437 protein-coding genes, 3 tRNA genes, 4 pseudogenes and 3 riboswitches (2 of these 447 only partly in view) are annotated in these 445,526 nt (G+C 64.0%); of the genes and pseudogenes, 231 read left to right on the forward strand and 213 right to left on the reverse strand.

Features of this window, described 5'->3' with window-relative positions; all coding sequences use genetic code 11:
• Both ACPPVR_RS14205 and galE read right to left on the reverse strand, forming a co-directional pair.
• Positions 1-1,491, reverse strand: the 5' portion of a protein-coding gene (locus ACPPVR_RS14205) for an ABC transporter ATP-binding protein (protein ID WP_426614813.1). It extends 315 nt beyond the left edge of the window; only the first 1,491 of its 1,806 coding nucleotides appear in the window; its start codon is at positions 1,489-1,491; its stop codon lies off the left edge, out of view.
• A 119-nt stretch (positions 1,492-1,610) separates the two neighbouring features.
• On the reverse strand, positions 1,611-2,624 hold the full coding sequence (galE, locus tag ACPPVR_RS14210) for a UDP-glucose 4-epimerase GalE (protein ID WP_426614814.1): 1,014 nt from the start codon (positions 2,622-2,624) through the stop codon (positions 1,611-1,613).
• A gap of 125 nt (positions 2,625-2,749) precedes the next feature.
• Here galE and ACPPVR_RS14215 point away from each other — a divergent pair, with 125 nt between their 5' ends.
• Positions 2,750-3,787 carry a glycosyltransferase family 4 protein gene (locus tag ACPPVR_RS14215; protein WP_426614815.1) on the forward strand — a complete coding sequence of 346 codons (1,038 nt, stop codon included), beginning with the start codon at positions 2,750-2,752 and terminating at the stop codon, positions 3,785-3,787.
• Positions 3,788-4,005: 218 nt separating this feature from the next.
• Here the strand turns inward: ACPPVR_RS14215 and ACPPVR_RS14220 are convergent, their stop codons facing one another.
• The 3 genes from ACPPVR_RS14220 to ACPPVR_RS14230 all read right to left on the reverse strand — a co-directional run bounded on the left by ACPPVR_RS14220 (position 4,006) and on the right by ACPPVR_RS14230 (position 5,300).
• The gene (locus tag ACPPVR_RS14220) at positions 4,006-4,404 is read right to left on the reverse strand and encodes a hypothetical protein (RefSeq protein ID WP_426614816.1); all 399 of its coding nucleotides are present in this window, start codon (positions 4,402-4,404) and stop codon (positions 4,006-4,008) included.
• Positions 4,405-4,677: 273 nt separating this feature from the next.
• The gene (locus tag ACPPVR_RS14225) at positions 4,678-4,977 is read right to left on the reverse strand and encodes a hypothetical protein (RefSeq protein ID WP_426614817.1); all 300 of its coding nucleotides are present in this window, start codon (positions 4,975-4,977) and stop codon (positions 4,678-4,680) included.
• A 110-nt stretch (positions 4,978-5,087) separates the two neighbouring features.
• The gene (locus ACPPVR_RS14230) at positions 5,088-5,300 is read right to left on the reverse strand and encodes a hypothetical protein (protein ID WP_426614818.1); all 213 of its coding nucleotides are present in this window, start codon (positions 5,298-5,300) and stop codon (positions 5,088-5,090) included.
• A 135-nt stretch (positions 5,301-5,435) separates the two neighbouring features.
• Between ACPPVR_RS14230 and ACPPVR_RS14235 the strand changes: the two genes are divergently transcribed.
• Positions 5,436-7,061 (forward strand): arylsulfatase, encoded by a 1,626-nt coding sequence (locus tag ACPPVR_RS14235; RefSeq protein WP_426614819.1) that lies wholly within the window; start codon positions 5,436-5,438, stop codon positions 7,059-7,061.
• A 136-nt stretch (positions 7,062-7,197) separates the two neighbouring features.
• Here ACPPVR_RS14235 and waaF read toward each other — a convergent pair whose 3' ends face one another.
• Positions 7,198-8,256 (reverse strand): lipopolysaccharide heptosyltransferase II, encoded by a 1,059-nt coding sequence (gene waaF / locus ACPPVR_RS14240; protein ID WP_426614820.1) that lies wholly within the window; start codon positions 8,254-8,256, stop codon positions 7,198-7,200.
• 409 nt (positions 8,257-8,665) lie between these two features.
• Here waaF and rfaD point away from each other — a divergent pair, with 409 nt between their 5' ends.
• The 6 genes from rfaD to ACPPVR_RS14270 all read left to right on the forward strand — a co-directional run bounded on the left by rfaD (position 8,666) and on the right by ACPPVR_RS14270 (position 16,605).
• A complete protein-coding gene (gene rfaD / locus ACPPVR_RS14245; protein ID WP_426614821.1) occupies positions 8,666-9,646 on the forward strand; it encodes an ADP-glyceromanno-heptose 6-epimerase in 981 nt (326 codons plus the stop codon).
• A 25-nt stretch (positions 9,647-9,671) separates the two neighbouring features.
• The gene (gene rfaE1 / locus ACPPVR_RS14250; protein WP_426614822.1) at positions 9,672-11,156 is read left to right on the forward strand and encodes a D-glycero-beta-D-manno-heptose-7-phosphate kinase; all 1,485 of its coding nucleotides are present in this window, start codon (positions 9,672-9,674) and stop codon (positions 11,154-11,156) included.
• A complete protein-coding gene (locus ACPPVR_RS14255; RefSeq protein WP_426614823.1) occupies positions 11,153-12,439 on the forward strand; it encodes an O-antigen ligase family protein in 1,287 nt (428 codons plus the stop codon). Before rfaE1 ends, ACPPVR_RS14255 begins: the two co-directional genes overlap by 4 nt.
• Positions 12,440-12,524: 85 nt before the next feature.
• Positions 12,525-14,438, forward strand: a complete 1,914-nt coding sequence (locus ACPPVR_RS14260; protein WP_426614824.1) for an SDR family NAD(P)-dependent oxidoreductase — start codon at positions 12,525-12,527, stop codon at positions 14,436-14,438.
• A 2-nt stretch (positions 14,439-14,440) separates the two neighbouring features.
• Positions 14,441-15,661 carry a glycosyltransferase family 4 protein gene (locus tag ACPPVR_RS14265; protein WP_426614825.1) on the forward strand — a complete coding sequence of 407 codons (1,221 nt, stop codon included), beginning with the start codon at positions 14,441-14,443 and terminating at the stop codon, positions 15,659-15,661.
• Entirely contained in the window at positions 15,658-16,605 is a 948-nt protein-coding gene (locus ACPPVR_RS14270) for an NAD-dependent epimerase/dehydratase family protein (RefSeq protein ID WP_426614826.1), read from the forward strand. The genes ACPPVR_RS14265 and ACPPVR_RS14270 overlap by 4 nt, the downstream gene beginning before the upstream one ends.
• Here ACPPVR_RS14270 and ACPPVR_RS14275 read toward each other — a convergent pair.
• Positions 16,593-17,546, reverse strand: a complete 954-nt coding sequence (locus tag ACPPVR_RS14275; RefSeq protein ID WP_426616107.1) for a glycosyl transferase — start codon at positions 17,544-17,546, stop codon at positions 16,593-16,595. The genes ACPPVR_RS14270 and ACPPVR_RS14275 overlap by 13 nt on opposite strands.
• A 50-nt stretch (positions 17,547-17,596) precedes the next feature.
• Positions 17,597-18,556 (reverse strand): lysylphosphatidylglycerol synthase transmembrane domain-containing protein, encoded by a 960-nt coding sequence (locus ACPPVR_RS14280; protein WP_426614827.1) that lies wholly within the window; start codon positions 18,554-18,556, stop codon positions 17,597-17,599.
• A 214-nt stretch (positions 18,557-18,770) separates the two neighbouring features.
• Here ACPPVR_RS14280 and ACPPVR_RS14285 point away from each other — a divergent pair, with 214 nt between their 5' ends.
• Positions 18,771-19,760 (forward strand): SDR family NAD(P)-dependent oxidoreductase, encoded by a 990-nt coding sequence (locus ACPPVR_RS14285; protein ID WP_426614828.1) that lies wholly within the window; start codon positions 18,771-18,773, stop codon positions 19,758-19,760.
• A gap of 7 nt (positions 19,761-19,767) precedes the next feature.
• Positions 19,768-21,180 carry a mannose-1-phosphate guanylyltransferase/mannose-6-phosphate isomerase gene (locus ACPPVR_RS14290; RefSeq protein ID WP_426614829.1) on the forward strand — a complete coding sequence of 471 codons (1,413 nt, stop codon included), beginning with the start codon at positions 19,768-19,770 and terminating at the stop codon, positions 21,178-21,180.
• Between the two features lie 270 nt (positions 21,181-21,450).
• Here ACPPVR_RS14290 and ACPPVR_RS14295 read toward each other — a convergent pair whose 3' ends face one another.
• From ACPPVR_RS14295 to ACPPVR_RS14305, 3 genes are read right to left on the reverse strand one after another with little or no spacing between them, the layout of a single operon-like run.
• On the reverse strand, positions 21,451-22,089 hold the full coding sequence (locus ACPPVR_RS14295) for a hypothetical protein (RefSeq protein ID WP_426614830.1): 639 nt from the start codon (positions 22,087-22,089) through the stop codon (positions 21,451-21,453).
• 16 nt (positions 22,090-22,105) lie between these two features.
• Complete coding sequence (locus ACPPVR_RS14300) at positions 22,106-23,305, reverse strand: ERF family protein (protein WP_426614831.1); 1,200 nt, start codon at positions 23,303-23,305, stop codon at positions 22,106-22,108.
• Positions 23,289-24,131: a YqaJ viral recombinase family protein gene (locus ACPPVR_RS14305; protein WP_426614832.1), complete on the reverse strand. Its 843-nt coding sequence runs from the start codon at positions 24,129-24,131 to the stop codon at positions 23,289-23,291. Before ACPPVR_RS14305 ends, ACPPVR_RS14300 begins: the two co-directional genes overlap by 17 nt.
• A gap of 90 nt (positions 24,132-24,221) precedes the next feature.
• On the opposite strand from ACPPVR_RS14305, the gene ACPPVR_RS14310 reads away from it, so the two are divergent.
• Both ACPPVR_RS14310 and ACPPVR_RS14315 read left to right on the forward strand, forming a co-directional pair.
• On the forward strand, positions 24,222-24,434 hold the full coding sequence (locus ACPPVR_RS14310) for a helix-turn-helix domain-containing protein (protein ID WP_426614833.1): 213 nt from the start codon (positions 24,222-24,224) through the stop codon (positions 24,432-24,434).
• A gap of 433 nt (positions 24,435-24,867) precedes the next feature.
• Positions 24,868-25,003, forward strand: a pseudogene (locus ACPPVR_RS14315) (IS256 family transposase); the annotation flags it as partial.
• Between the two features lie 187 nt (positions 25,004-25,190).
• Here the strand turns inward: ACPPVR_RS14315 and ACPPVR_RS14320 are convergent.
• Positions 25,191-25,871 (reverse strand): hypothetical protein, encoded by a 681-nt coding sequence (locus ACPPVR_RS14320; RefSeq protein ID WP_426614834.1) that lies wholly within the window; start codon positions 25,869-25,871, stop codon positions 25,191-25,193.
• A 544-nt stretch (positions 25,872-26,415) separates the two neighbouring features.
• On the opposite strand from ACPPVR_RS14320, the gene ACPPVR_RS14325 reads away from it, so the two are divergent.
• From ACPPVR_RS14325 to murJ, 3 genes are all read left to right on the forward strand, one after another.
• Positions 26,416-27,411, forward strand: a complete 996-nt coding sequence (locus ACPPVR_RS14325) for a Gfo/Idh/MocA family oxidoreductase (protein ID WP_426614835.1) — start codon at positions 26,416-26,418, stop codon at positions 27,409-27,411.
• A 52-nt stretch (positions 27,412-27,463) separates the two neighbouring features.
• On the forward strand, positions 27,464-28,615 hold the full coding sequence (locus ACPPVR_RS14330) for a DegT/DnrJ/EryC1/StrS family aminotransferase (protein WP_426614836.1): 1,152 nt from the start codon (positions 27,464-27,466) through the stop codon (positions 28,613-28,615).
• Positions 28,616-28,809: 194 nt separating this feature from the next.
• Positions 28,810-30,336, forward strand: a complete 1,527-nt coding sequence (gene murJ / locus ACPPVR_RS14335; RefSeq protein ID WP_426614837.1) for a murein biosynthesis integral membrane protein MurJ — start codon at positions 28,810-28,812, stop codon at positions 30,334-30,336.
• A 162-nt stretch (positions 30,337-30,498) separates the two neighbouring features.
• Here the strand turns inward: murJ and ACPPVR_RS14340 are convergent, their stop codons facing one another.
• Positions 30,499-31,467: an ABC transporter substrate-binding protein gene (locus ACPPVR_RS14340; protein WP_426614838.1), complete on the reverse strand. Its 969-nt coding sequence runs from the start codon at positions 31,465-31,467 to the stop codon at positions 30,499-30,501.
• A 463-nt stretch (positions 31,468-31,930) separates the two neighbouring features.
• On the opposite strand from ACPPVR_RS14340, the gene ACPPVR_RS14345 reads away from it, so the two are divergent.
• The 4 genes from ACPPVR_RS14345 to ACPPVR_RS14360 all read left to right on the forward strand — a co-directional run bounded on the left by ACPPVR_RS14345 (position 31,931) and on the right by ACPPVR_RS14360 (position 36,932).
• Complete coding sequence (locus ACPPVR_RS14345; RefSeq protein ID WP_426614839.1) at positions 31,931-32,329, forward strand: DUF1127 domain-containing protein; 399 nt, start codon at positions 31,931-31,933, stop codon at positions 32,327-32,329.
• Positions 32,330-32,562: 233 nt separating this feature from the next.
• Positions 32,563-34,872 carry a xanthine dehydrogenase family protein molybdopterin-binding subunit gene (locus ACPPVR_RS14350; protein WP_426614840.1) on the forward strand — a complete coding sequence of 770 codons (2,310 nt, stop codon included), beginning with the start codon at positions 32,563-32,565 and terminating at the stop codon, positions 34,870-34,872.
• 93 nt (positions 34,873-34,965) lie between these two features.
• The gene (locus ACPPVR_RS14355; RefSeq protein ID WP_426614841.1) at positions 34,966-35,415 is read left to right on the forward strand and encodes a cytochrome c; all 450 of its coding nucleotides are present in this window, start codon (positions 34,966-34,968) and stop codon (positions 35,413-35,415) included.
• A gap of 233 nt (positions 35,416-35,648) precedes the next feature.
• A complete protein-coding gene (locus ACPPVR_RS14360) occupies positions 35,649-36,932 on the forward strand; it encodes a cystathionine gamma-synthase family protein (protein WP_426614842.1) in 1,284 nt (427 codons plus the stop codon).
• A 120-nt stretch (positions 36,933-37,052) separates the two neighbouring features.
• On the opposite strand, the gene ACPPVR_RS14365 is transcribed toward ACPPVR_RS14360, so the two are convergent.
• Positions 37,053-37,328, reverse strand: coding sequence for a hypothetical protein (locus ACPPVR_RS14365; RefSeq protein WP_426614843.1), 276 nt, complete (start codon positions 37,326-37,328; stop codon positions 37,053-37,055).
• Positions 37,329-37,364: 36 nt separating this feature from the next.
• Positions 37,365-37,493, reverse strand: coding sequence for a hypothetical protein (locus tag ACPPVR_RS14370; protein WP_426614844.1), 129 nt, complete (start codon positions 37,491-37,493; stop codon positions 37,365-37,367).
• A gap of 3 nt (positions 37,494-37,496) precedes the next feature.
• On the opposite strand from ACPPVR_RS14370, the gene ACPPVR_RS14375 reads away from it, so the two are divergent.
• Positions 37,497-37,700 (forward strand): hypothetical protein, encoded by a 204-nt coding sequence (locus ACPPVR_RS14375; protein ID WP_426614845.1) that lies wholly within the window; start codon positions 37,497-37,499, stop codon positions 37,698-37,700.
• A gap of 123 nt (positions 37,701-37,823) precedes the next feature.
• Here ACPPVR_RS14375 and ACPPVR_RS14380 read toward each other — a convergent pair whose 3' ends face one another.
• Positions 37,824-38,243 carry a CHRD domain-containing protein gene (locus tag ACPPVR_RS14380; protein ID WP_426614846.1) on the reverse strand — a complete coding sequence of 140 codons (420 nt, stop codon included), beginning with the start codon at positions 38,241-38,243 and terminating at the stop codon, positions 37,824-37,826.
• Between the two features lie 153 nt (positions 38,244-38,396).
• Here ACPPVR_RS14380 and ACPPVR_RS14385 point away from each other — a divergent pair, with 153 nt between their 5' ends.
• Positions 38,397-39,323, forward strand: coding sequence for a c-type cytochrome (locus tag ACPPVR_RS14385; protein WP_426614847.1), 927 nt, complete (start codon positions 38,397-38,399; stop codon positions 39,321-39,323).
• A 168-nt stretch (positions 39,324-39,491) separates the two neighbouring features.
• On the opposite strand, the gene ACPPVR_RS14390 is transcribed toward ACPPVR_RS14385, so the two are convergent.
• From ACPPVR_RS14390 to ACPPVR_RS14400, 3 genes are all read right to left on the reverse strand, one after another.
• The gene (locus ACPPVR_RS14390) at positions 39,492-39,632 is read right to left on the reverse strand and encodes a hypothetical protein (RefSeq protein WP_426614848.1); all 141 of its coding nucleotides are present in this window, start codon (positions 39,630-39,632) and stop codon (positions 39,492-39,494) included.
• Positions 39,633-39,725: 93 nt separating this feature from the next.
• Positions 39,726-39,971 carry an Lrp/AsnC ligand binding domain-containing protein gene (locus ACPPVR_RS14395; RefSeq protein WP_426614849.1) on the reverse strand — a complete coding sequence of 82 codons (246 nt, stop codon included), beginning with the start codon at positions 39,969-39,971 and terminating at the stop codon, positions 39,726-39,728.
• 94 nt (positions 39,972-40,065) lie between these two features.
• Positions 40,066-42,045, reverse strand: coding sequence for a PAS domain S-box protein (locus ACPPVR_RS14400; RefSeq protein ID WP_426614850.1), 1,980 nt, complete (start codon positions 42,043-42,045; stop codon positions 40,066-40,068).
• 302 nt (positions 42,046-42,347) lie between these two features.
• Between ACPPVR_RS14400 and thiD the strand changes: the two genes are divergently transcribed.
• The 4 genes from thiD to ACPPVR_RS14420 all read left to right on the forward strand — a co-directional run bounded on the left by thiD (position 42,348) and on the right by ACPPVR_RS14420 (position 46,266).
• Positions 42,348-43,148, forward strand: coding sequence for a bifunctional hydroxymethylpyrimidine kinase/phosphomethylpyrimidine kinase (gene thiD / locus ACPPVR_RS14405; RefSeq protein WP_426614851.1), 801 nt, complete (start codon positions 42,348-42,350; stop codon positions 43,146-43,148).
• 215 nt (positions 43,149-43,363) lie between these two features.
• Complete coding sequence (locus ACPPVR_RS14410) at positions 43,364-44,176, forward strand: UDP-2,3-diacylglucosamine diphosphatase (protein WP_426614852.1); 813 nt, start codon at positions 43,364-43,366, stop codon at positions 44,174-44,176.
• Positions 44,176-45,219, forward strand: coding sequence for a glycosyltransferase family 4 protein (locus ACPPVR_RS14415; RefSeq protein WP_426614853.1), 1,044 nt, complete (start codon positions 44,176-44,178; stop codon positions 45,217-45,219). The genes ACPPVR_RS14410 and ACPPVR_RS14415 overlap by 1 nt, the downstream gene beginning before the upstream one ends.
• 63 nt (positions 45,220-45,282) lie before the next feature.
• Positions 45,283-46,266: a threonine/serine dehydratase gene (locus tag ACPPVR_RS14420; RefSeq protein ID WP_426614854.1), complete on the forward strand. Its 984-nt coding sequence runs from the start codon at positions 45,283-45,285 to the stop codon at positions 46,264-46,266.
• Between the two features lie 68 nt (positions 46,267-46,334).
• On the opposite strand, the gene ACPPVR_RS14425 is transcribed toward ACPPVR_RS14420, so the two are convergent.
• On the reverse strand, positions 46,335-48,062 hold the full coding sequence (locus tag ACPPVR_RS14425) for a caspase family protein (RefSeq protein WP_426614855.1): 1,728 nt from the start codon (positions 48,060-48,062) through the stop codon (positions 46,335-46,337).
• Positions 48,063-48,216: 154 nt separating this feature from the next.
• Between ACPPVR_RS14425 and ACPPVR_RS14430 the strand changes: the two genes are divergently transcribed.
• Positions 48,217-48,660, forward strand: coding sequence for an RbsD/FucU family protein (locus tag ACPPVR_RS14430; protein ID WP_426614856.1), 444 nt, complete (start codon positions 48,217-48,219; stop codon positions 48,658-48,660).
• Between the two features lie 52 nt (positions 48,661-48,712).
• Here the strand turns inward: ACPPVR_RS14430 and ACPPVR_RS14435 are convergent, their stop codons facing one another.
• Positions 48,713-50,065 (reverse strand): hypothetical protein, encoded by a 1,353-nt coding sequence (locus ACPPVR_RS14435; RefSeq protein ID WP_426614857.1) that lies wholly within the window; start codon positions 50,063-50,065, stop codon positions 48,713-48,715.
• 75 nt (positions 50,066-50,140) lie between these two features.
• Between ACPPVR_RS14435 and ACPPVR_RS14440 the strand changes: the two genes are divergently transcribed.
• Complete coding sequence (locus ACPPVR_RS14440) at positions 50,141-51,337, forward strand: MFS transporter (RefSeq protein WP_426614858.1); 1,197 nt, start codon at positions 50,141-50,143, stop codon at positions 51,335-51,337.
• On the opposite strand, the gene dgcA is transcribed toward ACPPVR_RS14440, so the two are convergent.
• Positions 51,307-52,302, reverse strand: coding sequence for an N-acetyl-D-Glu racemase DgcA (gene dgcA / locus ACPPVR_RS14445; RefSeq protein WP_426614859.1), 996 nt, complete (start codon positions 52,300-52,302; stop codon positions 51,307-51,309). The genes ACPPVR_RS14440 and dgcA overlap by 31 nt on opposite strands.
• Positions 52,303-52,436: 134 nt before the next feature.
• On the opposite strand from dgcA, the gene ACPPVR_RS14450 reads away from it, so the two are divergent.
• Genes ACPPVR_RS14450 through ACPPVR_RS14460 form a run of 3 tightly spaced genes read left to right on the forward strand, consistent with a single transcriptional unit; the run spans position 52,437 to position 55,253 of the window.
• The gene (locus ACPPVR_RS14450; protein WP_426614860.1) at positions 52,437-53,570 is read left to right on the forward strand and encodes an MlaE family ABC transporter permease; all 1,134 of its coding nucleotides are present in this window, start codon (positions 52,437-52,439) and stop codon (positions 53,568-53,570) included.
• A 2-nt stretch (positions 53,571-53,572) separates the two neighbouring features.
• Positions 53,573-54,355 carry an ABC transporter ATP-binding protein gene (locus tag ACPPVR_RS14455; RefSeq protein ID WP_426614861.1) on the forward strand — a complete coding sequence of 261 codons (783 nt, stop codon included), beginning with the start codon at positions 53,573-53,575 and terminating at the stop codon, positions 54,353-54,355.
• 16 nt (positions 54,356-54,371) lie between these two features.
• Positions 54,372-55,253 (forward strand): MlaD family protein, encoded by an 882-nt coding sequence (locus ACPPVR_RS14460; RefSeq protein WP_426614862.1) that lies wholly within the window; start codon positions 54,372-54,374, stop codon positions 55,251-55,253.
• Positions 55,254-55,490: 237 nt separating this feature from the next.
• Here the strand turns inward: ACPPVR_RS14460 and ACPPVR_RS14465 are convergent, their stop codons facing one another.
• Positions 55,491-61,199, reverse strand: coding sequence for a negative regulator of septation ring formation (locus ACPPVR_RS14465; RefSeq protein ID WP_426614863.1), 5,709 nt, complete (start codon positions 61,197-61,199; stop codon positions 55,491-55,493).
• A 427-nt stretch (positions 61,200-61,626) separates the two neighbouring features.
• On the opposite strand from ACPPVR_RS14465, the gene ACPPVR_RS14470 reads away from it, so the two are divergent.
• On the forward strand, positions 61,627-61,971 hold the full coding sequence (locus ACPPVR_RS14470; protein WP_426614864.1) for an Hpt domain-containing protein: 345 nt from the start codon (positions 61,627-61,629) through the stop codon (positions 61,969-61,971).
• A gap of 113 nt (positions 61,972-62,084) precedes the next feature.
• Positions 62,085-62,405 carry a 2Fe-2S iron-sulfur cluster-binding protein gene (locus ACPPVR_RS14475; protein ID WP_045008721.1) on the forward strand — a complete coding sequence of 107 codons (321 nt, stop codon included), beginning with the start codon at positions 62,085-62,087 and terminating at the stop codon, positions 62,403-62,405.
• Between the two features lie 22 nt (positions 62,406-62,427).
• On the opposite strand, the gene ACPPVR_RS14480 is transcribed toward ACPPVR_RS14475, so the two are convergent.
• Positions 62,428-62,895, reverse strand: a complete 468-nt coding sequence (locus ACPPVR_RS14480) for an acyl-CoA thioesterase (protein ID WP_426614865.1) — start codon at positions 62,893-62,895, stop codon at positions 62,428-62,430.
• 182 nt (positions 62,896-63,077) lie between these two features.
• On the opposite strand from ACPPVR_RS14480, the gene ACPPVR_RS14485 reads away from it, so the two are divergent.
• Entirely contained in the window at positions 63,078-64,106 is a 1,029-nt protein-coding gene (locus tag ACPPVR_RS14485) for an NAD(P)/FAD-dependent oxidoreductase (protein WP_426614866.1), read from the forward strand.
• A gap of 122 nt (positions 64,107-64,228) precedes the next feature.
• Positions 64,229-64,846, forward strand: coding sequence for a DUF2147 domain-containing protein (locus ACPPVR_RS14490; protein WP_426614867.1), 618 nt, complete (start codon positions 64,229-64,231; stop codon positions 64,844-64,846).
• 169 nt (positions 64,847-65,015) lie between these two features.
• Here ACPPVR_RS14490 and ACPPVR_RS14495 read toward each other — a convergent pair whose 3' ends face one another.
• Positions 65,016-66,122 carry a hypothetical protein gene (locus ACPPVR_RS14495; RefSeq protein ID WP_426614868.1) on the reverse strand — a complete coding sequence of 369 codons (1,107 nt, stop codon included), beginning with the start codon at positions 66,120-66,122 and terminating at the stop codon, positions 65,016-65,018.
• A gap of 398 nt (positions 66,123-66,520) precedes the next feature.
• Between ACPPVR_RS14495 and ACPPVR_RS14500 the strand changes: the two are divergent.
• Positions 66,521-66,876 (forward strand): annotated as a pseudogene (locus tag ACPPVR_RS14500) (hypothetical protein).
• Between the two features lie 54 nt (positions 66,877-66,930).
• Here the strand turns inward: ACPPVR_RS14500 and ACPPVR_RS14505 are convergent.
• The 14 genes from ACPPVR_RS14505 to ACPPVR_RS14570 form a co-directional block, all read right to left on the reverse strand.
• Entirely contained in the window at positions 66,931-67,200 is a 270-nt protein-coding gene (locus ACPPVR_RS14505; RefSeq protein WP_426614869.1) for a hypothetical protein, read from the reverse strand.
• Between the two features lie 205 nt (positions 67,201-67,405).
• Positions 67,406-68,149 (reverse strand): mandelate racemase/muconate lactonizing enzyme family protein, encoded by a 744-nt coding sequence (locus ACPPVR_RS14510; RefSeq protein ID WP_426614870.1) that lies wholly within the window; start codon positions 68,147-68,149, stop codon positions 67,406-67,408.
• Positions 68,092-68,610: a hypothetical protein gene (locus ACPPVR_RS14515; RefSeq protein ID WP_426614871.1), complete on the reverse strand. Its 519-nt coding sequence runs from the start codon at positions 68,608-68,610 to the stop codon at positions 68,092-68,094. Before ACPPVR_RS14515 ends, ACPPVR_RS14510 begins: the two co-directional genes overlap by 58 nt.
• Positions 68,611-68,655: 45 nt before the next feature.
• A complete protein-coding gene (garD, locus tag ACPPVR_RS14520; protein ID WP_426614872.1) occupies positions 68,656-70,197 on the reverse strand; it encodes a galactarate dehydratase in 1,542 nt (513 codons plus the stop codon).
• 140 nt (positions 70,198-70,337) lie between these two features.
• The gene (locus ACPPVR_RS14525; protein WP_426614873.1) at positions 70,338-71,786 is read right to left on the reverse strand and encodes an aldehyde dehydrogenase family protein; all 1,449 of its coding nucleotides are present in this window, start codon (positions 71,784-71,786) and stop codon (positions 70,338-70,340) included.
• An 84-nt stretch (positions 71,787-71,870) separates the two neighbouring features.
• Positions 71,871-73,214 carry a glucarate dehydratase gene (gene gudD / locus ACPPVR_RS14530; protein ID WP_426614874.1) on the reverse strand — a complete coding sequence of 448 codons (1,344 nt, stop codon included), beginning with the start codon at positions 73,212-73,214 and terminating at the stop codon, positions 71,871-71,873.
• A gap of 26 nt (positions 73,215-73,240) precedes the next feature.
• The gene (kdgD, locus tag ACPPVR_RS14535; RefSeq protein WP_426614875.1) at positions 73,241-74,185 is read right to left on the reverse strand and encodes a 5-dehydro-4-deoxyglucarate dehydratase; all 945 of its coding nucleotides are present in this window, start codon (positions 74,183-74,185) and stop codon (positions 73,241-73,243) included.
• Positions 74,186-74,311: 126 nt separating this feature from the next.
• The gene (locus tag ACPPVR_RS14540) at positions 74,312-75,217 is read right to left on the reverse strand and encodes a LysR substrate-binding domain-containing protein (RefSeq protein ID WP_426614876.1); all 906 of its coding nucleotides are present in this window, start codon (positions 75,215-75,217) and stop codon (positions 74,312-74,314) included.
• A gap of 126 nt (positions 75,218-75,343) precedes the next feature.
• Positions 75,344-76,696, reverse strand: coding sequence for an MFS transporter (locus ACPPVR_RS14545; protein WP_426614877.1), 1,353 nt, complete (start codon positions 76,694-76,696; stop codon positions 75,344-75,346).
• A 241-nt stretch (positions 76,697-76,937) separates the two neighbouring features.
• Positions 76,938-78,383, reverse strand: coding sequence for an alkaline phosphatase family protein (locus ACPPVR_RS14550; RefSeq protein WP_426614878.1), 1,446 nt, complete (start codon positions 78,381-78,383; stop codon positions 76,938-76,940).
• A 342-nt stretch (positions 78,384-78,725) separates the two neighbouring features.
• Positions 78,726-79,919, reverse strand: coding sequence for a DUF1501 domain-containing protein (locus ACPPVR_RS14555; RefSeq protein ID WP_426614879.1), 1,194 nt, complete (start codon positions 79,917-79,919; stop codon positions 78,726-78,728).
• Positions 79,920-79,936: 17 nt separating this feature from the next.
• Positions 79,937-81,436 (reverse strand): DUF1800 domain-containing protein, encoded by a 1,500-nt coding sequence (locus ACPPVR_RS14560; RefSeq protein ID WP_426614880.1) that lies wholly within the window; start codon positions 81,434-81,436, stop codon positions 79,937-79,939.
• A gap of 222 nt (positions 81,437-81,658) precedes the next feature.
• The gene (locus ACPPVR_RS14565; protein ID WP_426614881.1) at positions 81,659-83,611 is read right to left on the reverse strand and encodes a hypothetical protein; all 1,953 of its coding nucleotides are present in this window, start codon (positions 83,609-83,611) and stop codon (positions 81,659-81,661) included.
• A gap of 95 nt (positions 83,612-83,706) precedes the next feature.
• On the reverse strand, positions 83,707-84,786 hold the full coding sequence (locus ACPPVR_RS14570) for a lysylphosphatidylglycerol synthase transmembrane domain-containing protein (protein ID WP_426614882.1): 1,080 nt from the start codon (positions 84,784-84,786) through the stop codon (positions 83,707-83,709).
• A 448-nt stretch (positions 84,787-85,234) separates the two neighbouring features.
• Here ACPPVR_RS14570 and ACPPVR_RS14575 point away from each other — a divergent pair, with 448 nt between their 5' ends.
• The 3 genes from ACPPVR_RS14575 (at position 85,235) to ACPPVR_RS14585 (ending at position 89,815) form a co-directional block, all read left to right on the forward strand.
• Positions 85,235-85,741 (forward strand): ferritin-like domain-containing protein, encoded by a 507-nt coding sequence (locus tag ACPPVR_RS14575; RefSeq protein WP_426614883.1) that lies wholly within the window; start codon positions 85,235-85,237, stop codon positions 85,739-85,741.
• Between the two features lie 138 nt (positions 85,742-85,879).
• The gene (locus tag ACPPVR_RS14580; RefSeq protein WP_426614884.1) at positions 85,880-87,289 is read left to right on the forward strand and encodes an MFS transporter; all 1,410 of its coding nucleotides are present in this window, start codon (positions 85,880-85,882) and stop codon (positions 87,287-87,289) included.
• Between the two features lie 126 nt (positions 87,290-87,415).
• Positions 87,416-89,815: a bifunctional diguanylate cyclase/phosphodiesterase gene (locus ACPPVR_RS14585; protein WP_426614885.1), complete on the forward strand. Its 2,400-nt coding sequence runs from the start codon at positions 87,416-87,418 to the stop codon at positions 89,813-89,815.
• Positions 89,816-89,821: 6 nt separating this feature from the next.
• On the opposite strand, the gene ACPPVR_RS14590 is transcribed toward ACPPVR_RS14585, so the two are convergent.
• The gene (locus tag ACPPVR_RS14590; RefSeq protein WP_426614886.1) at positions 89,822-90,256 is read right to left on the reverse strand and encodes a hypothetical protein; all 435 of its coding nucleotides are present in this window, start codon (positions 90,254-90,256) and stop codon (positions 89,822-89,824) included.
• Positions 90,257-90,335: 79 nt separating this feature from the next.
• Here ACPPVR_RS14590 and ACPPVR_RS14595 point away from each other — a divergent pair, with 79 nt between their 5' ends.
• Complete coding sequence (locus ACPPVR_RS14595) at positions 90,336-90,923, forward strand: hypothetical protein (protein WP_426616108.1); 588 nt, start codon at positions 90,336-90,338, stop codon at positions 90,921-90,923.
• Between the two features lie 80 nt (positions 90,924-91,003).
• Complete coding sequence (locus ACPPVR_RS14600; protein WP_426614887.1) at positions 91,004-91,603, forward strand: YdcF family protein; 600 nt, start codon at positions 91,004-91,006, stop codon at positions 91,601-91,603.
• 74 nt (positions 91,604-91,677) lie between these two features.
• On the opposite strand, the gene ACPPVR_RS14605 is transcribed toward ACPPVR_RS14600, so the two are convergent.
• Complete coding sequence (locus ACPPVR_RS14605; RefSeq protein ID WP_426614888.1) at positions 91,678-93,021, reverse strand: PLP-dependent aminotransferase family protein; 1,344 nt, start codon at positions 93,019-93,021, stop codon at positions 91,678-91,680.
• A gap of 186 nt (positions 93,022-93,207) precedes the next feature.
• On the opposite strand from ACPPVR_RS14605, the gene ACPPVR_RS14610 reads away from it, so the two are divergent.
• On the forward strand, positions 93,208-93,444 hold the full coding sequence (locus tag ACPPVR_RS14610) for a DUF1127 domain-containing protein (RefSeq protein ID WP_426614889.1): 237 nt from the start codon (positions 93,208-93,210) through the stop codon (positions 93,442-93,444).
• Between the two features lie 950 nt (positions 93,445-94,394).
• Here ACPPVR_RS14610 and ACPPVR_RS14615 read toward each other — a convergent pair.
• Together ACPPVR_RS14615 and ACPPVR_RS14620 are read right to left on the reverse strand one after the other, a co-directional pair.
• Positions 94,395-94,820, reverse strand: a complete 426-nt coding sequence (locus ACPPVR_RS14615) for a universal stress protein (RefSeq protein ID WP_426614890.1) — start codon at positions 94,818-94,820, stop codon at positions 94,395-94,397.
• A gap of 67 nt (positions 94,821-94,887) precedes the next feature.
• Positions 94,888-95,424, reverse strand: coding sequence for a SixA phosphatase family protein (locus ACPPVR_RS14620; protein ID WP_426614891.1), 537 nt, complete (start codon positions 95,422-95,424; stop codon positions 94,888-94,890).
• Between the two features lie 92 nt (positions 95,425-95,516).
• On the opposite strand from ACPPVR_RS14620, the gene ACPPVR_RS14625 reads away from it, so the two are divergent.
• The 9 genes from ACPPVR_RS14625 (at position 95,517) to ACPPVR_RS14665 (ending at position 109,111) form a co-directional block, all read left to right on the forward strand.
• Positions 95,517-96,962 (forward strand): NAD(P)/FAD-dependent oxidoreductase, encoded by a 1,446-nt coding sequence (locus tag ACPPVR_RS14625; protein ID WP_426614892.1) that lies wholly within the window; start codon positions 95,517-95,519, stop codon positions 96,960-96,962.
• 101 nt (positions 96,963-97,063) lie between these two features.
• Positions 97,064-97,564 (forward strand): peptide-methionine (R)-S-oxide reductase MsrB, encoded by a 501-nt coding sequence (gene msrB, locus ACPPVR_RS14630; RefSeq protein ID WP_426614893.1) that lies wholly within the window; start codon positions 97,064-97,066, stop codon positions 97,562-97,564.
• Positions 97,565-97,742: 178 nt separating this feature from the next.
• Complete coding sequence (locus ACPPVR_RS14635) at positions 97,743-100,016, forward strand: flagellar hook-basal body complex protein (RefSeq protein WP_426614894.1); 2,274 nt, start codon at positions 97,743-97,745, stop codon at positions 100,014-100,016.
• Between the two features lie 35 nt (positions 100,017-100,051).
• The gene (flgK, locus tag ACPPVR_RS14640) at positions 100,052-101,932 is read left to right on the forward strand and encodes a flagellar hook-associated protein FlgK (protein WP_426614895.1); all 1,881 of its coding nucleotides are present in this window, start codon (positions 100,052-100,054) and stop codon (positions 101,930-101,932) included.
• A 20-nt stretch (positions 101,933-101,952) separates the two neighbouring features.
• Positions 101,953-103,863: a flagellar protein gene (locus ACPPVR_RS14645; RefSeq protein ID WP_426614896.1), complete on the forward strand. Its 1,911-nt coding sequence runs from the start codon at positions 101,953-101,955 to the stop codon at positions 103,861-103,863.
• Positions 103,864-103,935: 72 nt separating this feature from the next.
• The gene (locus ACPPVR_RS14650) at positions 103,936-104,718 is read left to right on the forward strand and encodes a hypothetical protein (protein ID WP_426614897.1); all 783 of its coding nucleotides are present in this window, start codon (positions 103,936-103,938) and stop codon (positions 104,716-104,718) included.
• On the forward strand, positions 104,708-106,357 hold the full coding sequence (locus ACPPVR_RS14655; protein ID WP_426614898.1) for a hypothetical protein: 1,650 nt from the start codon (positions 104,708-104,710) through the stop codon (positions 106,355-106,357). Before ACPPVR_RS14650 ends, ACPPVR_RS14655 begins: the two co-directional genes overlap by 11 nt.
• A gap of 1 nt (position 106,358) precedes the next feature.
• Entirely contained in the window at positions 106,359-107,615 is a 1,257-nt protein-coding gene (locus ACPPVR_RS14660; protein ID WP_426614899.1) for an ATP-grasp domain-containing protein, read from the forward strand.
• Positions 107,612-109,111, forward strand: coding sequence for a pyridoxal phosphate-dependent decarboxylase family protein (locus ACPPVR_RS14665; protein ID WP_426614900.1), 1,500 nt, complete (start codon positions 107,612-107,614; stop codon positions 109,109-109,111). The genes ACPPVR_RS14660 and ACPPVR_RS14665 overlap by 4 nt, the downstream gene beginning before the upstream one ends.
• A gap of 71 nt (positions 109,112-109,182) precedes the next feature.
• Here the strand turns inward: ACPPVR_RS14665 and flbT are convergent, their stop codons facing one another.
• Complete coding sequence (gene flbT / locus ACPPVR_RS14670) at positions 109,183-109,608, reverse strand: flagellar biosynthesis repressor FlbT (protein WP_426614901.1); 426 nt, start codon at positions 109,606-109,608, stop codon at positions 109,183-109,185.
• Between the two features lie 320 nt (positions 109,609-109,928).
• Between flbT and ACPPVR_RS14675 the strand changes: the two genes are divergently transcribed.
• From ACPPVR_RS14675 to ACPPVR_RS14700, 6 genes are all read left to right on the forward strand, one after another.
• On the forward strand, positions 109,929-112,175 hold the full coding sequence (locus ACPPVR_RS14675) for a DUF1522 domain-containing protein (protein ID WP_426614902.1): 2,247 nt from the start codon (positions 109,929-109,931) through the stop codon (positions 112,173-112,175).
• A 357-nt stretch (positions 112,176-112,532) separates the two neighbouring features.
• On the forward strand, positions 112,533-114,779 hold the full coding sequence (locus ACPPVR_RS14680) for a DUF1522 domain-containing protein (RefSeq protein WP_426614903.1): 2,247 nt from the start codon (positions 112,533-112,535) through the stop codon (positions 114,777-114,779).
• 323 nt (positions 114,780-115,102) lie between these two features.
• The gene (locus tag ACPPVR_RS14685; RefSeq protein ID WP_426614904.1) at positions 115,103-117,346 is read left to right on the forward strand and encodes a DUF1522 domain-containing protein; all 2,244 of its coding nucleotides are present in this window, start codon (positions 115,103-115,105) and stop codon (positions 117,344-117,346) included.
• 218 nt (positions 117,347-117,564) lie between these two features.
• Positions 117,565-119,850, forward strand: coding sequence for a DUF1522 domain-containing protein (locus ACPPVR_RS14690; RefSeq protein WP_426614905.1), 2,286 nt, complete (start codon positions 117,565-117,567; stop codon positions 119,848-119,850).
• A 293-nt stretch (positions 119,851-120,143) separates the two neighbouring features.
• On the forward strand, positions 120,144-120,512 hold the full coding sequence (gene flaF / locus ACPPVR_RS14695; RefSeq protein WP_426614906.1) for a flagellar biosynthesis regulator FlaF: 369 nt from the start codon (positions 120,144-120,146) through the stop codon (positions 120,510-120,512).
• A gap of 13 nt (positions 120,513-120,525) precedes the next feature.
• On the forward strand, positions 120,526-120,894 hold the full coding sequence (locus ACPPVR_RS14700; protein ID WP_426614907.1) for a hypothetical protein: 369 nt from the start codon (positions 120,526-120,528) through the stop codon (positions 120,892-120,894).
• An 11-nt stretch (positions 120,895-120,905) separates the two neighbouring features.
• Here the strand turns inward: ACPPVR_RS14700 and ACPPVR_RS14705 are convergent, their stop codons facing one another.
• The 5 genes from ACPPVR_RS14705 to ACPPVR_RS14725 form a co-directional block, all read right to left on the reverse strand.
• Entirely contained in the window at positions 120,906-121,265 is a 360-nt protein-coding gene (locus tag ACPPVR_RS14705) for a hypothetical protein (protein ID WP_426614909.1), read from the reverse strand.
• Positions 121,266-121,424: 159 nt separating this feature from the next.
• Complete coding sequence (locus ACPPVR_RS14710; protein ID WP_426614910.1) at positions 121,425-121,922, reverse strand: hypothetical protein; 498 nt, start codon at positions 121,920-121,922, stop codon at positions 121,425-121,427.
• A gap of 12 nt (positions 121,923-121,934) precedes the next feature.
• On the reverse strand, positions 121,935-122,303 hold the full coding sequence (gene flgJ / locus ACPPVR_RS14715) for a flagellar assembly peptidoglycan hydrolase FlgJ (protein WP_426614911.1): 369 nt from the start codon (positions 122,301-122,303) through the stop codon (positions 121,935-121,937).
• Positions 122,303-123,439: a flagellar basal body P-ring protein FlgI gene (locus tag ACPPVR_RS14720; protein ID WP_426614912.1), complete on the reverse strand. Its 1,137-nt coding sequence runs from the start codon at positions 123,437-123,439 to the stop codon at positions 122,303-122,305. The genes flgJ and ACPPVR_RS14720 overlap by 1 nt, the downstream gene beginning before the upstream one ends.
• Positions 123,440-123,545: 106 nt before the next feature.
• Positions 123,546-123,716 (reverse strand): hypothetical protein, encoded by a 171-nt coding sequence (locus tag ACPPVR_RS14725; protein WP_426614913.1) that lies wholly within the window; start codon positions 123,714-123,716, stop codon positions 123,546-123,548.
• On the opposite strand from ACPPVR_RS14725, the gene ACPPVR_RS14730 reads away from it, so the two are divergent.
• Positions 123,709-124,122: a flagellar assembly protein FliX gene (locus tag ACPPVR_RS14730; RefSeq protein ID WP_426614914.1), complete on the forward strand. Its 414-nt coding sequence runs from the start codon at positions 123,709-123,711 to the stop codon at positions 124,120-124,122. The two genes, ACPPVR_RS14725 and ACPPVR_RS14730, sit on opposite strands and share 8 nt — an antisense overlap.
• A gap of 73 nt (positions 124,123-124,195) precedes the next feature.
• Here the strand turns inward: ACPPVR_RS14730 and ACPPVR_RS14735 are convergent, their stop codons facing one another.
• Entirely contained in the window at positions 124,196-124,567 is a 372-nt protein-coding gene (locus tag ACPPVR_RS14735; protein WP_426614915.1) for a winged helix-turn-helix transcriptional regulator, read from the reverse strand.
• A 142-nt stretch (positions 124,568-124,709) separates the two neighbouring features.
• Between ACPPVR_RS14735 and ACPPVR_RS14740 the strand changes: the two genes are divergently transcribed.
• On the forward strand, positions 124,710-125,321 hold the full coding sequence (locus tag ACPPVR_RS14740; protein WP_426614916.1) for an NAD(P)-dependent oxidoreductase: 612 nt from the start codon (positions 124,710-124,712) through the stop codon (positions 125,319-125,321).
• Between the two features lie 226 nt (positions 125,322-125,547).
• A complete protein-coding gene (gene dksA / locus ACPPVR_RS14745; RefSeq protein ID WP_247439393.1) occupies positions 125,548-125,913 on the forward strand; it encodes an RNA polymerase-binding protein DksA in 366 nt (121 codons plus the stop codon).
• Between the two features lie 280 nt (positions 125,914-126,193).
• Here the strand turns inward: dksA and ACPPVR_RS14750 are convergent, their stop codons facing one another.
• Positions 126,194-126,592: a winged helix-turn-helix transcriptional regulator gene (locus ACPPVR_RS14750; protein ID WP_426614918.1), complete on the reverse strand. Its 399-nt coding sequence runs from the start codon at positions 126,590-126,592 to the stop codon at positions 126,194-126,196.
• A 108-nt stretch (positions 126,593-126,700) separates the two neighbouring features.
• Between ACPPVR_RS14750 and ACPPVR_RS14755 the strand changes: the two genes are divergently transcribed.
• Positions 126,701-127,729: an SDR family oxidoreductase gene (locus ACPPVR_RS14755; protein WP_426614919.1), complete on the forward strand. Its 1,029-nt coding sequence runs from the start codon at positions 126,701-126,703 to the stop codon at positions 127,727-127,729.
• Between the two features lie 82 nt (positions 127,730-127,811).
• Positions 127,812-128,591, forward strand: coding sequence for a 2-keto-4-pentenoate hydratase (locus tag ACPPVR_RS14760; RefSeq protein WP_426614920.1), 780 nt, complete (start codon positions 127,812-127,814; stop codon positions 128,589-128,591).
• A gap of 132 nt (positions 128,592-128,723) precedes the next feature.
• Here ACPPVR_RS14760 and ACPPVR_RS14765 read toward each other — a convergent pair whose 3' ends face one another.
• The 5 genes from ACPPVR_RS14765 to flgF all read right to left on the reverse strand — a co-directional run bounded on the left by ACPPVR_RS14765 (position 128,724) and on the right by flgF (position 133,366).
• On the reverse strand, positions 128,724-129,542 hold the full coding sequence (locus ACPPVR_RS14765; protein ID WP_426614921.1) for an N-acyl homoserine lactonase family protein: 819 nt from the start codon (positions 129,540-129,542) through the stop codon (positions 128,724-128,726).
• A 360-nt stretch (positions 129,543-129,902) separates the two neighbouring features.
• A complete protein-coding gene (gene flgH, locus ACPPVR_RS14770; protein ID WP_426614922.1) occupies positions 129,903-130,667 on the reverse strand; it encodes a flagellar basal body L-ring protein FlgH in 765 nt (254 codons plus the stop codon).
• A 3-nt stretch (positions 130,668-130,670) separates the two neighbouring features.
• Entirely contained in the window at positions 130,671-131,789 is a 1,119-nt protein-coding gene (gene flgA / locus ACPPVR_RS14775) for a flagellar basal body P-ring formation chaperone FlgA (RefSeq protein ID WP_426614923.1), read from the reverse strand.
• A 10-nt stretch (positions 131,790-131,799) separates the two neighbouring features.
• Positions 131,800-132,588, reverse strand: coding sequence for a flagellar basal-body rod protein FlgG (gene flgG, locus ACPPVR_RS14780; protein WP_426614924.1), 789 nt, complete (start codon positions 132,586-132,588; stop codon positions 131,800-131,802).
• A gap of 16 nt (positions 132,589-132,604) precedes the next feature.
• A complete protein-coding gene (gene flgF / locus ACPPVR_RS14785) occupies positions 132,605-133,366 on the reverse strand; it encodes a flagellar basal-body rod protein FlgF (RefSeq protein WP_426614925.1) in 762 nt (253 codons plus the stop codon).
• Positions 133,367-133,750: 384 nt separating this feature from the next.
• Here flgF and fliL point away from each other — a divergent pair, with 384 nt between their 5' ends.
• The 6 genes from fliL to ACPPVR_RS14815 all read left to right on the forward strand — a co-directional run bounded on the left by fliL (position 133,751) and on the right by ACPPVR_RS14815 (position 140,897).
• Positions 133,751-134,251, forward strand: coding sequence for a flagellar basal body-associated protein FliL (fliL, locus tag ACPPVR_RS14790; protein WP_426614926.1), 501 nt, complete (start codon positions 133,751-133,753; stop codon positions 134,249-134,251).
• 19 nt (positions 134,252-134,270) lie between these two features.
• Positions 134,271-135,473 carry a flagellar motor switch protein FliM gene (gene fliM, locus ACPPVR_RS14795; RefSeq protein WP_426614927.1) on the forward strand — a complete coding sequence of 401 codons (1,203 nt, stop codon included), beginning with the start codon at positions 134,271-134,273 and terminating at the stop codon, positions 135,471-135,473.
• Positions 135,470-135,931 carry a DUF6468 domain-containing protein gene (locus tag ACPPVR_RS14800; protein ID WP_426614928.1) on the forward strand — a complete coding sequence of 154 codons (462 nt, stop codon included), beginning with the start codon at positions 135,470-135,472 and terminating at the stop codon, positions 135,929-135,931. The genes fliM and ACPPVR_RS14800 overlap by 4 nt, the downstream gene beginning before the upstream one ends.
• Before the next feature lie 9 nt (positions 135,932-135,940).
• Positions 135,941-136,702 carry a MotE family protein gene (locus tag ACPPVR_RS14805; RefSeq protein ID WP_426614929.1) on the forward strand — a complete coding sequence of 254 codons (762 nt, stop codon included), beginning with the start codon at positions 135,941-135,943 and terminating at the stop codon, positions 136,700-136,702.
• Positions 136,703-136,804: 102 nt separating this feature from the next.
• Positions 136,805-140,584: a tetratricopeptide repeat protein gene (locus ACPPVR_RS14810; RefSeq protein WP_426614930.1), complete on the forward strand. Its 3,780-nt coding sequence runs from the start codon at positions 136,805-136,807 to the stop codon at positions 140,582-140,584.
• 76 nt (positions 140,585-140,660) lie between these two features.
• The gene (locus ACPPVR_RS14815) at positions 140,661-140,897 is read left to right on the forward strand and encodes a hypothetical protein (protein WP_426614931.1); all 237 of its coding nucleotides are present in this window, start codon (positions 140,661-140,663) and stop codon (positions 140,895-140,897) included.
• Between the two features lie 158 nt (positions 140,898-141,055).
• Here ACPPVR_RS14815 and fliP read toward each other — a convergent pair whose 3' ends face one another.
• Together fliP and ACPPVR_RS14825 are read right to left on the reverse strand one after the other, a co-directional pair.
• Positions 141,056-141,808: a flagellar type III secretion system pore protein FliP gene (fliP, locus tag ACPPVR_RS14820; RefSeq protein ID WP_426614932.1), complete on the reverse strand. Its 753-nt coding sequence runs from the start codon at positions 141,806-141,808 to the stop codon at positions 141,056-141,058.
• The gene (locus tag ACPPVR_RS14825; protein ID WP_426614933.1) at positions 141,805-142,767 is read right to left on the reverse strand and encodes a flagellar biosynthetic protein FliO; all 963 of its coding nucleotides are present in this window, start codon (positions 142,765-142,767) and stop codon (positions 141,805-141,807) included. Before ACPPVR_RS14825 ends, fliP begins: the two co-directional genes overlap by 4 nt.
• 367 nt (positions 142,768-143,134) lie before the next feature.
• Here ACPPVR_RS14825 and flgB point away from each other — a divergent pair, with 367 nt between their 5' ends.
• The 10 genes from flgB to ACPPVR_RS14875 all read left to right on the forward strand — a co-directional run bounded on the left by flgB (position 143,135) and on the right by ACPPVR_RS14875 (position 152,328).
• Positions 143,135-143,539 (forward strand): flagellar basal body rod protein FlgB, encoded by a 405-nt coding sequence (flgB, locus tag ACPPVR_RS14830; protein WP_426614934.1) that lies wholly within the window; start codon positions 143,135-143,137, stop codon positions 143,537-143,539.
• Positions 143,540-143,557: 18 nt separating this feature from the next.
• Entirely contained in the window at positions 143,558-143,983 is a 426-nt protein-coding gene (flgC, locus tag ACPPVR_RS14835) for a flagellar basal body rod protein FlgC (protein WP_426614935.1), read from the forward strand.
• A 17-nt stretch (positions 143,984-144,000) separates the two neighbouring features.
• The gene (gene fliE, locus ACPPVR_RS14840) at positions 144,001-144,309 is read left to right on the forward strand and encodes a flagellar hook-basal body complex protein FliE (protein ID WP_426614936.1); all 309 of its coding nucleotides are present in this window, start codon (positions 144,001-144,003) and stop codon (positions 144,307-144,309) included.
• 162 nt (positions 144,310-144,471) lie between these two features.
• Positions 144,472-144,735 (forward strand): flagellar biosynthesis protein FliQ, encoded by a 264-nt coding sequence (gene fliQ / locus ACPPVR_RS14845; protein WP_007612284.1) that lies wholly within the window; start codon positions 144,472-144,474, stop codon positions 144,733-144,735.
• Between the two features lie 17 nt (positions 144,736-144,752).
• Positions 144,753-145,523, forward strand: a complete 771-nt coding sequence (fliR, locus tag ACPPVR_RS14850) for a flagellar biosynthetic protein FliR (RefSeq protein ID WP_426614937.1) — start codon at positions 144,753-144,755, stop codon at positions 145,521-145,523.
• 10 nt (positions 145,524-145,533) lie between these two features.
• Positions 145,534-146,613, forward strand: a complete 1,080-nt coding sequence (gene flhB / locus ACPPVR_RS14855) for a flagellar biosynthesis protein FlhB (protein WP_426614938.1) — start codon at positions 145,534-145,536, stop codon at positions 146,611-146,613.
• A 154-nt stretch (positions 146,614-146,767) separates the two neighbouring features.
• Positions 146,768-149,341 (forward strand): cell cycle histidine kinase CckA, encoded by a 2,574-nt coding sequence (cckA, locus tag ACPPVR_RS14860; RefSeq protein WP_426614939.1) that lies wholly within the window; start codon positions 146,768-146,770, stop codon positions 149,339-149,341.
• Between the two features lie 262 nt (positions 149,342-149,603).
• Positions 149,604-150,596, forward strand: a complete 993-nt coding sequence (locus ACPPVR_RS14865) for a Tim44 domain-containing protein (RefSeq protein WP_426614940.1) — start codon at positions 149,604-149,606, stop codon at positions 150,594-150,596.
• A 204-nt stretch (positions 150,597-150,800) separates the two neighbouring features.
• On the forward strand, positions 150,801-151,481 hold the full coding sequence (locus ACPPVR_RS14870) for a lectin (protein WP_426614941.1): 681 nt from the start codon (positions 150,801-150,803) through the stop codon (positions 151,479-151,481).
• A gap of 136 nt (positions 151,482-151,617) precedes the next feature.
• Positions 151,618-152,328 carry a glutathione S-transferase gene (locus tag ACPPVR_RS14875; protein ID WP_426614942.1) on the forward strand — a complete coding sequence of 237 codons (711 nt, stop codon included), beginning with the start codon at positions 151,618-151,620 and terminating at the stop codon, positions 152,326-152,328.
• A 61-nt stretch (positions 152,329-152,389) separates the two neighbouring features.
• Here the strand turns inward: ACPPVR_RS14875 and ACPPVR_RS14880 are convergent, their stop codons facing one another.
• From ACPPVR_RS14880 to ACPPVR_RS14890, 3 genes are all read right to left on the reverse strand, one after another.
• Positions 152,390-152,878 (reverse strand): hypothetical protein, encoded by a 489-nt coding sequence (locus ACPPVR_RS14880; RefSeq protein WP_426614943.1) that lies wholly within the window; start codon positions 152,876-152,878, stop codon positions 152,390-152,392.
• A gap of 116 nt (positions 152,879-152,994) precedes the next feature.
• A complete protein-coding gene (locus ACPPVR_RS14885; protein WP_426614944.1) occupies positions 152,995-153,165 on the reverse strand; it encodes a hypothetical protein in 171 nt (56 codons plus the stop codon).
• Positions 153,166-153,344: 179 nt separating this feature from the next.
• The gene (locus ACPPVR_RS14890; protein ID WP_426614945.1) at positions 153,345-153,824 is read right to left on the reverse strand and encodes a hypothetical protein; all 480 of its coding nucleotides are present in this window, start codon (positions 153,822-153,824) and stop codon (positions 153,345-153,347) included.
• Positions 153,825-154,071: 247 nt separating this feature from the next.
• Between ACPPVR_RS14890 and ACPPVR_RS14895 the strand changes: the two genes are divergently transcribed.
• Positions 154,072-155,727 carry a fumarate hydratase gene (locus ACPPVR_RS14895; RefSeq protein WP_426614946.1) on the forward strand — a complete coding sequence of 552 codons (1,656 nt, stop codon included), beginning with the start codon at positions 154,072-154,074 and terminating at the stop codon, positions 155,725-155,727.
• Positions 155,728-155,895: 168 nt separating this feature from the next.
• Here the strand turns inward: ACPPVR_RS14895 and ACPPVR_RS14900 are convergent, their stop codons facing one another.
• The 5 genes from ACPPVR_RS14900 to ACPPVR_RS14920 all read right to left on the reverse strand — a co-directional run bounded on the left by ACPPVR_RS14900 (position 155,896) and on the right by ACPPVR_RS14920 (position 159,424).
• The gene (locus tag ACPPVR_RS14900) at positions 155,896-156,192 is read right to left on the reverse strand and encodes a hypothetical protein (protein ID WP_426614947.1); all 297 of its coding nucleotides are present in this window, start codon (positions 156,190-156,192) and stop codon (positions 155,896-155,898) included.
• Positions 156,193-156,299: 107 nt separating this feature from the next.
• A complete protein-coding gene (locus ACPPVR_RS14905) occupies positions 156,300-156,854 on the reverse strand; it encodes an inner membrane-spanning protein YciB (protein ID WP_426614948.1) in 555 nt (184 codons plus the stop codon).
• A 12-nt stretch (positions 156,855-156,866) separates the two neighbouring features.
• Positions 156,867-157,442 carry a hypothetical protein gene (locus ACPPVR_RS14910; protein ID WP_426614949.1) on the reverse strand — a complete coding sequence of 192 codons (576 nt, stop codon included), beginning with the start codon at positions 157,440-157,442 and terminating at the stop codon, positions 156,867-156,869.
• 58 nt (positions 157,443-157,500) lie between these two features.
• Positions 157,501-157,983, reverse strand: coding sequence for an MAPEG family protein (locus ACPPVR_RS14915; RefSeq protein ID WP_426614950.1), 483 nt, complete (start codon positions 157,981-157,983; stop codon positions 157,501-157,503).
• Between the two features lie 43 nt (positions 157,984-158,026).
• A complete protein-coding gene (locus ACPPVR_RS14920; RefSeq protein WP_426614951.1) occupies positions 158,027-159,424 on the reverse strand; it encodes a carotenoid oxygenase family protein in 1,398 nt (465 codons plus the stop codon).
• A gap of 107 nt (positions 159,425-159,531) precedes the next feature.
• Here ACPPVR_RS14920 and ACPPVR_RS14925 point away from each other — a divergent pair, with 107 nt between their 5' ends.
• The gene (locus ACPPVR_RS14925) at positions 159,532-160,254 is read left to right on the forward strand and encodes a TetR/AcrR family transcriptional regulator (RefSeq protein ID WP_426614952.1); all 723 of its coding nucleotides are present in this window, start codon (positions 159,532-159,534) and stop codon (positions 160,252-160,254) included.
• 224 nt (positions 160,255-160,478) lie between these two features.
• Positions 160,479-161,045 (forward strand): SET domain-containing protein, encoded by a 567-nt coding sequence (locus tag ACPPVR_RS14930; protein ID WP_426614953.1) that lies wholly within the window; start codon positions 160,479-160,481, stop codon positions 161,043-161,045.
• A gap of 52 nt (positions 161,046-161,097) precedes the next feature.
• Here ACPPVR_RS14930 and ACPPVR_RS14935 read toward each other — a convergent pair whose 3' ends face one another.
• The 6 genes from ACPPVR_RS14935 to ACPPVR_RS14960 are packed head-to-tail and all read right to left on the reverse strand — an operon-like array spanning position 161,098 to position 167,151.
• The gene (locus ACPPVR_RS14935) at positions 161,098-162,708 is read right to left on the reverse strand and encodes a response regulator (protein WP_426614954.1); all 1,611 of its coding nucleotides are present in this window, start codon (positions 162,706-162,708) and stop codon (positions 161,098-161,100) included.
• Positions 162,705-164,474 (reverse strand): ATP-binding protein, encoded by a 1,770-nt coding sequence (locus tag ACPPVR_RS14940; RefSeq protein WP_426614955.1) that lies wholly within the window; start codon positions 164,472-164,474, stop codon positions 162,705-162,707. Before ACPPVR_RS14940 ends, ACPPVR_RS14935 begins: the two co-directional genes overlap by 4 nt.
• A 5-nt stretch (positions 164,475-164,479) precedes the next feature.
• A complete protein-coding gene (locus ACPPVR_RS14945; RefSeq protein WP_426614956.1) occupies positions 164,480-165,469 on the reverse strand; it encodes a SpoIIE family protein phosphatase in 990 nt (329 codons plus the stop codon).
• Positions 165,470-165,471: 2 nt separating this feature from the next.
• A complete protein-coding gene (locus ACPPVR_RS14950) occupies positions 165,472-165,876 on the reverse strand; it encodes an anti-sigma regulatory factor (RefSeq protein WP_426614957.1) in 405 nt (134 codons plus the stop codon).
• Positions 165,857-166,246: an STAS domain-containing protein gene (locus tag ACPPVR_RS14955; protein WP_426614958.1), complete on the reverse strand. Its 390-nt coding sequence runs from the start codon at positions 166,244-166,246 to the stop codon at positions 165,857-165,859. Before ACPPVR_RS14955 ends, ACPPVR_RS14950 begins: the two co-directional genes overlap by 20 nt.
• Positions 166,247-166,248: 2 nt before the next feature.
• On the reverse strand, positions 166,249-167,151 hold the full coding sequence (locus tag ACPPVR_RS14960) for an STAS domain-containing protein (RefSeq protein ID WP_426614959.1): 903 nt from the start codon (positions 167,149-167,151) through the stop codon (positions 166,249-166,251).
• A gap of 352 nt (positions 167,152-167,503) precedes the next feature.
• On the opposite strand from ACPPVR_RS14960, the gene ACPPVR_RS14965 reads away from it, so the two are divergent.
• Entirely contained in the window at positions 167,504-167,701 is a 198-nt protein-coding gene (locus tag ACPPVR_RS14965) for a hypothetical protein (protein WP_426614960.1), read from the forward strand.
• A gap of 10 nt (positions 167,702-167,711) precedes the next feature.
• Here ACPPVR_RS14965 and ACPPVR_RS14970 read toward each other — a convergent pair whose 3' ends face one another.
• A complete protein-coding gene (locus tag ACPPVR_RS14970) occupies positions 167,712-168,071 on the reverse strand; it encodes a response regulator (RefSeq protein ID WP_426616109.1) in 360 nt (119 codons plus the stop codon).
• A gap of 187 nt (positions 168,072-168,258) precedes the next feature.
• On the opposite strand from ACPPVR_RS14970, the gene ACPPVR_RS14975 reads away from it, so the two are divergent.
• On the forward strand, positions 168,259-168,753 hold the full coding sequence (locus ACPPVR_RS14975) for a sensor histidine kinase (protein WP_426614961.1): 495 nt from the start codon (positions 168,259-168,261) through the stop codon (positions 168,751-168,753).
• Positions 168,754-168,935: 182 nt separating this feature from the next.
• Positions 168,936-171,497: an ATP-binding protein gene (locus ACPPVR_RS14980; RefSeq protein WP_426614962.1), complete on the forward strand. Its 2,562-nt coding sequence runs from the start codon at positions 168,936-168,938 to the stop codon at positions 171,495-171,497.
• 287 nt (positions 171,498-171,784) lie between these two features.
• On the opposite strand, the gene ACPPVR_RS14985 is transcribed toward ACPPVR_RS14980, so the two are convergent.
• Positions 171,785-172,183 (reverse strand): hypothetical protein, encoded by a 399-nt coding sequence (locus ACPPVR_RS14985; RefSeq protein WP_426614963.1) that lies wholly within the window; start codon positions 172,181-172,183, stop codon positions 171,785-171,787.
• Between the two features lie 36 nt (positions 172,184-172,219).
• A complete protein-coding gene (locus ACPPVR_RS14990; protein WP_426616110.1) occupies positions 172,220-172,450 on the reverse strand; it encodes a hypothetical protein in 231 nt (76 codons plus the stop codon).
• 100 nt (positions 172,451-172,550) lie between these two features.
• On the opposite strand from ACPPVR_RS14990, the gene ACPPVR_RS14995 reads away from it, so the two are divergent.
• A complete protein-coding gene (locus ACPPVR_RS14995) occupies positions 172,551-173,372 on the forward strand; it encodes a helix-turn-helix domain-containing protein (RefSeq protein WP_426614964.1) in 822 nt (273 codons plus the stop codon).
• A gap of 67 nt (positions 173,373-173,439) precedes the next feature.
• Positions 173,440-174,105 (forward strand): DsbA family oxidoreductase, encoded by a 666-nt coding sequence (locus ACPPVR_RS15000; protein WP_426614965.1) that lies wholly within the window; start codon positions 173,440-173,442, stop codon positions 174,103-174,105.
• Positions 174,106-174,112: 7 nt separating this feature from the next.
• Here the strand turns inward: ACPPVR_RS15000 and ACPPVR_RS15005 are convergent, their stop codons facing one another.
• The gene (locus tag ACPPVR_RS15005; RefSeq protein WP_426614966.1) at positions 174,113-175,282 is read right to left on the reverse strand and encodes a GNAT family N-acetyltransferase; all 1,170 of its coding nucleotides are present in this window, start codon (positions 175,280-175,282) and stop codon (positions 174,113-174,115) included.
• A gap of 175 nt (positions 175,283-175,457) precedes the next feature.
• Here ACPPVR_RS15005 and ACPPVR_RS15010 point away from each other — a divergent pair, with 175 nt between their 5' ends.
• Complete coding sequence (locus ACPPVR_RS15010; RefSeq protein WP_426614968.1) at positions 175,458-175,886, forward strand: YeeE/YedE family protein; 429 nt, start codon at positions 175,458-175,460, stop codon at positions 175,884-175,886.
• Between the two features lie 5 nt (positions 175,887-175,891).
• Positions 175,892-176,359 (forward strand): DUF6691 family protein, encoded by a 468-nt coding sequence (locus ACPPVR_RS15015; protein ID WP_426614969.1) that lies wholly within the window; start codon positions 175,892-175,894, stop codon positions 176,357-176,359.
• A gap of 57 nt (positions 176,360-176,416) precedes the next feature.
• On the opposite strand, the gene ACPPVR_RS15020 is transcribed toward ACPPVR_RS15015, so the two are convergent.
• Positions 176,417-176,755: a hypothetical protein gene (locus ACPPVR_RS15020; protein WP_426614970.1), complete on the reverse strand. Its 339-nt coding sequence runs from the start codon at positions 176,753-176,755 to the stop codon at positions 176,417-176,419.
• A 110-nt stretch (positions 176,756-176,865) separates the two neighbouring features.
• Positions 176,866-177,270, reverse strand: a complete 405-nt coding sequence (locus ACPPVR_RS15025) for a hypothetical protein (RefSeq protein WP_426614971.1) — start codon at positions 177,268-177,270, stop codon at positions 176,866-176,868.
• A 152-nt stretch (positions 177,271-177,422) separates the two neighbouring features.
• Between ACPPVR_RS15025 and ACPPVR_RS15030 the strand changes: the two genes are divergently transcribed.
• Positions 177,423-177,656 carry a hypothetical protein gene (locus ACPPVR_RS15030; protein WP_426614972.1) on the forward strand — a complete coding sequence of 78 codons (234 nt, stop codon included), beginning with the start codon at positions 177,423-177,425 and terminating at the stop codon, positions 177,654-177,656.
• Between the two features lie 277 nt (positions 177,657-177,933).
• Here the strand turns inward: ACPPVR_RS15030 and ACPPVR_RS15035 are convergent, their stop codons facing one another.
• The gene (locus ACPPVR_RS15035; RefSeq protein WP_426614973.1) at positions 177,934-178,176 is read right to left on the reverse strand and encodes a PilZ domain-containing protein; all 243 of its coding nucleotides are present in this window, start codon (positions 178,174-178,176) and stop codon (positions 177,934-177,936) included.
• A gap of 183 nt (positions 178,177-178,359) precedes the next feature.
• On the opposite strand from ACPPVR_RS15035, the gene ACPPVR_RS15040 reads away from it, so the two are divergent.
• The gene (locus ACPPVR_RS15040) at positions 178,360-178,653 is read left to right on the forward strand and encodes an HdeA family protein (RefSeq protein WP_426614974.1); all 294 of its coding nucleotides are present in this window, start codon (positions 178,360-178,362) and stop codon (positions 178,651-178,653) included.
• A gap of 114 nt (positions 178,654-178,767) precedes the next feature.
• Here the strand turns inward: ACPPVR_RS15040 and ACPPVR_RS15045 are convergent, their stop codons facing one another.
• Entirely contained in the window at positions 178,768-179,232 is a 465-nt protein-coding gene (locus ACPPVR_RS15045) for a PaaI family thioesterase (protein WP_426614975.1), read from the reverse strand.
• Positions 179,233-179,592: 360 nt separating this feature from the next.
• Between ACPPVR_RS15045 and ACPPVR_RS15050 the strand changes: the two genes are divergently transcribed.
• A complete protein-coding gene (locus ACPPVR_RS15050) occupies positions 179,593-179,889 on the forward strand; it encodes a hypothetical protein (RefSeq protein ID WP_426614976.1) in 297 nt (98 codons plus the stop codon).
• 100 nt (positions 179,890-179,989) lie between these two features.
• Positions 179,990-180,250, forward strand: a complete 261-nt coding sequence (locus tag ACPPVR_RS15055; RefSeq protein WP_426614977.1) for a hypothetical protein — start codon at positions 179,990-179,992, stop codon at positions 180,248-180,250.
• A gap of 175 nt (positions 180,251-180,425) precedes the next feature.
• Here the strand turns inward: ACPPVR_RS15055 and ACPPVR_RS15060 are convergent, their stop codons facing one another.
• Both ACPPVR_RS15060 and ACPPVR_RS15065 read right to left on the reverse strand, forming a co-directional pair.
• Complete coding sequence (locus tag ACPPVR_RS15060) at positions 180,426-180,614, reverse strand: hypothetical protein (RefSeq protein ID WP_426614978.1); 189 nt, start codon at positions 180,612-180,614, stop codon at positions 180,426-180,428.
• A gap of 1,414 nt (positions 180,615-182,028) precedes the next feature.
• Complete coding sequence (locus ACPPVR_RS15065; protein ID WP_426614979.1) at positions 182,029-182,196, reverse strand: hypothetical protein; 168 nt, start codon at positions 182,194-182,196, stop codon at positions 182,029-182,031.
• Positions 182,197-183,478: 1,282 nt separating this feature from the next.
• On the opposite strand from ACPPVR_RS15065, the gene recA reads away from it, so the two are divergent.
• The 4 genes from recA (at position 183,479) to ACPPVR_RS15085 (ending at position 187,704) form a co-directional block, all read left to right on the forward strand.
• Positions 183,479-184,567, forward strand: a complete 1,089-nt coding sequence (gene recA / locus ACPPVR_RS15070; RefSeq protein ID WP_426614980.1) for a recombinase RecA — start codon at positions 183,479-183,481, stop codon at positions 184,565-184,567.
• 99 nt (positions 184,568-184,666) lie between these two features.
• Positions 184,667-185,650, forward strand: a complete 984-nt coding sequence (locus ACPPVR_RS15075; protein WP_426614981.1) for a hypothetical protein — start codon at positions 184,667-184,669, stop codon at positions 185,648-185,650.
• A 10-nt stretch (positions 185,651-185,660) separates the two neighbouring features.
• Positions 185,661-186,659, forward strand: coding sequence for a hypothetical protein (locus tag ACPPVR_RS15080; RefSeq protein WP_426614982.1), 999 nt, complete (start codon positions 185,661-185,663; stop codon positions 186,657-186,659).
• Between the two features lie 61 nt (positions 186,660-186,720).
• Positions 186,721-187,704 carry a hypothetical protein gene (locus tag ACPPVR_RS15085; protein WP_426614983.1) on the forward strand — a complete coding sequence of 328 codons (984 nt, stop codon included), beginning with the start codon at positions 186,721-186,723 and terminating at the stop codon, positions 187,702-187,704.
• Between the two features lie 117 nt (positions 187,705-187,821).
• On the opposite strand, the gene gcvP is transcribed toward ACPPVR_RS15085, so the two are convergent.
• The 3 genes from gcvP to gcvT form a co-directional block, all read right to left on the reverse strand.
• Positions 187,822-190,686, reverse strand: a complete 2,865-nt coding sequence (gcvP, locus tag ACPPVR_RS15090) for an aminomethyl-transferring glycine dehydrogenase (protein ID WP_426616111.1) — start codon at positions 190,684-190,686, stop codon at positions 187,822-187,824.
• A 162-nt stretch (positions 190,687-190,848) separates the two neighbouring features.
• The gene (gene gcvH / locus ACPPVR_RS15095) at positions 190,849-191,217 is read right to left on the reverse strand and encodes a glycine cleavage system protein GcvH (RefSeq protein ID WP_426614984.1); all 369 of its coding nucleotides are present in this window, start codon (positions 191,215-191,217) and stop codon (positions 190,849-190,851) included.
• Positions 191,218-191,227: 10 nt separating this feature from the next.
• Positions 191,228-192,376: a glycine cleavage system aminomethyltransferase GcvT gene (gcvT, locus tag ACPPVR_RS15100; protein ID WP_426614985.1), complete on the reverse strand. Its 1,149-nt coding sequence runs from the start codon at positions 192,374-192,376 to the stop codon at positions 191,228-191,230.
• Positions 192,377-192,522: 146 nt separating this feature from the next.
• Positions 192,523-192,611, reverse strand: a riboswitch (glycine riboswitch).
• Positions 192,612-192,843: 232 nt separating this feature from the next.
• Between gcvT and alaS the strand changes: the two genes are divergently transcribed.
• Entirely contained in the window at positions 192,844-195,522 is a 2,679-nt protein-coding gene (gene alaS / locus ACPPVR_RS15105; RefSeq protein ID WP_426614986.1) for an alanine--tRNA ligase, read from the forward strand.
• 6 nt (positions 195,523-195,528) lie between these two features.
• On the forward strand, positions 195,529-196,755 hold the full coding sequence (locus ACPPVR_RS15110; RefSeq protein ID WP_426614987.1) for a cyclic nucleotide-gated ion channel: 1,227 nt from the start codon (positions 195,529-195,531) through the stop codon (positions 196,753-196,755).
• 4 nt (positions 196,756-196,759) lie between these two features.
• On the opposite strand, the gene ACPPVR_RS15115 is transcribed toward ACPPVR_RS15110, so the two are convergent.
• Positions 196,760-197,260: a DUF3455 domain-containing protein gene (locus ACPPVR_RS15115; protein WP_426614988.1), complete on the reverse strand. Its 501-nt coding sequence runs from the start codon at positions 197,258-197,260 to the stop codon at positions 196,760-196,762.
• A gap of 99 nt (positions 197,261-197,359) precedes the next feature.
• Positions 197,360-198,571 carry an NADP-dependent isocitrate dehydrogenase gene (locus ACPPVR_RS15120; protein WP_426614989.1) on the reverse strand — a complete coding sequence of 404 codons (1,212 nt, stop codon included), beginning with the start codon at positions 198,569-198,571 and terminating at the stop codon, positions 197,360-197,362.
• Positions 198,572-198,910: 339 nt separating this feature from the next.
• Here ACPPVR_RS15120 and ACPPVR_RS15125 point away from each other — a divergent pair, with 339 nt between their 5' ends.
• From ACPPVR_RS15125 to ACPPVR_RS15135, 3 genes are all read left to right on the forward strand, one after another.
• A complete protein-coding gene (locus ACPPVR_RS15125; RefSeq protein ID WP_426614990.1) occupies positions 198,911-200,107 on the forward strand; it encodes a TrmJ/YjtD family RNA methyltransferase in 1,197 nt (398 codons plus the stop codon).
• Positions 200,108-200,207: 100 nt separating this feature from the next.
• The gene (locus tag ACPPVR_RS15130) at positions 200,208-201,299 is read left to right on the forward strand and encodes a tetratricopeptide repeat protein (RefSeq protein ID WP_426614992.1); all 1,092 of its coding nucleotides are present in this window, start codon (positions 200,208-200,210) and stop codon (positions 201,297-201,299) included.
• A gap of 59 nt (positions 201,300-201,358) precedes the next feature.
• On the forward strand, positions 201,359-201,565 hold the full coding sequence (locus ACPPVR_RS15135) for a hypothetical protein (RefSeq protein WP_426614993.1): 207 nt from the start codon (positions 201,359-201,361) through the stop codon (positions 201,563-201,565).
• A gap of 210 nt (positions 201,566-201,775) precedes the next feature.
• Here ACPPVR_RS15135 and ACPPVR_RS15140 read toward each other — a convergent pair whose 3' ends face one another.
• Together ACPPVR_RS15140 and ACPPVR_RS15145 are read right to left on the reverse strand one after the other, a co-directional pair.
• Positions 201,776-202,159 carry a nuclear transport factor 2 family protein gene (locus tag ACPPVR_RS15140; RefSeq protein WP_426614994.1) on the reverse strand — a complete coding sequence of 128 codons (384 nt, stop codon included), beginning with the start codon at positions 202,157-202,159 and terminating at the stop codon, positions 201,776-201,778.
• 97 nt (positions 202,160-202,256) lie between these two features.
• On the reverse strand, positions 202,257-203,009 hold the full coding sequence (locus ACPPVR_RS15145) for an SDR family NAD(P)-dependent oxidoreductase (protein ID WP_426614995.1): 753 nt from the start codon (positions 203,007-203,009) through the stop codon (positions 202,257-202,259).
• Between the two features lie 114 nt (positions 203,010-203,123).
• On the opposite strand from ACPPVR_RS15145, the pseudogene ACPPVR_RS15150 reads away from it, so the two are divergent.
• Positions 203,124-204,015 (forward strand): annotated as a pseudogene (locus ACPPVR_RS15150) (LysR substrate-binding domain-containing protein).
• Positions 204,016-204,129: 114 nt separating this feature from the next.
• Here the strand turns inward: ACPPVR_RS15150 and ACPPVR_RS15155 are convergent.
• From ACPPVR_RS15155 to mddA, 3 genes are read right to left on the reverse strand one after another with little or no spacing between them, the layout of a single operon-like run.
• Positions 204,130-204,882, reverse strand: a complete 753-nt coding sequence (locus ACPPVR_RS15155) for a hypothetical protein (protein WP_426614996.1) — start codon at positions 204,880-204,882, stop codon at positions 204,130-204,132.
• 30 nt (positions 204,883-204,912) lie between these two features.
• Positions 204,913-205,890 carry an NADPH:quinone oxidoreductase family protein gene (locus ACPPVR_RS15160; RefSeq protein ID WP_426614997.1) on the reverse strand — a complete coding sequence of 326 codons (978 nt, stop codon included), beginning with the start codon at positions 205,888-205,890 and terminating at the stop codon, positions 204,913-204,915.
• The gene (gene mddA, locus ACPPVR_RS15165; protein ID WP_426614998.1) at positions 205,887-206,657 is read right to left on the reverse strand and encodes a methanethiol S-methyltransferase; all 771 of its coding nucleotides are present in this window, start codon (positions 206,655-206,657) and stop codon (positions 205,887-205,889) included. The genes ACPPVR_RS15160 and mddA overlap by 4 nt, the downstream gene beginning before the upstream one ends.
• A gap of 148 nt (positions 206,658-206,805) precedes the next feature.
• On the opposite strand from mddA, the gene ACPPVR_RS15170 reads away from it, so the two are divergent.
• Entirely contained in the window at positions 206,806-208,353 is a 1,548-nt protein-coding gene (locus ACPPVR_RS15170; protein WP_426614999.1) for an alpha/beta fold hydrolase, read from the forward strand.
• A 59-nt stretch (positions 208,354-208,412) separates the two neighbouring features.
• On the opposite strand, the gene ACPPVR_RS15175 is transcribed toward ACPPVR_RS15170, so the two are convergent.
• Positions 208,413-209,066 carry a TetR/AcrR family transcriptional regulator gene (locus ACPPVR_RS15175; protein WP_426615000.1) on the reverse strand — a complete coding sequence of 218 codons (654 nt, stop codon included), beginning with the start codon at positions 209,064-209,066 and terminating at the stop codon, positions 208,413-208,415.
• Between the two features lie 245 nt (positions 209,067-209,311).
• Between ACPPVR_RS15175 and ACPPVR_RS15180 the strand changes: the two genes are divergently transcribed.
• The 7 genes from ACPPVR_RS15180 to cynS all read left to right on the forward strand — a co-directional run bounded on the left by ACPPVR_RS15180 (position 209,312) and on the right by cynS (position 215,912).
• Entirely contained in the window at positions 209,312-209,854 is a 543-nt protein-coding gene (locus ACPPVR_RS15180) for an OsmC family protein (protein WP_426615001.1), read from the forward strand.
• Between the two features lie 37 nt (positions 209,855-209,891).
• Positions 209,892-211,025: an acyl-CoA dehydrogenase family protein gene (locus ACPPVR_RS15185; RefSeq protein WP_426615002.1), complete on the forward strand. Its 1,134-nt coding sequence runs from the start codon at positions 209,892-209,894 to the stop codon at positions 211,023-211,025.
• A gap of 50 nt (positions 211,026-211,075) precedes the next feature.
• The gene (locus tag ACPPVR_RS15190) at positions 211,076-211,954 is read left to right on the forward strand and encodes a sulfurtransferase (RefSeq protein ID WP_426615003.1); all 879 of its coding nucleotides are present in this window, start codon (positions 211,076-211,078) and stop codon (positions 211,952-211,954) included.
• A gap of 117 nt (positions 211,955-212,071) precedes the next feature.
• Entirely contained in the window at positions 212,072-213,454 is a 1,383-nt protein-coding gene (locus ACPPVR_RS15195) for a CmpA/NrtA family ABC transporter substrate-binding protein (RefSeq protein ID WP_426615004.1), read from the forward strand.
• 169 nt (positions 213,455-213,623) lie between these two features.
• Positions 213,624-214,463, forward strand: coding sequence for a nitrate ABC transporter permease (gene ntrB, locus ACPPVR_RS15200; protein WP_426615005.1), 840 nt, complete (start codon positions 213,624-213,626; stop codon positions 214,461-214,463).
• Positions 214,464-214,467: 4 nt separating this feature from the next.
• Positions 214,468-215,391 (forward strand): ABC transporter ATP-binding protein, encoded by a 924-nt coding sequence (locus ACPPVR_RS15205; protein WP_426615006.1) that lies wholly within the window; start codon positions 214,468-214,470, stop codon positions 215,389-215,391.
• A gap of 32 nt (positions 215,392-215,423) precedes the next feature.
• Positions 215,424-215,912 (forward strand): cyanase, encoded by a 489-nt coding sequence (gene cynS / locus ACPPVR_RS15210; RefSeq protein WP_426615007.1) that lies wholly within the window; start codon positions 215,424-215,426, stop codon positions 215,910-215,912.
• Positions 215,913-215,959: 47 nt separating this feature from the next.
• Here the strand turns inward: cynS and purB are convergent, their stop codons facing one another.
• Positions 215,960-217,399: an adenylosuccinate lyase gene (gene purB / locus ACPPVR_RS15215; RefSeq protein WP_426615008.1), complete on the reverse strand. Its 1,440-nt coding sequence runs from the start codon at positions 217,397-217,399 to the stop codon at positions 215,960-215,962.
• A gap of 84 nt (positions 217,400-217,483) precedes the next feature.
• On the reverse strand, positions 217,484-217,807 hold the full coding sequence (locus ACPPVR_RS15220; RefSeq protein ID WP_426615009.1) for a DUF1476 domain-containing protein: 324 nt from the start codon (positions 217,805-217,807) through the stop codon (positions 217,484-217,486).
• A gap of 321 nt (positions 217,808-218,128) precedes the next feature.
• Here ACPPVR_RS15220 and purC point away from each other — a divergent pair, with 321 nt between their 5' ends.
• Positions 218,129-218,896: a phosphoribosylaminoimidazolesuccinocarboxamide synthase gene (purC, locus tag ACPPVR_RS15225; RefSeq protein WP_173015815.1), complete on the forward strand. Its 768-nt coding sequence runs from the start codon at positions 218,129-218,131 to the stop codon at positions 218,894-218,896.
• Between the two features lie 12 nt (positions 218,897-218,908).
• Positions 218,909-219,148 (forward strand): phosphoribosylformylglycinamidine synthase subunit PurS, encoded by a 240-nt coding sequence (purS, locus tag ACPPVR_RS15230; protein WP_148773046.1) that lies wholly within the window; start codon positions 218,909-218,911, stop codon positions 219,146-219,148.
• Positions 219,149-219,309: 161 nt separating this feature from the next.
• Here the strand turns inward: purS and corA are convergent, their stop codons facing one another.
• The gene (gene corA / locus ACPPVR_RS15235) at positions 219,310-220,326 is read right to left on the reverse strand and encodes a magnesium/cobalt transporter CorA (protein ID WP_426615010.1); all 1,017 of its coding nucleotides are present in this window, start codon (positions 220,324-220,326) and stop codon (positions 219,310-219,312) included.
• Positions 220,327-220,493: 167 nt separating this feature from the next.
• Here corA and purQ point away from each other — a divergent pair, with 167 nt between their 5' ends.
• Positions 220,494-221,195, forward strand: coding sequence for a phosphoribosylformylglycinamidine synthase subunit PurQ (gene purQ, locus ACPPVR_RS15240; protein WP_426615011.1), 702 nt, complete (start codon positions 220,494-220,496; stop codon positions 221,193-221,195).
• Complete coding sequence (locus ACPPVR_RS15245; protein WP_426615013.1) at positions 221,192-222,163, forward strand: tripartite tricarboxylate transporter substrate binding protein BugD; 972 nt, start codon at positions 221,192-221,194, stop codon at positions 222,161-222,163. The genes purQ and ACPPVR_RS15245 overlap by 4 nt, the downstream gene beginning before the upstream one ends.
• Positions 222,164-222,175: 12 nt before the next feature.
• On the opposite strand, the gene ACPPVR_RS15250 is transcribed toward ACPPVR_RS15245, so the two are convergent.
• Positions 222,176-223,102 (reverse strand): DMT family transporter, encoded by a 927-nt coding sequence (locus ACPPVR_RS15250; RefSeq protein WP_426615015.1) that lies wholly within the window; start codon positions 223,100-223,102, stop codon positions 222,176-222,178.
• A 75-nt stretch (positions 223,103-223,177) separates the two neighbouring features.
• Positions 223,178-223,657, reverse strand: a complete 480-nt coding sequence (locus ACPPVR_RS15255; protein ID WP_426615016.1) for a PaaI family thioesterase — start codon at positions 223,655-223,657, stop codon at positions 223,178-223,180.
• A 183-nt stretch (positions 223,658-223,840) separates the two neighbouring features.
• Between ACPPVR_RS15255 and purL the strand changes: the two genes are divergently transcribed.
• On the forward strand, positions 223,841-226,051 hold the full coding sequence (gene purL, locus ACPPVR_RS15260) for a phosphoribosylformylglycinamidine synthase subunit PurL (RefSeq protein ID WP_426615017.1): 2,211 nt from the start codon (positions 223,841-223,843) through the stop codon (positions 226,049-226,051).
• A 113-nt stretch (positions 226,052-226,164) separates the two neighbouring features.
• On the opposite strand, the gene ACPPVR_RS15265 is transcribed toward purL, so the two are convergent.
• Complete coding sequence (locus tag ACPPVR_RS15265) at positions 226,165-227,352, reverse strand: acyltransferase family protein (RefSeq protein ID WP_426615019.1); 1,188 nt, start codon at positions 227,350-227,352, stop codon at positions 226,165-226,167.
• Positions 227,353-227,536: 184 nt separating this feature from the next.
• On the opposite strand from ACPPVR_RS15265, the gene ACPPVR_RS15270 reads away from it, so the two are divergent.
• Positions 227,537-227,710 carry a DUF1328 domain-containing protein gene (locus tag ACPPVR_RS15270; protein WP_035707576.1) on the forward strand — a complete coding sequence of 58 codons (174 nt, stop codon included), beginning with the start codon at positions 227,537-227,539 and terminating at the stop codon, positions 227,708-227,710.
• Between the two features lie 156 nt (positions 227,711-227,866).
• On the opposite strand, the gene ACPPVR_RS15275 is transcribed toward ACPPVR_RS15270, so the two are convergent.
• A complete protein-coding gene (locus tag ACPPVR_RS15275; protein WP_426615020.1) occupies positions 227,867-228,226 on the reverse strand; it encodes a DUF427 domain-containing protein in 360 nt (119 codons plus the stop codon).
• 175 nt (positions 228,227-228,401) lie between these two features.
• Here ACPPVR_RS15275 and ACPPVR_RS15280 point away from each other — a divergent pair, with 175 nt between their 5' ends.
• Genes ACPPVR_RS15280 through ACPPVR_RS15290 form a run of 3 tightly spaced genes read left to right on the forward strand, consistent with a single transcriptional unit; the run spans position 228,402 to position 230,549 of the window.
• The gene (locus ACPPVR_RS15280) at positions 228,402-228,638 is read left to right on the forward strand and encodes a BolA/IbaG family iron-sulfur metabolism protein (protein ID WP_008139419.1); all 237 of its coding nucleotides are present in this window, start codon (positions 228,402-228,404) and stop codon (positions 228,636-228,638) included.
• A 42-nt stretch (positions 228,639-228,680) separates the two neighbouring features.
• Positions 228,681-229,874 (forward strand): low temperature requirement protein A, encoded by a 1,194-nt coding sequence (locus tag ACPPVR_RS15285; RefSeq protein WP_426616112.1) that lies wholly within the window; start codon positions 228,681-228,683, stop codon positions 229,872-229,874.
• A gap of 57 nt (positions 229,875-229,931) precedes the next feature.
• Positions 229,932-230,549, forward strand: a complete 618-nt coding sequence (locus tag ACPPVR_RS15290; protein WP_426615021.1) for a hypothetical protein — start codon at positions 229,932-229,934, stop codon at positions 230,547-230,549.
• A gap of 9 nt (positions 230,550-230,558) precedes the next feature.
• Here the strand turns inward: ACPPVR_RS15290 and egtD are convergent, their stop codons facing one another.
• Both egtD and egtB read right to left on the reverse strand, forming a co-directional pair.
• Positions 230,559-231,530: an L-histidine N(alpha)-methyltransferase gene (egtD, locus tag ACPPVR_RS15295; RefSeq protein WP_426615022.1), complete on the reverse strand. Its 972-nt coding sequence runs from the start codon at positions 231,528-231,530 to the stop codon at positions 230,559-230,561.
• A gap of 52 nt (positions 231,531-231,582) precedes the next feature.
• Positions 231,583-232,881 carry an ergothioneine biosynthesis protein EgtB gene (gene egtB / locus ACPPVR_RS15300; protein WP_426616113.1) on the reverse strand — a complete coding sequence of 433 codons (1,299 nt, stop codon included), beginning with the start codon at positions 232,879-232,881 and terminating at the stop codon, positions 231,583-231,585.
• Between the two features lie 240 nt (positions 232,882-233,121).
• Between egtB and grxD the strand changes: the two genes are divergently transcribed.
• The 4 genes from grxD to ACPPVR_RS15320 are packed head-to-tail and all read left to right on the forward strand — an operon-like array spanning position 233,122 to position 236,596.
• Complete coding sequence (gene grxD, locus ACPPVR_RS15305) at positions 233,122-233,448, forward strand: Grx4 family monothiol glutaredoxin (RefSeq protein WP_426615023.1); 327 nt, start codon at positions 233,122-233,124, stop codon at positions 233,446-233,448.
• A gap of 3 nt (positions 233,449-233,451) precedes the next feature.
• On the forward strand, positions 233,452-234,006 hold the full coding sequence (locus tag ACPPVR_RS15310; RefSeq protein ID WP_426615024.1) for an O-acetyl-ADP-ribose deacetylase: 555 nt from the start codon (positions 233,452-233,454) through the stop codon (positions 234,004-234,006).
• A gap of 39 nt (positions 234,007-234,045) precedes the next feature.
• Positions 234,046-235,332, forward strand: a complete 1,287-nt coding sequence (locus ACPPVR_RS15315) for a serine hydrolase domain-containing protein (RefSeq protein WP_426615026.1) — start codon at positions 234,046-234,048, stop codon at positions 235,330-235,332.
• A gap of 1 nt (position 235,333) precedes the next feature.
• Entirely contained in the window at positions 235,334-236,596 is a 1,263-nt protein-coding gene (locus ACPPVR_RS15320; protein WP_426615027.1) for a serine hydrolase domain-containing protein, read from the forward strand.
• Here the strand turns inward: ACPPVR_RS15320 and ACPPVR_RS15325 are convergent, their stop codons facing one another.
• The 8 genes and pseudogenes from ACPPVR_RS15325 to murI form a co-directional block, all read right to left on the reverse strand.
• Positions 236,597-237,664, reverse strand: coding sequence for a threonine aldolase family protein (locus tag ACPPVR_RS15325; RefSeq protein WP_426615028.1), 1,068 nt, complete (start codon positions 237,662-237,664; stop codon positions 236,597-236,599).
• 32 nt (positions 237,665-237,696) lie between these two features.
• A complete protein-coding gene (locus tag ACPPVR_RS15330; protein ID WP_426615029.1) occupies positions 237,697-237,999 on the reverse strand; it encodes a type II toxin-antitoxin system RelE/ParE family toxin in 303 nt (100 codons plus the stop codon).
• A complete protein-coding gene (locus ACPPVR_RS15335; RefSeq protein ID WP_426615030.1) occupies positions 237,978-238,205 on the reverse strand; it encodes a hypothetical protein in 228 nt (75 codons plus the stop codon). The genes ACPPVR_RS15330 and ACPPVR_RS15335 overlap by 22 nt, the downstream gene beginning before the upstream one ends.
• A 116-nt stretch (positions 238,206-238,321) precedes the next feature.
• Positions 238,322-238,939, reverse strand: a complete 618-nt coding sequence (gene rpsD / locus ACPPVR_RS15340; protein ID WP_426615031.1) for a 30S ribosomal protein S4 — start codon at positions 238,937-238,939, stop codon at positions 238,322-238,324.
• A 198-nt stretch (positions 238,940-239,137) separates the two neighbouring features.
• Positions 239,138-239,905: an acyltransferase gene (locus ACPPVR_RS15345; RefSeq protein ID WP_426615032.1), complete on the reverse strand. Its 768-nt coding sequence runs from the start codon at positions 239,903-239,905 to the stop codon at positions 239,138-239,140.
• A 105-nt stretch (positions 239,906-240,010) separates the two neighbouring features.
• A pseudogene (locus ACPPVR_RS15350) lies at positions 240,011-240,220 on the reverse strand (cupin domain-containing protein); the annotation flags it as partial.
• Between the two features lie 109 nt (positions 240,221-240,329).
• On the reverse strand, positions 240,330-241,103 hold the full coding sequence (locus ACPPVR_RS15355; RefSeq protein WP_426615033.1) for an HpcH/HpaI aldolase family protein: 774 nt from the start codon (positions 241,101-241,103) through the stop codon (positions 240,330-240,332).
• 61 nt (positions 241,104-241,164) lie between these two features.
• Positions 241,165-241,962 (reverse strand): glutamate racemase, encoded by a 798-nt coding sequence (murI, locus tag ACPPVR_RS15360; RefSeq protein WP_426615034.1) that lies wholly within the window; start codon positions 241,960-241,962, stop codon positions 241,165-241,167.
• A gap of 173 nt (positions 241,963-242,135) precedes the next feature.
• Here murI and ACPPVR_RS15365 point away from each other — a divergent pair, with 173 nt between their 5' ends.
• Both ACPPVR_RS15365 and ACPPVR_RS15370 read left to right on the forward strand, forming a co-directional pair.
• On the forward strand, positions 242,136-242,687 hold the full coding sequence (locus tag ACPPVR_RS15365) for a cytochrome b (RefSeq protein WP_426615035.1): 552 nt from the start codon (positions 242,136-242,138) through the stop codon (positions 242,685-242,687).
• A 118-nt stretch (positions 242,688-242,805) separates the two neighbouring features.
• A complete protein-coding gene (locus tag ACPPVR_RS15370) occupies positions 242,806-243,447 on the forward strand; it encodes a glutathione S-transferase family protein (protein ID WP_426615036.1) in 642 nt (213 codons plus the stop codon).
• Positions 243,448-243,474: 27 nt separating this feature from the next.
• Here ACPPVR_RS15370 and ACPPVR_RS15375 read toward each other — a convergent pair whose 3' ends face one another.
• Together ACPPVR_RS15375 and ACPPVR_RS15380 are read right to left on the reverse strand one after the other, a co-directional pair.
• Positions 243,475-244,281, reverse strand: coding sequence for a Crp/Fnr family transcriptional regulator (locus ACPPVR_RS15375; RefSeq protein WP_426615037.1), 807 nt, complete (start codon positions 244,279-244,281; stop codon positions 243,475-243,477).
• Between the two features lie 251 nt (positions 244,282-244,532).
• Positions 244,533-245,609, reverse strand: coding sequence for a SecDF P1 head subdomain-containing protein (locus ACPPVR_RS15380; RefSeq protein WP_426615038.1), 1,077 nt, complete (start codon positions 245,607-245,609; stop codon positions 244,533-244,535).
• A gap of 327 nt (positions 245,610-245,936) precedes the next feature.
• Here ACPPVR_RS15380 and ACPPVR_RS15385 point away from each other — a divergent pair, with 327 nt between their 5' ends.
• The 4 genes from ACPPVR_RS15385 to ACPPVR_RS15400 all read left to right on the forward strand — a co-directional run bounded on the left by ACPPVR_RS15385 (position 245,937) and on the right by ACPPVR_RS15400 (position 249,967).
• Entirely contained in the window at positions 245,937-246,236 is a 300-nt protein-coding gene (locus tag ACPPVR_RS15385) for a hypothetical protein (RefSeq protein ID WP_426615039.1), read from the forward strand.
• Positions 246,237-246,299: 63 nt separating this feature from the next.
• Positions 246,300-246,533, forward strand: a complete 234-nt coding sequence (locus tag ACPPVR_RS15390; RefSeq protein ID WP_426615040.1) for a hypothetical protein — start codon at positions 246,300-246,302, stop codon at positions 246,531-246,533.
• A 127-nt stretch (positions 246,534-246,660) separates the two neighbouring features.
• A complete protein-coding gene (locus ACPPVR_RS15395) occupies positions 246,661-248,568 on the forward strand; it encodes an acyl-CoA synthetase (RefSeq protein ID WP_426615042.1) in 1,908 nt (635 codons plus the stop codon).
• A 76-nt stretch (positions 248,569-248,644) separates the two neighbouring features.
• Positions 248,645-249,967, forward strand: a complete 1,323-nt coding sequence (locus ACPPVR_RS15400) for an LVIVD repeat-containing protein (protein ID WP_426615043.1) — start codon at positions 248,645-248,647, stop codon at positions 249,965-249,967.
• 108 nt (positions 249,968-250,075) lie between these two features.
• On the opposite strand, the gene ACPPVR_RS15405 is transcribed toward ACPPVR_RS15400, so the two are convergent.
• The gene (locus ACPPVR_RS15405) at positions 250,076-251,248 is read right to left on the reverse strand and encodes a M20 aminoacylase family protein (protein ID WP_426615044.1); all 1,173 of its coding nucleotides are present in this window, start codon (positions 251,246-251,248) and stop codon (positions 250,076-250,078) included.
• Positions 251,249-251,812: 564 nt separating this feature from the next.
• Between ACPPVR_RS15405 and ACPPVR_RS15410 the strand changes: the two genes are divergently transcribed.
• Complete coding sequence (locus ACPPVR_RS15410) at positions 251,813-252,397, forward strand: TetR family transcriptional regulator (protein WP_426615045.1); 585 nt, start codon at positions 251,813-251,815, stop codon at positions 252,395-252,397.
• Between the two features lie 51 nt (positions 252,398-252,448).
• Here the strand turns inward: ACPPVR_RS15410 and ACPPVR_RS15415 are convergent, their stop codons facing one another.
• Positions 252,449-253,099 (reverse strand): response regulator, encoded by a 651-nt coding sequence (locus ACPPVR_RS15415; protein WP_426615046.1) that lies wholly within the window; start codon positions 253,097-253,099, stop codon positions 252,449-252,451.
• 7 nt (positions 253,100-253,106) lie between these two features.
• Positions 253,107-254,477, reverse strand: coding sequence for a sensor histidine kinase (locus ACPPVR_RS15420; protein WP_426615047.1), 1,371 nt, complete (start codon positions 254,475-254,477; stop codon positions 253,107-253,109).
• 200 nt (positions 254,478-254,677) lie between these two features.
• On the opposite strand from ACPPVR_RS15420, the gene ACPPVR_RS15425 reads away from it, so the two are divergent.
• The 5 genes from ACPPVR_RS15425 to ACPPVR_RS15445 all read left to right on the forward strand — a co-directional run bounded on the left by ACPPVR_RS15425 (position 254,678) and on the right by ACPPVR_RS15445 (position 259,032).
• A complete protein-coding gene (locus tag ACPPVR_RS15425) occupies positions 254,678-255,448 on the forward strand; it encodes a MotA/TolQ/ExbB proton channel family protein (RefSeq protein ID WP_426615048.1) in 771 nt (256 codons plus the stop codon).
• Positions 255,445-256,131: a hypothetical protein gene (locus ACPPVR_RS15430; RefSeq protein ID WP_426615049.1), complete on the forward strand. Its 687-nt coding sequence runs from the start codon at positions 255,445-255,447 to the stop codon at positions 256,129-256,131. Before ACPPVR_RS15425 ends, ACPPVR_RS15430 begins: the two co-directional genes overlap by 4 nt.
• Entirely contained in the window at positions 256,124-256,729 is a 606-nt protein-coding gene (locus ACPPVR_RS15435; protein ID WP_426615050.1) for a hypothetical protein, read from the forward strand. The genes ACPPVR_RS15430 and ACPPVR_RS15435 overlap by 8 nt, the downstream gene beginning before the upstream one ends.
• Before the next feature lie 116 nt (positions 256,730-256,845).
• Positions 256,846-257,586, forward strand: a complete 741-nt coding sequence (locus ACPPVR_RS15440; RefSeq protein ID WP_426615051.1) for a metallophosphoesterase family protein — start codon at positions 256,846-256,848, stop codon at positions 257,584-257,586.
• A 6-nt stretch (positions 257,587-257,592) separates the two neighbouring features.
• Positions 257,593-259,032 (forward strand): serine/threonine protein kinase, encoded by a 1,440-nt coding sequence (locus ACPPVR_RS15445; RefSeq protein ID WP_426615052.1) that lies wholly within the window; start codon positions 257,593-257,595, stop codon positions 259,030-259,032.
• A 27-nt stretch (positions 259,033-259,059) separates the two neighbouring features.
• Here the strand turns inward: ACPPVR_RS15445 and ACPPVR_RS15450 are convergent, their stop codons facing one another.
• The 4 genes from ACPPVR_RS15450 to rpe form a co-directional block, all read right to left on the reverse strand.
• Positions 259,060-259,251, reverse strand: a complete 192-nt coding sequence (locus tag ACPPVR_RS15450; protein ID WP_426615053.1) for a hypothetical protein — start codon at positions 259,249-259,251, stop codon at positions 259,060-259,062.
• A 22-nt stretch (positions 259,252-259,273) separates the two neighbouring features.
• Positions 259,274-259,453 (reverse strand): hypothetical protein, encoded by a 180-nt coding sequence (locus ACPPVR_RS15455; protein ID WP_426615054.1) that lies wholly within the window; start codon positions 259,451-259,453, stop codon positions 259,274-259,276.
• Between the two features lie 4 nt (positions 259,454-259,457).
• Positions 259,458-259,598 carry a hypothetical protein gene (locus ACPPVR_RS15460; RefSeq protein WP_426615055.1) on the reverse strand — a complete coding sequence of 47 codons (141 nt, stop codon included), beginning with the start codon at positions 259,596-259,598 and terminating at the stop codon, positions 259,458-259,460.
• Between the two features lie 162 nt (positions 259,599-259,760).
• Positions 259,761-260,462, reverse strand: a complete 702-nt coding sequence (gene rpe, locus ACPPVR_RS15465) for a ribulose-phosphate 3-epimerase (RefSeq protein WP_426615056.1) — start codon at positions 260,460-260,462, stop codon at positions 259,761-259,763.
• A gap of 255 nt (positions 260,463-260,717) precedes the next feature.
• Between rpe and ACPPVR_RS15470 the strand changes: the two genes are divergently transcribed.
• A complete protein-coding gene (locus tag ACPPVR_RS15470) occupies positions 260,718-261,530 on the forward strand; it encodes an EF-hand domain-containing protein (protein ID WP_426615057.1) in 813 nt (270 codons plus the stop codon).
• A 147-nt stretch (positions 261,531-261,677) separates the two neighbouring features.
• Here ACPPVR_RS15470 and ACPPVR_RS15475 read toward each other — a convergent pair whose 3' ends face one another.
• Positions 261,678-262,676 (reverse strand): P1 family peptidase, encoded by a 999-nt coding sequence (locus ACPPVR_RS15475; protein ID WP_426615058.1) that lies wholly within the window; start codon positions 262,674-262,676, stop codon positions 261,678-261,680.
• Positions 262,677-262,729: 53 nt separating this feature from the next.
• A complete protein-coding gene (locus ACPPVR_RS15480) occupies positions 262,730-265,534 on the reverse strand; it encodes a PAS domain S-box protein (RefSeq protein WP_426615059.1) in 2,805 nt (934 codons plus the stop codon).
• Between the two features lie 239 nt (positions 265,535-265,773).
• Here ACPPVR_RS15480 and ACPPVR_RS15485 point away from each other — a divergent pair, with 239 nt between their 5' ends.
• Positions 265,774-266,160, forward strand: a complete 387-nt coding sequence (locus tag ACPPVR_RS15485) for a response regulator (protein ID WP_426615060.1) — start codon at positions 265,774-265,776, stop codon at positions 266,158-266,160.
• Between the two features lie 75 nt (positions 266,161-266,235).
• Here ACPPVR_RS15485 and ACPPVR_RS15490 read toward each other — a convergent pair whose 3' ends face one another.
• The 5 genes from ACPPVR_RS15490 to ACPPVR_RS15510 all read right to left on the reverse strand — a co-directional run bounded on the left by ACPPVR_RS15490 (position 266,236) and on the right by ACPPVR_RS15510 (position 271,342).
• A complete protein-coding gene (locus tag ACPPVR_RS15490) occupies positions 266,236-267,354 on the reverse strand; it encodes a branched-chain amino acid ABC transporter substrate-binding protein (protein WP_426615061.1) in 1,119 nt (372 codons plus the stop codon).
• Between the two features lie 161 nt (positions 267,355-267,515).
• The gene (locus tag ACPPVR_RS15495; protein ID WP_426615062.1) at positions 267,516-268,259 is read right to left on the reverse strand and encodes an ABC transporter ATP-binding protein; all 744 of its coding nucleotides are present in this window, start codon (positions 268,257-268,259) and stop codon (positions 267,516-267,518) included.
• The gene (locus ACPPVR_RS15500) at positions 268,256-269,089 is read right to left on the reverse strand and encodes an ABC transporter ATP-binding protein (RefSeq protein WP_426615063.1); all 834 of its coding nucleotides are present in this window, start codon (positions 269,087-269,089) and stop codon (positions 268,256-268,258) included. Before ACPPVR_RS15500 ends, ACPPVR_RS15495 begins: the two co-directional genes overlap by 4 nt.
• A complete protein-coding gene (gene livM, locus ACPPVR_RS15505) occupies positions 269,086-270,363 on the reverse strand; it encodes a high-affinity branched-chain amino acid ABC transporter permease LivM (RefSeq protein ID WP_426616114.1) in 1,278 nt (425 codons plus the stop codon). Before livM ends, ACPPVR_RS15500 begins: the two co-directional genes overlap by 4 nt.
• 61 nt (positions 270,364-270,424) lie before the next feature.
• Positions 270,425-271,342: an ABC transporter permease subunit gene (locus ACPPVR_RS15510; protein WP_426615064.1), complete on the reverse strand. Its 918-nt coding sequence runs from the start codon at positions 271,340-271,342 to the stop codon at positions 270,425-270,427.
• Positions 271,343-271,620: 278 nt separating this feature from the next.
• On the opposite strand from ACPPVR_RS15510, the gene ACPPVR_RS15515 reads away from it, so the two are divergent.
• Both ACPPVR_RS15515 and ACPPVR_RS15520 read left to right on the forward strand, forming a co-directional pair.
• Entirely contained in the window at positions 271,621-271,788 is a 168-nt protein-coding gene (locus ACPPVR_RS15515; RefSeq protein WP_426615065.1) for a hypothetical protein, read from the forward strand.
• 211 nt (positions 271,789-271,999) lie between these two features.
• Entirely contained in the window at positions 272,000-272,524 is a 525-nt protein-coding gene (locus tag ACPPVR_RS15520; RefSeq protein ID WP_426615066.1) for a hypothetical protein, read from the forward strand.
• On the opposite strand, the gene pcaC is transcribed toward ACPPVR_RS15520, so the two are convergent.
• From pcaC to ACPPVR_RS15535, 3 genes are all read right to left on the reverse strand, one after another.
• Complete coding sequence (gene pcaC, locus ACPPVR_RS15525) at positions 272,486-272,878, reverse strand: 4-carboxymuconolactone decarboxylase (RefSeq protein WP_426615067.1); 393 nt, start codon at positions 272,876-272,878, stop codon at positions 272,486-272,488. The two genes, ACPPVR_RS15520 and pcaC, sit on opposite strands and share 39 nt — an antisense overlap.
• A gap of 102 nt (positions 272,879-272,980) precedes the next feature.
• Positions 272,981-273,763 (reverse strand): 3-oxoadipate enol-lactonase, encoded by a 783-nt coding sequence (pcaD, locus tag ACPPVR_RS15530; RefSeq protein ID WP_426615068.1) that lies wholly within the window; start codon positions 273,761-273,763, stop codon positions 272,981-272,983.
• A gap of 16 nt (positions 273,764-273,779) precedes the next feature.
• Positions 273,780-275,135, reverse strand: a complete 1,356-nt coding sequence (locus ACPPVR_RS15535; RefSeq protein WP_426615069.1) for a 3-carboxy-cis,cis-muconate cycloisomerase — start codon at positions 275,133-275,135, stop codon at positions 273,780-273,782.
• A gap of 171 nt (positions 275,136-275,306) precedes the next feature.
• Between ACPPVR_RS15535 and ACPPVR_RS15540 the strand changes: the two genes are divergently transcribed.
• The 9 genes from ACPPVR_RS15540 to ACPPVR_RS15580 all read left to right on the forward strand — a co-directional run bounded on the left by ACPPVR_RS15540 (position 275,307) and on the right by ACPPVR_RS15580 (position 282,711).
• Positions 275,307-275,753: an SRPBCC family protein gene (locus ACPPVR_RS15540; protein ID WP_426615071.1), complete on the forward strand. Its 447-nt coding sequence runs from the start codon at positions 275,307-275,309 to the stop codon at positions 275,751-275,753.
• A gap of 138 nt (positions 275,754-275,891) precedes the next feature.
• Positions 275,892-276,377 carry a (2Fe-2S)-binding protein gene (locus ACPPVR_RS15545; protein ID WP_426615073.1) on the forward strand — a complete coding sequence of 162 codons (486 nt, stop codon included), beginning with the start codon at positions 275,892-275,894 and terminating at the stop codon, positions 276,375-276,377.
• 33 nt (positions 276,378-276,410) lie between these two features.
• Entirely contained in the window at positions 276,411-277,217 is an 807-nt protein-coding gene (locus ACPPVR_RS15550) for an FAD binding domain-containing protein (RefSeq protein WP_426615074.1), read from the forward strand.
• 63 nt (positions 277,218-277,280) lie between these two features.
• Positions 277,281-278,201, forward strand: a complete 921-nt coding sequence (locus ACPPVR_RS15555; RefSeq protein WP_045008455.1) for an AAA family ATPase — start codon at positions 277,281-277,283, stop codon at positions 278,199-278,201.
• A gap of 72 nt (positions 278,202-278,273) precedes the next feature.
• The gene (locus tag ACPPVR_RS15560) at positions 278,274-279,476 is read left to right on the forward strand and encodes a vWA domain-containing protein (protein WP_426615076.1); all 1,203 of its coding nucleotides are present in this window, start codon (positions 278,274-278,276) and stop codon (positions 279,474-279,476) included.
• Between the two features lie 11 nt (positions 279,477-279,487).
• On the forward strand, positions 279,488-279,811 hold the full coding sequence (locus ACPPVR_RS15565) for an XdhC family protein (protein ID WP_426615077.1): 324 nt from the start codon (positions 279,488-279,490) through the stop codon (positions 279,809-279,811).
• A gap of 2 nt (positions 279,812-279,813) precedes the next feature.
• The gene (locus tag ACPPVR_RS15570) at positions 279,814-280,515 is read left to right on the forward strand and encodes an XdhC family protein (protein WP_426615079.1); all 702 of its coding nucleotides are present in this window, start codon (positions 279,814-279,816) and stop codon (positions 280,513-280,515) included.
• The gene (locus ACPPVR_RS15575) at positions 280,512-282,116 is read left to right on the forward strand and encodes an NTP transferase domain-containing protein (RefSeq protein ID WP_426615081.1); all 1,605 of its coding nucleotides are present in this window, start codon (positions 280,512-280,514) and stop codon (positions 282,114-282,116) included. The genes ACPPVR_RS15570 and ACPPVR_RS15575 overlap by 4 nt, the downstream gene beginning before the upstream one ends.
• Before the next feature lie 205 nt (positions 282,117-282,321).
• Positions 282,322-282,711, forward strand: a complete 390-nt coding sequence (locus tag ACPPVR_RS15580) for a DUF4189 domain-containing protein (protein ID WP_426615083.1) — start codon at positions 282,322-282,324, stop codon at positions 282,709-282,711.
• A 32-nt stretch (positions 282,712-282,743) separates the two neighbouring features.
• Here the strand turns inward: ACPPVR_RS15580 and ACPPVR_RS15585 are convergent, their stop codons facing one another.
• Entirely contained in the window at positions 282,744-284,525 is a 1,782-nt protein-coding gene (locus ACPPVR_RS15585; RefSeq protein WP_426615084.1) for a CHAD domain-containing protein, read from the reverse strand.
• 199 nt (positions 284,526-284,724) lie between these two features.
• Between ACPPVR_RS15585 and ACPPVR_RS15590 the strand changes: the two genes are divergently transcribed.
• Positions 284,725-285,135 carry a DUF2000 family protein gene (locus ACPPVR_RS15590; protein WP_426615086.1) on the forward strand — a complete coding sequence of 137 codons (411 nt, stop codon included), beginning with the start codon at positions 284,725-284,727 and terminating at the stop codon, positions 285,133-285,135.
• Between the two features lie 104 nt (positions 285,136-285,239).
• A complete protein-coding gene (gene adhP, locus ACPPVR_RS15595; protein ID WP_426615087.1) occupies positions 285,240-286,265 on the forward strand; it encodes an alcohol dehydrogenase AdhP in 1,026 nt (341 codons plus the stop codon).
• A 10-nt stretch (positions 286,266-286,275) separates the two neighbouring features.
• On the opposite strand, the gene ACPPVR_RS15600 is transcribed toward adhP, so the two are convergent.
• The 3 genes from ACPPVR_RS15600 to ACPPVR_RS15610 are packed head-to-tail and all read right to left on the reverse strand — an operon-like array spanning position 286,276 to position 287,498.
• Positions 286,276-286,689: a GFA family protein gene (locus ACPPVR_RS15600; RefSeq protein WP_426615088.1), complete on the reverse strand. Its 414-nt coding sequence runs from the start codon at positions 286,687-286,689 to the stop codon at positions 286,276-286,278.
• Positions 286,690-286,701: 12 nt separating this feature from the next.
• Complete coding sequence (locus tag ACPPVR_RS15605) at positions 286,702-287,166, reverse strand: SRPBCC family protein (RefSeq protein ID WP_426615089.1); 465 nt, start codon at positions 287,164-287,166, stop codon at positions 286,702-286,704.
• Positions 287,163-287,498: an ArsR/SmtB family transcription factor gene (locus tag ACPPVR_RS15610; RefSeq protein WP_212258069.1), complete on the reverse strand. Its 336-nt coding sequence runs from the start codon at positions 287,496-287,498 to the stop codon at positions 287,163-287,165. Before ACPPVR_RS15610 ends, ACPPVR_RS15605 begins: the two co-directional genes overlap by 4 nt.
• 113 nt (positions 287,499-287,611) lie before the next feature.
• On the opposite strand from ACPPVR_RS15610, the gene ACPPVR_RS15615 reads away from it, so the two are divergent.
• From ACPPVR_RS15615 to ACPPVR_RS15655, 9 genes are all read left to right on the forward strand, one after another.
• A complete protein-coding gene (locus ACPPVR_RS15615; RefSeq protein WP_426615090.1) occupies positions 287,612-288,298 on the forward strand; it encodes a TetR/AcrR family transcriptional regulator in 687 nt (228 codons plus the stop codon).
• On the forward strand, positions 288,295-289,083 hold the full coding sequence (locus ACPPVR_RS15620) for an HlyD family secretion protein (RefSeq protein WP_426615091.1): 789 nt from the start codon (positions 288,295-288,297) through the stop codon (positions 289,081-289,083). The genes ACPPVR_RS15615 and ACPPVR_RS15620 overlap by 4 nt, the downstream gene beginning before the upstream one ends.
• The gene (locus ACPPVR_RS15625) at positions 289,080-290,012 is read left to right on the forward strand and encodes an ABC transporter ATP-binding protein (RefSeq protein WP_426615092.1); all 933 of its coding nucleotides are present in this window, start codon (positions 289,080-289,082) and stop codon (positions 290,010-290,012) included. Before ACPPVR_RS15620 ends, ACPPVR_RS15625 begins: the two co-directional genes overlap by 4 nt.
• On the forward strand, positions 290,009-291,172 hold the full coding sequence (locus ACPPVR_RS15630; protein WP_426615093.1) for an ABC transporter permease: 1,164 nt from the start codon (positions 290,009-290,011) through the stop codon (positions 291,170-291,172). Before ACPPVR_RS15625 ends, ACPPVR_RS15630 begins: the two co-directional genes overlap by 4 nt.
• Positions 291,173-291,202: 30 nt before the next feature.
• Positions 291,203-292,510, forward strand: a complete 1,308-nt coding sequence (locus ACPPVR_RS15635) for an adenylate/guanylate cyclase domain-containing protein (RefSeq protein WP_426615094.1) — start codon at positions 291,203-291,205, stop codon at positions 292,508-292,510.
• 443 nt (positions 292,511-292,953) lie between these two features.
• Positions 292,954-293,682, forward strand: a complete 729-nt coding sequence (locus ACPPVR_RS15640) for a GntR family transcriptional regulator (RefSeq protein WP_426615095.1) — start codon at positions 292,954-292,956, stop codon at positions 293,680-293,682.
• Between the two features lie 48 nt (positions 293,683-293,730).
• A complete protein-coding gene (locus ACPPVR_RS15645; RefSeq protein ID WP_426615096.1) occupies positions 293,731-294,972 on the forward strand; it encodes an MFS transporter in 1,242 nt (413 codons plus the stop codon).
• A gap of 21 nt (positions 294,973-294,993) precedes the next feature.
• The gene (locus tag ACPPVR_RS15650; protein ID WP_426615097.1) at positions 294,994-295,887 is read left to right on the forward strand and encodes an amidohydrolase family protein; all 894 of its coding nucleotides are present in this window, start codon (positions 294,994-294,996) and stop codon (positions 295,885-295,887) included.
• A gap of 117 nt (positions 295,888-296,004) precedes the next feature.
• Positions 296,005-296,919 (forward strand): PhzF family phenazine biosynthesis protein, encoded by a 915-nt coding sequence (locus tag ACPPVR_RS15655; protein WP_426615098.1) that lies wholly within the window; start codon positions 296,005-296,007, stop codon positions 296,917-296,919.
• Between the two features lie 114 nt (positions 296,920-297,033).
• Here ACPPVR_RS15655 and ACPPVR_RS15660 read toward each other — a convergent pair whose 3' ends face one another.
• Together ACPPVR_RS15660 and ACPPVR_RS15665 are read right to left on the reverse strand one after the other, a co-directional pair.
• A complete protein-coding gene (locus tag ACPPVR_RS15660; RefSeq protein WP_426615099.1) occupies positions 297,034-297,495 on the reverse strand; it encodes a DUF488 family protein in 462 nt (153 codons plus the stop codon).
• 9 nt (positions 297,496-297,504) lie between these two features.
• Positions 297,505-298,326 carry a DUF72 domain-containing protein gene (locus tag ACPPVR_RS15665; protein WP_426615100.1) on the reverse strand — a complete coding sequence of 274 codons (822 nt, stop codon included), beginning with the start codon at positions 298,324-298,326 and terminating at the stop codon, positions 297,505-297,507.
• A 114-nt stretch (positions 298,327-298,440) separates the two neighbouring features.
• Between ACPPVR_RS15665 and ACPPVR_RS15670 the strand changes: the two genes are divergently transcribed.
• The 5 genes from ACPPVR_RS15670 (at position 298,441) to ACPPVR_RS15690 (ending at position 304,294) form a co-directional block, all read left to right on the forward strand.
• Positions 298,441-298,821: a hypothetical protein gene (locus ACPPVR_RS15670; RefSeq protein WP_426615101.1), complete on the forward strand. Its 381-nt coding sequence runs from the start codon at positions 298,441-298,443 to the stop codon at positions 298,819-298,821.
• 87 nt (positions 298,822-298,908) lie between these two features.
• Positions 298,909-299,112 carry a hypothetical protein gene (locus ACPPVR_RS15675; protein WP_426615102.1) on the forward strand — a complete coding sequence of 68 codons (204 nt, stop codon included), beginning with the start codon at positions 298,909-298,911 and terminating at the stop codon, positions 299,110-299,112.
• Positions 299,113-299,399: 287 nt separating this feature from the next.
• Positions 299,400-300,536: a glycosyltransferase family 2 protein gene (locus ACPPVR_RS15680; protein WP_426615103.1), complete on the forward strand. Its 1,137-nt coding sequence runs from the start codon at positions 299,400-299,402 to the stop codon at positions 300,534-300,536.
• A gap of 30 nt (positions 300,537-300,566) precedes the next feature.
• Complete coding sequence (locus ACPPVR_RS15685; protein WP_426615104.1) at positions 300,567-302,072, forward strand: glycosyltransferase family 39 protein; 1,506 nt, start codon at positions 300,567-300,569, stop codon at positions 302,070-302,072.
• Positions 302,073-302,278: 206 nt separating this feature from the next.
• Entirely contained in the window at positions 302,279-304,294 is a 2,016-nt protein-coding gene (locus ACPPVR_RS15690) for a glycosyltransferase (protein ID WP_426615105.1), read from the forward strand.
• A gap of 5 nt (positions 304,295-304,299) precedes the next feature.
• On the opposite strand, the gene ACPPVR_RS15695 is transcribed toward ACPPVR_RS15690, so the two are convergent.
• Both ACPPVR_RS15695 and ACPPVR_RS15700 read right to left on the reverse strand, forming a co-directional pair.
• Positions 304,300-306,186: a CHASE2 domain-containing protein gene (locus tag ACPPVR_RS15695; RefSeq protein ID WP_426615106.1), complete on the reverse strand. Its 1,887-nt coding sequence runs from the start codon at positions 306,184-306,186 to the stop codon at positions 304,300-304,302.
• A gap of 107 nt (positions 306,187-306,293) precedes the next feature.
• The gene (locus ACPPVR_RS15700) at positions 306,294-306,818 is read right to left on the reverse strand and encodes a FecR domain-containing protein (protein WP_426615107.1); all 525 of its coding nucleotides are present in this window, start codon (positions 306,816-306,818) and stop codon (positions 306,294-306,296) included.
• 636 nt (positions 306,819-307,454) lie between these two features.
• Between ACPPVR_RS15700 and ACPPVR_RS15705 the strand changes: the two genes are divergently transcribed.
• Positions 307,455-308,534: a tlde1 domain-containing protein gene (locus ACPPVR_RS15705; RefSeq protein WP_426615108.1), complete on the forward strand. Its 1,080-nt coding sequence runs from the start codon at positions 307,455-307,457 to the stop codon at positions 308,532-308,534.
• Between the two features lie 27 nt (positions 308,535-308,561).
• Here the strand turns inward: ACPPVR_RS15705 and ACPPVR_RS15710 are convergent, their stop codons facing one another.
• The 3 genes from ACPPVR_RS15710 to ACPPVR_RS15720 all read right to left on the reverse strand — a co-directional run bounded on the left by ACPPVR_RS15710 (position 308,562) and on the right by ACPPVR_RS15720 (position 311,266).
• Entirely contained in the window at positions 308,562-309,905 is a 1,344-nt protein-coding gene (locus ACPPVR_RS15710; RefSeq protein WP_426615109.1) for a caspase family protein, read from the reverse strand.
• A gap of 115 nt (positions 309,906-310,020) precedes the next feature.
• Positions 310,021-310,656 carry a glutathione binding-like protein gene (locus ACPPVR_RS15715; protein WP_426615110.1) on the reverse strand — a complete coding sequence of 212 codons (636 nt, stop codon included), beginning with the start codon at positions 310,654-310,656 and terminating at the stop codon, positions 310,021-310,023.
• A gap of 16 nt (positions 310,657-310,672) precedes the next feature.
• Positions 310,673-311,266 (reverse strand): cysteine hydrolase family protein, encoded by a 594-nt coding sequence (locus ACPPVR_RS15720; protein ID WP_426615111.1) that lies wholly within the window; start codon positions 311,264-311,266, stop codon positions 310,673-310,675.
• Between the two features lie 131 nt (positions 311,267-311,397).
• On the opposite strand from ACPPVR_RS15720, the gene ACPPVR_RS15725 reads away from it, so the two are divergent.
• The 4 genes from ACPPVR_RS15725 (at position 311,398) to ACPPVR_RS15740 (ending at position 314,796) form a co-directional block, all read left to right on the forward strand.
• Positions 311,398-312,237, forward strand: coding sequence for a LysR family transcriptional regulator (locus ACPPVR_RS15725; protein ID WP_426615112.1), 840 nt, complete (start codon positions 311,398-311,400; stop codon positions 312,235-312,237).
• A 137-nt stretch (positions 312,238-312,374) separates the two neighbouring features.
• Entirely contained in the window at positions 312,375-313,121 is a 747-nt protein-coding gene (lepB, locus tag ACPPVR_RS15730) for a signal peptidase I (protein WP_426615113.1), read from the forward strand.
• A 578-nt stretch (positions 313,122-313,699) separates the two neighbouring features.
• The gene (gene lepB / locus ACPPVR_RS15735; protein WP_426616115.1) at positions 313,700-314,446 is read left to right on the forward strand and encodes a signal peptidase I; all 747 of its coding nucleotides are present in this window, start codon (positions 313,700-313,702) and stop codon (positions 314,444-314,446) included.
• A 113-nt stretch (positions 314,447-314,559) separates the two neighbouring features.
• Positions 314,560-314,796: a GIY-YIG nuclease family protein gene (locus ACPPVR_RS15740; RefSeq protein WP_426616116.1), complete on the forward strand. Its 237-nt coding sequence runs from the start codon at positions 314,560-314,562 to the stop codon at positions 314,794-314,796.
• A gap of 122 nt (positions 314,797-314,918) precedes the next feature.
• Here ACPPVR_RS15740 and groL read toward each other — a convergent pair whose 3' ends face one another.
• On the reverse strand, positions 314,919-316,559 hold the full coding sequence (gene groL / locus ACPPVR_RS15745; protein ID WP_426615114.1) for a chaperonin GroEL: 1,641 nt from the start codon (positions 316,557-316,559) through the stop codon (positions 314,919-314,921).
• Positions 316,560-316,604: 45 nt separating this feature from the next.
• Positions 316,605-316,919, reverse strand: a complete 315-nt coding sequence (locus ACPPVR_RS15750) for a co-chaperone GroES (RefSeq protein WP_015685161.1) — start codon at positions 316,917-316,919, stop codon at positions 316,605-316,607.
• A gap of 391 nt (positions 316,920-317,310) precedes the next feature.
• Between ACPPVR_RS15750 and ACPPVR_RS15755 the strand changes: the two genes are divergently transcribed.
• Both ACPPVR_RS15755 and ACPPVR_RS15760 read left to right on the forward strand, forming a co-directional pair.
• Positions 317,311-317,598 carry an usg protein gene (locus ACPPVR_RS15755; RefSeq protein ID WP_369722823.1) on the forward strand — a complete coding sequence of 96 codons (288 nt, stop codon included), beginning with the start codon at positions 317,311-317,313 and terminating at the stop codon, positions 317,596-317,598.
• A 165-nt stretch (positions 317,599-317,763) separates the two neighbouring features.
• Entirely contained in the window at positions 317,764-318,303 is a 540-nt protein-coding gene (locus ACPPVR_RS15760; protein ID WP_426615115.1) for a cupin domain-containing protein, read from the forward strand.
• 95 nt (positions 318,304-318,398) lie between these two features.
• Here ACPPVR_RS15760 and ACPPVR_RS15765 read toward each other — a convergent pair whose 3' ends face one another.
• Entirely contained in the window at positions 318,399-319,649 is a 1,251-nt protein-coding gene (locus ACPPVR_RS15765) for a NupC/NupG family nucleoside CNT transporter (RefSeq protein WP_426615116.1), read from the reverse strand.
• Positions 319,650-319,826: 177 nt separating this feature from the next.
• On the opposite strand from ACPPVR_RS15765, the gene ACPPVR_RS15770 reads away from it, so the two are divergent.
• Positions 319,827-321,047 carry an MFS transporter gene (locus tag ACPPVR_RS15770; protein ID WP_426616117.1) on the forward strand — a complete coding sequence of 407 codons (1,221 nt, stop codon included), beginning with the start codon at positions 319,827-319,829 and terminating at the stop codon, positions 321,045-321,047.
• A gap of 206 nt (positions 321,048-321,253) precedes the next feature.
• Here ACPPVR_RS15770 and ACPPVR_RS15775 read toward each other — a convergent pair whose 3' ends face one another.
• From ACPPVR_RS15775 to ACPPVR_RS15805, 7 genes are all read right to left on the reverse strand, one after another.
• Positions 321,254-322,012 (reverse strand): SDR family oxidoreductase, encoded by a 759-nt coding sequence (locus ACPPVR_RS15775; RefSeq protein WP_426615117.1) that lies wholly within the window; start codon positions 322,010-322,012, stop codon positions 321,254-321,256.
• 46 nt (positions 322,013-322,058) lie between these two features.
• Positions 322,059-322,817, reverse strand: coding sequence for a peptidase (locus ACPPVR_RS15780; protein ID WP_426615118.1), 759 nt, complete (start codon positions 322,815-322,817; stop codon positions 322,059-322,061).
• A gap of 106 nt (positions 322,818-322,923) precedes the next feature.
• Positions 322,924-323,331 carry a carboxymuconolactone decarboxylase family protein gene (locus tag ACPPVR_RS15785; protein ID WP_426615119.1) on the reverse strand — a complete coding sequence of 136 codons (408 nt, stop codon included), beginning with the start codon at positions 323,329-323,331 and terminating at the stop codon, positions 322,924-322,926.
• A gap of 54 nt (positions 323,332-323,385) precedes the next feature.
• Positions 323,386-324,585, reverse strand: coding sequence for an acyl-CoA dehydrogenase family protein (locus tag ACPPVR_RS15790; protein ID WP_426615120.1), 1,200 nt, complete (start codon positions 324,583-324,585; stop codon positions 323,386-323,388).
• 106 nt (positions 324,586-324,691) lie between these two features.
• Positions 324,692-325,534 (reverse strand): transglutaminase family protein, encoded by an 843-nt coding sequence (locus tag ACPPVR_RS15795; protein WP_426615121.1) that lies wholly within the window; start codon positions 325,532-325,534, stop codon positions 324,692-324,694.
• Positions 325,535-325,601: 67 nt separating this feature from the next.
• Entirely contained in the window at positions 325,602-326,546 is a 945-nt protein-coding gene (locus ACPPVR_RS15800; protein ID WP_426615122.1) for an alpha-E domain-containing protein, read from the reverse strand.
• 4 nt (positions 326,547-326,550) lie between these two features.
• On the reverse strand, positions 326,551-327,969 hold the full coding sequence (locus ACPPVR_RS15805) for a circularly permuted type 2 ATP-grasp protein (RefSeq protein ID WP_426615123.1): 1,419 nt from the start codon (positions 327,967-327,969) through the stop codon (positions 326,551-326,553).
• A 235-nt stretch (positions 327,970-328,204) separates the two neighbouring features.
• Between ACPPVR_RS15805 and ACPPVR_RS15810 the strand changes: the two genes are divergently transcribed.
• The 3 genes from ACPPVR_RS15810 to ACPPVR_RS15820 all read left to right on the forward strand — a co-directional run bounded on the left by ACPPVR_RS15810 (position 328,205) and on the right by ACPPVR_RS15820 (position 330,232).
• Positions 328,205-328,942: a competence/damage-inducible protein A gene (locus ACPPVR_RS15810; protein WP_426615124.1), complete on the forward strand. Its 738-nt coding sequence runs from the start codon at positions 328,205-328,207 to the stop codon at positions 328,940-328,942.
• A 37-nt stretch (positions 328,943-328,979) separates the two neighbouring features.
• A complete protein-coding gene (gpt, locus tag ACPPVR_RS15815; RefSeq protein WP_426615125.1) occupies positions 328,980-329,507 on the forward strand; it encodes a xanthine phosphoribosyltransferase in 528 nt (175 codons plus the stop codon).
• 107 nt (positions 329,508-329,614) lie between these two features.
• Positions 329,615-330,232, forward strand: a complete 618-nt coding sequence (locus ACPPVR_RS15820; RefSeq protein WP_426615126.1) for a hypothetical protein — start codon at positions 329,615-329,617, stop codon at positions 330,230-330,232.
• On the opposite strand, the gene ACPPVR_RS15825 is transcribed toward ACPPVR_RS15820, so the two are convergent.
• Positions 330,229-330,462: a hypothetical protein gene (locus ACPPVR_RS15825; protein WP_426615127.1), complete on the reverse strand. Its 234-nt coding sequence runs from the start codon at positions 330,460-330,462 to the stop codon at positions 330,229-330,231. The two genes, ACPPVR_RS15820 and ACPPVR_RS15825, sit on opposite strands and share 4 nt — an antisense overlap.
• Positions 330,462-331,484 carry a methionine synthase gene (locus ACPPVR_RS15830; protein ID WP_426615128.1) on the reverse strand — a complete coding sequence of 341 codons (1,023 nt, stop codon included), beginning with the start codon at positions 331,482-331,484 and terminating at the stop codon, positions 330,462-330,464. The genes ACPPVR_RS15825 and ACPPVR_RS15830 overlap by 1 nt, the downstream gene beginning before the upstream one ends.
• 121 nt (positions 331,485-331,605) lie before the next feature.
• Here ACPPVR_RS15830 and ACPPVR_RS15835 point away from each other — a divergent pair, with 121 nt between their 5' ends.
• The 3 genes from ACPPVR_RS15835 to ACPPVR_RS15845 all read left to right on the forward strand — a co-directional run bounded on the left by ACPPVR_RS15835 (position 331,606) and on the right by ACPPVR_RS15845 (position 334,024).
• Positions 331,606-332,307 carry a glutathione S-transferase N-terminal domain-containing protein gene (locus tag ACPPVR_RS15835; protein WP_426615129.1) on the forward strand — a complete coding sequence of 234 codons (702 nt, stop codon included), beginning with the start codon at positions 331,606-331,608 and terminating at the stop codon, positions 332,305-332,307.
• Positions 332,308-332,438: 131 nt separating this feature from the next.
• Positions 332,439-333,047 (forward strand): 2-hydroxychromene-2-carboxylate isomerase, encoded by a 609-nt coding sequence (locus ACPPVR_RS15840; protein ID WP_426615130.1) that lies wholly within the window; start codon positions 332,439-332,441, stop codon positions 333,045-333,047.
• Complete coding sequence (locus tag ACPPVR_RS15845) at positions 333,047-334,024, forward strand: NADPH:quinone oxidoreductase family protein (RefSeq protein WP_426615131.1); 978 nt, start codon at positions 333,047-333,049, stop codon at positions 334,022-334,024. The genes ACPPVR_RS15840 and ACPPVR_RS15845 overlap by 1 nt, the downstream gene beginning before the upstream one ends.
• A gap of 96 nt (positions 334,025-334,120) precedes the next feature.
• Here the strand turns inward: ACPPVR_RS15845 and ACPPVR_RS15850 are convergent, their stop codons facing one another.
• From ACPPVR_RS15850 to ACPPVR_RS15890, 9 genes are all read right to left on the reverse strand, one after another.
• Complete coding sequence (locus ACPPVR_RS15850; RefSeq protein ID WP_426615132.1) at positions 334,121-335,011, reverse strand: crotonase/enoyl-CoA hydratase family protein; 891 nt, start codon at positions 335,009-335,011, stop codon at positions 334,121-334,123.
• Between the two features lie 141 nt (positions 335,012-335,152).
• A complete protein-coding gene (locus ACPPVR_RS15855; RefSeq protein WP_426615133.1) occupies positions 335,153-336,574 on the reverse strand; it encodes an amidase in 1,422 nt (473 codons plus the stop codon).
• A 2-nt stretch (positions 336,575-336,576) separates the two neighbouring features.
• Positions 336,577-337,740 carry a M20 aminoacylase family protein gene (locus ACPPVR_RS15860; RefSeq protein ID WP_426615134.1) on the reverse strand — a complete coding sequence of 388 codons (1,164 nt, stop codon included), beginning with the start codon at positions 337,738-337,740 and terminating at the stop codon, positions 336,577-336,579.
• Positions 337,741-337,754: 14 nt separating this feature from the next.
• Positions 337,755-339,260, reverse strand: a complete 1,506-nt coding sequence (locus ACPPVR_RS15865; RefSeq protein WP_426615135.1) for a M81 family metallopeptidase — start codon at positions 339,258-339,260, stop codon at positions 337,755-337,757.
• A gap of 213 nt (positions 339,261-339,473) precedes the next feature.
• Complete coding sequence (locus ACPPVR_RS15870; protein ID WP_426615136.1) at positions 339,474-341,123, reverse strand: ABC transporter ATP-binding protein; 1,650 nt, start codon at positions 341,121-341,123, stop codon at positions 339,474-339,476.
• Positions 341,123-342,010: an ABC transporter permease gene (locus ACPPVR_RS15875; protein ID WP_426615137.1), complete on the reverse strand. Its 888-nt coding sequence runs from the start codon at positions 342,008-342,010 to the stop codon at positions 341,123-341,125. Before ACPPVR_RS15875 ends, ACPPVR_RS15870 begins: the two co-directional genes overlap by 1 nt.
• A 19-nt stretch (positions 342,011-342,029) precedes the next feature.
• Complete coding sequence (locus tag ACPPVR_RS15880) at positions 342,030-342,971, reverse strand: ABC transporter permease (protein ID WP_426615138.1); 942 nt, start codon at positions 342,969-342,971, stop codon at positions 342,030-342,032.
• Positions 342,972-343,153: 182 nt separating this feature from the next.
• Positions 343,154-344,455 (reverse strand): D-amino acid dehydrogenase, encoded by a 1,302-nt coding sequence (locus ACPPVR_RS15885; RefSeq protein WP_426615139.1) that lies wholly within the window; start codon positions 344,453-344,455, stop codon positions 343,154-343,156.
• Between the two features lie 68 nt (positions 344,456-344,523).
• A riboswitch (glycine riboswitch) is annotated at positions 344,524-344,635 on the reverse strand.
• Positions 344,636-344,638: 3 nt separating this feature from the next.
• Positions 344,639-344,743: riboswitch (glycine riboswitch) on the reverse strand.
• Positions 344,744-344,838: 95 nt separating this feature from the next.
• Positions 344,839-345,969 (reverse strand): M20/M25/M40 family metallo-hydrolase, encoded by a 1,131-nt coding sequence (locus ACPPVR_RS15890; RefSeq protein ID WP_426615140.1) that lies wholly within the window; start codon positions 345,967-345,969, stop codon positions 344,839-344,841.
• 271 nt (positions 345,970-346,240) lie between these two features.
• Between ACPPVR_RS15890 and ACPPVR_RS15895 the strand changes: the two genes are divergently transcribed.
• The 3 genes from ACPPVR_RS15895 to ACPPVR_RS15905 all read left to right on the forward strand — a co-directional run bounded on the left by ACPPVR_RS15895 (position 346,241) and on the right by ACPPVR_RS15905 (position 351,403).
• Entirely contained in the window at positions 346,241-347,851 is a 1,611-nt protein-coding gene (locus tag ACPPVR_RS15895) for an ABC transporter substrate-binding protein (protein ID WP_426615141.1), read from the forward strand.
• A 98-nt stretch (positions 347,852-347,949) separates the two neighbouring features.
• Complete coding sequence (locus tag ACPPVR_RS15900) at positions 347,950-349,557, forward strand: ABC transporter substrate-binding protein (RefSeq protein ID WP_426615142.1); 1,608 nt, start codon at positions 347,950-347,952, stop codon at positions 349,555-349,557.
• Between the two features lie 247 nt (positions 349,558-349,804).
• Positions 349,805-351,403, forward strand: a complete 1,599-nt coding sequence (locus ACPPVR_RS15905) for a glycosyltransferase family 39 protein (protein WP_426615143.1) — start codon at positions 349,805-349,807, stop codon at positions 351,401-351,403.
• Between the two features lie 204 nt (positions 351,404-351,607).
• Here the strand turns inward: ACPPVR_RS15905 and ACPPVR_RS15910 are convergent, their stop codons facing one another.
• From ACPPVR_RS15910 to ACPPVR_RS15925, 4 genes are all read right to left on the reverse strand, one after another.
• A complete protein-coding gene (locus tag ACPPVR_RS15910; protein WP_426615144.1) occupies positions 351,608-352,858 on the reverse strand; it encodes a multidrug effflux MFS transporter in 1,251 nt (416 codons plus the stop codon).
• Positions 352,859-352,985: 127 nt separating this feature from the next.
• Positions 352,986-353,357 carry a hypothetical protein gene (locus ACPPVR_RS15915; RefSeq protein ID WP_426615145.1) on the reverse strand — a complete coding sequence of 124 codons (372 nt, stop codon included), beginning with the start codon at positions 353,355-353,357 and terminating at the stop codon, positions 352,986-352,988.
• 183 nt (positions 353,358-353,540) lie between these two features.
• Positions 353,541-354,545, reverse strand: a complete 1,005-nt coding sequence (locus ACPPVR_RS15920) for a hypothetical protein (protein WP_426615146.1) — start codon at positions 354,543-354,545, stop codon at positions 353,541-353,543.
• A gap of 283 nt (positions 354,546-354,828) precedes the next feature.
• Positions 354,829-354,917, reverse strand: a tRNA-Leu gene (locus tag ACPPVR_RS15925).
• A 174-nt stretch (positions 354,918-355,091) separates the two neighbouring features.
• Between ACPPVR_RS15925 and ACPPVR_RS15930 the strand changes: the two genes are divergently transcribed.
• A complete protein-coding gene (locus ACPPVR_RS15930; protein WP_426615147.1) occupies positions 355,092-355,517 on the forward strand; it encodes a twin-arginine translocation pathway signal in 426 nt (141 codons plus the stop codon).
• A 13-nt stretch (positions 355,518-355,530) separates the two neighbouring features.
• On the opposite strand, the gene ACPPVR_RS15935 is transcribed toward ACPPVR_RS15930, so the two are convergent.
• Together ACPPVR_RS15935 and ACPPVR_RS15940 are read right to left on the reverse strand one after the other, a co-directional pair.
• Positions 355,531-356,733: an FAD-dependent monooxygenase gene (locus ACPPVR_RS15935; protein WP_426615148.1), complete on the reverse strand. Its 1,203-nt coding sequence runs from the start codon at positions 356,731-356,733 to the stop codon at positions 355,531-355,533.
• A gap of 17 nt (positions 356,734-356,750) precedes the next feature.
• Positions 356,751-356,996, reverse strand: coding sequence for a zinc-finger domain-containing protein (locus ACPPVR_RS15940; RefSeq protein ID WP_007602543.1), 246 nt, complete (start codon positions 356,994-356,996; stop codon positions 356,751-356,753).
• 319 nt (positions 356,997-357,315) lie between these two features.
• On the opposite strand from ACPPVR_RS15940, the gene ACPPVR_RS15945 reads away from it, so the two are divergent.
• Positions 357,316-358,452 (forward strand): hypothetical protein, encoded by a 1,137-nt coding sequence (locus ACPPVR_RS15945; protein ID WP_426615149.1) that lies wholly within the window; start codon positions 357,316-357,318, stop codon positions 358,450-358,452.
• 37 nt (positions 358,453-358,489) lie between these two features.
• A complete protein-coding gene (locus ACPPVR_RS15950; RefSeq protein WP_426615150.1) occupies positions 358,490-359,245 on the forward strand; it encodes an alpha/beta fold hydrolase in 756 nt (251 codons plus the stop codon).
• Here the strand turns inward: ACPPVR_RS15950 and ACPPVR_RS15955 are convergent.
• Complete coding sequence (locus ACPPVR_RS15955) at positions 359,231-360,607, reverse strand: hypothetical protein (protein WP_426616118.1); 1,377 nt, start codon at positions 360,605-360,607, stop codon at positions 359,231-359,233. The genes ACPPVR_RS15950 and ACPPVR_RS15955 overlap by 15 nt on opposite strands.
• 278 nt (positions 360,608-360,885) lie before the next feature.
• Between ACPPVR_RS15955 and cysE the strand changes: the two genes are divergently transcribed.
• Positions 360,886-361,710: a serine O-acetyltransferase gene (gene cysE / locus ACPPVR_RS15960; RefSeq protein ID WP_426615151.1), complete on the forward strand. Its 825-nt coding sequence runs from the start codon at positions 360,886-360,888 to the stop codon at positions 361,708-361,710.
• Between the two features lie 133 nt (positions 361,711-361,843).
• Positions 361,844-362,062 carry a DUF3126 family protein gene (locus ACPPVR_RS15965; protein ID WP_007602550.1) on the forward strand — a complete coding sequence of 73 codons (219 nt, stop codon included), beginning with the start codon at positions 361,844-361,846 and terminating at the stop codon, positions 362,060-362,062.
• Between the two features lie 16 nt (positions 362,063-362,078).
• Here ACPPVR_RS15965 and ACPPVR_RS15970 read toward each other — a convergent pair whose 3' ends face one another.
• Positions 362,079-362,780 (reverse strand): hypothetical protein, encoded by a 702-nt coding sequence (locus ACPPVR_RS15970; protein ID WP_426615152.1) that lies wholly within the window; start codon positions 362,778-362,780, stop codon positions 362,079-362,081.
• A 223-nt stretch (positions 362,781-363,003) separates the two neighbouring features.
• On the opposite strand from ACPPVR_RS15970, the gene ACPPVR_RS15975 reads away from it, so the two are divergent.
• Both ACPPVR_RS15975 and ACPPVR_RS15980 read left to right on the forward strand, forming a co-directional pair.
• Positions 363,004-363,333, forward strand: coding sequence for a DUF6949 family protein (locus tag ACPPVR_RS15975; protein WP_426615153.1), 330 nt, complete (start codon positions 363,004-363,006; stop codon positions 363,331-363,333).
• Positions 363,334-363,413: 80 nt separating this feature from the next.
• Positions 363,414-363,944, forward strand: a complete 531-nt coding sequence (locus ACPPVR_RS15980; protein ID WP_426615154.1) for a gamma carbonic anhydrase family protein — start codon at positions 363,414-363,416, stop codon at positions 363,942-363,944.
• A 2-nt stretch (positions 363,945-363,946) separates the two neighbouring features.
• On the opposite strand, the gene ACPPVR_RS15985 is transcribed toward ACPPVR_RS15980, so the two are convergent.
• Both ACPPVR_RS15985 and ACPPVR_RS15990 read right to left on the reverse strand, forming a co-directional pair.
• The gene (locus tag ACPPVR_RS15985; protein WP_426615155.1) at positions 363,947-364,111 is read right to left on the reverse strand and encodes a hypothetical protein; all 165 of its coding nucleotides are present in this window, start codon (positions 364,109-364,111) and stop codon (positions 363,947-363,949) included.
• Positions 364,108-364,338: a hypothetical protein gene (locus tag ACPPVR_RS15990; RefSeq protein ID WP_426615156.1), complete on the reverse strand. Its 231-nt coding sequence runs from the start codon at positions 364,336-364,338 to the stop codon at positions 364,108-364,110. Before ACPPVR_RS15990 ends, ACPPVR_RS15985 begins: the two co-directional genes overlap by 4 nt.
• Before the next feature lie 96 nt (positions 364,339-364,434).
• Between ACPPVR_RS15990 and ACPPVR_RS15995 the strand changes: the two genes are divergently transcribed.
• A complete protein-coding gene (locus ACPPVR_RS15995) occupies positions 364,435-364,743 on the forward strand; it encodes a hypothetical protein (RefSeq protein WP_426615157.1) in 309 nt (102 codons plus the stop codon).
• Positions 364,744-364,846: 103 nt separating this feature from the next.
• Complete coding sequence (locus ACPPVR_RS16000; protein ID WP_426616119.1) at positions 364,847-365,224, forward strand: hypothetical protein; 378 nt, start codon at positions 364,847-364,849, stop codon at positions 365,222-365,224.
• A 230-nt stretch (positions 365,225-365,454) separates the two neighbouring features.
• Here the strand turns inward: ACPPVR_RS16000 and ACPPVR_RS16005 are convergent, their stop codons facing one another.
• The 6 genes from ACPPVR_RS16005 to ACPPVR_RS16030 all read right to left on the reverse strand — a co-directional run bounded on the left by ACPPVR_RS16005 (position 365,455) and on the right by ACPPVR_RS16030 (position 371,056).
• Positions 365,455-365,949: a hypothetical protein gene (locus ACPPVR_RS16005; RefSeq protein ID WP_426615158.1), complete on the reverse strand. Its 495-nt coding sequence runs from the start codon at positions 365,947-365,949 to the stop codon at positions 365,455-365,457.
• 194 nt (positions 365,950-366,143) lie between these two features.
• Positions 366,144-366,875 (reverse strand): aspartate/glutamate racemase family protein, encoded by a 732-nt coding sequence (locus ACPPVR_RS16010; RefSeq protein ID WP_426615159.1) that lies wholly within the window; start codon positions 366,873-366,875, stop codon positions 366,144-366,146.
• 21 nt (positions 366,876-366,896) lie between these two features.
• Positions 366,897-367,775, reverse strand: a complete 879-nt coding sequence (locus ACPPVR_RS16015; protein ID WP_426615160.1) for an ABC transporter permease — start codon at positions 367,773-367,775, stop codon at positions 366,897-366,899.
• 3 nt (positions 367,776-367,778) lie between these two features.
• Positions 367,779-368,738: an ABC transporter permease gene (locus tag ACPPVR_RS16020; protein WP_426616120.1), complete on the reverse strand. Its 960-nt coding sequence runs from the start codon at positions 368,736-368,738 to the stop codon at positions 367,779-367,781.
• Positions 368,738-370,027 carry an ABC transporter substrate-binding protein gene (locus ACPPVR_RS16025; RefSeq protein ID WP_426615161.1) on the reverse strand — a complete coding sequence of 430 codons (1,290 nt, stop codon included), beginning with the start codon at positions 370,025-370,027 and terminating at the stop codon, positions 368,738-368,740. Before ACPPVR_RS16025 ends, ACPPVR_RS16020 begins: the two co-directional genes overlap by 1 nt.
• A 42-nt stretch (positions 370,028-370,069) precedes the next feature.
• Positions 370,070-371,056: an ABC transporter ATP-binding protein gene (locus ACPPVR_RS16030; RefSeq protein ID WP_426615162.1), complete on the reverse strand. Its 987-nt coding sequence runs from the start codon at positions 371,054-371,056 to the stop codon at positions 370,070-370,072.
• 254 nt (positions 371,057-371,310) lie between these two features.
• Here ACPPVR_RS16030 and ACPPVR_RS16035 point away from each other — a divergent pair, with 254 nt between their 5' ends.
• Both ACPPVR_RS16035 and ACPPVR_RS16040 read left to right on the forward strand, forming a co-directional pair.
• Positions 371,311-372,018 carry a GntR family transcriptional regulator gene (locus ACPPVR_RS16035; RefSeq protein ID WP_426615163.1) on the forward strand — a complete coding sequence of 236 codons (708 nt, stop codon included), beginning with the start codon at positions 371,311-371,313 and terminating at the stop codon, positions 372,016-372,018.
• A 673-nt stretch (positions 372,019-372,691) separates the two neighbouring features.
• Positions 372,692-374,032: an amidohydrolase family protein gene (locus tag ACPPVR_RS16040; protein ID WP_426615164.1), complete on the forward strand. Its 1,341-nt coding sequence runs from the start codon at positions 372,692-372,694 to the stop codon at positions 374,030-374,032.
• A 138-nt stretch (positions 374,033-374,170) separates the two neighbouring features.
• On the opposite strand, the gene ACPPVR_RS16045 is transcribed toward ACPPVR_RS16040, so the two are convergent.
• The 4 genes from ACPPVR_RS16045 to ACPPVR_RS16060 all read right to left on the reverse strand — a co-directional run bounded on the left by ACPPVR_RS16045 (position 374,171) and on the right by ACPPVR_RS16060 (position 378,243).
• Positions 374,171-374,797: a transglutaminase-like cysteine peptidase gene (locus ACPPVR_RS16045; RefSeq protein ID WP_426615165.1), complete on the reverse strand. Its 627-nt coding sequence runs from the start codon at positions 374,795-374,797 to the stop codon at positions 374,171-374,173.
• Positions 374,798-375,126: 329 nt separating this feature from the next.
• The gene (locus tag ACPPVR_RS16050; RefSeq protein ID WP_426615166.1) at positions 375,127-375,738 is read right to left on the reverse strand and encodes a PilZ domain-containing protein; all 612 of its coding nucleotides are present in this window, start codon (positions 375,736-375,738) and stop codon (positions 375,127-375,129) included.
• A 69-nt stretch (positions 375,739-375,807) separates the two neighbouring features.
• On the reverse strand, positions 375,808-376,977 hold the full coding sequence (locus tag ACPPVR_RS16055) for an MFS transporter (RefSeq protein WP_426615167.1): 1,170 nt from the start codon (positions 376,975-376,977) through the stop codon (positions 375,808-375,810).
• Between the two features lie 75 nt (positions 376,978-377,052).
• Positions 377,053-378,243 (reverse strand): MFS transporter, encoded by a 1,191-nt coding sequence (locus tag ACPPVR_RS16060; protein ID WP_426616121.1) that lies wholly within the window; start codon positions 378,241-378,243, stop codon positions 377,053-377,055.
• A gap of 576 nt (positions 378,244-378,819) precedes the next feature.
• Between ACPPVR_RS16060 and ACPPVR_RS16065 the strand changes: the two genes are divergently transcribed.
• Both ACPPVR_RS16065 and ACPPVR_RS16070 read left to right on the forward strand, forming a co-directional pair.
• Positions 378,820-379,971 carry a zinc-binding dehydrogenase gene (locus ACPPVR_RS16065; RefSeq protein WP_426615168.1) on the forward strand — a complete coding sequence of 384 codons (1,152 nt, stop codon included), beginning with the start codon at positions 378,820-378,822 and terminating at the stop codon, positions 379,969-379,971.
• Positions 379,972-380,157: 186 nt separating this feature from the next.
• Complete coding sequence (locus tag ACPPVR_RS16070; RefSeq protein WP_426615169.1) at positions 380,158-380,670, forward strand: hypothetical protein; 513 nt, start codon at positions 380,158-380,160, stop codon at positions 380,668-380,670.
• Between the two features lie 12 nt (positions 380,671-380,682).
• Here the strand turns inward: ACPPVR_RS16070 and ACPPVR_RS16075 are convergent, their stop codons facing one another.
• The gene (locus tag ACPPVR_RS16075) at positions 380,683-381,036 is read right to left on the reverse strand and encodes a cupin domain-containing protein (RefSeq protein WP_426615170.1); all 354 of its coding nucleotides are present in this window, start codon (positions 381,034-381,036) and stop codon (positions 380,683-380,685) included.
• A gap of 354 nt (positions 381,037-381,390) precedes the next feature.
• Between ACPPVR_RS16075 and ACPPVR_RS16080 the strand changes: the two genes are divergently transcribed.
• A complete protein-coding gene (locus tag ACPPVR_RS16080) occupies positions 381,391-383,352 on the forward strand; it encodes a DEAD/DEAH box helicase (RefSeq protein WP_426615171.1) in 1,962 nt (653 codons plus the stop codon).
• 113 nt (positions 383,353-383,465) lie between these two features.
• Here ACPPVR_RS16080 and ACPPVR_RS16085 read toward each other — a convergent pair whose 3' ends face one another.
• Both ACPPVR_RS16085 and ACPPVR_RS16090 read right to left on the reverse strand, forming a co-directional pair.
• Positions 383,466-383,765, reverse strand: a complete 300-nt coding sequence (locus ACPPVR_RS16085) for a hypothetical protein (protein WP_426615172.1) — start codon at positions 383,763-383,765, stop codon at positions 383,466-383,468.
• A gap of 127 nt (positions 383,766-383,892) precedes the next feature.
• A complete protein-coding gene (locus tag ACPPVR_RS16090) occupies positions 383,893-384,414 on the reverse strand; it encodes a GNAT family N-acetyltransferase (RefSeq protein WP_426615173.1) in 522 nt (173 codons plus the stop codon).
• A 142-nt stretch (positions 384,415-384,556) separates the two neighbouring features.
• On the opposite strand from ACPPVR_RS16090, the gene ACPPVR_RS16095 reads away from it, so the two are divergent.
• From ACPPVR_RS16095 to ACPPVR_RS16105, 3 genes are all read left to right on the forward strand, one after another.
• The gene (locus ACPPVR_RS16095) at positions 384,557-384,946 is read left to right on the forward strand and encodes a COG4315 family predicted lipoprotein (RefSeq protein WP_426615174.1); all 390 of its coding nucleotides are present in this window, start codon (positions 384,557-384,559) and stop codon (positions 384,944-384,946) included.
• A gap of 173 nt (positions 384,947-385,119) precedes the next feature.
• The gene (locus ACPPVR_RS16100; RefSeq protein WP_426615175.1) at positions 385,120-385,926 is read left to right on the forward strand and encodes a transglutaminase-like domain-containing protein; all 807 of its coding nucleotides are present in this window, start codon (positions 385,120-385,122) and stop codon (positions 385,924-385,926) included.
• A complete protein-coding gene (locus ACPPVR_RS16105) occupies positions 385,926-386,111 on the forward strand; it encodes a hypothetical protein (protein WP_426615176.1) in 186 nt (61 codons plus the stop codon). The genes ACPPVR_RS16100 and ACPPVR_RS16105 overlap by 1 nt, the downstream gene beginning before the upstream one ends.
• A 37-nt stretch (positions 386,112-386,148) precedes the next feature.
• Here the strand turns inward: ACPPVR_RS16105 and ACPPVR_RS16110 are convergent, their stop codons facing one another.
• Both ACPPVR_RS16110 and ACPPVR_RS16115 read right to left on the reverse strand, forming a co-directional pair.
• Positions 386,149-386,577 (reverse strand): cupin domain-containing protein, encoded by a 429-nt coding sequence (locus ACPPVR_RS16110; protein ID WP_426615177.1) that lies wholly within the window; start codon positions 386,575-386,577, stop codon positions 386,149-386,151.
• A gap of 64 nt (positions 386,578-386,641) precedes the next feature.
• Positions 386,642-387,196 (reverse strand): PAS domain-containing protein, encoded by a 555-nt coding sequence (locus tag ACPPVR_RS16115; protein ID WP_426615178.1) that lies wholly within the window; start codon positions 387,194-387,196, stop codon positions 386,642-386,644.
• A 967-nt stretch (positions 387,197-388,163) separates the two neighbouring features.
• Between ACPPVR_RS16115 and ACPPVR_RS16120 the strand changes: the two genes are divergently transcribed.
• On the forward strand, positions 388,164-388,973 hold the full coding sequence (locus tag ACPPVR_RS16120; protein ID WP_426615179.1) for a rhomboid family intramembrane serine protease: 810 nt from the start codon (positions 388,164-388,166) through the stop codon (positions 388,971-388,973).
• A 188-nt stretch (positions 388,974-389,161) separates the two neighbouring features.
• Positions 389,162-389,590, forward strand: a complete 429-nt coding sequence (locus tag ACPPVR_RS16125) for a CBS domain-containing protein (RefSeq protein ID WP_426615180.1) — start codon at positions 389,162-389,164, stop codon at positions 389,588-389,590.
• Between the two features lie 32 nt (positions 389,591-389,622).
• Here the strand turns inward: ACPPVR_RS16125 and ACPPVR_RS16130 are convergent, their stop codons facing one another.
• Positions 389,623-390,651, reverse strand: coding sequence for a patatin-like phospholipase family protein (locus ACPPVR_RS16130; RefSeq protein WP_426615181.1), 1,029 nt, complete (start codon positions 390,649-390,651; stop codon positions 389,623-389,625).
• A gap of 231 nt (positions 390,652-390,882) precedes the next feature.
• On the opposite strand from ACPPVR_RS16130, the gene ACPPVR_RS16135 reads away from it, so the two are divergent.
• Positions 390,883-391,947, forward strand: a complete 1,065-nt coding sequence (locus tag ACPPVR_RS16135; RefSeq protein WP_426615182.1) for a hypothetical protein — start codon at positions 390,883-390,885, stop codon at positions 391,945-391,947.
• A 36-nt stretch (positions 391,948-391,983) separates the two neighbouring features.
• On the opposite strand, the gene ACPPVR_RS16140 is transcribed toward ACPPVR_RS16135, so the two are convergent.
• Positions 391,984-393,183, reverse strand: coding sequence for an MFS transporter (locus tag ACPPVR_RS16140; protein WP_426615183.1), 1,200 nt, complete (start codon positions 393,181-393,183; stop codon positions 391,984-391,986).
• Positions 393,184-393,271: 88 nt separating this feature from the next.
• Here ACPPVR_RS16140 and ACPPVR_RS16145 point away from each other — a divergent pair, with 88 nt between their 5' ends.
• Both ACPPVR_RS16145 and ACPPVR_RS16150 read left to right on the forward strand, forming a co-directional pair.
• Entirely contained in the window at positions 393,272-393,952 is a 681-nt protein-coding gene (locus tag ACPPVR_RS16145; RefSeq protein ID WP_426615184.1) for a TetR/AcrR family transcriptional regulator, read from the forward strand.
• Between the two features lie 4 nt (positions 393,953-393,956).
• The gene (locus ACPPVR_RS16150) at positions 393,957-394,451 is read left to right on the forward strand and encodes a DUF2231 domain-containing protein (RefSeq protein WP_426615185.1); all 495 of its coding nucleotides are present in this window, start codon (positions 393,957-393,959) and stop codon (positions 394,449-394,451) included.
• 108 nt (positions 394,452-394,559) lie between these two features.
• Here ACPPVR_RS16150 and ACPPVR_RS16155 read toward each other — a convergent pair whose 3' ends face one another.
• A complete protein-coding gene (locus tag ACPPVR_RS16155) occupies positions 394,560-395,453 on the reverse strand; it encodes a LysR family transcriptional regulator (protein ID WP_426615186.1) in 894 nt (297 codons plus the stop codon).
• Between the two features lie 103 nt (positions 395,454-395,556).
• Here ACPPVR_RS16155 and ACPPVR_RS16160 point away from each other — a divergent pair, with 103 nt between their 5' ends.
• Positions 395,557-396,540, forward strand: a complete 984-nt coding sequence (locus ACPPVR_RS16160) for an aldo/keto reductase (protein ID WP_426615187.1) — start codon at positions 395,557-395,559, stop codon at positions 396,538-396,540.
• Positions 396,541-396,859: 319 nt separating this feature from the next.
• Positions 396,860-397,054 carry a hypothetical protein gene (locus ACPPVR_RS16165; RefSeq protein ID WP_426615188.1) on the forward strand — a complete coding sequence of 65 codons (195 nt, stop codon included), beginning with the start codon at positions 396,860-396,862 and terminating at the stop codon, positions 397,052-397,054.
• Positions 397,055-397,150: 96 nt separating this feature from the next.
• Here the strand turns inward: ACPPVR_RS16165 and ACPPVR_RS16170 are convergent, their stop codons facing one another.
• A complete protein-coding gene (locus ACPPVR_RS16170) occupies positions 397,151-398,143 on the reverse strand; it encodes a zinc-dependent alcohol dehydrogenase family protein (protein ID WP_426615189.1) in 993 nt (330 codons plus the stop codon).
• A gap of 118 nt (positions 398,144-398,261) precedes the next feature.
• On the opposite strand from ACPPVR_RS16170, the gene ACPPVR_RS16175 reads away from it, so the two are divergent.
• The gene (locus tag ACPPVR_RS16175; protein ID WP_426615190.1) at positions 398,262-399,113 is read left to right on the forward strand and encodes a LysR family transcriptional regulator; all 852 of its coding nucleotides are present in this window, start codon (positions 398,262-398,264) and stop codon (positions 399,111-399,113) included.
• Between the two features lie 937 nt (positions 399,114-400,050).
• On the forward strand, positions 400,051-402,513 hold the full coding sequence (locus tag ACPPVR_RS16180) for a putative bifunctional diguanylate cyclase/phosphodiesterase (protein ID WP_426615191.1): 2,463 nt from the start codon (positions 400,051-400,053) through the stop codon (positions 402,511-402,513).
• On the opposite strand, the gene ACPPVR_RS16185 is transcribed toward ACPPVR_RS16180, so the two are convergent.
• The 3 genes from ACPPVR_RS16185 to thrS all read right to left on the reverse strand — a co-directional run bounded on the left by ACPPVR_RS16185 (position 402,499) and on the right by thrS (position 406,530).
• On the reverse strand, positions 402,499-403,767 hold the full coding sequence (locus ACPPVR_RS16185) for a serine hydrolase domain-containing protein (protein ID WP_426615192.1): 1,269 nt from the start codon (positions 403,765-403,767) through the stop codon (positions 402,499-402,501). The genes ACPPVR_RS16180 and ACPPVR_RS16185 overlap by 15 nt on opposite strands.
• Before the next feature lie 63 nt (positions 403,768-403,830).
• Positions 403,831-404,394, reverse strand: a complete 564-nt coding sequence (locus ACPPVR_RS16190) for a nitroreductase family protein (RefSeq protein ID WP_426615193.1) — start codon at positions 404,392-404,394, stop codon at positions 403,831-403,833.
• A 93-nt stretch (positions 404,395-404,487) separates the two neighbouring features.
• The gene (thrS, locus tag ACPPVR_RS16195; protein ID WP_426615194.1) at positions 404,488-406,530 is read right to left on the reverse strand and encodes a threonine--tRNA ligase; all 2,043 of its coding nucleotides are present in this window, start codon (positions 406,528-406,530) and stop codon (positions 404,488-404,490) included.
• 185 nt (positions 406,531-406,715) lie between these two features.
• Here thrS and ACPPVR_RS16200 point away from each other — a divergent pair, with 185 nt between their 5' ends.
• Together ACPPVR_RS16200 and ACPPVR_RS16205 are read left to right on the forward strand one after the other, a co-directional pair.
• Positions 406,716-407,888 (forward strand): MFS transporter, encoded by a 1,173-nt coding sequence (locus ACPPVR_RS16200; protein WP_426615195.1) that lies wholly within the window; start codon positions 406,716-406,718, stop codon positions 407,886-407,888.
• Positions 407,889-407,981: 93 nt separating this feature from the next.
• Entirely contained in the window at positions 407,982-408,359 is a 378-nt protein-coding gene (locus tag ACPPVR_RS16205; RefSeq protein ID WP_426615196.1) for a hypothetical protein, read from the forward strand.
• An 18-nt stretch (positions 408,360-408,377) separates the two neighbouring features.
• On the opposite strand, the gene ACPPVR_RS16210 is transcribed toward ACPPVR_RS16205, so the two are convergent.
• Positions 408,378-408,704 (reverse strand): hypothetical protein, encoded by a 327-nt coding sequence (locus tag ACPPVR_RS16210; RefSeq protein ID WP_426615197.1) that lies wholly within the window; start codon positions 408,702-408,704, stop codon positions 408,378-408,380.
• 170 nt (positions 408,705-408,874) lie between these two features.
• Positions 408,875-410,209: an alpha/beta hydrolase gene (locus ACPPVR_RS16215; RefSeq protein ID WP_426615198.1), complete on the reverse strand. Its 1,335-nt coding sequence runs from the start codon at positions 410,207-410,209 to the stop codon at positions 408,875-408,877.
• A gap of 328 nt (positions 410,210-410,537) precedes the next feature.
• Between ACPPVR_RS16215 and ACPPVR_RS16220 the strand changes: the two genes are divergently transcribed.
• Together ACPPVR_RS16220 and ACPPVR_RS16225 are read left to right on the forward strand one after the other, a co-directional pair.
• Positions 410,538-411,890: an APC family permease gene (locus ACPPVR_RS16220; RefSeq protein WP_426615199.1), complete on the forward strand. Its 1,353-nt coding sequence runs from the start codon at positions 410,538-410,540 to the stop codon at positions 411,888-411,890.
• 17 nt (positions 411,891-411,907) lie between these two features.
• Positions 411,908-413,122 carry a hypothetical protein gene (locus ACPPVR_RS16225; protein ID WP_426615200.1) on the forward strand — a complete coding sequence of 405 codons (1,215 nt, stop codon included), beginning with the start codon at positions 411,908-411,910 and terminating at the stop codon, positions 413,120-413,122.
• A gap of 6 nt (positions 413,123-413,128) precedes the next feature.
• Here the strand turns inward: ACPPVR_RS16225 and ACPPVR_RS16230 are convergent, their stop codons facing one another.
• Positions 413,129-413,692 carry a helix-turn-helix domain-containing protein gene (locus ACPPVR_RS16230; protein WP_426615201.1) on the reverse strand — a complete coding sequence of 188 codons (564 nt, stop codon included), beginning with the start codon at positions 413,690-413,692 and terminating at the stop codon, positions 413,129-413,131.
• A gap of 355 nt (positions 413,693-414,047) precedes the next feature.
• Between ACPPVR_RS16230 and ACPPVR_RS16235 the strand changes: the two genes are divergently transcribed.
• The 3 genes from ACPPVR_RS16235 to ACPPVR_RS16245 are packed head-to-tail and all read left to right on the forward strand — an operon-like array spanning position 414,048 to position 416,894.
• Positions 414,048-415,361: an MFS transporter gene (locus ACPPVR_RS16235; RefSeq protein WP_426615202.1), complete on the forward strand. Its 1,314-nt coding sequence runs from the start codon at positions 414,048-414,050 to the stop codon at positions 415,359-415,361.
• 58 nt (positions 415,362-415,419) lie between these two features.
• A complete protein-coding gene (locus ACPPVR_RS16240; RefSeq protein ID WP_426615203.1) occupies positions 415,420-415,941 on the forward strand; it encodes an MOSC domain-containing protein in 522 nt (173 codons plus the stop codon).
• Complete coding sequence (locus ACPPVR_RS16245; protein WP_426615204.1) at positions 415,938-416,894, forward strand: PDR/VanB family oxidoreductase; 957 nt, start codon at positions 415,938-415,940, stop codon at positions 416,892-416,894. The genes ACPPVR_RS16240 and ACPPVR_RS16245 overlap by 4 nt, the downstream gene beginning before the upstream one ends.
• A gap of 1 nt (position 416,895) precedes the next feature.
• Here ACPPVR_RS16245 and ACPPVR_RS16250 read toward each other — a convergent pair whose 3' ends face one another.
• Positions 416,896-417,108 carry a hypothetical protein gene (locus ACPPVR_RS16250; protein WP_426615205.1) on the reverse strand — a complete coding sequence of 71 codons (213 nt, stop codon included), beginning with the start codon at positions 417,106-417,108 and terminating at the stop codon, positions 416,896-416,898.
• A 95-nt stretch (positions 417,109-417,203) separates the two neighbouring features.
• Positions 417,204-417,542 carry a membrane protein insertion efficiency factor YidD gene (yidD, locus tag ACPPVR_RS16255; protein WP_426615206.1) on the reverse strand — a complete coding sequence of 113 codons (339 nt, stop codon included), beginning with the start codon at positions 417,540-417,542 and terminating at the stop codon, positions 417,204-417,206.
• Positions 417,543-417,773: 231 nt separating this feature from the next.
• On the opposite strand from yidD, the gene ACPPVR_RS16260 reads away from it, so the two are divergent.
• Positions 417,774-418,676 carry a hypothetical protein gene (locus ACPPVR_RS16260; protein WP_426615207.1) on the forward strand — a complete coding sequence of 301 codons (903 nt, stop codon included), beginning with the start codon at positions 417,774-417,776 and terminating at the stop codon, positions 418,674-418,676.
• A gap of 11 nt (positions 418,677-418,687) precedes the next feature.
• Here the strand turns inward: ACPPVR_RS16260 and ACPPVR_RS16265 are convergent, their stop codons facing one another.
• The gene (locus ACPPVR_RS16265) at positions 418,688-419,137 is read right to left on the reverse strand and encodes an iron-sulfur cluster assembly scaffold protein (protein WP_426615208.1); all 450 of its coding nucleotides are present in this window, start codon (positions 419,135-419,137) and stop codon (positions 418,688-418,690) included.
• Positions 419,138-419,377: 240 nt separating this feature from the next.
• On the opposite strand from ACPPVR_RS16265, the gene folE reads away from it, so the two are divergent.
• The 4 genes from folE to ACPPVR_RS16285 all read left to right on the forward strand — a co-directional run bounded on the left by folE (position 419,378) and on the right by ACPPVR_RS16285 (position 423,043).
• Positions 419,378-420,067 carry a GTP cyclohydrolase I FolE gene (gene folE, locus ACPPVR_RS16270; protein WP_426615209.1) on the forward strand — a complete coding sequence of 230 codons (690 nt, stop codon included), beginning with the start codon at positions 419,378-419,380 and terminating at the stop codon, positions 420,065-420,067.
• A 26-nt stretch (positions 420,068-420,093) separates the two neighbouring features.
• Positions 420,094-420,516, forward strand: coding sequence for a phosphoribosyl-AMP cyclohydrolase (hisI, locus tag ACPPVR_RS16275; protein WP_426615210.1), 423 nt, complete (start codon positions 420,094-420,096; stop codon positions 420,514-420,516).
• A 140-nt stretch (positions 420,517-420,656) separates the two neighbouring features.
• A complete protein-coding gene (locus ACPPVR_RS16280) occupies positions 420,657-421,709 on the forward strand; it encodes a lytic transglycosylase domain-containing protein (RefSeq protein WP_426616122.1) in 1,053 nt (350 codons plus the stop codon).
• 158 nt (positions 421,710-421,867) lie between these two features.
• The gene (locus ACPPVR_RS16285; protein ID WP_426615211.1) at positions 421,868-423,043 is read left to right on the forward strand and encodes a DUF2336 domain-containing protein; all 1,176 of its coding nucleotides are present in this window, start codon (positions 421,868-421,870) and stop codon (positions 423,041-423,043) included.
• Positions 423,044-423,106: 63 nt separating this feature from the next.
• On the opposite strand, the gene ACPPVR_RS16290 is transcribed toward ACPPVR_RS16285, so the two are convergent.
• The 3 genes from ACPPVR_RS16290 to ACPPVR_RS16300 all read right to left on the reverse strand — a co-directional run bounded on the left by ACPPVR_RS16290 (position 423,107) and on the right by ACPPVR_RS16300 (position 425,139).
• Positions 423,107-423,685 (reverse strand): Hpt domain-containing protein, encoded by a 579-nt coding sequence (locus ACPPVR_RS16290; RefSeq protein ID WP_426615212.1) that lies wholly within the window; start codon positions 423,683-423,685, stop codon positions 423,107-423,109.
• 30 nt (positions 423,686-423,715) lie between these two features.
• Positions 423,716-424,261: a response regulator gene (locus tag ACPPVR_RS16295; RefSeq protein WP_045008324.1), complete on the reverse strand. Its 546-nt coding sequence runs from the start codon at positions 424,259-424,261 to the stop codon at positions 423,716-423,718.
• Positions 424,262-424,359: 98 nt separating this feature from the next.
• Complete coding sequence (locus ACPPVR_RS16300) at positions 424,360-425,139, reverse strand: NAD kinase (protein ID WP_426615213.1); 780 nt, start codon at positions 425,137-425,139, stop codon at positions 424,360-424,362.
• Positions 425,140-425,402: 263 nt separating this feature from the next.
• On the opposite strand from ACPPVR_RS16300, the gene ACPPVR_RS16305 reads away from it, so the two are divergent.
• Positions 425,403-426,971 (forward strand): S10 family peptidase, encoded by a 1,569-nt coding sequence (locus ACPPVR_RS16305; protein ID WP_426615214.1) that lies wholly within the window; start codon positions 425,403-425,405, stop codon positions 426,969-426,971.
• On the opposite strand, the gene ACPPVR_RS16310 is transcribed toward ACPPVR_RS16305, so the two are convergent.
• Together ACPPVR_RS16310 and ACPPVR_RS16315 are read right to left on the reverse strand one after the other, a co-directional pair.
• Positions 426,961-428,346: a serine hydrolase domain-containing protein gene (locus ACPPVR_RS16310; protein ID WP_426615215.1), complete on the reverse strand. Its 1,386-nt coding sequence runs from the start codon at positions 428,344-428,346 to the stop codon at positions 426,961-426,963. The genes ACPPVR_RS16305 and ACPPVR_RS16310 overlap by 11 nt on opposite strands.
• Before the next feature lie 104 nt (positions 428,347-428,450).
• A complete protein-coding gene (locus tag ACPPVR_RS16315) occupies positions 428,451-428,990 on the reverse strand; it encodes a tetratricopeptide repeat protein (protein WP_426615216.1) in 540 nt (179 codons plus the stop codon).
• A 256-nt stretch (positions 428,991-429,246) separates the two neighbouring features.
• Between ACPPVR_RS16315 and ACPPVR_RS16320 the strand changes: the two genes are divergently transcribed.
• The 4 genes from ACPPVR_RS16320 (at position 429,247) to ACPPVR_RS16335 (ending at position 431,722) form a co-directional block, all read left to right on the forward strand.
• The gene (locus ACPPVR_RS16320) at positions 429,247-429,615 is read left to right on the forward strand and encodes a His-rich protein BRANT (RefSeq protein ID WP_426615217.1); all 369 of its coding nucleotides are present in this window, start codon (positions 429,247-429,249) and stop codon (positions 429,613-429,615) included.
• 207 nt (positions 429,616-429,822) lie between these two features.
• The gene (locus ACPPVR_RS16325) at positions 429,823-430,245 is read left to right on the forward strand and encodes a hypothetical protein (RefSeq protein WP_426615218.1); all 423 of its coding nucleotides are present in this window, start codon (positions 429,823-429,825) and stop codon (positions 430,243-430,245) included.
• Between the two features lie 287 nt (positions 430,246-430,532).
• Positions 430,533-431,240, forward strand: coding sequence for an outer membrane protein (locus ACPPVR_RS16330; RefSeq protein WP_426615219.1), 708 nt, complete (start codon positions 430,533-430,535; stop codon positions 431,238-431,240).
• A 239-nt stretch (positions 431,241-431,479) separates the two neighbouring features.
• Positions 431,480-431,722 carry a hypothetical protein gene (locus ACPPVR_RS16335; protein WP_426615220.1) on the forward strand — a complete coding sequence of 81 codons (243 nt, stop codon included), beginning with the start codon at positions 431,480-431,482 and terminating at the stop codon, positions 431,720-431,722.
• Between the two features lie 24 nt (positions 431,723-431,746).
• Here ACPPVR_RS16335 and ACPPVR_RS16340 read toward each other — a convergent pair whose 3' ends face one another.
• Both ACPPVR_RS16340 and ACPPVR_RS16345 read right to left on the reverse strand, forming a co-directional pair.
• Positions 431,747-432,001 carry a hypothetical protein gene (locus ACPPVR_RS16340; protein WP_426615221.1) on the reverse strand — a complete coding sequence of 85 codons (255 nt, stop codon included), beginning with the start codon at positions 431,999-432,001 and terminating at the stop codon, positions 431,747-431,749.
• A 299-nt stretch (positions 432,002-432,300) separates the two neighbouring features.
• Positions 432,301-432,684 (reverse strand): hypothetical protein, encoded by a 384-nt coding sequence (locus ACPPVR_RS16345; protein ID WP_426615222.1) that lies wholly within the window; start codon positions 432,682-432,684, stop codon positions 432,301-432,303.
• A gap of 105 nt (positions 432,685-432,789) precedes the next feature.
• On the opposite strand from ACPPVR_RS16345, the gene ACPPVR_RS16350 reads away from it, so the two are divergent.
• The gene (locus ACPPVR_RS16350) at positions 432,790-432,954 is read left to right on the forward strand and encodes a hypothetical protein (RefSeq protein ID WP_426615223.1); all 165 of its coding nucleotides are present in this window, start codon (positions 432,790-432,792) and stop codon (positions 432,952-432,954) included.
• A gap of 3 nt (positions 432,955-432,957) precedes the next feature.
• Here the strand turns inward: ACPPVR_RS16350 and ACPPVR_RS16355 are convergent, their stop codons facing one another.
• Positions 432,958-433,095, reverse strand: coding sequence for a hypothetical protein (locus ACPPVR_RS16355; protein WP_426615224.1), 138 nt, complete (start codon positions 433,093-433,095; stop codon positions 432,958-432,960).
• A gap of 305 nt (positions 433,096-433,400) precedes the next feature.
• On the opposite strand from ACPPVR_RS16355, the gene ACPPVR_RS16360 reads away from it, so the two are divergent.
• The 4 genes from ACPPVR_RS16360 (at position 433,401) to ACPPVR_RS16375 (ending at position 438,754) form a co-directional block, all read left to right on the forward strand.
• Entirely contained in the window at positions 433,401-435,098 is a 1,698-nt protein-coding gene (locus tag ACPPVR_RS16360; RefSeq protein WP_426615225.1) for a methyl-accepting chemotaxis protein, read from the forward strand.
• A gap of 267 nt (positions 435,099-435,365) precedes the next feature.
• Positions 435,366-436,085, forward strand: coding sequence for a class I SAM-dependent methyltransferase (locus ACPPVR_RS16365; protein ID WP_426615226.1), 720 nt, complete (start codon positions 435,366-435,368; stop codon positions 436,083-436,085).
• Between the two features lie 14 nt (positions 436,086-436,099).
• The gene (locus ACPPVR_RS16370; RefSeq protein ID WP_426615227.1) at positions 436,100-436,813 is read left to right on the forward strand and encodes a class I SAM-dependent methyltransferase; all 714 of its coding nucleotides are present in this window, start codon (positions 436,100-436,102) and stop codon (positions 436,811-436,813) included.
• Between the two features lie 102 nt (positions 436,814-436,915).
• Entirely contained in the window at positions 436,916-438,754 is a 1,839-nt protein-coding gene (locus ACPPVR_RS16375) for a PQQ-binding-like beta-propeller repeat protein (protein ID WP_426615228.1), read from the forward strand.
• Between the two features lie 162 nt (positions 438,755-438,916).
• On the opposite strand, the gene ACPPVR_RS16380 is transcribed toward ACPPVR_RS16375, so the two are convergent.
• The 3 genes from ACPPVR_RS16380 to ACPPVR_RS16390 all read right to left on the reverse strand — a co-directional run bounded on the left by ACPPVR_RS16380 (position 438,917) and on the right by ACPPVR_RS16390 (position 439,951).
• Positions 438,917-439,183 (reverse strand): hypothetical protein, encoded by a 267-nt coding sequence (locus ACPPVR_RS16380; protein ID WP_426615229.1) that lies wholly within the window; start codon positions 439,181-439,183, stop codon positions 438,917-438,919.
• A gap of 205 nt (positions 439,184-439,388) precedes the next feature.
• Positions 439,389-439,463: transfer RNA gene (locus ACPPVR_RS16385), tRNA-Thr, on the reverse strand.
• 140 nt (positions 439,464-439,603) lie between these two features.
• Positions 439,604-439,951: a hypothetical protein gene (locus tag ACPPVR_RS16390; RefSeq protein WP_426615230.1), complete on the reverse strand. Its 348-nt coding sequence runs from the start codon at positions 439,949-439,951 to the stop codon at positions 439,604-439,606.
• A 238-nt stretch (positions 439,952-440,189) separates the two neighbouring features.
• Here ACPPVR_RS16390 and ACPPVR_RS16395 point away from each other — a divergent pair, with 238 nt between their 5' ends.
• Complete coding sequence (locus ACPPVR_RS16395) at positions 440,190-440,675, forward strand: hypothetical protein (RefSeq protein WP_426615231.1); 486 nt, start codon at positions 440,190-440,192, stop codon at positions 440,673-440,675.
• 43 nt (positions 440,676-440,718) lie between these two features.
• The gene (locus ACPPVR_RS16400) at positions 440,719-441,231 is read left to right on the forward strand and encodes a hypothetical protein (protein WP_426615232.1); all 513 of its coding nucleotides are present in this window, start codon (positions 440,719-440,721) and stop codon (positions 441,229-441,231) included.
• A 263-nt stretch (positions 441,232-441,494) separates the two neighbouring features.
• Here the strand turns inward: ACPPVR_RS16400 and rlmB are convergent, their stop codons facing one another.
• Complete coding sequence (gene rlmB, locus ACPPVR_RS16405) at positions 441,495-442,325, reverse strand: 23S rRNA (guanosine(2251)-2'-O)-methyltransferase RlmB (protein WP_426615233.1); 831 nt, start codon at positions 442,323-442,325, stop codon at positions 441,495-441,497.
• 202 nt (positions 442,326-442,527) lie between these two features.
• On the opposite strand from rlmB, the gene ACPPVR_RS16410 reads away from it, so the two are divergent.
• Positions 442,528-442,613: transfer RNA gene (locus ACPPVR_RS16410), tRNA-Tyr, on the forward strand.
• Between the two features lie 115 nt (positions 442,614-442,728).
• Here the strand turns inward: ACPPVR_RS16410 and ACPPVR_RS16415 are convergent.
• Together ACPPVR_RS16415 and ACPPVR_RS16420 are read right to left on the reverse strand one after the other, a co-directional pair.
• Complete coding sequence (locus ACPPVR_RS16415) at positions 442,729-443,760, reverse strand: LLM class flavin-dependent oxidoreductase (RefSeq protein ID WP_426615234.1); 1,032 nt, start codon at positions 443,758-443,760, stop codon at positions 442,729-442,731.
• Between the two features lie 87 nt (positions 443,761-443,847).
• A protein-coding gene (locus ACPPVR_RS16420) for an ATP-dependent helicase (RefSeq protein ID WP_426615235.1) crosses the window boundary here: on the reverse strand, positions 443,848-445,526 show its 3' portion. The gene runs 379 nt beyond the window's last position; only the last 1,679 of its 2,058 coding nucleotides appear in the window; its start codon lies beyond the right edge, outside the window; the stop codon is at positions 443,848-443,850.

The following is a 445,526-nucleotide window of genomic DNA, read 5'->3' on the forward strand; positions in this document are numbered from 1 at the left end:
TGCGATGCGCTGGCGCTGGCCGCCCGAGAGCTGGGTGCCGTGCTCGCCGACCGGCGTGTCGTAGCCGAGCGGGAATCCCATGATGAAATCATGCGCGCAGGCCGCCTTGGCGGCGTCGATGATTTGGTCTTCGGTCGCGCCCGGCTTGCCGAAGGCGATGTTGCTGCGGATGGTGTCGCGAAACAGATAGACGTCCTGGCCGACATAGGCGGTCTGCGCCCGCAGCGATTTTCGCGAGATCGCGCCGATCGACTGGCCGTCGATGACGATGTCGCCTTGCGTCACCTCGTAGAAGCGCAGCAGCAGCGACAGCACGGTCGACTTGCCGCCCCCGGACGGCCCGACCAGCGCGGTGACCTTGCCGGGTTCGGCAACGAAGCTCATGCGGTTGAGGACGGTCTCGCCAGTGCGATAGGAGAAGCTGACGTCGCGCATCTCGATCTTCGCGTCGGACAGCTTCAGCGCCGGCTTGTCGTCGTCGGAATGCTCGCTCGCCGGGCTGTCGACGACTTCGAGCAGCATGCGCGCGCCGACGAGCTGGCTGTTGAGGTCGATGTTGAGCCGCGCCAGCCGCTTGGCCGGCTCGGTTGCCATCAGGAACGCGGTCATGAAGGAGAAGAACGCGCCGGGCGTGGCATTGAGCGCGACCACGCTGTAGCCGCCGTAGAGCAGGCAGCCGGCCACCGCGAAGCCGCCGAGCATCTCCATCAGCGGATTGGACCGGTTGGCGACGCGGGCCATCTTGTTGGCGTTGCGCTCGACGATCGCGATGTTCTCGTCGATGCGGTTCTGCATCGTCTCTTCAAGCGTGAACGCCTTCACCGTGCGGATGCCTTGCAGCGATTCCTGCATGGTCTCCATGATGTCGGCGGTGCCGGTGAACTGGTTGAAGGCGAGACCCTTGATGCGCTTGACCAGCTTGCGCAGCACCAGCATCGCCGGCGGCACCACGACAAGGCCGATGAACGACATCACCGGGTCCTGCCACACCATCACGCCGATCATGGCGAGCAGCATCATGAGGTCGCGCCCGATGGCGTTGACCAGCATGTTGAGGACATCGGTGATGGATTTGGCGCCGGCCGTCAGCCGCGCCAAAAATTCCGACGAATGCCGCTCGGAGAAGAAGCCGACGCTTTCGCGCATCAGCTTGGCGAACAGCTGGCGCTGGTTGGTGGCAAGGATCGCGTTGGAGATCTTGGTCAGGATCACCATGTGGCCGTAGGTCGCCACGCCCTTGATGAAGAGCAGGATCACCGTGATGCCCGAGAACATCGCGATGCCCGGGATGTTCTTGTCGACATAGGCCTGGTTGATGACCTGGCCGAGCACGTAGGTCGCGCCCGCGGTCGAGCCTGCGGCAAGCGCCATCAGCGCGAAGGCGACGAGGTAACGCCGCCAGTAGATGACCCCCTGTTCCGTGACGAGGCGGCGAATCAGGACCGCTGCCGCATAGGGATCGTCGGTGATTTTCTTTGGAAACTGGGCCATCCGTAGTCCATTGACGGCGCAGGGAAAAGCCTGCCCGCGCGTCAGGGGATTGAAGGGCCTCTGTGCCCGCTAAAGCGGGGCTTTTCAAGCCCAATTAAGGGCTTGCGCCTGGATGGAATCTAGGCCGAGACGGCGTGGCGGAGCTCGCCATGGCGCTCGCGGAACAGCTTGTCCTCCCAGGCCAGCGCGTGGGCTGCGATGGTCTCGAGGTCGTCGTATTGCGGCTTCCAGTCGAGCAGGCCGCGGATGCGGCTGGTGTCGGCGACCATGGTCATGATGTCGCCGGGCCGGCGCGGCGCGTATTGCACGGCGAAGCTGCGCCCCGAAACCCGCCGCACCGCGTCGATGGTCTCCAGCACCGAATAGCCGCGGCCATAGCCGCAATTGAGCGTGGTCGAGGCGCCGCCATTGCGTAAGTAAGCGAGCCCCGAGCGATGGGCCTGCGACAGGTCCGTGACGTGGATGAAATCGCGGATGCAGCTGCCATCCTGGGTCGGATAGTCGGTGCCGAACACGTCGATCTTGGCGCGCTGGCCGGTCGCGGCCTCAACGGCGATCTTGAGCAGATGCGTGGCGCCGACGGTGGCAAGCCCGATGCGGGCCTGCGGATCGGCACCCGCGACGTTGAAATAGCGCAGCACGACGTACTGCATTCCGTAGGCAGAGGCGACGTCGTGCAGCATGATCTCGGTCATCAGCTTCGACGAGCCGTAAGGCGACAGCGGCCGCGTCGGCGCGTGCTCGGGCACCGGCACCAGGTCCGGATTGCCGTAGACCGCCGCGGTCGAAGAGAAGATGAAGCGGTTGATGCCGCGCTTGACGGCGACGTTGAGCAAATTGCGCGCGGTCATGAAGTTGTTGCGGTAGTAGCCGAGCGGATCGCGCATCGAATCCGGCACGACGACCGAGCCCGCGAAGTGGATGATGCTCTCGATGTTGTGCTGGGCGATTACGCCCTCGACCAAATTCTCGTCGCCGGCATCGCCAATGAACAGAGGCACGCCTTCGGGCAGATAGGTGGAGAAGCCAGTGGAGAGATCGTCGATCACGACGACGTCCTCGCCGGCTTCCGCCAGCGCCAGAACCGTGTGACTTCCGATATAGCCGGCGCCGCCGGTGACTAACACAGTCATGATCTCACCCGTCTTCGATCGACGCTCCAAGTTAACGTTTACGAGGTGAAGAGGGGGTTTCGGCCAAGCTGAACTGGCCACTATGCTTAATGTTGCGTATAGGACCGTGCGAAACGGAGCGTGACGTGGCGAATTCCCCGGGCGATCTTCAAGTGATCGTGCCAAATCTGCACAGGCGCTATTCCGGGGTCACCGCGACCAACCGGATGGTCGCGCCACGGCTGGCCAAGCTGTATCGCGCGGCGTGGTTCGGCTCTGACGCGCCGGAGGGAATTGCGCGGCTGAGCGGGGCCGATGTCCTGAAATTGTGGCGCCGCAAGGCGCCCTTGATCTGGCATGCACGGCGCAACAACGAAATGATCGCCGGCGTCGTGCTGCGCGCGCTCGGCTGGCCATTGAAACTCGTCTTCACCTCGGCGGCCCAGCGGCATCACAGCTGGATCACGCGCTGGCTGATCCGGCGCATGGATGCGATCATCGCGACAAGCGACATCTCGGCCTCGTTCCTCAAAGTGCAGGCGACGGTGATCCCGCATGGCGTCGATACCGACATCTATGCACCGCCGATCGATCGTGCTGCGGCCTTCGCGGAAGCCGCGCTGCCGGGCCGCTACGCGATCGGCTGTTTCGGCCGCGTGCGTGCGCAGAAGGGTACGGATGTGTTCGTCGATGCGATGTGCCGCCTGCTGCCGCGCTATCCGGATTTCACTGCGGTCATCGTCGGCCAGGTCACGGCCGAGCAAACTGTCTTCGCGAATGACCTGAAGAAGCGGATCGAGGCTGCCGGCCTGCAATCGCGCATCGTCATCACCGGCGAGTTGCCGATCGAGCAGGTGCAGCGCTGGTATCAGCGGCTGACGGTCTACGCCTTCACCTCGCGCAACGAGGGCTTTGGCCTGACGCTGATCGAGGCGATGGCGGCGGGCAGCGCGCTCGTCGCCGCGCGCGCTGGTGCGGCCGAGCTCGTGGTCGCGAACGGTGTGACAGGTGTGCTGATCCCGACCGGTGATGCCGATGCGCTTGCGGTGGCGCTGGAGCCGCTGATGGGCGATGTGGGCGCTGCAACTGTGATGGGCGAGCGCGGACGGGCACGGGTGCTTGAGAAGTTCAGCCTCGATGCCGAAGCCGCGCGGATCGGTGAGGTCTATCGGCCGCTGGTCTGAGCAGCCATTTTCGCGACGGCAAACAAAAAACTCGAAAACAACCCCATGCACAGTAGCCGGCGATAGCGAAATCAATGGCTTGCCGGCCCGATGGGATGCCTTTCGGATTTTACAAATACGGTTTGACTCGCCGGGCAAAACACCCGCACGATGTCATCATCGGCGCAGCCTCGACCCGGATCACCCATCCAGGGTCCCTCGAGCCGTCGCGGGCGACGTCACATTGGGCAGCGCGCGTACAGCATTTGCATCGGCACCACCCCGTTGGAGCTGAGAGTGATATTATTCTCTCCGGTGAAGGTTACGTCGAACGTCACGTCTGAAATCGCGACGCCGTCCGAGCACGACGCGGTCACTCGCATATTCGGCCCGTCATCATGCAACGATTTGACAGTGCATTTTTGCAATGTGCCGGCTATCTGCCTTCCCTGCACGATCAAGCCGCCCGCGTGGAGATCAGCATCTTTCTTGAAGACAAGCCTGTTGTTCTCTTTGGCGAACATTTGGCCACAGGCAGAGGCGTCGATTGACCAAGCTCCGTTCAAATCCGCAGCCTGTATCGAGGCTGATTGTGTCACGAGAAGTACCAACGTCAGCAAGGGATTGAAGGTCCTCATGAAACTCTCCGACTAAGTGGTCAATTCCGCTGAACCAGCCTCTTCGACGCCGATGGGGTCGCGGCAAGACGCGGCCCTTCGTATTGGTTTTGTGCAGCATTTGGTGCGGCGAACCGGCGAACCATTCGTTGATCCAAGTCAATAGTGTCTGCATAGCGCTCGTCTGCCAGAGGCAGAGTGCGGCGTGAACGAGCGCGATCTGTCAGAATTGGAAAAAGGCCGCCGTATCCGGCGGCCTCCGCGGTTGACGTGGTTTGCGGGGCGGCGCCCCGGCTAGAGATCGATGCTAACGGCGATGTTGCGGCCCTGCAGTTCGGCAATCTTCATTCCGTCAGCCTGCACTTGCGCGAACTCCGGGTCGTTTGCCACGGCTTCCTGCACTTTGCCGTAAACTTCCCAACTGGCGTAGCGCGTCGATACCAGCAACTCTCCTGCCCACGAACCAGTGTGGAAGCGGGAGAGCCGAAGAAATTCGGCGCCGTGTTTCTCAAAGATCTTCTTTGCCTGCCTGATAATCTTGACCATTTCCTCAGGCTTGTCGGTCTTGAAGCGAGTGAATTGAACGATCGGCATGGGGCTACCTCCATCGTTGTGTCAACTGTCCAAGAGGCATGTATCGAGCGACGTTCGAGGAGCGAAACCTCTGTTCGAATCTCGATGAAGGTTCGTCTTGGTTGACGTGATCAAGGTTCAGCCTTGGCAAGCGGCAACGACACCGCCTCGCTCTCTGCGAATGAACTGACAGCGTCGCTGACTAAAGCAGGTGGACGGAGATCAAGGCCTGCTACTGGATTGGCTGACAGTTGCTGATCCTGACCCGAACAGCGCCAAAACCGTCGGGCACGTCTTTTGATCTGGATCAACTCGATGACCTGGATCAACCCAATGGTGGCCACGTCGCTTCTCTGCAAGCCATGTCGGCTTCAGGTGCATCGCCAGGAAGAGGATCATGTCATGAGTCACGATAAGATTCCGGCACAGCCCGAGACGAGCTCACGGCCGACCGGCGCAGGATTGAACGCCGCGATCTCTTGTTGAGCGGTAGTTCTCTCGTCGCGGCTTCGGCATTCTCCAGCGTCGGTGCGATAGGTTTGGCGCAAGCCCAGCAACCGACAGCGGCCCCGGCCGGGCAGCGGCCCAATATCGTGGTGATCATGGGCGACGATATCGGCATCTGGAATATCGGTGCTTACCATCGCGGGATGATGGCAGGCCGGACGCCGAACCTCGACAAGATTGCGGCCGAGGGCATGCTGTTTACCGATTACTACGCCGAGGCGAGCTGCACCGCGGGCCGCGCCAATTTCATCACCGGCAAACTCCCGATCCGCACCGGCATGACGACGGTCGGTCAGGCGGGTGCCCCCACCGGCTTGCCTGCGGAAGCTGTGACGATTGCCACCGCGCTAAAAGGCATGGGCTACGCTACCGGCCAATTCGGCAAGAACCACCTTGGCGACAAGAACGAGTTTTTGCCGACAGTCCACGGGTTCGACGAGTTCTTCGGTTATTTGTATCACCTCGATGCGATGGAGGATCCTGCCCATCCCGCCTATCCGCAGGACCTGTTGAACGTCGTCGGTCCGCGCAACATGCTCCATACCTGGGCGACCGATGTGGACGATGCCACCGTGGATCCGCGCTGGGGCAAGGTGGGCAAGCAGAGGATCGAGGACGCAGGAACGCTCTATCCCAAGCGGATGGAAACCGTTGACGATGAAATCCGAGACCTTGCCTTGAAATTTATCGAGAAGTCCAAGGCGGACAACAAGCCGTTCTTCCTCTGGCTCAATCCAACCCGCATGCACATCGTCACGCACCTGTCGCCAAAGTACGAGGCGATGCGCAACTCCAAGAACGGCTGGTCGATTCATGAAGCCGGCATGGCGCAGCTCGACGACGATGTCGGCATCGTCATGCAAAAGCTCAAGGACATGGGCGTGGATGACAACACCATTGTCGTCTTCACCACCGATAACGGCACCGAGGTCTTCACCTGGCCGGACGGCGGACAGACGCCGTTCGCGCAGAGCAAAGGCACGGTCATGGAAGGCGGCTTCCGCGCGCCGGCGATGATCCGTTGGCCGGGCAAGGTGCCAGCTGGCAAGGTTGAAAACGGTATCATCTCCGGGCTGGACTGGTTCCCGACGTTGCTGGCGGCCGCCGGCAACCCGAACATTGCCGACGAGCTGAAGAAGGGCAAGTTCATCGGTGACCGCACCTACAAGTGCCATCTGGATGGCTACAATCAGATGGACATGATCACCGGCAAGGGGCCGTCGAACCGGCACGAAATCTGGTATTTCGGCGAAAGCGACCTGGGGGCCGTGCGCATCGACGACTACAAGTATCGTTTCATCGACCAGCCCGGCGGATGGCTCGGTGAAAAAACCAAGGTTGACGTGCCCTACCTGATCAACCTTCGCCTGGATCCGTTCGAGCGAACGGGCTGGCCCGATAGCGGGACCAAATACGGCGCGCAACAATACTTCGACTGGTTCAAATACGAGTTCTGGCGATTCGTGTTCGTCCAGCAGGAGGTCGAGAAACTGGCCATGACCGCCATCGAGTTTCCACCAATGCAGAAGGGCGCGAGCTTCAACCTCGATTCTGTGAAGGCGAAAATCGAGGCCGCAAGGGCGGCGATGGCAAAATAAGCTGGGTCCATGGTCGTCATGATGGGACGGCCCGCATCCGGGCCGCCCCGCGCCCAAAGGCGATATGCATCAATGTTGGCTTGATCGTCGCCTTCCGAAAGCCAAGCGGACTCGACTGGGGCGCGTACTCAAAGCGTCAATGAGTTCGCGCTCCGAGCACCCGCTCCGCAATCGCCACCACCTCCGACGCCGCGATATCCCGCATGCAGCGGTGGTCGTTCACTTTGCAGGTCGTGCTCTGGCAGGGCTGGCAGGAGAGAACGCTCTTGTCCTGCACCACGGTCGCGGCAAGGCCGTTGAGGGGCGCCCAGAGATAGGGGCTGGTCGGGCCGAAGATGCCCATGGTGGGCGTGCCGAGCGCGGCTGCGATGTGCATCAGGCCGGAATCGTTGGAGATGGCGACGCCTGCGGCGGCCATGGCCAGCACGCCATTGCGGAGGTCGTTTCCGGTCAGGTCCCGCACGCCCGGGCCGCCCGCGGCGACGATCTCCTGGGCCAGCGCCTTTTCGGCGGGGCCGCCCACCACCCAGACCTCCAGGCCGCGTTGGGCCAGCAGACGGGCGGCTTCAGGATAGTAGGTCCAGCGCTTTGAGACGCCGACCGAGCCGGGGGCCAGCGCCACGGCGGCTCCTGCACTCAAGCCGTTGGCCTGCCGCCAGCGAACGACGTCCTCGGCGGGGACCCGCAACTGCGGCACCGGCCATTCTGCCGGCAAGGGGGCGCCGTCGGGCTGGGCAAGGGCGGCGTTCTTGTCGATGAAGCGGGGTAGCCGCTTCTCGCCCCAGCGCCAGCGGTTGAGCAGACCGAACCGGAATTCGCCGACGAAGCCGACCCGCTCGGGGATGCCGGCCAGCGCCGGCGCAATGGCGGCCTTCCAGGTCCGGGGCAGCACCAGGGCGGTGCCGTAGTTCCGCTCGCGCAGGAGCTTCGCCAGGCCGAGCTGGCGGCCCACGGCGAGCCGGCTGCGGGGCAGGTCCCAGACTAGCCCAGCGCGCACGCCGGGCATGTAATCGACCAGCGGGGCGCAGAGAGAGGTGGTGAGGAGATCAACCGGTCGGTTCGGCCAGCGCTCTTTGAGCACCCGGACCACGGTGTGATTCCGGACGAAATCGCCGATCCACATATAGGGGACGATCAGGATCGGGCTGGTGTTGCCCCGGTCCTCGTTCCCGCTAAGTTGCGAATCTTTGTTCATTCTTTAATAGGGCTTGGGCGCTCTGATGTGGCGGTTCGGTTAGCCGCTCCGGGCGGGGACGTAAAGCGGGGTGAGGGCCGAGCTCGAAGCCGGCGACGAAGCGGCCGCTTGAAGGGGCCTTACTTTTTGGGGGGGGCCACGTACCAATGCAGCGTTAGAAGAGCTGCGAAAGCCCCGGACAAGGCCAGGATAATCGCAAAAGCGATTGAGTATTTGCGATACCGCTTCGCTCGCCCGGTCTGAATAATAAACATCAATCAAAAATACACGTTCTGGTGAATTTGGGCACTCCAAAGTTCGGCCTAGGACGCTGGGGCCAGATACGGCCGGCCGCCAAAACCGCTTACACTTTGCCGGATCATGCGCTAGGGCAGAACCGGACCTTAAAAAATCGGGCAGGGACGTTGGAATGTTGCTGGTGACCGGCGGGGCCGGTTTTATCGGATCGAATGTCGTGGCCGCGTTAAACGACGCCGGCCACAGCGATGTCGTGGTCTGTGATCACCTCGGCTCCGACGGCAAGTGGCGCAATCTCGCCAAGCGGCAGCTTGTGGATATCGTCCCCCCGTCCGAGATTCTTGATTGGTTGAAGGACCGCAAGCTCGACGCCGTCATCCATCTCGGGGCGATTTCCGAGACCACAGCCACCGATGGCGATCTCGTGATCGAGACCAATTTTCGCTTGTCGATGCGCCTGCTCGACTGGTGCACGGCGAATGCGGTGCCGTTGATCTACGCGTCCTCGGCGGCGACCTATGGCGACGGTGCCGAAGGCTTTGATGACGATGCTTCGCTGCCCGCGCTGAAGAAGCTGCGGCCGATGAACCTCTACGGCTGGAGCAAGTATCTGTTCGATCTCGCCATCGCCGAGCGCGCCGCGCGCGGCGAGAAGCTGCCGCCGCAATGGGCTGGCCTGAAATTCTTCAACGTGTTCGGCCCCAACGAGTACCACAAGGGCTCGATGATGAGCGTGCTGGCCCGCCGCTTCGACGACGTCAAGGCGGGCCGTGTCGTGGAGCTGTTCAAGTCGCATCGCGACGGCATCGCCGATGGCGATCAGCGCCGCGATTTCATCTATGTCGACGACGTGGTGCGGGTCGTCATGTGGCTGCTGGCGACGCCGTCGGTCTCCGGGCTCTTCAATGTCGGCACCGGCAAGGCGCGCAGCTTCAGGGACCTGATGCTAGCTGCCTATGCGGCGCTCGGCAGCAAGCCCAACATCGAATATGTCGACATGCCCGAGACGATCCGCGGCAGCTATCAGTATTTCACTGAGAGCAAGGTCGATCGTCTCCACCGCGCCGGCTATAACGGCGGCTTCACGACGCTCGAAGACGCGGTGAAGGCTTATGTCGGGGATTATCTCGACCGGCCCGACCGCTTCCGCTGAAGCCCCAAGGATCTGAGACCCGATCATGGCGACGCCCATTCTCGATTTCGATGCCCTCGCGCAAGCCATCGCAGGCCGTACGGTGCTGTGCATCGGCGACATCATGCTGGACGAGTTCGTCTATGGCGAAGTGTCGCGGATCTCACCGGAAGCGCCGACGCCGGTGATCGTCGCCCAGCGCAGCGAGATCCATATTGGCGGCGCCGGCAATGTCGCGCGCAATATCGCTTCGCTCGGCGCGCGCTGCATTTTCGTCGGCCTCGTCGGCGAGGATGATTCCGGTGCACGGCTCAAGGCCGCCCTCGCTGAGCAGGCCGGCATCGAGAGCGTGCTGGTGTGCGATCCATCGCGGCCGACGACGCGAAAAGTCCGCTTCGTCTCCGAGCATTTCTCGACGCACATGCTGCGCGCGGACTGGGAACAGGCGGCGCCTGCCTCCGACGACATCGAGACCAGGTTGATCGAGGCGATCCTGCCGCAGATCGCGCGCGCCGACATGGTGCTGCTGTCCGACTACGCCAAGGGCGTGCTGACGGCGCGCGTGATCCGCCACACCATCGATGCCGCGCGAAAGCTCGGCAAGCCCGTGATCGTCGATCCCAAGAGCCTGAACTGGGCGATCTATCGCGGCGCGACGCTGCTCACGCCCAATCGCAAGGAATTTTCGGAGGCTACCCGAAGCCGCGCCGACACGGTGCAAAGCATCATCGATGCCTCGGAAGACGTGATGCGGCTCGCCGATTGCGAGGCGATCCTGGTCACGCAGGGCGAGCACGGCATGACCCTGGTGCCGCGCAATGGCGCGGCGGTTCATGTGCCGGCCTTCCCGGTGAAGGTGCGCGACGTCTCCGGCGCCGGCGACACGGTTGCTGCCGCGTTCGCGGTCTCGCTCGCGGCGGGGGCGGACTGGGACACGGCGTTGCGGATCGCGACTGCGGCCGCCGCCGTCGCTATCGCCAAGCAGGGCACGGCCACCGTGAGTACGGCCGAGCTGCGGCGAAAGATTTTGCCGCATGCCTATCTCGCCGCCGAGGAGAAGGTCGTGATCGCGCCGGGCGCGCTCGATGCCCAGCTCGCCGACTGGCGCAGGCAGGGACAGCGCATTGGCTTCACCAATGGCTGCTTCGACATCCTGCATCCCGGCCACGTCAAGGTGCTGACCGCGGCGCGCGGCGCCTGCGATCGGCTGATCGTCGGGCTGAACAGCGACGCCTCGGTGCGGCGGCTGAAGGGGGCAGATCGTCCGGTCCAGGACGAGCGCGCGCGTGCCGAGGTACTGGCGGCGCTCGAAGCCGTCGATCTCGTCGTCATCTTCGAGGAGGACACGCCGATCGACCTGATCACCCGGATCAAGCCGAGCGCCCTGGTGAAGGGCGGCGACTACACCCGCGAGCAGGTGGTCGGCCATGATGTGGTCGAGGCCGCGGGCGGAACGGTCGTGCTGGTCGACATCCTCAAGGGTTTCAGCACGACCGCGCTGGTTCATCGCGCGCGCGGGGAGACGAAGTGACGGAGCTCGTGCGGGAGTCGATGTGGGAGACGACGCTGCGGCGCTTGCGCAGTCCGGTGGCATGGTCCGAGACGGTCGATCTGTTTGCCATCCTGACCGCGGCCTCGCTGCCGTGGTCGACGTCGCTGGCGGCGATCTTCAATGTCGCGATGCTCGTTTGCATGGTGCCGTTTCTCGATGTCAGGGACTTCCTGCAGTCGCTGAGGCGACCGATCAGCGCGCTGCCGATCGCGCTGTTCCTGCTCGCGCTCGTCGGCACGCTGTGGTCGGGGGCGTCCTGGGGCGCGCGGTTCTACGCCGTGAACCCGACGGCGAAGCTGCTCGTGCTTCCGGTCCTGATCTATCATTTCGAGCGCTCGTCGCGCGGGCACCTTGTGTTTATCGCGTTTCTGGTTTCCTGCGCGCTGCTGTCGGTGATGTCCTGGCTCGTGTTTTTCCACCCCACGCTCTCGCTGAAGCCTGACGAACCCAGTTCGCGCGGCATCTTCGTGAAGAACTATATCGACCAGAGCCAGGAATTCACGCTGTGCGCGGTCGCGCTTGCGTTTCCGATCGTGAAGCTGCTGCAGCAGAAGAGGGTCTGGCTGGCCGCGTTGCTGGCGGCGGTCGCGCTCAGCTTCTTCGTCAACATGGCCATTGTGGTGATCTCGCGCACCGCACTCGTGACCGTACCGATCATGCTGGCGGTCTTCGGGCTGCTGCATTTGAAATGGCGCAGCGTCCTCATCATCTTCGCGGCTCTCGTGGCCCTCGCCGTATTGACTTGGAAGACCTCGTCGACGCTGCACAACACGATTGAAACATTCTCCGTCCAGTACGAGCTCTACAAGGACAAGGGCATCCCGACATCGATCGGACTTCGGCTAGAGTTCTGGCGCAAATCGTTGAGTTTCTTTGCCGAGGCGCCGCTTGTCGGTCATGGCACCGGCTCGACGCGTGGCCTGTTCGAGCAGGGCGCGACCGGGGGTCCCTACCAGGCCTCAAACGAGGTGATCGGCAATCCCCATAACCAGACGCTGAACGTGGCCGTGCAATGGGGGAGCGTCGGCATCATCATCCTGTACGCGATGTGGGCGGTGCATCTCCTTTTGTTCCGTGGCGACGCGCTCGCCGTCTGGATCGGGTTGCTGGTCGTTGTCCAAAACGTATTCACCTCGCTGTTCAATTCCCATCTTTTCGACTTCCATGAAGGTTGGATGTACGTGCTCGGTGTCGGGGTAGCCGGCGGCATGGTGCTCAATTCGCGCCGGAACGGCCGGAGTCCGGGAGAAGCTCGCGGCTGAGCTTCGGAGCGCTGGCAAGTCCCGGACAGATGGGCTATCGGCGCTATCAGGTTGTATTGAAGAACTGGATATAGTCGGCCGGCAGATGACCCGTCTTTCGCATCTTACCTTGCGTAACTTCCTGATCGCGCTTCACGACGTGGTGGCGACGGCTGCCGCCCTTTTCGTTGCGTTCTATCTGCGCTTCGAGGGGGGTGCGGACTTCACGGCCCGCTTGCCACTGCTGCAGCAGATCCTTCCCTATTTCTTCGCCTTCAGCGTGGTCGTCTTCTACGTCTTCAACCTGACGACCACGAAGTGGCGCTTCATCTCGCTGCCCGATGCGCTGAACATCATCCGCGCCGCCACGGTGCTGACGGTTGCCCTTCTCGCGCTCGACTACATCTTTGTCGCGCCGAACGTGCACGGGACCTTCTTTCTCGGCAAGATCACCATCGTCCTTTACTGGTTCCTGGAAATCTCTGCGCTGAGCGCGCTGCGGCTGACCTATCGCTATTTCCGCTATACTCGCGTGATGCATCACGTCAGGACCGAAAATGCCGCGACGACGCTCCTGATCGGGCGCGCCGCCGATGCCGAGGTCGTGCTGCGCGGCGTCGAGAGCGGTGCCATCAAGCACCTCCGCCCGGTCGGGGTGCTGTCGCCGTCCCGGGCCGATCTCGGCCAACTCATCCGCAACGTGCCGGTCGTCGGTGCGATCGACGACATCGAGGATGTCATCGCCGGCTTCGCCAAGCGCAACAAATCGATCGCCCGGGTGGTGATGACGCCCTCCGCCTTCGAGCCGGAATCGCGTCCCGAATCCGTGCTGATGCGCTCGCGGCGGCTTGGCGTGATCGTCAGCCGGCTGCCGTCGCTCGAGCAGGGGGATGTCCCGCGGCTCACCTCGGTTGCGGTCGAGGACTTGCTGCTGCGGCCGAGCGAGACGATCGACTACGCGCGTCTCGAAGCCCTGATCAAGGGCAACAGCGTCATCGTCACCGGCGGTGGCGGCTCGATCGGCTCGGAGATCTGCGAGCGCGTCGTTGCGTTCGGCGCGGCGCGTCTCCTAATCGTCGAAAATTCGGAGCCGGCCCTTTATGCGGTCACCGAGGCGCTCGCCGCGCGTGGCTCCGACGCCGAGATCGAAGGCCGGATCGCCGATATCCGCGACCGCGAGCGCATCACGCGTCTGATGGCGCAGTTCAAGCCGGACATCGTGTTCCATGCCGCCGCGCTCAAGCACGTTCCGATCCTGGAGCGAGACTGGAGCGAGGGCGTCAAGACCAATATCTTCGGTTCGATCAACGTGGCTGATGCCGCGCTTGCGGCAGGCGCCGAGGCCATGGTGATGATCTCGACCGACAAGGCGATCGAGCCGGTCTCGGTGCTCGGCCTGACCAAGCGTTTCGCGGAGATGTATTGCCAGGCGCTCGACCACGGCCTCGTGGCGCAGGCCGGCGGCAGTAAGCCGGCGATGCGCTTCATTTCGGTCCGGTTCGGCAATGTGCTGGCGTCGAACGGGTCGGTTGTGCCGAAGTTCAAGGCGCAGATCGATGCCGGCGGTCCGGTCACCGTGACGCATCCCGACATGGTCCGCTATTTCATGACCATCCGCGAAGCCTGCGATCTCGTCATCACGGCCGCCGCCCACGCGCTCGGCGCCAAGCGTTTCGACGTTTCGGTCTACGTGCTGAACATGGGCCAACCGGTAAAGATCGTCGATCTGGCCGAACGGATGATCCGGCTCTCGGGTTTGCAGCCCGGCCACGACATCGAAATCGTGTTCAGTGGCATGAGGCCGGGCGAGCGGCTGAACGAGATCCTGTTCGCCTCCGAGGAGCCGACCGTCGATATCGGGGTCGCAGGCGTCATGGCCGCGCAGCCGAACGTGCCGCCAATGCAGACCCTGCGCAAATGGATCGCGGCGCTCGATCAGGCGATCGCACGCGACGATCGGGCGACCATCAGGACCATCCTGAAGGATGCCGTCCCTGAGTTCGGGTCGACCGCAGCCTGACCATGCAGCCCCAAGGCAAGATCGTTGTTGCGAGCCAGCATTATCCGCCGGATCCGAGCACGACCGCGACGATCATGGCCGAGATCGCCTGCCGTCTCGCCGGGGAGCACGAGGTCGTGGTGCTGTCGGGTTCATCAGGCGCGCTGCCTGCTGCGCAGACCGGCGCGGGCAAGCCGCGCGTCGTCGCCGTCAGGAACCGGATGGCGGGAAAGGCGGCGCTGGTCCGGCGCGGCCTGTGCGAGCTGCTGTTCGTGTTGCGCATCTTCGTGACGCTATTGCAGCAGTTACGGCGCGGCGACGTCGTGCTCACTGTCACCGCGCCATTTATGCTTCCTCACGCGGTCGCGGCGGCGGCGTGGTTCAAGTGCGCGCGCTCGGCGCTGGTCATGCACGACCTGTTTCCCGACGTGCTGGTGATGGCGGGCCTATTGAAGCCACGCTCGATCGTGGCGGCCGCGATGCGCGTCGCCAACAGCCTGATGTTCCGCACGCTCAATGCCGTCATCGCCATCGGCCGCGACGCCGAGCGGCCGCTGCTCAGCTATTCCGGGATGACACGGAACAAGATCCGCTTCATTCCGAACTGGGCAACGCTGGTGCCGGCGGTGAGGCCGGTGACATCGGACAATCCGTTCCGCAAGATGCTGGCGGCCCGCTTCATCGTCGGGCTATCAGGCAATCTCAGTTTCACCCACGATTCGGAGATCGTGTTCGAGGCGGCGCGTTTGCTCGAGGACGAGCCGCACATTCACTTCCTGCTCTCCGGCTGGGGCATCGGTTTCGAGCGGCTGAAGCAGTTGCAGGCAAAGGCGAACCTCGCCAATGTCTCCTTCGTGGCGCGGGTGGAGGATGCCGAGCTCGAGGCGTTTCTGGCCGCGGCCGACCTCTGGATAATCCCGTACCTCAAGGACGTGGCCGGGGTTTCGGTGCCGAGCCGCTTCTATAATCTGCTGGCGGTCGGCCGGCCGGTCGTGCTGGTTTCCGAGCCCGAGGCCGAAGCCGCGTTGACGGTGGCGGAGAACGGGCTTGGCTGGGTGGTGACGCCGGGCCGCGCCGACCAGCTCGCAGGCGCCATCCGGGCGGCCTCCAATTCGGACGGAGCCGACCTAGCGCATCGGGCAGTGACGGTGGCGTTGCGGTTCGATCGCGTCGCAGCTTTGAACGCCTATGCGGCCCTGATCGGAGAATTGCTGCACCACCCTAACCTTTCGGAGCAACAATGATCGAGCGGAAACCGATCGTGCTAGTGACGGGAGCGAGCGGCTTCGTCGGCCGCCATGTAGTTCCGATGTTAGCGCGTGAGGGATGGTCCGTCCGCAGTGCGGTTCGCATACCGGACGGTCTGGACGGCGAGGTTGTCATCCCATCGATTGGGCCTGAAACCGTCTGGCGGACGGCGCTTACCGATGTCGATGCCGTCGTCCACCTTGCCGCGCGCGTTCATCATAAGCGTGAAGAGCACGCGGATGACCTTTACAGGAGGATAAATAGCGCCGGCACGCTGCAACTGGCGCGCAGTGCGTCGGAGGCTGGTGTACGCCAGTTTATCTTCATCAGGACAGTTCTTGTCCATGGGCGCAGCAATGGAGGTCGCGCGCCGTTCAGCGAGAAAGATATTTTGACGCCCCAGGGTGTCTATGGTGTGTCGAAGGCTGAAGCTGAGGCGGGCCTGAAGGCGTTGGCGTCCGTGACCGACATGAAGATCTCGACGATCAGACCGCCACTGGTCTACGGTGCTGGGGCAAAAGGCAACTTCGCGTTGCTGATACGTGCGATCAGCTTAGGCTTTCCACTGCCTTTAGCCGCAATTCACAATCAGCGTTCGTTTGTCGCCGTACAGAATCTTTCCTCGTTCATTCTTCATCGACTTGCCTACCCAGATCCCATCAGCAATTTCGAGACCTTCTTGGTCGCCGACAAAGAACAGATCTCCACCCCAGAATTTATCTCGCGTCTCGCCAAAGCATTCGGCACGCGCCCACGGCTCTTCCGGGTGCCGTCAAGATTGCTCAGCTCGCTTTTCAGCATGATCGGTCGACAGGAAATTTGTGACAGTCTACTCGGCTCGCTCGAACTCGACATCTCCAAGGCGATCGGTACCGGCGGGCAGCCGCAGGTCTCGTTGGACGAGGGCTTGCGGCTCGCGCTGTTGGCTCAAAACCCCTGATGGCGGGAGAATCTCCACAGTATAAAACCGGTCGCGATCGCGCCGGCGAACAGTGCGAGGGACGTGGCCGCCGCCGAGCCGGCGCTGATGGTGCCAAGGGCAAGCAATCCCAGCAAGAAGTTGAGCGCGAACACCTCACCGACGACGCGCGGAACCGTAAACCCGTTGTCGATGGCACGCTGGTAGAAATGCGAGCGGTGCGCCGACCAAAATTGCTCGCGCCTCGCGACGCGGCGGAACAGCGTGATGGTGGAATCCGCGAGGTAATAGGCCGGCAGTAGCAGCGCTGCGGCGGGTTGTCCGCGCCAGGCAAGCTCCAGCAGGCACCAGCCGAGTAGAAGCCCGATCGGCAGGCTGCCGACATCCCCCAAGAACACTTTTGCGACCGGCTTGTTGAACGGCGCAAAGCCAAGCATCGCGCCGCACAGCGCGGTTGCGATCAGTGTGACCGGCCAGGAGAGATCACCAAGCAATCCCAGCAGCAGCAGCGTGCCGGTGACCGGCACCACCTCCGCCACCGTCATCAGATCGAGCCCGTCCATGAAGTTTACGAGGTTCACGAACCAGATTCCAGCGAGCAGGATCAGGCCGCGCTCCAGCGCAAGCGGCAAAGCCGGAACGATGCGCGCATTGTCAGGCGCGGCGAACACGACTACTCCAACGCAGGCCGCTTGCAGCACGAGCCGCACCAGCACCGGAAGCGAAACGATGTCGTCGGCAAAGCCCACCACCGCGATCACGACCGTTGCAATGACCAGCGCCGGCGGAATCGCCACATTCGCCCAGGCCGCCCACGCCGATGCAACGACGAGCGTTGCTGCTATCACCGCGATGCCCGCGCCCTGCGGGGTGGGGATGCGATGCGACGAGCGCGCGTTCGGTCGCGCCAGTGCGTAGCGCTGGAGCCAGGGGCGGCTGGTCCATGTGATGAGCGCCGACATCAGCGCGGCGATCGTGACCGCGAGTAGCGACGACACCAACGTGGCCACGTTCACTGCGGCACCCCAATCGGCGCCGGTTCCCGCACGGCTTTCTCCGCGCTGAGGATCCAGACCATGCCGCCGAACGCGCCGACGATGAAGGAGACCGCGCCGAACACCAGCGAGATGTTGACGCCTTCATTGGCCGCCAGCCCGGCGAAGCCGAAGGCAAGCCCCATGCTCGCCTCGCGCACGCCCCAGCCGGCGATCGAGATCGGCATCAATGTGATCAGCATCACCGGCGGCACCAGCAGGAAGACCTGTGCGAAGCTGACTGGCGCTGCGATCGCCTGCACCACGCACCAGGCGATGACGACGGCAAGCACGTGAACCAAAATCGACAGGACGGCGATGACAGACCCGCGCGTGCGATTGAAGATCACGCGGTTGGCGATCACGGCGCAGGCGTGGAGGTGATGGGTGGCCCACCAGGTTTTCAGCCAGGGCCATTTCAGCGCGCCGAAGATCAGGAAGCCGATGCCGCCGGCAAGCGCGGCGAAGTCGACGAGCAGCAGCGCCGAGCGGCCGTGCGAATCGGTGATGAGCGTGTAGCTCCAAGGCAGGCTCGCGACGATGAGGATGGCGAGTGCGACGAGGCCGATCGCGCGATCGACGAAGATCGAATAGGTCGCCGCACGCCATCCGGCGCCGGCGCGCGCTACCAGCCATAACCGGACCGCATCGCCGCCGATCGCGGACGGCAGGGTCTGGTTGAAGAATGCGCCGATCACGTTGTAGCGCATGGCGCGGCCGAGCTCGAGCGGCGCGCCGCATGCGGCGCTGATCTCGCGCCAGCGCAGCGCGCCGACGAAGATTTGCAGGAACGTGACCGCGATCGCCAAGCCGATCCAGAACAGGCTGGTCACGGTGAAGCGCGAGAACAGCTCGGTCAGATCGACCTTGCGCAGCACCAGATAGAGCAGCGCCGCGGAGATCAGGATTTTGGCCGTCGACAGCAGGATTCGGCGCATCTCGTCCGCTTGAACAGGGTTTGCAAAAATTCGAGGCAACCCGACGCGGGGCGCCGAATTTGGCCGCTTTGGTATGGTTTTGGCGCCGATCTTGCAATAGCTGTCATCGAGGAGCCGTCATGGAGGGCGGCGGCCTTTTGCGCCCCCCTCGGTACCGGCTGTAGAGACGCTGCGGGCTGGCTTTGGGGATGGCTTGGGAACGCTTGGGAACAGGATGACGGATCAGGCGATTTTGGTCACGGGTGCCGCCGGTTTTATCGGCTTTCACGTCGCCCGGCAGCTCCTGGCCGAGGGGCGGTCCGTGGTCGGGCTCGACAATCTCAACAACTATTACGATCCAGCGTTGAAACAGGCGCGCCTGGCGCAACTCGGCAACGAGTCCCGTTTCTCCTTTGCCCAGGCCGATCTCGCCGATCGCGAGACGATGGCGGCGCTGTTTGCGCGGCATCGCTTTTCAGAGGTCGTTCATCTCGCCGCCCAGGCCGGCGTGCGCTACTCGATCGAGCATCCGCAGAGTTACGTCGATTCCAATCTGCAGGGCTTTCTCAACCTGCTCGAGGGCTGCCGGACGTGCGGTTGTCGTCATCTCGTCTACGCCTCGTCATCGTCCGTTTATGGCGCCAACACTAAACTGCCGTTTGCCGTGCAGGACCAGACCGACCATCCCGTGAGCTTCTATGCCGCGACCAAGAAGGCCAATGAGCTGATGGCGCAGTCCTACAGCCATCTTTACCGGCTGCCGGTCACAGGCTTGCGCTTTTTTACCATCTACGGCCCGTGGGGACGGCCTGATATGGCCATGTTTCTGTTTGTAAACGCCATCATGGCGGGCCAGCCGATCCGGCTCTTTAACCATGGCAGGATGCGGCGCGACTTCACCTATATTGACGATGTGACCCGTGTAGTATCCAAGCTGATCGATCGGGTGCCTGCGGACAATCCGGCTGCCGCAAATGCGCCGTCTCGGGTCTACAATGTCGGCAACCACCGCCCCGAAGAGCTGATGCATGTCGTCACCCTTCTGGAGCGGGAGCTGGGTCGGACGGCGATCAAAGAATTGCTGCCGATGCAGCCGGGAGACGTGGTGGAAACGTTCGCGGATGTCGAGGATTTGATGCGCGACACCGGCTTTGCACCGTCAACGCCGATCGAGCACGGGGTCCACAATTTTGTCACCTGGTATCGCGACTACTTCAAGGTTTGAAATGACGATGGACAAACGCATTATCCCCCTGATCATGTGCGGCGGTGCCGGCACGCGCCTGTGGCCGGCCTCGCGCGAGGTGCGGCCGAAGCAGTTCCTGCCGCTGTTCGGCGCCCGCTCGACCTTCCAGGACACGCTGCTGCGCGTCTCCGATAGCGCGCTGTTCGATCGCCCGATCGTCATCACCAACGCTTCCTACCGCTTCGTGGTGCTGGAGCAGCTGGCCGAGATCGGCATCGAGGCCGACGTCATCCTCGAGCCAATGCGGCGCGACTCCGGTCCCGCGATCACCGCGGGCGCGGTGTTCGCGCAGAACCGCGCCAGCGACGCCATCGTGCTCGCGCTCGCCGCCGACCATGTGGTGCAGGACAATGCCGCCTTCGTCGCGGCCTGCCGCGAAGGCTTGGCTGCCGCCAGCACCGGGCGCATCGTCACCTTCGGCGTCAAGCCGGAGCGGCCGGCGACCGAATACGGCTATATCAGCCCCGGTGAGGTGATCTCGGGCGAGGTGCATGCTGTTGCGCGTTTCGTCGAGAAGCCGGATGCGGTGAAGGCGGCCGACTACGTCAATTCAGGCTATCTCTGGAACAGCGGCAACTTCATGTTTCCCGCAACCCTGCTGCTCGACGAATATCGCAAGGTCGATGCGGCGAGCGTGGAGGCGATCTCCAATGCCGTCACTAACGCCGGCCGCGATCTCGGCTTCGTGACGCTGGAGCCGCAGGCGTTCGGCGCGGCGAAAGCGATTTCGATCGACTACGCGGTGATGGAGAAGACCTCGCGCGCAGCGGTCGTGCCGGTGTCCTGCGGCTGGTCCGATGTCGGCTCCTGGCACGCGGTGTGGGAATTGTCGGACAAGGACGCGCAAGGCAATGCCGCGCATGGCACCGCCGTGTTCGAGGACTCCCGCAATTGCAACGTCACCAGCGATTCCGCGCTGGTCGCGCTCGAAGGCGTCGACGATCTCGTCGTGGTCGCGACGGCCGATGCGGTCCTCGTCTCGCGCCAGAAGGATGCCAACGGCCTGAAGCGCCTCGTCACCAAGCTCAAGACGGTCGCGCCGAAGGTCACCGAGGAGCATCTCAAGGTGCACCGGCCCTGGGGCAGCTACCAGTCGGTCGACAATGGCGAGCGCCATCAGGTCAAGCGCATCGTGGTCAAGCCGGGCGGGCGGCTGTCGCTGCAAAAGCACCACCATCGCGCCGAGCACTGGATCGTGGTCCGTGGTGCCGCCCGCGTCACGGTCAACGAGACCGTGAAGACAGTGCACGAGAACGAGTCGATCTACATCCCGATGGGCGCGGTCCACCGGATGGAGAATCCCGGCAAGATCATGCTTGAACTGATCGAGGTCCAGACCGGCTCCTATCTCGGGGAAGACGACATCATCCGGATTGAAGACGACTATCGTCGCAATTGAATCATTCGCATTTGCAACGCGGCTGCGTGATTAGCCTACCTATGACGAAACTCGCCGGGGCTGGCTCATGCGCGCTGACGCATGTACGATCCTGATAAGCGTCTTGCAAATGTAAGCTCGCAGGGCCGGAGTTGTGCAATTGCCGGTACCGCGGGTCCGATCAAACTGGGAAGGCAGATCGAGTGCGTGGATGGATTGAACTCTCAATACGGCCGACGGGGTGAAATTGATTGCGCGCGCGTCTTCCGCGGCATTGCGCGCGGTCTTGCATTAGCGAAGCCTGAACAAAGGCCGCTTCCAGGAGCCGGGAGCCTGCAGCATCTGAAGGGTGAAAATAACCTGGCCGGCTTGTCTCCAGAGCGTGGCCTCATATCGGCTCAACCTGTCGAGTGGGCAGGTCGGCAGATGTGAAAGCGCGACAAAAGACTGGGTGAGTAGGCCAAACTCACTGCAGGTATCTTCAGAAAAAGAAGGGGGGCCCCGATCCGAGTCTTGACCGAGGGGGATGACCTTCATTCCTTGCATCTCCATTTGCTCTGATTTGCTTGGGTCTTCGTCGGGATTCTGTCGTCGAGGTTCGAGTTCGGGTTCGTTGAAATGGGGCTGCGAAGCATGCATGTTGAACAACCCGCTTTCGATCGCAGTCGTACGCCGCAAGCGCCAAAGCAAACTTGCTAGCCGAAGAACAAGTTCGCGCTCAACCGTCGTTTGCGGATCATAGTCGCGCGTGATCGCCAGTTCGAAAGCGGCGTAGTCGGACGCATCTTCAAAGGCAGTGATTACAGTTTCCGCCGTGAGGCCGTGACGGATGGCATTTTGGCGCGATCGGTTCTTGCCGCCCTCCGTGACGGGGCCCGTGCTTAGGCGCGCGTTGCGTCGGTTGGCCTCGATTTGTCGAAGTGAGGTCATGGAGCACTCGAGAATCTCAGTTTGGCTTCGTTTCGTGATTTTGCACGTGATCTTTGACGACCAGTGCTTTTGCAAGGCCGCGATTTCCGTTGATCGGACCGATCTGCTCTGCACCGCCTTGGTTACTCGCCTCATGCACGTCCGGATGCGTTTCTCGCCAGAGCGAAGCCGCGACCGCCAATGGGTCGATCCCGAGGCGTCGCCACCAGGATCGCTCGTTTCCTCGGCGGTGCAGTTCGCGATGATGAAGGCGGCACACGGGAACGGTGTATTTGTCGCTGACCTTCCGGCCCATGGCGGAGGCCTGCGCAAACTTGACGTGATGGGCGTCGCAAGGCGTTCGGCCGCATACGAGGCAGGGTTGCTGCGCGACAAATCTCAGATGCGCCCGATCCCGTTCGCGCACCGGTTTGGGAAACGAGATTGATGCGTTGCGTCCCGCCCTGCCGACTTCGCCGTCGTTCGCTTGCCCCTCAGCGCCGGGTCCCGTTGCGGATCCTGGGTCTTCAAGCTCGACGAGCTTGGCGGCAAAGGCGCTTTCGACCCGGAGGGCATCGGCTGCCGCAAGCCGGTTTTTCAGCGGCAGCGCGCGAGATGCCCATCGGGTGAGCAGGTCCGGCTCCTTGAACTGCTCCAATTGGGACAGGAGCTGATTCAACAGCCCATCGGAACCCTCCCTGGGCGTCCGGGTAGGTTTGGACGGGGCGGCCCTTCGGTCAGAGCGGGGTGCTGTCTTCTGCGCTGCTCCGGCTTCGGTATTGGGTCCGTAGCCGACGGCAACTTGCCCACCAACATCCGGTGCATCAACGTCATCTTCCCCAGCGATTCCAACCAGCGTGAACAGGGCGTAGCGGCGCGCATAGGTCAGCGCCGCCCCCAGCCGGTGCGGCGCGGCCGTTTCGCTGATCAGGCAGACGGGCCAGTCCGACGACACCCATTCACCGGAGGCATGCACCAGCGTGGTCGTGAGCCTGATGAGGCTAGTCTCCAGTTCGATGGCCGTGGCCTGAACGGTTGCGATCTCATGCCGTCCAAGGCATTTGCGCACAATGTCGAGCCCAGTGGAGAGCGGCGCATAGCGAAAGCTGCGCTGGCCTTCGCGCGGAAACGGAGACTGGATGCTCGCCGTCAGGGATTTTTCGGGGTTGGCGATTTCGACCTGGGCCTTGGCCAGCGCCGTGGCGAGGGCGCCGATGGATTCACTGGACCGCTGCATCGGACGCTCCAGTGCCGATCACGTCAAAACTGATGGCGCCCGACTTGGACCGCTTGGCCCTGACGCCATGACCGACGGCGTCCCGGGCGTCTTCCGGGACCAGCTTCTTCAGATCGGCTTTGGCAGCTTCGTGTTGGGCAAACGCAGCACGGGTTCTGAGGTACATCGCCGACAGATCCGCCCAGGCATTGGACGCGGACATATCAGCAACCCTGATCGCCTCGATCCGCGGGGGTGGCGCCTCGACATCAAACAGGTGAGGGGGCTCTCCCGTCTCGACGCAGCGCCAGAACGTCTTTTCGGCCACCAGCAAGAGGTGCTGGTAGAGCGGATCCGCATGGATTTTTATCTCCACCCACTTTCCGCCGCCGGTGATGATGGAGAGCACTGCGGTCCGGGACGCGGACACCCACATGTTGTGCTGCAATTGGGCCATATGCTTTTCGGCGGCCGCCTCCTCTGAGAAGGACCACGGCAGCATGAACTTGGCCTCGAATACCGCACCTGCCGCCTCGACCATGCCGTCCAATGTGGCGGCCATCCACCGTTTGACCGGATGAAACACCTGCCGCTGCACCTGGCTCACCGCCATGCCGGTATTGCTCTCATACCATTGTCGGTTGAGGTCTTCGGTGACCCGGCCGAGCTGCACGACCAGATTGCGCGAGAGGTCCTCGGGCTCGACTTCGCCTCGCTTTTCCCGCCACAGCCGCAACAGGGCGGCTTCATCGTCGCCCATGATGGTCCGGGCATCAGAGCCGCCGATAAACGAGCGCCTTTCGCCAAAATTCTTTGGTTGTGAATGACTTGAAACGGCATGAGCCATATTCCACCTCGTCGTGTAAATTCGCCTGATGATGATTGCACATGTGACAATAGCACAAGTCCTATGCCTGTGACAAGTGCACAAGTTCGGATGGCTCGTGCTGCGTTGAATTGGACGGTACGCGATCTGGCCGAGGCCGCTGGTGTTCACCGGAACACCATTTCTAATATCGAGGTCGGACGGTACGGCGGAGACCCGCGGACCCTGCGATTGATTGAAGCGACGTTCAAAGCGGCCGGCGTTGAGTTCATCGATGAAAACGGTGGAGGAGCCGGCGTGAGGCTTCGAAAGCCGAGCAAATAGAACTCGCGCGACAGGCAGCAGGACTTAGCAAACAAGGCCAATTCGGGTACGCCGGTGCCGACTTCGTCGACGAAAACGATGGCGAACCCGGCGCGAGACCTTGCAAGGGGCGGGGTCGATTATCGGTTAATCCGAAATTGCCGATTCAAACGGACGCACTTCCAAAGCTGTCAGCGGGTCGGGTCACCTGACCCCCGATCCGCATGCACTCGAGGCGACACGATCCCGAACTTCTTATCGCGGACGAATGCTTGCAGAACGAAGGGCACCTTCTCCGCGATGAGACCCAATGAGATTTCGAAAAGCGAAACACCGATCAAGCAGATCGTAGGCCAAATATCTTGCGGACCCGGCAACGCGCTCAGGACCTTTGACGAAGATCGCCGAACAGGATCGGTCTGATAAGCGGCTGTGTGCGCTGAGCCGCGTCCAAATGCACAACGCGCTGGCGCATGCCGGCAAGAGCGGCGGCGCGTCGTCTCCGCCTTCATCGCCACCGCGTCGCCTAGGACGATGCCGCGCGAACCCAATGGCGCAAGGTCGCGGATCAGCTCCGCCCCGAGCTGCCCAGCGGCACTGATCGGCCACCGAAACCCCGGCCTCGTGCTCCTTCAATATCCCAATGATCTGCTCGTACGGCATCTTCCCCAATGAAGACGCCATCGTTTGCGTCATCGGCGCGATCCGATCGTCAGCCTTCCGGCTATTGCCAGCTTATCTGCCGGCCATGGCTGGTGAACGATGACCCGCCGCCAGCTACGTCACGCCAGGGGACTCGATCATCGTGAGCGAGTGATTGTCTTTCGCGACGTAGTATTTCTTAAATTCCTTGATCATAACCAAGCGCTTCAACACCTTCTCGATCCGCCGGTCAATATCAGCCAGAATCTTCAGTTCCCTCTCCATAATGTCGGGGTCATAAATCCGCTCGATCTGATCCAGACGCTGTTTTTCAGCGGCATTAAGCATTGTAACGAGATTTGTGCCTGAGACGTTTAACTCTTTCGCCAATGTGGTCAATTTCTCGAATTCAACGATGTTGCTCTCGCCGGGAGTTTCATTGGAGTTGGAAATCCGCTCCACATGCTTGCCAATAGTCTGAGACGTAACCTGCGCGGCCTCGAGATGCGACTTGGCCAGGGCGCGAATCTGATCACCGATGCCATCCGACCCATCGCTGCTAGCGGTAGTTCCGCTTGCTCTAACGTCCCGCCGCTTAGTCAGAGCCTCCTTTAATCTGGCATCCAACCGGCGCTTGATCCACTGCAGCTTTGCCATTTCCAATACTGCGGCTTCTTCGGATACTTGCTGTGGCAAGTATTCGGCTCGAAAAGCTTCCCATAGCTTGAGGAAGTCCTGCTCGTTTTCGCAGTCCAGCACTATGTTCTGGCTGTAAAGACCGTGCGTGAGGGCATTTTGGGGCTTAGTATAAGACAATGTATATCTCCTATAAATGATTTGTAACTGTTATTTAAAATTATATTATAGTAATTACTATAATATATTTAGTATATATCAAGTTTAGATGGTTTTCAACCCAGTAACGGGGAATTCGACTACGTTGATGCAACCATTGGGGGTGTTTTTTCGGATGCTCGCATAACGAGCATTTGTCGAAAATGATTTCAAGGCTGGTGGCACTTTACGGGCTTGCCAGCTGCGAAACGAAGCCAAATTTCTGGCTTCGTTATGTGTACTCTCAAGTTGCCCAACACGTCGTGATCCGGCGCTGATGACACAATTGAGGGCTATGAGGGCTATGAGGGCTATTGCGCCCGGCAAGTCGTATTCATCGTGGCTACGATTGCGCTGCTCAATTTGAGGCGAGCTTTCGAAGTGATGTAAGTGTTTGGACCAGGATGTGGTGTAACTTTCTGAATCAAAACGTGTCCGGAAGCGATTGATCGCATTCGCCACATTTGAAGCGCCATGCTAGAGAGCCGCTGGTGACTCAGCAAAAAAATCAAATGGGGCCGATCAAATGAATACTACGGCGATGCACGCGTTGCGCGTCGGCGTCATCGGCGCGGGCGTGATGGGCAGCAACCACGCGCGCGTGCTCGCAGGGCTTCCCGGCGTCAGCCTCGTCGGTGTGGTTGACCCATCGCCGGCGCATCTGGCGCGCACCGCCGAGCTCGCCAGCTGCCAGGGTTTTGAGACGCTCGAGCAGCTCGTCGCTGCGGGCGTCGATGCTGTCACCATCGCGGCGCCGACCCATCTGCATCACGAGGTCGCGCTCGCCTGCATCGCCAAGAACATCCACGTGCTGGTCGAGAAGCCGATCGCATCGACGGTTGCGGAAGGCCGCGAGATCGTCGCCGCCGCGAAAAAGGCCGGCGTCACGCTGATGGTCGGCCATGTCGAGCGCTTCAATCCGGCCGTCGCCGCGGTCAAGCAGGCGATCGCGGGCGAGGACATTCTCTCGATCGCGATCACGCGGGTCGGTCCGTTCCCGCCGCGCATGTCCAATGTCGGCGTCGTCATCGACCTCGCCGTGCACGACATCGACCTGATCCGCTGGTTCACTGAATCCGACATCGTCGAGGTGCAGCCGCAATTGTCGAGCGCGATTGCCGAGCGCGAGGACATCGCGCTGTTGCAGTTCCGGACGGCTAGCGGCGTGCTCGCCCACATCAACACCAACTGGCTGACGCCGTTCAAGGCGCGCAGCGTCACGGTCGCGACCCGCGGCAAATACGTGATGGGCGATCTGTTGACGCGGCAGGTTACCGAATGTTTCGGCTTCAAGCCGGACGGCAGCTATTCGATGCGGCATCTGCCGGTCGGCCATGACGAGCCGCTCCGCGCCGAGCTGATCGCGTTCCTCAAGGCCGTTCGCAGCGGCGAGACGCCTGCGGTGACCGGCGACGAGGGCGTCGCCAGCCTCGAGATCGCAACGCAGTGCCTCGAAACGCCGTCGCGGCCTGCGGCTAAGTCGTCGGCGGCCCTCAAGGGCCCGCGCCGCGTCGTCGGCTGATCCCCCTCGCATGTCGACCGCTCAAACCTCGCAAGACAATCAGCAAGGCGCCATGAACCAGCATCTGCGTTCCGATCCCATCCCCTTCATCGACGTCGGCTCGCAGCGCCGCCGGCTCGGCGCCTCGCTCGATGCGGCCGTCAAGCGGGTGCTCGACCATTGCCAGTTCGTCAACGGCCCGGAGGTCGCCGCGCTCGAGGCGCAGCTTGCGGCGTATTGCGGCGCCAAGCACGTGATTGGCTGCGCCAGCGGCACCGATGCGCTACTGATGGTGCTGATGGCGAAGAATGTCGGGCCCGGCGATGCCGTGCTCTGTCCGTCGTTCACCTTCATCGCAACCGCTTCGCCGGCGGCGCGGACCGGCGCTACGCCGGTTTACGTCGATGTCGACGAAGCCACCTTCAACATGAGCCCGGAATCCCTGAAGCGCGGCATCGCGACCGCCCGAAAGGCAGGCTTGCGGCCGGTTGCGGTCATTCCCGTCGACCTGTTCGGACAGCCTGCCGATCACGACGCCATCGCCGAGATCGCCAAGGCCGAGGGCCTGTTCGTGATCGACGACGCAGCCCAGGGCTTTGGCGCAAGCTACAAGGGCCGCAAGCTCGGCACGCACGGGCTCGCGACCACGACCAGCTTCTTCCCGGCAAAGCCGCTCGGCTGCTTCGGTGATGGCGGCGCGATCTTCACCGACGACGACGAGCTCGCCGCCACGCTGCGCAGCATCCGCGTGCACGGGCAGGGCGTCGACAAATACGACAACGTCCGCCTCGGCCTCACCGGCCGGCTCGACACCATGCAGGCCGCGATCCTGATCGAGAAGCTGACGATTTTCGACGACGAGATCGCCGCCCGCAACAAGGTCGCGGAGCGCTATGCGCGAGGACTGTCCAACGTGGTGACCGTGCCGCGCCTCAGCCCCGGCAACACTTCGGTCTGGGCGCAATACACCATCCGCCTGCCTGAGGGCACCGACCGCGACGGCTTTGCTGCCGCGCTGAAGGCCCAGGGCGTGCCGACCGCGATCTATTACGGCAAGTCGATGCACCAGCAGACCGCCTACAAGCAGTATCCGGTCGCCGACGGCGGCCTGGCGGCCTGCGAGAACCTGTCGCAGGACGTCATCAGCCTGCCGATGCACGCCTATCTGACCGAAGCCGATCAGGAGCGAATCATCGCCGCCGTGCGCGGCGCGCTGGCAACCTGATTTCGCCGTGGTTTCTTCACCTCTCCCGCTTGCGGGAGAGGTCGGATCGCGCAAGCGATCCGGGTGAGGGTTCTCTCCTCTTGGGGGCCCTCGCTCGTGGAGGCACCCTCTCCCCAACCCTCCCCAGCAAGCGGGGAGGGGGCGCACCGCGGCTTGCACCTAGACCTAATCTCGCCATGCTCTAAAACAGACGCATGCTCGGACGTATCTTCACGGTTGGCGGCTATACGCTGCTCTCGCGGCTGACGGGATTTGCCCGCGACATCATGCTCGCGGCGATCCTTGGCGCAGGCCCCGTGGCCGACGCCTTTTTCGTGGCGCTGCGGCTGCCGAATCATTTCCGTGCGATCTTTGCCGAAGGCGCCTTCAACGCCGCCTGGGTGCCGGCCTACGCGCACGTCCATGGCGAGCGCGGGGAGGGGGCAGCACGGCTGTTCGCCGACCGCATCTTCACGCTGCTGCTGGCCTCTCAAGTCGTGCTGCTGATCGTCGCCTGGCTGTTCATGCCGCAGGCCATGAGCCTTCTGGCGCCCGGTTTCAGTGAGGATGCCGAGCAGCGCAAGCTCGCGATCGAGCTGACCCGGATCACCTTTCCCTATCTCCTGCTGATCACGCTGGTGACGCTTTATGGCGGCATGCTCAACGTGATGCAGCGCTTTGCCAGCGCAGCCGCCGCGTCGATCTTCCTCAACGTCGCGATGATGATGACGCTGGCGCTCGCCGCCTGGTTTCCGACCGCAGGCCACGCCGCGGCCTGGGGCGTCCTGATTTCCGGCTTCCTGCAATATTTCCTGCTCGCGGGCGATCTCGCCCGCCATGGCGGCCTGCCGCGTTTTGCGCCGCTGCGGCTCGACGAAGATGTCCGCGCCTTCTTCAGGGCGCTTGGCCCTGCGACATTGGGCTCGATGGGCACGCAGGTCGCGCTGTTCGCCGACACCATCATTGCGACCTTCCTCCCCGCCGGTGCACTGTCGGCGCTCTATTATGCCGACCGCCTCAACCAATTGCCGATCGGCGTCATCGGCATCGCCATCGGCACGGTGCTGCTGCCGGAAATGTCGCGGCGGATCACCGCCAACGATCATGACGGCGCGATGAAGGCACAGCGCCGCGCCTTCGATTTCACGCTGCTGTTCTCCGTGCCGTTCGTCGCGGCCTTCCTCACCGTGCCCGAGGAAATCATGCGCGCGCTATTCGCGCGCGGCGCGTTCTCCAAGGCCGATGCGGCCGCTGCCGGTGCGACGCTCGCGGCCTACGCGATCGGTCTGATTCCCTTCGTGCTGATTCGCAGCGCGGTCGCGACCTTCTATGCGCGCAAGGACACCGCGACGCCGGTGCGCGCGTCGCTGACGGGCATCGCCGTCAACGTCGCGTTGAAACTCGCACTTATGGGATCGCTCGCCCAGATCGGCCTGGCGCTGGCAACCGCCGTCGGCGTCTGGACCAATCTGCTGCTGGTGCTGTTCTTCGCGGTTCGGCGAGGCTTTCTCGTGCCGGACCGCGCGTGGCTGCTGTCGCTCGCCAAATTCCTGCTGACCGGACTCATCATGGCCGCCGCCTTCTGGCTGATCGCGCGCGTCAGCGGTGCTTCTCTGGGCTCGATGCACTTCCGGGACGAATTGACACTGGTCCTGTTGGCCGCCGGGGGCACGATCGTCTACGCGCTCGCGATCCTCATCCTGTTCGGCCGCCGCTGGCTGGTCTCGCTGGTGCGCGGATAGGCCGCGAGGAGTTACGACCACGAAAGCCAAACCCCTCAATGCGACTGCAAGATGCAAATATCAACGGTTCATGAGCCAGGCTAGCAAAATCACTGCTTAGTCATCCGCTCTGGGGAGCGACAGGAGCAGCGATCGATGTGATCGGCCAAAACAGGAAAGCGGTTATTCGATCACCTCATCCGCCCGCGTGAGCAGGGACGGAGATAACTCAAGGCCGATGGCCTTCGCGACCTTTAGGTTCACAACAAGATCGAATTCGGTCGGCTGCTCGACAGGAAGGTCAACGGGCTTTGCTCCCCGCAAAATCTTGTCCACGTACTCCGCGGCGCGCCGGAACAAATTTGGCGTGTTGGGTCCGTATGACATTAGTCCACCGCTAACAACATACTCTCGGAAACCATGCATGGTCGGCAATCGCCGCTGCCGTGCAAGTTCGTTGATAAGAATGCGGTTTGTGTTTACGAGAATATTTGGAGGGACGTAGACGGCCTGTATCTGAGGATCGAGCGACGCCAACGCGGGCTCGATATCGTTCGCACGGTGGATGGGAATGGTAACAACCTCCAGCCCAACGCGCTTGCTAGCGCTATGTATTGCAGCGACGTCGAGCATCGTTCCAGCATATTCGACATAAGCGAGGATCGCGAAACGACGTAATGCGGGAATCGCTTCCTTTATTAGCTCTATTCGTTTCCCGGCAAGATCGGTCGATTGTATCGACATTCCAGTGATGTTGCCGCCCGGTCGTGCGAGACTTGCTACGAGGCCGGTGCCTACCGGGTCTGACATCAACGCAACCACAATTGGTATTGTAGATGTCGCTTTCCTGGCCGAATCCCCGCCGACTGTAACGAGAACGCCGCAACCAAGCTTGACGAGCTCCGCACCGATTTCGGCGTAGCGTTCTTCGCTTCCTTCCGCCCAACGGTACTCGATCTTGGCTGTTCTGCCGTCAGTCCAGCCAAGTTCGGCGAGACGCTTTACGAACGCAGCGGTCCAAGGGCTCCATGCCGAAGGCGTAGCCGCCCCCATAAATCCAATGACGGGTAACTTCGCTGGCTGTTGCGCGCGAGCAGAGAGCGACGAAACCACCGCACCACCAATGCCTGCCACAAACTGTCGCCGTCGCATGCATAGTCCCCAAAGTTTATTGGGTGCAATCTTACTGCAACGCCACCGAAGTGTGAATTGGCCACCAATGTCTGCTTTGGGGTCAACTGCTGACCTCAAAGCTATCACAGAATGTGCGCCTTACTCCCTCGGCGGACGACTGGCACGAACAATTTGCTCGGTGCGGCTGCGAGGAGGGCGCGAGGGCGTCGGAGACGAATGTGCCGGAGCGAGGTGCTCGCCTCCAGGATGCAGCCGTCCTCCGCGCATCTCTTGATTTTGCATGATTGCCGTGCTACGAGCGGCTCATGATGAAATCGTCGCGCAACGTCAACTTCACGCACATGACCCGCTTCGGCTGGGCCGTGGAAGGAGTCGTGCGCTAGGAATTCGACGACGACATCTTTCCACCAGGCCCCGCCGGCATCGGACGGGGCCTTTTGTTTGGCCACGCTCCCTGCCGGCACAACAGCAGGAGCGTCCGATGCCATCTCAACTGACGAACATCACATCCGGGACGGAGCGCGATGCCGCAGGGCTGCGCCTCGGCCTCTCCATCGCGTTGGCGAAAGACGCGGTGGACCGGGCGCTGGCAGCGCGCCTCAAGGCGTCCGCTGCAGCGCTGGACGACGCTTTGTCGGAGAAGGATGCTGCCGGAGCAACGGCCGCATCGGCGCGAAGCGTCCTGGGCTTGCTCAAGCGATATTGGCGTGCGTTTTGGGAGCGGCGCCAGAGCCCACGAGTCACTTTGCAGGAGCTGAGCGACAGGCAGCTGATGGATATCGGCTTGACGCGCGGCGAGATCGACTACATCTCGCCTCAACGGGCTATCGATACGCTCAGAGATAGCACGACGTATCTATGGGGCCGTGGTGTGATGTAGCTTTCAGAGCCGCCTGGTGGGGAGCTTCTTCGCGGCCGATCCTTCGAGACGCCCGCTTTTGGCGGGCTCCTCAGGATGAGGTCTTGGTTCGCGGCGTAATCCCAGACCCTCATGGTGATGGGGCGCGGCGCGTTCCCCGGCTTGTGACCCACGCGCACGGCTAAAGCCGTTTGCCTTGCCACTTTTTTCACGGCAATATGCCGGCAAAACAACCATGCGGACGTGGAGATCAAATGGCAGCCCCCATCAAGTTCGGCGTCGGCCAGAGTGTGCTGCGCAAGGAGGATGACGCGCTCATCCGCGGCAAGGGCCGCTATACCGACGATTACGCGCCGCAGGCCGCCCTTCGCTGCCTGATGCTGCGCTCGCCGCATGCGCATGCCAAATTCACCATCGATGCGAGCCGTGCCCGGACGCTGCCCGGCGTGGCGCTGATCCTGACCGCTGACGACGTCAAAGAGCTCGGCAATCTGCCGTGCCTGTTCAATCTCGAGACCGATCCATTCACCGGCCCGCCTTATCCGATCCTCGCCAAGGACGAGGTGCGCCATGTCGGCGATTCCATCGCCTTCGTGGTGGCCGAGACCATCGACCAGGCCCGCGATGCGATCGAGGCGATCGAGGTGAAGTGGACGCCGCTGCCGGCCGTGACCGGCCTCGTCAACGCCGTGAAAAAGGGCGCGCCGCAGGTCTGGCCGGACAAGTCCGGCAATGTCTTGTTCGACGTCGGGATCGGCGACAAGAAAGCGACCGAGGCCGCGTTCGCCAAGGCGCATGCGGTCGCCGAAATCGCCATCGTCAATCCGCGTGTGGTCGCGAGCTTCATGGAGGCGCGCGCCGCCGTCTGCGAGTACGATGCCAAGAACGATCATCTGACGCTGACGATCGGCAGCCAGGGCAGCCACCGCCTGCGCGACATCCTGTGCCAGAACGTGCTGAACATCCCGACCGAGAAGATGCGGGTGATCTGCCCCGACGTCGGCGGCGGCTTTGGCACAAAGCTGTTTCCGTACCGCGAATACGCCCTGGTCGCAGTTGCTGCGCGCAAACTGAAGAAGGCGGTGAAATGGGCGGCCGACCGAACCGAGCATTTCATGGGCGACGCGCAGGGCCGCGACAACGTCACGACCGCGAAGATGGCGCTGACTGAAGACGGCAAATTCCTCGCGATGGATTGCGACCTGATGGGCGACATGGGCGCCTATCTGTCGACCTTCGGGCCCTACATTCCGCATGGCGGCGCCGGCATGCTGCCTGGCCTCTACGACATCCAGGCCTTCCACTGCCGGGTGCGGACCGTCTTCACCAACAGCGTTCCCGTCGATGCCTATCGCGGCGCGGGGCGGCCCGAGGCTGCCTATGTGATCGAGCGCCTCGTGGACGCTTGTGCGCGAAAACTCGACATGACGCCGGACGCCATCCGCCGCAAGAACTTCATTCAGCCGAAGGCGCTGCCCTACAAGACCGCCACGGGAAAGGTTTATGATTCCGGCGATTTCGCCGCGCATCTCAAGCGCGCGATGGAGATCGGCGACTGGAAGGAGTTCGGAAAGCGCGCCAAGGCGGCCAAGAAGAACGGCCTGATCCGCGGCATTGGGCTGGCGAGCTATGTCGAGGTCTGCGGCACCATGGGCGAGGAGACCGCCAATGTGCGGATGGACCCCAATGGCGACATCACCGTCCTGATCGGCACGCAGTCGAGCGGGCAGGGCCACCAGACCGCCTATGCGCAGATCGTCGCCGAGCAGTTCGGCGTTGCGCCCGAGCGCGTGCACGTCCACCAGGGCGATACCGCAATGATCGCCACGGGCCTCGGCACCGGCGGCTCCGCCTCGATTCCCTCGGGTGGCGTCAGCGTCGAGCGCGCCACGCGGGAGCTCGGCCAAAGGCTGAAGGAGATCGCGGCGCAGGCGCTGGAAGCCAGCGCCGGTGATCTCGAGATCTCCGAGGGCGTCGTGCGCATCGCCGGCACGGACCGTTCGATCTCGTTCGCCGATCTCGCAAAGCGGCCGAATGCCGATCCGTCCAAGCTGAATGCCAGCGCGACCTTCGCCAGCGCCGACGGCACCTATCCCAACGGCACCCATGTCGCGGAGGTCGAGATCGATCCGGCGACCGGCATCATCAAGATCGTCAACTACGTCATCGTCGACGATTTCGGCAAGACGCTCAATCCGCTGCTGCTCGCCGGCCAGGTGCATGGCGGCGCCATGCAGGGCATCGGCCAGGCGCTGATGGAGCAGGTGGTCTATGGCGCCGGTGACGGCCAGCTCATCACCGCGACCTTCATGGACTACGCGCTGCCGCGCGCAGCCGACGGCCCGTCCTTCGTGTTCGAGACCAACAACATTCCCTGCACGACCAATCCGCTGGGCGTGAAGGGCGCGGGCGAGGCCGGTGCGATCGGCTCCTGTCCCGCCGTCGTCAACGCCATCGTCGACGGGCTCTGGCGCGAATACAAGATCGACCACATCGACATGCCGGCGACACCAGAACGTGTTTGGATCGCGATCAACGAGCACCACCGCCGCCACAGCCTCTAGGCGGGGATCCGCGCGGCGGGAATAATCGCCCGCCGCCGGGTTCTAACCATCAATGATCCCCCCAACCGTCTTGCGATCCGGAGAAACAAACCGATGAAACGAACGATGATTGTCGTGGGCACTCTCGTTTTGGGTGCGGGCGCCGTGATGGCGCAGCAGGAGATTGCCGTCCAGCAGGACAATCTGATGCGCTCGATCGCCAAGAACCAGTATGGCATCATCCTGAAGATGACGAAGGGTGAAATCCCCTACGATCAGAAGGCCGTCGATCAGGCGATCGCAAGCATGGAAATCGACGTCACCAAGATCGCAAAGACGTTCGAGGTCAATCCCAAGCAGGACGTGGTCAACGCGACCTACGGCGCGTCGCCGAAGGTCTGGCAGAACAAGGCTGATTTCGACTCCAAGATTCCGCCGGTGCAGAAGGCGATCGCCGAGGTCAAGGGCAAGATCACCGACGTGGCGAGCCTCAAGGCCGCCTACACAGCGATCAACGATCGCTGCACCGATTGCCACGAGACGTACCGGCTGAAGCTGAAGTAGCGTCCCGTCCTTTTCTACGCTCGAGCTCGCAGCCCGCATGAGTCGCTCATGCGGGCTGCAGGCGTTTCCTCAACCGACATAGGATGCGAAGCGCAACTGCAAATTCTGTTCGCATGGCCTGACGGATCGCCGTCCGAGTGGTTATCTCTGGTCGCGCCGCTGCGGCGTTGATGCCTCACGACATCAGGAGTTCCAACGCACGGCGCGGATCCCAGTCAACAGCGAGGCAGGCCATGGTCAAACCGTTCCCGTCGAAAACCCATATCGGCAACCATATGCTGCATCCGGAAACGCTGATGCTGACCTATGGCTATGATCCGCAATTGTCGGAAGGCGCCATCAAGCCGCCGGTGTTCCTGACCTCGACCTTCGTGTTCAAGACGGCCGATGACGGGCAGGATTTTTTCGATTTCGTCGCCGGCCGTCGCGAGCCGCCGGAAGGCATGGGCGCGGGCCTGGTCTATTCGCGGTTCAACCATCCCAACAGCGAAATCGTCGAGGACAGGCTCGCCATCTATGAGCGCACCGAGAGCTGCGTCCTGTTCTCATCCGGCATGGCGGCGATCGCGACCACGATCCTGGCTTTCATTCGCCCTGGCGATGTCATCCTGCACTCTCAGCCGCTCTATGGCGGGACGGAAACCCTGTTGACGAACACGCTTTCGCGTCTTGCGATCGGCGCGGTCGGCTTTGCCGATGGCATTGACGAAGCGGTGGTCGGCCAGGCCGCGGAGGAGGCCATGCGCAAGGGCCGGGTTGCGATGATCCTGATCGAGACCCCGGCCAACCCGACCAACGGCCTGGTCGACGTTGCGTTGATGCGCCGCGTCGCGGAGACCATCGGAAAGGCCCAGGGCCACACGCCGATCATCGCCTGCGACAATACGCTGCTCGGTCCGGTGTTTCAGCGGCCGATCGAGCATGGCGCGGATATTTCGCTGTACTCGCTGACCAAATATGTCGGCGGTCATTCCGACCTGATCGCGGGCGCAGCCCTCGGCACCAAGGCGATCATGAAGAGCATCAAGGCGCTGCGCGGCGCCATCGGCACCCAGCTCGATCCGCATTCCTGCTGGATGATCAACCGCTCGCTCGAGACCCTGAGCCTGCGCATGGAGAAGGCCGACAGCAACGCGCGCCTTGTGGCGGACTATCTGCGCGACCATGACAAGGTCGCCAAGGTCCACTATCTCGGTCATCACGAAGAAGCATCACCGGCCGGCCAAGTGTTTGCGCGGCAATGCCTGGGTGCGGGATCGACGTTCTCGTTCGACATCGTCGGCGGCAAGGCGGCAGCGGTGAGGTTCCTCAACGCGCTCCAGATATTCAAGCTCGCGGTGAGCCTTGGCGGAACGGAGTCGCTGGCGAGCCTGCCGGCGACGATGACCCATTCCGGCGTTCCGGCCGACATTCGCCAGAAAATCGGCGTTCTGGATTCCACGATCCGGCTGTCGATCGGTATCGAACACCCCTCGGACCTGATCGCAGATCTCACGCAGGCATTGAGTGCGGCTTAGGTACTGCTCAAAGCGGATTGGACGTGCGACATGCCGAGATGATTGCCGCGGCAGCCTCGTTGGCCTGGGCGCCCGAGAGCTGCCGCACGAGACAAACGTAATAGCCCTTGCTGGACTCGTTCAACAAGGAGTCGCCGTTGACCACAGCCAGTTGCAGGCCGATCGGATGTACTGGATGGCAAGAGGCGATCTGGTATCGCGGATCGCGGACAGCTCGCATTGAGCCTGCTTTTCGATGTCGGTTTGCGCGACGGCCGGTTCGGAGAATGAAAGAAGCGCTGCGGCAACGACAACGCCCGCCAGAATGTGCAATGATGTGTGACCAGGTTTCCGGCAGGCCCCTTGGTGCGATAATTTGTCGGAGAAGGCGGGATAATTCTCGTTGGGAGTGGTCATGTTGCGCCCCTTTGCTCTGGAGGCGATCATAAAGCGTCAGATCGACGGCACAATGGTCGTTGCCCTCGTGCAGCCAAGGTCCCAACTCTCATCGCGCATCTCACCTGCGTCGATCTGTTCCGCGATGACGATGCCGGGCGGTTCGACCTCAACCTTGCCGCCCATGGCATGCGGCTGCGCAAGATCGTGGGCCCCTCGATCAAGGCGCTCGGCATCCTGCGCGAAGAGAACGCAATGTTCGAATCTGTCGACGGTAGCCATCAGCGCGACGACGTGATGATCGATTGCCTCGCTTCCTGGCGCCTGCTGCGCGAAGGCGTGCCGCGCCGGCCGCCGACGCCTTCCTTGCCTGGCACGACGATGCCGAGGTGATCCTTAGAAGCCACCAGGTCGCCGTGCGGAAGCGTCGCGCCTGAGAGGTTCGACCTCGGCCGGAATCGAAAAGGCCGGCCGCCCCCTCTGCGCCCGGCCTTTCCGTAACGAAGCAGCTTTGGTTTACTTCGTCACCTGACCGCGGATCTCGCCGCCCGGGTTGGCCGCGGTGTGAATGTTGACGTAGAGCTTGCCGCCGAGGAGATCGGAGGCCTGCGCGTCGGTCAGCGTGGCCGAGCCCTCGGCCGGGCTGTTGGCGATGCCCGCGATCGGAACCGCGACGCCGGCGTTCTTGCCGGTCTCGGCGGGGCCGTGGAAATGGGCGGCGGTGGCGGGGCCGGAGAGGCCGGAATAGCTCACCTTCCAGGAGAGCTTCTTGGTGGCGGCGTCATAGTCGAGATCGGCCGTGCCGGTGCCGCTGCTGGTGGTGGCGGGGACTTCGGACTTGCCGTCCAGCGTCGCCTTCAGTTTCTCCGCGCTGGCCGAGCCTGCGAATGCGACGGCGGCTCCGAGGGCCAGCGTGGCGAAAAGCGCTTTGTTCATGGGTCTCTCCCTGTTGACATCTGATTGCAGTCAATTTGCAAACAGTGCGGTTCCGACTTTATTCCCGCATTCTGATCAAACCATCTAAATTATTCGTGGCTGGAGCGGAAACGGGATGGTCCGTAAATTCGCCAGAGCTCGATGGGATCCTCAATGCTGCGACGAACAATTTTGGCCATGCTGGTCGCCGCAGCAGCAGCTTTCTGCTTTTATTGGTGGCTGACCGCGCCGTCCGCATTGGCATTGCCGGCGCCCACGCGGGGGCCGGATCTCGCCAATGGGCAGGAGCTGTTCAACGCCGGCGGCTGCTCGTCCTGCCATGCCCTGCCCAACCAGCCCGATCGCCTGCGGCTCGGTGGCGGCCTGTCGCTCGGCTCGCCGTTCGGGACGTTCTATGCACCGAATATCTCCCCGGATCTCACCGACGGCATCGGCCGCTGGAGCGAGGCCGATTTTGTCAACGCCGTGATGCGCGGCATTTCTCCCGAAGGCAGCAATTATTTTCCGGCGTTTCCCTACACCTCCTACCACCTTGCGAAGGTCGAGGACGTCCGCGATCTCTTCGCCTATCTGAAGACGCTGCCGCCCGTGTCCGGCCGGGTGCGTGATCACGATCTGCCGTTTCCTTTCAATATCCGCCGCAATGTCGCCATCTGGAAATTGCTGTTCATGGATGTCAGGCCGTTCGTGCCGGATGCAAAGCGCTCGGCGCAATGGAATCGCGGCGCCTATCTCGTGAACGGTTTTGGCCATTGCGCCGAATGCCACAGCCCGCGCAATTTTCTCGGCGGCCTCATCACCTCGCAGCGCTTCGCCGGCGGTCCCAATCTGGAAGGCGAGGGCTGGGTGCCGAACATCACGCAGAAGGGCATCGGTGCGTGGAGTGAGAAGGACATCGCCGACTTTCTCGAAACCGGCGACATGCCGGAGGGCGACACTGCCTCAGGCTCGATGCGGCCGGTGATCAAGAACCTGGCGCAGTTGAAGCCTGAGGATCGCGCTGCGATGGCCGCCTATCTGAAGTCGCTGCCGCCCGTGGACGGGCCGACGCCGCCAAAGCGCAAGGCGGGTGGCGGCTGAGGCCGGCCGTTTCCATTTGACACGCCGTGATTGCGCCCCTTCCTCAGGTGCTGGTTAGGAATTGGAATTGCGTCACAATGGAGTGTCGAAGCTTCGCGCAATTGCGGTTGGTCGTTTCGACATCTTCCCGTCTGATGAGGGTGACGCGTTCCTGAGATGGCCCGCGTATCAAAGCTTCCGAAGGCCGAGCCAGACCTGCGCGGCGCTGCCGTCGAGGTTGTAGTAGACGCCATTCTGATGGTTGGCCAACAGCACTTCACTATCAAACTGCTGGCTGATCAGCAGCGGCACCGAAGTCGTGAGGGCCATGACTTGCTCAGTGCTCACTTCAATTCCAAAGACCCAACGCTAACAAAGGCCGCCGGCTGCGAGAACCGCGCCAATTGCGCCAATTCAGGATAGCTAGCTCGCGCCGAACGCCTTGAAGGTGATGATGGTGAGGGTGTCCTGGATACCTGGCAGGATCTGCACCTTCTCGTTGATGAAATGGCCGATGTCGGTGTCGTTGTCGACGTAGAATTTCACCAGCAGGTCGTAATGGCCGGCCGTGGAGTAGATCTCGGAGGCGATCTCGGCTTCGGCGAGCGCGTTGGCGACCGTATAGGACTGGCCGAGCTTGCATTTGATCTGGACGAAAAAGGGAACCATTGCAGTCACTCCGAAGGCATAGCTGGCGGCTAATAGGCCAAAACCAGCCCGATTTAGCAAGCGGGCTGGCCGGCCGCCAGATGCTGGCCTGCGCTCAGGAGGTCACAGTTGCCGCGGCAAAGGCGTCCCTGAGCCGCTGCGCCAGTTCGGCGTTGCGATAGGGTTTTGTCAGGACGACCGCCTGCGCTTGCGCCCGGCCCTGCTCGACCAGGGTCTCCAGCGCGTAGCCGGAGGTGAACAGCACCGGGAGGCCGGGGCGAATCCGCCGGGCCTGCTCGGCGAGCTCCCAGCCGCTTATGCCGCCCGGCATGACGATGTCGGTGAACAGCATGGCGATGCCGGGATCGGCGCGCAGCCGCTGCAGGGCCTCCTTGCCGTTGACGGCCGCGACAACGCGATAGCCGAGCGCTTCCACCCTGAGGATGACCGAGGAGCGCACGAACGGATCGTCCTCCGCGATCAGGATCGTTTCGTGACCGCGTGGTGCGGCCTCCTCGCTCTCCACCAAATCAGTGAGGGATTGCCCGGCGCCGGTGCGTGGCAGGTAGATCCGGACCGTCGTCCCCAGGCCCTGTTCGCTATAGATCGAGACATGGCCGTCGGACTGTTTTGCGAAGCCATAGATCATGCTGAGCCCGAGACCGGAGCCCTTGCCGACATCCTTGGTGGTGAAGAACGGTTCGAAGGCGTGCTCGATCACCTCAGGCGTCATGCCTTCGCCGTCATCGGTGACGGAGATCAGGGCGTAGCTGCCGGACACGACTTCGGGGTGCAGGTTGCGATAATCCTCGTCGATCGCGGCGAGTTCCGTGCTCAGCGTCAGATGTCCTCCTGATGGCATGGCGTCCTGCGCATTCAGCGCAAGGTTCAGCACAGCGGATTCGAGCTGGGTGCGGTCCGCGAAGGCCTTGATCGTGCCGGGCCCGAACGCGGTGTTGATCTCGATATTCTCGCGCAAGGTGCGCTTGAACAGTTTGAGCATGGATACGATCAGCTCGCGGCAATCGATCGTCTGCGGCCGGAGCAGCTGGCGGCGGCTGAATGCGAGCAGCCGCTGCGTCAGCTCCGCGCCGCGTTCGCCGGACTCGCAGATGTCGTCGGCGAATTGCCGCAGATCGGGCCGCGTCTTGAGCTGCTCGCTGAGAAGCTCGGCGTTGCCGATGATCACGGTCAGGAGATTGTTGAAGTCATGAGCGATGCCGCCGGAGAGCTGGCCGACCGTCTCCATCTTCTGCGCCTGCTGAAGCTGCTGCTCGGTCAGCTTGCGCGTAGTCAGGTCGTGGACGATTCCGACGTAGATCAGCTCGCCGTCCTGCCACGCCTGGCCCACCGACAGATTCATCGGAAAGGTCGAGCCGTCCTTGCACAGGCCGGCGGTTTCCCCGGTGGAGAAACGCCGCGCATGACCCGTGGATGAGGGCCTCTCCACGTCGGACATCAGCATGCCGACGTCATGATTCATGACCTCCTCGGCGCGATAGCCGAACAACCGTTCGCAGGCGGGATTGAACAGAAGAATGCGGGCTTGCGCATCGAACAGGATGACGCCGTCGACCGCGGTCTCGACGACGGCGGTGAGGCGCGTCATGCTCTCGCGCATCGCGCGCTGGGCGTCCCCAACCTGCCGGAGCAGCAGCGTCGCATCCCGGCTCTTGATTTCCTCCTCTTCGAGCGCGGCCTGGACCTTTTGAAGCTCGAACGGGGCGGGGATGGTCAGGATTTTCGGCAACAGCAGCCAGAGCGCTGCCGCCGTGGAGATCGATGCAACCGCGGTCGCCGCCTTGACGATGCTCTCGATGCCATAGATCGGGACCCAGAGCGTGTAGATCGAGAGCACATGCGTCAGGCCGCATGCCATGATGAGGATTGCGAACGCCCAGTAGACCCACCCGAACTGGAGGTCGCGCCGCTTGGTGACGAGAATAGTGAGGGCGAACGGGATCGAGAAATACGCAGCCGCGATGGAGGCGTCCGAGACGACGTGGAACCAGATCAGCTCGGGCTCCCACAGCAGGCAGATGCCGTGCGGTGAAAACATCGACGAATCGAGGAGACGTTCGAAATAGGCCCACATGATACAATCCCGAGAGGCTTGCAGGCCGGGCCGGCCCGTAGCGTGGCGTCGCTGACGAATCCACTAACGTTTCATTGATCCGGAGGGACGCCAAGACCGCGCGATGCCGAGGTCTTATTTTCGCTGGATGTGCACGCTCGCGGGACGACAGCGCAACGCGGGACCCTTTTCGCCTGATTCGCCGGTACGCGATCGGCGGGGCCGCGGACCAGGGTTGCGGTGGCAGGCCCGGCTTGCTGGCGTGCTGGGCGCGCGCTAGGACAGATCATGGCCGTGTTTTCTTCAAGCAAGTGTCTCCCGCGATGACGACGCCCGTGGCGCTCACCATCGCCGGCTCCGATTCGAGCGGCGGCGCCGGCATCCAGGCCGACCTGAAGACCTTTGCCGCGTTCGGCGTCTACGGCGCGTCCGCCATCACGGCGTTGACGGCGCAGAACACCAACGGCGTCACCGGCATTCACGCGGTGCCTGCGGAATTCGTCACCGCGCAGATCGATGCCGTGTTCTCCGATCTCGAAATTGGCGCGGTGAAGATCGGCATGGTGGCACAGGCCGCGAGCATCGATGCCATCGCAGCCGCGCTGTCGCGCTGGGCGCCGCGGCATGTGGTGCTCGATCCCGTGATGGTCGCAACCTCCGGCGACCGTCTGCTGGCGTCCGAAGCCGTCGAGGCCCTGCGGCAGAAACTGATGCCGCTGGCGTCGGTCATCACGCCCAATCTGCCGGAGGCCGCCGCTCTGCTCGACGAGCCGGTCGCGCGAAGTGAAGCCGACATCGAGAGCCAGGGGCGCCGCCTGCTCGCGCTCGGCTGCCGCGCGGTGCTGATCAAGGGCGGGCACGGCGAGGGCGCCGAAAGCATCGATTATCTCGTCGATGCCGACAACACGATCGCGCTCGCCGCAACCCGCGTCGCCACCCGCAATACCCACGGCACCGGCTGCTCGCTGTCCTCGGCGGTCGCGGCGGGTCTCGCCAAGGGCGATGATCTCGAGCGCGCGGTGCGCAACGCCAAGAGCTGGATCAGTGCGGCGATCGCGGCTGCCGACCGCTTCAGCGTCGGTCACGGCCACGGGCCGATCCATCATTTCCACAAGTTTTACTGACAGCGGCTTCGAGCTGCGCGCCGGCCCCCGCCGTTAACCAGTATGGCCGCGGTACCCGGGCTTTTGCGGACAACCATGGCCGCCTCATGTCGCCTGATTGTCGCATGCGACTGATATTCGCGGGGAGGGCGAGGCGAGGTTTGATTCGTATCTGAGGGTGCCTCAAAGGTTCAATGGTCATCCCCCTGTCACGGGACATTGTTACAGGCTGTCGCATGGGAAGTTACGATGTGAGTGACGAGAGCCCTGAAAGGCGCTTTCGCACCTTGTTTATCTCCGACGTCCATCTCGGAGCCCGCGGCTCGCAAGCCGACCTTCTGCTGGACTTCCTGCGCTACCACGATGCCGACACCATCTATCTCGTCGGCGACATCGTCGATGGCTGGGCGCTGAAATCGAGCTGGCACTGGCCGCAATCGCACAACGACCTGGTCCAGAAGCTTCTGCGCAAAGCGCGCAAGGGCGCCAAGGTCATCTACATCCCCGGCAATCACGACGAATTCCTGCGCAACTATTACGGCACGCATTTCGGCGGCATCGACGTGGTCGAGAACACCGTCCACACCGGCGTGGATGGCAAGCGCTTTCTCGTCATCCACGGCGACATCTTCGACCTCGTGGTGCAGAACGCGCGCTGGCTCGCCCATCTCGGCGACAAGGCCTACGACTTCGCGATCCAGATGAATCGCTTTGTCAACTTCTTCCGGCGCATGTTCAAAGTGCCCTATTGGTCGCTGTCGCAATGGGCCAAGCAGAAGGTCAAGAACGCCGTCAACTATATCGGCGCGTTCGAGCAGGCGCTCGCCGCCGAGGCGCGTCGTCACGACGCCGACGGTGTGATCTGCGGCCACATCCACTACGCCGTGATCCGCGACGAGGGCGGCATCCGCTACATGAATTGCGGCGACTGGGTGGAGAGCTGCACCGCGCTGGTCGAGCATGACGACGGCCGTTTCGAGATCATCACCTGGGCGGATCAGGCGCAGAAGCCGGCCGAAGTCCCGCAGGTGGCAGCAAGGGCGGCCTGATGCGCATCCTGGTCGCGACCGACGCCTGGCACCCGCAAGTCAACGGTGTGGTTCGGACGCTGACCAAGCTCGCTGACGCGGCCAAGGGGTTTGGTGTCGAGTTCACGTTCCTGACGCCGCAATCGTTTCGTACCTTTGCGATGCCGAGCTATCGCGACGTGCGGCTGGCGATGCCGCGCCCGGCCCGGATTGCGAAGCTGATCGAAGAAGCCCGGCCCGACAGCATTCATGTCGCGACGGAGGGGCCGATTGGCCTGATGGTCCGCCGCTATTGCCGCCAGCGCAAGCTGCCGTTCACGACCAGCTTCCACACCCGCTTTCCCGAATATGTTCGCGCCCGGGTGCCCGTTCCGGAATCCCTGATCTGGCGGGCGCTGCGACGTTTCCACAGCACCAGCCGGGCTGTGATGGCGGCAACGCCGGCGCTCGCACGCGAGCTCAGCGAGCGCGGTTTTGCCAATGTCGTGCTGTGGCCGCGCGGCGTCGATACCCATTTGTTCCATCCCCGCGCCATCGACCTCTGCCTGCCGGCCCCGGTGTTCCTCTCGGTCGGCCGTGTCGCGGTGGAGAAGAATCTCGAGGCCTTCCTCGACCTCGACCTGCCCGGCACCAAGGTGATCGTCGGCGACGGCCCGGCGCGCATTGCGCTGGAAGAGGCCTATCCAGACGCGATCTTCCTCGGCGAAAAGCACGGCGAGGCGCTGGCGGACGTCTATGCGGCGGCCGATGTCTTCGTGTTTCCGAGCAGGACCGACACCTTCGGCCTGGTCCTGTTGGAGGCGCTGGCAAGCGGCCTGCCGGTCGCGGCGTTCCCGGTAAAGGGGCCCCGCGACGTGATCGGCGATGCGCCGGTCGGCGCGCTGGATCATGATCTGCGCAACGCCTGCTTCGCCGCGCTCGACATTTCGCGGCCGGCCTGCGTCGAATTCGCCTCCAATTACACCTGGGAGGCCTCCGCGCGGGCTTTTGTGGACAGCATCCGGGCCGTCGGCGCGGTGCTGCCCGGCCGGAACGGCACGGAACAGCCGCGGTTCGTCGCCTGACCTGCAAAAAGCCTCTCGCGGAGGTGTCTTGCCCGCGGCGTATCCCGCGCGATAACATCTGACATGACCGAACAGCCCCTTCCGATCGGCCCCGCCGATATCGATGCCGCCGCACGCGTGATCGCGCCCTTCGCCATCCGCACCCCGCTTTTGTCCTTTCCCGTGCTCAACGAGCGCGTCGGTACAAAGGTGTTTTTGAAGCCGGAGATGCTCCAGCGCACCGGCTCCTTCAAGTTCCGCGGCGCCTTCAACAAGGTCGCCTCGATCCCGCACGACAAGCGCGTCGGCGGCGTGGTCGCGTTCTCCTCCGGCAACCACGCCCAGGGCGTGGCGGCCGCGGCCAAGATCCTCGACATGCACGCGACCATCGTGATGCCGGCGGACGCGCCGCTGTCCAAGCGCGAGCGCACCAAATCCTACGGCGCCGAGGTCGTGCTGTACGACCGCGACCGCGACGACCGCGAGGCGATCTCGCGCGGCATCGCCGAGAAGCGCGGTGCGACGCTGGTCCGGCCGTATGACGATCCCTTCGTGATCGCGGGGCAGGGCACCGCCGGCCGCGAAATCGCGGAAGACATGGCAGCGCTCGGCCTTAGCCCCGACATCGTGGTGGCGCCGGCCTCCGGCGGCGGCCTGATCGCGGGCGTCGCGACCGCGGTGAAGGCACGCTATCCGCTGGCGCAGATCGTGGTGGCAGAGCCCGAGGCGTTCGACGATCACGGCCTGTCGCTGACCGCCGGTCATCGCGAGCCGCATGCGCCTGCGGGCCGCACCATCTGCGACGCGCTGATGGCGCTGATCCCCGGCGAGATGACCTTTGCGATCAACAGCAAGCTATTGGCGCGCGGTGTCACCGCGTCGGATAAGGAAGTCGGCGCGGCGGTGGCGTTTGCCTATCGCGAGCTCAAGCTCGTGGTCGAGCCCGGCGGCGCCGTCGGCCTCGCCGCGCTGCTGGCCGGCCGCCTCGACGTCGCCGGCAAGAACGTGGTCATCGTGCTCTCCGGCGGCAACGTCGATGCCGATTTGTTCGCCGAGCTGGTGGCCTGATTCTCCGACATGAAGAAGGGGCAGAGCGTTGCCGCTCTGCCCCTTTGTCGTATGCGCTCAGACCGCGATCAGTGCATGAAGCTGCTGCGGTGGTTGTTGCCGCTGTTCATGTTCGACGACTGGTTCATCGACTGCCGGACGTTGTTGCCGCCGCCATTGGGCATCGCATTGAACTGCGGGCGGTTGTTCTGCTGGTTGTTTTGGACCTGCACCTTGTTCACCGGGTTGTTGTTGAGCTTGACGTCGTTGTTGACGTGGATCGGATTGTTCTGCGTCTGCACGTTGGTCGTCTTCATGTCGACAGTCTTCACGTCGACATTCGAGCCACCCTTGCTGACATTCACCGGCATGCTCACGATCTTGCCCGGGTTGCTGTTGGTATTGCCGGCATTTGGCGTGGTGCTGGTCACCGGCAGCGTCACGATCTTGCCGATGCCGCCGTTGTTGGTCGTGGTGTTGGTCGGCGCGGGCAGGGTGACGATCTTGCTGATGACGTTGCTGTCGACCGGCTTCTGCACGACCGGCAGGTTGGCATTCAGCTGCTGGCCGCCATTGCCCTGCTGGATCAGCGGCATGTATTTGGGCTGGCCGAGATTGCCGATCTTCAAGGTCGGGGCAATGTTCTGCGGGGCCAAGAACTTCGTCGCCTGCATCAAGGGGATCAGCTTCGGCTGCGTCTCGAGCTTCAGCGCGATTTGCGCATAGGGGCTGTTGCCGTAGTTATTATAGAAAGCCTTGTAGCCGATCGGCGAATTCGCGAGCACCGCCTGGTGCCAGGCCTGCGACAGCAGCAGGTTCGACAGCAGCCAGCGGATGTGATCGCACAGCGGGTCGTGCGGATACATCGCGATGAACTCCTGATAATACTCGGGCCGGCCTTCGGACAGCACGTAGTCATAGGCCTGGCGGGTCGAGCGGCTCGGCAGGTTGGAGGCCATCTGCACGACCGGCGTATTGACCGGCGCACGGTTGGCGGCAACGGCCGTGTCGCCGAAGAAGGTGAAGTCAGAGGTCAGCGATGAGCTTTCCCAGGGAACCTGCGCGCCGCTGGTGGTCTGGTTAACCTGGAGACGCACGCGCTTGAACAGCTGCTCGATCGGCACGTTGGGTTCGCGCGCAGCGTTGAGGAAGGCCTGCGTATAGGGGCTGTGGCCGCCAACGCCGTCGAGCGCCTCAGTGCCCGGCGCGGTCGAGTAGCCGACGATAGAGCCGTTCGGCGCATCGACGATGGCGAGCCCGCGGCTGGCGTCGTTGACATTCGGGAACGGGTTGTTGCGGCAGGCATCGAGGATGACGATGCGCATCCGGCTCGGGATCGTCTCCAGCGTCGACATCACGTCGACGAGGCGCACCGAGTTGTTGACGAGCTCAGTCTGGCTCGTGACCTTGGCGTCGATGGGAACGAGATAGTTCTCGCCGGCGAGTTGCACGCCGTGACCGGCGTAATAGACCATGGCGACCGTGTTCGGACCACGCGCGGACACCTTGGCGGAAAAATCCTGCACGACGCGGAGCATGTCGTTCTGGGTCAAATCCGTCGCCGAGATCACCTCGAAGCCGGCCGAGTTCAGGAATTGCGCCATCGACTGCGCGTCATTGTCGGGGTTCGCAAGCTGCGGCGCGTTCTGGTAGTTCGAATTGCCGATCACCAGCGCCACCCGCTGCTCTGGGCCTTGCAGCGCGGTTGGGGGCGCCGGCTCGACGGGGGCGACTTGTGCGGAAACGGGGCCGCAGGCGAAGCCGAACAGGCTTCCCAGCAGGCCCGCAGTCATCAGGGCGGATTTCAGGCGGAACATGGCGAGCTCCCAGGGCTAATCTCGAGCGCTAATCTCGATGCGAGATTGGTTGCGCCGAAGCCTGGCCGCGTTCGAGCCCAGGGTCCGTGATCGCGATCACCGTGGTACCATGCGTGATCTGAATCACGTTGGAACCCTCCATGGTGAGCGTCACATGCTGAAATCGATCGATCCGATCCTCACGCCCGACCTGCTCTGGCTGCTCGCCTCGATGGGCCATGGCGACGACCTCGTGGTCGTCGATGCCAATCATCCGGCGACACACATCGCCCGGACGACGTCGTCGCAGCGCCTGATCCAGCTGCCGGGCATCAGCATGGAGACCGCGGTGCGCGCCATCATGACGCTCTATCCGCTCGACGATTTCGATCCCGATCCGGTGCGCGTGATGATGCCGGTCGACGACCCCGACCGCGTACCCGACGTGCAGCGCGCGGTGCTTGCGGAGATCGACCGCGCCGTCGGCCGCTCCATCGCCCCCGGCAAGCTGTCGCGGCCGGACTTTTATCGCGCGGCCGCGGCAAGCTTCGGCGTCGTGCAGGTCGGTGACAGCAGGGGCTATGGCTGCTTCCTGATCCGCAAGGGCGTGATCAACTAGGGGAAGCTACGAACGAGCGAGCGCAGCGACGATGTGGAGAGGCAAGCGCGCCTTACGAAAAGAACGCGATCTTCTCGGCTTGTGTCATGCGGCGGATCGGCGCGAGTACGTCGTTGGCGGCAGCGCGGGGTTTTTGCAGTATGCCGCTGGCCAGGATGGTTGCGCCGAGCGAGGCTTCGGACAGAGGTGACGGCATCGGGAGTGTCGCGGTCGGGGCCGAGGCGAATGTTGCCGTGGGCGCCATCGCCATGGCGGGTTGTTCCATCACTTCGGCGGCGGCTTCGGCAATGGCATCGGTGAGGCGCGCGAGCGACTCCATCGCGATCGGCGCCTCGATGACTGGCTCCTCCACGTACGGAGCCACGGCCGGCTGCGCTGCGACCAGCTCCGGAACCTCGGCGGCGAGTGGCGCGACCTCCGCAGCCATTGGCTCCGGGATGTCCGCAGGGATTTCCATGGGCTCGACGATCTCGTCGAACTCCGGATCGGGCGCGGCCATCTCCATCGCGATCGCGGCGAGCACGGCGTCGTCCTCGGCTTCCGCGGCGGCGTCGAACGAAAACTCGTCGGTGATCTCTGCGACGGCGGCAGGCTCGATGCCGCCTTCCTCAACCGCAGCGAAGCTCTCTTCGACGGCGGCGTGGCTTTCAGCAATCTCCGGCTCGATCGCGATGTCGATTGCTTCCTCGGCACCAGACATCGCTTTAGCAACGCTACTTGCTTCAACGACCGCTTCGGGCTCGGGAGTCTGTGCGATCTCCTGCGGCGCCTCCGTAAAAGCCACGGGTGCTTCGCTCGCCATGGTCTCAGCAGGCGGGGCTTCCGCCACCGGCGAGGGAGGGGCCTCTGCTTGCGGCGCAGCCGAGCCGTCCGCATCGGTCTGCTCGACCCGGTCCTTCAGGAGATCGAAGGCAGCCTTGAGGTCCTCGCGCGGGTCGATGATCGAAACCTGGGCGCAGGCCGCCTCGATGGAGGAGAGCTGCGAATCAATCAAATCACAGATTCGCCCGTCGGCGCCGATCTCGCGCCAGCGCCAGGAGATCTCCTTGATGATGCGCACGCCGCGCGGGATCGCGGCAAGGCTCGCCTCGATCGCGGCGGGGTCGAAGGCTGCGATCGCGATCGTCTCGGCCTCGCGGATCGCGCGGCGGATCTCGACCAGTGCTTCGGGCAGGCGGTCCTCGACGACGGGTTGTCGCTGTGCCGCAAGGGTTTCTTCGATTTTCGCGACGGCGTCGAGCACCATGCTGGTGTCGGCATTGCGGTTGCGCTTGGCATATTCGCCGAGGAACCAGCGGCCGCGCGCGGTCTCCATGAAGGCTTCGCGGATCGCGTCGTAATCCTGCTCGTTCGGCTCGGCCGCGCGGGCAGACATAGGCGAAAGGGCGAATGCTTCGTTGGCCATGTCAATCTCGTCGCGCAAATCACCGCGCGTTACAGTAACGATCACCACGATATCGACCGAATCGCAATTGGTTTGATGCCAGCCGAATCACAAATCCCCACCACAGCCTCCGAGAAGCGGCGATTCGCCGTGAATCTGGCGCTGTTCTATTCGGCCGTGTTCGCAGTGTCGGGCACGCATCTGCCGTTCTTCCCGCTCTGGCTCAAGTCGATCGGCATCGACGCGGGATGGATCGGCCTCATCAACGCACTACCGGCGATCACGCGCTTCACCACGCTGCCGCAAATCACCGCCCTTGCCGAAAAGCGACACGCGATTCGCGCCGGCATGATGATCTCGGTGCTGGCAACCGCGATCGGGTTTGCGGCGGTCGGCCTGCAACAGCAGCCGCTGGCGCTGTTCCTGATCTATGCGCTGACTTGCATGATGTGGACGCCGACGACCCCGCTGACGGACGCCTACGCGCTGCGCGGTGTCGCCCGTTACGGGCTCGACTACGGCCCGTTGCGGCTGTGGGGCTCGGCGGCCTTCGCCGCGGGCGCGCTTGCCTGCGGCTATCTCGTCGACAGCATCGCGACGCGCGACCTGATCTGGATCATCGTCGCGTGGGCTGTCGTCGCGGTGCTCGCAAGCCTGCTGCTCCGGCCCCTGGACGACGCGCGGCGAAAGTCTGTCGAGGCGCACAACAACAGAGCGCTGCTGCGCGATGCCGGATTCTGGGCCATCATCGCTTCGGCCGCGCTGATCCAGGGCAGTCACGTCGCCTATTACACGTTCTCGGCCATCAACTGGCAGCTCCAGGGTCTCGGCGGGTTGACCATCGCGGGCCTCTGGACGCTGGGGGTGATCGCCGAGATCATCGTCTTCGCGTTGTCGCCACGCTTCTCGCTGCATCCGTCGTCGCTGATGGCGATTGGCGGCGCGAGCGCCGTGGTGCGCTGGATCGTCACCGCGCACGAGCCGCCGCTCGCGCTGCTCGCGATCGTGCAGCTCGGCCATGGCCTCACCTTCGGGATGACCATCGTCGGCACGATGAATCTGCTGGTGCAGCGCGTGCCGCTGCATCGGATCGCGCGCGGGCAGGGCTATTATGCCGCGTGCAGCGGGCTGCTGGGCGCGACGACCTCGATCGCATCAGGCGTGATCTACGCCCGCATCGGCGATGGCCTGTACTACGTCATGGCTGCGATGGCCGCCGCCGGTGCGCTGCTGATCTGGTCGGCGCGGCACCGGCTGAAAGCTCATCCCCAGAGCGAGGAGTCCGGCGGATAGACCAGGCTCTCATCATAGCGCAGTCCGTGATCGCGATCGCGCGCCAGCAGCAGCGGGCCGTCGAGATCGACGAACCGCGCCTGCGGCGTCACCAGCATTGCCGGCGCCATCGATAGCGAGGTCGCGACCATGCAACCGATCATGATCTCGAAGCCGAGCGCCTGTGCGGCGTCGGCCATCGCCAGCGCCTCGGTGAGGCCGCCGGTCTTGTCGAGTTTGATGTTCACGGCGTCGTAGCGCTCGCGCAAGGGCGCCAGCGAGTTGCGGTCGTGCACGCTCTCGTCGGCGCAGACCGAAAGCGGCCGCTTGATCCGCGCCAGCGCCTCGTCCTTGCCGGCCGGCAGCGGCTGCTCGACCAGGGTGGCGCCGACCGCATCGCAGGCGGCGAGATTGTGCTCCAGATTGGCCTCGGTCCAGGCCTCGTTGGCATCGACGATCAGCTCCGATTCGGGAGCGGCCTTGCGCACCGCGGCGATCCGCTCGGGATCGCCATCGCCGCCGAGCTTGATCTTGAGCAGCGGCCGGTGCGCCGCCTTGGCGGTCGCGGCCGCCATGGCCTCGGGCGTGCCCAGCGAGATTGTGTAAGCCGTGGTGCGCTCGCCGGGGATCGGACGGTCCAGCAGGTTCCAGGCTCGCATGCCCGCCGCCTTGGCCTCCAGGTCGATCAGGGCGCAATCCAGCGCGTTGCGGGCCGCGCCCGGCGGCATGGCGGCTTGCAGGGCCTGCCTCGTGAGCCCGCCGGTCACGGCCGCCTGCATGGCCTGGATGGCCGCAAGGGTCGCCTCGGGGGTCTCGCCGTAGCGGGGATAGGGCACGCATTCGCCGCGGCCGGTCAGCCCGTTCCGGCTCAATTCGGCCACGACGGTCACGGCCTCGGTCTTGGCGCCCCGGCTGATGGTGAAGCTGCCAGCGATCGGAAAGCGCTCGATTCGCACGCGAAGTGCCGGAACTTTGCTGGAAGTCATTTTGAACTCTGGCGAAATCTGAACCTGCTAGTTACCTCTAGCAACTAACAATGGCCAGTTGGGGGTACCTTTTCTAGGTAAGGGCGCGTGCGCAATCATCTGATTTACTCCGCCTCGGCACGGGAGCGGACATCTTGAGCGGCGATCCGAAGCTCGAACGGATTGCCAAAGGCAACGCGCTGGCCCTCTGCGCCACCGGAACCTGGACCGCGAGCTTCGCGCCGGTCCTGGAGCGGATGGTCGCCGACGCGGAGAAACTTGCCGGTGGCCCGCAGAGCATCTTCATTGACGTCTCCGAAGTCGCCAAGCTCGACACCTTCGGTGCCTGGCTGATCGAGCGGCTGCGCCGCAGCCTGACGCAAGGCGCTGTCGAGGCGCAGATCGCAGGTCTCTCCGCCAATTATTCGAGCCTCGTGGACGAGGTGCGCCGGGTCAATGCGACGCCCGTGGTCGATGCCAGCACGATCACCATCACCGGTATGCTGGAGCAGATCGGCCGTGCCGTCGCCGGCGTTGCCGGGACGGTTGCCGGCCTGATCGACATGCTCGGCGCGGTGCTCGCGGCGGGCGGGCGCACGCTGATTCACCCGCGCTCGTTCCGCCTGACCTCGACCGTGCATCATCTCGAGCAGGTCTGCTGGCGCGCGGTGCCGATCGTGGTGCTGATCACCTTCCTGATCGGCTGCATCATCGCGCAACAGGGCATCTTCCATTTCCGCCGGTTCGGCGCCGACATCTTCGTGGTCGACATGCTCGGCGTGCTGGTACTGCGCGAGATCGGCGTGCTGCTGGTCGCGATCATGGTCGCGGGCCGCTCCGGCAGCGCCTATACCGCCGAACTCGGCTCAATGAAGATGCGCGAGGAGATCGACGCGCTGCGGACCATGGGCTTTGACCCGATCGAGGTGCTGGTGTTGCCGCGCATGCTGGCCCTGGTGCTGGCGCTGCCGATCCTGGCCTTTCTCGGCGCCATGGCCGCGCTCTATGGCGGCGGCCTCGTTGCCTGGCTCTATGGCGGCGTCGATCCCGAAGCGTTTCTATTACGTCTGCGCGACGCCATCTCGATCGATCATTTCATCGTCGGCATTGTCAAGGCACCGGTGATGGCTGCGGTGATCGGCATCGTCGCCTGCGTCGAAGGGCTTGCGGTGCAGGGCAGCGCGGAATCGCTCGGACAGCACACCACCGCCTCGGTGGTGAAGGGCATCTTCTTCGTCATCGTGATGGACGGCGTGTTCGCCATCTTCTTCGCATCGATCGGAATGTGATGATGGCGCGAGAAGTTCAAAACGCGATCCAAGATCCCATCATCCGCGTCCGCGACATCACCGTGCAGTTCGGCACGACGCGCGTGCTCGACGGCCTCAATCTCGACGTCAAGCGCGGCGAGATTCTTGGCTTCGTCGGTCCCTCCGGTGCGGGCAAGTCGGTGCTGACGCGCACCATCATCGGTCTGGTGCCGAAGGTCGCAGGGCGCATCGAGGTGTTCGGCGTCGATCTCGATGCCTCCAATACGTCGCAGCGCCGCAACGTCGAGCGGCGCTGGGGCGTGCTGTTCCAGCAGGGCGCGCTGTTCTCCTCGCTCACGGTGCGGCAGAACATCCAGTTTCCGATGCGCGAATACTTACGCGTCTCGCAGCGGCTGATGGACGAGATCACCATCGCCAAGCTCACCATGGTCGGCCTCAAGCCGGAAGTGGCCGAGCGCTTTCCGTCGGAACTGTCCGGCGGCATGATCAAGCGCGTTGCGCTCGCGCGCGCGCTGTCGCTCGATCCGGACCTCGTGTTCCTCGATGAACCGACCTCCGGCCTCGATCCGATCGGCGCCGGCGACTTCGACGAGCTGGTCAGGACGCTGCAGCGTACTTTGGGGCTGACCGTTTTCATGGTAACGCACGACCTCGACAGCCTTTACACAGCTTGCGACCGCATCGCCGTTTTAGGGAACGGCAAGATCATTGCGGCAGGGTCGATCGCCGACATGCAGGCCTCGCAGCATCCCTGGCTGAGGCAATATTTCCATGGCAAGCGCGCTCGCGCGGTGATGGGCTGAGGTGCCGGAGTAGCTAATGGAAACGCGCGCAAATTACGTATTGATCGGGTCGTTCACGCTGGCGGTCATCGCCGCGGCGATCGGCTTCGTGCTCTGGTTCCAGTCGCTGCACACCACCAAGCAGCGCAGCTCGCTGCGCGTCGTGTTCGAGGGTCCGGCATCAGGCCTGCGCAATGGCGGCAGCGTCAATTTCAACGGTATCCGGGTGGGCGAGGTGGTCTCGGTGAAGCTCGATAACCCGCGGCGGGTTGTCGCACTCGCCATGATCGAGAACAACGCCCCGATCCGCAAGGACACCCTGGTCGGCCTCGAATTCCAGGGCCTGACCGGCGTCGCCGCAATCTCGCTCAAGGGCGGCGAGGAGGCGGCTCCGTCGCCGCCGCTCGACGAGGACGGCATCCCGACGCTGACAGCCGATCCCAACAAGCTCCAGGACGTCACCGAGGCGATCCGCGGCACGCTCCAGAACATCAACAAGATCGTCGCCGACAACCAGGAATCGGTGAAGAACTCGCTGAAGAACCTCGAGACCTTCACCAACTCGCTCGCCCGCAACTCCGAGAAGATCGATGGTGTGATGGCCAAGGTCGACGGCGTGATGCTCAAGGCCGACAACCTCATGCTCGGCCTCAACACGCTGGCCGGCGGCAAGGACGGCGGCGAGCTGTTCCTGGCCGTGAAGTCGATCCGCGAACTTGCCGACGATTTCGACAAGCGCTCCGGCGCATTGATGACCGATGGCCGCCGCACCCTCGGCGACATCAGTCGCGCCGTGACCAATTTCGACCGCAACCCGACCCGCGTGTTGTTCGGCGCCAGCAACAACGCGCCAGCCGCCGCTCCGCCGCCGGCTGAGGCGCCGAAGCCGGCGCCCGCGAATGAGCGCAAGCGGCAATAACCGTTTCGTCCACGGCTCTCTCCTCCGTCATTGCGAGGAGCTCTTGCGACGAAGCAAACCAGACTGTGTCCTTGGAGGCAGTCTGGATTGCTTCGCTTCGCTCGCAATGACGGTGCTTGTAGAGGCGCCGCAATCTCCCAACGCGCAGCGAATTGATAGCCCGATAGCGAGCCCAAACAAAAACGGAGGCCGTGAGGCCTCCGTTTTCATTCGCTATTCGTTGTCGCTACGGGCTGCTCACCCCAGCCGTCCCGCGCTGTGTGCGAGCAGCGTGTACACCAGGCCGGTCTCCGAGGTCAGGTGGCTGCGCAGTTCCTGCGGGCCACGGCCGTCACGGGCGATTTCGTCGAGCAGGCGTTCGAACTCGCTGATGTAGCGGTCGACCGTCGCCTTGAAGTTGCGGTCGGAGCGGTACTTGCGGGCGACCTCGTCGAAGGCCTTCTGGCCGGCGGGCGTGTACAGGCGCTTGGTGAAGGCCTTGTTCTCGCCGCGCTGGTAGCGGTCCCACATCTCGGAGGCGAGGTTGCGGTCCATCAGCCGGCCGATGTCGAGCGACAGCGATTCCAGCGGATTGCCGCCACCCTGCGGAGCCTGCGGCTGCGGAGCGGGTGCAGCCTGGCGGCCACGCGGGGCCTCACGTCCGGTCAGAGCAGCCTGGTTGGCGTCCGTGCGGTTCAACAAGTCGGACAGCCAGCCGTCGCGGCCCTGGTCGTTGTTGCCGCCAGGTGCGACCGGCGGCGCCTCGGTGCGGCGCGCGGCGGGCACGCCGAGGTCCGGCGGCGGCAGGGTCGAAGCGCTGGCGCTTTCGCGGATGCGCGTCTCGGTGCTGCGGCCGCCAGCAGTGGCCAGCATCGGCTCTTCCTGGCGCGCCGCGGTGGCACGGCCCGTCGTGGTGACGTCGAGGCCACGGCCGTGCTGGGCGACGATGCGGTTGAGCTCGGCGAGCGCCTCGATCTGGTCGACGATCACCTTACGCATCTGCGCAGTGCTCTCGGCGGCCTCCTGCGGCATCTCGAGCACGCCACGGCGCAGCTCGTTGCGGGTGGCCTCGAGCTCGTTGTGCATCTCGAACGCCATCTGCTTCATGCTGGAGACGAGGTTGCCGAACTTCTCGGCCGACTGCTTGAACATCGCATCCGCCTCGTCGGTGGTCTGGCGGTAGATGTCGTGCATCGAGTCGATGGTCTGGCGATGCTCCTCTTCGGACGCAACTCGCACCGCCTCGAACTGGCGGGTGATCGCGGCCGAGCCGGCGCCGGCGGTCTCTGCGACGACGCGGGCGATGTCGCGGGCACGCTCTTCGGCGGCGGCCAGCGATTCATCGAGCAGGCCGGTGAAGCGCGACAGGCGCTGGTCGAGATCGGTCGTGCGCAGGTCGATGGTGGTGACGAGTGATTCCAGCGCCTGCTTGCGTTCGGCGAGCGAAGCGGTGGTGTTCTTGTTGCTCGCTTCGACCACGGCCGCGGCCTCGACGAGCGCCGTGCCGTGCGCGTCGAACTGGGTCGACAGCTCGCCAAGATCCTGGAGCGCCTTCGTGGTCTTCGTATTGAAGACGGTGAGCTGGTCTTCGAGGTTCTGCGTGGCGGCGCCATTGCGCGAGGTGACGTCGTTCATCGCCGAGACGAAGTCGGCGACACGTGTCACCAGCGCCCGCTCGAGCGAGTTGAGGTTGTCGTGGGCACCGGTCAGCACCTCCTGGAGCAGGATGTTGCCTTCGCGCAGCCGCTCGAACAGGGCGACCGTGTCGGTGCGCAGGATCTTGCTGGTCTCCTGCATCTCGGTGACGGCCGCGATCGAGACCTGGCGCGACTGGTCGATCGCCGCGCGAGAGGCATGCTCGAGGTCCTTGAGCGACTTGTTGACCGCACCGGTCGCCATCTCGCTCGCCGAGTTGATGGTGCGGGCGACTTCGGAGCCGTTGCCCATCATGGTTTGCGAGAACGCGTGACCGCGGGTCTCGATCGACTTCAACGCGTCGGAGGTGACGCGGTCGATGTCGAGCGTGAGCTGGCTGGTCTTCGAGCCGATCGCGTCGACGAGCGAGCCGCGCTTGGCGTCGATCATGTTCGCCAGGCGGTCGGACTGCTGCTGCACATAGGTGACGATCTCGTCGGTCTTGCCGGTCATGGCCTGGCCGAAGCTGCTGCTGGCGGCGAGCACCGAACGCTCGACGTCGGCCGAGCTCGACTTGACCCGCGAGCTCGCCTCGTTGGAGGCGTTGATCAGCGCATTCTGGGCGTTGAGCGCGCTGGTCTGGATGTCGTTGGTCGCGTTCGAGGTGGCCGTGCTCAGCGCGCGCTCGATTTCGGTCGAGATCGTGCGGATCTGGCTCGCGGCGTCCGCCGAGGTCGAGGTGAGCGAGGTCTGCGCCTCGCGTGCGCTGTTGAGGATCGTCGAGGCGGTGTCGGCGCCGACCGAGGTCAGCGTGCGCTCGATGTCCGTGGTCAGTGACTTGATCTGGCTCGCCGCATCAGTCGAGGCGGAGATCAGCGTGCCCTGGGCTTCGCGCACGCCGCTGGTGAGCGCTTCGATGGTGGCGCCGCCGGCGGTCGCCAGCGCACGCTGCATCTCGGCCGCCAGCGAGCGGACCTGGCCGGTTTGTTCCGCGGAGACAGCAAGAAGGGTGCTCTGGGCGTCGCGGGCGCTGGCCGTGATCGTCTCGGCGGTGCTCTGGCCGACCTGCGAGAGCGAGCGGTGCACTTCGGCCGCGAGCGACTTGACCTGGCTCGCCGCATCCGAGGAGGCGTTGATCAGCGTGCTCTGGGCTTCGCGGGCGCCCGTCGTGATGGTCTCGGCCGTCGAGGTGCCCGCCATCGAGAGCGAGCGCTGCACGTCGGACGAAAGTGCCTTGATCTGGTTGGCGGTCTCGGCCGAGGCCGCGAGCAGGGCGCTCTGCGCATCGCGGGCGCCGGCGGTGATCGATTCCGCCGTGGTGGAACCGGCCATCGAGAGCGAGCGCTGCACGTCGGCGGTGAGCGCCTTGACGTGGTTGGCCGCGTCCGAAGAGGCGGTGACGAGCGTGGTCTGCACCTCGCGGGCGCCGGCCAGGATCGAGGCCGCGGTGGCCGAGCCTGTCGCCGACAGCGTGCGTTCGACGTCGGCGGCCAGCGACTTGATCTGGTTGGAGGCGTCGCCCGAGGCCGAGACCAGGGTCGATTGCGCCTCGCGGGCGCTGGTCAGGATCGAGTTGGCAGCACCGGTGCCGACCGCAGTCAGCGCGCGTTCGACGTCGGCGGAGGTCATCTTGAGCTGGGCGTTGACGTCGGAGGAGACCGTCATCAGCGACTGCTGGGCGGTGCGCGCACCGGTCTGGATCGTCTCGCTGGTGTTGACCACGAGGTTGGTGAGCGAGCGCTCGGCGTCCTCGACATGCGAGCGGATCGTGGTGGAGATCATCTCGGCGCGGGACATCAGGTCGTCGCTGGCCTGGCGTCCGCTGCTCTCGATGCGGCCGGCGACGGCCTCGACGCGCGAGCCGAGCAGGTCCTCGAACTGCGCCACGCGCACGTCGATGTCGTTGGCGACGGAGCCGACCTTGGTCTCGATGGCCTGGTGGATGTCCTGGAAGCGCGCCGTGATCGTGTCGGTCAGATGCGTGCTGCGACCGTCGATCACCTCGGTGACGCCGGTGATGCGGCGGTCGACCGCGTCGATCGCCTGCGCGGTGCCGTCCGTCAGCGACGACGTCAGCAGGGTGAGGCGGGTGTCGATCGACTGCACGGCCTGCGAAGCGCCGTTCGTCACCGCGGTGGTCAGGTAGGTCAGGCGGGTGTCGATGGATTCGAGCGCCTGCGTCGCGCCGCCGGTGAGCGTCGTGGTCAGATGGGTCAGCCGCGTGTCGATCGTCTGGATCGTCTGCGAGGCGCCATCGGTCAGCGTCGTCGTGAGCTCGGTGAGGCGTGAATCGATGGACTCGAGCGCGCGCGATGCGCCTCCAGTGAGCGACGTCGTGAGGTGGGTGAGGCGGGAGTCGATCGACTGGATTGCCTGGGTCGCACCGTCGGTGAGCGACGTCGAGAGCGAGTTGAGACGTCCGTCGATGGTCTCGGTGACGGATTTTGCGCGCGCGTCGAACGACTGTTCGAGGGCGCCGACGCGGCCGCCGAGCTGCTCGTCGAAAGTCTTGATGTGGCCTTCGATCGTGCTGTCGAGGCCAGCGATCTTGCCGTTCAGCGAGGAGTCGAGGTTGGTGACGTGTTCGCCGATCGTGGTTTCGAACTGCACCAGGCGCTGGTCGAGCGCGCCGGTGATATGGCCACCGTGCGAGGTGAAGCGGGTGTCGAAATTGTCGACATAGGTCTTCAGGCTCTCGTGGATGTCCTGCGTGCGCTGGCCCATGCGTTCGACGATCTCGCCGCCGAACGTCTTCACGGTGCGGTCGAACTCGGAGATGTGGCGCGTGATCAGGGCACCCAGGGTGCCGGAGTCGCGGGCGAACTTCTCGACCAGCTCGGAGCCCTGGTTCTTCACCAGCTCGTCGAACGCGCTCATCTGGAGCGACAGCGAGTCGTGCGCGGTCTCGGTCTGGCTGACGACCTTGGCGACCAGCGTGTTGACGGTGGCGTCGAGCGCTTCGCTCGCCTTGTCGCCGCTCGTCATGATATGGCCGGCGAGCCGGTTGCCGGCGTCGTCGATCTTGGCGGAGAGGTCGTTGGAGCGCAGCTCGAGCTCGAGCAGCAGCGAGTCCGACGAATTCTTCAGGGAGTCGTGCACCTGCTCGGTGCGCTCGGAGATGCCGTCGACGATCGCGGCGGAACGCTGCTCGAACTCGCTGGTGATGCGGTCGACGCGCTCGTTCAGCATCTCGTGGACGCGGTCGGCGAGGTCGACGAACTCGTCGTGGACGTGGCCGGTCTTGAAGTTGAGGCTGGTGGTCAGCCGCTCGCTGGCGTCGAGCACCGCGCGCGTGGTCTCGGCGCTGGCCTCCTCGAGGCGGTCGAGCAGGTCGCCGCCGCGCTCGCCGAGCGCGAGGATCATGTTGTCGCCGGCATTGCTCAGCGCGCCGGTGATGTGGGCGCCGCGCTCTTCCAGTGCGCCGGTGATGGACTTGGCGACCTCATCGACGCGCGAGGCGATCGCATCCGAGATCAGCGCGATGTCGTGGCGCAAATCGATCTGTACGCCGGAGATGGCACTGCGGACCTGCTCGGCCTGGCCGACCAGATTGTCGCGCTGGTGCGCGATGTCCTGGAGCAGGGCGCGGATGCGCACTTCGTTGTCGGAATAGGCGCGTTCGAGCGCAGCGACCTCGTTGGCAACCAGCGTCTCGAGCTCGCCGGCGCGCGCGATGGCGCGCTCGATGCCGTCGCCCATCGCCGCGACCTCGCGGCGGATGGCCTGACCGACGGTGACCATGGAATCGGATGCCGAGCCTTCCGGTTCGGAGAAGCGGATTGCGACCTGCGCCATCGCCTGCGCGACCGAGCTCATTTGCTGGCCGCGCCAGACGAGGCTCGCCAGGAAGTAGAACAGCATGATCGGCGCGAAGAACATCGTGACGAGGCCGGCGATGGCCAGCACGCCGCCGCTCTGGCCCATGGCGGCCTGGATCGAGGGCAGGAAGCCGACCGTCAGCGCGGCGCAGGCCGCGAGCCAGATCACGGTGAAGATGGTTGCGCCCGTGTAGATGCTGCGGGCAGGGCGTCCGGTCTGCAACGACTGGAGCAGCTGGCCGATGGTCTCGCGGTCGTCATTGGCGGCGCGGCGCGACGAGCGCGGTTCCTCGATCGGATCGAACACGTTGCGTTCGTTCGCGGCAGGGCGCGGCTCGAAGACCGGCTCGTCGAACATCGGCGGCATCGGCGGTGCCATCGAAGGCGCCGGTTCGTTCCGCGCCGAGGCATTGCGGCTCGTGTCCGCGGCCGTGTCGCTGATGTTCAGGGCTTCCTGGATCGCAGAAAGCGCATCTTCTGTGGGGTCTTTGGCCTTTTTCGGAGTGTTTGCCATGTTCAGTCCGAGCCCTCGTTACTTGTACGCGTCCCTCCGCGAGCCCCGCGCGCTACGCAAGCCCACAGTCCGGATCATGCCGCTTGCGCGGATTTCCGAGCCGTCCCCACCCGGACGGCTTGTCCGCTAATTTCCGCAACATCCTATTGGCAGAGCGTCGCGAATGAAATGCCTGCGATTAAGACAATCTTAATCATCGTTAACAGGATCGCGCCGTAACACCTTAGCCCCAAATGAAATTCTCCACCGAACTTGGCCGATTGCGGCAACTTTTCGTCAATAAACCGGCAGAATTATGCAAAACAACCCAAACACTTCGTTAACCATTTCCGTGCTTGGCTGCGGCGAAAGCTCACCGCCGGACCGGCGGAACATCCGCGATGCCGGGGCCTGCGCCATGACGCCTGAACTGCAACGGATGGACTGGATGCCTTCGCCCCCGCTTGCACCCATCGACAGCCCTCTCGATCTCGACCATTTGTCGCGCATGACGCTCGGTGACGCCGAACTGGAACAGGAAGTCCTGGCGATGTTCGCCGAGCAAGCCGTTCGCCTGCTCGCGACGATGGCGGCGCTGCCGGGCGAGACCGGTGCGCTCGCGCACAAGCTCAAGGGCTCGGCGCGCGGGATCGGCGCCTTTGCGGTGGCGGATGCCGCCGCCAGTCTGGAGACCGCGATCCGGACTGGCCACAACCGGCCCCATGCCTTCGCCGTGCTGAAAGAGGCCGTGGCCGAGGTCCGCGCCGCCATCCAGGCGATCCTGAAGCACTAGGCCGCGGAGCCCGCAAATGCGGGTGGCCTGCGCACTAGCGCCAGCCGGATCGACCCGTTATAGGACAGCCAGGACCCTCCTTTTTCCCCAAGATCGCGGCAGCACGAGCACACATGGCCAAAATTCACTTTGTCGATCACAAGGGCGAAACCCGCACGGTGGACGTCGAGAACGGCGCCACCGTGATGGAAGCCGCCATTCGCAACAGCATTCCCGGCATCGAGGCTGAATGCGGCGGCGCCTGCGCCTGCGCGACCTGCCATGTCTATGTCGACGAAGCCTGGCGCGAGAAGGTCGGCAGCCCGACGCCGATGGAAGAGGACATGCTCGACTTCGGTTTCGACGTGCGCCCGAACTCGCGCCTGTCCTGCCAGATCAAGGTGAGCGACGAGCTCGACGGGCTCGTGGTGGCGACGCCGGAGCGTCAGGCCTAAGCACGTCTCTCTTAATCTATATCTATGCGGTTGGCGGCGCGACTTCGATGCCGCGCTTGTGCCAGGGTCTCAACTTCTCGATCACCTCCGCGGTGAGCGGCGCAGGCCGCCGCGTCGTCTCGTCGAGCATCACACCGACAGACGTCGCCGACGCGATGCACTTGCCTTCCGAAAATACCACCTGTTCGAAGGTCACCGAGGTCCGTCCCAGCTTGACGACGCCGAGGCCGAGCTCGATCGTGCCCGGCCAGCGCAGCTCCGCGCGGAAATGCATGTCGAGCCGCACCATGATCCAGGCAAGCCCCGGCGGCGTCAGCCCGTATTGCGGGCTCTTCATCAGCGTGACGCGGCCGGTCTCGAAATAGGTGGCGTAGACCGCGTTGTTGACGTGCTGGTTGGGGTCGAGATCGCCGAAGCGGACGTTGTCGCCAAGGCGAAAAGGGAAGTCCTCCAGGCGCGGCGTCGTATCGAGGCGGCTTGGTGCGTTCACCGGTTGATCTCCGTCATATCCATCCTCGTTACATCCCAGTTATTTTGACCGGGCAAGTGGGCGCTGCTGCGGGGCGCTCCCGCTTTTATGCCTTCCCTGATCCATCCCCGTTGGCTAGACAGGCAGGGTCACCTCTGCCCGCCGGGCGCCGTCCAACCGATAACGACCGATAAAGAGACGACATGAGCGATGTGATCAAAACCGATGTGCTGATTATTGGCGCCGGCCCCTGCGGTCTGTTCGCCGCCTTCGAGCTTGGCCTTCTCGACATGAAGGTGCATTTCATCGACATCCTCGACAAGGTCGGCGGCCAGTGCGCCGAGCTCTATCCGGAAAAGCCGATCTACGACATTCCCGGCATTCCGCAGGTTTCCGGTCAGGGCCTTACGGACGCGCTGATGGAGCAGATCAAGCCGTTCCATCCGACCTTCCATCTCGGCGAGATGGTCGACAGCGTGGAGAAGATCGGCGATCCCCTGTTTCGCTGCACCACCGACGCCGGCAAGGTGTTCGAGTGCAAGGTGGTGGTGATCGCAGCCGGCGGCGGCTCGTTCCAGCCCAAGCGTCCGCCGGTGCCGGGGATCGAAGCCTATGAAGGCACCTCGGTGCACTATGCCGTGCGCAAGATGGAAAATTTCCGCGACAAGAACGTGCTGGTCGTCGGCGGCGGCGATTCCGCGCTCGACTGGACGCTCAATCTGCATCCGATCGCGAAGCGGATCACACTCTTGCATCGGCGCGACGATTTTCGCGCAGCCCCTCACAGCGTCGAGCAGATGCGCGCGCTGGTTGCTGCCGGCAAGATGGATCTCCGGCTCGGCCAGGTCACTGCGCTCTCCGGCACCGAGGGCAAGCTCACGGGCGCAACCGTCAAGGCCAACGACAACAGCGTGGCGGAAATTTCCTGCGACACCCTGCTGCCGTTCTTCGGACTGACCATGAAGCTCGGTCCGGTCGCGAACTGGGGCATTGCGCTGGAGAACAATCTGGTGCCGGTCGAGACGTCCGCGTTCGAGACCAACGTGCCCGGCATCTTCGCGATCGGCGACATCAACACCTATCCCGGCAAGATCAAGCTGATCCTGTGCGGCTTCCACGAGGGCGCGCTGATGTCGCAAAAAGCCCATCGCTACGTTTATCCGGAGAAGCGACTGGTGTTCCAGTACACGACCTCGTCCTCCAGTCTGCAAAAGAAGCTCGGTGTCAACTGACCGCGGCGGGGCGGTAGGCGATGCCCCATGTTTCTGGCGCTGGAATCGTTCGCGAAATCGCCGTAGTTTGCGGCCATTCCAGTCGTGGCTAGCAAGGTGATTGGCTTAGCAAGGTGATCATAATGCGGAATCTCTTTTCCAGCTTTCGGCTGCTTCCGTTCCTCGCGCTCGCGCTGTCGATCAGTGCGGTAAGCCCGGCTGCGGCGCAAATCCCGGCTGCGGTGCCGGCCCAGCCAACTGCCGCAGGCCTCTGGCAGAAGGTCGAGGCCGGGCAGACGGTGGGCTGGTTCCTCTTCATCGACCACAACGGCATCTTCGAAGGCGTCATCGCCAAGACCTTTCCGCGTGCCGGCGACGATCCGAACGAAGCCTGCACGAAATGCGCGGACGATCGCAAGAACCAGCCGGTGCTTGGGCTCTCCTTCATCCGCGACATGAAGCGCGATGGGTTGAAATATGACGGCGGCAACGTGGTCAATCCGCGCGACGGCAACGTCTGGAAGGCCAAGATGACGGTGAGCCCGGACGGTCAGACGCTGACCATGCGCGGCTTCCTCGGCATCTCCCTGTTCGGCAAGGATGAGACCTGGCAACGCCTGCCGGACGCCAGCATCGCCGAGGTCGATCCCGCCATTGTCGCCAAATATCTCCCCGCGCAGGCCGCCGCGACCAAGCCGCCGCCCGCGCCCGCGACCAAGAAGGGCGGCGCGATGATGATGGCGCCGGCAGCGAAGAAGTAGGTTCGCTGCGCACCGCTGTCATTCCCCGCGAAAGCGGGCAATCCAGTACGCCGCGCCTTCTCCGTACCCTCGCACTGCCTTTGGAATACTGGATCGCTCGATCAAGGTCGGGCGATGACAGTTGAGCGTGTGGCTCCCGCGTGCCCCGGTTCCGTGCAGTACGGGACGCTCAATACGTCCGCGCCTTCTTGCAGGGCGCATAGAACGTGCCGTTGCCGGCAACGACCCGCTCGAGGCATTGCCGGGGATCGGTGATCTCGCCGTCGACCTGGAAATAATAGGCCTGTGTTCCGAGGCTCAGGACGTAATGTCCCGGCGGAAGTTCGAGTTCTGAATCACTGGCGTGAAGCTCGTACGTCTCGGCTGCGCCCGGAATCGGCGACACCCGAAACGGATAGGAGAAGTTGCGGATGACCCCGACGTCCTCTCCGCCACTTAGCGTCTTGCCTGCGGCGTCGGTCGAAAACTCCCTGGCGATCTTCGCGACCACCCGAACCTCGACGCGCTCCGCGACCGCATTGGCGGCGTCGCGCCGGAACACGATGAATTTGACATGGCCGTTCGCCAAATGCGGCCGATCCGGCTTCTTGAACTCGGGTGAAATCGCGATCCGCATGTCCGGCGCCATCACGCCGGTTGCGCTCAACTCAGCCAGCGACTGATCGTCGACCAGAGCGTAGATGCCGTAATCGGTCGGAAGCACGCGCGTCGGCTTCGGTGGCGGCGCGACGGGTGCTACCATCTCCGGCTTTGCCACCGTGATCGTCGTCTCCGGTTTGGGCGCAACCTGCGCAACCTCGTGGGTCTGGGGCGAGACCAGCCGGCGCAGCGAGGCGATATTGTCTCGCTGCGAGATGACAACAACGACGACAGCGGCGGCGAGCAGGATAGCTCCCGTGCGCTTGATCACGGGCCAGAGCGGACCGGAGATCGCGGTCCGCTTGCTGCGGGATATCTCGATCGCTGATCGCAGGACCGGAGCGTCGGCGGGCACGAGCTGGCCGCCGGCCCCGCCGGCCTTTGACGACGTGAGTTGTTGTGCCGGCAAGCGCTCCAGCGGCGCCTGATCACGGGAGAACTTCTCGACCTCGTCGATGGCGACCTCGAGCGCCCGCTTCATCTGGTCGATGTGCTTTGCGTCGGCGTAGGTGAACTGCTCGAGAAGCTTGTAGCGGGCAAGGTCGTAGACGATCTGCCGCCTGAATTCCGCGTCGTCCTTCACCGTCTCGAGCATGCGCGAAATCACGAGCGCGAACTGCACCTCGTTTGCGGGCAAATCGGTCGGGTCCTGTTGGCCAGGAAGCAGTTCTTTCGAACTCAGCGCTGACGGTCCAATGCCTGTCACGCCAGCACCTAATTCTTCCATTCGAAACAGTCGGTTAAACGATTGCGGTTGCGTCCGCGGCAGTTTGGTACACGTCCTGACACAACAAGGAAAGCCTCCGAACGAGCTGCAGCAAGGCGCCGATGCGCCACACTTGCAGGAGGGGCAGGCCGGTCGAGGCCGCCGATCGCGCCAGTAGTTCCCCGGAATGCGCGCTGGCGCCGGATTTGCATAGCTGTCGCAAAGCTGCTGGGGGAACGAGTCGCCACATTCCACGCCTGCCGTCGTTGCGCGGGCGGGCGGTCTTGTCTGTCCCTCGCGGCGCCGATCTTGATCCGCAGGAAGACGATATGAGACTTGCAAGATTGTGTGCGGCGACGCTGCTGGGGCTGATGACGCCGCTGGCGACATCGGCGCTCGCGCGCGACGACGACGCTACGCCAATTCGCCGCTCAAACCCTGGTTCGAGAGCCTGCGCAGTGAATACGGGCAGTGCTGCTCGGACGCCGACGGCTATGTCGTCGCCGACGTCGACTGGGAGTCCGAGAAGGGGCACTACCGTGTGCATCTCGACGAGGAGTGGGTCGTCGTGCCCGACGGCGCCGTCATCACCGAGCCGAACAAGATCGGCCGCACCATGGTGTGGAAGCACTATATCGACGGCCACCCGCGCGTGCGGTGTTTCCTGCCAGGCAGCATGACGTGAGAGAATGCAGCCAGCGCCCGCGTCGGATGCGGGGCTGCAAGTGACGCGAACCGTTTAGCGCGCCTCGCTATCGGAGTTCGCGCTGGCGAACCGCCTTACGCGTGGTGATAGCACCGAGACCTGCGCAGGCGAGGCGGGCATGCCGGCGACGGTCAGTGCCGGCGTCGTCGACTGCTCCTGAACGCCAGCGCCGCCGAGCACCTGCACTTGCGCGGCCGAGATCGGAAACGACTGCACTTCGTAAGAGGGAAGCTCGCCGGCAAATGCGCCGGCTGTGCTTGCAATCATCGCGCCGGCAACGGCAATCATCGAGAGAACACGCATTTCAAAATCTCCGTGGAAAAATGACAATCGGAGGTTTGGTCGCGGCAGTGCCGCAACAGGTTCGCTTGTGTGCGAACATTCGCTTTCTGTCGGCTGAGATATTTGGTTGCGTAATACGACCGCGATGAAGCAAGGACGAAGCTTTTCGTAGCCTTTGTTTCAGGACAGTTTCACCGGGCCGTCGCAATGCGACGCCGATCGCGTCTTATGCGCCGAGCGCGGACTCTCGCACCACTGCATCCGCGCGGCGGCGCAGGTCCGGATTGAGTGCAAGCCCGAGACCGGGCGCGGTCGGTGCCGACACGATGCCGTTGTTCACGATGGGCAGCGCGGTGACGAGGTCGCGATACCAGGTCGACAGCGTCGCGCGCACGACCTCCTGGAAGATCGCGGTCGGTGCATGCAGCGCCAGATGCAGACCGGCCATCAGCGCCACCGGGCCTGTGCAATCGTGCGGAGCGAGCGGCTTGTTGTAGGCTTCCGCAAGTGCTGCGATCTTGCGCGCTTCGCTCAACCCGCCGCACCAGGCGATGTCGAGCATCACCACGTCGACGGCGTCGGCCGCCAGCAGATTGCGGAAGCTCGCCGCGCCCGCCAACGTCTCACTGCCGCAGATCGGCGTCTTCACGCGCCGCCTGAGGTCGGCGGGGCCCTGCACATCGTCCATCTTGTTGAGGGGATCCTCGACCCAGAACACGCCGTAGTCTTCGAGCGCACGGCAGATCCGCTCGGCGGTGTGCATGCCCCACAGGCTATGCAGCTCGCACATGATCTCGATGCGATCGCCGACCGCATCGCGGACTTTGCGGAACGGCTCCAGCCCGGTCTTCAGATCGGTGAGTGAGATCGAATGGCCGCCATTGGCGGCAAAGGGATCGAACGGCCAGATCTTCATGGCGCCATAGCCCTCACTGAGAAGGCTCTCGGCGAGCGCGCCGGCGTCGCGCATGAAGGCGATCTGGTCGTCATAGGGCCGAGCGCGGCGTCCTCCGCGCCGATCTCGCGGCGCTTCGCGCTCCTGGTGTTATAGGCATAGCCGGCGCAGGTGTTGTAGGCGCGGATCTCGAGCCGGCTCGCGCCGCCGAGCGCCTCGTGCACGGGAATGCCGTGGCGCTGGCCCTTGATGTCCCATAGTGCGATGTCGATGGCGCTGGCCGCGCGTACCTCGGCACTGACACTGTGGAAGCCGAGATAGGGCGTCAGTAACTGACGCGAGATCGCCTCGATGCGGCGGGAGTCCTGGCCGAGCACCAGCGGTGCCGCGAGCTCATGCACGGCGGCCTCGACCGCCTGCGCGCCGCGAAAGCTTTCACCGAGGCCGGTCAGTCCTTCGTCAGTCTCGATCTCGACCCAGATCAGGTTCGGCCGCTCGTCGATGCGGATCGTGCGCAGGGTCGTGATGCGGGACATTGAGGTCCTCTTGCTCTTGGCCTTGCGAGCGCCGTTGCCGGCGCTTCAGGTCACCGGCGCCGGATTGAACAGCGTGAGATCGTTGTGGATGCCCCAGCGATCCGACCACGGCTTGGTGCGGCCGCTGGCAACATCGAGGATCAGTCTGAACAGGTCCCAGCCGGTTTCCTCGATAGTCTTCTCGCCGGTGGCAATGCCGCCCGCGTCGAAATCGATCAGATCCTTCCAGCGCCGCGCAAGCTCGCTGCGGGTCGCGACTTTGATCACGGGCGCAGCGGCAAGACCATAAGGCGTGCCGCGGCCGGTGGTGAACACTTGCAAGGTCATGCCGGAGGCGAGCTGGAGCGTGCCGCAGATGAAGTCGGACGCGGGGGTCGCCGCAAACAGCATGCCCTTCTGCGTCGCCTTCTCGCCGGGCGAGAGCACGCCGGTGATCGCGCTCGAGCCGGACTTGACGATCGAGCCGAGTGACTTCTCGACGATATTCGCCAAGCCGCCCTTCTTGTTGCCGGGCGTGGTGTTGGCGCTGCGGTCGGCGCCGCCGCGGGCGAGATAGGAATCGTACCAGGCCATTTCGCGCACCAGCGCGCGGCCGACGTCCTCGTTGATGGCGCGACGCGTCAGCAACTGGATCGCGTCGCGCACTTCCGTCACTTCCGAGAACATCACTGTGGCGCCGGCGCGCACCAGCAGGTCGGCGGCGAAGCCGAGGGCGGGGTTGGCTGTGACGCCGGAGAACGCGTCGCTGCCGCCGCATTGCAGGCCGATGACGAGATCGGCGGCCGGGCAGGTCTCGCGGGTACGCTTGTTGAGAATCTTCAGGCGGGCCTCGGCCTGGGTCATGATCGCGTCGACGATGGCGCCAAAGCCGTCGAAGGCTTCGTCCTGCATGCGCACGATGGCATCGCTGACGCCTTCCGGAACCAGACGTTCCGGCGCGAGCTTTTCGCAGCCGAGGCTGATGACCAGAATTTCGCCACCAAAATTCGGGTTGAGCGCGATGTTTTGCAGCGTGCGGATCGGAATCACCGCATCGGGCGCATTAATCGCGACGCCGCAGCCATAGGCATGCGTCAGCGGCACGACATCGTCGACGTTCGGATATTTCGGCAGCAGCTCGGTGCGGATGCGCTTCACCGCATATTCCATCGTGCCCTTGACGCATTGCACGGAGGAGGAGATGCCGAGAATGTTTTTCGTGCCGACCGAGCCGTCCGAATTGCGAAAGCCCTCGAAAGTAAAGCCTTCGAGCGGCGGCAGCGGCGCGGGAACGGCGGTGGAGATCTCGAGCCTGTCCAGCGCCGGGGCCTCCGGCATGCGGATGCGGGCTTCGTCGACCCATTCGCCGGCCAGGATTGGCGCGAGCGCATGGCCGATCACCTCGCCATAGCGGATGATCGGTTGATCCTGTGCGATGTCGACCAGCGCCGTCTTGTGCCCTTGCGGCACGAAGGCGCGCAACGTCAGTCCGCAGGCGAAGCGGGAGCCGGCGGGAAGCCCGAAATCGTTGACGACGATCGCGACATTGTCGCGATCGTTGAGCTTGATGTAGCGGGGCTGCTCTTTCGCTGCGACTGACTGGTCCATAAGGACTCCGAAAGTGTAGGGTGGTCAGCCGAAGGCGTATCCCACCATGTTGCCGCGATCTCGGTACGAAGTTGGTGGGTTACCCGGGTGGATGCGCTTGGCGCATCCACGGGGCTAACCCACCCTACGATATCAGCCTATCAGCCTGGATAGGTATAGGCAGTCTTCACCGTCGTGTAGAACTCGCGTGCATAGGAGCCCTGCTCGCGGGCGCCGTAGCTCGAACCCTTCCGGCCGCCGAACGGCACGTGATAGTCGACGCCGGCGGTCGGCAGATTGACCATCACCATGCCGGACTCGCTGTTGCGCTTGTAGTGCGAGGCGTATTTCAGGCTGGAGGTGCAGATGCCGGAAGCGAGGCCGAACTCGGTGTCGTTGGAGATCGCCAGCGCCTCGTCGTAGTTCTTGGCGCGGATGACGGCGGCGACGGGGCCGAAGACCTCCTCGCGCGAGATGCGCATGTTGTTGTTGGCTTCGGTGAACAGCGCCGGCTGGAGATAGTGACCGGGCGTCTCGCGCTTGAGGAGCTCGCCGCCCCAGGCGAGCTTGGCGCCCTCGTCCTGGCCGATCTTGATGTAGCGGAGGTCCTGGTCGAGCTGGCTCTGGTCGACGACCGGGCCGATATGGACGCCGGTCTTGAGCGCGTCGTCCACCAAAAGGCCCTTCAGGCGCTCGGTCAACGCCGCGACGAAACGGTCGTGGATGCCTTCGGTGACGATCAGGCGCGACGACGCCGTGCAGCGCTGGCCGGTCGAGAAATAGGAGCCGTTGACGGCGACCTCGACGGCGGTCTTGAGGTCGGCGTCGTCGAGCACGACCAGCGGATTCTTGCCGCCCATCTCGAGCTGGAATTTCTTCATCGGGTTCGAGAGCACACAGGCCTGCGCGATCTTGCGGCCAGTCTGCACCGAGCCGGTGAAGGAGATCGCCGCGACATCCGGATGCTCAAGGAGCGTCTGGCCGACGACCGAGCCGGAGCCGACCACAAGGTTGAACACGCCGGCCGGAATGCCGGAGCGGGTGATGATCTCGGACAGCGCGTGCGCGGAGCCCGGCACCAGCTCAGCCGGCTTGAACACCACCGTATTGCCATAGCAGAGCGCGGGAGCGATCTTCCAGGCCGGGATCGCGATCGGGAAATTCCAGGGCGTGATCATGCCGATGACGCCGACCGGCTCACGGGTGAGCTCGACGTCGATGCCGGGACGCACGGATGCGCCCTTCTCGCCGATCAGCCGCAGCGCTTCACCGGCGAAGAACGCAAAGATCTGGCCGGCTCGGGCGACCTCGCCGATGCCTTCCGGCAAGGTCTTGCCCTCCTCGCGGGCGAGCAGGCGGCCGAGCTCTTCCTTGCGCGCGATGATTTCGAGCGAGATCTTGTTCAGGGCGTCATAGCGCGCCTGCGGCGTCGACTGCGCCCAGGCGGGGAAGGCGGCCTTCGCTGCCGCAACCGCCTTCTCGGTCTGCGCCTTGTCGGCCTTGGCGTATTCGCCGACGAGATCGTTGGTGTTGGAGGGGTTGATGTTCTTGGTGACGCCGGAGCCATCGACCCATTCGCCGCCGATGAAGTTCTTCAGGATCGCAGTCATCTTATTCCTCCAAGTCATGTAAGGGGGCATGATCCTTATTGGAAAACCGGTACCCACTTTTCCGGGATCATGCCTGAAGGGTTCTTAACGCACCAGACAGGGACGCTTGTCGTCAAAGGTCCAGCCGGGGATCAGGTCCTGCATGGCAGTAGCGTCATCGCGGGCGCCAAGTCCATGCTTCTTGTAAAGCTCATGCGCGACTTCGATCGCCGCGCGGTCGATTTCGATGCCGAGGCCCGGACGATCCGGGACTGCGATCTTGCCGCCCTTGATCAGGAGTGGCTCTTTGGTCAGCGCCTGGCCGTCCTGCCAGATCCAATGGGTGTCGATCGCGGTCACTTCGCCGGGGGCGGCGGCGCCGACATGGGTGAACATCGCGAGCGAGATGTCAAAGTGGTTGTTGGAGTGCGAGCCCCAGGTCAGGCCGTTGTCACGGCAGGTCTGGGCCACGCGCACCGAGCCTTGCATGGTCCAGAAGTGGGGATCGGCCAGCGGAATGTCCACCGCGCCCAGACGCAGCGCGTGCGAGAGCTGCCGCCAGTCGGTTGCGATCATGTTGGTGGCGGTCGGCAGCCCCGTGGCACGGCGGAACTCGGCCATGATCTCGCGACCGGAGAAGCCGGCCTCGGCACCGCAGGGGTCCTCGGCATAGGCGAGGATGCCGTGCATGTTCTTGCAGAGGCCGATCGCCTCGTCGAGCGACCAGGCGCCGTTGGGATCGAGCGTGACGCGCGCGTTCGGGAAGCGTTTTGCGATTGCGGTGACGGCCTCGATCTCCTGCTCGCCGCGGAGCACGCCACCCTTGAGCTTGAAATCGGCGAAGCCGTAGTGATCGTGGGTCGCCTCAGCTAGCCGCACCACCGTCTCCGGCGTCATTGCCTCCTGATGGCGGAGGTTGAACCAGTCGGGTTTGCCGGTCTCGCCCTTGACGTAATCGAGCTTGGACTTGCGACGGTCGCCGACGAAGAAGAGATAGCCGAGCGTCTCGACACTCTTGCGCTGCAGGCCTTCGCCAAGCAGGGCGGCGACGGGAAGATTGAGATGCTGGCCGAGCAGATCGAGCAGCGCGGATTCGATCGCCGTGACCGCGTGGATCATGACGCGCAGGTCAAACGTCTGCTTGCCGCGGCCACCGGCGTCGCGGTCGGCGAAGGCGGTTCTGATATCGGCGAGGATGTTGTTCATCGCGCCGACGGTCTTGCCGATCACGAGATCGCGTGCGTCCTGGAGCGTCTGCCAGATCTTTTGTCCGCCCGGCACCTCGCCGACGCCGGTGTGACCGGCATTGTCGGTGAGGATGACGATGTTGCGGGTGAAGAACGGCGCATGCGCCCCGCTCAGATTGAGGAGCATGCTGTCGCGGCCCGCAACCGGGATCACCTGCATCGATGTGACGACGGGTGCTCCAGAGATTTCAGTCTGGGCCATCGCGCGCTTCTCCCTGTTGTTGTCTGTTATTCTGCGGCCTGTTGTGTCGAGGAGATGGCAGGCAGATTTTTCACCAGTGCGGCCAGTTCCGCGACCTCCTGCTCGGTGAGGTCCGTGAGCGGCGAGCGGACCGGGCCGGAGTCGCGGCCGATCACCTTCATGCCGGCCTTGATGATCGAGACTGCGTAACCCTTCTTGCGGTTGCGGATCTCGATCAGCGGCAGAATGAAGTTTTTCAGCCCGGCATGGATCGTCGCGTGATCGCGCTTGCGCACGGCCGCGTAGAAATTGGTGGCGAACTCCGGAACGAAGTTGAACACGGCCGAGGAGTAGGTCGTCACGCCCATATCGAGATAGGGCAGAGCGAAGGTCTCTGCGGTCGGCAGGCCGCCGACATAGGTGAGGCGATCGCCGAGCTTGGTGTAGACGCGGGTCATCAGCTCGATGTCGCCGATGCCGTCCTTGTAGCCGACGAGGTTCGGGCAGCGCTCGGCAAGCCGTGCCACCGTGTCGGGCTGGAGGATGGCGTTGTCGCGGTTGTAGACGATGACGCCGATCTTCACGGAGGCGCAGACCGCCTCGACATGGGCGGCGAGGCCGTCTTGTTCGGAATGCGTGAGGTAAGGCGGCAGCAGCAGCAGGCCGTCGGCGCCGGCCTTTTCCGCGCCGATTGCGATTTCGCGGGCGATCGCGGTGCCGTAGCCGGTGCCGGCGAGCACGGGCACGCGGCCCTTGGTCTCGTCGACGGCGATCTTGACGACGTGGGGAACTTCGCTCGGGGTCAGCGAGAAGAACTCGCCGGTGCCGCCAGCGGCGAACAGGCCGGCGACGTCATAGCCGCAGAGCCAGTCCATGTTGGCGCGGTAGGTCGCCTCGTCGAAGGAATAGTCCGCCTTGAACGGCGTGACGGGGAAGGACAGGAGGCCGGAACCGATCTTCTGGGCCATTTCCTGCGGGGTCATCTTGCTCATGGGCGCTGCTCCCTTCTCTCGTGTTTGTCGGGGACGCAATCAATGCGGCGTCCGTGGGCTGGTGTTTATGAGACGGTTCGATGCGCGTCCAAGCCAAAGCCTATATCGACCGATGCGAAATCAGCATCAATCTTCCAGCACCTCCGCGGAGGACAATTCGCTCGCGATTTTCACCAGGGCCGAGAGCAGGGGATTCTCGTCGTCACGGCGCCAGACCATGAACAGCTCGACGGGGACGCGGGTGCGCAGCTTCAGCGGGCGCAGCCGGACGTCGGATATCTTCAGGCCCGCGGCTGCGGCCGGCACGATGGCAAGGCCAAGGCCGGCGCGCACCATGGCGAGGATCGAGTGGATCTGGCTCAGGTGTTGAACATAGCGCGGCAAAATGTCGGCGCGGGTGAACAGCGCCACCAGCAGGTCGTGGAAGTAGCGGCTCTCATAAGGCGAATACATCACGAAGGGCTGGCCGTCGAAATCCTTGATGGTGACGTTTTCGGCATTCGCTAAGGGATGCTTTTTCGGGATCGCGGCGAGCAGGGGCTCGGCGACGACGCGGCGGCTCGCAAGCTCCGGCCGCGCGATCGGCGGCCGGAGCAGGCCGGCATCGATCTGGCCCGAGGTCAGCGCCTCGAACTGGTCGCCAGACACCATCTCCTTGAGCGAGAAATCGACCTCGGGCAGCTTGGCGCGGCAGGCCGCGACCAGCTCCGGGAGGAAGCCGTAGGCGGCAGCCGCCGTGAACCCGATCTTGACCGAGCCGGTCTTGCCCAGCGCGATGCGGCGGGCGACCTGGGAGGCGCTTTCCGCGAGCTTCAGGATGCGCCGCGCCTCCGGCAAAAAGCTGCGCCCGGCCGGCGTCAAGCGCACCGAGCGGCTGGTGCGCTCCAGCAGCGGCGCGTCGATGATGTGCTCGAGCACCTGGATCTGCCGGGACAGCGGCGGCTGAGTCATGTTCAGCCGCGCCGCGGCGCGGCCGAAATGCAGTTCTTCGGCCACCGTGACGAAACAGCGGAGCTGGTTGAGGTCGAACATCGATACATGCCTTAGATGAATAAGGCGCTTCCCTGGCACTTCTAGCATCGATCATCCCCAAAACAAAGACGGCGGCTTTTTGAGCCGCCGTTGAGTTGCCTGTTCCACTCCGATCACTCGGAGCGCTCAGGAGGAACGTTTGAGCACCACCCGCTCGATCTTGCCGACGACCACGAGATAGGCGAACGCAGCCACCAGCGCGTTGGCGCCGACGAATACCAGCGCGCCGTTGAAGGAGCCGGTCGCGGCCAGAATGTAGCCGATCACGATCGGGGTCGAGATCGAGGATAGGTTGCCGAACATGTTGAACAGGCCGCCGGAGACGCCGCCGGCTTCCTTGGGCGAGGTGTCGGAGACGACCGCCCAGCCGAGCGCGCCGATGCCCTTGCCGAAGAAGGCGAGCGCCATGAAGCCGACCACAAGCGCCTGGCCGTCGACATAGTTGCAGGCGATGATCGACATCGACAGCAGCATGCCGCCCACGATTGGGATCTTGCGCGCCATGGTCAGCGAGCCGGTCTTGCGCAGGATGGCGTCGGAAATGACGCCGCCGAGCACGCCGCCGATGAAGCCGCACAATGCAGGCAAGGTCGCGACGAAGCCGGCTTGCAGGATCGAAAGGCCGCGCTCCTTGACCAGGTAAACCGGGAACCAGGTCAGGAAGAAATAGGTCAGCGTGTTGATGCAGTACTGGCCGAGATAGACGCCGAGCATCATGCGGTTGGAAAACAGCTGGCGGACGTGGTCCCATCCAGACCCCGCGTCGGGCGCACGCTCGCGCTTCAGATCGTCTTTGGGTGAGTCCAGATCGACCAGCGCGCCGCCTTCCCTGATGTAGTCGAACTCGGCCTCGTTGACGCCAGGATGCTCCTTCGGGGCGTAGACGGTCTTGATCCAGACCAGGCCCATGATGACGCCGAGCGCTCCCATCACGAAGAACACGTAGCGCCAGCCATAATCGTGGGCGATCCAGCCCATCAGCGGCGCGAAGATCACCGTCGAGAAATACTGCCCCGAATTGAAGAAGGCCGACGCGGTGCCGCGCTCATTGCCGGGGAACCAGGCCGCAACGATGCGGGCGTTGGCCGGGAACGAGGGCGACTCGGCAATGCCGACCAGGAAGCGCAAGCCGAACAGCATGGTGATCGCGGTGCCGGCGCTGAAGAAGCCGACCCAGCCCTGCATCGTCGTGAACAGCGACCAGACGATGATGGAGAAGGCATAGACCAGCCGTGAGCCGTAGCGATCGAGCAGCCAGCCGCCCGGCACCTGCGCGATCACATAGGACCAGCCGAAGGCCGAGAAGATGTAGCCCATGGCGACGGGATCGAGATTGAGTTCCCTGGAGAGCGCGGGGCCCGCGATCGAGAGCGTGGCGCGGTCGGCGTAATTGACCGTCGTGACCAGGAACAGCATGGTCACGATGAACAGCCTGACGCGAGACCTCCTCACGTCCGTTGCGGACACAACTGCGCTCATCAGGCGCCTCCTTGAACTCGAAAAGTTTCCTCACGACGACTCCTAGAGGCGCGCGCAGGAAAGTGTCCAAGTTGAAGGGGGTATCGATTGATACCGTTTTTGGATTGATGGAACGGCAGGTGCCGCCAAAAAGAGAGGGATCGCCCGCTCCAGTGCGCAATTGCGCACAAGGCGGGCGATGACGTGAGTGTGCGGCAGAGTGCTGTCGCCCTCTGCCGCTTCGGCGATCAGTCGCGACAGATCAGTCCTTCAGCCGCACGCCCGGCAGCAGGCGGGTATGGTCCTCGCCGCGCACCGCCTCGAGATCGTCCGGCTCCAAGCCGAGCGCCTTCAGAATGGTGGGCGCGACTTGCCTGTTCGCGACGCGCTCATGGACGACCGAGCGATCGAGTTTCGGATTCGAGACCACGAGCAGGACGTGGGTATCGTCGTCGGCGAAGCCGCCATGTTCGGCAATCTTGGCCTTGCTCTTGCTGTAGATCGTGCCGGCGGTTGGCTGGATGATGATATCCGGCGTACGGCCGGCGGCTGGATCGCCGAACCGATCGACGAGCTCCTCGCCGGCATAGATCTTCTCGATGTGGGCCCGGTTGCTGGCCTTGCGGTCAGCCTCGAGGATCGCGACGGCTTTCTCGGCGTCGTGCTGATTCTGAAGCCAGATCAAGGCAATGTCATCGGCGGTTTCCTGGGCCAGATTGACGCCGCCATTCGTCAGCAAGTCAGCCGGATCGGTCACGTCGGCGCGCATGCCGCCGTTCAGCTTCGGGTTGGTGCTGCCGGTCAGCATGTGGAGCTTGTTCACGTCGATCGGCGACTGGCCGTGCTTGGCGCCGACGATGACCAGCGTGTCGCGGGCGAGGTGCTGGTCCGCCAGCGCATCCAGCATCTGGCCGAGCGAGGAGTCGACGAAGTCGAGCGAGGCCTGCAGTTGCGGACTCGGCGTCGCCGCGGCGTCCAGATAGCCGTCCGCGGTCACCTTCTCGCCGACACTGACGGCTTGGAAGTTCATGCCGAAGATCGCGGGAACGCCGACCTTGGTCGTGCCGGTGTGATCGAAGCCCTTGATCCAGTTGAGCACGGCGGTGACCTTGAACTGGTCATAGGTGCGCGTGAAGCTCGGGTCGGTGGTCCAGTCTGCGCCGGGCTGCCCCGGCACCGAGGTCGAGTTGATCTCGGGCGCATAGAGCTCATCGAGGCCCTTGCCGGACGGACCGCTGATGATTTCGTAGGCGGGGTGCTTGTCCGACCAAGCGGTGCGCTTACCCGCCGCGTGGGTCACTTCCATGATGGTATTGAGCCTCTGGAACTGATGCGGATAGACCGGCTCGCATTTGCCGCTCTTCAGGCGCATCGGCAGCTTCGCAGGGTTGATGTGATTCGAGCCGGCAGCACCGCCGCCGTCGAGCCTCGTCAGGTCATAGTCGATCGACTCGTCGAAAAGCGTCTCGGTTCCGGGATTGCCCTGGCAGTTGCTGCCGGGTGCGAACAGCGTGCGGTCGTAGGAATCGTCATAGAACACGCCATGGGTTCTCGGCGTGCCGCCGGTCATGAACGCAAGCAGGCCCGGGAAGGAGTCCGAGGGCCGGGAGGTATGTGCATCGGCGAAGTGGACGCCATGCGCGAGCAGCCTTGCGAAGCTCGACGCAGGGTGGGAACCGACATAGCGCTGCAGGTCGACCTCATGCATGCCGTCGACGCTGATCAGCAGGACGTGCTTGACGTCGCCTTTGTCCTTGTCCCTGTCGTCGGCGTGCGCGAACGATGGAGCTAAGAACGAAAGACTCAGGTCGAGGCAAAAGCGATAGCGAGGGCCGCATGAGGCCGCTTTTCGATCGTCATTGTTGGACTCCCCAGTAATGTCAAAATGTTGGTTGACGTGCAGGCACACGACACCGCGCAGCGGAGAGCCTGCGCTCTCGCCGTGTGTGTCAATTTGTAGCGTTGGGAAAACTAGGTAGCAGCGATGAACGCTGGATGACGCCGCGATTACGCGGTGTGCGAAAATTTTTGTGTGCGTGGCGTCGTCAGATCAAACCAATGCCAAGTTCGTCGGGTGCACGCCGGTGAAGATGCGCTGGACGCTCTCGTTGCCCAATCCGAAGACGTGGCCAAACAGATCGGCGAACAGCGCGCGATAATCGGTCAGCACGGGATAGTCGCGGTTCTGGAACAGATGCGGCTGCTCGACCTTGACCTGCTCGCCGAGAATGCGGCCGCCGTTGATGCCGCCGCCCAGCACCCAATAGACGCTGCCATGGCCGTGATCGGTGCCGCGGTCGCCGTTCTCGCGGAAGGTACGGCCGAATTCCGAGATTACGACCACCACCGTATCGCGCCAGGCCGCAGGCCCGATCTCCTCGGAGAAGCCGACGAGGGCGCGGCCGAGCTCACCGAGCCGGTCGGCGAGATAGCCGTTTGCGGCGCCCTGGTTGACATGCGTGTCCCAGCCGCCGACGTCGACGAAGCCGAGGTTGAACTGCTCGCGCATCAGTCGGCCGATACGCCGTGCCGACAATTCGAATCCGCGCGGCGACACCGCGCCGCGGTTGGCGGCATTCATCTCCTCGGAGACCGAGCGGTAGACGTCGTCGCGCACGCGAAAACCTTCCGACACCGAGGAGGCCAGGTTGGACTGGGCGTACATCTGCTTGATCAAGTCGGCCTGACGGTCGTCGACGCCGGGCTTGGCGACATTGTTGATGCTGGTGTTCGGAACCTGCGATTTGCCGCGGAAGATCAGCGGGAGCTGGTCGGTGAATGCGATCGGCTTGACGCGGGTCAGCTCGGTGGCGAGCCGGCTCATGAAGCCGGAGCGGTAGTCGCGCGAGCCGCCGGCGGACTGGCCGAGCTCGATCGTGTCCTGGGTCTCGAAATGGCTGCGGGTCAGGTCGTCGCTGGTGCCGGCGAAGGGGATGAAGGCGATCTCGCGCTTGGTCCAGAGCGGATAGATGCTGTCGCGCAAGGCCGGATGCAGTCCCCAATCGCTGTCGAGCGCGAGTGCCGCATTGGGATTGCCGACATCGGGCTTGGCGATGGCGAGCGTCGGCCGCGCCGCGCGATAGAACTCGCTCGAGACCGGCACGACGACATTCGCAGCATCATAGGCGCCGCGCAAAAACACCACCAGCATCTTGGCATCGGTCGCGGGCGCGGCCCAGATGCGGCCGGCGACCGTCAGCGGGGCGAGGGCGGCAAAAGTCTTGATCAGCTCGCGACGGTTCATGGCGATCTCCGTTGCCGTCAGTGCATGAATTCCGGTGATGACAGGAACAGCGTGTTCCAGTCCTGCGGTGAAATGGCCTTGTCGAGCGAGGCCAGCGTCGCTGGGCCAAGCGTCCGGCGCAGGCCGTTGAAGTAGAGCGCATTCTGGAGCAGCGGAAACGCAGGCTGTTCAACCGGGTTCGGCCCGTCGGATTTGAACAGGCCGGATGAACCGGATCCAATTTGGCGTGCGATTTCGAAGCGGACCATCATCTGTCCGGGGCCGATCCACGACGCCGATGTCAGCGCGTATCCGTCCGGCGCCTCGTGATTGAACAGGCCTTCGCCGAGGCGATTGATCCAGCCCTGGATCGGCGCCGTGTTCAGGATCACCCTGTCGTCATAGGCGAGACGAACCGCTGACAGCACATATTGCGCGGGATCCTTGAAGCGCGTGCCGGGCTTCAGCGCGCCCTCGAACTCGGGCGAATGGATCATCGTGGCGAGGACCGAAGCGATGTCGCCATCGGTCGATTTGAACGTCTGCGCCATCTGCTGCACCAGCGCCTCGGGCGGATTGTCCGCCACGAAATAGGTCGCGATCTTGCGTGAGATATGGTTTGCGGTCGCCGGATGGTGGACGAGGATATCGATGGCCTCGTCGACCTCGGCGAGCCCGCGTCCCTTGATGGTGTGGCCGAGGAAGGTCTTGTCACTGTAGTCGTGACGCGACGGGTTGAATTCGAAGGCGCCCTCACGCACGAGCTGGGATTGCAATTCCGGCTTCAGTTTCGGGTCTTCCGGCCTGGTGTCGATGCCGACGCCGGTGAGGATCTTGGCCAGCGCCTCGACGTCGGCCTGCGTGTAGCCCGAGCCGACGCCCATGGTGTGCAGCTCCATGATCTCGCGGGCGTAGTTCTCGTTGAGATGGCCAGCCGCATTGTCGGCGTTGTCGAGATAGCGCAGCATCGCGGGATGACGAACGGTCGCCGCGAGCAGGTCGTGAAACTTGCCGAGCGAATTGGGGCGAATGGCATGATCGATGTAGTCGCCGACCAGAACGCGCAAATTCGATTTGTACTGATGGACGTTGAAATGATTGAACCAGAACCAGACCATGCGATCGCGCAGCTGATCTGGCGCGTAGAGCGCGCGCAGGATGGTGCGCGCCGCGGCCTGCTTGGCGCGGTCATTCATCGCCTGCTGATAGACCTGCTGCGCGGCCTTTTTCTGCTCTGGATCGGTGACCTGATTGGCGCTCTTGGATTGCTGCTCGAAGGCGACCGCAATATCGAACGGGAAGCTATGGACGTCGGGCATTGCCTCGATCTGCGCCTTTGCCGCATCGGGTAACGCCGGATTGCCGGCCGGATGCAGCTGCTCCTGGAGCCAGCGTTCGGCACCAATATTGTGCATGTGAGTGGCACTTGAGGCGCTGACGCCCCAGGTCAGCCGATCGAGCAAAGCGAGATCGTGCGGATTGAGATCGTCGGCACGGCAAGCGTTTGCTGTCAGGCTCGCGGCGAGCGCCGCGAGCATCGTAAGGCTGAAGCACCGCGACCGACGATATCCGCTTCTGCTATCCACGACCGTTCCCGACGGGTTGAGACTGCATGTGGACGCGTACACCCCACGACGCGCGCGCCATGGTGGGCCGGATCGGCTGAACATGCCCTGAATGGAATGGACTCAAATGACGGCAGCGCCATCAATTTCCAGCGAGCGGCAGCGGTGGTTATTCGGGTTCCGGTGCCGTATGCGTTACTGCTGCGCGCCCGGCAAGAGCGGCGCCAATAGTCCGCGCGTGACACCCGGCGGCACGCCATCGAGCCCGAGCACGGCGCTCGCGGCGGGCAGCGTGGCATCGGCCATCGCGGCGTGGCCTTCGGCGGTGGGATGCACGGCGCCGCCATAGACGGCCGAGAGCACGCCCCAGGTCGCATCATGAATGTCGGTGGGCTGGCTCGCCGCCGGCAGGCCTTGCGGATAGGTCATCGCTGCAAAATAGCTGTCATTGGCGTCCCGGATCCAGCGCGCGCGGGGCAAATAGGCGCGGTATTCCGAGGCGCCGCGGCCGCACAGCATCGGCTGGCTCGCCGCAGCGACGATGTCCGGATTGAAGCTTTGGCCGTTCTCGGCAAAGCAGGTGCGGTCGAATTCGGGGTCGTTGCCGGCATGGGCGCAGAAGCCGTGATCGGCGAACGTGGCCTGATGTGAATCGACAAAGGTCATGCGGTCGGCTTCGGGATCGCGGCACAGTGCGCCGCGCGTGCAGGTGGCGAGGCCCTTCAGCTGCGGCAGGAACTCGGTGTCGACGAAGGTCGAGACGCGCGCCAGGCGCTGCGGATCGGCGTTGAAGGCGGGATGAATATCGAAGCCGCCGCGGCCGCCACGGCAGGGCACGCCGCCATCCGCCAGCGCGGGATTGGCGTAGGAGACGTAGACCACGTGCGAGAGGTCGCCGCCGACCAGCGGCTTCAGCGCCTCGCGCAGCTTGACGAAATTCCGCGGCAGCTCGCGCGCCAGCGCGTCTCGGGAATCGTCGACGCTCGCCATCACGCCGGAGCGGCGGAACAGTGCCCGCTCGGTCGCGGTGTCGACGATGACGTCGGCAACGAGGCCGGAGAAATAGATGTCGTTGGCGCCGACCGAGAGCAGCACGAGGTCAAGCGTGCGGTCGGGCTGGCGCTTCTTCGCCTCGGTGAGCGCTTCGCGCAGCTCCGCCACCTGCGCGTTCACGCTGGTCTGGCAGGCGCCGCTCTTGCTGGGCAGGCATTCGCGGGCGCGCTGCGAGCCGAGCAGCCCGTCGCTGATGCTGGCGCCGGTGCAGGCGAGCGGCAGATAGGTCACCGCGATGTGGCTGTAGCGCACGGCGAGTGCGAGCGCGGTGCGGGCCTGGTAGCTGTAGAGCGAGCGATGGCAGGGCGAGTTGAACCAGAGCGCGCCATAGTGCTGCCAGTTGGCGAGCGTATCCGGCGCCTCGCAGGCGCGGCCGCCCTTGAAGCCGGCGCGGCTCGGCCGGTAGTACTGCCCGCCGGCGGTGCCGAGATAGGAGCGGAAGCAAAAACCCTCGTCGGACAGCGCCAGCGGCCGGTCCGGATTGCCTTCGCCGGAGGCAATGCTGTCGCCGAGGCCCGCGATGAAGATGTCGCGGACCTGGATCTCGGTCTGGACACGCTGGGTCGGATCGGAGCCGGAGGAGACGTCGACGCTCGCGACCGTCTGCTTGCCGTAGCGGACGCGCAGATTGATCGGCTCCGCGCAATCGAAGGTCGAGGCTTGCGGCCCGTCGCCATCGTCGAACGACCAGGCGCAGGTCGCCCCCACCGGCACCGCGCCGGTCAGGCGCACGGTGACGGGGTGATCGATCGGGGTGATGTAGTTCTCTTTGACGTTGTCGCGGGTGCAGGGCTGGTTGACCCGGCCCTGGAGGTCGATGCAGAGCCGGTTGACCATGTTGCGCGCCCAGCCGCGGCCCTCGCTCTGGAGCTCCAGCGACTGCTCGGCGGCGAGGATGCTGCGGTTACGCGCGTTCTCAACATGCAGCAGGAAGTCGCGCTCCTCGCGGAACAGGCGGAAGCGGTTGCGCACCTCCCAATTGATCTGCATGGCGCCCGCGTCCTGCGCGGCTGCGCGCGGAAGCGGCAAAGCGGTCAAAATCCCGGCAAACAGCAGGGCGCAGGCGGCGAGGGTACGAAGAGTTACTGAGATCATGGCCCGCGTCTTCAACGGCAAAGTTGAGGCGGAAATAAGAGAGCATTGCTCCCCGGCCCGCAACCTCTGTCTGACGGTCTTGCGGGCCGCCCGTCCTACCGCTTGGCTTGCCGCAGCGACCGCTCGTGCTCCATCGCCGTCACTTGCTTGGGCAGGTTGGCCTGCGCGCAGGCTTCCGCCAGCCGCCGCCGTTCCTGCCAGGGCTGGACCACGTTCATCCAAAGCTCACGCGTGCCCATGATGGAGATGGCAAGGCCGAACGGGATCACGAAGTAGAGCAGGCGGAAGACCAGCAGGGTTGCCAGCAGCTGCTCGCGGCCGAATTCGGGCAGCGCTACCAGCATGGCGGCGTCGAACACGCCGAGCGAGCCGGGCGCATGGCTGGCGAAGCCCAGCAGCGTCGCCAGGATGAACACCACTGCGAGCGACAGGAAGTCGATCGGCGGATTGGCCGGCACCAGAAGGTACATCGCCAGCGCGCAGAAGCCGAGATCGACTACGCCGATCAGGATCTGCACCAGCGTCAGCGGCGCCGACGGCAGCACCACTTTCCAGCCCTTCTGGCCGAGCTCGCGGCGCTTCTCGCCCATGCAGAGCCAGACCAAATAGGCGGCGATCGAGGCGAGGCCGCCAAACGCGATCAGCCTGTTGATCGACGATGGCAGCTGATCCATGTACGAGGCGGCGGCCGGATGGATGGCCATGCCGATCGAGAGCACGAAGATGTTACCGAGCCAGAAGGTCAGGCCGGAGAGAAAGCAGATCTTTGCGACGTCGATCGCATTCAGCCCATAGTCCGAATAGATCCGGAAACGGATCGCGCCGCCGGTGAACACGGTGGCGCCGATGTTGTGGCCGATCGAATAGGACGTGAAGCTGGACAGCGCTGCGATGCGGTAGGGAACGTGTTTCTTGCCGATCGTTCGCAGTGCAAAAAAGTCGTAGAAGGTCAGCGTACAGAACGCGAAGAACACGCAGATCGCGGCGAGCCCGATATGGCCGCGAGGAATATCGGTCAACGCGGTCAGGATGACGCTGGTATCGATGCCCTTCAGGGTCCGCAACAGCGTGGTCACCGCAAAGGCGATGATTATCACGCTCGCGGCAATTCCGAGCCGTCGCCAGCCGATCCATCTCTTCAAGCCGCGCTTCAGCGCGGGCAGCAGTCCGTGCATTCATCCTCCCGGCGGGGGCAAGTCCGACCCGATCGGGCCACTGGCCGATCGGGCGCGATCGGTGCCAAAAAGTCGGCGCCGATCGCTAGGCATTATCTAGCTCATTTAATGCAAAAACAGCAACTTGTGCAGCCCTTGACAACGAGAGGTTCTGCGCTGGAGCGGCGGTTTTTGTCATACGTGGTTCACATGGCAAGCGCGTTAAGCATGTGAGTCGAGCCACCGGCTCGGATCGTGCGCCCGAATGTTGACATGGTTTCAAATTCAGCCGCCGCAAGCATTGTTCCGCCGCAAAGGATGCGGGCTTTTTTCGGAACGCAGCCCCTTTTTGGAACGACGATGTCCTGCGCAGGTTAGCGCCCCATCAGCAATCGAACACGGCGAAACATGCGGCTTTTCGTGCAAGCCGGTGCTGCCGTGTTCCCGAAACCTCTCGAGGATTGGAACGATGGGACTGTTCACAAAAGACATCAAGACCATGAACGATCTGTTCGTGCATCAGCTACAGGACATCTATTACGCCGAGCAGCAGCTCACCAAGGCGTTGCCGAAAATGGCAGATAAGGCCACCGATCCGCAGTTGAAGCAGGGCTTTTTGACGCACCTCGAGGAGACCAAGCAGCACGTCAAGCGCCTGGAGGAAGTGTTCAAGATGCACGGTGCGGAGGTGAAGGCGGTCGATTGCCCCGCGATCGACGGCATCATCGAGGAGGCGGACGAGACCGCCGGCGAAGTCGCCGACAAGGCGGTGCTCGATGCCGCCCTGATCAACGCGGCGCAGGCGGCGGAACATTACGAGATCGTGCGCTACGGCAGCCTGATCGCCTGGGCCAAGCAGCTCGGCCGCACCGACTGCGCCAGCGTGCTCGCAAAGACGCTCGAGGAAGAGAAGGCGAACGACAAAAAACTGACGGCGCTAGCGGAGAGCAAGGTGAACCTGCGCGCCGCGAGCTAGCGCCAGTTCCGCAAACGAGACGCCGCGCGAGCAACGCGCGGCGGTTTCGCGGACGACATCCATCCTTCGTTCATTGTCGAAGCATGATGGAGCGCCGAGAGCGTATACGTCGCATGGGGCTGCAATCGAGATTGCTGCATGCGAGCCAATATCATCAAGTACGAATCCTTCAGTGAAGCCGAAGGCGGCCAGCCCGCTGCATCGCGCCTTGCGACATCGCTTACGCTGGCCGCGATGAGCCTCGGCTATGGCGTGGTGCAGCTCGACGTCACCATCGTCAACACCGCGCTCGACGCCATGGGCAAGACGCTCGGCGGCGGGATTGCCGAACTGCAATGGGTCGTCAGCGCCTACACCATCGCCTTTGCCGCCTTCATCCTGACGGCGGGCGCGCTCGGCGACCGCATTGGCGCCAAGCGTGTCTTCATGGCGGGATTTGCCATCTTCACCGCGGCTTCGCTTGCCTGTGCGCTGTCGCCCAACGCCGTCTTCCTGATCGGCGCGCGGCTGGTCCAGGGACTGGCCGCGGCAATCCTGGTGCCGAATTCGCTGGCGCTCCTGAGCCATGCCTATACCGACGAGCGGCAGCGCGGCCGCGCCGTCGCGGTCTGGGCCGCCGGCGCGAGCCTGGCGCTGACCGCGGGCCCGTTCGTCGGCGGTGCGCTGATCACGCTGGTCGGGTGGCGCGCGATCTTCCTGGTCAACCTTCCGATCGGGCTCATCGGCCTTTGGCTGAGCTGGCGCTACGCGATTGAGACCACGCGCGCGCCCTCGCGTGAGATCGATCTGCCCGGCCAGCTCGCGGCGATCGGCGCGCTTGGCGCGCTCGCCGCCGCGATCATCGAGGGCGGCGCGCTCGGCTGGGAGCATCCGGCCGTGATCGGAGCATTCGTTGCGGCCATCGTCCTGGCCGTTCTGTTCGTCTGGCGGGAGAGCCGAGCAGCGCAGCCGATGATGCCCTTGGCCCTGTTCGGTCACCGGCTGTTTACCCTGACCACGATCGTCGGCCTCCTCGTCAACATCGCCATCTACGGCCTGATCTTCGTGCTCAGCCTGTACTTCCAGAGGGTCAACGGCCTGTCGGCCTGGTGGACCGGGCTCGCCTTCGTGCCGATGTTGGGTGCGGTGCTGCCGGTCAATTTGCTGGCGCCGCGCCTCGCCGAGTGCATCGGTCCGTGCCCGACCATCGTCGTTGGCGCTTGCGTGTCGGCTTTCGGTTGTCTTGGCCTGCTCTGGATCGAAGCCGGGACGAGCTATTGGTCGATCTGCGCGCAGTTGATCGCAATCAGCGGCGGACTTGGTTTGCTGGTCCCGCCTCTAACCTCGACTTTGCTGGGGAGCGTCGAGAAGGCGCGCTCCGGCATTGCTGCCGGTGTCCTGAACGCGACGCGGCAAACCGGCAGCGTCCTCGGCGTTGCGCTGTTCGGCTCGCTCATCGCAGGCGGAGGCGCGTTCGAGGAAGGCCTGCATCTCGCGCTGGTTATTTCGGCCGCTGTCCTGCTACTTGCGGCTGCCACGATCGGATTTGGTGCGAGGGCGCCAAGATGAACGAGAAGATGAGCAATGTGAGCAAGCGCACACATCCTCTGTTCACCATTCCCGGAACAGGCACATAGTCAGTTACCGACTGTCCACCTCTGCCGGCTCTAGTGCGGGGTGGAATAGGGGCCGGCGATGTATCAAGTTTTCTACTGCCTGACGGACCAGCATGACTGGCGCCTGGTCGCGCTAGGCGGTGCGGTGTGCCTGCTCGCCAGCGCGGCCGCGATCAGCCTGTTTCACCGGGCGCGCGCGGCGCAAGGACCGGGGCGGCTGGTTTGGATCACGCTCGACGCCGTCGTCGCCGGCTGCGGTATCTGGGCAACCCATTTCATTGCAATGCTGGCCTACGGGCCGGGCGCCGGGGGCGCCTACAACATCCCGGTGACGATCCTCTCGCTGCTGTTCGCGATCTCAGTCACCTTTGTTGGCCTGAGCATCGCGGTGTCGGCGTCGCGCGGCGTGTTGGTGGCGCTGGGCGGCGCCATCGTCGGTGGCGGCGTAGCGGCCATGCACTACACCGGCATGATGGCGCTCGAAATTCCCGCACGCGTCAGCTGGGACACCGGTACGGTGACGGCCTCGATCATGCTCGGCATCGTTTTCGGCGCGCTCGCACTCCATGTCGCGGGACGGCGCGACAGCTTTACCGACGCGCTTGGCGCCACGGTCCTGCTGACGGTGGCGATCGTCTCACATCATTTCACGGCCATGGGCGCGGTGCAGTTGACGCCGGACCCGACACTGCCGATCAGCGGATTGTCGATCGCTCCGGGCTCGCTGTCGGTCCTGACCGCTACTGCTGCCGTTGCCATTCTCGCGATCGCGCTTGCGGCGGCAGTGCTCGACCGCAAGGCCAAGGGCGAATTGGGACGTCAGCAGGTCGTGCTCGACACCGCGCTCGAGAACATGTCGCAGGGGCTGTGCATGTTCGATGCTTACGGCAAGATCATCCTGTTCAACGAACGCTATGCGGCGATGTTCCGCCGCTCCGACATGCAGCTCACCGGGCGCCTGCTGCTCGACGTTCTCCGTGAGGAGGCGGCGAAGGGACAGTGGACCGGAGATCCCGACGAGTTTTTCGCGCACCTCGTGGAAGACGCGCGCAACGGACACACCACGACCGACGTCGTGCAGCGCTTTGGCTGCTCGATCCGCGTCGTCAACCAGCCGATGCGTGGCGGCGGCTGGGTCGCGACCTTCGAGGACATCACCGAATGGCTGGAAGCGCAGGCCAAAATTTCACACATGGCGCGCCATGACGCGCTCACCAATCTGCCGAACCGTGTGCTGTTCCACGAGGAGCTCGAACAGGGACTGCGCCGGGCGGGTTCGAACGACCAGCTCGCGGTGCTCTGCCTCGATCTCGATCATTTCAAGGACATCAACGATTCCCTCGGCCATCCTATCGGCGACGCGTTGCTGAAGGAAGTCGGCCGCAGGCTGAAGGCCACCGTCGGCGAGCACGACACCGTCGCGCGGCTTGGCGGCGACGAGTTCGCCGTGGTCCAGATCGGCCGCTCGGAGGAAGCCGCCGCGAGGGCGCTCGCCGGCCGTCTCGTCGAGGTAATCTCGGCGCCTTACGAGATCGAAGATCATCAGATCGTCATCGGCGTCTCGATCGGCATCTCGCTGTCGCCGCAGGACGGCAGCAATCCCGACGAACTGCTGAAGAACGCCGACCTCGCGCTGTACCGCGCCAAGGCCGACGGCCGCGGCACCTATCGCTTCTTCGAGACAGGTATGGATGCCCGCGCGCAGGCGCGGCGCTTGCTGGAAATGGACCTGCGCGCGGCGCTGCAACGCGACGAGTTCCAGGTGTACTACCAGCCGATCCGCGACCTTGCCAGCGACCGCGTCGTTGCCTTCGAGGCGCTGTTGCGCTGGAATCACCCGCAGCGCGGCCTGATTTCGCCCATCAATTTCATTCCGTTGGCCGAGGAAACCGGCCTCATCGTCCAGCTCGGCGAATTCGTGCTGCGCAGCGCCTGCGCGGACGCGGCAACATGGCCGGACGATGTCGATGTCGCCGTCAACCTGTCGCCGGTGCAATTCAAAAGCCCGAACCTGATCGCAATCGTGATTGAGGCATTGGCGGCATCGGGGCTCGCGGCGCGTCGGCTCGAGCTCGAGATCACCGAATCCGTGCTGCTTCAGAACAGCGAGGCGACGCTGACCACCCTGCACGAGCTGCGCGGCATGGGCGTGCGGATATCGCTCGACGATTTCGGCACCGGCTATTCGTCGCTGAGCTATCTGCGCAGCTTTCCATTTGACAAAATCAAGATCGACCGCTCGTTCGTATCCGAGCTGGCGACCCGCCGGGACTCCATGGCGATCATCCGTGCGGTGACGGGTCTCGGCCGCAGCCTCGGCATCGTGACCACCGCGGAGGGTGTCGAGAACGACGCGCAGCTCGAGCTGCTCAGGCGCGAAGGCTGCACCCAGGTGCAGGGCTTTCTGTTCAGCATGCCAAGGCCAGCTTCAGACGTGGCGTTGATGCTGGGACGCGCGCGACTGCGCGCTTCGGCCTGAAAAGGTTTAGCCGCGACGGAGTGCGAAGTGCGCGCCGCAGAACGCCATCACGGCACCGAGACACAGCGCCGCGAGACCCGCGAGCACGCCGGAAATGGTCGGGATCGGGCTCGGTGCCGAGGCTGCTTGTCCAGCGCCTGCGAGCAGGAGCACGCCGACCGCGATCAGGAACTGGCGCATCCGCCGCGGGATCTGGCCGGAGACGGCGCTCTGCATCAATGAGGCCGTGAAGTAGCCGCCCGAGAAGCCGACGGACGCGATCAGCCACCAGGCGATTGCCGCGCCCGCCGGCATGAACTCATGCGTGTCGGAGCGCCAGAGGCCGCCGAGGTCGAGCCCGTAGCGCGCGCCCAGCATGTGCACCGCGAGTGCAAGCAGCACGCCCGCGATCAAGGCGGCACCGAGAATCAGGCGGCGCGGAAAAAAGGTCGTCTCAGCCATGCCTCGCTTGTAGGATGGGCGAGGGCGATTGCGCAAGCGGATCGCGGACGGGATTGCGCGAACGGGATTGATTGTGGAGATGCAGGTTTCGGAAGCACAAAGCCCGTCAGCCACGAGCTACGCCTACAAGGCGTCGCTGATCGGCTCGGCGCATCGCTTCGAGCTGACCGATGACGGCCTGTCCTGGCACATCGCCGGCCGCTCGGGCGTCTGGCGCTACGACGAGATCAGCGCCGTCCGGCTGTCGTTCCGCCCCGTCTCGATGCAGCAGCACCGCTTTCGCGCCGATGTCAGCCACACCAGTGGCGGCCGCATCGCGATCCTCTCGACCAGCTGGCAGACCGCGGCGCTGATGGCGCCGCAAAACAGCGGCTTTCGCGATTTTCTTGTCGAGCTGCATGCGCGGATGGCGAAGGCCGGCAGCCGCGCCGAGCTGACCGCAGGCCTCGGACGCAAAACCTATACGGCCATACTCGCGTTCCTGGCGGTGCTGGCCGTGGCGATGACAGGGCTGTTGATCCGCGCGCTGATGATTGGCGAATTCGCCGGCGTGCTGTTCATCATCGGCTTTGCCGCCCTGTTCGCCTGGCAAGTCGGCGGCTTCGTCCGGCGCAACCAGCCGCGGAGCTACAGCTTCGATCGTCTGCCGACGTCCTTGCTGCCTTAGGGTTTGCAATCTTGGGGTTTGCAATCGGCCGCAATCAAAATTGACTTCGTCCCCCGGCGCCGGCGCTGCATCTTGCCGCCATGACAGCCATGGATCGCAGCCGCCGCCTGCCGACGGCGGATGAGATCGCCGAGATCAACCGGAGACACCTGATTGAAACGCCGCTCGCGCCGGCCGACCTGTTGTTCATGTTCGGGACCCGCGAGGACGTTGCGCTGCGCGTCGAGACCGCCGCGCGGCTGTGGCGCGAGGGCTATTTCGGCTGGTCGATTGTCAGCGGCGGCGTGACGCCGGGCTCGGAGCAATCCGAGTGCGCGATCATCAAGGCGGCGATGGTTGAGGCGGGCATTCCCGCCCAGCGGATTCTCGAGGAACATCGCGCGATGAATACCGGCGCGAACGTGATCCTCTCGCTTCCGATCATCGACGCGGCGTTGGGGCTGCAAAATATCCGCAGCGTGATCTGCCTCGGCAACACCTGGACCGCGCGGCGCTATCCGATGACGCTGCACCGGCACTGGCCGGAGGTTGAGAAGATGCTGCTCACTGTCGACAGTTTTGCGACGCCGCGCGCGCTCTGGCACACGGATGCTGAATTTCGTCGCCGCATGCTGCACGAATGGGACAAGATCGGGCCGTACAAGGCGAAGGGCTTCATCGCGGAATGGCCGGGAGCCTGACGGGCGACTGTATTTTTGTTGTGACGCGTTTTCTTCACGCGAACCGGTATCCACTTCGCTCGAAAACGCTCTAGCTATTCCGTCGAGTCGAAATCCTCTTCCTTGGTGCCGAGCAGCGACACGAGCGTGCGCAGGCCGGAATCGAGCTGCTCGAACGAGGGCGGGGCGAGCGCAAGGCGCACCGCGTTCGGCGCGTGACCATGCGCAATTGCAAAAGTCGAGGACGGCGTCAGCGCGATGCCGCGCCGGGCTGCCGCGGCAACGAATGTCTGCGAACGCCAGTGCGGTGGCAATGTCAGCCAGAGGTGATAGGAGCGAGGATCGGCCGAGAATTGGTAGCCGGCGAGCAGCCTCGCCGCGGTCTGCTGGCGGCGCGCAGCGTCGATGCGTTTCAGCCGCGTTAGCTCGGCGACGGTGCCGTCGGCCATCAGGCGCTGCCCGGAGGCGAGGGCGTGGCCGGAGGCGATCCAGCCGCCGGTGCGGACCGCGCTCATCACGCTTTCGCGCAAGTGCGCCGGCGCGACGAGGATGCCGAGCGCAAGACCCGGCGCGACCTTCTTGGACAGGCTGTCGAGCACGATGCAGCGGTCCGGCCCGAGGGCGGCGAGCGGCGTGTCGTCGGCGAGGAAGCCGTAGACGGCGTCCTCGATGATGGTGAGGTCGAGTTTCTCGGCGACGCGCATGATGTCGGCGCGCCGGGTCGCGTTCATGGTGACGCCGAGCGGATTCTGGATGATGGGCTGGAGGTACAGCGCCGACAAATGCGCCTCGCGATGCGCCTTCTGGATCGCATCGGGCCGCGCGCCGTATTCGTCCATCGGAATCGGAACTAGCGTCACGCCGAGCCGCGCAGCGATGCTCTTGACGTAAGGATAGGTCAGCGCCTCGACGCCGCAGCGGCCGCCGGTGGGCACGAGCGCCGCGAGCGCGGCTGCGAGCGATTGCTTACCGTTGGCGGTGAACACGATCTGCTCGGCCTGCGGCGTAAAATCCTTGCGCGCGAGATAGGCGGCGGCAGCAACGCGCGCGCTCTTGGTACCGGTGCTGGTCGAAACGCGCAGCGCGGATTCGAGCGCGTCGACGCGCTCGAGCCCCGCAAGGCTCTTGGCGATCATCGCCCATTGCTGCGGCAGCAGCGGGTAATTGACCTCGAAGTCGATGCGCGCATCGCGCGGCTCGCTCAGCGCCTCGACTTCGCGCCTGATGTCGCCGGAGATGAAGGTGCCGCGGCCGACCTCGCCGACCACGAGGCCGCGGCGGAGCAACTCCGTATAAACCCGGCTCGCGGTCGAGACCGCAATGCCACGGTCATAGGCAAAATTGCGCTGCGGCGGCAGCCGGTCGCCGGGCCTTAACGTGCCATTAGAGATATCCGAGGCAATGGCATCGGCTAGCTTCACGTATTCGAACCTGGACATTATTGCACCGAGAGCAATGTTTCACTTGCTCCGAGTAGTGTACTGGAGCATTTAAGTTCCATCAAGGTCCGCGATTGAGCCGAGGAGAGCGAGAGCAATCCGATGGCAAGTGAGGTGCAGGCGCTCAGAGCGTGTGCACCAACGGCATCCGTTTCGCCGCGCAGGACAGTAGGCCGGAGAAGAAAAATGACCACGATCTCGCAAGCTGCCGGGCGGAGTTTACGCTCACCCTCGTCGGGTGGATTTTTCCGCACGCTCGCCAATTTCGCCTATGCGCTGTTCGATCGCCTCGAGCGCCGCTCGGCCGTCAAGACGCTGAACGAGCTCGATGACCGCGCCTTGCGCGACATCGGGATCACGCGCAGCCAGATCGAGGACGCCGTCTTCGGGCAGGTGAAAGCCGAGCTGACGCGGTATCTGTGAGACCGTTGGTGTTTGAAGCGCTCTCTGCTTCCAGACCGTTGTGGCCGGGCTTATCCCCGGCCACAACTGTTTTGCGAGAAGCGCGCACTGCCTCATCATCGCCATTGCGAGCGCAGCGAAGCAATCCAGAATCGTTCCACGGCGGCAGTCTGGATTGCTTCGCTGCGCTCGCAATGACGGAGTGTGGGTGAGGGCGTCGTTTCTCAATTCGCATCTCTATTGCAGACACACCTTCGCCCTCTCGCGGCGTTTTTTAGCCCGAGCTTTGCTTGTCGTCTTGCCCCCCGGTGAAAGAGGGCGCAGGGAAGACCGGGCGCCGGCTGGCACCCGCGGTCCACTGTGCGAAGTTGCAGTAAGAAATCTGCACAGCGGCATACAGGCGAAGCCAGGACATCCCGGCCTTCCCTGCGCAGTGGTTTTACGGCTTATGTCGCGCTCTCCCCGGGGAGCGATGCACTATTGCCCCCGTCGCGTTGCGGATGATCGATGCACGCGCCCGGTCGGGCAGCCCACATCACCGCAACACTTGGCGCACAGACTCCGGGCGCCAGGACCACACGATTTTGCCGTACGCAGATCGCACCGGTCGTGTACGCGACGCCTTCGCTCACGGTTGCCCGCCCTGCGATGCTCTTCGCGCCGATGTGACTGACGTCCACCGCAATCCGGCCCGCGTTCGTGACGATCGCGATACGCCCCTCTTCCTTGGGCCGGAGTAGGCGACGCATACGCCGTTTCCGAATTTCGGTAAAGTGGAATTTTTTTGTGAGAGTATATTGACCGACAATTGGGGCGTTTTGCCCGACAGGCAACGCAAGGTCTCGTAGCCGGGGGGCGCACAATCCCTCAACATCGTCATTGCGAGCGCAGCGAAGCAATCCAGACTGCAGCCGTGGAAAGATTCTGGATTGCTTCGCTGCGCTCGCAATGACGGAGTTCGTTGCGGCCGTTCAGTGCCTGACCACCAGCACCGAGCACTTCGCGTAGCGCACCACGTGCCCGGCATTGGAGCCGAGGAAATAGGTGCGCATCGCCGGCCGGTGCGAGGTCATGACGATCAGATCGGCCTTCATGTGCACGGCTTCCTCCAGGATCTCGTGATAGATGCCGCCTTGGCGCACCACGCTGGAAATGCGCGCGGTGTCGACGCCGGATTCGCGCGCGACGATGGCGAGCGCCTCCTCCGAGGTCTGGCGCTGCTGCTCGTCGAAATCGGCCGGCACGTATTCGGCCAGCATCACCGGCGTCATCGGCAGCACGTTGAGCAGTCGTATCGATCCGCTCCAGGTCTGCGACAGCGTTACCGCGGTCGCGAGCGCCGGCTTGGCGAGATCAGTGTCGGCGAGGTCGATGGGCACGAGGATGGAATTGAACATCTGCGCCTCCAAATCTTCCAATCGTCAATCAAGCCAGATCAACCGGTCGAGACGGCGCCCGCGCGTCTCACCCCGTTCGAAGCAGCTTGGGGCTGACGAACAGCACCAGTTTGCCGCGGCGGTAGGCCACGTCACCCCAATCCTTGACGTCAAAGTCGAAGATCGCAAGCCCCGCGGTGGGCAGGTTGTCGGCGAGCGCCTTGGCGCCGGCCGGATCGCCGCTGCCCATCAGCATCAGGGCAGCCTCGTGCATGCCGGGGTTGTGCCCGACCAGCAGCAATTGCTTGGGATTGGCCGGAACGGTTGCAGTGCGAATGATTTCCAGGATATGCGCCGGATCGGCGCCGTAGAGTTCCGGAAGGATATCGACCTGCGGCGCGGCGACGCGATCCTTCATCGCCTCCCAGGCGATGTCCCAGGTCTGCCGGGCCCGGACGGCGTGCGACACCAGCACGGTCTCGGGGGCCGGCGGATGGGCAGCGATCCAGTCGCCGATCTCCGCGGCATCCTTCTGGCCCCGGTCGTCGAGCCGACGATCCCGGTCACGGCCGCTTGGCGCGTCAGTCTCGGTCTTGGCGTGACGCAGCAGCATCAAACGGCGCATGGCATTCTCGAATCGTTACGCATCAAGGATAATCTACAGGCGCCGGCTGAGGACAAGGTGACAAGCGCCCGCGCAGTCCTTTAAGAAACGACATGAGCGAGACTTTCACAAGCATGTCCCAGGAAGAAGCCGGCTTTCGCGACCGCGCCCGGCTGTCGTTTGACCTCGATGCCGACATTTGCGTGATCGGGGCGGGGCTGGCCGGGCTCTCCATCGCGCTGGAGGCGGCCCGGCTCGGGGCCAGCGTCGCGGTGCTCGAGGGTCGCCATATCGGCTGGAACGCCTCCGGCAACCAGCTCGGCACCGTGATGCCGGGCTTTGCGCTGCCGCTCACCGAGTTGATCGAGCGCATCGGCTTCGAGGATGCGCGTGAATTGTGGACGCTGTCGAAGGAGGGCGCCGAGTTCGTCCGCGCCAACGCCACCGAGGAGAACATGCCGGGCATCGGAGCTAGCAACGGCGTGCTGGAGGTCTCCAATGTCGATGCCGGCGACCGGCTGATCAGCCGATTGCAGATGCTCGCTGAGGATTTCGACACCGAGGTCGAGGGCTGGCAAGTCGATCGTGTCCGCGCGGTGCTCAAGACCGATTATCACTTCCACGGCGTCTACTATCCCACGGCGTTCCAGGTCGATGGCCGCAAATATGTGCATGGCCTTGCGGCGCTGGCGCGGCGGGCCGGCGCCCGTATCTTCGAGGATACGCCGGTCGTCAGCATCGACCATTCCGGCATCCGCAAGCGCATCGTCACGCCCTCGGCGCGGCTGCGCGCCACCCACATCGTGCTTGCCGGCAACATCCATCTCGGCGCGCCGCTGCGCCGGCTGTCGGAGACGCTGCTGCCGGTCTGGCGCTATGCCGGTGTCACCGCGCCGCTCGGCGAGCGCGTGCACGACATCATCGGCTTCAAGGGATCGGTGATCGATTCCGACGGCGTCGACCATTTCCGCATCGTCGATGGCGATCGCCTGATGTGGGAAAGCCCGGAGACGACCTGGGCCGCGCGGCCTCAGCGCTTTGGCGGCGCCGTCAGGCGCAGGATTCGTACGATCTTCCCTCAGCTTGGCAACGTCGAGATCACCGACACGTTCGGCGGCGCCACCGGCCAGACCGTCCACGGCATGCCGCAGATCGGCCAGTTGCGCAAAGGCCTGTGGGTGGCGAGCGGGTTTGGCCGCCAGGGCATGAACACCTCCGCCATGGCCGGACAGCTGATCGCCCGTAGCATCCTGTGGGGCGACGAGCGCTGGCGGCTGTTCTCGCCGTTCGAACTGGTCTGGGCGGGCGGCACCACCGGACGGGTCGCGGGCCAGCTGGTCGGGATGTGGGGCAGGGCGAGTTCCGCCGCCGCGGGGTCGCTCGCCCGTTACCGGGAACGGGCGCGGGTCAAGGACCGGGAACGCGAGGCGCGGCTGGCGCAAGCCAACCGGGCCGCCGGCACCGGACCGCGTCGTCCGCCGCCCGGGGTTCGACCGCGGCCGGCCCCGCCGCCGCAGCCAAAGCCGGCCGAGAGCGTGGAACCGGTTTCCAGCGACTAGGGCGTCTCGCAATAAGTTGAGAAAAATCCCGCCTGGAAGTGTAACGTCCGCCGTTAGAACCCGTATCTCAGGGCGTGGACTTCCTGCGCACGGAGAATGACATGTTTGACCGCCGCATCCTGTTGACGACTGTCGCCGGCCTGTTTGGCCTTTCGGCCTTCCGCTGGCTGAGAGCAACTCCGGCCCAGGCGGCCGAAAAGTTCGAGATCGAAAAGACCGATGCCGAGTGGCGCGCGCAACTGACGCCGCAGCAATATGAGATCCTGCGCAAGGAGGGCACCGAACGGCCGGGCACCAGCCCGCTGCTCAAGGAGCATCGCAAGGGCGTCTTCGCCTGCGCCGGCTGCGACCTGCCGGTGTTCGCCTCGGAGACCAAGTTCGAGAGCGGCACGGGTTGGCCGAGCTTCTACCAGCCGATCGAGGGCAATGTCGGCAAGACCGAGGATCGCACTTTCGGCATGACCCGCACCGAGGTGCATTGCCGGCGCTGCGGCGGCCATCTCGGCCATGTCTTCGACGACGGTCCGAAGCCGACCGGACTGCGCTACTGCATCGACGGTTTCGGGCTCGTTTTCCATCCCGGGGCGCCGTCGGCAACGTAGGTTTGATCCCGGCAATTGTTGCCGGCCCGGCAATTGTGCCCCGGTCATCCGACCGGGGCTTTTCTATTTAAGTCATTGATTTCCTGAGAATACCCGCATTGGCATAGGCCTTGCGACGTCTCCACCGAATGCGGCCATTGGTCTGCCGGCCGCCGAGATCGGATTTGGAGACAAAGTTATGGGTATCTTCGATGCAATGAACACCTCGGTGGGTGGCCTGCAGGCGCAGTCCTACGCGCTTCAGAACATCTCGGGCAACATCGCGAACTCATCCACCACCGGTTACAAGGGCATCGGGACCAGCTTCGAGGATCTCATCCCCGACGCCTCCGTGCCGAGCAAGCAGGTCGCCGGCGGCGTCACGGCGCATGCGCAGGCGACTATCACCACCCAGGGTACGATCTCGTCCTCCAGCGTCGCCACCAACATGGCGATCACCGGTGACGGCTTCTTCTCGGTGCAGAAGGCGAGCGGCGTGGTCGACAACGTGCCGGTGTTCGACGGCGTCAGCTATTATTCCCGTCGCGGCGACTTCCAGGTCAACGCCAACGGCAACCTCGTCAACGGTGCCGGCTATTACCTGATGGGCGTCGCGGTCGACCCGAAGACCGGCAACCCGACCGGCAACGTGCCGACAGTGCTGCAATTCCAGAATAATTTCGTCCCGGCGCAGGCGACGTCGTCGATTCAGTACGCGGCGAACCTGCCGACCCAGGCGAACACGCCGGCGAGCTCGACGGCGGCGAGCGGGTCGTTGCTCGCGGCCGGTGGGCTGAATCCATCCGATTTCACCAACAACCCGTTGATTTTTGGCACGCCCCCCGCGCCCTATACAAGCGCGACGGTCTCCGGCGCGGCCGCTACCGGCAATTTGCGTTCAGCCTATACGTCGACCACCGCGACGGGGACTGTCGCGCTTCAGGACAGCTCATCGGCCGCAGTCGTCGGCGGCACGTCCCTCGATACCGGCACGACCCCGCATCTTAACCTCAGCTCGCTCATCGGTCAGACACTGACGATCAATGGCAGCAACACCATTCAATTCAACAACACCACCACCGTCTCCCTCGGCACCAGCTCGACGATCGGCCTCGGCTCGGGCACCGGCGCGAAGGTGTCGGACATCCTGAGCGCGGTCGCGCAGGCCGCCGGCGTTCCCCTCGCCAACGTGACGCTGACCGCCAGCGGCAACATCCAGATCACAACCGGCACCACCGCCGACGTGACAGTCCAGAGCGGTACGGCGGCGACGACGCTCGGCCTCAGCACCGTGAATCGTGGCGGCAATGTGCTGTCTACGCCTGCGATCACGGGCTCGACTGTGCTGAGTGGCACCGCGACCGCCGGCAATGGGGAAGTCCTGTCGACGGGGTTCCAGGCCGGCGACGTCATCTATGTCGACGGCACGTCCGCCGGCCAGACGCTGACGTTCGTCACTGGACCTGCAAGTGGCGCGAACCAGATCAGCACCACCGACAACATCACGACCCTGCTAAACAAGATCGACGGTCTGAGCGGCGCTGGGGCAGGCTCCTCCTCGATTTCCAACGGCGTGATCTCGCTGAACACCGGCACGACCAAAGACCTCACGATATCCGTGGGCGGATCTGCCACCGCCAGTGCTGCGTTCGCCGCACTCGGCTTCACATCAGCCATCTCCAAGAGCCGCGGCGGCGGCGGTGGCTCCGGGCAAGGCACTGTGCTTGGCAGCGAGGTTGCCACCTTCACCAAGGAATCGATCAGCGGCGGCGCCGTGACCGCCTACAATGCCTCCGGCACGCCGGTAAACCTGCAACTTCGCTGGGCCAAAACCGACAGTGTTTCGTTGGGCGCGGGTCATGCCGACACGTGGAACCTGTTCTACCAGACCAACACGGCTCCGACGAGCGGGCAGACTGCATGGACGAACTCGGGGCAGGCCTTCACGTTTGCTGCCGACGGCTCGCTGACCTCGCCGAGTGGCTCTGGCATCACCCTCAACAATGTCATGGTCGACAATCAGCAGCTCGGCTCGGTCGCCTTCAACATCTCGTCGGGTGGCCTGACGCAATATGCAAGCACGAGCGGCGCGGTCACCATCAACACCATCACGCAGAACGGCTACGCCGCCGGTCAGCTCCGCTCGGTCGCCGTCAACAACAACGGCATCGTGGTCGGCACCTTCTCCAACGGCCAGAACCTTGATCTCGCGCAGGTGTCGCTGTCGCACTTCAACGGCACCAACTATTTGAAGGCGATGGATGGCGGCGCCTATGCCGTGACCGACCAGTCGGGTCCGGCGATTGCGGGGGCCTCGGGCACCATCAGCGGCTCGTCGCTGGAGGGATCCAACACCGACATCGCCGACGAATTCACCAAGCTGATCGTGACCCAGCAGGCCTATTCGGCCAACACCAAGGTGATCACGACCGCGAATTCGATGGTCCAGGACCTCCTGAACGTGTTGCGCTGATTGGCGCGTAACGTAACCAAAGGCGGCTAGTCAACATGGGTTTGAGTTCAGCCCTTGCCAGTGCGATGAGCGGTCTGCGCGCCAACCAGGCTGCGCTGTCGATCGTCTCGTCGAACGTCGCAAACTCGCAGACGCCGGGTTACGTCGCCCAGACGCCGAACCAGATCGAAGTCACCACCGGTGACTTCGGCTCGACGGCGAAGACGACCGGCGTCAGCCGGGACATCGACAGCTATGTGCTGAACCAGCTCCGCACCGAGACCGGCGGCAGCGGCTACGCCGACCAGACGGCCAACATTCTGAAGCAGCTTCAGAATGTGTATGGCAACCCCGGCGGCAGCGGCACGCTCGAAACCGCGCTGAACAATTTCACCAGCTCGTTGCAGGCGCTGTCCACGAGCGCGGGCTCGTCGTCGGCGCAGACGGTCGCGGTCGGCGCCGCGCAGGCGCTGGCGACGCAGCTCAACGTCACCACCAAGGGCATCCAGTCGCTGCGCTCCAATGTCGAGCAGGATCTCGGCACCTCGGCGCAGCAGGCCAACGCGGCGATGAGCCAGATCGCCGACATCAACACCAAGCTACAGGGCCTAGCTTCGACCGATCCGTCCGCGGCAACGCTGATGGACCAGCGCGACCAGGCGATCAACTCGCTGTCGAAATATGTCGACGTCCGCGTCACCACCGATGGATCGAACCAGGCCAACATCTACACCACCACCGGCATTCAGCTCGTCGGCGCAGGGCTCGCCTCGCAATTCACTTTCTCTTCCGCCGGCGCGCTCTCGGCGACCTCGCTCTACAACATTGATCCGGCCAAATCCGGCGTCGGGGCGCTCAACATCAAGCTGCCGAACGGCTCGTCGATCGACGTCGCTAGCAATAACGTGGTCTCCTCCGGCCAGATCGCGGCGGACCTGAAGCTGCGCGACCAGACGCTGGTGCAGGCGCAGACCCAGGTCGACCAGCTCGCCGCGACGATGTCGAGCGCGCTGTCTGACAAGACCACGGCCGGCAGCACGGTCTCCGGCCCGCCCGCCGGCTTCGACGTCGATCTTGCCGGTGCGCAGCCGGGCAACACCGTCAACCTGACCTATACCGACTCCACCAACACGCAGCGCCAGGTCACGCTGGTCAACGTGACCGATCCGGCGGCCCTGCCGCTCCAGAACGCCACCAACGCGAACCCGATGCAGATCGGCGTCAATTTTTCCGGCGGCATGGGCGCGATTGCCTCGGCGCTCAACACCGCGCTCTCCGGCTCGCACCTGACGTTCTCCGCGGCCCCGTCGCCTGCCACCGCGACGACGCTGCGCGTCACCGACGACAATTCCGGCCTCGCCAAGGTCAATTCGGCGTCGGCCACCAAGACGATCTCGTCGCTGACCTCGGGCAGTCCGCAGCTGCCGCTGTTCACCGACGGCGGTCAGGCGCTCTACACCGGCGCGATCACCGCATCGGGTTCGCAGATGACCGGTCTTGCCGGCCGCATCGCCGTGAACACACAGCTCACCACCGATCCGACCAAGCTGTCGGTCTACAGCACCTCGCCGGTGACGCCCACGGGCGATACCACGCGCTCGGACTATCTCTATTCGCAGCTCACTACGGGTGTGTACTCCTATTCGCCGCAGACCGGTCTCGGTTCGGCGAGCCAGCCGTTCACCGGCAGCGTCTCGAACTACCTCCAGCAGTTCCTGAGCGTGCAGGGCAACGCCTCGACCCAGGCGACCCAGCTCCAGCAGGGCCAGAGCGTCGTGGTCTCGACGCTCCAGGCCAAGTTCAACTCGACCGCCAGCGTCAACCTGGACTCCGAGATGTCGAACTTAATCCAGCTCCAGAATGCCTATGCCGCCAACGCCCACGTCATGTCGGTGGTGCAGAGCATGATGACCACGTTGCTCCAGGCTCAAGTGTAACCAGTACAGGGCTCTGAAACATGTCGATCAGCAGCATCAACTATTCCTCGTCGGTCCTCGGCGCGCAGGTCCGCAACATCAATCAGCAGCTCACCGACCTGTCGACGCAGCTCTCGACCGGCAAGCTGTCGCAGAACTATTCCGGCATGGGCACCAACGAAGGCTTTGCGATCGCCTCGCGCTCGCAGCTTTCGAACATCGCCGCCTATACCGACACGATGACCAACGTCAACGTCAACATCAACCTCGCCAACACCGCGCTGCAGTCGCTGACGACGATCCGCAACACGGTGCAGACGGGCTCCGCCACGAGCTCGCAGGATCTCAACGTCAACGGGCAGACGGTCGCGCAGAACACCGCGGCCGCCCAGTTCGGCTCGATGGTCGGCGTCCTCAACACGCAGTCGGGCAACCGCTATCTGTTCTCCGGGACCGCCTACAACACGCAGTCGGTCGCCAACGCCGGCGATATCATCAACGGCACCACCACGCAGGCGGGCCTGAAGACCGTCATGGCCGAACGCCAGGCCGCCGACCTCGGTGCCAATGGTATGGGGCGGCTGAACCAGTCGCTGACAGCGGGCGTGATCAACGTGGCGGAAGATTCCGCGACCTCGCCGTTCGGGCTGAAAATTGCGGCGGTCTCCTCGACGTTGACCGGCGCGACCGTGACCGGCCCGAGCGGTTCGCCGGTGTCGTTCTCGGTCAATCTCAACGGCGTCAACCCGAGCAACGGCGACAAGCTCAGCGTTCAGTTCACGCTGCCGGACGGCTCGACCGAGCAGATCGACCTGACCGCCTCGACCGCGACGCCGACCCCGGTCGGGAGCTTTGCGATCGATCCCGGCAACCCCAATGTCGTTCCGGTGGTAGCACCCAACCCAGCCATCACGACGTCGAACCTCAACACCGCGCTGAACACCGCGATCACGAAGCTCGCCAACACCTCGCTGGTGGCGGCATCCGCCGTGGCGGCCGGTGACAATTTCTTCAACACGGATGGTTCGGCGATCGGCGCTGCCAAGACCAACCAGGCGACTCCAGCGGCACCGATCAGCGGGACCACCGCACTGTCCGGCACGGCGCCCTCGAACTCGATTGCGCCGGGCTTCTCCGCCGGCGATACCATCACCGTCAACGGCACCACGCTGAGCTTTGTCGCCTCGGGCGCGACCGGCAACCAGCTCAACGTTGGCGACAGCATCCAGACCCTGATGAGCAAGATCGACTCCATCACGGGCACCTCGAAGCCGTCGACGATCCATGGCGGCTCGATCACGATCAACACCGACGACGCGGCGAGCCTGAGCATCTCGGGCTCGACGCCGGGCGCGACCGCCGCATTGGGCGCACTCGGCTTCGCCTCGTCGCCGATCACCGCCACGCAGCCGCCGCTGCGCGTCGGCTCAACGCCTGCGAGCTCGGCGACGACGCTGGTGAACGGCTCGGCCAATACCGTGAAATGGTACACCGGCAATGACGGGCCCGGTTCGCCGCGCTCGACCGCCGTGGCAAGGGTCGACGATTCCGTCACGGTGCAATATGGCGCTCAGGCCGACGAGGATGCGATCCGCAAGCAGTTGCAGGCGGTTGCCGTGTACGGCACGTTCTCGACCTCGCCGACCGGGCAATATTCGGGCGCGCAGGTCGCGGCGCTGAGTCTTCGCACGACGCAAGCGCTGACGCCGCAGCCCGGGCAGCAGAAGATCGAGGACATCCAGACCGACATCGCGATGGCCCAGAACACGATGAAGGATGCGTCCACGCGCCAGACCCAGGCCAAGGCGCAGCTTCAGAACATCGTCGATCAGGCGGAGTCGGCTGCTCCGGACCAGGTCGCGAGCGAAATCCTGTCACTTCAGAATGCGCTGCAGGCGTCCTACCAGACTACCGCCAAGCTCGCGGACCTCTCGCTCGTCAAGTACCTCTAGGGGGCGCATTAAGGCGCCGTTAACCATGCCTCTTTACCTCTTGGAGAGGATTTGAGCGGGGCGGAGCCGTCGATGTCGGACAAGGTGCAATTGGTGGTGGCCACGCCGTGCTTCGGCGGGCAGGTGTCGACGATTTATGCGAGCTCGATCTTCGCGCTCCAGCGCGCCGTGCACGGCATGTCCAATCTCGAGCTTAAGGTGCACTTGCGGGACGGCGATGCGCTGATCACGCGTGCGCGGGCCAATCTGGTCACGCTGTTTCTGGACGATCCCAAGGCGACGCATTTCCTGTTCATCGATGCCGACATCGGATTCAAGCCGGAGCAGGTGTTTCGGCTGATCGAATCCGGGGCGGATGTCGTCGCCGGGTGTTATCCGATCAAGCGCGTCAACTGGGACAAGGCGAAGCGGGCGATCCAGTCCGGCCGGGCTGACGTACCGGCGGCCTCGCTCGACTACGTGCTCGAGATCGAGGATCCCGACCGCATCGTGGTGGTCAACGGCTTCACCCGCGCGCGCTATGCCGGCACCGGCTTCCTGATGATCCGGCGCCAGGCGCTGGAAGCGATGTGCCGCCATCCGAATTATGCGAACTTGCAGTTCTTCCGCGAGCATTCGCACGATACGCTGGCGACGAGCCAGAACCGGTTCGCGCTGTTCGAATGCATGATCGATGCGGTGACCGGCACTTACCTCTCCGAAGACTTCGCCTTCTGTAAGCGCTGGACCGATATCGGCGGCGAGATCTGGGCCGATATCCAGAGCTCGCTCGACCACGTCGGGCCTTCGGTGTTCCACGGCGATATCGCCTCGCAATTCGCGCCGGCACCTGCGGCTGCGGCCGATGCGGCGTGAGGCTCTCGGGATGAGCGCCGGCGCATCCCGTCTGTCAGATATCGAGCGAGCGTCCGACGGCGGCTCGCGCTACCGCCTGCGCGATCTCTTCACACCGCTGGATACGCTGCTTGTCTCCGGCGGAGATCAGCGGCTGGCGCTCGATCCGCAGACCAGCGTCAACGCCTATGGCTGCGCGCCGTCGCCCGAGCCCGAGATCTGGAATTTCGCATCGTCGACCGCATCGGCGATCTCGCAAGCCGCCTATGACCGCGCCGCGCTGGCGCGCGAAGAGCTGGTCCACAAATCGCTGTTCGACGAGGTCGAAATCGCCTTCGACAGGCGCTGCGAGGACATGCGCGACGAATTGCGCGGTCACCTCCAGCTCCCGCCGCGCGTCGACATCGTGTTCTCGCCGTCCGGCACCGATTCCCAGCTTCACGCCCTTTTCCTGGCGCGCATCGCACTCGGCGCGCTGCCGGTGACGATCGTGGTCGGCGCCGACCAGACCGGAAGCGGGACCGCGCACACCGCGCGCGGCCACCATTTCAGCGCGATGACGGCGAGCGGCTTTGCGGTGCGCAAGGACGGCGCGGTCGCGGGGCTGGCCAGCGACAGCATCGCGGTGCCGCTGCTGGGCGCCGCGTCCGACATTGCGATGCGCGCGGATGCGGATGCTGCGGTGCTGCGGGCGGTCGAGACCAGCCTCGCGCAAGGTCGGCGCGTCTTGCTGCAGATCATGGATTCGTCAAAGCTTGGCTGGCGCGCGCCCAGTGCGGCCTGCCTCGACGTGATCGCGCGGCGCTGGCCCGGCAAGGTCCAGATCGTCGTCGATGCCTGCCAGGCGCGGCTTGGGCGCCGGCGGCTGCGATCCTATCTCGATCGCGGCTACATGGTGCTCGTCACCGGCTCGAAATTCTTTGGTGGCCCCGCTTTCAGCGGCGCGCTGCTGGTGCCGAAAGGGCTGTGCCGGTCGCTCGACAAGGTTGGCGAGATCGCGCCGGGCTTCTTCGACTATGCGGGTCGCAGCGACTGGCCGATGGCGTGGACGTCGCTGCGCTCGCGCTTCGAGCGCCGGCCGAATTTCGGTCAATGGCTGCGCTGGGAGGCGGCGCTCGCGGAGATCGGCAGCTACTATTCCGTGCCCGGAGTATTCCGCGCCAAGGCGATGGCCGAGCTTGCGGCCGGCATCGACAGCATGATCGCGTTGTCGCCGTCGCTGCGGGCCGTTCCGACCGCATGGGACAAGGCCGGCGTGGATGACGAGGAATTCGCGCAGTCTACGATCTTTCCGTTCACGCTGCTGCGTGACGGCAAGCCGGTCTCCATCGCCGACACCAGCGCCGTGCATCGTGCGCTGGCGCGCGACATGAACGATGGCATCGATAGCAGCCCGGCAGACCGGCAGGTTGCCGCGCAACGCTGTCTCGTCGGCCAGCCGGTGCGGCTGGAGCGGCCGGATCATGCACCGCTGGCGGCGCTGCGGTTGTGCGCCGGCGCACGGCTCGTGACCGAAGCCTGGTCCGCGGACGAGGCGCAAGCGCGACGCAATCTTCAGCATGTACTCGACCAAATCGCCCATGTCATGGTGAAGATCGAACTGCTGCTCGACCGTGCCGCCGGCGCGGTATCGCCGAATACGCCTGTCCTCGGGGTTTGAAATGCAACATCCAGTTCGATCGCCGATCGCTACCATTGCGGCCCCGTATGCCGAGCGGATCGGCTTTGCGCAGTTGACGCGTCAGGCATTCGAGGGCGTGGATCTGCAGCCGTTGCGTGACCACCTCATTGCCAAGATTTCCGAAGGCAAGGCGCATGCGGGCGAGGGGCTCGATCTGTCGCTGATCGTCCAGCTTCTCGGCGACAAGCAGGCGGGCCTCGCGATACAGGCGGAGGTGCTCACCTTTAACCTGCTGTTTCGCTCGCCGTGCGCGGTCGAGAAGCCGCGCCTGCGCGTTCTCGCGCTTGCGGCCGCGATCGATATGGGCGGCAACACGCCAATCGAGTTTCTGCTCGAGGATTCCGACATCGAGCTGCTGACGCTCTATGTGGTCGACGGCGTCGGTCTGCCCGAGCAACTGCCGGAGCACGACGTCGCCATCGTGGTTGCGTCCGATTCCGAGGAGTGCCGGCAGGCGCTCGCCGTCATCGAACAGGCTGCGCCGCATTGGCCGCGGCCGCTGCTCAATCGCCCCGAGCTCGTCGGCAACCTCGATCGCGACAAGCTGTATCGACTGCTGATGGGCATTCCAGGGCTCGACATTCCCGCGACGATCCATGCGACGCGCGCGCAGCTGTCGGATCTCTTGAAGGGGCTGACCACTTGCGAGGACATCGCAAGCGAGCTGCACTTTCCGATGATTGCGCGGCCGCGCGGCACGCATGCCGGGGTCGGGCTCGCGAAGCTCGACGATGCGCCGGCGCTCGCGGCCTACCTCGCCGAACGCGAAGAGCAGGACTTCTTCGTCGCGCGCTTCGTCGACTATGCGAGCCCCGACGGACTCTATCGCAAATATCGTTTGACCATGGTCGACGGCAAACCTTACGCCTGCCACATGGCGATCGCCGATCGCTGGGACATCTGGTATCTCAACGCCTACATGGCGTTCAGCGAGGAGAAGCGGGCTGAAGAAGCCATCTTCATGCTCGACTTCGACCACGCTTTCGCGGCGCGTCACAAAAATGCGCTCGACGAGATGAGCAAGCGCGTCGGTCTCGATTATTTCATCGTCGATTGCGCCGAAAACCAGAACGGCGAGCTTCTGGTGTTCGAGGCCGACAACACCGCCGTCGTGCACAACATGGATTCGCCGGTGGTGTTTCCGTACAAGCCGCCGCAGATGCGCAAGATCTTTGCCGCGTTCACGGCGATGCTGTCGCGACACGCCAAGGCAAGCGAAGAGGCAGGCGCCGCGTGAACGAGATCATCCGAAACACGCAAGCAGCCATCGCGGGCACCTCGCTCGATCCGCAGGATTGGAGCGAGTTCCGCGCGCTCGCCCATCGCATGCTGGATGAGGCGATCGATGGCATCGCCGATGTTCGCGCGCGCCCCGTCTGGCAGCCAATTCCCGACGAGGTTCGTGCGGCGGTCCGAACCGGCGTACCGCGCGCGGCGACCGATCTCGCCGAGGTCTATCGCGAATTCTCCGAGCACGTCGCGCCCTACGCGACGGGCAACGTTCATCCCGGCTTCATGGGCTGGGTGCATGGCGGCGGCACCGCGGTCGGCATGCTCGCAGAGATGCTCGCAGCTGGCCTCAATGCCAATCTCGGCGGACGCGATCACATGCCGATCGAGGTCGAGCGGCAGATCGTCGACTGGATGCGCGGCCTGTTCGGCTTCCCGCAAGGTGCGAGCGGCATCTTCGTTACCGGCACCTCGATGGCCAATCTGATGGCGGTGCTGGTGGCGCGCGCGAATGCGCTCGGCGCGCTGGCGCGACAGCACGGCATCGGCAATGATGGTGCGATGCTCACGGCCTATGCGTCGAAGGCGGCGCATGGCTGCATCTCGAGGGCAATGGACATTGCCGGGTTCGGCACCGATGCGCTGCGCAAGATCGAAGTCGATGCCGATCATCGTATCGACGTCGCCGCGTTGCGCGCGCGGATCGCGATCGATCGTGATGTCGGCTTCAAACCGTTCCTGGTCACAGCTTCTGCCGGCACGGTGGACATCGGCGCCATCGACGATCTCAAGGCGATCGCGGATTTGTGCCGAGAGGAGGGGATCTGGTTTCACGTCGACGGCGCCTTCGGCGCGCTCGCGATCTTCTCGCCCGAGCTCGCGCCGCTGCTCGACGGCATCGAGCTTGCCGATTCGATCGCCCTCGACTTCCACAAATGGGGCCAGGTCCCTTACGACGCCGGCTTCCTCCTGGTACGCGACGGCGATTCGCATCGGCAGGCCTTTGCGCAGCCGGCGGCCTATCTGAGCCGCGAGGCGAGGGGACTTGCGGCCGGCGCCGTGTGGCCTTGCGATCTCGGGCCCGATCTGTCGCGCGGTTTTCGTGCGCTCAAGACCTGGTTCACGCTGAAGACGTTCGGCACCGATCGGCTGGGGGCGGTGATCGCGCGAAGCTGCGCGATCGCAAAATATCTCGAAGTGCGCGTGCTCGCCGAGCCGCGGCTTGAATTGCTCGCGCCCGTCAACCTCAACATCGTTTGTTTCCGCTACCGCGCCGATGATGCGGTCAATCGCGAGATCGTCGCCGATGTTCAGGAGTCCGGTATCGCTGCGCCGTCGAGCACGACGCTGGACGGAAAGTTCGCGATCCGCGCCGCGATCGTCAATCATCGCACCGATGAGACGGATGTCGACGCCCTGGTGTCGGCCGTGCTCGCGTTCGGTGCGCGGCGGACCGGAGACGGATTGATCGAGGTCGAGGCGCCGTCGCTCGCGGCGCAGTGACCGCACTGGACTGAAACGACAACGGCCCCGGAGATCATCCGGGGCCGTTGTCGTTTGCGCGGGTCTTCAGATCAGGCAGCTGAGCTGACTTCGCCCTCGGGATGCGCGGCGTTGTACTGGTCCCGCAGCTTCTCTTCATAGGCGATCAGCTTGCGGGCATCCTTCAGCGCCCGGTAGAGGTCGCCGTTCAGGATGTTGTTGTTGATGCCCTCGATGATCGGCCAGGAGCTCGGCACGGCGGTGACGATGTCGCGCACCAGATTGAAATAGGTGCCGTGCTGGGTCTGCGGGTCCGGCGAAATGTACATCAGCTGCACTGCCAGATAGACCAGCTTGGCCGGCGTATTGGCGGTCTCGGGCGTGAGGATGTCGCGCTCGCGCAGGATCGGCACGTTCTCGCCGTCGATCAGAAGGCGGGCGCGCTGGTCGGTGTTGGTAATCACGCAGTTACCGACAATGATGCGTTCGTGCGGCCTGAGCTCGACCTTGAGGGCCATGCCTGTTCTCCATCAACGCTTTCGTAACCGAGCGTGGGTTGCGGCGGTTCAAGGCGCAATACTCCATCAACATTAGTTAACGAGTTGTGAATCCCGGCCGCGGCTGCGGAAAAGCTCAATTATTTCAATGCTGAAATCGCCCGGCGCGGCAGAGTCGCTGGTCCGCAGATTGGCCGAATCGCGCCGCGACTCAGCGAAAGCGCCGATTTCATTTCATGCTTCGTTAGATTCTCGGCGCCACGGTCCGCCGGTCGCTGGATCGATCAAGATCCAAGCAGACGCGTAACAGTAAGCGTCGTTTACCAGAAAGGTAACACAGTATGTCCGGTATCGTTCTCTCCGCCTCGGTTCGTCAGAACCTCCTCTCCCTCCAGTCGACCGCTGATCTTCTCGCCACCACCCAGAACCGTCTGGCGACCGGCAAGAGCGTCAACTCGGCGCTGGACAATCCGACCAACTTCTTCACCGCACAGTCGCTCGACAACCGCGCCAGCGACATCAACAACCTGCTCGACAACATCGGTAACGGCGTGCAGGTGCTGCAGGCTGCCAACACCGGTATCACCTCGCTGCAGAAGCTGGTCGACAGCGCAAAGTCGATCGCCAACCAGGCGCTGCAGACCACCGTCGGTTACTCCTCGAAGTCGAACGTCTCGACCACGATCGCAGGTGCGACGTCGTCGGATCTGCGTGGCACGACCAGCTACACCAGTGCGGATGCGCTGAGCAACGTGCTGTACAAGGGCACCGCGGGCGGCACGACCGCTGCTGCTTCCGGCACCACGCTGGGCGGCGTCCAGGGCGCGACGACGGGTACCGTCATCAACGCTGCGACGACCGGCGCGAGCCTGCTGAACGGCACGGCGGCCGCCGGCGACGCGAACGCCGGCGTTGCCGCGGGCGACACGTTCACCGTCAACGGCAAGACCATCACCTTCGCTGCCGGTGATGCGCCCACGACTGCTCCGACCGGCCAGACCAAGGTCGCTGCCACCGGTATCACGACCGGCAACGTCTACACCGACAACACCTCCGGCAACGTGACCGTCTATCTCGGCTCGACGACGAAGGCTGCGGTGGGCGACGTCCTGACCGCGATCGACCTCGCCAGCGGCGTGCAGAGCAACGTTGCGGGCACCCTGACTGTCAACAGCAGCCAGACGATCTCGTCTGTCAGCGGCGGCGGCGCGCTCGTCCTCGAGAGCACGAACGGTTCGGATCTGAGCGTGTCGGGCAAGGCGGACATCCTCCAGAAGCTGGGCCTGACCACCGCGACCGGTGCTGGCAACGTCACCGTCTCGGCGGCCCGCACCACGAGCTCGGCGACGCTGTCGTCGTTCATCTCGTCGGGTTCGACGCTGAACGTCGACGGCCATGTCATCACCTTCAAGGATGGCCCGACGCCGGGTGCTTCGTCGCTGGGTTCGACCCAGGGCGTGTCCGGCAACGTCGTCACCGACGGCAACGGCAACTCGACGGTGTACCTGCAGAGCGCCACGATCGCCGACGCGCTGAAGGCTGTCGACTTCGCAACGGGCGTGCAGACCTTCACGCTCAACGGCAGCGGCGGCGGCACGCTCGCGACCGCCTCGGGCCAGACCGCCTCGTCGATCAACGCCTCCGGCCAGCTCAAGCTGTCCACCGGCGTCAATGCCGACCTGTCGATCACCGGCACCGGCAACGCGCTGCAGACCCTCGGCCTTGCCGGCAACACCGGTACGTCCTCGGCGTTCACCGCGGCCCGTACCTCCGGCACCGGCGGCATCAACGGCAAGACCTTGACCTTCACCTCCTTCAACAGCGGAGCGGCGGTCAACGTCACCTTCGGCGACGGCACCAACGGCACGGTCAAGACGCTCGATCAGCTCAACACGCAGCTTCAGGCCAACAACCTGTCTGCCACGATCGACGCCAACGGCCTGCTGACGATCTCGTCCACCAACGACTACGCGTCCTCGACGATCGGGTCGAGCGCCGCGGGTGGTGCGATCGGCGGCACGCTGACCTCGTCGCTGACGTTCTCGACGGCTTCCAGCCCCGTCCAGGACTCCGTTGCACAGACGGCGCGTGCCAATCTGGTTTCGCAGTACAACAACATCCTGAGCCAGATCGACTCGACCTCTCAGGACTCCTCGTTCAACGGCGTCAACCTGCTGAACGGCGACCAGCTCAAGCTGGTGTTCGACGAAACCGGCAAGTCCAGCCTCAACATCACCGGCGTGACCTACAACTCCAAGGGTCTGGGCCTGGCCTCGCTGGTTACCGGCTCGGACTTCATCGACAACGCCGCGACCAACAAGGTGCTGACGAACCTGAACTCGGCTTCGAGCACGCTGCGTTCGGAAGCGTCGAGCCTTGGTTCGAACCTTTCGGTCGTGCAGGTTCGTCAGGACTTCAACAAGAACCTGATCAACGTGCTGCAGACCGGTTCGTCGAACCTGACGCTGGCCGATACCAACGTCGAAGCGGCCAATAGCCAGGCGCTGTCGACCCGCCAGTCGATCGCGGTCTCCGCGCTGTCGCTGGCCAACCAGTCGCAGCAGAGCGTGCTTCAGCTGCTCCGCTAATACGCGGACAACATCGCAAGCAGGATAGAGCGGCGGGGCTTCGGCCCCGCCGCTTCTTTTTGCGTCGGCATCATGGTGCCGCTCGCTGAGATGGAGACGATGCATTCGAATGCAGCGAATTGCTCACTCTGAGTTATGGTTGACAAGTAGCAAACGTCCGGTCGCTGCGCGAAAAAGCATCATCCCATCATGACGATATGGACGAGCCCGATCCGGGCTCGAGCGCGCATATGGTGAATCCACGTAAGGTCGAGCGCGACACACTTCATGCTTTGTTAGCCACCTACGTTCACCGTCCCGGCATCGATTAATCCTAATCGAAGTTTGTTGCGTTGCGTACCAGAAGGGTAACACTCGATGTCCGGTATTGTTCTCTCCTCATCGGTTCGTCAGAACCTGCTCTCCCTCCAGTCTACTGCTGATCTTCTCGCCACCACCCAGAGCCGCCTGTCGACCGGCAAGAGCGTCAACTCGGCCCTGGACAATCCGACCAACTTCTTCACCGCGCAGTCGCTCGACAACCGCGCCAGCGACATCAACAATCTGCTCGATGGTATCGCCAACGGCGTGCAGGTGCTGCAGGCTGCCAACACCGGTATCACCTCGCTGCAGAAGCTGATCGACAGCGCAAAGTCGATCGCCAACCAGGCGCTCCAGACCACCGTCGGTTACTCCTCGAAGTCGAACGTCTCGACCACGATCGCAGGTGCGACGTCGTCGGATCTGCGTGGCACGACCAGCTACACCAGTGCGGATGCGCTGAGCAACGTGCTGTACAAGGGCACCGCGGGCGGCACGACCGCTGCTGCTTCCGGCACCACGCTGGGCGGCGTCCAGGGCGCGACGACGGGTACCGTCATCAACGCTGCGACGACCGGCGCGAGCCTGCTGAACGGCACGGCGGCCGCCGGCGACGCGAACGCCGGCGTTGCCGCGGGCGACACGTTCACCGTCAACGGCAAGACCATCACCTTCGCTGCCGGTGATGCGCCCACGACTGCTCCGACCGGCCAGACCAAGGTCGCTGCCACCGGTATCACGACCGGCAACGTCTACACCGACAACACCTCCGGCAACGTGACCGTCTATCTCGGCTCGACGACGAAGGCTGCGGTGGGCGACGTCCTGACCGCGATCGACCTCGCCAGCGGCGTGCAGAGCAACGTTGCAGGCACCCTGACTGTCAACAGCAGCCAGACGATCTCGTCTGTCAGCGGCGGCGGCGCGCTCGTCCTCGAGAGCACGAACGGTTCGGATCTGAGCGTGTCGGGCAAGGCGGACATCCTCCAGAAGCTGGGCCTGACCACCGCGACCGGTGCTGGCAACGTCACCGTCTCGGCGGCCCGCACCACGAGCTCGGCGACGCTGTCGTCGTTCATCTCGTCGGGTTCGACGCTGAACGTCGACGGCCATGTCATCACCTTCAAGGATGGCCCGACGCCGGGTGCTTCGTCGCTGGGTTCGACCCAGGGCGTGTCCGGCAACGTCGTCACCGACGGCAACGGCAACTCGACGGTGTACCTGCAGAGCGCCACGATCGCCGACGCGCTGAAGGCTGTCGACTTCGCAACGGGCGTGCAGACCTTCACGCTCAACGGCAGCGGCGGCGGCACGCTCGCGACCGCCTCGGGCCAGACCGCCTCGTCGATCAACGCCTCCGGCCAGCTCAAGCTGTCCACCGGCGTCAATGCCGACCTGTCGATCACCGGCACCGGCAACGCGCTGCAGACCCTCGGCCTTGCCGGCAACACCGGTACGTCCTCGGCGTTCACCGCGGCCCGTACCTCCGGCACCGGCGGCATCAACGGAAAGACCTTGACCTTCACCTCCTTCAACAGCGGAGCGGCGGTCAACGTCACCTTCGGCGACGGCACCAACGGCACGGTCAAGACGCTCGATCAGCTCAACACGCAGCTTCAGGCCAACAACCTGTCTGCCACGATCGACGCCAACGGTCTGCTCACCATCACCGCGACCAACGACTACGCGTCCTCGACGCTTGGTTCGGCGGTTGCGGGTGGTGCGATCGGTGGCACGCTGACGACCTCGCTGACCTTCTCGACCGCTTCGACCCCGATCGCTGACAGCGTTGCCCAGACGTCTCGCTCGAACCTCGTCAACCAGTACAACAACATCCTGCTGCAGATCGACTCGACCTCGCAGGACTCCTCGTTCAACGGCGTCAACCTGCTGAACGGCGACCAGCTCAAGCTGGTGTTCGACGAGACCGGCAAGTCGAGCCTGAACATCACCGGCGTGACCTACAACTCCAAGGGTCTGGGCCTCGCCGCGCTGACTCAAGGAGCGGATTTCATCGACAACGCCGCGACCAACAAGGTACTGACGAATCTGAACTCGGCCTCGAGCACGCTGCGTTCGGAAGCCTCGGCCCTCGGTTCGAACCTGACGATCGTGCAGGTTCGTCAGGACTTCAACAAGAACCTGATCAACGTGCTGCAGACCGGTTCGTCCAACCTGACGCTGGCCGATACCAACGTCGAGGCGGCCAATAGCCAGGCGCTGTCGACCCGCCAGTCGATCGCGGTCTCCGCGCTGTCGCTGGCCAACCAGTCTCAGCAGAGCGTGCTTCAGCTGCTCCGCTAATAAGCGGACGACATCGCCAAGCAGGATAGAGCGGCGGGGCTTCGGCCCCGCCGCTTTCTTTTTGCGCCAGCGGCTAGAGCGCCCTTGGTGAAGCTCCGAAAAGTAACCCGCGGTTATGGTTAATGGAGCGTAAGCACGAAAAATCCCCAATAAATTCAGTCGGATTTCTGGTGCTGCCAACGCCTGCCGTCGGTTTATGGTGAACCGGTGCTTATACGAGCGCAGCGCATTTCACCCTTTGTTAGCCATGTCGCGGCACGCTGTCCCCGTCACTCGATCCGAAGCGATCGAACGAAGACGCGTAAACCAGAAGGGTAAGAGTTATGTCCGGTATTGTTCTCTCTGCGTCGGTTCGCCAGAACCTGCTCTCTCTCCAGTCCACCGCCGACCTCCTCGCCACCACACAGAACCGTCTGTCGACCGGCAAGAGCGTCAACTCGGCCCTGGATAATCCCACCAACTTCTTCACCGCACAGTCGCTCGACAACCGTGCCAGCGACATCAACAATCTGCTCGACAGCATCGGTAACGGCGTGCAGGTGCTGCAGGCTGCCAACACCGGTCTGACCTCGCTGCAAAAGCTGATCGACAGCGCGAAGTCGATCGCCAACCAGGCGCTGCAGACCACTGTCGGCTATTCCTCCAAGTCAAGCGTCTCGACCACGATCGCCGGCGCGACGGCGGCTGATCTGCGCGGCACCACCAGCTTCTCCAGCGCAGTCGCAAACAGCAACGTGCTCTACAGCGGTGCTCCCGGCGGCGTAACCGCCGCAGCTTCCGGCGCAACGCTAGGCGGCATTGCGGGGACCGACACCGGCACCGTCATCAACGCTGCAACGACCGCCGCCAAGCTCTTGAATGGCGCAGCGGCGGGCGACGCGAATGCTGGTGTCGCGGCGGGCGACACGCTTACCGTCAACGGCAAGACCATTACGTTTGCTGCGGGCGACCAGCCGACCACGCTGCCGACCGGCTTGACCCAGGTTGCGACATCTGTAGGCGTGACCACGGGCAACGTCTACACCGACGCCAGCGGCAACGTCACCGTCTACCTCGGCTCGACCACGAAAGCCTCGATTGGCGACGTGCTGACCGCGGTTGATCTTGCGAGTGGTGTGCAGAGCAACGTTGCGGGCACTCTCACGCCGAACGCCGGCCAGAGCCCCTCGACGGTCAACGGCAGCGGCGCGCTCGTGCTGAAGAGCACAACTGGTTCCGACTTGAGCATCACTGGCAAGGCCGACATCCTGAAGGCGCTTGGCCTGACCTCCGCGACCGGCGCCGGCAACGTGACCGCCAGCGCAGCTCGCACCACGAGCTCAACCACGCTGTCATCGCTGCCTTCATCAGGTTCGACCCTGAATGTCGATGGCCATGTCATCACCTTCAAGGACGCGCCGACGCCGGCTGCCGCCTCGCTTGCGGCCACTCAGGGCGTGTCGGGCAACGTCGTTACCGATGGCAACGGCAACTCGACCGTCTATCTCCAGGCCGGCTCGGTTGCCGACGTTCTCAAGGCAATCGACTTTGCCACGGGAGTGCAGACCTTTACGCTGAACGGCAGTGGCAGTGGCACGCTGGCGACAGCGTCGGGTCAGACGGCTTCGTCGATCAACACTTCCGGCCAGCTCAAGATCTCGACCGGCGTCAATGCCGATCTGGCGATTACCGGCACCGGAAACGCGCTGCAGGTGTTCGGTCTCGCCGGCAACACCGGTACGGCCTCGGCCTTTACCGCGGCCCGTACCTCAGGCAACGGTGGCATCGCCGGCAAGACCTTGACCTTCACCGCCTTCAACAGCGGTACGGCGGTCAATGTCACCTTCGGTGACGGCACCAACGGCACGGTCAAGACGCTCGATCAGCTCAACACGCAGCTCCAGGCCAACAACCTGGCCGCGACGATCGACGCCAACGGTCAGCTCACCATCACCGCCTCCAACGACTATGCGTCCTCGACGATCGGCTCCACGGTCGCGGGTGGTGCGATTGGTGGCACGCTGACCTCGTCGCTGACGTTCACGACTGCCTCGACCCCGGTCCAGGACGTGGTGGCGCAGTCGGCCCGTGCAAATCTGGTCTCGCAGTACAACAACATCCTGAACCAGATCGACACGACCTCGGTCGACTCCTCGTTCAACGGCGTGAACTTGTTGAACGGCGACCAGCTCAAGCTGGTGTTCGACGAGACTGGCAAGTCGAGCCTGAACATCACCGGTGTGACCTACAACTCCAAGGGTCTGGGCCTGGCGTCGCTGACCGTCGGCACCGACTTCATCGACAACGCTGCGACCAACAAGGTGCTGACCAACCTGAACTCGGCGTCGAGCACGCTGCGCTCGGAAGCTTCGGCTCTCGGTTCGAACCTCTCGGTGGTGCAGATCCGTCAGGACTTCAACAAGAACCTGATCAACGTGCTGCAGACCGGCTCGTCCAACCTGACCCTGGCCGACACCAACGTCGAAGCCGCCAACAGCCAGGCGCTCTCGACGCGTCAGTCGATCGCGGTCTCCGCGCTGTCGCTGGCCAACACGTCGCAGCAGAGCGTGCTCCAGCTGCTCCGCTAATAAGTAGCTGAAATCACTAAATAAAACCGGGCGGCGGGGCTTTTGCCCCGCCGCCCTCTTTTGCGTGCAGGGGCGGGAAGGGGCGTTCACCGGCCATTAACCCTATCCCTTAAACCGCCGTTAACCATACTTTAAAGGACAGCCCCTAAAACTGGACAAACGCCCGCTTCCAGACCCGCGCGGCCGATTCGTATCCGGTTCAAGAGGAAGACCTGCCAATGTCCAACATCGTTCTCTCGGCGTCCGTTCGCCAGAACCTGTTGTCGCTGCAGTCGACGGCCGACTTGCTCGCCACGACGCAGGAGCGGCTGTCGACCGGCAAAAAGGTCAACACGGCGCTCGACAATCCCACCAACTTCTTCACGGCGCAGGGGTTGGACAACCGGGCGAGCGACATCAGCAACCTCCTGGACGGCATCAATAACGGTGTGCAGGTGCTCCAGGCGGCCAATACCGGCATCACTTCGCTCCAGAAGCTGATCGACTCGGCCAAGTCGATCGCCAACCAGGCGCTCCAGACCACGGTCGGCTACTCGACCAAGTCCAACGTCTCGACCACGATTCCCGGTGCGACGCCGGCCGATTTGCGCGGCACGACCTCCTATGCCAGCGCGACCGCCAACAGCAACGTGCTCTATACCGGTGCGGCCGGCGGCGTCACGCCGGTGACGGCAGCTGCCGCGCTCGGCGCCTCGCTCGGTTCCAGTGCCGGTACGTCGGTCGGTACCGCGGTTAACGCCGCCGACAACACCACTGCGCTCGCCGGGACGGACACGCTGGTCGGCACCACGACATCCACCACATTCAGCACGCCGCCCGCGGACGGCGACACCATCACCGTGAACGGTAAGACCGTCACCTTCCGCACCGGCCCCGCACCGACGACCCAGCCTACCGGCTGGGGCCTCAATGCGAGCGGAAGCATTGCCACCGACGGCAACGGCAACTCGATCGTCTACGAGGGAACGGCAGCGGCACCCAAGGCGACCGTCAACGACGTCCTCAGCGCGATCGACCTCGCCAGCGGCGTCAAGAGTGCGACGATCAGCGCCGGCGCGGCGACCATCGCGACGAGCGGCACGACGGTCGGTACAGTTCAGACTCCATCGTCCATCACTGCGGGCGCGGTGACGCTGAAGAGCTCGACCGGCGCCGATCTGAGCGTGGCGGGCAAGGCCGACTTCCTCCACGCCCTTGGTCTGACGGCCGCGACCGGTGCGGGCAATGCCAGTGTGACCGCGAACCGGTCGACGACCGCGGGCTCGCTGGGTTCGCTGGTCCAGGACGGCTCGACGCTGAATATCGACGGCCACACCATCACCTTCAAGAACGCGCAGACGCCGCAGTCGGCAGCAAGCGTGGCCTCCGGCTATGGCGTCAATGGCAATGTCGTCACCGACGGCAACGGCAACTCGACCGTCTATATCCAGAGCGCGAATCTGACCGACCTGCTCAACTCGTTCGACCTTGCCACCGGCGTGAAGACCGCCAGCATCTTCAATGGTGCCGCGACTCTCGCGACCACCGCGGGTCAGATCCCGTCGTCGGTGAACTCCAGCGGCCAGCTGGCGCTCTCGACCGGCATCAATGCCGACCTCTCGATCACCGGTACCGGCAACGCGCTCAGTGCCTTCGGCCTCAGCGGCAACACCGGAACGGCGACCGCGTTCAGCGCGGCGCGCACCTCTGGCGTTGGTGGTGTCAGCGGCAAGACCCTAACTTTCACGTCCTTCAACGGTGGCACGCCGGTCAACGTCACCTTCGGCGACGGCACCAACGGCACGGTCAAGACGCTCGACCAGCTCAACGTCCAGCTTCAGGCGAATCACCTGACAGCGACGATCGATGCCAACGGCGTGCTGACGGTGACCACCGTCAACGAATACGCGTCCTCGACCCTCGGCTCAAGCACCGCCGGCGGCGCGGTCGGCGGCACCCTCACTGGCGTGCTCGCCTTTACCACCGCGCAGCCGCCGATCCAGGATCCCGTGGCGCAGACGGCGCGCTCCGGCCTGGTCAGCCAGTTCAACAACATCCTGGCGCAGATCGACACGACGTCGCAGGACTCGTCCTTCAACGGCGTCAACCTGCTGAACGGCGATACGCTGAAGCTGGTCTTCAACGAGACCGGCAGCTCCACGCTCGGCATCAACGGTGTGGTCTTCAACGCGGCGGGTCTCGGCCTCAGCAATCTCGTGCCCGGCACGGACTTCATCGACAACGGTGCCACAAACAAGGTGTTGACCAGCCTGAACGCGGCCTCGAGCACGTTGCGGTCGGAAGGGTCCGCGCTCGGTTCGAACCTCTCGATCGTGCAGGTGCGTCAGGACTTCTCCAAGAACCTGATCAACGTGCTGCAAACCGGCTCGTCGAATCTGACGCTCGCCGACACCAACGAGGAGGCGGCCAACAGCCAGGCGCTGTCGACCCGTCAGTCGATCGCGGTCTCCGCGCTGTCGCTGGCCAACCAGTCGCAGCAGAGCGTGCTGCAGCTGCTCCGCTAATTTCGCGGCACTGGATCGAACTTCGAGATATCGCGGCGGGGCTAATGTCCCGCCGTTCTTTTGAGGGAGATCGCTAAGACAAGATTAGCTGAGATTGGCGCGCATCATGCGAAGCACGTTTACAGCATGCACGCGCGCATCTAGCGTTAGGCCGACGAAGGACTCCGCGACCCGTAATAGTCCGGAGTGCTTCCAGGCGCACACGTAAGCAAATCTTAAGCGGTACTGCCTAGGGTTGGGAAAGAAATCCTTAAGCCTGTTCAACGGGCTAGGAAGCTTCCAAGGTGTGATTGATGTCGAATTCTGCTGCCTCGGCCTACGCGCGTGTTGCAACGACCACCGCATCTCCTCGCGACGTCGAGGCGCAAACCTTGCTCAAGGCTGCGAACAAGCTGCAGGATGCGATCAACAACGCCGACCCGTTCAGTGAGCAGACCACGCATGCCCTGATGTTCAACCGCAAGCTCTGGACGATCTTCCTCAGCGAGGCGATGCGGGAGAACAATCCGCAGCCGCTCGACGTCCGGCAGAAGATCGCCAATATCAGCGTGTTCGTGCTGAGCCAGACCGCGGCGCTCCAGATGAGCCCGCAGTTCGATCACTTCCGCCCGCTGATTGAGATCAACCGCAATATCGCTGCCGGCCTGTCCGGACGGCCCTGACGGAGACTTTGTCATGGCCGACATCATGAGCATCTTGTCGACCGCGTATAAGTCCAACGTCCTTTCAAGCACGACGGGCTCGTCGAAATACGTCCCGGTCGACTCGTCGCTGTATCAGGGCAACTGGTCCGGTACTTACTCGGACGGCAAAAAATTCTCGCTCAGCGTCTCGCAGGTCAACGGGTTTCGCGCGCAGGTCCACTATCAGAGCGACGGGACGTCCCAGTACCAGCAGGTGCTGATCAAGGATTCCTCGTTCCGCTTCGGCAATACGAAGTTCACGCTGACCGACACTGGCACGGCGCAGATCAAGAACGTCGTCACCGATCCCGCGACCGGCTCGACTTATCTCGATACGGCCCAGGCCACGCTCGACACCTGAGCGTCAACGCCTCAGGCGCTGAGGTCCGTATTGAGCGGACGCGAGGGCTCCGACTTCAGATCCTGCGCATGGAAATAGGCCCGGCGGCGCAGCATCGCTTCGTCTGGAAACTGATTGACGACCGCGTCGGTCTTCTCGTTGAGGACCTGGAAGACGAAGGATGCCGCCGCCTGGTCGAACACGACCTGGCGCGAAACGTTTTCGCTGCTCGGCAGATCATTGCGCGCAGGCGCGGCCGCGTCGCCTGCGGCCACCGTCTGGCTCGCTGGCAAATCGGTTTGCACGGCATCGTTCGCCGCCGTATTCGACGTCGTTACGATCTGCGCTGGTGCCGGTATCCCCACCGGCCTGATGCTGAAATCTGTACTCATGGCAGCCTCCTGGTTGCCTCGCGTGAGTCAAATCCCAACCCCTCTCAATACGCAACCATGGAACACCAGGTTTGAAGACCCGGTAAGGAAACGTGCCTAATCGCGCGACGAGAACGCCGCGCGGTTTTTCGTAAAATTGTCGGCTGTTTTCGCGCGCGCTCAGAGCGTGCGGCTGACCGCGAGCGGCGTGATGTGGCGCGGGCCCGGCGTGGCGCGGCGTCCCGCCGCCGTATAGGTGTTCGGCACGTTGCGCTTCTGGATCTCGGCATTGACGCCACGCACGACGCTCTCGGAGACCGCATGCGCGGTCGCAAGCACGGTGAGGTTGACCTGAAGCATCGCGCGGAAGGCGTCGTGATGCCGATGCAGGGTCGAGAGCAACTCGGGCGCGGATTTCGCAAGCTGGGCCTGGCTCGCCTTCAACTGGCTGACGGCCCCGACGTAACGCCGCGACAGCTCCTGCTTCTGGCTCTCGAGCATCATGGCTTCGCGAACCTTGCCGGCGCGAACGAACTCGGTCTCGCGCTCGATCAGCCCGAGCAGGGCGCTCATCGCGTCCATCAGGTCCTCGGCGAGCTTGCGCGCCTCGGCGCTGCCGGGCGTGTTGTTGGGGCGCTGCGCAGGCATCGGCTGACGTGACGCGTTGAAGTGGTTCATGTCGAAAAGACCTTATGCCGTGCGGATGGTTTTGGCCTGCTGCATGATCAGGGTGCGGTAGACCTGGGTGGCGACGCCGACGCCGCCGGCCTTGGCGAAGTTCTTGGAATATTGCTCGGTCAGCATCGAGCGCCAGACCCCGGTGCCGGGCGTGTCGCCGAACGGGCCTTCGCCCTTCAGGCCCGAGGTCATCTGCGAGAACATGCTGTTGAGGAACATCGCCTCGAAATCGGTGGCGGTCTTCTGCGCCTTGGCCTGCTGCTGCGGCGGGACCTTCTGAAGCGCGGCGGCCAGGTCGAAGTCAGGCCGGCCGTTGCGGCTCTCCACCGAGAAGGCCGGGGAGGTCACGGCGGGCGCGGTATTGATCATGCCGGTCTGCATCACATCACCTCGATGTCGGCTTCGATCGCGCCCGCGGCCTTGATCGCCTGGAGGATGCTGATGAGGTCACGGGGGCCGATGCCGAGGCCGTTGAGGCCGTCGACGAGCTGCTGGAGCGAGACGCCATCCTTGACCACGGCGAACTTCTTGCCGTCCTCGACGACGCTGACGCCGGTCCGCGGGGTGACCACGGTCCGTCCCCGCGACAGCGGATTGGGCTGGCTCACCTGCGGGCTCTCGGAGATCGTGACTGTGAGATTGCCTTGCGCGACCGCGACGGTTGCGACGCGGACGTCGCGGCCCATCACGATGATGCCCGAGCGTTCGTCGATGACGATCTTGGCGGCGAGATCCGGATCGACCTGGAGCTGCTCGATCTCGGTGAGGAAGGCGACCACGTTGCCCTTGAACTCCGGCGGGATCGAAAGCTGCACCGTCGAGGGATCGATCGGCTCGGCGCTCTTGACGCCGAGATAGTCGTTGATCGCGGACGCAATGCGCTTGGCGGTGGTGAAGTCGGCGTTGCGCAGTGCGAGGCGCACGTTCGGCAGGCGATTGAGCGCGAACTCGATCTCGCGCTCGATGATGGCGCCGTTGGCGATGCGCCCGACGGTCGGAACGCCGCGCACGATTTTCGCCGCTTCGCCTTCGGCCTGGAAGCCGGAGATCGCGAGCGAGCCCTGTCCGACCGCATAGACGTTGCCGTCGGCGCCGAGGAGGGGGGTTACGAGCAGGGTGCCGCCGCGCAGGTCCTTGGCGTCGCCGAGCGCGGAGACGGTGACGTCCATGCGCGTGCCTTGGGTCGCGAAGGCCGGCAGGTTGCCGGTCACCATCACGGCGGCGACGTTGCCGGTACGGATGGTGGCGCCGCGGATGTTGACGCCCATGCGCTCGAGCATCGCTTGAAGCGACTGCTTGGTGAAGGGGATGTTGTTGAGGGTGTCGCCGGTGCCATTGAGGCCGACGACGAGGCCATAGCCGATGAGCTGGTTCTGCCGCACGCCTTCGATATTGGCGAGATCCTTGATGCGCGAGGTCGCGCTTGCGGGCGCAGCCGAAAGCGCCAGCGCTGACAGCGCGGCGAAGGCCACTCCAAAAACCCCGCTAAGAATCCTAACCGAACGAACGCCTGGCATCCTCTGCTCCCCGAGGCTCCTCAAATCTCGGACCCTCTCGACACTCCCATGACGAGCTGGTCCGACGCTTTCCTTGCGAGTGCTGTGCCAATTCGGGGAAGCAGGGTTACGCAGTTGAATAGGTTGAATAAATCTCCTTCGATCGATGCCAGTTGGCGTTCGCCGTCAGGAGCGAAACTGCCGCCTCTCGGCAGATTTTGCCGGGCCGTTTACGCACCGTTAACCATAAAACAGCGATGGTGAGGGCATCGATCACCCGGATTGCTTCGATGCGCATCTACGGACCGAATGGCACCACGCTTGGAACGCCGGCCAGCCAGGCCAGGCGGACCAGCTCCGGCACGTTCGCGTTGCCCGACACCTCCTCGGCGCAGGAGACGCGGGCCGCTGCCGCGCCGAAGGCGTCCGCCAACATCGATGCGCTGCTCGCGCTGCAAGGCATCGAGGAGGATCCGGTCGAACGCCGCAAGCGCTCGGTCACCCGCGGCAAGACTGCGCTCGATGTGCTCGACGATCTCAAGATGGGACTTCTGTCCGGCAATCTCGACGCGTCCACGGTGATGCGGCTGCGCGATGCTGCTGCGAACCTGAAATCATCCTCCGGCGATCCCGGCCTCGATTCCGTCCTCTCCGAGATTGAGCTGCGCGTCGAGGTCGAACTGGCGAAGGCCGGGCAGGCCTGACGGAAAATCCGTCACTGTGCACCGCGCTGCTCGCGCCTCTGGATGACGGGTCCCCTTTCAGCTTGCCTCACGCTTACGCCGCCTCTTCCTTCAGCTGCGCGTCGTAGCGGCGCTGGGCGGTGAGCACGTCTTTCAGATTCTCTTCGGCCCAATCGCGCAACGGATCGACCGCGGCGGCGAGCGTTACGCCAAGCTGCGTGATCGAGTATTCCACCGTCACCGGCACGGTCGCGATGGCGTGGCGCTTGACCAGGCCGTCGCGTTCGAGCGACTTGAGAACCTGGCTCAGCATCTTCTGCGAAATGCCTTCAATCGTGCGGCGCAACTGATTGAAGCGCATCGGCTCCTCGCGCAGCAGCAACAGGATCAGGACCGCCCATTTGTCGCCGACGCGGTCGAGGATCTGACGTGTCGGACAGTCTGCTGCATAGACGTTGGGTTTCATCTGCGTTCCCCGTGCTCCGCTCGCCGGTTACTCCTGCGTAATCAGGTAAGCACAAAGTGCGCTCTTAACACCAGCATTCGTTACGATATCTAGTAACTGGTAGTTACCAAGAGTAGTTGCGACAAGAGCAAAGGAGCCTTCCATGAAAATCGCAGTTGCCGGTGCCTCGGGCCGGGCAGGTTCGGAGATCACCAAGGAACTGTCCCTCCGTGGGCATAGCGTCACGGCCATCGCGCGGAACCCCGAGAAGATCGCGGGCCTGCCCAATGTCACGCCGACCAAGGGGGACGTGCTCGATCAGGCGGGCCTCGCCAAGCTGTGGGCCGGGCATGATGCCGCTGTCAGCTCCGTGCACTTCCTGGCCAGCGACGCGCACAAGCTGATCGGCGCTGCCAAGGCGTCCGGTGTCGGACGCTATCTCGTTGTCGGCGGGGCGGGCAGCCTCGAGGTCGCTCCAGGGGTGAAACTGGTCACAACCCCCGGTTTTCCGGCCCAATACAAGGCCGAGGCGGAGGCGGGCTCCGCCTTTCTCGACCTGCTGCGACAGGAAAAGGACCTGAACTGGACCTTCATCTCGCCGTCGGCACTGTTCGTCGAGGGCGAACGCATGGGCAGGTTCCGGCTCGGGACCGACCAGCTTCTCGCAGATGCGAACGGCAAGAGCTGGATCAGCTTCGCCGACTACGCGATTGCGCTGGCCGACGAGATCGAGCGGCCGGCCCATTTGAGGCAGCGTTTCACGGTCGGCTACTGAGTTATTACTGAGTTCTTGGCCGCCCCCGGGGTCTTCGGGATAAACCTTCCTGTGCAAGGGCTTGGGGGCGGTAACTGCGCCATTAAGGAAATATTGTCTGTCACGGGAGGTCGCTATATAAGCCCCGGCTCAACGGACTCCGTTCCGTTCACGAGTCGTTGCTTAAGAAGATAGGCCGCCCTTGGAAAAGTTGAAAAACTACCGACCGACCGAAAAAGAGCCTTTCATGAACGATCGGCAGAAGGAGTACTTCCGTTTGAAGCTCCTCTCCTGGAAGGATGAGATCCTCAAAGAGTCCAAGCTCACCCTGCAAGCGTTGCAGGAGGAGAATGTGAACCACCCCGATCTCGCCGATCGGGCTTCGTCCGAAACCGACCGTGCCATCGAACTCCGCGCCCGCGACCGCCAGCGCAAGTTGATCGCCAAGATCGACGCCGCGCTCCAGCGTATCGAGGACAACACCTACGGCTATTGCGAGGATACCGGCGAGCCGATCTCGTTGAAGCGGCTCGAGGCCCGGCCCATCGCGACGCTCTCGGTGGAAGCGCAGGAGCGCCACGAGAAACGCGAGAAGGTCTATCGCGACGAGTAAAGATCGAGCCGCCGCGTGCGGCTCTTTATTTTTGGACGCAGGCGCCGCTTCGCGCCCTGGTCAGCATGTTGCCTGCTGCGTGCAGGTCGACGCCTCGGTATGCACGCGCAATCGCGAATAATGAATCACGATCAAAGGGCTAGAGTCGGTTCCTCCGAACTCACGTGAGTTCAGATGAGAAGAAGCCTTCACTTCAGGAGCGGGAGGTTTTGCGAGTCGCATCAAAGGGATCGACTCGAACGTTGAAACGTCGATCAAGCAGCATCAAGTTTCGCCGCAATCATGTCTCGTGCGTCACAGCAAGGTTCGCTCCCCCATAAAGCTTCGACCAGCTCAATATTTCCTTAAACGCCGGCAGCAGCCCGTAAGCCGCATCGGTCAGCTCGTACTCGACCCTCAAGGGTTTCTCGGCGAAGGCGGTTCGCGACACCAGCCCAGCCTGCTCGAGCTCGCGCAGCTGGGTGGTCAGCATGTGCTGGATGATGCCGCCGATCGACCGCCGCAATGCGCCGAAGCGCACGCTCCCGTTCATCAACGCGAACAGGATCTCCAGCTTCCACTTGCCGCCGAGCACGTGGATGGCGTGCTTGAAGTCGGCGAGGAGGGCCGGGTCGGGAGTGCAATCGCAGTCGTCCTCGCAAGCACTGGTCAGGCTTTCCATACCGGTCTCGACATTCATTCTACTTGTTCCCCCGGGAGATAGTGACCAGATGCGGCCCTTGGCAGGGGCTTAAGCAGGATATTGGCGCAACCAATTTGCCGGCCCGCGCAACGAGGGGATTTGCCAATGAGCACTGTTCTGGTCACCGGCGGCTCGGGCTTCGTCGGAATTCACGTCATCCTTCAGCTTCTGGCTGCCGGCGATACGGTGCGGACGACGTTGCGCCGGCCGGACCGGCAAGCCGATGTGCTCACCATGCTGCGCGAGGGCGGGGCGGCTTCGCCTGAAAGCCTGTCCTTCTTTACCGCCGACCTCGTCCGGGACGATGGCTGGCGCGAGGCGGTCGCCGGCTGCGACTACGTGCTCCACGTCGCCTCGCCGCTGTCGACCACCGTCCCGAAGGACGAGAACGATATGATCATCCCGGCCCGCGACGGCACGCTCCGGGTGCTGCGCGCCGCGCGCGAGGCCGGCGTCAAGCGCGTCGTCATCACCTCGTCGTTGGGAGCGATCGGGTATGGCCATCCGCCGCGGGAACAACCGTTCGATGAGACCGAATGGACCAATCTCGATGGCGCGGATGTGCAGCCCTACGTCAAGTCCAAGACGCTGGCCGAGCGGGCGGCCTGGGATTTTGTCGCGCGCGAGGGCGGCGGGCTCGAGCTGTCGGTGATCAACCCCGTCGGGATCTTCGGTCCCGTGCTGGGACCGGACTTTTCTGGCTCGATCGAGATCGTCAAATCGCTGCTTGATGGCGTGATGCCGGCGGTACCGCGGGTTTATTTCGGACTGGTCGACGTGCGCGACGTCGCCGACCTGCATTTGCGGGCGATGACTGCGCCGGAGGCCAAAGGCGAGCGCTTCATCGCGGTCTCCGGCGAAACGCTGTCGATCCTCGACATCGCCAAGGTGCTGCGGCGGGAACTTGGGCCCCGGGCGCGCCGTGTTCCGCGCTTGCAGGCGCCGGATTGGGTGGTGCGCCTTGCCGCGACCCGGGTTCCGCTGTTGCGTGCGGTCGTGCCGAGCCTCGGCAACGTGCGCCGATCCACCAGCACCAAGGCGAGGCGAGTCCTTGGCTGGCAGGCGCGTTCCAACGACGAGGCGATCCTTTCGACGGCCGAGAGCCTGATCCGGCTCGGCCTGGTCAAGGCGTAAAGCCGCCCGCGGCTTGCGCTTGTCAGGCTCGGGCGGGGGTGCTCCACTGCCGCATGATCGCGTAGCGTGGGAGCCGGCGCCGATGGACAAAATTCTCGAAGCCGCAAAAGCGATCGCGCTCGCGCGCCGGAACCATGCGCCGCTCGCGGCGCTGGAGGTTCCCCCGGCCGACGAAGAGCAGGGCTACCAGGTCCAGCGCGCGCTGCATGATCTTCTATTGAAGAATGTCGGGCCTCTGGTCGGCTACAAGATCGGCTGCACCAGCCAGGTGATGCAGGACTATATCGGCATCCCGCACCCCTGCGCTGGCGGCGTATTCCAGAAGGGAGTGCATGACAGCGGCGTCAAGCTCGCGGCTGCCGATTATGTCCGCGTCGGCGTCGAATGCGAGATTGGGGTCCGGCTGAAGCGCGATCTTGCGGCCGGTGAGGCGCCGTTCACGGCCGAATGGGTCGGCGAAGCCGTCGAGGCCTATCATCCCGCGATCGAGATCGTCGACGACCGCTACGTGAAGTGGGAGACGATGGGCGCGCCGACGCTGATTGCGGATGATTTCTTCGCCGCCGGCTGCGTGCTGGGTCCGTCCGTTCCGCGCTCGTCCGTGCCGGACCTAAAGGCGGTCAAAGGCCGCGCGCTGGTCAACGGCGAGGAGGTGAGCAATGGCACCGGCGCCGACGTGCTCGGCCATCCCCACAACGCACTCGCCTGGCTCGCGAACCATCTCGCCGCCGACGGCAAGGGCCTGCATGCGGGGCAGCTGGTGCTGACGGGAAGCCTGGTGAAGACGCTCTGGCTGAAGGCCGGCGACAAGGTGCGGATGGAGCTGGACGGGCTGGGGACAGTTGAGGCGGAGTTTACGTGACCTTGTCGCCTCGTCATTGCGAGGAGCCCTTCGCGACGAAGCAATCCAGAGACTTTCCGCGAAGGCAGTCTGGATTGCTTCGCTACGCTCGCAATGACGGAGTATAGGCGCTCGCAGGCTCGAGGTCGCCTTCTACTTGGCGAATGCGGGAAAAGCCGGCAGCTTGTCGACGTCGCGCGCATCGTGCTGGATGATGACCGTGGCTTTGAGATTTGCCGCGATCTTCTTGAGACGCTCGATTGACGCCACGGTCTGGGCCCGATCGTAGTTGAATGAGGGCACGCCGACCGAATCGAAGTTCTCGCGGAAGTGGACCGCGTCGCCGGTGATGATGACGGGGCCCATCTGCGAGAGCTTGACCAGCAGACTGGAATGGCCCGCGGTATGCCCCGGCGTGCGCAGCATGATCACCGTGCCGTCGCCGAAGACGTCCTTGTCGATGGCTTGCGGCTCGACCTTGCTCTCACCCTTGATCCAGCTCTCGAACGGCTTGAAGTTAGCGCCCTCGGGCGGCTTGGGGCTGGAGATCGCATCCCATTCCCTGGCGCCAATCAGCAATGTTGCTTTCGGAAATGAAGCGATCTGGCCGGTGTGATCGGCGTGATAGTGGCTGATAGCGACATATTTGATCTGGTCGGGTTTGACGTCGATCTTGGCGAGGTTGTCGACCAGGCTCACCTTGGGGGCGACATTGGGTGCCGTCGTGGCATGGCCTGTGTCCCACAGCATGTAATCGTCACCATGCTTGATGACATAGCAGCTGAAGACGAACTGAAGCTTGAGATCGCCGTAAGCGTAGGTATCCGAGAAGCGCTCGTTGACGGCTGTCGGCGCCTGCGGCGTGCCGCAATCGATGCGGGCCAGCGACAGTTCAGGCGCTGCTTGTACAGGCACCGCAATGCCGGAGAGCAGAGTGGCGCCAATGGCAAGCTTGATCAGCATTCGATTCATTGTTTCTTCCCTTTGATGAAACGGTGCGGCGTAGCCTTTATATGACGGCTTTCAGGACAATCAGCGCGCCGCGGGTCCCGGGCACAGCATACACGCAAAAACACCGTCATTGCGAGGCGCGTTGGCGACGATGCAATCCAGACTGCATCAGCGCGGGCATTCTGGATTGCTTCGCTTGCGCTCGCAATGACGGAGTGTGTTGCGGCGCCTGAGCCTCGTGTCTGCCTGCAAACGCGCGGCTCGTAATCATGGCGCCGCCAAAATACATGCGGCCCTCGCCAGGGGAGCTAGCGAGGGCCGCGTCGTACATCGTCGCTCGCGCCTAGGTTCGCGAACACGATGTGGGAGCTCGGGAGAAGGCTAGAAGGGCAGCAGAACGTCCATGACTTGTTGGCCGTAGCGCGGTTGCTGCACGTCCATGATCTGGCCGCGGCCGCCATAGGCGATGCGGGCCTGGGCGATCTTGCTGGAATCGATGGTGTTGTCGCTCTGGATGTCTTCGGGGCGGACGATGCCGGCGACAATGAGCTCGCGGATTTCGTAATTGACCCGGATCTCCTGCTTGCCTTCGACCACGAGGTTGCCGTTCGGCAGCACCTGCGTCACGACCGCGGCGACGTTGGTCTGCAACGCTTCCTGGCGATTGACCGAGCCCTTGCCGTCGCTAGAGGCGGTCGAGTCGGTTGTGAGAAGGCGACCGGGCAGGATCTTGAGCGGCTGCGTGACCGTCTGGCTGCCGATAAAGTCGGTAATTCCCGAATCTTCCTTGGCGGTTCGGCTGCGCTGGGTCTCGTTGGAGAGGTTGGCCTTGTCGGTGATGTTCACGGTCACGGTCAGGAGGTCGCCGACATGGGTCGCGCGCTGGTCCTTGAAGAACGCGCGGCTGCCGTTGCGCCACAGCGAGTTCGGATTGTAGGAGGCCACTTCCGGCTTCGGCATCGGCATCTGCACCGGCTTGTAGCCGGGCTGCGTCGTCGGATTGTCGATCGCCGACAGCTTCGGTTGCTCGCCGATCTGCGACAGGCGGTCGATCGAGGAGCAGCCGCTTGCCAGTGCTGAAGTTGCCAGCAGCACGCCAGAGAGTGCGACGCGACGAAGACGGGAAGCCGAACTGAAAGCGGACATGACTTACTCTGACTTTGCTTGAGCTTGCACGAACTGGGCTGGGGGGATCTGGGCTTGCGAAATTTTGGTCGGCGACACCGGTGCCGGTGCGGTCGGCGCCGGCGTTTCGCGCTGGAGGGACGAGGTCTGGTCGGCCGGCTCGACCGCGGGCGCCATCGGTGGCGCCTGGCTCGCGCCCTGCACCGTGATCTGGCCGCGGCCGGTGACGACCCCGGTCAGCGTGCGCTTGGATTGCAAATTGAGCACGTTGACGGTGTCGCCTTCGGCGCCACTTTCGATCGCCTTGCCGCGCGTGGTGAGGTAGAGGCCCGGCACCTGGTAGATGACAGTGACGTTCTGGTCGCGCTGCACGAATTCGGGCTTTGCGATGTCGGCGACGCGGATCGGCGTGCCCGCGCGCATCGGCCGGCGAAGCTGCATGCCGACCGCGCGGTCGCGCGTGGCAGCCTCGCCAGTCACTTCTGACCTCGGCCGGCGCTCCTGTGAGACGTCGGAGGATTTCAACATCTCGGTGCGTTCGATGTCGCGCGTCAGGACGGCGACCTCGACGGTCTCGATCGCGGTGCCGCTGAGGCGCAGCTTAGTCGGCGCCGGATTGTTGTCGTTGTTGACCTCGAAGGCGATGTCGAAGCGGCCGCTGCGGGCGTCGTAGCGGGTCGCGACCGGCTGCAGCGTGCCGGTGTTGGAGGCATCGAGGCGCATGTCGGAGACGCCGCGGTCGAAGGTGACGGTGATGTTGGCGGCTTCGCCGAGGCCAAAGCGGCGCTCGAGCGCGGAGGCCACTGCGTTTTCGAGATCCTTGTTGGCGAGCGTGCGGGCGAGGCGGGTGACCGACACCTGCTTGATGTCGCCGGTCATCACGCCGATCACCTGTTTGCCGCGCAACACGGAAAGCACCTGGGCGACCGGCAGCGCGCCGGTGGTGCCGAGATCGGGCGAGCGGTAGACCGGGATCAGCGCGGCCGAGCCGGCATTGTCGATGAGATCGCCGACCCGCACCACGTCCGAGGTGACGGTGACGCTGGCGCGCAGCGTCGGCGCGGCGATGCCGTCGTCGGCGGCCTGCGCCGGCAGTGTCAGCACGAGCAGGGCGGAGATCGTGGCGAGGGTGGTGCGGATCATCATCATCACCTCAGCGGAACAGCGCCGTGGTCGATTGCATCATCTGGTCGGCAGCGCTGATCACCTTGGCGTTCATCTCGTAGGCGCGCTGCGCGGCGATCAGGTCGCTCATCTCCGAGACGACGTCGACATTGGCCTGCTCGAGGCTTCCTTGGGTGATGGTGCCATAACCTTCGGCGGTCGCGGTGCCGTCCTGCGGCGGCCCGGAGGAGGGCGTGTCGGTGAACTGATTGCTGCCGACCGGCTGGAGGCCCGCCTTGTTGATGAAGCGGGTCAAGCCGATCTGGCCGAGAACGGTATTGCTCGTCGAGCCCGGCAGCGTCACCGAGACCTGGCCCTGCACGTTGACGGTGATGCCCGAAGCGTTGTTCGGGATCGTGATCGTCGGCTGTACCGGGTTGCCCTGCGCGGTGACGATGCGGCCCTGATTGTCCATCTGGAAGGTGCCGTCGCGGGTGTACTGGTAGGTGCCGTCGGGCATCAGGATCTTGAAGAAGCCTTCGCCCGAGACCGCGGTGTCGAGATCGTTGCCGGTCTGCGACAGCGTGCCTTGCGTCATGCTGCGCGGTGTGCCGACGGTCTTGACGCCGCCGCCGATATCGACGCCGACCGGCAGGATGGTGCCCTGGTCGGACGATTGGGCGCCGACGCGGCGGACGTGCTCGTAGATCAGGTCCTGGAACGCCGCGGTCTGCTTCTTGAAGCCGGTGGTGCGCAAGTTGGCGATGTTGTTGGAGATCACCTGAACGTTGAGTTCCTGTGCCGCCATTCCGGTCGCTGCGGTGTGAAGCGCCTGCATGTCAGTTTTCCTTCAATCAGGCCGGAACGTCGGCGAGTTTTTCGATCGCCGATTTGTGGAGGTCGCTCTGCTGCTGGAGCAGGTTGGCGATGGCGGTGTAGCTGCGCATCACCTCGACCATGTGGCTCATCTCGCCGACCGAATTCACGTTCGACTTCTCGATGTAGCCCTGCTGCACGGTCGACTTGGTGTCGGCCTGCTGGTTGGCGGAGCCGGCGCCGTAGAGATTGGCGCCGAGCTTGGTCAGCTTGGCCGGGTCGTCGAACGACACCATGCGGACCTTGCCGCGGATCGAGTCGGTCTTTGCCGAGCCTTCGAGCACCGTGACGGTACCGTCGGGGGCGACGTTGATGTCGTGATCGGTCGGCTGGAAGGTGATCGGGCCGCCGGTGCCGAGCACGAGGTTGCCGTCCGAGGTGACGAGCTGGCCGGTGCTGTTGAGCGAGAATTTGCCGTCGCGGGTGTAACGCTCGCCGCCATTGGCCTGCACGGCGAAATAGGCGTTGCCGTTGATCGCCATGTCGAGCGGGTTGTTGGTCGCCTCCATCGGCCCCTGGCCGATGTCGCGGTAGGTGCCGCGGTCCTGCACATAGGAGACCCGGCGGTCGGAGCTGACGAAATTGTCCTCATGCGCGTTCGAGTTGAGAAACTCCTCGAACAGCGAATGGTCGGCCTTGAAGCCGTTGGTGTTAACGTTGGCGACGTTGTTGGCGATGACATCCATCTGCCGCTCCAACGTCATCTGCCGTGACAAGCCGATCAGAAGCGCGTTCTGCATCGGAAATCTCCCCTGAGTGGGATCTGCCAGCGTGCTCTCCCAAGCGCCGTGGCGGACCCCGTGAACGAGACCATCCGGTTCTCCCAAACCATCGGGTCTCGGTCCTCTCTCAGCGAAAGTCGTGCCAACGCAGAAAATTGCGCAATTACAATAACTTGGTTATTTTTCGGGGCCTCCGGCGGGGGGCAGAAAGGTTCTGTTAGCCATGTTTGCCCGGCAGATTTTTCCTAGTGGAGTCCCAATCGAAAGGTTCCGTTAACCATTATTACCGTAGCGTTTGCATGTAAGAGGAGCGCTTTGCGCTGGGGCATTTGTATCGCGTCACTGTCTGCCAGGAGGCTTCGCTCTTTCGACCCTTTTTGAGATGAGCGAGCCCTATCCACCATGGCAGAGAATGAAGCGGAAGGCGGCGGAGCCGCCGAAGGCGCGGAAGCCGCTCCGCCGAAGAACAAGCTCAAGCTCATCATCATGGCCGTCGGCCTGCTCGCCGTCCTCGGTGGCGGCGCTGCGACCTATTTCTTCTTCTTCCGCCACGGTGACGAGGAGCATCACGCCGAGGCCGCGCCTCCGCCGAAGCCGCCGGCCTTCGTCGACGTGCCTGACATGATGGTCAACCTCGCCGGTGCGCCCGGCGAGCGCGTGCAATATCTGAAGCTGAAAATCGTGCTCGAGCTGAAGGAAGAGAAGCAGATCGAGGCGATCAAGCCGACGATGCCGCGCATCACCGACATCTTCCAGACCTATGTGCGCGAACTTCGCTCCTCCGACCTCAACGGCTCCGCCGGCATCTTTCGCCTCAAGGAAGAGCTGACCAAGCGTGTCAACGCGGCGGTCTCGCCGATCCAGGTCAGCGCGGTGCTGTTCAAGGAAGTCGTGATCCAGTGAGCAGGGTGGGCTAGGGATCATGGCAGGCAACGACCAACCGGACCAGGATGCAATTGCCGCCCAATGGGAGGCCTCGCTCGATTCCGAGGATCCCGCGGAGGCCGCAAAGGCTGCTGCCGAAAACGAATTATCGGAGACCATGGCCCTGCAATGGGCGGCCATGGTCGAGGACGGCAGCCGCGATCTCGGCACCGGCAAGAACTCCGGCGAGCGGGTGCTGTCGCAGGAGGAGATCGACAATCTCCTCGGCTTCACCGTCGGCGATGTCACGCTCGACGACCATTCCGGCATTCGCGCCATCATCGATTCGGCGATGGTCTCCTACGAGCGTCTGCCGATGCTCGAAATCGTCTTCGACCGCCTGGTGCGGTTGCTGACGACAAGCTTGCGCAATTTCACCTCCGACAACGTCGAAGTCTCGCTCGACCGCATCACTTCGGTGCGCTTCGGCGATTACATGAACTCGATCCCGCTGCCTGCCGTGCTCTCGGTGTTCAAGGCCGAGGAGTGGGACAATTTCGGCATGGCGGTGGTCGATTCCAGCCTGATCTATTCGATGATCGACGTGCTGCTCGGCGGCCGCCGCGGCGCGAGCCAGCTCCGCATCGAAGGCCGGCCCTACACCACGATCGAGACCGAGCTGGTCAAGCGGCTGGTCGAGGTGGTGCTGGCCGACGCCGAGCAGGCGTTCCGGCCGTTGTCGCCGGTGACCTTCACGATCGATCGGCTCGAGACCAACCCGCGTTTCGCCGCGATCAGCCGTCCCGCCAACGCCGCCATCCTGGTGCGCCTGCGCATCGACATGGAAGATCGCGGCGGCAACATCGAGCTGCTGCTGCCTTACGCGACCATCGAGCCGATCCGGGCCGTTCTGCTCCAGATGTTCATGGGCGAAAAATTCGGCCGCGACACGATCTGGGAGGGCCATTTCGCCACCGAGATCAACCAGGCCGAGATCGCCGTCGATGCCGTGCTCTACGAGGCCGACATCCCGCTCAAGCAGCTGATGCGGCTGAAGGTCGGCGACACCCTGCCGCTCGATATGCGCGCGGATGCCAACGTCACCGTGCGCTGCGGCGACGTCACCCTGACCGAGGGACGCATGGGCCGGGTCGGCGACCGCGTCGCGATCCGCGTGACGAAACCCCTGCGCAAGCCAAGTACGACACTTGCGATGTTCGAGAAGGTGGACGAACAGAACAAGATGATGGAGGCCCCATGAACCACTCTCTAGGAATGGCGATCGAGACGCTGGTGGCCATCCTGCTAATGCTCACGATCGGCTACTGCATCCTGCTCAACAAGCGGCTGACGCGGCTGAAGGCGGACGAACATTCGCTGAAAGCGGTGATCGGCGAGTTGATCACCGCGACCGAGATCGCCGAGCGGGCGATCGGCGGGCTGAAGCTTGCGGTTCGCGACGTCAACGAGAATCTCGGCAGCCAGCTTGCTGCCGCCACGCAGATGTCCGAGCAGCTCTACAAGCAGCTCGGCGAAGCCGATAACGTGGTGCGCCGGCTCTCCAAGATCGCGATCGCCGCGCGCCCCGTGGCGAATCCGGAAATGGCGGCCGCGCCCGTGGCCAAGCCGTCCGCCGCGAAGGCGGTGGCGGCGGCGGCCGAAGCCTTCTCCGAGCGACGAAGGTCCAACGGTCTTGGGTCCAACGGTCTTGCCGCATAAAGCCAGGGTATGAAGTCCTTTCGTAACATCCGCGTCATTCCGGTCGTCCTGGTGGCGGTCGCAGGGCTCGCCACGCTGAAGGTCGCGGGTCTCGTGATCAATGGCGGCTATGTCTTCGACTACCAGCCGAACGCGGTGAAGAAGTCCTGGGCGCAGGAAAATCTGAACTTCCCGACGGGTCGCGAGGACCCTGACATCACGGGTTCGACGCACAGCGCGCCGGCGGAGGCGCCCAAGCCGGCCGCGCCCGAATCCAAGCCCGAGGGCACCGTGGTCAAGGTCGAGGAGGCCCAGCCGCAGGTTTCGGCCTCGGAACGCGCGATCCTGGAGCGCTTGCAGTCACGTCGCCAGGAGATCGAGGCCCGTCAGCGCGAGATCGATATCCGCGAGAGCCTGCTGAAGTCGGCCGAGAAGCGCATCGAAAACAAGGTCGAGGAGATGAAGGCGGTGGAATCCCGCATCTCCACGACGCAAGCCGAGCAGAAGGCCGCCGAAGCCCAGCGCATGAAGGGCCTCATCACCACGTACGAGGGCATGAAGCCCAAGGACGCCGCGCGGGTGTTCGACCGGCTCGAGATGGGCGTATTGATCGAGATCGCCAGCCAGATCGCGCCGCGAAAGATGTCCGACATCCTCGGCCTGATGTCGCCCGAGGCCGCCGAGCGGCTGACGGTCGAGATGGCACGTCGCGCCAATGGCGGCGGGGATCTTTCCGCTTCTGCCGGCGACCTCCCCAAGATCGACGGCAAGCCGACGCAAAAGCCGAATTGAGGACGCATACTTAAGAAGTCCTTAATTGGCAAAATCTACAGTCGACGGCACGGGCCGGCGCCAGTGCCGGCATGGACCGCCGAACCGGAAGAAATGCCGCCAATGGCGCAGAAGGCTGCCGCTGGATTGTTGTCGCGAGCCCGCGCTTTGGCGCTGGGGCTGTCGCGTCATGTCCGCGGCGCGCCTGTGCTTGCGGCCTGCCTCCTGATCGGCCTCGGCGGGCCTGTTCGGGCCGCCGACGCAGTCCGGGGCGAGGCGACCTTCTCGGCCAGCGGCGGCTTTGCCCGTCTCGTGATCAAGCTTGGCGAGGATATTCCCTCCGAGGTGACGACCGCCGGCTCCATCCTCATCATCCGCTTCGATCGCCCGGTCGACGTTCCCGTCGATCGTGTTCCAGAAGGCGCGCCCGATTACGTCAACTCCGCCCGGCGCGACCCCGATGGCGGCGCTATCAGGCTGTCGTTGGCGCGGCGCGTCACCGTCAACACCATGAATGCCGGCGAGCGTACCTTCGTCGACCTGATGCCGGAGGGCTGGAAGGGACCGCCGCCAAGCCTGCCGATGGACGTGGTGAAGGAGCTGGCCGAACGTGCGCGCGCGGCCGAGCGGGCGCTGCGCGCCCAGCGCGCTGCGGCCGAGACCAAGAAGCGGCCGCCGATCCGCGTGCGCGCCTCGATGCAGCCGACCTTCGTGCGCTTCGTATTCGAGATGCCCGACGGCGTCGGCGTCTCCTCCGTGCTCAACGAGCAGAAGCTCACGCTCGCCTTCAACGCCAATCTCAGTTTCGACCTCGCGGATGCCGTCGTTGCCGCACCTCCGAACGTCGCCTCGATCAAGCAGAAGGCCGATATCGACACGACATCGGTCGAGATATTGTTGATCGGCGATTCCGACGTGCACTCCTTCCGCGACGATAAGAACTACGTCGTCGACGTCGCCTTCCAGCCCGACAAGGGCAAGACGGCTGCAACGCCTGAAGCTGCGATCGCGAAGGCCGAATCCGGTGGTCACGGACCGGCGCGAGCTGCGGAAAAGCCGGTGGCCGCGAAGCCGAAGGACGCCCATAGCGAGATCATGCCACCAACCTCGGAGACCATCGCGCGCGAAGCTAAAATCGAGGTGACGCCCGAAGGCAAGCCCGAAGCGAAGCCGGAAGCGCCCGCCGCGATGCCGCCCGCTGAGGTGCCGAAGCCGGCACCGGCAATAACCTCTACAGAAGCTCCGCACGTCACGGAAGCGTCCAAGCCCGCGCTGCCCGCAATGGAAGCCGCCGCACCTGTCGCTCCCGCCAAGCCCGTGGTGAACGAAGCGCCCAAAGAGGTCGTCAAGGAGCCAGTCAAGGAAGAGCACCAGGAGGCTGCCAAGGAAACTCTGAAGGAAGCTCCCAAGGAAGCGCCAAAAGTTGCACCTGTCGAGGCTCAGGCCGCGCCGCCGCCCGCTGCAGCCAGCGTCGACGCGCGGCGCGACAGCGACGGCCTGCGCGTGACGTTCCCGCTCCAGGTCGCAACGCCGGCGGCGGCGTTCCGCCGCGGCGACACGGTCTGGCTGGTGTTCGACTCGCAAAAGCCGATCGACGTTGAGGCGATCCGCGCCAGGGGCGGTGCAATGATCGGCGATGTCGCCCGCATGCCGCTCGAGAAGGGGCAGGCGGTGCGCATCCGTCTCACCCGTCCGCTGGTCTATTCGCTGACCAGCGAGGAGGTCGGCAAGGAGACCAATTGGCTGCTCACGCTCGCCGACAAGATCCAGGCGACGCCGCTGCCGCTGATGATGTCGCGCAACATCACGGATCCTGCGCTTGCAAATATTGCCATCCCCTTTGCCAATCCGGGCCTGTTGCACAAGCTCACCGATCCCGATGCCGGCGACATGCTCTATGTCGTCACCGCACAGCGGCCGGTCCGCGGCTTCATCAAGCGGCAGGACCTCGTCGATCTCTCGCTGTTGGAGTCCGCGCATGGCATCGCGATCCGGCCGAATTCCGACGAGATCGGCGTCGAGGTCGGATCCGACAAGGTCATTCTCGGCAAGAAGGGCGGCCTGACGCTGTCGCCCGTCGACGTCTCCGCGGAGCGCGCGCCGACCGCGGTGCGGCCGGTCTTCAATTCCGAAGGCTGGCGCAAGGGCCAGTCGGAAGATTTCTGGACGCGTCAGAGCGAACTGATCACGGCGATCTCGTTTGTCGAGCCGGCGCAGCGCTCGCTGCCGCGGCTCGATCTCGCGCAGTTCTACATGTCGCGCGCCATGTATCAGGAAGCCAAGTCTGTCACGGACGTGATGCTGACCGATCCCCTCAACAAGGAGGAGAGCAGCGCATTGATCATGCATGCGATCGCGAGCATCCTAGTCGGCCGGCCGGCGCAAGGGCTGAAAGACCTCGCCAATCCCGTGATCGGCAACAGCCACGATTCCCAGCTCTGGAAGGCGCTCGCCTACGCGCGCCAGGGCAAATGGGCGGATGCGCGCGAGAAGTTCAAGAACGTCGAATTCGCCATCGCCTCGTTGCCGCTCGACATCCAGCGCATCGTGACCATGGACGCGATGCGCGCCTCGCTCGAGGTGAAGGACTATGCCGGCGCCTCCAAGCGCCGCGGCGAGATCGAGGTGGTCGGCGTATCGCCCGAAGCCGGGCCCGGCTTTGCAGTGTTGCGCGGCAGGCTCGCCGAGGCGCTCGGCCACGACAAGGACGCGCTCGACGATTACAAATTTGCAGTCGCCTCGAACGACCGGCCGGCGGCGGCGGAGGCCAAGCAGCTCGAGATCGCGCTGCGGCAGAAGCGCGACGAGATCAGCAAGGAAGACGCGCTGCGCGAGCTCGAGACTCTGTCGATGACCTGGCGCGGCGACTCGATCGAGGTCAAGACGCTGCAGATGCTGTCGCAGATGTACTCGGAGAACGGGCGCTACCGCGACGCACTCACGGCAGCGCGCACCGCGACCAAGCTCCAGCCGAACGCCGAGGCCTCGCGTCAGGCGCAAGATCTCGCCTCCGATCTGTTCACGCAAATCTTCCTGGGGCCCAAGGGCGACGAGCTGCCGCCGGTCGAGGCACTCGGGATGTTCTACGAGTTCCGCGAGCTGACGCCGATCGGCCGCCGCGGCGACGAGCTGATCCGCCGCCTTGCCGATCGCCTCGCTTCGATCGATCTGCTCGACCAGGCTGCCGAGCTCTTACAGTACCAGGTCGACCACCGCCTCGAGGGCGCCGCGCGTGCACAGGTCGCCGCGCGCCTGTCCATGATCTACCTGGCCAACCGCAAGCCGGACATGGCGATCACGGCGCTGCGCGCGAGCCGCATCAGCGATCTCTCCGGTGAGCTGCGGCAGCAGCGACTGCTGCTGGAAGCACGCGCCCAGAGCGACGTCGGCCGCCACGACCTCGCGCTCGACATCGTCTCCAACGTCTCGGGCCGCGAGGTGCTGCGACTGCGTTCCGATATCTTCTGGGCGGCGCGGCGCTGGCGCGAATCCGCCGAGCAGATCGAGCTCTATTACGGCGAGCGTTTCCGGGACTTCAAGCCTCTCAATGCGGTGGAGAAGAGCGACATCATCCGCGCCGCGGTCGGCTACGCACTCGCCGACGACACGATCGGGCTGTCGCGCTTCCGCGAGAAATATGCGCCCCTGATGAGCGAGAGCGCCGACCGGCTCGCCTTCGACATCGCCAGCAAGCCGGCCGGCGCCTCCAGCGCCGAATTCGCCGACATCGCCAAGCTCGCCGCGAGCGTTGACACGCTCGACGGCTTCCTGCGCGAGATGAAGCAGCGGTTCCCCGATGCCACCGCGCGTGCACCGGCCGCCCCGCAGGCCAAGGACGAGACCGACCACACCGGCTCGCTGCCCACGATCCCGGTCGTGCGGCAGATCAAGATGACGCGCTAGGAACTCTGCCACTTCTGGCCTCTCGACAGGTGCCGTGCGAGGCGTAACCTGCCCATCTTCATGCCGGGAGAGGACTATGAGCAAGCCTGCCAAGACCGAAGCCGAACTCATCGCGATGGCGCGGGCCGAATTGAAGGTCCATGCCGACGGTCCCGACAGCATGACCATCTCGATCATCCGCGACGGCGCCAGCTGGGAGTTCCGCGCCGATGCCGATCAGGCGACAAGGGACAAGCCCGGCTTCCCGGAAAGCGTCGCCATGCTGGTGCAGATCGGCGATCACCTCAGCAAGCAGTATGACGTGAAGGGGTAGGGCGCGGGCCTGTCTTCGCGGAACCTCGCAAAGCGCGGCCCGGGACTTCGCCCCACTCTCCGTCATTGCGAGCGCAGCGAAGCAATCCAGAATCCTTCCGCGGAGGCGGTCTGGATTGCTTCGTCGCAAGAGCTCCCCGCAATGACGGGGAGAGAGCGCTACCCCCCGTAACTCTGCACCAGGCTCCCTGCTACCAGCGACCAACCGTCGACCAGCACGAAGAAGATCAGCTTGAAAGGCAGCGAGATCGTCGCCGGTGGCAGCATCATCATGCCCATCGACATCAGCACCGAGGCGACGACGAGGTCGATGATCAGGAACGGGAGGAACAACAGGAAGCCGATCTCGAAGGCACGCTTCAGCTCGGAGATCATGAAGGCAGGGACGAGGATGCGCAGTGCGAGTTCGTCGGGCGTCGCCGGAGGCGGCTCGCCGGAGAGATCCAGGAACAGCTTCAGGTCCTTCTCGCGCACGTTCTTCTGCATGAAGCCGCGCAAGGGCACGGAGGCGCGCTGGAGCGCGTCCTCGACGCTGATCTGGTTGGCGACGAGCGGGCGGATGCCGTCGTCGTAGGATTTTTGCAGCACCGGTCCCATCACGAAGAAGGTGAGGAACATCGCAAGCGCCAGGATCACCGAATTGGGCGGTGCGGTCGCCGTGCCCATCGCAGTGCGCAACAGCGACAGCACGACCACGATGCGCGTGAACGACGTCATCATGATCAGGATCGACGGCGCGATCGACAGCACCGTGAGCAGCGCGATGAGCTGAACCGCGCGCTCGGTGACGCCGCCCCCCTGGCTGCCGAGATTGATACTGATGTCCTGCGCATGCGCGGGCATCGCGAGCGAAGCCGCGGCGATCAGGACAGAAAAAAAGAAAACTCTACGCGGGAGGGCCGGCAGCCTCACGAAGACGGCTTCGGACGGCCGAGCAGCGAGGCCATCTCGTCTTCGAGGTTCTCAAAGCTGGTCTTCTCCGGAGCCGGCCTGGCCGGCGGGGCTGGTGGAGACGGCGGCTCGCTGCGCGCCACGCGCGGTGGAGCTGCCGGCGGCTCCGGCGCAACTGGAGGCGCGGCCGTCTCGCCCGCCGGGCGGCGCAGCGCGGCTTCGAGGCGCTGGGCCATTTCGGCGAGATTCTGTTCGGCGCTCGACGGCACGGCTGCAGCCGGCGTCGGCATGGGCGGAGCCTGCGGCACGGGCGGAGGCGGTGGCGCGGGCGCACGTTCGGCGCGCACCGGCGGCACCTTCACCGGCTCGCTCTGGCGCGGCGGGCGCGGCATCAATGGAGGTTCGCTGCGGGCAACGCGCGGCGGCACCGGCTCCGGACGCAGTTCGCGCTCGGGACGCGGGGTGATCGGCTCAGGTGTGAAGCCGGCCAGGGGATCGCTGCGGCGCTCGGCCAGAGCGGGCGCGGGCCGGCGGACTTCCTCGGCGAAAGAGGGGCGCGCGGGCCGCGGCGGCTCCGGCATCTGCGGCTCGGGATGGTCGAGTACTTCGGGCCGCGGCGCTTCGTCGGCCCAGCCGCTGGTGTCAGGCATCGGGGCGAGGCGCGGCGGCTCGGCCGCATTCGGACGCTGCGGAAGCTGGTCGCGGCCAGGCGCGGCGCGCACGATGTTGGGCTCGACGACGATGTCGGTGGGGCCGCCGATCATCAGGAGATGCTCGACATTGTCACGGCGGACCAGCACCAGGCGCCGGCGGCCGTCGACCGCGGCCGCGTCGATCACGGCGAGCCGGGGCATCCTGCCGCGCTGGGTGTTGGCGCCGAGCCGCGTGGTCGCGAATCGGCGGACCAGCCAGGCGGCGACGCCGATCAACGCCAGAACGACGATGAACGCGACGATGAAAGTGATAGGGCTACCGTTCATACCTGTCCCCGGTAAATGGCGCTTCTCTCGTGCCTATGGTCGGTTGCGCCGACCACCGGCGTGCGATGCCCCAAAAACTGCGATTTCTTAACGTCCCGCGGCAAGTTTTGCCGTCCCCAACCCTTAATAACCTATGAATCGCCCGATCCAAAACGACTTCTTAGCCTGTGCGTGCGCCTCCAAGCGGTTGGGTTAATGCGGCTTTTGGAATGAGTAGAATCACGGGGGTGGGGCGCAATGCTTGTCCCAACTGGGAACATCCATCCATCGCGCTTTAACCACCTGTTAACCATACACGCGGCAAATTCTGCCTAGCTTCGGGCCAAGGTCAGCACATGGGCCCTGCGAGGCGGAAGGAGCCGCAACGATGTCCATCAACGATCTCCCGGTGCTGTCGGCGCTTCGCACCAAGATGCAGTGGCACCAGGAACGCCAGCGCGTCCTGTCCGAGAACGTCTCCAATTCCGACACGCCCAGTTTCCGGCCACGCGACCTGGTCGAGCCGAAATTCGACAAGACCGGCGTTACGGCGGGGCCGACCGGTCCCTTGGCCATGGCCGTTACCAGCGCTTCCCACATGACGCCGTCCGGCGCGGCCTCGAGCTTCGACCAGAACAAGAATGCGGGCTTCGAGACCCGGCCAGCGGGCAACGCCGTCAATCTCGAGGAAGAGATGATGAAGTCGGCCAGCAACCAGATGGATTATGCCGCGGTGACCTCGCTCTATTCGAAGAGCCTGCATCTTCTGAAGACCGCGATCGGCAAGGGTTAGAGCTAGAGGAGGTGCATTATGGCTAATGACAGCAGCGACTTTGCCCGTTCGATGGCGATCGCGACCTCCGGGCTGCGCGCGCAGGCCGGGCGCATGCGGGTGATCTCGGAAAACATCGCGAACGCGGATTCGACGTCGCCGAGCGCCGGAGGCGATCCCTACCGGCGCAAGGTGCCGACCTTCTCCTCGGCGCTCGACCGCACGCTCGATGCGCAGGTCGTCACCCTCGGCAAGATCAAGCCCGACCAGTCCAACTTCCGCGTCAAATACGAGCCGAGCAGTCCGGCGGCGGACGCCAGCGGCAACGTCAAATATCCCAACGTGAATTCGGTGGTCGAGATGACCGACATGCGCGACGCGCAGCGGTCCTACGAGGCCAATGTCAACATCATCAGTGCGACGCGCCGGATGATCCAGCGCACGCTCGACATCCTCAAGAGCTGAACAGGAAACCTTAAGCCATGGCAACACCGACAATCGCCGCCAATGCTTATGCCAACCTCGCCCGCGTGCTGGAAAACGGCGCTGCCGGCAAGGGCAGCGAGGCAAGCGGGCAATCCTTTGCGTCACTGCTGAAAGACGCCATCGGCAGCGTCATGGAATCCGGCCGCAAGTCGGACGCGCAGACGGTGGCGATGGCCGCCGGCAAAGCCAACGTGATGGATGTGGTGACCGCGGTCGCCGACACCGACGTCGCGGTGTCCACGCTGGTTTCGGTCCGCGACCGCGTGATCGCGGCCTATGAAGACATCATGAAGATGCCGATCTGATGGGGGCAACCCCCGTCGTCATTGCGAGCGCAGCGAAGCAATCCAGAATCTTTCCAGGGCGACAGTCTGGATTGCTTCGCTCCGCTCGCAATGACGGGGATAGGTCCTCACATCGCTAGGAACAGCGGTGGTGAGGCGAGAAATGAACAAAGGAACTTTGCAATGACCGGACCTGAAACCCTCGACGTCGCTCGCGATGCGATCTGGACCATCGTGATCGTGTCATCGCCGCTGATGGTGGTGGGGCTCGTGGTCGGCGTGGTGGTGTCGCTGTTCCAGGCGCTGACGCAGATCCAGGAACAGACGCTGATCTACGTGCCAAAGATTCTGGCCATCTTTGCCACGATGCTGCTCGCGTTGCCCTTCATGGCCGACGCACTCCATTCCCACATGCTGCGGATATCGTCGCGAATCATCGGCGGCTGAGGCACAATGCGCCCACCATGCGCATCGACGTCTCGCTGCTACCGGCGCTCGCCGCGGCCTTCATGCTCGCTTTCGCCCGGGTCGGTGCGATGGTGATGCTGCTGCCGGGGCTGGGCGAGACCAACATCCCGACGCGGGTGAAGCTGTCGATCGCGCTTCTGCTCACGCTGATCATCCTGCCGCTGCATCGTAACGCCTACCAGGTCGATATGGGCTCGCTCGCGCCGCTCCTGGTGCTGATGTTGCATGAGATCGTGATCGGCATCGTGCTCGGTGCGACCGCACGCGTGACGCTTTCGGCCCTGCAAGTCGCAGGTGCCGTGATCGCACAGCAGATGGGACTCGGCTTCGTCACCTCGGTCGATCCGACCCAGGGGCAGCAGGGCGTGCTGGTCGGCAACTTTCTGACCCTGCTCGGCGTCACGCTGCTGTTTGCCACCGACAGTCATCATCTGGTGATCGCGGCACTGAACGACAGCTACGCGATCTTCGCGCCGGGCGAGACCGTATCGAGCGGCGACATCGCCTCGCTCGCCACAAGGGCCTTTTCCGCTGCGTTCCTGCTCGGCTTGCAGCTTTCAGGGCCGTTCCTGGTGTTCGGCCTCGTCTTCAATATCGGGCTTGGCGTGCTGGCGCGGCTGATGCCGCAGATGCAGGTCTATTTCGTCGGCGTGCCGCTGTCGATCTTCGCGGGCTTCATGGTGCTGGCCATGGTGCTCACGGCGATGATGGGCACCTATCTCGATTACTTCATCGGTGTGATGCACCAGATGATGCCGCTCAAGTAACGGGTGATCGATGGCGGACGACAACGATCCAGACAGTCAAACAGAAGACCCGACGCAAAAACGTCTGGACGAGGCGCTCGAACGCGGCGACGTTGCCAAGAGCCAGGAGATCAACACCTGGTTCATGATCGCGGGCGGCACGCTGGTGGTCTCGACCTTCTCGGGCTCGGTCGGTAGCGGGTTGTTGACGCCGATGCGCAACCTGCTCGCCAATTCCTGGATGATCAAGACCGATCCCGGGAACCTGCTTGTCCTGATGCAGCAGATCGAGGTCGCGGTGCTGGCTGCGGTCGGTATTCCGCTATTGATGCTGGTGCTGGCGGCGATTGCCGGCAACATGCTTCAGCACCGGCTGGTGTGGTCGGCCGAATCCCTCACACCCAAATTCAGCAAGCTCTCGCCGGCCGCCGGCTTCAAGCGCATCTTCGGCAAGCAGGCGGCGGCAAATTTTCTGAAGGGCATTGGCAAGCTCGTGGTGCTCGGTGCGGTCATGACCACGATCCTGTGGCCGGAGCGGCACCGCATGGAGGCGATGGTCAAGCTCGATCCGTCCGCCATGCTGGGCGTCACCACGAGCATGACCGTCCATCTGCTCGGCGCAGTGGTCGCCGCACTCGCGATCATCGCGATCGGCGACTATTTCTTCCAATATCGCAGCTGGTTCCAGCGGCAGAAGATGTCGCTCCAGGAGATCAAGGACGAGTTCAAGCAGTCCGAAGGCGACCCGCACATCAAGGGCAAGATCAGGCAGCTGCGGCAGCAACGCTCCAAGAAGCGCATGATGGCAGCGGTTCCAAAGGCCTCCGTGATCATCACCAACCCGACCCACTATTCGATAGCGCTGTCCTACGAGCGCGGCATGTCGGCGCCGATCTGCGTCGCCAAGGGCGTCGACAACATCGCCTTCAAGATCCGGGAGATCGCGCGCGAGCACGACATCCCGATCGTCGAGAATGTGCCGCTGGCCCGCGCGCTTTATGCCACAGTCGAAATCGACCAGGAAATCCCGATGGAGCACTACCATGCGGTCGCCGAAGTCATCGGCTACGTCATGCGGATGAAGCGCGGATTTAGTGCCGCACGGCAATAAAACCCCCGAAGAGTACCGGAAATGGCTGTAAACTGGGAATCAGCGTACCTTTCGCCCCTGCCGCCCTTGCGTCTGCGGGTCCAATTCGGGCAGGGAGGACCCCACGTGCCCCGTGGCGCGTTGATTCTCTGCCGACAAGCTGTATCAGCGTGAAATGACTGCCGAGACCGACCACGACCTGTCACGCGAGCCCGTTGTAGCGCACGAGCCGTCGCTGCGCTCGGGCAGCATTGCGCTGGTGCTCTTGGTGGCGACCGGCCTCGTCGCGGTCGCCATCGGGCTGATGACGCTCGGGCGCGCGCAGGCGCAGCCCTACATCCTCGGCATCCTCGCCGTACTGGCGATGGTCGGCCTGTTCAACCTGTTCGCCTTCGCCGCCGGCATCATCCGCTTCGTCGACCGCAATCTCGACGATCCCGTGATGGGGCGCATCGCCGACCACGCCTTCGATGGCCTCGCGGTTACCGATCCCCGCGGCCACGTCGTCTACTCCAACGCGGCCTATCTGACGCTAACCGGCGCCTCCAGTCCGCAGGACGTGCGCCCCGTGGAGCGCGTCTTCATCGGCAATCCCGACGTTTCTGAAGCGGTGTTCCGCCTGCTCAAGGCCGCGCGCGAACGCAAGCGCCAACAGGAAGAGGTGCGCATCTCGGGCCAGGACGGCAGCCAGGGCCGCTGGCTGCGTATGCGGGTACGCCCGCTCGGCACGGGCAAGCGCGAGGCCAAATATGCGGTGTGGTCGATCGCCGACATCACCCGCGACCGCGAACGTCAGGAAGATGTGTTCCAGGAACTCCAGCACGCGATCGAATATCTCGATCACGCGCCTTGCGGCTTCTTCTCGGTCAATCCTGCCGGTGAGCTCGCCTATGTCAACGCGACGCTGGCGAATTGGCTCGACCACGACCTCGCCGAGATCGGTTCGGGCGGGCTGAAGCTCGCCGACATCGTCTCCGGCGACGGCGCTTCGCTGCTCAGCTCGATCGTGGCGGTGCCGGGCGAGGTGAAGACCGAAATCTTCGATATCGACCTGCGCATGCGCACCGGCAAGACCATGCCGGTGCGGCTCTATCACAAGCTCGCGTTTGGCGCCGATGGTGCGCCCGGGCCGTCGCGCACGCTCGTCATCAGCCGTGCGCGCGACGAGCGCAGCGATCCAGATCGCGCTGCCGAAGTGCGCTTCATGCGCTTCTTCGATCACACGCCGATGGCGATTGCCACCGTCGACCGCAGCGGCAATGTCGTGCGCGCCAACGCGCGCTACGCCAAGCTCGGGCAAGCCCTCGGTCTCGACAACGCCAGCAAGTCGATCTTCCGCGCCGTCAACTCGCGCGACCGGCATCTGCTGATCGCGGCCATCAACCAGGCTGCCGAAAACCAAGCCGACATCGCGCCGGTCGAGGTCGCGCTGGAAGGCACGAAGGAGCGCTGGGGCCAGTTCTTCGTCACGCCGGTCGATGGGGGCGAGAACGACGCCGAAGCCGCCATCGTCCACATGCTCGAGACCACCGAGCGCCGCGCGCTGGAGAACCAGATCAACCAGTCGCAGAAGATGGAGACGGTCGGCCAACTCGCCGGCGGCATCGCTCACGACTTCAACAACGTGCTCTCCGCCATCATGATGGCGAACGACTTCCTGCTGAACGCGCACAAGCCGACCGATCCGTCGTTCCAGGACATCATGCAGATCAAGCAGAACGCGACGCGCGCCGCCACGCTGGTGCGGCAGCTGCTTGCGTTCTCGCGGCGGCAGACGCTGCGGCCGCAGGTGCTCGATCTCGGCGATGCACTTTCTGATCTCACCATGCTGCTGCGCCGGCTGATCGGCGAGAAGGTCAAGCTCGACCTGATCCATGGCCGCGATCTCTGGCCGGTCAAGGTCGACGTCTCCCAGTTCGAGCAGGTGATCGTCAATCTCGCGGTCAACGCACGCGATGCGATGCCCGACGGCGGCAAGCTGATCATCCGCACTGCCAACGTCAACACCGAGGACGCGGGCAAGCTCGCCTACAAGGGCATGCCGGCGGCGGACTATGTGCGAATCGAAGTCGCCGACACCGGCACCGGTATCCCCGCCGACATCCGCGACAAGATCTTTGAGCCGTTCTTCTCGACCAAGGAAGTCGGCAAGGGCACCGGCCTTGGCCTCTCAACCGTCTACGGTATCGTCAAGCAGACCGGCGGCTTCATCTACGTCAATTCCGAACCAGGGCAGGGCACCTCGTTCCACATCTTCCTGCCGCGCCATCATGCCGAGCCGGAAGTGCAGGTCGAGCAGCCGGCGGCGGCGACCAATGGTGCCGCGAAGGAAACAGCACTTGGGGCGGAAGCCAAGCCGCGCACGGATCTCACCGGGCAAGGCACCATCCTGCTGGTCGAGGACGAAGAGGGTCTGCGCGCGCTGAACGCGCGCGGCCTGCGCTCGCGCGGCTATACCGTGGTCGAAGCCGAGAACGGCGTCGAGGCGATGGAGGTGCTGGCAGAGCAGAGCGGCGGCATCGATCTCGTCGTCTCCGACGTCGTGATGCCGGAGATGGACGGCCCGAGCTTGCTCAAGGCGATGCGCGAGAAGAATCCCGACATCAAGTTCATCTTCGTCTCCGGCTACGCCGAAGACGCCTTCGAGAAGAGCCTGCCCGAGGGTCAGCAGTTCGACTTCCTGCCAAAGCCGTTCACGCTGAGCCAGCTCGTGGCGGCGGTGAAGGAGACGATGGCGAAGCAGGGGTGAGCGTCCACCACCTTCATTGCGAGCGTAGCGAAGCAATCCAGGCTGTCGCCGCGGAAACACTCTGGATTGCTTCTCTTCGCTCACAACGACGGGGGACACGTAGGCCACCGGTAACCAGGGACCACGGTTCCGCCTCGAATTCCGGCCAAACCCCCGCCAAATCTGCGCTTTTGCCACTTCCCCGCGACTGAGGGCCGCAGCCGGGGGTTCCGAAAGCGGCTTCACTTTTGGTGAACTCTACCCATCTTAGGGGCACGTCCCCATGCCGGGGATTTGGGAAACCAACATGAATTTCTCGCAATGGTCCCGCCGTCTCGTGAAGACGATCGCCGTGGTGCTGGCGGTCGCGCTGCCGACGGCGCTGGCGATCTCGTCCGCTGACGCCCGCGTCGGCGGCGGCTTCTCGTCAGGTTCGCGCGGTTCGCGGACCTTTTCGGCCCCGCCGTCGACCACGACCGCCCCGGGGTCGACCTCGCAGTTCAATCGCACCTTCACCCAGCCGGGCGCGGGGATGAACTCGGCCGCCTCAGCGCCCGCGCGCGGCGGCCTGTTCGGCCGCGGCGGCGGCTTCCTGGGTGGCCTCGCGGCCGGCTTCCTTGGCGCAGGCCTCCTTGGCATGCTGTTCGGTGGCGGCCTGTTCGGTGGCCTCGGCGGCCTGTCGTCGATCCTGGGCCTGATCATCCAGATCGTGCTCGTCGTGTTCGTGGTGCGGCTGGCGATGTCCTGGTGGCACCGCCGCAACGCGCCGCAGGCGGCCTATGCCGGTGCTGATGCTGGCGCCGGTCCGGGACCGCAGACAAGCTATCGCAGCGGTCTTGGCGGCGGCTTCGGCTTTGGCGCCAACAATGCGCCGCTCGAAATCAAGCCAGCCGACTACGAGGCGTTCGAGCGCCTGCTCGGCGACATCCAGGCTGCCTGGTCGAACGAGGACGTGGCCAAGCTGCACACGCTCGCGACGCCTGAGATGGTCTCCTATTTCGAGAAGGATCTCGCAGAGAACCGCGCGCGCAACGCCGTCAACAAGACGTCCAACGTCAAGCTGTTGCAGGGCGACCTCGCGGAAGCCTGGCGCGAGGGCGAGACCGACTATGCGACGGTGGCGATGCGCTTCGCGCTCACCGACAAGACGGTCGACCGCAACACCGGTGCGATCGTCGCCGGCAGCGAGCAGCCGGGCGAAATCACCGAAGTCTGGACGTTTGCCCGCCGTCCGGGCAGTGCCTGGGAATTGTCGGCGATCCAGCAGACCAACTGATCGCTCGCGATTGGAGAAACCAAGGCGTCGTGCTCAGGCACGGCGCCTTTTTCTTTTGGACGTCTCGCATCGCGGCATCGGAATAAGCGGGCACTCGTCGGGTTGAAATCAGGCGGCCAGAGCATGATCCGCAAAAGTGCGCAGCGGTTTTCCGAAAAGATCATGCTCATTGCGCTTTAAAGACAAACACAAATGGAGGACAAGATGATCCGTATCGAGAGATCCGTGACGATTTCAGGCCTCGCGCTCGCCGCGGCCTTGCTTGCGGCGCCATCGGCGCAGGCGCAGTCGGCGGACATGACATTCTTCGTCACCTCTAACGGACCGGGCAAGGGCGCCGACCTCGGTGGTCTCGATGGAGCCGATGCGCAATGCCAGAAGCTGGCACAAACTGGCGGTGCTGGCGCCAAGACCTGGCACGCCTATCTCTCGGCGCAAGCCGCCGATGGCAAGCCGGCCGTCAACGCGCGCGACCGCATCGGCAAGGGACCGTGGCGCAACGCAAAGGGCGCGGTGATCGCCAAGGATGTTGCCGACCTGCACGGTGCGGCCAACAACCTCACCAAGCAGACCGCGCTCAGCGAGAAGGGCGAAGTCATCAACGGCCGTGGCGACACGCCGAACCGGCACGATATCCTCACGGGATCGCAAGCTGACGGCACCGCGTTTGCCGCCGGCGGCGACAAGACTTGCAAGAACTGGACGTCGAGCACGCAAGGTGTGGCGATCGTCGGTCATTCCGACCGGCAGGGCCTGCGTGACGACGAGCCGTCGAAATCGTGGAACAGCTCTCACCCCTCAGGCGGGCCGGACGGCGGCTGCTCGCAGGCCGATCTGAAGAGCACGGGCGGCGACGGGCTGCTGTATTGTTTTGCGGTGAATTGAGACTCTCTCTTCCGTCATTGCTTCGCTTCGCTCGCAATGACGGAGTGTTCAGCGAGGCCGTTCCCTCTCTCTCTGACGAAACCTTCAACCGCATGCTACATTGGCTCCGTCGCTCCCACGCTCACGGATCCGTCCCATGAAATACGAGCTCTACTACTGGCCCGAGATCCAGGGCCGCGGCGAATATGTGCGGCTGGCGCTGGAGGAGGCGGGTGCGGCTTACGTCGACGTTGCGCGCGGCCCGCGCGGTACGGCTGCGATGATGAAGATGATGGACGACGTGCACAAGGGCACGCCGCCCTTTGCGCCGCCGTTCCTGAAGGCCGGAAAACTCGTCATCGGCCAGACCGCCAATATCCTGCTCTATCTCGGCGCCCGCCACGGCCTCGCGCCGAAGACCGAGGCCGGCAAACTATGGGTGCACCAGCTTCAGCTCACCATCACCGATTTCGTGCTGGAGATCCACGACACCCATCATCCGCTCGGACCTTCGCTCTATTACGAAGACCAGAAGCCGCCGGCGAAGAAGCGCACCGCCGATTTCTGGAGCGTGCGCGTGCCGAAATATCTCGGCTATTTCGAACAGCTTCTCGACCACAATGGCGGCACTTGCGTCACCGGCCGCAAGCTGACCTATATCGATCTCTCGCTGTTCCAGATCGTCGACGGCCTGCGCTATGCTTTCCCCAAGCGCATGAAAGCATTCGAGGCAGATATCCCGGGCCTTGTCGGACTGCACGACCGGATCGCCGCGCGGCCCAACATCAAGGCCTATCTTGCAAGCGAGCGTCGCATCCCCTTCAACGAGCAGGGCATCTTCCGCCGCTACAAGGAACTCGATGGCTAGAGCGTGTTCGAGCGAAGTGGATGCCGGTTCGCGTGAAGAAAACGCGTCGAAATAAGAGACTCTAGCCGGTCCGGAGGGAGGCTGGCGGCAACCTCCGTTCCGGACCGGCCGCTTCGGGCGCGATCAATCGCCCAAAGACATCAGGGATCGCGACCGGTTGCGCGCGCGCCGGGCCGATCGTCGCAATGAACAATGTCGAGGCGAGCAACAGCACCAGGCCGGGCGCCTGCAGCGCGCGCGGCATGTCGGACGCAAGATGGCGCCGGTCGAGCCCCATCCCGATCAGCCAGGCAAGCATCACCGCGATGAACACGACCATGAAGGCCTTGTCGGCGGCCGGTTGGTCTTTCTGGATAACCGGGCGAAGCCGCTCGGCAAGCAGCGCCGGATCAATCCGCTCGAGCCACCAGCCGCAGAGCGGGCCGAGCAGGACGGAGGTGATAAGGAGCACCCAGGCGCCGGGCCAATGCAGCGTGCCGGCGGCCGCGAACAGCAGCGCGCCCATCGCGGCGGTGAGAATCGTGTTCTGCAGGAGCAGGCGTGCGATCATGCGCGGTTCCCCGGGCAGTCGCGCATGAGTATAGCCGTGCTATCCGGCAAAGATGCGACCGGACACGCGAAAGGCCCGATCAACCGGATCGGGCGATCCATCGCAGGCCAGAGCGATCAGGCGAGCTGATCGATCCGCGTGCCCTGTCCCGGCGGCAGCGGCGCGGGCGGCGTCGGCTGATAGGTCGGATCGTTGTCGTTGGTCTTGGCCTGGTCCTGCTGCTTGGTCGTGTCGTAGCTCGGGACCACGACCGTCACAGGCGGCGGCGCAACGCTGGAAACGCTCATCCACAAATCCTCACAGATTGAAACAATTGACCCTGCCCTGTGAGGGACGAAAGGTCTGTCAAGCCAATCGTTAAAATGCGAGGGATCTGGTGCGGTGGGACGCGCTGCCTGTGCTTCCGCAGTTGCATGATTTGACAGACGTCGGCTCTCTCCTCGTCAATGACGGAGTGCGTGCCGGCCTACTCGTCCTTCGGCCGCGTGATCGCGATTGAGGCGTCGGTCTTGGTGCGCGTGCACTCCATGTTGAGGCGCTTGTAGCGCATCGACACTTTGTCGCCGCGCAACAGGCCCATGCGCTTCAGGCAGCGCGTGGCGCCGGTCGTGGCGTCGTCCTTTGGCAGCGTAAACGTGATGGCTGCGGCCGACGCGACCAGATCAAAAAACTTCGGCGTCGGCTTGCGGTCACCCTTGGCGTAGAGCTCGTTGGAATAGGTTTGTCCCTGGGCGCGGCAGCCGAGCGAAAGCTCCTTTGCCGCCGGGTGGGTCAGATAGATGATGTTGGCGGCCTTGAAGTTGACCTTCAGCCCGTCGATGCCGCTCGCGAGCTGCTTGGCGATGTCGTCGCACTGGTCCGCGCGCGCAGGCGAGGCGAGGGTGACAAGGCCTGTGATTGCGGCGGCGACCAGAATCGCGCCGCGGACGTCCAATTTCAAAACCATGATGAAAAGCCCCTTAGGGCGCGCATTCAACCGTCGTCGCGCGCGAAGCGCAAGGGGTGCAACCAGGCTCTCATGGGCACAATCATGCTCACCTGCCTTCAACCGGCGGCGGCCGGAAGATGGCCGCCCTGACACCGAATCGGGATGCCCGGGCCGCGCCAGAGCGCCTTCCCTTTACGGCAAAAAAGCTTAGAACGCTTCTATGCTAGGGGTCCGCGCGAGGGCTCCAAAACCCGAGATCTGCCTCATGAACGCTCCCTCCGCCTTCCCCGACCCGTCAAAGCCCGTTCCGCCCTACAAGCACACCCCGCTGTTCCCCCTGGGCAAGGACGAGACGCCCTACAAGAAGATCACGGCGGAAGGCGTCCGGGTCGAGAAGGTGTTGGGCAAGGATATGCTGGTGGTGTCGCGCGAGGCGCTGCGGGCGCTGTCGGAGGCGGCTTTCGGCGACATCAACCACTACTTGCGGCCCGGCCACCTGAAGCAGCTTCGCGCAATCCTGGAAGACGGCGAGGCGAGCCCGAACGACAAGTTCGTCGCGCTCGATTTTTTGAAGAACGCCAACATCGCGGCCGGCGGCGTGCTGCCGATGTGCCAGGACACTGGCACCGCCATCATCATGGGCAAGAAAGGCTGCAACGTCATCACCGACGGTGACGACGAGGCGGCGCTGTCGGAAGGCGCGCGCGATGCTTATCTGCGCCGCAATCTGCGCTATTCGCAGGTCGCCCCGCTCTCGATGTACGAGGAGAAGAACACCGCCAACAACATGCCGGCGCAGTGCGAGATCTACGCCGAGGGTGACGACGCCTACAAGTTCATGTTCATGGCAAAGGGCGGCGGCTCTGCCAACAAGAGCTTTCTGTTCCAGGCGACGCCCTCGGTGCTGACCAAGGACCGGCTGCTCGCGTTCCTGAAGGAGAAGGTCCTAACGCTGGGCACCGCGGCATGCCCGCCCTATCACCTCGCGATCGTGATCGGCGGTACCTCGGCCGAGCTCTGCATGAAGACGGTGAAGCTCGCCTCGGCCCGCTATCTCGACGCGCTGCCGACTCACGGCTCGCCTGACGGCAACGCCTTCCGCGATCTCGAGATGGAGCAGGAAATTCTGAAGATGACGCAGTCGCTCGGCGTCGGCGCGCAGTTCGGCGGAAAGTATTTCTGCCACGACGTGCGCGTGATCCGGATGCCGCGCCACGGCGCCTCGCTGCCGATCGGGCTCGGCGTATCCTGCTCGGCCGATCGCCAGGTGCTCGGCAAGATCACCAAGGACGGCGTCTATCTCGAGGAGCTCGAGCACAATCCGGCGCAGTATCTGCCGCAGGTCGAGCAGTCGCTCGGCGGCGACGTGGTCAAGATCGACCTCAACCAGCCGATGAAGGACATTCTGGCGACGTTCTCGAAATACCCGACCAAGACGCGGGTCTCGATGACCGGCACCATGATCGTCGCGCGCGACAGCGCGCACGCCAAGCTGCGCGAGCGGCTTGAGAAGGGCGAGCCGCTGCCGGATTATTTCAAGAACCATCCGGTCTATTACGCCGGCCCCGCCAAGACGCCCGAGGGCTACGCCTCCGGCGCGTTCGGTCCGACCACCGCAGGCCGCATGGATTCCTTCGTCGACCAGTTCCAGGCCGCCGGCGGCTCGATGGTGATGGTGGCGAAGGGCAACCGCGCACCGGCCGTGCGGGAGGCCTGCAAGAAGTATGGCGGCTTCTATCTCGGCTCGATCGGCGGCGCTGCGGCGAACCTCGCCGAGCACTGCATCAAGAAGGTCGAGGTGCTCGAATATCCCGAGCTCGGCATGGAAGCGATCTGGCGCATCGAGGTCGTCGATTTCCCGGCGTTCATCATCATCGATGACAAGGGGAACGACTTCTTCAAGGAGTTGAATCTGGGCTGAGGAGGCGTGCTCGTTTCCGAGCAGAGGCTGACGCCTTCACACTCCGTCATTGCGAGCGCAGCGAAGCAATCCATCTTTCCACGAAGATGAGGCTGGATTGCTTCGTCGCAAGAGCTCCTCGCAATGACGGCGTGGAGACGGCGCGCGTGCCGGTCAGGAAAGCCGGTCCTACGCCTTCGCGCCCGTGAACGGGAAGCTGCCCATCGGACCGATGCCCATTTCGCCGCTCATGCTGTCGCCGGAAACCTTGCCGATGAACTCGAGCGTCAACGGCATCGGGTTGGTGATGGAGACCTTCCAGTTGACGGCGTCGCCGCTGATAGTGCCATCGAAGATCTCGGCGGTATTGCCTTCCGCGCCCTGCGTGCCCGTCAGCGTTCCGCCGGAGTTCAGCAGGGTCAGTGTCGCCTGGCGCTCGCCCATGGGCGTCGTCATGGTCAGATTCCAGTTGCCGTCTACGGCCATTCCCGTCTCCCGAACAAATCCCGGCGGGCCGCGACCATCCGCAGCCAGTCCTGGGCCGAGCATATAGCGCAACTCGCGGCAGCTGACTAACGCCGCGTGAGCGGCAATCAGGCGCGGGCGGCAGCGCGCCGGCGGCTGGTGACGATGAGCCTGAGCACGACGTATTGGACGGCAAAGGCCAAAATCTTGGCGCCGCCGGCGACCACCGAAATGTAGAACGCCCACAGCTTCAGATCGCCGGTGGAAGCGACCGCGATCGTGCCGGCGCCGAGTGCGAACATCAGCGCCGCCCAGGCATAGCCCGCGGCCGTTACGTATTCCGGCACGGTCTCGACGACGATCGGCGGCATGTAGCGCAGCATCCAGCCGCGCTTGAGCATGATGATTCCGATCGCGAAATGCGCGATCGCCGGCTTTGCCAGCATGAAGCGGGGATCGTTGGTGAGCAGCGTGACCGCGCCGAGCACGACGACGAGCGCGAGGCTCGCATAGGTCATGAAGCTCAGCTGATGCCCTTTGACGCGCGCATAGATCACCTGCGCGATCGCGCCGGCAATTGCCACAGACGTCGCCAGGATGACGTTATCGGTGATGAGATAAATGACCAGGAAGATGATGGCCGAAAGGAAATCGGAGGCGAGGCGGGCGAATACGTCCTTCATCGTCTATCCCTGTCAGTGGGTGCTGGGCTGCGCGCCGGCCGGCGCACCGTACTTGATCTGGCGATATTCGGGATACCACTTTGTGAAGTAGATCGCGCTGTTGCGGGCGGCGAAGGCGACCGCGAGACCCAGCCAGACCGGCAGGCCCGGGAAGTATAGCAGCACGATGTTGGCTGCCATCATCAACAGTGCAGCCACGGTCCAGGCACTGGTAATGATGTAGTTCGCCGTGAGAAAGCCGGGCATCGCCGCAGTCTCGGCCGGAACGGACTCGATCGCATATTGCAGCGTGAAGGGGCGGCGAGCGAGCATTGAACCCAACGAAATGACGAAGATGCCGATGTCGACCGAGAGCTTGACGCCGAGCGTGCCGAGCTTCGGATCGAGCAGCGCCAGCGTGAGGCCGATCCCGGCGAACAGGATCGCCGAGCCCGCAGCCAAGATCTTCACCGAGCGGCCGCGTGCAACGTCGATGGCGATCGTGGCCAGGCAGATTGCGGAGGCCGCGAACACGCTGATCGTGGCCGACGTCGCGAACATCAGGAAGGTGTAGACGCCATAGGGCGCAAGGATCAGGAAAATCGTCATGGACTGCCTCAATCGAACCAATCTTTACGTTGTAAAGATGACTAATCAAGCGAAATCTTTACAGTGTCAAAATGACGTGGATGACCTGTAAAAACTCAATTGTTGCAATGGCTTGATCTGAGATTTCGTCGGCGAATGAGGCCCAGGGCAGGCGCGACAGGATGGTCAGCGCGCTCGTGATCAGCAGGCCGAGGCTCAGCGCGATGCCGCCGCCGCGGCAGATCAGAAATCTGAGCGAGCCCGGCGTCGCGTACATGCCAAGCGGATGCAATAGCCGCGACAGCACAAGCAAACCCATCAGCACGTGAACGCGCACAGGGGATGCGCCGGACATTTCGAGCAGCGCGACCATCAGCGTGATGATGGGGACGTATTCCATGAAATTGCCGTGGGCGCGGATCGCGCTGCGCAGGCCCGCATCGCCGCCATCATTGAAGGCGGCGCCCTTGCTCCGCCGCAGCCGGATCACCTGGAGCGCGAGGGCTGCGTAGATCAAAGCGAGGATTGCGAGATAGTTCGCGGTGATCGAGGGCATGTGCATGCGCGGCCTCCCTGGTGATGCTTCCGCAATGACGGGGAGGGAGCTACGCCGCCCCCACCCAATTGCCGTGAAAGCCGTCCGGCACGCGGTGGCCGAGCTGAACCAACGCGGCGGGGCCGGCCTCGATATCGGTTGCGTTGAACACGGCGAGGTCGCTGCGGTTTTCGCGGGCGCGCCAGACCACCGCGAGCAGCCAGCCGTCGCCTTCCGCCGCATCCGTCGATCGCTCGACGAACACCGGCTCGGAGATGGTGTCGCCGGCCGGCAGCAGATAGTGCCCGAGCCGCTTTCCGGTGCCGTCGACATGGACGATTCCGGACAGCGCGCCGAACATCGGAAGCCGCGGATTGGCGCAGGCGTACCAGCCGTGACGGCTCTTCAGCCCGGCGCGGCGATCGTCGATGCGCGGGAATTCGCCGGTGAGATCGTCCAGATAAGTCTGCTGAAAGCGGTCGGTATTCCCTGAAAGATCGAACGTCCAGCGGCAATGGCGGGCGCGCGATTTTTCCGGATCCGTCGGCCGTCCGTCCGGATGCGGAAACAGAGGCGCCTCCTCGAACTGCATGACGTCGGCGATGATGCGGTTGCCGTCCTCCCACGCATTCATGACGTGGAAGACGTAGCAGGCCTCACTGCGAAACCAGACGATGTCCTTCGCCGTGCCGTTGCGCTTCATCACGCCGACATAGGCGCCTTTCTCCGGCTCCCAGGCATAAGGCGGCCGCCCGCTCATCGCGCGCTCCATGCTGCCGGTGATGGGCAGGATCGGAAACAGCACATGGTTCTCGGTGACGATGAAGTCGTGCACCATGCTGGCATAGGGCGCTTCGAAACGTTCGAAGCGCGTGGCCTTTCCGGACGCATCGATCGATCCGTAGGAGAGGGCGGGCGTCAGCGGACCGGCTGCGTTGTAGCCGAAGAACACCAGCTCGCCGGTGATGGGATCGATCTTCGGATGCGCGGTAAAACTGCCGGCGACGCGGCCCTGGTAATTGTGATAGCCGCGGGTTGCAAGCGTACCCGGCTCGATCTCGGTCGGCAGATGCGCCTCTTCCAGTGCCAGCAGCTTGCCGGCGTGGAAGATGATGTTGGTGTTGGCGACGCCGCCGTCGGTGAGGTTTACCGGTGCATCCGGCAGCTTGCGGCCGAAGCCGCCGAACAGCGCGCGGCCGGCGTCGTGCTCGGCAAGCCATTTCGGCGTCCGGACCCAGCGGTTGCGATAGCTGGCGCGCCCGTTCTCGAGGTGAAAGGCGTGCAGCATGCCATCGCCGACGAACCAGTGCGAGCCAGGCGCCTCGAACTGCGGGTTGGGGCCGTTGCGATAGAGCGTGCCGTTCAGCTCGCGCGGCAATTCGCCGATGATCTTGAGGACGGGCGCGTCGGCCTCGAATGGAATCGGTCCGACGTTGTTGCGGCGCTCGGCGATAGCGTCCTGCTGCACGGCGTATCCCTCCCTTATCTTTACATCGTAAAGATGGAATAGGGGCGATTGCAGCATTCGTCAAGCGAAATCTTTACACTGTCAATATTGCGTCATATAGCTTGCAGATGGCCAAGAGCGACACCAAGAGCGAAGCGGCGCGTAGCCCGCGCAATCCTAGAAAGACATCATCGGCATCGGGTCCTGCGCGTCGCCCGGCGAGTGCGAAGACCGAGACGCCCTATCACCACGGCGCCCTGCGCGAGGCGCTGCTCCAGGCCGCCGAGCGGGTGCTGGAGCGCGACGGGCTCTCGGGCCTGACGCTGCGCGCGGTGGCGCGCGAGGCGGGGGTCTCCCATGCGGCGCCGACGCATCATTTCGGCGACCTCACCGGGCTCGTCAGCGAGCTCGCGGCGATCGGCTTTCGCCAATTCAACGCGGCGATGGTGGCAGCTTGCGACACCGCGACCACGCCGCTGTCGCGCGCGTTGGCGCGGCCGAAGGCCTATGTCGCCTATGCCCAGGCCCATCCCGGCATGTACGGATTGATGTTCCGCACCGAGCGCCTCGACTATTCCAGGCCGTCGCTGAACGAGGCGGCCGAATCCTCCTTCGCCGGACTCGCCAATGCCGTCGGCGCGATGCGGCAGGAACAGATCAGCGGCAACGCGCTGACGATCGAGCAGGGCGCCGCGATCGCGCGGGCCTGGTCGATGGTGCACGGCTTCACCATGCTGCTGCTGGACGGACGGCTTGAGGATATTTTGGAACGGCTACCCGCGGGCACGACCGCCGAACAGCTGCTGGAAGCGATCCTGAAGTCGACCGTCGCGGCAAAACTGTCTGCATAGCACCGCAGTATTTCGGCTGTGTTGAGGACGCTGCTCATGGATTGGGCGCCTGAAAGGGCAAATGTGAAGGATGCTGTCCGGGAACTCCACGCATCAGGCATCTTCACTGTGGGCAAGGTTCAAACGCGGCCGGGATAGGCCTGACAGCGCCGCGGAATCGTTCTAGAAGAGCGACTTCGCTTGGGTCTCATCCGGCCCTGTTCGCGTCCTCGTTTCCAACGATCATGCCAGCCATCTCTTCGAACAAACCTTATCGCGTCGGCCGCTCCAAGACCGGGCTTGGCCTCTTCGCTACCAAACCGATCAAGAAGGGGACCCGGATCGTCCGCTACTTCGGACCGATCCTGGATTCGCGCATCCCCGCGCAGGACGACATCGAAAACAAATATCTGTTCGAGCTCAACGGCCGCTGGACCATCGACGGCTCGGTGCGCAAGAACCTCGCCCGCTACATCAACCATTCCTGCCGGCCCAACGCCGAATCCGACGTTCGTCCGCGCGAGCGCAAGGTGTTCATCCGCGCCATCAGGAACATCGAGCCGGGCGACGAGATCAACTACGACTACGGCACCGACTATTTCAAAGCCTATCTGAAGCCGATCGGCTGCAAGTGCCCCTCCTGCGAGACCAAGCGCAAGAGGCTGCGCGCCGAAGAGCGTGCCGAACGCGCCAAGGTCAAGGCGCGCGCCGAGCGCAGGGCCGAGAAGGCCGGCGCGAAGAGCACCACGGCGAAAAAGAAGAAGCTGAACGGCAAGCATTTTGCCGGCAAGGTCGGCCGCGCGAAGGCTTAGCCGCGTTTCAGTCGCGGTCGGGCTCTCACGTCAGTCCCCAACTTTGCCTTGATCACGGCCTGCTCGAGCTGCCTGCATCCAGCGCCATCCGAACTGCCGAAGCGAGTTCGGCGGGCCGGAACGGCTTGCGCAGAAACGGCGCAGTGCCCATTGCCGCTTCCAGCGCGGCGGAATCCGCATAGCCGCTGACGAACAGGACGGGCAGGGACGGCTGCACGGCCCGGGCCGCCCTGACGACCTCGGCGCCGTTGGTGCCCGGCATCGAAAAGTCGATGATCATCAATTGCGGGTTCACGGTCCGCTGCATGGCAAGCGCGGCATTGCCGTGGTCGGCCTCGTGAACCACATATCCGATCTCGGACAGGAAGCTGGTTATGAGACCGCGGACGTCGTGATCGTCGTCCACGACCAGAATTCGCTCGGCATGCCCGCTTTCAGCCGCGGCTTGTGCCTCGGCGGTCGTCTCTGTGCCGGCAATCGACCGGCGAAGTGACAGCACGACCGAAGTGCCTTTGCCGATCTCGCTCTTGATGTCGACATCGCCGCCCATCTGCCGCACCAGTCCGTAGACCTGTGACAATCCGAGGCCCGTCCCCTTGCCGGGAGGCTTGGTGGTGAAGAAGGGATCGAACGCGCGCGCGATCACTTCGGGCGACATGCCGGTGCCGGTGTCCGTTATGGACAGCATGACCCTGCGATTGTCCGGATCGCTGCAGGCCGTGGTGATGGTCAGTGTCCCGCCGTCCGGCATCGCATCTCGCGCATTGATTGCGAGATTGAGGAGGCTGACCTCGAGCTGGTTGTAGTCGGCGACCACGAAAGGCGCGCGCGCATCGAGATCGGTCTTGATCGCGATGTTGGCGCCGAGCGACGTGTTGAGCAGATCGGATGCGTCCACGATCAGGCGATTGAGGTCGACGGATTCGGTTGCAAGCTTCTGGGTTCGCGAAAATGCCAGCAATTGTGCCGTCAGCTTCGAGCCGCGCTCGGCGGCCTTGAAGGCGTTCTCCGCAAGCCTCGCGATCCGCGGCTCGGTCGCACGTGCCCGGATCAGGTCGAGATTGCCGACGACCGCGGTCAGGAGATTGTTGAAATCGTGCGCGAGCCCGCCCGTCAACTGCCCGACCGCCTCCATCTTCTGGGCCTGCAACAGCTCGGACTCGACCTTCTGGCGTTGTGCGACCTCCTGGCGCAGTTTCCGGTTGGCCTGCTCGAGTTCTGCGGTGCGTTCCTGAACCTGCTTGTCGAGCGTGGCATTCAGTGTCCGCAGCGCATCTTCCGAGCGGCGGACACGCAGCAGTGCATGGATCGCAGCGGCAAGCTCGAGCGGTTCGGCGGGTTGCACGAGGTAGGAATCGGCGCCGGCGTTCAGCCCGCTGACGCGATCTTCGGACGTCGTGAACGTCGCCGACGTCTGCAACACCATCACTTCCGGCCATTTCGTCTTGATGAAGGCGCAGACCTCGAAGCCGCTGATGTCGGGCAATTGCACGTCAAGGAGCACGAGCGGCGGTTTGTGCAGCTCGACCAGGCGAAGCGCTTCCGCGCCGGTCTGCGCCTCGATCACCGCAAATCCGGCGGCGAGGAGATCGCGTGTCTTGACATAGCGCTGTGATTCGAGATCGTCGACGTTGAGGATGATGATCTTTTCATCGGTGCTCATGAGACACCATGAACGGCGTCGCGCAGGAACGAGGACACGCTTTCCCGGGAGATCGCGTTCTTGGAAATCAGCCGCACATACTCAGGCAAACGCGACCTGAGCGAGGCGTCGATCGTCATCGAGGTCGAGACGATGATGGGGATGCCGTTGGTGCGATCGTCGGCGGCCAGCTGTTGCAGCACGGTAAAGCCGTCCACCGCCGGCATTTGCAGGTCGAGAACGATGACGTCGGGCTTCTTCTCACGCGCCAGCCGCAATCCTTCCTCGCCGCCGTCGGCTTCCATGAACTCGTAGCGCGTCTCGTTGCCGACGATCTGGCGCATGACGTAGCGGAAGGTCTCGTCGTCGTCGATCAGCAGCACGCTCTTGCTGTCGTCGGCTGAGCGCGTCAGCATTTCACGATCCGGCTCGCCCAGCGACGCCGGAATCTTCAACGAGAAGACTGAGCCCTGGCCCGGGCCACTCTCGACCATGAGGTCGCCGCCCAAGAGGCGCGCCAGCGAACGCGACAGCGGCAGGCCAAGGCCGGTGCCCTTCACCTTTCGCTGCAGCTTGGTGTCGACCTGCGAGAATTCCTCGAAAATGCGCTCATGGTGCTCCGACGCGATCCCGATGCCGGTGTCGCGGACGGAGAATATGACGTTGGCGCCGTTATCGCCGGTGCGCGCGGTGACCCGTACTTCGCCTTCTTCGGTGAATTTCAGCGCGTTCGAGACCAAATTGCGCAGGATCTGCGCCACCTTTGCCTCGTCGGTATAGAGCGGCGGCAAGTCCTTGGGGGATTCGAACAGCAATTCGACTGCGGTGCTGGTCAGCAGCGGCTTCAGCGCGCCGCGCAATGCGCCGAACAGGCTCGTGACTGCGAACCGGACCGGCTTGATCTCCGCCTTACCGGCCTCGACCTTGGCGAGATCGAGCATGTCGTTGACGAGGTCGAGCAGGCTTTCGGCCGACCGCCTGATATAGCCGACCTGTCGTTCCTGCTCCGGGGTCAGGTCGCCGTCGATGCGGTCGAGCAGCAGGCGCGACAGCGCCAGCACCGAATTCAGCGGTGTCCTGAATTCATGACTCATGTTCGAGAGGAAGCGCGTCTTGAGTTCGCTCGCTTGCCGTAATTGTTCGGCGCGGCCGTCGAGCTCGGCATAGAGCGCCACCACGCCGCGGTTGGTATCGCCGAGCTCCTGGTTGAGCTGCTGGCTTTCCTCTTCACGGCGCCGCAGTTCTTCCAGGTTCTGCATCAGCTCGCGGTTCTGCTCCCTCAACGCGGCGAGGGGATCGGACGAGGTCTCCTTCTTCAGGCTGGAGACGATGTCGGTGAGCTTGGAGCGCGGCCATGAATCCACGTGGCGCGGCAGCCGGTGCCCGACTTCGACGGTCGTCCCCCTGCCGGGTTTCGAATCGATGGTGAATGTGTCCATCAGCCGGCGCGCGCCGATCAGACCAAGGCCCATGCCGCTTGGCGAGCGGTACTGCCCGTCGAGGATGAGCTGGAGATTGTCGATGCCCGGCCCGTTGTCGCAGATGCGAACGACGAAACGCTGCGGCGTTGTGGCGGCATCGAGGATGAATTCGGCGCGCCCGCCGCCGGCATAGCCGTAGGCGTTGCGCGCGAGCTCGGAGACTGCGGTGGCGATGCGGGTCTGGTCCTGCCGTTCGAATCCCAACATATCGGCGACGCGATGAGCGCGCTGGCGGACCGCGACGACATCGCTCTCGTTCTCGATCGGGACGGTGACGATGGGCCACGATTTGGAGGATGTCGCCATGAGCATCACCATTTGGCCACGAGCACGGTCGCGTCGTCGCGATGCCGGGTGAGGTCGCGATAGAGGATCGCGGCGATCAGTGACGGGTGAAGGGCCGCCAGATTGGGGTAACGGTCGACCGTCCAGCTCGAGGCCAGTCCGTCGGAATGCAGGATAATCAGGCCGTGCTCGAATGCATAGTCGAAGGCCCGGATTTTTCGCGTGTTGAAGCCCGCGGTTCCCGGCATCGACACCATCCGCTTGGTCTCGCCAGCTGTGATGATGACGCCCGCGACGTTGCCGATCCCGGCGAAGTTGATGTTCTTCGTGACGGGGTCGAAGCGCGCGATGGAGATCGCTGCCCCGCGCGTCGATCGCAGGCCGCCATGGACGTAGTCGATCAGGTTGGCGACGCTATGACCGTTGTAGCGGTGGAACAGCCGTACGGCCTCAACGGCCGCTTCCGCGGCTTCCGGCCCGTGTCCCAAGCCATCGGCCACGAGCAGCGTGCGGACATTCCCCGCATTGGAGACGCTCCAGGCGTCACCGCAGACGTCTTGGCCCGCCATGGGAATGGAAACGCCGCCCCAAGTTGGGACGGTGGGCGGCTTACCGGAAAGGGGCGTGCCCGGCGCCACGCGAGCCAGCACGGCAGTCCCTATACCCGGCCAGGAGCCGATGTCGACGAAGTGCGATTGCCGTATCACGGCACCCAGGCCGCGCCCCGCGGTGCCGGCGCTGGAATACCCGTCTTCCAAACATGCCGCGACATTGCTCATGCCGGCACCCTTGTCGAGTGCGAGGATTTCAATGCCCTGGCTTTCGTTGTCCTCATAGGTGCCAACGAGAATTTCCCCGCCCGACCCGTGCTTGAGGAGGTTGGTTGAAAGTTCGGTCGCGACCAAAGCGAGTTTGCCCGTGTCGGTCTCGGTAAATCCCACGCGTTGTGCGAGATCGGTTGCTGCCCGCCTTGCCTCCGCGACGCCGCTCTGATCGTTGACGCCGACGGACTTCATGATCATTTCCAACGTGCGATTGTGACTTTGGTGCCTGTGCCTGGCTCCGAGACAATGGAAAATTCGTTGCACAACCGCTTGGCCCCGCCGAGGCCGAGACCCATGCCCTTGCCGGAGGTGAAGCCGTCCTTGAGGGCCTGCTCGATATCCGCAATGCCGGGTCCCTTGTCCTCGAACGTCAGCCGAACGCCGCGGCGGCCACCCTGGTCGACGATCTCTGCGGTGACGTCTCCACCTCCGCCATAGTCGAGCGTGTTGCGCGCGAGCTCGCTGGCCGCCGTGATGACCTTGGTCTGATCGACCAGGCCCAGCCCGACCTCGACCGCCAGCGTTCGGGTCAGTTGCCTGACCCGAACCACGTCGTCCGAGATCTTGATCGCAAGGCGCTCAGTCTTCGTCGTCGGCATCGTCAGCCTCCGCCCCGGAGAGGCGGGCGTGAATCATGGCCATGCCACGTTCGACATTCAGCGCGGTCTTCACGCCGGTCAGCGACAGGCCGAGCTCGACGAGCGTGATCGCGACGGCGGGGCGCATTCCGACGACGACGGTGTCGGCGTCGAGGATGCGCGAGACCGCGGCGATGTTATCCAGCATCCGGCCGATGAAGCTGTCGACAATCTCGAGCGCCGATATGTCGATCAGAACGCCGCGCGCATTGTGCGCGACGATCTTGCTGGTGAGGTCTTCTTCCAGCGCCGTCGCGAGCCGGTCGTGCATGTCGACCTGAATCGTGACGAGAAGCGCGGACCCGAATTTGAGAATAGGGATGCGATCCATCGTCAGGCGTCCTGCCCGCCGACCTTCTTGTCAGGACCGATGGCCTCGACCCTCCTCGTCTTGACGACGGCACGCCCGGTCTGCCGCAATGCGACCGCGAACGCGTCGGCCAGCGAGGCCTTCGAGATCACGTTCAACTCGACACCGAGATGCACCATGGTCTGGGCGATCTGGGGCCTGATGCCGCTGATCAGGCAGTCGGCGCCCATCAGGCGCGCGGCCGCGACCGTCTTCAGAAGGTGCTGGGCCGTGAGCGTATCGACGGTGGGCACGCCGGTAATATCGATGATGGCGATCTCGGCCTCGACGTCCACAATGGTTTGCAGGAGATTTTCCATCACCACCTGCGTCCGCTGGCTGTCGAGCGTTCCGATCAGCGGCAAAGCGAGAATTCCGTCCCACAATTTGACGACCGGGGTCGACAGCTCGGCGATCTCGCGCTGCTGGCGAACGATGACCTCTTCACGCGCCTTCTGGAAGATTTCGAGCGTGAACAGGCCGAGCTCGTCGAGCAGCATGGTCGACGTCCAGACCGTCTCGGCGATCTGCTCGGCGGACAGCGTCTTGTCGCGATTGAGCGCGTTGAACAGCGGCTGCTTGAGCGAAAAGATGAAGGTTGCGGTTTCGCTCGGAGAAAAGCCCTGCAATGCGCGGCTTCGCGAAAGCTCGGCGAGCATCGCCCGTGCCGGCTCGAACGCCGCTCTAGACGTGTCGGTCCCGCCTTGTCTCAGTGCCTCGTGCAGGAGATGGAGGAAGTCTTTGGACTGCGATTGCAGCTCGCCTTCCGAAATGCGGCCGGTATGGAGGATGCCGGCCTTCTTCTGCAATTCGACCCATTCCGGTAGAATGGTCTTCTCGTTATGTGAAACGAGCGATGCGACGTCGTTTCCCGCCTGCCCAGCCATTAAAGTTCTCCTCCATCACGCATAACCGCGGCCACTCGTTGAGAGCGGGCGGCACTCGGTGGCAATTGCGCCCGCCTGCATCCAGTGAATTGGTTGGTATTGCGTTGCTCTCGGCAACACGATCTCTCAGCCTGAAGAGCTGAGACCCCCGGTATGTCGTGCTCCAACGCGCGAGGGAACCATTAGTTCCATAGCTATGGGAACTTCAAAGCCATCGATGCTTAAGTGCATTTTTGAACATTCGAATTCCAAAAGAGCGGGCATGTTTTTGGAACAGAACGCGGGGCTTGGGCATATTAGGCTCGCAAGAGTTCAAAGCCTGCGGTTAGGACCCGTAAGACGAGGGTGTGTCATGCAGCGTCGCCGTTTCAAACAGACCCAACCCCTGGAACAACGACTTGCCGAAGAGGCAAAACGCCTCCGCGAACAGGCCAGATCAGTCCCGCCTGGCTCTCAACGCGAACATATGCTCCGCAAAGCCCGCCAAGCTGAAACCGGCTCGCACATGAGCGAATGGCTGAGGTCGCCCGGGCCACAGCCGCCGGAATAAGGCCGCTCAGCTAAGCCGCCATCTGCTCCAACGTAGCAACCAGTTCGGCCGGTCGAAATGGTTTGCTGAAGAACCTGCCGCCTTCTGGAATGACGACCTCTGCCGAAGCGACATGTCCGGATACGAGAATGATCGCGACCGGGGGCCAACGGCGGCGGACCATTGCGACCAACGCCATCCCGTCCATGCCGGGCGGCATGTCGATGTCGCTGAGGATGATCTTGATGTCGGATCGGTTCTCGAGGAGCTGGATGGCTTGTTTGGCGTTTGCCGCCTCCAAGGTGGGAAAGCCGGCTTCTTCGACCATATCAACTGTATTCATTCGCAGCAGAGGCTCGTCCTCGACCACCAACACGACCGGCTTATGCATCTTCACTGATCCTCCTATCCGTCCAGGTCAGCAAGGAGTGTCGTGAAGGTCGCCTCGAAGCCCGAAGGTTGATAACCGAGCTGCGCGCCTTCTGTTCCTGCGAGGCCCGTTGTCGAACTTCTCCAACGCTTGGTGCTGCTAACGCCACTTGGAACTGCGGATTCGTGCTTCCGGATCGGAGGCTTGAATGGCCGTTCGGCAGATCATAGCGTCTGCCCCCAAGGATGAGGGCGGATGGGTTTCGATAGAGATCATCGCGGAGTTTGAGAACGTGCACACGAACCGTCTCATTGCGTCAGTCGTGGACATGCCGGCCAAAGTCAGAATCGACTCAGGTCGAATAGTCCAGCTTCTGTCGAATCTCCTTGGAAATGCGCTTGCCTACGGTGACCCGGATGCGCCCATCACGGTCGTTGCCAAAGCGAATGGACGCGGCTTCGAAATCAGCGTTGCGAACAACGGACGACGTATTCCGGACGAGGCCATGCCATTGCTTTTCACAGCCTTTCATCGCGGAAAAGTCCTGCCGAACGAAAAGGGATTGGGGCTGGGGCTATACATCTCGCAAGAGATAGCGCGCGCTCATAGTGGTGGAATCCGAGTGATGTCCACGGCTGAGCAAAACCATCTTCACGGCCGAATTTCCGTTCGCTCTAGACGACTAGGGCGCCCGTTGGCCTGATCGCGGCGGCGATGCCGTGAGCACTGCGGAAGAGCTGAAATGGTTTCCGTTCTGCTGAGAATTAATGGCTAGGCAGGTTCTGCTTTTGTGCAAGAGTATCTTTTGCAAGCGGATTGCCAGGGCAGGCTTACGAATTGACGAAATTATCGACTTTGGATGGGCGCAACGATGCTCTGCCTTTCTTGGCCGATGGCGGCGCGATGGGATCGCTGATCCGCGCCTACCGATGGGCTGCGACACCCCTTGGCGATGCATCTGCCTGGCCTGTCGAGCTCAAGACGCTCGTCTCCCTGCTGCTCACGTCACCGCAGCCGATGTTCATCGCATGGGGACCTGAACGGACCTGGCTCTACAACGATTCCTTCACACCCATTCTCGGCGACAAGCATTCTGCCGCCCTTGGTTCGCCTGCGATGCAGGTCTGGGCGGAGGCAGAAGATGCGATCGGACCAATGTTCGACCGCGTCTTCGCGGGCGAGCCGTTCTACATGGACGATTTCAGCCTCGCGCTGAAACGGAACGGGGTGCTTGCCGAGGCCCACTTCTCGTTCTCCTACACGCCGGTCCGCGATCAACAGGGCACTGTGGCGGGCCTGTTTGGGACCTGCATCGAGACGACCGCCTCCGTTGTCAACGCGCGCCTGTTGGCCACAAGCGAAAACCGTCTTCAGATCGCTCTCTCGGCCGGCAACAGTGTGGGCACCTGGGATTGGGATGTCCCCTCTGACCGTGTCTTCGCCGATAGCCGGTTCGCTGAGCTCTATGGCGTTGATCCCGAGCGCGCCAAGGTTGGCGCCCCGATTGCGGCGTTCTTCGAAGGCATCCATCCGGATGACGTCGGTCGGGTACAGGCCGAGGTCGCCAAAGCCATGGAGATCGGCGGACCCTTGAGTTCGGAATATCGCCTGCCACAGCCGGACGGGCAGGACCGGTGGGTGGTCGCGCAGGGCCGCTGCGTCCTGTCGCTTGACGGCAGGCCGCTTCGGTTTTCGGGCCTCAGCTTCGACATCTCCGGCAGAAAGAAAGCCGAGATCAGGCGGGAAGCGCTGGTGAGGCTGACCGATGACATCCGCGACCTGGATAATCCGCAAGACCTGACTTTCGCGGCTTCCAGGATCCTCGGCGAAACACTCCATGTCAGCCGGGCCAGTTACGGCACGATCGATCCGGAGGCGGAAACTCTGACCGTCGACAGGGACTGGCTGGCCCCTGGCGTGGAGTCGCTGGCGGGTACCTTGAACCTTCGAGACTACGGATCCTTCATCGACAGTCTCAAGCGGGGCGAGTTCGTTGCCATCGACGATGTCGACCGGGATGAAAGAACGACTTCCGCCGCTGAAGCCCTGAAGAGCCGCAGCGCGGGCGCATTCGTCAACGTACCGGTGATCGAACAGGGGCGGCTGGTCGCCGTGCTGTTTCTCAACAACGCAAAAGCGCGGACATGGGCAAGTGAGGATCTTGCGCTGGTCCAGGAGATCGCCGAACGGACGCGGACGGCGACTGAGCGTCTAAGGGCAACGGAAGCACTCCGCCAGGCGAACGCGACTCTCGAAGCCAAGGTGGAAGAGCGGACCGCCGAGTTGGTGGCAGCAGGCGAAGCTTTGCGGCAATCCCAGAAGATGGAAGCGATCGGCCAGCTGACCGGCGGCATCGCGCACGACTTCAACAACCTTCTGGCCGGAATATCCGGAAGCCTCGAATTGCTCGACAAGAGGCTTTCGCAAGGCCGGCTGGAAGGCGTCGGTCGCTACATCAACGTGGCCCAGGAATCGACCCGGCGCGCCGCCGCACTGACGCAGCGTCTGCTGGCTTTCGCCCGGCGTCAAACGCTCGATCCCAAGGTCATCGACGCGAACCGCACGATCGCGGGCATGGCCGAACTGCTCACTCGGTCGGTGGGTCCGGACGTTCACGTCGAAGTCGTTCAGGCCGCCGGCCTCTGGGGCACGAGACTCGATCCTTCGCAGTTGGAGAATGCGATCCTCAACCTGTGCATCAACGCGCGCGACGCCATGGCGCCCAACGGTGGCCGCATCACGATCGAGACGGCAAACAAGTGGTTAGACGATCGGGCGGCGGACGAGCGCCACCTTCCACCGGGCCAATATATTTCGGTCTGTGTCAGCGACACTGGCACGGGCATGTCGGCCAGCGTCATCGAAAAGATATTCGATCCGTTCTTCACCACGAAACCGCTCGGCCAGGGGACCGGTCTTGGCCTGTCCATGATCTACGGCTTCGTGCGGCAATCCGGCGGCCAGGTGCGCGTCTACTCCGAGGTCGGCCAGGGCACGACGATGTGCCTGTATTTCCCGCGGTTCGTCGGCGAGCTCTCGGACGACGAGCGTCCGGCGGATTTGCCGGGTGACGGCGGCGACGGCGAAAGGGTGCTGGTCATCGATGATGAACCCGCGATACGAATGGTCATCGCCGAGGTCCTCACCGAAGTCGGCTATCGGGTGATCGAAGCGGCCGACGGGGCATCCGGTCTCAGGATCGTCCAGTCTGGTGGTCGGGTCGATCTTCTCATCACCGACGTGGGGCTGCCGAACGGTCTGAACGGACGACAGGTCGCGGACGCCGCACGCAGCATCAATCCGAACCTGAAAGTCCTGTTCATCACCGGGTTCGCGGAGAACGCCGCGATCGGAAACGGCCATCTCGAGGCCGGCATGTCCGTCATCACGAAACCGTTCTCCAACACCGTGCTGGTCAACAAGGTTCGCCAGATCATCGACGGTTAGGTCGCCCGTCGGGCAACGGTGCCCGGCCTTCCCTGCGCCCTTTTTCGAAAGGGCAAGTCGAAGCAAAGCTCGGGCGAGACGCGCCGCGAGGACGGGAGGGCGTGTCAGCGATTTGAAGGCGAGTCAGGAAACGACGGCAATGCACCTTGCTCCGTCATTGCGAACGCAGCGAAGCAATCCAGTCTGTCACCGTGGAGGGATTCTGGATTGCTTCGCTGCGCTCGCAATGACGAGATGAAGCAACGAGCATCATACTAACGACCGTCACCCATGACGGAATCGACTTCTCACGCTGCGGCCACACCGCCGCTCTTCCGCAGTCCCACATACTGCAACTCCGCGAACACACCCGTCGCGATCGCCTGCGCCACGACCATGAGTTCGCCGAGCAGGTTCGGCGACACCGCGCCCGAGAACAGCAGCGCGATGCTGCCGACGGTCCAGGCGGCGTTGCCGATCACGACCAGCAGCACGAGCGGCTTCGGCACCACCGCGCGCGAGGCGAGCCAGCCGACCAGGGCGGTGTAGGCGATCAGGAACAGGCCGGTCTCGCGCAGCAGGGCCTCAGGCAGGTTGAACAGCGTCGCGAATGCGGCTGCGCCAAAAGTGAAGCCGAGTGCGGCGATGCCGCTGAAGATGGCGTCGGCAAGCAGGGCGCGGCGCAGGAATGTGGATGCGTCGATCATCGTGGTCTCCATGGTTGGGTTGGGCTTGCGGTAAACTTAGTGCCCACAGCGCCACCAGGCGCGGAGCAGGCGGGCGAGGCGGAACGGACAGAGGCTTCTGCCGACGCTGTGCTCGAAGGCGGTGATGTGGGCGACGACATAGTCGCCAGTCGAATGCACCAGCGGTTCCGGCATGTTGAGGCCATGCGCGAGCAAGCGGGTCGCGAGCTTCACGGTCCAGGGCAGGAGGTAGTCTGCGACGGTCCGGTAGAGCAGCAGCGCGATCATGGTCATCTCCTGTTGCGAGGAAGATGCGCCGCGGCGAGACCCAGTTCGATTACCTCGGGGGTAATGGAAGGGGCGAAATCCACGTGCTAGGTTTTCGACCATGAACGCACATGCATCCACGGCACGCGCCGAACCCAGCCAGCCGATCCGTATCGGCGACCATTTGCGCGAATGGCGGCAGCGCCGCCGGATGAGCCAGCTCGATCTCGCGGGCGAGGCGGAAATCTCGGCGCGGCATTTGAGCTTCGTCGAGACCGGCCGCGCGGCGCCCTCGCGCGACATGGTGCTGAGACTGGCCGAGCGTCTCGATGTGCCCTTGCGCGAACGCAACGTGCTGCTGGTCTCAGCCGGTTTTGCGCCGGCATTTCCGCAGCGTCCGCTGGAGGATCCGGCCTTGAAATCAGCCCGTCAGGCGATCGACCTCGTGCTCAAAGCACACGAGCCCAATCCGGCGTTGGCTTACGACCGGCACTGGAATCTGGTGACCGCCAATCGCATGGTAGCGCCGCTGCTCGACGGCATCCCGGAGCGGCTGCTCGGCCAGCCCTTCAACGTGCTGCGGCTGGCCTTTCATCCCGAAGGGCTGGCGCCGCGCACGGTCAATCTCGCGGAGTGGTGCGCGCATCTGCTCGAGCGCTTGCATCGGCAATGCGAGGCGACGGCCGATCCGGAGCTGATCAAGCTCTACCACGACCTGAAGAGCTACCCGATCCCGGCACGTGCGGGCCCGCTGTCGAGCGACAATGTCGCAATCCCCTTCAAGCTGCGCCATGACGGGGGGATACTAAGTTTCTTCTCCACAACCATGGTGTTCGGGACGCCGGTCGACATCACCCTGTCGGAGCTGGCACTGGAGACGTTCTTTCCGGCCGACGAGCGCACCGCTGCATGGCTGAAGCGGACGGCCGCAAATATGGGGTGACACCCTTGCCTCGGGCGGTGTTCGGCTTATCTTTCCGACAAAGCCGCGCTGCCCGAAGGAAGCACCAATGAGCACACTAAAACCGCTGCAGATCGATGTCGTCTCCGATGTGGTGTGCCCCTGGTGCTATATCGGCAAGCACCGGATCGAGAGCGCACTCGCGCTCGTCCCGGACGTTCCGGTCAAGCTCAATTTCCGCCCCTTCTTCCTCAATCCCTGGGTGCCCCGCGAGGGCATCAGCCGCGAGGATTATCTCACCCAGAAATTCGGCTCGGTCGAAGCCTATAAGGGCATTGCCGGCCGCGTCGTCGCAGCCGCAAGCGAAGAGGGGCTCACCTACCGGCCTGAACTCGTGGCGCGTCAGCCCAATACGACGGACTGCCATCGGCTGATCCTCTGGTCGGAAGCGATCGGCAAGGCGCCCGAGATGAAGCAGCGCCTGATGGAGCTTTATTTCCGCGACGGCGGCGATCTTACCGATGTCAACGTGCTGGTGCAGGCGGCCGCCGATGTCGGTCTCGATGCCGACGACGTGCGCAAGCGCCTTGCCACCGATGAGGACGTCGCGCGCGTCACGGCGGATGCGCAGGAAGCGGCCGAGAAGGGCATCTCCGGCGTGCCGACCTACGTGTTCGCGCAGAAATACGCCGTCTCCGGCGCGCAGGACCCGAACCTGCTCGCCCGCGCCATCCGCGAGGTCTCGGCGGAGATCAACGCGCAGGCTGCGGAGTAGCGTTCGCTTATTTGCGGAGCAGGTGGATCGCGCGTCGCGCGGTCTCACGCGCGACGTTGCGAGCGACAAACGCCGCGTGAATCAGCGCCACGACCGGATCGTTTCGCCTGAGCGGAATCAGCACGTCGCCGATCGCAAAGCGCCCGCGCCAGATCGGATTGATCATAGGATGATCGGCGCTCGCCGTGGAATCCGCGCTGGCAATGGCCGGATCGGCGCAGAGATGGCGGGTGAGTTCCAGCGTCAGCTGCACGCCCGGTGAATATTTTGCAAAATGCTCGTCGATGCCGAGCTTGAAGAAGAAGGCGCGGTCCTGATGGCGCAGCACGATGCCGGCGGCGACGGCCGACGTGCCGGCGCGGAGCGTGATGATCTCGCATTGCGCGGTCTCGGCAAGCGCCGGGACGGCGCGGCGGATGAAGGTCGCATCGCCGGCGTCCTGCAACAGCGCGGTGCCGCGCTTGCCTTTCCAGCCGCTGGCTTCGAGCTGCAAGAATGTTTCGAGCGCGGGCCTGATTTCGTCCGGCCTGCGCGCGACGTCGAACAGGACCGGACCATGCTCCTCAAGACGATGGCGCTGGCGGCGCAGCTCTTTGAGCTTCTTGGCGCCGAGTCCCTCATGCAGGAGCTTGTCGGCATCACGCGTCGCATCGAGGCTGGCGCGGATGTAGGAGGAGAGCACGCGCGGCTTCAAGCCGCTCCGGCCGAGCGTATCATTGAGCGATGTCATGGCCGCACCGTCGAGCGCGACGTCGCGCAAGATCAGCGCATGCGCGCCGGCCTCGCGCGCCTGCTGCAACAAACGGGGTGCGGCTTGCGCCGAACAATCGCGGTCGATCAATGGGCTGCACAGCGTGCCATAGGGATGCGCGCTTACCAGCGCGGGCAGGGGAATGTTCCAGGCCTGCCAGAGCGAGATCACGGGCATCAGCCCGATCAGCCGCGTCGAAGAGCCGTCGAATGCGGGCAGCGCCTGCGCACCCGTGCGGCCGCGCGCGGTAGCGCTGACGGCAAGCTCCCAGGCGGGCAGGTAATAGCCGTTTGGCTCGATCGCCCGCTGCGCCAGCGCGCGCCATTGGCCGGGCTCGATCGCCGTGAGTGGGACACGCGCGTGCGCCATGGCGGCATCCTTTGCCGATGCCGGATTGATCGCAGCTTGGTGCGCGATGTCGACCACGTCCCGTCGTCCCCGTTCACGCGGGCGCAAGCCAGCGTTACGTGGTCATGCTTAGCGCAAAGATTGGAAAATACAGTTGGGACGCCGCTTCAATTCGAGTGGTATTGTTAACGCCTCATTGAGCATGCGGGCGGCGGCGGGCCGCGTGCTGTGATGCAAGCTCCGGAGGATCATGATGATTGCAACGCCTTTCACGCCGGTGGCTTCGCTCGTGGGCGGAGCGTTAATAGGCTTGTCTGCGGTGCTCTTGATGTGGACGACGGGACGAATTGCCGGCGTCAGCGGAATCGCGGCGCGGCTGTTTCCGCCCTATGAAGACCGTGAATTCGCAGGCCGGCTCGCCTTTGTCGTGGGCCTCGTTGCCGCGCCGGTGCTGCTGCGGCTCGTCACCGGCAGCCTGCCGGCGCAGACGATCGCGGCAGCGACGCCGGTGCTGATCGTCGCCGGATTGCTCACGGGCTTCGGTGCGGTGTGGGGCAGCGGCTGCACGTCCGGCCATGGCGTCTGCGGCCTGTCGCGGCTTTCGGTGCGCTCGCTGGTCGCCACCGTCACCTTCATGGCGGCCGGCATGGTCACCGTCTTCGTGATGCGGCACTGGAGCTGACGCCGATGACAATCCTCGTTCAATTCGCGATCGGCTTGATCTTCGGCGTCGGCCTCATCGTCTCCGGCATGTCGAACCCGGCAAAGGTGCTGAACTTTCTGGACGTCGGCAGCATACCAGCAGGCGCGTGGGATGCGAGCCTCGCCTTTGTGATGGCCGGCGCGGTGGCCGTAACTTTCATCGGCTTCAACCGCGTCTTGAAACTCGGGCGCCCCGTCTTCGCCGAGCGCTTCTATGTTCCCAAGCGCAACGATATCGATCCGAGGATCGTCGTCGGTCCCGCCATCTTCGGTATCGGCTGGGGATTGGCAGGCTTCTGTCCGGGACCGGCGCTGACTGCGCTCGGATTCGGTTCGGTATCCGCCTTCATCTTCGTCGCTGCGATGTTTGCCGGCATGGTGCTCGCGCGCGTCATCATGCAGTTGTCGTCCCCGGCGGGTGCCATCAGGCCGGTCGATCCAGTTGAAACCTGACACCAACGGGACCGGGCGAGTTGCCTCGTCCGGTCCCGTCGATCATGGCTTGATCGATTACCAGCGATCGCCGCCGACACCGACGCCCACGCTGACGCCGGGCGCGCGGATGCCGACGCCGCCGCGCGGACCATCGTCCCAGTCGCGGTCGCGATAGGCGCGGCGCTCATAGTAGCGGTCGCGCGGCATGGCGTCGTAGGAGTCGCGCACGATCACGCGCGCGCCGCCACGGGTGCGATAGCAATTGCCGGCGTCATCGCAGACAAGCCGGACCTCCTGAATGAGATCGGGGCTGGTGTATTCGCTGGTCGTGTAGAAATCCGCAGCTTTCGCGCCGCCGGACGCGGCCAGCGCGCCGACGCCCGCCAGCAGCGCAATCGTCAATGTCCTCATCATGTCCTCCTCCGAAACTGCCCTCGGCGGTAACAAGAAAGGGAGGCGGTGATCGTTCCGGCCCAATTACAGGTTTTTCCCGGAACTGGATTTCGCCTCTGCGCCATCTGAGCCTAGATCGGCTCATAAAGCTCGGAGCCGCAGATGTCGTCGGCCTCGGCACGACGGCGATCGATGACCTTTCCGCCGGTGATCGTCACGATATAGGTCTGGAGGCCGAGCGCAGAGCCGGTGGCGGAGGTCAGTTGCGCACGGACGCAGGCCGTCCAGCCCGGTCCGCGCACCTCGTGGTGTGGCGGGGCGACATGCACCTCGCGCGGATACGACGTGTTGATGAAGACCACATCGATCTGCTCACGCACCACGCGCTTGACGTCGGGCGGCGGGTCGGGCGATGGCTGCTCGGCCTCCTTGAGGCGCATGAACTCGGGCACTGGCGCACGGCTGTCGGCAAAGCCGCAAGCGCCGAGCGCGAGGGCGCCGACGAGCAGCGCCACATGAGCAACAATCCGCAACATCCGTGAAGGTCCCCTGCGGGCCAACAGATAGGCGCGAATACGAGCCAGCGAAGTCCTGGCCGATCAACATTTGCTGAAGCGGTGGAACCCGCAGCATTTGCTATTATGCGATTGCAGGCTAGTTTGTACCCCTGACGAGGGGAATTGTACCAATGAGGATTTTGGTCATAGCGGCCGCGGTGCTGGCGCTGACGGCGGCCTCCGCGCAGGCGCAGATGGGTGGCGGCGGCAGGCGTGGGGGCAACGAAGCGCCCAAGGCAGACAACAAGCCCAAGGTCGACGAAAAGGCCTACAAGGCCGCGCTCGAGCGCATTCCCGAGCCCAAGGAAAAATATGATCCGTGGAGCGGGGCCCGGCCGAGCGAGCCCGCGAAGAAATCGAAATAAAGCGGGGCGGGGATCGTGACCCGCTTGCGATATCAAGTCGGCCTTGTTGCGCTCCTGTAGGTAGCGGCGCGGCCAGGCGTCGCCTTGGAGAGTCGGGCCGCGATCCCGGCGGCTCGCGCTTCTCGCCTTTGCGATAGATCACGCGGGACATGTCGGCAATCCGGTTCGCGCTTTTCGAATATCATAGCGGCGGTCTCACAGCACGATCGCCCGAGCTGATGCCGCGAACCTCGATGCGCGCAGCGTGCGATGCGAACCGTTGTTCACATCGCACGCACTATTGCACGAAGGCGAGGCCGACGCGCTTGTCGCTGCGCCACACGGTGCGGCAATTTCGGATGAAATGATCTCGCGAAATCGACAGCGTGAACGACTGCGGCAACATGACGGGGCCGTCGAGATCGATCGCGGCGCCGCTCGCCGAAATGTTGCGCACCGTGCACGCAATACCGCTGTTTTCAAAGGTGATCGTGCCACCCTTGAAAACCCGGTGCCGCTGCGCTGCACGCTTCTCGATCATTCCCATTAATCCATCATGACGATTGTAAAGTAGTGCATAGAAATTACGTTGAAATAAACTCAATACTGGCGCTACTTGCGCAGCGCTTCAGACTTCGTTTACGAAACTGAAGTGGAGAATCCCTCCGCCGACTTTTCCCACAAAGCCTTTCCTTTATGGCGTCCCGCGCCAATGGAGTTTCTGATGAAGACCACGCTTTCGATTTTGTTCGCCGCAGCCCTCTCGCTGTCGTCCATGCCCGCCCACGCCACCAAGCTCGATCTCTCGACCATGAGCTGCAAGCAGTTTCTTGAGAGCGGTGACGACACCATCAAGCTGGTGCTGACCTGGATGGACGGCTGGTACAAGGGCGACGAGGACAACGCGATCATCGACACCGATGTGTTCGTCGAAAACGCCAAGAAGTTCGGCACTTATTGCGGTAACAATCCGACGGTGAGCATCGTCACCGCGGCCGACGAAGTGCTCGGCAAGTAAGGTTTGAAACGCGACGCCTTGGAGACTGTTACCGCTTCGGTCTTCTGCGTGATTTCCATCGAGAGCCGCGGTGCGCTTTGCACTCACTGCGGCTCTCGTTGTTTCGGATCCGGCTCATCCCGGCAGCATCGCGAACGCGCTCGACACCATCGCCACCGGCTTGTTGTCGGTGGCGGAGAGCAGGGTGACGCGGCCGAAGCTCATGGTCCGCCCGAGCCGCACCACGCGCGCATCCGCCAGTACGTCAGATGAAGAGACCGCGCGCATGAAATGCGTGGTCTGGTCGACCGTGGTCATCGGACGATAGCCGCGATTGGCGGCCAGGTTCGCGATTACCATCGCGGTGTCGGCGAGCGCCATCAGCGCCTGGCCGCACACCACGCCGCCGTTCCGGCACAGCCGTTCCGAGAATGGCATGCGCAACAGAGCACCCGGCTGCCAGTCCGGTACATCCGGCGGCGGCACGTGATCGATACTTTCGACGGAGAGGTTGAGATCCTGGACCCAGGGCGCAAAGACCTCGCCGAGTATGCGTCTGGCGTCGGCGATGCCGAAATCGGCTTCTGGCTCCGATGGCATGGGTGGTCGTTTCCTGGTTGTTGCCGGATGTTTCAGGTCATTCTGCCCGCTTTGGCGCGGCAAAGTCACCCAGTCTCCCGCTGGCCCGTCGGCTTGAAAATGCCTGACTTCGTCCGATATGATGCCACGCTTGGAGCGGGTGGACGATGTTGCGTCGATGTGTCCTAGTGTTTTGCCTGGCCGCGCTCGGTCTGGCGCTGAACGGTTGCACCAGGTGCGGCCCGATCTGGGACGACTGGCTGCATGAGCCGAAATCGTGCAGATCGGATCGGGTCTGACGGGCCTGGAGCGTTGCCCAAGGCAATCTCGATGACAAGGTGCGGGCGATCCGCCCCTCTATGGATGATCAAGGAGTAAGTGATGAAGCTTTTCCGTATGGCGGCGGTGCTGCTGGCTGTGTTGGCGGGACCGGCCTATGCGCAAATGCCCAATCTCAATTTGTTGCAGGAAGGCCCGGGCAAGACCCCTGAGGAAAAGGAGGCGGAGGCCGAGCGCGACAAGGCCTACAAGGAAACGCTGAAGAAGATTCCGGACGCCAAGGCGTCCAACGATCCTTGGGGCGGCATGCGTTCAGACCCGCCGAAACAGCCCGCACCGAAGGCGTCGGCCGTGACCAGCGCGCCAAAGAAGACCAAGGCCGGCACTGCCGCCAACTGACTGTGGTCCCGGCCGGGGGCGGTGACGTCTCCGGCGGGACTCCTCTTCGCCCGGCCGGTCTCCTACATTCCATGCCAGTGTTGCGTTGAGGAGGCAGGAGATGGCGGACCGTCCGCGGGATCTCGCCGAGCGGATGGCGCGCCGGCGCAGGGAGTCCGCCAAACCGGGCGACAAGACCAGGGCCGGCGACGGCTATTTGCGCGAGAGCTTCACCTTGCCGCGCGCCGCGGCGCGGGCAAAAGCGCAGGCCTTCTTCGCCCGTTACCCCAAGGCCGGCTATATGAGCGAAGTCGAGAACTGGCGCGAATTGCCCGGCGGCGACATCGAATTCACCATGCGGCGGCTCCCCACCGCCGACTAGCGTCGGTCCGGCCTCGCTAGTCGACGGATTCGGCGACGATGCGGATCCGGAATACCGGCTCCTTGGCCTCGTCGAGCAGATCCATGTGGCCGAATCGCGATCGGCAAACTCGGTCGCATGGTCGGCGTAGCCGGAATAACGGCCGTTCCGGATTCGAAAGAAATAGAGCGGCTGTTCAAGCCGTCTCGCGCCCGATGGCCTTCAGCTCCCGATCGATGCGCAGTTGCACGCGACGGATCGCCAGAAGGTCGATCTTCGTCTCGGTCTTGCCCGTCTTGATCTCGTCGCCGATCCGGAATTGCCACTGCCAGACGCCCGGGATCGCCGTCTTCGCGACCGTGAACTCCACGCCCCTGTGATTCATGGTCACCTCCACGATTCACTTTCCATGTCGGCTAACATGTTGGGCGTCACAATATTCCATCGACAAGCACAATTTGCTGTTAAGCCGTGGATAGTTCACGGAAATCCGGAAAGCGCGCGCGGTCCGAAACAAGCGAAATCAGATTCCGAAAGGCGGAAGCCGTCGCACGCGTGGAAGGCCGTCATCGCCGGGGCGCGCTTGTGTGAGGGGGCGGCGGGCCTCCTGCTCGGGAACTCTGATCAAGGCTGGAGAACCACGGAACATTTCACGTACGCGCTGGCCCCAGCGCGCGATTATTTGACGGGTCTCGCCTGCATTTTGTGGAAGCATTTTTCGCGCGCGAAATCGACGCCGCAGCCGCTCGCATTGAATGTGCGTGTCGTGCCCTTTTCCACTTTTGCGTGCGCGGCGACTATGCTCTGGTCAGGAGGCGGCACGAGCCCGCGTCGTGGAAGAGGAAGACGTGAACTGGCTAAGACATCTCGTTCGGCGATGGTGCACCAGAAATTTCTCGCTGGCCTGTCCGCGGTGTGGGCAGCCCGCTTCCTCCGACGTGTTCAAGCAAAGACGCTTCATGCTCGGTGACGAGAAGCTCGTCTGCGAGCAGTGCGGCGAGACCAGCCTCGTCACGCTCTGGCGGTTCGAAGGCTTGTCGCGCCGGTCCGATACTGGCGCGCGGCACGAAAAAACCCCGCCAGGGGAGAGCCGGGCGGGGTGAGAGGTTATTGGAGGCTGAGGTGCTGGGCTGCAACACCATAGCCGCCTGACCCTAGCCGGCTCAGCTTACGACAGCCTGACAAGCAGGGACGGATCTGATCCAAAATACAGGGGCCCGGCTGTGTTGTTTTGCGGGCGCAGAAACAGAAAACCCCGCTCGGGGCCGAGCGGGGTCGACTGGGTATGGAGGCCCGGTGTTGGTCCACCGGGCAGCGCAAAGGCTAGACGAGTCTGCTGACAGACGCCTTACGCAAGCTTGCGCAACCTTGCGGGCCGGCGCTCTCTCACGTCCAAATTCAGACATCCGATCGCACAACTTCGGACACATCCGTTGGCGAGACTTCGAGCGCACGGCGAAGCCATGGGGGAAACGTGGCGCGCCGATAGCGGGGTGGCATCATGGATAAGGTAGAGCGGTCATTTGCCGCCGCGACGGCGGCTGGCTTTGTGGTGTTGGTCATCGGCATCGTGCTGCTGGTGGTGATGTAGGGATTGCGGCCTGGAGGGCGGCCGAAACAAAAAACTCGAAAACAACCCCATGCACAGTAGGTCGCTGGGCGATTTTGCTGCTTGGTCAATGACTTAATCTTGGTATTTAAAAATCGCGCAGAACCGGCCTCGGCGCTGTGCATGCCGACGCGCGATGCCGGGGCCCCTCGTGCCTGCGGCCAACTTTCTGCCGCCCGTCCTGGCGGGCCTAGTGCACGTTGATCTCGTTCAGCGGAAGCTGGAGTTCGGCGGCGCGCTCTTCGCGGTCCTTCTTGCGGAACTCGTTTTCCTTGCGTTCGAACTTCACCATCTCCTCATGCGCCGCCTCCAGCAAATGATTGCGCCTGATCGCATCGTGATGCGCGTTGTCCGTCATGACCCAAGTCCTCACTGTGGCGGTGCCATCCCGTAAAAGCCGGACACCGCAGAAAGGTTTCGGTGCCGCAGGATTATGGAATGATGACGGCGCGCGGCCCATCTGTCTTTGATGCGCGTCATCTTCAGTCGTACTGGGGCTGATGTAGTACGATGAGATCGCGAACGAAGGCGGCTCTCTTGAAAGAGTCGACTCGATGTCAAAAGAATCCGTGACCAGCGATTTGTTCGACCGATGGGAGTTGGTCTGGCACGAAGACCGACACGATCTGGCCGCCAACCGAGGCGGCCTCTCGTCATCTCTGAGCCAACGGCCCTAGTGGCAGGGTCTCCCCAGCATCTGGGCGTACCGGCTATGGCAGCCGTCGTGCATCTGCCACTTCTTCGTAATTTTGGGACCGGCTTTCGGAGCGCACGATGTCTGCGCTTGCGCCGATACCGAGCCGGCGAAGATGACCAGTGCGAGAGCGATCGTGACAATCGACTTCATCACTCCTCCTGAGATTGTTCGAGCAAGACGATTTGTAGCGCTACAAATAAAGCGTTACAAGCCGTAGCATTAAAATGCAAGCTTGTGACCTCCCAGATTCAAGCCGGGAGACGCGGGCAATCCCAAAGTCCGGGTGCTGTCCCAATTAGGACACTGGCTATTTCGGATTAGGACACGTCGCTTCTACATAGGCACATGCGCACCACCGCGATCAGTGCTTGCGTGGCTCTCTTGGCGCTTTTCAGCCCCCGAAGCGCCAAGCAAAAGCGCCGCCCGCTTAAATGTCGCGCGGGCGGCGGCTTTCCAGCCCCGGGAGGGAAATTGTAAAATCCCGATACCGATGTGTCTGCATGTGTTGTGCCAAGGTTCATGTCCCGGGACGGGACACCCGCGGAGGGGGATAGGACACTGGGAAATTTGCGGGACCCGCGCTATGCGCGGAGAGGGAGCCGAAAGTGCCGCTATTGCCATATCAAGGGGCGCTAACCGAGGCGGCCTTACCTAATGCGTGTTCCGCTTTTAAATACACGGTTTAATACATACAGAACAAACCAGGTACGATTATATCACAACCTGTTCTGGGCCGGAGAACAGCCGGTCTTGTCCCGGTTCCGCAAATCAGGACACTCCCAAATCCAATTTAGGACACTAGGGGTTCAAACAGGCCAACGCCCAATTCCGAAAAAGAACATATTGCGAACCCGGAACAAATGAGGTACGTTGCTTTTATCGACAGCCCGCCCGCCAATCGTTTGTCCCGCACCCGAATCCTCGCCATAAGGAGCACGACCCGATGTCCACCACTGCGCTGCGTATCGTCGAAGGATCCTCCATGGACAAGAGTAAAGCTCTGGCCGCCGCGCTCTCCCAGATCGAGCGCCAGTTCGGCAAGGGCTCGGTGATGAGGCTCGGCAAGAACGACCGTTCGATGGATGTCGAGGCGATCTCCTCGGGTTCGCTGGGGCTTGATATTGCGCTCGGCATCGGCGGCCTGCCGAAGGGGCGCGTCGTGGAAATCTACGGGCCGGAATCCTCGGGCAAGACCACGCTGGCGCTGCACACGGTGGCGGAAGGGCAGAAGAAGGGCGGTATCTGCGCCTTCATCGACGCCGAGCATGCGCTCGACCCGGTCTATGCGCGCAAGCTGGGCGTCAATATCGATGAGCTCCTGATTTCGCAGCCGGACACCGGCGAGCAGGCGCTGGAAATCTGCGACACGCTGGTGCGCTCGGGCGCGGTGGACGTGCTGGTGATCGATTCGGTCGCGGCGCTGGTGCCGAAGGCCGAGCTCGAGGGCGAGATGGGCGATGCGCTGCCGGGCCTCCAGGCCCGTCTGATGAGCCAGGCGCTGCGCAAGCTGACGGCCTCGATCAACAAGTCCAACACCATGGTGATCTTCATCAACCAGATCCGCATGAAGATCGGCGTGATGTATGGCTCGCCGGAAACCACGACCGGCGGCAATGCGCTGAAATTCTATGCCTCGATCCGTCTCGACATCCGCCGCATCGGCGCGATCAAGGAGCGCGACGAAGTGGTCGGCAACACCACCCGCGTCAAGGTGGTGAAGAACAAGCTGGCACCGCCGTTCAAGCAGGTCGAGTTCGACATCATGTACGGCGAGGGCGTCTCCAAGATGGGCGAGATCCTCGATCTCGGCGTCAAGGCCGGCATCGTCGAAAAGTCCGGCGCCTGGTTCTCCTATGACAGCCAGCGTCTCGGTCAGGGCCGCGAGAATTCGAAAGCGTTCCTGAAGGCCAATCCCGATATCACCGCCAAGATCGAGACCTCGATCCGCCAGAACTCCGGCCTGATCGCCGAGCAAATTCTCGCCGGCAGCCCCGAACGCGACGCCGACGGCGAAGAGCCGGCGGACGAGTAAACCTAAACGCGAAGAGTTTTTCGCGAGGAGCGGGCGTTGAGGACGTTGAGTTGCCGACGTCTTCAGCGCCTGTTTCGTTTTGCCTGGAGTATTTAGGCGATGAAGCGTGTGATTCTGACGGGTCCGTCCGGCCTCGATCTCATGCACTCGGGTCTTGCCGATGTCGTCATCCCATTCATGTTCCGTTGCGTCGATGGGCCGCTGCCTCTCAACGAACTTGCAGTTTATGTCGCCGCTCACTCGGAAACAGCGAAGCCTGGGGCTCACTGGTCAGACTTCGTCGGACGTTGGCCGCAAGATGCTGAAGATCGCAGCGATCTCTCGCTGACCGAGTTCTCCCAACACTACAGCGTCGTGGAATTGTGGTTCGATCGGACCCCAAATGATCAACTCCAGCTGATCTGGCTGCTCGATTATCTCCGCTCCCATCCAGAGATGTTGGCCAAGTCAAAGCTACGACTGATTGCCTTCGATCTCATCTCACAGGAGGCGGCGAACATTGGTAAGTCGCTGTCCTACATTCCCGCTATCGATATCACTTCGGATGAACTCGAAACGGCAAGGTTGACTTGGCAAGCCTACCTCGCGCCAACGCCTGAGGCCTGCGTCGATCTCGTTCACGGGGATCTGAGTGCCTTGCCGATGCTAAGACTGGCCTTGATCGATCTGCTCGCGGAGCTTCCATCGAATTCGACGGGGCTTGGCGCGACGGAGATGCGGTTTCTGGAGCTCATTGCCCGAGGCTATGAGCGGACGAACGCGCTGTTCCACCTGCGTAGTCTTCGCCGTACGCGCGTTTTTAGCGAGTTTGAGTTGGGATGGTTGCTCCACGCACTTGCGTTAGGTCCGAGACCCGTGATTGCAGGGCTGGATGAGGAATTGCGTGCAATCGACCGGGAGAATCTGAGGGCGCGGCAGGACGCTTATCTGCGTAGCCGGCTGTCGTTGACCGAGTTCGGAAAGGCTGTCCTGGCCCATCAGGAGGATTTCAGCCGCCACAATCCGATCGATCGCTGGTGGGGCGGCACGCATCTGACCAATGATCGGCTGTGGCGCTACGGTTCTGTTTTAACGAAGCCTTGAGGCAGCGAACATGACGCGGCTCATTGTCACGACAGACTCGTCCACCGCTGGCGCCATCCAGCGCGCCGGCCTTGCGGATCTCGTGATTGCAATTGAGCGCCGGCTGGTCTGGGGGGCGTTGCCGTCGGATGCCGAGCTCGACGCGTTCTTTGCGCCGCGTAGGACGCAGCCACACGGCCTTCGTTGGCTCGACGATACGCCGTCCTGGCGCCTCGAGGAATTGGGTGCGCAGGATCGCGGATTGATCGAGTTGTTCCCTGAATGTGACTCGAGCGAATTGTGGGTGGGATCAGAGCCAATTGCGCAATTAATTCTGCTCTGGATGCTTGACCATTGCGGCTGCAAGAGAGCGGCGGTTTCGAAACTCGTTGTGCGTCAGCTAGACATTGCCTTTGGTGGCGCCGATCCGGAGCGACCTGAGAAGTTAAATCCCCCGACTGCCAAGCCCTCGCAAGATCACCTTGAACTGGCCGGTCGTGCATGGCAAGCCTATCGTGCGCCGACGCCGCAGGCTTGGTTTGACCTCCTCAGAGCGGATTTGAGTCTGCTTCCGCAGCTTGAGCGGTGCGTGGTTGATCTGCTCGAAGAGCTTCCGAACGTCACCACTGGTCGTGGAGCCACGGAAACGCGAATACTTGAGCTAGTTGCGCCAGGCGAGGCGCAGCCCTTTGACGTCTTCCCGGGACATCAGAAAGGCAACGAACGGCGCGTCTTCGATTACTGGGAAGTTGGATCGCTGCTTGATGGGCTCGCGCGGTGCGAGAGGCCGGTGGTGTCGGGACTGGATGAAGGCCCGTTTTCCCCGGACATGCACAATGATTCAGGCCGCCTCGATCGTTACAAAGGATCGCGATTGTCGCTCACCGAGTTCGGCAAGGCGGTGCTGGCGGGCGACGAGAATTTTCGCCGCCACAATGCGATCGATCGCTGGTGGGGCGGCACTCACCTGACCAACGAGCGGCTCTGGCGATGGGATGCGGAGAGCGGCTCACTGGTTGCGCCTGGCTAGGGTATTCCGTGTTGCTTTCGGCATTCATATTTTGCGTGTTTGTTTTGCTCGAGAGGCGATCGTGTCACATTTGATCCTGACGACAAATGACCTTTCGGCTTATCGATTGCAGCCGACGCTTTTGGCGAATGAGGTCGTTGGCTTTGACCTTCGCCTTGTGCCGGGGATGCTGCCGTCGGAAGCCGAGCTTGCGATCTTGCTGGAGCCGCGCTCGACGAAACACGACGGTGACGGCAAGCATTGGCTTGATCATTGTTGCCGCATGGGGGCTCGTCGATCCACCAACAGAGATCGTGGTCTTCTCGAGTTCTGCGACCGGTTCGATTCCATCGAAATCTGGGCCGACCCACAAGCCAATGATCAGCTCATCCTCGTCTGGTTGCTCGACGTGCTTCGTCCCCACAAGGAGGTCATTTCGAAGCTGAGCCTGGTTCAGGCCGACGACAGAATCGCGAACTACCGCCCGGACTCCCTGGCTCGGTGGAAGCTGCCGGTGCTCAAGATCTCGGACCGTCATCTGGCGCTCGCCAGCAAGGCATGGCAGGCCTACCGGGGCCCGGCGCCGCAGACGTGTTTCGACCTGCTGCTGCAGGATACGACGATCCTTCCCCGACTTCGCCCCGCGATGATTGCGCTATTCGAAGAGCTCCCCGATAGCTCGAACGGTTTGGGCGCGACCGAGCAGAGGATGCTGGAATATCTTGACGACGGATGCACCGATCCGCGCGAGCTGCTTTATGCCGCTCATTTCCGAGAGATATTTAACGAGCGCGAGGCGATGGATCTATTCGATGAACTGGCACAGTGCCCGCAGCCGCTTGTCTTCGGTCTCGGCGAAACTCCGTTCGACAAGAGCGAGGAGGCTCGTTGGGGTCGGTACAAGAACGGCAAGGTTGCGCTCACCAAGCTTGGGCAGGCCGTTGTAGAGGCCGAAGATGACTTCTCCCGGCATAACTCTATCCATCGCTGGTGGGGCGGCACTCACCTGACCAACGAGCGGCTGTGGCGATGGGATCGCGAGACGCGTTCGCTGGTAGCGCCCTAAGTTCAGACCGTAGGGTGGATTAGCCGAAGGCGTAATCCACCGCTGTTCGTCTCTGCGGAAGCTGATGTGGTGGGTTACGCCTTCGGCTAACCCACCCTGCGAGACCTCCGTAGCGCCTTACTCCGCCGCTTCCGCGTAATCGCTCACCGGCGGGCAGGAGCACACCAGATTGCGGTCGCCATAGACGTTGTCGACGCGCCCCACAGGGCACCAGTATTTGTCGGTGCGCGAGGTGCCTGCGGGGAAGCAGCCCTCGGCGCGGCTGTAGGCGCGGGTCCAATCGTCATCCGCAATGTCGTGCACCGTATGCGGCGCGTGACGCAGCGGCGACGCTTCGATCTTGAAGCGGCCGGCCTCGACCTCGGCGATCTCCTTTCGGATCGCGATCATGGCATCACAAAAACGGTCCAGCTCCGCCTTGGATTCCGATTCGGTCGGCTCGATCATCAGCGTGCCCGGCACCGGAAAACTCATGGTCGGGGCGTGGAAGCCGTAATCGATCAGGCGCTTTGCGATGTCGTCGACGGTGACGCCGCTGGTTGTCTTGAGCGCGCGGGGGTCGACGATGCACTCATGCGCGACGCGGCCTTTCTCGTTCTTGTAGAGCACCGGGAAGTGCGCATCGAGCCTTGCTACGACGTAGTTGGCGTTGAGGATCGCGATCTCGGTCGCGCGCTTCAGGCCTTCGCCGCCCATCATCAGAATGTAGATATACGAGATCGTCAGGATCGACGCCGAGCCGAACGGCGCGGCCGAGACCGGGCCGATTGGCGCGTCCCCATTCGTTGCGGGATGGCCCGGCAGGAACGGCTTGAGATGCGCCTTGACGCCGATCGGGCCCATGCCCGGGCCGCCGCCGCCATGCGGGATGCAGAAGGTCTTGTGCAGATTGAGATGGCTGACATCGGCGCCGTAATCGCCCGGCCGGGACAGGCCGACCTGCGCATTGAGGTTGGCGCCGTCGAGATAGACCTGGCCGCCATGGCCATGCACGATGTCGCAGATCTCGCGGATGTGCTCCTCGAACACGCCATGCGTCGAGGGATAGGTGATCATGACCGCGGCGAGATTGGCCGAGTGTTTCTCGGCCTTGGCGCGGAGATCATTGACGTCGACGTCGCCGTTCGCCTCACAAGCGACCACCACCACGTCCATGCCGACCATCGCGGCCGAGGCCGGGTTGGTGCCGTGGGCGGAGGAGGGGATCAGGCAGATCTTGCGATGGCTCTGCCCACGCGCCGCATGATAGCCGCGGATTGCGAGCAAGCCGGCATATTCGCCTTGCGCGCCGGAATTGGGTTGCAGCGAGATCGCGTCATAGCCGGTGATGTCGCACAGCCACTTCTCCAGCCGTGCGAACAGCGCGTGATAGCCCTCTGCCTGCTCACGTGGCGCGAAGGGATGCAGGGAGCCGAACTCCGGCCAGGTCAGCGGCATCATCTCGGTGGTCGCGTTCAGCTTCATGGTGCAGGACCCGAGCGGAATCATCGCGCGGTCGAGCGCAAGGTCGCGATCGCTGAGCTTGCGCATGTAGCGCAGCATCTCGGTCTCCGAGCGATGCGCGTGGAACACCGGATGGGTGAGGAAATCAGTGGTGCGCTTCAGCGCGTCAGGCAGCGCCTCGCGCGTGGTCGCATCTAACTCGGCGTAAGTGAGCTTGCCGCCGAACGCGCGCCAGACCGCTTCCACCGTTGCAGGCGTCGTGGTCTCGTCCAGCGCGATGCGCAAGCTGCCATTGCCGAGGCCGAGATTGATCTTCTCGGCCGCCGCGCGCGCGACGATCTCATCGCGCTTGCCGCCGGCATCCACGCTGAGCGTGTCGAAGAATCTTTCGGACTGCGGCGCAAAGCCGAGCTTGCGCAGGCCGGCGGCGAGCACGGCGGCGCGGCGATGAACATTGCGCGCAATCTGGATCAGGCCCTCGGGGCCGTGATAGACCGCATACATCGAGGCGATCACGGCGAGCAGCACCTGCGCGGTGCAGATGTTGGAGGTCGCCTTCTCGCGGCGGATGTGCTGCTCGCGGGTCTGCAGCGCGAGGCGATAGGCGGGTTGCCCACGCGAATCCACGGAGAGGCCGACGATGCGGCCGGGCAGCGAGCGCTTCAATGCATCACGCACCGCCATATAGGCCGCGTGCGGCCCGCCATAACCCATCGGCACGCCAAAGCGCTGCGCCGAGCCGATCGCGATGTCGGCCCCGAGCTCGCCGGGCGAGGCGAGCAGCGTCAGTGCCAAGAGATCGGCGGCAATGATCGCGAGCGCGCCCTTGGCCTTCAGTGCTGCGATCGCGGGCCGCAGATCGCGCACTGCGCCCGATGAGCCCGGATATTGCAGTAGCGCGCCAAGCACGTCACTCTTGTCGAGATCGGCGAGGGGATCGCCGACGATCAGGGTCCACCCTAAGGGCTCGGCGCGGGTGCGCATCACCGCGAGTGTCTGCGGATGCACGTCCTTGTCGACGAAGAAGGCTTTCGCTTCGACCCGCGAGTGCCGCTCCGCGAGCGCCATCGCTTCGGCCGCCGCGGTCGCCTCATCGAGCAGCGAGGCGTTGGCGACGTCGAGCCCGGTGAGATCGCAGATCATGGTCTGGAAGTTGAGCAGCGCCTCCAGTCGGCCCTGGCTGATCTCGGGCTGATAGGGCGTGTAGGCCGTGTACCAGGCCGGATTTTCAAGAATGTTGCGCTGGATCACCGGGGGCAGGATCGTGCCGGAATAGCCTTGGCCGATCAGCGAGGTGAAGACCTGGTTCTGGGCGGCAAGCTCGGCCATATGCGCGATCGCCTCGGTCTCGCTCAAGGGCTTGCCGAGATCGAGCGGGGCGGCCTGCCGGATCGAGGCCGGCAGCGTTTCCCCCATCAGCGCGTCGACGCTTCTAGCGCCGACGGTCTCCAGCATCGCGGTGACGTCGCGCGCGGAGGGGCCGATGTGGCGGCGAACGAAGGAGGCGGTGTCGCCGTTGGATTTGCGGTGCGCGGTCATCATGGGTCCTCGCTTTAGATATCGCTGTCGCCGTCATGCCCCGCGAAGGCGGGGCATCCAGTAATCGCGGGCGTTCGTGATTGAGCCGATCGGCTGCGGCGTACTGGATCATCCGCCTTCGCGGATGATGACACTGAGAATGAGGTTAGAGTCTGCTTCATCTCACGCCGTGTGTGCCTTGTAGGCGGCTTCATCCATGAGGCCGCCGAGCTCGCTCTTGTCGGCAATCTTGATCTTGAAGAACCAGGCTGCGCCTTGCGCATCCGAATTCACCAGCGCCGGCTCACCACCGAGCGCGGCGTTCACCTCGAGCACTTCGCCAGAGATCGGCGCGTAGACGTCGGAGGCGGCCTTCACGGATTCCACGACGGCGGCGGCTTCGGCTTTCTTCAGCGTGCGGCCGACCTTGGGCAGCTCGATGAACACGACATCGCCGAGCTGCGACTGCGCGTAGTCGGTGATGCCGACGGTGGCGACGTCGCCGTCGATGGCCAGCCATTCATGGTCGGAGGTAAACAGCGTCGTGGTCATTTTCTTGTCCTCAGCGTTTGTAGGTGTTTTTCACGAAAGGCATGGCGGCGACCTGCACGGCCAAGCGCTGGCCGCGCACCTCGGCGAAGATTGCTGTGCCGAGCGCGCTTTGGCTCGTGGGCACATAGCCCATCGCGACCGGCGCGTTCAGGCTCGGGCCGAAGCCGCCCGATGTGACCTTGCCGATCGGCTCGCCTGCGGTTGCGTCTGCAAACAGCAGCGCTCCCTCGCGCACCGGCGCGCGGCCTTCGGTGCGCAGGCCGACGCGGCGGCGGCTCGCGCCCTCATCGAAATGAGCAAGAACTTTCTCGGCGCCGGGAAAGCCACCGGCGCGGGCACCGCCCGTGCGGCGGCTCTTTTGCACCGACCATTCCAGAGCGGCTTCGACCGGCGTGGTCTCGGTGTCGATGTCATGGCCGTAGAGACAGAGCCCGGCTTCCAGCCGCAGGCTGTCGCGGGCGCCGAGCCCGACCGGCAGCACGTCTGTGGTCTCCAGCAGCGTCCTGGCGAGGCGTTCGGTGTCGCCTGCGGGAACCGAAATTTCAAAACCGTCCTCGCCGGTGTAACCGGAGCGCGAGACGAAGCAGTCGATGCTGGCAACCTTGTGCGGGCCGGCGTCCATGAACTTCATGGTGGGCGCCTCTGCACAGAATTTCGCCAGCACCGATTCCGCCTTCGGTCCCTGCAACGCAATCAGGGCGCGGTCGCTCAGCGAATCAATGATGCAGTCGTCGGACAGATTCGCGCGCAGATGCGCCTCGTCTTCGGCCTTGCAGGCGGCATTGACGACGAGGAACAGATGATCGCCGAAATTGGCGACCATCAGATCGTCCAGAATACCGCCATCCACATTGGTGAACTGGGCATAGCGCTGCCGCCCCGGTGCAATTGCGACGATATCCTGCGGCACCAGCCGCTCCAGCGCGCGGGCGGCGTCCTCGACCTTGCCCGACTTCGGCCGGAGCGCGATCTGTCCCATGTGGGAGACGTCGAACAGACCGGCGGAGCTGCGGGTATGCAGATGCTCTTTCAGCACGCCCGCCGGATATTGCACGGGCATGTCATAGCCCGCGAACGGCACCATCTTGCCGCCGAGCGACACATGCAGCGCGTGAAGGGGCGTACGTTGAAGGGAATCTCGGTCGTCGCGTGCAAGCATCACAGGGGGCCCTCGGCGGTTCCCCGAGGAGGATTCCCCGTGGACACCAGTCGAAGCCCCATCTGTCGCTGTGCCTGAGAGTATTATCCCGTCGGCGGACGCAGTCCGAGCCTTAAGCCCGTCGGCGCCTCTTTCCAGATGCTGTCAAAGCCACGCGGTCCTTTTGCCTGAGAGTTTCCGGGGCGGTTGCTCCTTCGGCGCCGGCACCAGTGCCGGTCTCTCCCGACGTGGCCGTACGATACAGATGGGTAGAGACCACAGCCCGGCCAAGCCTGTCAACGCGCGTTCGGTGCCTTTCAACGGGATTGCAACGGGATTACGCGCCTGCGGCAACCCTCTGATCTCTCTGCACAGTTTCTGGACAGCGAAGCTGGCCTTGTCTAAAAGCGCTTCTGTCCGCAGATATCAGCCCAAACCCGCGGTTTGGATGGCGTAAAGCGGGCCCAGGCACACCCGATGGGATGAACATGAGCGGCGTCAACGAGATCAGGTCGACCTTTCTGAACTTCTTTGCCGAGAACGGCCACGAGATCGTGTCGTCCTCGCCATTGGTGCCGCGCAACGACCCGACCTTGATGTTCACCAATGCCGGCATGGTGCAGTTCAAGAATGTCTTCACCGGCGTCGAGAAGCGGCCCTATCAGCGCGCCACCACCTCGCAGAAATGCGTGCGCGCCGGCGGCAAGCACAACGACCTCGACAATGTCGGCTACACCGCGCGCCATCTCACCTTCTTCGAGATGCTCGGCAACTTCTCGTTCGGCGACTATTTCAAGGAGCGCGCGATCGAGCTCGCCTGGACGCTGATCACCAAGGAATACGGGCTCAAGAAGGACAAGCTGCTCGTCACCGTCTACCACACCGACGACGAGGCGGCAGGCCTCTGGAAGAAGATCGCCGGCTTCTCCGACGACCGCATCATCCGCATCCCGACCTCGGACAATTTCTGGGCGATGGGCGACACCGGCCCGTGCGGCCCGTGCTCGGAGATCTTCATTGATCGCGGCGAGCACATCTGGGGCGGCCCTCCGGGTTCTCCGGAGGAAGACGGCGACCGCTTCCTCGAATTCTGGAATCTCGTGTTCATGCAATATGAGCAGGTGACGAAGGAGGAGCGCGTGGATCTGCCGCGTCCCTCGATCGACACCGGCATGGGCCTTGAGCGCATGGCCAGCGTCATGCAGGGCGTCGACAGCGTGTTCGAGACCGATCTGTTCCGTCACCTGATCGATGCGACGTCGTCCGCGCTCGGCAGCGGACCGAACGAGCAGACCGTGGCCTCGTTCCGCGTCATCGCCGACCATCTGCGCTCGTCGGCCTTCCTCGTCGCCGATGGTGTGCTGCCCTCGAACGAGGGCCGCGGCTACGTGCTGCGACGGATCATGCGCCGCGCCATGCGCCATGCGCAGCTGCTCGGCGCGAAGGATCCGCTGATGCATCGCCTGGTCTGGGCGCTGGTGCGCGAGATGGGCCAGGCCTATCCCGACCTGATGCGCGCGGAAAATCTGATCGAGGAAACGCTGCGGCTGGAAGAGACCCGCTTCCGCAAGACGCTGACGCGCGGCCTCGCCATCCTCGACGAAAAGAGCGCGTCCTTGAAGAAGGGCGACATGTTCGACGGCGACGTTGCCTTCACGCTGTACGACACCTACGGTTTCCCGCTGGACCTGACGCAGGACGCGCTGAAGTCGCGCGGCATCAGCGTCGACCAGGCCTCGTTCACCGATGCGATGGAGCGCCAGAAGGCCAAGGCGCGCGCGTCCTGGGCCGGCTCGGGCGAGGCGGCCTCCGAGGCGATCTGGTTCCCGCTGCGCGAAAAGCTCGGGGCCACCGAATTTCTGGGCTACGAGACCGAGAGCGCCGAAGGCGTGGTCTCGGCGCTGGTGAAGGACGGCAAGGAAATCGACAGCCTCAAGGCCGGCGAGACCGGAGCGCTGCTGCTGAACCAGACGCCGTTCTATGCGGAATCCGGCGGCCAGGTCGGCGACACCGGCGCGCTGACGGGCGAGGGCGGCATCAAGTTCCGCGTCACCGACACGCAGAAGAAGCTCGGCGATCTCTTCGTTCACGTCGGCACGGTCGAGAGCGGCGAGCTGAAGCTCGGCACCGCGCTCCAGCTCGAGGTCGATCACGGCAGGCGCTCGTCGATCCGTGCGCATCACTCGGCGACGCATCTCATTCACGAGGCGTTGCGCCAGGTGCTCGGCGACCACATCGCCCAGCGCGGCTCGATGGTCGCGCCTGACCGCCTCCGCTTCGACTTCGTGCATCCGAAGCCGATCACGGCGGAGGAGCTTGCCCGCGTCGAGGACATCGCCAACGATGTGGTGCTGGAGAACGACGAGGTCACGACCCGCGTCATGGGCGTCGATGAAGCGCGTGAAGCGGGGGCGCGCGCCCTGTTCGGCGAGAAATATGGCGACGAGGTCCGCGTCGTCTCGATGGGTCGGACCGCGCGCGAGCGTGGCGTCAACGCGCTCGGCTGGTCGGTCGAGCTCTGCGGCGGCACCCATGTCAGGCGTACCGGCGATATCGGCCTGATCACGCTGACCGGCGAGAGCGCTGTCGCCTCCGGCGTGCGCCGCATCGAGGCTTTAACCGGCAACTACGCGCGAAAACACGCCAACGAGACCATGGCGCTGGCCAAGACCGCCGCCAACGAGCTGCGCACCTCGATCGACGACGTCCCGGCGCGCATCACAGCGCTGATGGACGAACGCAAGAAGCTCGAGCGCGAGCTGTCGGACGCGCGCAAGAAGCTCGCGATGGGCGGCGGCGCGGCGAGCGGCAATGGCGCAGCCACGGGCGTGCGCGAAATCGGCGACGTCAAGCTCATGGCGCGCGCAGTCGAGGGCATCGAGATGAAGGATCTCAAGAGCCTTGCGGATGACGGCAAGAAGCAGATCGGCTCCGGCGTGGTCGCGATCGTCGGCGTCACCGAGGATGGCAAGGCCGGTGTCGTGGTCGGCGTCACCGCCGACCTCGTCTCGCGCTTCAACGCCGTGAACCTCGTGCGCGTCGCCTCCGAGGCGCTCGGCGGCAAGGGCGGCGGCGGCCGGCCCGACATGGCCCAGGCCGGCGGTCCCGACGGCGCCAATGCGGCGGCGGCGCTGACCGCGATCGAAAAAGCGATGGCGGGCGCTTAAAGCCCGATGGGCCTCGTTCCGCGAGGACGTGGCTTGCGCGATCCCGATTTGCGGGATCGCCTCTACGAACTGCTGGAGCACGATCCCTTGGCCTATTCGGCCGGATCGCGCTTCATCCAGATCATCATCAGCGTCATCGTGCTCGATGTTGCCGCGATGATCCTGGCGTCAGTGCCGGAGCTGGACGCGCAATTCGGCACGTTGTTCTCGGCAGTCACAATCTTCTCCATCATCGTGTTCGCGCTGGAATACGCCGCGCGGACGTGGACCGTGGCGGGCCACACGCCGCGCAAGGGTTCGCCGCTCGCCGATCGATTCAGCTACGCTTTCTCTGCGCTCGGCATCATCGATCTCCTGGCGTTCCTCCCCGCCGCGATCGTTCTGGCCACGGGCCGGCACGCGACGCTGGCCGCGCTCGGCGTGCTGCCGTTCTTCAAGCTCATTCGCTATTCGCCCGCGATGCGCTCGCTGCTCGCCGCCGTGCACGCCGAGCGGCGGGCGCTGATCGGCTGCATCGTGATCCTGACCGGCGTGGTCTTGACGTTTGCCTCGCTGCTCTACGCCATCGAGCGCGACGTGCAGCCGGACAAGCTCGGCACCATTCCGCAGGCGATGTGGTGGGCGATCGTGACGCTCGGCACCGTCGGCTATGGCGACGTCGTGCCGGTGACGGCGCTCGGAAAATTCGTCTCGGTATTCGCTATCATCAGCGGCTTTGGCATGATCGCGCTGCCGGTCGCGATCATCTCCACCGCCTTCGCCGAGGAGGTGAAGCGGCGCGACTTCGTCGTGACCTGGGGCATGCTGGCGCGGGTGCCGCTGTTCTCGCATCTGTCGGCAGCGGAGATCGCCGACATCATGCGGCTGCTCCGGGCGCGCACCATCGAGCAGGGCGAGATATTGGTGCGGCGTGGGGACGCCGCCTCGTCGATGTACTTCATTACCGCCGGCGAGGTCGAGATCGCGCTGCCGAACCAGCAGGTGCGGCTCGCTGACGGCACTTTCTTCGGCGAGATCGCGCTGCTGCACAAAACCAAGCGCAGCGGCACTGTCACCGCGACGCGCAAGACCCGTCTGTTGCTGCTCGATGCCCAGGACTTTCACGCCCTGATCGAGCGCATGCCGACGCTCGCCGCCCACGTCCACCAGACCGCGAAAGCGCGGCTGGAGGAGACCGGCGATCTCGCGGCGGCAGAGCTTGCGCAGGCGGAGCGCGAGGGCACCGACCGCTGAGCGGTCAGCCCTTCTTCAGGAAGACGTACTCCGCCGAGTAGGGCGCGCTTTTGAATTCGCCGGCCTTGTCGCAAGAACCCTCGAGCTTGCCGCCATGGGTGTTGATGCGCTGGACGGTGGTGATCGGCGTCAGCACGCCGCTGCCGCGGCGGGAGGCGACTTCCAGCTTCAGCCAGGCGATGTCGGCGGCCGTCGCGCCGGGCGCGTTGCCGATCGCCTTGCCGGCCACCGCGCTGCTGTCGGCGAGCTCCCAATTCGGGCCGGCATAGTGGCGTCCGACCGTCTTGCCCTCGGAGAAGAGCGTCGCGATCGGCTCGCGGAACGACCAGGCGAGCTTGCCGTCGGTGCCGGCCTTGCATTCATAGACCTGCGCACCCTCGGCGTGGACGCTGAGCACGAGGGTCTCACCGGGCGCGGCGATGGCGTCGGGGAGGGTCTCCGCCGCCACGGCCGGTCCGATCAGGGCCGCGAGCAGCAGGGTGGGGGCAGCAAGCTTGATGGACATGGTGGTCTCCGCAAAAGCTCTCAAAAAACGAACGGGCCGCGCTTGAGACGCGGCCCGTGATGATGGCTGGCCCAGTCGGGCGAAATTGCGGACGGCAGCTTACGCCAACGCCTTCGTGAGATTCTCGGCGACCTTGTCAAGGAAGCCGGTGGTCGAGAGCCAGCGCTGGTCGGCGCCGACCAGGAGCGCGAGGTCCTTGGTCATGTAGCCTTCCTCGACGGTGTCGACGCAGATCTTCTCCAGGGTGTTCGCGAACTTGGCGAGCTCGGTATTGTTGTCGAGCTTGGCGCGGTGCGACAGGCCACGGGTCCAGGCGAAGATCGACGCGATCGAGTTGGTCGAGGTCTCCTTGCCCTTCTGGTGCTCGCGGTAGTGGCGGGTCACGGTGCCGTGAGCGGCTTCGGCTTCCACCGTCTTGCCGTCGGGGGTGAGCAGCACCGAGGTCATCAGGCCGAGCGAGCCGTAGCCCTGCGCGACCGTGTCGGACTGCACGTCGCCGTCGTAGTTCTTGCAGGCCCAGACGTAGCCGCCGGACCATTTCAGCGCCGAGGCGACCATGTCGTCGATCAGGCGGTGCTCGTAGGTCAGGCCCTTGGCCTCGAACTCCTTCTTGAACTCGCGGTCGTAGATGTCCTGGAAGATGTCCTTGAAGCGGCCGTCATAAACCTTGAGGATCGTGTTCTTGGTCGACAGATAGACCGGGTAGTTGCGCAGCAGGCCGTAGTTGAGCGAGGCGCGGGCGAAGTCGATGATGGAGTCGTCGAGATTGTACATCTGCATGGCGACGCCGGCGCCCGGGGTCTTGAAGACCTCCCTCTCGATCACGGTGCCGTCCTCGCCGACGAACTTCATCGACAGGGTGCCCTTCCCCGGGAACTTGATGTCGGTGGCGCGATACTGGTCGCCATAGGCATGGCGGCCGATGATGATCGGCTTGCTCCAGCCGGGAACCAGGCGCGGCACGTTCTTGCAGATGATCGGCTCGCGGAAGATCACGCCGCCGAGGATGTTGCGGATGGTGCCGTTCGGCGACTTCCACATCTGCTTGAGGTTGAACTCCTTCACCCGGGCTTCGTCCGGGGTGATGGTGGCGCACTTGACGCCCACGCCGACCTTCTTGATGGCTTCGGCGGCGTCGATGGTCACCTGATCGTTGGTTTCGTCGCGGTATTCCATCCCCAGGTCGAAATAGAGCAGCTCAACGTCAAGGAACGGGTTGATCAGCTTGTCCTTGATGTACTGCCAGATGATGCGGGTCATCTCGTCGCCATCGAGTTCGACGACAGGGTTGGACACCTTGATTTTTGCCATGATCGGGAAAGCCTCTTGGGAACGGCGCTTTTGGCGCGCCACGGGAATATCCGCCGCGTCTTAGCACCGCCGCGCGGCGGGCGAAAGCCAAGGGATTATGCACTTTTAGCTCATCCAGCTTCCACAGATGGGGGGCGGGGAGCCGCCCAGCCGCGGGGGCGGCCTGAAGTTTCAGGCGAGATTCAAAAGTCGAATCCAACCCGTTATTTCCCTTGAGAATTTCGTCAGGACAGGCAAACGACAGGCGAACGGGCAAAGCCGGCCCTAGGCCAGCTTTGAATCAATGCCTGAAGAGCGCCTCTCCAAGGCCTTGGAGAGGCAGCATGAAAGCGAAACGAGATGTCGGGGACTGACAAGAGCAAGGCGGGCCTCGCCCTCGACGGTCCCATCGTGATCCTGGTCGAGCCACAGCTTGGTGAGAACATCGGCATGGCCGCGCGCGCCATGGGCAATTTTGCGCTCAGCTCCTTGCGCATCGTCAACCCCCGCGACGGCTGGCCGAACATCGCCGCCCAGCGGGCGGCGGCCGGCGCCGACTATATTTTGGAAAAGGTCGAATTGTTCGACACGGTCGGTGAGGCCGTCGCCGATCTCGACCTGCTGTTCGCCACCACCGCACGCCCCCATGACCAGGCCAAGCCGGTGGTCGGGCCCGAGGCCGCCGCAGCCGAGATTTCGGGGCACGTTGCGACAGGGGGCAAGGCCGGCATCCTGTTCGGCCGGGAGCGCTGGGGGCTGACCAATGAGGAGGTCGGGCTCTCCAATCGCATCATCACCTTCCCGGTCAATCCGGGCTTTGCCTCGCTCAACCTGGCCCAGGCCGTGCTGCTGGTCGGCTATGAATGGTTCAAGCGGGCGACATCCGGCGAGCTGCCGCACGGCATGCCGGAGCGGTCCGAACGCGCTTCGCAGCATCAGATCCAGGCCTTCTTCGACAATTTGATCCGGGAGCTCGACAAGGTCGAATTCCTACGGCCGGCGGAGAAGCGCGACACCATGCTGGTGAATTTGCGCAACATCTTCACCCGCATGGACCCGACCAAGCAGGACATGCACACCCTGCACGGCGTAGTGATGGCGATCGCGGAAGGCCGCAAGGGCCCGGCCAAGGGCGGCGTGCTCGATGGCGAACAGGCGACGCGGCTGCGCGCGCTGCTGGCCGAACACGGGCAGGGCGGCGCGCCCGACAGCGGCAGCACGGTGCGCGGCCTCGCGCGGCTGCTCCGCCGCAACCCGACCGACGCCGAGCGCTTGCTCTGGCAGGCCCTGACCCGTGATCGCCGTTTCGCCGGAGCGTTCAAGCGCCAGACCCCGGTCGGCCGCCACATCCCGGACTTCGTCTCGTTCCCGCACCGGATCGCGATCGAGCTGGTCAACCCGGGCGAAGGCGAGACGATCGCTGCCGACCGCGCATCGCGGCGGTCGTGGCTGGAGGCGCGGGACTATCGCGTGCTGGAGATCCGGGCGGCGGATGTGGAGCGGGATCTGGAGACAGAGCTGGTGCGGCTTCAGGGGATGATTGAGCAGAGCGAGTAGGTCTGAGCCGGCTGGCGCCTCAGCAATCGTTGCAACCAGGGGCTGTGCAGAAGCACGGACGGTTGCTATGATAAATCCTGGGAATTAATCTGGGTGCCTCATGATTGGAATGATCAGCCGCGTGCTCGCTTGCGCGGCGATTGGTTTGGCCGTTCTTGCGTTTGTCTCTCCCGCGACTGCAGATGATTCCACCACGGACTGGAAATGCACCGCGACCACGGAAGTCCCGATCGACGAGCGCATCGCTGCGTGCACCTCCGTGCTGGACTCCGGAAAATTCGGCCAGCAAGGCGCGATCAGGGCCCACTTCAATCGTGCCGCGGCCTACAACAAGAAGGGCGAGTACGAGCATGCGATTGCCGACTACGATGAGTTGATCAGGCTCTACCCGCAGAACATGTACGCCTACTACTGTCGTGCGTATTCGCACTATCAGCTAGGCGATTACGACCATGCTCTGGCGGATTACGATCAGGTCATTCGGCTGAGCCCCAGGAACCTGCGTGCTTACTACAGTCGTGGGGTTACGCATATGAAAAAGGGCGATTTAAACAGAGCGATCGCCGACTATGGCAAGGTGATCGAATTCAAATCTGATCCGCCCCGGGCCATCGCTGGTGCGGAGGGAGCTTATTACAACGGCGGCGATCTGGCTCCTGCCTCCTCCAATCAGGCTGTCCCGTCCAATTCGACGTACGCGGCCGCCTATCTGGCGCGGGGAGCTGCGCAGAGCAGGAAGGGTAACAGTGAGGATGCGATCGCGGATTACGAGCGGGCGATGCAACTCGATCCAAACTATCGGGTCGCGTACGTCTACCGTGCGGCTGAATACAGGGCCAAACCTGATCTTACGCGGGCGATGGCCGATTGCGATCGCGCGGCGTCGCTCGAACCGAAAGATGTGTACACCCACGTCTGTCGTGGCTTGACCTTTCTGGCTATGGGCGATTCAGAGCGTGCCATTGCGGCGTGTGACCGAGCGATCGAGCTCAACCCGAAGGTGGCCACCTCTATCGTCCATGTGCCATGGCACAGCTCCAGGCCGGTTCGCTTGGGCAGGCGATCGCCTATCTCGATCGGTCGAGGGAGCTCGATCCCAAGGAGCCCTACGCTGCGATCTGGCGCGAGATCGCAGGCTGGCGCAGCAATGCACCGGGCACTCTGTCAGAGGCAACTGCCAAGCTCGATATGACCAAATGGCCTGCGCCTGTCGTCCGGCTCATGTTGGGGACGATGACGGCTGATGAGGTAATGGCCGCGGCCGACGATCCCGATCCGGTCAAGAAGAAGGGCCAGATCTGCGAAGCGAATTTCTTCACCGCCGAACTCGCTTTGCAGCGTGGCGTGAAGGAGGAGGCGCGGCGGCTTTTCGGACTGGCCCTTGCCGATTGCCCGCCGACGTTCGTGGAAGCACAGGCGGCCGCGGCCGAGCTCAAGCTGCTCGGTGCGAGTCCCTAGCGAAGTTCGGGCACGATGCAGTCTGGTTCGAACGACATCGTACGGTGGGCAAAGTGAAGCGTGCCCACTATGTCACTCAACAAAGGCTGAGACAGGAGTGGGGGGCACGGCGCTTCGCGCCTTTGCCCACCCTACGAAATGCTTGCGCGCATGGATGATCGCGGAGGGCTCGGCTGCCTCGTAGGGCGGTAGCCTTCCGCGAGCCAGCATTCATTTGCCGGGCTGGTCGAGGAACACATAGAGCGCGGCGATCCTGCCATGCTCCACGATGATGACGTCCCATCCGGTGTAGTCCGGTGCTTCGTCGCGGGGACCTGATGTCCAGGCCAATCGACCGGCATTGTGAAGCGCCTGAGGCTCGCCTGTTGGCGTGTAGACGAAGTGGGGATGCGCGGCGCGCAGCTCCCCTGCAAATTTGTCGATCGCGTCGTGGCCGACAATGACGCCTGGCGGGATGTACAGGGCGGCGTTCTCCATCCAGAGCTCGTCGATTGCGGCGCGGCGGCGCTTCGCGTCGCCCTCGCTGAAAACCTCCTGAAGGTTGCGGCGAAGCAGTTCGTGGATGCGATCCGTCGATTCATTGGTGCGGGTCATCGTCTCTTTCTCCAAATTCCATAAGCGTCGTAGGGTGGGCACGGCGTTTTGCGCCTTTGCCCACCCTACGAATTATGAGCTGTGCACGGATCGCGCTTCAGATCTGAGCCTGCCCGCCATCGACGAAGAGCTCGACGCCGTTGACGAAGCTTGCGTCGTCGGAGGCCAGGAACAGCACGGCTTTGGCGATCTCCTCGGGCTGGCCGACGCGGCCGGCCGGGATCAGTCCCGCAAGATAAGTCTTCGTGCCTGCTGCCTGCTCGTCGCCGCCGAACAGCTGGTTCAGCGCTGGAGTATCGGTGACGCCGGGGCTGATCGCGTTGACGCGGATGTGCCGGTCCTTGAGGTCGAGGATCCAGTTGCGCGCGAAGTTGCGCACGGCGGCCTTGGTCGCCGAATAGACGCTGAAGGCCGGCGTCCCCGAGATGCTGGTGGTCGACGCGTTCAGCACGATGGAAGCGCCTTCGCGGAGCAGGGGCAGCGCCTTTTGAACGGTGAAGAGCACGCCCTTCACGTTGGTGTCGAACGTGCGCTGATAGTGTTCCTCGGTGATCGCGCCGAGCGGTGCGAACTCGCCGCCGCCGGCATTGGCGAAGATCACGTCGATCTGCTGGTGCTTTTGCTGGACGGCGTCGTAGAGGCGGTCGATGTCGGCGAGATTGGCCATGTCGCCCCGCACACCGGTCACGCGACCACCGATCGATTTTACCGCCGCGTCGAGCGCGTCCTGGCGACGGCCGGTGATGAACACCGAGGCGCCTTCAGCCGCAAACGCCTTTGCGGTGGCGAGGCCGATGCCGCTCGTGCCGCCGGTCACCACCACGACCTTGTTGTTGAACCTATCAGTCATCGTCCGTCTCCTTCGAAGCATGTGGCGAAAGCGCCGTTGCCCGTCGTAAATGCCTACGGAACGATGATGCGGGTAGTTGGCGGATATGGTACTCAGCGTTCTATGAGAGGAACGATGAAGGCCGATCTGAACGACTTTGCCTATTTCGCCGAGGTTGTCGGGCATGGCGGGTTTGCCGCCGCCGGGAGGGCCCTGCGCGAGCCGATCAAAACTCAGCCGGCGGATTGCCGGGCTCGAGGAGCGCCTTGGCTTGCGCCTCATCGAGCGGTCCAGCCGACGTTTTCGCGTCACCGAGGTGGGGCAAGCCTTCTACGAGCGCTGTCGTGCGATCCTGGCCGAGGCCGAGCAGGCCGAGGCGCTGGTGACGCAAGCGCAGGCCGAACCTCACGGCCGCATTCGTTTCAGCTGTCCAACCGGCATGGTCGCGGAAATCTCCGCGCTCACATCGAGCTTCCTGATCCGCTATCCCAAGGTGCGACTGCAACTCGTCGCCATCGATCGGCCCGTCGACCTCATCGACGAGCGGATCGACGTTGCCTTGCGCGTTCGGTCCGAACTCACGGGCGATGCAGCGCTCACCATGCGGTCGCTCGGCACGTCGACGCGCATCCTTGTCGCGAGCCCTCAGCTCGCAAACCGGCTGCGAACGCTGGACGACCTGACCGCGCTTCCCATTCTGGCGACGTCAGACAATGACGTCCTGGTCGAATGGCATCTGCAGACGGACGATGGGCGGGCTCGCGTTCTCAAGCTTGAACCGCGCATGGGATGCGGTGACTTCGGCGCGGTGCGCGATGCGGCTGTCGCCGGCCTCGGTGTTGCGCTCTTGCCCGATGACCTCTGTCGGGACGCGCTTTCGCAAGGCAAGCTCGTGCATGTGCTCAGGGAATGGCGCGGTCACCGTGGCATGGTGCATCTCGTCTTCACGACACGACGCGGCCTGCCTCGTGCCGTTCGCGCGCTGATCGATCATCTGGCGGCTGGATTTTCCAAGACGGCGGTGTAGGGCGAACTCTTGGACGGTCTCGTAGGGTGGGCAAAGGCGCATGGCGCCGTGCCCACGACTTTTTGTGCCGGAGAGAGATCGTGGGCACGCTTCGCTTTGCCCACCTACGAAGCGTCATCCTCGTCCGAGTTGCACGTCGCGATCCACCGCGATCCATGTCGTCCTCGCTACGGCCAGCAGCCTCCCGGCTTCATCATGCAGCGCGGCCTCGGCGGCGCGCTTGCGGCCGTCGCGGCCGGTGGGCCATGCCGTGATGACGCAGCGGTCGCCGGGGCGCGGGCGGGCTTCGATTCGGGCTGACATCCGTCCCAGCAGGAGCGGTGCCTGGCCAAAGCTGCCGCTCTCTTGATTGTAGTTGCAGGCATAGCCCGTTGGACAATCGAGCGCCGACCAGAGAAATTCGGGCGCGATCAGACCGTCCTCGGCAGCGAGATTTGGATCGGGGGTCCAACTCGCCGCGAGAACGGGCGTGTGCGCGTGACGTCCGAGCGGTCCGGCGAAGATGCGCAGGCCGTCGCCTTTCGCCCGCGCAGGGCCGCAGACGAAGCAGGTCGGCAGCGGATGTTCGTGCGGCTTCACCGGCGTCAGCAATTCAGCGGCACAGGCCTCCTCGAAACTGGCCGTCTCCAGCCGCGCGAGTTCAACGCCTGTCGCTCGTCCGGTTGCAACGACCTTGGCGCCGTCGCGAAGCTCCCATGTGCCGTCGTCCGTCGCGATGGCATCGAGCGGCGTGTCCAGCGGAGGCGGCGCGCGCAGCGTCACCTCCGCACCGCCGGGAATGTGGCGAGCCAGCCGGCCGCAGACATAGCCGCCATTCCCTGAGTTCGGAGGACCGCAATAGCGCTTGTCGATGATGATCTCTGTCATCGGATTCGTTCCCTCTTTCGTCGGCGTACTCTACCTCATCCGGAGGACAATTCGTCCCTGAACCGTTCGATTGGCCACCGCGCGCATGGCCTCAGTGACCTCCTCCAAAGGGAGGACACGGTCGATGTGCGGGCGGATTTGTCCGTTGGCGAGCAATTGCATGAGCGTGTCGTTCATGCGCGCGGCCTCTGCGGGGAATTTCTCCGCCCAGGCGCCGGCAAAGACGCCGATGATGGAGTAGTTCTTCAGGAGCGGGAGGTTCATCGGGATCTGTGGAATTTCGCCGCTGGTGAAGCCGATCGGCATCAGCCGTCCGCCCCATGTCATCAGCCGGGCCATCTGCTCGAGGATCGCGCCGCCGAGATTGTCGAAGCCGACATCAATGCCGTCCCCGCCGGTGATCGACTTGATCCGCTCGCGCAGATCTTCGCTGCGATAGTTGATGACCTCGCTGGCCCCGTAACCGCGCACCAGGGCGGCCTTGTCATCGGAGCCGACACCGGCGACGACGCGAAGGCCCAGATGACGGCAGAGGTCGACAGCGGCGAGCCCAACTCCGCCGGCAGCGCCGGTGACAAAAACGATTTCGCCGCGTTGCGCCCGTGCCCGCTCGACCAGTGCGTAGTAGGCTGTGCCGTAATTGTGCAGCACCGTCGCTGCGGCTTCGAACGTGACGCCATCAGGCAGCCGCACGCTTTTCGATTCCTTCGCGGTCATCCGTTCGGCGTAGCCGCCGGTCCAGCTGCTGCACGCCACGCGATCGCCGGGTGCGAATGTCGTGACCTTGTCGCCGACCGCTACGACGACACCGGATGCTTCCGTGCCGGGCACAAAAGGCGTCGGCGGCCGCATTTGGTAGAGGCCCGAGACCAGCAACTGGTCCATGAAACTGACGGAGGCCGCGTGGACGTCGATGAGAATCTCGTCGCCGGCCGGCTTCGGCTCAGCGATCTCACTGAGGCGCAAATTTTGCGGGCCGGTGAACTCTCTGCAGAGAACCGCTTTCATCGGGGCGCTCCAACAGGTCGGCGATCGTCCGTCCGGCGGCGACCGAAGAGACGTGGCACCAGCATGGGAACGCGCCGGCGATACTGCTGATAGGTCGCGCCGAACTCGGCGATCAGGTCCCGTTCCTCGAACCGCAGCGCGACCAGGATGTAGGCCGTGTTCGCGATCGCGAACAGCAAATGGCCGGCGGTCATCTTGGGCGTGGCCCAGAACGCGAGCAGAAAGCCCAGCATGAGCGGATGCCGCACGATCTTGTAGAGCAGCGGCGTCCTGAACGATTGACCGGGCATCTCGGTCCCGCGCAGCGCGACGAAAGCCTGGCGCAGGCCGAACAGATCGAAATGATCGATCATGTGGGTCGAGGCAAACGCGATCAACCAGCCGAGCCAATGGACGCCGATCAGCAACCAGGCCGCAATGCCGTTGACCTGCCAGACTGGTGCCGGGATCGCACGCCACTGCCAGAACAGCAGCAGGAGGATCAGGCTGGAGAACAGCACATAGGTGCTGCGCTGACACGCCACGGGAAGGATCTTGGCCCACCATCGCTTGAAAGCCGGGCGCGCCGTGACGCTGTGCTGGATTGCAAACAGGCCCAGCAGCAAAAGGTTGACGACGATGGCCTCGCCCAAATTCGAGGGGCCGCCGACGTCGATCGACTTCGGCACGACATAATTGCCGACGAAACCGAGCGCGTAGAGAAATGAAGCGGTAAATACCGCATAGCTCACGATGGCGTAGAGCAGGATTGCGAGGCGCGCGACCATGTTTTTTCCTATTGTGCGGACGGCGGCGGTGCCGCATGCAAAAGCCTGAACCGCTCGGTGGCGATCAGGCTCGATCGGGCCTGACTGTTACCGCCGGACCGTCCCCTGTCCGTCCCCCGGGGGCGTCGACCGGGGAGGGAGGACTTTTATGACGGCTTTCTCGCTTGGGACGTTCGGGTTCCCGGAGGTCCACGCCGACGGCCGCCCCATCAAGCTGAACCTGCGCAAGGGTCTTGCGCTGCTGATCTATCTCGCGGAGGCAAAGGGCACTGTTGCGCGGGACGTCATTGCCACGCTGCTGTGGCCCGAGACAGCTCGCGAGACCGGCCTCGCGCGATTGCGGCGTCTGCTTCATCGCATCGAGCTCACGCTCGGCCAGCCGGTCTTCGAGACCGACCGCAGCAGCCTGCGATGGTCTCCCGCGGTCGAGCTGAAGGTCGATACGCACCTGTTCGAGTGCGCCTGCGATCGCGGCGACTTTGAAGAGGCCTGCCGGATTTATCGGGGTGACTTCCTGGCCGGCTTCGTTCTGGACGACTGTCGCGAATTCGACGACTGGGCGTTCTTTCGCCGCGAAGCGCTGCGGGGACGGCTCATGCACGCGCTGGAGCGCCTGGTGCAGGACAGGACTGCCGCCGGCGACCATTTTGCCGCGACAGCGCATGCGGGACGTCTGGTCGAGCTCGATCCGTTCAGCGAGGTGTATGGCCGGCACCTGATCCGCAGTCTTCTGCTGGCCGGCGACCGAAGCGCGGCGGAGCGGCACCATTCGGCACTGACGCAGCGGCTGCGGGACGAACTCGGGGTCGCGCCGGAGGCCGAGACCGAGGCGCTCATGAGTCCCGCGGCGGCGGCGCAGGCCGTTCCGACCACACGTTACGTGAAGGGCGCCGGCGTGCATCTGGCCTATCAGACCTACGGAAGCGGCCCGCTCGATATCCTGGTCATGCCTGGCTTCGTGTCGCATGTGGAACGCGTCTGGGAGCATCCCGCGAGCCGGACGTTCCTCGCGTCGTTGATGAAGCTTGGGCGGCTCATTGTTTTCGATCGTCGCGGAATCGGGCTGTCCGACCGGGTCGGATCAGCCCCGGGGATCGACGTCACGGCAGAGGATATCGGCACCGTGCTGCGCGCGGCGGAATCGCGTCGCGTCGTGCTGTTTGGCGCATCCGAATGCGGGCCAGCCTGCATCAAGTTTGCGGTCGATGAACCGCGGCTCACGGCCGGGCTCATTCTGTTCGGCGCGCTGGCCAAGGGCTGCTGGGCGCCGGACTATCCGTATGCGTTGCGCACCAGCCAGTATGATGCATGGCGCCAGCAACTCATTGCGCAATGGGGTGGCCCGGCCGGGATCGAAACTTTCGCGCCGAGCCTTGCCGGCGATCCCCGGGCGCGCGCCTGGTGGGCCGGGCTGCTGCGCGCGGCGTCCAGTCCCGGCGGCATCTCCGCCGTGCTCGAAGCGTTTCGCGACGCCGACGTGCGACACCTTCTGGCGCAAATTGCCGTGCCGACGCTGGTGCTGCACCGTCGCGACGACCGCGCTGTGAGGATTGCGGCCGGACGCGATATCGCGGGCCGGATCGCCGGGGCGGAGTTCGTCGAGCTCGACGGCAACGATCACTGGTTCTTTGCGGGCGATCAGCAGCCGGTGCTCGAGGCGATCAGGCGGTTTACGGAGGCGTTGCCGCGGCGATAAGGCCGGTCTCGTAGGGTGGGCAATGCGAAGCGTGCCGACCCTACGAGATCTCTACAAGCTCACACCGCCTCGAGCTGATCCGCCGCGCGCTTCTTCCTCGCTTTCGATTGGCTGAGCAGGGGCCCTGCGGTCAGCGCTGCCGTATCCGCCACACCCGGATCGCGCGAGATCATTGCGGCCACGATCGCGCCGTCGATGATGAGGCCGAGCTGATGCGCGAGCACCGTGGGCTCGCCCGATCCGAGCTCGCCGGCCAGCTTCTCGATATGGCCGAGCACGATCTTCTTGTGCTTCATTGCAATGTTGCGGAATTGCTTGGCGTCCTTGTCGTGCTCGCCGACCGCATTGATGAAGGGGCAGCCGTAGAAGCGCTCTTCGGCGAACCAGCTCTTCAGCGCCGGGAAGATGCGCGTCAGCTTCGCCTGCGCGTCGCCGCCGCCTTCTTCCATGGCGCCGACGAACCATTCGCGCCACTGCTTGCCTTCGCTCTCCAGCACCGCATTGACGAGATTGGTCTTGGAGCCGAACAATTTATAGAGCGTGGTCTTCGCGGTGCCGGCTTCCTCGATGATCGCATCGATGCCGGTGGCGTTGATTCCGTTCTTGCAGAACAGATGCGTCGCGGCGCTCAGCAGGCGCCCGCGCGCGGACTCGTCTTCACCAGCGGCGGCGTGAGGCGAGTTGGATTTCTTCTTCGATGACGTCTTGACCATGGCCCAAACTTAATCGCAGCCGCGCTGCATCAGCAAGCCGCATCTGTTCCGAGCCGAAAAGATTCGCAAGGGGCAGGTCATCTGCATCGCCTTTGAGCAGGGGGCGGCTGACCAATCCGCAGGCAGCGCCGGCTAAGTGGCTCCAATGCTTGGCATTTTGTTTTCGGCCTGATCTGGCACGCTCCATGCAAGAAAACAGACCGTTCGGTATCCTGCCGAGTTCCTCGGCTGCCAGGGAGAAAATGATGACTGCCGTCGTTCAAAAGACAGTGCTGACGGGTTGCCTCGCGCCCATCGACAAGAATGGGCTCGAGCAACTGATCGCCAACGGCAAGGCCAATCCCAAGGTCGTCAAGACCTTGAAGTGCAAGACGGTCGCGGAAGGAAAATTCCGCCACGCCAACTACGTCCGCAATTTGCCGCCCTACATCGTCGACGAGCCGCCGGGCCTTCTGGGCGACGATACCGCGCCGAATCCGTCGGAGGCGTCGCTGGCCGCGCTCGGCTCGTGCCTCGCGGTCGGCCTGCACGCTAATGCCGTGCATCGCGGCTGGATCGTCAACAAGCTCGAGCTCGAGCTCGAAGGCGACCTCAACATCAGCGCGGTCTGGGGCACCGGCGATGTCTCCGACAAGCCGGTTGGTTTCACCGACGTGCGCGTCAAGGTCGACATGGATTGCGAGGGCATCTCGCAGGACGAGATCAATGCGCTGGTCGCCCATGTGAAGAAATGGTCGCCGGTCGCCAACACTTTTACTCGCCCGGTCAATCTCGAGGTCGGCGTCTAGGCTGACGGCAACAGGACATAAGGTGCGGGAGACGATCATGGGTTCACTGGCTTTATCGCGGGTCGAAGCTTTAGATCAGCCCGCACCGTCCATTGCGGGCGAGGTGGCGCGGATCTCGCGGGAGCAGCTTGCGCCGCTCGCCGCCGGCATCGATGCCGGCTCGGTCTATCCGGCCGAAGTGTTGCGTGCGCTCGGCGCGGTCGGCGCCTGGGGCAGCCACATGCCGCACGAAGGGCCAGCCGATCTGCGCTGCGCGATTCAGGCGATGGCGGCGATCGGCGAGGTCTGCGGTGCCACCGCCTTCATGGCCTGGTGCCAGAACACGCTGGTCTGGTACGCGGCCAACTCGACCAACATGAAGCTCGCAAGACGCTTCGGCGATGCCTTTTCGACCGGCCGCGTGCTCGGCGGCACCGGGCTGTCCAATCCGATGAAGAGCTTCTTCGGTATCGAGAAGCTGAAACTGAAAGGGCGCAAGGTCGACGGCGGCTACGTCGTGCGCGGCGCGCTGCCCTGGGTCTCCAATCTCGGTCCCGACCATTATTTCGGCACGATCTTCGAGCGCGAGGACGAGCCGGGCATCGCAAGCGGCGAGCCCGGCTCCGTGATGTTCCTGGCCGATTGCTCCGATCCCGCGATCACGCTGACACCATGCAAGCCGTTCCTCGCCATGGACGGCACTGGTACTTACGGCGTGCAGTTCCGCGACGTCTTCGTGCCGGACGAGCTGATCCTCGCCGATCCCGCCGCGCCCTTCGTCAAGAAGATCCGCGCCGGCTTCATCCTGCTCCAGGCGGGCATGGCGCTCGGCCTCATCAGGGACTGCATCAACATCATGGACGAGGTCGATGGTTCGCTCGGCCACATCAATCGCTACCTGCCGCAGCAGCCCGTGCATTTCCGCGATCTCGCCGCCGAGCTCGAGGCGGAGACGATGGCGCTGGCGCGCGATCCCTACAATGAGGAGGAGACCTACTGGCGTAAAGTGATCGCACTGCGCTTGCGCGCCGGCGAGGCCAGCGTCGCGGCGGCGCATGCGGCGATGCTGCATTGTGGCGCGCGCGGCTACCTCAAAAGCCACCGCGCGCAGCGGCGCCTGCGCGAGGCCTATTTCGTCGCGATCGTCACGCCCGCCACCAAGCAGTTGCGCAAGATGCTCGCCGATTCCTGATCTTCACGAGTCCACCCCCACGTCCACTGAACCTCAACGGAGAGGCTGCCATGACTGACGTTCTGATTAGTGCCGTCGAACTTGCCGATCTCTTGAAAACCGAGCCGTGTGTCGTGATCGACACGCGTAATCCCGACGCCTACGCCGCCGGGCATATGCCCAACGCCGTCAACGTGCATGAGATCTTCACTTTTCTGGCGACCTCGACCCCGGAGGGGATGAGCGAGCTGAAGACAAAGTTCGCCGACGCCTTCGGCGGCGCAGGCCTCTCCGGCAAGGAAACGGCTGTGATCTACGAGCAGTCGATGAGTTCAGGATTCGGCCAGTCCTGCCGCGGCTACTATCTCCTCACCATGCTCGGCTATCCCAAGGTCAAGGTGCTGCATGGCGGTTTCGACGCCTGGGCCGGCGCGGGCTTTCCGGTGACGAAGGACATCCCGGCGCCGGCAAGGGCCTCGTTCGCGATCGTGCCTCAAGCGGGCGAGATCCTGATCGACGCCAAGACCATGCTAGGGGCCGTCGGCAAGCCGGGTGTGGCCATTCTCGATGTGCGCGATGTCGACGAATGGATCGGCGACAGCTCGTCGCCCTACGGCAAGGACTTTTGCCCGCGCAAGGGGCGCATCCCCGGCGCCGTCTGGCTGGAATGGTACCGCATGATGAAGCCGACCGCCGAGGGCCCGCGCTTCAAGTCCAAGGACGAGATTCTGGCCGAATGCGCCACCGTCGGCATCTCGACGACCACGCCGGTCTATCTCTACTGCTTCAAGGGGGCGCGTGCCTCGAACACCTTCCTCGCGCTCAAGAACGCCGGCGTGAAGGACGTGCGGATGTATTTCGGCTCCTGGAACGAATGGTCGCGCGATCCCTCGCTGCCGATCGAGCAGGGGCTGCCGATTGCTGCCCAGGTAACAGGCAAGGCGGCATAGAACCTGCATGTTTCCCGTGGCCCGGCTGCTCAAGGCGCAGCCGGGCCACGATGGAATTTTGACTTGACGCGCGGGCGACGAGGCCTGTCGCGCAGTGTGACAAAGGGGCGCAGTGTTATGTCCACGTTCGACGATCCGTTCGATGCCGACCGTAATCTCGGGGCGGGCTGTGTTTGCGGCCAGCATCGCTCCGCGACGGAGCACGAGCAGGCGGCGTTGACGCTGCGCTGCGAGCCGGTCGAGAGCGAGGAGAAGCGCTACGAGGGCGTGGTGGCGTCTGCCGTGATGCGCGCAATGTTTCCGCAGGACGCGGCGCGGCGCGCGTTCCTGAAATCGGTCGGTGCGTCGACCGCGCTTGCCGCGCTGTCGCAATTCTTCCCGATCAAAACGGCAACTGAAGTGTTTGCCGAGACCGGTGCGCCCGAGAAGAAGGATCTCAAGGTCGGCTTCATCCCGATCACCTGTGCGACGCCGATCATCATGGCGGCGCCGCTCGGCTTCTACGCCAAGCACGGCCTCAACGTCGAAGTGGTGAAGACCGCCGGCTGGGCGGTGATCCGCGACAAGACCATCAACAAGGAATACGACGCCGCCCACATGCTGGCGCCGATGCCGATCGCGATCTCGCTCGGTCTGGGTGCCAATGCGATTCTGTTCTCTGTGCCCGCGATCGAGAACATCAACGGGCAGGGCATCGTGCTTGCGACGAAGCACAAGGACAAGCGCGACCCGAAGGACTGGAAGGGCCTGAAATTCGCGATTCCATTCGACTACTCCATGCACAATTATCTGCTGCGGTATTATCTCGCCGAGCACGGAATTGATCCCGATACTGACGTGCAACTGCGCTCGGTGCCGCCGCCGGAGATGGTCGCAAATTTGCGCGCCGACAACATTGACGGCTTCCTCGCGCCCGACAACATCTGCCAGCGCGCCATCTATGACGGCGTCGGCTTCATGCATCTGCTCTCGAAGGAGATCTGGGACGGCCATCCCTGCTGCAGCTTTGCTGCCAGCCGCGAGTTCATCACCACGGCCCCGAACAGCTTTGCGGCGCTGACGCGCGCCATCGTCGATGCCACGGCCTATGCGTCGAAGGCGGAGAACCGCAAGCAGATCGCGGAGGCGATCGCGCCGGCCAACTATATCAACGCGCCGGTGACGGTGCTGGAGCAGGTGCTGACCGGCACCTATGCCGACGGCCTCGGCGGCGTGAAGACCGACGCAAAGCGCGTCGATTTCGATCCGTTCCCCTGGCAGTCGTTTGCGGTGTGGATGCTGACGCAAATGAAGCGCTGGGGCCAGATCAAGGGCGATGTCGACTACAAGGCGGTCGCCGAGCAGGTGTATCTGGCGACCGACACCAGGAAGCTGATGACCGAGATGGGCCTCACGCCGCCCACGAGCAGCTACAAATCGTTCGCGGTGATGGGCAAGAATTTCGATCCGGAAAAGCCGGAGGACTACGTCGCGAGCTTCAAGATCAGGAAGGCGTCGTGAGGAGTTGCACTGCCTCCCCGCTGTCGTCCCGGCGAAGGCCGGGACCAATACCGCGTGATCCATCGATCGCGATCGGTAGAAGTACCAGACAACGAGTCTTCGCCAAACGTCTCCCTGTGGTTATGGGTCCCGGCCTTCGCCGGGACGACGCGTGGAGAGATATCTCGAGATGACCACCTCCCTCCGCCTCCGCGCCGGCCTCGTATCGATCGCGCTGCTCGCCGCATTCCTCGGCATCTGGCATCTCGCCGTGCGTTCGACCGCGCCGGTCGCCGCGATGAGTCCGGAATACGCCAAGCTGATGGGCCTGACCGCGACGCAGGGCAAATCCGCGATGCCCGGGCCGCTCGACGTCGGCGCCAAGCTCTGGGAGCATCTGAGGCGGCCGTTCTACGACAACGGGCCGAACGACAAGGGGCTCGGCATCCAGCTCGCTTATTCCATCGCGCGTGTCGGCAGCGGGTATCTGCTCGCCGTGCTCGTCGCCATCCCGCTCGGCTTCCTGATCGGCATGTCGCCGCTGCTGAGCCATGCGCTCGATCCCTTCATCCAGGTGCTGAAACCGATCTCGCCGCTGGCCTGGATGCCGCTCGCGCTCTACACCATCAAGGATTCCTCGATCTCCGCGATCTTCGTCATCTTCATCTGCTCGATCTGGCCGATGCTGCTCAACACCGTGTTTGGCGTGGCCAGCGTGCGCAAGGAATGGATCAACGTCGCGCGCACGCTGGAGGTCGGAACGCTCCGGCGCGCCTTCACCGTGATCCTGCCGGCGGCGGCGCCGACGATTTTGACCGGCATGCGGATCTCGATCGGCATCGCCTGGCTCGTCATCGTCGCCGCCGAGATGCTCGTCGGCGGAACCGGCATCGGCTATTTCGTCTGGAACGAGTGGAACAACCTCTCGATCACCAACGTCATCATCGCAATCCTGCTGATCGGGATCGTCGGCATGCTGCTCGACCAGATCCTGGCGCGTTTCACGCGCATGGTCACGTTTCCGGAGTAGGGCGGTGACGGGCAAATTCATCTCCATCGAGGGCATCGCCAAGCGCTATCCCGGCGCCAGCGGCGCCACGACCACCGTGTTCGAGAATCTGTGGCTGTCGATGGCGCGCGGCGAATTCTGCTGCGTGATCGGCCATTCCGGCTGCGGCAAGACCACGGTGCTCAACATCCTGGCCGGCCTCGACGCACCGAGCGAGGGCGCCGTTATCGTCGACGGGCAGGCCATTTCGGGCACCAGCCTCGATCGCGCGGTGATCTTCCAGAGTCACGCGCTGCTGCCTTGGCGCACCGTGCTCGGCAATGTCGGCTACGCCGTCAGCTCGAAATGGCGCAGCTGGGATCGCGCCAGGGTCAAGGCGCACGCGCAGACCTTTATTGATCTCGTGGGCCTCACGGGTTCGGAACACAAGCGACCGTCCGAGCTTTCCGGCGGCATGAAGCAGCGCGTCGGCATTGCGCGGGCGCTGTCGATCACGCCGAAGATGATGCTCATGGACGAGCCGTTCTCCGCGCTCGACGCACTGACGCGCGGCACGCTCCAGGACGAGGTGCGGCGGATCTGCCTTGAGACCGGGCAGACTGCGTTCATGATCACGCATGACGTGGACGAGGCGATTTACCTGGCCGACAAGATTTTTCTGATGACCAACGGTCCCGGCGCGGTGCTGGCCGAGGTCGTCGAAAATCCGCTGCCCAGGGATCGCGGGCGCACCGACCTGCACCGGCATCCGCTGTACTACGCGTTGCGCAACCACATCATCGATTTCCTGGTGACGCGCAGCAAGACGTTCACCGCCGAGAAGCCCGATCATGATCCGCGTAATGTGCCCGTGGTGCATATTGGCAAGCCCGGGCTGACGATCGCGTCCGGCGGAGAAGAGCAACGACAGACACGGATACCCGGGACCAGTCCCGGCAAAACTGCCTAGAGACAAGACTGCCTAGAAGAGGAGACCTTGACATGAAACGCGAAGACCTCACCGAAAAGCTGCTCGACATCAAGCGCGAGAAGGGTTGGAGCTGGAAATACATCTGCGGCAAGGTCGGCGGCTATGCCGAGGTGCTGATCGTCGGCGCGATCCTCGGCCAGATGAAGCTGACAAAACCGCAGGCGGCGAACGCCGGCGAACTGTTCGGCCTGTCGAAGGCCGAGACCGCGATGCTCAACGAGGTGCCGATGCGCGGCACCGGCACGCCGATGCCGCCGACCGATCCGCTGATCTACCGCTTCTACGAGATGGTGATGGTCAACGGCCCGGCCTGGAAGGCGCTGATCGAGGAGGAGTTCGGCGACGGCATCATGTCGGCGATCGACTTCGACATGGCGATCGAACGCGTCGCGAACCCAAAGGGCGACCGCGTCAAGATCACGATGTCAGGCAAGTTCCTGCCGTACAAGTATTACGGCGCCAGCGGCAACGTCCCGGAATACGGCTTCAAGGAAGAGTAGACTGCGAATGGCGGATTGCGAGTAGGGTCTCACCCACTCGCTATTCGCTACAAAATCGCGCCCGGGGTGTAGCTGGCCGCTTCAGGCTTGGCCCGGGCGAGAGCGTCGACCTGCTCGGCGAAGTAATCGACCTGGGCGCCGGCGTCGCCGGAATTGGCGCGGCCGTGGTCGAGCACGCGCTGCAATTCGGCTTCGCTCAAGCCGAGGCGCTGGTCGGCGGCGAGGCGTTGCAGCAGGTCGTTCTGCACGATCTTGCCGGTGCGCAGGTCGCGAATGGCCGCGACCGCATGTTCCTTGATCGCCTCGTGCGCGCCTTCACGGCCGGCGCCCTTCTTCACAGCTTCCATCATGACCGTGGTGGTCAGCAGGAAGGGCAAATAACGGTTGAGCTCGGTCGCGACGACGGCTTCGAACACTTCCATCTGGTCGAGCACGGAGAGCAGGGTTTCGAGCAGTCCGTCCATGGCAAGGAAGGCATCCGGCAGCATCACGCGGCGGACGACGGAGCAGGAGACGTCGCCTTCGTTCCACTGATCGCCGGCGAGCCCTGCGGCCATGGCGAGATAGCCCTTCAACACCACATGCAGGCCGTTGATGCGCTCGCAGGAGCGGCTGTTCATCTTGTGCGGCATGGCGGAAGATCCGACCTGGCCTTTCGCGAAACCTTCGCTGGCGAGTTCGTGGCCCGCCATCAGGCGAATGGTCTTGGCGAAATTGCCGGGGCCGCTGGCGAGCTCAGTGAGCACGCTGACCGCACGGAAGTCGAGGCTGCGCGGATACACCTGACCAACAGCGTCCAGGCTCTTGGGCAGACCGAGGTGACCGAGAATGCGCTGCTCGAGTGCGCGAGCCTTTCCGGCATCGCCATTGAACAGGGTGATCTGATCGAGCCGCGTGCCGACAGCGCCCTTCAGGCCGCGCGCCGGATAGGTGTTCAGCACATTGACCAGGCTCTGGTGCGCCAGCAGCATCTCTTCGCCGGACATGGCGATGCGCTTGCCGAGCGTCGTGACCTGCGCGGCCACGTTGTGCGTGCGCGCGGTGAACGGGATGTCGCGCAATTGCTGCGCGTGCTTCGCAAAACGAATCAGCGCGGCGATGCTCTTGGTCTCGATCAGCTGCAGTCCGCGGTAGACCTGCAGTTGCTCCACGTTCTCGGTGAGGTCGCGGCTGGTCATGCCCTTGTGCAGGTGCTCATGACCGGCAAGATCGCAGAACTCCTCGATGCGCGCCTTGACGTCGTGGCGGGTGACGCGCTCGCGCCGCATAATGGAGTCGAGGTTAATCTGGTCCTTCACGCGCTCGTAGCTCTCGATCACCCCATCGGGCACCGGAATACCGAGGTCGCGCTGGCCCTTGAGCACGGCGATCCAGTAGTCACGTTCGAGGCGAACCTTGCCTTCGCCGCTCCAGATGGCGCGCATGGCGGGCGAGGCATAGCGTTCGGCGAGGACGTTTGAGATGTGATCCTGGGACATGCCGCCCATTTGGCATTGCCCGGGGCTGGCTGCAAGCCCGGGAGCGCGAGCGGCGAACGGGATTTCGGTCGCGATTCGCCGCTCCCGATTCGCCTATTTCCCCGCCTTCACCTCGGCCGCCGCCACGGCGATCAGCTCGCTCATCTTGGCGCGAATCGCCTGCTCGGTGACGGCGACGGTTTTGTCGCCGAAATCGGCCATGACCTTGCGCAGGACGTCGCCGTCGCCGGCTTCCTCGAAATCGGCCGCAACGACCTCCTTGGCGTAAGCCGCGGCTGCATCCCCGGTGATTCCGAGCTTTTCGGCCGCCCACAGGCCAAGCAGCCGGTTGCGGCGGGCCTCCGCCTTGAATTTCTGCTCCTCGTCGAGGGCGAACTTTTTCTCAAAGCCTTCCTCGCGCTTGTCGAACGTGGTCATGCCTCTGCCAATTCCCTGCTGACTGGACCCGGCGGCCCTCGTTGCGATGGCCCCGGTGCATGCCTAGATAGGGGGCACGAATCGGCAAAACAACGAGCCGTTAAGCCGCAGGCAAGGCGGTATAAGTTGGCGTCGGATGAGCCGGATCGATTGTGCTGGGACAGCCAATCGGATAGGTTGCCTGAAGGCTTGGTTCCCGTTCTGTTTCCAAGGGTTATAGACGGGTTCAAGGCTGTTCACGGCAGCTCCGCCGTGGGTCGTAGTTCTCGTAAACCGGAGCACACCAAATACATGGATTTCAACAAAACACGGTACATCCCCATGAGCCGTCGGCGTCGCATTTATGAAGGCAAGGCAAAGGTTCTTTACGAAGGTCCGGAGCCCGGTACCCTGATCCAGCACTTCAAGGATGACGCGACCGCGTTCAATGCGAAAAAGCATCAGGTGATCGAGGGCAAGGGCGTCCTCAACAACCGGATCTCGGAGTACCTGTTTCAGCACCTCAACGACATCGGGGTGCCGACCCATTTCATCCGCCGCCTCAACATGCGCGAGCAGTTGATTCGCGAGGTCGAGATCGTGCCGCTCGAGGTGGTGGTGCGGAACGTGGCCGCCGGCTCGCTGTCGCAGCGCCTCGGCATCGAGGAAGGCACGCAGCTGCCGCGCTCGATCATCGAGTTCTACTACAAGAACGACCAGCTCAACGACCCCATGGTGTCGGAAGAGCACATCACTGCCTTCGGCTGGGCCACGCCGCAGGAGATCGACGACATCATGGCGCTTGCCATCCGCGTCAACGATTTCCTCACCGGTCTCTTCCTCGGCATCGGCATCCGCCTCGTCGACTTCAAGATGGAGTGTGGGCGGCTGTTCGAGAACGAGATGATGCGGATCATCGTCGCCGACGAGATTTCGCCGGATAGCTGCCGTCTGTGGGACATCAAGTCGAACGAGAAGCTCGACAAGGATCGTTTCCGCAGGGATCTCGGCGGCCTGCTTGAGGCCTATACCGAAGTGGCAAAGCGTCTCGGCATCCTGATGGAGAACGAGCGTCCGCAGGGCTCCGGCCCGGTGCTGGTGAAGAGCTAAGGGGATCTCGACGTGAAGGCACGTGTCACCGTTACCTTGAAGACGGGCATCCTTGATCCGCAGGGCAAGGCCATCGAAGGCGCGCTGAAGTCGCTCGGCGTCGACGGCGTCGCCAGCGTGCGCCAGGGCAAGGTGTTCGACATCGAGCTCGCCGGCGCCGACAAGGCCAAGGCGGAGGCGGCATTGAAGGATGCCGCCGACAAGCTCCTGGCGAACACCGTGATCGAGAATTATCGGGTCGAGATCGTCTGAGCCGCCTCGTAAACCCTCATGGTGAGGAGGCGCGCAAGCGCCGTCTCGAACCATGCGGGCCCGGCTCTCGCACCTCGGCCTTCATCCTTCGAGATGCGCGCGAAGAGCGCGCTCCTCAGATGAGGAGCTGGACTGGACGCAATCGTGGAAGTGGCAGCGCCTCACAGCCATCCGACGCGGCGGAAGCGCCAGTACAATCCAAGGCAGGCGAGCGCCATCATTCCCATGACGACGAAATAGCTGTACTCCCATTGCAGCTCGGGGATGTATTTGAAGTTCATCCCGTAGATGCCCGCGACCGCGGTGGGCACGGCGAGGATCGCAAGCCACGAGGCGAGCTTCTTCGACACTGCCGTCTCCTGCGCCTGGCCGACCAGCAGGCTCGCTTCGAAGGCGAAGGCCAGCACCTCGCGCATGGAATCGATGCGCTCCTGAATGTTGCGGACGTGGTCGGTGACGTCGCGGAACAGGGTCTGCATGGCCGGCCGCACCATCGACAGCTCGTCATGCTCCAGCCGGCGGCAGACTTCGACCAGCGGCCCGATCGCGTTGCGCAGACGCAGTAAGTCGCGGCGCAGCATGTAGAGCCGCTCGATCTGCGCCTTGGTGATCGCGTTCGAGAGCACGTAGTCCTCGATCTGCTCGACCTCCTCGTGAATGCTCTCGAGCACGGGCGAATAATTGTCGACGATGAAATCGAGGATCGCATAGAGGATGTAGTCCACGCCGCGCGCCAGCGCGCGGGGGCAGCTCTCGCAGCGTTCGCGCACCGCGGTGTAGGAGGTCGAGGCGCCGTGGCGGACGGTCACGAGATAGCCGTCGCCGATGAAGATGTGAGTCTCGCCGAAGGCGATCCGGCCCTCGATCAATTGCGCCGTGCGCGCGACGATGAACAGGGCCTCGCCATATTGCTCGATCTTGGGCCGCTGATGGGCGTTGTTGGCGTCCTCGATGGCGAGTTCGTGCAGATCGAACTGCTTCTGCACCGCGCCGAGCAGCGCCATGTCGGGCTCGTGCAGCCCGATCCAGACCACATGGCCGGGCTTGGCCCGCCAGCTCGAGGCCTCGCTAACGGCGATGTTGGCGACGCGCCGGCCGTCGACATAGGCACCGGCAGCGACGACGCCCTCGGAGGCCACTGGTTCGGACTGGGATGCGGGCAGCGACGGGACATTCATGGCTTCAATCCCGGGCAAAATCGTTGAGCAGACGTGCCGTGGCTATGGTCTGTGTACAAGGCCGCCCGGCAAGGCTAGCACTGGTAAAATCCCCGTCAAATGGCTATGTCTCTTCACGATTTGGCCCGCGGGCCAACCCGATTCCCCCACCCGTTGGAACCTGAATCATGAAAGCCGCCATCCTCGTCTTTCCCGGAATCAACCGTGAGCGCGACATGGCGCGCGCGTTGAGGCTGATCTCGGGCCACGAGCCGGCGATGGTTTGGCATGCCGAGACGTCGCTGCCGGTAGGCACCGATCTCGTGGTCGTGCCCGGCGGCTTCTCCTACGGCGATTATCTGCGCTGCGGCGCAATTGCCGCGCGCGCGCCGGTGATGGACGCGGTGCGCGACTATGCCGCCAGGGGCGGGCTCGTGCTCGGCGTCTGCAACGGCTTTCAGATCCTCTGCGAATCCGGCCTGCTGCCCGGCGTGCTGATGCGCAATGCGCGGTTGAAATTCATCTGCAAGGACGTGCATCTGCGCGTCGAGCGCTCCGACACCCCGTTCACCCGCGGCTACAATGCGGGCCAGGTGATCCGCGTGCCGGTCGCGCATGGCGAAGGCAATTACGAAGCGGATGACGAGACGGTCAAGCGGCTCGAAGGCGACGGGCGGGTGCTCTATCGCTATTGCTCCGCCGAGGGCGTGGTCGACGAGAGCCACAACATCAACGGCGCGGCGCATTCCATCGCCGGCCTCGTCAACGACAAGGGCAACGTGCTCGGCATGATGCCGCATCCGGAAAACCACGTCGAAGACATCATGGGCTGCACCGACGGCCGCGGCCTGTTCGCAGGCCTGGTCCAGCATCTGGACAAGGCCGCGTGATTTCATTCGTGCTGAAGCGGTGTCTCGCCACGCTTGCGGCGTTGTCGCTCGCGACCGCTGCGTTCGCGCAGGATTTTCCCAAGCGTCCGATCACCATGATCGTGCCGTTCGCAGCCGGCGGCACGTCGGACGTCATCGCGCGCACCGTCGCCGAGCAGATGGGCGTGGCGCTCGGCCAGACCATCGTGATCGAGAACGTCGCCGGCGCCGGCGGCTCGACCGCGCTGGCGCGCGCCTCTCGCGCCGACCCTGACGGCTACACCATCGCGATCGGCAATGCCGGCACCAATGCTGCGACCTATACGATCTATCCAAAACTGCCGTTCACGCCGGATTCCTTCGTGCCCATCGCCATGGTGGCGAAAACGTTCGGCATCATTGCTTTGCGCAAGGATTTTCCGGCCAAGGACCTCAAGGAGTTCATCGCCTACGCCAAGGCAAACCCCGGCAAGATCAATCTCGGCCATGCCGGCGTCGGCTCGTCGAACTACCTGATCTGCAAGAGCTTCGTCACGGCGGCCGGGATCGACGCCACGCTGGTCGGCTATCGCGGCGCATCGCCTGCGCTGACCGATGCGATCGGCGGCCAGATCGACGGCGTCTGTGATGCGGCGGCCTCCGTCTCGCAGTCGATCAACGAGAAGCTGGTGCGGGGGCTCGTGGTCGGCTCGACTGTGCGGCTCGCGACATCGCCCGATCTGCCTACCTCTGCCGAAGCGGGACTGCCCGAATTCGAGGCGCAGGGCTGGAACGGGCTGTTCGCGCCGAAAGGCACGCCGCCGGCCACTATTGCCAGGCTGAATGCTGCCGCGCGCATCGCTGTCGAGTCCGACGCGGTGAAGAAGCGCTTTGCCGAGCTCTCGACCGTTGCACCCGACGACAACGAGCACACGCCGGAGCTGCTTCAGCAGCTTGTGACGCGCGACGTCGAGAAATACCGGAAACTGCTGGCGGACGACGCCAAGTAGCAACGCTTCGCTTTACCGCAGCTTCAGCCGTTCGGCGGGTACCGTCATGGCTGCGACGCCCGCCATGACAAGCACCAGTCCCAGCACGAGGTTCGACGGCACGCTCTCGCCAAGCAGCAGCACGGACAAGCCCACGCCGATCGGGATGCGCAGATAGCCTTGCGCGTTGGTCGTCAGCGTGCCGAGCCGTCCCAGGCACATGTAGAACAGCATCAGCCCGAGCGCGCTCGAAACGATTCCCATGACGATGGTGGCTGTGATCGCCGTTGGCGTCGGGTGCAGCGTCCAGGGCTGGTCGATCATGAGCGAGGGCGGCAGCAGCAGGAGGCCGCCGAACAGCAGCGAGCCGGCCGCCACCACCATCGGGTCGTATTCGGACAGCCGCAGGCCAAAGATCGTCGCGCAGGCAAAGGAGATGGTGGCGAGCAGGATCGCGATCTCGGCCACGATCTCGCTTCCGAAGCCACGCAATGCGTCGAGCCCGATGATGGCGATTGTGCCGGCGAGACCGAGGATCGCGCCCAGGAGCTTCAGGAGCGTTGCCGGCTCGTGCCGGGTGATCAGCGAGGTGATCAGGAAGGCGAAGATCGGCGTGGTCGAGGCCAGCACCACCGTGTTCGACGCCGGCACATATTGCTGCGACCATGTGATGATCAGGAACGGAAAGGTCGAGTTGATCAATTGCTGGGTCGCGAACAGCTTCCAGGCCTTGGCGTCGGTGGGGACCCTGACGCCGCGCATCCACAGGATCGCGAAGAGGAAGGCCGCCGCGATCAGCGAGCGCGCCGAGATGAAGGTGATCGGCGGGATGGTGTCCAGCGCGAGCTTGGCCAGCGGATAGGTCGAGCTCCAGCAGCAGGCGAGCGCGAACAAGAGCGCATAGTCACGCCAGTTGCGCGCGCCGGTGGCTACGATGGACGACGATGTGCTCTGCGGCACCTTGGTCTTGCTCCCCCGCGCAAAGGCGCTTTTTGCAACTGTGGGCGAGGGGGCGCGAAAAGGGAAGGTGCCGAGCTATGCGTTTGCCTGCAGTGCCGGCTTCCGCTTCACCCGCTTGATCGTGCCGGAAAAGGTGAACAGCGGCCGTCCGCCCGAGGTCAGCTTGCCCCGAAGGAAGATCAGCGAGCCGCCGGCGCGGGATACTTCACCGGTGCATTCGATCAGCTCGCCCTCGCGTGCTGCGTCGAGGAAATCGCAGGCGAAATTGGTGGTCACGGCCGGACCGTCCAACTCGTGGGTGGCAATCGCGAACAGGCAATAGTCGGCGAAGGCCATGAAGCAGCCGCCATGGACGTTCTTGCCGCCGTTGAGGTGCTTTTTCTCGACCCGGAAGGCGCAGCGGACGCTGCCGTCATCCTCGATCCTGTGCCAGAAGGGGCCGATATGGCTCTCAAAACTGTCGCGAATCCAGGTTCGCCAACCCGTAAATTCGCCCTCGGTGGCGATGTGCAGATCGGGGCGGCGGGGCGGGGGCGCTTTGGTCAATTCGTGCAAGGAAATGGGCCTTCAATTACGGGTCTTTAGTCCTTAAATCCGATCCGTCCGTACGTTGCAATTCCTGTTCCCGCATCCCCCGACCGCAAAACGTGGGACAGCGGTAAAATGCGCCATAAAGGGCTTTTCGTGAGCCCTCGATGTTCCTAAGAACGGCCAACCGCCGCCGAAAGCCCCGAATCCATGAAGAACGAACCCAAGATCACCCCGGAACTGGTTGCCGCCCACGGGCTCAAGCCCGACGAGTATGAGCGCATCCTGAAGCTGATCGGGCGGGAGCCGACCTTCACCGAGCTCGGTATCTTCTCGGCGATGTGGAACGAGCACTGCTCGTACAAATCCTCGCGCATTCATCTGAAGGGGCTGCCGACGAAAGCGCCCTGGGTGATCCAGGGCCCCGGCGAGAATGCCGGCGTGATCGACATCGGCGACGGCCAGGCCGTGGTCTTCAAGATGGAGAGCCACAACCACCCGAGCTATATCGAGCCCTATCAGGGTGCGACCACCGGCGTCGGCGGCATCTTGCGCGACGTCTTCACCATGGGCGCGCGTCCGATCGCCTGCCTCAACGCGCTGAGCTTTGGCGCGCCGGAACATGCCAAGACCCGGCATCTGGTTTCCGGTGTCGTTGCCGGTGTCGGCGGTTACGGCAATTCGTTCGGCGTGCCGACTGTTGGCGGCCAAGTGCGCTTCCACACCCGCTATGACGGCAACATCCTCGTCAACGCGATGGCGGTCGGCCTCGCCGATACCGACAAGATCTTCTATGCGGCGGCCTCCGGCGTGAACATGCCGATCGTCTATCTCGGCTCCAAGACGGGGCGGGACGGCATTCACGGTGCCTCGATGGCGTCAGCCGAATTCGATGACAAGTCCGAGGAGAAGCGCCCGACCGTGCAGGTCGGCGATCCCTTTGCCGAGAAGCTGCTGCTCGAGGCCTGCCTCGAGATCATGGAAGCCGATTGCGTGATCGCGATCCAGGACATGGGCGCGGCCGGCCTGACCTGCTCGGCGGTCGAGATGGGCGCCAAGGGCGACCTCGGCGTCGACCTCGATCTCGACGCGGTGCCGACCCGCGAGACCGGCATGAGCGCCTACGAGATGATGCTCTCGGAGAGCCAGGAGCGCATGCTCATGGTGCTCAAGCCGGAGAAGGAAAAGCAAGCCGAGGCGATCTTCAAGAAGTGGGGGCTCGACTTCGCGGTGGTCGGCTACACCACGCCGAGCAAGCGCTTCGTGGTCAAGCATGGCGGCGACGTCATGGCCGATTTGCCGATCAAGGAACTCGGCGACGAGGCGCCGCTTTATGACCGCCCGCACGTCCCCTCCGCCGCGCTGCCGGTCGTGCACGCGCGCGAGGTGCCGGCGCCGATGGGCGTCGGTGCGGCGCTGGAGAAGCTGATCGGCACGCCGGACATGTGCAGCAAGCGCTGGGTCTGGGAGCAATACGACCACGTCATCCTCGGCAACACCATGCAGCGTCCCGGCGGCGATGCCGCCGTGGTGCGCGTGCAGGACGGGCCGAAGGGGCTGGCGCTGACCGTCGACGTCACGCCGCGCTATTGCGAGGCCGATCCCTATCAGGGCGGCATGCAGGCGGTGGCGGAAGCCTGGCGCAACATCACGGCCGTCGGCGGCAAGCCGCTCGCGATCACCGACAATCTCAATTTCGGCAATCCGGAGCGGCCCGAGATCATGGGGCAGTTTGTCGGCTGCCTGAAGGGCATTTCGGAAGCCTGCCGCGCGCTCGACTTCCCGGTCGTGTCCGGCAACGTCTCGCTCTACAACGAGACCAACGGCCGCGCGATCCTCCCGACGCCCTCGATCGGCGGCGTCGGCCTGCTCGACGACTTCACCAAATCGGCTTCGCTCGCCTTCAAGGCCGAGGGCGAGGCGATCCTGCTGATCGGCGAGACCCATGGCTGGCTCGGCCAGTCCGTCTATCTGAGCGACATCTGCGGTCGCGAGGAGGGCGCTCCGCCGCCGGTCGATCTCGCCGCCGAAAAGCGCAATGGCGACTGCGTGCGCGGCATGATCCATGCGGGCACCGCGACCGCGGTGCACGACCTCTCGGACGGAGGCCTCTTGATCGCACTTGCCGAGATGGCGATGGCGAGCGGCATCGGCGCAAAACTGCTCGCGGCGCCGACGTCGCTCGTCCCGCAAGCCTATTGGTTCGGCGAGGACCAGGCGCGCTATCTCGTCACCGTGCCGGAAACGGAGGCCGGCCGCGTGCTCGCCAAGATGCGCGGCTGCGAGGTGCCCTGCGTGCGGATCGGCACCACCGGCGGCGACGCGATCGCGATCGCGGGGGAGGCGCCGGTTGCGATCGACACGCTGCGGACCTCGTTCGAGCGCTGGCTGCCGGAGTATATGGGCGGGAAGGCGGCCTGATCGCCGCCACGTTCTCCGTTATTGCGAGCGTAGCGAAGCAATCCAGACTATCTCCGCGGAGGGATTCTGGATTGCTTCGCTACGCTCGCAATGACGAGTTGAGAGAGTGTGCCTCACAGCACGTGCGAAGCCCCCGGAATCTTCCGTAACGCCGCCGTCAGCCTCCAGCTCAGCAGCACCGTGAGCGCGAAGCCGATCGCGGCCTTCACGATTGCTGGAAGCTCGTAGTCGAACAGCGCATATTGCAGCCACAGCGCAATCGGGTAGTGCACCAGGAACATGCCATAGGCGTCCGCCTGCATGCGGTCGAGCAGGTTCGGCCCCGGTGATTTCTGGTGCAGGAAGAAGGCGAGGATCGCGAGCAGGATCGAGGCCGAGAACAGCACGAAGAACGTGCCGTAGATCGCCTGGTACCAATGCGGCTGCGGGTCGGGATTGCCGAGGATCTCACGCTTGACGTAGATCATCACCCACATCAGGCAGTAGGGGATCAGCGTGACGCCCACCCACAGCCAGCGGTTCTTCGGCAATTGGCCGTCGGCGCTGAGAATGCCGCGATCGAAATTCGCAGCACCAACGCTGACACCAATGAAGAAATAGGCGAAGTAGAGCAGGATGCGGCTCGCCTGCACCGAGAATGGTCCGAACTCGAACCATCTGTTGCCGCCGAAATAGAGCAGCGCCGGCACATAGACGATGAGGGTGACGACGACCAGTGTCAGCCAGAATGCGGCCGGCTGTTCGAACCCGCGAAGCGAGACGCGGTTGCCGGGATCGACCAGGTGCGCCGAGATTCGGTACAGCAGGCTTGCGGTGAGGTCGAAAGCAAGCAGCACCCACACGAACCAGATCGGCCCGCTCGGCCACGGTCCCACCGTCACCGTCTTCCACCAGAACGCGGCAAAGGTCAGCTCGGGATTTTGGCGCAGCGCGATCGCGTAATAGGCGAGCGGGATGACCGTGAGGGCCGCGATCGCGAATGGCAGCCCCAGCCGCAGCAGGCGGTCGCGCAGGAACACCGACGGTGCCTTGCGCGCGATGCCAGGCCAGGTGAACAGTCCGGACAGGAAGAAGAACATCGCCATGAAGAAACTGTCGGTCGCGAGCACGACGACGTCGAAGCCGATCCAGGAGGTCGGGTCGGTGTGGCCGAAATAGGTGTAGGGAATGACGGCGTGATGCAGCAGCACCACCAGCGTCAGGAAGGTGCGCGCGCGGTCGAGCGACAAATTGCGCGCCTTGCTTTTTGGCGCGGCGTGAACCTCTGCACCGACCGTCGCAGAATGTGACATCGTGATCATGGCCGCCCCGGTCGCGCTTCTTCCCGGCCGGACTCTGCAACCGGGAACTCGATTCAGCAAGGGCAGTCTGTGCCACGAACGTCTTCTGCAGTGCGGTCAGGAACCAGTTCCGCACAGCGAAGTTAGCGTTCCCGTAACGGGTGAGGGGCCGCCGTTCGTGGTGGCCAAAGTTGTGGAGCTGGTGATGACGATCCTGAAATGGGCGTTGATCTTCTTACTGGTTTCGATCGTGGCCGGCGTGCTCGGCTTCACCGGCATCTCGGCCGCCTCCGCCGACATTGCCCGCTTCCTGTTTTACGTGTTCGTCGTGATCTTCCTGGTGCTGCTGGTGCTGGGGCTCACGATATTCAGGGCGTAGCCACGCTGATCCTACGCGCGGTCATGATGCCCGGGCTTGTCCCGGTCATCCACGTCGTTCGTGTCAGCAGCTACCAAGGACGTGGATGGCCGGGCCAGCGACGCCGTCCTTTGGACGGCTATGGCCCGGCCATGACGGTATGGTATCGATGAGAAACTACCCCACTTCCTCGATCTTCACCTTGTCCGGATAGAAGGCGAGATGGCCGGTGATCTCGGTCATCGCGGGGAAGGGCGTCTCGTAGGTCCAGATCGCGTTGTCGAGCGTCTTGCCGTCGGCCTTGATGCTGTAATAGCTGGCATCGCCCTTGTAGGGGCAGTGGGTGGTGCGCTCGGTGCGCTCCAGCAGCGCCATGTTGGCATCTGCCCGCGGCACATATTGCACCGCCGGATATTTGGCCTCCTTCAGCGTCAGCGCCTTGGTGCTCTCCGCGATCACGATCTCGCCCGCCGTCACACGGACGCGCCGGGGGTTTTGGGTGATGGTGATGGGGTGGTCGGGGCCGGGAAGCTTCATGATTTCATGCCTTTTCGATCAATCTGCCGTGCGCGGCACTATGTCGTGCCTTTATCCTGCGGGAAGCGGGAATATAGTAGGTCGGTGCGTGACCTAGAAGACCGTTCACGCTAAGTTTGGCCCCGCCGGTCCGGGGACCCCGGCGACGATTCGACGAGACAGGAGCGAGACCCGAATGCCAATGGACGCCCACGATATCGAGGCGATGATCAAGGCAGCGATCCCCGATGCCGAGGTGACGATCCGTGACCTCGCCGGCGATGGCGACCACTACGCCGCGACCGTGATCTCGGAATCCTTCCGCGGCAAGTCCCGTGTCCAGCAGCACCAGATCGTCTACCAGTCGCTGCAGGGCCAGATGGGCGGCGTGCTGCATGCGCTGGCGCTGCAAACCGGGGTGCCGGGCACTTGATCTGACGAGCACCTGACCTGATCGCGCGAAGGGGGGATGACGATGGCTGCGGACAATCCGCGCGGCGCGATGTTTCGCGTGATCGTGCCGAACCAGCCCAGCCGCGTCACCAATGCGGAGCTGTTCTTCGACCTCGTCTTCGTGTTCGCGATCACCCAGGTCTCGCACACGCTGCTGCATCACTTCACGCCGCTCGGCGCGGTCGAGGTCACGCTGCTGTTTCTCGCAGTGTGGTGGGTGTGGGTTTACACCGCCTGGGTCACCAACTGGCTCAACCCCGAGCTGACGCCGGTCCGCATCCTGATCTTCCTGATGATGCTGGGCGGCCTGGTGCTGTCGACGACGATCCCGACCGCCTTTGACGGTCGAGGCCTCTGGTTCGCCATTGCCTATGCGACCATGCAGGTTGGACGCACCGCCTTCTGGCTGGTCGCAACCCCACGCCATCGCACCGCGGTGCGGCACAACGCGATCCGCATCCTGGTCTGGCTCTGCGGTTCCGCGATCTTCTGGATCCTCGGTGGCCTGGCGCACGGCGAGGAAAGGCTGTGGTTCTGGATCTTGGCGCTGACGATCGAATATGTCTCGCCGGCCGTTCGCTTCTGGGTCCCGAAGCTGGGGTTCTCGTCGGTCGAGGCCTGGGCGGTCGAAGGCGGCCACATGGCCGAGCGCTGCGCCGGCTTCATCATCATCGCACTCGGTGAGGCCGTCGTCGTCAACGGCGCGACTTTTGCCGAGCTGGACTGGACCGCGGACAACATCCTGGCCTTCGTCTCGGCGCTGGTTGGCAGCATCGCGATGTGGTGGGTCTATTTCCACAAGGGCGCCGAAGCCGGCTCCGAACGGATTTCGACGACCGCCGAATCCGGCCGGCTGGCGCGGCTTGCCTATACCTATCTGCACATGCCAATCGTCGCCGGCATCATCCTGACCGCGATCGCGGACGAACTGGTGCTGAAGCACCCGAACGGGCATTCCGACATGAGGACCATCGTCAGCACGATCGGCGGGCCGCTGGTGTTCCTGGTCGGCACCATCCTTTTCAAGCACTCGATCCGCGGCTTCTTCCAGCTCTCGCACGGCATCGGCATTATCCTGCTGCTGGCGCTGTGGTGGTTCGCCGCCGATCTGTCGCCGCTCTGGCTGTCGGTTGCGACGAGCGTGATCATGATTGTCGTCGCGGTGTGGGAGTCGGTGTCGCTGGGGTCCAAGCCGGAGGAGGCGGAAGAGCATTGAACCGACGGCGGCGGGGAGGCGTCTAACGACGAACCACTCCTGGCGACGTAGGTTTCCGTGAGATTTCGGCTGACGCTTCTGCTGGCATGTTGTGTAGCGCTGGCCACACCGATTGCGAGCGCCGCAGGCCTGAGTCCGATCGACGAGCTCCGGCAAAACTTTACGGTCGGCGGCGAGCCCGTGCCGCCGAACATTTTCCGCGATATGGGCGACGGGGATCTCGCCGATTCCGGCAGCATCATCGTCACGATCGATGCCAAGGCCGCCACCGGCAGCAATCTCTATGCTGATCCAATCAAGCGCAACGACACCTGGATCGCACAGAGCAGGGCCAGCCCGGGCGACAAGACTCTCAACGAAGAAGAGGCCTATCGCTATATCGGGATGACTGCGAACAAGCTGCTAGTCGTCATCACGAGTTACAGCGGCGGTGGGTCAGGCGTATTTTATTCGCTGCATATTCTCACGGCCGAACCGGCCCGCGCCTTCGACAGCGAAGGCAAGCGCTACGAGCGATTGAATGTCACCACCATCCGCAGCGTCGCGCTTGGCGACCGCTGGAATGGCGAGGTCACAATCGACGGCAATGCTATTCTGATCACGACGATCGGCGGTATCCCGGCCGGTCAGGCTCGCAAGCCATCAACCGTGACCATCAAGGCCGAGCGCCCCTAGGGGCGCGTCTTACTCCGCAGCCTCCAGCGCGTGCACCGAGAACATCTTCGCCGCATCCGTCCAGCTCTCGCGCACCCGCCAGCCGGCGCCTTGCGCCAGCGCGGCGAAGCGCTCGAGACTATATTTGTAGCTGTTCTCGGTATGGATACTCTCGCCCGGCCGGAACGAGAAGCTGGTGCCCAGCATGCGTACGGTCTGGCTCTTCTTGCTGATCAGATGCATCTCGATGCGGTGCCGCGCGTGATTGTAAATCGCGCCATGCGTAAAGGCGGAAAGGTCGAAATTGCCGCCGAGCTCGCGGTTGATCCGGACCAGCACATTGAGGTTGAAGCGGGCGGTGACGCCCGCCGCATCGTTATAGGCGGCGTGAAGCAGGCGCTCTTCCTTTTCGAGATCGGCGCCGATGATCATCTGTGCGCCCTGGCCGAGAATTGCGCGGGCGCTCTTCAGGAAGGCCTGAGCCTCCTGCGGCTCGAAATTGCCGATGGTTGAGCCGGGGAAGAAGCCGACCTTGGGCATCGTCGCGACCGCCTTCGGCAGTTCGAACGGCGTCGTGAAGTCGGCCGCCACCGGATAGATGCCGAGTGACGGAAAATCCCGCTTCAGACCGTTGGCCTGGGCCTTCAGGAAGTCGCCGGAGATGTCGACCGGCACATAGGCCGCGAACTTGCAGTGGTTGAGCAGCAGGCGCACCTTCGTGGTTGCGCCTGCGCCGAACTCGACCAGCGCCGCATGCTCCGGAATGATCTTTGCGATCTCGCTGCCGCGCTCCTTCAGGATCGCAAGCTCGGTGCGCGTCGGATAATATTCCGGCAGACGCGTGATCGCCTCGAACAATTCCGATCCGGTCGCATCGTAGAAATATTTCGGTGACAGCTTTTTCGGCTGCTGCGACAGGTCCTCGATAGCCTCGCGGGCAAAGGCGGTGGTCTGCTCGTCGGGAAGATGGGCTTCGGCCAAAGCGCTGGCGTGCACATTCATGATACTCTCCTGAACGCGCTGTCCGGCGCGCATTTGTCGTCGGATGAGAATTTTACGAGTAGTCGGCGAGCCGCAGTCCCGTGAACTGCCAGCGGTGGTGCGGATAGAAGAAATTGCGATATGTGACACGACTGTGACCGCCAGGGGTCGCAAGCGAGGAGCCGCGCAGCACCAGCTGGTTGATCATGAACTTGCCGTTGTACTCGCCGAGCGCGCCTTCGATGGCGCGGTAGCCGGGGTAGGGCGAGTACGAGCTGCGGGTCCATTGCCAAACGATGCCGAAGGCGTCGTTGAGCTGGCCGGCGCGCGCCGCGACCTCCCATTCCATCTCGGTCGGCAGATGCTTTCCCGCCCAGCGTGCGAACGCGTCGGCTTCGTAATAGCTGATGTGGCAGACCGCCGCGTCGGGATCGACCGGCTTGACCCCGGCCAGCGTCATCACGTGCCATTGGCCATCGATCTCGCGCCAATGGCCCGGGGCCTGCCAGTCTTCCCTGCTGACGGTGGCAAAGCCGTCCATCAGCCACAGCGTCGCAGCCGCGTAGCCGCCGTCGCGCATGAAGGCGAGCCATTCGCCGTTGGTAACGAGACTGCGCGCGATCCTCACCGGGCCAACGAGGGCGCGATGCGCGGGCTTCTCGTTGTCGAAATGAAAGCTGTCGTCGACATGGCCGACGGTGTGGATGCCTTCGTTCAGCGTCAGCCAGTCCTCTCCGCCGCGCGTCGCGGCCGGGAAGCCCCAGTCGGGATCGTAGGCAGGGTAAACCGGGTTCTGCGCGAAGGCGTGCAGGATGTCGGTGAACATCAATTCCTGATGCTGCTGCTCGTGGTTGAGACCGACCTCAACCAACGGTGCGATGGCTCGGAGTTTGTCCTCGCCGGCCTCGCGGAAGAATTTTGCGACCGCCGTATCGACATATCGGCGATAGGCGCCGACCTGATCGGCGCTCGGCCGGGTGATGTCGCCGCGGTGATTGCGGGCATGGCGGGGGCCGGCGCTGACGTAATAGGAATTGAACAGGAACGCGAAATCGGGGTGGAAGGGCTGGTAGCCCGAACAATGCTCGCCGAGCAAAAATTGCTCCCAGAACCAGGTGGTATGAGCCCGGTGCCATTTCGCGGGGCTCGCATCGGGCATGGACTGGATCTGCTGGTCCTCGGGCGACAGCGGTGCGGCCCGGCGTTCGGTCTCGTTGCGGACGGCGAGAAATGCGTCCTCAAGCCGCTGGGCGAGGTGACCCGGGTCGGAGGACGGTGACGAAAGCGCGGGGGCGGCCAGGGCGGAGGCTTGTTTCGTCACGTTTTTCTCCAGACAGGACAAGAGAACGTTGTTGGCGTTGCCTGGTTCCAAAACCAAGGTTCGTCCTAGATAGGGGCTCCGTTACGGTATGAAAGTCCTCCCCGGTGATGATATTCGTGCCATCATGCCATGGGAACGGCGCCGTCCGGACAGGCCGCCCCGGGGGTGTTCGCCGCCATTTTACTTTGGATGCACAACGGTTTGGGCTACATATATGGGCAGGTATCGGGTTAAATCGGCCGAGCCGGCCCGACGTGATTGTTGAGGGCTCCGCCCCAGAAGGAAACGGATATGAGCATCGCGGAATTCATCGCCAACGAAGTGAAGTCGAACGACGTGGTTCTGTTCATGAAGGGTACGCCGCAATTTCCGCAGTGCGGTTTCTCCGGACAGGTCGTCCAGATCCTCGACCACATCGGCGTCGGTTATAAGGGCCTCAACGTCCTCGAATCCGTCGAGCTGCGTAATGGCATCAAGGAATTCTCGAACTGGCCGACGATCCCGCAGCTCTATGTGAAGGGTGAATTCGTCGGCGGCTGCGACATCATCCGCGAGATGTTCCAGGCCGGCGAATTGCAGCAGCTCCTCTCCGAGAAGGGCGTTGCCGTCGCGGCCTGAGGCTTGACCATGGTGACGCGCCGAATCGGCGGCGCGGAGCTCGAGGTCATTGTCGCTGACATCACGACACTCAGCGTTGACGCCATCGTCAACGCAGCCAACACGTCGCTCCTTGGCGGGGGCGGCGTGGACGGCGCGATCCATCGGGCCGCCGGGCCTGACCTGGTCGCCGAATGCCGCATGCTCCACGGCTGCAAAACGGGCGACGCCAAGATCACCAAAGGCTATCGGCTAAAGGCCGCGCATGTGATCCACACCGTCGGGCCGGTCTGGAATGGCGGCACGCTGGGCGAGGACGATCTGCTCGCCTCCTGCTATCGCCGCACGATGGAGCTGTGCCGCAAGCACGAGCTGACCTCGGTGGCATTCCCGGCGATTTCGACCGGCATTTTTCGTTTCCCGGCGGATCGGGCTGCCGATGTTGCCGTCCGCACGACGCTCGATGCGCTGCCGACGGCGCCATCTGTCGCCCGCGTCGTGTTTTGCTGCTTCTCTGAGCCGAGCGGGAATGTCCATGTCGAGGCGCTTGTGCGGCACAGCAGCCCTTGTGCCGACTGACGCCGTCAGTACACTCCGGCCATGTTCCGGGGAGGGGATATGATTTTACATTTTGGACTTCGCTCGTTGGTCTGCGGCGCACTGGTATCGCTCGGCGCGATATCGCTGGCGCGGGCGGAGGGCAGCTACGAAATTCCGGCCGGCGCGCATTTCAACCAGGACAAGCTCGCCAAGGTCAGTGAGTTCTTCAGGAACGAGGTCGCGACCGGCAAGATCGCCGGCGCGACCGTGCTGATCCAGCAGCACGGCAAGCCGGTCTACCACGAGGCCTTCGGCGTCCAGGACGTGGTGAGCAAGGCTCAGATCACGGACAAGACGATCTTCCGCCTGTTCTCGATGACCAAGGCGATCACCTCCGTGGCCGCGATGCAGCTGCTCGAGGACGGCAAGATCAAGCTCGACGATCCCGTCTCGAAATACATTCCGTCATTCGCCAATGTGAAGGTCGGCGTCGAGAAGAAGGCCGATGACGGCACCAAGTCACTCGATCTCGTTCCGCCGACGAGGCCGATGACGGTGCACGATTTGATGACGCACACCTCGGGCGTCACCTATGGCTTCTATGGCGACAGCCTCGTGCGCAAGGCGTATCGGGATACCAATATCTACGCCGGCGATTTCGATCTCGCCGAGTTCGCCGAGCGCATCGCCAAACTGCCGCTGCACAACCAGCCGGGCGCGCTCTGGCAATACGGCCATTCCACCGACATTTTGGCGCGCGTGATGGAAGTCGCGGCCGGCAAGCCGCTGCTCGACATCGAACGGGAGAAGCTGCTGGTGCCGCTCGGCATGGTCGATACCGGCTTCTTCGTCACCGATCCCGAGAAGCAAAAATTGCTGGCGCAGCCGGTGCCGAACGACAGCGATTTCCGGGTCGGTCGCATCAACGATCCGACCGTTATCAAGAAGTGGCAGTCGGCCTCCGGCGGCATGGTCTCGACCATGGCCGACTATGCGCGCTTTGCGCAGATGTTGCTCAACGGCGGCAGCCTCGACGGCAAGACCATCCTCAAGCCCGAGACGTTCAAGCTGATGGTGACCGACCAGATCGGCCCGAACTCGGGCGTCGACCGCGACTATTTCTACTTTCCCGGCGACGGTTTCGGCTTTGGCCTCGGGCTCGCGGTCCGCACCGATCCCGGCAATGCCAAACCGCCGCCGCCCGGCGATCTCGGCGAATTGAAGTGGGACGGCGCGTCAGGCTGCTATTTCGTGATCGACCCCAAGCAGGACATGTTCTTCGTCCTGCTGGAGCAGACCCCGACCGAGCGCCAGCGCGTGCAGCGGACATTGAAGCAACTGGTCTATGAATCCATGGAGAAGTAACATGCGCGGGCGCCGCGCGCTGATCGCGGCGCTCGTGCTTCTGTTCGGTGCAATCGGCGCGAAGGCAGGCTCCGAGGAACGCGGCGCGCATACGCTCTCGCCCGAAGGGCTCGCAAAAGTCTCCGACTACATCCGCAACGAGGTCGCGACCGGCAAGTTTCCGGGTGCGATCATGCTGCTCCAGCAGCACGGCAAGCCGGTCTATTATGAGAATTTCGGTGTCCGCGACGTCGCGACCGAAATTTCGATGAGCGCGGACACGATCTTCCGCCTCTACTCGATGTCGAAGCCGATCACCTCCGTGATGGCGATGATGCTGGTCGAGGAAGGCAAGCTCTCACTCGACGATCCCGTTTCAAAATACATCCCGGCCTTTGCCGACATGAAGGTCGGCGTCGAGAAGAAGGCCGAGGACGGCAAGGTCGGACTGGCGCTCGAGCCGCTCAATCGTCCGGTCACAATCAAGGACCTGCTGCGCCACACCTCGGGGCTGCCTTACGGCTATTATGGCGGCGGCAAGGTGCGTGAGCTCTATGCCGACGCCAACCTCTTCCACAGCAATCTCACCAACGCCGAATTCGCCGCAAAAGTCGCCACGCTGCCGTTGGTCGAACAGCCCGGCACGGTATGGGACTATGGCTCTTCTACCGACGTACTCGGCCGGGTTGTCGAAGTGATCTCCGGCAAGACGCTGCTCCAGTTCGAGAAGGAGCGGCTGCTCGATCCGCTCGGCATGACCGAGACGGCGTTCTACGTTGCTGATCCCGCCAAATTCCCACGCATCGCCGAGCCGATGCCGGAGGACCGCAACATCAGTCCGACGACGCAGGTTCGTGATCCCCGGCTGCCGCTGAAATGGGAATCGGGCGGTGGCGGTCTCGTCGGCACGGTCGGTGACTACGCCCGCTTCGCGCAGATGCTGTTGAATGGCGGCAGATATGAAGGCCGGCGCTATCTCAAGCCCGAGACGATTGCGCTGATGGCGTCGGATCACATCGGGCCTCAGACCAAGATCGCGCGTGACCAGAATTACTATCCGGGCGGATCGAGCGGATTCGGCCTCGGCTTCGCCGTGCGTACCTCGGTGCCGGAGGGCACGTCGTGGCCGCTCGGCGAATATCGCTGGGATGGCGTGGGCGGCACTTTCTTCTTCATCGATCCCGCAGACGATCTGTTCGGGGTCTTCATGGTGCAGACCCCGTCGCAGCGCGGCCGGATTCAGCTCGCGCTGAAGACGCTGATCTATCAGGCGATCGGGCGCTGATTACGCCCCGCGGACGATCTCGCGGACGTGGCCGATCATCTCTTCGATCTGGGCCGCGTTGACGTCGAGATGGGTGCAGGCACGGATGCGGCCGTCCATCGTCGCAAGCGTGACGCCGCGCTGGCGGAGTGCTGAGACCATCTTGTCGCCGGGAATGCCGGCGCCATCCGGCTTGAAGAACACGAGATTGGTCTCGGGCTCCTGCACCTCGACGCCTGCGATCTGCGACAGCCCGCGAGCGAGCGCGCGTGCATTGGCGTGGTCGTCGGCGAGACGATCGACGTGATGGTCGAGCGCGTAGATGCAGGCGGCCGCGCAGACGCCGGCCTGCCGCATCGAGCCGCCGAGGCGCTGCTTCCACTGCCAGACCGCGTCGATGAAGGCGCGCGTGCCCGCAAGCACGCCGCCGATGGGGGCACCGAGGCCCTTGGAGAAATCGATCCAGGCCGAATCCCAACCCGCCGTCATGTCGCGCGGGGAGATGCCGCTCGCGACAGTGGCGTTCAGGAGGCGCGCGCCGTCCATGTGGGTGACGAGGCCATGTTGCTTCGCGATCGCGACGATCTCGTCGAGCGCGGCCTTCTTCCAGATCGTGCCGCCGCCGATATTGGCGGTCTGTTCGACGCTGACGACTGTCTGCGGCGGCTGGTAGCGCGTGCGCGGATGCAGCGCCTTGCGGAACGTTTCCGGCGTGAACTGGCCGTCGGGTCCCTTCAATTGTGTGACCTGGAAGCCGCCGATCGCGGCATGCGCGCCGCCTTCGCGCGCAATGATGTGCGCGCTCTCATGCGCGAGGATCTCGTCGCCGGGGCGGCAATGCACCAGCGTCGCCGTGACGTTGCACATCGTGCCTGAGGGCATGTAGACGGCGGCTTCCTTGCCGAGCAGCGTCGCGACGCGCTCGCAGAGCGCGTTCACGGTCGGATCGTCGCCGACCTGCTCGTCGCCAACCTCGGCCCGCGCCATCGCCTCGCGCATCGCAGGCGTCGGCTTGGTCTGCGTGTCCGACAGCAGATTGATGCGCACCGGCGGCGCCTTTGGATCGATCGGGGGAGGGGTGTAGAGCATGATCTTGCTCCTTGCAGCAATTACACTCACTGTCAGCGAGTTCTGGGTGGGCGCCGAGCGGCGTGACGAAATCGCATAATAACGATTTCCGCCGGGGTCACACGATAATCGATCAAATAGGGATAAGGGTTTACAGGGAGGCGGCGCACGTTCGCGCGGCTTGTCTGCCGTCCGGCATAGGGATGGTCTTTGAGCAACCTAATCAAAGCGGCAAGGCGGTCGCGCACGTGGACTGCTCCCTGCGGCGATCGCGATTCGATGTAGGTGAGGACTTGGTCGATCTGGGCAAGAGCCCGACGGGTGTAGCGGACGTTCACAGCCCGTGCTTTGCCCACATGGCACGAACCTCGTCGGCACTGGCAAATTCGCCGCGGGCGATTTCTGCTTCGGCCTCGGCAAGATCCGCATCTTCTGCCGCCGTCAGCTGAATTGGCGGTTGATCGACGCCAGCCAGCTCGAGCAGGGCTCGCGCCAGTTCGTCCTGTTCAGAATCGGGCAGGACGGAAACCTTGCTAAAAGCCTCTTCCAGAAGACGCGTCATGATCAGGCTCCACTGCGTACAATCATAGCACAGCTGGCCGGAGACATGTGAATGCCCGCCTCAAACAAAAAGGCCCCGGAAACCGGGGCCTTTGAGCGATTGATATGCCGAAACTATCAGCGCGAATAGAATTCGACGACCAGATGCGGCTCCATCTGCACCGGGAACGGCACGTCGGAGAGGCCGGGGATACGAATGTATTTCGCGGTCATCTTGCCGTGGTCGACTTCCAGATAGTCGGGAGTGTCGCGCTCGGGGAGCTGGCTGGCTTCCAGCACGTGGGCGAGCTGCTTGGAGGCTTCCTTGACCTCGATCACGTCGCCGATCTTGACCTGATAGCTCGAGATGTTGACCTTGCGGCCGTTCACCTTGATGTGGCCGTGGTTGATGAACTGGCGCGCGGCGAAGATCGTCGACACGAACTTGGCGCGATAGACCACCGCGTCGAGACGGCGCTCGAGCAGGCCGATCAGGTTCTCGCCGGTGTCGCCCTTGAGGCGGCTGGCCTCGACATAGACGCCGTGGAATTGGCGCTCGCTGATGTTGGCGTAGTAGCCCTTCAGCTTCTGCTTGGCGCGGAGCTGCACGCCGAAGTCGGAGAGCTTGCCCTTGCGGCGCTGGCCGTGCTGACCGGGGCCGTATTCGCGGCGGTTGACGGGGCTCTTCGGGCGGCCCCAGATGTTCTGGCCCATACGGCGGTCGAGCTTGTACTTGGCTTCACTGCGCTTAGTCATCGCGTCCTCTGTGGGTTCATGGTTTGAGGAAACGCGCCCTCCTGTGTGACGGGCAAGCCCGGCACCGACAGGTCCGATCCCCAAAGCATAGGGGACAGGACCACGGGTCGCGAAACGCTTCGCGGGCCGAAATCGGCCCGCGAGCAGGGGGCTTTTAGGAGAGTTTGGGCCGTGCTGTCAATGCGAATGGTCCCGGAATCAGGCTCCGACCGCCCGGATCGGCTTCGGCCCGGCCGAGCGCAATTCGGCAGCGATTTCAGTGTTCAGGACCTGTTCCAGCCGGGTCAGGACCCGAGCGATGGGGGCAGCGTCAGTCACCCGGTGATCCCAGCGGATCACGACATGGATGGTCTGGTCGGGTTCCACCACCCCGTAGCTGACGATAAAGGGGCCCGGCGTGATGGGATGGAGCTCGCCGCCGCCATAGGCGGCCACGGAGCTCACCGCAAAGCTGCCGAACCAGTTGCCCCGCTGCCGGCCGAAATTCATCCCCACCGCCCAGGACAGCCGCCGTAGCGGCAAAGGCAGGCGGGTCGCCCGCATGATCTTCCGGAACATCGGGACATCGTCGATCGGCGCCGTCTTGGCGTGCCGGATCTGGGCATCAACGTCGGCCAGCGACATGGTCTCGGGCGCCGCGATCCGCTGCGGCAGAACGCATTCCTCGCCGTCCTCGACCCGGGCGATCGCCACCAGCGCCACGCTCTTCGGCAGCTCATAAAGGGTCGGCCACGGCCATTTGGCGTAGACGGTGCGCAGGATCGGCTCGTCCCGGGCCACCAGCGCGAAGGCTTTGACGAACATCGCGGCCCAGCCCGCCGGCGCGGCCGTGGTCGCGCGGGCCTCGAGCAGGGGGCGGATATTGAGCGGGCGGGAGAGTGAGACGAACGGCACGCCCATCGAGGCGCGCATGAGATCGACAATCAGGCGGCGCGGCAGCGAAATGTTCTTCGGTTGACCGCGCATCGTTCTCCGGTTCCCGCAGGCTGAAATAAGTGCGGCGAGGGGACCTCCCGCTCGCCGCCTGCTCTAGCACGAACCAACCCGCCCGGGGCCGGTCGGTTCGCCGCATCAGGGCGCTGGCGAGGCCAGCGGCTTGGTCTTGTCGACGACGTAAATTCCAAGCACTTTCAATGATTTGTCGCAGTGAGCCTTGACGTCATGCACGACGCCCGCCGGGATCTGACAGGAATCACCCGCTTTCAGAGTCTGATCCGGCTGCCCATCGACCAGAAGATTGAGCTCGCCTTCCAGGACATAGCCCGTCTCAATTCCTCGGTGAAGGCGAGAACGAGCAAAGTCTTCTTGAGCATTGATTGTTTCCTTTTTGGAACGACTGAGCCTAGCAGCGCCGCCGTTCCCGGCAAGACTCAATGGCTGAGACCACCGCTCAGCGCTTGATCCCCTCGAACGCCGCCATGATGCCGCGCTGGAATAGCGACCAGTCGAAGCCGAGCGCGATGGCGCGGTAGCCGCGGTCGACCAATCGGTTGGCTTGGTCTGCTGTGCGCGCCACGCCGCCGATCGGCACGCCGCTCTTGAGGATGCCGGCCTCGGCCCGCGCGATCAGCTCCAGCAATTCCGGATCGTCCATCTGGCCGCGCTTGTTGATGGAGGTGGCGAGATCGCCGGGACCGATCACGGCGACGTCGATGCCGGGCGTGGCCATGATCTCGTCGATGCGGTCGACAGCGTCGACATGCTCAATGGTGATCATGCAGATCATCTCGTCGTCGGCGGTGGCCATGTAGTCCGGCATCGACTGGCCCCAGCGGAACGGCGCGTGGAATGGGCCCCAGAGCCGATCGCCGCGCGGCGGGTAGCGTACGCTGCGCACCGCCTTCTCCGCTTCTGCGCGATTGGTGATCATCGGAAAATTGATGCCGAAGGCGCCGATATCCATCGGCGCTTTTGCAAGCCACGGCTCGTTCGCGGCGATCCGCACCAGCGGTGTGCAGGGCGTGCCGGTCGTGGCCGCGATCATCGCATGCGCTTCGGTGAGCCCGATCGGCCCGTGCTCGAGATCTACGATGATCCAGTCGAGCGAGCGCGCCATGATCTGCACGGTCTGCACGCTCGGGATCGTCGCGATCGCGCCGAAGGCGGGACGGCCCTCGCGCCAGAGCTGGCGGAGACGGTTCAGCGGCGTTGGAGCGACCGACATGGAATGACCTGCGGGAAGACGACGACGGCGCAGCCTAGCAGCGCGCCGTCGAGCGGCAAAGTCAGGCCGGCACGCGGCCGCCGAAGAACGGCGTCAGTGCTGCCGCGAGACTGTGCACGCGGTTCGAGGTGAAGATCATCGCGGCGCCGGATTGAGCGATGCCGCCCGTGTGCGGACCGAGCAGGTCCGAGACGCGGCGGGCGATCGCGGGCGCAGGATCGATCCAGTCGACCGGCCAGGGCGCGAGCTTTATCAGCCGGTCGAGCAGCAGCGGGTAATGCGTGCAGGCGAGCACCACCGTGTCGGTGCGCGCGCCCGCGTCCTCGGGATCGCCGACGAAGCAGGGGGCGAGTTCGGCGAGGATGTCGCCGTCGCTGATCGGGTGGTCGTTGAGCGCGGCTTCGGCGAGCGAGGCAAGCTCGGGCGAGCCGACCAGCGTGACCTCGCAGCCTTGCGCGAAGTCGCGGATCAGGGCCTTCGTGTATTCGCGCTTCACCGTGCCCTTGGTGCCGAGCACCGAGACGCGGCGGGTCTTCGACTGCGCGCAGGCCGGCTTGATCGCCGGCACCGTGCCGACGAAGGGCACCGAATAGGCGGCGCGCAGATGCGACATCACCAGGGTGGAGGCGGTGTTGCAGGCGATGACGACGAGATCGGGATCGTGTGCCCCGATCAGCTCCCCCATCAGCGGCACGACACGGGCGATGATCTCATCTTCGCCGTGGTGGCCATAGGGGAAGAAGGCATCGTCGGCGACATAGACGAAATGTGCGTCTGGGCGCGCGGCCACGACCTCACGCAGCACCGTGAGCCCGCCAAGGCCGGAATCGAACACCAGGATCGTCGGGGAATAAGTCACGCCGTCACCCTATCTCTGCATGGTTACCATTCGGTTTTTGGGGCCGTTTTGCGGCGACCGGCCCCGGAGGCCGATTTGGAGCAATTCCATTTCACGATTGCCGCATGTTCCCGCTATCAGCAGCCGTGCTGCGCTGCGGTTTTGGGACATCCGTAAATTTTCGGGGAGCCGACATGATCAGAAACACGAAGGCCGGCTGGGGCAGCGTCGCCCGGGGGCTGCACTGGGTCTTGGCGCTTGCGATCATCGGCACGATCGGCTTCGGCTGGTGGATGAACCACATCCCGGCGCGTCCCGACAAGTTCTTCTATCGCTCGATCCATGCCGATATCGGTTACATGATCTTGCTGTTCACGGTGCTGCGCCTGGCCTGGCGCGCCATCAACCCGACGCCGGCACTGCCGACCGAGACCTCGCGCTGGCAGAAGATCGCGGCCCATGTCAGCCATGGCGCGCTCTATCTCGTCGTCATCCTGGTCGCGATGCTGGGCTGGGCGCATTCCGGTGCGCGCTCGCCCAATTACTCGGATTTCTTCGGCCTGTTTCACGTGCCGCAATTTACCTCTCCGGACAAGGCGGCGGCTGACGCCTATGAGGACCGCCATATCTTCTTTGCCTATGTGCTGCTGGCGCTGATCGCGGTTCACGTGGTCGCAGCCTTCTGGCACCACTTCATCCGCCGCGACCGCGTCGTGGCGCGCATGGTGACGGACGAAGTGGGGTAGGCGGACGACTTCCGCGCCGAGGCACACATTCTTCCGGGCGCTGATCATGGCCGGTGGCTTGACGATCCCGGCGAAACAGTGCGGGGTCTGGTCGATAGCAACGCCGCAGGAGACGCTCATGCTCACCGTTCATCATCTTGGCAAATCGCAATCTGAGCGCATCGTCTGGCTCTGCGAGGAACTGGAAATCCCCTACGAGTTGAAGCGCTATGCGCGCGATCCCGTCACCATGCTGGCGCAGGCCGACTACAAGGCGCTGCATCCGATCGGGGCGGCGCCGGTCATTGCTGAGGGCAATCTCGTGCTCGCCGAATCTGGTGCCATCGTCGACTACATCATCGCCAAATATGGCAACGGCCGCCTCGTGCTCGGCGCCGATGATCCCGGCTTCGCGCAGTTCCTGTACTGGTTTCACTTTGCCAACGGCACGCTGCAAGCCGGCATGGGCCGGCTGATGATCCTGAATCGGCTCAAGCTCGCCGAGGACAATCCGATGCTGCTCGCGACAAGGGCGCGCGTCGACCGCATCTTCGATCTGGTCGATGCACGCGTGCGAGACGCCGAGTATCTGGCGGGCAGCGCCTTCACCACCGCCGACATCATGATGGGTTTTTCGCTCACCACGATGCGCTACTTCCAGCCCTATGATCTTTCGCGCTGTCCGAACGTGGTCAAATATCTCGGCCGCATCGGTGCACGACCGGCGTACCGCCGCGCGATGGAGAAGGGCGATCCCGGCATGGCGCTGCTGTTGAGCTGAGCGGCAGAGCTGGGTCCGCGGAGCCGTTCACGCAGTCCTATTCGTGGTCGCGGTCCGTTCCGTCGTCAGCTGCTTCTGCAAGCGATCGATGTTCTGCAGCAGGCGCTGGCTGGTCAGCACCAGGAAATAGTAGCCGAACTGCGGATCCTGGAAGTAGATCTCGAGCAGCCGGTCATACGTGATCGTCAGCACCTGTCCGTCCTCGACGCATTCGATCGTTCCGGTTCGCCGGTTGTCGGGTGTCAGGAAGCCGAGCTCTCCCATGAGAGCTCCGGGCCCGATCTCGACATTGATCTCCTTGACCAGGAATTTGCCTGTGACCGTGAGGAGCATGTCCTTGGCTGGATCGCCCAGTTTGAACAGCGTGTCGCCGCGGCGATATTTACGCTCGGTCATGAACGGCTTGAGCCATTCGATCGACATGTCGCCTTCGGCGGCATGGCGCGCCTTCTTGACGAGCTTGAGCATCTGCCGCAGGCGCACGGCGTTGATCGGAAGCAGCAGCAGGTACAGGACGAACGTCGAGACATTCGCGGAAAGCGCACCGAAAATGGCGAAGAACGCGCAGCCGATCATGTTGGCGACGCGCAACGGCACCATCGTCCGCATCAAAAGGGTGGCGACGAAGAAGCCGGCGCCGACCGTAGCGAACATATTGGCCAGCGTGATGTTGTGGACAAAGATCTCCAGCAACCGATTGAAGATGGCGTCGTAGGTCACGTTGTTTGGATCGAGACCCATCTGGACAAGGATCTTCGCGATCCTGAGATTATCCGTTGCCGCATCGAGAATGCGGTCGAGGATCGAGGAAACGTCTGCGCTGCCGGACGGCATGGTATGGTCCCTGCGTAAGGCCTTCAGTCCTGGTCGGTGTTCTCGGTAGGTATAGCCGAATTCGAATGACGACCACTTGAATGGAATTTTCGGTCGTCCTGCCGCAAGAGGCAAATTTTAACCTGAACGGGCATTTCGGCAATTGCCCGTTCGTTGTCCGTATGTTTGAGCCCCCGCGATTCGGGGCTCGGGCCGCGGGACTTTGGCGCCCGGCCAGGGCGGGTGGCGCAAAAAGGGACGGTCGGAGAGCCTTACGGCTTTGCGGCGGGCTGGACGACCTGCTGCTCGACGAGGCCCAGATGGCCGGGCAGCGCGCCCGCGCGCAGCAGCATGGCGACGCTGTTGGCCTCCTCCAGCGTGAAATTGCCGGAGATCTGGCCCGAGCCACCGGTGATGGGCTCGCGGATCACGGGGGCGGAGACCACCTTGTCGTCGAGCACGATGGCAAAGGGCTTTCCGACGTTCTCCTCGGTAATGTGGGCAAAGCGCCGTGCGCCGCGCCCGTTGAAGCGGAACGAGGCGATCGGCTCCTTGGTTCCGGGCGCAAAGCCGGGGCCGGCATAGATAATGTCGTCGCCCTCGAGCGCGCTTTCCTTTGCGACCAGATAGGGGCGCTGGTCTTTGAAACCGAACAGGACCTCCGTCCCGGCAGGAGGCGTGCCGAGCTGCGCCTGTTCCGGTGGCATCGAGACGTCGATCGAGCGGAAGCTGACCCGCACCTTCTTGGCAAAGACCGCGGTCACGCGCTCGGGCTCCATCACGCCCGGGAGGAAGATGCGGATGCGGTCGGCCCCGTCCGGCTGCACGCTGGCGAGCTTGACGCCGATGTCCTTCAGGCGCTGCTCGATCATCGCGATGGACTCCTCGACCAGATCATGCAGCTGGCCGGCGAAGGCGGCGTCCGTTGGCGCCAGCCTGAGCAGGCCGTCGCCGCCGTCGGTCGTTTTGAGCGAGCGTGGGGGCGCTGCGTCCGTCGTGAGCTTGCGCACGAGCTGGTCGCGGCTCTTGGCGTCCGCGATCGTTAGTTCGACGCTGCCGTTGCTCACCTTGTGCGCCGAGAAAGCGATGCGGCTCTCCTTGAGATTCTTGTAGACGTCGTCGCGCAGGTCCGTGACCATCGCCTCACGCAAGCCATCGGCATCGACCTTGTAGACGATGCGCGAGCCGCCCTGCTTCTCCATCATGTTGCCGACGAAGGCCACGACCTTCGCGCGCATCTTGTCGAGCTGCGTGTCCTCGGCGGCAGCGGTGCGCGGCAGGGCGATCGCAGATGCAATGGCGAGCGCGGCGATCAGCCGGGTGATGCGGTCCCGCAGGGGCGTGGTCATGGTGTCCTCAATTGGCGCAAGACGCGGCGTCAGGCGGCGCGCCTGTCCCAGTCCTTGGTCCCCCGATCGCGCGTGCAGGTTCAAAAAGGAGGGTTCGAACCCGGCGCCAGGTCGAGGCAACTCACCCGCACAGTGCTAGCTTTACAGAAGCCATGCGAATTGGGACGATAGGGGTGATGTTGAGCGTGATCCTGGCCGCGGGCCCGGCGAGCGCCTACGACACCTATGACAGCCGAAACCTGTTCACCAACCCGATCTTTATCGACCACGGGACGACCGGCCTATGACCCCCGAAACTGCGCCGGTCTCGACTGGGACGACGAAGCGGTGCTGGCGCGGGTGAAGGCCGCCCCGCGCGTCAACTTCATCAAGAGCCCGGACGACGACGCCGGCAACACCTCAAGCTGCCCTGCAATGGGCGGGGCCTGCTGCAAGAAGTCGTATCTCGTCACCGGAGATCTTGTGCTGGCTGGTCGGACGCAGGGCGATTTCACCTGCATCAGCTACCACGCCGCGGCGGGGACGAAGCCGGCCTGGATCACCGGCTGGCTGCCGCGCGCAGCGCTCAGTCCGGTCGCACCGATGTCCTCGCCGCAGCCTTCGGATTGGCTCGGGACCTGGACCTAGTCGGAGGGCAGCATCGCGATCACCGAGGATGGCATCGGCGGCCGGCTGCACATCGTCGGCGACATGGCGGTGGCGACGGTGCGTGACATCCGCACCGGCACGCTCGATGCGCAGGTGAAGCCAGGCGTCGCCAGCATCGCTTTCCTTGAGGACGGCTGGCTGCCGTTCGAAACCAAATGCGACAGCGGCTGCGGGGTGCGCATGCGGCGCATCGGCCCGTTCCTCCTGGTGCAGGACAATGGCGATTGCGGCGGCGCCGGGGTCAGCTTCACCGGGCTTTATCGCCGCAGCCGCTAGGGAATGGACGAACGCCAAATCATCCATCATTCTGTCACGGTTCGACCGGTTTCCGGTCGAGGCCTCGCCTGAACCAAATGTCAAAAGACAGGGGGCGGGGCAATGAACAGAGGGAGGACGGAATTCCATGGCGGGCATCCACGCGCTCGATCGATTCATCGGCAACGACTATCCGGACCTGGCGACGGATGCGGAGGTCCGCGCCTTCGAGCAGGTCCCTTACGCCGATCGCGTCGCGGCCGAGAGCACGTATGACGCGATCAAGCTCGGTGCGGCGCTCAACCCCGATGGGGCCGCGATCCAGTTCCTGCAAAATGCCGATCCTGCCGATACGCCGCTCGTCGTCACCCACCGCGATTTCATCGCGCGCGTGACCCAGGCCGCCAACATGTTTCATGCGCTCGGCGCGGAGAAGGGCGACGTCATCAGCTTCATGCTGCCGCTGGTGCCCGATGCCTTCGTGACGCTGTTCGGCGCGGAAGCCGCCGGCATAGCCAATCCCGTCAATCCGCTGCTGGAGCCGCACCAGATCGTTGAGATCCTGGAGGCCGCGAACACGACGATTTTGGTGGCCCTCGGACCGATGCCGGGCACCGACATCTGGCAGAAGGTCGAGCAGATCAGGCCGCAACTGAAAGCTCTCAAGGCGATCGTGCAGGTGTTTGGTGGCGGCGATCCGGCGAACGGCGTCTTTGCCTTCAGCGACCTGATCAAGCAGCAGCCGTCGGACCGGCTTATCAGCGGGCGCAAGATCGCAGGCAGCGACATTGCCGCCTATTTCCACACCGGCGGCACCACCGGCACGCCAAAGCTGGTGCGGCACACCCACGCCAACCAGGTCTACCAGGCCTGGGCGCTCAATCTGCTGCTGAGGTCGAAGCCCGGCGCCAACATGCTGTTCGGCATGCCGCTGTTTCACGTCGGCGGCTCGTTGACGCAGGTGCTGCTGACGCTCTCGGCCGGCGGCTCACTCGTCGTGCTGTCGCCGAGCGGCTGGCGCAATCCGAACTCGGTGAAGAACATCTGGGGGCTGGTCGAGCGCTTCAAGCCCGAGGCGCTGTCCAGCGTGCCGACGGTGCTGGCCGCCACGCTCGCGGTGCCGCCGGGTAATGCCGACATCTCCAGCCTGAAATATGCTGCCGGCGGCGGCTCGGCGATTCCCGTCGCCGTTGGGTCGGCGATCCAGGACAAGCTCAAGCTGCCGGTGGTCGAGGTCTACGGCATGACCGAGACCTCGAGCGTGCACACGCTCGCTTATCCATCACGGCCGATCCGGCTCGGCTCGGTCGGCCTGCCGATGCCTTACGCGCGTGTCCGCATCGTGCAGCTCGATGCCGACGGCCGTCTGATCCGCGACTGCGCGGCCGACGAGATCGGCGTCGTCATCATGGCCGGGCCCGGCGTGTTTGGCGGCTATCTCAACGACGCGCATAACATTGGCGCCTTCGTCGATGAGGTCTGGGTCAATTCCGGCGATCTCGGCCGGCTTGATGCCGACGGCTATCTCTGGATCACCGGCCGCGCCAAGGACCTCGTGATCCGCGGTGGCCACAACATCGATCCGGCGCCGATCGAGGAGATCATGTTCCGCCATCCCGCCGTCGGTTTTGCCGCGGTGGTCGGTCAGCCCGATGCCTATGCCGGAGAATTGCCGGTGGGCTACGTGCAGCTGAAGCCTGGTGCGACGGTCGAGCCGGGCGAATTGGAGACATGGGTGCGCGAGCGCACGCCGGAGCGCGCCGCCGTTCCGGTGCAAGTCATTCCGATTGATCCGATGCCGGTGACCGGTGTCGGCAAGGTGTTCAAGCCGCAATTGCGCTGGGACGCGGCGCAGCGCGTGTTCACCAAGGTGCTGACGCCCATCATCGAGCGCGGCATCGATTGCAAGGTCAGGGTCGGCGCGCATGGCAGCCACGGTTCGATCGCCACCGTGACGCTCGCGGGGCTCTCGGCCGACCAGCGCGAATTGGTTGCTGGCGAGGTGCACACGCTGCTCGCTCCGTTCGTGATGCGGCACGAGGTCGTGCAGGCGTAAGTGAGGGCCGACGACACAAGGCTTGCACGCCTTGCCGCAAGCGAGCATCATCCCGCAAAAAACTTGGGGGAAATCGATGCGCCAACTCTCTCGCCGCAGCCACCTTCGGCAATTATCGGCTGTGCTCGGATTCGCCGCGCTACCTGGGTGGTCGAGGCCGGCTTTAGCTTCAGCAGACATTCCGCCCGAGGGCATCGGCAAGGGCATCAAGCACATCTCCTACAGCGACATCGGCGGACGGCCCGACAGCGTGCAGGTGATGTTCAACCGGCAGCACGTCTACGTTGGGCACATGTTCAGCGACGGCGTGACGATCCTTGACGCATCCGATCCGCGTGCGCTGAAACCGGTCAATTTCTTCACCGCGGGACAGTACACCCGCACCCACCATTTGCAGGTGGCAGAGGACATGCTGCTGCTCGCGAATGGCGCCAATATCGTCGCGATGCAGTCCTACGACAACATGCGCGGCTATTTCGAGAACACGCTGGTCGACAGCATCACCAAGGCCAAGAAATTCCGCTGCGGCCTCTCGATCCACGACATCTCGAAGCCGAACGAGATGCGCGAGATCGCGTTTCTCGAAATGCCTGGCTTCGGCATCAACCGGCTGTGGTGGCCGGGCGGCCGCTACGCCTATGTGTCGGCGCATTTCGAGGGATTCACCGACCACATCCTTTGCGTGGTCGATCTCAAGACCATCACGAAGCCGGAGATTGTCGCGAAATGGTGGCTGCCGGGCATGAACCGCGCGGCCGGCGAGCCGGCGACGCCAAAGGGCAAGCGCTTCGCGCTCCATCACATGATCACGGCGGGTGACCGCGGCTATGCCGCCTGGCGCGACGGCGGCTTCACCATTCACGACATCAGCGATCCCGCAAATCCAAAGCTGCTATCCCACATCAACTGGTCGCCGCCCTTTGCCGGCGGCACGCATACGCCGCTGCCGCTGCCCAAGAGACAGCTCGCGATCGTCGCGGATGAAGCGAATGCGGATCAATGCGCCAAGGGCCTGTTCCATACATTCGTTCTCGACGTGCGCGCGCCGGAAAACCCGGTGCCGATCGCCACCCTGCCGACCCCGCGCGACCGCGATTTCTGCACGAACGGTACCTTCGGCCCGCATAATCTGCATGAGAACCGGCCGGGCTCGTTCCAGAGCGAAGAGACGATTTTCGCGACCTACAACAATGCCGGCGTCAGGGTATTCGATATCAAGGACGCCTTTGAACCGAAGGAAATCGCGTACTGGGTGCCGCCGATACCCAAGAAACTCATCGACCCCCGACCGAACGTGGCGCTCGCAGCCAAGACCTGCGATGCCTATGTGCGGCCCGACGGGCTGATGTTCGTCTCCGACTGGAATGCCGGCATGCACGTGCTGCAATATGAGGGATGAGTAGGGCAGTCCATAGGGTGGGTTAGCCGAAGGCGTAACCCACCACTGTTTATCTCCGCGGGAACAGAAGAGGTGGCTTACGCTTTGCTAACCCACCCCACGCACCTTTTACCCCGCCGGCATCGCGGTCTCGATCAGGCGCACCCAGAACGAGGCGCCGTGGCCGAGGATGTTGTCGTTGAAGACATAGGCGGGGTGGTGGCATGCGGGGCTGTCGCCCATGCCGACCAGGATCATCGCGCCGGGGCGCGCTTCCAGCATGAACGAGAAATCCTCCGCGCCCATCATCGGGATGATGCGGTCGTTGACGCGCTCAGTGCCGACGATGTCGCGCGCCACATCGGCGGCGACGCCGGCTTCGCGCGGATGATTCATCGTCACCGGATACATGCGCGAGTATTTCGTCACTGCCGAGCCGCCATAGGCGCGGGCAACGCTGTCGGCGACTTCGCCGATGCGGCGCTCGACGAGATCGCGCACTTCGGGATCGAGCGTGCGCACGGTGCCGCCGAGTTCGGCGGTCTCGGGAATGATGTTGAAGGCGGTGCCGGCGTGGAATTGCGTAATCGAGATCACCGCCGATTTCAGCGGATCGACGTTTCGCGCGACGATCGATTGCAGCGCGTTGACGATCTGTGAGCCGATCAGGACGCTGTCGATCGCCTGGTGCGGGGTGGCACCAGCGTGGCCGCCTTTGCCGTGCACGGTGATCTGGATGTTGTCGGAAGAGGCGAGCAGCGGACCCGGAGTGGTCGCGAAATGGCCCTCGGGCAGGCCGGGCATGTTGTGCATGCCGTAGACCTGGTCAATGTTCCAGCGCGTCATCATCCCGTCCTCGACCATGGCCTTGCCACCGCCGCCGCCTTCTTCGGCGGGCTGGAAGATCACGACCGCAGTGCCGTCGAAATTGCGCGTCTCGGCGAGATATTTCGCGGCACCCAGCAGCATCGCGGTGTGCCCGTCATGGCCGCAGGCGTGCATCTTGCCCGGAATTTTTGAGGCGTAGGACACGCCGGATGTTTCCATGATCGGCAGCGCGTCCATGTCGGCGCGAAGGCCAATGGCTTTTCCGGACGCGGATTTGCGGCCCCGGATCACGCCGACGACGCCGGTGCGGCCGATGCCCGTCACCACCTCGTCGCAGCCGAACTCCCGCAAGCGGTCGGCGACGATGCCGGCGGTGCGGTGGACTTCGTAGAGCAGCTCGGGATTCTCGTGGAAGTCATGGCGCCAGGCGGCCATTTCGTCCGAGAGGGCGGCGATGCGGTTGACGATGGGCATGGGGTGGGTCCGTTTCTTGTGGTTCGTCGGGTGGGTCGGCCAACGTAGCGTAACCCATCGCGATGCCAAGGATGAACGGCGGATTATGCTGCGCTAATCCGCCCTACGGTTGCAATGCGTCTCCGAACCTCGATCTCGGCATCGCCGGCCGGCCGACACAGGGGCCGGGCTCGGTCCCAAAAATTAACTGTCAATCACGGATCATTGACTGACAGATATTGAAATCTGTCAGCGGGACGTGTATATCCAATCTCGGACGCTCTGATTGGGCGTCTGGCGGCAGACCCGGAGGCCCAACGTCCCGACCACTTAGGGATCGAGGTGCTCAAATGGAACAACGGGAACCGCCGATTGTTTGGAGACTTACGACAATGACGACCGAAATCATCAATCTCACCGGGACAATTGGGCATTGGCTCAATCTACTGGTTGCGCGCCAGATCGCGGCGCAGGCTGCAAAACTGCCTCATTGAGGCGAGAGCTTTCCGAGACGGCCGGCAAGGGCGCTTCGGAAGCAGCTCCATCGCCGGGTAACTGAGCCCTTCAAGGGAACATGGTGCTGGCATGAACGAAGCCGTTGTCTTGACGCCGGAGCGGATCCTCGAAGTCACCGAGGATGTGCTCAGGCGCTACGGACTTGCCAAGGCCACGGTGGTCGACGTTGCCCGTGCGCTCGATGTGAGCCACGGCAGCGTCTATCGCCATTTCCCGAGCAAGGCCTCGCTGCGCGAGGCCGTCGCAAAGCGCTGGCTCGACCGCATCGATGCGCCGTTGCGCGAGATCGCCGCGGAGCAGGGCCCGGCGCCGGCGCGGCTCGAGCGCTGGCTGCGCACGTTGTTCGCCGCCAAGCGTTCGCGCGTGCTCGACGACCCCGAGATGTTCGAGACCTATCTAACGCTGGCACGCGAAGCCTGCGCGGCTGTCAGATGCCACAAGGACACCATGATCGACCAGATCTCGGCAATCCTGTCCGACGGCGTGAAGCAGGGTGTGTTCGAGGAGGCCGACGTCAAGATCACCGCGCGCGCACTGTTCGATGCGACCGTCCGCTTCCACCATCCGGCCCATGCCGACGAGTGGAAGGATGCGGATCTGCCTGCCCGTGTCGACGCAGCGCTCGCGCTGCTGCTGCGCGGGTTGAAGGCTTGACGCTCTTACCCTCCCCCTCCAGGGGAGGGTGAGAAGCCGACTCTCCCCCCGCTAAATCCTCGTCAGCCCGCAACTCGCCGCCAGCCGCACGAGCTGCGCATCCGTGCGTGCGCCAGTCTTCGTTTTGATCAGATAATGATAGTTCTGCACCGTCTTCACACTGAGATTGAGATGCGCCGCGATCTGCTCGGTGGTGGCGCCGCCGGCGAATTGCCGCAAGATCTCGATCTCGCGTTCGCCGAGCTGATCCAGCGCTGAGCCCGCCGACAGGCTGTCCTCGGCCAGCACATGCGCGATGTCGTCGCTCATGGCGCGCTCGCCGCGCGCGACGCTGCGGATGGCGCCCACGACGGCGGATGGCTCGCTGCTCTTCGTCACGAAGCCGCTCGCGCCGGCGCTAAAAGCCGCCTTCACCAGCACGGCCTCGTTGTGCATGGTGAAGACGAGGATGCGTGCCCGCGGGTTGCGGGCGCGGATGTTGCGGATTGCCTCCAGCCCGCTGGCGCCGGGCATCGAGATATCCATCACGATGACGTCGGGGTCATGCGCCTTGAAGGCGCTATAGGCATCCGCGGCGTTGTCGGCCTCCGCCACGACGTGGAGATCGCCCTGGCTCTCCAGCACGCGCCGGTAGCCCTGGCGGACGATCGGATGGTCGTCGACCAGCAGCACGGAGATGCCTGTTGCTGCGACCTCGCTCATCTCGGCCTCACGCAGCCAGCGGGATGGTGGCGGCGATGCTGAGGCCGCGATTGGCGGGCAGGATCGACAGCGATCCGCCGGCGGCGGCGACGCGCTCGCGGATGCCGGTGAGGCCAAAGCCGGCCGACTGCGCCACGCGCGTCGCATCGCCGCCGCCGTCATCCTCGACGTGGATCAGAAGCGCATCGTCCTCACCCGTGCGGCGTTCGATGCGCAGGGAGATCTCGCGGGCCGAGCTGTGGCGTAGTGCGTTGGTCAGGCATTCCTGGGCGACGCGATAGGCGGTGGTGGCGGCCGGACCGCTGATGTTGGTGAGGTCGCCCCTGAGGTCGAGCTGGATCGTCGGCTGGGTTGCGCTCTGCGAGCGCCAGCTGTCGACGAGATTGACGAGGCTCGCCTCGAGCCCGAGCTCCTCCGGCAGGGGATTGCGCAGCCGCTTCAGCGCATCGCGCAGCGACGCCATCAGATGATGGGTGGCCTGCGAAATCATGCGCGCATCCTGCGCGATGCCGTTATCCTTGGTCCCCTTCGCGCCCGCCATCTCGATGGTGTCGGCGAAGGCGAGGATCGCCGAGAGATTTTGTCCGAACTCGTCATGCAGCTCGCGGGCGAGCGCGCGCCGCTCGTCGTCGCGGATCTCGATCAGGCGCCGCGTCAGCGCGGCACGCTGCTCGGTGGCTTCCTCCAGCCGGGTACCGAGTTTCTCGACGGCGCCGCCGATCATTGCCAGCTCCATGGAGCGGAAGCGCGGCAGTTTCGTGCGATAGTGCCCGCGCGCCATGCGCTGCAACGCGGTGACAATCGTGCGCGCCGGCGCCAGCGCATGTGCAATGGCGAGCGAAGCCAGCAGCGCGATTGCGGCCGCCATCAGCAGCGCGACGTCGATCACGTTGAGGATGTACTCCCAGGCGAGCGAGATCGCGGCCGCTTCATCCGGCGTCGCGACAATCGTTCCGGCAGCCGCAGCGCGCGGACTGACCGGCCGCACCACTTCGGCATGGCTGCCGAGGAAGGTCGGCACGATGGAGGCGAACCAGTGCGGCGGCGTCTTGCCCAGCCCCTCGCTCTGGCCGCAGAGCGGCTTTTCGAACGCCGTTGTCGGCTGGAACTCGACGCAGACGCCGGGCGAGATCAGCTTCATCGTCTCCAGTGTGCGCCACTCCGGAACCGGAAGAAGATGCTCGCTCGTTCTGCTGCTGCGCAACAAGAACTCGTGCCAGTACAGCCCCTGAAGCGCCTGCGCGACCCGCTGCGCGGAGGCCGCAGTCGCCCGGTCGACGCTGCGATAGGCGTCGAACGTGGCCCATACGGTCGCCGCGCCCAGGCACAGCGCGACGATGAGAAGCAGACGGGCGACGAGCTGAAGCACGAGGCGCATGCGATCACCCTCAACGTTTGGTAGGGTCAGCCTAACAACGCCGCCGCGCCTTGCCAATTGCGGGGAACGGCAGGATTTGCAGCTCGGGCAAATTTCCCAAGCCGGATTGGGCATGGCTCTTTGGACCGGGCACGATAGCTTTGATCTAATGGCTGGGGAATCGTTGCAGGCCAATCGTTGCAGTTAAGGAGCGGTGCAGCATGAGTTCGATGACGATTGGACCGATCGCGGGCCCAGCTGCCGACCCATCCGAGCGCAGCGCGCTCCTGTTCTGGATGATCTTCACCGGGCTATCGATCTTCGCCGTCTTCCTGTTGTGGCGGTTCGGCCTGATCCATTTGATGCTGACTTCGGACCGGACCTATATCTCGAGCGTGATTGCGCTGCTCTATGTCGTCACCTGCGGTCACTGTTTCGTTCGCACGCGGGCGATTGCCCGTGAAGGCGCGGCGGCGCGGCGCTGCCGTGCGGTGCTGTCGGCGCCCGAGGGCGGCAAGACGCTCGATGCGAGCGCGACCGCGCTGCCGCGCGGGTTGGTGCGGGATCACATCGACAGCCTCGTGACCAAGGCCGCGGCGCAGGACTACCGGCCGGTCGACCAGACGCTGCTGCTGCGGACGCTGGCCGACCGCCTGCGCGGCTCCAACGGCTTCGGCGCCTTCGTCTCCGACACGCTGATGAAGCTCGGCCTGCTCGGCACCATCATCGGCTTCATCATCATGCTGGCGCCGATCGCGGGGCTCGATGCTGCCGACAAGGTCGCGATGCGGTCCTCGATGGGGCTGATGAGCGACGGCATGGCGGTGGCGATGTACACGACGCTGGCCGGCCTCGTCGGTTCCATCCTGGTCCGCATCCAGTACTACATGCTCGACGCCGCGACCCAGCGTGTGTTCTCCGATGCTGTGGTGCTGACCGAGACCTATGTGACGCCGGTGCTCGAGCGCAAAGGCGCTGGAATGCCGTCATGATGGATGATTTCGGCCTTTATCCGCGCGAGGAGCCGTTCGATCCCCTGGGCGTGATGCTGTTCAAGGCGCTGCAGGTGGTCGCCTTCCTGTTCTTCCTTGCTCTGCTCGCTGTCTCCCCGGATGCCAAGGAGGGCAAGATCGACTCCAAGGCGGAGTTCATGATCACGCTGGACTGGCCGGACAATCATCCTGACGATCTCGACCTGTTCGTGCAGGATCCCGCCGGCAACATCGCCTGGTATCGCCACCGCGAGGCCGGCTTCCTCACACTCGACCGTGACGACCGCGGCGGGGCCAACGACTTCATCATGGTCAACGGCAAGAAGATCGCCTCGCCCATCCGCGAGGAGATCGTTACGCTGCGCGGTATCGTCCCCGGCGAATACACCGTCAACGTCTCGCATTTCGTCGCCACGACCGGTGAGCCCGTCACGGCCAATGTGAAGGTGCAAAAACTCAATCCGGTCGCGCAGGTGGTCTTCGACAACAAGTTCACGCTCGACCACACCGGCGACGAGAAGACCGCGGTGCGGTTTCGGCTCGATGCCGAAGGCAAGGTCGTCGATGTGAGCCAGCGGCCGAAATCGCTGCTCGAGACGTTCCGCAGCACCTGGCGCAATGGGGCCGATCTCGACCCGAGGACCGGTGTGAGCAAGAACGCTACGAGGATCCGCCGTGATTAATCTGCAAACGGTCATCCTCACCCTGTCGGTGGCCTATGCCGTGATCGGCGCGCTGCTACTGGTCGTGCTGGTCTATGCACGGCTGCATTGGTCGCTGAAAGCGGTCGCGGTGGTTGTGACCAGCGCCTTCTATGTCGTGAGCTTCACGGAAATGCGCGGGCTGCTCGGCTGGGCCAGCGCCGACCGGCTGCCGACCTCCTTCAAGCTGCTCCAGGCCCGCATCGTCGAGCCGCATTCGCTGGAAGGTGATCCCGGCTCGATCTATCTGTGGGTCGAGGAACTCGATGAGGACAATCGGCCGAGCGGCATCCCGCGCGCGTTCCGCGTCCCTTACAATGACAGGCTTGCCGACAAGACTCACACGGCTGAGAACGAGATCGCGGCCGGGCACCCGCAAGGCGGGCGAGCGGCGGATTTTGGCGGCGGGGACGGCTCTCTGATCGACATGGTCCGGGAATATGTGACGCCCAAGGTCATCCTCGAGACCAGCGGCGGCGATTCCTCGACCGGGGAGTTCAATGCGCCGCCGGCCGGCGCCCAAGGCGCCGTGTTCACGCCGCTGCCGCCGCCCCGGATGCCGCCGAAAGACGAACAATAGCCTCTTCACCATCACGTCAGCGGTGCGCTGGTAAACCGTCCCGCGCTGGCGCATCTTGCCCGCGTCCCTCAAATTGGCTTTATCGGCCCCAATAAGAATTTGAGGGTGGAGGGTGCGTGCTTCTCGCTGTCTTCTCGGATATCCACGGCAACCGGCAGGCATTCGAGGCGTGCCTGAAGGTGGCGCGTGCGAAGGGCGCGGAGCGGTTCATCCTGCTCGGCGATTTCGTCGGCTATGGCGCCGATCCGGAATGGGTGGTGGATACCGCCATGGAACTGGTAGCCCATGGGGCCGTCGCCGTGCGCGGCAACCATGACGAAGCCGTCAACACCACGACCGAGACCATGAATGCCGAGGCGCAGGTCGCGATCGAGTGGACCCGCGGTCGCCTCGACGTGGCGCAGCGGCGCTTCCTGGCCGAGTTGCCGATGCTCGTGGAGGACAGCGATCGTCTGTTCGTGCATTCGGAGGCCTCGAGCCCCCAGCGCTGGCACTATATCCGCTCGACGGCGGATGCGGCCAAGAGCCTGATCGCGACGCCGGCCCATGTCACCTTCTGCGGCCACGTCCACCGGCCGGGGCTTTATTCGATGTCGGTGACGGCGAAGATGACGGGCCTCGTGCCAAAGACCGACGTCTCCGTGCCGCTGCTGCGCGGGCGGCAATGGCTTGCCGTGCTCGGCTCGGTCGGCCAGCCGCGCGACGGCGATCCGTCCGCCGCCTTCGTGCTGTTCGATACGGCCTCCTGCCAGATCACCTATTGCCGCGCGCCCTATGACATCACGAGCGCGGCGAGCAGGATCCGCGAGAACGGGCTGCCGCCTTGGCTCGCCGACCGGCTGTCGCAGGGGCGCTAGAAGCCGATGCCCAAACCCATGGTCAAGCCGGGAGCCGAGATCGACGGTTACACCGTCGGCGAATGCGTTCACGCCGGCGGCATGGCGACGCTGTGGACCGTCACCCATCCCGGCATCGACGTGCCGCTGCTGATGAAGATCCCGCGGGCGTCGGAGGGCGAGGACCCGGCAGCGATCGTCTCCTTCGAGATGGAGATGATGATCCTGCCGAGGCTCGCGGGTCCGCACGTCCCGGCCTGCTTCGGCACCGGCGATTTCGCGCACCAGGCCTATGCCGTGATCGAGCGTATCGCCGGCACCACACTGTACAAGCGGCTGCCCGACCTGCCGCTGCCTTACGAGGAGGCGCGGCAGCTGGTTGCGAAGATCGCGGCCGCGCTCGCCGATCTGCACCGGCAGAACGTGATCCATCACGACATCAAGCCGAGCAGCATCATGTTCCGCGACAGCGGCGAGGCGGTGCTGATCGATTACGGCCTGTCGCACCACAACCACCTGCCCGACCTGTTGCAGGCGGAGTTCCGTTTGCCTTACGGCACCGCGCCCTATATGGCGCCAGAGCGGCTCCAGGGCGTGCGCGACGATCCGCGCAGCGATCTGTTTTCGCTCGGCGTGCTGCTCTATTTCTTCACTACTGGCGAGCGGCCGTTCGGCGAAGGCGAGACGCTGCGCGCGATGCGGCGGAGGTTGTGGCGCGATCCGCATCCGCCGCGCAAATTGCGCGCCGACTATCCACTCTGGCTCCAGGAAGTGGTGTTGCGCTGCCTCGAGATCGAGCCGGAGTGGCGCTATCCGACCGCGTCCCAGCTCGCCTTTGATCTCGCCCATCCGGACCAGGTCAGGCTGACAGCGCGCTCGGAGCGGATGAAGCGCGATCCCTGGTCCGTGGCGTGGCGGCGTCGCTTCAACCAGGACGTCATGCAGCCGCGGGCAAAGTCGGATGTCGCGGAGCAGATCGCCTCGAGTCCGATCCTCGCGGTCGCGCTGGATACTATGGAAGGCGCGCCGGAGCTGAACGAGGCGCTGCGCATGACGACGGAACGCATTCTGGCAACCCTGCCGTCAGCGCGGCTTGCCTGTCTCAATGTGCTGAAGCTCAACCGCATCGCGATCGACCGAACGCTGGACGAGCAGGGTTCCAACAAGCACATCGATCGGTTGGTCGCGCTCCGGCATTGGGCCACGCCGCTCAAGCTGGACGAGAGCCGGCTGTCGGTTCATGTGCTCGAATCTGTCGATCCCGCCGCCGCGGTCTTGGAGTTCGCCGAGGTCAACCAGGTCGACCATGTCATCATCGGCGCGCGGCAGGGCTCGTTCAAGCGCTCTCTGCTCGGCAGCGTCTCGGCGAAGGTCGCGTCGGAAGCGACCTGCACCGTCACTGTGGTGCGGCCGCCGCGGATGGCTGGCGATGCGCGTGAGGCGGATGCAGGCGACGCGGCTGGGTAGGTCGCGCCCAGCGTCGGGAAGAAGAGATCAGGCCGCGCGTGCAGTGTGGGCAACGCGTTTGCGGCGGATCGGCCAGGTGAACTGCGGGCCGGACTCGCCGTGATCCGGGCTGCCGCCGAAATACTGGATGATCTCGCGGCAGAGTTCGCAGTTGAAGAGGTTACGCGACGCGGATGCCTTGGTCATTTCCTTCAGGCAGTTCGGGCAGTGCGGTTTCATCAATTCAAGTCCAAAAAAGATTTCAATGTCGGCGCGGCGACCGGAACGGGTGGTCCAGGTCCGCTGTCTCGGGCCCGGTGTCGTCGCCGATCTCGCCTTCGGTGCGCTCGAGCCGGCCGAAGAAATAGTCGAGGTTCGGATGCGGACGTCGCGGGATGCGGCACCTGCGTTTCGGCTGACGCTTCACGAGTGCGATCTGCATGGCATCAGGCCCGATATCGGTCGCGACCGACGATGCGGGTGGAACGCGCCGTGACCTTCACCGGTCCCGCCGATGGGCCAAACACAACAAATGTACAAAAACCAATCCACAACGCCACGCCAGTCCAAACCAGGGTCGTCGTCATGATGTGCTCCCGTCAAAGGCAGGCAGGAGTCACTAGCGGTGATTTGCGCGAATCAGTGAAGCCCGGATGAGTACGGGTCGAGGTTGCAATATTAGGCATTGCGCGCCGTGAACACCCGTAAGACCCGCAGATTTGCGAGCGCTTATGCCGCGCCTGACGCGCTCAGATCGCTTCGCCGCGTGCGCCGGCGGCCGCGTTTCGGATCGCCGCGATGTTGGTCTTGTACGCCTCTTGCGTGCCGCCCTTGAACACCGAGGTGCCGGCGACGAAGGCGTTGGCGCCGGCCGCCGCAAGCGCACCCGCGACATCAGGGCCGACGCCGCCATCGACCTCGATGTCGATCGGCCGGCCTGCGGTCATCGCGCGGATGTCGCTGATCTTGCCGATCGCGGAGCGGATGAAAGCCTGGCCGCCGAAGCCGGGATTGACCGACATCACCAGCACGAGGTCGACCAGGTCGAGCACGTATTCGAGCACGCTGATCGGCGTGCCCGGATTGAGCGAGACACCGGCCTTCTTGCCGAGCGCGCGGATTGCCTGGAGCGAGCGGTGCAAATGAGGACCCGCTTCGGCATGAACGGTGATGTGGTCGCAGCCGGCCTTCGCGAAAGCCTCGAGATAGGGGTCACAGGGCGAGATCATCAGATGCGCATCGAAGATCTTCTTGGTGTGCGGGCGCATCGCCTTGATGACGTCGGGGCCGTAGGAGATGTTGGGAACGAAGTGACCGTCCATCACGTCGAGATGGAGCCAGTCGGCCCCGGCGGCCTCCACCGCGCGGACCTCCTCGCCGAGCCTTGAGAAATCGGAGGCCAGGATCGAGGGGGCGATGGCCAGGGGGCGGGGGGCGAAGGCTTGGGTCATGGCGCGGTGTCCCGTGGCGGCGATGAGTGGAATTGGCTTCGCCTAACATGGGCTTCCACGCCGGGCAATGCAGGGGAGGTGAGCTTCCTGTGGGCGGAAAATTCTGCCGTCTCCGGCATGAATTGCCGATGTTCCCTGATCCGGCAAAGCTTGGTGGACGCGGATTTCATTGGGCTTTTCGCGCTGGCACGACGCTTGCTGATCTGACCGCCAGAACATTGGCCGCGGCATGCCGCGTGGGTTGGAGTTGTGCAAATGTTGTTTGCGCTGGGTGCCGTCTCGAGTGCGCTTGATGCCATTCAATCGCTGACGAACTCGAAATCGTCGTCGTCGACGCAGAAGACGGGATCGTCGCAGACCGCGACGAACCCGTTTGCGATCGACAGCAGCAGCAACAGCACGAGCAGCGGCGCGACCTCGTCGGTCAATTCCGGCAATTGCGCCCAGATCTCGTCAGAGACGATGAGCGCGCTGATCGCCGCACAAAGCCAGTCGACGAGCAGCACGAGCGCCACGAGCAGCTCGACCAGCTCCACGTCGTCGAGCGCGACATCCTCGACGTCGACCAGCCGCGACGCTGCGCTGAAGGATCTGTTCTCGCAGATCGATGCGGACGGCGATGGCAAGATCACCAAGTCCGAATTCGAGAAAGCGCTCGGTGCCGGCGGTACCAACACGGCGCAGGCCGACGATGTGTTCTCCAAGCTCGATACGAATTCCGACGGCAGCGTCAGCCTCGACGAGATGTCGAAGGCGCTGAAGAGTGGCGGCCATCATGGCGGCCACCACCACGCCGCGAGCGCGAGCGGCTCGGGTGATACGTCCGGCAGCAGCTCGGATTCCTCCTCTTCGTCGTCGAGCGGCGGGTCGACCTCGACCACGACGACCGGCTCTGACGGATCGACCACCACCACTGTCTCTTACGCCGACGGCTTCAAGATGACGACCACGGTGCCGGGCGCGTCGGCCAGCGGCACCTCGCCGTACGACCTGTTCGCGCAGTTGATGCAACGTCAGGGACAGGCTTCGTCCGGGTCCACGGCCTCTTCGATGTCGATGAGCGTGTAAGCTCTCCATCCAATTGACGCTGTCATGCCCCGTGAAAGCGGGGCATCCAGTACGCCGCGGCTTCTCGATTCAATCACTGCTGTCTCTGGAATACTGGATCGCCCGGTCTTCGCCGGGCGATGACGCGTGGAGAGAGGGCCGCTCTCACTATGCGCCGAACCGATCCTTCCACGCCGGCAGCGCGCCTTTGAACGGCAGCGCGGTCGCACTGTGGACGCCGCGGGCAATCGCGCGCGCGACCACGTTGGCGGCGACCATGCCGAGCTCGGTGAGGCCAACGACCGGGTCGATCGGCTTCGCGCATGTGGCTGCCGCAAACAGCACGTCGCCGTCAGTCGGGGCGTGCACCGGATAGATCGCACGGGCAAAGCCGGTGTGCGCGATCATCGCCAGCCGCTTGGCCTGGGGCTTGGTCAGCGTAGCATCAGTAACGACGACGCCGATCGTGGTGTTTTCGCGCTCGCTTGCGGCTGGCCCGCCCTTGATGCGCATCCTGAGCATGTCGTCGGTGAAATGATCGGGCAGTCCGTGGCCACCGAACTCGCCGTTGATCTCGAACGGCGCCGCCCAGAACCACGGACCGTCCCCGACGGTGGCGCTGCCCACCGCATTGACGGCGACGACCGCCGCGACCTTGACGCCGTCGGTCGTCACCGCCGAAGCCGAACCGAGCCCGCCCTTGAAGGTCGCGGTGGTGGCACCGAGGCCGGCGCCGACGCTGCCGAGCGCAAACTCCGTCCCGGCGGAGACCGCCGCGGCATAGCCGAGGTCGCGATAGGGCGAGAAACGGCCCCACGCCTTGTCGCCGCCATTGAGCAGATCGAACAGGATCGCGCCCGGCACGATCGGGATCAGCGCCTCGCGAACGCGGAAGCCGCGGCCCTGTTCGGCGAGCCAGGCCTGCACGCCGCCGCCGGCATCGATCCCGAAGGCGGAGCCGCCGGACAGCGCGATCGCATCGACGCGCTCGAGCGTGCTGGCGAGGTCGAGCAAAGCGTCTTCACGCGTGCCGGGGCCGCCGCCGCGGACGTCGATCGCTGCCACCGCTGGCTGGTCGAACACGATCGCCGTTGCGCCCGAGGCGAGCTTCGCATCCTGGGCATGACCGACGCGAACGCCGGCGATATCGGTGAGAAGGTTTTTCAAGGACGGCACTCCATGCGCTGCTGTCTCAGCGATAGCGCAGGGACGACGCAGGCTCAACTCGCCAGCGCCGTCCTGAGCATCTTGGCGAGCTCGGACTTGCGGTAGGGCTTTGCCAGCAGCAGCACGCCGGAATCGAGCCGGCCGTGATGGACGATGGCGTTCTCCGTGTAACCCGAGGTGAACAGCGTCTTCAGGTCGGGACGCCGCCGTGCCGCCTCGTCGGCAAGCTGGCGGCCGTTCATGTTGCCGGGCATGATGATGTCGGTGAAGAGAAGGTCGATGTCCTCGTCGGCATCGAGGATGATGAGAGCTTCGGCCGCGTTGGCGGCTTCGAGAGCGGCATAGCCGAGGCTCTTGACCTGGGTCACGACATACTGCCGCACCAGCGCGTCGTCCTCGACGATCAGGATCTTCTCGTCGCCGCCGGCGATCGGCACGTTCTGGAGCGCCTCGTACTCGGTCTCCTGCACGCCCGTGGAGCGCGGCAGGTAGATCTTCACGCTCGTGCCGTGGCCTTCCTCGCTGTAGATCTTGACGTGTCCGCCGGACTGCTTGACGAAGCCGAACACCATGCTGAGCCCGAGGCCCGTGCCCTTGCCGACCTCCTTGGTGGTGAAGAAGGGGTCGAACACCCGCTCGATGAGGTCTGGCGGGATTCCGGAGCCGGTGTCGCTGACGGCGATCATCACGTAGCTGCCGGGGGTGACGTCGGCATTCATGCTGGCATAGCCGTCGTCGAGAAAGATGTTGCGCGTCTCCAGCACCAGAGTGCCGCCATTGGGCATGGCATCTCGCGCGTTGAGCGCAAGATTGAGAATCGCGGAGGTGAGCTGGTTCGGATCGACCAGCGCCGGCCATGCATCCTCGGTGAGCTGGGGCGTGATGGTGATCTGCTCGCCGAGGGTGGGATGCAGCAGTTTGGCGGCCTCGACCGCCAGCGCATTGACGTCGATCTCGCGCGGCTGGAGCGGCTGCTTGCGGGCGAAGGCGAGCAAGTGCTTGGTCAGTTGCGCGCCGCGTTCCGCGGCGTCGTCGATCAGCCTGGTGATGGCGGCGAGCTCCGGACGGTCGGCCACCGCGTCCGCCAGAATGCCGATCGTGCCGGTGATGACGGTGAGCACATTGTTAAAGTCATGGGCGACGCCCCCGGTTAGCTGGCCGATCGCGTCCATCTTCTGGACCTGCCTGAACTTGGCCTCAGCCGCCTGTTGCTCGGTCAGGTCGCGTCCGATGAAGAAATGCCGTTTCACCGGGTCGGACCAGGTGCCCATCCAGTTCAGAGTGACCTCATGACCATCGTAGTGGTAGTAGCGCGCCTCGAAGCTGCGCTTGGTCCGGCCGCGTCGGGCCGCACGCATCTCGTTGCGCGTGCTCTCGAGGTCGTCGGGATGGATGAACTCGGTTGCGCAGTGTCCGATCATGTCGTCCGGGCTGAAGCCGAGGATGTCCTTCACGCTGGGGCTGACCTGGATGAAATTACCAAAACCGTCGGTGACCAGGATCAAGTCCTGCGAGGTCTCGAAGATGCGCTGGCGCTCCTCGATCTCCCGGCGCAGCTTCTCTCGGGACTGTTTCTCTTCCGTGATGTCGTGGGCGATCTTGGAAGCGCCGATGATTTCACCGGTGTCCGATCGCAGCGGGGAGATGTTCAGCACGACGTCGATCTGGCGGCCGTCCTTCCGGATGCGGATCGTCTCGTGCAGGGCGATCGTCTCGTTACTGCTGATCCGGTTGAGGATACCCCTGACTTCGGCCTTTCGGTCCTCCGGTACGATGATGTCGATCGGCTTGCCGATGGCTTCCGCGGCGGAATAGCCGAACAGATGTTCGGCGGCGCTGTTCCAGCCCGTGATGATGCCGTCGAGCGTTTTCGTGATGATGGCATCATTGGCGGACTCGACGACGGCGCCGTAGAGCGCGAGGCGTTTGCCGTAGTAGTCGCGGTCGAAGGCCGACTGTTCGCGCAGCCGGCCTACGAGGCTCACCGTGTTGGCCTGGAGGCGGACATTCTCGATCAAGAGGACAGCGAGCACGAAGCTCGAGGCGCCGAGGCCGTAGAGGCGGCCGACGTAGAAGCCGAGATCGTAGCGCGAGACATTGACGATCGCCGACAGCGCAATGTCGAACAGCCAGGCGCACATCACGACCATGAGCCAGACGTCGATCACCGTGTACGGCTTGCGAAACCACAGCGTGATCAGCGCTGCGAAGCTTAAGGACCAGACGAACGACACCACCCCGATCATGGTGGTGGTGTAGCGGCCGTCCTTGAGCAGGACCGGCAGCAGATCGTGCTGCGCAGTGACGATCCAGGCGATGGCGATGATCGCCGCGACGACGCCGAGAACCGCGAGCGCGATCGGACGCGCGGCAGGCCCCTCGATCCTGTTGCCGCCGTTGCTGTCCTTGAGCCAGCCATAGGCCAGCACGAACAGCGGGAAGCCGCCGTGCCAGATCATGTAGAGCCAGACCGTGGTCTGTGAGCCTGCACCCAGCAGTCCGGTCGGTGCGAACAGTCCGGGGAAGGTGAGGGCGTGGGTTACTGCCGCCGCCGCCGTGAACAAATATCCGGTCGACAGCAGCAGCAGCGCACGGCTGCGCAGGACGGCGAATTGCGACAGCAGCAGAACCGCGGTGATGATGTCGCTGACGGTGAGCGCCGACTGGTAGCTGGCCACGAAGGCCGGCACCGGCGCCAACGGCATACCCGCGAATGGAACAGCCAGTGCGAACAGAACCGCGGAGATTCCGACGATCGCCAATGCTGCAGTGCGATCACTCTGCGCGGCCGGCAAGGTCGAAAGGAATGTGCTTCGGTCGTTCTTTGCGTGCACGTTGAGCTCTCGCTGGGTCGTCATGGGGTAGTCCACGTGACTTCGTAGGCAGGCTGTCTTGGGCCCCATGGTAGCCGGCTCCGGGCGCGCGTCCTGAGGGGACCGGTCCAAGACTCAACCGAGGGTTACAGCTTACTTAACTTCGACAGGGACGTGGAATAGGGAATTGGTAAGGTTGGCTTTACTGGAGGGATTCATACTGCCTTGCCGCACGTCGCCGCTGAATTGAACCAATTAATGATACGAATCCGGGAGTTGTTTCCATGCCCCGCATACTCGTTGTCGACGACCAGAAGGACGTCCGAGCCATGGTCGGGATCGTACTCCGGATCAACCGCTATGACGTGGTTGAAGCGGAGAGTGGGGCGGCCGGCCTGAAGGCTTTCGGCGAATGCGCTTTCGACGCGGCGATTGTCGATATTTTCCTGGCGGATACCAGCGGCGTCGACGTCATGGCAACCATTCGTGAGCGGGTTCCCGGATTTCCGATCGTGGCTATTTCCGGCATGACGACGCTGGATTTCATGGACGAGGCGCCTGGTCTTCATGGCATCGTCTGCCTGCAAAAGCCGTTTCGGCCGAATGACCTGCTGCAAGCGCTCAGCAAGGCGCAGGAAGCGGCGGGCGGAGAACTTTCCGCAGCCGTCTGACCGTGCCGGAAAAGAAAACGCCCCGGCGAACCGGGGCGTTGGTGACGTTCTGACAAAAAGGTCAGGCGACCTGTCTCAGGTGCCGTTGCCTTTGATCTCGGCGTAGCCGCCTTTGGCATCCCACTTGTAGACGACGTAGTCGAGCTGCTTGATGTCGCCCTTGGCGTCATACTCGATCGGGCCGATCACGGTGTCCCACTTGCCGGCCTTCATCGTTTCCATGACCTTCTTGGCGTCGGTGGTGCCGGCCTTCTTGGCCGCCTGCGACCAGACCTGCATCGCCGCGTAGGTGTAGAGTGTGTAGCCCTCGGGGTCGATGTTCTTGGCCTTGAAGGCATCGACGATCTTCTTCGCAGTCGGCTTCTCGCGCGGATCGGGGCCGAAGGTGAACAGCGTGCCTTCGCCGGCCGGACCGGTGATGGAAGCGTACTCCTTGTCGGCGAGCGCATCGCCGGCCATCAGGATGGTCTTGAGACCCTGGTCGCGCATCTGGCGCAGGATCAGGCCGCTTTCCTGATGGTAGCCGCCGACATAGACGAGATCGATGTTGTCGCGCTTGAGGCGCGAGACGATCGCGTTGAAGTCCTTGTCGCCCTTGTTGTAGGACTCGTACATCTTCTCGGTGACGCCGGCCTTGTTGAGCGCCTTCTTGGTTTCATCGGCAAGACCTTTACCGTAGGTGGTCTTGTCGTTGAGGATCGCGATGTTCTTGCCCTTGAAGTTCTTGGCGATGTACTGGGCGGCGATCAGGCCCTGCTGATCGTCGCGGCCGCAGACGCGCGCCACGTTCCAGAGCTTGCGCTCGGTGAAGAGCGGGTTGGTCGAGGCCGGCGTGATCTGAAGCACGTTGCCGTCGGCATAGGCTTCGGAGGCGGGAATCGACGACGACGAGCAATAATGCCCAACCACGAACGGCATCTTCGCGCTGGCGATCTTCTCGGCGACCGAGCGCGCCTGCTTCGGATCGCAGGCATCGTCCTCGATGTCGAGCGCGAGCTTCTTGCCGTTGACGCCGCCGGCGGCGTTGATGTCAGCCAGCGCCATCTCGGCGCCGTTCTTCAATTGGCGGCCGAAGGCGGACTCGCCGCCGGTCATCGGGCCTGCGACTGCGATGGTGACATCCTGCGCGAATGCCGCGCTCGAGAGCGCGATCGACGCTCCGAATGCCAGACCGATGAGCTTCAGTGATTTCATGAGATACCTCGCGGGTGGTCGCCTGTGGAAGTTGCCGGGCATGCCCGGTCCAAACCGGCGCCATTGTTGAATGAATCTGCCGAGAAGTCACCGGCAAAATACGGGCATTCGCGGAGATATCTCGCCACATTCGGCCGCCGGCGGCCCGGCGCTGGGCGGCGTCAGCCGTGCCGGCCGCCTTCCAGATAGGCGGCGCGAATCTCGGGGCGTTGCAGCAACTCGGCGCCCGTCCCGGCGAGCGTGATCAGGCCGTTGACCATGACGTAGCCGCGATGGGCGAGCTTGAGCGCATGGTTGGCGTTCTGCTCGACGATCAGGACGGTGAGGCCGTCCTGCCGGTTCAGGGTACGGATCGCGTCAAAAATCTGGCGGGCGATCAGCGGCGCGAGCCCGAGCGAGGGTTCGTCGAGCAGGAGCAGGCGAGGGCGGCTCATCAAGGCGCGGCCGATCGCCAGCATTTGCTGCTCGCCGCCGGACAGCGTACCGCCGCGCTGGGCGTAGCGTTCCTTCAGCCGCGGAAACAGCGAGAACACGCGCGCAAGCGTCGCCTCGCGTTCGGAATCGGTACATTCGGTGGCATCCGCGCCCATCTGGAGGTTTTCCGCCACGCTCATGCGCGGGAAGATGCGCCGTCCTTCCGGCGATTGCGCGATGCGCAAATGCGCGATCTCGTGGGTGGGAACGTCGGTGATGTCGCGGCCTTCGTACAGAATCTGGCCGGCGCGGGCGCGCGGCTTGCCGAAGATCGTCATCATCAGCGTCGATTTGCCGGCGCCGTTGGCGCCGATCAGCGCCACGATCTCGCCGGCATTGATCTCGACATCGACGCCCTTCAGCGCCTCGATCTTGCCATAGGCCGCACGCAGCCCGCGGATCGCGAGCAGGGGAGTGGGCGCCGACGTCACGACCCGCTCTCCATCACGGCCACGGCCTCGTCCTCGTCGGTGCCGAGATAGGCGGCGATCACCTTGGGGTCGTCGCGGACCTCCTGCGGTGTGCCTTGCGCGATCTTCACGCCATGGTCCATCACCACGATGTGGTCGGAGATCTCCATCACAACGGACATATCGTGCTCGATCAGGAGGATCGAGGTGCCGAGCTCATTGCGGATCGAGAGCAACAGCTCGCTCAATGCGGCGCTCTCTCGCGCGTTGAGGCCGGCAGCGGGTTCGTCGAGGCACAAAAGCGCGGGCTCGGTACACATCGCGCGCGCAATCTCGAGCCGGCGCTGGTCGCCATAGGCGAGGTTGCCGGCGGCGTCGTCGGCGCGGTCGAGCAAATTGATCCGCTTGAGCCATTCGGTGGCGAGATCGATCGCGCGCTTTTCGGCGCCGCGGTAGGAGGGCGCGCCGATCAGGCCGAGGAAGGTGAAGCCGGAGGCGCGCATCAAGGCGTTGTGCTGCGCCACCATCAGGTTTTCCAGCGCGGTCATGCCGGGAAACAGCCGGATGTTCTGGAAGGTGCGGGCGACCTTGGCCTGCTTGGCGATGCGGAAATCGTTCAGCCGCTCCAGCGCAATCTGCTTGCCGTCGTCATGGGTGAGGCGGATGGAGCCGCCGCTCGGCCTGTAAAAGCCGGTGATGCAGTTGAAGACGGTGGTCTTGCCGGCGCCGTTCGGTCCGATCAACGCCGTGATCTTGTTCCGCTCGGCCGCGAACGAAAGGTCCTGCACGGCGACGATCCCGCCGAAGCGCATGGTGAGCAGGTCGACGCTGAGAATCGTCTCGCCGCTCATCCGTGCCCTTCCTTGACGAGGTCGGAGGAGATCGCCTTCGCCTTGGTCAGATACACGGTCGGTGCGCGATGACCGATCAGGCCGCGCGGCCGCCAGATCATGATCAGCACCATGGCAAGGCCGAACACCAGCATGCGATAGGTCTCGAGGCTGCGGAACAGCTCGAAGCCGCCGATCATGGCGAGTGCGGCGAGCGCCACGCCAAGCTGCGAGCCCATGCCGCCGAGCACCACGATGGCGAGCACCAGCGCCGATTCCTGGAAGGTGAAGGATTCCGGGCTGATGAAGCCCTGGCGTGTCGCGAAGAATGCGCCGGCGAAGCCGCCGAACATGGCACCGGTCGCGAATGCCGTGAGCTTTGTCGTCGTGGTGTTGATGCCGAGCGCGCGGCAGGCGACCTCGTCTTCGCGCAGCGCCTCCCAGGCGCGGCCGATCGGCAGGCGGCGCAGGCGGATCGTGACCCAGTTGGTGAGGAGCGCCAGCGCCAGGATCACGTAGAACAGGAACACGATACGATGGGTCGGCGAATACTCGATGCCGAGCTTGGCGGCGAGCCCGTCGTCGCTGTTGTCGAGCGGGATGCCGAAGAAGGAGGGACGCGGAATGCCGGAGACACCGTTGGGCCCGCCGGTCAACTCCTGCCAGTTGATGATGACGAGGCGGATGATCTCGCCGAAGGCGAGCGTCACGATGGCGAGATAGTCGCCGCGCAGGCGCAGCACGGGGAAGCCGAGCAGCACGCCCCAGAACGCGGCAAGGATGCCGGCGAGCGGCAGGCAAACCCAGAACGACCAGCCGAAATTGGTGGCCAGCAGCGCGTAGGAATAGGCGCCCACCGCATAGAAGGCGACGTAGCCGAGGTCGAGCAGGCCAGCGAGGCCGACCACGACGTTGAGGCCCCAGCCTAGCATCACATAGGTGAGCACGAGGATACCGAGGTCGAGGATGTAGCGCTGGTCATAGAAGATCACCGGCACCAGCAGCGTAAAGCCGAGCAGCGCCGGAGCGAGGTAGCGGCCGATGAACGACAGGCCGCTTTGCACGCCAGGTGGCACCAGCTTCTCGGTACTGGTCTGACCGATCCATTGCCGCAATAACTCGATCACGATCGAGCCGCCGAACACCGCGGCGACGACAGAGGCAAGGTCGCCGAAGCGCGTCCAATAAGTGAGCTGGCCGTCGGAGCCTGCCTCGGTGCGGATGCCGATCATCAGCGAGAACAGCACCAGCGCGATCAATGCGTTGATGAAGGCGGTCTTCAGAAGGGCGGGGATGCCGGCGGTGCGACTTGCGTGCGTGCTCTCGTGCTGGATGGGTGTCACGCGGGGCGGCCCGTCAGACTTTTTCGACTTCGGGACGGCCGAGCAGGCCGGTCGGCATGAAGATCAGCACCACGATCAGGATCGAGAACGCGGCGACGTCCTTGTACTCGACCGAGAAATAGGCCGACCAGAACGTCTCGATCAGGCCGATCGCGAGGCCGCCGAGCATCGCGCCGGGCAGCGAGCCGATGCCGCCGAGCACGGCAGCGGTGAACGCCTTGATGCCGGCGACGAAGCCCATGAAGAAATCGACCAGGCCGTAATAGAGCAGGTACATCAGGCCGGCGACCGCGGCGAGCGCGGCGCCGATCACGAAGGTCATGGAGATGGTGCGGTCGACGTCGACGCCGAGCAGCGCTGCCATGGTCTGGTCCTGCTCGCAGGCGCGCATGTCGCGCCCCAGCCGCGTGCGCGACACCAGCCAGGTGAAGATGGCCAACAGCACGATGGTGGTGATGACGACCAGAATCTGGACGTTGGATAGCCGGATCACGAAGCCGTCCGCGCTCTCATGCAGCGTGTAGCCACCGGTGATGAGCGGCGGGATCGGCTTGACGCGGGCGCCCTGTGCCACCTGCGAGAAGTTGACCAGCACGAAGGACATACCGATCGCCGACAGCATTGGCGCGAGGCGGAAGGAGTGACGCAGCGGCCGGTAGGCGATGCGCTCGATGGTCCAGCCATAAAGCGCGGTGATCGCCATCGAGACCAGCAGCACGACGATGAGGATCAGCGGGATCGCGGTCAGGCCGAACGAGACCAGGATCAGGAAGGTGATCAGGGAGATGAAGCCGCCGATCATGAAGACGTCGCCATGGGCGAAGTTGATCATGCCGACGATGCCGTAGACCATCGTGTAGCCGATCGCGATCAGGCCGTAGATCGAGCCGAGCACGAGGCCGTTGATGAGCTGCTGGGCGAAATAATCCATAGACTGCCGTTACCCAAACCTGACGCGGCTCAAAGGGAGCTCTTCATTAGAGAGTTCTTGGGCCCCGGCAGCCCTTGAGCATTCTCTTCGTTTTGTAACAGGAGGGAACTGGCGGCTGCAACTGGCGAGGTCTCGGCACAAAGGCTTGTACAGAGGTCATTTCGTTACGGGTGTCATGTCCCGGTTCCGCACTTGCCAGGAACCGGGTTCCGAGTGGCAACCAAAATGGATGGCAGCCGTTATCTCCGCTCTGACGTCCAACAAGGGAGCTCCCCCAAATGACGAAGCAGCAGAACCAGAACCCGGGCCAGCAGGGCCAGAAGCCCGGTCAGCAGCAAGGCGGCGGCCAGAAGCCCGGCCAGCAGCAGCAGGATCCGAAGCACCAGGGCGACAAGCCCGGCCAGCAGGGCGGGCAGCACGGCCAGCGCGACCAGGACAACAAATAGATTTGGAGGCCCAAAACCTTGGGAGCCCGAAGCGAAGGGTAGTGAAGCGAGGCCCCGCCGAAAGGCAGGGCCTTTCGCTTTGGCCACGCCCCTGGCCGGGCGGTTAAGGTAAACAAAGGGTTTAAATTGCCGCCACGGTCTGATGCGAGTTAGCTCCCGGCAAAGCCGGCCGCCCGTGGAGGGCCGCGGGCAAAGCGAAGCGGGAAGCGGCATGTTCAGGAATTGGCGGATCGGCTCGGTCAACGGCGCGCTGCTGGCGGCTTATTTCATTCCGGCCTGGTCGCTGGTTGCCTTCAACATCATGGTGGCGCCGGTGCACGGCCTCTACGAGCGGCCGACCGTGGCCGTGGCGCTGTTCCTCAGCGACCATCTCCAGATGTCCGGCATCAGCACGGTGCGCGCCGCCTGGCTTCTGGCGCTGGGTCGGCTGACTGTGGTGGCGTTCTTCGCGATCTATCTCGCGCTTCTCGTCGTACCCCGCACCCGCAAGAGCGGCGGCAGCGACGAGGCGCTCGGCATTGCGCTGGCGATCGGCAGCCTGATCTCGTTCGCCAGCATGATCATGGCATCGAAGGTCGCCGAGATGGCCGCGCTCCGGCTGCATGCCACCGAACTCCTGCTGCTGCTCGGTGCCGCCATCGTGCTGGTGATCGAACGGCCGGCGGCGGTGCCGCAGGTCGCCGAGGCGCCGGCGCCGCTAGGTCTTGAGCAGGCCGAGCTCCTGCACAATAGCTGAGGCTTCCTTGACGGCGTGGTTCGCCGCCGGAACGCCGCAATAGATCGCTTGTTGCAACAGAATTTCCTTGATGTCGTCGGGGGTGAAGCCGCCCTCGGCGAGCGCCGCACGCACGTGCAGTCGAAATTCGTCCCATTGCCCGAGCGCGACCATGGTGCCGATCACAAGCACCCGCCGCGTGCGCTCGTCGAAATGCGGCCGCGTCCAGATCTCGCCCCAGGCATAGCGCGTGATCATGTCCTGGAAATCGGTGTTGAAGGCGTTGCGGCCCGCGATCGACTTGTCGACCCAGGCATCGCCCAGCACTTTTCGGCGCACATTCATGCCGGCATCGCGGCGCTTCTGGTCGTCCATTTTATCCTCCTCCGTCATTGCGAGCGCAGCGAAGCAATCCAGAATCTTTCCGCGGAGGCAGTCTGGATTGCTTTGCTGCGCTCGCAATGACGAGCTGTGAGATTAACGTTGCGTCAAAAATCCCACCACCGCGTCCGTAAACGCGTGCGGCTGCTCCACGTTGGAAATGTGGGCGGCATCGATGATGGTCATGCTCGCGCCGGGAATCTTCGAGCGGATCAGTTCGCCCGCTGAGATCGGCGTCGCCATGTCGTGGCGGCCGGCGATCACCAGCGTCGGGCTCTTGATCTTCGGCAGCAATTCGCGCTGGTCTAGCGTCGACAGCGCCTCGCAGCAGGCGAGGTAGCCTTCGACGGGTGAGGCGAGCAGCATCGCCTTCATCCTGGCGGTGATCTGCGGCTCGCGCTCGCGGAAATCCTGCGTCAGCCAGCCCGCGATCACGGCATCGGCGACCGCGGCGATGCCGCCCTTCTTCACGGCATCGATGCGTTCAAGCCATTTGGTCGGCTCGGCATAGTAGCAGGAGGTGTTGGCGAGGATGAGCTTGCCGAACCGCTCCGGCGCGTTCGCGCCCAGCCATTGCCCGACCATGCCGCCCATCGACAGGCCGCACCAATGCACCTTCTCGATGTTGAGATCGTCGAGGATCGCGAGCACATCGCGGCCAAAGCGCTCCATCGTGTAGGGGGCGGGCGAAACGCTGGACTTGCCGTGGCCGCGGCGGTCGTAGCGGATGACGCGGAACACCTGCGGCAGCGCCTTCATCTGTGGCTCCCACATCTGAAGTGTGGTGCCGAGCGAATTGGAGAGCATCAAGGTCGGCCCGCCGTCGCGGCCCTCGACGGAGACGTTGAGCAGGCAACCGTCGGCATCGATCATGGGCATGGATGGCGTCTCCGTTTTATTCGCGGTCGAGGCTGTCGAGCAGGCGGTCGATCAGGGCTTGGGAAGCCCCTTGATAGGCCATCGGCTCGAACAATGCCGCAATTTTCTGGGGCGTGAGATGCGCGGTGACCTGCGAATCGGCCGACAGCACCTCGCGCAGATGTTTCCTCTCGGCGACCGCGCGCTTGCTCGCGGCCTCGATGAGATGATGCGCATCGCTCCTGCCGATCTTGTCGGCCAGCGCAAAGGTGACCGCTTCCGCCATGATCAGGCCGTGCGTCGCATCGAGATTACTGCGCATGCGCGCGGCGTCGACGACGAGGCCCTCGGCGATATCGACGATGGCCGCGAGCGCCCCTGAAGTGACCAGCATCAATTGCGGCAGCGTCGGCCATTCCGCGTGCCAGGGGCCGGCGCTGCGCTCGTGGTCCTGCACTTGCGCTGCAAAAATCGTCGCCGCGAGCTGCGGGGCCATGGTCGCGCAACCCAGCGCGCTTGCGGCCGCGACCGGGTTGCGCTTGTGCGGCATGGTCGAGGAGCCGCCGCGGCCTTCGCCAGCGGGTTCAAACGCTTCGGCGACATCGGTCTGCATCAGCAGCGAGACGTCGCGGGCGATCTTGCCGCAGCTCCCGGCGAGAATCGCGAAGCACGATGCGGCTTCCGCGATCCGGTCGCGATGGGTATGCCAGGGCGCATCCGGCAGCGGCAGGTTCAACTCCTGGGCGAGCCGCTCGGCGACGACGAGGCCCTTGTCGCCGAGCGCTGCGAGCGTGCCGGCGGCGCCGCCGAATTGCAGTGCCAGGCCTTCGCGGCGAAGCCGCCGCAGGCGGCAGCGTCCGCGAGCTAGGCTTGAGGCATATTCGGCGACCTTCAAGCCAAAGGGCATCGGCAGCGCGTGCTGAAGCCAGGTTCGTGCCACCATCGCGGTGTTGCGGTGGGTGCGCGCCAGCGTCGCAAATCCCTTGATGGCGCGGCTGAGGTCCGCATCCATCGCCTCGATGCCTGCGCGCAGTGTCAGCATGGTCGCGGTGTCGATGACGTCCTGGCTGGTCGCGCCCCAATGCACGTAGCGGGCGGCCTCGCCATCAGCCTTGGCGACATTGGCGGTCAGCGCCTTGACCAGCGGGATCGCGAGATTGCCCGATCGCGTCGCGGCCTCCGCGAGCGCGGCCATGTCGAAAGAATCGGCCTTGCAGGCCGCCTCGATCGGGCCCACCGCAGCCGCAGGAATCACAGCCGTTGCGGCTTCGGCCCGCGCCAGAGCTGCCTCGAAATCGAGCATATTCTGGAGGGCGGACCGGTCGTCGCAGACGGCGCGCATGGCTGCGCTCGACAGCATCGGCGCAAGCAGGGGGGAGAGGGCTGTGCTCATGTTGTGCGGGACCTAACCACCATGGCCCGGCTGTGCCAATCCCAAACCGGCCGCGCAAGCCTTTTGCAGTTGCGAATATGCATTGCATGTGCCCGGGGCCCGCCCTTTCCTTTGCGGCCTCCGTGCGTTACTTGAACAGTATTATTCTGATGCGATCCGGGAGATGCCCCCATGGCCATGACAATGAACGGCGAAGTCCAGCTTGCGGCGCCGCGCGAGGCCGTGTGGGAGAAGCTCAACGATCCGGCGGTGCTGAAGGCCTGCATCCCCGGTTGCGAGGAGCTGGAGAGGACCGACGACGGCGGTTTCCGCGCGGTGGCGAAAATGAAGGTCGGGCCGGTGTCGGCGCGCTTCAAGGGCAAGGTCACGCTCAGCGATCTCGACCCTCCGAACGGCTACAAGATCTCCGGCGAAGGCGAGGGCGGCGTGGCCGGCTTCGCCAAGGGCGGCGCGGTCGTGAAGCTTGCCGAGAAGGACGGCGGCACGTTGCTCGCCTACGACGTCGAGGCGCAGATCGGCGGCAAGTTGGCGCAGCTCGGACAGCGCCTGATCAACGGTACCGCCAAGAAACTGGCCGACGAATTTTTCGCGAATTTCGTCAAGGCGGTACAGGGCTGAAGGCCTCGCCTTTCGGCATGGCGGCTTGCGTCCCTGGCGATGTTGCCCCGGCGGACAATGGCCCATATGATAGGTTGGAATAATTATAAAAAAGAACCGCTTCGACGGGACCCGTCGGGGCGCTGATAGAGAGTGCTTATGGCAAAAATCTCCCTCATCGTGAACGGCAACCCTGTTACCGGCAATGTCGACCCGCGTACGCTTCTGGTGCAGTTCCTGCGCGAGAATCTGCGGCTGACCGGCACCCATGTCGGCTGCGACACCTCGCAGTGCGGCGCCTGCGTCGTGCATCTCGACGGCAAGGCCGTGAAATCCTGCACCACGCTTGCGGTGATGGCCGACGGCCACGAGGTCAAGACCATCGAAGGGCTGGCGGCCGACGGTGCGCCGCTGCATCCGATGCAGGAGGCCTTCCGCGAGCACCATGGCCTGCAGTGCGGATTCTGCACGCCCGGCATGATCATGACCGCGATCGACATCGTGCATCGCAAGGGCAACGAGCTCGACGACCACACCATCCGCGAGGAGCTGGAAGGCAATCTCTGCCGCTGCACCGGCTACCAGAACATCGTCGCCTCGATCGCCGCCGGCGCGAAGGCGATGGCGAACTCCGATCTCGCGTAACCCGCGCGCGCATTCCGCGATCAGGACACTCACATGTACGAATTCAAATATCATCGCCCCGGAACCGTGCGGCAGGCGGCCAACCTTCTGGTGAAGAACGAGGACGCCAAGCTGATCGCCGGCGGCCATACGCTGATTCCCGTCATGAAGCAGCGCCTCGCGAGCCCGCCGCATCTGGTCGACCTCTCCCATATCGAGGGGCTCAACGCGATCGAGCTGAAGGGCCGTTCGCTGGTGATCGGCGCCACCGCCAAGCATGCCGAGGTCGCGACCTCCGCCATCGTCGGCGAGGCGATCCCGGCGCTGGCAAATCTTGCGAGCCAGATCGGCGATCCCGCCGTGCGCCACAAGGGCACCCTCGGAGGCTCGCTCGCCAACAACGACCCGACCGCGGATTATCCGGCCGCGGTTCTCGCGCTTGGTGCGACCATCGTCACCAACAAGCGCCGGCTCAAGGCGGAAGAGTATTTCCAGGGGCTGTTCACGACCGCGCTGGAAGCCGACGAGATCATCACCAAGGTGATGTTCCCGCTGCCGAAGAAGGCGGCCTATATCAAATTCCGCAACCAGGCGTCGCGTTATGCGTTGGTGGGCGTGTTCGTGGCGCGGCGTCCGTCGGACGTGCGCGTCGCCATCACCGGCGCAGGCTCCGATGGCGTGTTCCGCGTCGAGGCGTTCGAGGAAGCGCTGAAGAAGCGGTTCTCGTCGAAGGTGCTGGAAGGCATCGAGGTGCCCGCGGAAGGCCTCAACAGCGACATCCACGGCAGCGCCGAATACCGCGCGCATCTCATCGGGGTGCTGACGCGCCGCGCCCTTGACGCCGCCAATGCCAAGGAATGAGTGGGCCGCACGCCCTGGCCCAATACTTGCCCCTCGTGAGGGCGTAGCGAGACTGGCTCTTTCATGACTTCAGCGGCCAATACTTCCGGTGCCTTGCCGGCATCGGTCGATGCGATGCTCGAACTCTTGACCTCGCGCGGCTATCTCGCCGAGCGGTCGCTGGCGACGGTGACTTACCTCTCGCTGCGTATGGGCCGGCCGCTGTTCCTCGAAGGCGAGGCTGGCGTCGGCAAGACCGAGATTGCAAAGGTGTTGTCGGCAGCGCTGGGACGGAAGCTGATCCGCCTTCAGTGCTATGAAGGTCTCGACGTCTCCTCCGCCGTCTACGAATGGAACAGCGCCGCGCAGATGATCGCGATCCGGATGGCGGAAGCCGCCGGCGATACCGACCGCGATCAGCTCTCGAGCGACATCTTCGCCGACCGCTACATGATCAAGCGGCCGCTGCTTCAGGCGCTGGAGCCTGACGTCGCCGGCCCTCCGGTGCTGCTGATCGACGAGCTCGACCGCGCCGACGAGGCGTTCGAGGCTTATCTGCTGGAAATCCTCAGCGACTTCCAGGTGACGATCCCCGAATTCGGCACCGTGAAGGCGCCGCATCCGCCGATCGTCATCATCACCTCCAACCGTACCCGTGAGATCCACGACGCGCTGAAGCGGCGCTGTCTCTATCACTGGGTCGATTATCCCGCCGCCGATCGCGAGCTTGCCATCGTCAAGTCGCGCGTGCCCGGTATCTCGGCAAAGCTGTCGCAGCAGGTCGTGCGCTTCGTGCAGGCGTTGCGCAACCAGGACTTCTACAAATCGCCGGGCGTCGCCGAGACCATCGACTGGGCGACCGCACTGTCCGAGCTCGACGCCCGCTCGCTGACCCCGCAAGTGGTCGGCGACACGCTGGGCGCGCTGCTCAAGTACCAGGACGACATCACCCGGATGCAGGGCGACACCTTGCAGAAGGTGCTGAAGGAAGCGACGAGCGACTAGCAGTCATTCCGGGCCGCGCTTCGTGGGGTCCCCATCGCATCGCCCCGGAATGACGGGAAGATTGGTACGAGCATGGCCATCAACCACCTTGCGCCGGAGCAAACCGAGCAATTCGCCGACAACATCGTCGGCTTCGCTCGTGCGCTGCGTGCGGCGGGCATGCCGGTCGGCCCGGGTGCGGTGATCGATGCCATGAACGCGCTTCAGGTGATCGACATCGGCAGCCGCGCCGACGTCTTCACCACGCTGGAGGCGATCTTCGTCAAGCGTCATGAGCATGCGCTGATCTTCAAGCAGGCCTTCAACCTGTTCTTCCGCGCGTCCGAAGAGTGGAAGCACATGCTGGATTCGGTGCCGCTGCCGGATGGCGCCAAGAAGAAGCCGCCGGCCGCCTCGCGCCGCGTCCAGGAGGCGATGTCGCAGCCGCGGATGACGGAAACGCCCCAGCACCAGGAGCAGGATTTGCGCCTGTCGGTGTCCGACAAGGAGATCCTTCAGAAGAAGGACTTTGCGCAGATGAGCGCGGCGGAGATCACCGAGGCACTGCGTGCCATCGAGCGGATGCGGTTGCCGCAGGCCGAGCTTCTGACGCGCCGGCACCGGCCCGATCCGCGCGGATTGCGTCTCGACCTGCGCCGCACGCTGCGCGCCTCGCTCCATACGGGTGGCGACATCATCGACATCCACCACCTCGGGCGGATCGAGAAGCCGGCACCAATCGTGGCGCTGCTCGACATCTCGGGCTCGATGAGCGAGTACACCCGCCTGTTCCTGCATTTCCTCCATGCCATCGGCGACGCTCGAAAACGCGTCTCGGTGTTCCTGTTCGGCACCCGCCTCACCAACGTCACCCGCGCGCTGCGCCAGCGCGATCCCGACGAGGCGCTGGCGAGTTGTTCGGCGGCGGTGGAGGACTGGGCCGGCGGCACCCGGATCTCGGGCTCGCTGCACAACTTCAACAAATTGTGGGCGCGGCGCGTGCTGAGCCAGGGTGCCATCGTGCTGCTGATCTCCGACGGGTTGGAGCGGGAGGCCGATTCCAAGCTCGCCTTCGAGATGGATCGGCTGCACCGCTCCTGCCGGCGGCTGATCTGGCTCAACCCGCTATTGCGGTTCAGCGGCTTCGAAGCCAAGGCGCAGGGCATCAAAATGATGCTCCCGCACGTTGACGAATTCCGCCCCGTACATAATTTGAGTTCGATCCAGGAGCTGATCACGACGCTGTCCCGGCCGCTGCCGCCGCATCACCGGAACCTGATCCGCTCCGCAGCCTGAGAGGCCAACCCATGCTCGATCGCGACGAGGATATTCTGAAGGCGGCAGAGGACTGGCAGAAGGCCGGCCGGGGCGTCGCGCTGGCAACCGTGGTGGAGACCTGGGGCTCGGCACCGCGCCCGGCGGGCTCGAGCCTCGTCATCAACGACGAAGGTGCCTTTCTCGGGTCGGTGTCGGGCGGCTGCGTCGAAGGTGCCGTGGTCACCGAGGCCATGGACGTGATCCAGAGCGGCAAGGCCAGGATGCTCGAGTTCGGCGTGGCCGACGAGACCGCCTGGAATGTCGGGCTGTCCTGCGGCGGCACCATCCGCGTCTTCGTCGAGAAAGTCGGCTAGCCGTGAAGCTGGAGATCCTGCACGAACTCAACGCCGAGCGCGCGGCGCGCCGGCCGGTCATTCTGGTGACGGACACCGAGAGCGGCGAGCAGCGCCTGGTGAAGGCGAAAGACTTTGCGAAAGACCCGCTGGGCGCCGAGCTGGACAAGCAGCTTCGCATGGGCAAGAGCGCCAATGTCGAGGCCGGCGGCAAAAAACTGTTCCTCAACGTCTATGCGCCGACCGCAAGGCTCGTCATCATCGGCGCGGTCCATATCAGCCAGGCGCTCGCGCCGCTGGCGCGCTCGCTCGGCTATGACGTCACGGTGGTCGATCCGCGCACGGCCTTTGCGAGCCCTGAGCGCTTCCCCGACATTCCGCTGGTCGCGGAATGGCCTGACGTCGCGCTGCCGCCGCTCAATGTCGATGCCTACACCGCCTTCGTCGCGGTGACGCACGATCCGAAGATCGACGATCCCGCGCTGCTGCACGCCTTCGAGCGCAACTGCTTCTATATCGGCGCGCTCGGCTCACGGAAGACGCATGCCAAGCGCGGCGACCGGCTGCGGGCGCAGGGCGCCAAGGACAGCGACGTGGCGCGCATACGCGCTCCTATTGGACTTGCGATCGGCGCGGTTTCACCGTCCGAGATTGCGGTGTCGATCATGGCCGAGATCACGGCGGTGCTTCGGCTACCTCCCAAAGAAAAAGAAGAAGCGGCATGAAGTTCGGTCCGGCGAGCCCCAAGGACGCGATCGGCGGGGTAACCGTCCACACCCTGCGCCAGGGACCGCTGGTGCTGAAGAAAGGCACGACGATCGGCGCTGCCGAGGTCGAAGCGCTGACGCGCGCCGGCATCAAGGACGTCGTCGTGGTGCGGATGGAAGAGGGCGACGTCTCCGAGGACGTCGCGGCCGCCAGCATCGCGCTTGCGATCGGCGGCGAGGGTATTCATGTCGAGCGCGCCTTCACTGGCCGTGCCAATCTGTTTGCCGCGCGCCCCGGCCTGCTGGTGATCGACCGCGGCGCGGTCGACCGCATCAACAATATCGACGAAGCCATCACCTTTGCGACGCTCTCCGCCTTCAAGCCGGTGGTCGAAGGCGAGATGGTCGGCACCGTGAAGATCATTCCGTTCGGCGTCGAAGGGGCTTTGCGCGATGCCGCGGTGAAGGCTGCCGGCAGGGACGTCTTGAAGATTGCGCCCTACGTGATCAAGCGCGTCGGTGTGGTCTCGACGCTGCTGCCGGGGCTGTCCTCCAAGGTGGTCGACAAGACGCTGCGCGTCACTGCCGATCGGCTCGCGCCGGCCGGCGCGAGCATCATCGCCGAGCGACGGGTCCAACACGATGAGCGGGCGCTGTCGGCAGCGATCAAGGAGCTGCTCGCGCTCGGCGCCGAGCTCGTCATCGTGTTCGGCGCCTCGGCCATTGCCGACCGCCGCGACGTGATCCCGGCGGCGGTCACCGAGGTCGGCGGCGAGATCGAGCATTTCGGCATGCCGGTCGATCCCGGCAATTTGCTTTTGATCGCGCGCGCCGGTGGCGTGCCGGTGCTGGGCGCGCCGGGCTGCGCGCGCTCGCCGGTCGAGAATGGTTTTGACTGGGTGCTGATGCGGCTGCTTGCCGGCATCAAGGTGACGCGCTCCGAACTGATGGGCATGGGCGTCGGCGGGCTCCTGATGGAGATCGTGACGCGCCCGCAGCCGCGCGCCAAGCCCGAGAGCGAGGGCAACAGCCAGATCGCCGCCATCGTGCTCGCGGCGGGACGTTCGACCCGGATGGGTGGGCCGAACAAGATGTTGGCCGAGCTCGACGGCAAGAAGCTGGTGCGGATTGCGACCGAGCAGGCACTCGCCTCAAGAGCATCCGAGGTGATCGTCGTCACCGGCCACCAGACGGAGCTGGTCGAGCAGGCGCTGAAAGGTTTGAAGGTCAAATTCGTCAAGAACCCGGATTTCGCCGGCGGCATCGCGAGCTCGGTCAAGGCCGGCATCGCGGCCGTGCCGGAAGGTTGCAACGGCGCCGTAGTCTGTCTCGGCGACATGCCGCTGATCGATGCCGGCCTGATCGACCGCCTCATCGACGGCTTTGCGCCGGACCGCGGCAACCTCATCGTCGTGCCGGTCAGCGACGGCCGCCGCGGCAATCCCGTGCTGTGGTCGCGCCGCTTCTTCAACGAATTGATGACGCTCGACGGCGACGTCGGCGCGCGGCACCTGATCGCCAAGCACACCGAGGCGGTCGCCGAAGTGCCCGTCGACGGCGAGGGCGCCTTCCTCGACATCGACACGCCGCAGGCGCTGGAAGCGGCACGGCGAGGATGACGGCGCCGTGAGGTGGGTTAGCCTTGCGGCTGCGCAATGCGCGGTCCGCATGGCGTAACCCACCACTGCTGTTTCCGCGGTGAAACAGCTGGCGGATTATGCTTCGCTAAGCCGCCCTACAAGCCCATTTCAACTCTCCGTTCACCATCTGGAAACGGTCCCGCGCTTAGAGTTCCTCCACCTGCCTTGGGGGGAGGGGATTTCCATGGCTTCGAATGTCGTCGCGCGCCGCTGCGCGATGTTTTTCTTTGCGCTGTCGATTTGTGTCGCCGGCGCCCGCCACATCACCGAAGCCCACGCTGCCGGCGCGTTTGCGGTCGGCAAGTGCGGCGCCTATGGCCAGGCCTATGACTATGGCGCCGAGCACGAGGCCCGCGCCGCGGCGCAGAAGCAGTGCAAGGGCGAGTGCACGACGGTGACGATGAAGCGTGCCTGTGCGGCGATGTCGGTCGATCTCGCCAATCCGTGCGGCGCCTATGGCTATGCCGTGAAGCCGAAGATCTCGGCCACGCTCAACGCCGCCACGCGCGAATGCTACAAATTTGGCGGCAAGGAATGCGTGATCCGCGCCTGGGCCTGCGACGCCAAAGGCTGAAAGCCGCCCCTGGCAGTCGCTGACCCGGCCGATCAGGCCTCCGCCTCGGCCGACCAGGGCACCTTCGTCTTGCCGAAATCCGACCACGCCCTCTTCAGGCGCGGCGCGACGCCGACCATCGCGTGCGCCTGCCAGCCGGCGATCGCGGCTGCCGCGGTGCCGCTGCCTGGCGACTCCGTGCCGACGTCCGCGAGCAGTGACGCAGTCGTCGCCATGTCGTTGTAGAGTCCGAGCTCATGTTGCAGGTCGGCCAGCCCTCTGGAAAATCGCCTGGTTGATTTTCGCTGCCCATAGAGCGGCAACAGGAAGTCGGTGACGTAGCGCAGCTTCTTCGCGGCCAGCCGCAGCCGGTGCAGCTGTTCCGGGCTGCGCGATTTGAAGCGACGGCCACGCTTGAGCACTTTGGCATGCTGAGCCGAGAGGATGCGTTGCGCGAAGTTCATAGCCGGCTCGGCCAGTTGTGCGAGATGCTCCGGCGCGACGTCGCCGCGCCAGCCGCGGGCTTCGATCCAGCCGCCAAGCCCGATCAGGAAATACGATGCCCGGCGGTCGGCCAGCACCTGGCGTACCTTGTCGTAGCTCGCCAGGCGGCGTTGCTCGACGGCTGCTTCCAGCGCGTCGAAGCCTGCGATTGCGGGGCAGCCTTGCGCAACGACGCGCAACGTCTGCTGCTGGAAGACGTCCCAGTCGCGCGCGGGGGACAGATTTTGCGCCAGCCATTTGGCCTCGGACCGCAGCAGGTCGAGCTTGCTCAACGACACGACCGATCGCATCAGGTCCAGCGCGGATCGGAGGCGGCGCAGCGCGACGCGAAGCTGGTGAACGCCCTCGGGATCGCGCCCATCCTCGGCGGCGGGAAGTGACTGCAGCAAATGGTGCAGACAGGCACGCAGGATCGTGGCAAACGCCTCGTCGAGCGATGAAGATGGATCAAGGCGAAGCTTGCGCGGCCTTCTCGCGGCCGGTGGCGTGTCGGCCGCGAGCTCAAATCCGCGTGACGATTTGCTGCGAATGGAAGGCTTGGCCGGTCCATGCTCCGCGAGCCGAAGCGCGAGCTCGTAGATCGCGGACGCGCTGCCGGTCTTGAGCTCGAGTTCGATCTCGCTGACCGGCATCGATCGATCGCCGGATTTCAGATAGCCCTTGTCGAAAGCGATTTCGACCGTGCCAGACGGCAAATCGAGCACGCGCTGATGCCGGTGAATGTCAGTGGTGAAGATGGCTTCGAGCGGGTGGCGTTCGAGATCGGCGCGCAGCTTCTCCGGAATGAAAGGCAGCGCCAGCGCGATGTCGGGAGTCATGGAAGGCACGTTCGCCTCCCATTCGCCACGCCGGAGCGGATCGTTGCCGAATTCGGTCTTCACCGTCTGGGTGAAACGCGCGCCGCTCTGTCGGACCCGAAAACTCAATCCGTTGCGTTGAAGCACGCGCTTGGGCGTATCGTAGTAGACAGCCCTGAGATGCTTGCGCGAGCCCTTGTTGCGTGCGTTTGCGACGATGACAGGTGCGTTGCTGAAATCGGCCAGGCGATCGGAATCCACGAGCAGCTTGAGCTCGATCTCGGTGGCGCGTGGCGCAACATCGCGAGATGTTTCCGCAGCCGTCGCTTCGCCGCGCGTTTCATCGGCGACGAGGTCGGCCTGAGAGTATCCGCTGTTCGAGAGTTTGCTGTCAGGGGACTCGGAACCAGGTCCTGCGCCAGAAGCGGCGGAGTTCCTGACCTTCTTCGTCTCCTCCGGGAAAGGATGACCGTTGGTCCTTGCCGGACGCTGCACGGGTTCGAAGGCTCGCTTGATCGTGCCAGTTTCCGACATACTCAGTTTATGACAGTTCGATGACAGGGGCGCGAGATATAGCCCACTCGACTCCTCAGGAGAAGCGTATCCGGTCGCATCTCGATTGAAATTTCCGAACTGTGATCGATAGGTCAATTCGGGTTACATTCGCATACGCGATCGTCGTGCGAGAAATTGTCTTTTCTTTCCCGACGCTTGGATGTGTGTGGGAGAATTCATGCTGTTCGACACGAAGATTGCCGTTGTCATCCGCAACGACCTTCAGCCCTGGCAGAAGCTCAATGTCGCATCGTTCCTGACGGGCGGCGTCGCGGCCGCCTTTCCGGAATGCATCGGCGATGCCTATGAGGACGCGTCAGGAACGAATTATCTTGCGCTGATCGGCCAGCCGATCCTGATCTATGGAGCCGATGCTCCGGCCTTGTCGCGCGCGCTTGATCGAGCGCTCACGCGCAACGTCACGCCGGCGGTCTATACCGAGGATATGTTCAAGACCACGCACGATGCAGCGAATCGCGAGGTGGTGAAGGCGGTGGTGCGCACGGACCTCAATCTCGTCGGCATCGCGATGCGCGCCGAACGCAAGGTGATCGACAAGATCGTCGACGGCCTCAAGTTCCACAGCTGACGCGACCGCGTCTGCGATGAATAAACTTGCGTTGTTTGACTCCAATCAAGGGAGAGTCGTGCGGCATCGCTAGTTTGCATCCGGTCATGCAAAGGAGCAGAGCGATGCCGACCATGAAAGCCGCAGTCGTCAGACAATTCGGCAAGCCGCTGGTGATCGAGGACGTGCCCGTGCCGCAGCCCGGTTCCGGGGAAGTCCTGGTCAAGGTCAAGGCCTGCGGCGTCTGCCACACCGATCTGCACGCGGCCTCCGGCGACTGGCCGGTGAAGCCGGTTCCTCCCTTCATTCCCGGTCATGAGGTGGCCGGCGTCGTCGCGGCGCTCGGGTCCGGCGTGAAAAATCTAAAGGTCGGCGACGCCGTCGGTGTCGCGTGGCTGCACGATGCGTGTATGTCTTGCGAATATTGCGAGACCGGCTGGGAGACGCTGTGCGAGCACCAGCACAACACCGGCTACAGCGTGAATGGCGGTTTTGCCGAATATGTCATCGCCTCGGCCGCCTTCGCCGCAAAATTGCCGGCGACGATCGATTTTGCCGCCGTCGCGCCGATCCTGTGCGCCGGCGTCACCACCTACAAGGGATTGAAGGAAACCGAGGCGCGGCCCGGCGAGTGGGTCGCGATATCGGGCGTCGGCGGGCTCGGCCATGTCGCGATCCAGTATGCGAAGGCGATGGGCTTCAAGGTCGCCGCCGTCGATATCGCCGAGGACAAGCTCGCGCTCGCACGCGAGACCGGCGCCGATCTTGCGGTCAACGCGCTCGCAAACGATGCCATGGACAAGGTGCTGGCCGCGACCGGGGGAGGGGCGCACGGCGTGCTGGTGACGGCGGTGTCGACCGCGGCGTTCGCTCAGGCGCTGAAAATGGTGCGCCGCAAGGGCACCGTCAGTCTCGTCGGCCTGCCGCCGGGTGAATTCCCGACGCCGATCTTCGACGTCGTGCTCAAACGCATCACCGTCCGCGGCTCCATCGTCGGCACCCGCCGCGATCTCGACGAAGCCATCGCATTCGCCGCCGACGGCAAGGTGAAGGCCGAGGTGACGAAGGTGCCGCTCGCAGAGATCAACGACGTCTTCGAGCGAATGAAAGCAGGCAAGATCGACGGCCGGATGGTGCTGGATTTTGGCTAGCGCCAGCGCGTTACCTCGGCGGCATGGTCTCGAACTTCGTCAGCTCCGGATCGAGATGATCCCAGTCATGTCCGCGCGCGGCGTAAGTGATAACCTGCGGCTTGTAGCGGCCAGGCTCGTCGAGGCTCGCAGCGCGGATGGTGAAGATGTCGGGCATTGCGGAGAAGGTCATGTAGACCGCCACGCCGCACACGGGGCAGAAGGCGCGCGTCTTCACATTGCCGCTGTCGCCGACCATGTCCCATCGGCTGGCCTCGCCTGTCACCGTGACGCCGGCGCGTGCGAATGTGGCGTACGAGCCGTGGCCAGTGCCGCTTTCGCGCTGGCAGTCCCGGCACTGGCAGTGGTTGGCGAACAAGGGCTCGCTGGCGATCGAATAGTGGATCGCGCCGCAGGCGCAGCCGCCGGTAAAGGGCTTGGTCATCGCGATAACTCCTTAACTCTCTTCGCCGCTGATCTCGTTGAGCTCCCTGACGACCTTCTTCCAGCCGCCGCTCATCGTGGTGTAGGCACTGTCGTTCTTGGGCAGGACGAAGCCCGCATGGACCAATTGAATCCGCGTGCCGGCTTCGACCGGGGTCAACGACCAGGTCACGATGGTGTCGAGCGGCGCGCCGTAGCCAATGTTGCGGTCGTCGCCGCCCGTCCAGGCGTAGACGAGGCGCCTGAAAGGCACGACCTCCAGAACGCGGCAATGGATCACGCCATCCCAGGCGCCGCCCGGAGTGGTCTGGTAGGTGAAGGTGTTGCCTTCGACGGCCTCGAAGCCGGTCGGCGGCATCAACCAGCGTGCGATCAGCTGGGCGCTGGTCAGCGCTTTCCAGATCGTCTCCGGTGCGTGAGGGAAGACGTCGTCCAACACGATGTCTTTGGTCTCGGCTTTGAACTCGGCTGCACTCACGGGTCGATCTCCTTCAAGAGGTCACGCAGGTTCTGGAAGCGCTCGCGCCAGAAGACGCCGTAATGGTCCATCCAGGTGACGAGCGGCTCGAGACCTTGTGGCGCGGCGCGATAATAGACGTTGCGGCCCTCTGCACGCTCGGCGACGAGGCCGGCCTGTTTCAACGATTTCAGGTGCTGCGAGATGGCTCCTTGAGTCACGCCGCTGCCGCGCGTCAGCTCGGCGACGCTGATCTCCTTGCTGTCGAACACGCGCTCGAACACGGCGCGGCGGGTCGGATCGGCGAGGGCGCGCATCACGGCGGTGACGGGGTTAGGGGCAGCTTCGATCATGTCAATCGATTAGCAAGCGCTAATTCATTAGTCAACACTAATTCATCTTGGCCATCTTCAGCACTTTCGGATTCTCAATTGACTATGACTGACCAGTCAGTCATAAATTAGAAATGACAAAGAGGCCGACCAAAGCTGCGGCAACCCAAGCAAGGAGCCGCGCGCGCGAAACAGGCGACGAGGCCGCCGCGCCTGCGTCGAACCGGGCCACGCGCGCGGCGGAGCGGCGTGCGGCGATTGTGGAGGCGGCGATGGAGGAGTTCATCGCGCGCGGCTTTGCCGCGACGCGGCTCGACGACATTGCCAGGCGCGCTGGCGTCGCCAAGGGCACGATCTACCTGCACTTCAAGGACAAGGAATCGATGTTCGAGGAGCTGGTACGCACCGTGATCGTACCGGTGGTGGCGCGCCTCAACGCGCTGCCGCCGCTGACGGGCTCGGTGCGCGATCTCATCGAAGCATTTGCCAATAACTTCCTGAAAGAGGTCATCGGCACCAGGCGCGGCGATCTCGTGCGCCTGATCGTGGCGGAGGGGCCGCGCTTTCCGTCTGTGGCCGACTTCTACTATCGCGAGGTCGTCTCGCGCGGGATCGCGGGCATGCGCGCGCTGATCGAGCTCGGCATCGCCCGCGGCGAGATCCGCGAGAAGGACCTTGCGCGCTATCCGCAGATCCTGATCGCGCCCGCGATGATCGCGGTGATCTGGCAGAGCCTGTTTGCGCGGCACGCGCCGCTCGATGCGCAGGACATGCTGCGCGTCCATCTCGATTTGATCTTTGGCGAACGGAGGACGACATGAGGTCGTCGCAAGTTGTTTTCAGATTGGCATTGGCCACTGTGCTTGCAGCCGGACTTGCCGGCTGCAACGAGAAACGCGATCCCGGCTTCCAGGGCTGGGTCGAGGCCGACATGATCTTCGTCAGCCCCGACGAAGCGGGGCGGGTGACGAAGCTCGACATCCGCGAGGGCGACGCCGTGAAGGTTGGTGACGCCCTCTATGAGGTCGACGACGATCTCCAGCTCGCCGATCTCAACCAGACCAAGGCGACGCTGGCCAATGCGCAACAGGTCTTTGACCGAGCGGATTCGCTGCGAAAGACAGGCTCGGGCACGCAGGCGGCGCTCGATTCCGCGGTCTCGGATTTGCGGGTCGCACAAGCGCGGGTGGTGACGTCGCAGACGCGTCTGACCCGGCGAAAGGGCTTCGCGCCGGTTGCCGGCACCATCCAGCAGATCTATTTCCGCGAGGGCGAGATGGTGGCGGCGCAGCGACCGGTGCTCTCGATCATGCCGCCCGGCAACATGAAGCTGCGCTTCTTCGTGCCGGAGAGGGAGCTGCCGAAACTTGCGATCGGCGACGAGGTGCGGATCGCTTGTGACAATTGCGCCGCGGATCTCACCGCAAGGATCTACTTCATCGCGACCAATGCCGAATACACCCCGCCGGTGATCTACAGCCTCGATGAGCGCAACAAGCTCGTCTATCTGATCCAGGCGCGGCCGTCGCGGCCGGATGTCTTGCGCGTCGGCCAGCCCATCAGCGTCTATCTCAACCCGAAAACCCCGGTGGCGGACAAGCGATGAGCGGCGGCAACGGCATCGCGATCGACGTCAAGGGCCTGACGAAGTCGTTCGGCGGCCGCGAGGTCGTGCACGATTTGTCGATGCAGGTGAAGCGCGGCTCGATCTACGGCTTCCTCGGGCCTAACGGCTCGGGCAAGACCACCACCATCCGCATCCTCTGCGGCCTGCTCACGCCCGACAGCGGCGAGGGCACCTGCCTCGGCTACGACATCCGCCGCGATGCCGACCGCATCAAGCGCCAGGTCGGCTACATGACCCAGCGCTTCAGCCTCTATCAGGACCTCTCGGTCCGCGAGAATCTCGAATTCGTCGCGCGGCTCTACGGCCTGCGCGATGCGCGCGGTGCCGCGCGCGACATGATCAAGCGGCTCGGGCTTTCGGGCCGTGAGGAGCAGCTCGCGGGCGAGCTCTCCGGCGGCTGGAAGCAGCGGCTTGCTTTAGGTGCCTGCACGCTGCCCAATCCGCAATTATTGCTGCTCGACGAGCCTACCGCCGGCGTCGATCCCAAGGCGAGGCGCGATTTCTGGAACGAGATCCACGCGCTCGCAGCCGACGGTCTCACCGTGCTGGTCTCGACCCATTACATGGACGAGGCCGAGCGCTGCCACGAGATCGCGTACATCGCCTATGGCCATCTCTTGGCGCACGGCACGGTCGACGAGGTGATCGCGAAATCCGCGCTCACGACTTACATGGTGACGGGCGAGGACCTGAACAGCCTGACGGCCCAGCTTATCGGCAAGCCTGGTGTCGACATGGTGGCGCCGTTCGGCACCTCGCTGCACGTCTCGGGGCGCGATGTCGCCGCATTGGAGACGACCATCACGCCGTGGCGCGACAAGAGCGGCCTGCACTGGCAGAAGTCCGCGCCGTCGCTGGAAGACGTCTTCATCGAGCTGATGAGCCGCTCCAAGGACAATTTCCAATGACCGCCGTCGATCATCCGGCTCCCGTACGCGAAATCCGCGAGCGCTTCGGCTTCTGGAAGCGCTCCTATGCGATGCTGATCAAGGAATTCATCCAGCTCAAACGCGATCGTGTCTCGTTCGCGATGATCGTGATGCTGCCGGTGATGCAGCTTTTGCTGTTCGGCTATGCCATCAACACCACGCCGCACAATCTGCCGAGCGCGGTCTTGTTGCAGGAAGACAGCGATCTCGCCCGCTCGATCCTGAAGGCGCTGGAGAACACCGCCTATTTCCGCTTCATCTATGAGGTGCACGACGTCGACGATTTCGATAATCTCTTGAAGTCCGGCAAGGTTCTGTTCGGCGTCGAGATCCCGCGCGGCTTCGAGCGCGCGGTGCGGCGCGGCGACAGACCGGCGCTACTGGTCGCAGCTGATGCCACCGATCCGGTGGCGGCGAGCTCAGCGCTCGGCTCGCTCGGCATGATCGTGCAGACTGCGCTCCAGCACGATCTCTACATCGGCGATCCCCCGGAGATGCCGTTCGAGATCCGCGCGCATGCCCGCTACAATCCGGCCGCGTCCTCCAGCCTCAACATCGTGCCGGGCCTGGTCGGCACCATTCTCACCATGACCATGCTGATCTTCACCGCGCTCTCGGTCACGCGCGAGGTCGAGCGCGGCACCATGGAGAGCCTGCTGTCGATGCCGATCAAGCCGGTCGAGGTGATGTTCGGCAAGATCATCCCTTACGTGTTGGTCGGCTTCGTTCAGGCGTTCCTGATCATCGGTATCGGCGTGTTCCTGTTCGGCGTGCCCGTGCTCGGCAATCTGTTCCTGCTGGCGCTGCTCTCGACGCTGTTCATCACCACCAATCTGGCGATCGGCTACACCATCTCGACGGTGGTGCAGAACCAGCTCCAGGCCATGCAGATGTCGATGATGTTCTTCCTGCCGAGCATTTTGCTGTCCGGCTTCATGTTCCCGTTCGCGGGCATGCCGACCTGGGCGCAATATGTCGGCGAGGGCCTGCCGCTGACGCATTACTTGCGCATCGTCCGCGCCATCATGCTGAAGGGCGCGACCATGCAAAATCTGCGCTTCGACGCGCTGGCGCTGGCAGCCCTGATGCTGGTCGCCATGACCATCGCGGTGACGCGCTTCCGCCGCACGCTGGATTGAGGCAAACTACTCCGGAATCGAGGGGGTGGAATGGCCAGCTTTGCGAGCAGGAAGACCAATGGGCACGCCGTTCTGTCGGAGGAGTTCGAGCGCGAGCTGACGCGCGAAGTGCTGCGCACCGAGCTGATGCGGGTGCGGGCGCTAATTACGACCGGCTGTGTCATCATCCTCTTTCTCACCGCGATCCATTTTGCCGATCCGGCGGTCGTGAACCGCGTCTGGCGCGGCGCGGAGGGACTTGTCGAGATCTACGGCATCCTGGTCGGCTTCATTCTGTTCGAAATCTGGGTCTACAGCCAGATCAAGCGCCAACTGAAGCTCGATCGCGACCTGCCCGTGATCAGGCGCTATATCGGCGCCCTCATCGAAACGTCGCTGCCGACCGTGATCCTGATCCTCCAGATCCGCAGCATGGGCGCAAGCCAGGCGCTCGGCTTCGTGGTGCCGTTGATCTATTTCATCTTCGTCATCCTCTCGACCTTGCGGCTGGATTTCTGGCTGTCCACCTTCACCGGGTTCGTGGCTGCCGCCGAGCTGCTCGCCGTCGCACTGTACTTTGACGCCGCTAGCGGCATCGGCGAACCCCAGACCTATTTCCACGCTGTGCGCAGCACCATCATCCTGATCTGCGGCGCGCTGGCAGGCACTGTCGGCGCGCAGCTGCGGCGGCAATTCGCCGCCAGCATTGCGGCGGCCACTGCGCGCGACCGGGTGACCAATCTGTTCGGCCAGCACGTCTCGCCGCAGGTTGTGGAGCGGCTGATGGCGGAAGGCACCAGCGCGGCCGGCGACCTTCGCCGCGTCGCCGTGATGTTCGTCGATTTTCGCGGCTTCACAGCCGGCGCGCAGTCGCGTACGCCGCAGGAGGTCGTCGACCGGCTCGACGGCGCCTTCGCCGTGCTGGTCGACATCCTCGACCGTCACGGCGGCATCGTGAACAAGTTTCTCGGCGACGGCTTTCTGGCGCTGTTCGGCGCGCCGCTGGAAGCCGCCGACGCGGCGCATCGATCGGTCGCCGCCGGCCGCGAGATGCTGACCGCGATGGACCGCATCAACGCGCAGACGAGCTGGCCGCTGCGGATCGGCATCGGCATCCATTTCGGCGAGGTTGTCGCCGGCAATATCGGCTCGCCCCGGCGCAAGGAATACACCGTGATCGGGGACACCGTGAATTTTGCGTCGCGGCTGGAGGCGCTGAACAAGGAGCTCGGCTCGCAGCTCCTGATCTCCGCAACCGTGCGCGAGGCGCTGGGCGACGACGGCGAGGATGCCGTGGCGCTCGGCGAGGTCACGGTGCGCGGCTACGAGCAGAAGGTCGCGGTGTTTCAGCTGGGGTGAGGGATGCTGCTCGCGTTTGTTTGAACGCCCGGCGGAAATATCTGCCGCAGCCATCCGCTCTTGCACTCAGGACGCCGAAACCCCGGCTTCCGTTTGTCACGCGGAGAGAACCCATGACCCGATTGACCTTTGTCTCGGCCGCCCTGATCGCCGCTTCCGTCTACCAAACCCAGGCCGCCGCCGCCCGCGACGGCGCCCCAATGCGGCGCGCCGCAACTCACGCAACGGCGGACTGCGTGAGGGCCCCGGCAGAGGGCGCGTATGCCTCTGCGCCCTACAAGGAGCCGCCCTGCATGCCCAAGACGACAAACTGACGATCGAGCAAGGCGAGGCCGGGTTGGCGAAGTCTGCAACCCGGCCCCGCGCTCCTCCGCGGTCGTTCCGCTCCTGCGGTATTTCAGTAGTCCTTGACTCCCATTTCAGCTAGTCATCTATATGACTATATGAATTCAGCGCGCGACGACCGCCTGCCACGCTACCAGCGCCTGCGCGACGACCTCGCCGCGCGGATCAACCGCAATGAGTGGAGGCCAGGCGAGCCGATCCCGTCGGAGGCCGAGCTCGGCGCGCATTACGGCGTCGCCATCGGCACTGTGCGCAAGGCGATCGACCAACTCGTTGCCGATGCCGCGCTGGAGCGCCAGCAGGGCCGCGGCACTTTTGTGCGTCGGGCCCGCTTCAACTCCTCGCTGTTCCGCTTCTTCCGTTTCCAGTCCGAGAGCGGTGAGCGCCGCGTTCCGAAGAGCCGGATCATCCGGCGCAAAAGCGTGGTGGCGACATCCGCCGTGGCATCTGCGCTGCGCATCCCGGTGGGCGAGCCCGTCATCAGCCTGTCGCGTCTGCGCCTGATCGACGATGTGCCGCTGCTGGCGGAAGAGATCTGGCTCCAGCAATCGCGCTTCGCAAAGATACTCGAGATCGACACCGCCGAGTTCGGCGACCTGCTTTATCCGCTCTACGAACAGCGTTGCGGCGAGGTCGTGGTCTCGGCCGAGGAAATCCTGACGGTCGAGATGGCCAACGAAATGCAGGCGCGCCTGCTCAGGCTCGAAGCTCACGCCCCGTTGATCGTGATCGAGCGTCTCGCGCTCGACCTGGAGCGAAGACCAATCGAATGGCGGCGGTCGCGCGGACCGGCCGACCGATTCCGCTACCACGCCGAGATCCGCTGACGGCGGACTTCAACAAGATCAAGCAATAACAAATTCAAGGGGGAAACAATGTCGAACTGGTACAGCGAGTGCTCGCCGCTCGAGAAGCGCACGTTCTGGGCAAGCTTTGGCGGCTGGGCGCTGGATGCGCTCGACGTCCAGATGTTCGGCCTTGCGATTCCGGCGTTGATCGTCGCGTTCAGCATCAGCAAGGCGGATGCCGGCCTGCTCAGCTCGGTCACGCTGTTCTTCGGCGCGTTCGGTGGCTGGCTCGGTGGCGCGCTCGGCGACCGCTTCGGCCGGGTCAAGGCGCTCCAGATCACGGTTCTGACCTTTGCGCTCGCGACCTTCGCCAGCGCCTTCGCGATGAGCTACACCCAGCTCCTGGTACTCAAGGCGATCCAGGGCCTCGGCTTCGGCGCCGAATGGGCCGTCGGCGCCGTGCTGATGGCCGAGATCATCCGCCCCGAGCACCGCGGCAAGGCGCTTGGCTCGGTGCAGAGCGCCTGGGCTGTCGGCTGGGGCGCGGCCGTGCTGCTGTCCGCGCTGGTCTTCACCTATGCGCCAGCGGATATCGCCTGGCGAATCCTGTTTGCGATCGGGCTGCTGCCGGCACTCCTCATCATCTACATCCGCCGCGGCTTGAAGGAGCCGCCGCGTGCGGTTGCAAAGGACGCAGAGCCGTTCTTCGCCACGTTCTCCGGCATCTTCCACCGCGACGTGCTGCGCTCGACCCTGGTCGGAGGTCTGTTCGGCATCGGCGCCCATGGCGGTTACGCCGCGCTCACGACGTTCCTGCCGACTTACTTGCGTGAAGTGCGGCATCTGTCGGTGCTGGGCTCCAGCGGCTATCTCGCCGTCATCATCGTCGCCTTCTTCTGCGGCTGCGTGGCGAGCGGCACCATCAGCGACCGCGTCGGCCGCCGCGCCAATGTTACGTTGTTCGCGAGCGCCTGCATCGTGACGGTGTTGGTCTATATCTTCGCGCCGCTCACCGATGCGCAGATGCTGGTGCTCGGCTTCCCGCTCGGCTTCTTCTCGGCGGGAATTCCGGCCAGCATGGCTGCGCTGTTCAGCGAGCTCTATCCGGCAGGCGTGCGCGGCACCGGCGTCGGCTTCTGCTACAATTTTGGCCGCATCGTCTCCGCCGCATTCCCCCTCCTGGTCGGCTTCCTCAGCGATCACATCGGGCTCGGGCCAGCAATCGGGATCGATGCTGCCTTCGCTTATTCGCTGGTGCTGATCGCGGTGCTGCTCCTGCCCGAAACCCGCGGCAAGGTGTTCGAGCAGGCTGCGGCGGCGCGCGTCTGACGGGAATGGAGAGGAGTAACCATGACATTTGTCCAGCGCGGCCTCACGCGCCGTCAATTCGGCGCGGGCCTGGCGTCCCTCGCGATCGCAACCGCAACCAGAGCTATGAGTGAGACGGCCTTGCCGACGATCGACACCCACGCGCATGTCTTTCACCGCGGCCTCAAGCTCGCGCCCGGCCGTCGCTATGCGCCCGACTACGACGCGCCGCTCTCGCTCTATCTGGAGCAGCTCGACCACAACGGCATCAGTAATGGCGTGCTGGTGCAGCCGAGCTTTCTCGGCACCGACAATTCCTATCTGGTCGAGTGCCTGAAGCAGACCAGCGGCCGCCTGCGCGGCATCGCCGTCGTTGATCCCGCCGTCTCCGCGGATGAGCTGCGCGCGCTCGACCACGCTGGCGTCGTCGGCATCCGCCTCAACCTCGTCGGCCAGCCCTTGCCGGATCTCACGTCTGCCGAATGGAAGACGCTGCTGGCGCAGGTGAAAGCGATGGGCTGGCAGGTCGAGATTCAGCGCAACGCTTCAGATCTCGCTGTGCTCGCGCCGCAGCTGCTCGATCAGGGCGTCGCGATCGTGCTCGATCACTACGCGCTGCCCGATCCAAAACTTGGTGTCGCCGATCCGGGCTTTCAGTCGGTGCTGAAGCTCGGCACGACGCGGAACGTCTGGGTCAAGATCTCCGCGCCGTATCGCAACGGCGCGGCCGGCGAGAGTTTTGCGAAAGAAGCCTATCCGCTGCTACGCAACGCCTACGGCCTCGATCGCCTGCTATGGGGCAGCGACTGGCCGCATACGCAGTTCGAAGCGACGCAGACTTACGCGAAGAACCGGCAATTTCTCGATGCGCTGATCGTCGACCCGAGCGAGCGCGCGCAAGTGCTGGCATCGCCGCGGCCGCTCTTCCGTTTCTGACGCGCGTCGTGATTGCTCCGATTGCTCCGAATTTTGGGGCATGACGGACGATGTCGCCGGCTTGTAGACTGCCGGCGACGCGGCCGGTTGCGGCCGCCACTTGCGTGAGGACTCACTATGCAGCGCCGCTACATCACCGTCGACGTGTTCACCGACCGCGCCTTCGGCGGCAACCAGCTCGCCGTGGTGCTCGATGCCGGCGGCTTATCGACGGCGCAGATGCAGGCGATCGCGACCGAGTTCAACTATTCCGAGACGACCTTCGTGCTGCCGCCGCGCGACAAGGCCAACGACGCCGAGGTGCGCATCTTCACGCCGGTGCGGGAGATTCCCTTCGCGGGTCATCCCAATGTCGGCACCGCCTTCGTGCTGGCGACGATCGCGAAGGAGCCAAAGCCGCGCCTGCTGTTCGAGGAGAAGGCCGGGCTCGTGCCGGTCGACATTGTTCGGGAGCAGGGCCGGGTGGTCAGCACCGAGCTCACCGCGCCGCAGCCGCTTTCGCGCTTCGCGCAATTGTCCGCAGCCGAGGTCGCGGCCTGCATTTCCTTGACGGCGGACGAGATCAAGACGGACCGCCATGCGCCGCAGGTCGTCGGCGTCGGAACGCCGTTTCTGGTGGCCGAGCTGCATTCGCGCGATGCACTCAAACGCGCCAGGCCCGACGCGGCGGCCTTCGGCAAAATCCTTCCGCGCGACGGTGCCTTCTCAGTGTGGTTCTACACGCGCGATGTGCCCGCGTCGGAGGCGCCTTGCGAGCGGCAGGCGCGGATGTTCATGCGCGGCGCCAGCGGCCTCGTCGAGGATCCCGCCACCGGCAGCGCCACGGTCGCCGCCGCCGCACTGTTCGCCGACCTCGATCCCACACGTGACGGCGAGTTGAAGCTCACCGTCGGCCAGGGCTTTGACATGGGCCGGCCGAGCCTGCTGCAGACCCGCGTGCGCAAGCAAGACGGCAAGACCGTTTCTGCGCATGTCGGCGGCAGCTGCGTGCAGATGATGGAAGGGACGTTCCGGCTGGCGGGGGAGGGGTAGTTGTCATTCCGGGGCGCGACGAAGTCGCGAGCCCGGAATCCATCGGGCCGCAGAGTTGGTAGATGAATGGATTCCGGGCTCGCGCTACGCGCGCCCCGGAATGACGGAAGGAGGCTAATCCTGTCGCCCCACCAAATTCTTCACCGACACGCCATCCCGTTCCTCGATGATCTCCGCGATCATCTGGCGGTGGCAATGTGTATGGTCGCGCTCGTAGCACATGAGACAGACCGGCCCCGCCTTCTTCACCAGCGCCGAGAGCTCGTCCATCTCTTCCCTGGCCTGCGGCGTCTTCAGGTGCTTTGAGTAGATCCTCTCCAGCACGCCGTATTGCCCGCTGCGCGCGGCGAGGCGGCCTTCCTTGGGCGTACCGAGGGCGGCGAGATGGATATAGGCGATGCCGCGTTCATCGAGAGCTGCGGCAAGCTGCTTCTTGGAGAAGCCCGGCCGCCGCGACGAGGTCACCGCACGGACGTCGACCAGAAGCTTGACGCCGGCCTGCTCAAGCTCGTCCAGCACGGCCTTGGGCGGCGTCTGCTCATAACCGATCGTAAAGAGCTTCTTCGCCTTGGCCATGGATCACCCTCAGGCCACCCGCGCGATCAGTTCCATGGCGCCAGCCGGCGCGCGCACCTTGCCCTCGTGGATGACGTAGGCGAACACGTCGCGCGGTTCTTTCTTGGGCTTGGCCTTGTCGACCTTCGGGAGGTCGTCGGGTTCACCACCGTCAGCCCAGGCCTGAAAGCGCTTGCTCCACGCATCGAGTTGTTTCGGCGGATAGCAGGTCTTGATCTCGTCATCACCCTTCTGAAGCCGGGCATAGACGAAATCGCCGGCGACGTCGGCGATCGCCGGATATTTGCCGTGCTCGGCGAACACCACCGGCGTCTCGAAGTCGCGGATCAGCGCGACGAAGTCCGGTGTGCAGAAACTATCATGACGTACCTCGACCACATGGCGCAGCGCGCGCCCGTCCAGCTTACGTGGCAACAGTTCGAGGAACTTGCCGAAATCGGCGCCGTCGAATTTCTTGGTCGGCGCGAACTGCCACAGCACGGGGCCGAGATGATCGCCGAGTTCCAGCACGCCGGAATCATAGAACCGCTTGATGGAATCGCCGGCCTCCGCCAGCACGCGCCGATTGGTGGCAAAGCGTGGTCCCTTGACCGAGAACACAAAACCCTCCGGCACTTCGCCTGCCCATTTGCGAAAGCTCTCCGGCTTCTGCGAGCCGTAATAGGTGCCGTTGATCTCGATCGAGGTCAGCTTCGAAGCGGCGTAGGACAGCTCCTTCGCCTGCGTCAGCTTCTCCGGATAGAACACGCCGCGCCAGGGCTCGAAGGTCCAGCCGCCGACGCCGATAAAGATGCTGCCCGATTTTTTTGACGCGGTTTTTGCTTTGGCCACGGAGGATCTCGTATCGACGGAGAGGGATGCCAACATCCTAATCAAACGAGAAGTGATTGGCCAGTTGTCGTGTCCCGTCTAAGCTACGACGAAATCTGCGCAAAGGAGAACAAGATGCGGATGCTGATAATGGGAGCGGCGCTCGTGATGATGACATCTGCTGCCATGACATCTGCCACCATGGCTGATGACGACGATGCGAAGGGTGCGCAGAAGCTCGCCATGCAGGGCCGCGACGATTACTGGCATTGCCTGGCGCGGGAGTATTCGCGCGACAGCAATCAGGGCCTGTCGGAACAGGATTTTGGCCGCTCGGTCGCCGGCGCCTGTCCGTCGGAACGGCAATATTACCGGGTGGCGCTGCTCGACTATCTCACCACGCAATATCCGGCCATCGATTCCGGCGCCCATCTCGCGACCGCGAACAGGGCGGTGGAGTCGGCGCAGAAGGACATCGTGATCGCCTTCGTCAAGCACAGGCCGCCGCAGAAGTAGCGGCATTGATCCTGGGGTCCGGAGCCCTTCCGGCCGCGCGCTCATCCGTGGTATGACTGAGCTGATCTGGAAAAAGGGCGGGCTCGCATGTCGTCTGAGTCGGTGGGGGGCATTTTTGGCGCGATCGTCGCGGCGATCGTGCTTTCGGTCGCCGTCGTGTTCGGGCCGATTGGCCAATACGGCAAGCCGCCCAAGCCGGCGAAGGTCGATGCCGCCCCTGCTGGGGCGCCCGTAGCCCCCACTGCGCCCGCGCCGCGAGGCCCCGTCATCCGGGAAGTCCCGAACCAATAAGGCCCGAAAAGGCATTTCCGGCCCCTTGCGAAGCGGTCTTGTCGTTCTTATCTAGGTTGTGACGGCAACGTTGAGTGACAATCTCCGTTGTTGGGACGACCTTGGAATTGCTTGGGCTGCGCCGGATGTACGCGCGGTTCGCCGTTCCGGGGTCGTTTGCATTTTAGGCCCCTTTCGGGCCATTCCCCCCGAGACCCCCGGCTTCGCATCGCAGATCCTTGGCATCGCAGGTCCTTGGCATCGCAGGACCTTGGCATCGCAGGACGCGGCGGATATACGCTGCCGTCATGAATGAAGCGATCAGACCGGGCCCCGAAACTCCCCCGCAGGCGAGCTCGCGATCGCCGGAGCTTTCCGTCGTCGTCCCGACCTTCAACGAGCGCGACAACGTCACGGTGCTGTACCGGCGGCTGGAGGCATCGCTTGTCGGCATCGCCTGGGAGGTCGTGTTCGTCGACGACAATTCACCTGACGGCACCTGGGACGTCGTGCGTGCGCTGGCGCAGCAGGACAGCCGGGTGCGCTGCATCCGCCGCATCGGCCGCCGCGGCCTGTCGGGCGCCTGCATCGAGGGCATCCTGGCTTCGAGCGCGTCCTACGCAGCGGTGATCGACGCCGACCTCCAGCATGACGAGACGCAACTGCCGAAAATGCTGTCGCTGCTCGCGAGCGGGCAGGCCGATCTCGTCGTCGGCAGCCGCTACATCGAGGGCTACAAGAGCGAAGGCTTCAACAAGCAGCGCGCCGGCGCCAGCGCGCTTGCGACTGAGGTCGCCAGGAAGATGCTCCGGGTCGAGATCGCCGATCCCATGAGCGGCTTCTTCATGGTCCGACGCGACCGCTTCGAGGAATTGGCGCCGAAGCTTTCGGTGCACGGCTTCAAGATCCTGCTCGACCTCGTCGCGACCGCGCATGGCGATTTGCGCGCCGTCGAAATTCCCTACACGTTCGGTGAGCGTCAGCATGGCGAGAGCAAGCTCGACTCCATGGTTGCGCTGGATTTTATCGGCCTGGTGCTGGCCAAGCTCACCAACGACATCGTGTCGCTGCGCTTCATCCTGTTCGCGATGGTCGGCGGTATCGGTCTTGTGGTGCATCTCACCACGCTGTTCATCGCGCTCGAGCTGATCAAGGTGCCGTTCGCGGAGGCGCAGGCCGCAGGCGCGATCGTCGCCATGACCAGCAACTTCATCCTCAACAACTTCCTAACCTATCGCGATCAACGGCTGAAGGGATTTGCGATCCTGAGCGGCTTGATCATGTTCTACGTCGTATGCAGCGTCGGCCTGCTCGCCAATGTCGGCGTCGCCTTCTCGGTCTACGACCAGGAGCCGATCTGGTGGCTTGCCGGCATGGCGGGCGCGATGATGGGCGTGGTGTGGAACTACGCGATGTCGGGACTGTTCGTCTGGCGCAAGAAATAGCGCGCCAGGGAACGGGCCAGGGAAACCGGTATGGGCGGGGCTGACGCGCGGATTGTACGCAGTACGGCGCTGGTGATCCTTGCGCTGGTCGGCTTGCGTCTGGTCGCTGCCGCCTTCACGCCGATCACCTTCGACGAAGCCTATTACTGGATGTGGTCGAAGAGCCTCGCGGGCGGTTATTACGACCACCCGCCGATGGTCGCCTATGTCATCCGTGCCGGCACCATGATCGCCGGCGATACCGAGCTCGGCGTGCGGCTGGTCTCGATCCTGCTCGCACTGCCGATGAGCTACGCGATTTATCGCTCGGCCGCGATCCTGTTCGGCGGGGCGCGGGTGGCGGCGACCAGCGCCATCCTGCTCAATGTCACGCTGATGGCCGCGGTCGGCACGCTGATCGTGACGCCCGATGCGCCGCTGCTGGTGGCCTCCAGCTTCGTGCTGTTCTTTCTCGCCAAAGTGCTGGAGACAGGCCGCGGCGTCTGGTGGCTCGCGGTCGGCGCGGCGGTCGGCGCGGCGCTGCTGTCGAAATACACCGCGATGTTCTTTGGGCCTGCGATCCTGATCTGGCTCGCAGCGGTGCCAAAACTGCGGCGCTGGTTCCTCTCGCCCTGGCCCAATCTCGGCGGCCTCGTGGCGCTGGCGCTGTTTTCGCCGGTGATCCTCTGGAATGCGGATCATCAATGGGTCTCGTTCGTAAAGCAGCTCGGGCGCGCCAGAATCGAGGATTTCCGACCCGTCTTCATCGCCGAGCTGATTCCGACCCAGATCGCCTTCGCAACGCCGCTGGTCTTCATCCTCGGCGCCATGGGCCTGCATGCGCTGACCTGGCGCCGGGCCGGCGCGCTGGCCTCGCGGGCGCTGATCGAGACGCTATTCTGGACCATCGTCGCCTATTTCGTCTGGCATTCGCTGCATGCCCGCGTCGAGGCCAACTGGTTCGCGCCGGTCTATCCGCCCTTCGTGGTCGCCGCGGCGGCCGCTGCCAATCTCGCGCAGTGGAAGCCGCGTGCGCGCCGTCTGGTGGATTTCTGTCTGCGCTGGGCCGCGCCGGTCGGCATCGTGATGTTTGCCGCGCTGATCCTGCAGGCCAACACGGGTCTGCTGTCGGGCTATCGCCGCGACGCGACCGTGCGCAGCGTCGGCGTCGGCTGGCGCGAGCTTGCCGCCGGTATCGAAGCGGCGCGCATCCGCTCTGGCGCAACCTGCGTGCTCGCGCCGGACTACGGCACCACCGGCTGGCTCGCCTTCTATCTGCCGCGCGGCACCTGCGTGGTGCAGCAGAACCAGCGCATCCGCTGGGTCAACATGCCTGAGCCTGATCCAAAATTGCTCGCGGGCAAGCTGATCTATGTCGACGAGCTGCGTCCCGACGGCCAGCCCTTCCTCAAGGACCTCTTTGCCCAGGTGACGCAGGTCGCGCAATTGCAGCGCAAGCGCGGGCCGCTCGTCGTCGAAACCTACGGCATCGATCTGCTGGAAGGCGCAAGGGGTGACGTTCTGGACCGCTCGGCGCCGCCCGAACTGCTGCCTTGAGCGGGGCGGTCACCAGCGGGGGATTTCGCCGGTCGGAACGGTCGTCGAGTTAGCGTTGTTCCTCGATTCGCCACGCGACGGCGCGGAGAATCAAAAGCGGTATCCAGCTTCGAGCAAGCTCCAAGGGATAGTTGAGGAGTGGCAGCCTTCCTGAAGTTCCGGGAATCGGGTTGCTGCCTGCTCTCCCATGGTCTGAAGGGTACCCGATGAATTATCACGAAGGCGCTCTCGCAAGAGCAACCGAGATCTCGACAGAGCCGTCTTCGCCTACGCGGGATGAATACTACAAGATCTGCCTTCACCACTTGAAAACGGGCGAGCTCAAGCAGGCCGAAGCCCGGTGTCGGGAAGGGCTGGCCTCGGACGCGAACCATGCCGGCTTGCTTCATCTGATGGCGGGTGTGTCGCTGCTCAACGGGAATTACGATGCCGCCGTGGAGTGGGCTTGCCGCGCTCTCACGAACGAGATGAAGGCGGCATATCTCGCAACGCTCGGAACGGCTCTGCAAGGGAAGGGACTTCAGGAACAGGCGCTTGAGGCGTTTCAGCGAGCTGTGGCGCTCGATCCCGTTGACCCGACAATCTGGGAGAACTATGGCAACGCATTGAACAGGGCGGGGCATGTCAACCCGGCGAGCCTTTGCTTCCTGATCGCTCGGGCGTATCAGAAATTGCCGTTCCTTGCGGAGTGCCGTTCTGTTCCTCGAAACGGCTGGAATGCTCTGACAGAGCAATTCAATCCTCATCTTCAAAGCCGCTCGGCGCCGAACGAGGCCCGCGATCCCATCCATTGCTTCTGGTCGAACGCTCCGCTGAGCGAGATGTCGCATCTCTCGCTTCAGTCGATGATCCGCCAGGGCCATCCGGTCAAGCTGTACACTTTCGACAATGTCGCCGCCATGCAGGCACGTGTGCCGCCCGGGGTCATGGTGTTGGATGCCGGAAACATCGTGCCCGGCGCGATCTACCAGCATGCTGTCCTGAACAGCGAGATTCGCTACTTCAGCGACATCTTCCGCTATGCCGTTCTTCATGAATTCGGAGGATGGTGGCTCGACACGGACGTCGTCCTCGTGAAGCCTCTGCATTTTGCGACGGAGCATGTTTTTTCCGCGCAATGGTCGGGAGTCGAGGACGGGCATGTTTGCGTCGGCGACGTCATGCGCGCGCCCAAGGGCTCGCTTCACATGGCCAATCTGTATGCCCTGTCCCTCCAGCGGCTTTTCAGCGAAAAGCGGGTCGAATACGGCGCAGTGGGGCCGCTGTTGTTGAGCGAGTATCTGCTTGCGGCAGGCGACGAGGAGCTCCAATCGTCGATTCTGCCGCCGACGACCTTCAATGCGATCGACCGGCGTGAAGTGGATCTGTTCGCCTCCGAAAGCCGGGTCGGCTTCGAGCTATTGAGCGACCCCCGTGTTACGGGCGTTCATCTGTGGGGAAAAATGTGGGCCGAGAGGGGGCTGCGCTTCGATGCCGTCCCCGACCAGAGCGTGGCGGGTTATCTCAAGAAGCTGGTTCTCGAGCCGAATTGGTTGACGCAGCTTGCGGCGAAGTTCGACTCGGATAAGGGCGCAATCCACAAAGGCCAAGCTGCCCATCACTATACGCGCGTCTATCATGAACTCTTTCGATCGAAGGCCCTCGAGCCCATTCGCATCCTCGAAATCGGTCTGTGCCGGGGGCGGGTCCAAGGGGCGGCCCAGGATCAAGTGCCGTCGCTGCAAATGTGGCTGGAATACTTCCCGAATGCCGAAGTCATAGGGGCCGACATCGAGGATTTCCGCTGGTTCTCACATCCGCGGGTCAGGATCCATCGCGTCGATCAGGGCGACCGGAACATGCTGGCGGAGCTCGGAGCCACGGAAAAGCCGTTGGACATCATCATCGATGACGGTTCTCACGCCTCGGTGCACCAGCATCTGACACTGGGCGTGCTATTCCCCTCCCTGAAGCCGGGAGGCTTGTTCGTCATTGAGGATCTGGATTGGCAGCCGCCGGAGATCCCGTCCAACGGCGCGCCATTGGTCAAGGATGTGCTCAATGCCATGAAGCTGAGCGGCTCATTCGCTTCCAACGTCATGACCGAGGCCGAAGCGAAGTTCATTGCGGACGAAGTCGACGAGATCCTCCTCAATGACAGCTTCCGCGAGTTGATGACGCGCGGCAAGCTGGGCGGCTTGGGAGTGCTGAGGCGCAAGGCGCATCCGTCGCAAACGCACTAGCGGCCTCAGTCGATCATCTCGGCCCTGGTGGCGTCCTGGCTCGGCCTGTCCTGGTCGCGCCAGAACCAGACGGTGACGATACCGGAGCGGCCGCGGACCTGTGTGAGCAGAGGGCCTGTCAGGACGCCGTCGGGCGCGCCGTGAAAGTCGGCCGCATCCAACAGCGTATCGGTCAGCGCAAGCCGTGCGTCGTTCTGGGCCGCGACCTCCATCAGTCGGCTCGCGACGTTGACGGTGTCGCCGTTTGCCGTGATGTGCTGGTGGCTCTCGCCGAGACGGGAGGCGATGATCGGGCCGAAATGCGCGCCGATCTTGAAACCGAGCTGACCGCCGATCGCCGGCGGCAGTGACGCGATCCAGCGCTCGACGCCACGATGCAGGTCGATCGAACATTTCAACGCACGCGCCGCGTCATCGGGCATCGCGCCGGGCAGGCCGAACAGGATCATGGCGCCATCGCCGAGAAAGCTGGTGATCATGCCGCCGCAATCGACCGAGGTCTTGTCGATCAGCACGTGGAACGCCTCCAGAATGTCCTGGAGTTCGCCGGGATCGATCCGTTCGCTCAGTGCGGTAAAGTCGGAGAGATCAATGAAGACGATGGCCGCATCTTGCCGGACGGGCGTCGCCAGGAAATTGGGATTGCGCGCCAGCCACTCCTGCACCGCGGGCGCCTGGAATTGCGCCAGCGACCGGCTCTTGGCGGTGAGATATTGCCTGCGGCGGTCTCCCGCCCAGAGCTGCACGCCGGCAAAGATCGCAACCGGCGGCATGGCGGCCGCGAGCGTGGTCGCGGCATTGAGCCAGACGCCGTGAGTGAACGCGAACAAATTGAGCCCGGCCCAGGCGATCATCACCGCGGCTGCAGCTATGAGGCCGAGCGCACTGCGCCGCCAGGCGAGCAGGCCGACCAGCAGCATCGGCAGCAGGATGGCTGCGAGCGCGTCGGCGAGGTGAACCTTGCGGTCGCGAACGATGCTGTCGCCGGCAACAAGATGCGTGATTGCAGTGGAAACCACTTCGACGCCGGGCATCAGCGAATCGAACGGCGTCGGATAAAAGTCGCCGCCGCCGGCGACCGCGGCGCCGATCACGACGATCCGGTTCTCGATCGCCGCGCGGTCGAGCGTGCCGTCGAAAATGCTCTGCGCGCTGACGGTGCGGATGGTGCGGCGCGGACCGTAATAGGTGATCGGCAGCGCAAAATCGCTGTCGGTCGGCACCGCACGGTCGCCGAGCATGAGATGATCGGGCGCGATCGTCAGCGGCTTGCCGAGCGCGCGGCTCGCGACCCGCAGCGGAAATGACAGCTCGACCTTGTCGTGCGTCCGGAACAGCATGGGCACCGAGAGCGGCGAGCCCGACTGTCCCGTCGCGACGTTGACAACACCGACATCGGCGTGGTCGGCGAATGCCGGCAGCGGCAGCAGGAAGCGCTCGGCCTGGGGCAGAGCGGCAAGCGGCCCATCGCTGCTCGACGCGACCGTCTCATGCGCACTCGGGAAGATCGCCGCGGCGGCGAGGACCACGGGACCGGTGGCGAGCGTATGCGCCAGCGTGGCGTCACCGATCGCAGCGCTGCGGTCGACCAGCAGCAAGTCGATCGCGACGACCTTCGGCTTGAACTGCACGATGGTGTCGACGACACGCGCGAGATCGGCGCGCGGCAACGGATAGCTGCCGCCGCGCTTCACCACGGTATCGTCGATCGCAACGATGGTGACGAGATCGGGCGGACGCTGCACACCGCGCGCGAGCGTGCGCAGATCGGTCAGCGTCGCCTCGAGCCGATCGAGAAAGCGCAGATGGCCGTTGGCGTGAGCGGCAAAAATGCCGGCGCCCCACAGCGCGGTGAGGACGAGGGCCACCAGGATTTGGACGCGTCTATTCATCAGATCGTACTGCAATCTTTTCTATCGTCCGAGCCTTATTGGCTAACGAGCCTTATTGGCTAAGCCTTGTCGACCAAGCCTTGTTGCCAGGCCTTGTTGTTTGAGCCTTATCGACCAAGCCTTGCCATCAAGGCATCGACGCGTGGCTGGCCCCATTGTTTCACGGTCAACGGACCGGTCGCTTCGACGTCGACGCCTTCGCCGGGGCCGAGCACCACGGCGCGTCCACGCGCCCTGCGGCTGACGCCGACACGGCCATCGGCGACGAAGACCGAGGTCTTGGCCTCCGCGACATCGACGGCCCATCTGGTGCCGCGCACCGCGGCGATCGCCTGCGGTGTCAGCACCTTGAAGGGATTGCCGCCGGGCTTCTTGGGCACCTCGACCAGCAGGGCTTTGCTGCTCAACTCGACCGAGTCAATATGTCCGTCGCGGTTGGCGTCCTTAAGTTCAAATCTGGCGCCATTTTCAGCAACGATGGTGATGCCGTTGTCGCAGCGCCACGTCTGCGTGCCGGCGGCTGACGCCGACGGCGTACAGCCCGCATTGATCGCAGGCTGTGCGACAGCCGATCCCATCAACAGAAACGAGCACGCCAGGACAAAAAATCCGGCGCGCGCAACCTTTGTCATGCCAGCCTCCATTCCAAGCGCTCGGCACATTATCTAGGCGATGTTGATACGGTACCGTATCAACATCGGAGGCTGCTGAGAAGTGCCGTAGCCTCGAGCTATTTTGTCGCTGCGGCCTTTTCCAGACCGGGGCGATCAACTTTCGGTCAGGCGGCATTTTCGCAGCAAGCGTCTACGGCTCGCGCGTCGCATGGAGGGCGGCGTACGCCAGCCTCGCGCAACGCTTCATGGCTATGGTGCGGTCGCTTTGAAGACCACGGAAAGGACGCAGTTGGATGCGTCTTGGGATGCGGTCGCGACGGTTGGGCGTGGCGCCAAACGAGGCAAGAAACATGGTTAATAGTTGCGGCTAAGTCCGTAGTTTTTCGGGCTTTTTTCTCGAAATGGGACAGCGTTAACGAGTTGCCCCAGATCGGCCAAAACTTAATCCGCATTTAACTAAAAGCCGCCTTAATGCCGCTCCGACCCTCTGCGAAATGCCGTTTTGGGAAAGTGACCAGCGGCACTTCGAAGGGGGACCTTAGTGACACCGTCCTGGACGCAAGGCGAATGAGTACGAGTATCGCTGCGCATAGTAACGCGGCACGGAAGTCCAAAAATCCGAGTCAGAATCCTTATCGGAAGCCTTCCCGGAAAATGACCACCCAAAACGTGCTTGGCGCGGCCGTGATCGGCTGTGTCGTGCTTGCCGGCTGGACCGTCTACACCAACATCTTCGCCGCCGGCGTCTATCCGACCGTCGGCAGCTCCGGCTACGACGAGCCCGTGATCAGGCGCGCCCCCAAGGTTGCGCTGCGCGAGGCGGGCGAGGCGATCCGTGAAACGTTTGCGCTGCTGCCGGACCGGCTGCAGGTGGCTGCACCGATCTCACGCGAGATGTTCAACGAGCGCTTTGCCGCTGCAGCGACGCAGGGCGTGGACTCGAACGCGACGAGCGCAGTGCCTGCAACGAAGGTCGCTGAGACAACCAAGCCGACCGTCATCGCCAAGGTCGCGGAAGTGCTGAAGCCGCTGAGCCCGTCCAAGGTGGCTGAAAAGATCGCGGATGTCGCGAAGGCCAAGCGCGGCGCTGACGCACCCGTGCAGCTTGCCTCGGCCGATCCGGCCGAGATCGTGCCGGCGCCCGAAGCGAAGCCCACCAAATCCTTCGCCGATCGCGCCAAGGCCGCGGTGATGTCGATCACCGGGCCGCGGCAGTCGATGGTCGAAAAACTCTGGGGCAAGCGCGAGCCCTCCGGCGGCTTGCTGGCCTACGCCTCGGCCGATGCCAGCGTGACCGCTTCCGTCGCGCCGAAGGAGCCGAACCCGATGCTGGGCGGCTCGGCGCCGTATGACCGCTCGACCGCGGTCTACGACATTACCGCCAAGACGGTTTACCTGCCCGATGGCACCAAGCTCGAGGCGCATTCCGGCCTCGGCTCCAACCTCGATGATCCCCGTTCCTCGCGCGTCCGCATGCGCGGCGTGACCCCGCCGCACATCTACGATTTGAAGCCCCGCGAAGCGCTGTTCCACGGCGTGCCCGCGCTGCGACTGACCCCGGTCGGCGGCGAGAGTGCGATCTACGGCCGCGACGGCCTGCTGGCCCACACCTTCATGCTCGGGCCGAACGGCGATTCCAACGGCTGCGTGTCGTTCAAGGACTATTACGCGTTCCTCGATGCCTATCGCAACAAGGGCATCCGCAGGCTCGCGGTGGTGGCGCGGGTGGAATGACGTTCTCCCGCCCGTTCTCCTGGAATTCTATCGCTTCACGAAATTGAAGGTGCAGGGCCGCAGTTCGTTGCGCTTGCCGCTGCCGCGGGTGCGCTCGAATTGCGCGTCGATCGTGTACGCATAGGGCGAGCCGGGAGCCGCGTTGTTGATCGTATAGGCGCTCGGTCCCGTCGTGCCCCGGGCGCTCAGCGTTGTCTTTCCGTCAGCCGGTATCTGCCCGTCGATCGCAAGCGTGTTGGCCGTTCGCGGTTCCCCATCCTCGGCATGGAACACATTGTTCGTGACAGTGGCTGACAGAACCCGGGTATAGCCGAGCGCTTTGGCGGAGCTCGTGCAATTCACGGTGACGTCCCACTTGCCGTCGAAGGTCCTGTTCTCGCCGGCCGGCGGTGCAAGCGCCGTCTTCTGTTTCAGGCCGTCAATGCGCGCCTTGGCGAGACTGGCGAAGCTGCAACTCGAAAACCGTGCCAGATGGTCTTCATAGGCATCCATGCTGCCGATGGCGTCGGCAGCCTTCCAGTGCGCCTCTGCGGCTGCGCAAGGATCAGGCCGCGGCGGGGCTTGCGGAACTGCCGGTGCAATCGTGACCGATACCGGTCCGTTCAGGTAGAACTTGCCGATGATCGACAGCGAAAGCTCGGGGAGCTGGGTCTTGCCGCTGGTGTCATACACGTCGCTGCTGATGTCGCGAAAGACGTCACCGATCTCTTGCTGCTCTTCGATGTGCTTCAGGAATGCGGTCGTATAGGGGCTGTTGCGGCCGCTTCCATCCGCCGCGGTCTGCCCGGACTGGGTCGAGAAGGACACGATCGTGCCGAGCGGTGCTTCGACCTTGGAAAGCCCGCGTCCGATCGAGGCTCCACGCGTCACGCCGGCGGAACGCTTCAGGCTTTCGGCCAGCGGATTGTCACGGCAGGAATCAAGCACCAGGATGCGCAGGTTCCTGGCCTGCTGGAGGTCGTTCACGATGTCGTCGACGCGCACGAGGCGCTTCAGATCCGCTTCATCGGTGAGCACGGCGTCGATCGGCATCAAATAGTTCACGCCGCTGAACTGCATCGCGTGCCCGCTGTAATAGAACATGGCGACGTCCGCCTTGCTTGCGGCGCGCGCAAAGCGGATGGTCAGGTCCTGCATGTCGGCCTGGCGCAAGTCGATGCCCTGGATGACCTCGAAGCCACTGCGCTTGAGCGAGAGGGCGACGTCTTCGGCATCGTGCGAGGGGTTTGCGAGCTGTGGGGCATTGGCATAGGCGCCGTTGCCGATGACCAGCGCGACCCGTGTTTCCGCCGATGCTGGACACAGGCCCAGCCAGCAGGCGACGAGGGCAACACAAAATCCGGCAAGGCATAATCTGGAAAGAGCACGCATGAATGCCCTCCGAGGAAACATCAATAGAATATATCGTCCAGATTAGCGCATGCTGCGCCGTCATCAATGCCCTCGCTGTGAGGCTTCTCACATTCGTCGGAGTAATACCTAATCGTCATGCCGGGCTCGGTGTGACTGTCTTTCGTAGTGCCATTTCGGTCGCAATTGCTTCCCTAACGGCAGGTCGCGCCTGCATCCGCTCGAGATAGCTGACCAGCGACGGATGGCGATCGATCTCGACGCGGGCGTAGCGGAGCAACAGCAACGCCCAGATGAGATGGGCATCCGCCACGGTGAAACTGTTACAGACGAGATGCTCGCGGCTCTTCAGATGCTCGGCCGCGTATGCGACGCTCTCCTCGATCCGCTCGCGCGCGGCCTTCGGCGCGTCGTCCTTGTACCAGAAGGTCGGGAACAGGAATCCCTTGTGGATCTCGGTGCCGACGAAGCTCAGCCATTCCTGCAGGCGGTAGCGGTCGGGATCACCGAACCTGGGCGCTAGCCCCGTCTCCGGCTTCAGGTCTGCGATGTATTGCAGCACTGCGGCGTTCTCCGTCAGCCGCTCGCCATTCTCCATGATCAGCACCGGCACCGCGCCTTTCGGCGAGATCGCGCGAAAATCCGCATCGTCCTCGATGCGCTTCTTGGTCTGGAGATGCACGAGGTGATAGCGCGCATCCAAGCCCGCCTCGATCAGCGCGATGCGGCTCGCCAGCGAGCAGGCCATCGGCGAGAAATAGAGTTGCAGCATGTGGCTCGCTCCAAAATCAGGTCAGCGCATCGGCTCGCACGATGAGCGCGAAGCGGTCCGACAGCTCGGCCAGCGCAACCTCGTGAATGGTCCGTGCGTCCAACGTGCCGCCGCGTCCGTCGGGCAGGTCGCGCGTGGCGCAGGTATCGGCCGCGATGGTGGTACGCAGGCCGAGATCGAGCGCGGCGCGCGCGGTGGAGCTGACGCACATATGGGTCATGAAGCCGGCCACCACGATGTTGGTGCGTCCGGTCGCAGCTAACCTGGCTTGCAGGTCGGTGCCGGCAAAAGCGTTCGGCAGCGCCTTCTCGATCACGGCTTCGCCCGCGAGCGGCGTCAGGCTGTCCACGATGGCGCCGCGCGCGGCCTCGCGGTCGAACAGGCTGCCGGCACGGCCCTTGTGCGCGATATGGAAGATCGCAGCACGGCTCTGCCGTGCGCGTGCCAGCAGGCGGGCGGCCGCGGCAATCGCCGGCTCCGCGTCCGGCAGTGCCAGCGGGCCCGCGCGATATTCGTTCTGGATGTCGATCAGCACGAGGCAGGACTCGGCCAGTTTGGGTGGATTGAGGTCAGCGCCGGAGAGTTCGAGCAGGGTCTTTGGAGCGGTCATGCGCGTCAGGCCTTTCGAGATGTTCGGATGGTGCCGAGACTAGCGCGGCGGCGGCCTGCCATTGTGCAGGACTATTGCAGCATATGGCTGCAAATTTGCAGGACCCATCGGCGCCTGCTAGGTTCGCCGCCATGAACTGGGACGATCTGCGCATCATCGCCGCGGTCAGGGACGAGGGCACCTATGCCGGCGCCAGCGCGCGGCTGCGGATCGACGAGACCACGGTCGGCCGCAGGCTCGCGCGCATCCAGCGCGACCTCGGCGTGCCCCTGTTCGATGCCGTCGATGGCTTGCGCCGGCCGACGCGCCATTGCGAGGCGGTGCTCGAGCATGTCGGCGCGATGGCCGCGCATGTCGCGGCGATCGATCGCATCGGCGAGAGCCAGCCCGGCCCGGTCGGACGCCTGCGCATCGCCTCGACCAATATGGTGGCCGAAGAGCTGCTGGCGCCGCATGCCAGCGCCTTCCTGCGCGATCACCCCGGCCTGACCCTGCAATTCCTCACCGCCAGCGGCAACGTCAAGTTCTCGCGCTGGCAGGCCGATCTCGCCATTCGCCTGCGCAAGCCGGAGAAGGGCGATTTCACCATCTCCAAACTCGCCGATCTGCGGCTGTATTTCTTCGAGCCGGTCGAGATCCCAAATGATGAGCCGATCGCCTGCGTCTTTCCAGATGAACTCGAGGCGATTCCCGAAGCGCAGTTCCTGCGCGCCCGGCGCGTCAAGAATGCGCGCTGCGTCACCGACAATGTCCGTATTGTCAGGACCATGATCCAGTCTCATCAGGCGAGCGGCGTGTTGCCCGAGCTTAGCTGCGCGGACTTGCTCTCCGACCACAGTCTGCGTGCGACGCTTCTCACCAGGCGCCGCGACGTCTGGCTGCTGGTGCAGAACCATCTCAAGCGCGATCCGGCGACGCGGCTGACTATTGAATGGATCCGCCACTGCTTCAGGGACCTGTCGCGCGACTGATCGCTTGCGGCGGTCACGAGGTTCAGCGTCGTTGAACGTAGTCCGCAAACCGCACGACCAAATCCATGACGCAGGCGTTGCGCGCGTCCGCAGGTTGCGTAATCCTGCGCTCCCTACGATCTCGGGCAGGGCAGTCGATGACGATTCTTCAGGACACCATCCGGCCGCAGGCCAGATCCAGCGAATGGAAGGCGATCGTCGTCCTGATCCTGCTGGTCCCGGTGCTGTGGTCGCCGCCGTTTCTGTTTCGCTTCTTCCTGTATCAGCCGTTCAACATCCCCTCCGGTTCGATGCAGCCGACGCTGATAGTCGGCGACTACATCCTGGCCGCGAAATACGCCTATGGCTACGACCGCTATTCGTTTCCCTTTGCACCGTCCTGGATCTCGGGCCGCATCTTCGCCGCCGACCCCGATTACGGCGATGTCGTCGTGTTTCGCAACCCGAAGGACACCTCGGTCGACTACGTCAAGCGCGTGGTCGGGCTGCCCGGCGATCGCATCCAGATGCGGGAGGGGCAACTCATCCTCAACGACAAGCCGGTGATCCGCCTTCCTCGCACGACCACGTATGGTGGTGCCGCCTGCGGGCTAGAACCCGGCGCCAAGATCAAGCGTTGGCGCGAGGTGCTGCCGAACAGAGTGAGCTACGAGACTTATGATTGCATCGACAACGGCTATTACGACAACACCAATGTCTACACGGTGCCGCCAGGCCATCTCTTCGTGCTCGGCGATAACCGCGACAACTCGACCGACAGCCGCGCGATAAGCGCGATGGGCTTTGTGCCGATGGACAATCTCGTCGGCCGGGCGACGCGGATATTCTGGTCGATAGCACCAGATGGCGAACCGCGAATGGGGCGGCTCGGCAAGGTGCCGTGAGGCCGACGCGAAGTTCTGCCGGGTCTCACGCTGGGGTGGCATTCCGCCGGAGGTGTTGCTAGGCAAGGACTGCCGAACAATGGTGGGCGAGAGCTGGAATGCCGGGCACGGGACTGAATGATACGCTGGGAGGATCGTCTCCCTTTCTGACGATCTGGTGGAAGCCGCGGCAGACGATTTTGGGCGTTGTTGCCAGGACACCCGGCCGCATGGTGCTGCCCTTTGCAGCGCTTGGAGGCGCCGCATCCGCGGTGGCCGGATTGTTGAATGTCGGAGTCGATCAGTCATTGGCTGATTGGCGTGTGCTGCTGGTTTGCCTTGTTGGCGGCGGGCCGCTCGGCATCTTGAATCTGTACATCGGTGGCTGGATTGCCGCGGGCGTTGGACGGTGTCTCGGCGGGGCCTCATCTGCGGCCGGGATGCGCACCGTGTTTGCCTGGGGGCTGTTACCCTCGATCGTGGCCGCAGCCTTGGCCATCGCGTTGGTGCTCGGCGGCACCGGTAGACCGTCGCTGGCGGCGGCGCTTGGCTTCGCGATCGGTCTTTGCGGCCTGTGGTCAATCGTGATGACGGTGCTGATGTTGGGCAGCGTGCAGGGGTTCGGATTCTTCCGCAGCCTGGTGGCCTACGGCGTTTCCGCGCTTTGTTTGCCCGCCGTTATCGCGCTCGTGATCAGGACATTTCTGTTTCAGCCGTTCAGCATCCTGTCAGGATCGAACATTCCCACCCTGCTGATCGGCGACTATGTCTTCGCCAACAAGTTCGCGTATGGCTACAGCCGCTTTTCGCTGCCGTTCGCGCTGGCATCGTTTTCTGGCCGCGTGTTCGGCTCCGAGCCCACGCTTGGGGACATCGTCGTCTTTCGACTGCCGAAGGATGAGGCGACCGACTACGTCAAGCGCGTCGTCGGATTGCCCGGCGATCGGATCCAGATGAAGGACGGCGAGCTCCTGATCAACGGAGTGGCCGTGCAGCGCGAGCGTTTGCCAGATGTCCTCGGAGAGGGGGCCTGCGGCGCGGAACTGGGTTACGCCAAGCTCTGGCGCGAGACGTTGCCGAACGGCGTGAGCTACGAGACGCTCGACTGCATCGACAATGGTTTCCTCGACAATACCAGTGTCTTCACGGTGCCGGTCGGGCATCTGTTCATGATCGGCGACAACCGGGACAATTCGACCGACAGCCGGATGCTGTCGGCTATCGGCTATATTCCGATCGATAACGTCGTTGGCCGAGTGACCATGATCTTCTTCTCGCGGACGACGGGCACGCCGGATGAACCCGCCGGGATCCGATTTGAGCGGATTGGTACGGTTGTGCGGTGAGTCCCCGTCATTCCGGGGCGCGCGAAGCGCGAGCCCGGAATCCATAACCCTAGGCGGATGGAATGGCCTACTACGTCTACATCCTCGCAAGTTAGAAGCACGGCACGCTCTACATTGGTGTGACCAACAATCTCGTGCGCCGTGTATACGAGCACAGGACGAAGGCAGCTCCCGGCTTCACGACAAAGTATGGAGTCGATAAACTCGTCTTGTTTGAAATCTACGATGATCCTGCGAGCGCTATCGCGCGAGAGAAGGAGCTGAAGAAATGGCGGCGGGATTGGAAGACACGCCTTATCGAAGAGCAGAACCCGAACTGGGATGACCTCTATCCCGGGATAACCAACTGAGGCTTGTGGTTATGGATTCCGGGCTCGCGCTACGCGCGCCCGGAATGACGAGGGGAGAAAACAAAAACCCCGGCATCGCTGCCGGGGTTTCGCATTTCTTGGCTTTGCCTGAACGGCTGGACTTAGAAGTCCATGCCGCCCATGCCGCCGCCCGGAGGCATTGCGGGGCCGGCGCCGCCCTTCTTGGGCAGCTCGGCGACCATGGCTTCCGTGGTGATCAGCAGAGCTGCAACCGAGGCTGCGTTCTGGATCGCGGTACGGACCACCTTGGTCGGGTCGATGATGCCCTTGGTGACCAGGTTGCCGTACTCGCCGGTCTGGGAGTCGAAGCCGTAAGCGTAGGTCTTGTTCTCCAGGATCTTGCCGACGATCACCGAGCCGTCTTCACCGGCGTTGATCGCGATCTGGCGAGCGGGAGCGGACAGCGCCTTGCGCACGATCTCGACGCCGGTCTTCTGGTCGTCGTTCTTGGTGCGCAGGCCCTTGAGCTGCTCGGAGGCACGGAGCAGGGCGACGCCGCCGCCCGGGACGATGCCTTCTTCCACAGCCGCGCGGGTCGCATGCATCGCGTCATCAACGCGATCCTTGCGCTCCTTCACCTCGACCTCGGTCGCGCCGCCGACGCGGATCACCGCGACGCCGCCTGCGAGCTTGGCAAGACGCTCCTGGAGCTTCTCACGGTCGTAGTCCGAGGTGGTTTCCTCGATCTGCGCCTTGATCTGGGCCACGCGCGCCTCGATGTCGGCCTTCTTGCCGGCGCCGTTGACGATCGTGGTGTTCTCCTTGTCGATCATCACCTTCTTGGCGCGACCGAGCATGTTGAGCGTGACGTTCTCGAGCTTGATGCCGAGATCTTCCGAGATCGCCTGGCCGCCGGTCAGAACTGCGATGTCCTGGAGCATGGCCTTGCGGCGATCGCCGAAGCCCGGAGCCTTGACGGCCGCGACCTTCAGACCACCGCGCAGGCGGTTGACGACGAGGGTCGCGAGGGCTTCGCCTTCGACGTCCTCGGCGACGATGACCAGCGGCTTGCCGGTCTGCACCACGGCCTCGAGCAGCGGGAGCAGCTCGTTCAGCGAGGAGAGCTTCTTCTCGTTGATCAGGATGTAGGCGTCGTCCATCTCAACGCGCATCTTGTCGGCGTTGGTGACGAAGTAGGGCGAGATGTAGCCACGGTCGAACTGCATGCCTTCGACGACGTCGAGTTCGGTCTCGAGCGACTTGGCTTCCTCGACCGTGATGACGCCCTCGTTGCCGACCTTCTTCATGGCGTCGGAGAGGAACTTGCCGATTTCGGCATCGCCGTTCGCGGAGATGGTGCCGACCTGGGCGATTTCCTCGTTCGAGGTGACCTTCTTGGAGTTCTTGACGAGGTCGGCGACCACGGCTTCCACAGCCAGGTCGATACCGCGCTTCAGGTCCATCGGGTTCATGCCGGCGGCAACCGACTTGGCGCCTTCACGAACGATCGCAGCCGCGAGCACGGTTGCGGTGGTGGTGCCGTCGCCGGCCGCATCGGCGGACTTGGAGGCGACTTCGCGCACCATCTGCGCGCCCATGTTCTCGAACTTGTCGTCGAGCTCGATCTCCTTGGCGACGGTGACGCCGTCCTTGGTGATGCGGGGAGCGCCGAACGACTTGTCGAGGACGACGTTGCGGCCCTTCGGGCCGAGCGTCACCTTGACGGCGTTGGCGAGGATGTCGACGCCACGCAGCATCTTGTCGCGTGCATCGACGCCGAATTTGACTTCTTTAGCTGCCATCTGGATTTTTCCTTGAGGTGTTTAGCTGGGTGAGAGAAGGGGCTCTTAGGCCGCCTTCTTCTTGGAAGCGGGGACGTCGAGGACGCCCATGATGTCGCTTTCCTTCATGATCAGCAGGTCGACGTTGTCGATCTTGACCTCGGTGCCGGACCACTTGCCGAACAGCACGCGGTCGCCGACCTTCAGGTCGATCGGGATCAGCTTGCCGGCTTCGTCGCGGCCACCCGGGCCGACGGCGACGATTTCGCCCTGCGAGGGCTTTTCCTTGGCACTGTCGGGAATGATGATGCCGCCAGCGGTCTTCTCTTCTGCGTCGATGCGCTTGACCACGACGCGGTCGTGAAGCGGACGGAATTTCATGCAGTCCTCCTAAGTAGTTGCACGGTATGGGGATTTTTGGTCGTTAGCAGTCCGTGCCCGCGAGTGCTAGCACAGGTGAGGCTGAAATAGGACAGGAATTTTGCGGGGGCAAGGGCTTCTAGCAGAAAAATCGGCACTCATAAGGCCCGGCTGCCAGAATCTCTTTACCATCGTTAACCGCTCTTGGGCCGCCCCTTGGGGCCGTATTAGCACGGAGCCGCATCTGCTGCTAACGCATTGTATTTCAACAGCTTGTTAAACTTTTAGGCTTGAGATGGATTGTCAGTTTGCGTCACATTTCTCTCATGTGAGCGCATCTCCACCGGGTGGCTCGTAAGCAGCGTACCGGAAAGCCACCCCCTGAATATGCGCTCCTGCAAAGGAGGTTGGCATGGTCACGCGGGTTGGGGTTGTTTCGGACGATTTCCGGAAACAAGTGCTGGGTTACGGGCTGACGACGGCACAAATTCTCTATCGGATGCCGGATCATCCATCGTTGCTTCAGACCTACGTCTGGCAGAACTACGACATGTTTCCGAAGTTTCCGGCGCTGAAGGATTTCCTGGCGTTCTGGCAGGAAAAACTCGACGGCCCGCTTCACTCGGTGACCGTCGCGCATTCCAAGCTGATCAAGCCAGCCGAGCTGCGCGCCGTGGACGGCGTGTTCAGGCTGCATTGAGAGCTTGGACGGCGTAGGGTGGGCAAAAGGCGCGCGCACTTTGCGCGCCGTGCCCACCATCTCTCCGCGCTTGCATTCGGCAATGGTGGGCACGCTCCGCTTTGCCCACCCTACGATTTTGCATTCCGTGCTAGCATCTCCCCATAACAACAGGGGAGGCCGCTTATGGCCAAGAAAGCAAAATCGCGCAGCGCAACGCAAGCCGCGGTGAAGAAGCGGAGCGGCGCCAAGCCCGCCGTGCGATCTTCGGCGCGCAAGACGGTGAAGGCGAAGGCGCGCACGACGCCGGCAAAATCATCTACAAAAAAGCTCGCACGTCCCAAACAGCGCATCGCGATCAGCCATCACCGCGAAGAGGATTTCAAAGCCGATGGCCTGCGCACCTACGCGAAATATCGCGACCTCGGCATTGCCGCAGCCTCGCACGGCCTTGCGCAAGCGCACGTGATCCGGCTGCAAGGCCCCTGCAATCCAGCCGAGGTGTCGAAGCTGCACTTCCACGCCGTCGAATTCCAGATGGTCTACGTGCTCAAGGGCTGGGTGAAGACCTACATGGACGGAGAGGGCGAGACCTTGATGAAGGAAGGCAGCGCCTGGACCCAGCCGCCGAAGATCAAGCACATGATCCTCGACTATTCGGACGACGTCGAACTGCTGGAGGTGATCCTGCCGGCGGAGTTCAAGACGGTCGAGTTGAAGGCCTGATCTTGTAGCCCGGATGGAGCGCAGCGAAATCCGGGAACGTTTTTCGCGGAGAAGGTGGACCCGGATTGCGCTGCGCTCTATCCGGGCTAAGCCTGTTAACTCAACACCCCCACGATCGCACCCATCAGGCACGTCGTCAGCGTGCCCGACACGATTGACTTCAGCCCCAGGGCGTTGATCTCCTCGCGCCGCTCCGGCGCCACCACCCCTAAGCCGCCGATCATGATGCCAAGGCTGGCGAAATTGGCGAAGCCGCACATCGCATAGAGCATGATCAGGCGCGAGCGCGCATCGAGTACGTCCGGCGAAAGTTTTGACAGATCGACATAAGCGATCAATTCGTTGAGCACGGTTTTCGTGCCCATCAGGCTGCCCGCCGTCACCGCCTGATCCCAGGGCAATCCCATCAACCAGCACACCGGCGCCATCACCAGCCCGAGCAGGCGCTGCAGCGAGATCGCAGCGCCGCCGATGTTCGGCAGCAGGCCGAGGATCGCATTGACGAGATAGACCAGCGCCACCAGCACCAGCAGCATGGCGACGATGTTGAGCAATAGCTCGAGGCCTGCGCCGGTGCCTTTCACGATCGCATCCATCGTGCCGGAGACCTCCATCTCCGGATCTTCGAGCGCGCCGCCGGTGCGCTTGTCGCTGGTCTCCGGCACCATGATCAGGCTGACGAGGATCGCAGCGGGCGCGCCCAGTACGGACGCGATGACGAAATGCGCGGCCGCGTCGGGGATGAGGGGCGCAAGCAGCGTCGCATAGAGCACGAGCACCGTGCCGGCGATGCCGGCCATGCCGCCGGTCATGACCAGGAACAATTCGCTCCGCGTCATCTGCGCCAGATACGGCCGCACGAACAGCGGCGCTTCGACCATGCCGAGAAAGATGTTCGCGGCGGTCGACAGTCCCACCGCGCCGCCGACCCCGAGCGTGCGTTCGAGCAGCCATGCCATGCCGCGCACGATCGGCGGCAGCACGCGCCAATAGAACAGCAGCGTCGTCAGCACGCTCATCACCAGCACGATCGGCAGCGCCTGGAACGCCAGGATGAAATCGGCACCAGGCACCTTCAGGTCGAAGGGCAGTGGGCCGCCGCCGATATAACCGAACACGAAGGAGGAGCCGGCGCGCGAGGCCGCGGAGATCGCGCCGACCGCGTCATTGATGGCACCGAAAGCATGTGCGACGACGGGCACCTTCAGGAGCACGATCGCGGTGACGAAGGTCACGACGAGCCCGATCGCCGCCTGGCGCAGCGAAACCGCGCGGCGATTCTCCGCCAGCGCGAAGGCGATCAGCAGCAATGCGAAAACGCCAAGTGTCGATTGCAGCCGCAGCATGATGTCCCCAAAACCCTCAATGATTATGGCCGCGGGTGCGTTGCAAACGCAATGGCGGAAGACCGCGAGAGGTGTCCCGCTGTTGACAAGCACCTCCGCGTCAGCCACGCGGGACGCGTCGAGATCAAGGGGGCGGATAGTCCGAGCGTGACCGAAGAGGCGATACTAGAGGAGCCGATATCAGCGAATCAGCCGGTCAGTGCCCGCGCGCTCCTCTCCCACCGCGCCTTCCTGTTCTTCTTGCTCTCGCGCAGCCTATCGCGCTTTTCCAGTCAGATCGCGGCGGTCGCGATCGGCTGGCAGATCTACGACCTCACCGGCTCGGCCTTCGACCTCGGCATGGTCGGGCTCGTGCAATTCCTCCCCACCGCGTTGCTGGTGTTCGTCGCAGGCCACGCCGCCGACCGCTACGAGCGCAAGCGCGTGGTCCAGCTCTGTCAGCTCGTGGAAGCGGCGACTGCGCTTTATCTCGCCATCAGCACTTATCTCGGCGCGGTCAGCGAGGTGCAGATCTTCGTCGCGACCTTCGTGCTCGGCATTGCCGGTGCGTTCGAAAGCCCGACCACAGCGGCGCTGCTGCCGCTGATTGCGCCGCAAGGCTCGCTTCAGCGCGCGACGGCTGTCGCGAGCGGCGCGGGGCAGGTCGCGACCATCACCGGGCCCGCGCTCGGCGGCTTCGCCTATGCGGTCGCGCCGCATCTCGCCTATTCCGTGATGCTGCTGTTTTGGATTTTGGGGATGATCCTGACCGGCTTCATCCAGCCGCGCCCGCAGGCGGTCGCCAAGGATACCAGCACGGACAATATCTTTGCCGGCGTCCGCTTCATCCGCAGCAATCCGGCGATCCTCGGCACCATCTCGCTCGATTTGTTCGCCGTGCTGTTCGGCGGCGTCACCGCGCTGTTGCCGATCTATGCCCGCGACATCCTCCAGACCGGTCCGATGGGGCTCGGGATCTTGCGCGCCGCGCCGGCGGTCGGCGCGCTGCTGATGACCATGGTGCTGGCGCGTCACGCCATCACGCGGCATGTCGGCATGCGGATGTTCCAGGCCGTGATCGTGTTCGGCGTCGCCACGATCGTGTTCGCGCTGTCGTCGTGGATGTGGCTGTCGGTGTTGTCGCTCGCCATTTTGGGCGCGGCCGACACGATCAGCGTCGTGATCCGCTTCTCGCTGGTGCAGCTTGCCACGCCCGACGAAATGCGCGGCCGCGTCGGCGCGGTCAACTTCCTCTTCATCAACGCCTCGAACCAGCTCGGCCAGTTCGAGAGCGGCGTGGCGGCAGCCCTGCTCGGCGCGATGCCGGCGGCAGTGCTCGGCGGCGTCTGCACCGTCGCGGTCGCGCTGCTGTGGATGAAGCTGTTCCCGAGCCTGAAGCAGGTGCAAACTCTGGAGTAGGGGCCCCCGCTCTCTCCACCGTCATTGCGAGCGTAGCGAAGCAATCCAGAATCTTGCCGCGGTGGCAGTCTGGATTGCTTCGCTGCGCTAGCAATGACGATTGTGGAGGCAGTACGGGGATTTAGCTGGCCTCACCCCGCTTGCGGGGAGAGGCCGCAAACCCCACGCCGCCTACTGTGCATGGGGTTGTTTTTCAGTTTTTTAAGTTAGCCGCGTCCAACGAACGGCATCTTGGTCGCCATCACCGTCATGGTCAGCACGTTGGCGTCGAGCGGCAGGCCGGCCATGTAGGCGACGGCATCGCCGACCGCCTTGGCGTCCATGCGCGGCTCCTGCTTTGACGTGCCGTCAGGCTGCAACACGCCGGGACCGTTGACCATGCGGTCCGTCATCGGCGTTGCGGCGTTACCAATGTCGACCTGGCCGACCGCGATGTCGTACATGCGGCCGTCGAGGTTGGAGGCCTTGGTGAGGCCGGTGATGGCGTGCTTGGTCGAGGTGTAGGCGGCCGAGAACGGCCGCGGCGCATGCGCCGAGATCGAGCCGTTGTTGATGATGCGGCCGCCGCGCGGGCTCTGGTCCTTCATGATGCGGAAGGCGTGCTGGGTGCACAGGAACGGGCCGGTGAGGTTGGTGTTCACCACCGCCTGCCACTGCTCGAGGCTGAGGTCCTCGAAGTTCACCGGCGGGGCGCCCATGCCGGCATTGTTGAAGAGCACGTCGAGACGGCCATAGGTCTGCGCCACCTTGGCGAACAGCGCGGCGATCTGGTCGGGTTTGGTCATGTCGGCGGTGACGCAGAGGCTCTTGCCGGACGGACCGAGCTTCGCGGTCTCCTCGAGCATGTCGAGCCGGCGCCCGACCAGCACCACGGTGAAGCCGGTGTTCATCAGCGCCAGCGAGGCCGCGCGCCCGACGCCGGTGCCGGCGCCCGTCACCACTGCGATCCTTTTTGCTTCACTCATCGTTTCCTGCCTTTTCTCTCTTCAAGTTCTTCAAGTTCTTTTGCTGTCAGGTTTTGGGTTCTTTTTCGTTCTTGTAGGGCGGCCGCGGGATGTTCTGATGCGCGGCGCGCAGCGCCGCCGACCAGCGCGAGCGCAAATCGTGGAAATAGGGCTCGCCGGCCTCGATGCGGTGGTTGAGATCGGCATCGCAGGCGTCCGCCCGCACCACCAGCACGTCGATCGGCAGGCCGACGCCGAGATTCGACCGCATCGTCGAATCCATCGAGATCAGGCCTGTCTTCAGCGCCTCGTAGAGTTCGACATCGTAATGCATGGCGCGGTCGAGCACCGGCTTGCCGTATTTGTGCTCGCCGATCTGCAGGTACGGCGTGTCGGTGGTGCACTCGATGAAATTGCCTGCCGTGTAGACCATGAACAGGCGCATCCGCGCGCCCTTGATCTGGCCGCCGAACAGGAACGAGACGTCGAACGAGACGTCCTCGGATTTCAGCGCCGGGCCTTCGGTCGCGTGCACCGCCCGGATCGCCCGGCCGATGCGCTGGGCGGCCTGGAACATGGTCGGCGCGTTCATCAGCGTCTCGATCTCGCCCGTGTTGGGGTCTTCCAGGCCCTCGGTGAGGGTGGAGAGCACCGACTGGCTGATGGCGAGGTTTCCGGCGCTGGCGATCGCCATGATGCGCTCGCCGGGCTTGGTGAAGATGTGCAGCTTGCGGAAGGTCGACACATTGTCGAGGCCGGCATTGGTGCGGGTGTCGGCGATCATGACGAGCCCGTCCCGAACCAGGATTCCGCAACAATAGGTCATTTCCAATCCCCGAACGCGTTTGCGCGGAATTACTAGCCAATTTCAAGGGGGCATGAAACCCCTGATTCCCGTAGCAGGCATGTATCGGCGGGGAGGGAGTCCTATCTTATTCAGGGCCATCGACGAGAAACGCCGCATCGACGGGCACGCCGAGCGCCGTGACCAGCCGGTTCGTCTCCGAGGCCATGCCGATGATGGCGAGCATCTCGCCATATTCCGCCTCGGTCATGCCCTTGGCCCGTGCGCCGGCGGTGTGCGAATGGATGCAGTAGTTGCAGCCATGCGCCACCGAAACCGCGACATAGAGCATTTCCTTGATCTTGGGATCGAGCGCCCCGGGTGCCATCACCTCCTTGATGCTCTCCCAGGTCCGCCGCAGCGTCTTCGGATCATGCGCCAGCGCGCGCCAGAAATTGTTGACGAAATCCGACTGCCGGACTTTGCGGATGTCGTCGAAAACGGCGCGTGCCTCGCTGGAGAGTTCGTCGTCCGAAAGCAGCTTTACGGTCGCCATGGGGTACCTCGCAGGGTCTGATCTGACCCTGCGATTGTAGCACGGCTGATGCGGTCAGCCGTCACGTTCGGCCGAGCGGCGCAAGGCCAGCTTGCCGACGTCGACATATTGCCGCTGCTGCGCGTGGGCATGCTGCGCACCGACGTGAAGGTCGCGCAGGCGCCGCTGCAGCGGTGAGCTGTCATAGACCGCGCTACTTCCAGCGAGCGCAAAGCAGGCATCGGCGATGCCAACGCAGGTCGTGGCGAGCCAGACCGCGGACCGAGCCCCTTCGGTCATGAGGTCCTCGTCGTTCAGTGTTCCGGCCAGCGCGCGACGCCAGTGGCTGGCGACCTGGACCTCGTGAAACGCCTGCGCAGCTCTAAGGTCGGCGGAAATCCGGCCGAGCCCGAACTGGAAGATCTCGGACTCCCGCAGCGGGGTGGCCGCATATAATTGCTGCCTCCCGGTATGGGCCAGCGCGAGCAGATCATCGACAACGCCCTCGGCCATGCCGGCTGAGAATGCACCGTGAAGCAATGGCAACCATTGCCGCAACGTTTGATAGAGCGGCCCCGACAGACGAGGGGCAGCTTCGAGATCGAAGATATGGATATCGGGAACCATCGCCTCCCGCAGCGTGACGTGATGACTGCCGGTGCCCTTGAGCCCGGCCGCGTGCCAGGTGTCCTCGATGTGCCAGTCACGCGCCGGCAGCAGAACGGCACGAACCTGAGGCTTGCCGTGCGGGCCGGGGACTGGCTTGCCATTGTCGGTGACAACGCAGAACCCGCCAATCCAGTCGGCATGCGTGCAACCGCTGGCGAACGGCCAACGGCCGGTGATGCGATAGCCGTCGGCCACCCGCTCTGCCGTTCCGGCCGGCTGGGATGAGCCGCAGATCGCCACGTCCGGTCCATTCTGATAGATGCACTGATACAATTCAGGGCGTGATGCCGCGGCGAAAAGGCCGCCGACGCCGGCGACAATTGCGATCCAGCCGATCGAGCCGTCCAGACGGGTCAGCGCCTTCATGACCTCAAGCCCGGCCGGCAAATCGAGCTCCAGCCCGCCATGGCTCCGCGGCACGAACATCCGAAAGATCCCGATCGATTTCAGCCGTTCCACGAGGTCAGGCGGAAGACGGCGCGCAGCTTCGATCTCGGCGGCGCGTGCCGTGATCTCGGGCGCCAACTCGCGGATACCCAGAAGCATGCCTTTGTGGGGATCGCGCAGTGACAGGGCATGATCGCTGATTTTTTCGTGAAGCCGCATCTGTCTCAACCTTTGTTGCAGGAAACGGATCGCAACGAAGGTTGAACGGATGGCGCTACGGCATGGTTTCAGCGCGACGCTTGTCGATTACGGTTGTAACGCCGAGCTAGCTCTGCCGCTGGGACTGCGATTGCCCGCTACGGCCGGCCTGCTCGACCTTCACGGCCACCGACAGCGTCTCCGCGCCGCCGCCATAGCGGGTGCCGCGCACGGGGGCGGCGCCGAGATAGTCGAGCCCGATCGCGACGCGGACGTGGGCGTCGGTGGTGCAGATGCTGTTGGCGGGATCGAAGCCAACCCAGCCGAGGCCGTCGACATAGGCTTCCGCCCACGCGTGCCCGGCGTCCTGATGCACCGTGCCGTCGGAGCGCAGGAAGTGTCCGGAGACGAAGCGCGCCGGCACGCCGCCGCTGCGGGCGCAGGCGATGAAGATATGCGCGTAGTCCTGGCAGACGCCGCGCCTAAGCGTGAATGCTTCGGCGGCCGAGGTGCCGCTATTGGTTGGATCCTCGTCGAAGGTCATGTGCTCGCTGATCTGCGTCATCAGCGTGTGCAGAAAGCCGAGCGTGTCGCTCTCGGCCTCGCTGCGCAGCTGCCGCGTGACCGCCGCCATCGCGGGATTGACCTCAGTCAATTCGGTCGTGCGCAGGAACATGCCGGCCGGAAAGCGCTCGTCCGCGCCACGCAGCACGCCGCCGGTGTCATGGGTCTCGATCAGGCCTTCGGCGGTGATCTTGATGTCGCCGACGGGCCCGCAGGACAGCACATGGGTGACGTTGCCGAAGGCGTCCTCATGGGTGTCGAGCTTGGTGTCGGTGGAGACGTCGATCTGCCATTCCGCCACATATTGCCCGTCATGGCTGCACGGGGTCATGCGCAGGATCTGGATCACGCTGGTGGCCTGCGGCTCGTAGCGATAGGTCGTGGTGTGCTGGATTCGCAGGCGCATGGGGAACCGTTGTTCTGGCGTCGTCATTCCGGGTTCGCCCTGCGGGCGCCCGGGAATGACGGCAGTATCAGATCAAATACTGCTTCGTGATGATTTCGCCCAGCCTGGAATTGTCCGTGATGAATTCCTGAATGAATTCATGCACGCCGTGCTGGAAAATGTCGTTCATATTGCTGTGTTCGAGCCGATTGCGGATGCCGCGGGCATGGCGCTGGGCCGGGCCCTGGCGGCCATAGGCGACGCCGACCTGGTCGAGATTGCGCACGAGGTTGCCGTAGCAGCTTGCAAGCGACCGCGGCAGCGTATCGTTGAGGATGAGCAGATCCGCGATCAGCCAGGGCTTTAGCGTCTCGCGATAGACCCAGTGATAGGCCGTCAGCGCCGAAACCGAACGCAGGATCGAGGTCCACTGGTAGAAGTCGAGCGGGCCGCCGACATGCTCCTCCTCGGGCAGCAGCACGTGATACTTCACGTCGAGAATGCGCGCGGTGTTGTCGGCGCGCTCGAGATGCACGCCCATCCGCGAGAACCAGTAGGCATCGTTGCGCAGCATGGTACGGTAGGCCGAGCCGTCGAAGCGCAGCGAGGTCTCCTGCACGAAGCGCAGGAACTTTGCCAGTTCCTCGCGGGTCGAGGTGCCCTTGCTCCAGACTTCCTGCAATTCGATCCAGGCTGAGTTGATGGTGTCCCACATCTCGCTGGTGAGTGCGGTGCGCACCGAACGTGAGTTCAGCCGTGCCGCCTCGATGCAGTTCCTGATCGAGGACGGGTTGTCCGCCGAGAACGAGAGGTAGTCGACGACGTTGTGCTCGTTGGCTTCCTCATATTGCTGATAGAAGCTTGCGGCGACGCCGGCAGTCAGCAGCGCCGAATCCCATTCATTGGTCTTGCCGATATAGGCGGCGGGAAGTGCTGTGACGCGCAGCGTCGCATCGATGGTGCGCGCGAGATATTCCGCCCGTTCGACGTAGCGGGCAAGCCAGTAGAGGTTTTCGGCGGTACGCGACAGCATCTCTCTACTCGTCCAGAATCCAGGTGTCTTTGGTGCCGCCGCCTTGGCTCGAATTCACCACCAGGGAGCCTTCCTTGAGTGCGACGCGGGTGAGCCCGCCCGGCACGATCGTGGTGCTCTTGCTACCGGTGAGCACGAAGGGCCGCAAGTCGACGTGGCGTGGCGCGAGGCCACTTGCCGTGCAGGTCGGGCAGGTGGATAGCGCGAGCGTCGGCTGCGCGATAAAGCCTTCCGGCTCGCGCTTGAGCTTTTCGCGAAACGCTTCGATGGTCGCTTTGGTTGCGGCGGGTCCGATCAGCATGCCGTAGCCGCCGGAGCCGTGCACTTCCTTCACGACGAGATCGCCGAGATGGTCGAGCACATAAGCAAGATCCTTCGGCTCGCGGCAGCGCCAGGTCTGAACGTTCTTCAGGATCGGTTCCTCGCCGAGGTAGAATTTCACGATCTCTGGCATGTAGGAGTAGATCGCCTTGTCGTCGGCGATGCCGGTGCCGACGGCGTTGGCGAGTGTGATGTTACCGGCCGCATAGGCCGACATCAGGCCGGGCACGCCGAGCGCCGAGTCGGGCCGGAAAGTAAGGGGGTCGAGGAAGTCGTCGTCGACGCGGCGGTAGATCACGTCGACCCGTTTCACCCCTTCCGTCGTGCGCATGAACACTTCGTTGTTCTTGACGATGAGGTCGCGGCCCTCGACGAGCTCGATGCCGAGCTTGTCGGCCAGGAAGGAGTGCTCGTAATAGGCGGAGTTGTAGACGCCGGGCGTGAGGAGCGCGACCGTCGGCTCGCCTGAGGCACTGTTCGGCGCGACCGAGCGGAGCGCAGACAGCAACTCGTCCGGATAGCGCTCCACCGGCGCCACCCTGTGGCGGGCGAACAGGTCCGGAAACAGCCGCATCATGATCTCGCGGTTTTCCAGCATGTAGGACACGCCGGACGGCGTGCGGGCGTTGTCCTCCAGCACGATGAAGTCGTTGGCATCGACCCTGATGATATCGATGCCGGCGATGTGCACATAGACGTCGTGCGGCACCTGCTGGCCGTTCATCTCGGGCCGGAACACCGGGTTCTGGAAGATCAGATCGTCGGGCACGATCTCGGCGCGGAGGATGTCGCGGCCGTGATAGATGTCGCGCAAGAACATGTTGAGCGCGCGGACGCGCTGCTTCAGGCCCTTCTCCAGCAGCGCCCATTCCTTGCCGGACATGATCCGGGGGATCACGTCGAAGGGGATCAGGCGCTCGGTGGATTCAGAATCGCCATAGACGGCAAAGGTGATGCCGATCCGGCGGAACAGGAGCTCGGCTTCCTGGCGACGATATTCGAGCGCCTCGGGAGGCGTCTCCTTGAGCCAGCGCGCCAGCTCCTGATAGGCAGGGCGAAGGTCCCCGCCGGGAATATTCATTTCATCAAACGCGACTGCCATAGATCCCGACTTGTCTCGCTGGCCATGCGGCAAGAGTGCATGACTTTCCTAGGTGGTAGCAAGGGCCGGGCCAGCGCGATAAGCATGGACTTGGCATTGACTTGGGATTTTTGCCGGGGGTGGCCGGAAAGCTGCCTGAAAAAATGGCTAAGGACTGCTTATTTCGGCAGCAAAACCGCGTGACTTCAACGCGTTACCCCGGCAAATTCGGCGCGACAGGTGAGGGACGTAAGTTATGAGCGAGATCGTTACGGCGGGCATTCTGGTCATCGGGGATGAAATCCTGTCCGGCCGGACCAAGGACAAGAATATCGGCTTCATCGCCGAATACCTGACCAATATCGGCATCGACCTGAAGGAAGTCCGGGTCGTTTCAGATGACGAGGACGACATCATCGCCGCATTGAATGCACTGCGGCATCGCTACGCCTACGTCTTCACCACTGGCGGCATCGGGCCGACCCATGACGACATCACCGCCGACAGCGTCGCCAAGGCCTTTGGCGTCGGTATTGACCACCATCCCGAGGTGGTCGCCCGCTTTCGCGAGCGCTGGAGCGAGCAGGACCTCAACGAGGCCCGCCTACGCATGGCCCGCATCCCCGACGGCGCCGAGCTGATCCAGAGCGCGACCATCCTCGCCCCCGGCTTCAAGATCGGCAACGTCATCGTCATGGCCGGTGTGCCGTCGATCATGCAGGCGATGATGGATATCGTCTCGCCCAAGCTGAAATCCGGCGTGCGCATGCTGTCCGAATCGGTTCGCGCCAATGCCCGTGAAGGCGATATCGGCAGCCCGCTGCGCGCGATCGCCGCCGACCACCCCGACACCATCATCGGCAGCTATCCCTTCATGGACGAGGAGCAGAAGCCCAACACCAATCTGGTGGTGCGCTCGCGCGATGCTGACAAGCTCGCGGCGGCGATGGCCGCAGTGAAGGAAATGCTGGCAGGATTGAATATCACCCGGTAGCAGGAAGCTGCCGGACGATGATTGGCAGGAGAAGACGATGGCAGGTGAAGCACCGGAACTGAGTGCGCAGGAGCGGGCCGGCAGGCCCTTTCCAGTGTCGTGGGATCAGTTCCACCGGGATTGCCGGGCGCTGACCTGGCGGCTCAACGAGGTCGGCCCGTTTCACGCCGTGATTGCGATCACCCGCGGAGGCCTGGTGCCGGCTGCGATCGTGGCGCGCGAGCTCGGTGTTCGCATCATCGATACCGTCTGCGTTGCCAGTTACGACCACGACAAGCAGGGTGACCTCAAAGTTCTCAAGGGAGTTTCCGAAGAGGTGATGAAGCTCGGCGGCGGCACCGGCAAGGGGCTTCTGATCGTCGACGACCTCGTCGATACCGGCAAGACCGGCAAGCTGGTCCGCCAGATGCTGCCCGATGCGCATTTCGCCACCGTCTACGCCAAGCCGAAGGGCCGTCCGCTGGTCGATACCTTCATCACGGAAGTCTCGCAGGACACCTGGATCTTCTTTCCCTGGGACACTGCATTGTCCTACCACCCGCCGCTGCGCGACGGCGCGGCGTGATTTCCGCCGTCATCGCGAGGAGCGAAGCGACGAAGCAATCCAGACTGTTTCCGGGGATGCATTTCCGGATTGCTTCGCTTCGCTCGCAATGACGGGTGGGGGCAATCATGCCGCTGCAAAACCGCGTCACGCCGACCGGCGAGATCATCTCAACGCCACATCGCGGAATGTTCACCGGCAACCGCGGCATCATCCATGATCCCGCGACCAAGACGCTGCTGAACAAGCGCTGGTCGTCGCCGGCCTGGATCACGTGCCTTTGCGAATTCCGCGGCTGGCGCCGGCCGGTGATGGCGCGTCGAAGCTGGACCGAGCTGTTCTTTCTCGACGAAGCCACGGCCTTTGCGGCCGGACACCGGCCTTGCTTCTTCTGCCGTCGCGACGATGCCAAGCGGTTTCGCGCCGCATGGGAGCAAGGCAACGGTGTGAGCAACATCAGCGCGAAGGCGATGGATGCCCAGTTGCACCGGGAACGGCTCGATCGTGGGGGCAAGCGGCTGCACGCGTTGCCGATGCCGCTGTCAGAATTGCCCGATGGCGCGATGGTGCAGCAGGAAGACGACAGTTATCTGGTGACCCAGGGCAGGGCGCTGCTGTGGTCGCCGGCGGGCTACGCTCTGCATGCGCGCGCACTCGATCGCGTGATGCTGCTGACGCCGCCTTCCATGCTGCGCGCGATCATGGCCGGGTATCGGCCCGCGCTGCATCCGACGACGCGGAGCTAGCGCAGCGGCTTGCCCTCTTCATCGACGGTCGTCCGCGCATCGCGCAACGCCCATTCGCGGATCACCTGGCGGCAGCGGGTCAACTCGGATTCGCTCGCCGCATTCGCATCCTTCGAGGCCCGCTCGATCATCGCCTTGCAGTTCAGCAGCACGGAGCGATCCTCCGCGTGCGCAGCCTGTGCGATCGCCAGAAGCGCCCCGATGATCAGCGCCGGACGGATCGACACCATCACCCCAGCTTCTCGCGGGCCAGCGCTGCACCCGCACCGAGCGCCATCAGCTTGGCTTCGGCGATCTCGCGCCGCATCGGGGCCATGCCGCAATTGGTGGTGGCGATGATGTTGCTCTTGGGGACGAACTTCGACACCGCGTCGATCACCTGCACGACGTCTTCCGCCGTCTCCACCGTATCGCTGGCGACATCGATCACGCCGGCCTGCACGATCTTGTTCTTGAGCAACGCCAGCAAATCGAGTGGCACCTTCGAATTGCGGCACTCGATCGCGACCTGCTGGATCGGGCTGGCATCGATTGCCGGAAAAATCTGCTCATACTGCCGCCATTGCCCGCCGAGCGTTTCCTTCCAGTCGGTGTTGGCCTTGATGCCGTAGCCGTAGCAGATGTGGACGGCGGTGGTGCAGGTGAGGCCCTGCGCCGCGCGCTCGAGCGCCTTGATGCCCCAGTCATTGACCTCGTCCATGTAGACGTTGAAGGCGGGCTCGTCGAACTGCACGAGATCGACGCCGTCGGCCTGCAGCGCCTTGGCTTCCTCGTTCAGAAGCTCGGCGAAGGCAAAGGCCATCTTGACGCGGTCGCCATAGTAACGGTCGGCGATGGTGTCGATGATGGTCATCGGGCCGGGCAGGGTAAACTTCAGCTTCTTCTTCGTATGCGTACGCGCCACGCGCGCCTCGTCGGCATGGACGCGGCCCTTGAGGCGGAGCGGCGCGACCACCTGCGGCACCATCGCCTTGTAGCGGTCCTTGCGGATGCCCATCTCGACCTTGTGGGCGAAGTCGATGCCCTCGATCTTCTCCAGGAAACCGTGCACGAAATGCTGCCGGGCCTGCTCGCCCTCGGTGACGATGTCGATCCCGGCATCCTCCTGGACCTTCACGGCAAGCATGGTGGCGTCGCGCTTGGCGCGGAGAAGTTCATCGCCTTGCGACTTCCAGGGCGCCCAGAGCATGTTCGGCTCGGCGAGCCATTCCGGCTTCGGCAAGGAGCCGGCGATCGTGGTTGGAAACAGCATGGGTCCCTCCCGGCGGGTTGTGATTGCGCCACTGTCTGCCATGTCTTAACGTCAAGGTACAGAACAACAAAAGTCGCTCTCTATTCCAGCGGCGATGACGGGGAAGGCCAAAGGAAAGGTCATGATCGATCTCCATTATGCGCCGACGCCGAACGGCTGGAAAATCTCGATCATGCTGGAGGAACTGGGGCTCCCCTACAGGGTGATCCCCGTCAACATCCGTGCCGGCGAGCAGTTTCGTCCCGAATTTCTGGCGGTCTCCCCGAACAATCGCATCCCCGCGATCGTCGACCACGCGCCTGCCGATGGCGGCGAACCGTTCTCGGTGTTCGAGACCGGTGCGATCCTGATCTATCTGGCCGAGAAGACCGGCCGCTTCTTGGCCAGCGATCTGCGCGGCCGCTCCACCACGATTCAATGGGTGATGTGGCAGATGGCCGGGCTCGGGCCGATGCTCGGCCAGCACGGCCACTTCGCGCTTTATGCAGCGGAAAAGATTCCCTACGCGATCGGGCGGTACCGCGACGAGGCCGCGCGGCTCTATGGCGTGCTCGACCGGCAGCTCGCCAAGACCGGCGCCTATGTCGCCGGCGACTATTCTATCGCCGACATCGCCTGTTTTCCCTGGACCATGACCCACAAGGCGCAGGGCTTTACGCTCGACGACTATCCGAACGTCAAGCGCTGGTACGCCGAGATGCGCGCCAGGCCGCAGGTGCAGGCGGGGCTTGCGATCGGCAAGTTCGTGAAAGAGCCGTTCGACGAGGAATCACGCAAGATCATGTTCGGCGAGCGTGCAAAGGAAGTGTTGGGGAGGAAATAAGCACTGTTCCCTCTTCGTCATTGCGAGCGCAGCGAAGCAATCCAGACTGTCTCCGCGGAAAGATTCTGGATTGCTTCGCTGCGCTCGCTTGACGGAGGATAAAGCCAAGACACACGACAAAAGGAAACGCCATGATCGAATTCTTCTTCGACTGCTCCAGCCCCTGGACCTATCTCGCCTTCCACAACATCCAGCCGCTGGCCAAGGAGCTCGGTGCCGAGATCATTTGGCGGCCGATCCTGGTTGGCGGCATCTTCAACACGGTCAATCCGAGCGTCTATGCGCAGCGCGAGACGCCGGTGCCGCTGAAGGCGCGCTACATGAAGAAGGACCTTCAGGACTGGGCGCGCTCGGCCAACCTCGCAATCAAGATGCCGCCGACGGTGTTTCCGGTGAATAGCGTGAAGGCGATGCGCGGCTGCATTTGGCTCGGCAAGGACATGGTGCCGTTTGCGACCGCATTGTTCGAGACCTATTGGGGCGACGACAAGGACATCTCGCAGGATTCGGTACTCGGCGAGATCTGCAAGAAAGTCGGTATCGACGAGCAAAAGTTCCTCGCGGGCATTTCGGCGCAGGACATCAAGGACCAGCTCAAGGCCAATACGGAAGAGGTGATCGCGCGCGGCGGTTTCGGCTCGCCGACGATCTTCGTCAACAAGACCGACATGTATTTCGGCAATGACCGTCTGCCGCTGATCCGCGAGGCGCTGCTGCGCAGCAAGGCGAGCGCGGCCTGATGGTGCGGGCTGTCATCTGCCGCGTGCTCGGCGCGCCCGAAACGCTACGGCTGGAAGAGTTTCCGCCGCGGGCCCTGAAGCCGGGCGAGGTGCGCGTCGCGATCCGCGCCGCCGGGCTGAATTTTCCTGATGTGCTGATGGCGGCGGGCGAATATCAGCTCAAGCCGGAGTTGCCGTTCACGCCCGGCATGGAAGCTGCCGGGGACGTGACCGAAGTGGGCGCGGAGGCGAGCGGCGTCGCGGTCGGCGACAAGGTCATCGTCAAGATGCGCCATGGCGCCTTCACCGACGAAGCTGTGGTGACGCCCTCGCAGCTCACCCCAATGCCATCGACCTTTGACTATGCGGAGGCTGCGACCTATCTCGCCGGCCACGGTACTGCCTATCACGCGCTGATCGATCGCGGCAGGGTCGAGCCCGGCGAGGTGTTGTTGGTGCACGGCGCGGGCGGCGGCGTCGGCCTCGCGGCCGTTGAGCTCGGCAAGATGCTGGGCGCGACCGTGATCGCGACGGCCTCCAGCGACGAAAAGCTTGCGATTGCGAAATTGCGCGGCGCTGATCATCTCGTGCGCTACGACCGCGAGCCGTTTCGTGATGCCGTCAAGCGCATCACCGATGGCCGCGGCGCCGACGTCGTGTTCGATCCTGTCGGAGGCGAGGTCTTCGAGAACTCGATGCGCTGTATCGCCTGGGGGGCCCGGCTGCTCGTGATCGGCTTCACCGGTGGCATCGGTTCGGCCAAGACCAATCTGCTGCTGATCAAGGGCGCGAGCGTGCTCGGCGTGCGCGCTGGCGAGGCCGTGCGGAAAAATCCTGCGCTTGGTGAGGTACGCCTCAAGGCGCTGCTCCAATGGGCGGAGGAGGGCAAGCTGTGCCCCAACATCTCGCACCGGCTGCCGCTCGCGGACTACGCGAAGGCGATGCGATTGCTGCTCGACCGCAAGGCGATCGGGCGCGTGGCGCTGGTGATGGAGTGACGGATGCGTAAGGCGGGTTAGCGTAGCGTAACCCGTCGCTTTGTCGCCGCGAGAGAAGAGGTGGGTTACGCCTCCGGCTAACCCACCTTTTGAAGCCTACTTGTATTCCCGCTCGCTCCACCACGGGAAATAATCCGGCATATCGCTCGAGACCTTGTTCTTGAACTGCGCCGGGCGCTTCTCCAGGAACGACACCACGCCTTCTTTCACATCGTCGGAGCGGCCGCGGGCGTAGATGCCGCGGCTGTCGACCTTGTGGGCTTCCATCGGATCATCAGCGCCCATCATGCGCCACATCATCTGGCGGATCAGCGCCACCGAAACCGGCGCAGTCTTCGCTGCGAATTCCTTGGCGAGTGCGCGTGCGGTCGGCAGCAAATCATCCGGTGGCACGACCTTGCTGACGAGGCGTCCCGCCAGCGCTTCCTGCGCCGGGAAGACGCGGCCCGAATAGCACCATTCCAGCGCCTGCGAGATGCCGACGATGCGCGGCAAGAACCAGCTCGAGGCGGCCTCCGGCACGATGCCGCGCTGGGAGAACACGAAGCCAAAGCGTGCAGCGTCGGATGCGATGCGGATGTCCATCGCGAGCTGCATGGTGACGCCGATGCCGACTGCGGGTCCGTTCACAGCCGCAATCACCGGCTTCAAGCACTTGAAGATGCGCAGCGTCACCTGGCCGCCGCCGTCGCGCACCTGGGGATCGCTGTAATCGACCTTGCCGTCGGCGAAGCGCTTCACCGGTCCGCGCCGGGCGTCGCGGTCAAAGGTGTCGGCGCCGGAAGAGAGATCTGCGCCCGCGCAAAAGCCGCGGCCGGCGCCGGTGACGATGATGGCGCGGACGTTGTCGTCCTTGTCGGCAGCGTCGAACGCGTCGATCAGCTCGGCCTGCATCTGCGCGTTGAAGGCGTTGAGCTTGTCGGGCCGGTTCAGCGTGATGGTGAGGATCTGTTCGGCGACCTCGTATTTGATCGTCTCATACGCCATGGGTGGTTTCCTTCCTTCTTGAACGCAGTCTCGTGAAGAGACGTCATGCATGGTCGCCAGCGTCCGTCTTGCGCGGACTGGGCATGTGGCGGCCGTTACGATAACGTGGATGGCCGGGACAAGCCCGGCCACGACGGATTGCTACTTTGCCGGCGGGCTGGGCCACGGTCGTTGTGGGCCACGCAGGCCCTCGAAAGCCTTGGCCATGCCGAGCACGCCGATATCGTCGAAGCGGCGGCCGACGATCTGTACACCGATGGGAAAACCCTTGGCGTCGAAGCCGCCGTTGATGGAGACCGCCGGGTTCTCGGACATATTCCACGGCACGGTATAGCCGATGTGCTCGAACGGCTTCATCGGATCGTTCAGCGGCGAGGCAAACTCCGCCGGGTAGTTCACGTTCGGCGCGGTCGGCGACATCACATAGTCGAGCTCGCAGAACAGCTTTGCCGCGGCAGCGCGGATTGCCATAGTCTGATTGAAGCCCCTGATGACGTCGACGCCCGACAGCTTTGCACCGGACGCGCCCCATTTGAAGATATAGGGCAGCACCTTGGCCTGTTCAGCGGGTGTCAACTTCGACAGATCGTCCCACATCCGCGCGCGCCAGAAATTGTCGAGGCCATCGAGCATCTCGCGGGTCAAAATGCCGTCGACCTCGGTGACGACGGCGCCGGCGGATTCGAACGCTTTCGCGGCCTTCACCGCGGCCTCGCGCACCGGCCTCTCCGGCGGTGGGCCGACGCCGCAATCGAGCATCAGGCCGATGCGCAGCTTGCGCGGCGATTTGTCCAGAACCTTCCAGTTGATGGTGTCGGTGGGCAAGCTCGTGCCGTCGCGACGGTCGGGCTTGGCGATCACACTCATCATCAGCGCGCAATCGTCGACCGTGCGGGTCATGGGACCGGCGACGCGGCCGACATAGGCGGGGTCGATCGGCACGCGGCCGAAGCTCGGCTTCAAGCCGACGAGCCCGCACCAGCCCGCGGGCAGGCGTACCGAGCCGCCGATATCGGTGCCAAGATGCAAGGGGCCATAGCCGGCTGCCGCCGCGGCGCCCGCACCGGCGCTGGAGCCGCCGGGATTCTTGGTGAGGTCCCAGGGATTGCGCGCCAGCGCATGGAAGCTCGATAGCCCCGAGGACAGCATGCCGTAATCGGGCATGGTGGTTTTTGCGAAGATGATCGCACCGGCCTCGCGCAGGCGCGCGGCGGGCGGCGCGTCCTTCTCGGCCGGCACCAGCTTGACGCTGGCAGCCCCCAGCGGCACCGGCACGCCCTTGGTCGCGATGTTGTCCTTCACGGTCGCCGGCACGCCGTCGAGCGGGCCGGACGGTTCTCCCCCGGACCAGCGCGCGGTCGAGGCCTTTGCGGCCTCGCGCGCGCCGTCGGGATCGAACGCATAGAGCGCCTTGAGATGTGGCTCCCAAGCGGCGACGTGCTCAAGCACGTCGTCCAGCACCTCGCTCGGCGAGAACTGCTTGGCGCGATAGCCCGCGATCAGATCGACCGCGGACAGATCGTGCAGCGAGGTAACCGCCTCTTCGACGCTCTTTTTCTGCATTGCTAGACCACCGGCATGCGCGTTTCGATGATTCGGGCGAACATGCTGGCGCCGATCGGCAGGATCTTGTCGTCGAGCACGTAGCCGGGGTTGTGCACGGGCACCGAGCCGTCATGGCCGACCCAGAAATAGGCGCCGGGAATGGTTTCCAGCATGTCGGCGAAATCTTCGCTGCCCATCTTCGGCGTCGTGCGCGTGATCACCTTGGCGGGATCGACGATGGTGCGCGCGACGTCCTCGACCACCTTGGACTGCTCGACCTGGTTGACCAGCACGTTGAAGGTGTCGCGGATGTCGACGTCGATCACGCATTGATAGGCGCTCGCGATGCCGGCGCAGATCGTACGAATGCGTTCGCTGATCAGGGTGCGGACTTCTTTCGAGAAGGTGCGGATGGTGCCGCAGAGATGGGCTTCGCCGGGAATGACGTTGTAGGCGGAGCCCGCATGGATCTGGGTGATCGACACCACCGCAGCCTGGAGCGGTTCGACGTTGCGGCTGACGATGGTCTGGATCGCCTGCGCCAGCGTGGTCGCGATCACGACCGCGTCCTTGGAGCGCTCGGGCATCGCGCCATGCGCGCCATAGCCGGTGATGCGAAGGTCGAAGAAGTCGGCGCTGGCCATTGCCGGGCCAGGCAGGATCGCGATCTCGCCGAGATTGAGGTCGGGCGCGTTGTGTAGGCCGTAGAGCTCGTCGCAGGGGAATTTCTCGAACAGCCCGTCCTTGATCATCGCACGGGCGCCGCCGAGGCCTTCCTCGGCCGGCTGGAAAATCAGGTGCACGGTGCCGTCAAAGTTTTTCGTCTCGGCGAGATAGCGCGCGGTGCCGAGCAGCATGGTGGTGTGGCCGTCATGGCCGCAACCGTGGAAGCGGCCCGGAATTTTCGAACTCCATTTCAGATTGGTGTTCTCTTCCATCGGCAGCGCGTCCATGTCGGCGCGGAGCCCGATGCGCTTGCCGCTTGCGCCCTTGCCTTTGATGATTCCGATCACGCCGGTGCCGCCGAGGCCGCGATGCACCTCGATCCCCCAGCCCTTCAGCTTGTCGGCGACGATGCCGGAGGTGCGGACTTCCTCGAAGCCGATCTCGGGATGGGCGTGGAGGTCGCGGCGGATGGCGGTGAGTTCGTCGGCGTAGCCGTCGATGCGATCAATCGTGGGCATGTGGTCCTGTCCAGTTAGCGTGAAGGGGGCGTGAAAACGGGGCCGTTCGGCTTGATGCGGATGCCCGGCCGCAAGCGCGTCCAGGGCAGCGAAGCGGTGTCGGCCGGCATTGCGCCGGGCGCGGCGCAGATCATCAGCTTCTCAGCGATTGGCTCGAAATCGGCGCGGAAGTGCACTGAGCTCTTGTTGACCAAAATCTTCTGCGTGGTCGGCTCGATGCCGACATAGCGATACATCGCCTGATCGGCGAGCTGCGCTTTGTGCGAGGAGACGACGACGCGGACGTCGCCGATCCGAATGCAGGCCGAGGGGCCCATCTCCATCTCGCGGCCGCCATAGTAAGGGCCGGGCGCGATGAAGCGGCCGTCGGAGAGCTTTTCGACGACGAAGGTCTCGCGATAGGGCTCGTCGCCGGGAATGCCGGACTTGCCGCCGAGCGACAGCGTTACGGTGGCGCCGACGCCGGCCGCATGCGCTGCTTTTGCCGACTCCGGATCGTAGATCGCGCCGGTCGCGGCGCTGGCCTTGTTGCGCACCAGCGCACGGAGCATGCCGGTGGTGTCGGAATCGCCGCCGGCGCCCGGATTGTCCTGGGTGTCGGCGATGATGATCGGCTTGCTCGCGTTCTTCGAAAGTTCCATCGCATGGCGCACGCCGTCATCGGGCGACCAGATCTTGCCGTCGAAATCGTCCTCGTGGCTTTCGATCAGTTTGACGATGGCATCCGCCGCGCGATCGGCGTCAGCCTGCGTCTTGCCATAGGCGAACACGCTCGGCCCGCAATCGCGGAAGTCCGCGGCAGGGAAGCCGGGCGCGAAAGAGAGCGTCGGTACCGCGTCGTTCTCCAGCGCAGCAAGCTTCTCATAGATGCCCTTGGTCGGCTGGTCGTTGGTGCACTGCCAGCTGATCGGGATCAGGAACGGCAATTGCCGGAACGCTTTTGAGAAGCGCTGTTTCGTCTTCAGCAGCAGCGCGAGGTGCCTTGCGGAGGCGCGGCCGGTCTCAGCCATGTCGACATGCGGATAAGTGCGGTAGGCGATCAGCGCGTCCGCATGTTCCATCATCGCGGGCGTGACATTGGCGTGCAGGTCGAGGCTCGTGACCAGCGGGACATCCTTCCCGATGACGCGGCGCACGCGCGCCAAAATCTCGCCTTCGCCGTCGTCGAGATGCTCGGTCACCATGGCGCCGTGCAAATCGAGATAGACGGCATCGAGAGGGCCGGCAGCTGCGATGCCATCGACCATCACCTTCACGATGCGCTCGAAAGCATCCCTGGTGACGTGCGCCGACGGGCTTGCGCCGCAGGCAATCGTTGGAATCAGTTCCCAGCCATTGGCTTCGGCGCTGTCGACGAAACCGGCCACGCCGACATTGATGCGCCGCATCATCTTCAGCACGTCGGTACCTTGCGTCATCGCAGGCCAACCGCCGCCATGCTGGAAGTCCGCAAAGGTCGCCTTCGTCGGAGCGAAGGTGTTGGTCTCGTGCAGGAAGCCGCCGACGGCGATACGTGTCATCAATTCAAGTCCAGCGATTGAAAGTGCGCGACGTTAGCCTTGCCCTTGCGGCGAGAGCAAGGTGGGAAGCAATTCGAAAGCGCATGGGGTCAAGCTGTTTTGGGAATGCTTCCAGCAATCACCGTCATTGCGAGCGCAGCGAAGCAATCCAGACTTTTATCCGCAGAGGGATTCTGGATTGCTTCGCTACGCTCGCAATGACGAGGGATAGACCTAGGCGCTCGCAGCCACACCCTCAGACACCGGCCGGAAGTTCGCAAAATCCCAGCCGCGGCCTGGCGCTGCCTCGAGCAAGGCCCTTGTGTAGGCCTCCTTTGGATGCGTCAGCACTTCGGCGGCCGGGCCCTGTTCGACGACGCGGCCGTGCTGCATCACCACGACCTCGTCGCAGATCTGGGCGGCGACGCGCAGATCGTGGGTGATGAACAGGATGGCGATGCCGAGACGCTTCTGGATTTCGTCGAGCAGTTCCAGCACCTGCGCCTGCACGGAGACGTCGAGCGCGGAGACGGCTTCGTCCGCGACCAGCACGTCCGGATCGAGTGCGAGCGCGCGTGCAATCGCGATGCGCTGGCGTTGGCCACCGGAGAACTGGTGCGGATAGCGCGTCACGGCGTCGGCCGGGAGGCCGACGAGTTCGAGCAGCTCGCGGGCGCGCTTCATGGCGTTGGCGTGCGAGACGCCATAGTTGATCGGGCCTTCCGCGATGCTCTCGCCGACGGTGACGCGCGGGTTGAGCGAGCGGTAGGGGTCCTGGAACACGATCTGGATCTTTTGCCGGTGCGGCTGCAGCAGGCGGCGTGAGATGTCGGAGATCTCGCGGCCAGCCAGGCGCACGCCGCCGGAGGTCGGATCGATCAGGCGGACTATGCAGCGCGCCACCGTCGACTTGCCCGAGCCGCTTTCGCCGACGATGCCGAGCGTGCGGCCCTTGCGCAGCGTCAGCGTGACTTTGTCGGCGGCGACGACCTCGCGGCCTTTGCCGAAGAACGCGCGCTCCTTATAGACCTTGCCGAGCTCGTTGGCCTCCAGCACCACCGGTTCCTTGCTCTCCTCACGCGGAGCACGCGGCACCAGGCTCGGCACAGCCGAGAGCAGGTTGCGGGTGTACTCCATGGTCGGGCTGCGCAGGATGGAATCCAGCGTGCCGGTCTCGACGAGGCGGCCCTGCCGCATCACCGCAACACGATCGGCGATCTCGGCCACCACGCCCATGTCGTGGGTGATGAACAGCACGGCAGTGCCGTGATCGCGCTGAAGGTCGCGGATCAGGGTCAGGATCTGCTTCTGCGTGGTGACGTCGAGCGCGGTGGTCGGCTCGTCGGCGATCAGGAGCTTCGGTTCGAGCACCAGCGCCATCGCGATCATGATGCGCTGGCGCTGGCCGCCGGAGAGGCGGTGCGGGTAGGAGGCGAAGATGCGCTCGACCTGGGGCAGGCGAACCTGCTCCATCATGTCGAGGATACGCTTCTTCCGCGCCTTCGCGTCGAGATTGGTATGGGCGCGCAACACTTCGTCGATCTGGCGGCCGACCGGCACGACGGGATTGAGCGCCGTCATCGGCTCCTGGAAAATCATCGCCATCTGCGTCGCGCGGAGCTGGCGCAGGCGCCGGTCGGTCGCGGTGAGGATCTCCTCGCCGACGAGCTTGACGCTACCGCCGGTCGGAACCAGCGTGCCCTTCGGCAGCAGGCCCATCGTGGTCAGCGAGGTCACTGATTTGCCCGAGCCGCTTTCGCCGACGAGGCAGAGCGTCTCGCCCTGGTGCACCTGGATCGAGATGCCGTCGATGATGTTGGCGCCCTTCGGCTTCTTGCCGATGGAGACGACGAGGTTGTTGATGTCGAGGACTGGGTTGGTCATCACTTGCCCTCCCGCTGCTTCATGCGCGGATCGAGAGCGTCGCGGGCGGCGTCGCCGATCAGATTGATGCTGAGGATGGCGATCGAGAGCAGCAGGCCCGGCCAAAAGATCAGCGTCGGCTTGAGCTGAAAATACTGGCGGCCCTCGGCCATGATGTTGCCCCAGGTCGGCGTCTCCGGCGAAATGCCGGCGCCGAGGAAGGACAGGATGGCCTCGGTGAGGATCGCCGAGGCGCAGACATAGGTGCCCTGAACGATCAGCGGCGCGATCGTGTTCGGCATCAAATGGCGCCACATGATCTTTGGTAGCGATGAGCCGACGGAGATCGCGGCCTCGACATAGGGCTCTTCGCGCGCTGACAGTACGACCGAGCGCACCAGGCGCGCCACGCGCGGGATTTCGGGAATGGTGATCGCAATCAGCACGGTCCAGATGCTGGCGCCGGACAGCGACACCACGGCGATCGCGAGCAGGATGCTCGGCATCGCCATCAGGCCGTCCATGATGCGCATCATGACGGAATCGACCAGCTTGAAGAAGCCGGAGACGAGGCCGATCGCAAGCCCGATGACGATCGACATGATCGCCGAGCCGATGCCGATCAGCAGCGAGACGCGGCCGCCATAGATGACGCGCGACAAGAGGTCACGGCCATAGGCGTCGGTGCCGAGCAGGAATTGCGCCGAAGAGGGCTTGAGCCGCTGCGACGGCGCGAGCTGGATCGGATCATGCGGCGCGATCAGCGGCGCCAGGATCGAGATCAGCACGATCAGCGCGAGCAACACGGTTGCCGTGGCGATGATCGGCGTCGAGGTGAGGAAGCCGAAACGTGGCCGCAGCGGCGACGTGATCGGAATGGACGACTGGGGAAGGGTATCGACCGACATGTTTGTCCTTGTCCTTGCCTCAGTACCGGATCCGGGGATCGAGCAGGGTGTAGGCGACGTCGATGAGAAGATTGACGACGACGTAGATCAGCGATGTCAGCAAAATCATCGCCTGGATCACCGGATAGTCGCGCGCCAGCACCGCGTCCACGGTGAGGCGGCCGATGCCGGGGATATTGAACACGCTCTCGGTGACGACGACGCCGGAGATCAGCAGCGCAAAGCCGGTGCCGATCACGGTGATCACGGGCACGGCGGCGTTGCGCAGCGCATGCCGCATCATGACAGCGACCTCGTTGATGCCCTTGGCGCGCGCGGTGCGGACATAATCCTCGCCGAGCACGTCGAGCATCGCCGCACGCGTCATGCGTGCGATCAACGCGACGTAGATGAACGAGAGCGCACAGGTCGGCAGGATGATCCGTTCGAAGAATGGCCCGAAGCCCGAGCTGATGCTCTTGAAGCCCTGCACCGGCACCCAGCGCAGATCGATCGCAAAGACCTCGATCAGGACGTAGCCGATCACGAACACCGGCACCGAGAAGCCGAGCACGGAGAGCCCCATCACGAAACGGTCGATCCAGGTGCCGTGCTTCCACGCCGCGATGACGCCCAGGGGAACGGCGACGATGACGGCGAGGATGATGGTCGACAGTGCGATCGAGATCGACGGCTCGACGCGTTGGCCGATCATCTTCATGACCGGCAAATTGGAGATGAGCGACGTGCCGAGATCGCCGTGCAGCAGTTTGCCCACCCAGGTGATGAACTGCACGATCAGCGGCTCGTTGAGGCCGAGCGACTCGCGGATGCGCTCGAGCCGTTCCGGCGTGGCATTGTCGCCGGCGAGGATCGCGGCGGGATCGCCCGGCGTCAGCCGCAGCAGCAGGAAGACGAACAGCGCCACCACGCCCATCACGGGCACCGCGGCCAGCACGCGGCGAATGAGATAACCTAGCATGCACCTATCTCCGGCTGCGGAACTTGTGGGGCTCCAGGGAGCCCGTTGTTGCTATCGTGTCTATCATGCGCGCCTGTCATTCGGGCTGGAAAAGCCGGCCGGAGATGCTGCCCCTTCGGGGCAAATTGTGTGCCAAGGGCAGGGCAGCCGCAAGGGGCCGCCTCGCATCGGTGTTCGACCACTCAAGATGCACGACGCATCTCGCGCTCAACCGCAAGTAAGGGGACGGTCGGCGGCGCATTGAGCCCGCGCCAGCTGTCGATGGTCCCGGCAATCATCTGCGCGGTCGCGGCCGACAAGGTCCAGCCGAGATGGCCATGGCCGGTGTTGAAGAACACGCCGGGCATCCGCCCTGCGCGTACCACCGGCATCATGTTCGGCATCATCGGGCGCAGCCCGGCCCAGGGCACGACCCGCGACGTCTCGACGGCGGGGAAGTTGCTGCGCACCCAATCGACCAGCGGCTGCACGCGGTCGGCGCGGATGTCGCGGTTGAAGTCGTTGAATTCGGCGGTACCGGCGACGCGGAAGCGATCGGCGCCGAGCCGGCTGGTGACGATCTTGGCGGCCTCATCCAGCAGGCTGACGGTTGGCGTCGCGTTGCGGCTCTCGGCCGAGTCGAGCTGCACGGTGATAGAGTAGCCCTTCACCGGATAGACATTGACGCGTTCGTCGAGCAGGGCGGCGAAGTGACGGCTCGCAACGCCGGCGCAGACCACGACGCCGTCGACCTTGAGCATGCCGCGCGCGGATGCGACAGCATCGTTTGCGGCAAGGTCAGCCCAGCCGAGGACAAAGCCGCTGCCGGCGCGGGCGATCGAATCGATGTTGGCTTCGTGGATGAAGGTCGCGCCGCGCCGCTTGCAGGCGTCTGCAAGCCCGCGCGTGAACTTGTGGATATCGCCGGTCGCATCCGACGGCGTGTAGAAGCCGCCGTAGTACGCCTTGCGCAGCGTCGGCTCGATCGTGCGAATTTCCTCCGGCGTCACCGGACGCCGATCGAGGCCGCCCTCCTTCAACAGCGCGTTGACGCGCAGGCCGGATTCGAAACCCTTCTTGTCGTGATAGATGTGGAGAATGCCGCGGCGTTCGAGATCGAAGTCGATGCCTTCGCGCGTCGCGATCTCGAAAAGATGCTTGCGGGCTTCGATGGCAAGCCGCGTGGTTTGAATCGTGTTGGCGCGGTAGTTGCCGATGTTGGCGACGAACTCGCCCATCCACGAATATTTGTGCCAGTTCGGCCGTGGGTTCATCAGCAGCGGCGCGTCGCGCCGGAACATCCAGCGCAGGCCTTTGAGGATCGTCGCGGCGCTGTTCCACACTTCGGCATTGCTGGCGGAAAGCTGTCCGCCATTGGCGAAGGAGGTCTCCATCGCGGCGTAGCGGTGCTTGTCGAGCACCGTCACCTTGTAGCCGCGTTCGAGCAGGGCATAGGCGGTCGTTACGCCGGTGATACCGGCGCCGATGATGGCAATATGGGTCATGTCAGGTGCGGGGCTCCCGTGAGTTAGAGTCGGCTAACCGCCGGCCACAAGGCCGTTGGCGGCGCCCCATCTGTCACGGTTACCTGAGAGCTTGATCCGGCACGAACCCGACAAGGTCTGTGCGGACTATCCCCTTCGGTGGACGTCACGATCCCAAGATCGTGCCGCCTCTCTCCAGATCGTCCTGACGATACAGTCCTTTTGCCTGAGAGTTTCCGGGGCGGTTGCTCCGTCGGCGCCGCAACGAAAGCTAGAAGCCTTCGTCGCGATCTCTCCCGCATCGTCGCGTGGACCATCGAGCAGTACGATGCGCCTCATTTTTGGACAAGGCTAAATTTCAACCGCGACTGCTAACGCATTGTGCAGTGCGAAGTTGATTCAATTTACGCCAGCGTCGCCAGCAGCCCCGCCATCAGCCGGCCGCGTTCGACAAGGCTCTCGACCTCGATGAACTCCTCAAGTGTGTGGCCGTTGCCGCCGCGCACGCCGAGGCCATCGAGCGTCGGGATGCCCATTGCGCCGGTGAAATTGCCGTCGGAGCCGCCGCCCGAGCTTGCATGCGGCAGCTCGGCGCCGAGCGACTTGGCGATGCCGCGCGCCTTTTCATAGAGCGCCATGGTGCCGGCATCCGGTTCCCACACCGGCCGGGTCACGCCGCGCGTTACTTTGAAGGAGACGTCATTGGCGGTACCCGACAGCGCCAGCATCCGCTCCACGCCGCGGTCGAGATCGGCCTGGCGCTTGGCCATCGACAGCGCCTCGCCAGTTGCGGTCGTGGCGACGCAATTGACCCATTGGCCGCCATGCACGACACCGACCGAGAAGGTGCAGTCCTCCGTCGTCATCGCGTCGATCGCAAGGATTTGCCGCGCCATCTCGCGGATCGCCGAGCGACCCGCCGACAGCATCGCACCGGCGTGGCTCGGCCGGCCCGTCGCCTCGAGATTGAAACGAGCGATGGCGTAACGTCCGGTGGTGACGCCGTTGTCGGCGCGGCCGGGCTCCGGCACCAGCACGTATTTGTTGCGCGCGGCCTCGGCCTCAATGATGTCGCGCGTCGAGGGGGTGCCGACTTCCTCGTCCGGCGTGAACAGCACGGTGATCGGCAGCGGCGTGGTGAAGGAGGCGCGGGCCAGCTGCCGGATCGCTTCCAGCGAGAGATAGTTGCCGCCCTTCATGTCGTAGATGCCGGGGCCGTAGCATCTGTTGCCCTCGCGCCGCCATTTCAGCTTCTCGATGGTGCCGACCGGGTGGACGGTATCCATGTGACCGGCGATCAGGATACCTGGCTCGCCCTGCTTCGGATGCGGAAAGCGGGCGCGGATGACGCCGCCAAAGCCTTGCCGGCCGCCGATGCGCTCGATCGTCGCACCCATGATCGCCATGTCCCGCGCTGCGATATCGAGCATACGGTTGACCGCGCCTGCGTCCCAGGTCGGGCTTTCGCATTCCACCCAGTTGCGCAGGCCCTCGAGCATGGTCTCGGAATCAAAGGGAAGATTGGCTGGATTCATCGGGAAGTCTCTCAAGCTTTGAAAGATGGAACGCGCATTGCATCCGCGAAGGGCAGGACAAGCGGAACAGCGTTGTAAAGCTAAACCGATCCTTGTGGAGCCCGTGCGCGCGCCGCCTTGGGCTGCACCGAAACTGGATTGACGCGCTCAAGGCTGTCTGCAAGTCTCGAAAAGATAAAGGCATTGCAAAAGGTTAGTTCGCCTAAAGAACGAACCGGATGCTCAACCAATAACCTGCCTTTGAACAATTTCACGTCAGGAGAAACTTTATATGTTCCACTTGATGCGCCGGGGGCGTCGCGCGTTCGCCTCCAAACTTGCGCTGTCGGTCCTAGCGCTTTCGACCGCGCTGGCCTCGCCAGTGCTTGCGGCCGGCAAGACCATCACCGCGGTGATGCATTCCGATCTCCGCATCATCGATCCGATCTTCACGACCGCCTACATCACGCGCGACCACGGCTACATGGTCTACGACACGCTGATCACGACGGACGCGAACTTCAAGATCCAGCCGCAGATGGCGGACTGGAAGGTCTCCGATGACAAGCTCACCTACACCTTCACGCTGCGCGACGGGCTCAAGTGGCACGACGGCGCACCGGTGACGGCGGAAGACTGCGTCGCCTCGCTGAAGCGCTGGGCTGCCGTCGACGGCATGGGTCAGCAGATGATGACCTTCACGGCCAGCATCGAGGCGACCGACGCCAAGACCATCACGCTGAAACTGAAGGAGCCCTACGGCCTCGTGCTGGACTCGATCGGCAAGCCCTCTTCGCGCGTGCCCTTCATGATGCCGAAGCGTCTGGCCGAAACCCCGCCGGACAAGCAGATTCCCGAGCAGATTGGCTCCGGCCCCTTCAAGTTCGTGCAGGGTGAATTCCAGCCCGGCGTGAAGGCGGTTTACGTCAAGAACACCGATTACGTGCCGCGCAAGGAGCCGACGAGCTGGACCGCCGGCGCCAAGATCGTGAAGGTCGACCGCGTTGAGTGGATCACCATGCCGGACTCGCAGACCGCGGTGAACGCGCTGCAATCGGGCGACATCGACTTCATGGAAGTGCCGCCGTGGGATCTGCTGCCGGTGCTTGAAGGCAATCCCGACCTCAAGGTCGAGACGCTGAACAAGTTCGGCTACCAGACGCTCGGGCGCATGAACTTCCTCTATCCGCCCTTCGACAATCCGAAGATCCGCCGTGCCGCCTTCCTGGCAATGAACCAGAAGGACGTGCTCGACGCGCTCGTCGGCAATCCCAAATACTACAAGATCTGCGGCGCCTTCTTCATCTGCGACACCCCGTTCGCAACCGATGTCGGTTCCGAATCGCTGGTCAAGGGCAACGGCATGGCGGAAGCCAAGAAGGCGCTCGCCGAGTCCGGGTATGACGGCACGCCCGTCGTGGTCATGGTGCCCGGTGACGTCGTGACGCTGAAGGCGCAGCCGACGGTCGCGGTGCAGCTGCTCCGCGAAGCCGGCTTCAAGGTCGACGCGCAGGCGACCGACTGGCAGACGGTGGTGAGCCGTCGCGCCAGCCAGAAGCCCCCGAAGGAGGGCGGCTGGAATATGTTCTTCACCAACTGGGTCAGCGCCGACGTGTCCAACCCGATCTCCAATCTCTCGATTGGCGGCCAGGGCAAGAAGGGCGGCTGGTTCGGCTGGGCGGAAGACGCCAAGATCGAGAAGCTCAAGGACGACTTCGTCCGCGCCGCCTCGCTCGACGATCAAAAGAAGATCGCGACCGAGATCCAGAAGGAGGCCTATGACCAGGTGATCTACGTGCCGCTCGGCCAGTATCTGGCGCCGAGCGCGTGGCGGAAGTCGCTGTCCGGCGTGCTCGACGGCCCGGCGACGCCGGTGTTCTGGAACATCGACAAGTCGGAGTGAGGCAGCGGCGCGTCAGCGCGCCTTCTGTCCCGACCATCACGCGGCGCCGCTGTCATCGGCGGCGCCGCTCGCCAGGAGAACTCGCCAGGAGAACTTCAATGTTCCAACCCATGCGCCGAGGGCGTCGGGCGTTCGCCTCCACACTTGCGCTTTTGGTCGTGGCGCTTTCGGCACTGGCCTCGCCAGTTCTTGCCGCGGGTAAGACCATTACCGCCGTGATGCATTCGGATCTACGCATCCTCGATCCGATCTTCACCAGCGCCTATATCGCGCGTGATCATGGCTACATGGTCTACGACACGCTGATCGCGACGGATTCGAACTTCAAGATCCAGCCGCAGATGGCGGACTGGAAGATCTCCGACGACAAGCTGACCTACGCCTTCACGCTGCGCGATGGTCTGAAGTGGCATGACGGGACGCCGGTCACCGCGGAAGATTGCGTTGCCTCCCTGAAGCGATGGGCCACAGTCGATAGCATGGGGCAGCAGATGATGCTGTTCACCGCGAGCATCGAGGCGACCGACCCCAAGACCATCACGCTGAAGCTGAAGGAGCCGTACGCGCTCGTGCTGGAATCGATCGGCAAGCCGTCCTCGCGGGTCGCTTTCATGATGCCGAAGCGTCTCGCCGAGACGCCCGCGGACAAGCAGATCCCCGAGCAGATCGGCTCCGGCCCCTTCAAGTTCGTGCAGAATGAATTCCAGCCCGGAGTGAAGTCGGTCTACGCCAAGAACACCGACTACATGCCGCGCAAGGAACCGGCGAGCTGGACCTCCGGCGGCAAGGTGGTGAAGGTCGATCGCGTCGAATGGATTACGATGCCGGACGCGCAGACGGCGTTGAACGCGCTGCAGTCGGGCGACATCGATTTCATGGAAAATCCCGCCTTCGAAATGTTGCCCACCATCGAAGCCGACAAGGAGCTCAAACTCGAGACCCTGAACAAGTTCGGATTCCAGACGGGCGCGCGGATGAACTTCCTCCACCCGCCGTTCGATAACGTCAAGGTTCGACGCGCAGCACTGCTGGCGGTCAACCAGAAGGACGTGCTGGATGCCCTAATCGGCAATCCCAAATTCTACAAGGCTTGCGCCGCGATCTTCATCTGCGACACGCCGTTCGCGACAGAGATTGGCGGCGAGACCCTCGCGAAGGGCGGCGACATCGCTGCGGCCAAGAAGGCGCTCGCCGAGTCCGGTTACGACGGGACACCCGTCGTGCTCATGGCACCGGGCGACGTTCTGACGCTGAAGGCCCAACCGATCGTGGTGGCCCAGCAACTGCGCGAAGCCGGCTTCAAGGTCGACTTGCAGGCGACTGACTGGCAGACGGTGGTGAGCCGGCGTGCCAGCCAAAAGCCCCCGAAGGAGGGTGGCTGGAACATGTTCATTACAAACTGGGTCAGCGCCGACGTGGTCAACCCGATCTCCAACATCGCGGTCGGCGGGCAGGGCAAGAAGGGTGGCTGGTTCGGCTGGGCGGAGGACGCCAAGGTCGAGCAGCTCAAGGACGCCTTCGTTCGCGCGGCCTCGCTTGATGATCAGAAGAAGATCGCGACCGAGATCCAGAAGGAGGCCTATGACCAGGTGCTCTACGTCCCGCTCGGCCAGTATCAGGCGCCAAGCGCATGGCGGAAATCGATATCCGGCGTGATCGACGGCCCGGCGACGCCGGTGTTCTGGAACATCGACAAGTCGGAGTAAGCCAAGACCGACTCAGAGGAGGGTGCGTCCTGCACCTTTCGTCCAATCATCACGCGGCGCCACTGTCATCAGCGGCGCCGTCGTCTTTTGCGGACCTCGTTTCACAAGGCATTGGAGCTTTTAGCTCTTCCAGTTTGCAATTGTTGCTATTTGTTTCCAATCTGAAATAGATGGTTCGTCTTCGGACATTACTTGCTTTCCCTCCGTCAATTTGAATCACGTGCCGATCGATTTTGCATTTCAGGCGATGGCCGAACGGTCGGATCGCGCGCCGTCGCGCTGGCGCCGACCGTTGCTGCGTTGGCTCGACGCTGTGGAGGCGGGCTGGGCTGTGCCGCTGCTGCTGGTTGGCTTCGTCGCGGTCTGGACACTCTATCTGGCGGTCGCCTACGCTGGCGGCGGGCTGCATCCCGATACGCTCGAGGCCTGGACGCTGGGGCGCCATTTCGCCTGGGGCTATCACAAGCATCCGTCGCTGATGGGCTGGATTGCCGCGGCCTGGACCGCCGTCTTCCCGCTCAGCGACTGGTCGCTGCAATTGATGGCGATGGCGAATGCGGGGCTTGCGTTGTTCTTCGTCGACCTGGTCTCGCGGCAGTTCGTGACCGGGCACAAGCGCATCATGGTCCTGCTGCTCCTGATGCTGACACCGGCCTATCAATTTCACGCCCAGCGCTTCAACGCCAATGCCGTGCTGCTCGCGATCTGGCCGCTCGCCACCTGGTGTTTCCTGCGCGCGTTCGCGACCCGCAGTGCATTCTGGGCGGTCGCCGTCGGCTGCACGACAGCGCTCGCAATGGTCGGTAAATATTATTCGGTCTTTCTGGTCGCGAGCTTTGCATTTGCAGCGCTCGCGCACCCGGCGCGACGCGCCTATTTCACCTCTGCTTCGCCCTGGATCTCCGTCGTCAGCGGGCTCGCGGTGTTGTCGCCGCACCTCTACTGGCTCGCCACCACGGGCGCGTCGACCTTCACCTATGCGCTGAACCACGCCAACGGCAACGCCATCAGCTCGCTCGGGGAAGTGAAGAATTTCCTGCTGGGACTTGTCGCGGCCATGAGCGTATCGGCCGTCATCTGGGTCTTGATCGCAGGAACGCGACTCAAACAGTTTTCGGCCGACTTCGCCGCGATGAGCCCGAACCTGCGGCTTCTTTTCTATGTCGCGATCGGCACGATCGTGCTGCCGGTTCTGACGTCGCTTGCGATGGGAACGGACCTGCCTTCGCTATGGGCCTTGCAGGGATTGTTCCTGTTCGTCGTGCTCATCGTTTGCGGCACCCGTTATCCGATCGAGCGCTTCTACACCGTCAATCTCGCGGTCATCGCCGCCGGTGTCGCACTCGCCGCCGTCCTGGTCGTTGCGCCGATCCATGCCGTCTACCGCAACATCAACGGTTATGAAGAGGGGCGGAATTTTTACGCGCAAGCGGCGAACGAGGTCACCCGGCAATGGCACGAATTGACCGGCGAGCCGCTCAGCAGAATCAGTGGCGACGATTCACTGGCTTTCGCCACGGCCTTCTACAGCCCTGATCATCCGCATTATGCACGGCCCTTCGCGTATCAATACGAGTGGGGACTACCGCGCAAGACGACGCTCGATCGCGGCTGGGCAGCGCTCTGCTTCCGCGGCCAGGACGATTGTGGTCGCTGGATGGAATGGGTGGCGTCGCAGACCGGACATTTCGTCAGGCAGGAATTCACGGTGCAGGCATCGCTGTGGGGCAAGCCCGGCCTGAAACGGGATGTGGTCGTCCTGATGGTGCCGCCGCGCGCGAACAGCGATGTCTCGCCCGAAACTGCCGCGCAGGATTTCAGCGCCAGCAAGCGCAGTCCGAAGTAGGCGCTTCTCTCAGCAGTGGCTGTCGCGCACCCGTTCGAGCCCTTCGCTCGCGAAGGGCGGGATGAACGCGGGCTGCCTTACGACAGGAGCCGCACGCTGCGCCTCAGTCGGTTCCGACGCGTGATCGGTATCGTTGCGGTCCGGTTCCATTAAGGCGGCCTTTCGAATTGCTGCAGGACAACATCGAGAGATCCACGAAGTTCCTCACACGATGGCGCGATGATGCGGCTTGAACAGCCGTCCCTTCTCCACCACCAGCACGATCGCAAGTGCTGCGAGCGTCGACAGGAAGAAACCGACCGAGAACGGCATCAGCGTGCCATCGAAGCTTTGTCCGATCGCCATGCCGACGACGATGCCGATCAGCGTCGTGATCGAACCGTAGAGCGAGGACGCGGTGCCGGCGATGTGACCCTGTGGCTCCATGGCGAGCGCGGTGAAGTTCGCGACCATCATGCCGAACGAGAACATCATCAGGGCGGAGAGCACCATGAACAAGGCAAGCGGCAGCATGCCGAGGCATTCGGTCAGCAGCATCACGCCGGCCACCGCGGTGTAGAGCGTCAGCGCGCCGTGCGAGATCACGCGCATGCCGAGGGTTCCGACGAACCTGGCATTGAGGAAGCCGGCAATGGCGGTGCCGGCCGCGATCGCGGCGAAGGCGAGCGGGAAATAATGGCCGAGGTGATAGATGCCGGTAAAGACTTGCTGGGCCGAGAACACATATGCGAACAGCGCGCCCATCACGCTGCCAGCCGCAGTCGCGTAGCCGATGGTCTGGCGGTTGGTGACGGTTTGGCGGAAGGCTGAGAGCACGTCGGCGGGCGCGAGCGACCTGCGCTCCGACTCGGGCAGCGTCTCCGGCAGCCGCCAGACGCTCCATGCCAACGCGAGCAGTCCGTAGAGCATCAGCACGACGAAGATGCCGCGCCATTGCGTGACCAGCAGTACCGCTTGTCCGAACGAGGGCGCGATCACCGGCACCGCGATGAACACCATCATCGCGAGCGACATCACGCTCGCCATGCGGCGGCCGACATAGCAGTCGCGCACGATCGAGGTCGCGATCACGCGCGTCGCCGAGGTGCCAAGTCCCTGAAGGGCGCGCGCAAGCAGCAGCGTCTCGAACGAGGGCGCTGCGACCGCGAGCACGCTCGCGACCGCATAGACCGCCATGCCGCCGAGCAAGACCGGCCGTCGCCCGAACCGGTCGGACAACGGACCCATGACGAACTGGCCCGCGCCGAAGCCGATCAGGAAGGTCGACAGCACGAGCTGGAGATGGTTGGCGTTGGGAATGTTGAAGGCCGCCCCGATATTGGGCAGCGCCGGCAGCATCATGTCCATCGCGAGCGGATTCAGCGCCATGATGGACGCGATCACGACAACGAATTCGGGAAAACCCATCGGACGGTGTCCTGAGGACACCCAGTCGTCGGCATTGACGTCGGACAAGCAGCTCACCTCTGATTTCGGAGGCTTTATCTATCGTCCATGCTGCGATGCACAACCCATGTTTTGGGATGGCTGGCAGGCAGGCTGACGGTGGATATGTGTTGGTCAGGAGGCCACCGTCGCAGCTTCAGTCTGTCTTTCGCGCTTGCTTGACGAGGTCGAGCGCCAATTGCCCCGCCGTCTCCGCATAGGCGAGATCGCGATGGATCAGCATCACGGTCGTGGCGCCGTCGAGCAGGATCAGGAGCTGGCGGGCGAGCGTTGTCGCGCTGGGAACGCCTTGCTGCTGTAACTCCGTTTCGAGCCACGCCTCAAATCGCTTCTTGTGGGCCGCGCCGGCCTTGACCGCCGGATGCGCCGGCGCGTTGGCGAGCTCGGCGGTCGTGCGCCGGAAGCCACAGCCGCGCCATCGCGGCGTATCCACGGACTTTCCGAGCCTGGTGAAGAGACCGCGGACCTTGTCCGCCACCGTGCCCTCGGTTTCCGCGAACCAGCGCATGTAAAGCTCCAGCGTCGGCTGGTCCCTCGCCGCAATGGTTTCGCGGGTTGGAAACCAGGGATTCACCATAAGATCGGGGACGGCACATCGGGGAGATGAATCCGCAACGCATCCTGTCCACTGTGGCCTGACGGGCGCCTTGTAGGCGTCGATGGAACCCAGGCGAATAAGGTAGTCGCGGTGTCAGACATCACCGGTACAGCACAATGGTTGGGTCCGTCGGCCGGGATGCCGACGAGGCGTAACATTTGGCTCGCCTGCCTGATCGCGCTGGTGACGTTTTTGGTGCTCGGCAATCTCGCCAACGATTCCGCGCTCGATGTGAATTACGGCTGGGATGTTCGCGTCAATTGCGCGGCGGTCGATGCACATGCCGATGGGCTCGATCCCTACTTCGTCAAGAATCTGAAGGGCACCAAGCTCTCCTATCCCTATCTGCCGGCGACGCTGGATGTGTTCCGTCCGCTGTGCGCGGGTGGCTTTCTCGTCGGTCATCACCGAGGCGTCTTTCTCGTCCTCGCCTTGCTCTGCGGTCTGCTTTTGCCCGGTCTCGGCCGGCCACGCAGTTTGCGCGACGTCGGGCTCAGGGTGCTCTGCGTGCTCGGCGCGTTCGTTGGATTCGAATGGGTGTTGGCCTCGGGCAATTTTGCAATCCTGGGCGGCTTCCTGACGGCCGCCGCACTTGCGCTCTTGCTGCGTCCCGTCGCGCCGGCGCCGCACGATGATCGAACAGACGCCCCTCGTATCGCAGGGGCCGCACTGCTCGGCCTTGTGATGTCGTTCAAGCTGGTGTTCTGCCCGGTGCTGGCCGCGCTCTATTTCCTGCCGCTGCCGCGCCGGCGGAAACTCGTCTTGATTATCGCGGCGGGCCTTAGCTTTGCGCTTCCGATCCTGGTCTCGATCGTCTTCTATCCAAACCTGTTCTCGAGCTGGCTGCTTGCGATCACAGGAGGGATCCCCGACCAGCATTCGGTCCAACTCGAGGAAACCAATCCGTCGCTGCTGCTGCTGGCGCAAAGTGTCGTGGATCGCGTTGGACTTGCCGACAGCAAGCTGCTCGTGCTCGCCATCTACGCGTTGTCGGCGACTGCGTTCGTGCTCGCGCCGCTCGGCTGGTCGCTGCTGCGCGTGATCCGCAATTATGAGGGATCGTTGCTGCGGCGCCTCGACCGCTGGCTGATCGATCATCCGCACGCAGCGATGCGCGTGAGCGTCCTCGCGATGTACGGACTTTATCTCTGCTCGCCGCGCCTCAAGGAATATGCGTTCTTCGAACTGGCGGTCTACGCCGCAATCCTCATCGTCGATCTTCCGGCCGCAGCCCTTGCCGCCGTACTAACCATCGGCGTTGCCGCTCCGACGCTCGTCTCGATCACCGGGAATACGATCGAGGGCGGCTTTGCCCAGATCGCGGTCGCGCTCGCCTGCTTCTGGATCATGCTGTGGGCACAGTTCGCGCCCTCAGTTCAAATGGTGCGGGCAGCCGGGGTCGAACCGGCACAGCGCTTGCGCACCGAGGGATTTTAAGTCCCTTGCGTCTACCAATTCCGCCATGCCCGCTTGATCCAACGAGATCAAACACTTAAGTCCTGTCCGGCCGTTTGGAATTGGCGCGTTCGCGGGCCTGACAGGGTGGTTCTTCCTTAAGCGAGCCGGCCGCACAAGGCAAAGCCTCAATCCGGACATCCGGCCCTGCTTTAGGCATTCTCAATCCACGGGGACTATTCAACCGGCATGGCTGCTTCGTTTTCCTTTTCCCTGCGCGCGTGTTGCGCGGCTGCCGCGCTGCTCGCGGCCGGCGTCGCGCTGTCCGGCTGCGCCGGCATGAGCGAGACGGTCGCTCCGGCCTTTGCCGATCCCGCCAAATACGAATTGTATGATTGCAAGCAGCTCGAGGGCGAGCGCAAGGCGCTCGCCGCCCGCACCGCAGACTTGCAGAAGCTGATGGACAAGGCAGAGACCGGGACAGGCGGCGCCGTCGTGTCCGAACTCGCCTATCGCAACGACTACGTCGCGGTGCGCGGCTCGGCGCAGCTTGCCGAAGACGCCTGGCGCCGCAACAAGTGCCGGGAAACGCCGCCCGGTGCGGCACCGTCGGCCTCCGCTCCACAGCGGCCGGACATCAAGCCCGCCCCGAAATCCGGCAGCGCCGTTCGCTGAGCCGGCGTGCGCCTCAGGGGCGCCAGCGGTAGATCCAATCCTGGCGCGCCAGCATGCGTTCCGGCCCGAGCGCGCGGATCGCAAGATCGCGCGCGAGCGCGAGCGGCCCGCCGAGATGATAGATGCGGCCCTGCTGCCGCGCGGTCCGCTGCACCTGGCTGACACGGGCCTGACGTGCCCGGCCATATTGCTTCAGCGCCGCCGCAACGCCGGCCGCGCTTTCGGCGGCCTCGAGGCTCAAATGCCGGGCGAGCACGGCGGCATCCTCGATCGCCATGCCGGCGCCCTGGGCTGCGAACGGCAGCATCGCATGCACGGCGTCGCCAAGCAGCGCGACCTGGCCATCGCACCAGGGGCAGCCCTCGGGCACGCCGAACAGCGCCCATTTGCGCCAGGTGTCGACGGTGGCCAGCATCATCCGGGCCGGCGGCGGCCAGCGCGGCGCGGCGAAGGCGTCCATCACCTCGAACGGATCGCCCGGCGTGCTCCAGCCCGGCCTGTTCCAGGTGCCCGGCAGCACTGCCACCACGTTGATCAGGCGCCCGCCGGCGATCGGGTACGCGACGAGATGGGCATTGTTGCCCATCCAGAGCTGCACCCGCCGCGCGGTGTAGTCCTTCGGTAGTTGCGTGGCATCGAGGGTGCCGCGCCAGGCAATCAAGCCCGAGAAGCGCGGCTGTACCTCGGGAAACAGATGCTGGCGTACCGTCGACCAGATGCCGTCGGCGCCGATCAGCGCGCTGGCGAGATCGCTGCGGCGGATCGTGCCGCTGCGATGGACGACCGTCAGCCCCTTGGCGTGGGGCGCGACATCTTCGAATGTCGCGCCGAGTTTCAAATCGATATCGGGATGGTCGGAAACCGCGCCGGCGAGTGCCGCTTGCAGGTCGGCGCGGTGCACGACCCAATAGGGAGCGCCGGCGCGCGCTGACGCGGCGTCGCGGAGCGGCATGCGCAGCAATTCGCCGCCGGCGCGCGCGCTCATGATCGAGACCGCCTCCGGGACGACCGCGCGCAGCCTGAGCCGCTCCGTCAGGCCGAGTTCGACCAGCACGCGGCTGGCATTCGGGGAGAGCTGCAGGCCGGCGCCGACTTCCTCGAGCCGCTCGGCTTTTTCCAGCACGACGATGCGAAAACCGCGGGCGGCCAGCGCGAGCGCAGCCGTCAGTCCTCCGATTCCGGCGCCGGCGATGACAATCGTTCGAGAGAGCGCCACCCCTGACCGAGGGGAGCTCAGGCCACCTTGTCCTTCAGGACGCATTCCGGCGGACGGGCTTCGCCAGCCTTCAGATCAGCGGCGAAGCGGTACAGCGTCGAGCAATAGGGGCAGATGATCTCGTTGTCGTTGCCGAGGTCGAGGAAGACGTGCGGATGGTCGAACGGAGGGTTGGCGCCCACGCACATGAACTCTTGCGAGCCGATCTCGATGACGGGGACACCGGCATCGTTGTGGAAGTGCGGGACGACATGGTCGGACATCGTAACTCATCCTGGAGTGGCAATGGCGGCAGACACAATCAACAACTGACGCGGCATCTTTAAGGCGCCGCGGACCATACTGGCGGGTTCAGATGATTGCTAGTCCGGCGGAACCGAAAGGCCCGCATTGCCCCATGCTCATTTGCTCATGCAAATTCGACACAATCTTGCGGCCTGAGAGAAGCCCTTCTTTCGTCGGGGACGTTGTGTCGCAATTTTGGCATACTATGTCTATGGACGCCCGCAATTGCGGCAAAAGACGAAACGTCGATCGCAAATGACCCTGCGCAAATGACCTGAGGATGTCCAGGCTTTCAGCATGAAGTGGCTGCGAATCAGCACAGCGTTGACCGGGATTGCGGCATGCAGCTTCATGCTCGCGCAGGTAGCGCCGCAAGCCCGCGAGGCCGGCGCGATTCTGACCGCCCAGGACGATCCGGCGGCCCTGTCCGAGCTCAGGCTCGATGCGGTTCTGCGGCAAAACGACCGCTTGGTTCAGGACAATATCGAGGCCGCGCTCGCGGCGGGTGACGCAGATCTCGCTGACAGTTTTGTCGCGCTCGCGCGCGACCGCAACATCGCGCTGCCCGACGATCTGCTGAGCCGCGTCAGCGATGCGGTCAAGGAAGAGAGCTCCACCTCGCATTTCGCAAAGCGCTTCGCCACCGGGCTCGTCACCGGCAGTGCCGACGATGTCGCGAGCCTGTCAGGGACTGTGGCCGGCGATCTCTTCGTGATCGGCGACGTCCGCGACGTCGTCCGCGAGGGCAAGCATCTCGCCATGGGCGAGGACACCGATCGCCTGGTGCTGGGCCTTGCGGCCGCGGGCCTTGCGGTGACGGCTGCAACCTACGTGTCGGTTGGCGGTGCCGCGCCGGTGCGCGCCGGGCTGACGCTGGTGAAGGATGCCCGCAAAGTCGGGCGGCTCGGCGAGGGACTCGCCGCATGGGCCGGCCGCTCCGCGCGCGAGGTTGTCGATACGCCAATGCTCCAGAACGCGGTTGCCTCGGGGTCGGTGTTACGCCCGGGCGAGACTGTCGGCGCGATCAAGGCCGCGTTCCGCGCCGAGAAGGCCGGTGCGCTGGTTCGCCTCGGCAAGGACGTCACGCGGGTTGCCGAAAAGACCGGCACGCGCGGCGCCATGGACACGCTGCGTATCGCCGAGGGCCCGAAAGACGTCGCGCGTGCAGCACGCCTTGCGGAAGCACAGGGCGGCAAGACCCGTGCGATCATGAAGGTTTTGGGCCGTGGCGCGCTGCTGCTCATCGGCGGCGCATTCGATCTCGCGCTGTGGCTGTTCGGCGCGGCCCTGACGCTGTTTGGTCTGCTGTTCTCGATCAAGGCGATGACCGAGCGTCTGACGCAAGCCTGGTGCGATCGCAGGCGTGCGCGCCGGCTGCGCCGGGCGCAAATCGCTGCCGACGCCGCTCTGGCGGATGCGGCCCTTACCGCCTAAGATCAATCTCTTCCCCCACAAGACCGCGGAATATGTGATGCCGAGCTTTCACAATGGAGTCGTTGAAATTGCCTATCTCGACGAAGGCGAGGGCGATCCGATCATCCTGGTGCACGGCTTTGCGTCCAGCAAGAACGTGAACTGGGTCTATCCGACCTGGGTCTCCGAGCTGCGCAAGAACGGCCGCCGCGTGATTGCGCTCGACAATCGCGGCCATGGCGAAAGCGCAAAACTCTACGAGCCCGCGCAATACTCCATCCCGACAATGGCCGGCGACGTGCTCGCGCTGATGGACCATCTTGCGATCCCGCAGGCCGACATCATGGGCTATTCGATGGGCGGCCGGATGACGGCCTGGCTCGGCCTCAACGAGCCGCAGCGCCTGCGCTCGGCGATCCTCGGCGGCATCGGCATCGGCGGCCTCATCGAGGGCAGCGGACCCGGCGAGAACGTCGCGAAGGCGCTGGAGGCGCCCGCGCTCGACGATGTCACCGATCCCGTGGGCCGCACCTTTCGCGCGTTCGCCGATCAGACCCGCTCCGACCGCAAGGCGCTTGCCGCCTGCCTGCGCGGCACGCGAGAGCTCATGACGAAGCAGGAGGCCGCGCGGATCGATATACCCGTGCTGATCGCGGTCGGCTCTACCGACGACGTTGCAGGCTCAGCCAGCGCACTCGGCGCGATCATCCCCGGCTCGGAAGTGCTCGACATTCCCGGCCGCGATCACATGCGCGCAGTCGGCGACAAGGTCTACAAGACCGGCGTTCTGGATTTCCTGTCACGCCGCGGCTGAGGCTTCGTCCGCAGCCTCGTCGTCATCGAAGGCGCGCGCCAGCGCCATCAGCACCACGAAGGTCGCAACCCACACCATCCGCGCGCCGTAGCGGTCGTGTGGGCCCGAGATGATACCGCAGATGAAGGCATTGCCGAGCAGCGCCAGCGTCACCGTTACGGCCAGCAGTGTCAGATCATCCAGCCGGCGATATGCCAGCGCGTGTCCGAGCAGCCCGAGCAACCCCAGCATCGAGACCAATGCGACGGGCACGTGCAGCCAGTTGAAATATTCGAAGTCGATGCCCCAGTTCTGCTGCCGTGCCTCGCGCATCGGCGCCACCTGCGCCGGGATGTAGCGCTCGATGATGCCATAGGTGTGCGGAACCCAGCCGCTGGTGCCTTCGCCGGTCGCGACATGCAGCAATTGCTGCCCCATCGCGCTCAGGGCCGCCTCAGCCTGCCAGGCCGGATAATCCGCGAGCGAATGCACGACGATGTAGCTCATCTCGTCGTTCATGCCCTCGAACCGGCCGAGCGTGTTGAACATGCTCGTGCCCCACAGGAACTCGTCGGCGGTCGCCGGCAGTTCATTGCGATAGGGACAGAGCTTGAAGCTCTCGCGTGGGCAGCGATCGTTGAGATAGCGCGCGACGATGCCGTCCTGCATCATGCGGCCGAAGGCGACGCCGGTGCCGCCCGGCGTCCAGGCCCATTTGCCCGACAGCGCATGGTTCGCCGAGACCAGCATCAGGCCGCCCGCGACGATGGTCAGGCTCGCCTGCGCCAATCCGGCAATCGGCAGGCGGGTCCCCAGCAACGGCCGCATCATCCAGCCGACGGCGCAGAGCCCAAGCAGCACGCCGAGCGTGGCGCTATGGGTCGCGGCGGCAAAGGCGGTGAAGACGAACAGCGAGGCTTTCTCGATCCCCGAGATCCGGTTGCCTCCGACGATCAGGAGAAACAGCGACAGCACCGACAGTCCCGCAAAGATGTCGGTGAGCAGCATGCTGGCGAGCCAGGGCAGGGCGGTCGAGAGGATCAGGAGCAAGCTGATCGCGACGAAGCGGAACGTCTGCATCAGGCCGAGCACGCGCAGGGTGAGCTGCAGCAGCCACAGCGTTGCGAGCGACTGGACGGCAAGGTTGATCCAGAAGCCGAAGCCCTCACCGTAATGCAGATAGAGGCCGAACACGGTGGAGCGGCTCGGCACGAGATAGCCTTCGTACCAGCGCGCCAGATAGCCGCCGGTATCCCATTGAAGCAGGGGGTAGCCGTTCCAGAACGCCGGCGAGATCATCAGCACGGGCAGCGCCACCGCGGCGAGCCGCAGCCAGAACGAGCCCGCGGCGCGCGCGCGTAAACTATCGGTGGTGATGGTCAAATCCGCTCCGTCGTCGCTCGCGACCATGCCCGCAATAGCGGTTGAGACGAAATTCACCAATAGTTTGACGGCGCCCGGCTTGAATTTGGCAAAACCCTGACCATTTTGAGCCGACCTTGCCGCCTGGGGGGCGTCAAAAGAAATTGTTGTGATTCAACGTGTTGGCAGGCTTTCGCGGGGCAAGGTGCTGTTCACTCTCAGGCAAGCCCGTCGGGACTTTGTCGCCTAGACTGTGCTATAGAGCCAGCCAAACGAGCCAATTCGAAAGAGCAGATCCCATGGCAGTGCATCAGGTCAATCCGGGAGGTAAGCTCGCTTCGCTCGATCCGATCTGGGACCGGATCCGGGGCGAAGCAGAGGATATCGTCCACCGCGAGCCGGAGCTTGCGACCTTCATCTATTCGACGGTGCTGCATCACAGCCGCCTCGAAGATTCGGTGATCCACCGTCTCGCCGACCGGCTCGATCATTCCGCGCTGTCGGGCGATCTGGTGCGCCAGACCTATGACGAAGCGTTGCGCGCCGATCCCGACCTCGGCAATGCCTTCCGCGCCGATCTGGTTGCCGTTTATGACCGCGATCCCGCGACGTCGCGCTTCATCGATCCCTTGCTCTACTTCAAGGGCTTTCACGCGCTCCAGACCCATCGCCTCGCGCACTGGCTCTTGCTGAAGGGCCGCAAGGATTTCGCGTACTACCTCCAGAGCCGCGCGTCTGCGGTGTTCCAGACCGACATCAATCCCGCCGCGCGCATCGGCCGCGGCGTCTTCCTCGACCATGCCACCGGTTTCGTCTGCGGTGAGACGGCGGTGATCGAGGACGATGTTTCGATCCTGCATGGCGTCACGCTCGGTGGCACCGGCAAGGAGAATGAGGACCGTCATCCCAAGATCCGCCACGGCGTTTTGATCGGTGCCGGTGCAAAAATCCTCGGCAACATCGAGATCGGCCATTGCGCGCGCATCGCCGCCGGCTCGGTCGTGGTGAAGCCGGTGCCGCATAACGTCACTGTCGCCGGCGTGCCCGCCAAGATCGTCGGCGAGGCCGGCTGCGCCGAGCCGTCGCGCACCATGGACCAGATGATCAACGCGACGGGACTTTGATACGGTCTTCGACTTCGAAGAGGGCCTGATTTTCCAGCCTTTTTCGTCCCCAAATTCTTTGGCAATTCATGCTGGCGGTTCGTCGCGTCTCGTCCTAAAACCCCGCCAACCAGATTTCGATTGGAGACTTGCCGTGGACGTCAAAGAAGTCAGAAAGCTCGACGCGTATTTGAAGCGCGTGTTCGGCAATCCCAAGATTCGCGTCGTGCCGCGGCCGAAGAAGGATGATTCCGCCGAAGTCTATATCGGCGAGGAGTTCATCGGTGTGCTGTTCGTCGACGACGAGGATGATGATCGCTCGTTCCAGTTCCAGATGGCGATCCTCGAAGACGATCTCGTCGACCAGGAATAGTTTTCAACGCCGTCTATCACCTCGGCCCGCGCAGTTGCCCCGTCAGCTTGTCCATCGCCTCCGCGACGTCGCGCCACTGCGATAACCAGCTCCGCGGAAAGCGGAAGGTGAGGTCGGCGCAGTCGACGCGGCGCTCCGACAGGCACATGCCCGGGGTGGCCGCATCGCGCGTGCAGCGCGCGGTGAGCGCGGGGCTCGCAGCAGAATAAAAGTCCTCGTTGCCATAGGGCGTGTCGGCTCGGAACATCCGCATCGTCAGCCCGTCCTCCGGTGTCGTCGCGGCCTGGTCGAGGTAGCGCGGATAGATCGTGGCTGCTCGCTGTTCGGGGGCCAGCGCATCGTGATGCGCCGCGATCGACAGGAAGATGCGGTCGATCGGCTGCATCGCCGCTTCCACGTCGTCGGCGGTGACGTGCTTTGGCGTGCTCGGCGGCTCCAGCGAGGGATAGAGGAAATCGAGGTCGATGCGCTCCTGCGGTCCGGAGTGCCGCTGGATCTTCATCCGGATCGCTGATGTCGGCAGGTTGAACAGCGTGCCGCCGACGCTCACCGGCAGCTTGTCCGGGTCGTTCGCGCCGCCCGTGCTCCAGGTCGGCCACAACAAATAGGCAACCAGCGCGATCGCGCCGGCCGCGAACACGCCACCGAGCACGAACGGGACGAAATGCGCCCGCGGGCGCGTCCTGGAGCGAGGAGAGGTTGCCGAAAACACCGTCATGACGTCGCGCAAGTGAGCCTGACGTCGGCCGATGGGCCGACGAATCAACGGCGAATATGCCACGCGGCGACGATCTCGCGGAAGGTTCCCGGCTACCGGAAATGGGAGAGGGCCCTGCGCTGGCCGGGCGGCGCCGTTAACCCTCGCTTAAGGATAATGTAGCGTTAACCGGCACTTTTTGTCACAGGAGGGCACCGGCGTTGCGTAAGGGCGGACTGTTCCGATGACACCTGAAGCTTTCAATATGTTCTTCTCGATCTGCATCGGCTTCGCGCTCGCGGGCGCGCTCGCAAATGGATACCAGGCGTTGTCGCAACGGCCCGCCGGTTTCGGGCTGTTGCAGGAGGGCGTGGCTCCGCGGACGTTCGCGGCGGTGCCGTTCCTGGTGTTCGCTGCGCCCTTCATCATCATGCGCAACACGCTGCGCGGGATGCGGGTGGAAAGCCGCCGCTTTGAATTCGTGATGATGGCAACCGTCATCGCCGGCTTCTGGAGCATGATGAGCGGCACCTTCTTCATGATGACGCTGCGCGCGGCCGGCGTCCTGGCCTGAGCTCGCCTTCCCGGCTGTACAGCCCTTTGCGTGAGGGCCGCCGTTTCGCTATGGCTGGGTCCACCTGACAGGAGACCTTCATGGCGATCTACGAGCTGGACGGACAGGCGCCCGATCTTCCCGCCGACGGCAATTATTTCATCGCGGAGACCGCAACCGTGATCGGCCGCGTGCGCCTGAAGCTGGGCGCCAGCGTCTGGTTCGGCGCGGTACTGCGCGGCGACAATGAATGGATCGAGATCGGCGAGGGCGCCAATGTGCAGGACAGCTCGACCTGCCATACCGATCTCGGCTTTCCGCTCGTGATCGGAAAGAACTGCACCGTCGGTCACAACGTCATCCTGCACGGCTGCACCATCGAGGAGGGCGCACTTGTCGGCATGGGCTCGATCGTGATGAACGGCGCGAGGATCGGCCGCAACAGCATCGTCGGCGCCGGTTCCGTCATCACCGAGGGCAAGGCATTTCCCGAACGCTCGCTGATCATCGGCTCGCCCGCGCGCGTGATCCGCACCCTCGACGACGCCCAGGTGCAGAAGATGGGAAGCGCGGCGAGGTTCTATGTCGCCAACGGCCCGCGCTTCAAGAAGGGCCTGAAGCGGATCGGTTGAGTTCAGCTCCCCTCGGACTCGCGCGCTTCGATTGCGCCCGCGACCTTCTCGTGACCGGCTGACCACAGCGCGTGCTCGGCGCTGCCATCCGAGTAAGGATTGGCTTCTGCCGGAATGTTGTCGCGCGCGGCGCGCTCGCCGTCTGCAAAGGGATCGCGATCGGTCATCGTGATTTTGCCTTTCTGGTTCTGGGGCGCGCTGTCACCTTGTCCGCCGCGCCGTCGCGTTTCGCGCTCTTGCGCAGGGCGTCCCTGAGGTCGATCGGGATGCCGTGCTTCTTCAAGAGGTCGGCAAAGGCCTCATCGGCGAGCTCTTGAAACGTCGCCATCCTGTCGCGGCCCAGTTGCTTCAGCTTGTCGAAACTATCCTCGTCGAACGCGATCAGTTTGCGCATGATCGTGATGGCCTCCTGAGGTTCAAGCGGACGTGACGGGATTTGTTCCGGAACCGGCCCTCCGCGCCGCCGTTGAGCCACGAAGGAGAATTTTTAATGTCCGGACCGCTCGCAACCGTTTCAATCAAAACCTTGATCGTCATCCTCTGCCTCGCTGCAATGCCGGCCGTATCCTTCGCGCAAGGCACCGGCGGCTCCGCCGGATCAACCACCGGCGTTGCCAATTCCCCGGCGTCGGCGCCGGGCACCAACAGTCTCGGCACGGCGCAATCGTCTGGTGCAAACAGAGCGCCCGGCGTCACCACCGGCACCGTCTCCGGTGCAAACCCCGACGCTGATGCCACGGTCGGTGCCGAGAACCGGCTGCTCGACAAGAAGTTGAAAAGCATCTGCCGCGGTTGCTGACGCTCGCGCGGAAGTGAGCCAGTATGCCTGTCATGAATGCCCGAATGCCACTAGGTTGGCCCTCTTTTGTGGTGTGGAGCGTTTCCACGCGGAGGGTTGAGTGATGTTACGCAAGATGATCCTGGCTGCATTGGCTGTCGCGGCCGTCGGTCTCGCAGCGCCTGAGGCGGCGCAGGCGCGGGGCGGTTTTGGCGGAGGCGGCCATATGGGCGGCGGCCATTGGGGCGGCGGTGGTGGTTGGGGCCATGGCGGCGGCTGGGGCCACGGCTGGCACGGGGGCGGCTTCTGGCCCGGTGTCGCAATTGGCGCCGGCATCGCGGGTGCGGGCTATGGGTACTATGGTTACGGCTCCCCCTACTACGGGGACCCCTATTATGACGGCGCCGGCGATGGCGGCTATGACGGGCAGTGCTACCTCGTGCGGAAGCGTGTCATGACGCAATGGGGCTGGCGTGTCCGCCGTGTCCAAGTCTGCGAATAGCGTCTGCGAATGGCCCCTGTGAGCGGCGTCTGCGGGTAGCGCAGACGCTCGGCGGGGCCACAAAAAAACAAGGCCGTTGACGCAGTATACCGTCAACGACCTTGCCAGCCCCGGACATTTAAAATCGGCTCACGCCATCCGGTAGGGGCGAGCATCGCCCGGAATCACACGGACGAATGTGATCCAGTTCACAAGTGGCGAAAATAAAAGGCGAGGGCGTTGCCGCCCGATCAGCCGCGCGATTTGCCGCGTTTGCGCACACTGGCCTGGTGACGCGCCGGTTTCCTCCGGGTAACCGACGGCGTATCAGCCTCGGCGGACCGGACGCTGGCAAAGGATTGCCGCAAGCCGTCGATGGATTCGTTCAGGGTCGCGACTTGCTCCGACAGGCGCTTGGTGTCGGCCTGCTGCGATGCGAGCAGCCGCTTCATCGTCAAAAGCTGGTCCTGCACGACCTGGAGCTGGTCGATCGATTCCTGCTGGGTCGCCTCCAGCCCCTTGGTCTTTTCGACCAGTTGCTCGGACGCCTGCACCGTGCGGGCCTGGAGTTGCCGCGAGGCGACCACCCGGTCGGTCTCCGGTGCGGCGCCGGTATAGGCCCGCCAGATCGCGATCGAGGTCACGCCGGCGATCATGAACAGGAGGGCCGCGGCGGTCAGCGCGATGGGCTGAGCGCCAAGACGGAGGAGGGGATTGGACGGTGCGCCCTCGGCGAGATCGATCATCGCTGACAAAACCCAAACTGAAACTTGGTGAGTGGCGAAGACCGGCAGCCCAAGAACGCAGAACAAGGCGGCCGGGAGGTCCCGAAAGTGTTACCATTCAGCAACAATTGGGACCAAAAAGAGGCTGAGGGCGAAAAAACACTGATCAGCTCGCCTTCGGCCCTCTGAAGGCCTCAAGCCGGGCGACGGAATAATCAGGGCTGAAACGGTGAAAACGGGCCGGAATAGGTTTTTGAACGCGGCGCGGCATACGGGCCGAGTCGCGAGGTCTTCAGCCCGAGTCGGACCAGTCCCTCGGCCAGTGTCACCGCGGCGGCGACACCATCCACGACGGGCAGGCCATGTTTGGCGGCGAGCTCTGCCGCCAGATCGGCCATGCCGGCGCAGCCAAGCACGATAGCTTCTGCGCGATCATCACGGATCGCGGCCGTGATCTCGGTGGAGATTTTTGCGAGCGCGTCAGCATTGCGCTCCTCGAGCGCGAGCACGAGCACTTCGGCGGCGCGGACGCGGGCGCAGCGATCAGTGAGGCCGTACTTCTTCAGATTATGTTCGATCGGCACGATCGAGACGCTGAGCGTCGTCACGACGGCAAAGCGCGCCGCGATCAGGCTTGCCATGTGGAAGGCGGCTTCGCCGATGCCGACCACAGGTGCCTTGGCAACGGCACGCGCGGCGTCGAGGCCAGTGTCGTCGAAGCAGGCGATGATGTGCGCATCCGCACCGTCGCGGTCGGCGTCGCGGATGCAGCCGAGCATCCCGGGAACGGCAAAGGCCTCGTCGTAAAAGCCCTCGATCGAGACCGGGCCCATCGTCGGCTGGCGTGCGTCGATCAATGTGTCGGGCATGGCGATCGCGCGCGCGGCAGCAGCGATCTTCGCTGTCATCGACGCCGTGGTATTGGGATTGACGACGTGCAGTCGCATCTAGATCAGACAAGCCCCTTGTCAGACAAGCCCTTTGCCGGCGTCCGAGCCCTTGGCCGCCTGCCGCTTGTTGAGCATGTGGATGGTGCCGAGCGCAAGCGTGATCACCGCGAAAGAGACCGCGGAGATGATGGTGCCGAGCGCGTAGATGTCGGGGTTCGTCACGGTGGTGGTGAGCCCCTGAAGATCGAGCGGCAATGTATTCACCGCCCCGATCGCCTGGCTGGAGCGCGCGAGCTCGTCCCAGGACAGCGTGAAGCCGAACAGGCCGATGCCGATTACGGAGGGCAAAATGATCGGCAGCACGACATGACGGAAGGCCTGCCACGGCGTCGCACCGAGATCGCGCGCGGCTTCCTCCAGGCGTGGGTCAAAGCGGTTGAAGATGGCGAACATGATGAGCAGGCCGAATGGCAGCGTCCAGGTCAGGTGCGCGCCGAGCCCTGAAGTGAGCAGGCCCATCGAAGTCTCGAAGTTTTCGTTCCAGTGCGCCTTGATCAGATCGTCGATGATGCGGAATTCAAGCGAGATCCCGAGCGACGTGATGATCGAGGGAACGATGAGGCTTGCGATCGCTGAGTAGAACAAAATGCTCTGCGCCGTGAACTTGCGGCGGAAGGCCATGCCGGCGGCGACCGACAGTACGACGGTGACAGCCATCACGATGAGGCCAAGCAGCAGCGAGCGACGGAAGGCCGCACCGAGATCGACGATGCCAGTGCCCTGGAATAATTTTTGGAGCCAGAAGGTCGAGACGCCATTCATCGGGAAGGTGAGGCCGCCCTGCGGCCCCTGGAACGACAACACGTAGATCGCGATCATCGGGCCGTAGAGGAACAGCGTGTAGGCCGCGAAGAAGATCGCGAGCACGTAGAAAGAGCGCGGGCGTCCTTCCTTCATCGCCTACAGCTCCTTCTTTATGTCGACGATGCGCGACATCATGGTGATGATCAGGAACGTAATGATGAGCAGGATCACGGCGTTCGCCGCTGCCGCGGGGAACTGCAGCGCGTTCACCCGTGTCTCGATGATCTTGCCGGCAGAGGCGATCTGCTGGCCACCCATCACGCCGATGGTGATGAAGTCGCCCATCACGATGGTGATGACGAAGATCGAGCCGATCACGATGCCGGGCTTGGCGAGGGGGATGATGACGTTGACGAGCGTCTGGAAGCCGGTTGCGCCGGCGTCATAGGCGGCCTCGATCAGCGACTTGTCGATGCGCACCATCGAATTGAAGATCGGCACCACCATGAAGAACGTGAACAGGTGCACCAGCGCCAGCACCACGGAGAATTCGGAGAACAGCAGCCATTCCAGCGGCTGGTTGATCAGCCCGCTCTTGACGAGCCCGGAGTTCACCAGGCCGTTGCGGCCGAGCAGCGGAATCCAGGCGATCATGCGGATCACGTTGGAGGTCCAGAACGGGATCGTGCAGAGCAGCGACAATCCCATCTGCCAAGTCTTTGACTTCACATGGAAGGCGAGGAAATAGGCGACCCAGAAGCCGATGAAGAGCGTGATCGCCCAGACCATGACGCAGAGCTTCAGCGTCTTCACATAGGTTCGCCCGATCGTGCAGAGATCAGGCAGCTGCGCGATGCAGCCTTCGAACGTGTCGGTGTAGCCGCGGCCCGAGAGCGCCGGCAGTAATTGATATTCGTTGTAGTCCCAGAACGAGACGATGATGACGAAGACCAGGGGGATCAGGAAGAAGGCGAGAAACACCAGCATCATCGGCCCGGCCTGGAGCCAGGAGATGAAGGACGGCGACAGGCGCGCCGCTTTCGCGGCGCGCGCTGTGTCCGATCCCCGGACCACGTCTGGGGATCCCTGTTGCAGGATGTCTTCCGACGTGTCCATCACGCGGCGATGAACTCATTCCACTTGCGGACCATGTAGTCGTTCTCGTCCATCACGGCATTCCAGCACGCGACGCCGCCCATACGGTCCTCGTAGGAGCCGCCGTCGCGCACCGCGCCGGCCTTCTCCAGCAGCGAGCCGTCGGGCGCCTTGATGTCCTTCTCGGCCGCCTTGCCTTCCATCCAGTAGGCCCACTCGTAGGGCTCCATGTTGGCCTTCGCGGTCGAGAGCACGGCCGAGTAGTAGCCCTGGCGGTTGAGATAGGCGCCGGCATAGCCGGACAGGAACCAGTTGACGAACTCGTAGGCCCAATCGAGCTTCGCGCCCGACACGCCCTTGGAGACGCAGAAGCCCGACGCCCAGGAGCGATAGCCTTCCTTCAGCGGCTGGAAGGTGCAGGCAATACCCATCGAGCGGACCTTCGTCACCGCCGGGGACCACATCGACTGGATCACGGTTTCGCCCGAAGCCATCAAATTGACGCTCTCGTTGAAGTCCTTCCAGAACGCGCGGAACTGACCGGCCTTCTTCGCCTCGGTCATCACCTTCATGGTGAGGTCGATCTCTTCCTTGGTCATGTTGCCCTTGTCGGCATATTTGTACTTGCCGGTGGCTTCCACGACCATCGCGGCATCCATGATGCCGATCGAGGGGATGTTGAGGATCGAGGCCTTGCCCTTGAATTCGGGATTGAGCAGTTCAGCCCAGGAGCTGATAGGGCGCTTGATGATGTCGGGGCGGATGCCGAGTGTGTCGGCGTTGTAGACGGTCGGGATCAGCGTGACGAACTCGGTCGCCGTCTTGGAGAAGGTCTTGGATTCCTTGCCTTCGAGATAAAGCACCTTCCAGGGCGCGGTGCCCTGGTTGCCGATCTTCTTGCCGCCGGGCGTCTCGCCCTTGGTGAAGACCGGCGTGATGTTGTCGAATTCCTTGATCTTCTTGGAATCGAGGGCAAGGATGTTGCCCGAGGGTACCAGCTTCTTCAGCGAGAAATATTCGGTGTCCAGCACGTCGAAGGAGTTCGGCTGGGTCATCACGCGCTTGGTGACGTCGTCGGTGGTCGCGGTGATGTATTCGATCTTGATGCCGGTGTCCTTCAGGCACTGCTTCGAGATGTCGTCGCCCTCGTTCACGGCGGTGCCGAGATAGCGCAGCACCTTCGGCTCGGCCGACATGACGTAGGGAAAGCCGGTGATGGCGCCGGAGCCCGCGGCCAAGCCGGCGAGACCCGCGGTGCTCTTCAATAGCGTGCGGCGGCTGAAGCCGGTCTTTTTGGTAGTCTCGGTCATATCGCTCACTCCTCTGTGTTGCGCATTTTCTAAATGAGGGCGCTATTGCAGGCGCTGCGCCTTGGCGGGATCCCAGGTGGCCAACACGCGATCGCCCGGACGGAACGGGTGGACGTCGAAGATGGACTCCGGAACATGGGAGAACAGGGCAGTGCCGTCGTCGAGCGTGAGCGAGACGGCGACATAGGAGCCCTGGTACTCGGTCTGGGTCAGCAGCGCCGGCGCGCCGAACACGCCGTCGACGAGCGGCTTGATGCCGAGCTGATCGGCGCGCACGGCGATGAGTTTGCCGGCGTCGCTGAGGACGTTGTGGCCGCCGATGAAGCGCGCCACGAATTCGGTGCGGGGATGGTGGAAAATATCGCGCGCGCTACCTTGCTGCTCGATCTTGCCCTGGTTCATCACCACGATGTGGTCGGCGAGCGCCATCGCCTCTTCCTGGCCGTGGGTGACCTGGATGAAGCTGATGCCGAGCTCGCGCTGCAGCCGCTTCAGCTCGCCCCGCATCTTCACCCGCAGGAAGGGGTCGAGCGCGGAGAGCGGCTCGTCGAGCAGCAGGATCTGCGGCTCGGTGATCAACGCGCGGGCGAGCGCGACGCGCTGCTGCTGGCCACCGGAGAGCTGCGCCGGCAGCCGCGCGGCATAGGGGGTCATGGCTACCAGCTCCAGCAATTCGCCGGCGCGCTTGTGCCGCGTCGCGCGGTCGATGCCGCGCATTTTCAGGGCAAATGCGACGTTGTCGAGCACGGTCAGATGCGGAAACAGCGCATAGGACTGAAACATCATCGCCGTGCCGCGCTTGGCGGGCTCGAGGTCGGTGACGTTCTGCGGACCCAAAATGATGTCGCCCTCGCTGACCGCCTCGTGGCCCGCGACCATGCGCAAAGTCGAGGTTTTGCCGCAGCCGGACGGGCCGAGCAGGCAGCAATAGGTGCCGGCCGGGATCTTCAGATTGACGTTGTCGACCGCCAGCGTCGTGTCGTAGCGCTTGGTGACGGCGACCAGTTCGAGAGCGGCGGGAGTGGCCATGGCGTGTCCGAAGGAGGGCGATGCTCCGGCTTTCTCTGCGAGGTCCGTGCCAACAGCCCCGGGATTGCCGAATTCCAAAACTGTGCAGCGGAGTCAGGTCGTTAGATCGAATCCGGCGCTATAGCATGGCTCGCCTGGCCGGGAGAGGTGTGCACACAAAATGGGCGAAGATTGTATAAAGTTTCGCCTGTGATTGGATACAGCTCGTCGACTAACTTCAAGGCCGAACTTTCGCCGATCGAGCCCTCAAGCCCATGGCCGCCAAAACCCGCCAAAAGTCCGATGCGCCAGACGCGAGCGACCGCGTCAGCCGCATCAGGGAAGGTGTGACCGCGGCGATCCTCGAGCATCGTCTGCTGCCGGGCACCAAGCTCGGCGAGGACGAGATCGGCGAGATCTATGGCGCGAGCCGCACACTGGTTCGCACCGCGCTGCAACAGCTTGCGCATGAGGGCATCGTCAACATCGAGAAGAACCGCGGTGCGTTCGTGGCGCGCCCCACGCCGGCGGACGCCCGCGAGGTCTTCGAGGCGCGCCGCCTGATCGAGCCGACCATCGTCGATCACGCCGTCGACGCGGTGTCACCGGTCTGGATCAGTCGCCTTCAGCGACACCTCGCTGAAGAGCGCGAAGCGGAGCAGCGCGGCGACGCGCGCGCCTCGGTCCGGCTCTCCGGCGAATTTCACCGTCTCGTCGCCGAGATGTCCGGCCATAGCATCTATCTCGGTTTCCTGAAGGAGCTGATCGCGCGGTCCTCGTTGATCATCCTGCTCTACCGCCGTCACGACACGCCCGCCTGCGGCACCGATCACCACGCCGAGATCGTTACCGCGATCCGCAAGCGCGACAAGCAGACTGCACGCGCGCAGATGCTGTCGCATCTCACAGAGATCGAGGCGGAGCTGTTCCTGAAGGATCCCGCCGCCGACGAGCTGCGGCTCGCGGACGTGCTGGGCGCGTAAGCGAACCGCGGCGGATTCTGTGGCAGTGAAAATACTTCGTTGCGCCCGATGAGCTTCTGGTGATCACTTCGTGTCGAACAGGCCGCGCACGATCGTACTCCCGAATGCGCCAGTTGCAATCTGGCGTTGATCACGGGATTTTCGTGGCGTCTGCATTTGATTTCGGGTGCAGGTGAGACAGCTGCACTTACGGATATGCCAAAAATTCCCGTATCGTAGTTTGAGGCGGTCGGTCTCCCTAGGAGTTGTATGGCTGGACTGCATAATCTTCCTATGGATGTAAATTGACTCTGTGGGGTTGAGGCATCAACTTACCTCGCGCGTCGAGTTCTGGAACGGCGCCGACACCCGGCGAATCCGTTCTGTGGAGTGGTGCAATGGCGTCGCGTTCGGTCGTCGAGGAGCGGTGTGGCCAATCGCTGATCTCGCTCCGAACAGGCGTGAACCTGCTGCGCGCACCCATCCACAAGCTGCCCGCCGCCCTTTGCAGGCTCCGGCCTGTTCGGCGTCCTCGCGGGCCTCATCATCCTCACGGGCTTTCCGACCACCGGGCTTTGGGTGTTGGGAATGTTGCTCGGCATCGATCTGTTGTCGCTCGGCATTGGCTGGCTGACCTTTGCCTGGCGCCCTGTAGCCGCAGCCGAATAGCGCCGCATCAGCGTGGAGATGGAACATGTCGGGATTGAGTATGCGGGCCGGGCTCGTTGTGCTGCTTGGAGCAATGCTCTGTGGCGCATCGCCCGCGCCGGCCCAGCAGGACTCTGCCGTCCTGTTCCGCAACGTCAAAATCTTTGACGGCAAGAACGGGACGCTCTCGGCTGCGTCCAATGTCCTCGTCAGGGATGGGAAGATCGAGAAGATATCGACCGCAGACGTCCCAGCCGCCGGTCAGGTGATCGACGGCGGTGGCCGCGTGCTGATGCCGGGCCTGATCGATGCGCATTGGCACGCGATGCTGGTGCGCCCGACGCCGATGGCGGCCCTTGCGGGCGATATAGGCTACAACAATCTGCTCGCCGCCAGCGAAGCGACCGCGACGCTGATGCGTGGCTTCACCACCATACGCGACATGGGTGGACCGAGCTTCGGCCTCAAGCAGGCCATCGACGAGGACCTCGTCGCCGGACCCCGCATCTATCCGTCCGGCGCCATCATCACCATCACCGGTGGCCATGGTGATTTCCGGCAGCTCTCCGATCTGCCGCGAACAATCGGGGGCATGCTGAGCCGGATGGAGCGGATCGGTGGCAGCATGGTCGCCGACAGTCCCGACGAAGTTCGCGTGCGCGCGCGCGAGCAACTGATGCAGGGCGCCTCCCAGGTCAAGCTCACCGCGGGCGGCGGCGTCGCTTCGCCCTTCAGTCCGCTCGACGTCTCCACCTTCACCGAGCCCGAGCTGCGTGCCGCCGTGGAGGCCGCCGACAATTGGGGCACCTATGTCGCAACCCACGCCTATACGCCGGTCGCGATCCAGCGCTCGATCGCAGCCGGTGTGAGATGCATCGAGCACGGCCACCTCATGGACGAGGCGAGCGCGAAGCTGATCGCGGAGAAGGGGATTTGGCTGAGCACGCAGCCATTCCTGGATGTGTCGGGGGCCGCCGCGCTCGGGCCGTCGGAGCAGGACAAGATGCGGCAGGTTGTTGCCGGCACCGACCGCGTCTACGCGTTGGCGCAAAAGTATCATATCAAGACCGCGTTCGGGACCGATGTCCTGTTCTCGAAGGCGTTGGCGGACAAGCAGGGCTCAATGCTGGCCGCGCTGACGCGCTGGTACACGGCGGCCGAAGCGCTGACCATGGCGACGTCGACCAATGCCGAACTTCTGAGCCTGTCGGGCTTGCGCAATCCCTATCCCGGCAAGCTCGGCGTAGTGGAGGAAGGCGCGCTCGCCGATCTTCTCCTGGTCGACGGCAATCCGCTCGACAACATCGCTCTCGTCGAGGATCCCGCCAAGAATTTCGTGGTGATCATGAAGGGCGGCAAGGTCTACAAGAACATCCTGCAGCGCTGACAATCTTACGCCTTGCGACTGCGCGTCACTCAAAAAAGTTGCGCCCAGCCATTGGGGGATGGCTGGGCGCGCGCGAACCGGTCTGGGACGGGGAGGGGTGGGGATGTGACCGGGTCGCGTAACTCTTATCCTTGTTGACTACTGATCTCTGGCGCTGGCGGTGGAAACCGCCGGCTTGGTATCGCCGAGCGAGACCCAGACGTTGGGATCGCTCTGCGACTGGCGCTTGACGAAGCGGTAGCCGGTCTCCGTCCAGGCAATGACGTTCTCGTTCTGATTGTCGAGAACGAACTCGCCCTTGTCGGTCTTCACCGTCAGCACCGCGTGCCCTTCGCCCTTCTTGTCGCGCACGACGGTGATGAGCAGGGCCTCGCGCGGCCATCCGGCATCCATCAGCATCTTGCGCTTCAACAACACGTAGTCTTCACAGTCGCCGTAACCATCGGTCGGCAGCGACCACTTCTCGATCACGCCCCAGTGCTCCTGGTCGGTCAAAGGCTTGATGGTCTCGTTGACCCAGCGATTGACCTTGGTCAGGTCGCGCCACGCGGTCTGCGACATCACGATGTCGCGCGGCTGCGTCGGCCCGCCCTGACACTGAGCGGTATTCTCCGAACAGAACTCGACCCAGCCGATCGGCGCACGCGTGGTGTCGCCGAGGCTTGCGTAGAGCAGACGGCTCTCGCCGGCCTGCGCTGCCGCGCCGAACCCGAAGAGCATGGCGGCGATCGCCAGCCCTTTCCCCTGTCCCCTGAAGTCGAACATCGTGGCCCCCGTTTCTTGTTGAGACCACATTGCGCACCGAGCTTTTGAGTTGCAGCTAAGTCAGCCAAGTCAAGTCGAGACGAATACAAGTAAAACAGGCAGAAAGTTCGATCTATATTTGAATAGAGTTCGAATAAAATTCGATATGACTGCAATTGATTCAAATTGTAGCGATTAACGCGGGAACACTATTGGAACTGCTGTTTCCGCGTGCGAACAGGCCGCGCGTTAACCCGCGTGAGGCCGTCGCCAGACGCGAAAAAGGCGGCGTCCGCATCACGGAGGCCGCCTTTGAGGCTGGAAAACAGGGGTTTTGGCGTCGTCGCGCTTTACCGCGCGGTAACGCTCTCTTCGAGAGTCTCGATTGGCTGCGAATGCAAGAACTCGAGCGCGAAGCCGTCTTCGAGGTTTCGGACCACGCGGCCCTGGACCCGGCCGAGCAAAACCGTCGATTTCAGCGGCGGGCGGTTCTCTGCGGCAATGGCAGCTCCCGACAGCGAGAGGTCGATGATGCGGCAGGTCATCTTGGTGCCGTCCTCGAGCGTCAGCACCGCGATCGGATTGCGCGGTATGACACGGTCGTGGCGGCGGTCTTCCGGCAGATTGAGGATGTCGCGGTTGGCGAGCCAGGTCAGCTGTGCGGCGAGTTTGTCGCGCTTGCGAGGCGTCGCCCCGACCGTCATGGCAAAGCCGTTGTCGATGATGCGGGTGATCTTGCCCTCGACCCGGCCGATATGGTCGAGATAGGCAACCACGCGGTCGCCGACATTGCCGATGCCGGGCGCGAGCAGCGCGAGTCCGCCCGGCGACATGTTGATCACCTGGCAGGGGAATTCGCGGCGGTCCGGCAGCATGTAGCGGCCGAGCAGGTGAACCTTCACCCGCTGAAAACGCCGACGTTCCTCGGCGGCCGGAAGAAATTTTTTGTTCGCCAACGCCATTTTCAACACCCGACCCCCCGCCCGGGCGGAGTCCGGGACGACCCTAAGGCGCACAGGGTTAATGCCGCGTTAGGATTGGCTGCGTCGATTACGGACAGACACAATGCGCTCGAACAGCCACAACAGTGGCGGGCAGGCGAGCACGGCCAATGCGCCGAGATCGAGCGCGACAGCCGCACTGCCGGTCGATTTTGCGAGCCGCCCCGCCACGGCTGGTCCCAGCATCATCGCAGCATAGAAGAGTGTGTAGAATACGCCCATCCCGATCGCCCTGGTCTCTGGAGCGAGCACCCGGGCCGGCAGGCTCATGATCGGCCCCGCCGGATGGCCGCTGATCAGGCCGATCAGGACGAGGATCGCGATCACGGAATCCGACCGCGGCAGCCAGGCCAGCAGCAGCGCGACCGCGAGGCTCGCCGTAACCGCCAGGGCCAGCGGTCGCGCGGTCCGGTCGGCGAGGAAGCCGCCTGATGGCACCGAGATCACCGACAGCCACAGCACGAGACTGATCGCCGAGCCCGCCGCCGCGATGCTCCAGCCGCGCTCGGTCAGCAGTGAGGGGCCGAACGAGAAGATCATGGCGAAGCCGACATTATAGAGGCCCCAGATCAAGCCGGCGGCGATCACCGCCAGAGCCGCGAGGGGATCGAGCCGCGCCGCCGAGGCGGTCGTTGCCGCGCTTGCCGCCGGGGGCGGCTGATAGAAGGCGATCAGCACGATCCCGATCACGGTCAGCGCCGCCGCCGCCAGGAACACCGCGCCGGCACCATGGGCGGTACCGATCGCCGGCAGCACCAACAGCGAGATCGCCACGCCCGTCGGCCAGGAGCTGACGAAGATCGCCATGGCGGTTGCGATCTCTTTTCCGGCAAACCAGTCGGCGCCCATCTTGGTGAGCTGCACCGTCAGCAGTACACCGCCGGCACCGGAGGCGAGCCGGCCCGCCATCTGCCAACCCCAGATGTCGGTCGTGGCCATCACGAGGCTGCCAGCCGTCATCAGCAGGAGCGCCACGATGGTCGTGGGCTTATCGCCAAGGGTCCGGCCGATCGCGCCGCCCGGCAGCGCCAGCACGACGCCCGGCGTGAAATAGAGCCCGATCAGGAGACCGATATCGGCAAGCCCGACGCCGAAGGTCTTTTCCAGCAGCGGCGCGACTGCCGCCACGCTTTGGAACTGGAACGCGATGGTGAGGCGAACGACGAACAGGATCGCAAGAATAGCCCAGCGATTGCGCAACGCCCCATCTCCCCAGCAGTTGCGGCAAACCTGCGGTGGCGAGACGTTGCTGTCAACGGGCAGCCTTGCGAGCTGCTATGTCTTCTTCGTCGCGCGCTGATTGAGCAGAAGCAGCAGCGCGAGCAGCACCGCGGCCGATAGTCCGAGCGACCAGTGAATGCCGATCGCCGCGCCGAAGACGCCGACGGTGATGCCGCTGAAGGCGCGCATGCCGAGCCCGGCCATGTTGTAGAGGCCGACGACGCGGCCGCGGATGTCGGGCGGCGCGTTCAACTGTACCAGCGCCTGCGCCATGGTGTTGAACGACAGCTCGAAGAACCCCGCAAAGAACAGCAGCACGATCGCCACGGGATAGATCCGCACCGCGGCAAAGCCGAGCAGCGCCACGCTCCACAACATTGCAAGCCAGATTGCGGTGCGCGGCGTGCCCTTCAATCGCCCCCAGGATTCCAGCGCGATGCCGGCGAGCAGCGCGCCGGCCGCATCAGCCGCGAGCAGCACGCTGTAGGAGACGCCGGGATCGCCGTGGCCGAGGTCGCCGGCAAAGCCCGGCATCTGCGCGTGATAGGCGTTGCCGACCATGAAGGAGGTGAGGCCGGCGAGCCACGTCATCGCCGTCAGCACCGGCTGCGTGCCGATCGCGCGCATGGTGTCGACGATGTCGGCAAAGCCGCGCATGGCGAAGCGCCGTACGGCCACGCTCCTGTCGCGCACCGGCGCCCAGAACAGCCAGAGCAGCATCGGCAGATAGAACAGCGTGTTGAAGATGATGCCGTGCGAAGTGCCGAGCGTCAGCATGATGATGCCGCCGACGGCCGGTCCGACCAGGATGCCGAGATAGCGCGCCATCGCGTTCAGCCGCACCGCGCTCGGCAGATCAGCGGGGCCGACGAGGTCGTAGAGCAGAAGCTGGTTCGGGGTCTGCCACAACACGCCGGCGCAGCCATGGATCACCAGCAGCAGCATCGCGTGCCACATCTGGATCGTGTCGGTGATGAAGAAGAAGCCCCATCCAGCCGAGGCCACGATGAACAGCAGCATGCCGCACTGGATGATGCGGCGTGGATCGAATCGGTCGGCGAGCCCGCCGACGGCGACCGAGAACAGCAGGAACGGCAGCCAGTGCGACAGCACCGCAAAACCGCCCAGCGTCGGCGAATGGAATTTCTGGAACACCACCCAATAGCTGATCACATGCTCGATATTGTCGGCCATCATCGCCAGCACGTAGGCGATGAACTGGAGACGGTAAGGCACCGACTTCATCGCCGCGAACGAGCCGGACGCGACGATTGGATTTTGAGGGAGGGGGTTCAAGCAATCACCTGGGTGGGACGTCAGTCGTCCCTACACGCTCGCGATCTGTCGCTCAAGACACTTAGGTCTGATATGCAGAGGCCGTCAAACGGAAGTGGCCTACGGAAGCATGTCATGAATTGTCCTTGGGAAAGGATTGGTCGTTTCTCCTCGCCCGGCGAGCTGCAACGCTTCTTGAAATGGATGGATGAACAGATCGTAAGTGGAATAGCCAAGGAAATCGATGTGCCGGCTGATCAACAGGCCATCGCAGGCGAACGATGGTTTAAACACATATCGTCAGGCGCGTGTTGGCGGCTCGTTCCTGCCGATGGCCCATTGGCTCCCGGGTTTTGGCCACTCAAAAATTAAACCCTTAGCCCGTTGCCCGGATGAGCGCAGCGATATCCCGGAACGCTGCCCCCGCATGTCGCTGCGCTCATGCTGGCTACGAGACCGCGGCTTGGCACGACCGCGCATCTCACATACGCTTTCCCTTCAGCCCACACCAACCAATCATAACAAGCGGGCGTCGAGGAAACAGCCATGGAATCAATCCGCGTCTGCACCCACGCAGGGCCGGGTTCGGAGCCCGTCATCCGCACCGTGCCGTGGCCGAAGGTCGGCCGCAACGCCGCTCTGATCAAGATCGGCGCTTGCGGGGTCTGCGGCACTGATCTGCATATCCTCAAGGGTCACTGGCCGAAGCCGTTGCCGTGGCCGTTCACGCTCGGCCATGAGCTCGGCGGTGTCATCGTCGAATGCGGCGAGGAGTTCACCGAAGACTTCATGAGCAAGCCGCTGAAGGTCGGCTCCAAGGTGATGATCCCGCCGCTGATGCCGTGCGGCCGCTGCTATTACTGCATCCATTATCCGCAGACCGCCAACAAATGCCTGACGCCGGTGTATTACGGCCGCTATCTCGGCTTCGATAAACCACCGCACATGTGGGGCGGCTGGGCCGAATATGTCTATGTCGATCTCGACATGCTGCCGGGCACCAAGATCTACAAATTGCCCGACGACATGTCGCTGCGGCTCGGCGCGCTCTCGGAGCCGCTGACGTCTTGCATCCGCGCCTTCAACCGCGCCAGCCGCGCCGGCGGCTTCAGCTGGGGCAACACGGTCGTGATCCAGGGTTCGGGCCCGATCGGCATTCTCGCGGTCGCGGCCGCGCTGGAGATGGGGGCGGGGCGCGTGATCTGCGTCGGCGCGCCGGAGGAGCCGCGACTCAAGCTCGCGCGCGAGTTCGGCGCGGAGGCGACGGTCAACATCGAAGAACTGAAATCGCCGCAAGAGCGCATCGCGCGCGTGCGCGACATCGTCGGCGGTTTCGGCGCCGATCTGGTGATGGACTGCTCGGGCCACCCCTCAGCCGGCCCCGAAGGCATCGAGATGCTGCGCGACGGCGGCACCTATGTCGAGATGGGCCAGTTCACCGATGCCGGCTCGATCGACACCTCCTGGCATCGCATCTGTACCAAGGACCTCAATGTGCTCGGCTCCTGGGGTTTCACCGCCAACGATCTGCCGCTCGGCGTCGACATGCTGTATCGCACCCGCGACAAATATCCGTGGCTGAAGATGCAGACGATCTATCCGTTCACCGAAGAAGGCGTCGCGCAGGCGGTGAAGGATGCCGTGGCGATGAAAACAGTGAAGTCGACGATCGTGCCGTGGCCGGAGCTGGTGGAATGAGGTTTCGAAGCCTGGATGAGCGCACCGATATCCGGGACCTTTGCTAACCAGGCTTCTCGTTGCGCTCATGCGGGTCACGTGCTGCCACGCGAGGGTCGCAAAAGTTTCACGAGAAATCCCCGGGATATTCACCAGGAGCTGAAACTTAGGCCAGGGTTCCCGCTTTAACTGTGCGGGAGAACAGCCGTGAAGCGAATCCTGAAACCCGTCACTTATCTGCTCGCCGCCATCTATTTCCTGGTGGATGCGATCTTCGCTGCGATCGCGACGCCGATTTCGCACTGGCTGGCGCGGCATTTGGAGTTCCGGCAATTGCGGGCCTGGATTCGGTCACTGCGGCCATATCCGTCGCTCGCGCTGTTTTCCGTGCCTGTCATTCTTCTCGAGCCCATCAAGCCTGTGGCGGCTTACCTCGCTGCAACGGGGCAAATGCTGAGCGCCGTCGTGACGGTCGTCGTCGGAGAGCTCCTGAAGCTTGTGCTGGTCGAGCGTCTGTTCAGTCTCACGCGCAACAAGCTGATGATGATTCCGAAGTTCGCCTGGGCCTATGCGAGATTCACCGAAGCCAAGGTCTGGCTACAGGCCACCGAAGCGTGGCGCGCCATTCGGGCCCTGAGATGCGCGGCATACGATCTGTTTGCGCGAGTGCGAGCAGGCCTCGCCGGCGGCTTCAGCAGGCTGGCAACGTTTCGGGATTAGATGCGACCGGGTTCAGACAAGCTTGCGTGCTGCCGCGGTTGCCTTGTCGCCCGTGTTCGGCGTGCCGGTCGGCTCGATCAGCAGGAGATGAACCTCCTCGCGTGCCACCGGGCGATGTTCGACACCTTTGGGCACCACATAGAGTTCGCCGGGGCCGAGCGTCACCGTGCGATCCCGCAATTCGATGTCCAAACTGCCTTTGAGGACGAGAAAGAAATCGTCGGTGTCCTCGTGGCTGTGCCAGGTGAACTCTCCCTTCACCTTCACGACCATCACATCGCAATCGTTGAAGGTCGTGATCGTGCGCGGAGACCAGAAATCCCCGAAGGTCGCGAGTTTGTCGGCAAGCGATATCCTGTCGGCCATGTGTCACCCGTATCTTGCTTCCTCGTGAAGCACGATTTGGGATCGACCTGCTGGCGCGGCAAGACTGGTGTCCGGCCGCGCAAATCACCTCATCTTGGCGCATCTTGGCGCAAAATCTCGCTATATGCAGCAAAACAGACCGAAAACGCTGGATGTAGTGGGTCGAGCCGGCCAGTAAGCTTATTCTCGATGTCTCCGAAGCCATGCGTCATAGGCATGGTGATTTGCTCGCCCTTGGCGTAAAGAGCATCCAAATCAAATCAGCAAGCGTGCGGTCGAACCATTTGCCGCGCATGCAGTTTCAGGTCGCGCGGCTCTGTTCCGCGCCTGGACCCAACCAAGGTTTTCCATCCCGTGTCCTTTCCGACCACAAGTCCGCCGCTCGCCCGTGCTTTGGCCGAGCGCAATTACGATTCGCCGACCCCGGTTCAGCTCGCCGTGCTCGCCGACAACGCCGTCGATCGCGACCTCCTTGTGTCCGCCCAGACCGGCTCCGGCAAGACTGTCGCCTATGGATTGGCCATGGCCAAAGATCTGCTGGGCGACGCCGAGCGGTTTGAGCAGGCCGGCGCGCCGCTGGCCCTGATCGTCGCGCCGACCCGCGAGCTTGCCTTGCAGGTCCAGCGCGAGCTCTCATGGCTCTATGAGCATGCGAAGGCGCGCGTCGTCTCCTGCGTCGGCGGCATGGATCCGCGCCGCGAGCAGCGCGAGCTTGCCGCAGGCGCTCACATCGTCGTCGGCACGCCAGGCCGGTTGTGCGACCATTTGCGCCGCGGCCGTCTCGACATCTCCGAATTGAAGGTGGTCGTCCTCGACGAGGCCGATGAAATGCTCAATCTCGGTTTTCGCGAGGACATGGAATTCATTCTCAAGACCACGCCAGACACGCGCCGCACATTGCTGTTCTCGGCGACGTTTCCGCGCGGCATCGTGGCGTTGGCGAAGCAGTATCAGCAGCAGGCGTTCCGGATCGAGGTCGCGGGCGACGAGGGGGGCCATGCTGACATCGAGTACCGCGCCATCCGGGTCGCTCCTGGTGATGTCGAGCATGCGGTCGTCAACGTCCTGCGCTTCTTCGAGTCGCCGAGCGCACTGGTGTTTTGCAACACGCGAGACGCCGTCAGGCATTTGCAGTCCGCGTTGCTGGAGCGTGGTTTCTCGGTGGTGGCGCTCTCCGGCGAATTGACCCAGAACGAACGTACCCAGGCGCTCCAGTCGTTGCGGGACGGACGTTCGCGCGTCTGCGTGGCGACCGACGTCGCCGCCCGCGGCATCGACCTGCCGAGCCTTGACCTCGTCATTCACGCGGACCTGCCGAATGACGCCGAAGTCATGCAGCATCGCTCGGGCCGCACCGGCCGTGCGGGCCGTAAGGGTACAAGCGTCCTGCTGGTGCCACCGATACGACGGCGGCGCGCGGAGGTGCTGCTGAATCTGTCCGGCATCGACGCCGTCTGGGGGACAGCGCCTCAGGCCGATGAAATCCGCAAGCTCGATCACGAGCGTATGCTGAAGGATGCGCTGTTCTCGGAGGAGACGACTGCTGAGGACCTGGTTCTGGCCCAGGCATTGTTGGCCGAGCGTTCGGCCGAGGATATCGCCGCGGCGCTTGCGCGGCTCTATCGCGCGCGGCTTCCGTCACCCGAAGACATTCTCGATCCCGGCGAGGCGCGCGGCCGGCCGCGTGACGATCGCGGGCGCAGCGATGTCCGCACGCCGCGCGACGATGCCCGCGCTTCGCGCAGCGATGATCGCACCGAGAGACCCCGACCCAAATCGGGTAAATCCTCGCCGCGTCACGGCATGGCGGAATCCACCGTGTGGTTCCGGGCCAACATCGGACGAAGAAAGAATGCGGAAGCGCGTTGGCTCTTGCCGATGATTTGCCGTCGCGGCGGCATCGACAAGGGCGACATCGGCGCCATCAAGATCATGGACACCACGACCGAGTTCGAGATTTCCGAGCGTGTCGCGGAATCCTTCGCTGCCAAGATCAAGCGTCCGGACAAAGAGGACAATATCCGCCTCGAGCCGATGACGGATGCACCGCAAGCGCAGGCGGCTTCGGAGAAGCGGCCGCACGCGCCTCGGCGCGAGGCCCGCGAGACGGATGACGGTGCGCGTCGAAGCGATCATTCACGTGCCGCGACTGGACCGAAGCAGCACGGCAAGCCTCACGGCAAGAGCGGTGCGAAATTCGGCGACGGGCCGGCTTTCGGAAAGAAGAACAAACATCGGGACAAGCCCGGTCAAGCGACCGAGTGGTCTGCGAAAGCCCCATCCGGCAAGAAGGCAAAGAAGAAGCATCGCGGCTGATCTATCGCGGTAGGCGCGAAAGCCGAATTGTCGGCCCGCCCTCACCACTACGAATGAACGCCGCTGGCGCGAGCCGGCGGCGTTCCTGTAACAGCCTGCAAGGTCGGGTGAGCTCAGCGGCCGCCACCGCCACCGCCACCGCCGCCACCACCACCCCCACCGCCGCCGGCGTCACGCATGGCGGAGTTGTAGCGAGGATCGCTCTGCTTCATGTAGATCGGTGAGGTGTCGCGGTCGGTACGAACGACGCGCCGTCCGCCCTGCGGCTGCAGATCGACGTAGCCGGTGCAACCCTCGAAGAAGGCGACGTCGCAACCGTAGCCCCGCAGCTGCACCGCATTGGCGCTGGTTGCGGTGAAGGTGGTCGCCGCAACGAATGCAATCAAAGCAACTTTCGGCAATGTGAGTGTCATGGAAATTCTCCAGCCTCGGTTCGGCGAGACAGGAACGGCTCGCACAGTCCTTCGACGGCGGCTGATCGAAACCGGTTCGATGCCTGGGTTCACGCCCGCGTGAGCCGGACCGGCCGGGAAGGGGCGGCTATCCAACGGGGCGTTGCGGACCGGCAAGATCGCGCAGCATGTAAGTTGCGCTCTCGCCGTAGGACGTGAGTTTTGCACGCAGCTCCGCATCCGGTGTGACGGGCCGGAAGCCGAGACGTTCCCACAGCGGTCGTGTGGCGTAGACCGAGACCAGCGCGAGCGTCGCAATGCCTGACGCGCGCGCCAGCTCTTCGATCATTGCGACATAAGCGCGCGCCACGCCGCCGCGGAAGTCGGGCAGCACGGCGACGTCGTGCACGTAGAGACAGTCCGCATCTTCAGGCAGCCGTCCGAGGAAGCCGTCGAGCGGCGGAATCTCAGCCTGCTTCCAGGGATGTGCGAGCCCGTAGCCGGCAATTGCATCGTTCGCGACGAGCACGCCGCAGCCGCGAGGATAGAGCTGCATTTTCTCCATGAACACCTTGGGGCGTTCAGGAAGATCAGGATGGATCTGCGCTGCGATCGCGACAATCCCAAGGAAGTCCGATACGCGCGCAGGGCGCCAATGCGGCTTGCTCATCTCAGTCGTTCCATCTCACGCGTGCCAGTTTATTCCGCCGCAGCGATGCGCGCAGCTAAAAATATCTTTGCAACCGCCTCAGGAATACGACGCGTGATGCGGCGTCCTACCCATGCAAGCCAATTGCATGACAGGAGACATCATGACGACATCCTCGATCCGCCTCGCTCTCACGCTCGCCGCATCGCTCGCGATCATCCCGGCCGTGTTCGCAGCGCCTCCAACCAAGACCGGCAAGACCGACAAGGGCAACGTGCTCACCGACGCCAAGGGCATGTCGCTGTACACCTTCGACAAGGATATGGACGGCAAGTCGGCCTGCAACGGACCGTGTGCGACAAACTGGCCGGGGCTGAAGGCCGAGGCGAGCGATGCGGCCGGCGACGGCTACACCATCATCGCACGCGACGACGGTTCGAAGCAGTGGGCCTACAAGGGCAAACCGCTCTACACTTTCGCCAAGGACACGAAGCCCGGTGACGTCACCGGCGACGGCTTTCTGAACGGCGTCTGGCATCTGGCGATGCCGTGATGGAACGCGCCTCGTCATTGCCTGGAGGGCAAGGACGGCCGGTGTGATCCGCGGCGCGAAGCGCGATAGAACGCGCGGAACGCTGCGCGCGACACCAGAAATCCGGCTGACTGCCTTGTATTCGATGGTTTCGTAGCCATTTCGAGCGGGCAGCAGCCGGAAAGGCGTTTCGAATGAAGTTCCGTGTCGGATTCGAAATGCTCTACGATTTCCCGCAAGCAACGCCGATGATCATGGTGCTGGGCACGCATTTCACGCGCGCCTCGGATGTCATCGTGCCGGACTTCCTGACCACCACGCCGGCGGTTGAGATCACACCCTATCGGGACGTGTTCGGCAATTGGTGCAGCCGGATGGTCGCGCCGGCTGGTCGCGTGCGCCTTGCCGCCGACGGCGTCGTTCGCGACAGTGGTCTGCCGGATCCGGTGTTTGCCTCGGCCGTTCAGCACAGGATCGAAGAGCTGCCTGCCGATACGCTGGTCTATCTGCTTGGCAGCCGCTACTGCGAGACCGACCGGCTGTCGGAGATCGCCTGGAAGCTGTTCGAGAAGGCGCCGCCGGGGTGGGCGCGGGTGCAGGCGATCTGCGATTTCGTTCATCGCCACATCGTCTTCGGCTACGAGCATGCCCGCGCCACCAAGACGGCGTGGGAGGCGTACCAGGAAGGCAAGGGCGTCTGCCGCGATTATGCGCATCTGGCCATTGCGTTCTGTCGCTGCATGAACATTCCCGCGCGGTATTGCACCGGCTATCTCAGCGATGTCGGCACGCCGAAGCCGTGGGCGGTGGGCGATTTCGCCGGCTGGTTCGAGGCCTTCATCGGCGGACGCTGGCACACGTTCGATCCACGCAACAACGAGCCGCGGCAGGGGCGCATCCTGATCGCGCAGGGGCGCGATGCCTGCGACGTTCCGATCACGCAGACCTTTGGCCCGAACGAGCTGGCCAGCTTCAAGGTCTGGACCGACGAGATCACGTGATGGCCAGTCATCCCCCGCTCAGCAGCGACGAGCTCGACTCCTTGCACAAGGTTGGCCAGACCGATCGCCAAAGCGAGATCCCCCAATTGCACTGGGGGCGTCTCGTGGATCTGGGCTACGCGATCAGGCGACTCGGCGAGCTCGAGCTCACCGCCGCCGGTACGCGGCTCCTGGCGAGACAATAAAGCCGGCCCGCTGTTTCCATCGGGCGGCAAGTGTGCCTCACGCAGCCGGCGCCGGCACAAGTCCATAGCGCAGCATCGTCTCTTTCATCTTCGCGGGGTCCGGTGGCGCGCCGGTCGACAGCAGCGCGGCCATCTCTGTGAAATATTGCGGGCCCAGCACGCCGGGACTCAGGATGCACAGGCATGTCGCTGGCGCCGTCGAACGGTTGGTAAATCCGTGCACGATGCCGCGCTTGATGAAGACGGATTCTCCGGAGCCAAGATCGCTCTGCTTGCCATCGATCGTCCAGGTCGAGACGCCGGACAGCCCGTAGATGGTTTCGTCCCAGCGCTCGTGATAGTGCGGGATCGGCATCCGCGCATTCGGCTGCAACGTCATTTCGAAGATGTCGACGCTGCCGCCGGTGTCATCCTTGCTGTGCAGGAAGTGGAGCTGAAGCGTACCGAAATCGATGATGTCGGGCATGGCTGTTTCCTCCAGGTGAGAGGCGGCATCGAGATCGCGGCGCTCGCTCATTTCGAAACGAAAACTACCGCAGCCCCTCATACACCATCAAACCGCGTGCGATCTGCAATTTACGGATGGCGCGCGGCAGCAGTTTCTCGGGCTGGTGCAGATAGCGCCAGGAGGTGACGGTGAAGGCGCGAAGCGCGCCGCATTCGTCGTCGAACGGCGCGAGCACGCCGGTGACGCTGACGGGCGTGTGCGGGCGGGCGTTGAAGGGCAGCAGCAGCAGTTCGAGATGCGCCTTGCTGCCGTCCTCGCGCGTGGCGGTGACGCCGGCGATAGCGCCGAGCGTCTCGTCGGCGACGATGGTGGTGATTTCCTCGATCTCGCGGCGGCTGGCCTCGGTGAACATCGCCGCGAAGCTCTGGTCTTTCAGGTCGCAACCGGCCAGCGCGCAGACACGGGTGCCGGCGACGCGGAACGGAAAGCCGAGCTTGGACTCGCAGGACAGTACGAAGATGTCGCCAAGCAGCTCGCGAACGGCGGCCGGGTCGATATCGGACCGGTCCGGTGCCCGCGCGGCGCCGCGCTTCTTGTCCCAATATGCGAAGAACGCGCGGCTCGACTTGTGTTTCATGACTGACCGCTCACCCCGGGGCCGCACCATGTGGGACAAAGCTGTCCCGCTTCAGTGCACCCAAGATCCCTATGCTGTTGTGCAGGAGGGGAATTGCAGCGTCCATGCCGTGGAGGCGTTTTCGGCGCCTGGCGAGGTGTCTTTGCGTCGTTAACGTTAAATTCACCATGACCTTTAACGAGGCCAATGGCTGACGTGTCTCACCCAGGGTGTTTTCCGGGGAGTTTCCAGCCATTTGTCTCACGCCTGGGACGTCGTGAGACTGATGGGCTTTGCGAGCATCTGCCTGGACAGGCTGATAAAGCCGTCGCCCGGCGCGTGACTGGCGCGACCGAAGGTCGTTGCCAGCAATCCGCTAATCGTCGGGGGTTATGCGGCTTGTCCGGTAGCCGCGGATCGTCCGGTAGTCGAGGCACCGGTGCGGCGGAACGGGCGACGACGCCGATGGCGCAAACCGCGCCGCCAGTTCATTGCAATCGATCTCGGTCGCGATGTCCGGAACAGTGATTGTATTGTTCGCGGACACCATAATGACAAGCAACCACGCAACTGAAGTCATGAGAACGCTCAGGATTGTATCGTCGCCTGATATATATGAATGCGGGAACCTTGTCGAGAGGGGAAGGCGCGGCCGGCGCGCTCCGGCGCATCGTTAACGTTAAATTAACTACGCGCTTTGCGCTCGCGGCACGCCTGATATGGTGATCGCGGTCGCAAGCCTCGCCGCTTTCTTCCAGGTTCTCGGCGAGGCCTGTACACGGGCGTCAAACAGTTTGGTCGCTGGCCGCGGGGAGGGGTGGGGATACACCTTATTCCTCTGTAGTGCCGGGAAGGCCGACACGGACGGGGAGGGCTCCCAGGCCCTCCCTTTTCCTTTTGTGCACTTGCACAGGGTGGGTAAAGGCGACTATCTCCAAGGCCTGTCGTCAAGCCCGTTGCTCCGATCGCGCCCGAAAGCAAAGCTGCCTTGGATTCCCCGCCACAACCTCCGTCGGACGAACCGGTCTCGATTGAGCCAGTTCCGCCGAGCGAGCCGATCCTGACGCTGCCGCTGGCGCTGACGTCTTATGTCGTCCTGCTGGCGCTGATCCATCTGCGGGTGCTGCTGCCGCCGGAACTGGAGAACTGGACCATCGACGTCTTCGGCTTCATCCCGAAGCGCTACGATTCCTCGCTGGCCAATTTGCAGATCCCGGGCGGCATCGGGGCCAAGGTCTGGACCTTCGTCACCTATTCGCTGCTGCACGCCAATCTCACCCATCTCGCCTTCAATGTGCTTTGGCTGCTGCCATTCGGCAGCGCGCTGGCGCGGCGGTTTGGCGCGGTGCGGTTCTTCGTGTTCCTCGCGGTGACGGCAGCAGCAGGCGCGCTGGCCCATCTCGTCACCCACGAGCATGCGGTGGTGCCGATGATCGGCGCCTCGGCCTCGGTGTCGGGTGCGATGGCGGCGGCGATCCGCTTTGCTTTCGTGCGCGGCAGTTTTCTGTCGTTCAATCGTTCGGATGCCGATACCGCCGCCAAGGTTCCGGCGCTGCCGCTGTTGCGGGCGTTGCGCGACAAGCGGATCGTCGGCTTCCTCTCGGTGTGGTTCGTCCTCAACATTATCTTTGGCGTCGGCGCGATCGGGGTCGACAGCGAAAGCGCGGGCGTGGCCTGGGAGGCGCATATCGGCGGCTTCGTCGCAGGGCTGTTGCTGTTCGCGCTGTTCGATCCCGTGCCGCGCGTGCGAAGCGATGCTGCGGATGCGTCATCACAGGACATTTCAAGCGGTATTTGAAGCGGCGCTTGCAGCGCGGCCCGATTTCATCCATCATTCTCGTGAAGAATGTTCCGAAGCGACAAGCTGCTAGTGGCAATGCTTCGCAAAGCGCCTGAGCGTGAAACCGGCGCCCAAACTGTTAGTTGAAGACTCACGAACAAGTCCGGACCGCGAAACGCGGACGGATCCGATTCATGGAGGCGACAATGACGGTGCGTTCCATTCTCAATACCAAGGGCCACCAGATCATGAGCGTCGAGCCCGACGCGAAGCTGGCGGCCGCGATCAAGCTGCTCGGTGAGAAGAAGATCGGTGCGGTGCTGGTGATGAGCCAGAGCCGGCTGGAAGGCATCCTGTCCGAGCGCGACATCGTGCGCGTGATCGGCGAGCGCGGCGCTGCCGCGCTTGAGGAGCCCGTCAGCCAAGTCATGACGCGCAAGGTCGTGACCTGCAAGGAGACCGACACGGTCGCCGAGCTCATGGAGATGATGACGACCGGCAAGTTCCGCCATCTGCCGGTCACCGACAACGGCAAGGTGGTCGGCCTGATCTCGATCGGCGACATCGTCAAGCGCCGCGTCCAGGAATACGAGTCCGAGCAGGAAGCCCTGCGCGACTACATCAAGACGGCCTGAGCGGACTTACGCGGCCGCCTTGCGCGTCCGCCTTACTCGTCTGCCTTGGGCGCGCTACCGGCGGGCGCCGGCGCGAGCACTTCGATCGCCTCCTGGATCGAGTCCAGCGCGCGCTCGGCGGCGCGGGTGCCGTGTGCGATCAGGTCCTCGCCGCGGTGGAAGTCGAAACAGCCGAACTGGCCGACCCGCGGCGAGATCAAGAGATCCGGTGGATCACCGGCGAGGCGGGCACGGGTGATGCGGTCCTGCATGATGTTGAAGGCATCCACCATCACCGAGGAAATGCCGGGACGGCCCGCGCTGCCAAAGAACTCGCGCTTCATGGTCTTCTCCGCCGAGAACAAGCGCGGAAAGCGGCGCTTGGCTGTCGTCTCCTCGGGCACGGCCGTAACCGGCGCGGGAATCGCGCCGTGCGAATAGATCGTCGTGGAATGGGTGAAGATGTCGCTGGAAAGATTTGCGGCGATGACGATTTCGGCGCCGAGCGCGCGGGCGGCCGAGACCGGCACCGGGTTCACCAGCGCGCCGTCGACCAGCCAGCGGTCGCCGATCAGGACGGGGGAGAAGATGCCGGGCAGCGCGTAGGAGGCGCGCATCGCGTCGACCACGCGGCCGCGCGTCAGCCAGATCTCGTGGCCGGTGCGGACCTCGGTCGCCACCGTCGCGAACTTGATCGGCAGGTCCTCGATCAGGATCTGCCCGATCGCTTCTTCGAGACGGGTTGCCAGCTTCTCGCCGCCGAGCAGGCCGGAGCCGTTGAGGCGGATGTCGAGATAGCTGAGGATATTGCGCATCCCTTGCAGGCTGCGTCCCCACTCTTCGAGCGTATCGAGCCGGCCGGCCGCATGGAGGCCGCCGACCACCGCGCCGATCGAGGTGCCGACCACGACATCCGGCACGATGCCGTTGGCGATCAGGGTTCTCAGGATCCCGATATGGGCAAACCCGCGCGCCGCGCCGCCGCCGAGTGCCAGGCCAATGACCGGCTTGCGAATGCTGCCGAGACCGACCTTCTCGCCATTGGAGCCGTTGGCGCCTCGACCTTTCAAGATATCCAGCACTGAAACTCTCTCCTACGCCGGGGCCCGTCGCAGACTAGGCACCGTCTTTCCGCTTCACCAGAGCGAGCGCGAAGCATGGTTTATACCGTTCGGGAAGCCGGCGGCGGGAGTGTGGCGACGGCGGGTTAGCGTAAAACTAATCACGCAGGCGTCATCAGGGTTCCATGCGGCCGTATTTCATGGGATTTCAGAGGCTTGAATTTGCCGCGTTTTCGGTGAAAAGCAGGTGGCATGACTATCGGGAGTGACGGCATCATCGGATGGCGGCGCAGCGTACCGCTGCTGCCGGTAATCCTTGCTGCGTGCCTCGCCTTAGGCTCCGGTGCCGCTCACGCCCAGCTTTTCTCCGATCGTCCCCCGCCGGTGCCGCCAGCCTCGGTGCCTGACCCCGGCGGAGCCGTCAGCCTGGCGCCGCCCTCCGGCCCCGGCGCGGGCCCTCCGAGCCTGCCGCCGACCCTGACCCAGCCGGCCTCGCCGATCATTCCGCCCGCGGTGACAACCGTGCCGTCGGCCCCGCCGCTCAGCGCGGCGGCGCCTGGACAGGCCGTGCTGTCGCTGACCGCGAAATACGGCAAGGACACCGCTCCGATCACCAGCGGCCTGGTTTGGCGGGTGTTCGCCGACCGGCCCGACGAGAACGGCACCTTCAAGCTGATCCGCGAGGACCGCAACGCCACGCCCAACATCGTGCTGCCGCCCGGTAACTACGTCGTGCACGTCGCCTTCGGCCTCGTCAGCGCGGTGCGCACCGTCAGCCTGAAGGCCGAGACCGATCGCGAATCCTTCGTGCTGCCGGCCGGCGGCCTGCGCATCGAGGGCCGTGTCGGCACCAGCCGCATTCCGCTGAACCAGATCTCGTTCTCGATCTACAAGGGCAGCCAGTTCGAATCCGGCGAGCGCGCCTCGCTGGTGCCCAACGTCGCGGCCGGCGATGTCGTGCTGCTGCCGGAAGGCACCTACTACATCATCTCCAACTATGGCGACGCCAATTCGGTGGTGCGCTCGGACATCCGCGTCCAGGCCGGCAAGCTCACCGACGTCACCATCACGCACCGCGCCGCCGTGATCACGCTGAAACTCGTCAGCGACAAGGGCGGCGAGGCGCTCGCCAACACCGCCTGGTCGGTGCTGACGCCCGGCGGCGACGTCATCAAGGAATCGATCGGCGCCTTCCCGCGCGTCGTGCTCTCCGAAGGCGAATACCGCGCCATCGCCAAGAACGAGGGCAAGGTCTACGAGCGCGGCTTCAACGTCGTCAACGGCGTCGATGGCGAAGTCGAAGTCGTCGCCCGCTAGAACCTGAAGGCGTTGTGAGCCTCAAGACGATTTGCCTTATCGTGATTTCGCGAACTGCGGCACCTTGCGGTTGGATTCAGCCAGCCAGATGCTCGCGAGCAAGACGATCGCTGCCATGGCCGCCGTCACACCGAGCAATATCTGCCATCCGACCCGCTGAAGCAGCCAGCCGGATAGTATCGTGCTGATGGCAGTTGATAGGAAAACCGTTTGATCGTGGAGTGCTTGAGCCTTGGCGCGTTCTGAAACGCGATAGTTTCTGATCAGAAGCGTGCTTCCGCCGACATAGAGAAAATTCCAGCCGACTCCCAGGAGAACCAGTGAAACCCAGAAGGCATTCACGCCGGTTCCAAGAAGTGCGGCCGCCACAGCGCAAGCGAACATCAAAAGCGCGCCGAGCCGAATGATGGCGATCACGCCTGCACGCTTGATCAGTGCTCCCGTCGCGAAGGATGGGGCGAACATCGCCAAAGCATGCCATTGGATCACGAACGCAGCATCTGCATATCCGTGATGGTGGGAGATCATCTCGATCGGAGCCGATGTCATCAGCATGTTCATGCCTGCATATCCGAGCGTGCTGCTGAGAACCGCCATGATGAATCCGGGCTGGCGCGCGATCTGCGAAAGCGGGCGGCTTTCGGATTGTTCCGGCTCCTCCTTGACGGTGGGCAAATCCAGGCCGGCCTGAATCGCGAAAGCGACAAACGCCAGGCACGCCAAAAACGCGTAGGTCCCCGCGAATTGGACCGCAAAGAGATCTTTGGTCAGTTTCGCCGCCTCGGGACCCGCGATTGCCCCCACGATGCCGCCGGCAAGGACGAGTGAAATGGCGCGGCCCGCGCGCTCGGGGCTGCTCATCTCCGCGGCGGCAAACCGATAGTACTGGCCGAACGCGTTGTAGGCTCCAATCATCAGCGTTCCGAAGCACAAGACTGCAAAGCTGCTCATGAACAGCGCGGCCACGCACACGAGCGCGCCGAATAGCCCGATGATCGTCCCCACCAGGAATCCGTGTCGGCGTCCAAACCGTTTCATCCAGATCGACGCGGGGAATGTCATGGCGGCAGTGCCGGCGATGTAGGTCGCGATGGGTAAGGTTGCCAGCGACTTGTCATTGCCTAGCATCGCATAGCCCACCAATCCGTTGAGGCCGATAACGATGATATTGTTCGTCAGGAGCGCTGCCTGGCACGTCGCCAGTGGCGTGATTACGCGAAGCCGTTTGAGGTCCAACGCATGCTCCTGTCGGGTTTCGGAGTTGACAGCAAATCTCGAGAAGATTAGATAGTGAGTACTCGCTATCTGATCAAGGATGCAAAAGATGGCCGCCGAAGCCCCTCTCTGCCGCGAACGATTGCAGGCTGAAGAACGCAAGGAGCAGATCGTGCAAACGGTCTTGCGACTGGTCCATGCGCGAGGCGCGGACTCGGTAAGTACCCAGCTGATCGCAGACACGATCGGTCGATCCCAAGGAGTTGTCTTTCGACACTTCCCGACGAAAGAGGCACTCTGGACCGAGGTGTTGGCGTGGCTACAGGAAAGCCTGGAGGGTGTCTGGACCCGCGCTTTGCTCGATCACAGGAACGACTCGCCGGTGGTTCGTCTCGAAAAAATCCTTCTCGGCCATGTCGGGTTGATCGAGAAGTTTCCGGCGATCGTAAAGGTGGTGATGTCGGATGATCTTCGGCATCGCTACCCGACGCTCAACGAACAGTTTCAACAGCTTCACATCCGATACGAGCGGCACGTGACCGACTTGCTTGCGGAGGCAATCCGGGTTGGTCAACTTCCGAAAGGCACAAACATCTCCGATGCGGCAACGCTGTACTTTTGCATCATACAGGGGCTCGGCTTCCAGTCGGCCATTGCTGGTCTGCGCTCGAACAAGCTCGTGAACCTCGCATCCAAGATGTTTTCGTTCTTCGTTGTCGCGCTGGAGAATTTGCAGGCGGGCGCGAAGAGCCGGAAACCCGGGAGCGAGCAGAAGAGAAGCCAGGAGTAATGCGATGCCCGAGATCATTCCCAATTGGCATCCGATTTTTGTGCATTTCACGATCGCCTTGTACGCAGTGGCGGCGGCACTCTATGCGCTTGCTCAAATCGCGGGCGGACGAAGCTGGGCCGGCGTTGTGGTCGCCGCGGCTCGGATAAATCTTTGGACAGGAGCTGCGCTGTCGATCCTGACCGTGATCGCGGGAATCGACGCCTTCTTCACTGTCCATCATGACGCGTCTCAAGCCGTTTTCATGACCGACCACCGGCGGTGGGCGATCGCGACTGCTGTCATTTGGTGGTTCATCGCAGTGTTGGAGGCCGCAAGGGCGTTTCAAGGCAAGAAGGCGCATCTGGCAGTCGCGTTCCTGCTGGTCGTGGCTGTAGCGCCGCTCGCCGTCACAGGTTGGAAAGGCGGCGAACTGGTCTATCGAAATAGAATCGGAATAGTCGCGACGCGAATGACTCCAGCGAATGGCGTCACGGTCGGAATCGACGGACTCGGATGACCTCTTTTGTAGGCACCGGATAGACTCAACCGGAGCTAGGACCGGCCCAGCGAGCCTCCGGGGTTCGTGGCAAGTGGGTTCAAAGAGCGCAACCCAACTTGACCGCTCTCACTTCCGATATCGCAACGCCTCCACCAGCACGGCAAACGCCGGTGTCGGCTGCCGCCGGCTTGGATAATAGAGGTAATAGCCGGCAAATGGCGCGCACCAGTCGGCGAGCACGCGGATCAGCCGGCCATCGGCGATCTCGCGCTTCACGAGGTCCTCGGGGATGTAGACGAGGCCAAGCCCCGCCAACACGGCATTCATCCGCAACAGGCCGGTGTTGAGCACGAGCTGGCCGTCGACGCGTACCTTCACGACGCGGCCGCGTTTCTCGAATTCCCAGGCATAGATCCCGCCATAGGTCGGCAGGCGGAGGTTGATGCAACTGTGCTCGGTCAGGTCCTGCGGCTGCTTCGGCTTGCCCCGCGCGGCGAAGTAAGCGGGCGCGCCGACCACGGCCATCCGCATCTCCGGCCCGATCCGCACCGCGATCATGTCTTTCGCGACTTGCTCGCCGATCCGCACGCCGGCGTCATAGCGCTCGGCGACGATGTCGGTGAGGCCATAGTCGACGACGAGCTCGACCTTGATGTCGGGATAGCGCGGCAGCAGCTTTGCGAGCGCCGGCCACAGGATCGTCTGCGCCGCGTGCTCGCCGGTGGTGATGCGGACGGTGCCGGCCGGTGTGGCGCGCAGCTCCGTCAGCGCCGAGAGCTCCGCGTCGATCTCGTCGAAGCGCGGCCCGACATTGCGGAGCAGCCGCTCGCCGGCCTCGGTCGGCGCGACGCTGCGGGTGGTGCGGGTGAGGAGCCGCAGGCCGAGCCGTTCCTCCAGCGCGCGCACGGTGTGGCTCAGTGCCGATTGCGATACCCCGAGCTGGGCCGCGGCGCGGGTAAAGCTGCGCTCGCGCGCGACTGCAAGGAAGGCGAGGAGGTCGTTGATATTGGCACGGGCCATTCATGAATCCGGATCATGAGTACATGCCGATTTTATCACCTAATCGCAGGCTCGCGCGCGGCCTAAATTCGCAGTCGAACATGATCTTCAAGGAGAGCTTTCGATGCAAACGCGCAAACTGGGCAAAAATGGTCTCGAGGTCTCGGCCCTCGGCCTCGGCTGCATGGGATTGAGCTATGGCTACGGCCCCGCGACCGAGACGTCACAGGCGATCACGTTGATCAGGACCGCCTTCGAGCGCGGCGTGACGTTCTTCGACACCGCCGAGGCCTATGGGCCCTTCGTCAACGAGGAGCTTCTCGGCGAGGCGCTGGCGCCGTTCCGCGACAAGGTGGTGGTCGCCACCAAGTTCGGCTTCAAGGGCGGCAAGGTCGAAGCCGGGCTCGACAGCACGCCAGCCAACGTCAAGGCGGTGGCGGATGCCGCACTGAAGCGGCTGAAGACCGACCGCATCGATCTGCTCTACCAGCACCGTGTCGATCCCGCGGTGCCGATCGAGGACACCGCAGGTGCGGTGAAGGACCTGATCCGCGAGGGCAAAGTGCTGCACTTCGGACTGTCGGAGGCGGGCGCCTCGAGCATCCGCCGCGCCCATGCGGTGCAGCCTGTGACCGCGCTGCAAAGCGAATATTCGCTATGGTGGCGCGAGCCGGAGCAGGAGATCCTGCCGACTCTGGAAGAGCTCGGTATCGGCTTCGTTCCCTTCAGCCCGCTCGGCAAGGGCTTTCTGACCGGCGCGATCAACGAGAGCACGACGTTCGACAGCAGCGATTTCCGGAACATCGTACCGCGGTTCTCATCGAGCGCACGGAGCGCCAATCAGACCCTGGTCGTTCTGCTCGGCGAGATCGCCGCAGCGAAGAAGGTGACGCCGGCGCAGATCGCGCTGGCCTGGCTGCTCGCGCAAAAGCCGTGGATCGTGCCGATCCCCGGCACCACCAAGCTGCACCGGCTCGAGGAGAATCTCGGCGCGGCTATCGTGACGCTATCGGACGGGGATCTGGCGGCCATTGCACCGGTGCTGGCCAAGGTCGCGGTGCAAGGCGACCGCTATCCTGCGCATCTTCAGGCGCGCGTCGGCCGCTAATATCTCGTATGAACGTCCGGTGAGCATTCGCTCACCGGACGTTCGCATCTTGTGTTCTGGTTTGAATACCCTGTCAGCGCTACCAAGCCGCCGCACAGGAAGGACGTGAGAAACACCGGCCGCATCGGCTTATTCCAGCAGCGCCGCGACTTCAGCACAGCGCTGCAAGAACAGCGGTGCAGGATACGTATTTCCGATAATCAATTTCATTCGCTTTCCGTCCTGCCGGGTTATATGTCGGCATCCGTCCAATGGGGGAGGCCGGCGCAGGCCTGTGGCTTGCGAGACCGGCTAGAAGCAGGGGGCCAAGCCCGTCGGCATGTTCGAAGTGATCCTCACCAGGCGTAAGCGCTTTGGCTGGCGATGGCAGGTGTGCGACCAGTCCGGCAAGATATTTGCCGATGGCTTCGAGCGCGCCCGGCCGTCGGCCAAATACCAAGGCGAGCGCGCGCTGTTCTTCCTGTTGTCGCAGGCCTATCTGCGCAACCGTTCCGCGGCGGCCAGCGAGGATTAGCGGCGCTCCATGATTTCGTAGCCCCGGGTGAGCGAGCGATGCCCGGGACAGCGCTGGTAAGACCCGGACGTCGCTTCGCTCGTCCGGGCTACAACCTCAGACGTCGACGACCAGCTTGCCCTTGGCGGCGTGATCGCGGATCAGCGCATAGGCCTCGCCAACGCTCTCCAGCGTGAAGTGCCTGCTATCGAGCAGCGGCACCAGCTTGCCGGCCTCAGCAAGGCGCGTCGCTTCCGCCATGATCTCCCCGTGATGGGCGCGGCCTTCGCCTGTCAGCAACGGCAGCAGCGTGAACACACCGGAATAGGTGGCGGCACGGAACGACAGCGGCGCGAGCGCGTGCGTGCCCCAGCCGAGCGCGCTCACCACATGGCCGAAGCGGCGCACGGCTGCGAAAGAGGTATCGAGCACCTTGCCACCGACGGTGTCGTAGACGACGTCAAAGCCCTGGCCGCCCGTGTGGTCGGCAACGTAGGCCTCCACCGCGGTGTCGCGGTCGATGAAAACAGCGCCAAAGCCTTCGATAGTCGCGCGCTGCGCTGTCGATCCGGTGGCGAACACGTTTGCGCCGAGCGCGTACGCGATCTGGATCGCGACATGGCCGACGCCGCCGGCGCCGCCGTGGATCAACACCTTCTGGCTGGCCTTCAAACCCGCGCGGTCGACCAGGCCTTCCCATGCCGTGATGAAGATGAGGGGCAGGGCGGCTGCCTCGCGCAGGCTGAGATTGGCAGGCTTCAGCGCCAGAAGATCGGCGTCGACGGCGGCAAATTCGGCCAGCGATCCCTGCACGCCGCCGACGCCGCCGGTCATGCCATAGACCTCGTCGCCCGGCTTGAATCGCGTCACCCCGCGCCCGGTCTGTTCGACCACGCCGGCGAGGTCGATGCCGAGGATCGCGGGCAGCGGGTGGCGTGCATGCGCCGCGGAGCCTGCATGAATCTTGGTGTCGAGCGGGTTGACCCCGCTCGCGCGCACCCGCACCAACACCTCGCGTGGACCGATCTCGGGCATGGAGATCGTTGAAATACGCAGCGGCGCGTTATGGGTCTCGAGGATGGCGGCACGCATGGTCGACTGTCTGGTCATGATCGTCTTGCTCCGTTGTCGGCCTCCAATATGCCCATGAAGTTTTGCATGGAAAGGAACAAGGATGTACGACTATCGTGCATTTTTGTATGGGCAAGCTCTTGTCGCGAGGATTTCGATGGATTGGAGCGATCTGCGCATCTTCCTGGCGATTGCGCGTGAAGGCACGCTCGGCGCTGCCGCGCGAAAGATCGGCCAGACCCAGCCGACCATGGGACGACGGCTACGCGCGCTCGAACGATCGCTCGGGCAGACGCTGTTCCAGCGCACAGCCGATGGTTTCGTGCTGACCGACGAGGGCAACGCCGTGCTGCGCCACGCCGAGCGGATCGAGGAAGAGACGATTGCGCTGGAGCGGAACGTGAGCGGCGCGGAGACGCAGCTCGACGGCCTCTTGCGCCTGTCGTCGTCGGACTGGTTTGGAACGGTGATGCTGTCGCCGGTGATTGCCGCGTTTGGCAAGCGCCATCCCAAGGTGACCGTCGAGCTCCTGACCGATGCGCGGCTCTACAGCCTGCCGCGCCGCGAAGCCGACCTCGTGTTTCGCATCAAGCCGTTTAGCGAGCCCGAGGTGATCTCGAGAAAGCTGCTCCACATTCCCTATGCGCTCTACGGCAAGAAGGGCAGCAAGCCGCCGCGCGCCGGCGACGGAAGCGGCGTCCGTGTCGTGACGATGAACGCCGAATTCGCCGACATGCCCGACGCGGTCTGGTTGAAGCGCACGCTGCCGAATGCGGAAGTCGCCTCGCGCAGCAATAACAGGCAGGCGCAGGCCGAGCTCTGCGCCGCCGGCGGCGGCTTGACCGTGCTGCCGCGCCCGCTCGGCGACCGCGACCGCCGGCTGGTCGCGCTCGACATCGGCGCGACACCACCCGGCCGCGATACTTTCGTCGGCTACCACCGCGATCTCCGCCGCTTCGCCCGCCTGCGTGCGCTGCTCGATCTCGTGATCGAGCAGCTGGCGGAGTGATCCGCCGGCGATCCCTTGTGTTGCCCGTCGGGCAAAACACCCACATTGTCGGTCAAGGCACGCTGCCGAAAATATTCCACTTTACCGAAATTCGGAATTGACGGATATTGCGCGCACTCCGGCCCAAGGAAGAGGGGCGCACGCGATCGTCACGAACGCGGGCCGGGCGGCGGTGGACGTGGCCACATCGGTGCGAAGGTGATCGCAGGGCGGAGAGCCGTGAGCGATGGCGTCGCACGCACGACCGGTGGTGCTCGCGTACGGCCAAATCGTGTGGTCCTGGCGCCCGGAGCCTGTGCGCCAAGTCCTGTGGTGATGTGTGTTGCCCGACCGGGCGCACGCATCAGCCATCCGCAAGGCGACGGGGGCAATAGTGCATCGCTCCCCGGGGAGAGCACGACATACGCCGTTCCAACCACTGCGCAGGGAAGGCCGGGATGTCCTGGCTACACCTGTATGCCGCTGTGCAGATTTCTCACTGCAACTTCGCACAGTGGACCGCGGGTGCCAGCCGGCTCCCGGCCTTCCCTGCGCCCTCTTTCAATTGAGGGTGAAGAGATAAAGCAAAGCTCGGGCGAAACATGCCGCGAGAGGGCGAAGGTGTGCCTGCAACATGGATGCGAGCTACAGAAACACGCCGGCGCTTCTTGCTCCGTCATTGCGAGCGCAGCGAAGCAATCCAGGCTGCCACCGCGGAAAGACTCTGGATTGCTTCGCTGCGCTCGCAATGACGGTGTGGAGACACTGTGCCCCGAAACTTCGCTCTCGTATCTGGACGCAGCGTATTTGAACGACTGTCATAGTCTCTAACACCCACTAACCAACACCCGACTTAAAACTGTCATAATCGCCGAATGGAACCCGCGGCCGCGCGCTTTTTACAAGGAATTAAGCGGGGTTGCATTGGATGCGGCGGGAAAGTGCGTTGGGGACTGCAATGAGTGCCGTGAAGAAGATGTCGGGAAAATCGGCCACCGAAATGTTCGACGACATCCCGGTGCTTCAGCGCAAATGGCGTGCTGCGTTGAAGCCGGGTGAACGGTTGCCGCGCTATGAGGACGTGATGCTCGGCAGCCTTGGACGGCTCGCCGACCACATCGCGCTGCTCAAGGGCGACGATGCGCTCGAACTGTCGCGCAGCGGTCGTTACGTACAGAAATGGCTCGGCGAGGACCGCTGGGACATTCCGGTCGCCGAGCTGTCGCCGGATTGCGCGACCGCGCTGTCGGAAGCGGTGACGAGCGCGCTCAAGAACGGCCAGCCGCACCAGGCAAGCGCGCATTGCGTGCGGGATGGCATGGTCAGGACCTACGATCTCCTCGCATTGCCGACCGCCTCGCGCTGGGGCGCCACGCTGGTCGGCGCCTATGTCAACGAGCGCGGCGCGCAATACAATCTGCTCGATGCGATTTTTTCGTCAACCGATGACACGGTCGTCTCGCTGGCCACGCTTCGCGACGCAAACGGCACGCCGTTCGATCTTCAAGTCGTGCACCACAACAAGAGTGCCGGGCTGCTGCTGAAGGTCGCGAGCGGAGGTCTGCTTTGGCGAAGGATCGGCGAAGGCAACACGCTGCTGGCATTGCCCGAAATCATGGCATTTTTGCTCAAAGCCGTCTCCGGCGGCCGCGGCGAACAGCTCGAGATCGAGCATGATGGCCGGTATCTCCGGCTGAGCGCCACCGCCTTTGCCGACGTGGTCTCACTGACGATCTCGGACGTCACCGCGCTGAAGCGGCGCGACGCTTCGTTCCGCCTGTTGTTCGACAACAACCCTATGCCGATGTGGGTGTTTGACGCAGAGACCAAGAAGTTCCTCAGCGTCAACGATGCCGCAGTCCAGCACTACGGCTATAGCCGCGCCGCCTTCCTGCGCATGACGCTGCCGGAGATCTGGCCGCAGGACGAATGGGACAGCCACGCCGAAGCGCTGGAGCGCATCGGCGACGCCTATCATTCCTCGCGCAACTGGCGGCATCTGTGCGCCGACGGAAGCGAGATCGAGGTGCTGACCTTCGGTCGCCGCGTCGCCTTCGACGATCGCGACGGCTACCTGGTCGCGGTGGTCGACATCACCGAGCGGCGCAAGGCCGAAGCACGGATCGCCCACATGGCGCATCATGACGGGCTCACCGATTTGCCGAACCGCGAATATTTCCAGGAACGCCTGAAGCAGGCCCTCGACCAGGCCGGCGGCAAGCGCGTTGGCGTGCTCTATATCGACCTCGACCTGTTCAAGAACATCAACGATTCTTTTGGGCATCCGGCGGGTGACCGCCTGCTCAAGGAAGTCGCCGAACGCCTGATCACCGCGGTTCGCGGCGCCAATCTCGCGGCGCGTCTCGGTGGCGACGAGTTCGCCGTGATTCTCGCGGCCGATGTCTCGCCGAACGAGGCCAGTGCCTGTGCGACCCTGCTGATCGACATGCTGAAGGCGCCCTACGAGCTCGATGGCCAGGAAATGGTGATCGGTGCCAGCATCGGCATCGCACTGTCGCCGGGCGACGGCACGACGTCGGAAGAATTGATGCGCAACGCCGATATGGCGCTGTACCGGGCGAAGTCCGACGGCGGTGGCGTGCACCATTTCTTCGAGCGCGAGATGGACCTTCAGGCGCAGAAGCGCCGCGACATGGAGCTGGATCTACGCCGCGCTTTTGCTAACGGCGAGTTCGAACTGCATTACCAGCCGCTGGTGTCAATCGCATCCGACCGCATCTCCGGCTTCGAGTCGCTGCTGCGCTGGCGCCATCCCGACAAGGGCATGATCTCGCCGGCGGAATTCATTCCGGTCGCCGAAGACATCGGCCTGATCTCTCAGCTCGGCGAGTGGGTGTTGCGCGAGGCCTGCGCCGAAGCCGTGAAATGGCCCGCCGACATCAAAATTGCGGTCAATCTGTCGCCGGTGCAATTCCGCAGCCGCAATCTGGTTCAGGTCGTGATCTCGGCTTTGGCGCAATCCGGCCTGTCGCCGAAGCGGCTCGAGCTGGAGATCACCGAGTCCATCTTCCTCGCCGAAACCGACGCCAATCTCGCCACGCTGCATCAGTTGCGCGAGCTCGGTGTCGGCATCTCTATGGATGATTTCGGCACCGGCTATTCCAGCCTCAGCTATCTGCGCAGCTTCCCCTTCGACAAGATCAAGATCGACCGCTCCTTCGTCAAAGACCTGGCGCAACGGCCCGATTGCGTCGCGATCGTGCGCGCGATCTCCGGGCTCGGCCGCAGCCTCAACATCACCACGACTGCGGAAGGCGTCGAGACTGAGGACCAGCTCGACTGGCTGCGCGCGGAAGGCTGCAACGAGGTGCAGGGCTTTCTGTTCAGCGCCGCGAGGCCGGCGGCCGAGATCGCAAAACTGCTCGCCGATTTCGGCCAGCGCGCCTCACGGGCGGCGTAGCTCCGGCGGAAAGGTGTCGTAGACCAGTTCCTTGAAAGCGGGTGTGATACGGCCGCGCTCGTTCTGGGTCTGCTGCATCAGGACGTAGATCATGTCGAGCTTGGGATCGACGCCGAAATAGGTGCCGCTCCCGGAGTCCCATTTCAATTCGCCGAGCGATCCCGGCGGCGGCGGCTTTGCGTTGCCGGGATCGGTGCGTACCGCAAGGCCGTAGCCATAACCAAAGCCGTCGCCCGGGAAATAGAAATAGTCGCGGCCGACTCCGGAGCCGGGCCCGATCTGATCCGTCGTCATGTCCTTGAAGGCGGCCCGACTGAGGTAGCGCTTGCCGGCGAACTCGCCGCCGTTGAGCAGCATTTGCGAAAAGCGCTGATAGTCCGTGATCGTCGAGAGCAGGCCGCCGCCGCCGGACTGCCATTCCGGATGGGCAAGGCGATCGTGCTCGGCGTCGAGCAGGATCTGGTCGCTCGGCAGCGGCCGCGCCATGCGCTCGAGTTCATCGGGTGTCGTCAGCACGAATTTGGTGCTGGTCATGCCGAGCGGATCGAAGATGCGCTGCTTCAAGGCGTCGTACAGTGTCTGCCCTGTGATGATCTCGATGACCCTGCCGAGCACATCGGTGGAATGACCGTAGCGCCACAGCGTTCCCGGCTGGCGCGCCAGCGGCAGCTTGGCGACGCGTTCGGCGAATTCCCTGTTGTCGAACGGGCCCTCGAAGATGTTGGCCGCCTTGTAGGCGAGCTCGACCCATTTGCCGCCGATATAGTCGTAGCTGATGCCCGAGGTGTGCCGCATCAGATCCCTGATGGTCACGGGGTGGATCGGCGGCACCAGGTCAAGCGCCAGCGAGCCATCCGGCTTGGTGACCTCCAGTCCTACCTTCGTGCCGGCAAAGGACGGAATGTATTTCGACACGGGGTCGGTAAGCGCAAGCTTGCCCTCGTCGATCAGCATCATCGCAGCCAGGCTGGTGATCGGCTTGGTCATGGAATGGATCGCGAAGAACGTGTCCGGCGTCATCGACAGCCGGGTCCTGACGTCGCGCACGCCGAACATCTTGAAATAGACCGGCTTGCCGTGCTGCTGGATCAGGACCGTGACACCCGGCAATCTGCCGGTCGTGACCTCGTTCTCGAAGAACGCAGTGATGCGTTGCAGCTTGTCGGGGGTGGGGGCTGGGATGTCGACGGCGCGGCTTCGCGCCATGGTGCCGGCCAGCATCGCGGCCCCGACCAGAAATTCACGGCGCTTCATCCGGGCTTCCTTCCTCGCAGGGATCAAAGCCGCAAGACGTTCGGGCCGTCAACAAGACTTCGATTAAAAACGGGTCACGATTTCAGAAAGGACCGGTCGCGGACGATCCTCGCTCGGCTTGGTCGGCGTGCCGATATGGACGAGGCCGGCGAGTTTCTCGTCCGGCTTGAGGCCAAGCCCGTCCAGCACGTCGCGATCGAACGAGAACCAGCCGGTCAGCCAGCATGCGCCGTAGCCGAGCGCGGTTGCGGCCGTGACGATGTTCATGACGCTGGCGCCCGCCGACAATTCCTGCTCGAAGGCCGGCACCTTCGGATGCTGTTTGGTGAAGCTGACGATGCCGATCACCAGCGGCGCGTCGGTGAGGCGCTTGCGCTCGGTCTCGATGTCGGCGGCAGGTGCGCCGGGATTCTTCCGCGCAAAGACCTTCGCGATCACCTCGCCGGCGCGCGCGCGGGCGTCGCCCTCGAAAATGATGAAGCGCCAGGGCGCGAGCTTGCCGTGATCGGGCACCCGCGCGGCGATGGTGAGGATGGTCTCGAGCTCGGCCGGCGAAGGGCCGGGGCCGGTCATCTCACGCGGCTTGACCGAGCGGCGGGTCTTGAGGAGTTCGATGGCGTCGGGCACTGCATTTACCTCTTCGGCTGGTCGTCGGGCGTGCAGTCCCCACATAGGAACGCACGCCCGCTACCGAAAGCGAATTTAGATCGATTTCAGGGATCAGGCCGTGTCGCGCATCCGCCGGACATCCGGCGGGGTCGCCTCGTCGACCAGCGCGGCGATCGCCTCCGCCGTGGTCGACACCTTCTGGCCGTCGCTGCCGAGACGGCGGACGGAGACCGAATGCGTCTCGGCCTCCTTCTTGCCGACCACGAGCAGTGCCGGGATCTTGGCCAGCGAGTGCTCGCGGACCTTGTAGTTGATCTTCTCGTTGCGCAGGTCGATCTCGACCCGAAGCCCGGCGCGGCGCGCCTGCTCCAGAACCTGCTTGGCGTATTCGTCGCCTTCCGAGGTGATGGTAGTGACTACTGCCTGCACCGGCGAGAGCCAGAGCGGGAAGTTGCCGGCATAGTGCTCGATCAGGATGCCGATGTAGCGCTCCATCGAGCCGCAGATCGCGCGGTGCACCATCACCGGCGGCTTCTTGCCGCCGTCGTGGTCGATGTAGAACGCACCGAACCGCTCCGGCAGGTTGAAGTCGACCTGCGTGGTGCCGCATTGCCAGTCGCGGCCGATGGCGTCGCGCAGCACATATTCGAACTTCGGTCCGTAGAACGCGCCTTCGCCCGGATTGATCTCGGTCTTGATGTGATTGTTCTGCGACTGGATCTCGCGCAGCACGGTGGCCATCACGCGTTCGGCGTGATCCCACATCGCATCGGTGCCGACGCGTTTTTCCGGCCGGGTCGACAGCTTCACCGTCAGGTCGCCGGTGAAGCCGAAATCGGCATAGGTCGACAGGATGAGATCGTTGATCTTCAGGCACTCGTCCGCGAGCTGGTTCTCGGTGCAGAAGATGTGCGCGTCGTCCTGGGTGAAGCCGCGCACGCGCATCAAACCGTGCATGGCGCCGGACGGCTCGTAACGATGCACCACGCCGAATTCGGCCAGCCGCAGCGGCAGGTCGCGGTAGCTCTTCAGGCCATGCTTGAAGATTTGCACGTGGCCAGGGCAGTTCATCGGCTTGAGCGCGAACCAGCGCTTGTCCTCGGCCTCGTCGCCGGCCGACTGCGCCGCGAACATGTTCTCGCGATACCAGCCCCAATGGCCGGAAGTCTCCCACAGCGACTTGTCGAGAATCTGCGGGGCGTTGACCTCGTTGTAGTCGCCGGTCAGGCGTCGCCGCATATAGGCGATCAGCTGCTGGAAGATGGTCCAGCCCTTCGGGTGCCAGAACACGACGCCCGGGCCTTCTTCCTGGAAGTGGAAGAGATCGAGCTCGCGCCCGAGCTTGCGATGGTCGCGCTTCTCGGCTTCCTCGATCTGCTTGAGATAAGCGTCGAGGTCCTCCTGCTTGGCGAACGCCGTGCCGTAAATGCGAGTCAGCATCGGGTTGTTCGAGTCACCGCGCCAATAAGCGCCGGCCACCTTCATCAGTTTGAAGGCGCTGCCGACCTTGCCGGTCGATGTCATGTGCGGGCCGCGGCACAGATCGAACCAGTCGCCCTGGTAATAGATCTTGATCGGCTCGTTGCCGGGAATGGCGTCGACCAGCTCGACCTTGAAGGCCTCGCCCTTGTCGCGGAACACCTGCTTGGTTTTCTCGCGATCCCAAACCTCTTTCGTAAAAGGCTTGTCGCGCGCGATCAGCTCGCGCATCTTCTTCTCGATCGCGGCGAAGTCTTCCGGCGTGAACGGCTCGTTGCGGAAGAAGTCGTAGTAGAAGCCGTTTTCGATCACGGGGCCGATGGTGACCTGGGTACCCGGCCACAGCGATTGCACGGCCTCGGCGAGCACGTGCGCGCAGTCGTGGCGGATCAACTCGAGCGCGCGGGGATCGTCGCGGTTGACGAGCTCGATCTTCGCATCGACCTCGATCGGATCATTGAGGTCGGCGAGTTCGCCATCGAGCGCCATCGCAACCGTGCGCTTGGCCAGCGACGGCGAGATGCCCTTGGCGATCTCCATGCCGGTCGTGCTCTTGGCGTATTCGCGCCGGGCGCCGTCGGGGAAGGTGAGGGTGATCTTTTCCTGTGGGGTCACGGGTCTCAAATTGCTGAGGCTGTATTGGAAGCCGGATTCGGACTTGCGGTCATCGGTCATTGCTTTTCTCCTGAGGCTCACTCCTGCGAACGAGCGCAGGTAAGCGGGAACGAGCGATATATCAGGCGATTCGGCCTGTGCAATCCGGCAATTCCAAGAAAATGGGCGCGTAAAGGCGACGCCGTGCACCAACTATTTCGCGGAAGCTCTTTAACTGGCCACAGCTCTCGTCTACATGCACTTGCATGGAAAATTCCCGTGCCGGCCGCTTTACGCCAACCGCCCTGATGCTTGGCAATATCGTCACCGGCTCTTCGGTGCTGGCGCCGGCGGGAATGCTGCCGGAATTGTCGACAGGGCTCGGCATCAGCATCCACGCGGCCGCGCTCCTGATCACCTTTGGCGCGATCACGCTGTGTATCGGCTCGCCGTTGACGGCGTGGCTGACCAGCCGCATCGAACGGCGGATTTTGCTCACGACCACGCTTGCGGTGCTTGCCGCCGGCAATCTCGCCTCGGCCTTCGCAGCCGACTACACCAGCCTGCTTGTCATTCGCCTGGTGATGCTTGCCGTCGGTGCGCTCTACACGCCGCAGGCCGCGGGCACGGCGGCGCTGATCGTGCCGGCCGAGCGCCGCGGCAGCACGATCGCCTATATCTTCCTCGGCTGGTCGCTCGCCGCCGCCGTCGGTCTCCCACTGATCACCTTCATCGCCAGCCGCTATGGCTGGCGCGCAGCCTATTGCGGGATCGGCGCGCTCGGCTGCGTCAGCTTCCTGTTGCTGCTGGTGCGCCTGCCGGCCGGCTTGAAGGGCACGCCGGTCGACCTGAAGACCTGGAGCGAAGTCGGCCGCAGCAGGACGATCCTGCTGCTGCTCGCGATCACGATGCTGCAAATGTCCGGACAGTTCGCGGTGTTCACCTTCATGGGTCCGCTGCTCAAGAAGCTGACCGAAGCGAGCCCGGATGCGATCGGTATGGTGTTCGGCCTATATGGTGTCTGCGGCTTCCTCGGCGTTGTCGTCGCAAGCCGTATCGTCGACAATTGGGGGCCTTATCGCACCTCGTTACTGTTCACGTGCCTGTTACTGGCGGGCATCACGGGGTGGGCGCTGAGCGCCGGCACCCTTGTTTCGATGGCAATTGCGGTTGCGATCTGGGGATTGGGCTTCGCCTCGACCAATTCGATGCAGCAGGTGCGGCTGGTCGCGGCCGCGCCGCAGCTTGCATCGGCGACGGTCGCGCTCAATACGTCGGTCCTTTACATCGGCCAGGCTGTCGGCTCCGCCGTCGGCGGGCTGCTGTTCGCCCGCGAATTGCTGCACACCATCGGCTTCGTGGCAGTCAGCTTCGTGGTGCTGGCGCTGATCCTGGTGGTCCGGAGCCGGTCCCGGCCGCCTGCTGCCGCTCCGGCGTGACGCCAAGCGCGTTTCCTGCGCGCAAGGCGCTTGGCAAACCGCGCGCGAGAGCGCTAGAAGGCGAGGCATGGGGACCAAAGAGAGTTGACTGAGATGAGGATGATTCTGGCGGTTGCCGCGGTGCTCTGTTCGACCGCCGCGTTTGCGCAAACCGACAAGCCGCCGATGGTGGGGGACAAGCCGCTGGTGCAGGTCAAACCCAAAGGGACCAAAGAGGCAGCGGCCAAGCCGGCCGCAGCGCCGAAGGGCAAGCCGCAATCGATCGCGGCGCGGCTTCAGGCCTGCCTCGATCTCGATGACGGCACCAAGGACCGGCTCAACTGCTACGACGCCATTATCCCGCCGGCGCCGAAGCCGAAGCCGGCGAAAGCCAAGGGCTATGCCGATTGCCACTTCTTCAAGGAAGAGGACGAGCGGCTGGCCTGCTACAACGGCTTTGCCGAGAGCATTCCGAAGCTGCCGAAAAGCTGAGGCTTAAGGCCCCGACGGCTAATCGCTGATCCGGCTCAGCACGGCCCTGAAGGCAACGCCCGGCACTTGCAGCGCGGTGCCTTCGAATTCGGCCATGTCGCCCTCTTCGCGGCCGCTGAGCGTCAGCGTGATCCTGTCGAGCCCGAACAGCGCCTTGAAGGACGGATCGTCGTTATAGCGCTCGGTCGAGATCTTGACCTTGATGCTGTCGCCTTCGCCCGCGTAGGTACCGATAAAGACGAAGGCGGAATTGCCGCCGCGCATCTTGCCATCCGTTACATAGACGACGCCGCAGCCGGTTCCATGAACCGTGTGGAAGTCGACCTTATACAGTCCCCGGCGCACAGCCCGTCCCCGCAGAATTCCAAATGCAATTTCGCCGGCAAATTATGATCGTGGCCAGCGGAAGCAATCCGGTAGCTCCCGGGGATTTCGGCAATCAACGTCACATTTTGATCACAGCCTGAAAGAATTGCAGGCAGCACAGCCAAATCCCGGCCCGCGCAATATTCCGGCTATCGGCTCGATGCGGATGAACTGGTGGCCGCAACGCGCGTCAGCGCCAGCGCCGGCGTCGCCGACATCTTCACCAGCACGTCCTTGAGAGGATATTGCGTCCACGCGCGGTTGACGTAGTCGCGATGGGTGATGCCGTCGCCGGTCTCGATGAACACCACGCTGCCGGGACGCAAGGGGGCGTCCATGTCCTCGGAGACGCCGATGCCCTTCTGCCGCAGCATGCTCATCAGCTCGCGGTCGCGACGTGCGGTGTAGTGGGTGTAGGAACTGACGAAGAAGCCGGAGCGGTGGCTCTCGATCCAGGAGGCGAACTTGTCCATTTCGCCATAGACCGCGTCGAGCAGCACGACGCCGCGGACGCGATCGCTGATGCCGCCGACCTGAAGGCTCCAGGCGGTCGGCAGGAAGCCGCCGCTATAGCCGACGATCACGATCGGCATGTTGGCGAAGGCGCGCGCACTGTTGGGATCGCCGGTCACGCGGGCGAGGTGGTCGGCCGATTCGTCCATGAAGCGCTTGAGGCCGCCCGCCTGCCAGAATTTTCCGGCGCTGGAATCGGCGGCGTCGACCGCCATCTGCGGGGCAAGCAGCACGGCGTTGGCACCGGAATCGGTGATCTGCTGCGGCACCAGTTGGCGGTCGCGCACGTCACGCTCCAGCGTCGCGCCATTGCCGTGGAAGAACACCACGATCACGCCCGGCTTGCGCACGTCGAAATGCTCGGGGACGTGCACCAGCACGCGGCTGTCATTGTAGGTCTCGTCCTGCCAGAACACGCGGCCGGAATAGCTGCGGTGTCCGCGACGGTCGCCCTTGGAGATGTTGAGGAAGGGCGCGTCGGAAGCCGGGTTGTTGCCGAAATAGGGGAAGGCCGAGGACTTCATGCTGACGAGCGACGTCAGGTCTTCGCGCGGCGGACGCTGATAGAGCACCTGCGGCGCAAGCGATGCGACCTTGTAGGGCGCCTGCTCCGGCGACTGTTGCTGCACGGCGCGCTTGGGCGAGAAGTCCGACATCTGCCGTTGCAGAAAACTCTCGCTCGCCGAGGGGTAGCGTTCCCTGAACTGGGGAGCGGGGAAGCGATCCTCGAACGTGTCGGCGCTTGCGATTTGCGGATTGGTCTTGGCGACGGTCTGATTGACGACTTGCACATTGGCCTGCGAGTTCGCCGCGAGCGCCGTCGGATCGGACGCCTTGCCGCATTGAACCAACGTCAGCGACATCGGCACCAAGGCTGAGATCAGGGCGACACGGAGCGCACGACCGCGGGGACCGGACGACGTCCGATCGGCACGAATGTCAGCTCTCACGTTCGTAACGGCCCCGTCCATCCACCCATGACCCCAAGCCATGAACCCAAGCCCATCGGCAATCTCTAGACAATTGAGCCGACCGGCGTTTAGGCGACGTTAAGTGTCCGGAGAAACTTCCCCACATCCGGAACGATCAAAAAAGACCACGCAAACGTGTCGCGATTGTGGGAGGGGAGCGAGGATTTCCGCGGCTGACTATGGGTTTATTGCCCAGGAGCGTGCATATAAGGTGCTATATTACCTATTTGACCCGCCTCATTTAACCCTTGTTAACCCTGCTTGAATTGACTGGACCAATCTGCACGACGCCTCCCACGAGGCGCGACGCCTGAGGCTAAGGACCCAGATGACGGCATCAGATGCGGGAACCGCGCCTTGGACTGGGCGGCTGACCGGAGGTGGCTCCGGGGTTTCCGTTCTGGTCGCAACCGCCATCGTTGTTGCCGACATGATCGGGGTCGGCGTCTTCACCAGCCTCGGCTTCCAGGTCAAAGACATCCCCTCGGGCTTCTCGATCCTCGCGCTGTGGACCGTCGGCGGCATTGTCGCGCTGTGCGGGGTGTTCTCCTACAGCGAGCTCGGGGCGATGTTTCCGCGCTCGAGCGGCGAGTACAATTTCCTCGGCCGCGCCTATCATCCCGCCTTCGGCTTCCTTGCCGGCTGGGTCTCGGCGACGGTGGGGTTTGCCGCGCCGGTGGCGCTCGCGGCCATGGCGTTCGGCGAGTATGCCAAATCGGTCATCCCCAGTCTGCCGCCGATCCCGCTCGCGATCGGCGTGGTTTGGCTGGTCTCGCTCGTGCAACTGACCGGCGTCAGGCATTCCTCGACCTTCCAGCTGATCTCGACCATTTTGAAGGTCGTTCTGATCGTTGCCTTCCTGGTCGCCGGCTTCGTCATCGGCACGCCGCAGCCGATCTCGTTTGCGCCCCAGGCTGGCGATCTCGCCCATATCGTCAGCGCGCCCTTCGCGATCGGGCTCGTCTTCGTGATGTACTCGTTCTCGGGGTGGAATGCCGCGACCTACATCATTGGCGAGATGAACACGCCGCAGCAGAGCCTGCCACGCGCGCTGCTCACGGGCACGCTGATCGTGCTCGTGCTCTATGTCGCGCTCAACGCGGTGTTTCTCTACTCCACGCCGGTCGGCGCGCTCGCCGGCCAGCTCGACGTCGCAAGCGTCGCCGGCAGCGCCATCTTCGGCGGCGTCGGCGGCAGGATCGTCGGTGCGATGATCTGCGTCGGCCTGATCTCCTCGATCAGTGCGATGATGTGGATCGGCCCGCGCGTGATGATGACGATGGGGGAGGACATTCCGGCCCTGCGCGTGTTCTCGAAGAGATCGGTGAGCGGCGCGCCCGCCTATGCCATCCTGTTTCAGCTCGCGGTCTCGAACCTGATGCTGTTTACGCGCAGCTTCGAGGCGGTGCTCGACTTCATTCAGTTTGCGCTGCTGTTCTGCTCGTTCTTTACGGTCGCCGGCGTCATCAAGCTGCGCATCACCGATCCCGACCTGCCGCGGCCCTATCGCGCCTGGGGATACCCGTTCACACCGCTGATTTTCCTGCTCGTGACCGCGTCCATGATGTACTACCTCTTGACCGAGCGGCCGGTGCAGTCGCTCGCGGGGATGCTGGTCATGGCCTTCGGCCTGTTGATTTATGCTGTTTTCCGCAGGCGGCCGGTCGCCGCTGTCACTTAATCACATCGCGAATAGACATGTTTCGACCCATGAGAATTGCGGCCGTCGCCCTTGTCCTGCTGGCTGCGGCGGTTTCGTCCGCGCGGGCGGCCGAGGTCACCTTCGACGATGCTGCGCGCTTTCTTGCCGGCATGCAGCCCTCGGCGGACTCGCCGCTGGTGGCGCTCACCAAGGACCCGTCCTGGCAGCACCACGCGAAATTCTTCGACAGCGCCTTCGCCCAGCTCGAGCAGCGGCAATTGTCGAAGATCCGAAGTTGGTCCGACGTCAACCTCGCCGCGCCCCGGCCGACCATGTTCTACATGTTCAGCGGCCCGGATTTCCTCTACGCCAACGCGTTCTATTCCAAGGCCAGCACCTACGTACTCGGCGCGCTGGAGCCGGTCGGTGCGGTGCCTGATCTGTCGAAGCTGCCGCGTGGGTCGGTCGGTGCCGCGCTCTACAATGTCGAGCGCTCGCTCGGCTCGATCCTGAACTTCTCCTTCTTCATCACCAAGCAGATGAAGGTCGACCTGCACACCAACCAGGTCAACGGCACCTTGCCGATCCTCTATGTCTTCCTGGCACGCTCCGGCAAGACCATCCGCAACGTCGAGATGCTCGCGCTCGACGACAAGGGCGGGGTGCATACCGGTAACGACAATCCGGGACCGAACGCCACCCGGGGCGTCCGCATCACCTTTGCAGGCCCCGACGGCGAAGCGCGCACGCTGTATTATTTCTCGACCGATCTCTCCAATTCCGGAGCGCGCGCGGCCGGCTTCCTGAAGTTCTGCGAGACCCTCGGCCCCGGCAACAGTCTGATCAAGAGTGCGTCCTATCTGCTGCACGCCGGCAACTTCACTGTCGTGCGCGACTGGCTGCTCGCCAACAGCTCGACCATCATCCAGGACGATTCCGGCATTCCACTGGCTAATTACAATGCGCGGCAATGGCGGTTCTTCCCGTTCGGCCACTATCTTGGACCAATCGGCGAATTCCCGGGCCGCTACCAGGAGCGCTACGCAGAATTGTTCACGCGCGCGCAGCCGATCGATTTCGGCGTCGGCTATCGCTGGCGCATGCACGAGTCGAATTTGCTGCTGTCGGTGAAGGTGCCGGGGAGCGAGATCACACCGGCCGCGGAAACCACCTCGTCCGCCGAGCCGCCGCCAAAGCCGCCGCGGCCGAAGCGTCTGCGTCCGCCCGAGCCGGTCCCGCCGTCGCCCGGTCGTTTCTTCTGGTTCCGCTAGCCCATTTTACGCAGCCGGGCTCTGAGCGACGACGACCAGAACCTCGGCCTTCTGGCGGCCGAGGCTCCTGACCTCGTGCGGGGTCTCGCCTGAAAAATACAGGCAGTCGCCCTTGCCGAGGACGAGCTCTTCGCCGTCGAGCTTGATTGCGATCTTGCCGTTGATGACGAACAGCAGCTCCTCGCCGGCATGCGAGGCCCGCGTCGCCGATTTGTGTGGCGGGCTGAGCAGAAACGGCTCCATCATCTTGCGGGTGCGGCCAGTCACCAGCGGGACCACGCCAAACGTGTCCTGGAACAGCGGCACGTTGCCGTCTTCTCGGCGGAACAGCGTATAGCGCGGCGCGGGCTCGGCATTCGGGTCGAAGAAGTTCGCAACATTCACCTCGAGCGCGGCGGCCATCCGCAGCAGCGCAGCGAGCGAGGGGATCTTCAGGTTGCGCTCGACCAGCGAGATGTAGCCTCGCGTGAGATCGCTCTGCCTGGCGAGTTGATCCAGCGTCAGGCCCTTGGCGATCCGCGTTTGGCGGATGTTGCCCCCGACGGCTGCCGCCTTGCTGACGTCAAGCACGCATGTGTCTCCAGGTAACGACCGAGCTGTTGCACCTTTTGCAACAGATGCGCCTCAACCGCCAGCCCGGCGCTGCGCGCGAGCCCGGTGAAGGCCAGGCTTTGAATGTATCCCAATAGAAAACTTAAGCGCGGAAACTTCGAGCAGCGCCGCGGAAATTATGGGCATATTTGCTTGCATCCCACGCAATACGGCTGAATTTTGCAGCAAAATTGCTGCTTTGCCGATCCGCGCGGCAATTGCTGCGTCCCGCGCCGTTGATTTCTATTAGTAAACATGATCGATTTTTGAGGTCCCGGCTGCCGATGGGCTCCACGGGACATCACCAATGTGCCGGTACTTTCTGGAGAGATCGATGACCGTAGCAGACGACATAGCCCTCAACGTAGCGCCGGACGAGGCGGCGAGCTTGCGACGGATCGTATGGTCGAGTGTGATCGGCACCGCGGTCGAATGGTACGACTTCCTCATTTACGGCACGGCGACCGCGCTGGTCTTCAACAAGGTGTTCTTCGCGGCCGGCAACCCCACGCTCGCGACCATCGCGGCCTTCGGTACTTATGCGGTCGGATTTTTGGCACGGCCGCTTGGTGCTGCGATCTTCGGCCACTACGGCGACCGGGTCGGCCGCAAGGCGATGCTTGCGATCACGATCATGGCGATGGGCATCGGCACCTTCCTGATCGGCCTGCTTCCGACCTACCAGCAGATCGGCATCGCCGCACCGCTGCTGCTGATCGGCTTGCGCTTTCTCCAGGGCATCGGTCTCGGCGGTGAATGGGGTGGCGCGGTGCTGATGGTGGTCGAGAACTGCCCGACGCATCGCCGCGGACTGCTCGGCAGCATGGTGCAAGTCGGCAATCCCATCGGCAATCTCGCCGCGATCGGCATGTTTGCGCTGGTGGCAAGCCTGCCGGAAAGCGACTTCATGACCTATGGCTGGCGCATTCCCTTCCTGGTCTCGATCGTCCTGGTCGGCGTCGGCCTCTACATCCGCCTCAACATGGAGGAAACGGCGGCCTTCCGTCAGGTCCAGGCCAAGAAGGAGGTTGCAAGCCTGCCGCTGGTCGAGATCTTCAGGTACCATCGCAGGCCCTTCTTTACCGCGGTCGGTCTGAAGATCTCGGAGATCGCCTATGCCAGCATCGGCGGCGTGTTCGTGATGTCCTACGCCACGACCAATCTCGGCCTGTCGCGCACGGTGGTGCTGAACGGCGCCTTCGCCGCATCGCTGGTCGCGCTGCTTGCCATTCCGCTGTTCGGCTGGCTATCCGACATCGTCGGCCGCAAGAAGATGTTCTATGCGAGCTGCGCGTTCTCGGCGCTGTTTGCCTTCACCCTGTTCTGGCTGCTGAACACCCGCGATCCCGCCATCGTCATCTGCACCATCGTGGTCGCGATCACCTTCGGCCAGATGGTGATGTTCGGCATCGGCGCGCCCTGGTACTCCGAGTTGTTTTCCGCACGCCTGCGCTACAGCGGGGCTTCGCTCGGATTTCAGGTCGGTGCGGCGATCAGCGGCGGATTGACGCCACTGATCGCGGCCTCGCTGATGGCCTGGAGCGGCGGTGCCACCTGGCCGGTGTCGCTGTTGCTCATCGCCTGCGCGGCGATCACCGCGACCGCGACCACGTTCGCGCCGGAGATGGCGAACAAGGAACTGACCTGACCCCCCGCGGCGCGCCGCTTGTTGCGGCGCGCCATCGTTTCTCAAAAAGGATTCCGTCATGCTCGACACCATCAGCGCCGGCTCGGCGCAGAGCGCGGCACGCCTAGGCTGGACCGGCGTGGTGCGCTTCCTTCATCTCACCCCACGTGCCTTCTTGCCGATGCGCGCGATGGAATCGATCACCCTCATCGCCGGCGGGGGGATCGAGGGCGACCGCTACTTGATCGGCAATGAAGAGGGGTTTTATTCGCACAAGCCTGAGGAGGGCCGGCAGGTCACCCTGTTCGAGCTCGAGACGCTGATCGCGCTGAAGCGCGACGCCGGCATCGAGCTCGGCCCGGAAGAGCACCGGCGCAACGTCACCGTCGAGGGCGTGCCGTTGAACCATCTGGTCGGCCGCCGCTTCTGGCTCGGAGAGACTCTGCTGGAGGCAACCCGCTTGTCGATACCGTGCCGGCATATCGAGGAGATCACCGGCAAGGCGATCTTCGATCCCCTGATCAACCGCTCTGGCCTCAACTGCAAGATCCTGCAAGGCGGCGTCGTCAGGGTCGGCGATAGCGTGCGGAGCGCCGCATGAAGGCGCGTCCGATCACGACGATCAAGACGGTCGTCGCCGGCATTGAAGCGGCCGGTGCAGGCATAAAACTGTTCACGCTGGCCGATCCCGACCATTGGGAGCTGCCGCCCTTCAAGCCGGGCGCGCATATCGATCTGCATCTGCCGAGCGGGCTCGTCCGCACCTATTCGCTGTGCAACGAGCCCGCGGACAACGCACGCTATGTCGTTGCGGTAAAACGCGAGGCGGACGGGCGCGGGGGCTCGCGCGCGCTCCACGACGAGATTGGGATCGGCGATGTCATCGGCGTCTCACTGCCGCGCGGCGGACTCACGCCCGATGCGGACATTGCGAGCCATGTGTTCGTCGCGGGTGGCATCGGCGTGACGCCGTTCCTGTCGATGGCGCGGCACCTCGTACGAACCGGGGGTGCTGACTTCACGCTGAATCTGATCGTGCGTCAGGAATTGCCGCTTGCGTCGCACCTCGCGCCATTGATCGACGAAGGTCGGGTCGTCGTGCATCGCACATCCCGTTCCGGGCGCCCCGATCTCGCGTCACTGATCGGAGATGTCAGGCCGGAAACGCTGGTCTCCTGCTGCGGCCCAGAGAGCATGACTGAGGATTTCGAGCGTGTGACCGCTGCGTGGCCCGAGGCCAATGTTCACATCGAGCGCTTCGTCGCCCCGGCGGCGGTCATTGATCTCGACGCCAAGCCGTTCACGGTGGCGCTGGCACGCACGGGGACCGAAATCCAGGTTCGCGCCGGCCAGACCATGCTGGCTGCATTGCAGGAAGGGGGCATCGACATCGCGACGTCCTGCTGCGGCGGCATCTGCGGCGCCTGCAAGCTTGGCTGGCTCGAGGGCAAGCCTGTGCACCGTGACCGAATCCTGTCGCCGTATGAGCGTGAACGCTATCTCATGGTTTGCGTTGCCGGATCAGACTCGGAGCGTTTGGTACTGGACCTCTGACCTACCAGTGCACGCTCTGGCTCGGCACGATGAACGCCGTCGTACTCGGCTGCGTGGCCAAGCTCGTCGCCAGATACCAGCCGGAGCCGAGGACGAGCGCGAGCAGGGCCACGATGGCGATCATGTCGATGGTTCGGGGATCGTGATCACTCGGATTAAACTTGGGATGTGGACCAAGCCTGAAGTGAAAATGAGGGCTGATTTTCCAGCGCATTGTTGTTTCCTCCCGTGGGAGCATTACAACAACGCGAGCACAAAGTTCCGGTTCCGCTCAGGGCAGCGATGCGTAAAGCACCGCAGCATGCTTTCCTACGAGGCGTTGACGCCACGCCAGCGGGCGTAGCGCCAGGGCAGGTACCAGCGCGCGCCTGGCGGCGCAGTGGCGGGCACGTTGTCGATGCCCGACGTGCCGAAGGGATTGCAGCGCAACAGGCGCGCCAGCGTCATCCAGCCACCGGCCCAGAGTCCAAAGCGCTCGATCGCCTCGTCGCCATAGACGGAGCAGGTCGGCAGGTGCCGGCAATTGTAGCCTACCAGCGGCGACAGCGTGTGCCGGTACAGCCAGATCAGCGCGCGGCCGAATTTGCGCGGTAGCCGCAGCGTCTCAGTCACGGGACCGGAACAGTGCTCGCAGGTTGAGTGCTTCATGTGTGCGCCCTGCCGACATCCTGTGCGCCATGATGCGCGGTTCCAACGCTGGGAACTGCAAGCTGTTGTACGCGCGCCATACCTTGCCTGCTTTCAGGGGGCAGTGCAGCAAGTACCTATGGACGATCTGTATTCCCCCGGATACCATTTTTGTGACGTCCGTGTGAGACTCATCCGAACGTCGAAACGGGGCTTGCCTGCATCGCCTTAGGGCTTGGGGAAGGGACCAGTTTGAAACTTCTGAAGTCGCTCAATCTACGCGGCTGGTTGCTGGTGGGAACCGCTGCTTGTGGAATCGTGTTGGCGGGTGCCGTCGCGACCTGCGGATCGTCGGCCCGCGCCGGAGGCTCCCTCGAAGAGCGCAAGCTGCCGATGAAGTTTGGCTGGGTCGCCTGCGAGCCCAGCTGCCGCGGCTGGGTCAGCGCGGTCGGCATCATCACCGCTGATACCCCCAAGGATTTCGACGATTTTGCCCGCGGACGCCAGCTCGGCGGCGCGACAGTTGTGCTCGACTCCAGCGGCGGTTCCGTCAACGACGCGATCACGCTCGGCCGGCGCTTCCGCAATCTCGGCCTCTTGACCACGGTCGGCATCACGCAGCAGAACCGCGGCGGACAGGGCGCCCGTCCGGCGGTCGCGCCCGAGGCCTACTGCGAATCCATGTGCGTGTTCCTGATGCTGGCCGGCAAGAAGCGCTACGTGCCGGAAGCGGCGCATGTCCGCGTCCACCAGATCTGGATGGGCGATCGCGCCGACGACGCCCGGGCCGCGAGCTACAGCGCACAGGACCTGATGATCGTGGAACGCGACATCGGCCGGCTCGCCAAATACACCTTCGACATGGGCGGTGCCGGCGATCTCCTGTCGCTCGCGCTCAATGTGCCGCCCTGGGAAGATCTGCATGAGCTGGACACGGCCGAGCTGAAGCTCACGAATCTCGTGACAACTGATCTCGTGGCTGACGTGCTGCCGCATGTAGACGTCGCGGCCCCCGCGATGGCGGAGCTTGCGCCGAAGACCCAGGCGCGGTTCGGCGAGGAAGCAGAGCCGCAAACGCAGCCTGCCAAGTCGACGAAGACGGCGGAAGCCATGGTGCCGACGGGGGCGGTGCCAGCGGCAGCCTCGCAGAAGTAAAAGCCTCAGCCCTACGCAGTGGCCGGCTGCTTCGTCTTCGCCTCGATCTGGCCGATCGCATCGACCACGGCATCGAATGTCAGGAGGGTCGAGGCATGGCGGGCCTTGTAGTCGCGGACCGGCTCGAGGAACTTGATCTCGTCCCATTTGCCGTCGGGCGGCGCGCCATTCTCCTTCAGCATCTTGCGAACGGTTTCGCGTAACTCACGGAGTTCGCTCGCAGTCGAGCCGACGATTTGACTTGCCATGATGGATGAAGACGCCTGTCCCAGCGCGCAGGCCTTCACGTCATGGGCGAAGTCGGTGACCTTATCGCCCTCCATCTTGAGGTCGATCTTGACGGTCGAGCCACAAAGTTTGGAGTGGGCGGTGGCACTCGCGTCGGGGTCCGACAACCGCCCGAGGCGCGGAATATTGCCGGCCAGTTCGATGATCCGCTTGTTATAGATGTCGTTCAGCATGTGATGGTGTCCAACACTTCCGGGCCGGATCGGCCTTGGCGGGCGCCGTCCACGGTCTTATATAGGGTCGGAACTGGCGGAAAAACAGTCCGACGGCCCGGCGGCGCTGATCCAGAACCGCGCGGCCGGCGTTCTAGCCGAAGACCCTTTTCGCCAAAACTGTTCTCTTCAGGCGTCCGGCGGCATGCCGCCCCGTCTGCCGGTGACACTCCGGCCAATAGGCCGTCGAACGGAGTAGACATGGACGCTGCGATCAAATCCATCCGCCCCAACAAGCCCTCCGACAAGCAGCCCGAGAGCCGCCCGGCCGAGCTCGATCCTGCCGAATTCCTCGCGGCCGCCGTCCGCGCCGACCAACCGCGCCCGGCGCGCGCCGAAGCGGAAGCTGCGGTGAAGACGCTGCTCGCCTATATCGGCGAGAACACCGGGCGCGAGGGCCTGCTCGATACACCGCGCCGCGTGGTCGAGGCCTTCGACGAGCTCTATCAGGGCTACCACCAGTGCCCGGCCGAGGTGCTCGACCGCACCTTTGGCGAGACCGCCGGCTATGACGACTTCGTGCTGGTGCGCGACATCGAGTTCACTTCGCAGTGCGAGCATCACATGATGCCGTTCTATGGCAGGGCGCACATCGCCTATACGCCGGTGGAACGCGTCGTCGGCCTGTCCAAGCTTGCGCGCCTGACCGACATCTTCGCCCGCAGGCTCCAGACCCAGGAGCATTTGACGGCGCAGATCGCCGCCGCCATCGACGAGGTCCTCAAGCCCCGCGGCGTTGCGGTCCTGATCGAGGCCGAGCATACCTGCATGTCGGTGCGCGGCGTCGCCAAGCATGGCGCCTCGACGTTCACAAGCCGCTTTACCGGCATGTTCCGCGACAATCCGGCGGAGCAGGCCCGCTTCCTGTCCCTGGTGCGAGGCACTCGCTGACCTCGCGAACGAATAGCGAGGACGCCGTGTCCACTCATTCCCACGACATCGAGGAAGGGCTGAGCTTTCAGCCCAGATTCGACGCGGCCGGCTTAGTGACCTGCGTGGCGACCGACGTCGCCACCGGCGATGTGCTGATGGTCGCCCACATGAACGACGAGGCGTTGCGCAAGACCATTGCGACCGGAGAAGCCTGGTACTTCAGCCGTTCGCGCAATGCCTTGTGGCGAAAAGGTGAGACCTCGGGTCAGACCCAGCGTGTGGTCGAGATCCGTACCGATTGCGACCAGGACGCGGTCTGGCTTCGCGTCGAGCAGATCGGGGCGGCCTGCCACACCGGCCGCCGGTCCTGCTTCTACCGCAAGATCGAGGCCGACGATGGTGGTGCGAAGCTCGTCTTCGTCGATGCCGACAGGCTGTTCGATCCCAGCAACGTCTACAAGAAGTAGATTCGCGCGCCCCGGAATGACTCGGGGCCGGGCGCGGTCGCCGAATTAACTCCGCATTAACCATGCCTGTCCCACGGTGGGACGACAGGGCGTCCGAATTGCCGGCGCCGTTCAATGCCGCGCGGGGCGGGCACTCCATCATGTCGGTCGACAATTCCAGTGCCACGCAGACCGCCGCGACTGATGGCTCAAAGCGCGTCGCCGGTGCGATCAAGCAGGCCTCGAGCCAGACCGGCGTCAGCTTCGAATACATGCTCACGACCGCCAAGATGGAATCGGACTTTGATCCGTCCGCCGGCGCCACCACCTCGTCCGCCCATGGGCTCTACCAGTTCATCGACCAGACCTGGCTCGGCACAGTGAAGGAGGCGGGCACCCAGCTCGGCTACGGCAACTATTCCGACGCCATCACCAGGACGTCGTCCGGCACTTACACCGTCGATGATCCCTTCATGAAGCGATCGATCATGAAGCTGCGCGACGATCCGGAGGCCGCCTCGAGCATGGCGGCGGCGCTGACGCAATCCAACAGCTTCAAGCTCACTGGTCTGCTCGGCCGCAGGCCGTCCGACAGCGAGCTCTACATGGCGCATTTCATGGGCGTCGGTGGCGCGGCCAAGCTGATCGCCAATGCCGAGGACAATCCGCAAGCGGTCGGCGCGCGATTGTTTCCCAATGCGGCATCCGCCAACCGCTCGATCTTCTACGCCAAGGATGGCCGCGCCCGCAGTGTCTCCGAGGTCTATTCGGTGTTGAACGCGCGCTACGCCAGCGCCGCGAATTCCAAATCGACGCGTAGCGCGATGGCGATGTACGGCGACGCGCCATCGACCACGCAGGTCGCGAGCGCAAACGGCGTGCAGCCCACCGCGCCCATGATCAATAGCGCCGCCTATCTCCAGACCTTCCCCGATACGCGTTCGGTGACGCCGGTCAGCGCGACAACGTCGACGATGGTTGCCGACAATGCGCCGAGCACGCCGGTGTTTCGCTCGATCTATCAGCCCGCCGACGCTACGCAGCCGGTCTCGACGACGGTGCAGAAATTGTGGGGCAACAACGCCTCGCTCACCTCGGTCGCCCCCGCGACCTCGGTTTCCTCAACGACCTCGGCTGCTTCGACGACGCCCGATGTGCGGCCGCCGCAGCCGCTCGATCTCTTCAGCGATCGCAGCGGCACCTTCTCGAGCTAGCGCGCTGCCGCTCGCGGTCAGGCTCGCTCCAGCCCTTAACAAAACGTCAATAAAACCAGTCAGTTATGGTGAACGCTTTGTTAAGCGTCGTGGTTTATTTTGTGTTGCAGGTGACAAGACGTCACCGCTTCGTCTTCGTTGCGTAAGCCGGAAGCACCATGATTGTTCGGCAATTCATCAATTGGATCAGGACCGCGTCCGCCGGTGAGCGGGCCGAGGCAACACGGGCATTGGCCCGGGCCTGGCTGATCTCAGACCTTTCCCATGACGACCGCGTCGCCGCTGAAGGCGCGCTCCTGATGCTGCTCGACGATGCCTCGCCGCTGGTGCGGAAGGCGATGGCGGAAGCCTTTGCGCGCAGCAACGAGGCGCCAGCCGCGATCGTGCGCGCTCTGTCGGCAGACCAGCCGTCGGTAGCGCTGCCTGTGCTAGAACATTCTCCGCTTCTGATCGACGCCGATCTCGTCGACATCGTCGCGACCGGCAATGGCGAGGTGCAATGCGCGATCGCTCGCCGCATCGCGCTGCCGGTGTCTGTCTGTGCCGCCATCGCCGAAGTCGGTTGCGCAGCCGCCGCGCTGGAGCTGATCGAAAACCCCCATGCCGAGCTCGCGCGGTTCTCCTGGGATCGGATCGTCGAGCGTCACGGCCATCTCGCGGCGATCCGCGAGGCGATGCTGGTGCTGGAAGATCTGCCGGCCGCAACGCGTGCCGCGCTGGTGGCAAAGCTCTCGGAGACGCTGGCGCAATTCGTCGTGGCGCGGAACTGGTTGAGCGCCGACCGCGCCGACCGCATGACGACCGAGGCGCGCGATCGCTCCACCATGAACATCGCGGCGCGCTCGCGCGGCGATGAGATGCGGGGCCTTGTGCGGCATCTCCGTATCACGGGCCAGCTCACCGCGGGCTTGATCCTGCGCGCGCTGCTCTCGAGCAATCTCGAACTGTTCGATGCCGCGCTCGCTGAACTCGCCGACCTGCCGCTGGCGCGCGTCTCCGCGCTGCTGCACGACCGCGGCGGCAATAGCCTGCACGCGTTGCTGCGCCGGGCCGGGCTTCCCGAGGCGACCTTTGCGGCGTTTCAGGTCGCGCTCGATGCCTGCCACGAGCAGGGTTTTGTCGATACCGACGACAGCGCGGCCCGGCTGCGCCGGCGCATGGTCGAGCGCGTGCTGACCCATTGCGAGACTGATCGCGGTGCCACCGAGCCGCTGATGGTCCTGCTGCGCCGCTTCGCCACCGAATCCGCGCGCGAAGAGGCAAGGCTGTTCTGCGACGAGCTGGTCGCAGACGAGGCGATCGCACCGGTCTATGATGATTTGATCGCGGCGTAGTTCGAGCCGGATCCACAAGCTCCGTCATTGCGAGCCGCAATGACGAGAAGAAGAGCTGAATTTTTACTCCGCCGGCACGATACTCGGCGCCAGGATCACCTCGAGATGCTCGGGGCGGTCGCGGTTGGCGTGGGCGAGATATTCGTCGGCAACCTTGCGCAGGCGACGGTTGAGCTCGGCGGAGACCGTGAGGCTGTCAAGCCGGGTGTTATCGTGCACGATGGCCAGGATGGCGTTGATGTGGTGCGTGAACAGCTCGGCCGGAACCCTCTCGAGATCGGGTGCGTGCTCGATGACGCGGCACAGGCTCTCGGCGATTCCCGCTGCCGCCGGAAAGCCGAACGTCGCGGCGTCGCCCTTGATGTCGTGCGCTGCGAGGAACAGCTCGTCGCGCCTGTCCTTGGTGAAGCCCTCGTTGCGGATGGCAACGTAGGCGGCCGACAGCCGGTTGGCCTCGGTCGTCATCCAGTCCTTGAACTCGCTGGACAAGCCTGCCAGCGCCTGCTCGGCGCGGCCGACCGGATCGTCCATGTCCTTTTCCTCGACCCGGCGCAGGACTTTCCGCAGCGGATTGGGCTGCGTGATCACATGATGCGTGGCGAAGGCCTTGACCTCGATGTCTCGTGCGCTGTTCTTCGCCATGATGCCTGCCTCGTCGCTGAAGACGTTGCGCTAGATGGAGGAGCGGGCCTTGTCGAGCAGCGAGGGCTGCTGGAGCACCTCGTGCTTTTCGCCGACACGGCGCTCGGGACCCATATAGGCGGAGTTGGTGTTGCGGCGCCGGTCGGGGCCGAAATAGGCCTTGGTCTTGATGAAGGGCCGGGGACTGGCAACCACGTTGAGGATGCGCTGATAGAGCCCCTTGGCCGAGATCGGCTTTGCCAGAAATTCGGTGACGCCGGCATCGCGCGCGACAGTGACGCGGCGCTTCTCGGAATGGCCGGTCAGCATGATGATCGGCGCGTAGGGGTTGCCCTTGGATTCCGGCTGCCGGATCATCTGCGCCAGCTCAAGCCCGTCGAAGATCGGCATCGCCCAGTCGGTGATGACGATGTCGGGCACGTAATGGCTGTACATTTCCAGCGCAGTGGCGCCGTCCTCGGCCTCATAGACTTCGCGCGCGCCGAACGAATGCAACAGCGTCCGCAGGATGCGGCGCATGTGCGGATTGTCGTCGCAGATGAGGAAACGGAGCTTATTGAAGTCGATGCGGAACATGACGCCCAGGCCAAAGGGTCAACTTTCATTAACCATATCGTGCCGAGGGTTAACGAAGCGTTGCGATCGGGCGTCCGGCACGCCGCCGGGCAGGCGTATTAGGAGCCGAACTGTTCGCGCAGAATGCGTTCTTCAAGGCTATGTCCGGGGTCGAACAGCATCCGCATCGAGATGGTTTTGTCGGTGAGGACTTCGACACGGCGGACATCGCGCACCTCGTCGTGGTCGGCGACCGCGGCCACAGGACGCTTGTCACCCTCCAGCACCTCGATCACGACATAGGCCGTGTTGGGCAGCAGCGCGCCGCGCCAGCGGCGGGGGCGGAAGGCACTGATCGGCGTCAGCGCCAGCAGCGCGGCGTTGATCGGCAGGATCGGCCCCTGGGCGGACAGATTGTAGGCGGTCGAGCCGGCCGGCGTGGCCACCATGATGCCGTCGGCGATCAGCTCGGGCATGCGCTCGCGCTCGTCGATCAGGATCCGCAGGCGTGCCGCCTGGTACGTCTGCCGGAACAGCGCGACCTCGTTGATGGCGTGGTGCAAATGGACGCGGTCGTTGACGTCGGTCGCGCGCATCAGGAGCGGGTTGATCTCGGATTCATGCGCGGCCTCGAGCCGGGCGCGCAGATCGACCGTCGAGTATTCGTTCATCAGGAAGCCGATGGTGCCGCGGTGCATCCCGTAGATCGGCTTTCCCGAGTGCATCTGCTGGTGCAGCGTCTGAAGCATGAGCCCGTCGCCGCCCAGCGCAACAACGATGTCGGCGTCCTTCGGATCGCAATTGCCATAGTCCCTGGCGAGCTGGCCGAAGGCGGCCTGCGCTTCGCTGCTCGAACTGGCGACGAAGGCGATTCGGTCGTACCGCAATGGCTTGGTCATGGCTTCCGGGCAGGGGCTGGCTCGAGAAAGTTCCGCCGAGGTCGTCTATACGACCTGGGCCTGCATTGTCGAGGATGACCGGCCGGCAAGGCAAACGGGACGGGCGATCGGGCGGCCGCCCGTCTTCGTTCAGGGCAGAATCGGGCCGGAAAGCCGGCTTCCGGCCTCGGATCCCCCAAACCGTCGCAATTGGCGGCTAAAACTGCCGCCTTCGCTGGCTGGCGACCGACGGCGTGCGAGCGCGGTCGGCAGGGAGAATAGTCATGGTCATGAGTTTGCCGACGCTGCGCAGCGCGGGGCTGGTGCTGGCGGTGTCTGCCTTCGCGCTCGCAGGTTTTGCGCGCGCGGATGATCCACTGCCGCCGCGCAACGAGGCAACGGCGCCTGCGGGACAGAAGGGTGGGCGCGGCGGCAATGCGCCGAATGCGGCGCAGGCTTCGCCATCGGCCGCCGAGCAGCATCGTCTCCCCGGGGATTCCACCACGAAGCAGACGATCGATCTGCCGGGCCGAACGCTCAACTTCGCCGCGACCGCCGGCGCGATCCGCGTGTTCGACGACAAGGGCGAGCCGCTGGCCGACATCGCTACGACGTCCTATGAGCTCGATGGTGCTGACCGCGCCACGCGCCCAGTCACCTTCCTGTTCAACGGCGGGCCCGGCGCGTCCTCGGCGTGGCTTCAGTTTGGCGCTGCCGGGCCCTGGCGGTTGCCGCTCGACGGCGAGGGGCTTTCGCCATCGGCCTCGCCCGAGGTGAAGCCGAATGCGGAGACCTGGCTCGACTTCACCGATCTCGTCTTCATCGATCCCGTCGGCACCGGCTACAGCCGTGTTATCGCCAGTGGAGAGGACGCGCGAAAGCGGTTCTATTCGGTCGACGGCGACGTCAATTCGATTGCGCTCGTTATCCGCCGGTGGCTCGAGAAGCACGACCGGCTAACCTCGCCGAAATACGTCGCGGGCGAGAGCTATGGCGGTATCCGTGGGCCGAAGGTCGTGCGCCAGTTGCAGCTCCAGCATGGCGTCGGCGTCAGGGGATTGATCCTGGTGTCGCCGCTGCTGGATTTCCGCGAGTTCACCGGCACGAGCCTCCTGCAATATGTCGCGACGCTGCCGAGCTATGTGGCGGTGGCGCGCGAAGTCAAAGGGCCGGTCACGCGCGCCGCTCTCGCGGACGTGGAGGCCTATGCGCGCGGCGAATTCCTGGCCGACCTCGTCAAGGGCGAAGCGGACAAGGAGGCCGCCAATCGTCTTGCCGACAAGGTCGCCGAACTGACCGGCCTCGATCAGGCGGTGAGCCGCAGGCTCGCCGGCCGGTTCGATGTCGGCGAATTCCGCCGCGAATTCGACCGTAAGAACGGCATGGTGACGGGACGCTACGACGCCTCCGTGCGCGGCTTGGATCCTTATCCGGATTCCAGCAGCTCGCGCTTCGGCGATCCCTCAGGTGATGCGCTTCAGGCGCCGCTGACGAGCGCTGCGGTCGATGTTTTCACACGGAAGCTCAACTGGCGGCCCGACGGCTCCTACGAAGTCCTGAACGGCGCCGTCGAGCGCAACTGGGACTTTGGCAACGGCATCAACCCGCCGCAATCGGTCTCGGAATTGCGTCAGATCCTCGCCACCGATGCGAAGCTGAACGTGCTGGTCGCGCACGGCCTGTTCGATCTCGCCACGCCCTATTTCGGATCGAAGCGGGCGCTCGACCAATTGCCGGCCTTTGCGACGCAACGGATCAAGTTCGTCGTCTATCCCGGCGGCCACATGTTCTATTCGCGCGACGGCTCGCGGCAGGCGTTGCGGAGCGAGGTCGAGACGCTGATCAGGGAGTAGGCCGACGCTTGCGCGGCTTGTATCTGCGCGCGATCTCGCGCGCGACGACGCTCGCGGACTTCACGTTGGCGCCGGCGATCCAGATGTCGCTGACTTTGCCGCGCTTGTCGCGGACGCGGCGGACCGGCTCGCCATGGCTGGAATAGCCGGCGGCCCAGGCAAGCTTGCCGGTGTCGCGGCCGGTCACCTCGATCTCGCCGGCATCCATGAACGGATTGTTGAATTGCGGATTGGCGAGGAGCACGCGGTTGCCCACCGGCACGAAATCGGTTGCGCCCCAGACGGTCCACCAGCGGCCGGTCCAGTCGCGCAGGCGCCGGTCGGGTGCGCCGCGGCTCTGGAACACGCGCAGGATCTGCATCGCGCCGTCCATCCAGATCGGCGCCGCGCCGTCGATGGAGTTGCTGAGGATGCTGATCGCGAGCTCGCAAGCGGGAATGGAGCAGGTCCGGGAGATGTAGCCCTGGAAACCGCCGCCATGGCCGAACCAGTCCCAGCCGTCGGTCTTGCCAGCGTTGACCCCCAAGCCGTAATAGCCCTCAAAATTCTGCGGGACACGCCAGTGATGCCGCGTCATCTCGCGGCGGCCCGCGACCGACAGCACACTCCTCCTGGCATTGGGCGCAAGCTGTGCGAAGAAGCGCGCCGTATCGGCGGCGGTGGCGACGAATCCCGCGGCGGATGCCATGGCATGTGCAGGATTGTCGCCGGGGATCACGCATCGCTCACCCAGCGGCAGCTTTCGCGTGTGACCGCGCGCGAAGGGCGCGCCCTTGGGAAGCGGGGTGTTCGGCTCGGTCTCGCGCAAGCCCGCCGGTTCGATGATCTCGCGCTTGATCCAGGCGGAGTAGGGCTCCTTCGTCACCGCTTCGATGAGGAGGCCAATCAGGCCAAAGCCGTGATTTGAGTATTTGAAGCGCGTGCCGGGCTCGATCGCTGCGGGCTGCTTCAGCTCGGCGAGCAGCTCCTTGGCGTTGAGATAGGGGCGGCTATCGATGAACTGACCGGAATCGGCGCCGTCGCGCGTCAGCCCCGCGCTATGCGAGAGCACTTGTGCAATCGTCGTTTCGGCGACGCGCGGATGCAAGCCGCTGACATATTGGCCGACCGGATCGTCCAGCCGGAGCTTGCGCTGCTCGCGCAGCTTCATGATGCCGGCCGAGGTGAAGCTCTTCGAGTGCGAGGCGATGCGGAAGCGGTGGCGCGGGGTGAGTTTTTCGCCGGTGTCGAGATTGGCGAGGCCGAACGCATGCTCGGCGACGACCTCGCCGCGATGGACGAATGCGACGATGACGCCCGGCTGTTGGAAGGTCGTCTGTTGGAATTCGATCCAGGAGCCGATGTAGTCGATCGCGGATCGTAGCCACCTATCCATTGCGCACCAGTTGCCGGGGAGGATGCGCGCAGGCTAGCCGAAAACGCAGAACCGGCACAACCCTGACGGTTGTGCCGGTTCTTGTTGTTCGTAGATGCGGTGTCTTAGTAGACGAGCGTCGCGCCGGTCGGCTTGTCGAGCGCTGCCGCAAGCGAGCGATATTCGGAGCTGTCGGTGCCGGCGAGCGAGGCGATCTTGTTCAGATGATACTGCGCCTGTTCGCGGTTACCCTGCTCGAGCTGCCAGAGGCCGAAATACTGCCAGGTGCGGACGTGGTTCGGATCGTCCTTCAGCGCCAGCTCGTAATACACCTTCGACGACTGGTAGTCGCCGAGCTTGCGGTAGGAGTAGCCGATCAAATTGGCGACGTCGGCGACGTCGTCACGCTTGAGCGACTTCAGCTGGCCGATCGCGCTCGTGTAGTCGTGGTTGTCGTAGATCGTGGTGTAGGCGGTGCGATAGGCCGCGAGGAATTTGGGATCGCTGACGGAAGAGCTCTTCTTCTTCCCTTTCTTGGTCGAGGTGTCCGACTTCGGCGGCGAGGGATCGTCGCTGCCGGCGGCATAGGCGCTCGTCAGCACCGGTCCGGCCGCCAACGCCATCGAGACAAGTCCCGGTACCAGAAGCATGGAAAGTTTGCGCATCTAAGTTCTCCCGAATGGAACGTGGCGATCCTACACGATTGCCCAAAGACCGGAACACCCGGGAGACAAAAACATTCCCCGCCGTCTCCGGCGGTTTGGCCTTCCAACGGCAAGATAACAAACTTGTCATCCAGATGAATGGAAGCCTGCAATCGGCTTCAGACTGGGTTCAGTGCGCTCCCTCTAGGCTCTCATCCATGATCGAAGGGTCGGCGAGAGGGCGCCGCCTCAAGATCCTTCAAAGAGGAGACCAACCATGTTGAAGACCATTTCCGCAGCCTTGCTCGCAGCTTCCGTGATCGCAGCCCCGGCCTTCGCAGCCGAGGCCGGCAAGACAACCACGACTGCGCCGGTGATCAAGGCGGACCAGACTCAGACCAAGGTGTTGAACACCGCCGCGAAACCCGACGCCGGCGTCAAGGCCGACGCGAAGACCACCGCCGTCAAGGTGGATACCAAGGCCGATTCCAAGGCGAAGGCCATGAACGCCAACGCCGCGATCACGCCCGACGAGCACAAGACCGTGCGGACGCATCGTCATCACCACAAGCATCTGTCGGCCAGGAAGTCTCTGAAGGCGCAGCCGGACGTCGCGAAGCCAGTGACCACCGAGAAGCGCAGCTAAACGACTGATCCCGCGAGGCGGCATCCTTCATTGCCCCGCCGCCTCGCGCGGAGTTCAGGCCCGGCCCGTTTCGTCACGCCCCGCGCGAGAGCGCGAGGTGCTGGCGGCGGGCCGGTGCGCCGTTGACCGGTTGCGGAAGCGAATTCCCTTTGTGCAACCTTGCAGCTAGAACATCTCATGGTCTGACCGGCTGGAGAATTTTATCCCTTGGGGCGATTGGCGAAACGTGCGGTGATCCTGATGCTGCCGCTGGCGCTTGCGGCATGTTTCGGCAGCGATGGTGACCGTCCGTCCCTGATGGAGGGGACCCAGACCGGAGGCCCGCAGCCGTTTCCCGACAATTTCCGTGGCGATACGCTGGCCCTGATGCGCGCTTATCTGAACAATCCGGTCGGCGTGCGCGACGCTGGCATCGCCGAGCCGGTGCTGCGCGAGATCGGCGGCCGGCAGTTCTATGTCAGCTGCCTGCACTTCACGCCCCGCGAGACCGACGGCAGCTACAAGACCGTGCGCGAGCGGGCCGCAGTCTTCGTCAACGGGCGGGGCGACCGCGTCGTCGACCGCACCAACGAGTTCTGTGTTGGCGCGGTTTACGCACCCTTTCCGGAACTGGAAAAGATGACGCGATAGCGCAAAGGCCGCCTTTATCGCGCGGTGCTAGAACGAGAGCCGCCGGAGCAGCTGGATCACATTTCGGCGAGCTTTGAACGGGGCGGTTTTGCCTCGCGACAGATCGTTACGGCAAGACTTGCGCGAACGACAAAATCGGTCGCCGCAAGCAGACGTGACGGAACAAAATCGCGTTGTTGCCGCCACGTCACAGTCGCGAACGATCAACGTTCCGGCATCGCCGCGAAGCAACCCAATTCACGCCACGTTGTTTCCTGAGTGTCGTAAATGAAAGAACGGGGATGATCATGAAAACGATTTTGCTGGGCGCAGCCGCTCTGCTTGCGCTGGCCGCACCAGCCGCGGCAGCCGACATGCAGCCTCGCACCTATGCCAAGGCTCCGACCTATACGCCGCCGCAGCTGATCTATAACTGGACCGGTTTCTACATCGGCGGCCATGTCGGCGGCGCCTTCGCCGGCGACAGCAGCTTCCAGTCGAGCGACGCGCGCTTCCTGGGCGGCGTTCAGGGCGGCTTCGACTACCAGTTCGCGCCCAATTGGGTGGTTGGTATCGAAACCCAGTATTCCTGGCTGCCGACCAACAACAACGGTGTCACGTTCCCGCTGGGGACGCAGGTGACCTCGAACACTGACCAGCTCGGCTCGGTGACCGGCCGCATCGGCTACACTTGGGGTCCGGCGCTGCTGTACGCCAAGGGCGGTTACGCCTGGCGCAACGGCGGCCTCGGCGTCAACGTCGCCGGCGTGCCGCAAGCCTTCACCACCACCGGCAACAGCAAGGACGGCTACACCGTCGGCGCCGGCCTCGAGTACATGTTCGCGCCGAACTGGTCGGCCAAGGCCGAATACCAGTATTACAACTTTGGTAGCACCACGATCGCCTCCGGTCCGGCCGACGTCGTCGGCGTCCGAGGCCGGGACGACGAGCATACCGTCAAGGTCGGGGTGAATTACCGGTTCGGCTGGGGCGGTCCGGCGGCCTCGCGCTACTGACCTGCCAGCAGGGGACCCTTGATCTGACAAAGGCCGGCTTCGCGCCGGCCTTTCGTTTGCCGCCTTTTGTTTGGTTTGCGTGAACCATCTGGCGCGTCATTTGCAAGCAAACAGTCTGGCGCGCGCCTTCTCACGCGTGTCACGGGGATCGGGTAAAGCAAAAATAATTTTTGCGACTTACGGAACTCGCGCTCCGGAACGCGTTATTATCGAATTGCCGGGCTGGTGGGACAACGAACATGCGTATCTTGGCGTCGGTGGTGGTGATCTCGTGCTTCGTCGCTCTGCCGTGCTCTGCCCAAACAATCCTCAAATCCGAGCCTTTGATGCTGGCACCCTACGAGGTTGCCTTCGTGATGGATGCCTCCTGTCCGTCCGGCAAGGTGCTCAAGGTGACCGGCGCGATCCGCGGGCTGCATCGTCGGAAGGCCTGCGTGGCGCTCGCCGCTGAGCAGGCCTCGCTGGCGACCGCGACGCCCTGAGGTACGCCGGCCTTCGGCCAGGTATTATAAGCCCAACTGAAGCTCCATCCTGGACTCCCGCTCGGCATCCGCCTTGTTCTTGGCGGGGTCCTCGCCTTGGGCGGCCCGGCAGGGCCTGATCTCGTAGTCATTGTCGAGCATCCGACGCGGACCGTGCCGCGCGTCGTCAGTGCCGACGTCCACGACCAGGCCGCTCCTTTGCGCGAGCTTCCAGACGTCGGCCTCGCTCGGATAGGCCTTGCTGATCTGGCCGTCATTGCAGAACAGGGCGTAGGGCATCCTTCCCGCTCCCATAAACCGCGTTAACGGCGTGCCCCGGGGGAGGGTTTCCGGCACACTGGCGCGATCACGGGTCCGTGATCGAGGTGTCGGGCCCTGAGTCGTAAACGAGTCCTGAATCCCCAAAAAAAGAATCCCTGGGACTCCCCGGCCGGAATCAGCGGATGTTTCCGGCCATGGCGACCGACTTGAAAACCTCCTGCGGGCACATGCTGCTGCCCCTGACGCTGGCCTTGATTGGCGCCAGCGCGGCCAATCTCTGGTTGGTCTGGTCCTGGCTGTGAGAGGCTAAGTCAGCTTCACTCGTCCGTTGGCGGACGGGTGGAAGGGTCGCGGATGGCAGCGCGAAGCTTGAACAGGGTCGCCGCACAATATTCCTCGCGCTCGCGCTCGAAGCGTTCCTGATGCTTTCTGAAATTGGCGATGCGGGCCTGCATCTCGCTGCGGAAATCGCCACCCGTCCGCGGTGGTGGGACAGGCAAGGGCTGGAGCTCGGGCGGCGGGGCGGCCTGTGGCGGCTCGAACGCGACGGCCACGGCCCGGACGGAAACGATCTCCGCGGATAGTACCGGAGCAGCCGCAGAGGTATCCGGCTGGCGGAAGTCGTCCTTCCTGCCGGAGACTGATTGGACGAAGGCCAGCGTCTGCGCGATCAGTGCGTCGCGCTCCCGGATCCACTTCATGACCCACCACCCTGTTAGACCTATTCCACCAAAGATGGAGCGCCGAATCAAGAAGGCAGGCTGCAAGGGATTGCATATTTTTCCCGGACGCCCGACATTGGATGGATGAAACCCCAGGCCGACGGGTCGGACGAAGCGCAGGGCTTGCGGCTCTTGCGCGCCTTTCTGTCACTGCCGCCCGACAAGCGGGCAGAGGTGCTGGCGTTTGTCGAGAATCTGGTGAGTGCCCATAGCCGGCCCGAGGACGGCCATGAGGCTTCCCCGACGTGAGCGCTAGTGCTGGCGCGGATTGACGTTCGGGACGAAGGGCGCGCCGACCACCCGGACCGGTGCCGGGGCGACCGCATCGATCGGCCTGCTGTCTGCGACCTGCCTCTCCGGGCTTTGCCCGAACACCGGTTCGAACAGCACAAGCGTTCCTGCTATAGCAGCACAGCACAGTGCGGCCGCCGTCAGCAGAAGCACGTTTCGGTTTTCTTCTCTGATCCGCATGCGTCGACAACGGGCGACGTGAACGATTGGTTCCGGCCGGCCGGGCGGCTCCAGATACCCCGAAAGTCGCCGAAGCTTGCGCGAGGCTTGCGCGCGGGCACCGGAAAGTATTTTTCCGTAAGACGACTCGTACCATTTTGTATCAATTTTTAATGTTCCCCGGTTCCAATGGCGCGGCTAGGGCTGCTTCGGTCGCGTGGGCCGGAAAATCATTGGACGGCAGGATGAGCTTTTTGAACAATTTGAAGATCGTGTTGAAGGTTGCGCTGATCGTGACCGTGATGGGCTTTGCGCTGGTAGCCGTAGCCGCCTTCGGCACGCGCGAACTCTCCGCGACCGTCGATGGGTTCAGCGAACTCACCGCGATGCAGTCGGCGGCCCTTAACCTCACCCGGGTCCAACGCCGCGCCGAGACCTATCACGCAGCGCTCTATGCGGTGTTCACCGAGACCACTGAGGCCGGCAACGCCAATCGGCTCAAGATCGCGAACCAGAACCGCAATGAAGTTCGCCAGTTCCTCGACGCGGCGGAGGCGGACGATCCGTCGCGCGCAAGCGAGACGAAGAGCGTCGGCGACCAGATGACGGCCGCCTTCGCAGGTTGCGATCCCGTGCTCCAGGCCGGCGCCAACGCAAGCAGCACGGAAGAAAATGCCAAGGCCGCCGATCGTGCGCACAAGGAGTGCGATCCGCTGATCGACTCGGCGTTGGGGCGTATTGCCAAGTTCACGAGTGAGACGTCCAATGCCGTGACCAAGCGCAAGGAAGCCATCGAGCGCGACGCCAAATCCGCAACCTGGACCGTGATGAGCGTCAGCGCCGGCGGCCTCGTGCTGGGCATCGCGATCGCGCTGTTCATCGGCCTGAAGGCGATGTCGCAGCCGATCGCCCGGCTCAAGCTCGCCATGGAGGGCCTTGCCCGCAACGATCTCAAGACCGAAGTGCCCGAGAAGGACCGCCGCGACGAGATCGGCGACATGGCCAAGACGGTCGAGGTGTTCAAGACCAATGCGCTGGAAGTGGAGCGGCTCAAGGCGGCGCAGGCCGAGGCCGAGAAGCAGGCCGCCGAACAGCGCCGCCGCGACATGGTCAACCTGGCCGACGGTTTTGAGCGCGCGGTCGGCGAGATCATCGAAACCGTCGGATCCGCATCCACCGAGCTCGAGGCCTCATCCTCCACGCTGGCAACCACCGCACAGCGCGCGCAGGAGCTGACCTCGGTGGTCGTGGTCGCCTCGGGCGAAGCCACCGGCAACGTCCAGTCGGTTGCGACCGCGACAGAGGAGTTGTCCTCCTCGGTCAACGAGATCAGCCGGCAAGTGCAGGAATCCGCGCGGATGGCGAGCGAGGCCGTCAACCAGGCCCGCACCACCACCGAACGGGTCAGCGAACTCTCGGTCGCAGCGACGCGGATCGGCGACGTCGTCGAGCTGATCAACACCATTGCAGGCCAGACCAACCTTTTGGCACTGAACGCCACGATCGAGGCGGCGCGCGCCGGCGAGGCCGGCCGCGGCTTCGCGGTCGTTGCCTCCGAAGTGAAGACGCTGGCTGAGCAGACCGCCAAAGCGACCGGCGAGATCAGCCAGCAGATCTCCGGTATCCAGACAGCGACGCAGGAATCCGTCAACGCGATCCGCGACATCTCCGCGACCATTGAGCGGCTGTCGGAGGTGTCTTCGACCATCGCAGCTGCCGTCGAGGAGCAGGGCGCCGCGACCCAGGAGATCGCCCGCAACGTGCAGCAGGCGGCCCATGGCACCCAGCAGGTCTCCACCAACATCACCGACGTGCAGCGCGGCGCGGCCGAGACCGGCTCGGCGTCCTCGCAGGTGCTCTCCACCGCAAAGATGCTGGCGACCGACAGCAACCGGCTGAAGGACGAAGTCGGAAAATTCCTGTCGACGGTGCGCGCGGCCTAAGCCGGGCGACGCACAAGCCCCGGTGGCCTTGCGCCGCCGGCAAGCGGCAGATTCTATTGCGGTAGCAAGAAGGCCATCGCGACCGCGAAAAGGAAGACCGTCGCGACGACGGCCGCGACGGCACCGGCGATGATCTTCGCGCTCTCGCGGCTGGCATAGGGCTCCATGCGACGTGCACTTTACCTGATGTTGAGCTCTGATCCAATCTGTGGTGAGTAGCCGCGCCTGCGATGTGCGCGGCCAACATGCATTGCCGAAGGTCGATCCATGAACGACGATGTCAGCGACGGCTGGGCCGCGTCCGCGGCCGCCTGGATCGTCGAGCAGGGCGAGGACGGCGACTATGGCCGCCGCTTCGTACTGGATGCGCCGATGCGTGCGCGGATCGAGGGGCGCGGCTTCCGCAACGCGCTCGATGTCGGCTGCGGGGAGGGGCGCTTCTGCCGCATCATGCAGCGCGCCGGCATCCGGACCACGGGCATCGATCCGACCGAAACGCTGCTCGCGCGCGCCAGGGAGCTGGATCCGAACGGCGATTATCGGCTCGGCCGCGCCGAGACGATGGATTTCGATGCGTCCCACGATCTGGTCGTCAGCTATCTCAGCCTGATCGACATGCCGGATCTCGCCGCGGCGATCGCGAAGATGGTGGCGGCGCTGCAGCCTGGCGGCACGCTGCTGATCGCCAACCTGACCAGCTTCAATACCGCGGGGCCGCCCGACGGCTGGACGCGTGACGGCGACGGCATCTTGCGATTCGCTATCGACTACTACATGGACGAACGCTGCAACTGGGTGAGCTGGCGCGGCATCCGGATTCAGAACTGGCACCGTCCGCTGAGCACCTACATGACGCTGCTGCTCGGTCACGGGCTCCAGTTGCGCCTATTCATCGAGCCCGAGCCCACAGGCGGCGAGCCTGAAAAAATCGCCCGTCATCGCCGCGTCCCCTTTTTCCACATCATGGAGTGGCAGAAGCCAGCTTGAGTGCAGAGAGCCCGATGACTTCCAATCGTCCACCCGTCCTTGCCCATGAGCGGTTCGTCGCCGACCGCGAGAATTTCGCAGGCCTCGATCTCGCCGCGCGATTCGAGCGGATCGAGAAGACCAATTTGTGGGGTGCCGAGACCTCGGTATCGGGCCTCGGCTCGGAGGACCTCGCAACCGCTGCGCTGCGGGACGCGTTGCCTTCGTTGTTGCGGCGGATCGGCGCGCGCTCGCTGCTCGACGCGCCCTGTGGCGATGCGGGCTGGATCGGCCGCATCAAGCTCGATGTCGACTACACCGGCATCGACATCGTGCCGTCGCTGATCGCGGCCAACAAGGAGCGTGCGGCGCGCGGCGAACTGTCCGGTCGCTTCAGCGTTGCCGACATCACGCGCGATGAACTCCCGCGTGCCGACATGATTCTGTGCCGGGACTGCCTCGTGCATCTGAGCTTTGCGAACATCGATCGCGCCGTCGCCTGCTTTCGCGACAGCGGTGCGTGCTTCCTGCTGGTCACGACCTTTCCCGAATGGGACAGCAATCGCGACTGCGAGGACGGCGACTGGCGCGCGTTGAACATGGAGCGGCCGCCCTTCAACTGGCCGGCACCGCACGAGTTGATCAACGAGCGTTGCGACGAGGGCGACGGCGGTTGGCGCGACAAGAGCTTGGGGGTGTGGCGGCTGGACGAGTTGCCCGATCGTGCCCGCATTGCCACGAACGTGTGACGGGCGCAGGCCGAACTTCCATTGCTTCCGAGGTCGTCGTGGCGATACACTCTGGGTTGTGTGAAGCGATCTCGTGTCACGATGATGATGTCGGAGCACGCCATGAGACTTTATGCTGTCGTGGCCGCCATGTTGATCTGGTGTTGCGCTCCAGCGAGGGCGCAACAGGACGGCGCCGCGCTCTACGCAGCGCATTGCGCGCAATGTCACGATGGCGGTGATGGTCAGAGCCGCGTGCCGGGCCGCGGTGCCATGCAGGTGATGTCGTTCGATCATGTGCTGGGAACGCTAACCACCGGCAGCATGGTGGCGATGGCAAAGGAACGGAGCGACGAGGAGCGCCGGGCGATTGCCGCCTTCGTCACTGGCAAGGCCGCGACCAGCGGCAGCACGGCCGATGCGCAGGGACGCTGCACGCAGCAGGGGAGCGACTTTCCGCAGGCGATCGACGGTCCGCGCTGGAACGGGTGGGGCGTCGACCTCAACAACAGCCGCTTCCAGCCGGCGGAGATGGCGGGCCTCTCCGCCGACCAGGTGCCGCGCCTGCGGCTGAAATGGGCTTACGCATTCCCTGGCGCCTCGGTGTCCTTTGCGCCGCCGACGGTCGTGGGCGGTCTGTTGTTCATCGGCGGCACCGATCGCAAGGTGCATGCGCTCGATGCGAAGAGTGGCTGCACGCTCTGGACGTTCGGGACCGACGCCGCTGTCCGCGCCGCGATCACGGTCGCGCCGCTTCCCGGCAGCGATCAGTCCGCGATCTTCTTCGGCGATCTCCGCGCCAACGCCTACGCGGTGAATGCGTTGACCGGCGCGCTCATCTGGAAAACGAAGGTCGAGGAGCACGCGGCCGCGCGCATCACCGGCGCGCCCGTGCTTCATTCCGGCGTGCTGTATGTGCCGGTCTCGTCGCTCGAGGAAGTCGCCGGCTCGCAAGCCACTTACGAATGCTGCACCTTCCGCGGCAGCGTGGTGGCGCTGGAGGCTGCGACCGGCAAGCCGGTCTGGCAGGCCTACACCATCCCCGAAATGCCGCATCCGACCGGCAAGAATGCCAGGGGCACGCAGCTCTTCGGTCCGTCCGGGGCCGCTATCTGGTCGGCGCCGACGATCGACGTGAAGCGCAACGCGATCTATGTCGCGACCAGCAATTCCTATTCGAACCCGCCGTCCGCTACCAGCGACGCGATCCTCTCGTTCGATCTCGCGACGGGAAAGCTGTTGTGGAAGCAGCAGGCCACGCCGAAGGATGCCTATGTCGTAGCGTGCTACAGCGCGGACAAGACCAATTGTCCTGACGACCACGGGCCTGATCATGATTTCGGCCAGTCGCCGATCCTCGTGACCTTGCGCGACGGCAAGCGCATTGTCGTCGTCGCGCAGAAATCCGGTGTGGTGCACGCGCTTGATCCTGACGACGGCGGCAAGATCCTGTGGCAAACACGGATCGGGAAGGGCGGCCCGCTCGGCGGCAGCGAATGGGGCTCGGCGGCGGACCAGGACCGCATCTATGTCGCCAACTCCGACGTGCGTTTCCTGCGCGACGGCACAATGCAGCTCGATTCCACCCAGGGCGGCGGCCTGTTCGGGATCGATCTCGCCAGCGGAAAAATTGTGATGGAAGTGCCGCCGGTGCCCTGCGGCAATCGCCTCCAATGCAGCCCCGCGCTCTCGGCTGCCGTGACCCTGATCTCCGGCGTCGTGTTCTCCGGCAGCGTCAGCGGCTTCCTGCGCGCTTACGCCGCCCCCGACGGCAAGCTGCTCTGGGAGTTCGACACCGCGCGGGATTTCAAGGCCGTGAACGGCGTTGCCGCCCATGGTGGCGCGATCGATGGCCCCGGGGCGGTCATTGCCGGCGGCATGGTCTATACCAATGCCGGTTACGGCCAGTGGAGCGGCGTTGCCGGCAATGTGCTGCTGGCGTTCGAGGTTGGGACGGAGTGAGTGCCTCGGCATCCGGCTCTTGTGAAACTCGGTCATTGCGGTGCAATGACGCGGGGGAGGCTGCCGCCGCGCTGTTCCAACTCACCTTTCAAACAGCAGACACACCTTCACCATCTCGCGGCGCGTTTCGCCCGAGTGATGCAGTAGCGCGCCGGCGAAGTGTCAACGCCGCGACTTGCCGCACGACAAGACCAGCACCATTGTCGCGGGCTGCCCGACGACGCTTGCGACCGCGCTCGCGATCTGCGTGCTGTATTCGGCGCTGATGACGCCCGCCATGTACTCGCTGCGGGCGTAGGCGATCACGACGCCGCCGGACAATTCCGTGCACCGAAACCCCTGAAGGTAGGTGTCGTATATCCTGGCACCGAGGCTGAAATTGAGTTTGGCTTGAACAGCGAGATCTTCTTCGTCAGTCAAAATAGCCATGCATGCTCCGGCTTCAGCGTTTCGAGATACGGAGCAGAGCGCCTGGCGTTGTGCATGAGGCCATGCAGAACTCCGCGGGAACAAAATGCGTGGAAGCTGATGGAGGAGAGACAAGGATTGTATTCGATGATCGATGCAAGATGCCGTTGCGGCGCGATCGCGCTTTCGGGATCGACCAACTGGCTGAGCGCCGGGCGTCAAGCGCTGGTGCCGGCTGAGGGGATTGAACCCCCGACCTTCGGTTTACAAAACCGCTGCTCTACCGCTGAGCTAAGCCGGCGCCGGCTTGAGAGGGCGGGCAGGGCGGCACGCGCCGGGCTGCCCGCCCGCGCGTCGCAATACCAGACTTGATCGGAAAGTGCCAGAACCCGCAACGAGCGTCGCGGGCATGAAACAGGCGGCCTTTGAGGCCGACTGATCTCACGCGCTCGATAGCCGCCGCGCGTAGAAGTTGCCCCAGCCCAGGAACGGTGCAGCGGCGACCGTTGCCGCGGTGCCGACGGCCGCACCGGCGACCGCGCCCGCGGTGTCGAGCGGCCAGAAGCCGGATTGTGTCTGATCATTCGGATTGGCTTGCCGATGGGCCATGTGCCGGCGGCGATAGGCGCGATCGGTGGTGGGATTGGCGGCGCCAAGATTCTGGCAATTGGGATCCTGGAACAACCCTGTGCAGCGGGCCGAATTGTCGGTCACGGTTTGCGCGAAGGCAGGCGTCGCCAGCGTGGACGCGACGATTGCTGCCAGGCCAAGAAGCTTCAGGCTCGTCATGGCATGCGGGGGCACATTGACGTGAGCCCGTTTAGGATGTGCGGTCTGTGCCACGCAACCGCGTGCGCTACGACCGTGCGGCGGCTTGCTTGCTGTTAACGCTTCGCTAGTGCACCCGACGGCATTTGAGTTGCTGTCGCCCCTTGGGTGTTAGGCTTACCGGCATTTGGTGAACCGGCCTTAACCCTCTCTGCGTTGCAATCCGATAGGTTGTGTTCCGGACAACCGGGATCCTTCCATGCGCGTTTTGGCGCTCGCAGCCTTTCTGATCGGACTGCCCGCGACGGCTTTGGCCGGCGGCGGATTCGATATTGTCGTTCCCGGCCGCCCCGGCGTTCCCATCATCATCAACAATATCGATGCGTCCTACGCCGTCGTCGAAGGTGTCTGGGGCCTGGGCAAGAACATCCAGGTGCAGCCCACGATCTATGGCGGGAGCTACGTCGCCGAGCGGCAGCCCTCCGATGTCGGCCATTATTATCCGAGCATGGGCTTGCAGCCCGGCTATGGCCGGCTCGAGGTCGAGCCGCCCGCGAACCGCAAATTGCCGAAGCCGGCCGAGAGCTACCATCAGAGCTGGGGCGCGCAATCCGCGCCGCTGCCGCCGCAGATGGATGTTCCCATCAATCCGCCGCCGGTGATCCTTGCACCCGAGATCAATGCCGATCCGCGGCGCCATCGGCGGCGACCACGTGCCGAGGGGCTCATCAGGCCGCCTGGTTAAGAAACGTCAAATCCAACGAAACGGAAATCAACAGGAGAGAGTAATGCGTCAGATGATTTCGGGACTGTTCGCGGCGGCTGCCGTGATGTTTGTGGGAGCCGCTCCGGCCATGGCCTGCGGCTTCAACCCGTGTCAGCCGGTTGCGCCGGTCTATTCCGGCTGCAACACCGGCTGCGGCGGCTACGGCGTTGGCTATGGCTATGAGCGCCTCGCCGAGCCGACCTCGCAGTATTACTACGTCAACCAGGGCCCGACCTACACCGGCCCGGGCGAGTTCGCGCCGCACCCGACCTATCGTGAGGACGCAGTCGTTGCGCCCGCCAATTACGGCTACGGCCGTGGCTATGGCAACGGCTATGGCTATCGTGCCGCCGCGGTCGAAGCGCCGGCCGCCTATCCCTATCACCGGCCGTACTACCGTCCGTATCGCTATGGCTACGGCCCGCGCTACGGCTACCTGCCGCGTCCGCACTACGGCTACGGCCCGCGCTATGGCTACTCCCACCGCTACGCGCCGTACTATGGCGGCCACCGCGTGCTGCGCCGCTATTACTGATCGTTTGATCGGTTGAGCCAGAGAAGCGCTCGTCCGCGTGATGCGGACGGGCGTTTCGTTTTTTGTGCGTGGTTGAAGCGAGCTCTCGCCGCATGCGCGATGCGCTCCCTCGCCCCGCTTGCGGGGAGAGGGTTGGGGTGAGGGGGGAGCCTCCGCGGGGACGGTGACAGTCGGACTCGCGGAAGCTCCCCTTCACCCGAAATCCGCGCTGCGCGCGAATTTCGACCTCTCCCCGCAAGCGGGGCGAGGTGAAGCAAAGCAGCCTACCGCTTCATCAGCCCGAGCCGGCTCGCGCCGACATAGAGCGAGAGCACGGCGGCGTTCGACACGTTGAGGCTCTTGATCTCGCCAGGCATGTCGAGCCGGGCCACGACGCTGCAGGTCTCGCGCGTCAGACGCCGAAGCCCCTTGCCTTCCGCGCCCAGAACCAGCGCGAGCGGCTCGCGTAGCGCGACATTGCCGAGGTCTTCGCTGCCTTCGCTGTCGAGGCCGACGGTCTGGAAGCCGATGTCGTTCAGCGTAATCAGCGCGCGGGCGAGGTTTGGCACGGTGATGATCGGTACCAGTTCGAGCGCGCCGGAGGCGGCTTTCGCCAGCACGCCGGTCGCTTCCGGACTGTGGCGCCCGGTGGTGACGATCGCCTTTACCGCGAACGCCGCGGCCGAGCGCAGGATGGCGCCGACATTGTGCGGGTCGGTGATCTGGTCAAGCACCAGCACCATGCCATCCTGTTTCAGGCTCTCGATGTCGGGCGAGGGCAGGGGATCGGCCTCCGCAAGCAGGCCCTGGTGCACAGCGTCGGGCGACAACAGCCGGTCGATCTCCTCAGGTCGGACGATCTCGGGTGCGATGCGGGTCTCGATATTTTCTTCAGTGAGACGCTTAGCGGCGTTCTCGGTCAGCGTCAGCTTGCGGATTTGCCGGACAGGGTTGGCGAGCGCCATGGTGACGGTGTGCCAGCCATAGAGGATGACCGGTCCGTCGGGGTCCGAATCGCGCTCGCGCCAAGTCGGCCGGCCGGCCGATTTCCCGGGTTTTTTGAAGGGCTTACCGCCGCCGCGGCGACCCTTCGGGCCGAATTTTCGATCGTTCATGGGCTTGCTTGTGTCATGGGTCCCGGAATATGGCAATTTGGGCGTATCCGGGGTGATTTAGCTGGTCGTCTTGGTTGACTTTGCCTACCCGTTTCGCCCATAACCGCGCCCGGTCGCGTCCCCATCCGGGCTGCTGCGGCTTCATGTTCCATGGCCGTCTTCGGTCGCCGGAAAGGTCCGGCCCGATGTGCTGCCGTCGAGCGGGGGAGTGTCCCGAGTGGCAAAGGGAGCTGACTGTAAATCAGCCGTCTTATGACTTCGAAGGTTCGAGTCCTTCTTCCCCCACCATCCTTTGCTCGCTTCTCGAGCTTCGGCTCGGCAAGCCGGCCCAAATCACCGTAACGCGAAGTTAGCGAAGGCTGCCACGTCGCAGCCTGAAGGCGCAGGCGGACCGTACCAACCGCTACCCCATCATTTCCCGCACCATCGGCACCACCTTCTGCCCATAGAGCTCGATGCTCTTCATCAGCTTCTCGTGCGGCAGCGGTCCCGCCGAATATTTCAACTGAAACCGCGCAATGCCAAGCGCCTTTGCCGTCGCGGCAATCTTGCGTGCGACCGTTTCCGGCGAGCCGACATAGAGCGAGCCGTGCTCGGCTTCGTTCACGAACTCGTCGCGGGCCATCGGCGGCCAGCCGCGTTCCTTGCCGATGCGGTCGCGCATCGCCTTGTAGTCGGGCCATAGCTCCTCGCGTGCTTGCGCATCGGTCTCGGCGATGTAGCCGGGCGAGTGCACGCCGATCGGCTGCGCGGGGCGGCCGAACTCCTTGAAGGCGCGGTGATAGAGATCGACATAGGGCGCAAAGCGGGCGGGATCGCCGCCGATGATCGCGAGCATCAAGGGCAGGTCGTAATGCGCGGCGCGCACCACCGATTGCGGGCTGCCGCCGACGCCGATCCAGGTCTTGAGCTGGCCATTCTCGATCGGGGGATAGACGAGCTGGTCCTTGAGCGGCGGCCGCAGCTTGCCTTCCCATGTCACAGGCTTCTGCGACAGCAGCGCTGCGAACAGATCGAGCTTCTCCTCGAACAGCGCCTCGTAAGCGCGCAGGTCGAAGCCGAACAGCGGAAAGGATTCCGTGAAGGAGCCCCGGCCGAGGATCACCTCGGCGCGCCCGTTCGAAAGCGCATCGAGCGTCGCAAAGCGCTGGAACACGCGAATGGGATCGTCCGAGCTCAGCACCGTCACGGCCGAGCCGAGATGGATGCGCTTGGTGCGCGCCGCGATCGCGGCCAGTACGGTCTCTGGCGATGAGATCGCAAAATCGGCGCGGTGATGCTCGCCTAGCCCAATGAAATCGAGGCCGAGCTCGTCGGCCAAAACCGCCTCGTCGACGACGTTGCGGATCACCTGCGCATGCGGAAGCATAGCGCCGGGGGCGTCCTTGGTGACGTCGCCAAAGGTGTCCAGTCCGAATTCGAGCGGTGCGGTCATCAATCAGGTCTCTGTGGGAGGATGACCGAGACTTAAGTGATGGTCGCGGCGTGACAAGGCGGCATTCGGAAATGCTCGGTTTCCAATTTACCGCCACATCCCGCGCATCCGTGCGCCGATGTCGACCTTCGGTCCCTGCGCTCCGGTGCGGGCCGCGCCGGCAGCGGCCTTCGGCCATGCCGTGCGCTCGAACAGGTAGACCAGGATTTCCGGGATAAAGCGGGTGCGCGAGGCGTAGACGTGGCGGTCGCCCTTGGCCTGCTGGCCATGGGTGAAGAAGCGCTGCGGCACAACGAGATGCAGGTCGTCCTTGGCGCGGGTCATCGCGACATAGAGCAGACGGCGCTCTTCCTCGAGTTCGGCGCTGGTGCCGGCGCCGAGATCGGACGGCATGCAGCCGTCGACGACGTTGAGCACGAACACCGATTTCCACTCCTGACCCTTGGCGGAGTGGATAGTGGAGAGGATCAGGTAATCCTCGTCGCGCAGTGGTGGCCCGGATTTGTCGCTGGTCGCATCCGGCGGATCGAGCGTGAGCTCGGTCAAGAATTTCTCGCGCGAGGAATAGCCGCTCGCGATCTGCTCGAGCTGCATCAGGTCGGCGCGGCGTGTTTCGGAGTCCTCGTGGATGCGATCGAGATGTGGCGCGTACCAGAGCCGCACGCGCTCGAGGTCGACCGGCCATTCCGAATAGCGCAGGTTCTCGATTGTGCGGACGAAATCGATCCAGTCGTCGCCGGCGCGTGGTGGGACCGGGAGCTGGCCGAGCGCGGCAAGCGGATCGGTGCTCTCCGCCATTTGGTCGAGCACGCGCTGTGCGGTGGCGGGGCCGATACCCGGCAACAGATGCAGGATGCGAAAGCCGGCGACGCGGTCGCGGGGATTCTCAGTGAAGCGCAGTAGTGCCAGCACGTCCTTGACGTGGGCTGCGTCGAGGAATTTCAGCCCACCGAATTTCACGAAGGGGATATTGCGGCGGGTCAGCTCGATCTCGAGCGGACCGGAATGCGAGGACGTGCGGAACAGCACCGCCTGGTGCTTCAAGAGCGCGCCTTGCTCGCGGTTCGCCAGCACCTCTTCGACGATGTAGCGCGCCTGGTCGGCCTCGTCGTGCACGGTGACGAGCTGCGGCTTTTGTGACGAGGTGCGTTCGGTCCAGAGGTTCTTGGTGAAGCGCTCGCGTGCCAACCCAATGACGCCGTTGGCGGCCGCCAGCACGGGCTGCGTCGAGCGGTAGTTACGGTCGAGCGTGATCATCTCCGCGCGTGGCGAAAAACTCTGCGGAAAATCCAGGATGTTGCGAACGGTGGCGGCGCGGAACGAGTAGATCGACTGCGCGTCGTCGCCGACGACGGTGAGGCCGCGTCCGTCAGGCTTCAGCGCCAGCAGGATCGAGGATTGCAGGCGGTTGGTGTCCTGATATTCGTCGACCAGCACATGATCGAAGCGGCCGCCGATTTCGTCCGCGATCAGCGCATCGCTCATCATCTGCGACCAATAGAGCAGGAGATCGTCGTAATCGAGCACGTGCTGGGCCTGTTTGGCCCCGACATAGGCCGCGAACAGGCCCTTCAGCTCGGCCGCCCAGCCGGCGCACCAGGGATAGTGCTGTCCCAGCACCTTCTCGATCTCCATCTCGGCATTGACGCAGCGGGAGTAGATCGACAGGCAGGTACCCTTGGCGGGAAAGCGGCTCTCGGTCTTCGACAGTCCGCGCTCGTGCCGGACCAGATTCATCAGGTCGGCGGAATCCTCGCGGTCGTGGA

Source organism: Bradyrhizobium sp. McL0616 (assembly GCF_049993385.1).
Lineage (GTDB): Bacteria > Pseudomonadota > Alphaproteobacteria > Rhizobiales > Xanthobacteraceae > Bradyrhizobium.

Bases quoted from the DNA above. Each gene is read 5' to 3' on its own strand.
- galE (WP_426614814.1), bottom strand. From the start codon at position 2,624: ATGACTGTGTTAGTCACCGGCGGCGCCGGCTATATCGGAAGTCACACG.
- ACPPVR_RS14220 (WP_426614816.1), bottom strand. From the start codon at position 4,404: ATGAGGACCTTCAATCCCTTGCTGACGTTGGTACTTCTCGTGACACAA.
- ACPPVR_RS14225 (WP_426614817.1), bottom strand. From the start codon at position 4,977: ATGCCGATCGTTCAATTCACTCGCTTCAAGACCGACAAGCCTGAGGAA.
- waaF (WP_426614820.1), bottom strand. From the start codon at position 8,256: ATGAACAAAGATTCGCAACTTAGCGGGAACGAGGACCGGGGCAACACC.
- rfaD (WP_426614821.1), top strand. From the start codon at position 8,666: ATGTTGCTGGTGACCGGCGGGGCCGGTTTTATCGGATCGAATGTCGTG.
- rfaE1 (WP_426614822.1), top strand. From the start codon at position 9,672: ATGGCGACGCCCATTCTCGATTTCGATGCCCTCGCGCAAGCCATCGCA.
- ACPPVR_RS14260 (WP_426614824.1), top strand. From the start codon at position 12,525: ATGACCCGTCTTTCGCATCTTACCTTGCGTAACTTCCTGATCGCGCTT.
- ACPPVR_RS14265 (WP_426614825.1), top strand. From the start codon at position 14,441: ATGCAGCCCCAAGGCAAGATCGTTGTTGCGAGCCAGCATTATCCGCCG.
- ACPPVR_RS14270 (WP_426614826.1), top strand. From the start codon at position 15,658: ATGATCGAGCGGAAACCGATCGTGCTAGTGACGGGAGCGAGCGGCTTC.
- ACPPVR_RS14275 (WP_426616107.1), bottom strand. From the start codon at position 17,546: ATGTCGGCGCTCATCACATGGACCAGCCGCCCCTGGCTCCAGCGCTAC.
- ACPPVR_RS14280 (WP_426614827.1), bottom strand. From the start codon at position 18,556: ATGCGCCGAATCCTGCTGTCGACGGCCAAAATCCTGATCTCCGCGGCG.
- ACPPVR_RS14285 (WP_426614828.1), top strand. From the start codon at position 18,771: ATGACGGATCAGGCGATTTTGGTCACGGGTGCCGCCGGTTTTATCGGC.
- ACPPVR_RS14290 (WP_426614829.1), top strand. From the start codon at position 19,768: ATGGACAAACGCATTATCCCCCTGATCATGTGCGGCGGTGCCGGCACG.
- ACPPVR_RS14295 (WP_426614830.1), bottom strand. From the start codon at position 22,089: ATGACCTCACTTCGACAAATCGAGGCCAACCGACGCAACGCGCGCCTA.
- ACPPVR_RS14300 (WP_426614831.1), bottom strand. From the start codon at position 23,305: ATGCAGCGGTCCAGTGAATCCATCGGCGCCCTCGCCACGGCGCTGGCC.
- ACPPVR_RS14305 (WP_426614832.1), bottom strand. From the start codon at position 24,131: ATGGCTCATGCCGTTTCAAGTCATTCACAACCAAAGAATTTTGGCGAA.
- ACPPVR_RS14310 (WP_426614833.1), top strand. From the start codon at position 24,222: ATGGCTCGTGCTGCGTTGAATTGGACGGTACGCGATCTGGCCGAGGCC.
- ACPPVR_RS14325 (WP_426614835.1), top strand. From the start codon at position 26,416: ATGAATACTACGGCGATGCACGCGTTGCGCGTCGGCGTCATCGGCGCG.
- ACPPVR_RS14330 (WP_426614836.1), top strand. From the start codon at position 27,464: ATGAACCAGCATCTGCGTTCCGATCCCATCCCCTTCATCGACGTCGGC.
- murJ (WP_426614837.1), top strand. From the start codon at position 28,810: ATGCTCGGACGTATCTTCACGGTTGGCGGCTATACGCTGCTCTCGCGG.
- ACPPVR_RS14340 (WP_426614838.1), bottom strand. From the start codon at position 31,467: ATGCGACGGCGACAGTTTGTGGCAGGCATTGGTGGTGCGGTGGTTTCG.
- ACPPVR_RS14345 (WP_426614839.1), top strand. From the start codon at position 31,931: ATGCCATCTCAACTGACGAACATCACATCCGGGACGGAGCGCGATGCC.
- ACPPVR_RS14350 (WP_426614840.1), top strand. From the start codon at position 32,563: ATGGCAGCCCCCATCAAGTTCGGCGTCGGCCAGAGTGTGCTGCGCAAG.
- ACPPVR_RS14355 (WP_426614841.1), top strand. From the start codon at position 34,966: ATGAAACGAACGATGATTGTCGTGGGCACTCTCGTTTTGGGTGCGGGC.
- ACPPVR_RS14360 (WP_426614842.1), top strand. From the start codon at position 35,649: ATGGTCAAACCGTTCCCGTCGAAAACCCATATCGGCAACCATATGCTG.
- ACPPVR_RS14365 (WP_426614843.1), bottom strand. From the start codon at position 37,328: ATGACCACTCCCAACGAGAATTATCCCGCCTTCTCCGACAAATTATCG.
- ACPPVR_RS14370 (WP_426614844.1), bottom strand. From the start codon at position 37,493: ATGGGCGGCAAGGTTGAGGTCGAACCGCCCGGCATCGTCATCGCGGAA.
- ACPPVR_RS14375 (WP_426614845.1), top strand. From the start codon at position 37,497: ATGCGGCTGCGCAAGATCGTGGGCCCCTCGATCAAGGCGCTCGGCATC.
- ACPPVR_RS14380 (WP_426614846.1), bottom strand. From the start codon at position 38,243: ATGAACAAAGCGCTTTTCGCCACGCTGGCCCTCGGAGCCGCCGTCGCA.
- ACPPVR_RS14385 (WP_426614847.1), top strand. From the start codon at position 38,397: ATGCTGCGACGAACAATTTTGGCCATGCTGGTCGCCGCAGCAGCAGCT.
- ACPPVR_RS14390 (WP_426614848.1), bottom strand. From the start codon at position 39,632: ATGGCCCTCACGACTTCGGTGCCGCTGCTGATCAGCCAGCAGTTTGAT.
- ACPPVR_RS14395 (WP_426614849.1), bottom strand. From the start codon at position 39,971: ATGGTTCCCTTTTTCGTCCAGATCAAATGCAAGCTCGGCCAGTCCTAT.
- ACPPVR_RS14400 (WP_426614850.1), bottom strand. From the start codon at position 42,045: ATGTGGGCCTATTTCGAACGTCTCCTCGATTCGTCGATGTTTTCACCG.
- thiD (WP_426614851.1), top strand. From the start codon at position 42,348: ATGACGACGCCCGTGGCGCTCACCATCGCCGGCTCCGATTCGAGCGGC.
- ACPPVR_RS14410 (WP_426614852.1), top strand. From the start codon at position 43,364: ATGGGAAGTTACGATGTGAGTGACGAGAGCCCTGAAAGGCGCTTTCGC.
- ACPPVR_RS14415 (WP_426614853.1), top strand. From the start codon at position 44,176: ATGCGCATCCTGGTCGCGACCGACGCCTGGCACCCGCAAGTCAACGGT.
- ACPPVR_RS14420 (WP_426614854.1), top strand. From the start codon at position 45,283: ATGACCGAACAGCCCCTTCCGATCGGCCCCGCCGATATCGATGCCGCC.
- ACPPVR_RS14425 (WP_426614855.1), bottom strand. From the start codon at position 48,062: ATGTTCCGCCTGAAATCCGCCCTGATGACTGCGGGCCTGCTGGGAAGC.
- ACPPVR_RS14430 (WP_426614856.1), top strand. From the start codon at position 48,217: ATGCTGAAATCGATCGATCCGATCCTCACGCCCGACCTGCTCTGGCTG.
- ACPPVR_RS14435 (WP_426614857.1), bottom strand. From the start codon at position 50,065: ATGGCCAACGAAGCATTCGCCCTTTCGCCTATGTCTGCCCGCGCGGCC.
- ACPPVR_RS14440 (WP_426614858.1), top strand. From the start codon at position 50,141: ATGCCAGCCGAATCACAAATCCCCACCACAGCCTCCGAGAAGCGGCGA.
- dgcA (WP_426614859.1), bottom strand. From the start codon at position 52,302: ATGACTTCCAGCAAAGTTCCGGCACTTCGCGTGCGAATCGAGCGCTTT.
- ACPPVR_RS14455 (WP_426614861.1), top strand. From the start codon at position 53,573: ATGGCGCGAGAAGTTCAAAACGCGATCCAAGATCCCATCATCCGCGTC.
- ACPPVR_RS14460 (WP_426614862.1), top strand. From the start codon at position 54,372: ATGGAAACGCGCGCAAATTACGTATTGATCGGGTCGTTCACGCTGGCG.
- ACPPVR_RS14465 (WP_426614863.1), bottom strand. From the start codon at position 61,199: ATGGCAAACACTCCGAAAAAGGCCAAAGACCCCACAGAAGATGCGCTT.
- ACPPVR_RS14470 (WP_426614864.1), top strand. From the start codon at position 61,627: ATGCCTTCGCCCCCGCTTGCACCCATCGACAGCCCTCTCGATCTCGAC.
- ACPPVR_RS14475 (WP_045008721.1), top strand. From the start codon at position 62,085: ATGGCCAAAATTCACTTTGTCGATCACAAGGGCGAAACCCGCACGGTG.
- ACPPVR_RS14485 (WP_426614866.1), top strand. From the start codon at position 63,078: ATGAGCGATGTGATCAAAACCGATGTGCTGATTATTGGCGCCGGCCCC.
- ACPPVR_RS14490 (WP_426614867.1), top strand. From the start codon at position 64,229: ATGCGGAATCTCTTTTCCAGCTTTCGGCTGCTTCCGTTCCTCGCGCTC.
- ACPPVR_RS14505 (WP_426614869.1), bottom strand. From the start codon at position 67,200: ATGCGTGTTCTCTCGATGATTGCCGTTGCCGGCGCGATGATTGCAAGC.
- ACPPVR_RS14510 (WP_426614870.1), bottom strand. From the start codon at position 68,149: ATGCGCGACGCCGGCGCGCTCGCCGAGAGCCTTCTCAGTGAGGGCTAT.
- ACPPVR_RS14515 (WP_426614871.1), bottom strand. From the start codon at position 68,610: ATGTCCCGCATCACGACCCTGCGCACGATCCGCATCGACGAGCGGCCG.
- garD (WP_426614872.1), bottom strand. From the start codon at position 70,197: ATGGACCAGTCAGTCGCAGCGAAAGAGCAGCCCCGCTACATCAAGCTC.
- ACPPVR_RS14525 (WP_426614873.1), bottom strand. From the start codon at position 71,786: ATGACTGCGATCCTGAAGAACTTCATCGGCGGCGAATGGGTCGATGGC.
- gudD (WP_426614874.1), bottom strand. From the start codon at position 73,214: ATGGCCCAGACTGAAATCTCTGGAGCACCCGTCGTCACATCGATGCAG.
- kdgD (WP_426614875.1), bottom strand. From the start codon at position 74,185: ATGAGCAAGATGACCCCGCAGGAAATGGCCCAGAAGATCGGTTCCGGC.
- ACPPVR_RS14540 (WP_426614876.1), bottom strand. From the start codon at position 75,217: ATGTTCGACCTCAACCAGCTCCGCTGTTTCGTCACGGTGGCCGAAGAA.
- ACPPVR_RS14545 (WP_426614877.1), bottom strand. From the start codon at position 76,696: ATGAGCGCAGTTGTGTCCGCAACGGACGTGAGGAGGTCTCGCGTCAGG.
- ACPPVR_RS14550 (WP_426614878.1), bottom strand. From the start codon at position 78,383: ATGCATGAGGTCGACCTGCAGCGCTATGTCGGTTCCCACCCTGCGTCG.
- ACPPVR_RS14555 (WP_426614879.1), bottom strand. From the start codon at position 79,919: ATGAACCGTCGCGAGCTGATCAAGACTTTTGCCGCCCTCGCCCCGCTG.
- ACPPVR_RS14560 (WP_426614880.1), bottom strand. From the start codon at position 81,436: ATGCTCGCGGCGCTCGCCGCGAGCCTGACAGCAAACGCTTGCCGTGCC.
- ACPPVR_RS14565 (WP_426614881.1), bottom strand. From the start codon at position 83,611: ATGATCTCAGTAACTCTTCGTACCCTCGCCGCCTGCGCCCTGCTGTTT.
- ACPPVR_RS14570 (WP_426614882.1), bottom strand. From the start codon at position 84,786: ATGCACGGACTGCTGCCCGCGCTGAAGCGCGGCTTGAAGAGATGGATC.
- ACPPVR_RS14575 (WP_426614883.1), top strand. From the start codon at position 85,235: ATGGGACTGTTCACAAAAGACATCAAGACCATGAACGATCTGTTCGTG.
- ACPPVR_RS14580 (WP_426614884.1), top strand. From the start codon at position 85,880: ATGCGAGCCAATATCATCAAGTACGAATCCTTCAGTGAAGCCGAAGGC.
- ACPPVR_RS14585 (WP_426614885.1), top strand. From the start codon at position 87,416: ATGTATCAAGTTTTCTACTGCCTGACGGACCAGCATGACTGGCGCCTG.
- ACPPVR_RS14590 (WP_426614886.1), bottom strand. From the start codon at position 90,256: ATGGCTGAGACGACCTTTTTTCCGCGCCGCCTGATTCTCGGTGCCGCC.
- ACPPVR_RS14595 (WP_426616108.1), top strand. From the start codon at position 90,336: ATGCAGGTTTCGGAAGCACAAAGCCCGTCAGCCACGAGCTACGCCTAC.
- ACPPVR_RS14600 (WP_426614887.1), top strand. From the start codon at position 91,004: ATGACAGCCATGGATCGCAGCCGCCGCCTGCCGACGGCGGATGAGATC.
- ACPPVR_RS14605 (WP_426614888.1), bottom strand. From the start codon at position 93,021: ATGTCCAGGTTCGAATACGTGAAGCTAGCCGATGCCATTGCCTCGGAT.
- ACPPVR_RS14610 (WP_426614889.1), top strand. From the start codon at position 93,208: ATGACCACGATCTCGCAAGCTGCCGGGCGGAGTTTACGCTCACCCTCG.
- ACPPVR_RS14615 (WP_426614890.1), bottom strand. From the start codon at position 94,820: ATGTTCAATTCCATCCTCGTGCCCATCGACCTCGCCGACACTGATCTC.
- ACPPVR_RS14620 (WP_426614891.1), bottom strand. From the start codon at position 95,424: ATGCGCCGTTTGATGCTGCTGCGTCACGCCAAGACCGAGACTGACGCG.
- ACPPVR_RS14625 (WP_426614892.1), top strand. From the start codon at position 95,517: ATGAGCGAGACTTTCACAAGCATGTCCCAGGAAGAAGCCGGCTTTCGC.
- msrB (WP_426614893.1), top strand. From the start codon at position 97,064: ATGTTTGACCGCCGCATCCTGTTGACGACTGTCGCCGGCCTGTTTGGC.
- ACPPVR_RS14635 (WP_426614894.1), top strand. From the start codon at position 97,743: ATGGGTATCTTCGATGCAATGAACACCTCGGTGGGTGGCCTGCAGGCG.
- flgK (WP_426614895.1), top strand. From the start codon at position 100,052: ATGGGTTTGAGTTCAGCCCTTGCCAGTGCGATGAGCGGTCTGCGCGCC.
- ACPPVR_RS14645 (WP_426614896.1), top strand. From the start codon at position 101,953: ATGTCGATCAGCAGCATCAACTATTCCTCGTCGGTCCTCGGCGCGCAG.
- ACPPVR_RS14650 (WP_426614897.1), top strand. From the start codon at position 103,936: ATGTCGGACAAGGTGCAATTGGTGGTGGCCACGCCGTGCTTCGGCGGG.
- ACPPVR_RS14655 (WP_426614898.1), top strand. From the start codon at position 104,708: ATGCGGCGTGAGGCTCTCGGGATGAGCGCCGGCGCATCCCGTCTGTCA.
- ACPPVR_RS14660 (WP_426614899.1), top strand. From the start codon at position 106,359: ATGCAACATCCAGTTCGATCGCCGATCGCTACCATTGCGGCCCCGTAT.
- flbT (WP_426614901.1), bottom strand. From the start codon at position 109,608: ATGGCCCTCAAGGTCGAGCTCAGGCCGCACGAACGCATCATTGTCGGT.
- ACPPVR_RS14675 (WP_426614902.1), top strand. From the start codon at position 109,929: ATGTCCGGTATCGTTCTCTCCGCCTCGGTTCGTCAGAACCTCCTCTCC.
- ACPPVR_RS14680 (WP_426614903.1), top strand. From the start codon at position 112,533: ATGTCCGGTATTGTTCTCTCCTCATCGGTTCGTCAGAACCTGCTCTCC.
- ACPPVR_RS14685 (WP_426614904.1), top strand. From the start codon at position 115,103: ATGTCCGGTATTGTTCTCTCTGCGTCGGTTCGCCAGAACCTGCTCTCT.
- ACPPVR_RS14690 (WP_426614905.1), top strand. From the start codon at position 117,565: ATGTCCAACATCGTTCTCTCGGCGTCCGTTCGCCAGAACCTGTTGTCG.
- flaF (WP_426614906.1), top strand. From the start codon at position 120,144: ATGTCGAATTCTGCTGCCTCGGCCTACGCGCGTGTTGCAACGACCACC.
- ACPPVR_RS14700 (WP_426614907.1), top strand. From the start codon at position 120,526: ATGGCCGACATCATGAGCATCTTGTCGACCGCGTATAAGTCCAACGTC.
- ACPPVR_RS14705 (WP_426614909.1), bottom strand. From the start codon at position 121,265: ATGAGTACAGATTTCAGCATCAGGCCGGTGGGGATACCGGCACCAGCG.
- ACPPVR_RS14710 (WP_426614910.1), bottom strand. From the start codon at position 121,922: ATGAACCACTTCAACGCGTCACGTCAGCCGATGCCTGCGCAGCGCCCC.
- flgJ (WP_426614911.1), bottom strand. From the start codon at position 122,303: ATGCAGACCGGCATGATCAATACCGCGCCCGCCGTGACCTCCCCGGCC.
- ACPPVR_RS14720 (WP_426614912.1), bottom strand. From the start codon at position 123,439: ATGCCAGGCGTTCGTTCGGTTAGGATTCTTAGCGGGGTTTTTGGAGTG.
- ACPPVR_RS14730 (WP_426614914.1), top strand. From the start codon at position 123,709: ATGCGCATCTACGGACCGAATGGCACCACGCTTGGAACGCCGGCCAGC.
- ACPPVR_RS14725 (WP_426614913.1), bottom strand. From the start codon at position 123,716: ATGCGCATCGAAGCAATCCGGGTGATCGATGCCCTCACCATCGCTGTT.
- ACPPVR_RS14735 (WP_426614915.1), bottom strand. From the start codon at position 124,567: ATGAAACCCAACGTCTATGCAGCAGACTGTCCGACACGTCAGATCCTC.
- ACPPVR_RS14740 (WP_426614916.1), top strand. From the start codon at position 124,710: ATGAAAATCGCAGTTGCCGGTGCCTCGGGCCGGGCAGGTTCGGAGATC.
- dksA (WP_247439393.1), top strand. From the start codon at position 125,548: ATGAACGATCGGCAGAAGGAGTACTTCCGTTTGAAGCTCCTCTCCTGG.
- ACPPVR_RS14750 (WP_426614918.1), bottom strand. From the start codon at position 126,592: ATGAATGTCGAGACCGGTATGGAAAGCCTGACCAGTGCTTGCGAGGAC.
- ACPPVR_RS14755 (WP_426614919.1), top strand. From the start codon at position 126,701: ATGAGCACTGTTCTGGTCACCGGCGGCTCGGGCTTCGTCGGAATTCAC.
- ACPPVR_RS14760 (WP_426614920.1), top strand. From the start codon at position 127,812: ATGGACAAAATTCTCGAAGCCGCAAAAGCGATCGCGCTCGCGCGCCGG.
- ACPPVR_RS14765 (WP_426614921.1), bottom strand. From the start codon at position 129,542: ATGAATCGAATGCTGATCAAGCTTGCCATTGGCGCCACTCTGCTCTCC.
- flgH (WP_426614922.1), bottom strand. From the start codon at position 130,667: ATGTCCGCTTTCAGTTCGGCTTCCCGTCTTCGTCGCGTCGCACTCTCT.
- flgA (WP_426614923.1), bottom strand. From the start codon at position 131,789: ATGATCCGCACCACCCTCGCCACGATCTCCGCCCTGCTCGTGCTGACA.
- flgG (WP_426614924.1), bottom strand. From the start codon at position 132,588: ATGCAGGCGCTTCACACCGCAGCGACCGGAATGGCGGCACAGGAACTC.
- flgF (WP_426614925.1), bottom strand. From the start codon at position 133,366: ATGCAGAACGCGCTTCTGATCGGCTTGTCACGGCAGATGACGTTGGAG.
- fliL (WP_426614926.1), top strand. From the start codon at position 133,751: ATGGCAGAGAATGAAGCGGAAGGCGGCGGAGCCGCCGAAGGCGCGGAA.
- fliM (WP_426614927.1), top strand. From the start codon at position 134,271: ATGGCAGGCAACGACCAACCGGACCAGGATGCAATTGCCGCCCAATGG.
- ACPPVR_RS14800 (WP_426614928.1), top strand. From the start codon at position 135,470: ATGAACCACTCTCTAGGAATGGCGATCGAGACGCTGGTGGCCATCCTG.
- ACPPVR_RS14805 (WP_426614929.1), top strand. From the start codon at position 135,941: ATGAAGTCCTTTCGTAACATCCGCGTCATTCCGGTCGTCCTGGTGGCG.
- ACPPVR_RS14810 (WP_426614930.1), top strand. From the start codon at position 136,805: ATGGCGCAGAAGGCTGCCGCTGGATTGTTGTCGCGAGCCCGCGCTTTG.
- ACPPVR_RS14815 (WP_426614931.1), top strand. From the start codon at position 140,661: ATGAGCAAGCCTGCCAAGACCGAAGCCGAACTCATCGCGATGGCGCGG.
- ACPPVR_RS14825 (WP_426614933.1), bottom strand. From the start codon at position 142,767: ATGAACGGTAGCCCTATCACTTTCATCGTCGCGTTCATCGTCGTTCTG.
- flgB (WP_426614934.1), top strand. From the start codon at position 143,135: ATGTCCATCAACGATCTCCCGGTGCTGTCGGCGCTTCGCACCAAGATG.
- flgC (WP_426614935.1), top strand. From the start codon at position 143,558: ATGGCTAATGACAGCAGCGACTTTGCCCGTTCGATGGCGATCGCGACC.
- fliE (WP_426614936.1), top strand. From the start codon at position 144,001: ATGGCAACACCGACAATCGCCGCCAATGCTTATGCCAACCTCGCCCGC.
- fliQ (WP_007612284.1), top strand. From the start codon at position 144,472: ATGACCGGACCTGAAACCCTCGACGTCGCTCGCGATGCGATCTGGACC.
- fliR (WP_426614937.1), top strand. From the start codon at position 144,753: ATGCGCATCGACGTCTCGCTGCTACCGGCGCTCGCCGCGGCCTTCATG.
- flhB (WP_426614938.1), top strand. From the start codon at position 145,534: ATGGCGGACGACAACGATCCAGACAGTCAAACAGAAGACCCGACGCAA.
- cckA (WP_426614939.1), top strand. From the start codon at position 146,768: ATGACTGCCGAGACCGACCACGACCTGTCACGCGAGCCCGTTGTAGCG.
- ACPPVR_RS14865 (WP_426614940.1), top strand. From the start codon at position 149,604: ATGCCGGGGATTTGGGAAACCAACATGAATTTCTCGCAATGGTCCCGC.
- ACPPVR_RS14870 (WP_426614941.1), top strand. From the start codon at position 150,801: ATGATCCGTATCGAGAGATCCGTGACGATTTCAGGCCTCGCGCTCGCC.
- ACPPVR_RS14875 (WP_426614942.1), top strand. From the start codon at position 151,618: ATGAAATACGAGCTCTACTACTGGCCCGAGATCCAGGGCCGCGGCGAA.
- ACPPVR_RS14880 (WP_426614943.1), bottom strand. From the start codon at position 152,878: ATGATCGCACGCCTGCTCCTGCAGAACACGATTCTCACCGCCGCGATG.
- ACPPVR_RS14885 (WP_426614944.1), bottom strand. From the start codon at position 153,165: ATGAGCGTTTCCAGCGTTGCGCCGCCGCCTGTGACGGTCGTGGTCCCG.
- ACPPVR_RS14890 (WP_426614945.1), bottom strand. From the start codon at position 153,824: ATGGTTTTGAAATTGGACGTCCGCGGCGCGATTCTGGTCGCCGCCGCA.
- ACPPVR_RS14895 (WP_426614946.1), top strand. From the start codon at position 154,072: ATGAACGCTCCCTCCGCCTTCCCCGACCCGTCAAAGCCCGTTCCGCCC.
- ACPPVR_RS14900 (WP_426614947.1), bottom strand. From the start codon at position 156,192: ATGGCCGTAGACGGCAACTGGAATCTGACCATGACGACGCCCATGGGC.
- ACPPVR_RS14905 (WP_426614948.1), bottom strand. From the start codon at position 156,854: ATGAAGGACGTATTCGCCCGCCTCGCCTCCGATTTCCTTTCGGCCATC.
- ACPPVR_RS14910 (WP_426614949.1), bottom strand. From the start codon at position 157,442: ATGACGATTTTCCTGATCCTTGCGCCCTATGGCGTCTACACCTTCCTG.
- ACPPVR_RS14915 (WP_426614950.1), bottom strand. From the start codon at position 157,983: ATGCACATGCCCTCGATCACCGCGAACTATCTCGCAATCCTCGCTTTG.
- ACPPVR_RS14925 (WP_426614952.1), top strand. From the start codon at position 159,532: ATGGCCAAGAGCGACACCAAGAGCGAAGCGGCGCGTAGCCCGCGCAAT.
- ACPPVR_RS14930 (WP_426614953.1), top strand. From the start codon at position 160,479: ATGCCAGCCATCTCTTCGAACAAACCTTATCGCGTCGGCCGCTCCAAG.
- ACPPVR_RS14935 (WP_426614954.1), bottom strand. From the start codon at position 162,708: ATGAGCACCGATGAAAAGATCATCATCCTCAACGTCGACGATCTCGAA.
- ACPPVR_RS14940 (WP_426614955.1), bottom strand. From the start codon at position 164,474: ATGGCGACATCCTCCAAATCGTGGCCCATCGTCACCGTCCCGATCGAG.
- ACPPVR_RS14945 (WP_426614956.1), bottom strand. From the start codon at position 165,469: ATGAAGTCCGTCGGCGTCAACGATCAGAGCGGCGTCGCGGAGGCAAGG.
- ACPPVR_RS14950 (WP_426614957.1), bottom strand. From the start codon at position 165,876: ATGCCGACGACGAAGACTGAGCGCCTTGCGATCAAGATCTCGGACGAC.
- ACPPVR_RS14955 (WP_426614958.1), bottom strand. From the start codon at position 166,246: ATGGATCGCATCCCTATTCTCAAATTCGGGTCCGCGCTTCTCGTCACG.
- ACPPVR_RS14960 (WP_426614959.1), bottom strand. From the start codon at position 167,151: ATGGCTGGGCAGGCGGGAAACGACGTCGCATCGCTCGTTTCACATAAC.
- ACPPVR_RS14965 (WP_426614960.1), top strand. From the start codon at position 167,504: ATGCAGCGTCGCCGTTTCAAACAGACCCAACCCCTGGAACAACGACTT.
- ACPPVR_RS14970 (WP_426616109.1), bottom strand. From the start codon at position 168,071: ATGCATAAGCCGGTCGTGTTGGTGGTCGAGGACGAGCCTCTGCTGCGA.
- ACPPVR_RS14975 (WP_426614961.1), top strand. From the start codon at position 168,259: ATGGCCGTTCGGCAGATCATAGCGTCTGCCCCCAAGGATGAGGGCGGA.
- ACPPVR_RS14985 (WP_426614963.1), bottom strand. From the start codon at position 172,183: ATGATCGACGCATCCACATTCCTGCGCCGCGCCCTGCTTGCCGACGCC.
- ACPPVR_RS14990 (WP_426616110.1), bottom strand. From the start codon at position 172,450: ATGATCGCGCTGCTGCTCTACCGGACCGTCGCAGACTACCTCCTGCCC.
- ACPPVR_RS14995 (WP_426614964.1), top strand. From the start codon at position 172,551: ATGAACGCACATGCATCCACGGCACGCGCCGAACCCAGCCAGCCGATC.
- ACPPVR_RS15000 (WP_426614965.1), top strand. From the start codon at position 173,440: ATGAGCACACTAAAACCGCTGCAGATCGATGTCGTCTCCGATGTGGTG.
- ACPPVR_RS15010 (WP_426614968.1), top strand. From the start codon at position 175,458: ATGATTGCAACGCCTTTCACGCCGGTGGCTTCGCTCGTGGGCGGAGCG.
- ACPPVR_RS15015 (WP_426614969.1), top strand. From the start codon at position 175,892: ATGACAATCCTCGTTCAATTCGCGATCGGCTTGATCTTCGGCGTCGGC.
- ACPPVR_RS15020 (WP_426614970.1), bottom strand. From the start codon at position 176,755: ATGATGAGGACATTGACGATTGCGCTGCTGGCGGGCGTCGGCGCGCTG.
- ACPPVR_RS15025 (WP_426614971.1), bottom strand. From the start codon at position 177,270: ATGTTGCGGATTGTTGCTCATGTGGCGCTGCTCGTCGGCGCCCTCGCG.
- ACPPVR_RS15030 (WP_426614972.1), top strand. From the start codon at position 177,423: ATGAGGATTTTGGTCATAGCGGCCGCGGTGCTGGCGCTGACGGCGGCC.
- ACPPVR_RS15035 (WP_426614973.1), bottom strand. From the start codon at position 178,176: ATGATCGAGAAGCGTGCAGCGCAGCGGCACCGGGTTTTCAAGGGTGGC.
- ACPPVR_RS15040 (WP_426614974.1), top strand. From the start codon at position 178,360: ATGAAGACCACGCTTTCGATTTTGTTCGCCGCAGCCCTCTCGCTGTCG.
- ACPPVR_RS15045 (WP_426614975.1), bottom strand. From the start codon at position 179,232: ATGCCATCGGAGCCAGAAGCCGATTTCGGCATCGCCGACGCCAGACGC.
- ACPPVR_RS15050 (WP_426614976.1), top strand. From the start codon at position 179,593: ATGAAGCTTTTCCGTATGGCGGCGGTGCTGCTGGCTGTGTTGGCGGGA.
- ACPPVR_RS15055 (WP_426614977.1), top strand. From the start codon at position 179,990: ATGGCGGACCGTCCGCGGGATCTCGCCGAGCGGATGGCGCGCCGGCGC.
- ACPPVR_RS15060 (WP_426614978.1), bottom strand. From the start codon at position 180,614: ATGAATCACAGGGGCGTGGAGTTCACGGTCGCGAAGACGGCGATCCCG.
- ACPPVR_RS15065 (WP_426614979.1), bottom strand. From the start codon at position 182,196: ATGACGGACAACGCGCATCACGATGCGATCAGGCGCAATCATTTGCTG.
- recA (WP_426614980.1), top strand. From the start codon at position 183,479: ATGTCCACCACTGCGCTGCGTATCGTCGAAGGATCCTCCATGGACAAG.
- ACPPVR_RS15075 (WP_426614981.1), top strand. From the start codon at position 184,667: ATGAAGCGTGTGATTCTGACGGGTCCGTCCGGCCTCGATCTCATGCAC.
- ACPPVR_RS15080 (WP_426614982.1), top strand. From the start codon at position 185,661: ATGACGCGGCTCATTGTCACGACAGACTCGTCCACCGCTGGCGCCATC.
- gcvP (WP_426616111.1), bottom strand. From the start codon at position 190,686: ATGACCGCGCACCGCAAATCCAACGGCGACACCGCCTCCTTCGTTCGC.
- gcvH (WP_426614984.1), bottom strand. From the start codon at position 191,217: ATGACCACGACGCTGTTTACCTCCGACCATGAATGGCTGGCCATCGAC.
- gcvT (WP_426614985.1), bottom strand. From the start codon at position 192,376: ATGCTTGCACGCGACGACCGAGATTCCCTTCAACGTACGCCCCTTCAC.
- alaS (WP_426614986.1), top strand. From the start codon at position 192,844: ATGAGCGGCGTCAACGAGATCAGGTCGACCTTTCTGAACTTCTTTGCC.
- ACPPVR_RS15110 (WP_426614987.1), top strand. From the start codon at position 195,529: ATGGGCCTCGTTCCGCGAGGACGTGGCTTGCGCGATCCCGATTTGCGG.
- ACPPVR_RS15115 (WP_426614988.1), bottom strand. From the start codon at position 197,260: ATGTCCATCAAGCTTGCTGCCCCCACCCTGCTGCTCGCGGCCCTGATC.
- ACPPVR_RS15120 (WP_426614989.1), bottom strand. From the start codon at position 198,571: ATGGCAAAAATCAAGGTGTCCAACCCTGTCGTCGAACTCGATGGCGAC.
- ACPPVR_RS15125 (WP_426614990.1), top strand. From the start codon at position 198,911: ATGTCGGGGACTGACAAGAGCAAGGCGGGCCTCGCCCTCGACGGTCCC.
- ACPPVR_RS15130 (WP_426614992.1), top strand. From the start codon at position 200,208: ATGATTGGAATGATCAGCCGCGTGCTCGCTTGCGCGGCGATTGGTTTG.
- ACPPVR_RS15135 (WP_426614993.1), top strand. From the start codon at position 201,359: ATGGCCGCGGCCGACGATCCCGATCCGGTCAAGAAGAAGGGCCAGATC.
- ACPPVR_RS15140 (WP_426614994.1), bottom strand. From the start codon at position 202,159: ATGACCCGCACCAATGAATCGACGGATCGCATCCACGAACTGCTTCGC.
- ACPPVR_RS15145 (WP_426614995.1), bottom strand. From the start codon at position 203,009: ATGACTGATAGGTTCAACAACAAGGTCGTGGTGGTGACCGGCGGCACG.
- ACPPVR_RS15155 (WP_426614996.1), bottom strand. From the start codon at position 204,882: ATGACAGAGATCATCATCGACAAGCGCTATTGCGGTCCTCCGAACTCA.
- ACPPVR_RS15160 (WP_426614997.1), bottom strand. From the start codon at position 205,890: ATGAAAGCGGTTCTCTGCAGAGAGTTCACCGGCCCGCAAAATTTGCGC.
- mddA (WP_426614998.1), bottom strand. From the start codon at position 206,657: ATGGTCGCGCGCCTCGCAATCCTGCTCTACGCCATCGTGAGCTATGCG.
- ACPPVR_RS15170 (WP_426614999.1), top strand. From the start codon at position 206,806: ATGACGGCTTTCTCGCTTGGGACGTTCGGGTTCCCGGAGGTCCACGCC.
- ACPPVR_RS15175 (WP_426615000.1), bottom strand. From the start codon at position 209,066: ATGGTCAAGACGTCATCGAAGAAGAAATCCAACTCGCCTCACGCCGCC.
- ACPPVR_RS15180 (WP_426615001.1), top strand. From the start codon at position 209,312: ATGACTGCCGTCGTTCAAAAGACAGTGCTGACGGGTTGCCTCGCGCCC.
- ACPPVR_RS15185 (WP_426615002.1), top strand. From the start codon at position 209,892: ATGGGTTCACTGGCTTTATCGCGGGTCGAAGCTTTAGATCAGCCCGCA.
- ACPPVR_RS15190 (WP_426615003.1), top strand. From the start codon at position 211,076: ATGACTGACGTTCTGATTAGTGCCGTCGAACTTGCCGATCTCTTGAAA.
- ACPPVR_RS15195 (WP_426615004.1), top strand. From the start codon at position 212,072: ATGTCCACGTTCGACGATCCGTTCGATGCCGACCGTAATCTCGGGGCG.
- ntrB (WP_426615005.1), top strand. From the start codon at position 213,624: ATGACCACCTCCCTCCGCCTCCGCGCCGGCCTCGTATCGATCGCGCTG.
- cynS (WP_426615007.1), top strand. From the start codon at position 215,424: ATGAAACGCGAAGACCTCACCGAAAAGCTGCTCGACATCAAGCGCGAG.
- purB (WP_426615008.1), bottom strand. From the start codon at position 217,399: ATGGGCGGCATGTCCCAGGATCACATCTCAAACGTCCTCGCCGAACGC.
- ACPPVR_RS15220 (WP_426615009.1), bottom strand. From the start codon at position 217,807: ATGACCACGTTCGACAAGCGCGAGGAAGGCTTTGAGAAAAAGTTCGCC.
- purC (WP_173015815.1), top strand. From the start codon at position 218,129: ATGAGCCGTCGGCGTCGCATTTATGAAGGCAAGGCAAAGGTTCTTTAC.
- corA (WP_426615010.1), bottom strand. From the start codon at position 220,326: ATGAATGTCCCGTCGCTGCCCGCATCCCAGTCCGAACCAGTGGCCTCC.
- purQ (WP_426615011.1), top strand. From the start codon at position 220,494: ATGAAAGCCGCCATCCTCGTCTTTCCCGGAATCAACCGTGAGCGCGAC.
- purL (WP_426615017.1), top strand. From the start codon at position 223,841: ATGAAGAACGAACCCAAGATCACCCCGGAACTGGTTGCCGCCCACGGG.
- ACPPVR_RS15265 (WP_426615019.1), bottom strand. From the start codon at position 227,352: ATGATCACGATGTCACATTCTGCGACGGTCGGTGCAGAGGTTCACGCC.
- ACPPVR_RS15270 (WP_035707576.1), top strand. From the start codon at position 227,537: ATGACGATCCTGAAATGGGCGTTGATCTTCTTACTGGTTTCGATCGTG.
- ACPPVR_RS15275 (WP_426615020.1), bottom strand. From the start codon at position 228,226: ATGAAGCTTCCCGGCCCCGACCACCCCATCACCATCACCCAAAACCCC.
- ACPPVR_RS15280 (WP_008139419.1), top strand. From the start codon at position 228,402: ATGCCAATGGACGCCCACGATATCGAGGCGATGATCAAGGCAGCGATC.
- ACPPVR_RS15285 (WP_426616112.1), top strand. From the start codon at position 228,681: ATGGCTGCGGACAATCCGCGCGGCGCGATGTTTCGCGTGATCGTGCCG.
- egtD (WP_426615022.1), bottom strand. From the start codon at position 231,530: ATGAATGTGCACGCCAGCGCTTTGGCCGAAGCCCATCTTCCCGACGAG.
- grxD (WP_426615023.1), top strand. From the start codon at position 233,122: ATGAGCATCGCGGAATTCATCGCCAACGAAGTGAAGTCGAACGACGTG.
- ACPPVR_RS15315 (WP_426615026.1), top strand. From the start codon at position 234,046: ATGATTTTACATTTTGGACTTCGCTCGTTGGTCTGCGGCGCACTGGTA.
- ACPPVR_RS15320 (WP_426615027.1), top strand. From the start codon at position 235,334: ATGCGCGGGCGCCGCGCGCTGATCGCGGCGCTCGTGCTTCTGTTCGGT.
- ACPPVR_RS15325 (WP_426615028.1), bottom strand. From the start codon at position 237,664: ATGCTCTACACCCCTCCCCCGATCGATCCAAAGGCGCCGCCGGTGCGC.
- ACPPVR_RS15335 (WP_426615030.1), bottom strand. From the start codon at position 238,205: ATGACGCGTCTTCTGGAAGAGGCTTTTAGCAAGGTTTCCGTCCTGCCC.
- rpsD (WP_426615031.1), bottom strand. From the start codon at position 238,939: ATGACTAAGCGCAGTGAAGCCAAGTACAAGCTCGACCGCCGTATGGGC.
- ACPPVR_RS15345 (WP_426615032.1), bottom strand. From the start codon at position 239,905: ATGCGCGGTCAACCGAAGAACATTTCGCTGCCGCGCCGCCTGATTGTC.
- ACPPVR_RS15355 (WP_426615033.1), bottom strand. From the start codon at position 241,103: ATGTCGGTCGCTCCAACGCCGCTGAACCGTCTCCGCCAGCTCTGGCGC.
- ACPPVR_RS15365 (WP_426615035.1), top strand. From the start codon at position 242,136: ATGATCAGAAACACGAAGGCCGGCTGGGGCAGCGTCGCCCGGGGGCTG.
- ACPPVR_RS15370 (WP_426615036.1), top strand. From the start codon at position 242,806: ATGCTCACCGTTCATCATCTTGGCAAATCGCAATCTGAGCGCATCGTC.
- ACPPVR_RS15375 (WP_426615037.1), bottom strand. From the start codon at position 244,281: ATGCCGTCCGGCAGCGCAGACGTTTCCTCGATCCTCGACCGCATTCTC.
- ACPPVR_RS15380 (WP_426615038.1), bottom strand. From the start codon at position 245,609: ATGACCACGCCCCTGCGGGACCGCATCACCCGGCTGATCGCCGCGCTC.
- ACPPVR_RS15390 (WP_426615040.1), top strand. From the start codon at position 246,300: ATGGCGGTGGCGACGGTGCGTGACATCCGCACCGGCACGCTCGATGCG.
- ACPPVR_RS15395 (WP_426615042.1), top strand. From the start codon at position 246,661: ATGGCGGGCATCCACGCGCTCGATCGATTCATCGGCAACGACTATCCG.
- ACPPVR_RS15400 (WP_426615043.1), top strand. From the start codon at position 248,645: ATGCGCCAACTCTCTCGCCGCAGCCACCTTCGGCAATTATCGGCTGTG.
- ACPPVR_RS15405 (WP_426615044.1), bottom strand. From the start codon at position 251,248: ATGCCCATCGTCAACCGCATCGCCGCCCTCTCGGACGAAATGGCCGCC.
- ACPPVR_RS15410 (WP_426615045.1), top strand. From the start codon at position 251,813: ATGAACGAAGCCGTTGTCTTGACGCCGGAGCGGATCCTCGAAGTCACC.
- ACPPVR_RS15415 (WP_426615046.1), bottom strand. From the start codon at position 253,099: ATGAGCGAGGTCGCAGCAACAGGCATCTCCGTGCTGCTGGTCGACGAC.
- ACPPVR_RS15420 (WP_426615047.1), bottom strand. From the start codon at position 254,477: ATGCGCCTCGTGCTTCAGCTCGTCGCCCGTCTGCTTCTCATCGTCGCG.
- ACPPVR_RS15425 (WP_426615048.1), top strand. From the start codon at position 254,678: ATGAGTTCGATGACGATTGGACCGATCGCGGGCCCAGCTGCCGACCCA.
- ACPPVR_RS15430 (WP_426615049.1), top strand. From the start codon at position 255,445: ATGATGGATGATTTCGGCCTTTATCCGCGCGAGGAGCCGTTCGATCCC.
- ACPPVR_RS15445 (WP_426615052.1), top strand. From the start codon at position 257,593: ATGCCCAAACCCATGGTCAAGCCGGGAGCCGAGATCGACGGTTACACC.
- ACPPVR_RS15450 (WP_426615053.1), bottom strand. From the start codon at position 259,251: ATGAAACCGCACTGCCCGAACTGCCTGAAGGAAATGACCAAGGCATCC.
- ACPPVR_RS15455 (WP_426615054.1), bottom strand. From the start codon at position 259,453: ATGCAGATCGCACTCGTGAAGCGTCAGCCGAAACGCAGGTGCCGCATC.
- ACPPVR_RS15460 (WP_426615055.1), bottom strand. From the start codon at position 259,598: ATGACGACGACCCTGGTTTGGACTGGCGTGGCGTTGTGGATTGGTTTT.
- rpe (WP_426615056.1), bottom strand. From the start codon at position 260,462: ATGACCCAAGCCTTCGCCCCCCGCCCCCTGGCCATCGCCCCCTCGATC.
- ACPPVR_RS15470 (WP_426615057.1), top strand. From the start codon at position 260,718: ATGTTGTTTGCGCTGGGTGCCGTCTCGAGTGCGCTTGATGCCATTCAA.
- ACPPVR_RS15480 (WP_426615059.1), bottom strand. From the start codon at position 265,534: ATGACGACCCAGCGAGAGCTCAACGTGCACGCAAAGAACGACCGAAGC.
- ACPPVR_RS15485 (WP_426615060.1), top strand. From the start codon at position 265,774: ATGCCCCGCATACTCGTTGTCGACGACCAGAAGGACGTCCGAGCCATG.
- ACPPVR_RS15490 (WP_426615061.1), bottom strand. From the start codon at position 267,354: ATGAAATCACTGAAGCTCATCGGTCTGGCATTCGGAGCGTCGATCGCG.
- ACPPVR_RS15500 (WP_426615063.1), bottom strand. From the start codon at position 269,089: ATGAGCGGCGAGACGATTCTCAGCGTCGACCTGCTCACCATGCGCTTC.
- ACPPVR_RS15510 (WP_426615064.1), bottom strand. From the start codon at position 271,342: ATGGATTATTTCGCCCAGCAGCTCATCAACGGCCTCGTGCTCGGCTCG.
- ACPPVR_RS15515 (WP_426615065.1), top strand. From the start codon at position 271,621: ATGACGAAGCAGCAGAACCAGAACCCGGGCCAGCAGGGCCAGAAGCCC.
- ACPPVR_RS15520 (WP_426615066.1), top strand. From the start codon at position 272,000: ATGTTCAGGAATTGGCGGATCGGCTCGGTCAACGGCGCGCTGCTGGCG.
- pcaC (WP_426615067.1), bottom strand. From the start codon at position 272,878: ATGGACGACCAGAAGCGCCGCGATGCCGGCATGAATGTGCGCCGAAAA.
- pcaD (WP_426615068.1), bottom strand. From the start codon at position 273,763: ATGCCCATGATCGATGCCGACGGTTGCCTGCTCAACGTCTCCGTCGAG.
- ACPPVR_RS15535 (WP_426615069.1), bottom strand. From the start codon at position 275,135: ATGAGCACAGCCCTCTCCCCCCTGCTTGCGCCGATGCTGTCGAGCGCA.
- ACPPVR_RS15540 (WP_426615071.1), top strand. From the start codon at position 275,307: ATGGCCATGACAATGAACGGCGAAGTCCAGCTTGCGGCGCCGCGCGAG.
- ACPPVR_RS15545 (WP_426615073.1), top strand. From the start codon at position 275,892: ATGGCAAAAATCTCCCTCATCGTGAACGGCAACCCTGTTACCGGCAAT.
- ACPPVR_RS15550 (WP_426615074.1), top strand. From the start codon at position 276,411: ATGTACGAATTCAAATATCATCGCCCCGGAACCGTGCGGCAGGCGGCC.
- ACPPVR_RS15555 (WP_045008455.1), top strand. From the start codon at position 277,281: ATGACTTCAGCGGCCAATACTTCCGGTGCCTTGCCGGCATCGGTCGAT.
- ACPPVR_RS15560 (WP_426615076.1), top strand. From the start codon at position 278,274: ATGGCCATCAACCACCTTGCGCCGGAGCAAACCGAGCAATTCGCCGAC.
- ACPPVR_RS15565 (WP_426615077.1), top strand. From the start codon at position 279,488: ATGCTCGATCGCGACGAGGATATTCTGAAGGCGGCAGAGGACTGGCAG.
- ACPPVR_RS15575 (WP_426615081.1), top strand. From the start codon at position 280,512: ATGAAGTTCGGTCCGGCGAGCCCCAAGGACGCGATCGGCGGGGTAACC.
- ACPPVR_RS15580 (WP_426615083.1), top strand. From the start codon at position 282,322: ATGGCTTCGAATGTCGTCGCGCGCCGCTGCGCGATGTTTTTCTTTGCG.
- ACPPVR_RS15585 (WP_426615084.1), bottom strand. From the start codon at position 284,525: ATGTCGGAAACTGGCACGATCAAGCGAGCCTTCGAACCCGTGCAGCGT.
- ACPPVR_RS15590 (WP_426615086.1), top strand. From the start codon at position 284,725: ATGCTGTTCGACACGAAGATTGCCGTTGTCATCCGCAACGACCTTCAG.
- adhP (WP_426615087.1), top strand. From the start codon at position 285,240: ATGCCGACCATGAAAGCCGCAGTCGTCAGACAATTCGGCAAGCCGCTG.
- ACPPVR_RS15600 (WP_426615088.1), bottom strand. From the start codon at position 286,689: ATGACCAAGCCCTTTACCGGCGGCTGCGCCTGCGGCGCGATCCACTAT.
- ACPPVR_RS15610 (WP_212258069.1), bottom strand. From the start codon at position 287,498: ATGATCGAAGCTGCCCCTAACCCCGTCACCGCCGTGATGCGCGCCCTC.
- ACPPVR_RS15615 (WP_426615090.1), top strand. From the start codon at position 287,612: ATGACAAAGAGGCCGACCAAAGCTGCGGCAACCCAAGCAAGGAGCCGC.
- ACPPVR_RS15620 (WP_426615091.1), top strand. From the start codon at position 288,295: ATGAGGTCGTCGCAAGTTGTTTTCAGATTGGCATTGGCCACTGTGCTT.
- ACPPVR_RS15625 (WP_426615092.1), top strand. From the start codon at position 289,080: ATGAGCGGCGGCAACGGCATCGCGATCGACGTCAAGGGCCTGACGAAG.
- ACPPVR_RS15630 (WP_426615093.1), top strand. From the start codon at position 290,009: ATGACCGCCGTCGATCATCCGGCTCCCGTACGCGAAATCCGCGAGCGC.
- ACPPVR_RS15635 (WP_426615094.1), top strand. From the start codon at position 291,203: ATGGCCAGCTTTGCGAGCAGGAAGACCAATGGGCACGCCGTTCTGTCG.
- ACPPVR_RS15640 (WP_426615095.1), top strand. From the start codon at position 292,954: ATGAATTCAGCGCGCGACGACCGCCTGCCACGCTACCAGCGCCTGCGC.
- ACPPVR_RS15645 (WP_426615096.1), top strand. From the start codon at position 293,731: ATGTCGAACTGGTACAGCGAGTGCTCGCCGCTCGAGAAGCGCACGTTC.
- ACPPVR_RS15650 (WP_426615097.1), top strand. From the start codon at position 294,994: ATGACATTTGTCCAGCGCGGCCTCACGCGCCGTCAATTCGGCGCGGGC.
- ACPPVR_RS15655 (WP_426615098.1), top strand. From the start codon at position 296,005: ATGCAGCGCCGCTACATCACCGTCGACGTGTTCACCGACCGCGCCTTC.
- ACPPVR_RS15660 (WP_426615099.1), bottom strand. From the start codon at position 297,495: ATGGCCAAGGCGAAGAAGCTCTTTACGATCGGTTATGAGCAGACGCCG.
- ACPPVR_RS15670 (WP_426615101.1), top strand. From the start codon at position 298,441: ATGCGGATGCTGATAATGGGAGCGGCGCTCGTGATGATGACATCTGCT.
- ACPPVR_RS15675 (WP_426615102.1), top strand. From the start codon at position 298,909: ATGTCGTCTGAGTCGGTGGGGGGCATTTTTGGCGCGATCGTCGCGGCG.
- ACPPVR_RS15680 (WP_426615103.1), top strand. From the start codon at position 299,400: ATGAATGAAGCGATCAGACCGGGCCCCGAAACTCCCCCGCAGGCGAGC.
- ACPPVR_RS15685 (WP_426615104.1), top strand. From the start codon at position 300,567: ATGGGCGGGGCTGACGCGCGGATTGTACGCAGTACGGCGCTGGTGATC.
- ACPPVR_RS15690 (WP_426615105.1), top strand. From the start codon at position 302,279: ATGAATTATCACGAAGGCGCTCTCGCAAGAGCAACCGAGATCTCGACA.
- ACPPVR_RS15695 (WP_426615106.1), bottom strand. From the start codon at position 306,186: ATGAATAGACGCGTCCAAATCCTGGTGGCCCTCGTCCTCACCGCGCTG.
- ACPPVR_RS15700 (WP_426615107.1), bottom strand. From the start codon at position 306,818: ATGACAAAGGTTGCGCGCGCCGGATTTTTTGTCCTGGCGTGCTCGTTT.
- ACPPVR_RS15705 (WP_426615108.1), top strand. From the start codon at position 307,455: ATGACCACCCAAAACGTGCTTGGCGCGGCCGTGATCGGCTGTGTCGTG.
- ACPPVR_RS15710 (WP_426615109.1), bottom strand. From the start codon at position 309,905: ATGCGTGCTCTTTCCAGATTATGCCTTGCCGGATTTTGTGTTGCCCTC.
- ACPPVR_RS15715 (WP_426615110.1), bottom strand. From the start codon at position 310,656: ATGCTGCAACTCTATTTCTCGCCGATGGCCTGCTCGCTGGCGAGCCGC.
- ACPPVR_RS15720 (WP_426615111.1), bottom strand. From the start codon at position 311,266: ATGACCGCTCCAAAGACCCTGCTCGAACTCTCCGGCGCTGACCTCAAT.
- ACPPVR_RS15725 (WP_426615112.1), top strand. From the start codon at position 311,398: ATGAACTGGGACGATCTGCGCATCATCGCCGCGGTCAGGGACGAGGGC.
- lepB (WP_426615113.1), top strand. From the start codon at position 312,375: ATGACGATTCTTCAGGACACCATCCGGCCGCAGGCCAGATCCAGCGAA.
- lepB (WP_426616115.1), top strand. From the start codon at position 313,700: ATGTTGGGCAGCGTGCAGGGGTTCGGATTCTTCCGCAGCCTGGTGGCC.
- groL (WP_426615114.1), bottom strand. From the start codon at position 316,559: ATGGCAGCTAAAGAAGTCAAATTCGGCGTCGATGCACGCGACAAGATG.
- ACPPVR_RS15750 (WP_015685161.1), bottom strand. From the start codon at position 316,919: ATGAAATTCCGTCCGCTTCACGACCGCGTCGTGGTCAAGCGCATCGAC.
- ACPPVR_RS15755 (WP_369722823.1), top strand. From the start codon at position 317,311: ATGGTCACGCGGGTTGGGGTTGTTTCGGACGATTTCCGGAAACAAGTG.
- ACPPVR_RS15760 (WP_426615115.1), top strand. From the start codon at position 317,764: ATGGCCAAGAAAGCAAAATCGCGCAGCGCAACGCAAGCCGCGGTGAAG.
- ACPPVR_RS15765 (WP_426615116.1), bottom strand. From the start codon at position 319,649: ATGCTGCGGCTGCAATCGACACTTGGCGTTTTCGCATTGCTGCTGATC.
- ACPPVR_RS15775 (WP_426615117.1), bottom strand. From the start codon at position 322,012: ATGAGTGAAGCAAAAAGGATCGCAGTGGTGACGGGCGCCGGCACCGGC.
- ACPPVR_RS15780 (WP_426615118.1), bottom strand. From the start codon at position 322,817: ATGACCTATTGTTGCGGAATCCTGGTTCGGGACGGGCTCGTCATGATC.
- ACPPVR_RS15785 (WP_426615119.1), bottom strand. From the start codon at position 323,331: ATGGCGACCGTAAAGCTGCTTTCGGACGACGAACTCTCCAGCGAGGCA.
- ACPPVR_RS15790 (WP_426615120.1), bottom strand. From the start codon at position 324,585: ATGCGGCTTCACGAAAAAATCAGCGATCATGCCCTGTCACTGCGCGAT.
- ACPPVR_RS15795 (WP_426615121.1), bottom strand. From the start codon at position 325,534: ATGCGCCTGCGAATCCAGCACACCACGACCTATCGCTACGAGCCGCAG.
- ACPPVR_RS15800 (WP_426615122.1), bottom strand. From the start codon at position 326,546: ATGCTGTCGCGTACCGCCGAAAACCTCTACTGGCTTGCCCGCTACGTC.
- ACPPVR_RS15805 (WP_426615123.1), bottom strand. From the start codon at position 327,969: ATGGCAGTCGCGTTTGATGAAATGAATATTCCCGGCGGGGACCTTCGC.
- ACPPVR_RS15810 (WP_426615124.1), top strand. From the start codon at position 328,205: ATGAGCGAGATCGTTACGGCGGGCATTCTGGTCATCGGGGATGAAATC.
- gpt (WP_426615125.1), top strand. From the start codon at position 328,980: ATGGCAGGTGAAGCACCGGAACTGAGTGCGCAGGAGCGGGCCGGCAGG.
- ACPPVR_RS15820 (WP_426615126.1), top strand. From the start codon at position 329,615: ATGCCGCTGCAAAACCGCGTCACGCCGACCGGCGAGATCATCTCAACG.
- ACPPVR_RS15825 (WP_426615127.1), bottom strand. From the start codon at position 330,462: ATGGTGTCGATCCGTCCGGCGCTGATCATCGGGGCGCTTCTGGCGATC.
- ACPPVR_RS15830 (WP_426615128.1), bottom strand. From the start codon at position 331,484: ATGCTGTTTCCAACCACGATCGCCGGCTCCTTGCCGAAGCCGGAATGG.
- ACPPVR_RS15835 (WP_426615129.1), top strand. From the start codon at position 331,606: ATGATCGATCTCCATTATGCGCCGACGCCGAACGGCTGGAAAATCTCG.
- ACPPVR_RS15840 (WP_426615130.1), top strand. From the start codon at position 332,439: ATGATCGAATTCTTCTTCGACTGCTCCAGCCCCTGGACCTATCTCGCC.
- ACPPVR_RS15845 (WP_426615131.1), top strand. From the start codon at position 333,047: ATGGTGCGGGCTGTCATCTGCCGCGTGCTCGGCGCGCCCGAAACGCTA.
- ACPPVR_RS15850 (WP_426615132.1), bottom strand. From the start codon at position 335,011: ATGGCGTATGAGACGATCAAATACGAGGTCGCCGAACAGATCCTCACC.
- ACPPVR_RS15855 (WP_426615133.1), bottom strand. From the start codon at position 336,574: ATGCAGAAAAAGAGCGTCGAAGAGGCGGTTACCTCGCTGCACGATCTG.
- ACPPVR_RS15860 (WP_426615134.1), bottom strand. From the start codon at position 337,740: ATGCCCACGATTGATCGCATCGACGGCTACGCCGACGAACTCACCGCC.
- ACPPVR_RS15865 (WP_426615135.1), bottom strand. From the start codon at position 339,260: ATGACACGTATCGCCGTCGGCGGCTTCCTGCACGAGACCAACACCTTC.
- ACPPVR_RS15870 (WP_426615136.1), bottom strand. From the start codon at position 341,123: ATGACCAACCCAGTCCTCGACATCAACAACCTCGTCGTCTCCATCGGC.
- ACPPVR_RS15875 (WP_426615137.1), bottom strand. From the start codon at position 342,010: ATGTCGGTCGATACCCTTCCCCAGTCGTCCATTCCGATCACGTCGCCG.
- ACPPVR_RS15880 (WP_426615138.1), bottom strand. From the start codon at position 342,971: ATGCTAGGTTATCTCATTCGCCGCGTGCTGGCCGCGGTGCCCGTGATG.
- ACPPVR_RS15885 (WP_426615139.1), bottom strand. From the start codon at position 344,455: ATGACCCATATTGCCATCATCGGCGCCGGTATCACCGGCGTAACGACC.
- ACPPVR_RS15890 (WP_426615140.1), bottom strand. From the start codon at position 345,969: ATGAATCCAGCCAATCTTCCCTTTGATTCCGAGACCATGCTCGAGGGC.
- ACPPVR_RS15895 (WP_426615141.1), top strand. From the start codon at position 346,241: ATGTTCCACTTGATGCGCCGGGGGCGTCGCGCGTTCGCCTCCAAACTT.
- ACPPVR_RS15900 (WP_426615142.1), top strand. From the start codon at position 347,950: ATGTTCCAACCCATGCGCCGAGGGCGTCGGGCGTTCGCCTCCACACTT.
- ACPPVR_RS15905 (WP_426615143.1), top strand. From the start codon at position 349,805: ATGGCCGAACGGTCGGATCGCGCGCCGTCGCGCTGGCGCCGACCGTTG.
- ACPPVR_RS15915 (WP_426615145.1), bottom strand. From the start codon at position 353,357: ATGCGCTGGTTCGCGGAAACCGAGGGCACGGTGGCGGACAAGGTCCGC.
- ACPPVR_RS15920 (WP_426615146.1), bottom strand. From the start codon at position 354,545: ATGATCGATCAGCCAGCGGTCGAGGCGCCGCAGCAACGATCCCTCATA.
- ACPPVR_RS15930 (WP_426615147.1), top strand. From the start codon at position 355,092: ATGGCTGCTTCGTTTTCCTTTTCCCTGCGCGCGTGTTGCGCGGCTGCC.
- ACPPVR_RS15940 (WP_007602543.1), bottom strand. From the start codon at position 356,996: ATGTCCGACCATGTCGTCCCGCACTTCCACAACGATGCCGGTGTCCCC.
- ACPPVR_RS15945 (WP_426615149.1), top strand. From the start codon at position 357,316: ATGAAGTGGCTGCGAATCAGCACAGCGTTGACCGGGATTGCGGCATGC.
- ACPPVR_RS15950 (WP_426615150.1), top strand. From the start codon at position 358,490: ATGCCGAGCTTTCACAATGGAGTCGTTGAAATTGCCTATCTCGACGAA.
- cysE (WP_426615151.1), top strand. From the start codon at position 360,886: ATGGCAGTGCATCAGGTCAATCCGGGAGGTAAGCTCGCTTCGCTCGAT.
- ACPPVR_RS15970 (WP_426615152.1), bottom strand. From the start codon at position 362,780: ATGACGGTGTTTTCGGCAACCTCTCCTCGCTCCAGGACGCGCCCGCGG.
- ACPPVR_RS15975 (WP_426615153.1), top strand. From the start codon at position 363,004: ATGACACCTGAAGCTTTCAATATGTTCTTCTCGATCTGCATCGGCTTC.
- ACPPVR_RS15980 (WP_426615154.1), top strand. From the start codon at position 363,414: ATGGCGATCTACGAGCTGGACGGACAGGCGCCCGATCTTCCCGCCGAC.
- ACPPVR_RS15985 (WP_426615155.1), bottom strand. From the start codon at position 364,111: ATGACCGATCGCGATCCCTTTGCAGACGGCGAGCGCGCCGCGCGCGAC.
- ACPPVR_RS15990 (WP_426615156.1), bottom strand. From the start codon at position 364,338: ATGCGCAAACTGATCGCGTTCGACGAGGATAGTTTCGACAAGCTGAAG.
- ACPPVR_RS15995 (WP_426615157.1), top strand. From the start codon at position 364,435: ATGTCCGGACCGCTCGCAACCGTTTCAATCAAAACCTTGATCGTCATC.
- ACPPVR_RS16000 (WP_426616119.1), top strand. From the start codon at position 364,847: ATGTTACGCAAGATGATCCTGGCTGCATTGGCTGTCGCGGCCGTCGGT.
- ACPPVR_RS16005 (WP_426615158.1), bottom strand. From the start codon at position 365,949: ATGATCGATCTCGCCGAGGGCGCACCGTCCAATCCCCTCCTCCGTCTT.
- ACPPVR_RS16010 (WP_426615159.1), bottom strand. From the start codon at position 366,875: ATGCGACTGCACGTCGTCAATCCCAATACCACGGCGTCGATGACAGCG.
- ACPPVR_RS16015 (WP_426615160.1), bottom strand. From the start codon at position 367,775: ATGAAGGAAGGACGCCCGCGCTCTTTCTACGTGCTCGCGATCTTCTTC.
- ACPPVR_RS16020 (WP_426616120.1), bottom strand. From the start codon at position 368,738: ATGGACACGTCGGAAGACATCCTGCAACAGGGATCCCCAGACGTGGTC.
- ACPPVR_RS16025 (WP_426615161.1), bottom strand. From the start codon at position 370,027: ATGACCGAGACTACCAAAAAGACCGGCTTCAGCCGCCGCACGCTATTG.
- ACPPVR_RS16030 (WP_426615162.1), bottom strand. From the start codon at position 371,056: ATGGCCACTCCCGCCGCTCTCGAACTGGTCGCCGTCACCAAGCGCTAC.
- ACPPVR_RS16035 (WP_426615163.1), top strand. From the start codon at position 371,311: ATGGCCGCCAAAACCCGCCAAAAGTCCGATGCGCCAGACGCGAGCGAC.
- ACPPVR_RS16040 (WP_426615164.1), top strand. From the start codon at position 372,692: ATGTCGGGATTGAGTATGCGGGCCGGGCTCGTTGTGCTGCTTGGAGCA.
- ACPPVR_RS16045 (WP_426615165.1), bottom strand. From the start codon at position 374,797: ATGTTCGACTTCAGGGGACAGGGGAAAGGGCTGGCGATCGCCGCCATG.
- ACPPVR_RS16050 (WP_426615166.1), bottom strand. From the start codon at position 375,738: ATGGCGTTGGCGAACAAAAAATTTCTTCCGGCCGCCGAGGAACGTCGG.
- ACPPVR_RS16060 (WP_426616121.1), bottom strand. From the start codon at position 378,243: ATGAAGTCGGTGCCTTACCGTCTCCAGTTCATCGCCTACGTGCTGGCG.
- ACPPVR_RS16065 (WP_426615168.1), top strand. From the start codon at position 378,820: ATGGAATCAATCCGCGTCTGCACCCACGCAGGGCCGGGTTCGGAGCCC.
- ACPPVR_RS16075 (WP_426615170.1), bottom strand. From the start codon at position 381,036: ATGGCCGACAGGATATCGCTTGCCGACAAACTCGCGACCTTCGGGGAT.
- ACPPVR_RS16085 (WP_426615172.1), bottom strand. From the start codon at position 383,765: ATGACACTCACATTGCCGAAAGTTGCTTTGATTGCATTCGTTGCGGCG.
- ACPPVR_RS16090 (WP_426615173.1), bottom strand. From the start codon at position 384,414: ATGAGCAAGCCGCATTGGCGCCCTGCGCGCGTATCGGACTTCCTTGGG.
- ACPPVR_RS16095 (WP_426615174.1), top strand. From the start codon at position 384,557: ATGACGACATCCTCGATCCGCCTCGCTCTCACGCTCGCCGCATCGCTC.
- ACPPVR_RS16100 (WP_426615175.1), top strand. From the start codon at position 385,120: ATGAAGTTCCGTGTCGGATTCGAAATGCTCTACGATTTCCCGCAAGCA.
- ACPPVR_RS16105 (WP_426615176.1), top strand. From the start codon at position 385,926: ATGGCCAGTCATCCCCCGCTCAGCAGCGACGAGCTCGACTCCTTGCAC.
- ACPPVR_RS16110 (WP_426615177.1), bottom strand. From the start codon at position 386,577: ATGCCCGACATCATCGATTTCGGTACGCTTCAGCTCCACTTCCTGCAC.
- ACPPVR_RS16115 (WP_426615178.1), bottom strand. From the start codon at position 387,196: ATGAAACACAAGTCGAGCCGCGCGTTCTTCGCATATTGGGACAAGAAG.
- ACPPVR_RS16125 (WP_426615180.1), top strand. From the start codon at position 389,162: ATGACGGTGCGTTCCATTCTCAATACCAAGGGCCACCAGATCATGAGC.
- ACPPVR_RS16135 (WP_426615182.1), top strand. From the start codon at position 390,883: ATGACTATCGGGAGTGACGGCATCATCGGATGGCGGCGCAGCGTACCG.
- ACPPVR_RS16145 (WP_426615184.1), top strand. From the start codon at position 393,272: ATGGCCGCCGAAGCCCCTCTCTGCCGCGAACGATTGCAGGCTGAAGAA.
- ACPPVR_RS16150 (WP_426615185.1), top strand. From the start codon at position 393,957: ATGCCCGAGATCATTCCCAATTGGCATCCGATTTTTGTGCATTTCACG.
- ACPPVR_RS16155 (WP_426615186.1), bottom strand. From the start codon at position 395,453: ATGGCCCGTGCCAATATCAACGACCTCCTCGCCTTCCTTGCAGTCGCG.
- ACPPVR_RS16160 (WP_426615187.1), top strand. From the start codon at position 395,557: ATGCAAACGCGCAAACTGGGCAAAAATGGTCTCGAGGTCTCGGCCCTC.
- ACPPVR_RS16165 (WP_426615188.1), top strand. From the start codon at position 396,860: ATGTTCGAAGTGATCCTCACCAGGCGTAAGCGCTTTGGCTGGCGATGG.
- ACPPVR_RS16170 (WP_426615189.1), bottom strand. From the start codon at position 398,143: ATGACCAGACAGTCGACCATGCGTGCCGCCATCCTCGAGACCCATAAC.
- ACPPVR_RS16175 (WP_426615190.1), top strand. From the start codon at position 398,262: ATGGATTGGAGCGATCTGCGCATCTTCCTGGCGATTGCGCGTGAAGGC.
- ACPPVR_RS16180 (WP_426615191.1), top strand. From the start codon at position 400,051: ATGAGTGCCGTGAAGAAGATGTCGGGAAAATCGGCCACCGAAATGTTC.
- ACPPVR_RS16185 (WP_426615192.1), bottom strand. From the start codon at position 403,767: ATGAAGCGCCGTGAATTTCTGGTCGGGGCCGCGATGCTGGCCGGCACC.
- thrS (WP_426615194.1), bottom strand. From the start codon at position 406,530: ATGACCGATGACCGCAAGTCCGAATCCGGCTTCCAATACAGCCTCAGC.
- ACPPVR_RS16200 (WP_426615195.1), top strand. From the start codon at position 406,716: ATGGAAAATTCCCGTGCCGGCCGCTTTACGCCAACCGCCCTGATGCTT.
- ACPPVR_RS16205 (WP_426615196.1), top strand. From the start codon at position 407,982: ATGAGGATGATTCTGGCGGTTGCCGCGGTGCTCTGTTCGACCGCCGCG.
- ACPPVR_RS16215 (WP_426615198.1), bottom strand. From the start codon at position 410,209: ATGGACGGGGCCGTTACGAACGTGAGAGCTGACATTCGTGCCGATCGG.
- ACPPVR_RS16220 (WP_426615199.1), top strand. From the start codon at position 410,538: ATGACGGCATCAGATGCGGGAACCGCGCCTTGGACTGGGCGGCTGACC.
- ACPPVR_RS16225 (WP_426615200.1), top strand. From the start codon at position 411,908: ATGTTTCGACCCATGAGAATTGCGGCCGTCGCCCTTGTCCTGCTGGCT.
- ACPPVR_RS16235 (WP_426615202.1), top strand. From the start codon at position 414,048: ATGACCGTAGCAGACGACATAGCCCTCAACGTAGCGCCGGACGAGGCG.
- ACPPVR_RS16240 (WP_426615203.1), top strand. From the start codon at position 415,420: ATGCTCGACACCATCAGCGCCGGCTCGGCGCAGAGCGCGGCACGCCTA.
- ACPPVR_RS16245 (WP_426615204.1), top strand. From the start codon at position 415,938: ATGAAGGCGCGTCCGATCACGACGATCAAGACGGTCGTCGCCGGCATT.
- ACPPVR_RS16250 (WP_426615205.1), bottom strand. From the start codon at position 417,108: ATGCGCTGGAAAATCAGCCCTCATTTTCACTTCAGGCTTGGTCCACAT.
- yidD (WP_426615206.1), bottom strand. From the start codon at position 417,542: ATGAAGCACTCAACCTGCGAGCACTGTTCCGGTCCCGTGACTGAGACG.
- ACPPVR_RS16265 (WP_426615208.1), bottom strand. From the start codon at position 419,137: ATGCTGAACGACATCTATAACAAGCGGATCATCGAACTGGCCGGCAAT.
- folE (WP_426615209.1), top strand. From the start codon at position 419,378: ATGGACGCTGCGATCAAATCCATCCGCCCCAACAAGCCCTCCGACAAG.
- ACPPVR_RS16280 (WP_426616122.1), top strand. From the start codon at position 420,657: ATGTCGGTCGACAATTCCAGTGCCACGCAGACCGCCGCGACTGATGGC.
- ACPPVR_RS16285 (WP_426615211.1), top strand. From the start codon at position 421,868: ATGATTGTTCGGCAATTCATCAATTGGATCAGGACCGCGTCCGCCGGT.
- ACPPVR_RS16290 (WP_426615212.1), bottom strand. From the start codon at position 423,685: ATGGCGAAGAACAGCGCACGAGACATCGAGGTCAAGGCCTTCGCCACG.
- ACPPVR_RS16295 (WP_045008324.1), bottom strand. From the start codon at position 424,261: ATGTTCCGCATCGACTTCAATAAGCTCCGTTTCCTCATCTGCGACGAC.
- ACPPVR_RS16300 (WP_426615213.1), bottom strand. From the start codon at position 425,139: ATGACCAAGCCATTGCGGTACGACCGAATCGCCTTCGTCGCCAGTTCG.
- ACPPVR_RS16305 (WP_426615214.1), top strand. From the start codon at position 425,403: ATGGTCATGAGTTTGCCGACGCTGCGCAGCGCGGGGCTGGTGCTGGCG.
- ACPPVR_RS16310 (WP_426615215.1), bottom strand. From the start codon at position 428,346: ATGGATAGGTGGCTACGATCCGCGATCGACTACATCGGCTCCTGGATC.
- ACPPVR_RS16315 (WP_426615216.1), bottom strand. From the start codon at position 428,990: ATGCGCAAACTTTCCATGCTTCTGGTACCGGGACTTGTCTCGATGGCG.
- ACPPVR_RS16320 (WP_426615217.1), top strand. From the start codon at position 429,247: ATGTTGAAGACCATTTCCGCAGCCTTGCTCGCAGCTTCCGTGATCGCA.
- ACPPVR_RS16330 (WP_426615219.1), top strand. From the start codon at position 430,533: ATGAAAACGATTTTGCTGGGCGCAGCCGCTCTGCTTGCGCTGGCCGCA.
- ACPPVR_RS16335 (WP_426615220.1), top strand. From the start codon at position 431,480: ATGCGTATCTTGGCGTCGGTGGTGGTGATCTCGTGCTTCGTCGCTCTG.
- ACPPVR_RS16340 (WP_426615221.1), bottom strand. From the start codon at position 432,001: ATGCCCTACGCCCTGTTCTGCAATGACGGCCAGATCAGCAAGGCCTAT.
- ACPPVR_RS16345 (WP_426615222.1), bottom strand. From the start codon at position 432,684: ATGAAGTGGATCCGGGAGCGCGACGCACTGATCGCGCAGACGCTGGCC.
- ACPPVR_RS16350 (WP_426615223.1), top strand. From the start codon at position 432,790: ATGAAACCCCAGGCCGACGGGTCGGACGAAGCGCAGGGCTTGCGGCTC.
- ACPPVR_RS16360 (WP_426615225.1), top strand. From the start codon at position 433,401: ATGAGCTTTTTGAACAATTTGAAGATCGTGTTGAAGGTTGCGCTGATC.
- ACPPVR_RS16365 (WP_426615226.1), top strand. From the start codon at position 435,366: ATGAACGACGATGTCAGCGACGGCTGGGCCGCGTCCGCGGCCGCCTGG.
- ACPPVR_RS16370 (WP_426615227.1), top strand. From the start codon at position 436,100: ATGACTTCCAATCGTCCACCCGTCCTTGCCCATGAGCGGTTCGTCGCC.
- ACPPVR_RS16375 (WP_426615228.1), top strand. From the start codon at position 436,916: ATGAGACTTTATGCTGTCGTGGCCGCCATGTTGATCTGGTGTTGCGCT.
- ACPPVR_RS16380 (WP_426615229.1), bottom strand. From the start codon at position 439,183: ATGGCTATTTTGACTGACGAAGAAGATCTCGCTGTTCAAGCCAAACTC.
- ACPPVR_RS16390 (WP_426615230.1), bottom strand. From the start codon at position 439,951: ATGACGAGCCTGAAGCTTCTTGGCCTGGCAGCAATCGTCGCGTCCACG.
- ACPPVR_RS16395 (WP_426615231.1), top strand. From the start codon at position 440,190: ATGCGCGTTTTGGCGCTCGCAGCCTTTCTGATCGGACTGCCCGCGACG.
- ACPPVR_RS16400 (WP_426615232.1), top strand. From the start codon at position 440,719: ATGCGTCAGATGATTTCGGGACTGTTCGCGGCGGCTGCCGTGATGTTT.
- rlmB (WP_426615233.1), bottom strand. From the start codon at position 442,325: ATGAACGATCGAAAATTCGGCCCGAAGGGTCGCCGCGGCGGCGGTAAG.
- ACPPVR_RS16415 (WP_426615234.1), bottom strand. From the start codon at position 443,760: ATGACCGCACCGCTCGAATTCGGACTGGACACCTTTGGCGACGTCACC.